Genomic DNA, 456,663 nt, shown 5'->3' on the forward strand with positions numbered 1-456,663 from the left:
TTGAGGCCGGCGAACTGGCGGGCGTTGGTGTGGTCGCGGAAGCCGATGTAGACAGCATCCGCGCCTGCATCAACAGCCGCCTTGAGAGCGGGCAGACTGCCCGCCGGGCAGACGAGTTCCATGGAAGCCTCCGATGGCTGATGGCGACGGACATGATCCCGCTACCCACGCTTTGCCGCCACCGAATCCATCAACTGCCCCCACCATGCACTTGTCTGATTTGTATATTCCAAAAAAGACTTACAATTTTGTTTTTATCAATTTATGATCTCAGAAAACGCGTTACTATAAGCAGCAATTCCAACGCATTATTAACCAGAACCAGAGTGAGAGGCCCAATGAACGCTTCCTCCCAGTCCCTCAGCCATCAGGTGGTCGTCGTCGGCGGTGGCACTGCCGGCACCACGGTGGCCGCTTCCCTGCTACGCCAGCGCCCGGAACTGGATGTGGCCGTGGTGGAACCCTCGGAAGTCCACTACTACCAGCCAGCATTCACGCTGGTCGGCGGCGGCACCTATGACATGGACAGTACCCGCCGGGCCCAGAAGGAAACACTGCCGGAAACGGCCACCTGGATCCACGCCGGCGTGGCCTCGTTCGAGCCGAACAGCAACCTGATCACGCTTGAGGACGGCCGTCAGGTCCAGTATGAACACCTGGTTGTCGCCCCCGGCATCAAGCTGGACTGGGATCGCGTGGACGGGCTGCGTGAGGCGCTGGGCAGCAACGGCGTATGCAGCAACTACAGCCCGGAAACGGCGCCCTACACCTGGGAGTGCCTGCGCCAGTTCCGGGGCGGCAACGCCATCTTCACCCAGCCGCCGCCCCCGCTGAAATGCGCCGGCGCGCCACAGAAGATCGCCTACCTGGCCGCGGACCACCTGCGCCGGAACAACCTGGCCCCCGAAAGCAACCTGCAGTTCTACAGTGGCGCCGGCGCCCTGTTCAGCGTGCCGGATTTCGTGCCCCACCTGCAGAAGGTGATGGACCGCTACGGCATCGGCGTGAACCTGGGCCACGACCTGGTCGCGGTTGATGCCGAGCGCAAGGTGGCCCGCTTTGCCACAACGGACAGCAATGGCGAGCGCACCGAAATTGAACAGCCTTACGATCTGCTCCACGTCACACCGCACCAGACCGCACCGGATTTCGTGAAACAGAGCCCGCTGGCCAATGCGGACGGCTGGGTGGACGTGGACAAGGGCACCACACAGCACACCCGCTACCCCAACGTCTTCTCACTGGGCGATGCCAGCTCCCTGCCCACCTCCAAAACGGCAGCCGCGGTGCGCAAGCAGGCGCCGGTCACTGTCAGGAACCTGCTGGCGCGGATGGACGGGCAGGCACTGTCGGCCCAGTACGACGGCTACACTTCCTGCCCGCTGGTCACCGCTTACGGCAAGGTGATGCTGGCCGAGTTCATGTACGATGGCGTGGTCACGCCAACGCTGCCCCTGAGTCCCTTCAGCGAATCCCGGTTCTACTGGGTGGTCAAGAAGCACCTGCTCCCGCCGTTCTACTGGAACCAGATGCTGCGCGGCAAGGAACCGGACATCGCCCATAAGCCCCTGAAATCCTGATTGCAGGGGCTCAACCCGATGACGCTTCAGACGGCGGCAGGGGCGGCATCGGGCAGTCGAGCTGATCGGCGATGATGCGCAGCAGCTCGTATTCGCGCGGGCTGATGCGGCCATCGGCCTGGATGCAGTGTACGCAGGCGTCGATGATCGCGGGCTTGAGCATGGCCGGAAGGCCCGCGATCCGGCCAAGCGAGCGGAGTAGCCCGCGGGCGCTGGCGCCATCACTGGACGGGGGTTCCCCCGCCTGCTCAAACCCGGCCATGGCCTCACGGTAGAGCGCTCGCGGATCCGTGCGGGCGCCAGTGGAGGCCATCACCCAGAGCAGCCTGCGGATGTCCGGCATTACCGGCCCATAGCGGCGGTGAGTGACCCGGCGGTTACGCGCGGCTCCTTTCCCAAGATGGCGTTTGAGAAAGCCAAGAATGGCGATATCGTGCAGGCGCGCCCCCCGCTCCTCACGGATCAGCCGTTCCATGTCCCGCAGGAGCTGCTGCCGTGCCGGTTCATCCAACTCCCGCAGGGCGGGTAACGAGAGCTCCACCAGCGGCACCCGGTAGAGCGGCCCCAGGTCGCGCAGCGTCTGGATCATCTGGCGCAGCAGCAGGCCATCAATGGCCACCGTGCCCACGGCTTCCAGTTCCGGCAGCAACCGGTCAAGAGTCCCGTGATCCGCTTCCTCCAGGGCCAGCGCCAGGCAGAGGTGGACCGCGCCCTCGCTGCCGTGGAGCTGTTCGTTCAGTCCACCCGGCAGTGTGGCCAGGAGCGAACGGGCGTGACAGGTCCCTGCATTGCTCAGCTGGCCCACGGAAGCGGCCCCCTCCAGTGCCAGCCCGCCCGCGCCCGAAAATCCCATGGCCGCCGCCTCGTCACTGAGTGCTGAGGCCGGTGCCTCGCCCTGCTCCCGCGCGGCCTTGCGATCACGGGATTTCATGCGCACCAGCAGCGATCCGTCGATGGCATTGAGGCGCGCCTCAATGGGCGGGTGTGACGCCAGGAGACGGGCCAGCGACACGCTCTCGCCAAAGCACAGGTGGTTCAGATCCTCGGCATGGCCGGTGGCGGTCAGTCGCGAACCGCTGTTGGCCACACCGATCCGGTACAGCGCCCCGCCGATGCCCTCCGGGTTGCGGGTGAACTGGACGGCTGCCGCATCCGCCAGGTACTCACGCTGGCGCGAGACCCCCGCCTTGATCACACGCCCCATGAAGAGACCCACGTAGCCCACGACCACCAGCACGCCACCCGCCAGGATCAACACCCCCTCATTGCGGCGGCGCCCGCCCAGGAGCCCCCTGCGGGTATTGAGGCCATGAACCACCAGGTACTGGCCCAGCTGACCGATCAGCAGGATGCCGGCAAGCAGCGAGATCAACCGTATATTGATGCGCATGTCGCCGTTGAGGATGTGGCTGAACTCATGCGCGACCACGCCCTGCAGTTCGTCCCGGCTGAGCTGCTCCAGCGCGCCCCGGGTCACCACCATGGCCGCCTCGTTCGGCTGGTAGCCCGCCACGAACGCATTGATGGCGGTCTCCCGCTGCATCACGAACAGTTGCGGTACAGTCACACCACTGGCCAGAGCCATCTCCTCGGTGACGTTGCGGAGCTGGCGTTCCAGTGGGTCCTCCGTCCCGGCGGCTACCGGCTGGGCTCCGGCCATGCGTGCCACCCGCTCCCCGCCGCGGCGCAGGTCCAGGTAGCGGTGAAGCGATCCCATGGTCACAACAGCAGCCACGGTGCCCATCACCATCCAGCCCGGTTCAGAGCGGAACCAGACCGGAAACGGCGCCGGCGACGGCACATGCCCCCAGTACACCACGTAGACGACGGCGGCAACCGCCAGGATGATCAGGGCCACGGCCAGCAGGAACAGCAGGATCAGGACCAGCGACTGGCGCCGGGCCCGGTCCTGGCGCTCGAAGAAACGCATGCCGGCGCTCCCCTCAGCCGAAGGAGACGGACGGCGGCTCGCTCAGCGCCTCGGTATCAAACTCCAGCAACCCGGCGGGCTTGAAGGCGAAAAAACCCGACATGAAGTTGTTGGGGAACTTCTCACGGTAGGTGTTGTAGTCCATCACTGAGTCATTGAACGACTGGCGGGCAAAGGCCACGCGGTTCTCGGTGGAGGCAAGTTCCTCCATGAGCTGCAGCATGGTCTGGTCGGCCTTGAGGTCCGGGTAGTTCTCCATCACCGCATTGAAACCACCAAGGGCCTTGGTGAGCATGTTCTCCGCACTGGCCAGGTTGTTCATCTTCTGGCCGTCACCGGGATCACGCCGGGCATCGTCCTGGGCATTCACCGCCCCGGCGCGCGCCTCGGTCACCCGTGCCAGCGTCTCGCGCTCATGGGTCAGATAGCCCTGGGCGGTTTCCACCAGATTGGGGATCAGGTCATGCCGGCGCTTGAGCTGGACATCGATCTGAGCAAATGCGTTCCTGAAGCGGTTTTTCAGCGTGACCAGGTGGTTGTAGATATAGATCGCGTAACCGACGACCAAAGCGATCACGGCCAGGCCGATCAGGGTGGTTGTGTCCATACGAGCCGTCCTTTTTCAATGCAGTGCCTGAGCTGGATTAAAGAGCAAAAACATGAAGAACGCCACCCCGGCGTGAGCGTGGCATCCTTGACGGTGAACAGTGTCCGGAAATAATCTCTCCTCCCAGCCGGCCAGGGAATCACGACCGTGAGGCCGACGGCACGCGTCACGACGCAATGACTCGATAAGGGACTATCGGATGCTCACTACCCGCAGTTTCCTCCTCACCGCCGATCTGGGGCGGGTCTATCGTTTCTCCTGGTTTCCCGAAACCGATGAAGACGGCTGCTTCCGCCGGATGGCAATCGAGCGCTGCAGAATCTATGCCCGGCAGACGCTCGGGGACATTGCACGCAGCACCCACGACGACCTCTTCAACTACAAGCTCTGGGACCTCTGGCGGCACGTGTTTGAGCACCCGCTTGGTCCACCCGTAAAGCTCGAGCAGGTACTGACGGATCTTGCCTGGGCCGTGGAGCGCGGCGATCTCCACGTCTATCTCCATTACGATCCCCTGGAGCACATGCCTCGGCACCAAACAGGCCAGAGCTCCGGTGCCCTACAGGACCCGGATACATCTACGGCGGCCCAGCCCCGGACCAACAGCCCGGTAGACCGAAAGGCCCAGCGTGATCCGGTTCAGGCACGACGGGACCGCTACAACGAGCGTCAGGAGCTCGTGCAGGCGACCGCTGATAACCCGGATGTCAGCGAGGCCAACGAACGCCTGAATTTCAATAATGACAACATCATCCGGGCGGAAGCGGCGGAATACGTCTACGCGCTGGATGAGTACAATCGGGGCAACAGTGGCCAGCGCCCGAAACCGCCTACTGGCCTCAAGGCGTTGGATCCCGAGGAAATAACTGGCCTCGAAAACGCCACCTTCACCAGTGAGAGTTCAGGGTTCGGGGCCGCGTTATTAAAATCCGACATCAATCAGGAAACCATGCTGACCTTTAAGGGAACCAGTACAGGCAAAGACTGGTATGCGAATATTGGGCAAGCATTTGGCCGGGAAGCCGACCAGTACAATCAAGCTATGAAATTGGCTGCTGAGGCGAAAGATTCTGCACTCGACCAAAACTTCTCATTGGTCGGACATTCACTGGGTGGGGGATTGGCCTCTTCTGGTGTAGCGGTTACCGGTCAGGATGGATACACCTTTAATTCCGCAGGACTGAATTCGGAAACAGCAGCCCGCCAAGGCGGTATGAGTAATGCTCAGGCAGCTAAACGGATCCAGACCCAGACGGTCAATGGCGAGTTGCTGACAATCGTACAGAAGCACGGCAGCGACGCCCTTGGTGTTGCGTTGGGCGGTGCATCGGGCCATATGCTTGGCGGCCCTATGGGCGGTCTTGTTGGCGCCGCCGTGGTAGGCAAACTCATCCCTGATCTTCCGAACGCTCTCGGCCAACAGCGCACCCTACCCAGCATCAAGGGTGGCAATCCTTATGAGCGTCATGGCATGGACCAGGTGGTCGCCGGTATTGAGAGCCAGAAAGAACAGGATATAGAAACTCTGCAAAAGGCGAGGTAGCGACTTATGTCGGGAGGAAGGGACTGGCTGAAAGCGGCAACCCTGCTGCTCTCAGGGCTGCTGACTGCATGCAATCTATGGGGAAGCAACATGAAGGCAACGGAGTTTTTCAAACCCGAACAGGTCAAGCTTCTGGAAGCAATCCAGAAGGGTAACGAAACACGCGCCCGGCAGATGCTGGAGGACGGCGATGTAGCACTGAACACCCGCGGTAAGGACGACATTACCCCGCTGTTCTGGCTGATGATGCAGAAGAATCATCAAGCGGTCGAACGGGCGCTGCGGCTCGGGGCGGACCCGAACCAGATGGCCGGCAATGGTCACTCTCCCGTGACGTTCATAGCGGGAGGCAACGACACGGACATGCTTCGACTCCTGCTGGAGCACGATGGCGACCCGAATAGTAAAGACGCTGACGGCGAGCCGGCCCTTTTCAGTGCCATAGGTCATGATCGCTGGGAGAATATCAAGCTCTTATTGAAATACGGCGCCAAGCCGGACCTGACTGATAATTCAAATAACACGAGCCTTCAATATGCAGCTTACTTGAACAAATATGAGATCGTTCATTACCTCATCCAGCAAGGATCGGATTACAGAGAGCGCAATGACGCCGGCAGCAATATCTCCTGGGTTATCCATGACCGTCTAAGCAATGATCTGATCAACCCCGAGTCCTCAGCCTACGAATGGGCCCAAAAGGTCAAGAAACAACTCCAGGAACGCGGCGTGGAGTTCCCACCTCCTTCGCCTGAAGAAATCCGGGAGCAGCGCGGGAAAAACCAAGGTAAATGAGCCTGCCCAATGCGGATAAGGCAGTAGTCGACCTCCACAAGCTGAAAGGGTACTGCCTTAACACGGAGCATCCACGCGGTAAGCATAAAGCCCGCGTTTTTCAGTCCGCTCTGGGGCTTTCAGCGACAGATGCCGATTTTCTCCGCGAGCAACTCCTCCATGCGGCCCTGGAAAGTCCCGCGACTGTGACTGCCCGCGATGAGTATGGTTTAAGGTACATGATAGACTGTGAAATAGAAGGTGAACGGGGCACTTCCACTGTCCGAAGTCTCTGGATCATCCGGAGCGGCGAAGAGACCCCTCGTCTCACCACATGCTTTGTGCTTTGAGAGGCCCACTATGGAAAACCATCCTCAAGTGCTCGATATCGTTGCCCTTCTGGAGGATGTTAAGGGGCATGGACTGATCCGGGGTCAGGTCGGAACTGTCGTTGAGGATCTTGACGGTGCCGTTGAGGTGGAATTCTCGGACGAGGAAGGAATCACCTACGCCGAGCTGGCTCTCCGCCCCGACCAGCTGCTGGTTTTGCACCATCATCCAGTACAGGCAGCATAGGGGCATCGGGTTACTGGCACACGAACTGCAGAAGGCTGGAATGCCATCCTTGGCATTCAGAAGTCGGTAAGGTTGTTGGAGTTCAGAAGCTGTAGCCGACGTGCAGGCGGTAGACCATGGGGTCAATTTCGACTGTACCAATATCGTCGCCGTTCAGCTCTGCATCCGTTTCAATGTCGGCGTAGTAGGCCGCTGCACCCACACTCCAGTTCTCGTCCAGCGGAACATCCACACCCACTTGGGCAGCGAGACCGACAGAATCATCCAAGCTCAGATTCCCCAAAGCGCTCTCTTCATCCCAGAAGGTCGTATAATTCACGCCCGCTCCGACATAAGGCTTAACGGCTGCTCCTGAGCCTGCAAGAGGATACCAGGAAACGGTCACTGTCGGCGGAAGATGCTTAGTAGAACCGGCCTTTATTGCGGGAGTTTCGAGGTCATGCTCGAAGGGCGTGGCAGCCAGAACATCCGCGCTCAACTGCTCCGTGAGCATGTAGCTGAAGCTCAGCCCCGCCTGGATATCTGAGTCCGCACGGAGGCTGAACGGATTTCCTCCAATCTCAACAGAGGAATAACTACCACCGGGCACCACGCTGGCAATACCACCACGGACGATGGTGTCGCCCTTGTCGTAGGCTACAGCAGGGGCTGCCGCGCCAATGACACTGATGGAAAGGGCAGCGATTAGGGATTGGCGAATCGGGTTCAATTTCATGGTCGGGCTCCTGCCGTTGGATTATGGAATCAGCATAAGCCCGTTACCCCAAAATAAGATTGATCTATCTCATTGATTTTGAATTTGATTTCCGTCAATTCCCCACCCAATCCGCCACGCGGCAACCCAGGATCCTATCCGTGCCCCTGGCCGGGGTTCAGGCCGCCGCGCCCTGCCCCTGCTCCCGCGGCGCGAGCTGCAGTTGGTCGCCTTCCAGGCGAACGGCGTAGGTCCGGAGCCGGTGGCTGTCGTCCTCCAGACAGCGGCCATCCACCAGTGAGAAGTGTTTCTTGTACAGCGGCGTCGCCACTACCGGTTCCCCCTGGATATCGCCCACGATGCCCCGGGCGATGATGTTCACGCCGGAAATGGGGCAGTAGTTGTCCACGGCGAACAGGGATTGCTCCAGTTCCGGAATGTGGAAGATGGCCACCTGGCGATCACCGACGCGGGCACCAATGCCCGCGCCCGATACCAGGTCGGCCCTGCTGCCCACAGGGGTCCATTCATTCTGCTGTGTCATGTAAATCCTCCTCAGACGGATACCGCCGGAATGCGTTCCAGCTTCTCTTCGGCCGTGGCCGGGCGCGGTTGCTCTCGTTCCTCCACCGTGACCACATAGGGGTCGTCACCGTCGTCGTTGATCATCTGGCGGAAGCGCTTGAGCTTCTCCGGGTCTTCCAGGGTGGTCTTCCACTCACACTGGTAGTTGTTGATCAAGCGCGCCATCTGCGCGTCCAGATCCTCGGCAATGCCCAGCGAGTCCTCCATGACCACCTGGCGCACGTATTCGAGGCCGCCCTCCAGGTTCTCCAGCCAGCGCGCGGTGCGCTGCAGCCGGTCCGCGGTGCGGATGTAGAGCATCATGAAGCGGTCAACAGTGCGAATCAGGGTGTCGGTATCCAGGTCCTGGGCCAGCAGGTCCGCATGGCGCGGGCGCATGCCGCCGTTACCGGCCACATAGAGGTTCCAGCCGTTTTCGGTCGCGATCACACCAAAGTCCTTGCTCTGGGCTTCCGCGCACTCACGGGTGCAGCCACTGACCCCGAACTTGATCTTGTGCGGGGCACGGATGCCCTTGTAGCGATGCTCCAGGTCGATGGCGAGCTGCACGCTGTCCTGCACGCCGTAGCGGCACCAGGTGCTCCCGACGCAGCTTTTCACGGTGCGCAGGGCCTTGCCGTAGGCATGGCCGGTCTCGAAGCCGGCGTCCACCAGACGCTGCCAGATCGAGGGCAGGTCATTGAGCTTCGCACCGAACAGGTCCACGCGCTGGCCTCCGGTGATCTTGGTGTAGAGCTCGAACTCCTTCGCCACCTCGCCCAGCGTGATCAGCTTGTCCGGGGTGATCTCGCCACCGGCCACCCGGGGCACCACGGAGAAGGTCCCGTCCTTCTGCATGTTGGCGAGGAAGGTGTCATTGGTGTCCTGCAGGCCCACATGCTCCGGGTTGAGCACGTAGTCGTTCCAGGTGGAGGCCAGGATCGAGGCAACCGCCGGCTTGCAGATGTCGCAGCCCAGCCCCTGCCCGTGGTTCTTCAGCAGGGTGTGGAAGTCATGGATGTCCTCAACACGGATGATGTGTTCAAGCTCCTGGCGCGTGTGCTGGAAGTGCTCGCAGACGCTGTTGTCCACCTCCATGCCCAGCGCCGCCATCTCGTGATCGACGATCTCCTTGAGCTGGCCGGCGCAGCCGCCACAGCCGGTGCCCGCCTTGGTTGCGGCCTTCACATCGCCCACGGAGGCATACCCGTCGTGCACGCACTGGACAATGTCGCCCTTGGTGACGTTGTGGCAGGAGCAGATGCCGGCGGTCTCCGGCAGCGCGTCCACGCCCAGCGCCGGGGCACCGCCCTCGCTGGCCGGCAGGATCAGCGATTCCGGATTGTCCGGCAGCTCCAGGCCGTTCAGGGCGTATTGGAGCAGGGTGTCGTAATAGCTGTTATCGCCCACCAGCATGGCACCCAGAAGCTGCTTGCCATCGGCGGAGACCACCAGCTTGCGGTACTCCTGGGCGATGCCGTTGGTGTAGCGGTAGAAGCGCGCGCCCGGGTTCTGGTTACCGTGGGCATCGCCGATGGCGCCCACATCCACGCCCATCAACTTGAGCTTGGTGCTCATGTCCGCACCCCGGAAGGTGCGCTCGCCCTCGGTGAGGGTATCCAGGGCCGCCTTGGCCATCTGGTAGCCGGGGCCGACCAGGCCAAAGATGCTGTCGTTCCAGAGCGCGACTTCGCCAATGGCGAGGACGTCAGGATCACTGGTGCGGCAGTGATCGTCGATCACGACGCCCCCGCGCTCACCCATACTCAACCCGGCATCCCGGGCCAGTTCGTCACGGGGCCGGATGCCGGCGGAGAACACGATCAGGTCGGTCTCCAGCAACCGGTCGTCCTGGAACACCATCTGATGGCGGGCATTGGTGCCTTCTTCGATGCGCTGGGTGGCGCGCCCGGTCAGCACCTGCACGCCGAGTTCCTCGATCTTCTCGCGCAGGATGTCGCCGCCCTCTTCGTCCACCTGGACCGGCATCAGCCGGGGTGCGAATTCCACCACGGCCGTGTCCAGATCCAGCTCGCGCAGCGCATTGGCTGCTTCAAGCCCCAGAAGGCCGCCGCCGACCACCACACCGGTGTTCGAGCGGGAGGCCGCCTCACGGATGTCGTCGAGATCGTCCAGGGTCCGGTAGACCAGGCAATCCGGCCGATCGTTGCCCTCAATGGGCGGCACGAAGGGGTAGGAGCCGGTGGCGAGGACGAGCTTGTCGTACGGGAGCGTCTCCCCGCTGTCGAGGGTGAGCGTATGGGCCTCGCGATCAATGGCGGTGGCCGCCGTGTTCAGGCGCAGATCGAATCCCCACTGGGCATACTGGTCCGAGGTGGAAAACGCCAGGTCATCGGCGGACTTGCCCTGGAAATACTCGGACAGATGCACGCGGTCGTAGGCAATGTGCTGCTCCTCGCCCAGGACGGTCACATGGAACCCATCCGCCAGCCCGCTTTCAGCCAGCTGCTCCAGGAAGTGATGACCCACCATGCCGTTACCGATCACGATCAGGTTCTGTTTACTCATGACGTTTTCCTCCGGTTGCCAGCGGGCAGCGACTCAGGCCGCCTCGCAGTATGCTTCGCCAAATGCCAGGCTCGCGCGCCAGGCACTGAGATCCGTTCCCCGGCTCAGGTGGTCGAAGAGCCAGGGGCCCATCGATGCATCGCCATACAGGACGGCACCGACGAGGCGGTTGTTCTTCAGGAGCAGGCGGCGGTACTCGCCACCGCGGCGGTCGTGGTAGAGGATGGATTCGGTCTCCCGGTCACGGGGTTCAATATCCCCGCACGAGAACACCGCCACGCCGCTGATCTTGAGCCGCGTTGCCACGGGCGCCTCGCGGTAGACGCGATGGCCGCCACAGAGCCGGTCGGCGAGCACCTCCGCCTGCCGGTAGACCGGCTCGACCAGACCGTAGGTGTGATCCCGGAACTGACAGCATTCCCCCAGAGCCTGGATGCACTCATCACTGGTCGTGAGCGTGGCGTCCACATGGATGCCGTGACCGCATTCGAGCCCGGCATACGCCGCGACGTCCCGGTTCGGCTGGGTCCCAGCGGCAATCACCACCATGTCCGCCGGCAGTTGACGGCCGTCTGAAAGGCGAACCGTCTCGACCCGCCCGTCGCCCTCGATGCGATCCACACCATTAGCCAGGTGGAGTGCCACTCCCCGCCGACGCAGCGCCTCCGCCAGCATGCCACCGGCGGTTTCGTCCAGCTGCCGGTTCAGGGGCCAGTGCCCCCGATGCACCACGGAGACCTTCATCCCCTGCGCTCTCAGGCCTTCGGCCGCTTCCAGCCCCAGGAAACCACCACCCAGAACAACGGCACTGCCCCCCTTCCGGGCGCACGCCGCCATCCACCGGGCGTCTTCGAGAGTCCTGAAACCGGTGACCCCCTCCAGCCCGGCGCCCTCGATCCCCGGTATGGCCGGACGGGAGCCGGTGGCGATCACCAGCCGGTCATAGGGGATCCGGTGGCCGGCCCGGGTGATCACGGCCTGTGCGGCGCGATCAATCCAGGCCGCGCCATCCCCCTGGTGCAGATGAACGCCCTGATTCGCGTACCAGCCAGGCGCTGCGAGCGGCAGTGCCTCCGTGGTGGTTTCCCCGGCCAGCCAGGGCGACAGCAGGATGCGGTTATAGGCCAGTGCCTGTTCGTCACTGACGACAGTGACACGCCAGCCGTGGCGTTCCCCTGCCAGCAACTCCAGGAGCCGTTGCGTGGCCATGCCGTGTCCGATGATGACGAGCTCTCCGCCCATTTCTGCCTCCGGGGGTCTGCCCCAACAAAAAAGGCGCCTGCCAACCTTCCCGCAGGAAGACCGATCAGGCGCCAGTGCCCTGTTGATCCGCAATGTCCGTGTCCTCAGACACACCTTTTGGTTAGCAGGTTGCATGCCAAAACTGAATACCCCGAAATATCAGCTACTTGACGAGCCCGGCCTGGCAGAAGAAGGACACTTCCGGACCCCTGCTGGTGCACACCCGGACACCGATGCACCAGAATCAGGCGTTCACAGCGCCCGAAGCCGATGGAGCATCCTCCTGCGTACCCCGAGCTTCACCCGTTTTCCTGGGCATCGGCGTCACCTTCTGCTGCTTCTCGTACAGGAAGCTCAGCACGGACTGGCGACAGCGGTTGTACTCGGCGCAGTCCGCCAGCGCCACGCGATCCCGCGGCCGCTCCAGCGGCACATCCAGAACCTCACCGATGCTCGCCGCGGGCCCGTTCGTCATCATCACGATGCGATCGGACAGCAGCACCGCCTCGTCCACGTCATGGGTGATCATGATCACTGTGCTGTTGAGCTCCCGCTGGATCTCCATGAGCGAATCCTGGAGGTGCGCCCGGGTCAGCGCATCCAGCGCCCCGAAGGGTTCGTCCATCAGCAGCACCTTCGGCTGCATGGCCAGGGCCCGGGCGATCCCAACCCGCTGGCGCATGCCGCCGGACAGCTCATCCGGGCGCTTATCCAGGGCATGGCCCATGTGCACCAGCTCCAGGTTGTGAATGACCCAGTCGCGGCGCTGCTGGCGTGTCATGGACTTGCGGAAGACCTGGCGTACGGCCAGCTCCACGTTCTGGTAGGCACTCAGCCAGGGCATCAGTGAATGGTTCTGGAACACCACGGCACGTTCAGGGCCGGGCTCAGTCACCTCACGGCCGTCCAGCAGACAACCACCCCGGGTCGCCCGCATCAGACCGGCCACGATGTTGAGCACCGTGGACTTACCGCAACCGGAATGACCGATCAGGGAAATGAATTCGCCTTCTGCCACGCGCAGATTGACGTCGTCCAGGGCTGTGAAGGTGCCACCCTTGATGGGAAAACCCATGCCCACGGAGGACAGTTCGAGATGGGGACGTGAATGACTCATGGTGTAACCTCCGTTGTTCAGTGTGTGGCGCTGGCGCGATCCCAGGAGAGCAGGCGCTGCAGCATCAGCATGCCGCGATCCAGCACCAGCCCGATCAGGCCGATGACGATCACGGCGACCATGATGCGGCCCAGTGATTCACTGCTGCCGTTCTGGAATTCATCCCAGACAAACTTGCCGAGACCCGGGCTCTGGGCCAGCATCTCGGCGGCGATCAGCACCATCCAGGCGATGCCCAGCGACAGGCGCAGACCGGTGAAGATCATGGGAATGGCGGAGGGCAGCACCACCCGCCAGACATGGGTGAAAAAGCCCAGCCGCAGGACCTGGCTGACGTTGCGCAGGTCCTGGCTGACCGCATTCACACCCATGATGGTATTCACGAGCGTCGGCCAGAGACTGCACAGCGAGACCGTAACCATGGATGTGATGAAGGCGCGCGATACCATCGGGTCTTCAACCGTGTAGGTGGCGGAGACCACCAGCGTCACGATGGGCAGCCAGGCCAGCGGTGAGACCGGCTTGAACACCTGGATCACCGGGTTCACCGCCTCGTACAGGTAACGGTTCAGGCCAACCACGATGCCCAGGGGAATCGCCAGCAGCGACGCCAGGAGGAAGCCCGAGAACACCGTGCCCAGGCTCGTCAGGATCTGGTCGATAAAGGTTTCCTTGCCGCTGTAGGGCCGGATCCGCACCTCGGCATCCGGATTGCGGGCCAGTATTTCGGCGTTGCGCTCCTTCTGCATCTCAATGAACTCAGCGGCTCGCCGCTGTTCATCGAGATGGTCTGCCCAGAGGTTGCCCGCCTGCGCCCAGACACCCGCCGGGCCGGGCAGACTGCCCAAAGAGGTGGTGACATTCTGGGCCGCCATCTGCCAGAGCAGCAGGAATGCGAGCACGCCCAACACCGGCATGCTCACGGCCCTGATGGCTCCCTGGGGACTGAACCCCGCCATCTGCTGTTTCATGAAGTCGGTGATCCGGGTCACCGTTGCTGCCTGTTGCATAGCGTCGCCTCCTGTTGATCAGGGCGTGTCATCGCCACTGAGGCCGATGTCGAAGCTGTTGATGTAGGCATTGGGCCTGCGGCCGTTGTAGGCCCGACCATCGATGAAGTCGTCCTGCACCGGCTTGAAACCGTCGATGGTGTCGAAATCGGGGAAATCCGACGCTTCCAGGGTGCCGTCAGCCACCAGCGAGCGCGCCGCTTTTTCATAGATGGCCGGTTTATAGACCTCGCGCGCCTTCTCCATGTACCAGTCATCCGGCTTCGGCTCCGGAATCTGGCCCCAGCGCCGCATCTGGGTCATGAACCAGATGGCATCGCTGTAGTAGGGGTAGTTGGCGTTGTGGCGGAAGAAGACATTGAAGTCCGGCTCCTCGCGCACATCGCCGGGTTCGTACTCGAAGGTGCCGGTCATGGAGTTGGCGATGACCTCTTCATCCGCTCCCACGTAGCGGGAATCCGAAAGGATCCCGACCGCCTCCTCACGGTTGGCGTTGCCGTTCTCATCCAGCCAGTGGGCCGCCCGGATCAGGGCCCGGAGCAGACGCAGGTGCGTGTTCGGGTTTTCTTCTGCCCATTCCCGGGTCACGCCAAAGACCTTCTCCGGGTTGTGGGGCCAGATGTCATGGTTGGTGACCACGGGCACCCCGATCCCCTTGGCCACGGCCTGCTGGTTCCAGGGTTCACCCACGCAGTAGCCCTGGATAGTGCCGGCCTCCATGGTGGAGGGCATCTGCGGCGGGGGTGTCACCGAGAGGCGGACATCCGCGCCGCTGCGACCGCTGTTATCGCCTTTCTGCGGCTCGTAGAAGCCGGGGTGGAGCCCGCCTGCCGCCAGCCAGTACCGGATCTCGTAATTGTGGGTGGACAGGGGGTAGACCATGCCCATGTCAAAGGACTCGCCCTGCGCCCGGGTTTCCTCCACCACCGGCTTGAGGGCCGTCGCGCTGATTGGATGGGCGGGTTTGCCGTCGTCGCGTTTCGGTACATTGGGCCGCATGGCCTCCCAGACATCATTGGAGACCGTGATGGCATTGCCGTTCAGGTCCATGCTGAATGCGGTCACGATGTCGGACTTGTTGCCACCAACCCCGATGCTGGCCCCGATGGGCTGGCCCGCCAGCATGTGGGCGCCGTCCAGTTCCCCCCGGGCTACCCGGTTCTGGAGCACCCGCCAGTTGGACTGGGCCTCCAGGTCCACGAAAAGCCCCTCGTCGAAGAAAAAGTGCTTTTCCTTGGCAATGGCCAGTGGGGCCATGTCCGTCAGCTTGATGAATCCCAGCTTGAGATCCAGTTTCTCGGGCGGCCCGACCTCTTCGGCACCTGCCGGCAATGCGCCCCAAAGGCCGGCCAAAAGGATTGCAACAATTCCGGACCCTGTCCGCCTCTTCCCGTTCATTGGACTGTCTCCCTATCAACAACCAAAAAAAAGCGCCTGCCCCCAGTCCGGGAGCAGGCGCCTTTGCCAATGCAATGCTCGTAATCTGTGGAGTGCAGCTCCTTCTGCACCCGGCCGCCACGCCGGTCCGTGCCATGGCAAACCGTCAACCTGTCCGTGGCACACCCAAGCCGAAGCAGGAAACGTGCCACTGATCTTTTATCCTGATTTTAAACGATTTTCCTGGAGCCCGATCCGCAAAAGACGATCATCCACGACCGAATCAGGTGCACCTGGCAGACCCCATGCACCGGCGCGGATCAGTCCCGACCGACGGACGCGATCAGGGCATCCGAAGCTACCTCAACCTCGCCCCGGACGCCTTCGACCACGAAGGGCTGACGGTGTTCCCCCTCGTCCTTATAGTCCATAACCGGCGCATCCAGGCCCAGGCTTTCCGCCACCTCGCGGTAGAGATCGGGGCGGAAGATGCTGTCGAGATCCGGTGTCTCCAGCAGCTGATCGCCCTGGTTGCGCAGACGCATACGCGACAGCAGCCATTCCGCCTGGGAAAGCCACGGGAAGTTCGCACTCTGACGGAAGAAGTGCTGCTGGACCCTGGGGTGGAATAGACATTCGCCCTGATCTCCGAGAGGCTCAATGGAACTGCCGAGGTAATGAGGGTGCACCAGTATGCGGTGGACGAGGTCGCAATTGACCGGATCATCCAGCCAGCGGCAGCAGCGGATCAGGGCGCGCATCAACGCACGCAGCTTTTCCGGGTTGGCCTGCCCCCAGTCACGACGAATACCCAGGACTTTCTCCGGCGCGTTCTGCCAGACCTGGCACCCCGTCGCCAGGATCTGGCCCAGCCCGTGATACTCCATCAGCGAATTCCAGGGCTCACCGACACACGCCAGATCAACACTGCCGTAGGCCAGTGCGGTCATCATCTCCGGCGGCGGCACCGTCACCAGCTCCAGACCCGGCCCGGGCGACAGTCCAGCACTGGCAAGCCAGTCGAGCAGCTGCAGGTAATGAGTGGACCAGGCGTAGACAATGCCCAGCCTTATCGGTTCATGGCTTGCGGCGGCGACCCGGGCCAGGGCATGCGCCGCCTCGGAGGGATCGGAGAGATCAAAGCCTGTGGCCGCCAGCTGCTCATAGAGCGCCCGCCTGGCCGTGATGGCATTGCCGTTACGGCTGAGCACCATAGGGCTGATGACCGGGCACGGCGGCGCTCCGAGGCCCATATTGATGGCCAGGGCCATGGGCCCGAGCATCTGGGCGCCATCCAGCATTCCAACGCCGACACGATCCCGCAGACTGGACCAGGAGGGCTGGCGGTGGAGACTGACTTCCAGGCCCTCTTCGGCAAAAAACCCCGCTTCCTGGGCCAGGATAAGGGGAGCAGCATCCAGCAGGGGAATGAATCCGAGCCGGATGCTGTCGTCCGCTTCCGTCACCTTCATCCAGTCAGTCATCCATCGCCTCCGGAGTGCCTTCCCCCTCGCCCCCATCCAGTGCCTCGATCAGCTGGCGGGCCACCTCGCTGAGTTTCTGGTTCCGGTCCATCGCCAGTTTGCGCATGCTGTGGAACGCTTCATCTTCCGAACACTTCTTCTGCTTCATCACCAGCCCCTTGGCCCGTTCGATGTCTTTCCGGTCCTCCAGCGCCGTTCGCGTCTCCTCCAGCTGATGACGCAGTGACTGGAAAGCCTCGAAACGCGCCACCGCCACATCCACGATCGGCTTGACCCGATGCTGTTCCAGTCCGTCCACGATGTAGGCGCTGACACCGGCGTTAACGGCCTGCTGGATCGTATGACTGTCGCTGTCATCACTGGCGAAGAACACCACTGGCCGGGGCGCGTGCTCATTGAGGGCGGACATGGACTCGAGGGTATCCCGGTCCGGTGAATCCATATCGATGATCACCACGTCCGGTTCCTCCTGGGCGACGGCCGCCACCAGCCCACGGGTGCTGCTGCGCTGACCCACCACCTCGTAGCCCTCGGAGGTCAGCGCTTCACACACCATCGCTGCCCGTTCCGGCTCGTTGTCCACCAGCATGACACGCACACCACTCTGATCCGCCGACATGCTCCATCCTCAGCGTCGATTCGCGCCATTGTGAAGCAAAAGCCACGCCAGCCCCCGACCCCATGAAACCGGGCTCAATCGCCGGATTCAACGGAGCGAGCGCCCCAATGCAGTGCAATCTGCCCCGAAACAGGACAGTGCCGGGCTCCCACCCCCCTGATTGGGGCCACTTCAGGCAGGCATGGGAAATGCTTGTGTGAACGGAGAACCAACGCCATCACAGACCACGGGTACCGAAGCCCGGTCACCGGCACCGAATCCGTGCCGGGGCCGGGCTTCTTCTGTTCAGGGAGCATCCATCATGGGCTGCAAAACCACATGCCCCTACTGCGGCGTCGGCTGCGGTGTCGACGCAACCATCAACGGCAATGGGCTCGATCCGGTACGGGGTGATCCAGACCATCCCGCCAACACGGGGCGGCTGTGCGTGAAGGGATCGGCCCTGCATGAAACCCTCGGCTCCCAGGGTCGGCTGACCCGTCCGCGCATTCAGGGGCGGGATACGGACTGGGACCAGGCGATACAGTACCTGGGAACGGAACTGACCCGCCTCAGGGACGAACGGGGTGGTGACTCGATCGCGTTCTACCTCTCCGGCCAGCTCCTCACCGAGGACTACTACGTGGCCAACAAGTTCGCCAAGGGCTTCATCGGCACCCCGCACGTGGACACCAACTCACGGCTGTGTATGTCCTCGGCGGTCGCCGCCCACAAACGCGCCTTCGGCGAGGATGCGGTACCGGGCTGCTACGAGGACCTGGAGCTGGCCGACCTGGTGGTACTTGCCGGCGCCAACCCGGCCTGGAACCATCCGATCCTGTACCAGCGCATGCAGAAGGCAGGCGCCGAGCGGCCCGAAAGGCGCATGGTGGTGATCGACCCCCGCCGGACCGCGTCCCGTGAGCAGGCCGACCTGCACCTGGCCCTGCGGCCAGGCACCGATACCATCCTCTGGAACGGCCTCCTGGTCTGGCTCGCTGACTCGGGCGCATGGGATCACGCCTGGGTGGAGGCCCACTGCAGCAGCCCCGAGGCCGCTCTCGAGGCGGCCCGGGAGAGCGCGCCCAACCCGGAAACGGTTGCCGAGCGGTGCGACCTGGCTGTGGCGGACGTTCAAACCTTCTATGAATGGTTCGCGACGACTCCGCGCACCACCAGCTTCTGGTCCCAGGGGCTGAACCAGAGCCGCTCCGGCACGGACAGGGCCAACGCCATCATCAACTGCCACCTGGCCACCGGCCGCATCGGCCGACCCGGCGCTACGCCCTTCTCCGTAACCGGCCAGCCCAACGCCATGGGTGGACGCGAGGTCGGCGGGCTTGCCAATCAGCTGGCCGCACACATGGACTACGACACCCCCGGTGCACGGGAAGCCCTGGCCCATTTCTGGCAGGCGCCGGCATTGCCGGAGGAGCCGGGCCACAAGGCCGTTGCCCTCTTTGAGGCCATAGAGCGCGGCGACATCCAGTGCGTCTGGATCATGGCCACCAACCCGCTGGTCTCGCTCCCGGACCCGGAGCGGGCCCGCCATGCACTGGCGCAGTGTCCGCTGGTCATTGTCTCGGACTGTGTAGCCGATACCGATACCCTGGCCCTGGCGGATGTCGCCCTGCCGGCCATGGGCTGGGCCGAGAAGGACGGCACCGTGACCAATTCCGAACGCTGCATCTCACGCCAGCGCGGCCTGATTCCGGCCGTCGGCGAGGCGCGCCCGGACTGGTGGATCATCAGCGCCGTGGCCCGGGCCATGGGATTCAATGCAGCGTTTGACTATGCCGGCCCCGCAGCGATCTTCCGGGAACACGCCCTGGTCTCGACCCTTTCCGGTGACCCGAAACAACAATTCAATCTGGGCGCACTTGCCACCCTTTCCGACCGCGACTATGACGCCATGACACCGATCCAATGGCCAGTCACACCGGAACACCCCCGTGGTCGTGAACGGTTGTTCCAGGACGGTGTTTTCGCCACACCGGACGGCCATGCCTGCTTCATCCCCATTCACCCCAAAGGACCAGCAAGGGGGCCCACGGTAACCACCCCCCTGCGGGTTACCAGCGGCCGCATCCGCGACCAGTGGCATACCATGACCCGCACCGGGCGCGCAGCACGTCTGCTCCAGCATCTGTGTGAACCTTTCATCGAGGCCCACCCGGACGACCTCGCTGCTCACGATCTCGCGGATGGCGACCTGGCCTGGCTCAGCAACGGCCAGGGTCGGTACCTGGGTCGAACCAGGGCCAGTGACGGTATGCGGCCGGGTGAGGTATTCGTGCCCATCCACTGGAACCACCAGTTCACCACGAACGGACTGGCTTCCGCGCTTTTCCCCAGGGTTATCGACCCGCTTTCCGGCCAGCCGGAAACCAAGCACGCCACCGCCGCATTGCTGCCCTTCAACGCCCGCTGGCATGCCCGGTTACTGGGCGGACAGCCGGAGCAGTGGCCTGAAGGCCTCTACTGGGCCCGGGTGCCGATGGAACAGACAACCTGCTGGCACCTGGCCGGCAACAGCCCCATCCCGGACTGGCCCGGCACTGCGCGCCAGTGGCTGGGAGGTGAACCTGACTCGGAGATGCGGGACCCCAGGGCCGGGCGTTACCGGGCAGCCTGGTATCACGGCGATCAGCTGCAGGCGGTGCTGCTGGTGGAACCCGGGAATGACTTCCCCGGCCTCGACTGGCTGGACAGCCTCTTCCAGGCGCAACCACTGGATGACGGTACACGGCGCCGCGTCCTGGCAGGCAGGGACAGCGACCAGCCGGACCCCGGCCCCATCATCTGTTCCTGCTACCAGGTGGGCGAACGCCGGATCGAGGAGGCACTGGCGGAGGGCTGTGACTCGGTATCCGACCTCGGCAAGGAGCTGGGCTGTGGCACCAACTGCGGTTCCTGCGTACCGGAACTCAGGCAGTTGGTGGAACAGTCCCTGCCCGAACCCTCAGGTGATGGATGAGCGCCAGTGTGCCCGCCACCGGCCCCAGCAGGTAGAAGGCGACCATGGCCTGATCCGGAACCAGTTCCAGCATCAGGCCACCGAAAAGCGTGCCGCTGCCGAAACCGATGGTATGGACACTGATCAGGCGCCCCGAGACCTGCCCCTGGGCATCCGGGCGCCGAGCCCGCAGGATGCTGCCGTACCAGGGCGCGGCCAGGGTAAGCCCGGCGGTGATCAGGCACACGGCTACCCCCACACCGATCACGCTGGGCGAAGCCGCCAGCAGTATGCCACCCAGGGTGAACACGCTGAGCCAGAGACCACCCAGGATTCGAGGCATGGGCGACAGCCAGCGGTTCCCCAGGGGCCCGGCGAGGACCGCAGAAACTGACGCCACCATCAGCACCGTCCCCGTCCACTGGGAGGCGGTTACCGAATCGAGATCTGCCAGGTTCTGGATGTAGGGCCCCAGGGCAAACTGGAGCTGCCCTACCCAGAGGGTGATCACGAACCCAAGGGCATACAGGGGCCAGTCCTCGTTCCAGGGCGGTGCCACGGCGCTTTCGCGATTGCCGGAGGACTCCGGCGCCACACCCGCGGCGAAATACCACTGCATGAGCCACAGGGCCACGCCCAGCAGAACAATCAGGACCAGCCCCAGCGGCAGGCTCCATATCGCCGCCAGCGCCACGATGCCCGGACCCATGACACGCCCGGCATGGGTTGAGGCCTGGATGTAGGCCAGTGTCTCCGGCCATTGGGCAACCGGCTTGTCCGCCAGCGCGAAACGCTGGGCAGAGGGGAATACGCCGCCGGTGGCAATGCCGTAGACCAGGCGCGTCGCGATGGCGATGGCCGCAATCCAGAGGGGAGACGACAGGGCAAGGATGGCCAGGATCAGAAGACCATAACAGACCACCACCAGCCCCATGGTGAGGCGCATCACCGGCAGGGCCCCGTGACTGTCCGTACGCCGGCCCCAGACCGGGCTGCTCACGGCCACCAGGATCAGGCTGGCAGCAACCAGCACCGACCAGAAAACGGGCGGCAACCCGGTGCGTTCAATGATCCAGGGCAGGGTTGCCAGCAGCGAGGACTGGAACAGCCCCATGACGGTGACGGTGGCAACCGCCAGAAACAGCTTCATGCGGGCTCCCGCCGCTGATGATGAGGACCACGCAACAGGGTCATTCCTGCGGCATGGGCGCCCCCTGGCTCAGACGCTCCACGGCCTGCCGACACTGTTCATCAAGCTCGCCAGTGCTGCGGACGCCCAGACCCATATCCCGCAGACGGCCATCCTCCAGACCATAGATGCAGCCGTGAACGGAGAGCTCCTGGCCGCCCCGCCAGGCATCCGCCACCACCGTGGTGCGGCAGACATTGGCAACCTGCGCCACCACGTTCAGCTCGCAGAGCTTGTTAACGGCGGCCATCTCATCCGGCTGGGCCGCCAGCAGTTCCCGGTGGTCCGCAGCGACGTTCTGGATGTGGCGCAGCCAGTTGTCGATCAGCCCCAGGTGGGCATCCTGATACGCCGCCTTGACGCCACCGCAGCCGTAATGGCCGCAGACGATCACGTGCTTCACCTTCAGGACTTCCACGGCGAACTGCAGGACCGACAGCAGGTTCAGGTCGGTCTGCACCACCACATTGGCCACATTCCGGTGCACGAACAGCTCGCCGGGCATCAGCCCCACCACCTGGTTAGCGGGAACCCGGCTGTCGGCACAGCCGATCCACAGGTATTCCGGCGCCTGCTGCTGGGAGAGCCGCTCAAAGAAATCCGGATCCTGCGCCAGTGTGTCCTGGACCCACTGCGCGTTGTTATCGAACAGATGCTTGAGTGCTGTTGCCAATATTCCCCCTAATCCGTCTGTGACCGTCAGCCCCATCTTACCGGGCAGCCGACCCACGTGGAACCGGATTGCGGGCCTCACCATTAACATTTATATTTACTGAATCTTTTAAGGGAATGGAGCCAGCATGCCCCGCAGCCGCGAAAAACGCCTGAAAAGCCACCGCTTTTTCTTTCCGGCCGCCTGCCTCCATGCGGCCATCGCGCTGCCGTTGTCCATGGCCGCCATGCTGGCCGGCTGGAGCTGGGCTCCCGGTCTGGCGGGCGGCCATCATGGTCACGAGATGGTGTTCGGCTTTGCCCTGGCGGTGATTGCCGGCTACACCCTTGGCCCTCAGCCCAAGCGCTGGCTGGCGGCGCTGTTCGGGCTCTGGCTGACTGCACGTCTGGGCTATGCCCTGGCACCCGGATTCTGGCTGAGCCAGCTGCTCAGCCCCGCATTCGCCCTGTTGCTGGCCTGGCGGGTGGTCCCACGCTTCAATGCCGCCAAGAAATGGCGCAACCGCATGCTGGTGCCGCTGATGGTGAGCCTGTGCGGGCTTCCCCTGCTCTGGCTGATGCTGCCGCTCCTCCCGGTGCCGGAGGCCACCACACTGCTTTACACCGGGGTAACCCTGCTGCTGCTTCTGATGACCTTCATGAGCGGGCGACTGATCGCCCCGGCTGTGGCGGGCACCCTGGAGAAGCGTGGCATTACGCAGGAAGCACGGGTCCAGCCGCGGATCGAGGCCGCCCTGATCCTGATGCTGGGCCTGGCGGCCGCCCTGACCCTGCTGCCGCTGCCTGTATTGCCCTCAGGCGCTCTTCTGGCCGCCGCCGGTATCCTGATCCTGATCCGCACGGTCCGCTGGCGGCTCTGGCTGTGCCTGGACCGGCCGGATCTGTTGGGTCTGGCGCTGGGAACAGTGTGGCTGGCAGCCGGCGCCCTGGGCATGGGCCTGGCGTGGCTGCTCGGCCGGGATCCATCGGCGCTGCTTCACTTGATTACAGTGGGCGCGCTGGGAACCCTGACCATTGGTGTGATGCTGCGGATCCACTATCACGCCATCCGCCGCCAGCCGCCGCCTTCAGGCGTTCTCATGGCGACCCTGGCCCCCGTGGCACTAGCGGCACTGGCACGGCTGGCAGCAGGACCAGTCCCCTGGAGTACCCCGGGACTGCTCTGGACGGCGGCCGGTGCCTGGTCACTGGCCTATGCGTTCACCGCGGGGGCGCTGCTCCTGAGCCGCTGAATTACAGCCCGAGCCGATGAGCCCGGCTGGTAAAAAAGATACCACTGGGTTTCTTGGCTTCCAGTGTGGTGATCTTTTCCAGCGTCCCAGTGTCATAGACAGTAACGCGGTTGCTGTCCCTGGCGGAAATCCATACCTCTTCACCACGTGGACTGAACTCCATATGCAGTACAGCCTCGCCGGGCTCCAGGGTACGGATGACTTCCGATGTCCGGGAATCAATAACCTGAACCACATCATTATCGGGGTGGGCAAAGCTCACCCAGATCTGACGGTGATCCGGGCTAGCCATGACGAAAACCGGCTGTCCCTGAACCGGAATCCGTCCCTCAGGGGCCCAGTCTTCCATCGATATCTCCAGCACCTTATGCGCCCCGACCGCCGGTACAAAAGCACGATCCCCGGCAATGGCCCAGCCTTCGAGATGGGGCATCTTGTAAACGGGCCGCCGTTCATCATTCCTGCCGTAATCAGAGAGAATGTGGCGAACCCCTTCATCCGGGTTCCAGAGATCCAGAAGAGACAGGCCGTCCTCCCCATACAGACCCGCTATATACCAGCGCCCCTGGCCGGTGATGAGAGCATCATAGGGTTTATCCCCCGCCTCACGGCGAACAACCCGGGGCTCGTCGTGGCTCATGTCCAGAATCCAGATCTCGCCGGCATCAAAAAGACTGAACACGAATCGATTGCCAGGTGCGTCCACAAGCCCAACGGTTTTGGAGCGGTGGGTTTCGCCGTCCTCTCCCTCATAGTGGGCGGGGATACTGGCGACCTGCTCCAGGCTCCCGCTGTCGAAGACCTTCACGCCACCCGGCTCGTAATTGGACACCGCCAGATACTCACCATCCTGGGAAATGGCACCCCCAATGCTGTTGCCCGCCTGAACAATCCGCCGGTCTATGGATCCGGTCAAAAGATCAACTTTGGTCAGACCGCCGTCCCGGCCAAAAACATAGCCATAGCGACCATCCCGGGAATAGACAACGGAAGCGTGGGAAAGGTTGCCGAGACCCTCTACCCGCTCCAGGACCGTCTTTTCCGTGGTATCCACGACCAGCACCGACCCGGAGGCCCGCTCAATGATGAGCCCGAGATCGCCGGTTCCCCGCAGTTCCCGGGGATCAGTCGGGGATTCCGTTAGAAGCTGACATCCGGCGAGAAGTACTGCACTGAAAAGCAATCCCACCAGGCGTAGTGGCTGACGCATTGATTCCATGGGGTCACCTCGGGTCGTCGTTGTTGAGCAGAGCCCCGGATTTGAGCTTCTCGCTGATCCAGCGGATTTCATGTTCGCTCAGGAGATCCTTCCAGGGCGGCATGGCAGTGTCAGGAGTGCCATGACGGATTATGGTGGCAATCGCCTCGACCGACAGCCGCTCCAGCTCCTCGGGGCGCAATGCTGGCCCCAGCCCTCCTCCAAGCCGCAACCCGTGACAGGAGCCACAGTCCTGGACAACCAGGTTGCGCAATTCCGAAGCGTCAGGCTCGCTGGCTTGCACAGGCAGGACCGTAACGACTGACCCCATGAACACTGCAGCTGTTGTCTTTCCGAAAAAACGGCCCATAAGGCCACCCTGTCACTGCTGGCTCTTCATTTTTTAAGCCTGAACAAAGCACCCGCTAATTTCATTGATTTTAATTAAATGTTCTTTTCTGGCCTGACAAAGAATGAATACCTCTCTGTGGGTATTAGAGCTCGGATTCCAAGGACGATGACTTTCCTCAATGAATACAACATGAACAAAAAGAAATATGTCACATGTATTAATTGGCACCGAGGAGAGCAGGCCGATGAACACAGCGACCCCCTTTTTCAAACCCATGATGCTGGCTGTCGCCATAGCGACGGCAGCCAGCATGCCCGTCCACGCTTCGCCCCAGGAGGACGATGAAAGCTCCGGAGCGGCCTACAAAGGGGCGCCCAGCGCTGTGGATCCCGACTCCACAAGGGATCTTATGACGACCGAGGGCGCTCCGGACATGACCAAGGAGAATTTCAAGGAAGCCAAGCAGATTTTCTTTGACCGGTGTGCCGGCTGCCATGGTGTGCTCCGCAAGGGCGCCACCGGTAAGCCGCTCACTCCGGATATCACCCAGGAAAGGGGGCTTGCATACCTGAAGGCTTTCATCAACAGCGGATCACCCGCCGGCATGCCGGCCTGGGGGAAATCCGGCGAACTGACTGATGAGCAGGTTGAGATGATGGCGAAATACGTCATGCATGAGCCGCCGGAGCCCCCCGAGTTCGGTATGGAGAAAATGCGTGAAAGCTGGGAGGTCTACGTACCCCCGGAAGAGCGGCCCACCGAGCCACAGAATGACCTGAACCGGGAAAACCTGATGAGTGTGACCCTGCGTGATGCGGGTCAGGTTGCACTGATCAGTGGCGACACCAAGGAGATCGTTGAAGTCATTGAAACCGGCTACGCGGTTCACATCTCACGCATGTCCGCATCGGGACGCTACGTCTTCGTCATTGGCCGCGATGCCCGCGTGACCATGATCGACCTCTGGATGGAAGAACCCGCCAAGGTGGCCGAGATCACGGTTGGTCTTGAAGCCCGTTCGGTGGAAACCTCCAAGTTCGAAGGCTACGAGGACGACCTGGCCATTGCCGGCAGCTACTGGCCACCCCAGTACACCATCATGGATGGCGAAACCCTCGAGCCGAAGAAGATCGTTTCCACCCGCGGGATGACGGTCAACGAACAGGAATACCATCCGGAGCCACGCGTGGCCGCCATTGTGGCCTCCCACGAACATCCGGAGTTCATCGTCAACGTGAAGGAAACCGGCAAGATCAAACTGGTGAACTACAAGGATCTGGACAACCTCTCGGTGACCACGATCGACTCGGCGCCCTTCCTGCATGATGGCGGCTGGGACCGGACCAAGCGCTACTTCCTCACCGCTGCCAATGAATCCGACAAGATTGCGGTAGTCGACTCGAAGGATCGCGAACTGGAAGAGCTCGTCAACGTGGGTAATATCCCCCATCCGGGTCGTGGCGCGAACTTTGTGGATCCTGAATACGGCCCCGTCTGGGCGACATCCCACCTCGGCGACGCAAGCGTTCAGCTGATCGGCACTGATCCTGAGAACTACCCGGAACATGCCTGGGAAGTAGTCCGCACGCTTGAGGGTCAGGGCGGCAGCTCGCTGTTCATCAAGACCCATCCGGAATCGGACAACCTCTGGGTCGACAATCCTCTCAACCCCAATGACAAGATCAAGCAGAGCGTTGCTGTCTTTGACATCAACAACCTGGATGAGGGTTACGAGGTTCTGCCGATCGCTGAGTGGGCCGACCTGGGCGAAGGACCCAAGCGCGTTGTTCAGCCTGAGTACAACAAAGCTGGTGACGAGGTCTGGTTCTCGGTCTGGAACGGCAAGGAACAGGAATCCGCCCTGGTGGTTGTGGACGACAGGACCCGTGAACTGAAGAAGGTGATCAAGGACGAACGCCTAGTCACGCCGACAGGCAAGTTCAACGTCTACAACACACAGCACGACGTGTACTGAGCCCGGGTGAGCTGATGCAACTGGATGCGACTGACAGACGGCTGATTGACCGCTACCAGAAAGGGATGCCCATCACATCCCGCCCCTTCCTGGCAATGGGCGAGGAGCTGGGCATCCCCGAAGAAGCGGTCATTGGCCGGCTGGAGGCGCTCCAGGCGCAACAGGCCATCAGCCGTGTGGGACCCGTCTTTGAACACAGCCGCGCGGGCGCCAGCCTGCTCGCGGCTGTTGCTGCACCCAAAGAGGACATTGATCAGGTTGCCGACCGGATCAACCACTTCCCGGGCATCAATCACAACTATGCCCGGGAACACGAATTCAATCTCTGGTTCGTCATGACGGCTCCGGATGAGAAAACCCTGGAGACGCGACTGGATGAGCTGGAGAAGACACTGGCACTGCCCTTTCTGAGGCTGCCAATGGTTGAGGCCTATCACATCGACCTCGCCTTCAACATCGACTGGGAGGCATTGCCATGAGCCATATGCCCCTGGCGGTTAACCCGTCCCTGAACCATGCGCAGAAACTGCTGATCCTGCGCCGACGGCTCGAGACCGGACTTCCGCTCTGCCCGAGGCCCTACCGGGCGCTGGCGGTAGAGTGCGGCCTCACGGAACAGCAGGTGCTTGAGGCCACCAGTGAATGGCAGGCCAACGGACTGATTAAGCGGATGGGTCTGGTGGTGCGCCATCGCACCCTGGGGTATCGCGCCAATGCCATGGTGGTCTGGGACATCCCCGATGAGAAGGTTGCGGCCGTTGGCCACGCCCTTGCGGAGGAACCCTTCGTGACGCTCTGTTACCAGCGTCCCCGGCAGCGCCCGGACTGGCCTTACAACCTGTTCTGCATGATCCATGGCACGGATCGGGAGCAGGTTCGGGAGCAGCTCCGGCAGCTGCGTGAACGCCATGGTCTTGAGAATACGGACCATGACGTCCTGTTCAGCCGCAAGGCCTATCGACAGTGCGGAGGCCGCTATGTCGGTGATGCAAACGCCTGAAAAAACGCCCGGACTGAGCGACACCGAACGGGCCATTCTCAATCGTCTCCAGGACGGCCTGCCCCTGGTTCCGAATCCCTATGCGGCCGTCGCCGGGGAGCTCGGCATCGCTGAAGACACGCTGCTGTCGCACCTGCGCTCCATGCTGGACTCCGGCCTACTGACCCGCTTCGGCCCCATGTTCCATGCCGGGGAGATGGGTGGGGGCCTGACCCTGGCCGCCATGTCCATTCCAGAGGCGGACTTCGAAACCGTCACCGAACAGGTCAACAGCTTCCCGGAAGTTGCCCATAACTACCGTCGGGAGCATGACCTGAACATGTGGTTTGTACTGGCGACCGAGCAGGAGGAGGCCATTCCCGAGGTTATCCGGGAGATCGAGTCAACGACCGGGTACACGGTCTACAACATGCCCAAGGAGGAGGAGTTCCATGTCAACCTCCGCTTCTACGTCTGAATCAACGGCCCTGGGCAGCCTGGACCGGGAGCTGATCGTCGCCACCCAGCAGGGGTTACCGCTGGTCTCCAACCCCTGGGAAGAGGTGGGCGAACGGATCGGCATCAGTGGCGACGAGGCCCTGGCGCGATTCCAGCGCCTCCAGGCCAACGGCGTGCTGCGCCGTGTCGCCGCCGTGCCCAACCACTACCGGCTGGGCTACCACTACAACGGCATGACGGTCTGGGACGTGGACGATGAGCAGGTCCGTGAGCTGGGCCAGGCAACAGGGGAACTGCCCTTTGTCAGTCACTGCTACCGGCGACCACGACACCGGCCACTCTGGCCCTACAACCTCTTCGCCATGGTGCACGGCACCAGCCGGGACGAAGTGGAAACCAAGGCCGAACGTATTCACGAGCTGCTGGGCGATGCCTGCCGCGGGCACCAGATCCTGTACAGCTCCGCAATCCTGAAAAAGACCGGATTGCGCCTTCAGCGCAAACGATAAGGGGGCGCCATGTTCAGAATGACCCGTTACATCAAGAGCCTGATGCACCCCACCCCGGTTCCGCCACCGGCGCGGCCGCCGGGACCCGTGGTCATCTGGAACCTGATACGGCGCTGCAACCTCACCTGCAAGCACTGCTATTCCGTGTCTGCGGACATTGATTTCGAGGGTGAACTGGAAACCGATGAGGTCTACACCGTCATGGACGACCTCAAGAGTTACGGCGTACCGGTACTGATCCTCTCGGGCGGGGAGCCCCTGATGCGTCGGGACATCTTCGAGATTTCCCATCGCGCCAAGCAGATGGGGTTCTATGTGGGTCTGTCCACCAATGGCACCCTGATCACCGAGGACAACATCGAGCAGATCGCGGCCGTGGGTTATGACTACGTCGGCATCAGCATCGACGGCCTGGAAGCCACCCATGACTGGTTCCGCCAGAAGCAGGGGTCCTTTGCCGACTCCATGCACGCCGTGAAACTCTGCCGCCAGGCCGGCATCAAAGTGGGCCTGCGCTTCACCCTCACCCAGGACAACTTCCACGAACTGCCGGATATTCTGCGGCTTCTGGACGAGCACGATATCGACAAGTTCTACCTGTCCCACCTGAACTATTCCGGGCGCGGGGGACGCAACCGCAAGCGCGACACCTGGTACGACATGACCCGCCAGGCCATGACCATGATGTTCGATCACTGTCACCGGGAACTGCAGCAGGGCATCGAGCGCGAGTACGTCACCGGCAACAACGACGCCGACGGCCCCTTCCTGATCGAGTGGGCCCGGGAGCACTACCCGGACCAGGTGGATGCGCTCTGGCAGCGCCTCGTGAACTGGGGCGGCAACTCCTCCGGCGTGAACATCGCCAACATCGACAACCTGGGTAACGTCCATCCGGATACGTTCTGGTGGAACTACACCCTGGGCAACGTCCGGGAAACGCCGTTCTCACAGATCTGGAGTGACGAAAGCGATCCGTTGATGGCCGGATTCCGCCAGCGGCCACGGCCGGTAAAAGGACGCTGCGGGGACTGCCATTACCTGCCGGTATGCAACGGCAACACCCGTGTGCGCGCCTATAACGTCTCCGGGGATTTCTGGGAAGAGGACCCCGGCTGTTACCTGACCAATCAGGAAATCGGAGTAGCCGAAAGCGACCGCCGGGTTGCCACGCCAGCGGTGGAGATTCCAGTCCATAACCTTTGAAGGAGCGCCGTATGGACAACACCAACCAGAAAAAGCGCCTGGTGGAATTCCAGCTGGCGGAGCCTCCCTTCCGGGCCGGAGATGTCGCCATTGTAGGCGCCGGCCCGGGTGATCCCGGTCTCCTCACCCTGCGCGCGCTGATGCTCATCCAGCAGGCCGACGTGATCCTCCACGACCGCCTGGTCTCTCCCCAGGTGATGGAGCTGGTGAACCCGTCAGCGGAATGCCTTCACGTCGGCAAGTCCAGCGGCAACCACTGTGTGCCGCAGGCGGACACCAACGCGCTCCTCGTTGCCCGAGCGCAACAGCAGCAACGGGTGGTCCGGCTCAAGGGCGGCGATCCCTACATCCTGGGCCGCGGTGGCGAGGAAGCGGAGTACCTGATGGAACACGGCGCTCACTTCCAGGTGGTACCGGGGATCACCTCGGCCTCCGGGTGCGCGTCGCATTGCGGCATCCCCCTCACCCACCGGGACCATGCGCAGAGCGTGACCTTCGTAACCGGCCACCGCAAGGCGGACCAGAGCCTGGACCTGGACTGGGAGGCCCTCGCAAGCCCCAACCAGACACGGGTCTTCTACATGGGCCTGAGCAATGCCAGTACCATTACCGAAAACCTGATGCATCATGGTGTCCACGGCAGTTGCCCCGTGGCCCTGATCGAACGGGGTACAACCAACCAACAGCGCGTGGCCGTGACCTCGCTCGCCGAGCTTCCGGCTACCGCTGAGCACGATCAGTTCCAGCCACCAACACTCATTATCGTAGGGAGTGTCGTCGCACTGGCGGACAGGCTAAGGCCATCCTGCAACACACCAGACCGCCTACCGATGGTCGGGGCTTACCAGGGAGTATGATCTTGAAACCCACCCTTACCAACGCTGTATTGCTCTGCCTGCTGGCAACAGCTCCGGTACTGCAGGCCAGCAACAGTGAGCCCGATTCCACGCAATCGCTCTATCAACAACACTGTGCCGCCTGCCACGGCTCTGACCGGATCGGCGTCACCGGGCCCGCACTGCTCCCCCAGAACCTTGGGCGGCTTTCAGAGGAGGACGCCGAGAGCGTCATCCGCAACGGCCGCCCTGCCACCCAGATGAGTGGTTATGATGAGGTCCTCTCAGACAATGAGATTACCCGCCTGGTGGACTTCATCTATAGCGAGCCGGACAACGATCTGGACTGGTCCCCGGATGCCATCAAGGCATCACACCGGGTTCCCAACCCTGCTGATACGCTCGACCCGTTCCCGATCTACGTGGCGGACCTGATGAACCTGTTCCTGGTGGTCGAAAAAGGTGACCACCATGTCACGCTCCTCGACGGGGACCGTATGGAGCCGATCACCCGTTTCCCGACCCGTTTCGCCCTGCACGGCGGCCCCAAGTACAGCCCGGATGGCCGCTTCGTCTATTTCGGCTCCCGGGACGGCTGGATCACCAAGTACGACCTGTACAACCTCAGGGTCGTGGCCGAGATCCGGGCCGGCATCAATATGCGCAACATTGCCGTCTCCGCGGATGGTGAGTACGTGCTGGCCGCGAACTACCTGCCCCACACCATGGCCCTGTTTGATGCCGAGGATCTCAGCCTGATGGAAGTGATTCCGGCTGCGAGGCCGGATGACAAAGCCTCCTCCCAGACCAGCTGGCACAGCCTGGAATACCAGGACAGCATCCCGCAGAAAATGGAAAGCTCCCGCGTCAGTGCCGTCTACACCGCGCCGCCCAGGGACAGTTTCATTGCCGCCCTCAAGGACATTCCCGAGGCCTGGGAAATCCGGGTGGTGGATGACGAGGCGCAGGTGCGGCGCATGGAGACCGAAACCCACCTGGATGATTTCTTCTTCGACCCGGACTACCAGCACCTGATCGGCGCCGCGCGCGACGGCAAGCAAGGCCATGTGATCGACCTAGACACCGGCGACACCGTGGCCACCCTGCCCCTGCCCGGCATGCCGCACCTGGGCTCCGGCATCACCTGGGAATACGAAGGCCGACGCGTCATGGCCACGCCCCACTTCCGCACCGGCGCGGTGTCCATCATCGACATGCAGAACTGGAAAGTCCTCAAGACACTGGAGACCGAGGGCCCCGGTTTCTTCATGCGCAGCCACGAGAATTCCCGCTATGCCTGGGTGGACGTGTTCTTCGGCCCCAACAGTGACAAGGTCCATGTAATCGACAAGCAGACCCTGGAAATCGAGAAAACGCTCCAGCCGGCGCCGGGCAAGACCTCCGCCCACGTGGAGTTTGATCGTCACGGGGAGAAGCTGCTGCTCAGCATCTGGGACGATGAGGGCGCGGTGATCGTCTACGACGCCGACACCCTGGAAGAACTCAAGCGCATTCCCATGAAGAAGCCTTCCGGCAAGTACAACGTCTGGAACAAGACCCAGTACGAAGAGGGGACCAGCCACTGACTAACGGATATCATTGTGAAAAGGCGCTGACCGGCCTTACTCTATTAGGCCATGCTTAATTACACTCAGGGAGCGCCCATTGGCCACGTCGCTACGCCGCAAGAATGCACTGATCGTGGGCCTGTCGCTGCTGGCGGGCATCGCCTTTGTGGTGGTAATGGCCAACCTCAGGCCGGGGCCGGAACAATCTGGCGCTGGCGCTCAAACCCGCAATGTCAGGGTGATGCCCATCACCCCCATGCCCTTCCGGGTTGAGGCGCAGGGTTACGGCAACGTCCGGGCCGCCCGCCCCTGGCAGGCGGTTGCCCGCGTCGGTGGGCGCATCACGCATCGCCACCCCGATCTGGAAAGCGGCAACCTGATTGAAGAGGGAACCGAACTGCTGCGGATCGACCCGACCCGATACCGGCTGGCCGTCACCAGCGCCGAGGCGGATCTTGCCTCTGCCCGCAGCAGCAAACGCGAACTTGAACAGAAAGCCGCCAATACCCGGATGCTGCTGGAGCTGGAAAAGGAACGCCTGGCCCTGGCGGAAAAGGAGCTGGAGCGGGTGCGCAACCTCGCCGAGAGGGACGCGGTCTCCCGCACCCGGGTGGACGAACAGGAACGCGCCACCCTCCAGCAGCGCCAGGCCGTGCAGTCCCTGGAGAATGAGCTTGCGCTGATCCCGAGCCAGCGGGACAACCTCAACGCCCGGATCGCCCGCGCCGAATCCGCCCTGGAACAGGCCAGGCAGGATCTCGAGGACACACGTTTCACGGCGCCGTTTGACGTGCGCATCCACGAAGCCGGGGTGGAACAGCACGAGGAAGTTCGCCCGGGCCAGACCCTGTTCAGGGCTGATGGCATCGCCAGGGCCGAGGCGGTCATTCAGCTGCCGATCGCCCAGCTGCGCCGCCTCATGCGACAGCTTCCGGATGCGCCCGAGGCAACCCATGGTGAGGGCCTGCTGGATCTTCACCGGCGCACTGACCTCAGCCGGATCAGCGCCCGGCTCTCCCTGGCCGGTGACCCGGACACCACCTGGGATGCCAGGGTCACGCGCATTGCCAGCGGCCTCGATCCCGGGACCCGCACCGTCCAGGTGGTTCTGAGCGTGGAGGAGCCCTACCGCAGCGCCAATCCGCCGGAACAGCCGCCCCTGGTGCGGGACATGTACGTTCAGGGAACCCTGGCCCTTGAGACGCCCGATGACGTTATCGTGGTTCCCTCCGCCGCCATCCATGAGGACAGGGCCTATCTGGCGGACGACCAGGACCAGCTGGAACGTCGCAGCGTCTCGGTAGCCTGGAGCCAGAATGATCTCGCCGTCATTGATGACGGCCTTAAGCCGGGGGAACGGCTCATCCTGGATGACCTGGTTCCGGCCATCGAAGGGACGCCGCTCAGCCCCACCCGCGATGACAGCGCACTGGAAACCATCCGCACGCAGGCCCGGGGTTCCACGCCATGATCCGCTGGTTTGCCGCCCACCCCACGGCAGGCAACCTGCTGCTGATACTGATCCTGGCCGTTGGGCTCTTTTCCGCGCCCAACCTCAAGCGCGAGACCTTTCCCGATTATCGCCCGCCGGAAGTCAGCATCAGCATGGAGTACCGGGGCGCAACGGCCGCGGATGTAGAAGAGGCCATCTGCCAGCGCTTCAACGACGCCCTGCAGCGGGTGGACAACATGGAGGAGCTCAGCTGCACGGCCCGGGACAACATGGCCCAGGCCGTGGCCAGCATGGAGCGCGGCGGCGACATGGGGCGTTTCCTCGACGACATCCGCACCGCCATCGAGGCCCTGCAGGACCTGCCCGAAAGGGCCGAGGACCCGATCATCGAGCAGCGCCACCGCACCGACCTGGTCGCCGCCCTCGCCGTCTCCGGCCCCATGTCGTTCAATGACCTGGAAACCTACGTGGATGACCTGGAGGACCGGCTGCTGCGCCTCGATGGCGTGGCGGATGTGGTGACCCAGGGGCTGTCACAGCGGCAATGGCAGGTGGCCGTGTCCCGGGACCAGCTGCGCCAGTATGGCCTGGCCGCAACGGATATCGCCGCAGCCCTGCAGCGCCAGAACCTGGACCTGCCATTGGGTACCCTGGAGACCGAGCGCCAGGACGTCCAGCTGCGATTCGTGGACCAGCGCCGCCGCGCTGAAGACCTGAACAACATCCGCGTGATCAGCGGCCAGAGTGGCGCCGAGATACGCCTGGGTGAGATTGCCGACGTTTCCATTGACCACGAGCGGGCCGAGGAACGCGTCCTTTTCAACGGCGAGCGCGCCATTATCCTGGAGGTGCACAAGAACCTGAGCGCGGACTCGCTGCGCGTGATGGACGCCCTCCAGGACTTCCGGCAGCAGGAGCTCGAAGCCCGGAACGGCACCGTCAACCTTGAACTGACCCAGGACATGACCTCCATCGTCCGCGACCGCCTGCAGATGCTGGTGGAGAACGGCATCTTCGGGCTGATACTGGTGGGCCTGGTCCTGAGTCTCTTCTTCCGCCCGCGCCTGGCGCTCTGGGCCCTGTTCGGCCTTCCCGCGGCATTTGCCGGGGCCTTTGCGGTGATGCTGGCAACCGGGCTCACCCTGAACATGGTCACGCTGGTGGCGCTGCTGATGGCCATTGGCATTGTCATGGACGATGCCGTGGTCATTACCGACAACATTGCCGCCAGCGCCTCGCCCGATCGTTCGACCCTGGAAGCCGCGACCCAGGGCGCCCGGCAGGTGTTGCCCGGTGTCATGTCGTCCTTTCTCACCACCGCCTCCATATTCCTGCCACTGTCCTTCCTGGCCGGAGAAATGGGCGCGGTGCTCGAAGTACTGCCGGTTGCCCTTCTCGCAGCCCTAGCAGCCAGCCTGGTCGAAGCCTTCTGGATCCTGCCCCATCACCTCAAGGGCAGCCTCCGGAGCCTGAAAAGCGCCACTCAATCCAGGTTCCGGGCCGGCTTCACCCGGCGCTTTGAAGCACTACGGGAACACAGCGGACGTCTTGCCGACCGGGCCATAAAGGCCCGTTACACGGCCCTTGCGCTGATGCTTCTGTTCCTGTTCGGCTCCGTCGGCGCAATCAGCTATGGGATGATCAAGATGGAGGGTATGCCGGATATCGACGGCGACGTGCTGGAGGCACGCATTCTCATGCCCCAGGGCACGCCACTGGCGCGCACCAAGGCAGTTGCTGACAGGGTCAGCGGTGCCATGGAGTCCATCGGCCAGGACCTCACTCCGGAGCAGCCCGGGGAACAGCCCCTGGTAGAGAATATCCAGACCCGCTTCAACCACCACGCCAGCGCCGGGGAAACCGGCCCGCATATCGCCACCGTGATGGTGGACCTTCTCACCGCAGAGCGGCGCACCACGGACCTGGCCACCCTGACGGAGCGCTGGTATGAGGCCATCGGGCCGGTGGATGGCCTGGTCAGCCTCAACATCCAGGAACCCGGTTTCGGCCCCGCCGGCATTCCCATCGAGATCCGCCTCCACCACGAGGATCTGTCCACACTGAAGCAGGCCGCAACGGACCTTTCCACGGCCATCGGGGATTACACCGGCACCCTCAACATCATGGACGACCTTCGCCCGGGCAGGCCTCAGCGACAGCTGTCGCTGAAGGAAGGCGCGCTGGCGCTGGGCATTGATGCCCGAGATGTGGCCAACCAGGTGCGCACCGGTGTGCTCGGTGACATCGTGGACAGCGTCCAGGTGGGTGACCAGTATATCGAGGTACTGCTGCGCCAGACCGATACGGAACGCAACACCCTGGATTTCCTGGAGGACAGTGTTGTCTTCAGTGCCAATGACCGTCCGGTCCCGCTGACCGAGGTGGCCCACATCGAAACCGCAAGGGACTGGGGGCAGATCACGCGGATTGACGGACTGCGCACCGCCACGGTCACCGCGGACGTCGACACCCGTACCGCCAATGCCGGCGCCATTGTCGGTGAGCTGGGCGGCACAACCTTTGCCGAACTCAAAGACCGCTACCCCGGCCTCGGCATCACGGTGGAGGGCCAGACGGCACGCTCCAAGGAAACCGGCCAGTCCATCGCCCGGGGCCTTCTGATCGGGCTCCTGGGGATATTCCTGATCCTGTCCTTCCAGTTCCGGAGCTACATCGAGCCACTGATCGTGATGCTGGCGATCCCCGTCGCCTTCATGGGCGCCATCTGGGGCCACATCCTGATGGGCTACAACCTCACCACACCCTCGCTGGTCGGGGCCGCCTCACTGTCCGGGATCGTGGTGAACAATGCCATCCTGCTGGTGCAGTTCATCCGCATCCACCGGGAGAGTGGGCTGGACGCGCTGAGCGCGGCACGGCAGGCCAGCCGCGACCGCTTCCGGGCCATCTTCATCACCTCCAGCACCACCATCGCCGGCCTGCTGCCGCTGCTGGCCGAAACCAGTACCCAGGCGATGGCGATCAAGCCACTGGTGATTTCCGTGGTCTTCGGACTGCTCATCTCCACGGTGCTGATTCTCATCGCGTTGCCGGCGTTCTACATCATCCTGAACGATCTCAAGCTGACCGCCACGGAGGCGGAATCCAGCCCATGACACACCACCATCACTGGAGAGCCGGCGTGTTCAGGTTCAATTAAGGCGACTCCCCTAGGCTGAGCCCATGAATACATGGACAGCGGAGAACCAACCATGAATCAGGACAATCAGGTCCGGGTCTGGGACCCGTTCATACGCATCTTCCACTGGCTCCTGGTGGTGGCCTTCTTTACCGCCTATCTCACCGAAGGTGAACCCGAGTGGCTGCACGCCTGGGCGGGCTACCTTATCGTGGTACTGCTGGTGTTACGCATTGTCTGGGGTTTTATCGGCAGCGAGCATGCCCGTTTCAGCAACTTCGTTTTCTCCCCCGGCACCGTACTGGCCTACCTGCGTGACAATATGCGGGGCCGCGCCGAGTACTACCGGGGTCACAATCCGGCCGGTGGCGCCATGATCCTGGGGATCATCGTATCGCTGCTGGTCACTGCCGGTGCCGGCATGGTGGTCCTGGCCGGGGAGGAAGGCGAAGGGCCATTGGCCGGATGGCTGATCGCCACGCCGCAGATGCAGACCGAAACCGCCCCGGTTGCGGGGGATGACGAGACGGAAGAACACGAGGAAAGCGCCCTGGTGGAGACGGCCGAAGAGGTTCACGAAGTCCTTGCCAACCTGACGCTCGCCCTGGTCATCCTCCACGTGATCGGCGTTATCGTGGAAAGCCTCCGCGAGCGCCAGAACCTGGTCCGGTCCATGTTCACCGGCTACAAGCGGGGCACCTGATGACACTCAGGCAGAAGTGGTACCGACCAATAACGGTGGTCCTGCTCCTGGCAGCCCTGGTTCCCATTGCCGGCGCCGACCATGACGAGGTCCGGACACTGCATGAGAACGAGGACATCGTCGGCCTTGAGCAGATCCTGGCGAGCTTCCGCCAGGATTACCCGGACGGCCGGGTGCTGGAAGTGGAGCTGGAGTGCGAGGACGACGAGCACATCTACGAACTGGAAATCCTGGACGCCGAGGGCCAGGTCCGGAAACTGCTGTTTGACGCGGTTACCGGCGAATTCATGGGCGAAGCGGATCAGGTGTCCGACGGATGAGACTGCTATTGGTCGAGGATGAGACGGCGCTTGCCGAGCAGCTCAGGAAATCGCTGGGCGATGCCGGATTCGCGACGGATGTCAGCGCAGACGGCATTGAGGCGGAATACCTGGGCAACGAGGAAGCCTATGATGTGGCCGTACTGGACCTCGGTCTTCCCGGGCGTTCCGGGCTGGAGGTACTCCGCAACTGGCGAAAGGCCGGCAACAGGCTCCCGGTTCTGGTTCTGACGGCCAGGGATGCCTGGCACGAGAAGGTGGATGGCTTCAAGGCCGGGGCCGATGACTACCTCGGCAAACCCTTCCATACCGAGGAGCTCATTGCCCGGCTCAACGCCCTCATCCACCGTGCCGGCAACCAGCCCGGTGGCGCGCTTTCGGCCGGCGACCTGACACTGGACGAGGAGCGCCAGGAAACCTGCCTGCCCTCCGGCGCCCAGGTGGAACTGACCGGAACCGAATTCCGCCTGCTGCGCTACCTGATGCTCCACCCGGATGCCCTCCTGTCGAAAAGCCGCCTGACCGAGCACGTGTACGAATACGACCAGGACCGGGACAGCAATGTCATCGAGGTCTACATCAATCGGCTGCGGCGCAAGCTGGGCCATGACGCCATTGAGACCCGTCGCGGCCAGGGGTACGTCTTTCATCCCGGCGTTTTCCGTTCCCGGGACTGCTGAGCGTTTCCATGATGCACACCAGCCTGCAATCGCGACTTGCCATTGGTATCGCCATCCCGGTAGCAATAGCCACGCTGCTGGCGGTGGTGCTCGTCAGCTACGGCGCGCGCCAGCTGGTGGACGACTTTGTGCTCAGCCGCCTGGAACATGACCTCGAGACCCTGGTCGCCGGTGTGGAGTTAAGGCCGGGGGCGCCGCCGCATCAGGGCCAGCAGCTCACCCAGGTCTACCAACAGCCCTATTCCGGCCACTACTTCCAGATTGAAACCGAGGGCAGCGCCCCCCAGCGTTCCCGTTCCCTCTGGGACCAGCAACTGGACCTGCCCAGCCTCGAACCCGGCGAGCGTCGCAGCTTCCGTACCCAGGGGCCCGAGGGGCAACCGCTTATGCTGCTGGTCGAGGGCTTCCGCCAGTCTGGACAGTCCGCGGTTGTCGGCGTTGCCGAGGACATTGGGCCACTGGCCGCGACGGTACGGCTCCTGCAGACCGGCGTAGCGGTTCTTGGCGTGCTGCTTCTGGGGCTTATTGTGCTGTCACAGACAGCCCTGATCCGTCGCGGCCTCGCCCCCGTAAATGCGCTCCGCACGGAGCTTCAGCGCCTGGAGCGCGGCGATATCCAGGAACTCAACGCCGATCATGTCCCCCTCGAAATCCGTCCCCTGATCCTGGAAATCAACCAGCTGATCCGCCTGCTCTCGAGCCGTTTGACGCGCTCCCGCAACGCCCTTGGCAATCTCGCCCACTCGCTGAAAACCCCCCTGACGATTCTCGACGGCCTGGCCGGAAACGAGCCCGAGGCACCCGAAGAAGTTCGTCGCCAGGTAGTGGCCATGCGCAACATCGTGGAGCGGGAACTGCGTCGTGCACGCCTTGCCGGGAGTGGCATGCCCGGGGCAACCCTGGCCCCGGAGACGGCGCTTTCTGAACTTGCGGACGTGTTCACCAGGGTCTATGCCCACAGGGCCATCGACTTTGATATCCAGGTAACGCCGCAACTGAGGCTGCCGCTGGATCGCGAGGATTTTCTCGAGTTGGCGGGTGTACTCATCGACAACGCCTGCAAATGGTGCCATGGCCGCGTGCGGGTTTCCGTGCAACGGCTCGGCGAAGAGACCCTGCTTACTGTTGACGACGACGGCCCCGGCTGCCCTCCGGAACAGCGTGAGTCGCTGGCTGAACGGGGCTGGCGGGTGGATGAGGAGCAACCCGGCTCGGGCCTGGGGCTTGCCATCGCTGTCGACACCGTGAACCAGTACGGCGGCCGATTAACATTCGACGACTCGCCGCTCGGTGGGCTGCGGGTGAAAGCCACTCTTGTTACCGGGAGGGACTGATTGCCGACTCATAGACTGCCTGTTTGCCGTAAAAGATTCATTTTTTTAGAATTAAAATAACTCCAGATCACCCAACAACAATCCAGGGGAGACCACGCATGAATTCCATCCGAAACAGCCTGCTCGCTGCATGCCTGACGCTGGCAACCCTCGTTGCCGCGCCCGCGATGGCCGAGGACGTCACCTCCGAACTGAATCCCAAGCTCCGCGGACTGCTCCAGCAGGAAATGGTCGGAATCGAGGCGGCCATGAAGGAGATCTACAGCGCCATCATCCGCGGCAACCATGAGGTGGTGAAGGAAAAGGGCCAGGCCATTCACGACAGCTTCATTCTCGCCCAGGAATTAACCGATGAGGACCGCCAGGCGCTCAAGGCGGCCGTGCCCAGGGCGTTCCTGAAACTGGACCAGAAGTTCCACAAACAGGCTGGGAAGCTGGCGAACGCTGGCGTAGAAAAGAACACCCGGAAACAGAAGCAGCTCTTCGACCGGATGACGGAATCCTGCGTGAGCTGTCACAGCCGTTTCGTGGATGAGCGTTTCAGCGGCCTTAAGGAGTAGGCCCGACAGCGTGCGCCGCCGGGCCAGCGTCCATCAGGACTGTGACGCATCCAGCGCCTGTTCAACGTCCGCGAGGATGTCATCCACGTGCTCGATGCCAATGGCAAGGCGGACCAGATCCCGGGAGACACCGGCGCTGGCCAGTTCCTCGTCATTCAGCTGACGGTGGGTCGTGCTCGCGGGATGGCACGCCAGGGTCTTGGCATCGCCAATATTAACCAGGCGTACGATCATCTTCAGGGCATCGATGAATTTCGCCCCGGCCTCGTCGCCGCCCCTGATGCCAAAGGACAGGATGCCCGACGCCTGGCCGTCCATGTATTTCTTCGCGAGCTCATGATATCGGCTCGATTCAAGGCCCGCGTAGTTGACCCAGTTCACTGCCGGATGCTTCTCCAGATACTGAGCCACTTTCAGCGCGTTCTCGCAGTGGCGTTCCATGCGCAGGTGCAGGGTCTCAATGCCCTGCATCAGCTGGAAGGCGTTCATGGGTGACAGGGCCGCGCCCATATTGCGCAGCGGCACCACCCGACACCGCCCGATGAACGCCGCCTCGCCCATGGCTTCGGTGTAGACCACGCCATGATAGGAGGGATCCGGCTCGTTCAGCACGGCAAAGCGCTTGGGATGGTCGGCCCACGGGAAACGCCCGGAATCCACAATGGCGCCCCCCAGGGTGGTGCCATGCCCGCCCATGAACTTGGTCAGTGAATGGATAACCACGTCCGCCCCGTGCTCGAAGGGGCGCCAGAGACAGGGGGTCGCAACCGTGTTGTCCACGAACAGGGGGATGCCGTGCCGGTGACCAATCGCAGCGAGCTTTTCAATATCGACAATATTGCCTGCCGGGTTGCCCACGGTCTCACAGAAAATCAGCTTGGTGCGATCATCAATGCGCGCCTCGAATGCATCCGGGTCGTCGGCACTGACAAAGCGGACCTCAATGCCCTGTTTCGGGAAGGTATGGGCAAAGAGATTGAAAGTCCCTCCGTAGAGCTGGGTCGTGGTAACGATGTTATCCCCGGCCTCAGCAATGGCCTGGATCGATGCGGTAATGGCCGCCATGCCTGAAGCCATGGCCAGCGCACCCACGCCGCCTTCCAGCAGCCTGACACGCTCCTCCAGGAAGGCATTGGTCGGATTCATGATCCTGCTGTAGATATTGCCCTCGACCTTCAGATCGAACAGGTCAGCCCCATGCTGGGTGTTGTCGAACGCATAGGAAGTGGTCTGGTAAATCGGGGTTGCGACCGCCTTGGTGGTGGGGTCGGGATGGAAGCCGCCGTGAATGGCGAGAGTATCCGGTTTCATGGGTAACCTCAGGTTCCAATTGTTGTGGTTCACGCTGCCAAGAATAGGACAGCCTGAGACAGACTGGAACCATTATCCGGGTAACAGGAACAGCAACGCCAATTACTGCCCGCCTTCTGATTCCAGGTTACCAGACAGCCAGCCCCGGATACGGGCTGGCACCCGCCGCTGCTCCCGGGCGGCCCCACCCCTCGGGACTGGAATGGCGGACTGGGTGTAGGCCGCAAATCCGCCCCGCCGCGCAGCAGCCGAACGCTGTTCGGCACGCTCGGAATGCCTATTCCGGTCATACAGGTCGAGAATAGGAACGCCATAGTCCTCCCCCAATGCCGCGACCAGCCCCTCGCTGAACGGCGGCCTCAGCCGGGCATTGATCCAGACCATACCGAACTGGTCCGGTGGCAGCGTGGCGCCGTTGGCACTAGCGTAGCGCAGAACAAGATCCGCCCCATCCCCGACCCCGACAAACACGATGGTGCCCACGTTCTCGTTACGCAGGGCATTCACCGCGGCGGCAATACGGTCCGTGGCCCTCTGCTGCCAGTCATCCTCGCGTTCCGGGGTGGCTGCTCCCGACGCCACTTCAATGGTTATATCCGGAGGGTCGTGCGCGTCACCGCCCGCTTCCGCGTTGCCATCCCCTGCGTCTTGCTGGGCCGATTCCTCTCCGTCCGTTCCGGCGTCATCCTGTTCTGCGCCACCACTGCCCGCAGTCTCTGCCTCAAAGACCCTGTCCGGGATCCCCGGAACCGGTTCTGACGGCTGGGCGACCGACAGCGTCATCCAGCCCGCTTTGGGCAACTGGCTGCGTATCGCCCCGGCCACTCCCTGATCCGGTGACTGACCGGAGGGAGCCACGATCAGAACGCCGCCGTGACGCTCCGGTGTGCCTTCCCGCTTCAGCAGTCCGGTAAAGGCGCCCTCATCCTGCCCAAGCTCCAGAGCCTGGTCGGGGTAGAGCGAGGCCAGCGACCCCGCGGCGTTATCCGGGCCAAAGTGGACCAGCCTCACACTGGGTGGCTCGGGCTCCTCCTCCCCATCGGTGCCCTGATCCGCTTCCTCGCCCTCTGCGTCTGCCTCCTGTTCGGTCTCCTGCTGCTGCGCGGAAACCGGAAGCACCATGGCGACCAGGAGCAGGCACAAGGCAAAGGACGATGCGAAACGAAGGGACACAGAACCTCCTGTGGTACGGAATGAGCCGGAAGCGTTAAACTGCCGCCTTTCGGAACAGTCTATCAACAATGGCGGATCTTCCCATGAACGAGCCCCTCATCGCGCCCTCCATCCTCTCCGCGGATTTCGCCCGGCTGGGCGAGGAAGTGGACAACGTCCTGGCCGCGGGCGCGGACATGGTCCATTTCGACGTGATGGACAACCACTACGTGCCCAACCTCACCATCGGCCCCATGGTCTGCGAGGCCCTGCGCAAGCACGGTGTGACCGCCCCCATTGATGTGCACCTGATGGTCAAACCAGTGGACGACCTGATCCAGATGTTCATCGATGCCGGCGCCAGCTACATCACCTTCCACCCGGAAGCCTCGGAACACATCGACCGCTCCCTGCAGATGGTGCGGGAAGCCGGGCTCAAAACCGGCCTGGTCTTCAACCCCGCAACGCCGCTGCATTATATGGACTACGTAATGGATAAGCTGGACATGATCCTGCTGATGTCCGTGAATCCCGGCTTCGGCGGCCAGTCCTTTATACCGGGCACGCTCGACAAGCTGCGCGAGGCACGCCGGAAGATCGATGCCAGCGGCCGTAATATCCGGCTGGAAGTGGACGGGGGCGTGAAGGAAGACAATATCGGGGAGATCGCGGCAGCTGGCGCGGATACCTTTGTGGCCGGCTCCGCCATCTTCAAGAAGGACGATTACAGCCGCATCATTGCGGACATGCGGGACCGGATCGCGGCGGCCCGATAACGTGACCACCGCGACGCTGCCCAACACCCTGCTGCTGGACCTGGACGGCACCCTTGTGGACAGCGCCCCCGATCTGGCCGCCGCCGTGGATGCCATGCTGGCGGAGCTGGGGCGTGCCCCCGCGGGTGTTGAGAAAACCCGGCTCTGGGTTGGCAACGGCGCCCGCAAACTGGTGGAACGGGCCCTGGCTGATGCCTTCGACCCCGCCGCGCCGGGAAACACGGGATTTGCCGACCATGCGGAGTCCCTTTTCTACAGGGCCTACCACGCCTGCAACGGCCATCACAGCCAGCTCTACGCGGGGGTTATGGCATTCCTGGAAGCCGCCCACTCACGCGGCTGTTCCATGGCGATCGTCACGAACAAGCCCGCCGAGTTCACGGAACCGCTGCTGGCACAGCTCAGCATGGCCCACTTCTTCGGAGCCGTCATCAGCGGTGACAGCCTGGTCGGCGACGACGGCACCCTCATCCGCAAACCCGCCCCCGCCCATCTCCAGATGGCGTTCGACCGGCTCGGTGCCACAACCGGCAGCGCCTGGATGATCGGGGATTCCGGTTCGGACATCCTCGGCGCCCGTAACCTCGGTATTCCAAGCGTCGCGGTCACCTACGGCTACAGTCAGGGAACGCCGGTTGCGGACTACAGTCCCGACCGGATAGTGAACGACCTGACGGAATTACTGTAACCCACCCTCAACTGCGTGCCAGACGCCGGTTCAGGGCCCACAGGGACAGCGGCGCGAATACCACCGTGATGATCGCGGCCCACACCAGCGACCACAGCGCCGGCTCAAACACCGGCCCGCCACTGAGCAGCCCGCGCGCGGCCTCGGACAGCAGTGACACCGGGTTGGCGGCCACCACGGCCCGAATGAACGGCGGCAGTGTCTCCAGCGGCACAAAGACGTTACTCAGAAAGGTGACGGGGAACAGCGCCGTGAAGCCGAACAGCTGGACGTGTTCCGGATCCCGCGCCATGACGCCCACCAGCACCATGATCCAGGACATGGCGAACGCGAAAACCAGCAGCAGGGCCAGCATCAACAGCACACCAGCGGCAGGCGCTCCCAGCCGGAACCCGAGCAGGAACCCCACCACCAGCAACAGAAGGACGCACCAGGCCTGTTTGACCATATCCGCAAGGATGCGCCCGGCCAGTGGCGCCCAGCGCGCAATGGGCAGGGCCCGGAAGCGGTCGAACACACCCTTGGTAAGATCCGTGTTCAGACCATGGCCAACGTAAACCGTCACAAACACCAGGTTCATAACAATCACGCCGGGCAGGATAAAATCCAGGTACGCCTCCGTGGAGCCAGCCACCGCACCCCCGAACACATACAGGAACAGCAGCAGGAACAGGATCGGCTGGATACTGAAATCCATCAACTCCCAGGGATTGCGGCGCAGCTGAAGCAGGGAACGCCAGGCGAGGGTCAGGGTCTGCTGGAGGCTGTTCAAGGCGTCACCTCCACAGCCTCGTCCGCTGACTCCACGTCGGCATGGCGCCCGGTGAGGGTCAGGAAGACGTCATCCAGGCTCGCACCACGCAGCGTCAGCTCCCGCGCCACGATGCCGGCCTCATCAAGGCGCCGCACCACGACCGGCACCAGCGACGGATCTGTTACCGGAACCCGCAGCCGACTGCCATCCACCTCGGGCGCCCGCCCGGCGAGTTCCGTCACGATGGCGTACGCCGTATCCAGGTCCGCGTCCCGCTCAGGCGCAACCACCAGTGTCTGCCCGCCGATACGCGCCTTGAGCTGGTCCGAGGTGCCACTGGCGATCACCCGCCCCTGATCGATGACCACGATCTCGTCCGCAAGGCTGTCCGCCTCCTCAAGGTACTGGGTTGTCAGCAACACTGTGGTGCCCTGCGCCACGAGCTGCCGGATCAGGTTCCACAGATCCAGGCGGGCCCTTGGGTCGAGTCCAGTCGTGGGCTCATCCAGAAAAAGGATTCGGGGCCGCCCGACCAGGCTTGCAGCCAGGTCCAGGCGCCGGCGCATGCCACCGGAATAGGTCTGGATCGGCCGATGGGCCGCCTCTTCCAGGCCAAATTCCGCCAGCAGCTCGCCCGCGCGGGAACGGGCGTCCCGGCGGGAGAATCCCAGCAGGCGGGCAATCAGCACAAGGTTTTCACGCCCGGTGAGCTTTTCATCCACGGATGCATACTGGCCAGTCAGCCCGATGCGGGTGCGTACGGCTGCGGCCTCTGTGGCCACATCGTACCCGTCCACCCAGGCCTTACCGGCGTCCGGCGCCAGCAGGGTCGCCAGAATACGCACGGCGGTCGTCTTGCCGGCGCCATTGGGGCCCAGCAAACCAAGAACGGTGCCACGCGGCACGCTCAGGTCAATACCGTCGAGCGCCCGGGTGGCACCGAATTGCTTGAGCAGGCCCTCGGCGCGGATCGCTTCATCCATGGCTGCCATTCCCGTTCACTGGAAAGCCGTCAGGATAGCGTTGCGCCGATCGGAACACTACCAGTTGAGGGAGTAACCAACACCCATGGTTCGACCCTGTCCCTTGATCCGGCTGGTAGCACTATTAGCCGACCCGATCTGGTAATAGGACTGACTGACCGCGGGGTAATAGTCCTCGTTCAGTAGATTCCGGACCGACAGCGTCACCTCACCGGAACCCGCATTAAAGCGAGCGACGTAATCGATGATAGTGTAGCGCTCAACCTCCCCTTCACCGAAAGCGGTCGATCCCTCGAACTGGTCCCGGCTGCCGATATGGGAGAGCTGCAGACGGTTGTGCCACCAGCTCAGAGTCTGGTCTTCCAGGTAGCCAGTAACCTTGAGTGGCGCTATCCGGGTTCCCGGCAAACGTTTGCGACCGCCATCCGCGGTGTCCCGGATGCCCTCGGCCCAGGTCAGTGTCCCGCCCAGTGTGGTTGCCGAAGTAACGCTGTAGTCCGCCGCGGTCTCAACGCCCCAGATATCCTCATCGTTTTTCTGGATGTTCAGATTACTGTCAAAGGTTGTGCCGCCATTGGAAGCGCTGTAGAAGACAGCAGCAGAGACACCGAGCCGCTCACCACTGTAGCGGCTACCGATCTCGTAGTTTTCGACTTTCTCAGCTTCAGACTCAAAACTCCCCGCCTGAAAAGTAAGGATGGGGTCGCTTGGCGCTGTACGATAAGGCCCTGCATCACGAATCACACGCCCAACGTCCGCTATGGAAAAGCCTTCAGAATAGCTGGCAAAGAGATCCACAGAGTCACTCACGAAATAGACTGCGCCAAGGTTAAACAGAGTTTCTGAGTAATCCAGTGTTCCAGATTCCACCCTGTGACCTTGAAGGTTTGGAAAACTACTACCATTTGCCGGAACCGTCCCGACGTCCACACTGATGTCTTCGTGACGCAAACCCGCCCGGAGCACAGCAGATTCAGCAACAGGGAGTTCCAGCTGTGCGTAGCCTGCATAGGCGTCCTGATCCATCGCGGGAGAGGTTGCTGGAATTTCGCCACTCTGATCGTAGTATCTCGAATCAGTCTTATCCGACAGGTAGTCCACGCCCCAGGTCAGGTTGGCTCCGTCTGCGAGCACCTCCAACGGCGTATTGACAGATGTCCTGACGCCAACTTTTTCCGACTCGATCGCACTCTGTGGATAGGGCCCCGCGCCAGGGTAATAGTACTTCGGGAAGGCCTGACGGGAATCGCCGTAGTAGACATCCGCCTTGATCGAACTACCAGCGATGTCCGCGTGCGAATAGGTCGCCCTTGCCGAGGTAAAAACCTGCTCAGGATCAACTCCCGGTTTGGCCTGGTCCACCGCCTCGTCCAGAGGCACCGCTGGTGTTTTGTCATCGCCCTGGGCAAAACCGAACGTGTAGTCTGAGTCCTGCTCGTTATTGAATTCGTTAACCATCAGCTCGATGCGCTGATCGCCTCCATCAAAATCCAGACCAGTCTTGGCGAGAACGTTGTACTCCGTGGTATCCGAGAAACCACCCTGTGTCCCACCAGGGCCACCGGGTGGAATCCGATCGCCATCGGCATCGAACCTGCCTCCGCGCTCCACGAAAGAGCCGGAAAGCACGTAATCCCAATCACCCTGGGTTCCACTGACCCGGTGTTCCGTCTCATAATCGAGGGAGTCATCAAAGTGCTCCGTCGAAAAGCGGACACCTGCCTGCGAGTATCCGGAAACACTGTCTTCACTGGCTTTCTTGGTGATGACATTGATCACACCGCCCTTGGCACCGAAACCATAGATCGCCGTGCCTCCGCGGATCACCTCGATACGCTCAATAGCCGATGCCGAAATACTGTTCAGCCCCCTTGAGGCATCCCGGAGTGGTGTCGACTGGGGAATTCCATCGATCAGAACCAGAAACTTCCGGCCGCGCAATGTCTGCCCATAATTGGTGACCGATTCAGTGCTCGGCCCAAGACCAGGAACCGTTTGAGCGAGAATATCGTTCAGATTTCGACTGACCTTTGATTGTTCATTGATCTGATCCTCATCCACCACAGTCACCGACCGAGCCGTTTCGGAAACTGAGGTTTCACTCCGGGTGGCCGATACCACCACTGGATCCAGCGTCATGCCAGTCTCGGACTGGGCCTGTGCCGTCATGGAAAAGGGCGCCAGGGCCGTTGACGCAATGGCAAGCGGGAGAAGCCGCTTACGAGGGATGAAACGCCGGTGTGTCACTGCAGATGTCTCCTGATCCGGAATGGGATGTTCAGCTTCTTTTAGGTACGTAATGCGAATTATTATCGTTAATTAAGCGAATGTAAAGAGTTCGCAACACCAGGAGCTGACGGACCCACCCCCCTGAGGCATCATGTCCCGGTGAACGGCAGCCGGTCTTCTGCCGTAGTTACTCTGAAAGTAAGGGACCATCCAATGACGCATGTTTTCCTCGTTGACAACGGCTCCCTCCGCCCCGGCGCCACGCTCAACCTGAGACGCGTGGCGGCCGCGCTCGGTGAACGTACCGGCCTTCCTGTTGAGGCCCGTTCCCTGCTGCACTCCAACAAAGTGCCGGCGGAAGAGCTTGATGGCGTACCGGCCTCCACCCTGGGGCCGGCCGCGACCTGGAGGGCCGAGGAGGGCATTACAGACATGGTGGTTCTGCCATTCTTCTTCGGCCCGAGCCGGGCCCTCAGCGGCTACCTGCCCGAGCGGCTGGGCGACGTGCAGGAAGCGCACCCACGGGTCCGGATCCGGGTTGCTTCCCCACTGGTGGATCTCCAGGCCCCTACGGACCTGAGACTGGCGCGCATTCTTCGGGATGGTGTCGAAGAACAGCTCCAGCAAATGCCCGGCGGTTCACAGCCGGCTGTCGTACTGGCCGACCACGGCAGTCCCATCCCGGAAGTAACGGCTGTGCGCAACGTGGTCGCCGGTCAACTCGCAACGCTGCTTGAGGGCCGGGTACGCAGTGTGACGCCTGCGTCCATGGAGCGCCGTGAGGGAGACGCGTACCGTTTCAACGACCCCCTGCTTGAAAACCTCCTGGATGAACCCGGTTTCAACCAGGGCCCCGTCATCGTTTCAATGCTGTTCCTGTCGCCCGGAAAGCACGCCGGGGAAGATGGCGATGTGGCGACCATCTGCGCCGATGCGGAAACCCGTAACCCGGGCCTGTCGACCCGGATCACCCGTCTTGCCGGGGAACACGACGGCATCCTGGATCTCCTCGCGGACCGCCTGGAAGAAGCCATCAGCGGCGAACGCTACCTGCTGGATCTTCCGGCACCCGGAAAGCCCGAAGGAAATGAGCAGCCGACCCCATGAATCAGGACGCTAACGACCTCGAACTCTTTGAAGGCCTCCAGGCGCTGTCGGACAACGCCTTTCCCAAGGAATGCAGGACCTGTGGCCGGGTTTACCACTCCCCCGAGGATTTCGTAACACGGTCCGAAGGGATTGCGGGTCGAACCGGCCTGAAAAGCTCCTACGATGACGACGACCGCCCGATCGTTGAACTCTTCCGCAACTGCCTCTGCGGGTCCACCCTGTTGGACTTCTTCTCGGATCGAAGGGATACCTTCCCCGGCAGGCCTCAGGCGAAGGGAGGTCTTCACAAAGATGCTGGCCCAGCTTGAGAAACGGGGCATGAAAGCGGAAACGGCCCGGCAGGAGCTCCTGAACCTGATGCGCGGCCAGAGGAGCAGCACGCTCGAAAGCATGGGGATTCAGCTCAAGGCGCGCCGTTACCATCAGGAAGGAGATTGATAAGGGTCCGCCGACGGGCGCGACCAGACGAATCAAAAGCGGTGAGGATCAAACACGACCGATTCGGCCCGCTGCCCCAGCAACGTGATCCGCCCCCGATAGCGTCCCTCACCGGTGGCCGTGAAATCAAAGCTGAACGTCCGGCGTAATCGCAGCTGTCCCTGCTGATCCCGCTGCACCCCGATGCCACTCAGGCACACACTCTGATCCAGAAGATCCACGTCCGCCCGCTCACACGCCCGCCGTGCGGCCTGCAGGGCCACTTCCTTGGTGCCCAGGGCACGCCACAAGTACCACCCCCCGAAGCCGAGAGCAAACAGAATGGCAAGGGTTGTCAGGTCAATATTCATGCAAACCTTAAGAAACTGACATGTTATTTGACAATGATTCGTATTCGCGAATAGGTTAAAGGCATTGTTTACCGGCAACCGAGGTCAATGATGCCCCATGACCCATCACTGAACGCGTTTTTCAACGCCCTGATCCGCGAATGGCCCCTGGCGCGCTTCCATGGATCACCCCCCTCGGGCGTCCACGGAACACCTCCGCTCCAGGGCCATTTCGAGATACCAGGCCCCAACAATACAGCTCTGCTCGTTCCCTGTCGCTTCAGGGCCAATACCGGCCGCCACCTGCTGGCCGGCCCCCTGCTGCTTGCTCATCGGGGTGAGCAGAAGGCTGTCACGCTTGAACAGGCGGTTGCATGGTGCCTGACCCTCGCCCCCCTCCGGGATGAAGCCCCGGAGCATGCTCTGGAAGCGCTCCAACAGCGTGTGAATGCGAGCCGACAGAACCTGGCTGCTGCCCGCCAGGAACGGGAGTCCCAGCTGGACCCACTGTTCCGGGCCCCGCTGACCTTCATCGACGCCGAGCAGGCACTGTTCAGCGGCCATTCCATCCATCCGTGCCCCAAGGACCGGGGCAATATGACCATCGAGGACGCCAGGCGCTACGCACCGGAATACGGCGGCTCCTTTCCACTCGCCTGGTACAGCGTGGCCCGGGAAAACCTGTTCCGACGCGAAGCCCCGGGCTTGAATACCGCTGACGGTGTTGATGCCCTGCTCGCAACCGAGCCGGAAGCCGACGCCCTGCTGGCCCGGGTCCCAAACGGCCACTGCCTGGTGCCCTGCCATCCGTTCCAGCACCGGCAATGGCAGGCCTCTTCCGCACTGGCTGCCCTGCGTGACTCCGGCGCCCTTCGGTACCTGGGCGAAGGGGCACCCCACTGGCAGGCCACCTCTTCGCTACGGGCGATCTACTGCGAATCAGCCCCCTGGATGCTGAAATTCTCCCTGAGTGTATGGCTCACCAATTCCCTGAGGCATCTGTACCCCGAAGAGGTGGTGCGCGGCGCCGAACTCTGCCGGGTACTCAACAGCGGACCGGTCCGGGAATGGCTCCAGGGCAGGCCCCGATTCGAGATCCTGGGTGAGCCCATTGCCGCCGGCATACGGGGACCGGACGGTAACCCCATGACGGAAACCCTGGTCGTGTGGCGGGATAACCCGTTCCGTGACAACGACGCCGACAATACCGAGGTACTGGCCACACTGCTTCAGGACGATCCCCGGTGCGGCGAATCCCGACTGGCCCAACGACTCTGGCAAGCCGGCGTGCATGGCGGGCTGGCCCTCGACTGGTTCCAGCGCTATCTGGATGTAGCCGTGGCACCGCTGCTGGAAGCCCAGTCCCACTTCGGCATCCTGTTCGGAGCCCACCAGCAGAACCTGGTGCTGTCACTGGATGATGTCTGGCCGGAAAAGCTGTTCTTCCGTGACTGCCAGGGGACCGCCTTCACCAGCCTGGCTCTGCAACGCCTGGGCGACGAACTGGGCAGTCTCGCCGAGGATAGCGAGAACCTCCTGCCGGACGAGCTCGGTATCCAGCTGTTCTGCTACTACCTGTTCATCAATGCCACCTTCAATGTCATCTCGTCGCTGGCGGCGGGCCAGCTCGTCAGCGAGCCCGACCTCATCCGGACCCTGCGCGAATGGCTGCAGGCCCGGCTGGACGAACAACCAGCCGACGACCGCGCGATCCGCTACCTGCTCGAGAGCCGGGAGCTCCACGCCAAGGGCAACTTCCTGTGCACGCTCCGCGCGCTGAACGAGACCACGCTGAGCGACGTCTTTTCCATCTACCACCCACTGACGAACCCACTCTACACGGAGGCCGAGTGCCATGTTTGAGAGCAACCAGAGGACTTACCTGACACTGAGCAGCAGTGGCGACCAGGTGCAGCTGGAAGCCGCCGACCAGAGCTGGCAGCTTTCGCTGAGCGGTGAGGGCCGGCACCGGACCCTGACCGGCTGGGAGGGGCCCATTCCGAATCCCGACCTTGTCTACCCACTGCTTGATCGGTTGTTCGCCGGCCTCGAGCTGGACTCTCTCGCCCTGACCGTCGGCATCGCGGAACTGTGTTCACTCACCCATCCAGCCTGGGAGGTCGGTGATGACGGCACCCACCGCATTGACCGGGTCGGTTTCTACCAGATCCGTGAAGCCTGGCTCGCGCCAGCGCTCTGGCCCGTCATGCCGGAAATCCCCGAACAGACCGGCGAGGTCGTCCATCCCCGTCGACCCAGGCTGCCCGATACAACCCTGTACCGACGCTACCATCCCGGACTGGATAAGGTGCTCGAACTCCGCCCGGCAACGGTTGAAGCCGACGGTGAGCGTTTCCACCGCTGGCAGAACCTTCCCCGGGTGGCGCGCTTCTGGGAGTACCCCTTCAGCCGGGAACGACTGGACGCCATGCTCGAAGAACGCCGGGCGGCGGCCAACAGCTTTCCGCTGATACTGGAGGCCGACGGTGATCCGGTGGGGTATTTCGAAACCTACTATGTCCCGGAGGACCGCCTGGGCCCCTATTGCGAGGCCGGCCCCTTTGATCAGGGGCTCCATATGCTCGTCGGCGAGGACCGCTACTGTGGCAATGGCCAGGCCCCGATCTGGCTCAACACCCTCAGCCACTACCTCTTCCTGACCGATCCCCGCACCACAACGCTCTATGGCGAACCGGATGCCGCCAACGCGGCCCTGTTCCGGCAACTCCGGCACGTGACCTGGCACACGCGCTATGAATTCGACTTCCCGCACAAGCGCGCGGCCCTGGTGGCCACGGAGCGCGATGAATTCTTCCGCAATACACGACTCTAATGGGGCACCAGCCATGGAAGACGAAACGCTATGGAACCGGATCAACCAGAGACTGATGGCCAAGATCATCGGTGAGACCCATTACGAGGGATGCCTGTCGCCGGAATCCGTGGGAGGCGAACGCTATCGGCTGGCACTCGGCGGCCATGACTACCGCTTCCAGGCCAGCCGCAGCGCCTGGGGCTGGTTGCGGGTGGTGCCGGCAAGCCTCACCCGTGACGACCGGCCGGCTACGGAGGCCGTTCAGCTCGTGCTGGATGCCCAGCATCCGCTCGGCATGAGTGACATCGTGCTCGCCAACTTCATTGAAGAGCTCCAGAACACCCTGGCCGGGGACCGACTCCAGCAGGAACGACTTGCCGGGCTCACCGCGGACGAGATGCTGGACCTGCCCAGTACGGAGCTGGAAGGACTTCTGGACGGTCACCCCAAGCTGCTGGCCAATCGCGGCCGCATGGGATGGGGCCAGACGGATCTCGACGCCTACAGCCCGGAAGGGGGCAGCCGGTTCCAGCTGCGGTGGCTGGCCGTGGCCCCGTCGCTGGCAGGCACCCATGCCGGCAACCCGCCGCTTGATCAGTGCCTTGAAACCGGCGAGCACGCCGCACTGGTCCGGGGCTCCGGCGCAGCCGGACACTGGCCCCTGATCCCCGTACACCCCTGGCAGTGGGACCACCGCCTTCAGGCCCAGTACGGCGACGCACTGGCCAGGGGCCTGATCCGTGACCTGGGCGTGCACGGCCACTGGTACCAGCCGCAGCAGTCATTGCGGACCCTGACCAATACGAGCGTTCCGGGTAACTGCGACCTCAAACTCGCGCTCACAATCCTGAACACCTCCTCCTACCGGGGCATTCCGGCAGCGCCCATCGCCCTTGGGCCGGACCTCTCGCAATGGCTGTGGGAGCAGACCCGCCTGGATACCGAACTCACTCAGGCCGGGCTGGAAATCCAGAGGGAGCTCGCCGGCAGCCACATGCCCCACCCCCAGCAGGATCAGATCCCGGGAGCACCCTACCGCTATCACGAAATGCTCGGCGCTGTCTGGCGTGAGAGCCTTGCGGGCAAGACCAGTGTCGGTGAGCAACCCATGCTGATGGCCGCGCTGATGCAGTGCGACGGCCGGGGGCGTTCGCTCATTGCGGCCCTGATCCGACGCTCGGGACTGAGCCCGGAAGTCTGGCTGACCCAGCTGTTCGACCGGGTGACCGTGCCCCTCTACCATCTGCTGTGCGCCTACGGGATCGGTCTGGTTGCCCACGGCCAGAACCTTGGACTGATCCTCAGGGACGCCATTCCCCAGCGCCTGGCCCTCAAGGATTTCCACGGGGACCTTCGGTGCACGGATCAACCAATGCCCGAGCAGGCTGGCATGCCAGGGCACCTGCTGGATGGACTGACCCGGCTGCCCCCGGAGCACCTGGTGCACGACCTCATTACCGGTCATTTCGTCACCACCCTGAGATTCATCTCGCCGCTGCTGGAAGACGATATGGCCTTCCCGGAATCCCGCTTCTACAGCCTTCTGGCCGAACGCATCCGACGTTATCAGGCCCGCCGCCCGGAACTGAGTGAACGGTTCCAGGTGTTCCCGCTATTGCGCCCGACCCTGGAACGGGTCTGCGTCAACCGGGTGCGGTTCCGGATGGGGTACGAGGACCACGCCGAACGCCCCAGCGCCGAACTGGGCACCCCCTTGAACAACCCCCTGCTGACAGGAGAGACGCCATGAACAAGCCACTGGATCTGGCCGGGCTGGGCATCGGCCCCTTCAACCTGAGTATCGCGGCCCTCCTGCGGGAAGTACCGCAACTGCACACGGCGTTTTTCGACCGCAAGCCCCAGTTCAACTGGCATCCGGGAATGATGCTACCGGGCGTCCGGCTGCAGACCTCCTACCTCAAGGACCTGGTCACCGGCGTCGCGCCCTGGAGCCCCAACAGCTTCCTGAACTACCTGGTCCAGAAAGGCCGCTTCTACGCCTTCATGAATGCCGACCTGCCCGCGGTCAGCCGCGCGGAATTCGCGGACTACATGGCCTGGGTGGCAGACGGGCTCGGGAATCTCCACTTCGGCCGCAACATCCAGTATGTGGATTTTGACGGCGACCTGTTCCATATCCATTTCCGCGAGGAGACGGAACCGGTACGGGCACGCAACCTCTGCCTTGGCACCGGAAAGACCCCCTTCATTCCACAATCCTGCAGACCCTGGCGGGGCGATGACTGCTTCCACAACATGGAGCTGACCCTGAGACAGCCCGATGTGGCCGGACAGCGTGTCACCGTTGTCGGAGGCGGGCAGTCGGGAGCGGAAGTGGTACTGAGCCTGCTGCAGGGCGACTGGGGGCGCCCGGAGAGCATCCACTGGCTGTCCCGCAGGCCGAATTTCGAACCGCTGGATGAGACCCCGTTCACCAATGAATACTTCACCCCCGGCTACGTGGACACTTTCCACCAGTTACCGGAAGCACAGAGACTCACCCTGGTGGAAAACCAGAAGCTCGCCTCGGACGGGATTTCCCCCGACACCCTGGAAGCGCTTTACCAGCGGCTGTACGAACATCGTATCAGCGGCGGCGAGTCACCCCGGGTGGTTCTACAGCCACACCGAAGTCTCCAAGCCCTCGCGGGGCCGGCTCCCTTCCAGCTTGACATCCACAATGCACTCAACGGCGAACGAACCAGCAGCACAGCGGACCGCGTGATCCTGTGCACCGGGTTCGAATCAAGACTCCCGGACTATCTTTCCGCAGCGCTGCGACAACGGCTGGAGACGGACGACCACGGCCATCTGAGACTGGCATCGGACTTCCAGGCCCAATGGGATGGACCGCCGGGTCGGCATCTGTACGCCGTCAACGCGGGCCGTCATTCCCATGGCATCGCCGACCCCCAGATGAGCCTGATGTGCTGGCGCTCGGCACGGATCATCAATCACCTCGCCGGTGAAACACTGTTCCCCGTCACGGGAAACGTTGGACTGGTCGACTGGAACGGTGATGACCCCCGTGTAGCGACCGGGGATGACCGGCAATCATTGCTTGCTCTACTCAAGAGTGATTTCTGATAATCATTTGCATTAGTGTTGCCGTCTGTTAATCTCGCCACCACGCGCAATCGACGATAAGGAGTATTTGCTATGCGCCAACCCAAAAGACTATCCCGCACCCCTCTTGCCATCCTCTGCATGACCGGGATGGCAGCGGGGAGTGCGCCTATGGCTTTCGCCCAGGAACCGATGGGTTCCCTTGATGAGCTGGTCGTCGTGGGTAACCGTGCTCCCTCCCAGATCAGCGAAGTTCCGGGCACGGTCTGGGTACTGGAAGGCGAGGAGCTCCAGCGCCAGTTCGACAGTGGTCAGAGCCTAAAGGACACGCTGGGTAAACTGGTCCCCGGCATGGACCTTGGCACCCAGAACCGTACCAATTTCGGCCAGAACCTGCGGGGGCGCAGTGTGCTGGTGATGATTGACGGGGTTTCCCTTAACTCCTCCCGAGGAATCAGCCGCCAGTTTGACAGTATCGACCCCTTCAATATCGAGCGCATTGAAGTGCTTTCCGGCGCCACTGCCATCTACGGCGGCGGCAGCACCGGCGGCATCATCAACATCATCACCAAGAAGGGTGACTCCGGCGGACCGCAATTCGAAACCGAAGTCGGTGCGACCAGCGGCTTCAACAACTCCAATGACCGGGACCTTAGAGGTGGCCAGTCCATCAGCGGCGGCAATGAGTTCGTGAAGGGCCGACTCGCCGTTGCCGGCCAGGACAACGGCGCCTTCTACGACGGCAATGGCGACCCCATCCTGCCGGACATCACCCAGACCGACCTGCAGTACAACCGCACGCTTGATGTCATGGGCAATCTGCAGTTCGAATTCAGTGATACCCAGAGCCTGGACCTGACCGCGCAGGTCTACAACTCGAAGTTCGATGGCAACAAAGGCCTCTACCTAGGCCAGAACCTGTCACGGCTGAACAACCCGGAGATCCGTAACGGTTTCACGGCCGACCGGGAACCTGAATCCGACCGGTACCTGGTCAACGCTTCCTATCGCGATACCGATTTCCTCGGCCATACGGCCTACCTTCAGACCTCGACCCGCAATGAGGAAATCAGCTTTCACCCATTTCCAGGCTCACAAATGCGCTCTGTGGGGGCTTCGAAGCAGAATACCGAGCAACACACACTGAAGGCGATGCTGGTCAAGGAGCTGGGCGATGTGGAGCTGACCTATGGCATGGATCTGGACCGGGAAGACTTCGATGCCAATCAGATGATTTTCGATTTCGACCAAGCATTCGAATCCGGACTGCTAGTGAACGAAGCCAACTACACTACCCCACGCTACCCCAGCTATCGAGTAGATGGTACAGCCGGTTTCCTTCAGGCGGAATGGCAGGCGACGGACCGACTCAAGCTTGACGCCGGCATCCGTCACCGGCGTGCAAGCCTGGAGGTCGGCTCCTTTGTGCCCGTACAGCAGCGAATCAATATTGAGAACGGTAATGCCTCCTCCGCTGAACCGATCCCTGGCGGCAAGAACGACTATAACATCACACTGCTCAATGCCGGCGCGATCTACAGTCTGACCAACGACCAGCAGATCTGGGGTAGTTTCAATCAGGGTAATGAGATCCCGGATCCCGGCAAGGTACTCGGGCAGGGGGAGTACAGCCTCTCCGGGAACGGCCGGTACCAGCTGACTGACTTCCTGGATCTCGACAGCAACAACCTGCCGGCACTGAAAACTAACCAGGTGGAGCTCGGCTGGCGTCGCCATACGCCGGATTGGGACGCACAGATCGCGACCTACTACACATGGTCCGATAAGGACACAGAGATCACGGACCGTTTGACCGTGGATATCGTGGATTCCAAGACTCGCGCTTACGGTCTTGAAGCCAGCGGTACCTGGCGCCTGACCCCCCAATGGCAGCTTGGCGGCACTGGCCATTATGTGAAGTCAGAAACCCGGCAGAACGGCGACTGGCAGGACCAGATCGTGACTGAGGCCAGCTTGCCCAAGGCAACAGCCCATATCCAATGGGGTGATGATGACACCAGCGTTCGCTTCCAGGGCGTGCACGCCTTCGATATCGATGACGCCCAGGGCAACGAGATTGAAGGCCCGACAACCTTCGACCTCCAGGGCACGCAGCGGCTGCCGGCCGGTGAGATGACGCTAGGCATCAACAATGTCTTTGACAAGCAGTACACAACAGTGTGGGGTCAAAGGGCTCAACTGTTGTACGAGCCATATGTTGGAACAACGGCACCCTTTGAGTTTAAAGGCCGCGGCCGCACCTACACCCTTTCCTACTCCATCAAGTACTGAGCTCCGGGCCAGTGCTAGATCTCACCCCCGGTTCAGCCGGGGGTTCCCTCCGTTTACCTGAACCCCCTACCCCAACCGCCGCCGAGTCAGCAGAAAGATGAAGTAGCTTCCTCCAAGAAGCGCCGCCATCAGCCCGGCCGGCAACTGGTCCGGGTAAAGCAGCGTCCGGCCCAGCCAATCGGAAAGCGTCATCAGCCCCATGCCCACCATGGCCGCCAGCACCAGCTGGGGCAGAACGCGCCGGGCCCCCAGCAGGGCGGCCACATGCGGTGCCAGCAGACCCACGAAGGCCACCGGCCCCATCAGAGCGGTTACCAGGGCACAGAGTGCGCAGACCACGAGCAGCAGAACCATGCGGGCCCGGGCCACGTTGACGCCGCGGGCGCGGGCCATGGGATCCCCGATGGAGATCAGTGTCAGCCAGCGGTTGAACACCAGGACCAGCAGGACCAGTGCCGCTACTCCGGCCGCCAGAAGCAGGGACCGGTCCGCGGAGGCGCGATAGGTGGAGCCAGAAAGCCAGCCCAGGATGAGGTGCGTGCTCTGGGTGCCCTGGGCCAGCACGAAATGCACCAGCGCCTCCATCAGTGCCGCCAGTGAAATGCCCACCAGGATCACGATGCCCGGCGCGTAGTGGGAGCGCCGTCCGATTACCATCAAAACGGCCAGCACCACCAGACTGCCGAGGAAGGCCACGCCCGGTCCCGCCTGGTAAATGGAAGTGCCCGTCCAGAGCGTAAAAATCACCAGCGCCAGGGTCGCACCCGCGGACATCCCCAGGATGTCCGGGCTCGCCAGTGGGTTGCGGATCAACCGCTGCAGAATGAGACCGGCAACCGCCATACCCACACCCGCCGCCGAGGCGGTCAGCAGGCGCGGGGCCCGCAGGGACCAGATCAGCTCCGAAGGCCATGCAAGGGGAAGGCCTGGAACGAAACCGCCCGCCTCCGGGGTATAGGTGAGCGTCAGGAGGATCAGCGCTAGAAGAACGCCCACCGCCAGCCCCCAGGTCAGCCAGGTGGTGCGGCGCGCGCCGTGGGGAAGCGTCAGCGCAGTCTGGTCACCATGGCTGAGTTTACGGTGCGCGAAAATCACCAGCGCCGGTGCTCCCACCAGCGCGGCGGCGGTTCCACTCGGTACCAGCTCACCGAACCAGTCCCCGGCTGCCTGGGCCATCGAATCCGTTGCCAGCAGCAGAACGGCGCCCAGCAACGCGCTGCTGGCCAGCTCATCCCCGGCCCGGCGTGCGCCCAGTGAGCGGGCGATATTGGGCGCGATCAGCCCGAGAAAGCCGATGATCCCTACAGCCGTGATGCTGGTGGCCAGTATCCAGAGTGCGCCGATGAGCAGAACCACCAGAACGGGGCCGTAACTGAAGCCACGCCCCCGTGCCCCCGCCTCGCCCAGGCGCATCAGGGTTAACGGCCTGGGTGCCAGCATCAGGATCAGCGGCAGGACCAGAAGACGGGGCCAGAGCCACTGCACCCAGTTCCAGTCATTCTGGGTCAGGTTGCCGGTGCCCCAGATGAAGACGCCCTGGGCCGCCTCCTGATTCAGGAGGATGATCGCGGAAGCCGCCGCCCCCATCAGAAGATGGGTCGCCATACCCGCCAGGATCACCGGCAGGCCGCTGATGCCATTGCGCCCGGCAATGACCAGGACAAGCCCAACGGAAGTCGCCGCGCCGACCATGGCAACAAGCGCCCGCTCATCCACTGCCAGCGCGGGCAGCCAGACACTGGCGCAGACAAGCGCCAGCCAGGCACCTGACGAGGCACCGATGGTCAGGGGCGATACGAGCGGGTTCCGGGTGACCTGCTGGAGAAGGCTGCCAACCGTCCCCAGAACCGCCCCGACCAGAACCGCCAGAATGACCCGCGGAAGCGCCGCGTAGAAAAAGCGGACCTGCTCGAAGCCGCTGGGGTCAGCCCCGGTGATCAGCTGCCACTGAGCCGCAAGGGCAAGGTTATTATCCAGCTGGAGGTGGAGCACCCCCAGCGCCAGGACAAGGCCGGCCCCGACTGCGTACCGGGCCAGCATCAGGGCTCAATGGTCAGCAGTGCGTCCGTCATGTTCTCCGCGAGGTAGCGCAGGGACATGGCGCCACCGTAAACCCAGGCAGGCTCAACAGGCGCCACCCGCCCAGCCTCGACCACAGGCAGCGCATTCCAGAGCGGTTTCTCCAGCAGATCGCCCGCCAGGACCGTGGGCCTGAAGTACAGCAGAGCGTCATCCCGACCAAGCTCGTTCAGGTCAGCCACCTCTTTCTGGGTCTGACCCCACTGGCTCGCCGGCTGCGGCATGGCCGATTCCATGCCCAGCTGGCGGAGCACGTACCAGGGCATACCATTGGTTCCGAACACACGTACTACAGTCGGGCTGGCAAACCCGACACTGACCACTGCCGGCAGATCCTCACCAAAGTGGTCGCGGAGCCGACCTCGGAGCCAGATGAACCTGGCCTCCAGCATGGCCAGCTGATGCCGCGCACGCTCCTCACGCTGGAACAGACGCCCCAGTTCCAGGAAGATGGTCTTCGCCTGTTCCGCGTTGCTGTGGTCCTTACGGAAGGCATCAAAAAACAGCACCGGCGCCACCCGGCTCATCTTGTCGGCCAGTCCGGACTGGTCGGTGGACAGCAGGATGACGTCCGGATCCAGTGAGGCAATGCGCTCCATGTTCGGTTCCGAACGCTTGCCCACATTGACCACCGAGTCCGGCAGTTGCGGCTGCACCACCCAGCGGCGGTAACCCGGCACATCCGCCACGCCTACCGGATCAACCCCGAGCTCCACCAGGTTTTCCGCCATGGACCAGTTCAGCGCCACGACACGTTCCGGCACCGACTCGAAGGTCTGCTCACCACGGCTGTCGGTTACAGTAATGTCGGCACTAGCGGTGAATGCCAGGCAGAGCCCCAGCACCAGTGCGCCAAGCTGTTTCAGTTGCAGGACCATCAGTTAAAGGAACTCCTGTTCACGCGACCACCGCAACCGGGCGCTGGGTGCCGGGCTGCGCGATCAGATTGATGTCGATTCCGTAGAGGGTACTGAGCAGATTCGGCGAGAGCATGGCATCCGGTGTGCCGTCGAAGGCGACCTCGCCGTGCTTCAGGGCGATGACCCGGTCGGCGTAGCGGGCCGCCAGGTTCACATCATGCAGGATCACCACAACACCACGGCCCGCCGAGCGGTTGAGACCGCGCAGCAGCGCCATGCACTCATACTGGTGGGACAGATCCAGGGCCGAGGTGGGCTCATCCAGCAGGAGAAGCGGTGCTTCCTGGGCCAGCAGCATCGCGATCCAGGCTCGCTGGCGCTCACCACCGGAGAGTTCATCCACCAGATGTGTGGCATATTCCCCCATACCGGTCTGCTCCAGCGCCCAGTCCACGGCCATCGCATCGCCGCTCTGCCAGCGCCTGACCAACCCCCGCCACGGGAAGCGCCCCAGACGCACCAGCTCGCGCACGTCCAGGCCAGCCACCTCCGGCAACTGCTGTGGCAGGAACGCCATGCGCCGTGCCAGATCCCGCTGGCCGTAGCGCTCCAGCGGCTGCCCGTCCAGATGGATCACCCCCTGATCCGGCTTCATCTGCCGGGCCATGATCTGCATCAGGGTGGATTTACCGGATCCGTTGTGACCGAGAACGGCCGTGAATTCGCCATCTCCCAGAGTCAGCCTGTCCACCCCCAGTATGGTACGGCCATCCCGATGGACCCGGATGTCAGACAGCGACAGCTTCATGGCTCAGCTCCTCCAGTTGACGCCGTTCCCGCTCCGACTGGCTAAGTTTCGGGCAGGATGAACAGTAGCAGCCATCATCCCGCCGGTAGTGCATGCAGCAGGCACGGCGTTCCAGCCCCAGAACCACCTGCCCGCCCGGGAGTTCAAGTGGCAGATACCGGCTCTGGCCTCTCAGTCCGGTGGCCGCCAGCCAGGCCCGGCCAAGGGCCTCAACGCGCTCGTTACTGAACCCGGCAACAGCGAGGCCCACCCGCTGGACCGCGATCAACAGCATATCCGCCAGCAGGCGATTCGCCGTCAGTGGCTTGATCCGGGTCACCGTTTTCAGGCCCTCCAGGAGCTCATCGCGAACCCGCAGCAGATGCACTGATGCCGCCTCGATGCGCTCTTGTTCGGACTCAGGTGTGCCAGGCCACCCTCCCTGCAGCCGGAACCCGGCCACCACACCCTGTTCCACCCGCTGCCAGAGCCGGTCCACCGGTACCACGGCACCGGCACCGTGAACGCCCAGAACCGAGAGAAACACCGGCTGCCACATCAGCAGCGTCCAGGTCCGGACCGAGGAGTACGGCTGCCCGGCCTCCGGGTACCCCTCTGCCCAGACACGCTGTATGGCTGCGATCACCTGCGTGTTCTCGGCGCCGGGCGAAAGACCGGGTTCCACGGCGGGAGCGGCCGCACCATTGAGCCCGGGATGAAGCCTGGCTGCAAGGCTGAGAAGGCCTGACTGGTCACAGTGATCCGATGTCTGCATAAGCCGCGCTCGCGGGTCCGGAGACCGGGTGGACGAAACTCCCCGCCATTGTGCAGTGATGGGGGAAATACCGCAAATACGAATCCGTATCATTCGGGAGCTGTTTCCCCGAACGGTTGCTTCCGTTCCACCTCTCCGCTAACCTGATCACGTTGTACCAACCATCGGGAGAGCGGCCGTGACCGCCAGACTGAAAGAAGCAATGCTGACCGTGCACCCCGCACGCTGGGCCAATCCGCGCTGGCGATGGTGAACCATCACCACTGAGCGCCCGTGGTCGAGGCCACGATTCCACAATGCCCATGCTTTTTTCAGGACAGATCCATGACGCCCGAACAGTTCGACGCCTATGCCGGTGAAGGCTATAACCGCATTCCCGTTCACCGGGAAGTGTATGCGGATCTCGACACCCCACTGAGCACCTATCTCAAACTGGCCGATGGCCCCTATTCCTACCTGCTGGAATCCGTCCAGGGCGGCGAGAAATGGGGCCGTTATTCCATTATCGGCCTGCCGGCCCGTGAACGGTTGCGGGTGAACGGCCATGAGATCGTGCACGAGTCCGACGACGGCGTGATCGAATCGCTCACCGCCGAGGATCCGCTGGCGTACATCGAGGCATTCCAGGCCCGTTACCACTCACCGGACCTGCCTGACATGCCCCGCTTCAACGGCGGCCTGGTGGGCTACTTCGGTTACGACACGGTGCGCTTCATCGAGCCGCGGCTGCGGGACAGCGTACCGCCGGACGAGCTGGGAACGCCGGATGTGCTGCTGATGGTGTCCGACGAAGTGGTGGTGTTCGATAACCTGCGCGGCAAGCTCCACCTGATCGTCCAGGCCAGCCCGGCAAGCGCCGGCAGCTATGAAGCGGCCGTTCAGCGGCTGGATGAACTGGAAAAACGGCTGCGCGAAACCCGTGTCACCAGCCCGGTTTCCGAGGCCACCGGCAATCGCATCGAGGAGCGTGACTTCCACTCGGACTTCACCCAGGCCGACTTCGAAGCGGCGGTGGAGAAGATCCGGGAATACGTGCTGGCCGGCGACGTCATGCAGACCGTACTCTCACGACGCATGTCCGTGGCCTTCGAGGCGCCCCCGCTGAACCTCTACCGCGCGCTGCGCTGCCTCAACCCCTCGCCCTACATGTACTTCCTCAACCTTAAGGACTTCCACATTGTGGGCTCCTCGCCGGAGATCCTGGCGCGGGTGGAAGACGAGGAGGTAACGGTGCGCCCCATCGCGGGTACCCGCAAACGCGGCGCCAGCCGTGAGGAAGACGAGGCGCTGGAGCAGGAACTGCTGGCCGACCCCAAGGAGCGTGCCGAGCACCTGATGCTGATCGACCTGGGCCGCAACGATATCGGCCGTGTGACCGAAACCGGCTCGGTAACGCTTACGGATACCATGACGGTCGAGCGCTACTCCCACGTCATGCACATCGTCTCCAACGTCACCGGCAAGCTGCGCGAGGGCCTCTCCTGCATGGACGTACTGCGCGCCACCCTGCCTGCCGGCACGCTCAGTGGCGCCCCCAAGATCCGCGCCATGGAGATCCTGGACGAACTCGAACCGGTCAAGCGCGGTGTCTACGGTGGCGCCGTGGGCTACCTCTCCTGGAGCGGCAACATGGACACGGCCATCGCCATCCGTACCGCGGTCATCAGGGATGAGACCCTGCATATCCAGGCGGGTGCCGGCGTGGTGGCGGATTCCGTGCCGCGCCTTGAATGGAAGGAGACCCAGAACAAGGGTCGCGCCATCTTCCGGGCCGCCGACATGGCCCTCACCGACTTCGACCACTGAGGAGAGGGAGACCCGCATGCTGCTGATGATCGATAACTACGACTCCTTCACCTACAACGTGGTCCAGTATCTGGGCGAGCTGGGTGCCGAGGTAGTGGTACACCGTAACGACACCATCACCATCGACGAAATCGAGGCCATGGCCCCCGAGCGGATCGTGATCTCCCCCGGCCCCTGTTCACCGGACGAGGCCGGCATCTCGCTGGAGGTGGTGCGCCGCTTTGCCGGTCGCATCCCGCTTCTGGGCGTGTGCCTGGGCCACCAGTGCATCGGCCAGGTCTTCGGCGGCAAGGTGATCCGTGCGGGCCAGGTCATGCACGGCAAGACCTCGATGATCCATCACCGAGGCGAGGGCGTTTTCGCCGGGCTGGAGAATCCCTTCGAGGCCACACGCTACCACTCGCTGGTGGTGGACAAGGATCACTGGCCCGACAGCGAACTTGAGATCACGGCCTGGACGGAGAATGAGGACGGCTCCATGGAAGAGGTCATGGGCCTGAGGCACCGTACCCTGACCATCGAGGGTGTGCAGTTCCATCCGGAGTCGATCATGACGCGCCACGGCCATGAGCTGTTGCAGAACTTCCTGAACATGACGAACCGGGGGTAGACCACCATGGACATCCAGACCGCCATCGCCAAAGTGGCCGAACGCCAGGACCTGAGCACCGACGACATGAAGGCGGTGATGCGCACCATCATGCAGGGTGAGGCTACGGATGCCCAGATCGGCGGCTTCCTGATCGGCCTGCGCATGAAGGGCGAGGCCATCGACGAGATCACCGGCGCCGTGGAGGTCATGCGGGAGCTGGCCACCGGCGTCACGCTGGATGTGCCCAATGTGGTGGACATTGTCGGTACCGGCGGTGACGGGGCCAACCTGTTCAACGTCTCCACTGCGGCTACCTTCGTTATCGCCGCCGCCGGTGGCAACGTGGCCAAGCACGGCAACCGCTCGGTTTCCTCGCGCAGCGGCAGCTCGGACCTGCTCGACCAGGCCGGGCTGCGCCTGCACATGACGCCGGAGCAGATCACCCGCTGCGTGCACGAACTGGGCGTGGGCTTCATGTTCGCCCCCAACCACCACACGGCCATGAAGCACGCCGTGGGCCCCCGCAAGGAGCTGGGCGTCCGCACCCTGTTCAACATCCTCGGGCCCATGACCAACCCGGCCGGCGTGAAGCATCAGGTGATCGGTGTGTTCAACGGCGACCTCTGTGTGCCCATGGCGGAAGTCCTGCGCCGGCTCGGCAGCGAGCATATCCTGATTGTCCATTCCGAGGACGGCCTGGACGAGATCAGCCTGGCCAGCCGGACCCGGGTCGCGGAACTGAAAGACGGTGAGATCAGCGAATACCATATCCGGCCGGAAGACATGGGCATCAGGGCCCGGCCGATCTTTGACCTGCAGGTGGCGGATGCCACTGAATCCCTGGCGCTGATCCGCGAGGCCCTGAGCCCGAGTCCGGGTGAGCGCGCCGCCATCGCCCGGGACATGATCGCGCTTAATGCCGGCGCCGCACTCTATGCCGGCGACCTGGCGGAGTCACTGACCGAAGGCGCCCGCAGGGCCCTGGCCGCCATGGAAAACGGCAGTGCCCTGGAACGCATGGAGCAGCTGGCCGAACTCAGCCAACGGATGGAGCAGGCGGAATGAACGACGATACGCCCACGGTTCTCAAACGCATCGTCGCCCGCAAGCATGAGGAAGTGGCCGAGCGCCAGCGCCGGTTGTCCCTCGAGGACTGCCGGACCGAAGCGCGGGCACAGCCCGCCACACGAGGTTTTGCCGCCGCGCTGCAACGACGGATCGATGCCGGTGATCCAGCGGTGATCGCCGAGATCAAGCGGGCCTCGCCCAGTGCCGGCGTCCTTCGCGACCCCTATGACCCCGCTGCCATCGCCCGCGACTACGAGGCCCATGGTGCCGCCTGCCTGTCCGTGCTCACGGACCGGGACTTCTTCCAGGGGGGCGAGGCGGACCTGATGGCCGCCCGCGAGGCCTGCAGCCTGCCGGCACTGCGCAAGGATTTCATGGTTGACGAATACCAGATCCACGAAAGCCGCATTGCCGGCGCCGACTGCATCCTGCTGATTGCCGCCTGCCTGTCCGTCACGCAGATGCAGGCGCTGGCCGGCACGGCCCGCGAGCTGGGTATGGATGTGCTGGTGGAAGTCCACAACGAGGCGGAACTGGAACAGGCCCTGCAGGTGGACAGCCCCCTGCTCGGCATCAACAACCGCGACCTACATACCTTTGAGGTCTCACTGGACACCACCCGGCAACTCCATCAGAGGGTGCCCACGGATCGCCTCACCGTGACCGAAAGCGGCATCCACACCCCCGAGGACGTCGCGGCCATGCGTGAACGCGGCATCCACGCCTTCCTGGTGGGCGAGTCCTTCATGCGCGCCGGGAGCCCTGGCTACCGGCTGGGCGAACTGTTCTTCCAGAAGGTCTGAGGGAAAGCGCTGAACGCAATGGGCCCATGGGGCGTATCCTTCAGGGTGTGCTACCTTTTCCATTGTTAAACGACCCCAGCAGGTTGGGCCATGAGATCCCTGTCCCCCCGCCCACTATGGTTCGCCATACTCGGCGCCCTTGTTCTTCCCGCTGTCTCCGTTGCTGAATCACTGACCATCACTGTGCTCGAAGAGGACACCAGCCAGCCCGTTGAAGGCGCTGTGGTCACCCTGCCCGGAGCCAATGCCCCCTCACCGGGCACCTTCACCATCGCCCAGGAAGACCGCGCCTTTCAGCCCGGGGTGCTGGTGATTCCGGCCGGCTCCGAGGTGAACTTCCCCAACCGGGACAACACCCAGCACCACGTGTACTCCTTTTCCAGCGCGAAGACATTCGACATCGAGCTCTACGCCGGCGAGCCGGAATCCCCCATCCACTTCGACCAGAGTGGTATTGTCGAGATCGGGTGCAACATCCACGATCACATGCAGGGCTTCATCCTTGTCACTGATCGCCCCCATTACGGGCGGACCGATGCCAACGGTGAAGTGGTGTTTGAACGTGCTTCCGGCGGCAGCAGCCAGTCCCTCAATGCCGGGATCTGGCACCCGCGTCTCACTGAGACCGGACGGTTCCTCCATCACTCGTTCACGCCCGGGGATGAACCCCGGATCGCCATCGCACTCGAAGCGGAAGCCGAGGGTGGTGACGAACTCGACCAGCTCCAGCAGGAGTTCCAGGACCTCTGATGCGATCACTGCCTGAAACAGGCTTCCGCGCCCGCCTGATGCTGGCCATGCTGGCACTGGTCGTGCTCGCCAGTGGCAGTGTGGCCGCGGTGCTGATGTACAACCTTTTTGAGGAGGAAAAGGCCCGCGCGCAGGAACAGCTGGATGTCGCCGAAAGGGTGGCCAACGAGGTGATTGACGCACGCACGGACCTACTCGTTTCGAATCTCCAGATCGTCTCGCGGGACTTCGGCCTCAAATCCGCCATCGCCTCCAGGGATATCCCTACGATCACCAGCGCGCTCGAGAACCACAGCGCCCGCGCCAACGCCGACCTGGCCATGATCGCCGACGATGACGGCAACCTGATCGCTAACCTCGCAGATCTCGAGAACGGCGCCGCAATGCCGTTTGAGACCCTGTTCCGCAAGGCCCGCCAGGACGGCAGTGTCTCCGCCGTCACCCGTTGGCGGGACCAGGTCCTCCAGGTCCTGATGGTGCCCATTGAGGGAGGCGGCCTGAAGGCCTGGCTCATCGCCGGGTTCCGCCTGGACGATGACTTTGCCCGTCTCATCTCGGACCTCACCGCGACCGAGGTGGTCTTCCAGGCCACGGACGACGAAAACCGCATTCTCGGCGCCAGCCTGCCCGGGCCGGAACAGCCCACCGGAGCCATGGCCTCGGTGGCCGCAACAACCTCCGGCATGCATGAGAACAGCCAGTTCTTCATGCGCTCCATGAGCCTTGAGGGGATCGAGCGGACCCCGGTACAGGTCTGGCTGCTCAAGGACCGCGCCAGCGCCCTGTCACGCTACTACGCGCTCATCCTTGAGATGGCGACGGTCCTCGCCGTGGTCCTGGCGATTGCCAGCGGCGTCGTACTCGTCACCGCGCGCACCCTCGGGCGCCCCATATTCAAGCTGGCGCGCTTTGCCCAGGCTCTGGGCAACGATCGCCATACGGCCCCTCCCGAAATCAGGGTGCGTGGCGAGCCCCGGATCCTGCTGCGGTCACTGCTGACCATGCGCAGAAGCATCCTTGAACACGAGCAGCGGATTGAGCACGCGGCAACCCACGATACCCTTACGGGGCTGCCCAACTGGCGGGCCATCAGGGAGCAGCTCCAGCGTTACCTGGACAGCGGCAGGAAAGCCAGTGTCATCGCCATCAACCTCCCGGACATCAAGACCATCAATGACATGCTGGGCTTCCGGTTCGGCGACGAGACCCTGGTTGCGACCGCACTCAGACTGAACGGAATCCTGCTGACCCCCGGCGAACTTGCCCGAACCGGCGGCAGTCAGTTCATGGCGATACTGCCATCCCTTGATGAAAGAAGCCTTCAGGAACGTCTTGCATGGCTCAAGGAGCGCATTGAGACCTCTGTCGAAGTGTTTGGCAGTCCCATCCAGATCCATGTGGAGCTTGCAGCACTGGGCATGCCGGAACAGGCGAACACCATTGATGAGGTGCAGCGGCGCTTGGGTCTGACGCTGGAGCGCGCATCACACTCACCGAAACATATCGCCCTCTACACACCGGGCGGTGACGAAGAGCACCTGCGCGAGATCCAGTTGATCCGTGACCTCAGTGAGGCCATCCGGAACCGGCAACTGCACCTGAACTACCAACCCAAGGTGACAATGGATACAGGGAGTGTTGTCGGGGTGGAAGCACTGGTTCGCTGGCACCATCCCGAGCTGGGTTTCATCAGCCCGGAGGAGTTCATCCCCCTGGCTGAGAGCTCTGGCCAGACCCTGCTGCTGACAGAGCTGGTCATGGCCATGGCGGCGGAGGATCTCCGCTACTGGCAATCCGAGGGGCTGGACCTGAAACTGGCCATCAATCTGTCGGCACTGGACCTGACCAATCCGGGACTGCCGGAAAAAGTGCAGTACTATTTCCAGCACCTTGAAGGCGAGATGCACCGGCTGACCTTCGAGGTTACCGAAAGCGCCGTCATGCGCGACACCGGCGTAGCGCTCCGGACCCTGGAAAACCTTCGCGCCCTGGGCGTGACCCTGTCCGTCGACGACTTCGGGACGGGACACTCCTCGCTCGCCCAGCTGCGCCAGCTCCCGGTGCAGGAACTCAAGATCGACAAGTCCTTTGTCCTGAACATGGACACCGAAGAGCAGGACCAGCTCATCGTCAAATCCACCATCGACCTGGCCCACGGACTCCAGCTGCGGGTCTGTGCCGAGGGCATCGAGAACCATGCGAGCTGGAGAATGCTCCGGCAATGGGGCTGCGAACAGGCCCAGGGGTTCTTCATGGGCCGACCGATGCCCGCAGCGGACCTGCCCGACTGGGCCATTCGATATGAACAGTGGGCTCGCGAACAGGGGCTCAGCATCAGCGGAGATACGCCATGAAGACATCCCGGATACTGGCTCTGGGCCTGAGCCTGGCGCTAACCCCCCTGGCCAGCGCGGACCCACCTGGCAGCCGCCTCTGGGGAACCGGCGGCGTCACCAGCATCGAGGGCAGCGCAGGCGGTGGTCTCAGCCCCTGGGCAACTCTGGCGGGCTACGCCAGTGACGAGGAATGGGGCGGCACCGTCGCCCTCTCCCGGGCCAACACCCAGGACTACACGCTCAACGTCCAGGGAGCAGCCCTGAACTGGCACAACCGGATCGAGGTGAGCTTTGCCCGCCAGGAGCTGACGATGGACACCCTGGCATTCGAGCTCGACTTCAACGAAACGGACCTGACCCAGGACATCTTCGGCATCAAGGCCCGCCTGGCTGGTGACCTCATCTACAGCCCCTACGGCCAGTGGAGCCTGGGGGCCCAGCACAAGCGCCACCGGGTCTCCGAGATTCCCCTCAGCCAAGCTGTAGGAGCGGAAAACGATAGTGGCACGGACGTCTACCTCAGCGGCAGCAAACTCTTCCTCGCCGGCCCCTTTGGCCGCAACGTCGTGGTGAACGGCACACTTCGGGCCACCCGGGCCAACCAGGGCGGCCTGCTCGGCTTCGGCGGTGACCGTAATGACAGCCATGAACTGATGGCCGAGGCCAGCGCCGGTGTTTTCCTGCGCCGCGACTGGGTGGTAGGCGGCGAGTACCGACAGAAGCCGAACAACCTGGGGTTTGCCGGTGAGGATGACTGGTGGGACCTGTACGTAGCCTGGATCCCGGACCGGCGCCTGTCGGTCACCGCCGCCTGGGTGAACCTGGGCGACATTGCCGGCCTGGAATCCCAGGACGGCGCCTATCTGTCGATTGAAGGGAGCTTCTGACCATGCGAGCCCACACCCCGACCCTGACGGCCCTGTTCCTGGCCGCACTCATGACACTGCCGGCTCAGGCGCCCGCCGCGGACTCCGAACTCTACCAGGCGCTGGGCGAACGTTCAGGCATCTCGACCATCGTGAAGGATCTGTTGGGCCGGATCGCGGACGATGACCGCATCGCTCCCCAGTTCAAGGGCATCGACGTACGCCGCTTCCACCGCAACCTGACGGACCAGCTGTGCACCCTCAGCGGCGGCCCCTGCACCTACAGCGGCAAGGACATGCGGTCCGTCCACGCGGGCATGGGCGTCACCGAAACCCAGTTCAATGCCCTGGTGGAACAGCTGATCCGTGCCATGGAGGAGGAGGGCGTGCCGACCTGGGCCCAGAACCAGCTGCTGGCGGAACTGGTTCCCCTGCACGACCGGATTGTCGACGTACCCGCCCGGGAGTGAAAGACGGTACGCCGGTCCGTTAGAATCCACACCTCAAGCCAGAACGAACCGGACACGACCCGCCCATGACCAGCCACGAGCAAGCGCCCACGCCTGCCGAAGCGGAAGAACAGCAGAACCTGGACGACATTCAGGACCGCCTCGAGCGCGCCATCGACGAGGCCAACCAGCGCCTGGAGCACTATAAAAAAGAGATCCAGTCCCAGAAGGAATACCTCTGGGAAAGTCGTGACGAGATGGACCACATCGAGAAGATCAGCCAGCGCGAGTCCATCCAGCAGGCGGTCTCCACCGGCGACAACGTCCTCGCCCAGAAGCAGCGCTTTCTCAAGCTCCAGCGCACCCCCTACTTCGGGCGCTTCGATTTCCAGCGTGACGGCCACTCCGAGCCGGAACCGACCTATGTAGGCGTGCACCAGTTCTACGACGAGAACAGCCACCGCACCCTGGTCTACGACTGGCGTGCCCCCATCGCCACCCTGTTTTACGACTACGAGACCGGCGAAGCCCGGTACCAGGCGCCCGAGGGCGAGGTCAGCGGCGAGATCACCGCCAAGCGCCAGTTCCGCATACGCCACCGCACCATCGACATGCTGATCGAGAGCTCAGTGAACGTGGTGGATGACGTGCTGCAGGAGGAGCTCAGCCGCAGCTCCGACGACGGCATGAAAAACATCGTCGCCACCATCCAGCGCGACCAGAACGCCATCATCCGCAACGAACACGCGCCGGCGCTGATCATCCAGGGCGTGGCCGGCTCCGGCAAGACGTCCATCGCCCTGCACCGCATCGCCTTCCTGCTGTACCGGTTCAAGGACACCCTGAGCTCGGACGACATCCTCATCATCTCCCCCAACCGGGTGTTCGCGGACTACATCTCGAATGTGCTGCCGGAACTGGGCGAGGAGTCCGTGCACGAAGTGGGCATGGATGACCTGGCAGACGAACTGCTGGACAGCCAGTACCGTTTCCAGACCTTCTTCGAACAGACCACGGCCCTGCTGGAGAAAGACGACGACGCCCTCAAGGAACGCCTGCGCTACAAGGCCTCGCCGGAATTCCTGAAGCAGCTCGACGCCTACATCAACGAGGTGGAGAAGAGCCGCTTCGCCGCCGAGGACCTGTGGATCGCCCGGCGGCTGGTCCCGGGCTGGCTGCTGGAGGAAACCTTCCGCAAGCACCGCAAGCTCGGCACGAAGGAACGGGTGCGGCAGGTGACGAAGGAGATCGAGCAGAAGATCGGCATCCAGTACAACTACGACCTGATGCCCAACGAGCGCCGGGAACTGCAGGAGAAAATCCAGGGCATGGTGAAGCAGTCCAGCCTGCGCGAGACCTACAAGCAGTTCTACACCTGGCTGGGCCAGCCGGAACTGTTCACCACCGCCTCCAGGGGCCGCCTGGAATACTCGGACGTGTTCCCGCTGATCTACCTGAAGATGCGGCTGGAAGGCATCCGGTCGCGCTACCGGAACGTGAAACACCTGCTGGTGGACGAGATGCAGGACTATACCCCGGTGCAGTACGCGGTGATCGCGAGCCTGTTCAAGTGCAACAAGACCATCCTCGGCGACGCCAACCAGTCCATCAACCCCTACAGCGGCTCAACGGCGGAGCGGATCAAGGGCGTCATGCCGGAGGCCACCCGGGTCACGCTGACCAAGAGCTACCGTTCCAGCTACGAGATCACCCTCTTCGCCCAGGCCATTGCCCCCAACCCGGAGCTGGAAGCGGTCAAGCGCCATGGCGAGGCGCCCACCGTGAACGGCTACCGGACCCGGCGCGAGGAGTTCGACGCCATCGCGGCGACCTGCACAGCCTTCCAGGCCTCTGAAAACAACACACTTGGGATCCTCTGCCGCACACAGAAGCAGGCAAAGCAGGTGTACGAGGCGTTGGCGGAGCGGATTGACGGTGTGCGCCTGGTCTCCGAGACCGAGGGCGCCTTCGCCATGGGTGTGATGGTCTCCACCGTACACATGGCGAAAGGGCTGGAGTTCGATGAGGTGATCGTGCCGGACGTCAGTGCAAAGACCTACCACCGTCCCATGGACCAGGCCCTGCTCTATGTTGCGTGCACCCGGGCCATGCACCGTCTGACGCTGACCCATATGGGCCAGCCGTCAGAGTTCTTACCGATACTGCCAATTGATGAAACCACTAGCGCCGCTGACTAACAGACTTCCCAGCCCTCTCACGTTCCCTGACGGCAAATTCCATCGCTTTTCGACGGGCCTCCTCTGGTGATACTTCACCAACCAATGGCCTCGTCTGTTTCTCTCTTTCCGTAGGCGCTCTGTTACTCGGTTTCATCATCCTCCTCCCCGGAAATATCCTCCATATCGCCACCAGAAGCTAGTGCATCCGGCTCGTCTTCCGTGGTCTCGGAATAACGGGCCCGTTCCTCGGCAGCACGCTGTTCAATCTCCTCAAGCGCCCACTTCCTTTGAGGCCTCCTTTGACGAAACACTCTCCTGCTCTACCCGTTACCCATTCATGAGTTTTCCAGGGGGTTTCTTGCCGTGCTTCTGCTCCGCAACAAGCTTGGCGAAGTTCGAGCGCCCTTTCTGGGACCTTGCCTCTTCCAACGTTACTCGAGTTCTACGATCGGTCTCTTTCATCAGTAGTCATCCCTGCTAATTCAAATTCAGCGAGCTCCTGATCGGTCAGATGATAGAGGTCCGGGTCTTCCTCAATCATCCGAGCGATTTCTTCCTCCGATACCTCTCTGAATTTCCTGGAATCAGAGAGGCTTTTAAGTTTTCTGGCCTGCTCCAGACTGACACGCCTTGTCGATTCGGTCATGAAGATTTTCCTCTCTTAAACGTCCTGAGCCGGTATTGCTCAATTTCCTTGTGGTTTGCAGGTCTAGCAGAAATAATCCGATTGACGGGCTGGCCTTCTTCATAAACCCGCACTGTATACACTACAAAAAGAACACCCAGTGGCCCTCGGCCAATTGTCTGGTAGCGAATTTCCCCATAGCTGAAACGCGTATCTTTTCGTTCCTGTCTGAACGGATCATCCCAGATGAGAGCCGCATCAAGGAAGTCAATCCCCCGCTTTAAAAGCGTCGACTGCCGCTTGTTTTCATCCCATTCAAATTCCATTTTATGCTCCTTGCGTCAATTCCATAAACGCGACGAATACGACCGTAACTCCGGCCCTTAATTGGGAAGAACTGGAAGAAAAATCTAGGAGGGCGACTACTGCTCCCTGCGCGTGGTTCTGTCCCTGATCGTCGGAAGATTATCTATATTCGTTTATATTCACAACCCATACAGGCAACCGGCAGCTCCTTCATCCAAAACAGCTGTTCTCGTCCTCAAGCGCTGACTCTGGTCAGACTTTAGCGGACTCACGTTGCGAAATCCGGTCGTACCAGGCCTGCAGGTTGGTCTGGTCCGGCTGGATGCCGATCTTGTTGACCTTGTTGAAGTCAACGGTACACAGGGCACTGATGTCCGCTGCGGTGAAGTGGTCTCCCACGATGAACTCACGCCCTTCCAGGTGCTTGTTCAGGAAGTGCATGAATTTCTCCACGCCCTTGCGGCATTCCTCGCCCCATTCGGGGAACGGCGTCATCCGGTCCTTGAATACGCCACTCGTATGCTGGAAGCACATGCCGGTCGGCATGAAGAAGTAGAGCTCAAGCCAGCGCAGCCACTGCTCAATCCTGGCCTTGTCGAGCGCATCCTTGCCCATCAGCGGCGGCTGCGGGTGCAGTTCCTCAAAATAGCGGCAGATGGCCATGGTCTCTGAGATACAGGTGCCGTCATCGAGTTCCAGCACCGGGACCTTCTTCATCGGGTTCTTCTGGGCGAATTCCGGCGTCAGGTTTTCCCCCTGCTGAAGATCCATTTCAACGAATTCGGCCTGATCAAGAATGCCCTTTTCGGCCATGAACATACGTACGCGCCGCGGGTTCGGCGCTTTCTTCATTTCGTAGATTTTCATCATCGGGTTCCGTAGACAACCATGGTTTTACCGGAGACCTGCACGAGGCCCTGGTCTTCGAGGGTTTTCAGGACGCGGCCCACCATCTCGCGGGAGCAGCCCACGATGCGGCCGATTTCCTGGCGGGTGATCTTGATCTGCATGCCGTCCGGGTGCGTCATGGCATCCGGTTCCTCGCACAGGTCGAGGAGGGTACGCGCCACACGGCCGGTCACATCGAGGAAGGCCAGATCGCCGACCTTACGCGTGGTCTGGCGCAGGCGCGAGGCCATCTGTTCGCCGATGAAGTACAGGACCTTCGGGTCTTCCTGGGAGATCTCGCGGAACTTGGTGTAGCTGATCTCGGCAACCTCGCACTCGGTCTTGGCCTTCACCCAGGCGCTGCGCGAGTCCATGTTGTCGAACAGGCCCATTTCGCCGAAGAAGTCGCCGGCGTTGAGGTAGGCCATGATCATCTCGCGGCCGTCATCGTCCTCGATGATGACGGTGACCGAGCCCTTGACGATGTAGAACAGTGAGTCGCTCTTATCGCCGGCGTAGATGATGGTGCTCTTTGCCGGGTAACGCCGCCGGTGGCACTGGGACAGGAAGTAGTCCAGGTGCTTGGTCTTGTTGTCGACGGGTCTGGCAATACTGGTCATGATGGCATCCTGATTCTGTTATGGACGTTTCCGTTCTGGCCCCGGCGGGGCATCTCCTTTTGATAGCACCCAGTATAGAACAGCACAAGGGGTTCGTCGTTCCGATGGCTTAACCCATACTTTTCGCCCTGTGGTAGCCTTTCATCCTCGCAGCATGAGGCGCGGCCGGGGAGTGTCATACGGGAACCGCCACTAGTACATCCATGTAGGCTACGCGGTGGCCATCCATGGCCACCGAGTTTCCCGTATGACACTCCCCGACCACACCTTTTTCAACGTTATGGGAGAGCGCCACTACTATGGGTATGAGTACTACAATCAACTGGACCGGCGCCGCCAGCTTCCGCGCCACCACCGGCTCCGGCCACGAGATCCAGCTGGACGGACCGCCGGACCACGGCGGCGAAAACCAGGGCGCACGGCCCATGGAAATGATGCTCGTCGGCATCGGCGGCTGCACCTCGTTCGACGTCATGAGCATCCTCCAGAAATCCCGCCAGAACGTCACCGACTGCCGCGCGGAAGTCACCGCCGAGCGTGCGGATACCGTGCCGTCGGTCTTCACGAAGATCCATATCCATTTCCACGTCACCGGCCAGGACCTGAACGAGAAACGCGTGGCCCGCGCCATCCAGCTGTCCGCGGAGCAGTACTGCTCGGCCTCCATCATGCTGGAGAAGGCGGGCGTTGAGATCACGCATGACTACACGATCCATGAGGGTTGAAAGTCGATCTTTCAGGTTGCAGGTCTAGGCATAGAAGTCACCTGAAAAAAGAGGTCTCGGGCACCAACACGCTATAAGCAGCGAAATCGGTGGCAGGGCTCGGAGGGAAACTCGGTGGCCATGGATGGCCACCGGTAGCCTACACGGATGTACTTGCGGCGGTTCCCGGAGAGCCCTGCCACCGAGTTCGCTGCCGGCAGAGCAAAGTCAGTCTTGCGACAGAGAGCCAGAATCACTCCGGGAAATCCCTGAGACCCCGAACGGTGTTCAGCCCGGAGCCGGACAGGCATAATACCCGGCTTTACCGGCACAGCGAACAGGCAGAAAGTGGAGGGGCATGCCGATGGAACCCAAGCTGGAACTTCACGGCTTCAACAACCTGACCAAGTCCCTCAGCTTCAACATCTACGATATCTGCTACGCGCGCACCGAAGAGCAGCGCCAGGCGTACATCGAATACATCGATGAGATGTACAACGCCGAGCGCCTGACCCAGATCCTCACCGACGTGGTGAAGATCATCGGCGCCAACATCCTCAACATCGCGCACCAGGACTACGACCCCCATGGTGCCAGCGTCACCATGCTCATCGCCGAGCACGAGGAAGCCCCGGAAGGCAACATCAGCGAAGCCTCCCCCGGCCCGCTGCCGGAAACCCTCGTAGGCCACCTCGACAAGAGCCACGTTACCGTCCACACCTACCCGGAAAGCCACCCCTACGAGGGCATCAGCACCTTCCGGGCGGACATCGACGTCTCCACCTGCGGCCTCATCTCACCGCTGAAGGCGCTGAACTACCTGATCCACAGCTTCGACTCCGACATCGTCACCGTGGACTACCGCGTGCGCGGCTTCACCCGGGACGTCAACGGCAAGAAGCACTACAGCGACCACGAGATGAGCTCCATCCAGGATTACCTCACCGAGGACACCCGCGCCGCGTACCAGATGATGGACGTGAACGTGTACCAGGATAACCTTTTCCACACCAAGATGATCCTGCGCGAGTTCAACCTCGACAACTACGTCTTCGGGGTGAACGCGGCCGACCTGGACAAGGAAGAAGCCGACGATATCCACCAGCGCCTGCAGAAGGAAATGCTGGAGATCTTCTACTCCCGCAACCTGCCCTGAACCCCGGCCCCCCCTCCTCTACACACCCGTTATCCCTGCTGACTCCGCACCCGGTCCCGGGTGCCAATGGGCACATTCCTGCATACCGTTACATTGCTGAATGTCACTTTCTTCACTGAAAGTCTTTACACCGAGGTATACATTCGTCTACGTTGGTAGACAGATGTATACAGGCAAGCAGGGAGAAGGCCCATGGCCCAACAACAACATGGCACCATCGCGACCCGGCACACCCAGGTGGCCATCATCGGCTCCGGTTTTTCCGGGCTGGGTATGGCCATCCGGCTCAAGGGCGAGGGCCGGCACAGCTTCCGGATCTTCGAGAAGGACGACGGCATCGGCGGCACCTGGCGGCAGAACCACTACCCCGGGTGCGCCTGCGACGTGCAGTCCCACGTCTACTCCTATTCCTTCGAGCCCAATCCGGAGTGGACGCGGATGTTCGCGCCCCAGGAGGAGATCCGCCAGTACCTGGAACACTGCGCCGACAAGTACCGGATCCGCCCCCATATCCACCTGAACACGCCCCTGACCGAGGCCAAATGGGATGAATCCAGGGCCCTCTGGCAGCTGAAGGACAACCACGGGCGTGATTTCACCGCCAGCGTCCTTGTCTCCGGCATGGGCGCCCTGTCGATTCCGGCCTATCCCGACATCCCGGGCACGGACCGCTTCCAGGGCAAGGCCTTCCACTCCCAGGACTGGGACCACGATTACGACCTGACCGGCAAGCGCGTTGCCGTGATCGGCACCGGCGCCTCGGCCATCCAGTTCGTCCCTGAAGTGCAGAAAGAGGCCGGGCAGCTCTACCTGTTCCAGCGCTCCGCCCCCTGGATCATGCCCAAGCCGGACCGTGAGATCAGCGAGAAGGAGCGCGGCATTTTCCGCCGCCTGCCAATGGTCCAGCAACTGGAACGCAAGGCGCTGTACTGGATGCTGGAGAGCCGGGTCGTGCCCATGCTGATCAACCCGAAGCTGCTCAAGGCCGCCCGGTATATGGCGAAATCCCATATCCGCCGCCAGATCAGCGACCCCGAGCTGCAGCGCAAGGTCACCCCGGATTACGAGTTCGGCTGCAAGCGGGTTCTGATGTCCAACAACTACTACCCGGCGCTGGACCAGCCCAATGTGGATGTCGTGACCGACGGCATCCAGGAGATCACCGAGACCGGGATCGTGACGACGGATGGCCAGCACCGTGAAATCGACGTGCTCATCTACGGCACTGGCTTCAAGTCCACGGACCCGGTCCCGAAAGGACTGATCAAGGGCCGTAATGGGCAGGACCTGAACGAGCTGTGGCAGGATGGCCCGGAAGCCTACAAGGGCGCCGCCATTTCCGGCTTCCCCAACCTGTTCATGGTCATGGGCCCGAACACCGGCCTGGGGCACAACTCCATGGTCTACATGATCGAATCCCAGATCCAGTACGTGATGGATGCCATCCGCACCATGGAAGAGAAGGACATCGACTGGGTCGATGTTAAGCACAGGACCCAGAGGCAGTACAACCAGCGGCTACAGGGCCGCCTGGATGGCTCCATCTGGAATGATGGGGGCTGCACCAGCTGGTATATCCATCCGGAGACGGGCAAGAACGTGGCCCTGTGGCCGGACTTCACCTTCCGCTTCAGCCGTCAGACACGCCAGTTCGACGCCGCCGCCTACCACGCCGGTACTGCCGGGGAGCAGGCCGGCACCGAATCCCATGGCCAGGCTCCATCAACCAAAGCCAAACTGGAGGAACAGCCCGCATGAAGTCCTTTTCCGGCAAGGTAGCCGCCGTTACCGGCGCGGGGTCCGGCATTGGCCGGGCCCTGGCCAGCGCACTGGCAGCCGAGGGCTGTCACCTCGCCCTGAGTGATGTGGACGCGGAGGGCCTGGCTGAAACCGCCCGCCTGTGTGAAAACCGGGGCGTCAACGTGACCAGCGCCACGGTCAATGTGGCCAGGCGCCGCGAGGTGGAAGACTGGGCCAAAAACGTGGTCCGGGACCACGGCCAGGTCAACCTGATCTTCAACAACGCCGGCGTGGCCCACGCGGGCTCCGTGGCCGAGTCCAGCTACACGGACTACAACTGGATCCTGGACATCAACTTCAAGGGCGTGCTCTATGGCACCAGAACCTTCCTGCCCTACCTGAAGGAAGCCCCCGGCGGCGGCCATGTGGTCAACATCTCCAGCATCTTCGGTCTCTTCGCCCAGCCCGGAATGAGCAGCTACAACGCCACCAAGTTCGCGGTGCGCGGATTCACTGAATCCCTCCGCCAGGAACTCGACATGGACGGTGGCAGCATCTCCGCCACCTGCGTCCACCCGGGTGGCATCAAGACCAACATCGCCCGTACCGCGCGCATGGACGCAAGCATGTCCGATCTCATGGGCGAGGAAACGGGCACACTGACGGCCAACTTCGAGAAGCTGTTCCGGACCACTGCGGATGACGCCGCACAGGCTATACTGAAGGCAGTGAAACGCAACCGCCGCAGGCTTCTGATCGGCACTGAAGCGCATGCCGCGGACTGGATGCAGCGGCTTATGCCCGCCGGCTACCAGAGCCTCGTGACCGGTGCGCTGAAGCTCAACCGCCAACGCCAGAACGCAGCACGGAGAAGCTGATGGAAGCGACCACCTTCAACGCGATACTGGACTCCCTTCAGGAGGTCAGCGACTCCTACCTGAAGGCACCCTCGGCCCAGCCGGACCGCGCAACGCTGGACCGCTGGCAACCAGCGACCAGCGCCTGGCAGAAGCTTCAGGCCATCAGCGGCTGGATTCCCGGCATCCAGGCGGAAAGCATCGAGATCGACGGGCACCGCATCCAGCACTGGCGCATCGGCTCCGGGCACGGAACGCCGGTGGTGCTGCTCCACGGTTTCGGCGCCAGCAAGGAGAACTGGGCCAGCCTGATTCCAGCCATCCGGCGCCGCAGTATGACCCTCTACCTGCCGGATCTGCCCGGGTTCGGCCAGAGCGACTACCACGCGGACGCCCGCTACACCTACGAGGTCCAGGCCCGGCGCATGGCGGAATGGGCCAGGCACCTGGCCCTGCCACCGGCGTTCTGGGTCGGCTCCTCCATGGGCGGTGCTGTCGGGGCCACCCTGGCCGCGAACCACCCCGAACACGTCGCCGGCCTGGTCCTGATGAATGCCGCAGGGATGGGCAGTGCCCGCCACAGCCCCATGGAAAGCCAGCTCATTGAGGGCCGTAACCCGCTGATCCCCGGTAACGCGGACGAAACCCGCACTCTCTTCCGCTACGCCACCTGGCGGGGGCGCGGGATATTCAGCCGTGTCATGCCCCTGGCGATGGGGCCGGAAATGCGCCACCGGCGCCCGGTCAACCAGCACCTGTTCATGGACATGATGCAGCCCCGCGAGCGCATCCCGGAGCTTCTGGAGCGGATCCAGGCGCCGGCACAGGTGATCTGGGGCGAACGTGACCAGGTACTGGACGTTTCCTGCGCCCACCACTACGGCGCACTGCTGCCCAATGCGGAAGTGACGGTGCTGCGGGGTATCGGCCACCTTCCGATGCTGGAGGCGCCACTGCAGACCGGCCGGCTGGTCCGCCGCTTCCTGCGCGACCACGGCTGAACACGGGCGCTACCAGGCGTAGCGCTTGTGCTCCATCAGCTCCAGTATCCGCGGCCTGAGGATCAGATCGATGGCCAGAGGCAGCTTGGGCCCCGGAATCACGAGCGTGTCCTGGCGTGACATGAAGCTCCCCGGAATCATCTGCAGCAGACGCTGGAAATCCACATCCGCGTAGTGGCGGAAGTGGACCACGATCATGCTCTCATCCGCGGACGGCACCTCCCGCACCACGAAGGGGTTCGAGGTGTCCACCGTGGGAACACGCTGGAAATTGATGTGGGTGTTGGAGAACTGCGGCACGATGTCCTGGACGTAGTCGTCCATGCGGTTGATGACCGTCTCCACCACTTCGTCCTGGCTGTAGCCCCTGTGATGGGTGTCCCGGTGGATCTTCTGGATCCATTCCAGATTGACGATGGGCACCACCCCAATCAGGAGATCCACATGGCCGGCCACGTCGTGCTGCTCCGTCTGCACGCCGCCATGCAACCCCTCGTAGAACAGCAGGTCGCAGTCCGCCGGCAGGTTCTGCCAGGGCGTAAAACTGCCCGGTTCATGACCCTCCGCGATCAGCTCGCGGTCGTCATCGTGCACGTATTCCCGGTACTGCCCGGTGCCGGTGCTGGCAAAATCCTGGAACAGGGCTTCCAGCTTGTCGATGTGGTTGGCTTCGAGGCTGAAATGGTTGAAGTCACCATAGTCGCCGCGCTCGGCAACCCGCGCCATCTCCTCCCGGGTATAGCGGTGAAAGCTGTCCCCGCTGACGGTGGCCGCATGCAGGCCTTCACTGACAAACAGCTTTCTGAAGGCACGCCCGGTAGTGGTGGTGCCGGCACCGGAGGAACCGGTGACCGCGATGATCGGGTACTGGCTGGACATGATCGAATGGCCCGCTCTGCACTGGGGGTCCCTGTTTCGGGAATCCGCTATGGTGCATGGGGGACCGACGGCTGGCAAGCCTCAATGGTGCAACAGCCGCGGCCGAGCGATGGCACTGCCCTGAGCATAGTCCACACCGAGCTCGCGCAGCCGCTCAATCCGCTGCGAACGGCTGACACCGGAAACAATCACTTCCGCCCCCAGCTGGTGGGCCGCCGTCACCACCGCCCCCAGCCTGGGCTCCTGGCCACCATCGTTCTCATCCCGGGCTCTGGCACGCACCCGGATCAGATCCACAGGCAGCCGCCTGACCAGGTACGCCAGTCCAGCATCGGTTTCATCCGCATCCAGGCAGATGCGACAGCCCAGCTCCCGCACCTCGCGCATGAACAGCGCCACGGTATCAGGGTCCGCGAGAGCGTCCGCGTCCGAGATGCAGAACCATAGGCGGTGCACGGGGCAGGGCTGGATCCGGAAAACCTCGTGGATGAATCGCACCAATCCCGGCTCCGTGAGCGTGTAGCCCAGCACCGGGATACAGATGCCCGGATCGGCTTCCGGCAGCGTCTGCATCGGGCGTGACAGGCAGTCCATTACCGCCTGCATCAGCCATTCATCCAGATTCCGGGCACCGGCGAAGCGTTCCGCCAGGGGAATCAGCTCCCGCGCCATCATCAGGTTGCCGTGCTCATCCGGCAGGGTCATCAGCAGCTCATACTGCGCGGCCATACGGGTTGACCCGTGAAGCGGGATGATCCGCTGGGCCTGAAGCATGAGCTCTTCCTGCCTCAACTGACCATTCCCTGCCAGCCGATCCACCAGCCGGCGTATATAGCGACTGCGTTCAGCAGGAACACTCGCAAAACGGAAGGCGGGTGGATATTCGAAAGGGGCCTGCCTGGCTGCGTCCTCCGCCAGGTGGTACCAGCGGGAGGCCGTCACGATGGCCGGATCACCCACGGCCACGCCGGCGCAGACATGATTGCCACCATCCAGGACCAGTGCATTGCACCGCTGCATCAGCAGGACCAGCCAGGACTCAAGATTCGCCCGCTGGCACCGGAAAGCCATCCGGCGCGCGCCAACCCGCCCGACCATACCACCCTTCCCGAGCTCCCGGCGCACTTCCCCCGCCAGGGCCGCCGCATCAGCACTGCGGTCCCATGACAGCACCACCAGTGCCTGCTCGCGGTCCAGTGGCGCGGTGTGCAGGACACGCTCCAGCCATCCCAGGAAGGTCTCCCGATCCGCGAGTCCGGTCTCGGGATCCAGCGTATGCTCACGGATCCGGCGTTCATAGAGCTGTTCCAGAAGCCGCCCCAGCGCCTCGTCCACGAGAGACAGATCCTGGCGCTTGACCGGGATAAGGGCGCCTTCAGCCACCTGATGGGCAAGCTCAGCCAGACTGAGGTCATACTGTTTGCGCCCCGAAGGCGTTACCAGCACAAACCGGCGGCGCCGGGCATTGGTCCAGGCCAGGCGCACCGGCGGCTGTCCATGGTGTCCGTCCATGAACCAGCTGCCGAGAGGCATTCCTTCCAGGCCGGGACGCCACAGCTTCAGCCACTCATCATCCGCTGACTCGTCCACATCCTGTGCGAACCCTTCGCTCAGACGGACCAACTCCTGAACGCCCGCTTCCCGGAGACAGGCGCTGAGCATGGCACGGGCCGAATCACAGTCGCCCTGGGCATCACAGATGGCCTCAAGCTGCGCGTTGACATCGTGGGCGCTGCACTCATTCGGGTACCGGTGATACGCCAGCACTGCATCCAGTAGCGCCAGCGCCTTCCGCCAGAGAGTGCTGGACTCCCCTTCATGGAGATGCAGAAGCACCAGGCGGTTGCGCCAGTCATTCTCGACAAACCGCAATACCGACAGAGGAATCGGTCCTCCCAGAAGACGGGCATCCAGTGCACTGTCGGTGGCGGTCTCTGCTTCCCGCAGGCGCTCGCTGCCCGCAACCGCCTTGGTCACCCGGCGCAGATTGCGCTGGTGCGCGTCATCGCGCTGCTGGAGCTCCGCGCTGAGAATCCCGGCCGCCTCGGCCAGGGCCTCTTCATCGGCTCCCTCTGGAGAACGCAGGGTCCGGAGCAACGCATCAGGCCAGGGGCCCGGACTCTCATGATCCGCGGTTTCGAGGTCGCCGATCCGGTTGAGCAGCTTCCGCAGGGGGTGGTCCTTGAGAGCCAGCGCGTCGGGTTTCCTCGCCAGACTCCGTTCGACCACCGGCGTCAGCCAGTCGAGCAGCGTCCGGCCACGCCCGGTCATACGGGGGCTCTCACCCATTGTCCGGATGAGGTCCGGAACCAGCTCTCCCGGAAAGACGCCGGAGCCTGACTCGCCGCCCCCGTAAAGACGGGCAATGGCCTCATGCATCGCAACCCCGCCCAGAGGTTCCTGGCGCATGGTTTCTGGTTCAATCAACGAGGGTACCGGTGGAATCGCAGCCTGCCGCACTGCCGCCTCCGCCTGGCGCCCACGGGCGCTGGCGGAAGGGGCCCGGCTCGGAATCACATCCGGAGCCCGATGGGGCCTGGATGGAGCCAGCCCGGCCTGGGCCAGCAACGTCTCGAACCCCTGAAGGGCATCGTCGGCGAAGTGGATTACCAGGAAACCGGGCCCTGAACGGACCACGTACCCACGAATCGTCTGCCAGCGGTCCAGAGTCCCGTGATGGAACTGGAGCCGGATACTCTCCCCCCCTGACTCCAGCCAGCTCCGGACCGCGGGTTCGCGCGAGGCGGGGTAGCGTATTGAAACCGCTTCCGAGGAGAAATCGGTCACCTGACAGAGCCAGGAAAGTCCCTGGGGCGTCACGGCCCTTACAGCGAGGCGGATATTGTGCCGGCGCGTATCACGTCGATCAGCGTTACGGCTGAGCAGTCCTGCGTTTCCCCTTTCCATGAGGTTGTTCCCTGCATTTCCGATAACGGCAGCAGCCTACGGTGATACCACATGGAGAGACCATTACGGGTTTCCGTGTCGCGGTAATCCGCAGGTCAGAGTTGCTTCACGAAAATCCGGGAATTGCGACCTGCGTCATAGTCACGGCGCTTTTCCGGTGGCAGGGCATCCGCTCCAACAAGCTCAAAACCGCGCTCCGCAAACCAGTGGGAGGTCTGTGTGGTCAGGACGAACAGTTCGCCCAGCCCTTCCGCCCGGGCATGGCGTTCGGCCATGGCAAGCAGGCGATCGCCGCGCCCGCCCCCCTGGTAGTCCGGGCTCACGGCAAAGCACGCCAGCTCCATCATGGCACTGGATGGATAGGGGTAGAGGGCAGCGCAGCCAACCACCCGGCCGTCGCGCTCGTCCACCAGGAAACGGTCAACCTCGGTCTCGATCAGGTCCCGGGGGCGACTGACGAGGATCCCCCTGGCCTCGAGCGGCTGGATCAGGTCCTGGATGCCGTTGATGTCCTCGGGCGTTGCGAAGCGGATGTGCTCGTAATCGTCGTCAGTTACCAGGGTACCGAGACCGTCAAGGGTGAACAGTTCCTCCAGCAGGGCACCTTCACGCCCATAGCTGATGATGTGCGCACGGCGGACATTGCGGTCGCAGGCATTGGCCGCGGCATCGAGCGCGGCCGCGTCATCCTCGCCCAGATGGCCTTCGCCGAGCAGCTCCCGGGCCCGGGCAACGCTGATTTCCCGCATGAGCTCACCGCTGGCATCCGGGATGCCACTGCGACCACTGAACAGGATGAGCTTATCCGCCTCCAGTGCCGCCGCAGCTTCCCCGGCAACCTCCTCGTGGGAGAGGTTGAAGGCATCACCGGTGGCGGAGTAGCCCAGCGGCGGCAGCAGGACCACCTGCCCCAGCGACAGCTGCTCACGGATACTGGTGGCGTCCACCCGGCGTACCCGCCCGGTGTAGCCGTGATCCACGCCCCCGACCACGCCAATGGGGCGGGCGGTCAGCCAGTTGCCGCTGGCCACCCGGATCTGGGCCCCGTGCATGGGGGAGTTGGCCACCCCCATGGAAAGGTGGCTTTCCAGCAACGCCCGGACCCGGCCAACCGCCTCAAGTACCAGCGGCAGCTGGGTTTCCGTGGTCACGCGCAGGCGCCCCTGGTAGCCGGAGGTCTCGCCCGCCTCATCCAGGCGCTCGCGGATCTGCGGCCGCGCGCCGAAAGCCACCACCAGCCGCACGCCCAGACTCGCCAGCAGGGCGATGTCATGGATGATGGTGGTCAGGTTCGGATGCGCCAGCGCGTCACCACCCAGGGTGATGACCACCACCCGGCCACGATGGGCATTGATGTAGGGCGCGGAATGGCGGAACCAGTACAGCCAGTCTTGATCACTCACCCTGGATTTCCTCCCTTGGCGCAGCATTGTTCGATCAAACCGGTCAGTATAGTCACCATGGGCTCGATCTGGGAGGGGGCCAGGAATTCATCCGGCTGGTGGGCCTGGTCAATGGAGCCCGGCCCCAGCACCAGGGTCTCCATGCCCAGCTGCTGCAGAAAGGGCGCTTCGGTGGCGAAGGCAACGCCTTCCGCCGCATGCCCTGTGAGACGTTCGCAGATCCCCACCAGCCGGGTGGTTTCCGGTTCCTCAAACGGGGGGACCCCGTCAAACAGGGGTTCAAACGTGCAGGTGAGGCCCCGCTTCTCCGCCACCGGCCCCACCCGCTCCAGGATGCTCCGGCGGAGGGCCTGGGGATCCATCCCCGGCAGCGGGCGCAGGTCGAAGTGAAGCTCGCATTCCGCGCAGATGCGGTTGGGGTTGTCGCCACCATGGATATGGCCGGGGTTCAGGGTCGGGTAGTCCACCCGGAATCCGGGATGGCGATGACTCCTCTGCAGCTCATCCCGGTACGCCAGAATGCGCGTGAGCGCCTCATTCATCCCTTCCAGGGCATTGCGCCCCAGCGCGGGGTTGGAGGAATGGCCGGACTGCCCCCGGAACACGAGCCGTTCCATCATGATGCCCTTGTGCATGCGCACCGGCCGCAGCTCCGTGGGCTCGCCGATCACCGCATGCCGTGCCTTCGGGCGACCGGCTTCAATCAGCGCCCGGGCCCCGCCCATGGCGCTCTCCTCATCCGCCGTGGCCAGGATCACCAGCGGTTCCGCCATCTCCTGCCCGCGCGTCCGCCAGGCCGCCTCCAGCGCCAGGGCGAAGAAGCCCTTCATGTCGCAGGTGCCGAGGCCGTACCAGCGGTCATCACGCTCGGTAAGCGCGAAGGGGTCACTCTGCCAGCGCTGGTCATCAAAGGGCACAGTGTCCGTATGCCCGGAGAGCACCAGTCCGCCCGGCCCTTCACCCCGTGTGGCGATCAGGTTGAATTTGCCCGGTGCTCCGGGTACAGGCATGGTCTCCACCCGGAAATCCAGCTCCCCCAGCCACTGGGCCAGGCGGGTGATCACCGCTTCATTGCTGCGGTCCCACTCCGGGCTCACGCTGCTGATGGAGGGCAAGGCAACCAGCTCGCCAAGCATGCCCCGGATGTCCGGAATCGGCCGCTGCATATCAATCCTCCCGAGAGTCGGATGCCGGCGGAATCGGCTGTATCTTCCCGAGCTCCGGGTTCAGGAAGTCCTCCAGACCCGGCCCGCTGTCGCCATCGGATATGGGCCGGCCCATGTCATCGGCACGCCGCCAGACCTCAAACCGCTCAACGTCTGTTACCGGGAAGGGCGCCACCACGGATCCGCCCTCCAGGGTCCGCCGTATATGCAGCTGCCCCTCCTCCAGGGCCACAAGCTGCCCTTCCACCTTCCGGCCCGAGGCCAGCCTGAGGCGTACACGGCGGTCGATCCAGGCACCGGCGCGCTCTGTGTCGGATTCGCGGAAGGCTGGCTCCGGGGCCGGTTCCTCCATCTGCACCAGCGGTGCGCGCTCTGTCTCTTCCGGCGGGTCGCTGGGTTCGCTCAGGTGGAACCCGATATCATCCAGCTCGCGGTTGTTATGGACAACCTGCAGCCCCGTTGTCTCACGCCACTGCGCCGCCGAAAGCCCGCTCTCCGGCCAGTTGTCGCCAGCCAGCGCCCAGTTGAAAGTCAGTTCGCCCCCCTCAAGGAGCCATTGCCGGTAGAGTTCCGTCGTGGCGTCGGTTGGCGCCAGGCCCTGGCCGGTCATGGCCTGGCTCCAGTGACTGGAGGCGCGGCGGACCCATTCCCCGACCGGCTCGTCCTCCGCCGCTGCACAGAAGGAGGACAGGCGCCGCATCAACCCCGCATCCCGGACAATCAGTTCCGCTTTCCGCGGCAGGGCCGGTACGCCACGCCCGCCCGAAACCACCGGCAATTTCAGATCCTGCGCCTGCCAGGCCAGGGAAAGACTTCCGAGACGACCGGCATCCATTTCCGCCCGGTAACGGTATTCGCCCGAACCACTCCCCATGTCCTGGAGCTCGATGTCTCCGCTGATCCGGTCCACGCCCATGCGCAGGAGATCCGCGGGCGTCAGCGCCGGCTGCTCACCACAGCCGTGGAAGTGCAGGGGGTGGCGTTTCAGGGAAAGCGCCCGGCGACTGCGGGCCCAGGGCCGGAAAAGATCCGGTTCAACCACCAGTTCCAGGTCATCCACATGGAGTTGCCACCGGGAAGGCTGTTCGCCCCCGACAAGCCAGGCCGGCAGCGCCAGCAGCCCGGGCGCTTCCAGGGTGACCTGCCTGGCGCGTACCGGCCGGGTGATGTCGAACCAGTGCCACCGCACCCCCTGGAGCGTCACACGGCCATCCCAGGTTGGGCGGACCGCATCCCAGTGGAGGTTGCCCCAGGGGCTGACGGCATCCTCCAGTTCCGACGCGGCTGTCCGTGCGCCGTACCAGAGCGTGGTGTAATAGGCGCCTGCGGCCAGGAACAGCAGAATCACGAGGGCGCCGAAGATTCGTTTCATGGTTGACCATCCGGGGTCATGGCGTGGCAGAACGTGCTGATCATCGTATCGTACCTGATCCATTGTCGATAATGCGGCAACCGTCGCACAAACCGGCCCTCTACTGAGGCAAAAATTATGGAATTCACTATAGTAGGGGCAGGAGACAGATGATAACTGTCACCGCTGATCAGGAGGCGCCATGAACGCGCACCACCACCCGGGCCGGACTTTCATCCGGCATCCCATCGACATGCCGATTGACGTGAAGCCGCGCGAAGGTGAGCACTACCACGAAGAGCTGCGCAATCTCAGCCTCGGCGGGGTTGCCTTCTCCTCCCGGCAGCCATGGCGCAGGGGCACGCCGATACGCATCACCATCAGCTGCTGCACACCCGCTGCCAGCATGGACGGCCATATCGCCTGGTGCGAGGCCTGTGGGGATCACTATGAGGTGGGTGTGGCATTCGAGGACAACGCGGACGCCTACCGGATGCGGCTGGTGGAGCAGGCCTGCCATATCCAGCAGTACCGCCTGGATCAGGTGGTCCACAACGGGCGTTACCTGACCCTGGACCAGGCCGCCGCGGAATGGATCCAGCAGTACGCCCCCTACTTCGCACCACTGGACAAGGAAGCCTTCAACTCCGCGTGATCAGGGTGCCCACGCCCTCGTCCGTGAAGATCTCCAGCAGCGTGGCATGGGCCACACGCCCATCGATGATGTGGGCGGAAGTCACCCCGCCTTTGACGGCATCCAGCGCACACTGGATCTTGGGCAGCATACCGCCCTGGATGGTGCCGTCCGCGATCAGCTCATCCACCCGTTCAGCGGTGAGCCCGGTCAGCACATTGCCCTCTCTGTCCTGGAGCCCCGCCACGTTGGTCAGGAGAATGAGCTTCTCCGCCTGCAGCGCCTCGGCCACGTGACCGGCCACGGAGTCGGCATTGATGTTGTAGGCCTTGCCGTCATCACCCACGCCAATGGGCGCGATCACCGGAATCACGTCACTGGCGGTGAGCATGTTGATGACCTCGGTATTCACGGACACCACCTCGCCCACATGCCCGATGTCGACGATCTCCGAGCGGGTGACCTCCGGGGAGGGATCCCGGACTTCCAGCTGCCGTGCCCGGATCAGGCTGGCGTCCTTGCCGGTCAGGCCGATCGCACGCCCACCGTGCTGGTTCATCAGTGACACGATCTCCTTGTTCACCCGGCCACCCAGCACCATCTCGACCACGTCCATGGTCTCGCTGTCGGTTACGCGCATACCGTTGATGAACTCGGAATGGATCTCCAGCCGTTCCAGAAGCTCCCCGATCTGGGGACCACCGCCGTGGACGATGATGGGATTCATGCCCACCAGCTTCATCAGGACGATGTCCCTCGCGAAGCTGTTCTTGAGCTCTTCGTTCTCCATGGCATTGCCACCGTACTTGATGACGATGGTCCTGCCGGTAAAGCGCTGGATGTAGGGCAGCCCCTTGCTGAGTACCGAGGCCACCTGCATGGCTGTGTCACGATCCATGGTCATGGAATGCTCTGTCTCCTGAATGCTCAGAACGGAATCTGCAGTGACGGCTCCGCCTTGCCGAGCTGTTCCCGGAACACACCCTTGATGCGCTCCAGCGCCTCAACGTTCTGCGCTTCGAAACGCAGCACCAGGTTGGGCGTGGTGTTGGAGGCACGGCACAGCCCCCAGCCATCCGGGTAGTCCACCCGCAGGCCGTCAATGTCGGTAATGCTCGCCTCGCCGAAATCACCGCCGCTGGCAAGGCGCTCGATCAGTGCGAACTTGTCGTCATCGGAAACCGCCAGGTTGATCTCGGGGGTGCTTTCATCCTCGGGGAATTCCTCGAAGATGGCGTCCGCCTCGCGGTCCTCGATCCCAAGAATCTCCAGAAGGCGGGCCGCGGCGTAGAGGCCGTCATCAAACCCGTACCAGCGCTCGCGGAAAAAGATGTGCCCGCTCATCTCACCCGCCAGCAGCGCGCCCATCTCCCTCATCTTGCCCTTGATCCAGGAGTGACCGGTCTTCCACATAACCGGACGGCCGCCGTACTCGTTCACCACGCTGGCCAGACGACGCGAGCATTTGACGTCATAGATGATGTCAGCACCCGGGTTGCGCGAAACCACATCCCGCGCGAACAGCATCAGGAGGCGGTCCGGCCAGATGATCTTGCCGCTGTTGGTGACCACGCCCAGGCGGTCACCATCGCCGTCAAAGGCAATGCCCAGGTCCGCACCTTCCTTCTTCACGGTCTGGATCAGGGACTCGAGATTCTCCGGCTTGCCCGGGTCCGGGTGGTGATTGGGGAAATCACCATCCACGTCGCAGTACAGGGGTGTCACCTCGCAGCCGAGCTCGCGGATCAGCTCAGGGCCGAGTTCACCGGCCACACCGTTACCGGCATCGACCACCACCCGCAGCGGCGCGGCCACGGCAATGTCGCCGACGATGGTATCGATGTAGGCCTTGCGCACATCACGCTCACTGCGCTGGCCCTGCCCCTCCTCCAGCTGATGGTTTCGGATCCGGGTCAGCAGGGCCTGGATGGCATCCCCCGCCAGGGTGTCGCCACCGAGCATCATCTTGAGGCCGTTGTACTCCGGGGGGTTGTGACTGCCGGTGATCATCACACCGGAGCCGGTCTCCAGGTGGTGGGTGGCAAAATACAGAACCGGTGTCGGCACCCGGCCGATACTGATCACATCCACGCCCGTAGCCAGAATGCCACGCGTCAGCGCCTCGGCCAGATCCGGGCTGGAATGGCGCCCATCGTAGCCCACGCAGATGCTCTGCTGCTGGCGGCTGAGGGCCTCGCTGCCGATGGCCCGGCCGATGGTCTCAACAATCTCCGGGGTCAGGCTGTCGCCCACCACACCCCGGATGTCATAGGCCCGGAAGATGGAATCCGGGACATCCACTGTTACCGCCGCCGTTTCCTCAAGCCCCATGCTGCCTCCGCTGCTGTCACTGTCTCCGAGTCCGAGCACGTCCTCGTCACCGTCGAGCATGTCAATGTCGAGCGCATCATCCCCGAACAGCGGCTCGCTGTCACTATCGGATTCCCCTGCGGCCTCGGCCGCAGGGGCCGTTGCGGCGTCGCCCGGTGCGGCTTTCCTGGTGCCGGCACTGCCCGTGCTGGCGGATGCCGAGGGGCGCTCCCGTGCCAGCCGCTGCAGGGTCTCGGCCAGAGCCCGCGCGGCAGGGATGCGCAGCTCCGGCGGCTTCGCCCGGTCACCCGCGAACGCTTTCTGGGCCCACTGGCTCAGGCCGGACACATCCTGCCGGAGCTGTTTCTGGAGCTGACCGAAGACCAGCCACAGGCCCGCCAGGATGACCACCGCGACGACAGCCAGCATGCCCCATAGCGCCGTCGGCGCGACCAGTTGCGGTGTTCCGGAGGTGGGCACATAGCGCACCGACCAGCCACTGACCGCCAGATCCCGGGCAACCCCTTCACCCTGGCCGCCTCCGCGGGCAAAGACCGGCACATCACGCCCGTCCACCCGCTGACTGAGTACGACGCGGCCTTCCAGAACCCCGGCCACCGAGAGCACTGGATCCATCACCGAATCATCAAAGATCACCAGAAGGCTGCCACCACTGGTGCCGCCAACCGGCGCCGCGATCTGCACAAACCAGCGGCCGTCCCGCTGGAAGGCATCCATCCGCGTATCGCCTTCACGCTCGGCCTGACGTGCCAGATCAATACTGGCGAAGCCCAGCTCCCAGCTGCGGTCCTCGGGCTGGCTGACATCCCCGGGTTCAAACAGGAAAACGGCTTCCGCGGCGGGCAGGGTATCCTGGAGGATCCGTGCCGCATCCTCCCTGTCATCACTGCCGCTGGCAGCGGCCCGGATGGATTCCTGGGCCGCGAAGGAGGCAACCACGTCGTGCAGGTAATTCAGGTGCTGGTCAAAGCGCGCCTTGAGCACATCCGCCTGCTCCCGGGTGTTGTTCTGCTGCACCTTCTGCTCAGCCGGCGCGACCAGGAAGAAGCTGATCAGCACGCCCGCCAGGGCCAGCCCGGCCACAGCCAGCAGCGACTGCAACACCGGCACCCGGGATAGGGGAAAGGAACGGGCATCGGCTGATTCGGATTCCGGCCCTGAAGCGGCCTTTCTGAGTCGGAATTTCATGGTGTCATCCTTGGGTCTGGGAGGGCTCTGGAGGCCAGTATAGATGCCTGCCCGATGATTGCATCCTACTACTGGCCACCGGTGGAACCGAAACCACCCTCGCCACGTTCGGAGGCACTGAATGTCTCGACCACCCGGAAATCGGCCTGCACCACGGGCACCACCACGAACTGTGCGATACGGTCACCGGGCTCGATGGTGAAGGTGCTATGGCCCCGGTTCCAGCAGGAGACCATGAGCTCACCCTGATAGTCCGAGTCGATCAGCCCTACCAGATTCCCCAGCACAATGCCGTGCTTGTGGCCCAGGCCCGAGCGCGGCAGGATCATGCCCGCCAGGCCCGGGTCGGCAATGTGCACGGCCATACCCGTGGGCAGCAGCTCGGTCTGACCCGGTTCCAGCGTCAGCGATGCCTGAAGGCAGGCCCGCAGGTCCAGGCCGGCGGATCCCCCCGTGGCGTAGTCGGGCATGGGGATGCTGTCGCCCAGACGCTCATCAAGGATCCGGAGTTCTATGGATTGGTTCGCCATGGCAGGCAGGTGCTCCTCTCAGGATTGGGGTAAGCGGTTGCTCTGGTGTGACCGGAAAAGGCGGATCAGATCCCGGGCCAGTTCGCGTTTCGGGCGTGCCTCGAACCGCTCGCTGCCGTCCGCCCAGAACACCTCAACCGCATTGCTGTCACTGTTGAAGCCGAGACCGGGCGTGGAGACGTCATTGGCCACGATCAGGTCCAGCCCCTTGCGGGTGAGCTTGTCGCGGGCGTACTCGGCCACGTTGCGGGTCTCGGCGGCAAAGCCGATGGTCAGCGGCCGCTGTTCCGCGCGCGCCGCCACCCCGGCCAGGATATCCGGGTTTTCCGCCAGTTCGATCACTGGGGCCTCGGTACCAGCCTTTTTCTTCATCTTCTGGTCGGCCACCGCCACAGGGCGGTAATCCGCCACAGCGGCCGTGGCAATGAACCAGTCCGTGCCAGCCGCAACCGCCTGGTCCACTGCCGTCTTCATTTCCTGGGCGGACGTCACATCAAGACGCGTGACGCCCATCGGCGTGGGCTGCTCAACCGGGCCGGCAACCAGGGTCACGTCCGCCCCCTGCTGCGCGGCCGCCTCCGCCAGGGCAAAGCCCATGCGGCCGGAACTGTGGTTGGAGATATAGCGGACCGGATCCAGCGCCTCGCGCGTGGGGCCAGCAGTAATCACAACCCGGAGCCCCGCCAGCGGCTGCTCCTGCAGGGCCGCCACCTCCTGCACCAGCACCGCCGGCTCCAGCATACGCCCCGGCCCGGTGTCGCCACAGGCCTGATCCCCGGCTTCCGGCCCCCAGAGCCGGAACTGGGGATCCTCCGCGAGCAGGCTCCGGTTGCGCTGGGTGCGGGCATTGCGCCACATCGCCTGGTTCATGGCCGGAGCCAGCGCAATGGGGGCTTCCGTGGCAAGGCAGACGGTTGTAAGAAGGTCGTCCGCCAACCCACAGGCCAGTTTCGCCATGATGTCCGCCGAGGCGGGCGCCACCAGCACCAGCTCTGCCCACTTCGCCAGCTCGATGTGGCCCATGCCGGCTTCCGCGTCCGGATCCAGCAGGTTCTCGCGCACCGGGTGGCCGCTCAGGGCCTGGAAAGTGAGCGGCTGCACGAAGGCGTGCGCGCCCGCGGTCATCACCACCTGCACCTCGTGCCCCTGGCGGCGCAGCTCACGCACCAGCTCTGCGCTCTTGTAGGCGGCGATGCCACCGGTTACGCCTAGAAGAATCCGTTTGCCCACTGTCGCCTCTGGGTGCTGTTTTGCCGTCAAAGATACCAGATCCCGGGGCGGTATTGGCAGCGGGAAGTGGTGACGCTAGACTCAGGGCTCACCGCCTGGAGGGCGGTGCTCTGAAGGATCAGGAACCATCAGCGAAGGAGCCGCCATGTCACTGAAAGATCTCCCTGTTACCGAACGCCCGCGGGAAAAGCTGCTGCACCTGGGCCCGGACAGCCTCACGGATGCGGAACTTCTGGCCATTTTCCTGCGCACGGGCAGCGCCGGCCGCCCGGTCATGACCCTCGCCCGCGAGTTGCTCAGCAGCTTCGGCAGTCTGCGTTCACTCACCGGCGCCTCGGCGGAACGCTTCTGCCAGACGCCCGGCCTGGGCACTGCCAAGTTCGCCCAGCTCCAGGCCGCGCTGACCATGGCCCAGCGGGTCATGGAGTCCCCGGTTACCAGCGGCGAACCCCTTACCTCACCGGCCGCAACCCGGACCTACCTGAAATCGAAACTGGTGACCCGCCACCACGAGGTGTTCGCCTGCCTGTTCCTGGATACCCGCCATCGGGTGATCCGTTATGAGGAGCTTTTCAACGGCACCATCGACGGCGCGGCCGTCTACCCCAGGGAAGTGGTCCGTCGGGCACTGGAGACCAACGCCGCCGCGGTGATACTGGCGCACAACCATCCTTCCGGTGTCGCCGAGCCCAGCAGCGCGGACGTGAACCTCACGGAACGCCTGCGTTCCGCGCTGGGCCTGATCGATGTACGGGTTCTGGATCACATGATTGTGGGGCATAATGAGGTCACCTCGATGGCGGAAACCGGGCACCTCTGAGAACGAAAATCTTTGCGTCAACCGGCCTTTTCTGGTATAAAACCGGCCTTTTCCGGGAGCGTCAGGCGCGAGCCGTCAGCGGGTGCAACGAAGGCTGCGGGGCACCACCGGGCGCGGGATTCGATTTCAATCATTATGACCAACGCTCAGTTGGAGGCCGAATATGTCCAGAGTCTGTCAGGTGACCGGTAAGCGCACGGCCACCGGTAACAACGTTTCACACGCCATGAACCATCGCAAGCGGCGGTTCCTGCCCAATCTGCAGACCCACCGTTTCTGGGTGGAAAGCGAGAAGCGCTTCGTAAAACTGCGCGTCTCCACCAAGGGTCTGCGCACCATCGACAAGAAGGGTATCGAAACGGTCCTGCAAGACCTGCGTGCCCGCGGCGAGAAGGTCTGAGGAGAACATCATGCGCGAGAAGATCAAACTGGCTTCCAGTGCCGGCACCGGTCATTTCTACACCACGACCAAGAACAAGCGGAACACTCCGGACAAGATCGAGATCAAAAAGTACGATCCGGTTGTCCGCAAGCACGTTCCGTACAAGGAAACCAAGCTCAAGTAAGCGGGTTTCCGACTGCCCCACCAACGGTGGGGCATTGCCCTCTAGCTCTCCGTATCCTCCAGAACCGCGGCATGATGCAGGAACGCCTGTCGTATCTGGCTCCGCAACTGCTCATCGTCCCAGGGTTTGGTCAGGAACTTGTAGATCGCCCCTCGATTGACCGCATCGGTCACGGAATCCAGATCGGTATAGCCTGAAAGGACTATGCGGATGGTGTCCGGATAGAGCTCCTTGACGCGACTCAGGAAATCAGTCCCCGTCATCTCCGGCATGCGCTGATCCGACAGCACCACCTGGAACTCATACAGGGCCAGCAGGTTCAACGCCTCCTGCGCCGACGTAACCGTATGGATCTCATACCCATCCCGCCTCAGGAGCCGTTTGAGCGATTTGAGGATGTTGGGCTCGTCATCGAGGATCAACAGTCGCCGGCTGGCCTGATTGCCCGATTCACGCCCGTGTACCTCGGCGAACGCCGCCCGGGTCTCAGCGCTCAGCTCATGGGTTCGCAGCTGCTCAAAGGGCATGGGTGGCCCGGGCAGAAAGCCCTGCACCAGATCGCAGTGATTGCGGAGCAGGAATGCCAGCTGGTAGCGGTCCTCCACCCCCTCTCCCACTACCTGCAGGTTCAGCTTGTGGGCAAGCGCGATGACCCCCCGCGTGATCGCGGCATCGGCACTGTCCGAGACAACATCCCGGATAAAGGAGCGATCGATCTTGATCCTCGAGGCCGGGACCTTCTTGAGGTAGTTCAGGCTCGAAAAACCGGCACCGAAGTCGTCAATCATCAGGCCGACCCCAAGGGTACGGATCTCATCAAGCGCCCTGCGCACCGGCTCGTCAAACGACAGGAAAGTCGACTCAACAAGCTCCAGGTTCAGGCAGGCGGGTTCAAGACCGGTACTTTCCAGTACGCTCTTGACCGAGGAAACCACATCACCCCGCACAAAATGGTTGGGCGAGATGTTCACGGAGACCCACAGTATCCGTCCGGTTTCCTCCATCAGCCGGTTCAGATCGGTACAGGCCTGCCGGAGCACCCAGTCCGTAACCTCAACCATGAGGCCACCGGTTTCGATCGCCTGGAGAAAGTCGGCCGGGGACAGCATGCCCTGCTCCGGATGGTGCCAGCGCAGCAGAGCCTCGATGCCGACGATCTCCTGGCTTCGGACCTCCACAACCGGCTGATAATAGAGCTCGAACTGCTGCTCGCTCAAAGCGTGCTGCAGCTGGTTGTGGAGCTTGAGCGTCCACTCCACCTCTTCAGCGAGCAGAATGCTGTACCAGCGGTAGCCACCACCGCCACACTGTTTGGAGTTCCGAAGCGCCAGACTCGCGTGGCTCATCAACTCATCGGCGCCCTCGACATTCTCGCCAGTCCACGCGATACCGGCACTGGCGGTCACAAACAGCTCCTGCCCCTCCAGACGGAAGGGAATGGCCAGCACCGAAACCACGGAATCCACCAGCGAGCTCACGTCGTGGCTCCCCAGAACGTCGGTCTGGAGAATGGCGAACTCATCCGCGCTCAGGCGTGCCAGCAGGTCACTGCGCCCAAGCAGTGGCGTCACACGGTCCACCACAGCCTTGAGCAGCTGATCAGCAGCCCCGGCCCCGAAAGTAGCGTTAATCGCCTTGAAGTTATCAATATTGAACAGCGTCAGTGCCACGGCGTGCCGGTGATGCCCGGATTCCTCGCATGCCTGGCCGACACGGCTCCTGAACTGCTCAAAATTGGGAAGCCCGGTCAGGCCGTCATAACTCGTGCGATAGGCCAGTGCCGACTCCGCATCCATGCGCGCGGACACATCATTGATGACCCCGATATAATGGGTGATCTGACCGCCATTCTCACGCACCGGTGAAACCTGGAGCTCGTTCGAGAAGCGTGAGCCATCCCTGCGGTAGTTGCGCATCTGCACAAGCGCCGGCTTGCCGGCCCGGATGGCCATCCGCACCTGGTCCACCCCGGGCTGCTTGCGATCACTGCCCTGAAGAAAACGGCAGTTACAGCCGTGGACCTCCTCCGGCTCATACCCGGTAATCCGGGAAAAGGCCTGGTTGACATGAACGATGGGCATGTCATCGGCGCGAGCATCCACAATGACGATGCCGTTGGCACTGGCTTCAACACAGGCCTTGAACAGGGTGGAATGCTGCCAGAGCCGGATTTCATTGAGCAGCTGCGCCAGTACCCGCACCAGAAGTTCATCATCACTGCCCGGCTCCGGAAGGCACCGCAGGTTGAAGCGCCCGTCCAGACGTTCCGGGAGTTCACTGGCGCCAATAACCAGGAAAGCGGTTGCCTGGTGTTCCGCAACCACCTGGTCCGTCAGGATACTGGGAGATCCAGCCGGATCACCCCCGTTCTCCCCCAGGACCACAAGATCAACCCCTCCATCATCGAGAAGCCCTATCAGCGACTCCCGACTCAGTGCTGATGTCATCTCTGGGCCGGGGAAACCGGCAAGCGAACAGGCTCTGGCAAGGCGATCGGCTTCAGAGCCTTCAAGGCCCCAGAGCAGCAGGCGGGGGAACGACGCGGCGTGTTTCATGGTGTGCGGGCGCTGTCTCCATTTCCATTATCACCAGTGTAGCCACGCACAGCCGTTCATGCCTGTGACTGCAAAACATCACGTGCAGAAACAGACCATTTACACCCGCGCCGGGCAGAATGCACAAAAGCATATAGACTGCCTGTTAGGACACATGATCAGCGGCCGGACACAGCCCCATGAGTAAGCACCAGCACTATCTCTGGTCCGAGATCCATGAATGGCTCAGGCATGTCCACAGGGACCAGCCGGAATTCCACCGTGAGCTCCTGACCCGGGCGAGCCTGCTCTGTGAAGGTCACGCCGGAGGTATCGCCCTGGATCCCGACCACAGCGTTTCCTGGATCGGCCGGGACCTGACGCTGGATAAGGTCCTCGAATGGGAGGAACAGGGCTACGGCCTCCTGGCGCCGGATGCCCCCTGGCGTTGCCACTGCCCTGCGGGAGAAGAATTCCTCCCGGTTATGGCTGTCCCCTACCGCCAGGGCGAACAGCTCACTCTGACACTCGTACTGATCCGCAATGCGGGCAGCGAGCCCTTCGCGCGCGAGGACGAACTGAACGCCAACCGGCTGATACAGGAGGCCATGAGCACCATGGACAAGAACACCCTCCTGGAGGAGCTCGCATCGAGCAATGCCGCGCTGCGTCAGCGCCAGGACGAACAGGATGAGTTGATACGCGAGCTCAAACAGGCCCGCGACCAGCTGATGCAGTCCGAAAAGATGGCAAGCATCGGGCAGCTGGCGGCCGGTGTCGCGCATGAGATCAACAACCCCATCGGCTATGTGCGCTCCAACCTGTCCTCGCTGCGCGAATACACGGAATCGCTCCTGGCCCTGAACGATGCGTTTGCAGAGGCGCTGGGAGAAAAGTTCCAGTCTCCGGAGCTCCAGTCCCTGTGTCGCAGCCATGATCTCGAATTCATCCGGGAGGATCTGCCCTCCCTCCTGGACGAGTCCAGGGACGGCATTGAGCGGGTGGAAAAGATCATCCGTTCCCTCCGGGACTTTTCCCGCACGGACACCGGCGAGATGGAATCCCTGGACATCCATCAGTGCCTGAACAAGGCACTCGCTGTGGCCCGGAATGAAATCAAGTACCGGGCCACGGTTGAAACCGACTTTGCGGAGCTGCCAGCGATCACGGGCGTGGACTCCCAGCTGGGCCAGGTCTTCCTTAACCTGCTGGTGAACGCGGCCCAGGCGATTGAGGAGCAGGGCCTCATCACCATTTCCACGGCGCATCGTGATGCGGACCATATCGAAGTACGGATCGCCGACACCGGCAAAGGCGTGGATCCCGACAACCTGGACCGGCTCTTCGAGCCGTTCTTCACAACCAAGCCGGTCGGCAAGGGCACCGGGCTCGGCCTGTCGCTTTCCTATGGCATAGTCCAGAGTCACCAGGGCGAGCTGAGCGTGTCCAGCACGCCCGGTGAAGGCACGACTTTCCGCGTTGTCCTGCCCGTACAGCAGGCAGCGAGTGGGGCCGCGGAATGAGCGACTACCGTTTCCGCATCCTGTTCGTCGATGATGAGGAACCCATCCTGAACGCGCTCCGGCGTCTCATGCGCCGCCACGACTACGACTGCTGGTTTGCGGCCAGCGGCAGGGAGGGACTGGCGATCCTGGAAAAGAACCCGATCGACCTGGTCATCTCCGACATGCGCATGCCGGAAATGGACGGCGCGCAGTTCCTGAGCGAGGTCAGAAAGCGCTGGCCATTCAGCGTGCGCTTCCTGATGACCGGGTATGCGGACATGAGTGCCACCATTGATGCGCTCAATCAGGGCGGCATCAACCGTTACGTCTCCAAGCCCTGGGATGACGAGGCACTGATCGAGGCCATCGAAGAGGGCCTGCGCATCCGCAAGCTGGAGCGCCAGAAAAAGCGGTTGATCGACCAGACCCGGGAACAGAACCGGGAACTCCAGGACCTGAACAGGGATCTTGAACAGCGGGTACATGACCGTACACGCGCACTGGAATCCCGTACGGCGGACCTGCAGAAAGCCTTCCGCCAGCTCGAGAACAGCTACGACTCCTTTGTGCGCGTGTTCTCATCCGTCATTGCCAGCCGCCCCCATCTGGTGAAAGGCCGCTCCCGGGAGGTGGCGGACCTCGCCCGGCGCATTGCCCAGCGACTGGAACTGGACACGGCCCGGGTCCGCTACATCTACTATGCGGCCCTGCTGCACGAGGTGGGCAAGCTCAGCCTGAACGATGATGTCCTGGGACGCTCGGAAACCCAGCTGACCTACCGGGATCTGGCCGAGTACCGCCAATACCCCACACTGGGTGAAATGGCCCTGATGCCGATCAAGGCCCTGCGCCCCTGCGCCGAGCTGATCCGCGCCCATATGGAGAATATGGACGGCACAGGCTACCCCGACGAGCTGGCCGGAGAGGCCATCCCCCAGGGAGCACGCATCATCCGGGTGGCAAGGGACTTCGTGGGCCAGCAGACGTCTCTGCTGCGGGACCCACCCGTCTCACCCGCAGAGGCCTACGAAAGCATGAAGGAGCGCTCCGGCCGTTTCTATGACCCGGAGGTTCTGGCCGCGCTTGAGCCCATCGTCAATCAGTTCACCCTGGAGCCCCAGGACGATGAAACCGGCATGATGCTGTCCATACCGGAGCTGCGCCCGGGCATGGAGCTGACACGCGACCTCGTCAGCGCCAACGGCATCCTGCTGATGGTCAAGGGGACGGTACTCAACGACAGCGCCATCAAACGCCTTACCCGGATGAGCTGGGAGGACCGCCGGCACCTCAAGGTGTCCGTGACGGTACCGGCCAGGGACGTCCACACCAACGAGGAGTGAGCCCATGTCGGAGGAACAGAAGCCCGTCATTGCACTGATCGACGACGAGCCGGAGATTCTGAGCGCCCTGGTGCGCCTTTTCCGTCACCGGAACTGGATCACCCTTACCTGCAATGACGCCCGCAGCGCCCACGCCGAACTCAGACACCATCAGCTTGATCTGATCATCTCCGACTACCGCATGCCCGGCATGGACGGCGTCACCCTGCTCAACCAGTTCAAGCAGTCCCACCCTGACGCACTGCGGATCGTGCTCAGCGGTCAGGCCGACCTTGAAGGTGTGGTCAACGCGGTGAACGACTCGGAAGTGTACCGTTTCATCCTGAAACCCTGGTCCAACGAGGATCTGCTGGTCACGCTCGACAATGCCCTGCGCTACAAGGAGATGGCACTGGAGAACCAGCGACTGGCCGAAAAGGTTCGGCGCCAGGAGCGCGAACTGGAAACCCAGAAGAAGGAACTGGAACGCCTGGAGTCGGAAGCACCGGGGATCACGCGGGTTGAGCGGGACCAGGACGGGTTCATCACGCTGTCAGACGAGGATTAGACGGCCTCAGATGTCGATCTGACTGCCCAGCACCCTCAGGATCTCCGCCAGGTTCGTCTCGCCCGCTTCAACGCGGTAGCGGGCATCCGCGGCCAGCGTGACCAGCCCGTCGCTCTCCGCCTGTTCCACCATCTCGCGTACCGCTCCGCCTGAGGCGATCACGTGGCGCATGGACTCGGTCACGCTCAGGACCTCATGCAGCGCGACCCGCCCCTTGAATCCCTGGTGGTGGCACCGGTCACAACCCCTGGACACATGATCGTAGAGACCGGGGCTCGCGAAGGCTGGCCCCAGCAGTTTCTGGATCTCCGGATCCGGCGTGCTGGGTTCACGGCAGTGCGGGCACAGCCGCCGCACCAGCCGCTGGGAAATCACGCATTCCAGCCCATAGGCCACCACATAGGGTTTCAGGCCCAGGTCCAGAAGACGGGCGACGGAGGCAATGGCCGAATTCGTGTGCAGCGTTGAGTAGACCATATGACCGGTCATCGCGGCATGGAACGCCACCTCCGCGGTTTCCCGGTCGCGGATCTCACCCAGCAGTATGACATCCGGGTCCTGGCGCAGTATGGCCCTGAGAACCGAGGCGAAATCCAGCCCTACCTTTTCCCGGACCGGCACCTGACCCGCCATGTCCATGTAGAACTCCACCGGATCCTCAATGGTGACGTAGTTCTTCTCCGGCGTGGCCTGATGCTGGAGCATGGCATAGAGGGTTGTGGTCTTACCGCTGCCGGTGGGCCCGGTGGCCAGGATGATGCCCTGGGGCCGGGTGATGACATTGAGCAGCCGCTGCCGGTTGAGATCCGAAAGCGCCAGCTGATCGATGTTCTTGATGCTGGAATTGCGATCCAGCACCCGCATGACCACCTTCTCGCCATTGAGCGTCGGCAGGGTCGACAGCCGCAGGTCCACAATCTTCATGGGCGTCTTCACGGTCAGCCGGCCATCCTGGGGCCTGCGCCTTTCGGTGATGTCCAGCTCGGACATCACCTTGATCCGCGAGACAATGCTCATCTGCATGGTGCTCGGAATACGGATCTTGTCCTGCAGAACCCCGTCAATCCGGTAGCGGACCACCACCACATTGGTACGTGGCTGGATGTGGATATCGCTTGCCCCCAGCCGCAGTCCCTCCATGATGACGGCGTTGACCACACGCACCGCCGAGGGCTGCTGGGTATCCGACAGCAACCCTTCCAGGTCCACATCGGAGTCATCGTCCTCAATGACCAGCTCGATGGTGTCACCGGGATCATTGGCATCGAAGACGGACTCGAGCTCCTCCATGCCTTCCCTGGAATCGCCGAACAACTGACCCAGCCGCTCCTCCAGCTCATCCACCCGCACCAGCACCGGCTCAATCTTCAGCCCAATGGCGAAGGAAAGTTCCTCGATGAGCGGCTGGTTGAGCGGGTCCGCCATGGCAAGCACCAGACGGCGCCCCCTGACCCGCAGAGGCAGCAGCAGCTGGCCCTGGCAGACATCCGCGGGGATCAGGTCCAGCGCCTCCGGATCAACCGCGAATTCCGCCAGCGCGACCTCATCAAAGAGCAGCTCGTCGCGCAGGAGGCTGTAGAGCTTTTCCCGGGAGACCCATTCCTTCTCGAGCAGCAGCCGGATGGTCGCCACCTTGCGCGCCTGCTGGATCTTATAGACCTCCTGGACCTGCTGGCGGTTGATGAGTCCATGCTTGTGCAGCATCAGCGCCAGCTGGCTGCGCTGCTGCTGATTCATCTTGCGGAAGACATCCAGGTCCTTTTCCTGGCGACTGGTGGTCTTTTCCAGGCTGCGGTTCTTCTCCCGCAGCTCGTACTGCTCCAGCGCCAGGGCCACCGTCACGCGCAGGTCGTCATCGTTCCAGGGCTTGAGGATGAAACGATAGACCGCTCCCTCATTGATGGCGGTCATCACCGCCTGGGTATCCGCATGCCCGGTCAGCATGATGCGCATGGTGTCCGGCGAGATCTCCCTGACTTCCCGCAGCAGGTCCGCGCCATTCATACCGGGCATCTTGAAATCGGTAATCATCAGATGGAAATGCTCGGAACGCACCAGGGCCAGAGCCTCCTCGGCACTGGCTGCACACTGGATCCCATAGTTCTCACGGTGAAAAGTCCGGCGCAGGGAACTCAGCACATTGGGTTCATCGTCCACAAACAGCAGACGATACTGGCCTGTTTCCGGAGAGTCTGGCTCAGGGTCTCCGGACTGTTTGCTGCTGGACAGAAAGTACTGGTCAAAATCGGACATGCAACGCGCCTGGTTCAGCTTTCACCAGCAGGAGGGTTCCCGGGAAGCCAGACCGACACGACAGTTCCGGAACCGGGCTCACTGCTGATATCAATGCCGCCGCCGTGGGCCCGGATGGTGTCACGGCAGACACTCAGTCCGAGACCGGTGCCAGCTCCTACAGACCGTGTCGTATAGAAGGGATCAAAGGCCCGGGCAAGCACCTCCGGGGCCATCCCGTCACCATCATCCCGGATCCGCACACGGACGCCCTGCTCGTGGCCCTCGGTTTCCACCACCAGCCCTACCGGGCGCTCCGCCGCCAGTGAGGCATTCTCCATAAGATTGTAGAAGGCCTGACTGATCCCTGCCCGATCCAATTCCACCGGTGGAACGGATTCATCCAGCGCCCAGTCGACCCTCATCTCCCCGAGGCTTCCTTCCGCCACCGCCCAGACGCCCTGCAGCAACTCATTGATACAGGTGGCACAGACACCGCTTTCATCCGTGCCCGCAAAGCGGCGCAGTGCACTCACAATTGCCGCAACACGGGCGGAACCATCAATGGATTCATCAATCAGGTCCTGGAAATCAGGGACCACGAAATCCAGGTCCAGCTCGCGGGCCAGCTCTTCGCCCCCCGGCAGTGTGCGCAGCCGCTTCGACAGTTCGGCGAAAGTCCCCAGGTAATCCCGAGCCGAGTTCAGGTTGGAGCGTATGAACCCAATGGGGTTATTGATCTCATGGGCGACCCCGGCCCCCAGGCGCCCCACCGCATTGAGCTTTTCCGACGCGTACAGGCGCCGCTGGCGATCCTCGATCTGGGCCACCTGGGCCTGAACGCGCTCCTCCAGCTGCTCTGAAAGCTCCCGGTACCGGGCTTCCGATGCCTGTAGCCGGGCGTGCTGCTGCTGGAGCTCCTGGTAATTGCGCTGGACCACATCCAGATGCAGGTTGGCCGCCAGGTAATAGCGGGAGGCCTGGTACAGCACCCGCTCCGCCGTACGCGCAAGCCCCTGGAGCAGGCCGGTATCAAGATCCGCACTGACCCATGCCACCGTCTGAAGCTGGTGGCGAATGGGGGCCACCGGCTGTTCTCCGGCGGCCATGACGATGGCAACCGGAACCCCGGCAACCTGCGTCAGCGACTTCTCCAGCAGCGCCGTTTCGCGCCCGCTCATCAGATCATCCCAGCCGAGCTGCTCCAGCCTCGCTTCCAGCTCACCGAAGTCCCCAATCCCGGGCTCAACTGACGGCATAACTCTGCCCCAGCACGTTCTGCACAAATGTCACGCGATCCAGGCCATGCTGTTCCCCGAGTGCGTAGTCACGATCAAGCGCGCCCCAGGTGCGCTCCAGAAGCAGCTGAAACGTCTCCAGGACCCCTTTGTTCTCCAGGGCGGTCGCCAGCTTGATCGGCCACCAGGGGCTGCTCTGCCACCGGGCAACCAGGTCCGGCTTCGATACAACGTCCCCGAGATCCCGCTTGTTGAACTGGACGGCCAGCGGCAGCGTCCCGAAATCCAGGCCCACGCGATGGGCGTTCTCGCTCAGGTTCCGGAAGGATTCCAGGTTGTTCTGTTCCTGGTTGCGCTGGGAATCGGCGATGAATGCGACTCCGTCTGCACGCGAAAGGACGGCCTTGCGCGTGCTGTCATGCTGGACCTGGCCGGGCACGGTATACAGCTTGAGGGTCACGGTCAGTCCGGAGGGCAACTGAAAGCCAAGAGGGAACAGATCAAAGAAAAGCGTGCGATCATTCTGGGTCTCAAGCACCATCATATCGCCCTTGAGATCCGGCTGAAGCAGGTCATGGAGAGCGGCAAGGTTCGTGGTCTTGCCACTGAGGGCTGGCCCATAGTAGACCAGTTTGATCTGGAGCTGGTTACGCTCCTCATCGAATTCCGCCATGGTCAGTCCCGGGCCAGAAAGAATCGCCGTACCCCCGAGTATAGCCCATCAGGTGATCCTGCCCAGCAAAGCCGACACCGGGACTGTGGCCCCGCCTACACAGTAACCCCCGGAATCTCGATCTCCATACTGACCGGCAGGTGATCCGACACCGGATAGTCCACAACCCGGGTGTCGTGCACATCCAGTGTTCGGCTCACCAGGATGTGATCCAGCGCCTTTTCCGGGCGCCAGCTGGGAAAGCTCATCGCCGAATCCGGAAGCGGAATCAGCTCTGCCGAGCGCAGCGGGGAATGGGTCAGAAGCTGCTCGGCATGGGCATTCATATCGCCCATGAGCACCACATGCCGGTAAGGGGCGATCAGTTCCCGGATGTAACCCAATTGGCGATTCTGCGCCCCCTTGCTCAGGGACAGGTGCATCAGCACCAGGACCAGCGGGTCATCCGGTTGGCCGTAGAAGGCCATCATGGCGCCACGCCCCGGAATCAGTGCCGGCAGGCGGTGCTCCTCCACCCTCAGGGGCTGGTAACGGCTGAGGATACCGTTGCTGTGCTGGGCGATACGCCCGAGATTCCGGTTGAGCTGCTGGCGCCAGTAGGGGAAGCCGCCCTGGCTTGCCAGGTACTGGACCTGGTTGACGAAACCACTGCGCAGCGAGCCCCCATCGCATTCCTGAAGGGCCACCACGTCGTAATCCTGCAGCAGTTCCGCAATGCGGTCCAGGTTGTCCCGGCGCTGGGAGTGGGGCAGAAGGTGCTGCCAGCTGCGGGTGAAATAGTGGTGATAGGCCTCAGTGGCAATGCCTACCTGGATGTTGAAGGTGAGCAGCCTTATCCGGCCCGTCTCGGCCAGGGAGGGGGCGCTGTTGGAGGTTGAAGCCGCTCCCCGGGGGCGGCCGGGGGCGGCCAGACGCCGGACCTGGTCACGCAGCTTCGGATACACAGTCAGTCGCCGGAGCGTTCCTTTTCCAGCAGGTGATCGGCAATGGCCAGCATGTTCTCGTAGCTGCCGGCCGCCCTGACGGAAATGACATATTGACCCTCGACAACCAGGGTCGGGGTGCCGGTCACCTTGGCCCCCTGCTGGAACTGGCGGCCACGACGCATGGCGGTATCAACCGCAAAACTGCCCCAGGCATCCCGGACCTCCGAGGCTTCCGCCACCCCCTGCTCCTCGAAGAAAGCAGCAATGGCGTCGACATCATTCAGGTCACGGCGCTCCCCGGCCAGCGCATCAAACAGCTCGGAATGGATCCCGTCCACAACACCGAGCTGGCGCGCAGCGTAGAACGCTTTCGCGTGGGGCTCCCAGTCACGCCGCAGCGACGCCGGCACATGGCGCAGGTTCACATCATCGGGCTTGGTCTCCTTCCACTCTTCGATGACGGGCTGCATGCTGTAGCAGGAAGGGCAGCCGTACCAGAAGACCTCGGCCAGTTCGAGCTGGTCTCCGGATCGGGTCTCAACAGGTTCGGAAAGGGTCTTGTAATGGGTGCCTTCCTCCCATTCCGCGGCCAGTGCGGCCGGGACCATGGCGAGGAAGGCGGAAAGTGCGATCAGGCTGCGATAAAGCATGCCGTTCTCCTGCGGTCACTGAAAGTGAAAAGCGCCTCCCATTGAAGCGAACTTTGCAGGAGTCGGCAAGTAGAGGTTCCGCGGAACGCCTCAGTAGAGCCCTTCGATGTACTCGGCCACCGCCTCGATCTCATCGTCGTTGAGCTTACTGGCGATGTCGCCCATGATCTGGCTCTGCGGACCGTAGACGCGGTCACCGGAGCGGTAGTCCTTCAGGGACTTGACCACGTACTCCGCGGACTGACCGCTCAGCCGCGGATAGCCAGCAGGCTCATTGCCCAGCCCTTTCGGCCCGTGACAGGCGGTGCAGGCCGCCACGTCGCGTGACAGGTCACCACCGCGATAGAGGGACTCGCCAGCATCAACCTTCTCCGGGTCCGCCTCGCCACGGGGCATCTCCTGCTGGTTGTAGTAGGCCGCCAGGTCGCGCATATCCTGTTCATCCAGGCCCGACACAATGCCCATCATCTCCGGCACATTGCGATCGCCGCTCTTGATGGCGCTCAGCTGTTTGAACAGGTAGTCCTCACCCAGCCCGGCCAGCCGTGCGTAATTCGGCTGCAGCGGCTCAACGCCATTCTGCCCATGGCAGGAAACGCACTGGTTCTGGGCGATTTCTTCCCCGGCGCCGGGGTCGGCCGCCTGGGCCAGTCCGGCCAGGCCCACTGTCAGTACAAGACCGGTCAGCAGTTTTCTCATCGTGACACCACTCGGATTACACATTGTCCGTTCGGCCGGCTCCTTCAAAGGCGCCGGCCCCGCAAACTGGTGTGGTATTATACATGTTTCGCCACCGACTGAAATCAATGGACGCAGGCCGCGCCGTGACCGGACATTCGACCCGTATCGCTTTCAACAGTGCCCGCTTTCTGACCAGCGCCGCACGGCTCGACCAGTGCCCCGAGGACACCGGGCGCGAGGTGGCCTTTGCCGGGCGCTCCAATTCGGGCAAATCCAGCGCCATCAACGCCATAACCCGGATCGGCAACCTGGCCCGGACCAGCAAGACACCGGGCCGCACCCAGCTGATCAATTTCTTCTCCCTCAGTACGCCCGGAACCCGGCTGGTGGATCTGCCCGGCTACGGCTTCGCGCGCGTCTCGCGCAATACCCAGAAGCAGTGGGAGAAACACCTGGGCGACTACCTGGCCCACCGGCAGTCGCTGGTGAGCATGACCCTGATCATGGATCTGCGCCACCCTCTGTCGGAGTTCGACGCCATGCTGATCGAGTGGTGTGAGCATCACGGGCTGCCAATGATGCTGCTTCTGACCAAGGCGGACAAACTCAAGAGCAACCCGGCGCGGCGCCAGATTGAGAGCGTCCGACGGGACCTGGAAGGCATTGAGTGCATTCACCACATCCAGCCGTTCTCGGCCCTCAAGGGGCAGGGCGTGGAACCGGCCCGCAACCACCTCAGTGACTGGCTGCTTGGCGTGGAACCGGCGTCAGACTGACAGATCGGGCTCCTCCGCCCGGGAGCCCCCCTCCATGACGCTGAGATCCGGCCGGTACTGCTCCCGGATCGCCGTCACACGCTCGTAATAGGCCTCCGTCAGATACGGCATTTCCAGGGTGAGCACCTGGTAGATGCCCTGCTTGAGCTCCCGCTGGGTATTGCCGTCGCTGCCGCCGTCGGCACTCGCCGTCTTCAGGAATGCCATCCAGTTGGTCACCACCAGCCACACATTCAGGGCCATGGCCTCATGCTCCTGCTCGGAGTGGGGGCGGAGAATGCCCGCTTCCTGAAGCCCTTTCAGGACCGCCCGGATCTCCCCCAGGCAGTGGAAGGTGAACTCCCGGTAGTCGTGGCGCAGCCGCTCATCCATAGTCAGCAGGTACTCCAGATCGCGGTGGAAGAAACGGTAGTGCCAGAGGCCGTCGAACACGGATTCCAGGTAGAACATCTTGTCCTCCACCGTGAGCGTGCGGTTGCGCGGCACCTTGAGATACCGGTCCACCAGCCCCCGATACTGCACGAACAGCGAATAGATGATGTCCGCCTTGTTGCGGAAATGGTAATAGAGGTTGCCCGGCGAAATGCCCAGATGCGCGGCGATGTGGTTGGTGGTCACATTGCGCTCACCCTGTTCGTTGAACAGCTGAAGGCTGGCTTTGAGAATCCTGTCACGGGTTTTCATGGCAATCCTCGGCCCTGGAGACGCATTCCATCGGCGCTGGTGTATTGACTGCTAGAGCACATGCTCTAATATTGATCCTAGAGTACATGCTCTAGATCTGCCAGCAACGGATCCGCCACAGAGGATCAGCGGCAGAACTCCGGGACAATACAGGAGAACCAGCCATGGTCGCCAACGTTGTTCAGCTGACGGATAACCGGAAGCAGATCCAACAGATCAGCCGTGCGTTCAGCGCCCAGCGGGAGGCTTTCAGGGCCCAGCCCATGCCCAGTGGCACCGAGCGCCGGGAACACCTCAAGCGGCTCAAGCGCGTGCTGCTGGCCAACCAGGATGCGCTGTGCGACGCCATCAGCGAGGACTTCGGCGGCCGTTCCCGGGACGAAACCCTGCTCGCCGAGATCATGCCCTCGATCCAGAACATCAACTACAGCCTGAGCCACCTCAGCAGCTGGATGAAGCCCGAGAAGCGCAAGGTGCACGTGCTCTTCCAGCCGGCCCGCAACGAGGTGCACTACGAACCCCTGGGCGTGGTCGGCATCATGGTGCCGTGGAACTATCCGCTGTTCCTGGCCGCCGGCCCCCTGACCGCGGCGCTGGCCGCCGGCAACCGGGTGATGCTCAAGCTCTCCGAGTTCACACCGGCCACGTCGGCCCTGCTTGAACGGCTGCTGCACGAGACCTTCCCGTCCGACCTGGTCACCGTCATCAACGGTGAGGCGGACGTGGCCCAGGCCTTCTCCTCACAGCCGTTCGACCACCTGCTGTTCACCGGCTCCACCCCCATCGGGCGCATGGTGATGAAGGCGGCCGCCGAGAACCTCACGCCGGTGACCCTGGAGCTGGGCGGCAAATCGCCCGCGATCATCTCCCGGGAAGTGCCCATGAAGGATGCGGCCGAACGCATCGCCTTCGGCAAGTGCATCAATGCCGGCCAGACCTGTGTGGCACCGGACTACATCCTGTGCCCCCGCGACCGGGTGAACAGCTTCGTGGACAGCTTCCGGAGTGCGGTGGCCCGCATGTACCCCACGATCAAGGACAACCCGGACTACACCAGCATCATCAACGAGCGCCAGCACGAACGCCTGACAGGCGTGCTGGATGACGCCCGCGGGAAGGGGGCGGAGATCATCCAGATCAACCCGGGCAACGAGTACTTTGGCGAGGACACCCGCAAACTGCCGCCGCACCTAGTCCTGGGTGCCACGCAGGACATGCAGGTTCTGCAGGACGAGGTCTTTGGGCCGCTGCTGCCGATCGTGCCCTATGACCGGCTCGAGGATGCGCTTGAGTACGTGAACAGCGGCCCGAACCCGCTGGCCCTGTACTACTTCGGCTATGACCGCAGCGAGCAGCGCCGGGTGCGGGAACAGACCCATTCCGGCGGCATGTGCATCAACGACACGCTGGTGCACGTGGGGCAGGATGACCTGCCCTTCGGCGGCGTCGGCCATTCCGGCATGGGCGCCTATCACGGCCGCGAGGGCTTCGTGACCTTCAGCAATGCGCGGGGCGTCATGAGCAAGCAGCGGCTCAACAGCGGCAAGGCCATACACGCACCTCACGGCACACTGCTGCACAGGGTGATCTACAGACTGTTCATCCGCTGACAGGAGCCCGGCCCATGGATTCATCCTCCCCCGATCCGGACCGCCGCCAGTTCCTCCGCCTTGGCTTCCAGGGCGGGGTGGCGGCCGGCGGCGCCCTGGTTCTGGCCGGACTCGCGGGCTGCTCCGCCCGTCCCACCCATGACCCGATGATCCCGGCCACCACGGCCCCAGACCGGCAGTGGCGCTTCATGACCGAGGAGGACCGGGTGGTCATGGCCGCTTTGCTACCCGCCATTGTGGGCCCGGGCATGCCGCGGGAAGCGGAGGCGAGGAACAGCGCCCTGTCGGAGACCCTGGTCGCCATGGACGAAGCCTTCCATGTCATGGGACCGCCCAACCAGCGCCAGTTCCGCCAGCTGTTCGACCTGCTGGAATCCTCCATCACCCGGCTGACCCTGGCCCGGGTCTCTTCCTACTGGCCCAATGTCTCCGGGGATCAGGCCGAGGCCTTTCTCCAGCGCTGGCGCGGCAGCATGTTCAACATCTTCAACCAGGCCTACCTGGGGCTGGTCCAGGTGAGCAACGCGGCCTGGTACGGCCAGCCGGCACACTGGGAACAGATGGGCTACCCCGGACCGCCCGCGTACACCTATGACGCACTGCCCCAGATGCAGAAGGCATCCGCCTGAACTGACCCCGACATGACGGACACGGAGCCCCGATGGCCAATTTCAATCTGTATGGCAAAGGCATTGATGACGGCTGGGACGTGGTCGACGCGGCCCTGCTGGAAGAAGACCGCACCCTTGAGGCCGACGTGGCCGTTATTGGAACCGGAGCAGGTGGCGGCACCACCGCCGAAGTGCTCGCGCGCGCCGGCCTGAAGGTGATCATGGTGGAAGAGGGCCGCCTGTATCACGACCCGGACTTCACCATGGACGAACACAAGGCCTACAGCCGGCTCTATCAGGAAGGCATGACCCGCGCCACCGCCGACGCCAGCATCGCCATTCTCCAGGGCCGGTGCGTGGGAGGGTCCACCACCGTCAACTGGACCTCCAGCTTCCGGACACCGGAACAGACCCTCCACCACTGGCAGAACACCCACGGCGTGCAGGACTGCGACCCGGAAACCCTCGCCCCCTGGTTCGCCAACCGGGAACAGGCCCTGAACATCCAGCCCTGGAACGTGGACCCCAACCGCAACAACGACATCCTGCGCGACGGCTGTGAACGCATGGGCTGGGACTGGAAGACGATTCCCCGCAATGTGCGCAACTGCTGGAACCTGGGCTACTGCGGCATGGGCTGCCCCACCAACGCCAAGCAGGGCACGCTCGTGACCAGCGTGCCCTCAGCCCTGGGTGACGGCGCCACGCTGATCCACTCGCTGCGCGTGGACCGGCTCAACCACCAGGGGGATCGGGTGCGCGAACTCCGGGGCACGGCCCTCGGCGCGGACGGCGTCACCGCCACCGGCCGCCGGATGCGCATCCGGGCCCGGCACTTCGTGGTCGCCGGCAGTGCCATCGGCTCTCCCGGTATTCTGCTGCGCTCGGAGGTTCCCGACCCCTATGACCGCATCGGCCGCCGCACCTTCCTGCACCCGGTCAACGCCACAGTGGCGCGCATGCCGGAGACCGTAGAGCCCTACTACGGCGCACCCCAGTCCATCTACTCGGACGAGTTCCTCTGGCGTGACGGTGTCACCGGCAGCCCCGGCTACAAGCTGGAGGTGCCGCCGCTGCACCCGGTCATGGCGGCTGCCGTGCTGCCGGACCACGGCGAGGCCATGGTCGAACAGGCGCGCCACTTCCCGCAGACCCAGTCCATCATTGCGCTGCTGCGTGACGGCTTCAACAGCGACAGCGAGGGCGGTACCGTCACCCTGCGCGACGACAACAGCCCGCAGCTGCATTACCCCATCAGTGACTCGCTGTGGTCCGCCTTCCGGCATGCCTGGCTGCGCATGGCCGAGATCCAGTTCGCCGCCGGCGCCGAAGCGGTGCGACCGGTGCACATGGATGCTCCCTACTGGCACAGCTGGAAGGAGGCCGAGCAGGGAATCCGGGAACTGCCGCTTGCCGAACTCCGGGCCCGCCTGTTCACCGCCCACCAGATGGGCGGCTGTTCCATGGGCGATGATCCCGCCCGCAGCGTGGTCAACAGCTGGGGCGAGCACCACCACCTGAGCAACCTCTCCGTGCACGATGCGTCGATCTTCCCCACCAGTCTGGGTGCGAATCCGCAGCTGACCGTGTATGCTCTGGCGGCACGCAACAGCCACAGGCTGGCTGGGCGACTCCAGAGCAACGCATAAGGCATTGGAGAAACGCTGATGAACACTGCCATCTACCCGGGCACCTTTGACCCGGTCACCAACGGCCACACCGATCTGGTCCAGCGCGCATCCCGCATTTTTGACGAAGTCGTGGTCGCCGTTGCCTCCAGCACCAAGAAAGGCCCCCTGCTGCCCCTGGAAGAACGGGTCCGGCTCTGCGAACACGTCCTCTCGGACCTGCCCAACGTCCGCGTGATGGGCTTCAGCAAACTGCTGGCGGACTTCGTCAAGGAACAGAACGGCAACATCATCCTGCGGGGCCTGCGCGCGGCCTCGGACTTCGAGTACGAATTCCAGCTCGCGGACATGAACCGGGAACTGGCGCCCGGGGTTGAGAGCATTTTCCTGACGCCGGCCAACCACCTGTCCTTTCTCTCGTCCAGCCTGATCCGCGAAATCGCCGGTCTTGGCGGGGATGTCAGCGGCTTTGTCGACCCCGAGGTTTCGGAGAGCCTCCACCGCCATTTCCAGCAACGCAACGGCTGAGGAGACACGCCATGAGACGCATCGGCAGCCTGTTCACCGCAGCGCTCGCCGCGCTGCTCATGACCGGATGTGCCCTGAGCGGTGGGCAGCCCGAGCCCAACGCCGGCGTTGCCTCGGCCCACCCCATGGCCACCGAGGCCGGCCTGAAGGTCCTTGAGAACGGCGGCAACGCCGTGGATGCGGCCGTCGCCACCGCTGCCGCGCTGGGCGTGGTGGAACCCTACAGCTCGGGCATTGGCGGTGGCGGCTTCTGGGTTATCCGGCAGGCCGACGGCGGGGCTACCGTCATCGATGCCCGGGAAGAAGCGCCTGGTGACGCCCATCCCGGACTCTACCTCAATGAAAAAGGCGATGTCCGGGAAGGCAAGCCCTCGCTGAACGGCGCCCTGGCCGCAGGCATTCCCGGCCAGCCCGCGGCCTTTGACCACATGGCCTCGGAATACGGTCAACTGCCTCTCGCCCGCAGCCTGGCCCCGGCCATACGCCTTGCCCGTGAAGGCTTCCCCGTGGACGAGCGTTACCGCAATCTCGCCGAATTCCGCCTGGAGGTCATGCGGGTTTACCCCGGCACCCGTGATCTTTTCCTGGAGGACGGCGGGGTCCCGGAGAAAGGCCATGAAATCCGGCAGCCGGCGCTGGCACGGACACTGGAAAACCTGGCCGAGGAAGGACGCGCGGGGTTCTACCAGGGGCCGGTGGCGGAACAGCTGGTTGAGGATGCCCGTGAGGCCGGCGGCATCTGGACCATGGAGGACCTGGCCGGCTATGAACTGATCGAGCGCGATCCCGTGCGCATCGATTACGGCAATGCCACCCTGCTGACCGCCCCGGCACCCTCGTCGGGCGGCATGGCACTGACCCAGCTGTTCGGCATGCTGGAGCAGCGCCCGGTTCCCGAGGACGCAGACCGGGTAACCCGCGTGCACTGGCTGGCCGAGATGATGCGCCGGGCCTACCGGGACCGCGCCGTGCACATGGGCGACCCGGCCTACACCGACATTCCCCGGGAACGGCTGAGCGATCCGGCCTACCTGCGAACCCTCGCGAGCAGCATCAACCCCCAGCGCGCGACGCCCAGCGCCGATCTGGGTGGCCCCGGCACCGACGGTCACCACACAACCCATCTGTCGGTCATGGATGCCGAGGGCAACATCGTATCCGCCACCCTGAGCATCAACTATCCGTTCGGCTCCGGGGTCACCTCCGAGGGCACCGGCGTTGTACTGAACAACGAGATGGATGATTTCAGCATCCAGCCCGGGCACGCCAACGCCTGGGGACTGGTCGGCGGCGAGGCGAATCAGGTGGAGGCCGGCAAACGCCCGTTATCGAGCATGAGCCCGCTCATCATCCGCAGCCCGGAGCGGATCACAGCGCTCGGCGCCCCGGGCGGCAGTCGCATCATCACCATGAATTTCCTGGCCGCACTGGATGTGCTCGATGGCAGGCCTCCTGAAACGGTGGTCAGCCGCTCGCGCTTCCACCACCAGTATGAGCCGGACCGGATTGAGCATGAGCCGGATACCTTCTCAAAGGCCGAGAAGCAGGCGCTGCGGGCAATGGGTCATGAACTGCATGATGTGGACCGGACCTACGGCAACATGCAGCTGATCCAGCGGGACAGGAGCTCAGGGATCGCCCGGGGCGCCGCCGACCCGCGCGGCATCGGCCGTGCCGGTCTCATCCAGCTGCCGGTGGCCTCAGAGTAAGGGGGGCACCTCGAAGCGGTCGTCGTTGACCCGGAGCTGCATCGAGTCCAGCCGCAGATCCAGGTGATAGCGGCCATCCCGGGGTGTCACCACGTTCTCCCGCTCAAGCCGGCCGAGTATGCGTCGCGCAACCCGCGGCAGGGCCCAGACCATGCCGCGGTCCACATACAGGACACCCTCGGCACTGGCATGCCGGAGCAGACTTACCGGCTGCTCCCACTCCGACTCGGGCCGGCGCGGGTAGGCCAGGAATCCTTCCCCTTCCACGGTGCCGTCCGGCAGCGTCAGAAGCAGCTCCTCCAGGCTCAGGCGCCCGCCACGCGCGGACAGCGTCTGCAGGTTCCGGGAAAGACGGGTGTACCGGTCCATGAGCTCCTGGCCCTGCGCCCCGGCGCCCTCCCCGGCATCCGCCTCGGCCGAACGCAGTTCCATGAAACTGTCCACCGCATGGTCGAGACTGGCTGCATGAAGATCGTCCGCCTTCAGCACCAGTGCCTGACGACCAAAGGAACGCCCCGCGTTACGCAGCTCCCCGATCACAGCCTCCAGGCTGGCATCCAGATAGCCTTCCTCGTCTCCGGCCCGGAACCGGAAACGGACATCCTCGGCAACGATGGGATCGTCCAGAACTGGGTCCACCGTCAGTGCAGCCACATCAAGCCGGCTTTCGCCCTGCCAGAGACGCTCACCCAGAGGGCCGAGCCGGTGATCAAGCGTGACACTGCCCACCTCGATACGCGCATCGCCCAGATCCATGGAAAGACCCGGCCACTGCATACTCAGTCGGTGGTGATTCCCCCGTGACCATTCCCCGGTCAGATCCACCGGGGCGACCTCGCCGCTGGACCCTGCCAGCGCGGGGACCGGCGTCTCCGGCCCCCATTCAAGCCGGGGAATACGCATGCGGATATCAGCGCTACCACCGACGCCAACCTCGACCCGGAGCCTTGGCTCCTGCCCCTCGGGCATCAGCGGGGAAAAGGATTCAAGAGCGCCGTCCGCCAGGCGCGTCACCGCCCGCACATCCGTCAGCCCATGGTTGAAGCGCGTCACCAGCGGAAGCACCTGCTCCCCGCCATCGCCCGAGCGCCAGCGCAGCTCATACCGGGCAACCGCATTGAGATAGCCGCGCTCGTAATCCAGGTTGGTCAGCCGCCAGTCACGGCCCTCCCGGTCGTAATCATGCACAACCGAACGGAACCCGGATTCCGTGAGCGCCCCCAGACCATAGGGAGCGCCCCCGGCAATACCAACCAGCAACGCAAGCGCGATCAGGGGCAGCCACCGCATGGTTCAGCCGGACCCCGTGAGCCGCTGCATCAACGCCTGCTGGCTGGCCACACGTTTCTCCCCGGCGGCCGGCTGGCGCTGAATGTAGTTGCCGTCAGGCTGGAGTTCCCAGCTCTGGGCGTTGTCCCTCAGGTACACCTCCAGGTCCCGGCGCAACCGCCGCGCCAGCCGCCGATCCTCAATCGGGAAGCAGGTTTCCACCCGGCTGATCAGGTTGCGCTCCATCCAGTCAGCGCTGGAGCAGTAGACCTCCGGCTCCCCGGCATTGGCGAACCAGTAGACGCGGCTGTGCTCCAGGAAACGCCCGATAATCGAAACCACACGGATGTTGTCGGAAAGCCCCTCGACCCCGGGGCGCAGGCAGCAGATGCCGCGCACGATCAGATCCACATGGACCCCGGCGCAGGAGGCCCGGTAGAGCGCGCGGATCACTTCCGCCTCGGTCAGGCCGTTGACCTTGACGATGATGCGCGCCCGCTTTCCCGCCAGCGCGTTGGCAGTCTCCCGCTCAATCAGCTCAAGCACCCGCTTGTGCAGGGTGAAGGGGGCATGCAGCAGCTTCTGGATGCGCAGGGTCTTGCCCATGCCGGTCAGCTGCTGGAATATCTTGTTGACGTCGTCGCCCAGGGCATCGTCGCAGCTCATGAAACTGTAGTCGGTGTAAAGGCGCGCATTGCCGGCGTGGTAGTTGCCGGTCCCCAGGTGCACATAGCGTTTGAGACGCCCGTTCTCCCGCCGCACGATCAGGATCATCTTCGCGTGGGTCTTGTAGCCCACCACGCCGTAGACCACGATCACGCCGGCCTCCTGGAGCCGGCTGGCCAGCTCCAGGTTCTCCGCCTCGTCGAAACGCGCCCGCAGCTCGATCACCGCAGTGACTTCCTTGCCCCGGCGTGCAGCCTCCGCCAATGCCTCGACCATCTCGGAGTCCGCGCCGGTCCGATAAAGGGTCTGGCGGATGGCCAGCACCTGGGGGTCACGCGCGGCCTGACGCAGGAAATCCACCACCGGCGAATAGCTCTCGTAGGGGTGCAGAAGCAGTATGTCCTGCTGACGCACGGCATCCAGGGTACTGTCACGACCCTTGAGGATCCTGGGCAGGCCCGGCGTCATGGCGGGGTACTGCAGGTCCGGGCGATTCACCAGATCGCTGACGGCGGTCAGCCGCGCCAGGTTCACGGGGCCATTGGCCCAGTAGAGTTCACGTTCCGTCAGCCCGAACTGGCGCAGCAGGAAATCCGCCAGGTGACGGGGGCAGTTGTCCGCCACCTCCAGGCGTACGGCGTCCCCGAAGCGCCGGCTCAGGAGCTCACCCCGCAGGGCTGAGGCCAGGTCCTCCAGATCGTCCTCCAGCTCAAGGTCCGCGTTACGCGTGAGGCGGAACTGGTAGCAGCCCTTGATGCGCATGCCCGGAAACAGAAGATTGGCGTGCGCGTGGATCATGGAGGACAGGAACACCAGGTTGTCGCCACTGGTGCACACCTCGTCCGGCAACCGCACCAGCCGGGGCAGGGAGCGGGGCGCCGGCACGATCGCCATGCCGGTCTCCCGCCCAAAGGCGTCCTTGCCGTCCAGTTCCACGATGAAGTTCAGGCTCTTGTTCACCAGGCGCGGCAACGGATGGGAAGGATCCAGACCGATGGGGTTAACCACCGGCATGATCTCGTCCCGGAAATAGCGCGCCACCCAGTCCGCCTGGGCCCGGGTCCAGTCCCGCCGCCGCACGAAGTGGATGCCCTCCTCGCGCAGCTCCGGAATGATCCGTTCGTTCAGGATCCGGTACTGTTCCTCCACGTAACGGTGGGCAACATCGGCGATCTCGTTCAGCGTCTGCTGCGGCGCCCGCCCATCCGGGCCGGGCACCTCCCGACCGTACTTGAGCTGTTGGCGCAGACCGGCGGCCCGGATCTCGAAGAACTCGTCCATGTTGCTGCTGAAGATGCAGCAGAACATGAGCCGTTCCAGCAGCGGATGGCTTTCATCACAGGCCTGGCGCAGCACCCGGTAGTTGAACTGCAGGTGGCTGATCTCACGATTGAAATAGTTCTCCGGCGCCTTGAGATCCGGCAGCTGAAGGCTACTGGTGTCGGTTACCGCCTGGTTCATGATGCGTCCTTATGCGTTGGTGCCCCTCAGCAGGCGTGCAGCCCTGACCGCGAAATAGGTGAGTATGGCATCGGCGCCGGCCCGGCGCAGGGCGGTCAGGCTCTCCATCATCACCGCATCGGCGTCCAGCCAGCCTTTCTCGCCGGCCGCCATGTGCATCGCGTACTCCCCACTGACCTGGTAGGCAAACACCGGCACCCGGAATTCATTGCGCACCTGGTTGATCACATCCAGGTAGGGCATGCCGGGTTTGACCATGACCATATCCGCGCCCTCACCCAGGTCCAGCGCAACCTCTTCCAGCGCCTCGCCCAGATTGCCCGGGTCCATCTGGTAGGTCCGTTTGTCGCCACCGCCCAGGTTGGCCGCCGAGCCCACCGCGTCCCGGAAGGGCCCATAGTAGCTGGAGGCATACTTCGCAGAATAGGCCATGATCCGGGTATTCACACAACCTTCATCTTCCAGCGCCTCGCGGATCACGCCGATGCGCCCGTCCATCATATCCGAGGGCGCCACCACATCCGCCCCGGCCCGGGCATGGGAAACCGCCTGGCGCACCAGCGCCACCAGGGTTTCATCGTTGAGCACATAGCCGCTGTCGTCGATGATCCCATCCTGGCCGTGGCTGGTGAACGGATCCAGAGCCACGTCCGTCATGACCCCCAGTTCCGGGAAGCGCTGCTTGATCGCCCGCACCGCCTGCTGGGCCAGGCCGTCCGGATTCCAGGCCTCGGCGGCGTCCTCACTCTTGCGCTCCGGTGGAGTGACCGGAAACAGCGCCACTGCCGGTATTCCCAGCTCCACCACCTCTTCCAGGTGAACCAGAAGCCGGTCAATGCTGTGGCGTTCCACCCCTGGCATGGAGGGAACCGGCTCCGTCTGCCCTTCGCCCGGCAGCACAAAGACCGGGTAGATCAGATCATCCACGCCCAGGTGGGTTTCGCGCACCAGCCGACGGGAAAATCCGTCACGACGGTTACGGCGCATGCGGGTTGCGGGAAATTCTCGACTTTGGCGGGTCACTGCGTATCTCCTGTTCCTGCTGATCCCGTTGCTGGCACCATTATGCCAGAGAGCGCCTGCAAGCCGGGCAGGATTCCCGGCAGCCTGAAGTTGTGATTTTTTGTTGCATGGCGGGCTCATCGGGCCTGCGACATCTAGACTGAAAGTCAGGTCGGGCGCGCCCGGCGCCGGACCTCTATCCCTTGAAGTACTGCTCCGCCGGGCCCTGTGCCCGGCTTTTTCATAGACGCCACTTATGTCCGACAGCGCTTGACGTAAGAACTGAACTGTTATTCAATCATTATAGATCGCCCCGGATTCAGGAGCATCCATGGCCTATCGCGAAACGCCCCGTATGCGGGCCCGCAAGGAAGCCACACGCCAGCGCATCCTGGACACCACCCAACAGTTGGTCGCTTCAGGCGGCTTCGGGGCCGCCTCGGTAGCGCGGGTGGCCGAGGAATCCGGTGTCGCCATTGGCTCGGTCTACCGCCACTTTGAGTCCAAGAGTGACCTGTTTGCGGAGGTTTTCCGGCATGCGACCGAAGTGGAGGTCAGGCGTGTCGGTGAAGCACTGAACACCACAGGCCCCGCCGATGAGGCACTGGCCAAGGCGCTGGAAGTCTTTGCCAGAAGAGCCATCCGCTCGCCCACCATGGCATGGGCACTGATCGCCGAGCCGGTTGACCCCATGGTCGACGAGGAACGCCTGCGTTACCGCCAGGCCTACGCGGAACTTTTTGAACAGACCCTGGTCCGGGGCATGCGCGAGGGATGCTTCCGCCCGGACCAGAACCCGAAACTCAGCAGTGCCGCCACGGTCGGTGCCATTGCCGAAGCACTGGTCGGCCCCCTGTCACCCGCCGCCGACGGGCTCGACAGGGAAAAGGCCGACCAGCTGATCCATGACGTCGTACGGCTCTGCCTGCAGGCCGTACGGGCACCCGGAGGACAGCAGCAATGAACGCACCCTTTGAGACCAACCAGGACAGTACCTTCCTGGCGGACACCCATGACGTCTTCAACCAGCCGCCGGCACTTGAGGACTACAACCTCTACCGCGAGGATCTCGCCCTCCAGGAAGCGATACGGCGCGAAGGCGCCGCGCGGGCAGAGAGCGAACTCGACGTATACGGCGCCATCACCGGCCGCTCGGACGTCATCGAACTCGGCCACAGCGCCAACGCCAACAAGCCTGAGCTCCACACCCACGACCGCTTTGGCCACCGCATCGACGAAGTGCGCTTCCACCCTGCCTACCATGAGCTCATGACCATGGCGCTGGAAGGCGGCCTGCACAGCGCCCCCTGGACCGATCCCGGCGAAGGCGCCCACGTGCTGCGTGCCGCGCGCTACTACATGCACAGCCAGGTGGAAGCAGCCCACTGCTGCCCCATCACCATGACGTTTGCCTGTGTCCCGGCGCTCCGGAAACAGCCCGAGCTGGCGGAATACTGGCTGCCCAAGATCCTCAACCGCCACTACGACCCCCGCAATGTGCCGGACTCGGAGAAACAGGCCGTCACCATTGGCATGGCCATGACCGAGAAACAGGGCGGTTCCGACGTACGCGCCAACACCACCAGGGCTTACCCGCTGGCGGAGGAAGGCCCGGGCAAGGCGTACCAGCTGGTAGGTCATAAGTGGTTCGTATCAGCACCCATGTGCGATGCTTTCCTGGTCCTCGCCCAGGCCTCCGGTGGCCTGAGCTGCTTCCTGATGCCGCGCTGGCGCCCGGACGGTACGAAGAACGCGATGCAGATCCAGCGCCTGAAGAACAAGATGGGCAACGTCGCCAACGCCTCCAGCGAGGCGGAGCTGCGCGGCGCCCACGCCTGGATGGTGGGCGAGGAAGGCCGGGGCGTGGCCACCATCATCGAGATGGTCGCCATGACCCGCTACGACTGCATGATCGGCTCCGCCGCCGGCCAGCGCCAGGCGGCCGCCCAGGCCCTGCACCATTGCGCCTACCGGGATGCCTTCGGCGGCCGACTGAACCAGCAGCCGCTGATGCAGAACGTGCTCGCGGACCTGGCCCTTGAGAGCGAGGGCTCGGTGGCGCTGACGATGCGCATGGCACGCGCCATGGACCACCAGGACGATCCGGAGGAACGCAACCTGGTTCGCCTGGTCACGGCCGTGGGCAAGTACTGGATCTGCAAGCGCACGCCCCAGCACGCCTATGAGGCCATGGAATGCATCGGCGGCAGCGGCCTGATGGAGGACTGCATCATGCCGCGGCTGCTGCGCGAATCCCCCGTCAACGCGATCTGGGAGGGCAGCGGCAATGTCCAGTGCCTGGACGTACTGCGCGCGATGAACCGGGAGCCCGGCGTGCTCGACAGCTTCTTCGCGGAAGTGAACCGGGCGCGCGGCATGAACCCCGACTTCGACGCCTTCACGGGCGAGCTGGAGGACGAGTTCCGCAACAGCCACAACCTGGAATACCGCGCCCGCAACCTCACGGACCGCATGGCGCTGGCCATCCAAGCCTCCCTGCTGCTGCGCGGCGCCAGCACAACCGTGGCACAGGGCTTCTGTGCGGGCCGCCTGCGCCGGCGCGACCACTTCCAGTTCGGCAACCTGCCGGACGACGTTGACTGCGCCGCCCTCATCGAGCGCGCCACGCCCAGCGTGGAGGACTGATGGAGCCCCCGCACGTGGGCGTCATGACGCTACACTTCCAGGTCTATGGCTGCGAGACCGTGCGGGACAAGAAGCGGGTATTCGCCCCCATGCGCCGGATCTGGGGAAAAGAACCGGATCTGGCCGTGGCCGAGATCGCCGATCAGGACGACCCCGGCCTGGCCACCTGGAGCGTGGTCACCACAGGCCCGGACCCCCAACTGCTTCAGCACCGTCTGCAGGAAGTCGAAAAGGCCATCCTGGCGCGTATTGATGCGCCGATTCTGGATACCAAGGTCGAGATCGACTGATGTGCCCCAGCTTGACGGCCCCTGCATGATCCGTAGACTTTAAAAGGAGTGATAGGAAATCAAGCGTTTGAAGAGGGACCTATGTCAAGCACCGATGCACTTCCATATGAGCTTCCCGAAACGCCCCGCCGAAAGATCGGAGTTCTTGCCGAAATCGTTGACATTCCCAGAACCCGCTTTCTGGATGTCAGTGACAAGGACGCACTAAAAGCCCTGAGCGGACTGATCCTCTACCGTCACCTCGACCGACAGAAAGAGCGGGAGGTCAACCGCCACTGGGCAACGCTACCGCAACCACTCCAGATGTCACTCCGAAAACAGCGTAACTTTGCACTGGTCAATCCCAACTGGGGAATCTGGTCCCTCTCGACCGAGGAGCTGGAGAATCAACATGACTGGGTCCAGAGCATCAACAATATCGCGCAGCTTCTTGGGCTTGGTGGCCTGTCTATAGCCCAATTCAAGAAGGTTCTGCGTTTTCTCGAAAAGGGACGCCTCGCCGGTGTTGCCGCTCTCCTGCTCGCCGGAACCTTCCTGACTGTCAAGAATCTTGAAGGACGGAAAATCGACGCTGAAATGGTACGCCGGCTCAAGGAGGAGGGGGAGCTGTGACGGTTGACGAGATCCCTTCACATCTTCGGGTAGAGGCCAGCACCCGCACCATCAGGCTCTTTACCAGCCGGTGGTTCGTACTGCTCCGCCATGGCCTTCCCTTGATCGTGCTCATTATTGTTTACTGGCTTCTAGGTTCACCACCACTGGTGGTTCTTGAGTCTCTGATCCTGATTGTGCTGGTCATTGGGCTATGCACCAGTGCGGTTCGCTATATTACGCTGGCGATCCTGTCATGGCTGGACACCGGACAACCAAAGGAAACGTTGCTGGAACTGGAAAACGGCACGCTCCGACTGACATTGGATGACATCAACGAAACCGTGCCACTGGCCGACTGTGAGCGCATCGACGTCTCCCGGAAACGCTGGTGGGTAGCCCCCCACCTTGCGTTCACGATCAGGCGGCAGGACGGGTATAGTCGACGGGTTGAAACCAACATCGATCTGCCCGAGCTGCGTAAGGCGCTGGCCACCATCAGTGACACAGTACTCCCCTCTGTACGGCAGCAGGCACGGGAGCAAATGCCCTGAATCCGGGAGACAATCGCCTCAGCTACCATCCAGAAGACAGCACACCCCTTTCAGCCTGGATTCAGGCTCGCTTCCAGGATAGGCTCAGAATCAGCCAGCTTATCAACGCCAGGGAGGATGATCCCATGCACGGCAAATGTCTCTGCGGGTCGATCCAGGTGACCGCCCCCGACCAGGATGAAATCAGTGTCTGCCACTGCACCATGTGCCGGCGATGGGGCGGGGCCCCGATGTTCGCTGTGCACTGCGGCCCCGAAGTACAGTTCAGCGGCAGCGCCACACCTTCCACCTATCGTTCCTCAGAATGGGCGGAACGGGGCTTCTGCCCCAGCTGCGGCACCCACCTGTACTTCCACTACCTGCCGCAGGATGATTACGTGTTGGCGGCCGGTCTCTTCCAGGACCCTGAGGATTTCCGGATAACCGGCCAGATCTTCATTGATGATAAGCCGTCCTACTACGCTCTTGCCAATGAAACGGAGACGCTGACGGGGGAACAGGTGATTGCTCAGTTTGGAGGAGCGTCTTCTTCATAGGCTGGGAAAGGGATCGATTCCGATGAAACCGAAGATCAGCCTGATCACCCTGGGCGTTGACGACCTCGACAGGGCGATCCGCTTCTATAACGAAGGCCTCGGCCTGCCCCGGTACGAATTCGAGAGCGAGGGCGTTGCCTTCTTCAGCCTGGAAGGCACCTGGCTGGCGCTGTACCCGAGGGAGGAACTGGCCCGTGATATCGGGCTCACCAGTACAGGGGAACCGGGCTTTGCGAGCGTCACCCTGGCGCATAATGCCCCCAGCCGGGAGGACGTCGATGTCGTTCTGGCCCAGGCCGTCGCAGCCGGCGCCACCCTCATCAAGCCCGCAGAGGAGGTCTTCTGGGGCGGGTACTCGGGGTATTTCCAGGACCCGGAGGGCCACTACTGGGAAGTTGCATTCAATCCTTTCGTGGACCTGACATAGCCGGATGAGGAGAACAGGATGTCAGTCCAATTACTCGATACGGTGCGTTCCAGCCCTGAAGAAACAGAGCAGGGACACCGGGCGGTACTGGAAGCGCTTACACAAACCCTGGGATCTGATGCTGATCCGTCCCTGCTTTACCGGTTAGCGGATGGATTCACGGCGCAACACTTCAACAAGTCGGAGGCCGTTCTCCTGGCCGGCGAGCAGTGGCACCAAGTGATCCTCATCGAGCAGGGTATGCTCAGGCTTTGCTACTGCGACCAGGATGGACGGGAGTTCAACAAGGGGTTCTTTCATGAGGGCCAGCTGATCTGGCCCATCGCGCCGAGTGCCCGACAGGCCGCCAGCCTTTTCAGTATTCTGTGCCTGGAACACTGCTCAATCCAGGTGGCGGATTTTGCGTGGTTCAAGCGGCACCTTGAAGCTGCCGGTTCCTGGTCCGGGTTCGCATTGCCCTTCACGGAGTGGCTGGCGGAGGAAAAATTCCTGCGGGAGTACGAATTTCTCCTCTATTCCGCCCTTGAGCGCTATCAGCGTTTCCGGGATCAATATCCGGAATTGGCGGAACGAATCCCTGATTACCACCTGGCTTCCTACCTTGGAATGAGTAACGTCACGCTTTCGCGACTCAAGCGGTGCTGTGTTTAACCTGTGTTAATGCACCCGTCCCGCACGTGGTGGAGGATGCGGTTGTTCCAAGTGATATGGGAGCAATCGTAATGAATGAACTCAGTGAACAGACCGTGCTTGTCACCGGCGGAACCAAGGGCATCGGCCTCGCCATCAGCCAGGCTTTCTCCAGACAGGGTGCCCGGGTCATAACGGTCGGGCGCCATCATTCCGATGAACCGGCCTCCGCCCACCATATCCAGGCTGACCTGAGCACGCCTGAAGGCTGCCGACAAGTGGCAGATTACGTGCGGGAGACGGAGACCAGACTGGATGTCCTGGTGAATAACGCGGGCATGGCCCGGTTCTCAACGCTGGGAGCCACCGACGATGGGCCGCTGGAAGCCCATATGGCCCTCAATCTTCTAGCCCCCTATCGGCTGGTACGTGACCTCCTGCCCCAACTGCGGGAAAGCAGTGGTTGTGTCATCAATATCTCATCCTACTTTGCCCGTCGCATGTTGCCCGACCGTCCTTCCTCCGCCTACTCGATGACCAAGGGAGGCCTTGATGCACTTACAGGCGCCCTCGCCTTCGAACTGGGACCGGAAGGGATCAGGGTCAATGGTATAGCTCCGGGGACTGTGGATACGCCTCAGTTCCACCAGAACCTGGAGGGGTTACCGGAACAGGCACGCATCAGCTTCCAACAGGCCATACCCCAGCTGTACCCGCTGGGACGCCTCGGCCAACCGGAGGACATTGCAGCAGTCGCATGCTTCCTTGCTTCGCACCAGGCAAGCTGGATGACTGGCGCCGTGATTCCGGTGGACGGTGGACTCACAACTCATTGAGGGGACAATGCAGGCAAAAGCGGTAATCAAGCATGTGGAGCTGAAAGCGGTAGCGGACCTGAAAGGCACACGGCAAGCCCTCAAGAACCTGGCAAGGCACACGCGGACGGAACCCGGCTGTATAGTGTTCGAGATTCATGAACACGACGATAACCCTGGCTTTTTCAGCCTGTGGGAACACTTCTTTGACCAAAGCGCCTTTGAACAGCACTTGGCTCAACCCCATACCCGGGCTTTCTTCGAAGAGGGGTGGGCACAGCTGGTACGAAGACAGAATCTGCGGTTATTGTAGCCACATGCTCAGCTACGCGCACACCATGGCACGCTCATCACCTGCTGCTGGCAGACCGGCTATGGATGAGGCGATTCACGGAGGAAGGATACAGGGTCCAGTCCCTCGATCACGAACTGCACGCCCCCTCCACGAGCCCGGCCCAGAGGCGCCCAATAAAAAAGCCGGGCATTAAGCCCGGCTTTTCCAACCCATGAGATCGAGGCACGGTTACTGGTCCGTGCTCTCCTCAACGTCATCACCGGCTTCCTCGGCCGTCTCGCCCATTTCATCGGCGGTCTCTTCGGCCGTTTCCTCCGCCTGCTCCATGGAGTCCTCCTGGGTACCAGTCAGGTCCTCGGTGGTTTCCTCGGCGCTGTCAGCGGTATCCTCGGCCATTTCCTCCATGTTCTCGCCCGCTTCCTCCATGGAGGAATCATCACCGCAACCGGCAAGGCCCAGCGCTGCAACAAGTGCGAAACCAATCATCCATTCACGTTTCATAGCGACACCTTCCTTCTCATCTGGAATGTGCCGCGAACTTTCACATCATTTGACGCCCCAGGCAATAACAGGGCAATTACCATTAATTCAGGCTGATCAGAGCTTTACCCTCACCGGTCAAGATTTTCCGGACCACCGCCGGACTACAGATCGTCGTTCAGCGAGATCATCTGGGTCTTGCTGATGCGGTGCCTGTAGATCTCACGCAGGTACTTGATCGCCTTCTTGATGTTGTCCCGGTTCAGCCGGATGTCGTTGATCGAAACGAAGTTGCTCCGATCATGGCACATCTCCCGGTACTTCTTTTCATACATCGGCTTGATGGCGTACCAGTTGGTATCGAGGATCTTGGCCGGGTTCTCGAACTCGTTGAGCATCTGATCCACCAGCTCTTCATCAAACTCCTCGTTCTTGATGAACTGGAGCATGCTGCGATCCAGGGTGTCATCGAAGCGTGCGCTCTCGTTGGCGAAACAGCGCTTGATGTAGGCCGTGATCAGGGTCAGGAAGTCATCGCTCAGGCACGGGCTCTTGACCACCAGCGTGGTCAGCGAGAGGTTCGCCGAAGCCCCGATCACCAGCGCGTAGCGCTTGAGGGTGGTGTTCGGGAAGAGCGCGTTGAGATGTGTCTTGAGCCGGTTCAGGTCCACATAGGAGAGCTTGTAGTCCTTGGGCAGTGACACGATCGAGACAATGGACGAGCAGTTCTGGAAGAAATGCAGGTCGCTCAGGGTCTCGGCGTTGTAGCCGGAATCCCGGAAGCGCTTGAGCCGCTCGCGGTAGCGCTCGGACTCGATCGGCAGCAGGCTCACGCCCTCGATGGCCTGGGTCACCTTGTTGAAGTGCGGCAGGTCGATGGAGCGGTAGAAGAGGTCGTCGATGTCCAGCCGCGACTCCTCATCAAAGCGCTTACGGTCGCTGACATCATGGGGCGTGGTCGGTACCACGGACTCCGCATAGGCCACGGCCACCGGCCCGGCCAGGCTCATGAACAGGTCGTTGGCGTCCAGGCGGATGGTCTCTCCGATGTCCACGCCGGCACGACGGAAGTAATCCTCGTCGTAATCGGTGGTCACGGCCTGGGCCGTGAGGATGTTGAAGATCTGCTGGGAGATGTACTGGTTGGCGTACTTCTCCATGGCGTTCACATCCACGTACTGGATATTGCCGTCATCCGTCTGCTCCGCGTAGCGCATGATGTCGTTGGAGATCAGCATCATGGCATTCCAGGGCCGGATGCGGTTCATCATGTTCTCGTCGCTCGTCTCCTCCGTGTCGAAGTTGTAGGAGAAGTCCCACTCCTCGGAGAGGTATTTGCACAGCAGACGCCCAGCGTTGATGTGCAGCGCCTCGGACATCTCCACCTGGTTGTCCTGGATGTTGGGCAGGATGCAGATCCCGCTGGTGAAGATGGGCTCGAAGATGAAGGCGTGATCCTGGTTCTGGAGGCCAGTATCCTCCAGCTTGGGATCGAAGGTCTTGCGCATGTAGGCGTACTGCTGGGCCAGCCCGAACTCCGAGGCCATGCCGGAACCGGTGCCACCACCGGCGGAAAAGATGTAGAAATAGAGCCGCGACTGGTTCGCCTTGATACCGCAGGAGTCGATCAGGTAGGAGTGGATGAACTTCCAGTCCTCGTTGCTGAACTGCTGGGTATCCTTGTTGAGGATGATCTTGGCCAGGTACTGGCCGAGGATGGGCGCATTACCCGCACCGCCGGCGTGCACCTCGGAAAGATCCATGATCTTGAGCTTGTTGTAGTCATCCAGGAGGTAGTTGTCGTCCTCCTTGTTGTGGGTCAGCTGGATACGGCCCTCAATGTCCTTGTCCAGATCCCCGAGCATGACCATGGGCTCGATCAGGAATACCGGTTTCACCGAGTTCGGGGTGGGCAGGTTGAGGCTGTTGCGGATCCAGCGCATCGGGCCCACTTCCTTCTCGCGGCTGCGCCGTTCCTCGCTGTTCAGCTCCTGCAGGTAATAGGTGCGAGCACTGTGCACCAGTGCAGCAACATCCAGCGCGATGTTGGAACCGCAGCGCCCCAGCCCGATCAGGCATACGGACGGGAAGACCTGATCATTGCGCCCGGTCTTGTCCGGCGCCGCACCGGTAATGGTGTTGGGGAACACATTGGCCCGGAGCTCATCCAGGTTCGACAGGATCTGGTCAAGATCCTTCTCGGTAAAGTACATATAGGGCTCCGGTGACGTGCTGCTCTGGCCACCAGTGCCTGAACGGCGGCGCGTCCCACCCGACTTGCCCTTGCCGCTTGATTTTCCCTGGCTGGCACGGCCGGTCTTCTGGTCGCCAGTGGGCTCCCCGGCCGACTGCTCCGCGTGATCTTCCCCGGTCGTCGTGTTCGACTCGCTCATGACCTGATACCTGTCTCTGTGCCGCGCTGAATGGATGGCAGGTTACTGGATTTTCACCCTCCATCAAGATAGCTTGCCCAGCGCGATTCGCAATCCATCGGTTGCAATTCGACACATACCCGAACGAAGCGCCGGAGGCGACGGGTGCTGGTCTGGCGTAAGCTCAGTCCTTATACTTTCTGGTTTGGGCACCTGACACGAACGCCCTGCAACCATACTGGAGCCCAAGCAGTCATGAGCGGCCAGAGAAAAACCGCACAAGCCAGTCTGGAGGCAATGTACCGGATCTTCACCATTCCGGAGGCCCCGGACTCGACGCTCAGCCGTCTGGACCAGGATATCTCCCGGAACCTGACCGGCTTCCTCCAGGACCACATCGTGGCCCTGGAGCGCGAAATGGGCGAAATGGAGAAGGACTTCCAGGACCCCCGCGTTCCGGAGAAACCCATTTTCGTGTCTGAACAGGCCCAGTTCCTTCTGGACAAGCTGGTCTCCCAGTCCGTCCACACGGCATCCCCCAGTTTTGTGGGGCACATGACCTCGGCCCTGCCGTATTTCATGTTGCCGCTGTCCAAGATCATGATCGCGCTCAACCAGAACCTGGTGAAGACCGAAACCTCCAAGGCCTTCACACCGCTGGAGCGCCAGGTCCTGGGCATGCTCCACCATCTGGTCTATGGCTGCGAGGACGCCTGGTACCGGCAATGGATGCATGACCCGCATCACGCCCTTGGCGCCATGTGCTCCGGCGGCACCATCGCCAACCTCACGGCGCTGTGGGTCGCACGCAACCAGGCCTTCCCCCCGGAGGGCGGGTTCCGGGGCGTTCACCGAGAGGGCCTGTTCCGCGCGCTGCGCTTCTACGGCCATGAAGGGGCTGCGGTGCTCGTTTCCTCGAGGGGGCACTACTCGCTCACCAAGGCAGCCGATGTGCTCGGGATCGGCCGGGACAATCTCATCCCCGTAGCCACGGATGCCGATAACCGCATCGACCCGGACGCCCTGCGCGACCGCTGCCTGGAGCTCCAGCGCCAGAAGATCAAGGTTCTGTCGATCGTGGGCATTGCCGGCACCACGGAAACCGGGCACGTGGATCCACTGGAAACCCTGGCGGATATCGCCCAGGAATTCCGGGCCCACTTCCATGTGGATGCGGCCTGGGGCGGGCCCACACTTTTCTCCCGCCAGCACCGGCACCGGCTCAAGGGCATCGAGAAGGCGGACTCCGTCACCATTGACGCCCACAAGCAGCTCTACACGCCGCAGGGCGCGGGCATGGTGCTGTTCCGCAATCCGGCCTCGGTGAGCGTGATCGAACACCACGCCCAGTACATCATCCGCAAGGGGTCCAAGGACCTGGGCAGCACCACTCTGGAAGGCTCACGCCCTGGCATGGCCATGCTGATCCATTCCGGGCTGCGCATCATCGGACGGGAAGGCTACGAGATCCTGATCGACCAGGGCATTGAGAAGGCCCAGTCCTTTGCGGCCATGATCCGCGAGCACGAGGATTTCGAGCTGATCACCGAGCCCGAGCTCAACATCCTCACCTACCGCTACTCTCCAGCCCGCACCCAGGCGGCCCTGGAGCAGGCGGACGAGGCGGCGGCTGAACGCATCAATGCCAGCCTCAACCGCATCACCCGGTTCATCCAGAAAACCCAGCGGGAGCGCGGCAAGTCCTTTGTCTCACGGACCCAGCTGGAGCCGGCCCAGCACAACCACTACCCCTGCGTGGTATTCCGGGTCGTTCTGGCCAACCCGCTGACCACCCATGACATCCTCAGTGACATGCTGGAGGAGCAGTCGGGCATCGCGCGCGAAGAGCGTATTGCCGGGGAGCGCCGGGCGCTGGAGTCCGCCGTTGCCTCGGTTCTGGAAGGCACGGAACAGGCGGCTCAGTAGAGCGCCTGCTCCTCTTCCAGTACATCCTCGATCACGTCCAGGAAGATCTCATCCGCCTCGCTGTGGGCCTCTGGAATCCGCACTATGGTCTCGGCACTGATCTCCCTGGCGATCCGTTCCCGGGCGTCGCGCTCCTGGCGATGCTCACGGGCGATCTCCATACAGCGCGCAGCCACTGTGGGTTCGCTCAGGACCTTGCGGATGAAGCCCCTGAGTTCATCAATGACCTTCTGCTGGCGGCTTTCAGTGGGCGTTGTCATCAATCTCTCCTGGCTTGGGGCGGTTACTGGATGGATTCACCCGCCCCAGTATAGCAATGCATCAGACGAAGATGCCGCGCAGCGTGAAATAGAACATGGCGGCCAGCAAGCCGGAGGCCGGCACCGTGATCACCCAGGCGGCCACGATCTTGAGCATCAGATGGCGCTTGACCATCTCCTCCTGGTAGATTTTCTTCAGCCGCTTGCGCTCCTTCTTCTTCAGGCGCACTTCCGTCTGCTTCGCCTTCGCCTGGCGGATCATGGCCTCCATCTCCTCGACGGAGGCCCGGCGGAAGTCATCCAGGAACGCCTGCAGCTGCTCCCGGTCATCCCCCCTGTGATGCTCGAGGATGCCGTGCAGACGGCTGGCGTAATTGGTCTTGAGGAATTCCCGCAGGAAGCCGACCCCGAAGACCGCGCCCAGCGCGATATGGGTCGAGCTCACCGGCAGGCCCAGCTGGGAGGCGATGATCACGGTAATGGCCGCCGCCAGAGCAATGCAGTAGGCGCGCGTCTTGTCCAGCTCCGTGATCTCGGTGCCAACCACCCGGATCACACGCGGCCCGAACAGTGCCAGACCCACGGCCAGACCCAGTGCCCCCACCAGCATGACCCAGAGCGGGATGGGCGCCTGCCCGGCAATGTCGCCGCTGGTAATCGCCTCGTTGATCGCCGCCACCGGCCCGATGGCATTGGCCACATCGTTGGCGCCATGGGCAAAGGAGAGCAGGGCTGCGGCAAAGATCAGCGGAATGGTGAAAAGCCCGTTCACGCCCTCGGGAGAGTTCGCCATGGTCGCCGCCTGGCCCACGATGCTGGCCCGCACCACCAGAAAGGCGATGGTTGCGATCACCAGGCCCACGCCCGCAGCTTCCAGGAAGCTGGCGTCCCAGATCTCAGGCAGCGCCTTGATGACCAGGTAAGTGGTGAAGGCCCAGGCCATGATGGCGATCAGCCAGGGCACGACACGACGGGCCGCCATCACCCGGTCCTGTTTGTAGAGAACGGTCAGCTTAACCAGGTAAAGAAAGGCTGCGGAAATCACACCACCCAGCACTGGAGAAATGACCCAGGAGGCAACGATACTGCCCATCACGCCCCAGTTGGCGATGGCCAGCCCGCCCGCGGCCAGCCCCGCACCGAGCACCCCGCCCACAATGGAATGGGTAGTGGACACGGGAGCGCCGATAACTGTGGCAAGGTTGAGCCACATAGCCCCGGCCAGCACCGCCCCGGTCATCAGCCAGATGAAGTTGCGGGGGTCGCCCACCATCTCCGGATTGATGATGCCGCCCTTGATGGTGCTGATCACCTCGCCCCCGGCAATCAGGGCACCCGCGGCCTCGAAGATGGCGGCTATGATCACGGCCCCGGTCATGGTCAGGGCCCCGGAACCCACCGACGGCCCGACGTTGTTGGCTACGTCGTTGGCGCCGATGTTCATGGCCATGTAGCCACCGAAAAGCGCGGCCACCAACAGCAACGGAGAGCCCGGAACGGTCAGCCCCCCGAAATGCATGAAGGCCCAGATCAGGAGCAGGAACAGCGCCCCAACGCCCAGACGGAACAGGCGGGCGGCGGAAGCATCGGAAGAGAGGTAGTCGGCAGCGGAGTCAGGAACGGCTGGCTGGGTCATGAGTCATCACCACTGGGCACGTCGAATGGTTGTTCGCACGCGCACTATAATGGAGCCTGTCACAGAAATGAAACCTCCGTCACACTCTGAAACGGTGGCCACTCACCCCTGACGCTGTCGGATCAGTGCCTCCTGCGCCACGGAGGCCACAAGCTCCCCCCTGCGGTTGAAAAGCGTGCCCCGGTTCATCCCCCGTCCGGAAGACGCACTGGGACTGTCCATGTCGTAGAGCAGCCAGTCATCGAGGCGCAGGGCACGATGGAACCAGATGGCGTGATCCAGGCTCGCAACCTGCATGCCCGGCGTTGAGAACCCGGCCCCGTGAGGTCGCATGGACGTGGCGAGCAGTCCGAAGTCCGAGGCATAGGCGAGGATCGCCCGGTGCAGGACAGGATCATCCGGAAGCGGACCACGCGCCCGGAACCAGCTCTGGCGGGAGGGATCCGCGGGTTCCGGCCTGAGCGGATCTTCTGGCTCAACCGGGCGGATGTCGATGGCGCGCTCTTTCATCATCTGTTCGCGCCGTTCCTCCGGGATCAGATCACGCACCTGTTCCCGCAGCGTCTGCTCGGAAGTCAGCGTTTCCGGATCCGGCGCAGTGGGTGCATCAAACTGGTGCTCAAAGCCGTCCTCTGCCACCTGGAAGGAGACCATGGCAGTGAGAATCTCGCGCTCATCCTGGCGGGCAATCACCCTGCGAACACTGAAGGTGCCACCATCACGCACGCGCTGGACCTCGTAATCGATACCGCGATGGGGGTTGCCAGGGCGCAGGAAATAGGCATGCATGGAGTGCGCCAGCCGCCCCTCGACGGTACGGCTGGTGGCCATCAGGCCCTGACCGAGCACCTGGCCCCCGAACACATTGGGAAAGCCGAGATCATCGCTTTCACCACTGAAATGGTCGTCGCCGAGGGGCGCGACATCCAGCAGCCCCACAAGCTTGCGCGTTACCTCTTCCATTCACCGGCTCCCGTTATCAACCTGATTCTCAGGCCGGCAGAATGGCCGGCACTTCCCTGGACAGCGACTGCTTCTCGCCCGCACAGTCCCCGGTGACCGCGAAGCCCAGCAGATCGCCGTTCTCCGACCGGAACAGGGCACGCAGGCTGCGCCCTTCCCCCTCGACATGCCATTCACCGGCCGCGTCCGCGGGTGGCGGGCACACGGCCACCGGGCAGGCGGGCGTTTTCACGGTCACCGGCATGCTGCCGTAGTGCACGGGCGTACGCTCACCCGCAAGGGTCTTCGCCAGTGCCCGCGCCGCCGCCATCAGCGGCATGACGTAGGGCAGCACGTGCCCGCAGACCTCGGCGCAATCCCCCAGGGCATAGACGCCCGGAGCGCTGGTCTCCAGATACTGGTTCACCCGGATGCCCCGGCCGCACTCGATGCCAGCGGCCGCCGCCAGCTCCGTCCGCGGTTGCAGGCCCACGGCCGCCACCCCCAGATCCGCCTCAATCACGCGCCCGTCATCCAGGGTGACGCTGACACCCTCACTGGTTCGATGTACCGCTCTGGCACTGTGTTGCAGGTGGAACCGGACCCCGGCCTCTTCCAGCCCGGCCCGTACCGCCTCCGATGCGGCTTCCGGCAGCAGCGCCGGAAGAACCCGCGGATCCGGGGCGACAACCTCCACCTCGAAGCCACCGTTGATCAGGTCATTGGCGAACTCACAGCCGATCAGACCACCCCCCAGGATCACGACCCGGCGCGCGCCGGCCACACCCTCACGGAAGTGGCCATAGTCCGTGAGGTCATTCACCTGATAGAGGGCGTCCATGCCATCGCCTTCGAGTGGAATACGGACGGGATTCGCGCCCCAGGCCAGGATCAGACGGCCATAGTCGAGTGTTCCGGCGCCCGTGGTAATCCGGCCGGCTTCCGGATCAATGGCCTCAATCCGGGTATGGGTCATGATGCGCGCATTGAGCGCCTCAGCCTGGGTATCCGCATCCGCCTGGGCCAGCTCGTCGGCGGCCTTGCCCTTGGCAAAGCCGTTGGAGAGCATGGGCTTGGAATAGCTGCGCCCATCGTCGGCCGTGACTAATACCAGCGGAGTTTCCGTATCGAGCTTGCGCAACTCCCGGGCCAGGGTATAACCGGACAGTCCGGTTCCAATGATGACGATGGGCAGGGTCTGATTCTGGCTCATGGGCGGGCTCAGTCGATCTCGACCATCTCGAAGTCTTCCTTGCCCACACCACAGTCCGGGCAGGTCCAGTCCTCGGGCACGTCCTCCCAGCGGGTGCCCGGCTCAATGCCATCCTCGGGCCAGCCTTCCGCTTCGTCGTAGATGAATCCACAGACTACGCACTGCCACTTTTTCATGGCCTACTCCTTAACGAATGACAAACATGGAGCGCATTCTAACCAAACACTACCCCCGGATTACACCCGACAGTGTCAGAATCGGGACAATCGGGGCCCGCGGCGTTATACTCGCGCCTCTCAAATCCACCCCTGACCGCGGAGAGCACGTCCAGCCATGTCCCTGAACACAGCTGAAATGCAACAGGTTTTCGACGAGGCCGACTGCATCTACACGGAAGGCCAGGTCAGTGAGGCCATGGATCGACTAGCCAGCGAGGTCACCGCCACCATCGGCGACCAGGATCCACTCATCCTCTGCATCATGAACGGCGGTCTGGTGGTTGCGGGCCAGCTTCTGCCCCGTCTGGCCTTTCCATTGCAGCTGGACTACGCCCAGCTCTCCCGCTACCGGGGCAATACCACCGGCGGGGAACTGGAATGGAAGGTTCACCCGCAGACCCGGCTGAGCGGACGCACGGTGCTGATCGTTGACGACATCCTCGACGAGGGCGACACCCTGGCCGCGCTGACCGAGGCCTGCCAGACCGAAGGCGCGGAACGGGTCTGGACACTGGCACTGGTGGAAAAACATCACGACCGCAAGAGCCAGCCCGGTTTCGAGGCGGATTTCATCGGCCTGCAGACCCCGGACCGTTACCTGTTCGGCTACGGCATGGACTACCAGGGCTACTGGCGCAACGCACCCGGCATCTACGCGGTCCGGGGCCTGTAAGCTGATGGAGGGAACCACCATGGGGTTTCGCCCGCGCCCCTGGCACTGGCTGCCCCGGGACCAGCGCCGGGTGGTCCGGCACCGTGGTTCCCTGACACGGCTGCTGCGTGGTTTTACGCGTCACGGTTTCCGGGTGCGCGTGCTGCGCGAGGGTTATCGCCTTCCGAAAGCGGACGAAGCCAGGGAACTCGGCCTTCCAGCCCGCCAGAAGGCGTGGATTCGGGAGGTTCAGCTGATCGGCGACGACACCCCATGGGTCCAGGCGCGCACGGTCATCCCGCTGCACTGTCTCGAAGGCCCGAACCGTCGCCTTCGCCACCTGGGGAACCGCCCGCTGGGCTCCGCGCTTTTCGGCCGCCACCCCTGGTCCCGTGAGGCATTCACCTGCGGTCAGGCGCAGCCGCCCGGGCATGCCACCCAGTACCCGGCGCGACGCTCGCGTTTCCGCCGCGGCCAAGGTACCCTGCTGGTCACGGAGTGCTTCCTGCCTCCTCTGTGGGACGACATCAGGGACCAGGCCGTACGCCGTCACCCGACCCACGGGGACAGCCTCCGACCACTCTAGTCACGGGCCGCAACGGACAGGGAACCATGACGACGACACGCCTGCAGCCTGCACTGGACCGGGCGCGTGAGCGCCTGCCGGATTTCATACAGCTGATGCGGATCAACCGGCCCATCGGCAGTCTGCTCCTGCTCTGGCCCACCTGGTGGGCACTCTGGCTGGCCGCCGACGGTATCCCGAGCCTGGCCAACCTGGTGATCTTCACCCTCGGGGTCTTTTTCATGCGCGCCGCCGGCTGCGTCATCAACGACTTCGCCGACCGCAACCTCGACGGCCACGTCAAACGCACCCGCGAACGCCCCCTCGCCACCGGCCGCGTGCGCCCTGGCGAGGCCATCGCCCTGTTTCTGACTCTCTGCCTGGTGTCTTTCCTGATGGTGGTGTTCTTCACCAACCGTCTCACGCTCTGGCTGTCCTTCGGCGGCGTGGCCCTGGCCTTCATCTATCCGTTCATGAAGCGTTACACGCACCTTCCCCAGATCGTACTCGGGGCGGCCTTCTCATGGGCCATTCCCATGGCCTGGGCAGCGGAGGCCGGCGAGGTCACCCGCATTGCCTGGCTGCTCTATATCGCCAACCTGGTCTGGACCGTGGCCTACGACACCCTCTACGCCATGGTGGACCGGGATGACGACCTGAAGATCGGCATCAAGTCCACGGCCGTACTCTTCGGAGACATGGACCGGGCCGCCGTGGGCACCCTCCAGGTCACGACCCTGCTCACACTCCTGCTGGTGGGCGTCCAGACCAGCCTGGGCGTGCTCTTCATACTGGGCGTTCTCGCCATGGGCGGACTTTTCGGCTACCAGCAGTGGCTGATCCAGGGCCGGGAGCGTGAAAACTGCTTTCGGGCCTTCCTGAACAACAACTGGGCCGGCTTCGCGGTGTTCCTCGGGCTGGCACTGGATCTGGCGCTGTCATGAAACTGTCACACTGGGACGGTGTAATGGTGCCGTAACCCCATCGAAAGACGTGACTTCCATGGCTGAGAAAACCGTCCTGATTGTTGATGATGAAGCCTCCATCCGCGAGATGATCGCCGTGGCACTGGAAATGGCGGGCTATCACTACCTCGAGGCCGGCGATGCCCGCCAGGCGCACAGCCTGATCGTGGATGAGCGCCCGGACCTGATCATCCTCGACTGGATGCTGCCCGGGACCTCCGGCATTGACCTTGCCCGGCGCCTGAAGCGCGACGAAGGCACCGCCGAGATCCCCATCATCATGCTTACCGCCAGAACCGAGGAAGACAACCGGGTGCAGGGGCTCGAGGTGGGCGCGGACGACTACATCACCAAGCCCTTCTCGCCGCGGGAAATGGTGGCCCGGCTCAAGGCGGTGCTGCGACGCTCCACACCGCCCGGCCTGGATACACCGGTGGAAATCGGCGGCATCCACCTGGACCCCGTCGGTCACTGGGTGACCATCGACGGCGAACCTGTCACCATCGGGCCCACTGAATACCGCCTGCTGCAGTTCTTCATGACCCATCCGGACCGGGTCTACACCCGGGAGCAGCTGCTCGACCAGGTCTGGGGAGCCGGGATCTACGTGGAGGAACGCACGGTGGACGTGCACATACGCCGCCTGCGCAAGGTCCTGGGCGAAGCCCACGGAAAACTCGTTCAGACGGTCCGGGGTGCCGGGTACCGGTTCTCAACGCGCCAACAGTGAGCCACCAGGGATCCAATGAGTACAGGCCTCAAAAAACACCTGCGCCGGCTGGCCCTGCTCTTGACAGCGTCCCTGCTGGCGGGCTGGCTGCTCGGCCGCCCCACCCTGGTGCTCGCGCTGACACTGGCCTTCTATGCCGGCTGGATGCTGCATCAGTTGAACCGCCTTCACCGTTGGCTCGAGCGCAGCAACCAGGAGGCCGAACCCCCCGAAGCCCCCGGGCTCTGGGGCGAGGTCCTTGACGACATCTACCGCCTCCAGAAACGCCACCTGCGGGCCCGCGACCGACTGCAGAGCATGATCAACCGGATCCGGGAATCCACCAACGCCCTGCGTGACGGCGTTGTGATGACCGATGCCGCCGGCGCCATGGAATGGTGGAACCAGGCGGCGGAAAACCTGTGTGGTTTCAACAGCACCCAGGACCAGGGCGAATACATCCACAACCTGATCCGTACTCCGGAATTCCGCAGCTACTTCGAAGCCAAGGCGTACGCGGAGCCGCTGGAGATCGAGTCCCCGGCCCGTCCGCGCACACGACTGCAGATCGAGATCAACCTGTTCGGCGAGGACGACCGGCTCATCACCATCAAGGATGTGACACGGCTCTACCAGCTGGAGAAAATGCGGCGAGATTTCGTCAGCAACGTCTCCCACGAGATGCGTACGCCCCTGACGGTGCTGAGCGGCTACCTGGAAACGCTCGCCGAGCAGACCGACCGCATGCCTTCCGGCTGGCAGCGCCCGATGGACGCCATGCGCCACCAGGCCAACCGCATGGAGGCGCTGATCACGGATCTGCTGCTGCTCTCCCGGCTGGAGACCAGCGACCGCAACACCGGCGACGCGGAATGCAGGCCAGCGGATCTGCTGCGCCAGATCCAGCAGGACGCCATGGCCCTGAGCGGCGACCAGGAACACGAGATCGAACTGCGCATCGGTGACAACCGCAGCATCCGCGGGGACGCGGAACAGCTGCGCAGCGCCTTCTCGAACATCATCTTCAACGCGGTGAAATACACCCCTGGCGGCGGCCATATCCGCATTGATTACAGCGCCGGCTCCGAAGGCATTTCAGTCAGCGTTGCGGATGACGGGCCGGGCATCGACCCGGAACACATCCCGCGGCTCACGGAACGCTTCTACCGTGCCGACCCCAGCCGCAGCAAGGAAACAGGCGGGACCGGACTGGGCCTCGCCATCGTCAAGCACATCCTCTACAACCACGACGGGTACCTGAGCATCGACAGCACCCCCAACAGTGGCAGTACCTTCCGCTGCCATCTGCCCGCCAACCGCATCATCCCTGAAAACGGGCAATGAAGTGGCTCAGATCCTCCAGCTTCTGGGGGTCATCATCCACGAACCGCACCACCACCTGGACGAACTTCGTATCCGGGTCTTTTTCCTGGGCCTGGAGCTGATAGACGTAGCCGTTCAGCCGCGCCATCCTGTCTCCCAGATCCACGTCCACCACCGCCTGCTCCAGAATCTGCGGCATGGCGTCATCACGCCTGGCGCTGACCCGGACGTCATTCAGGGTAACCGCCCGCAGCACCCCTCGCAGCGTTGCCTGAGAGAAGCGCAGATCAACCATGGTGGCCTCCCTGCCACGGGCCCCGCCGGCCGGCTTACCGGTCTGTGGCAGTGGGGCGTTACCGCTCTCAACCGGGGCTTCCCCGGCCGGTGGCGGGGTTTCCTTTTTCTGGGACCGGCCACCACCGGTCAGAAGATCCGCGGACTGGCGGAAGGCATCACTGGAGGCTGATGCCTTCTGACCATCATCGCCGAGCTGACTGCCCAGCACCTTGCGCACCTTCTTCCCAAGGGATTCCGGGCTGAAGGGTTTGCCGAGGTAATCGGAAACCCCCTCGCGGATGGCTTCAACCACATGCTCCTTGTCACCACGGCTGGTCACCATCACAAAGGGCGTCTCACCATAGTGGCTGTGGCCCCGTGCCCACTGGAGAAGCTCCAGCCCCGACATCTCGGGCATCTCCCAGTCGCACAGGATCAGATCAAAACGTTCACGCCCCATCAGCGTCTGGGCCTTGCGCCCGTCCGCCGCCTCATGGAGTTCTATGGAGGGGAACTGGGAACGCATGGTCCGCCTGACCAGGTCCCTTACGAAGCTGGCATCGTCCACCACCAGGGCCTTGAGTTTGCTCATTGCGGGTAATCCGACATCGGTTTGCGGGAATACCCCCACTATAGACCTGAATGCCGACTGCTGCCCGTGGCCATGCCGATGTCAGCATTCTGCCATTAAGCGTGTAAGAGATTTCCTACACTGATGTAGGAAATGGTTGTTCTGTTACGTCGGAAACAACCTATTTCACCTGAATTGACTTTTCATGATTCTGATTATGAACGATTTTAATGAAACAGGTGACTGGAAGCGGGCAGCCCGGCGGTCTTGACCCACTCAACAACTGCCCCTGAGTTGGTATTGTTTCAACTGTCAGCGGACGACAGGGAAAGGACGCTACAGGGATGGTTTCCTCAGAGGAACTGAGGGGAAGCATGGAATAAAGGGATGTAATGCTTGAGGGACGCTGAACCAGAAGGCCGGCTCGGACGCCGGCTGGCCAGGGAGGGCCGGAGACAGACTCACAGGAGGTGGAAAGCGGGCAGGATGCCCACCGCTTTCGTCGGAAAGCGTTTCGCCAGTTTGAGGGATGGCCACGGCCATCCCTTTTTTATGCAGCGCCGTCCAGCCCGACCCCCGGAGCCCAGTACAGCCTTACCCGGTTGAACTCCTCGAATTCGTTGAGGTCCGGCCAGGTCCGCCCTTCCACCGTGGTGATCAGCCGGTAATCCTCATTGCCCAGATGCCGAAGCCGCGAATCCGCCATCAGAACCGCATCCGCACCCGCCTGGAAATCCCACAGCATGGGCCGGTTCTCCGGATCATAGAGTACATCAGCGGCCAGAAGCACTTCGGGGGGGGCCTCCTCGCGCCAGTCCCCGGCCAGCGTCACCGTCACGCCGTTGCGGCGGGCATTGATGTCAGTGGCCACAAGCGCGTCCGGATCAAGATCCGCTGCAACGACCTCACGGGCGCCCGCCATGGCAGCGGCAATGGCCACAATCCCGGAACCACACCCGAAATCCAGCACCCGCCGCCCGGCGACGCGCTCCGGATTGTCCAGCAGCCACTGGGCCATCACCTGGCCACTGGCCCAGCAGAACGACCAGTAGGCAGGCTCGGCCACAACCAGTTGCGCCTCCTCGTGGCTGAGCGGGCCCTCCAGGCAGTCGGGATCAAACAGACAGAGCTCGATCCCCGGGCAGCCGGCGGGCCGGCTCCAGCAGGTCCGGGCACGTGGCAGGCTGCGCTGCAACAGGGTATCGAGAGGGCGCTTGTCCATGGCAGCGCATACTAGCCGGCCCTCCGGGTAGCGTAAAGCGCCGGGAGCTGGGTTAGACTGTGCACTCACTGCAACAACGGAATCATCACCGTGGCCTCCGAACTCCCGCTTACCGACGACTATGCCGAACTGCTGCGCGAAGGGCGCCCGCTTCTGGACGTGCGCGCGCCCGTGGAGTTCGCCGAGAGTACATTGCCCAACGCGCACAACCTGCCTCTCATGACCGACTCCGAGCGCCAGCAGGTGGGCATCCGTTACAAGGAAGCCGGTCAGAACGCCGCCATCGAGCTCGGCCATGAACTGGTCGGAGGCCAGGTGCGCGAGGCCAGGATTGCCCAGTGGGTGGACTTCGCTAACCGCCACCCGGAGGCCCGCCTTTACTGCTCCAGGGGTGGCCTGCGTTCCCGGATCGTGCAGCAGTGGCTGCATGAGGCCGGTGTCACCATCCCCCGGGTTGAAGGGGGCTACAAGTCACTGCGGCGCTTCGTGCTGGATGAGCTGATCGAAAACCGGATCCCCGGGCTGCCCCTGCTGGTGGTCGCCGGACGCACCGGTACCGGCAAGACACGGCTGCTCCACCAGCTTCCCAACCCCGTGGACCTGGAAGGACTGGCCGCACACCGGGGCTCCAGCTTCGGGCGCACGCTCACGGCCCAGCCCACCCAGGCCAGCTTCGAGAACGCCGTCGCCACGGCACTCCACCAGGCCCACGCCCGTGGCGGCCCCATCCACGTGGAGGATGAAGGGCGACTGATCGGCCGGCGCGTACTGCCCGTACCACTGCAGAAGCGTCTGGGCGAATCCCCCCGGATGGTGCTCGAACAGCCACTGGCAACCCGTGTCGAAAACATCCTGGAGGACTACGTCATCGATATGAGCAGAGCCTTCATGGACCGCGACGGAACGGACACTGGCTTTGAAGCCTTCCGTGGTTTTCTGTTGGACGCACTCGGCCGTATCCGCAAGCGCCTGGGGGGACTGCGCCACCAGCAGCTGGAAGCGGTGATGCAGGAAGCCCTGTCGCAACAGTGGCAGTCCGGCGACCTGGACCGCCACCGTGACTGGATCCGGACGCTGCTGACGGATTATTACGATCCGATGTACGATTACCAGCTCAACCAGCGCGATGGCCGTGTCCTGAAACAGGGCGGATTCGACGAACTGATTGAGTGGGCCGTGGACGCCAACACGCAACCACTGACAGAACAAGCATCCATAAGGAGCGCCTGAATGGAAAGCATGATCCCGGATACGGAGCAGCTCCAGGAGCTGACATCCATGGCCGCAGGCATGGCCATGAACTACCTGCCGCAGCTGCTGCTGGCTGTCATCACGCTGGTCGTCGGCCTGTGGCTGATCAACCGGTTCGTCACCGCCCTCGACAGGAAACTGACCGCCAAGGATCCAACCCTCGGGCGTTTTGTGACCGGTCTGGTTTCCATCCTGTTCAAGATCATCCTGCTGATCTCCGTCGCCTCCATGGTCGGTATCGCGACGACCTCCTTCATTGCCGTCCTTGGTGCCGCCGGCCTGGCCGTCGGCCTGGCCCTGCAGGGCAGCCTCGCGAACTTCGCCGGCGGTGTGCTCATCCTCATCTTCAAGCCATTCAAGGTTGGCGACGTCATCGAGGCCCAGGGCTTTCTGGGCACGGTCAAGGAAATCCAGATCCTGTACACCGTGGTGGACACTTTCGACAACCGCCAGGTGGTGATGCCCAATGCGTCGCTCTCCAACGCCAGCCTGACCAATTACAGCGCCTACCCGAACCGCCGTGTGGATATGACCATCGGTATCAGCTACACCGATGACATCCAGAAGGCCCGCGAGGTTATCCAGAAGACCCTGGCAACGGATGAACGCATCCTGCGTGATCCGGAGCCGATGATCGTGGTGGGCGATCTCGGTGACAGCTCGGTGGACCTCAAGGTCCGCATCTGGGCCAATGGGGATGACCTCTGGCTCTGCTACTGGCACATGCTTGAACAGATCAAGGTGGCCTTCGACCAGAACGGCATCACCATTCCCTACCCGCAGCGGGATGTGCACCACTACCAGCCCGCGGGCTGATTGTACAAAATGTAACCTTTTTGCGGGACACCTCCGGCGGGGTTGGTCTAGCCTGAGATCAGGATCCCCGGATCCATGGGTCACAACCCCATGCCAGGAGGTGTTGCCATGCCCGTACAGACCCTGATTGAACACCTGAAAGCCCATGGTGCCGAGTACCGGTGCCTGAGCCATCCCCCCGGATTCACTGCCCAGTCCCTTGCCCATCACTGCAACGTGCCCGGTGACCAGGTGGCCAAGACGGTCATCATCGAGCTGGACGGACGCATGGCCATGCTGGTGATGCCAGCCAGCTTCCGGATCCGCTGGGACCGGATGATGGAGGTCCTCAATACGGACTTCGTGGAACTGGCGGATGAAGCGGACTTCACCGACCGCTTCCCGGACTGCGAAGTCGGGGCCATGCCCCCCTTCGGCAACCTCTTCGGGATGACGGCCTACTGCAGCGAAACCCTTGCGGAACAACCGGAAATCACCTTCGCCGCAGGCAGCCATACCGAGGCCATGCAGATCGCCACAAGGGATTACCTGGCACTGGCCCAGCCAGTGGTCATCAGCCAGGGCTTCCTGCGGCCCGGTGCCCGCCGCCCCGCCTGGCTTGCCGGCAGGCCCGGGCGCCCGCGCAAGGCCGGCTGAGCCCCTGTTGCCGTCGTTCACTCTGGCGTAGACTGCGCTCATGAGTGAACACGAGCACGACATCGCCGTGATCGGCGCCGGCATGGTTGGCGCCGCCCTGGCACTGGCCTGCGCAGCCGGCGGCTGGCGCGTGGCCGTAATCGAGCCCAGCACCCCGGAACAACCCTCCGACAACAGCGAGCCCGACCTGCGCGTCTCCGCCCTTAGCGCCGGCAGCGAAGCCTGGCTGCGCGGGCTGGGCGTATGGCCCGCCATGGAGGAAATGCGCATGGCGCCCTTCCAGCGGCTGGCGGTCTGGGAGGCAGCTTCGGGCCCGCTCGCCAGCATGCCCGGCGGCCGGCTGCTGGCCCAGCAGGCACGCACCGAGTTCAACGCCGCCCGGCTCGGGCGTGACCACCTGGGCCATATCGTCGAGAACCGGGTAACCCGCTGGGCCCTGTGGGAACGGATGGGCCAGCAGACCGGCATCACCCGGTTCTGCCCGGCCTCACTCCAGGCGCTGAAGCAGACAGAGGACGGCGTCACGCTCACACTGGAAGACGGTGAGACGCTGCATGTGGCCCTGGTCGTGGGGGCGGACGGGGCCAGCTCCGTAACACGGCGCCTGGCCGGCATCGGGACCAGCCGCACGCAGTACCGCCAGCAGGCCATGGTCATCAACATCCGCCATGCGCCACCGGCCCAGGCCATCACCTGGCAGATGTTCACACCCCAGGGGCCCAAAGCCTACCTGCCCTTGCCGGAAGCGGATGGCAGCGCCTGGGGCTCACTGGTCTGGTACGACCAGCCGGAAACCCTGGACGAACTGATGGCCATGGAGGAAGACCGGCTCCTGGCCGCCATACGCAGAACCTTTCCACTGGAGCTGCCAGACCCCGAGGCCGCCCCGGCGCGTGGCCGTTTTCCCATCGCACGCGAACATGCCCACCAGTACGCCCATGGACGTGTTGTGCTGGTCGGGGACGCCGCCCACACCATCAACCCACTGGCCGGGCAGGGAGTGAATCTCGGCTTCCAGGACGCGGCCGCGCTGGCGCGCTGCCTTGGCACGGCCAGTGCTCAGGGCGACCCCGGGAAGGCGGGAGTGCTGGCCGCCTACGAGGCGGAGCGCCGCCCCCGCAACCGCCTGATGATGGACGCCATGGACCTGTTCTACCACCTGTTCAGCAACACCACCCCGCCACTGCACCTGGCGCGCACCCTGGGCCTGGGGCTGGCGGGCCGGGTACCATTCGCGCGCGAACGGGTCACCCGCTATGCCATGGGGATTGACGAGCAGCTGCCCGCGCCCATTGAATCACTGCTGAAACGACTGGCCTGACAACCAAGCGAGGAACCCATGTCCGAAACCATTTTCAGCCGCATCATCAACCGTGAAATCCCCGCCGACATCGTGCACGAGGACGACCAGTGCCTCGCCTTCCGGGACATCAACCCGCAGGCGCCGGTACACATCCTGATCATCCCGAAAAAGGCCATTCCAACGGTCAACGACATCACCGAAGAGGATGAGAAGACGGTGGGGCACCTCTATACCGTCGCCGCCCGGATTGCCAAGGAGGAAGGGATTGACGGAGACGGCTTCCGGACGGTTATGAACTGCAACGAGCACGGCGGCCAGTCCGTGTACCATATCCACCTGCACCTGATCGGTGGCAAGGCACTGGGCTGGCCCCCCTTCCCCAACGGCTGAGGCACGGGGCGCGGGTGGTCAGCCCGCGCTTCCCGAGTCGTTGCCGTCGGCGTCAAGTTCCCGTTCCGTCTCGGAAAGCGGCCGATGGCGCACGTCCATACCGCGGACCAGGTAGATCACCTGCTCGGCCAGGTTGTCCGCGTGGTCACCGACCCGCTCCAGGGCCCGCAGCGTCCACATCTGGTTGAGACAGAGCCCGATACCACGCGGATCCTCCATCATGTGCGTGACCAGCGCGCGCGCGGAACTCTTGTATTCCTCGTCCACGGACTCATCCTCACGCATGACGCCCAGAGCACTCTCGGTATCAAAGCGCGCGAAGGCATCCAGAGCATCCCGCACCATGGCACGGACATGGCCACTGATGTTGCGCACCTCCACAAAACGGCGCTGGCTCGTGCTGTCGTCCATCTCATCCGCCATCTCCAGCGCCAGGCGTGCGATCTTCTTGGCCTCGTCGCCAATACGCTCAAGATCCGCCACCATCTTGACCACCGACATCACCAGCCGCAGGTCACTGGCGGCGGGCTGGCGAAGGGCGATCACCTGAATGGCCTCCTCGTCGAGGCGGCGTTCCATGTCATCCACCTCGCGGTCACGGTCGCGCACCGCCCGGGCCTTCTCCGCATCATTACCGACCAGCGCCTCGACGGCCTCACCGATCTGCTTTTCCACCAGCCCGCCCATTTCCAGAAGCTGATTCTTGAGCTCACTCAGCTCATCGTTGAACCGCTGGGAAATGTGGCGGGAATAGTTCTCTCGATCACTTACCATTATTGTGCCTCTGACAATGTGTCACCCACGGGAAGGATAAGACAGATGTGTGACAGTTCCATGACATCAGGCCATGCCTGAGACCACATCGCAAATGCCGCTGATGGGGCTATACTGGCCCGCAACGCATCCTGACTGAAGCATCGGACAGACACCCATGAAAACACAACCCGACAAGCCACAGCCCCGTGGTGAACTGACTCTGCAACTGGTCACCATGGCTTCCGACACCAACAACAACGGCGATATCTACGCCGGCTGGCTGGTCAACAAGATGGATCTGGCCAGTGCCACCGCAGCCGGCCGCCTGGCGCGCGGCCGGACCGCCACCGTCGCCATGGAGGGCATGGAATTCCTGTCGCCCGTGCGACTTGGCGCCGAGGTGGCCTTCTACACCCACCTGGAGGACATTGGCCGGAGCTCCATGAAGATACGGGTGGAGGTATGGACCCGTGACCAGACCGAGCAGCATGCGCGCAAGGTGACCGAGGCGCAGTTCGTGAGCGTGGCCATCGACGAGCATGGCCGGATCCGCGAAGTGCCCGAGCCGGCCCAGAAGCTCTAGCCGGGAACCCGGCTGGCCCTATCTGTCAGAATTTTTTACACATTGGCTGTATGGTAGGCGGCTCCCGCGGAACCATCTGCATGATTGCGTGCATGAAAGCCCCCCTGTGCACGCTTCATGCATGCCTCTCTCTGTCCGATCTGCCATCCCGGCAGGGATTCAGGGAGTCAGAGCCATGCAAAAGCCCACATTCATACCCCATGCATCACGTGCCCTTGTCATGGGTTTTCTGCTGCTGCCTGCAGCCGCCATGGCGGCGCCCTACGCATTCGACAGCGGTACCGGTCTCACTGATGCTCACAGCTGCAGCAGTGGCGGCGCCTACATCATCAGCACAGGCAACGTAACCGCCAACAACGCCGATGCCACAAACTGTTTTGGTGCCTACCAGGGCAACCCCGGCGAGCTGCTGCCGGACGGCGCACCACTAGCCTGGAACGGCGACAGCTGGGATTTCATCGCCAAGATCGATGATGGCGGTTCCGACGTCCTGAGCGCGGACCTCAACCAGAACCAGGGTGACTGGTCCTACTCCGGCGACGTCAGCAACTGGGCCAGCTTCTTCGTGGTCACCAAGGCCTCGAACAATCCGGGCTGGGCGGCCTATTACTTCGATGATACCCAGGGGCTCAGCACACTCGGCGGCACCTTCTTCATCCCCTGGATGAACGAGGGCGGCAACAAGGGCCCTGACGCCAGCGCTACTGAGGAGGGTGGATCCGCCCTGTCCAACCTGAGCCTGTACGCCCGCCGGGTAGCGCAGGTTCCGGAACCCGCCACGCTTGGCCTGATGGGTCTGGGGCTTCTGGGACTGGGTCTGGGCCGACGCCAGCGCGCCCAGTGATCCCGGGGACCGCCGCAACCGCGGCGGTCTTTCTTTTCACCGCCTTTCGGGCCTATCCTGAGCCTTCGTACACAACCCAACGCCATCATCATGCCCATTCCGGATCACTACCGCCGTGGCGCCTGCCCTTCCGCCGGCAACCCGATGGCCAGCGGCGACGGGCTGCTGTCGAGGATCCGGCTGATCGATGGCCGCCTGACACCATCAGGTCTCAGGCGGGTGGCGGCGCTGGCGGATGAGCACGGATCCGGCCTGATCGAGATCACCGGCAGGGGCAACCTGCAGCTCCGGGGCATCGCCGAGGAGGCAGAGGCCGAGCTGACAGCAACACTGGTGGATGCCGGCCTGGCGGTTGAACCGGCGGCGGCCGAAGCGGTCCGCAACATCCAGTGCAGTGCCGCTGCGGACCTGGATCCACAGGCCCTGATCGACCCTGCCCCTCAAGCCCGTGATCTCGATCAGAGGCTCATCAGCGATGACCGTTTCCGGGCATTGCCGCCCAAGTTCCGCTTCGTTTTCAACGGCGGAGGGCTGACCCATCTGGCTGATGCGGACGGAGATATCCGAGCGGATGCGGTTTCAACACCGGAAGGCACCCGTTACCGCATCGGCCTGGCCGGCACCTCCGCCACGGCTCACAGCCTGGGCAACTGTAAGCCATCGCAGGTGGTGGATGTCCTGGTCGAGCTGGCGCTGATCTTCCTCGAAGAGCGCCAGCAACTGATCACGCCGGCAAGGCGGATGCGGCAGCTCCTTGATGCCTCCGGCAGTTCGCCCTTCGCGGGGCTGCGCGATCTCAGCCGGCCCGGTGGCGTCATGGCGGACCATCCGCCGGCCCCGGAACCCGGCCGGACCAGTGCGGGCACGGTGCTGGGTGTCGCCCTCGGGTGCCTGGGTACCAGCAGCGCCCGGCTGATTGCGGAACAGCTGGAAGCGCACAACGACACACTGAGGATCACACCCCGGCGGCACCTGATCATGCCCCATGGCCCGGTCACCAACCCCGGGCTTGCGGAAGCGCCGGAACTGATCCACACGCCGGGCGACCCCCGACTCTCGGCCATTGCCTGCCCCGGAATGCCGGGCTGTGCCTCGGGCAGCACCGCAACCCGCCGGGATGCCCTGGACTGGGCGGACCAGGTGCCGGAACTCTTCGACGGGCGCAATCTGGTCCACGTTTCCGGATGCCCCAAGGGCTGCGCCCATCCCGGCAAGGCCCCTGTGGTGCTCGTCGCCCGGGAGGGGCGCTACGACCTGGTGCTCGACGACCGGGCCCTGCCCGAGGAGGAAGGCCACCGGATCGCAAGCGGTCTGCTGCCGGAAGAGGTCCCGGATACGCTGCGCGCCCTGGTCAGCACGGCAACACTGAACAGCCCCGGTGACGAACCGCTGGTCCAGTCCCTGGGACGCGTGGCTCAGGCATCCCGGAACAGGCGATGATGGGCCGGGTCGTAGAGGGCACTGTTGCAGAAATCCGTCTCCCCGAGCGCCGGACCCACAAGGATGAGCGCTGAACGTTTCTCCGGGATGCGCTCAAGATCCTCCGCCAGCCGCCCGAGCGGTGCCCGCAGCACCTGTTCGTCCGGGCGGCTGGCGCGGAAGACGACCGCCGCCGGGCAGGCCTCCCCGTAAAAGGGCGTCACCCGTTCCAGCACCGAATCCAGGGTGTGCAGCGAGAGGTGAATCGCGAGCGTCGTGCCGGTGGCCGCGTACGCCTCCAGGGTTTCACCTTCCGGCATGGACGAGGCCCGGCCCTGGGTCCGCGTGAGGACCAGGCTCTGGGCGACCCCGGGCAGGGTCAGCTCCTGGCCCAGCACGGCCGCCGCCGCTGAGAAGGCCGGCACGCCCGGCGTCAGCTCATACGGAATGGCCAGCTCCCGCAGCCGGCGCAATTGCTCCGCCACCGCCGAATAGATGGCCAGGTCCCCGGAATGGAGCCGCGCCACATCCAGCCCCTGCTCATGAGCGCCCTGGATCTCACCGATGATGTCATCCAGCGCCATGGAGGCTGTGTTGACCAGCCTTGCATCCTCCGGCGCATGCGCGAGGATCTCTTCCGGAATGATCGAGCCCGCGTACAGGCAGACCGGGGAAGCCGCGATGCGGTCCCGGGCCCGCAGCGTGATCAGATCCGGGGCGCCCGGGCCGGCGCCGATGAAGTGTACCGTCATGCTGTTTATTCCCCTGCCTGTGATGATTTCGTGGCGGACCAGATTGTGATCGGCCGGTCCGACTGCCAGCCATTGAAGCGGCCCAGTGGTTCCGTGTGGTCCATCGAGAGGCGGATCAGCTGACCGCCGAGTCGACCCTGGGCCGCCAGTAACGCCATTTCCCCCTCGGTGGTGACCGCCGTTGCCACACACCGGCCTCCGGCGGGCAGAGCGGACCAGGCGCCCTCGATCACGCCTTCCCCACTGGCACCGCCACCGATGAAGACCGCATCCGGGCGCACGAGGCTGGCCATGGCCAGAAGCGCATCGCCTTCAACGACCTGCAGATGACCCACGCCATGACAACGGGCATTCGCCCGCACATTGGCCACCCGTTCAGGGCGCTGCTCCACGGCCGTGGCGTGGTTGGCCGCATCCGCCAGCAGCCATTCCACGGCCACCGCGCCGGAACCGGCGCCCAGATCCCAGAGGTGTTCGCCACCGCGAGGCGCCAGCTTCGCCATGACCACCGCCCGAACCTCGGGCTGGGAGATCTGGCCGTCATGGACGAACGCCTCACCCGGGCGCCCCGGCACTCGCGCAACCGGACGCTCCGGATCAGCGACTTCGCATTCAATGGCCAGCGAGTTCAGGCGCGCCACGGGGTGAGCCACGCCCTCCCCGGCGGTCGTCCCGGTAACCTGTTCTTCCGGGCCTCCCAGTGCCTCCAGCACCGTGACGCGACTGGCCCCATAGCCATTCTCGACCAACAGCCGGCATACGGTCTCCGGGCTCTGTTCATCGTTGCTCAGCACAAGAAGACGCCGACCGGGTGCCAGCGCCGCCCGCAACCGGTCCGGATCCCGGGCCACCAGCGAGTGGCAATGCACCGACTGCAGCGGCCAGCCCAGACGCGCCGCCGCCAGCGAGAAAGCAGAAGGGCCGGGATGGCATACCATCACCTCCGGCGGGAAGGTGCGCGCGAGCGTCGCCCCCACGCCATGCCAGAAGGGGTCCCCACTGGCGAGCACACAGACCCGCCGCCCCTGCCACTGCCGGATCCGCTCGATGCCCTCGCTGAACGGCGACGGCCAGGCCTCCCGCTGCTGGCCGGATATCGCGGGCAGATGATCCAGGTGGCGCTGCCCGCCAATCACGAATTCAGCATCCGTCACCGCCGCCCGGGCGGACTCGCCGAGCCCGGCCCAGCCGCCCTCGGACAGCCCCACAATGCTCAGCCAGCGCTGCGTACCCGGCTCGCCACAAGACGTGTTATCCACACTCACTGTACAATCCCGCTCTACATTCATTCCCGACTCCGGCAACCAACCATGGCCTTTCGCATCCTCATCCTCGGCGGCACCCGCGACGCCATGACCCTGGCGGAACAGCTCCTGGAGCAACCGGCGCTGGAACCCACCTACTCACTGGCAGGCCGCACCCGCCGCCCGCTGCCGCCGGCGCTGCCCACCCGCCGGGGTGGCTTCGGCGGCATTGAAGGGCTCAAGCAGTGGCTCATGGAGCACGACATCGCCGCCGTCGTGGACGCCACCCACCCCTTCGCCGCCGAGATGTCCCACAACGCCGCCATCGCCTGCCAGGAGCTCGACCTGCCTCTGGGCCGCCTCGAACGAGCCCCCTGGGAACCCGGCCCCGACGACAACTGGCACCCGGTCACCGACCTCCACGAAGCCGCCCGCAAGGCCACCGAACTCACCCGGCCCGGCGACACCCTCTGGCTCACCACCGGCCGCACCAGCCTACCCGCCTTCGAGGGCATCACAGGCCGCCACCTGCTCGTACGCTGCGTCGACCCACCGGACCCCGAACCCAGCTTCGAAAACTGGACCCTGATCGAAGACCGCGGCCCCTACGACCTCGAGGCCGAACGCCGGATCATCACCCAACACAACGTCGCCGCCCTCATCACCAAGAACTCCGGCGGCGAAGCCGCCCACCCCAAACTCGACGCCGCCCGCGAGGCCGGCCTCCCCGTCATCATCATCGACCGCCCCTCCCTGCCTCCGGCCACCCACTCTTTTCAGTCGCCGGAAGCGGTCCTGGAATGGCTGCAACAGGCCGTTAGAGTTATCGAGGCGTATCAGACGGGGTCAGGGGAGCTCTGAACGGGAAGCTCTGGAGCCAGGGATGGCGGAAGAGCAGCGTACACGGACGTATTTACAGCGATTCCCGTTCAGAGCTCCCCTGAGCCCGTCATTCGAGGCGCTACAAATAATCCCGGGGACTGTAAACAAACCACTCATCCCCATGGGCAAAATACCGGGCCCTCGAATTCCCCACGATCACCAGCGTCCGCATATCCACCTCCTCCGGATCCGCCTCCGCCAGCGTCGTCATCCGAACCCACTCATCCGGCCGCCCCACGGCTGCCGCAAACACCACCGGCGTCGCCCCCGGCAGCTCACCCCGCAGGATGCCCAGCGCCTCCCCCAGCTGCCAGGGCCGGCTGGACGAGCGCGGGTTGTAGAACGCCATCGCGAAATCCGCCTGCGCCGCCAGCTGCAGCCGGCGCGCGATCACCGACCAGGGCTTGAGATTGTCCGAGAGGGAAATGGCACAGAAATCGTGCCCCAGCGGCGCCCCCACCCGGGCGGCCGCCGCCTGCAATGCGGAAATGCCCGGGTGAACCCCGAATTCAACCTCCGCCCATTCCGCGCGGGGATCACGGTCCAGCACCTCGCACAGCGCCGCCGCCATGGCAAAGACCCCCGGATCGCCGCCCGAAACCACCGCCACGTGCCGACCCTCTGCGGCCAGATCCATGGCCTGGGCCGCACGCTCAAGCTCCACCCGGTTGTCCGAGGGATGGCAGTGGTGGCGCTCCGAGGCCAGACGGTCCAGGTAGGGCGCATAGCCCACCAGGTCCGTGGCCGCATCGATGATGGACTGGGTCTCGGGGGTGATCCAGCCGGGACCGGCCGGGCCGACACCGATCACGTCCAGGCGTTTCATACCCGCACTCCCGGCCCCGGAATCAGCACCATGGAGAAATAGGGCGCCTTGCCATCCGGCGCCTCCATCAGCGGCATGACCCGTTCCTCCGGCATGCTCGCCTTCTCCACGTACCAGGCCCGATCCTGGATGCCGATGTCCGTGACGATCCGGCGGATCAGTGGCAGGTTGGTGCCCACCTTCATGATCACCGTGGCGCGCTCCGGGTCGATGCTCGCGCGCAGCGCCTTCTCATCCATGGTGCCGGGAATCACCCGCAGCTGGTCGTCGCGCATCATCAGCGGATGCGGCAGCAGTGCGCCCCCGGCCATCATGGCGCCCACCCCGGGCACCACGGTGCTCTCGAAGCGGTCCTTGAGGCGCAGGTAGATGTGCATGAAGGAGCCGTAGAAAAAGGCATCGCCTTCATTGAGAACCGCAACGGACCGGCCGGCCTTGAGGTGCTGCGCCACGGCCTCGGCGGATTCCTCGAAGAAATCCTCGATCTGCTGGCGGTATTCGTCACTGCCGTGAGGCAGCTCCGTGGTCACTGGGTAGACCAGCGGCAGTTCTTCGTGCTGGTCCGTGATGTGGACGTCGCAGGAGGCTCGCGCACGGCCCCGCCCGTTGCGCTTGCAGAAGTAGGCGACCACCGGGCACTCGGAGAGGAGCCGGGCTGCCTTGAGGGTGATCAGCTCCGGGTCGCCTGGGCCGGTGCTGATGCCGTAGAGGTGGCCGTAACCGTCGGTGGTGGTTGTCACTGCATCATTCATGGTCGTCATTCCGTGTCGCTGGCCAGGGCGTTGACGGCGGCGGCAGCCATGGCACTGCCACCGCGTCGTCCGTGGACGGTGATGAAGGGGAGGTTGTGGGTGCCGGCCAACGCCTGCTTGCTTTCGGCGGCACCGATGAATCCGACCGGGAAGCCGAGCACGGCGGCGGGCTTCGGGGCGCCGTCCGCGAGCCGGTTCAGGAGATGGAAAAGCGTGGTGGGCGCATTGCCGATGGCCACCACGCTGCCTTCGAGGTGTTCGTCCCAGAAATCGACGGCGGCGGCACTGCGTGTATTGCCGATGGCGTCGGCATGATCCGGGACGCGGTCGTCGCGCAGGGTGCAGATCACATCGTTATCGGCAGGCAGCCGCTTGCGGGTGACGCCGTGGGCGACCATTTCGCTGTCGCAGAGTATGGGGGCGCCGGCCTGCAGGGCCGCTTTCGCGGAGGCGGCGACGTCCGCGGACCATGCCATGGCCTGGACGAGGTCGGTCATACCGCAGGCGTGGATGAGGCGGACGGCGGTTTTCTCAAGATCCGCCGGTACCTGCGAGAGATCCGCTTCGTTGCGGATGGTGGCGAAGGAGGCGCGGTAGATGGCGGCGCCGTCCTTTTCGTAGTCATGGAGTTCGTCCATGGTTCTATCCTTTTGTTTCAAATACCGGTTAACGTCGTCTCAAGACTTCAACTCTTTCGAATGGAATGGGTTGGGGAGGCTTTTCCGGGAAACGCTGTAAATACATCCCTGTACGCTGCTCTTCCGCCATCCATGGCTCCAGAGCTTCCCGGAAAAGCCTCCCCAACCCATTCCTTCCAGATGCCCAGCTAACGAAACGCCAGGCTCACGGCTTGATCCTTATACCCCTCGCCACCAACCACCATGCCAACAGCCCCGTCATCGCCGTCACCAACGGCAGCACCAGGAACGTCCAGCCACCTCCCGCAGTTCCGTCGTCCAGCAGGCTGTACCGGAAACCATCAACGATGTAGACCATCGGGTTAGCGAGGGACACCGTATCCCAGGGAGCTGGCAGCCGTTCGATCGGGTAGAAGACACCCCCGAGGTAGATCAGCGGCGTCAGAAGAAAGGTGGCGATGACGGAGGTGTCGTCGAAGCTGCGGGCGAAGATGCCGTTGAGCAGGCCGGCGAAGGAAAACAGCAGCGCGCTCAGTACCGCGACCAGGAGACCGGACCCCAGGTGCCGGATCTCAAGGCTGGTCATGGGCAGTGCGATGAGCAGGACCAGGGCGCCGGCCATGAGGCCGCGCAGGACACCGGCGGTGGCGAAGCCGGCGACGATGAGCCAGGCGGGCATGGGGGCGACCAGCATTTCCTCGATGTGGCGCTGCAGTCGGGCGCCGAAGAACGCGAGCGTGCTGTTGTTGTAGGCGTTGGTAACCACGGCGAAGAGCACGAGGCCGGGCATGATGTAGTCGGCGTAGTCGGCGCCGCCCATGCGGCCGAGGTCGCGGCCGACGAAGTGGCCGAAGATGAGCATGAACAGGGAGGCGGTGACCACCGAGGGCAGCAGGTTCTGGACCCAGGAGCGCAGGAAGCGGCGCACCTGTTTGATGACCAGGCCCTGGTAGGCGTTCCAGAGGATGGTGGCGTTCATGGTTTCTCCTCCCCTTCGGGCTCGCCACCTTCAAGCAGGCGCAGGAAGCGGGTTTCGAGGCCCTGGTCGCCGGTGCCGCTGCCAGCGTCGGCGCCGAAGAGGCGTTCGGGGGTGTCATTGGCAATCAGGCGGCCTTCCTTGAGTACGGCGACGGTCTGGCAGAGGTCGCGCATTTCCTCGAGGTAGTGGCTGCTCATCAGGATGGTGGTGCCGGCGGTGTTGAGTTCCTGCAGCAGGGCCCAGGTGTCGCGGCGGGCTTCCACGTCCAGCCCGGCGGTGGGTTCGTCGAGGATGAGCAGCTCGGGTTCGTGCACGAGGGCGCGGGCAAGCATCAGGCGGCGTTTCATGCCGCCGGAGAGGCCCCAGGGCTTGCGGGTAGTCCGCTCCTCGAGGCCTACCCGTTCCAACACCACCCGGGTGCGTTCGCGGGCGCGGCGGCGTGGCAGGCCGTAGTACATGGCCTGGGTCTCAATGATCTCGTTGATGGGCTCGAAGCTGTTGAAGTTCACTTCCTGGGGGACCAGGCCCACGCGGCGCCGGGCGGCGACGGGGTCGCGTTCCGGGTCGTGGCCGAACAGGCGCACGCTGCCGGCTTCAAGCCGGACCAGGCCGGTCATCAGGCCGATCAGGGTGCTCTTGCCGGCGCCGTTGGGGCCGAGCAGGCCGTGGAAGGCTCCGCGGGGTACGCTCAGGTCCACGCCCGCCAGTGCCGGCTGGCCGCCTTTGTAGGTCTTGTGCAGCCCCTGGAGTTCGATGGCAGCCTGGCTCATGCCACCTCCTCGGCAAACCCGGTGAGTTCGCCCTGGCGGCTGACGCTGCACACCGTCAGGTGATGCTCGCCGGGCAGGTAGTCGCGCATCCGGGCCAGGCCCAGGCCGGCCATGCGGTCGCCCAGGGGAACGCCGGCCTGCTGGCAGGCTTCCAGTGCCTCGATGCTGGTGTTGGCGGTGCGGATCCAGTCGGCCAGGTCCGTTTTGGCACCGGCAGCCAGGGCCTGGTCGGCGAGGAAATCAAAATCGATGGAGCAACGCTGGCTGTGGGTATCCGGCTCGCCGGCGGCGAACTTGCTGAGCTTGCCGAAGCCGCTGGCCAGGGTCACGCGGGGCAGCGGGTGTTTCTTCAGGTACTTGAGCAGGGCGCCGAACATGTCGCCCATCTCGACGATCGCGCCTTCTTCCAGCCCGAAATACGAGCGGGCGAAGGTCTCGCTGGTACCACCCGTGCAGCCGGCGATATGGGTCAGCCCATTGGCATTGGCCACGTCCACGGACTGGTGGATCGAGGCGATGAAGGCGGAACAGGAGAAGGGCCGCACGATGCCGGTGGTGCCGAGCACAGAAAGGCCGCCGAGGATGCCCAGCTTGGGATTCATGGTGCGCTGGGCGATGGCTTCGCCGTCGTCGATGCCGACGGTTACCTCGAAGCCGCCTTCGTAGCCGGTCTCCGAAGCAATGGCCTCGAGATGTTCGGTAATCAGGCGCCTTGGCACCGGATTGATGGCGGCCTCGCCCACGGCGATCGGCAGACCGGAGCGGGTCACGGTTCCGACCCCTTCCCCGGCATGGAAGCGCACGCCCGGGTCGCCGCTGAGTGCCAGGCGGACCCAGAGCCGCGCACCATGGGTGGCGTCGGGATCATCCCCGGCATCCTTGATGACGCCGGCAGTGGCTGCCGCGCCGGTCACCGCCAGGTCCTCGATGGTCATCGCCGGTTCCTGGCCCCGGGGCAGCCGGATGCACACGCACCGCTCTTCCACTCCTGCCAGCAATGCACGCGCCGCCGCCACCGAGGCGGCCGTGGCACAGGCGCCGGTGGAGAGACCCTGCCGTAGTGGGCCGTTGTGTTCTGGGGTTTCAGGGCGCATGGATCGGTTTCGGTTCAGCCAGCGTGACCGGCACGCCCACCGCGCGCTCGATGCTGTTCCCTCTGGGCCGGTCTCCGGACTCATGCTGGAACCGGTACCGGTTCAGGCGGATCGCCTTCCCATGATGACACCATCACAGTGGCGGGGGATGATCCGCGCCCAGCATTCACCGTTGCGGGGGCAGTCCCGGACTTTCACCGGGTTCCCGTTTCAGCCAGGCATCCGAACGAATGCTGGCCACCCAGGGACGAAAGAGGATCGAATCCTAGAGGATTGCCACCGCCTGGTCAAATTGGCACCAACCACCTTTGACTTTCATCAGTGACTTCCCTAGGCTCCTTCCCGCTTCGGTCAGCGCTCCACGAGGAGCGCGAGGGAACCCGGTGAGACTCCGGGACTGACGCGCAGCGGTATTGGGGAACAAGGATCACAGGGGGTCACCCCGGGCACTGTCCTGACCGGATGGGAAGCCGTGATCCAAGGCCAGCGCCAGGCATTGGCGCCCGCCCCTGAGTCCGAAGACCTGCCGGAGCCCGGTCCACATTACTGATGGGCCGGAAGCCGAGCCTTCGCGATTGAGGTGTTCGGGCCGCCAACGGACCGGTATAACCACCGCTGACCCCGCCTGTCGGCCTGCCCGCGTGAGGGCTCCACCACTAATGGACTCAGTGTTGGAGACCTTTTATGAAGCAATTACGTTTACTACTCACCCTCCTATTATCCCCACTGTCGGCACTCGCCGCTGATCACCACATGGCGCTGGAGGAGCTGGTCGTCCAGGGCTCCGCCCTGGAAGAAACTCTCCCCTCCGAACTGTCCGACTACGGCGCCGAACTGGAAGTCATCGGCAGTGAAGAACTCGACAGGACGGGCGTCAGCGATATCGGGCAGGCGCTCCGGGGCAACGTTCCAGGCGTTTACCTGGACCCCAAGACCGGCCGTGGCGACTACGCCAGCGTTTCGATCCAAGGCTCGCGCAGCGAGGACGTACTCTGGCTGGTGGATGGGGTACGCATCAATAACCGGCTGTTCGGCAGCACCTCGCCACTCGATTCCATCAGCACTCATATGGTCGAGCGCATCGAGATCCTGAAGGGCGGCCAGGGTCTGTTCTACGGCACCCAGGCGATTGCAGGGGTGGTAAATATTGTGTTGCGTAAGCCCGAAACGGACTCGGGCGGCAACATCACTGGTGCCATCGGATCCCTGGGCGACCGCCGTCTTGCCGGCCATGTCAGCAACCGCAACGAGTACGGTCGCTGGCTGGTGTTTGGCGAGCACGACCATTCAGATGGCTACAGGCCCTATGAGGACAGTAGCTTTCTGGCAAGCGCCCGGCGCCAGAAGCGCGGTTTCACCCGCAGCTCCTACGGCGGTCGCTACCTGCTGGATGCGGGTGAGGGCAAATCGCTGAACGCGCTGGTGCTCCGCAACGACGCGGAGGCCGACTTCCCCCGCAACGCCAGCAATTTCAAGGCCGTCAACGAGCGCGATGAAAACATCGTTTCACTGAAATGGGACCACCAGGTGACAGAGCGGAACGGCTACTTCATCAAAGCTTACTGGCACGACTGGTGGACCGATTACACCCGCCTGAGCATGGACAGCGAGCGCGATGTAACCATTGTCAACGACCGCGCTGAGTGGGGATACGACGACTATGGCCTCAACCTGACCGGTCGCCACACGACCGATGGCGGTTCCCAGATCCTGGGCGGCGTGGACTACCAGCGCTACCAGGGCGAGGACTACTCGCTGCGCATTGACGGCAAGACCGAGGCCGTCACCGCCGGATTCGTCCAGTACCGCCCTCACCTGAGCTTCTCCCCGAGCACCCATCTGGCACTGGGCGCGCGCTACAACCACTCCAACTTTGGCGATGACCACAGCATCTGGAACATCAGCCTGAAGCAGCCGCTACCCGGTGACCTCAGCCTGAAAGCCAGCGTCGGAACCAACTTCCGCCTGCCCTCGGCTTTTGAAATGTTCGTCATTGACGAGGACTTTCCCGCTGGCAATGAAGACCTGGAGCCGGAAGAAAGCATCAACACCAATGTCTCACTGACCGGGCACATCGGTGAGCCCATCAAATGGCACCTGGGTGGCTTTTATCGGGAAATCGAAAACCTCATCAATGTTCAGGATGGCACCTACGCCAACAGCGACCAGACCGTTCGGGTCCATGGCGCTGAAGTCGCCCTTAACCTGGGCGGCGACCACGGCTGGCAGCTTGATCTGGATGCCACCTGGGCTGACTCCCGGGAGGGCGGCAGCAATGAACAGATTGACGGCATCCCGGAATGGCACGCTAACGCCACGCTGAGCTGGGATGGCGACAATCAAGGCTGGCAACTCAACGCCCGACACACCGGCGATGTCGCCACCACCCTTAAAGACCTTGGCCAGCAGCATTATGGCGATCACACCCTGTTGAGCGCCAGCGCCTGGCACGAGTTTGGCGTGAATGGCGCCAATCGGCTGACACTGCGGCTGGAAAACCTTCGGGATAAGGAATACGCCAATGGTGTGGGCCAAGCAGACCCCGCTGAGGGTGCCCCCTTCCGCTACGAAACCCTGGGCCCACCCCGCAACGTCCAGATTGAATACAGCCGGAGCTTCTGATGGCGGGGCCGCTGAAGAAACGCACCCTGCGCTGGCTGATCCCGGTCCACCGGTATCTCGGACTCGGGATGAGCCTGATCCTGCTGCTGTGGTTCTCCTCAGGCATCGTGATGATGTTCGAGGGCTACCCGCGCACACCGGACCACCAACGCATGGACTGGCTGGAACCACTGGCGCCGGGCCAACTTGAGGTTGCGCCGTCGCAGGCCCTTGCCGCACTGGACATGGATGACCCCGAGAGGCTGCGGATCAACCAGCCGGGGAAACGCCCGCGCCTTCATGCGATGGATGAAACGGGCCAGTGGCAAAGCGCTTTCGCGGACACCGGCGAGCCCGCGCCGCCGCTGGACCGGAAACAGGCAGCACAGCGGGCCGAAGCGCTGTCAGGGACAGAGGTCGCCTCGGTCACACGGCTGGCAGGCCCGGACCAGTGGACCGTGAACAGCCATGTCGAGGCGCCGGCTCCCTTGTGGCGGGTGGCGCTGGACGACGATCCCGGCACGCACCTCTACCTATCCCGGCCCACCGGCGAGGTCATCCACGGCACCACCTTCCACGAACGGGTCTGGGGCTACGCGGGCCCGGTAATCCACTGGATCTACCCCACCCAGCTCCGTGACCTCTCAGGCGTCTGGCGACAGGTGGTCATCTGGCTCTCGGGCATCGGCACCGCTGCCTGTCTCAGCGGCGTGGTGCTGGGGCTGATGCTGATGCGCCGCAACGCCCGCCGTGGTGGGTTGAGCCCGTTCCGTGGCTGGTTCCGGTGGCACCATTACCTGGGGCTCGTCTTCGGGGCACTCGCCACCACCTGGGTGTTCAGCGGCCTTTTGTCGATGGGGCCCTTTCACTGGACCTCGGCCGACCGGAAACCCGCGCTCACGGACCATCTCGGTCGCAACAGTCCGGGCTCCCATGCAGCGGCCGCGGCGCCCTCAACGATTGGCACACTGGCCGAACGCGGGCCGCACGAGCTGCAGCTGCACCGCTTCAATGGCCGCACCTATTACCGCAGCATGGCCCGGGATGGCACTGAACGGCTCCATGCCGCCCGCCCCGGCCACACCACACCGGCCGCGGAAGGGAGGATACCTGTGAACGTGGTGCGGACAGCCCTGGAACGCACACCGAAAGACACCCTGACGGCCTTCCGCGAACAAACCGCGTACGACGCCTATTACTATGCCGGTCGTTCCGGGCGCATCGGGCGCAAGGGCCCGCCCCTGCCAGTCTACCGAGCGGACTACGCCAGCGGCGCGTGGCTCTATATCGACCCAGCCACAGGCAGCGTGCTCCAGCACTCGACGCCACTCAGCCGTCTCAACCGCTGGCTCTACAACGGCCTGCACAGCCTGGACTTCCCCGTCCTCAAACCGGGCAGCTGGTTCTGGTACGGGCTGGTCATCGTGCTGATGAGCGGCGGTACCGGGCTCTGCCTGACCGGCACCTGGCTGTCGATCCGGTACCTGCGCCGGCGTCGAAAAGCGTGAGGGTGACCACAGCGCCATCACCCAATGGTCAGATGGCGCTATTCATCCCTGCGGTTCCACGCTAAAATGCCGTTTTCACTCATGAATCAGCCAGAGACTGCCTATGGCGCAGAGTGGCAAACAGGAATCCGGCGAGTTCTCCATTGACCAGCTGGCGCGGGCCAGTGGCATGACGGTGCGCAATATCCGGGTGTACCAGGAACGGGGGCTGATACCGCCGCCTGAACGCCGTGGGCGCAAGGGCATCTACAGCGAGACCCACCTGTCGCGGCTGCGCATCATCGGTCGGCTGCTGGAGCGCGGCTACACCCTCAATAACATCGCCGAGCTGGTGGAGAGCTGGGAAAGCGGCAACGGCATCGAGCACATTCTGGGGCTCGAGAAGGCCGTGGTCAGCCCCTGGTCCGACGAACTGCCCGAGTTCGTGACCAAGCGTGAACTGGTCCAGCGCTTCGGCAGCATCTTCATGGGGAGTGCGCTCAAGCGCGCGGAGGAACTGGAGCTGATCATCCCCGAGGGGCGGCGCTACCGCATTCCCAGCCCGCGCATCCTGCACGCCGGCTCGGAACTGGCCAAGACCGGTATCCCGCTGGAGGACATGCTGGATGTCGTGGCCTACCTGCGCCACAACGTCGAGCAGGCGGCGGAAGAGATGGTCAAGCTGGTGGAGCGCCACATCTTCAGCCGTTACGGCCAGCATATGCCGCCGCCCGGTGAATCCGAGGAACTCGCCCAGCTCATATGGCGCCTGCGGCCACTGGTGGAAATGGCCGTGCTTCCGGAGGTTGCCCGGGCCATGCAGAAGGCCGCGGATCGCCACCTGGGCGACCGGCTGGCGTACATCCTGGACCACCTCAACCTGCCGGAATCCCAGGACAACTCCGGCTGACCCACCCGCTGTGACCCGACGATTGGCCCTCATGACGCCACCCTCCGTCACGCGGGTCTTGTCGCTCCCCCGAATACTGTTACATTGAGCATTGTGACTTTCATCAATGTCAGGTTGATGAGGGCTGACAATCATCAAGGGGAGGGCCGCCATGACAGCCGCAACCGCAGCCAAAGAACATGAATCCGACGAGAGCATCCAGGGCCCGGGCGACGAGGGCATGGTGATGCCCGAGCGCCGGGATCTGCACTTCCTGCCGCCGAAGGAGCGTATCCACGACTGGCATGCCCAGGGGCCGCACATGACGCAGTTCATGAACGCCCTTTCCCTGTTCTTCCCGGCCGGCGAGCGGCTGTTCATCGACGCCCTGCGCGCCTACCGCGATCAGATTCCGGACCCGGACCTGAAAAAAGCCGCCACCGCCTTCATCGGCCAGGAGGCGATGCACAGTCGCGAACACATCGAATACAACAAGCTGATGCAGGAAGAAGGGCTCCCGGCCGATAAGCTGGACGCCTTCGTCTGGTCACTGCTGGATTTCCTCAAGGAACGCACCCCCAAGAGCATGCCGCTCAATGCCACCATCGCTCTGGAGCACTTCACTGCGCTCATGGGCGGATTCCTTCTGGACCATCCGGAGGTGATGGAAGGCTCGCAGGAGGATTACCAGCGCATGTGGCAGTGGCATGCCATGGAGGAAGTCGAGCACAAGGCCGTCTGCTACGACGTCTGGGAAAAGTGCATCGGCCGTGGCCCAACCGCCTATCTCAAGCGCGCCTTCGGCATGACCGCCGCCACCGCCATCTTCTGGCCACTGGTCGTGGGCTTCTACTTCCAGATGGTGAGCAACAGCGAAGCCTGCCGCAAGGAAGGCTGGCGTGGCCACCTGACGGTGCTCAACACCCTGCTCGGCAAGCCGGGCGTACTGCGCCGCCAGGTCCCGGAGTGGCTGGAATACTTCAAGTACAGCTTCCATCCCTGGCAGCAGAACAACAGCCACCACATCACGCATCTCAATGAGCTGGCGGAAGAGGCCGAGGAAGCGTACCAGAAGGCGATGGCCGGAGAGGGCCACCATCACCACACCCATCACTGATCTTCGGGACTGCAAGAGCTCCCCGACCCCTTGGCCCGGTTCGTCCGGGCCTTTTTTATGCGCTCGCCGACCTGACGCATACCTGCGTCGCTTCGGCCTTGTCCCAATCCAGCCCGGCGTTACATTGGGTAGACACCCATTGAACAGGGAGGGCGCGTTATGGCCACATCCACCGCCGCCAACGACCAGCACACAACGGAGGCCACCCAGGACAACATGGTCATTCCGGAACGCCGGGACCTCCACTTCCTGCCACCAAAGGAACGCATCCACGACTGGCACGCCATGGGGCCACACCTGAGCCAGTTCATGAACACCCTGTCGCTGTTCTTTCCGGCGGGCGAGCGCCTGTTCATCGATGCCGTGCGCGCCTACCGCGATGAAATCCCGGATCCGGACCTCCGCCGGGCGGCGTCCGCCTTCATCGCCCAGGAGGCCTACCACAGCCGCGAGCACGCGGAATACAACCAGCTCATGGAGGACGCCGGGCTGCCCGCCGGGCGTCTCGACCAGCAGGTGCGCCAGATGCTGGACTGGTTCAAGAAGCATGGCAGCCGCCAGGACCTGCTGTGCGAGACCATCGCACTGGAACACTTCACCGCGCTCATGGGCGGCTTCATGCTGGACCACCCCGAGATCCTCGAGGGCTCCCAGGAAGACTACCGGCGCATGTGGGAGTGGCACGCCATGGAGGAAGTCGAGCACAAGTCGGTGTGTTACGACGTCTGGGAGAAGTGCGTGGGCCGTGGCCCGCGCGCCTACGTGCACCGGGTCGTGGGGATGATGCGGGCCACCACGCTTTTCTGGAGCAACGTCACCCGCTTCTACCTGCAGATGACGGCCGCCAGCGAGGCCTGCCAGCGGGAAGGCTGGCGTGGTCACCTGACGGTGCTCAACACCCTGCTCGGCCGCCCCGGCCTGCTGCGCCGCCAGATCCCGTCATGGCTGGAATACTTCAAGTACAGCTTCCACCCCTGGCACCAGAACAACAGCCACCACCTGCAGGGGCTGGATGAGCTGGCTGAGGAAGCGGAAAAGGCTTACCAGCAGGCCATCGCGGCCCACGCCACCCGGCACTGAGCCATTCTCAGGCGGAGGGCGGCAGCACCGGCCACCAGTCCACGATGGCGCCATCCTCGTAGACGGCGATGTCGCCGAACTGCAGGAACACGGCCTCACTCTGGTGGGGCCGGAAGAACACGAACTCGTCCGGCTGAATGGCCAGCCGGCGGTCCCCGTTGAGCATCTCCTGGTTGGAGGAGCGCCCCAGAAGCCGATTGTAATGAAGGCCTGGCGGATCCACCGGGTCCGCCTGCCAGTTGCCCCCGTGGATGAAGAGTGCACTGGCCGTCTTTGGCCGCAGCCGCCGCCCCAGGGCGCTCGCCCACTCCAGGCCCGGTATGCGGGTAGGCGCCGGTCCCTTGAGCACGGGCGTGGCAATGAAGCAGGCCGGCTTGTGCGGTGCCAGTTCCGGGATATCGAAATGGGTTGGTTTGACCAGCGCCGACCCCACCGAAACCTCATTGGCGACGTCTGTTTCCGGGTGCATGCGGTAGGTCGGGCTGCCGCCCGCGTTGCGGATCAGGGATTCCGCCACACCGGCACCGAGCACGGATTCCGCCTGTTCGATGGCCGCCCGGTATGCGGTCTTCGCGCGCCTCAGCAGATGGCGGCGCCACCCCAGGAGCTCCGGTATGGAGGCCAGGTGCGGCTCATACCCCATAAAGCCGGACAGCATCAGCCAGTCACTGTTACCCAGCCGTTCCAGGGCCTCCCCCAACCGCCGACCCGCCACAAAGCCACCGCGATGGAGCCCCACGTCCAGCTCCAGGCTGATCCGAAGCCTCACCCCGAACGCCTCCGCCAGCCGCTCGTACTGGGCGAGGCGCTGGGGCGTATCCACCAGCCACTGGATCCGGTCCAGTGCCTGCTGGCGGGGGTCCGGAAGCTGCGAGAAGTGAGCCCGCACGGCCGCCTCCGGCAACGGCTTCCCGAGCAGCTGATCCGCGTCCGGCATCAGCTCACCCAGGGCCTTGAGCATGGGCTGGTTGAAGGTCATCAGCTTATCGCTGCCAGTGCGTTCGCGCACATGCGCCAGCAGCTTCGGCGACGGCAGTGACTTGGCCACGATGCGGTAGCCCATGCCCTCCGGCAGGTGGCCCATCAGGGTGTCGATGTTGGCGTCCAGGCGGGCGCGGTCCACCACCAGGGTCGGGCCGGCTACCCCCGCGTCGATCAGCGCAGACTGCAGGGCCTGGAAATAGGCATCGCGCCCTGGATCAGCCATGGTGTGGTTCCCCCCAAAGCCTGGCGGTGTGCGCGTTCACCAGCTTGTTGGTCGGGTCCAGCTCCCGGCGCAGTGCCAGGAAGCGTTCAAACTCCGGATAAAGCTCCGCCAGTTCCGGCGCTCCCAGCGAGTGCAGCTTGCCCCAGTGCGGACGACCGCCGGCCCGGCGGAAGATCGGCTCGACCCGGCGGAACAGCCAGTCGTCCTCATCCCGGGCGTGGGTGTGCACGGCAATGGAGATGCGCCGCCCGCCATTGAACGGGCTCAGCCAGGCATCATCGCCCGCCGTCTGGCGCACCTCGATGGGAAAGAACACGTCCCGGCGCTCACGCTCCACCACGTCGATCACCTCGCGCAGTGCATCCACGGCGTTCTCCGGCGGCAGGTGGTACTCCATCTCGTTGAAGCGCACATTACGCTCGCTGGCCAGAAGCCGCCAGCTGTCGCCCACCACGTCCTCGGGAGTCACGCCGCGCACAACCCGGCTGAGAATGGCCCGGCGCAGGGGCGTGCACCAGCGGGTCAGATCCCGCAGGCGCTTCGCCTTCATAAGGTCCTCGTCATCCGTGCTGGGCGCGCGTTCCGTGGGGGCCGCGGTGGTCTCATCATGAGCAATGCACATGCCCCAGCCGGAGAAGGGAATGTAGAAGAACTCGAAATTGCGGTGACGTTCCCAGCGGGCGGCGGCATCCGCAATAATCGAATCCAGTCGTTCCGCCCAGGTCCTGCGGTGCAGCCGGTAGTTCGGTCGCAGCGCCACCCGCAGCTCATGGATCACGCCGAGCGCGCCCAGCGAGACCTGCGCGGCTTGCAGCCGCTCCGGATCACGCTCCCGCGTCCATTCGAGGTCCTCGCCCCCGGCGGTCAGGAGGCGCACCCCGGTGATCGCGGCGGAAAGACAGGGCAGCTCGCGCCCGGTGCCGTGGGTCGCGGTACCAATGGCGCCGGCCAGTGACTGGACGTCGATGTCCCCGAGGTTGGGAAACGCCAGTCCCTGTTCGTGGAAGGCCGGTGAGAGATCGCGCAGGCGGCTGCCGGCGCCCACCCAGGCGCTCTGTGACTCCGGATCCACGGAGCGGACGCCGCCCATCCGATCCAGGTTGATCAACGTGCCACCGGTTGGCACCAGCGGTGTGAAGGAGTGCCCGGCACCGACAACCCGCAACCGGCGTGCATTCACCACCCCATCACGCAGCGCCTCAAGTGTCTCCGGCTGGGCGAACGCGTCGGGGTCAGCGCCTTGGTGGCCGGACCAGTTCCGCCATTCGGATCGGGTGGCATCCCGGCTCGCCGTTACACTGCTTTCCATGAGTCGACCTTCCTGATCGCGACTGGAGCCTGCATTGTGCCATGGCCTCGGCTGGAGCAGCGCGGGGACTGTGTCACGTTCAGCGCATCAGCCGCACGTAGCGTCGGGATTCCAGCCGATCTACCTCAAGCTGCTGACCCATGCTACCCGGCACTGAACGCCCTTGATTCCATAGATCGATCACTCTTACCATCGATATTCGTTTAATCTGCAGGGACGCAATAAATGAAGCCCAGCTCGACACTTCAGCATACAGATCCCCTCTTCGCCCAGAATAGACTAACCGTCAGCATTAAGGTCTCTCGTGGGCATCGGTCCCTGCCGACTGAGCTAATACACGTTTCAATATAAACCTTCATTGATACCGAAAAGGAGTTTCGGAATGGACAGCTTTTACGAAAACAGAAAATCACAGGCAAAGGTGGTACTGGTTGGCGCCGGCGTTAGCCATGCTCAGATGTCTTTCGGGCTTAATGTTGCCACGGTTGGACTCCTGGGCCTGAGAAAGAACCGACAGGCGAAGGAATTTACCTACGGACTTTCCAGTGCATTGGACGTTGATGGTCACAGCGGATCATTGGGCGTGGGGATTGCTTACTCTGACTGGTTCTACATCAGTGATGAAGCATTTGAAGCTCTCAAATTCGACAACATAGTCGGAAAAGGTGTTAGTGCGGACATCCACGTCAAGGGCACAACGTTGCTTTACGGAAAATCGGATATAGAAATAGGGCTTATCAACCGCCAGGGGAACTACAAGAAAATCGTGGATGTGAGGGATATCCAGGTAAATGGGTTGCAAGTGGCCGGGACGAGCGTTCGCGGCAGACTCGTCAGGGGACCGGAAACCCTTAACAGACAACGTCAGGGGTTGTCCCAATTTTAAAGACCAAGCATTTGCAGGGAGCACATCGCCATGACCCAAGTTGAAACAAGCCCATCACTGGTTAAATGGGGTAACCGGTTAATCATTGGCCTTGGCATCTGGATTCTTGGTGTCATCGCCTTTTTCCAGGCTTTCGGAGAGTTCATCCATGGGACTGAAGTCTGTGGGGCTGGTATCGGCGGACAAACTCTCTGCTTCCTGACACTGCCAGTTACCCAATATGTCGCCGTGGCATTGATCCCGGTCATGATCGGGAAGGAATGGCTGTTAGGGAGCCCGGCCCGGAGAATCAGGATCAACACAGCCATTCTGATCCTTCTAACCCTGTTCGTTGTATCGTTCCTGATGCTCCTTAGGATTTACGCTTTCGGTGAACCCGTGTGACCACCCCACAACGGCTCGCATAGATTAAGTATTGTCTTCGGGTAAACCGGATAATTCCCGCTGCCACTCCGGCGGCTTCCAGAGGTGCTTCAGGCGCTCCGTCACGGGCCCGCGGATGGTCATGTCCCGGAACAGGTCCGCGTACTCGTGGGTCCAGAGCGTGATCAGGTCATCGCCCGGAACCGGCGTGGTAATGCCATAGACGGGCGGGTCCTGGGCCTGCTCGTCCACGAAAGTGCCAAACAACCGATCCCAGATGATGAGCACGCCCCCGTAGTTGCGATCGATGTAACCCGGGTTGCAGCCATGATGAACGCGGTGATGGCTGGGCGTGTTGAATATGAGCTCGACCCAGGAGGGCAGTTTGCCCACCAGCTCGGTGTGAATGAAGAACTGGTAGACCAGCGAAAGCGCATAGGCGATGCCGATCCAGAGCGGATTGAAACCCAGTGATGCGAGAGGCAGATAGAACAACCAGGTGCCATTGAAGATGTTGGTGGCATTCTGGCGCATGGCGGTGGTGAAGTTCAGCCGTGGCGAGGAATGGTGCACCACGTGCGCTGCCCAGAACCAGCGGATGCGGTGCCCGGCCCGGTGCTGCCAGTAGAAGCAGAAATCCACGCCGATGAAGGTCAGCAGCCCGGTGAGCAGGTTCAGCTCAATGTCGAACAGTCGGTAGTGATAGAGCAGTGAATAGACGGGAAACGCGATGACCCCGGCAAACAGCAGTTCGGTGGTCTGGTAGCCGGCCCCGAGCATGAAGTTCTTCACACCCTCGCGGCCGTCCATCCGGTCCGGATCATGCTTGAGTTTCTGGTATTCCCAGAGCGCCACCAGCAGGAAGACGGGCGTCGCCACCACGAACACCAGCTGCCGGGCATCCAGGGCCAGCCACTCACTGGCGATCACCCACAGCGCCAGCAGACCGCTGTCCGCAAGAACGGCGTGCATCATCTCAAACAGTGTCATGCCTGTTGCCTCTCCCGGGTTTATTCATACAGCACCAGTATTGACCAACGCCAAGCGTTTATATTGACTTTTCACGCCACGGTTTTGATGATTGACGCCATAACGCCTGACGGGAGATGGCCATGCGGATCAACGGTGCCTGGACCGGCCTGCTGACGGACTGGCTCGACGAGCAGGGGCTGGATGCCCCCGACACCCGGGACCGCCTCGCCCGTTATGCCCCGGACGACACAGTGCCCGTGCCGGTCTGGCGGGACCTGCTGGCCTCAGGGCTGGCACTTGCCGAAAGCGAGCCAGCCCCGGAACTGGCGGTGGGCGCCTGCGTCCAGCCCCACCACGTGGGGATCCTGGGTTACCTGGTACTGGCCTGCGAAACCCTGGGTGATGCCATGCTCGCCTACCAGCGCTACGAGCGCCTCTTCTACGGCGAACAACTGGCCGAAATCGACGCAACCGGTTCCGATGCCGAGATCCGGTGGCCCCAGGGGCCGGAACCGCTGGGACTTCAGGCGGACGGCGCCGCTATTGCGGCCCTGGTCACCTTCCTGCGCCGACAGCTGGAAGACCCGCCTCCACCCTCATCCGTGAGCTTCCACGAACGGGCGGACAGCGAGCGCACCCGTGCCTATGAGGCCTTCTTCGGATGCCCCGTGACCTTCGGTGATACCCACGTGCGCATGCGCTTTCCGGTGCAGCACCTGCAACTGCCCATGCCCCGGCGGGACCCGACCCTGCGGGCCCTGCTCGACCGCCAGGCCAATGCCCAGCTGCGACTGCTGCCGGACGACCAGCGCCTGGAGGAACGCCTGAACCACCATCTGCTGCGTCTTCTCGCCGAGGGTAACCCCAGCCTTGAACGCATGGCCCGGGCCCTGCACATGGCACCGCGCACGCTCCAACGCCGCCTGGGCCGTTACGACCTGAGCTGGCAGCAGTGGCTGGACCACGCCCGTAACCGACTCGCCCAACAATACCTGACCGACCCGGCACTGAGCCTGAACGACATTGCGCTGCTTGTCGGCTATTCAGAACAGAGTGCGTTCACACGTGCTTTCCACCGATGGAACCATCAGTCACCGGGGCGATTCCGGCAGACACAGCCCTAACCGGGTGGTCGGAGAAGCTGCCCCTTCAACAACACATCCCACCGATGTCAGTAGTTTCTGCATATTCTGCTAATTTGAATATTGCGCGAAAGTAAATTCCGGAAACTCCCGGCGGTACAAGGGCAGTGGAGACAACTATGCAGGCCATCAATAAACTCGGACTAAAAACAAAAATGCTGCTCCCGTTCGCTCTTACGGGGTTGGCCATTGTGCTTCTGGGCTTTCTGAATGTTTCAACGGTCCGGAATCTAGTGGGTGACGTTGACGAGGTATCAACCGCCTTCCTGCCAGCGATCAGTGAAATCCTGAATGCGGACCGCGACCTGCACCAGGCCTACATCGCCCAGGATGCCCTGATCGTCGCGTCCCGTGAGGGAGATCCGGTGGATCCCCACTTCGAAACCTTTTCCGAAAACGCGGACCAGGCACTGGATCGCATGGAAGCCGCAAGCGAGCACATGGACGGAACGGGTATCAACGACTCCCTTTCCGGTTTTCATGACGCCTTCTCCAGCTGGCGCAACAGCGCGGAAGCCGTCAACGAGATGGCCGCCAACGGCAACCCGGAGCAGGCCCGGGAACGGATGAAAAGCGAGACGATTCCCCGCTTTGATGAACTGCGCTCGTTCTACAACGAAGCAGGTGAGTTCACCGACGAAGAGGCTGTTACCACCGCTTCCAACGCAGCTGATGAAGGTCGCGCAAGTATCACTACCACAGTAACCACCACCCTGATTGTACTTGCCATCAGTATCGGTATCTTCCTCTTTGCCACCAGGCTGATCACCGGCGCCATTAACCAGCTCCGCAGACGCCTGGACGACATCGCCCAGGGCGAGGGCGACCTGACCCGTCGGGTCGAATCCGAAAGCAACGATGAGCTGGGGCGGCTGGCGGACAGCTTCAACGCAGTACTCGGCAACCTCCAGTCCATGATTGGTGAGATCAAGGAACTGGCCACCAATCTGGACAGCGGTGCGGACGAACTGAGGCAGACCGCCAAGGACAACAGTGATGGCATCTACCACCAGACCGAGTCCATCAATCAGGTCGCCACCGCCATCAACGAGGTACAGAGCGCCATCGAAGAGGTTTCCTCGAACGCCAACCAGGCCGCGGAGGTCACTCGCAGCACCCATGAAAGTGCCAGTTCCGGCAGCCAGATCATCCACGACGCCTCCAGCGAGGTGAAACGGCTGGCGGACCAGATCCAGGAAGCGGTGAACGTGATCCAGAAACTGTCCGAGGACTCCGGCAACATCTCCACCGTCCTGGACGTCATCCGCGGCATCGCCGACCAGACCAACCTGCTGGCGTTGAATGCGGCTATCGAGGCCGCCCGCGCCGGGGAACACGGGCGTGGCTTCTCGGTGGTCGCTGACGAAGTACGTACCCTGGCCCAGCGCACCCAGAAGTCCACCACCGAGATCAACGACATGATCGAAAACCTGCAGAGCGGCGTCTCCAACATCGTCAGCGTCATGGAGACCGGGCGCCAGCAGGCCACCCAGAGCGTGGAGAGCTCCAACCGTGCCGAGGAAGAACTCAACACCATCCTCGAGGGCATGAACCGGATCACCGACATCAACGCCAGTGTGGCCTCAGCTACCGAGGAACAGACCCAGGCCGTGGAGGAGATCAACCAGAACGTGACCCGCATCAACGACCTGGCCCAGGACAGCGACGAACGCTCACGGAACCTGAACGACGTCAGCGAACGGCTGGCGGACTACGCCCGGTCGCTGAGCAACCAGGTGGCACAGTTCCGGACCTGACTACAGGCTCAGAAGCCCCCGCGTAAGAGCCGCCGCTCCGGCGAGTCCGGCAACGCCCAGAATCAGGCCACGCAGCCGTTCGCCATCAATCCGCCCCACAAAATGCGCGGACAGCAGGAATCCGGCAATCACGCCGGGGAAGGTCACAAGGAAAAGCAGCCACTCGCGCGCTCCCAGATAGCCTGAGAACGCCAGCGCGCTCAGACTCAGGAGACTGGCGAACAGAAAGAAGGCGGACATGTTGGCGCGTACCAGTGGGCCGCGCTCGTTCTGGTAGATCATGGCAATGGGCGGGCCACCCACGGCGGTAATGGTCCCCATAAAGGTCGAGGCCATGCCGGCCAGAACACTGCTGCGCCCGCTCAGGCGCGGTCGCCAGCCAGCCACGCTCAGCCCCACAGCCACCAGGATCAGCACGCCGAATATCAGTTCGAACCCCCGGGGTGAAATCGCCATGAGGGTGGCAGCGGCCAGGCAGGTTCCGACCACGCCGCCGCCGATCGCCAGACGCACCTCGCGGACGCGCACCGCCATCCGGTTGCGCGCCAGCATCATGACGGTGAGCAGGGTGGCGTTCAGGGTCAGCGGACCAGGCACCAGCACGGGGCTGATGAGAAACAGCAATGGCGCGGACAGGGTGCCGATACCGTAGCCCACAACGCCCTGCAGGCAGGCTCCAGCCAGCACCACAAGATTCGCAAGCAGTATCTGATACAGCGCCAGTTCCGCCATTATCCACCACTCCCCGACATGGAGCGCGCAGTCTACCAGAGCCGGATCAGCATGCCCGTATTGATATAACGCAATGCAGTGATGCGGCGCTTAACGCACTGTCTCCATGGTGTATTACACTGGTAACCGTTCCGGGCCTGAAAGGTCCCGCTCCAACAACAAAACAGGGAATTGCACAATGATCCTCAGTCACGCCTTCGGCATGCTCTTCCGCCCCGAAACCGAATGGGCGGCTATCAAGCAGGAAAAACCCACACCAATGGTGGTCTACGGCCTCTACATCCTGATCCTGGCCCTGATCGGACCGATCTCCGCCTATATCGGCACCGTGGAAACCGGCTGGACCATCGGTGACCGGCTCATCAAGCTGACACCGGACAGTGCCATGCAGCTGGTCATCCTGACCTACCTGGCCATTCTCGCAGGCAGTTTCGCCCTGGGTTACGGCATCAACTGGATGGCCACCACCTTTGGCGCGGAGAAGGAAGAGAACGGCAACAACGCCCTGGCCCTGGTGGCCTATTCACTCACGCCCATGTACATCGCCGGCCTGACCCTGCTCTACCCGGATCCCTGGGGCAATGCCATGATCCTGCTGGCAGCCGCCAGTTACGGCGCCTGGCTGATGTGGAAAGGGGTGCCCGTCGTGATGGGCATGAGCAAGGAACAGTCCATGGTCTACTGCGGCGGTATCCTGACGCTCGCACTGGTACTGCTCGTGAGCACCCTGGCCACCACCGGCCTGTTGTGGAACTTCGGTTTCGGCCCCACCTTTGTTGAGGCAGGCCTTTAAGCCCTTAACAGAAGGAGGATCCATGACTGCAACGGCACTGGTCCCCATTGCCAACGGCAGCGAGGACATCGAGTCCGTCACCATCATTGACGTACTCCGCCGCGCCGGCGTCGAGGTAACAGTGGCCAGTGTGCACGCTGATGCCACGGTCACCGCGGCCCGGGAGACGCGGATCACCGCCGACACCCTGATCACGGACTGCAGCGACCGGACCTTCGACCTCATAGCGCTTCCCGGCGGCATGCCGGGAGCCCGGAACCTGGGCAACAGTGAACCACTGGTGGGGATGCTGCGGGCCCAGAAGGAAGCCGGCCGCCTCTACGGGGCCATCTGTGCGGCCCCGGCTGTGGCACTGGAACCCAATGGACTGCTGGAGGGCCAGGCGGCAACCGCGCACCCCGGTTTCCAGGACCAGCTCTCTAACCAGAGCCGGATTGGCGAGCGGGTGGTGGTCGACGGCCACTGCATCACCAGTCAGGGGCCCGGCACGGCACTGGCGTTTGCCCTGACGCTGGTGGAATACCTGTGCGGCCGGGCGAAACGCGATGAGGTCGCCGCCCCCATGGTCCTAGCCGGCGCGTGACAGCACCCGCCGGACCAGCAGGGGTCCGAAAAGCTCGAACGCAATGGTAGAGGTCACCACGGTCGCCACGATCAGGCTGCCGTGCTCCGGATGGCGCTCGGCTGCCAGCAGCGCCATGCCCATGGCAACCCCTGCCTGAGGTGTGAGCGCCAGCCCGATTCCCGGGTTCAATTCCCGCCCCCGGCGGCCAAGCAGGGCCATACCCAGACGCCCGCCGGCATAGCGCCCCAGAACCCGCAGACCGGTATAGGTCAGAATCACCCCTCCGGCCGATCCCAGGTACGCAAAATCCACGCTGGCGCCGGAAAGCACGAAGAAGAAGACCAGAAACGGCCACTCGATGTGCTCAATCTCGGTGAAGGAACGGGTATGGTGGGAAGTGACGTTGACGATCACAAAGCCCGCCACCATCGCGGTCAGAAGGGACGACAGATGCAGGTACTCGGACAGCCCCGCAATCAGGAAGACGAGTGCCAGGGCTTCAGACTGGGTGGGCTCCCCCGGCCGCAGCCTGCCGGTCAGCCAGGCCGCCGGAAGACCCAGCCCCACACCGACCAGCACCGCCCCGCCCAGCTCCCAGCCGGCCTCCAGAAGCGCGCCTGCGCCATCTCCTGAACCGAGAAAGCCCAACCCGGCCATGGCCAGCCCGAAAACAATGATGCCCCAGGCATCGTCGATAGCCACAATGCCACGTATGACCCGGGACTGGGTGTCGTCCTTCCCCGTCTCACGGATGGCCTCGCTCACGGCCGCCGGGTCCGTGGCCACCGAAATGGCCGCAAGGGACAGAGCCACCGCCAGCGGATAGCCCACCGCCAGCAACCCGCCGCCCACCGCGGCCGCGCCCACGCCGATCACACTCAGCGAGATCACAAGAATGACGGGCCCGGTAGCACGCAACCGGTCAAGGGTCAGTTCCCCGCCCAGCAGGAAGGCCACCATAACCAGCGCCAGGGTGATCAGTGGCTCGCTGAGCTCGCCCAGCGGGCGCGCCTCAGCGTACCCCAGAACGCCCTGCTGGACCGCGGCGACCAGGACGCCGATCAGTACCAGGAGGGAAATACGGGGGAGACGGGTACGGGTAGCGATGGCGTCAGCCAGAACACTGAGACTCAGCAGCAGTCCGATCACGATCAGGTGGGTGACGGTGGTTCCGGACTCCGGCATCGGGAACCTCAGGCGTTGACGCAGTCAATACAGCGCGTGACAGTCGGGTCGACCCGGAGGCGCTCCGCGCCAATATCCTCCCCGCAGACAAAACAGTACCCGAAATCCCCGGTCTCGATCCGCCGCAGAGCGCCTTCGATACGCGTCAGCATTTCCTGACGGCGCCGGGCCGAGGCCTGAGCCATCTGCTGGCCCTGCAGGGCATCCATGCGTGAGAGCCGGCCCATGCGCTGCTGATCCAGCTCCACGGTACCGGTTGAGTTCCCGCCGTCACGCTCTATAGCCTGCAGCTCCTCGCGGAAATCCAGAAGCCGTTGCCGCCAGGTTTCCGGATCCAGTTCCTCAGTCATCGCTTTTCCTACCCCGATACGCCTGAATCAGTTGCTGTTTACGGCTTTCGAGTCTATCACTGATGGCAACCGGGTAAGGGGTGTCCACGGGAGTCAGCGAGCGCAGGGTCTCCGGCAGGGCCGCCAGCTCCCGGGCGGCATGTTCACGCACGGTCTGCAGCGTGGGGAAGGCTCCGGTACAGGCGTTACCCGCGCGGATGGCCGGCTGTAGCAGGGGCTCGGCACCTTCCGGCGCCGGTTCGTCGGCGGCGGCTACCGTATCTCCGACCATCCGCCCCTGCTCGCTGTGCCGCCAGACCTGCTTGGGGCCAGGCCAGGTGCTTTTGTTGCTGGACGCCTTGATCCGCGGCTCACCGTTGTATTCGGCCAGTTTATAGGCGAAGTCGATGCTGGCCGCGTCCGAAACCGCCGCCCATTCAGTGCCAACGCCGAAGCCGTCGATGGGGGCACCGGAGCCAACCAGATCCCGGATCGCGTACTCATCGAGCCCGGAAGACGCAATGATTTTCACCTCCGGGAAGCCGGCCGCATCCAGGCTCTGGCGGGCAGCGCGGGACAGTTCGGGCAGATCCCCCGAGTCCAGCCGCACAGCGGTGGCAGGCCGCGGCCCCTCCCCGGCACTGCGCAACAGTTCGATCACCCGATCCACACCGTTGAGAGTGTCCCAGGTGTCGACCAGCAGCGTGGTCTCCGGCCAGTAGTGGCTGAAGGCACGGAAAGCCTGCGCCTCATCGCCATACACCTGCACGAAGCTGTGCGCCATGGTGCCCAGAACCGGGATGTCCAGCGCACGCCCGGCCTCAACATTGGAGGTTCCAGCAGCCCCCGCCACCCAGGCCGCCCGGGCCAGATTCATAGCCCCTTCACGGCCATGGGCCTTGCGCGCGCCGAAGTCCATCACCGGCCGTCCCCCGGCGGCCTGCATCACACGCGCTGCCTTGCTGGCCAACACGCTCTGGGCATGCAGTGTGTTGAGCAGCAGCGTTTCCACCAGCTGGGCCTGGATCAGCGGCGCCCGCACACGGAGTACGGGTTCCAGCGGGAACACCACACTGCCTTCCGGAATGGCGTCCACATCCCCGGTAAATCGCAGCCCCGACAGCATCTCCAGAAAGTCCCGGGGGAAACGCCCGAGCCCCTCAAGCCAGTCAAGCTCCTCCGGCGTGACGCGGAAATCCAGCAGCGCCTGCAGTGCCTGGGCCTGGCCGCAGCTGAGCACATAGTCACGGCCTTCGGGAAGACGCCGGTAAAAGAGCTCGAAAACGGCATCCCCCTCAAGGCCCTCCGCGTGGTAGACGCGGGCCATGCTGAGTTCGTAGAGATCAGTGAACAGCATGCGCGCTCCTGGCTTCAGACGATGTTGGCGCCGGCTTCACGCATTTCTTCCAGTGCCCTGTGTCCGCCATCGGGGTCCACGGGCCGGGTGGCCTCCTGCATCAGATTCACGGCAAAGCCTTCCCTGAGGGCATCAAGAACCGTGGCCCGAACGCAGACATCCTGCGCCAGACCTCCGACCCATAGTCGACGGACACCCTGGTGCCGCAGCCAGTCGCCCAGGCCCGTCCCATCCAGAGCCGAGTACTGGTCCTCGCCCTCGAAGGTGCCCTTGGAGACCAGGTGGGCATCGTCCGTGAGCACCAGATCCGGATGGAAGGCGGCGCCTTCGGTTTCCTGGATACAGTGCGGTGGCCAGGGACCGCCACGGGCCTCAAAGCTGCAATGGCTCTGGGGATGCCAGTCCCGGGAGGCGGCCACGGGCACACCTGCCTGGCGGGCGGCTTCGATGGCCCGGTTCAGCACCGGCACCACGGCATCACCCTCTGCCACCCCGAGTGCGCCACCGGGACAGAAATCATTCTGGACATCCACAACGAGGAGCGCATCATCACTCTCATAGGGCAGGTTCATGGGAACCTCCTCCGGGCTGAGTCGGGTTTTCCACGTACCGACTATGGTTCCAGCGCCAGACTGAATCAAGCATCCGAGGCCCCACGATCCACCAGGGGGGACTTGAAATCTTCTCTCAAGCCGGTAGGGTGTAAACGAAACCCGCAACCACCCGGGCTCAGCCACAAGGCTGTGACCCCGCTGCTTGAATCCCCGTCCCGCCCTGGCGCTGCCCGGCGGGGCGATTCGGTCTGGCCTCACCGAGAGGCCGTTGAGCAGGAAAGCTGCCCGCATGGTCTGGTCTGACGTTCGTCGGACACGTGATGGACACTTTCCCTGACCAGAAGAACTGATTCAGAAACATACAGGCAGCGCCGCTGCACACAGGCGAGCGGCCAGCCGGACAGCGTCGTACCGTGGCGGTGGCTGTGGTTATCGTCCCCCGGACGCCTGGTGTGCAGCGTCAACCGCTGCTGCGGGAAGCCGTTTACCGAGGAAAAGCAACAGACTGAGGAGGTCTGATCTCATGACCGAGAAGTACGACAGTGAAGCCGTCAACACGGCACGTGACTACTACAACAGCACTGATGCCGATAATTTCTACTTCCACGTCTGGGGAGGTGAGGATCTGCACGTCGGCCTTTACAAGGATGATCAGGAGCCGATTCTGGATGCCAGCCGCCGGATCGTTGAGCACATGGGCGAGCTGATGAAGCCCTACGTGCAGGCCGGCCAGAAACTGTTGGACCTGGGCTCCGGTTTCGGCGGTTCCGGTCGCTACCTCCACCAGGCGCTGGGACTGGATGTAACGGGCCTGAACCTGTCCGAGGTCGAGAACGATCGCAACCGCGGCTTCAACAAGGACGCGGGTCTTGAGGACAGGATCACGGTCGTGGATGGCAACTTCGAGGAGCTTCCCTTCGAGCACGGTACCTTTGATGTGGTGTTTTCCCAGGATTCGTTCCTCCACAGCGGCAACCGTGAGAAGGTGATCGAGGAGGTTGGCCGCGTTCTCAAGCCGGGTGGCCTGTTCATCTTCACGGATCCGATGATGGCGGATGATTGCCCGGATGGCGTTCTGCAGCCGATCCTGGACCGCCTGCATCTGGATACGCTGGGTTCTCCGGGCTTCTACCGGGATGCCTGCCGTCGCAATGGCATGGAAGAAGTGGACTTCGAGGACAACACGCCCCATCTCCCGCGTCATTACGGTCGGGTTCTGGAGGAGACTGAGCGCCGTGAGAAGGAGCTGGTCGAGAAGAACCTGGTGTCCCAGGAGTACATTGACCGCATGAAGACGGGTCTGAAGAACTGGGTCAACGGCGGTAACAGTGGTTACCTGACCTGGGGTATCTTCCGCTTCAAGAAGACCCAGTAATCACCCGAACAGGTGAACCTGATTGAAAAGCCGGCCTTTCGGGGCCGGCTTTTTTGTGTCTATGAAAACACTGAAGACGGAATCACAGGGGGAGGGCGTCCTTTCAGGGAATCACTGTAAATACATCCCTGTACGCTGCTCTTCCGCCATCCATGGCTCCAGAGCTTCCCGGGAAGACCTCCCCCACCCTGCGATCCCTGAGTTTTCGAATAGTCCAGCCTAATGGGTTGGAGTCGTGATGCGATCGGTCCGGAGCCGCTGTCGGTGGTCGAACAACCTATAACTCCCCGCCGTCACCGCCAGCATGGTCCCAAATCCGGTGCCGGCGGCGATGGTGAACATCAGCAGGATCTGGTACTTCACCGCCAGTGCGGGTGGGCTGCCGGCCAGGATCTGGCCGGTCATCATGCCGGGGAGGCTGACGAGACCGGCGGCGGCCATCATGTTGATGGTGGGGATCATGCCGGAGCGCATGGCTTCCCGGCGGATGTCGCTGATGGCGTCCTGCCAGCGCTGGCCGAGCATGAGACGGCCCTCGATGTCTTCGCGCTGGCGCCAGACGGTGTCGGTGAGGCGGTCGAGGCTGAGGGCGATGCCGTTCATGGTGTTGCCGAGCATCATGCCCAGCAGCGGGATGGCGTACTGGGGCTGGTACCAGGGGTCCGGGCGGATGACGATGAGCAGGGTCATGACGGCAATGGTGAAGGCGGAGACAAACATGGCGGAGGTGCCGATGCCGAAGGCCCAGCCGCCCCTGAGGCGGCGGCGCTGGCGCATCATGACCTCGCGGCCGGCCAGTATGACCATGGCCACGCCCATAAGGGCCACCCAGCCCAGGGCGCCGACGCTGAACAGGGCCTCAAGCACGAGGCCGATGAGCGAGAGCTGGATGGTGGTCCGCACTGCGGCAATCACCAGGGAACGGCCGAAACCGAGGCGGACCCACCAGGAACAGCCGGCAAGCAGCAGCACCAGCACGGAGGCAAGCGCCAGCTGCCAGTATTGGAGCTCAATCAGTTCCATGGGAGGCCTCCTCCAGCCGACGGCCGTTGATGCGGTAGTGGGTATCGCTCACGCGGGCAATCTGGCTGGGGTCATGGGTGGCCCAGAGTGCCGGCAGGCCCTGGTCGTGGATGCGCTTGACCAGCCACTGTTCGACCCGGTCACGGGTGGCTTCGTCGAGGTTGGCGGTGGGCTCATCAAGCAGCAGGGCTTCGGGGTCCAGTGACAGGGCGCGGTACAGGGCCAGGCGCTGCTTCTCGCCGGACGACAGGCGGCTGACGGGCCACCGGTGGACATCAGGCTCAAATCCCAGTGCCGTCAGGTCGGACTCACGGGCTACGCCACAGTGCTCGCCCACGGTGTCATGCCACCAGTGGCTCTCGGCGGGCACCAGCATGACGCGGCGGCGCCACTCGTTGGCTTTCAGGCTGTGTGCCGGAGTCCCATCGAGACGGACCTCACCGTCATGGGGATCCAGGTCGGCCACCGCACGCAGCAGCCGTGATTTTCCGGAGCCCGAAGGGCCGGAGAGACAGACGATGCCTCCCGGGGGCACCGTCAGATCAATCGCATCCAGCTCGCCGGTGGCAAGGCCATTGAGGATCAGGGTCTGGTTCATGGGGTTGTGATCAGCCTGTAACAGTCATCATCTGTGGTGGTACCCGATAGCGTCGGCCGCGGCAGGGCCCGGTGCCGTCCACGGTGCAGGTGCGCCGGTTCACCCGCCGGATCCGCCCCTGGAGGCCGGGTCCGAAACGCACCCGATCACCAGGGGAGAAGTCCCGGAGCGCCGTTTCTCCGGCGGGACTGACGGTGTCAGTGGCCAGCACGACTCCCTGTGTCTGAGCTTCCTCCGCCAGCCGGCCGCGCAGGGCATGGGCGGCGCCCGCGCTGTGAAGGCGATCCAGCCACTCATAGAAAGCGGCGTTATGCACCTCGCCGTATCGCCGCCCGCCGGAACGGGTCTGGAGCAGGTGGGCGAACTCATGGCAGCAGCCATGGGCGAGCAGGTTGAGCTCCGAAACGGCACCGCCGAAGTAGCCGCGCCCCTGGATCTCCCGTGTGGAAAGCCAGCCGCTGCAGAGAGCCGGCTGGGCCTTGTCCGCGACCATGAGTGTACCAATCGTAATGCAATGGTCATCACGGCGGGGATCATAGCGGTGCCAGGTAGCGCGCCCCGAGCCCACCCGCGTGCGCAGCCGGCATGCCGGCGCCCAGGCGTTATGCAGCTCATGGCAGGCCTCGGCCATCAGGCCGGCAACAACTTGGGCTCGCTCCAACACACCCCCTCCTGATTGAAGCAGCCATTATAGGTCGCGTTCCGGCCAGTGACGAATCCCCGCCAGAACTTTAGACTCCGGGGAAATCCGTAAAGAAGGAGGCACACCATGCTGTACCAGCGTCTGCCCATGCGCCGCGTGGCGTTCATCCAGATTCTGGCCATGCTCTTTCTGGCCTGCATGCCGCTCATGGGTTCAGCGGATATGATTGAAACCGGCAGCGTTGTGGCCGACCAGCAGCTCCAGCACGACCGTGAGGAGCTGCGCGCCATGCTTGACCGGGACGAGGTCAGGGCAACCCTGGAGCGCATGGGCGTGGATCGCGCCCAGGTGTCGGAACGCATCAACAACCTGACGCAGCAGGAGCTGGCCTCCTTCAATGAACAGCTTTCCCAGGCACCCGCCGGTGAAGGCGTCGTGGGCATTATCGTGCTCTTTGTGCTGGTGTTCATTGTTACCGACATGCTCTGCGCCACCAACATCTTCTCGTTCGTCCGTTGCATCAACTGACAGCCCTGCTGCTGGCCGCCGTCCTCCTTCTGGGCGGCTGCGCCAGCCAGCCCCAGTGGCCGGAACACACCGGATCCTCGGCCAGCCACGTCATTGACGGGGTCCCGTTCCATCCCCAGGAAGCCTACCAGTGCGGCCCGGCAGCCCTGGCCACGGTGCTGAACCACCGCTCCGTCGCCAGCACACCGGAAAGCCTCGTGGATCAGGTCTATGTGCCGGAACGCGGTGGCTCGCTCCAGGTGGAGATGGTTGCCGCCGCCCGCGCCCACGGCCTTCTGGCCTATCCGCTGGAACCGGAGCTGGGAGCCATCCTCCAGGAGGTGGAAGCGGGTAACCCGGTGCTGGTGATGCAGAACCTGGGGCTCGACTGGTGGCCCCAGTGGCACTATGCCGTGGTCATTGGCTACGACCGTGGCCGTGACCGGATCATCCTTCACACCGACACCCGGCCCCGGCATTCGGAACCGATCCGTCCCTTCCTGGCCAGCTGGGCGCGCGCCGATCACTGGGCCATGGTCATGACCCCGCCGGATCGCCTTCCGGCGACGGCACGGCCACTGCCCTGGCTGACCGCGGCCAGTGATATGGAAGAGCTGGGGCAGCTGCCTCTGGCGGAGCAGGCCTATAGAACCGCCCTGGCACGCTGGCCGGATGCCCCGGCCGCCCGCTTTGGGCTCGCCAACAGCCTCTACGCACAGGGCGAAAGGGAGCAGGCCCTGTCCCAGTTCATCACTCTGACCCGGGAAGCCCCGGAGCTTACCGCCGGCTGGCTCAACCTCGCCACGCTCCTGGCACGCAGGGGCTGCCCTCTGGCTGCCCGGCACGCGGCGGGCTGCGCCGACACGGCTCTTCCGGAGGCCCCCGCACCAAGAGGCAACACGGCGGCCTGCCCGCTGATCCACTGCCCGGCGAAGTGAACCCGGGCGGCAGCTTTCAATCGCACTGCTAGTCTGGAGCGTATAGAAGGGAAATACGACGATCTCCGGAGGTCATCCATGAGTCACGAGCAGGGCCGGAAAATCCCGGTGGGTATCAGCGCCTGCCTCCTTGGCGAGGAAGTCCGCTACGACGGCGGGCACAAGCATGCCCGCTACTGTTCCCAGGTGCTCTCCCATTACTTCGAGTTCCGGTCCCTGTGTCCGGAACTGGAAGCCGGTCTGGGTGTGCCCCGGCCAGCGATCCACCTGCGTGAACACCAGGACGGCCTGCGCCTGATCACCACCAGTGGCAACGCGGACCATACCGCCTCCATGGAGCACTGGATCCGGGACGCCCTGCCCTCGCTCACGGACCTGCGTGGCTTCATCCTCAAGGCCAAGTCCCCCAGCTGTGGCATGGAACGCATCCGCATCCACAACGAGGAAGGGCAGGTCATCCGGCGGGATGGCAGGGGTCTGTTCGCGCAGGCGCTGATGGAAGCCTACCCGGTTCTGCCGGTGGAGGAGGAGGGCCGCCTGAATGACAGTCACCTGCGCGAGAATTTCATCGAGCGCGTCTTTGTATACGACGACTGGTGTCGCATGATCGAGGCGGGGCTGACCCGGAACGCCCTTCTGGATTTCCACACACGGCACAAGTTCCAGCTCCTGGCACACTGCCAGAAGACCTACCGGGAACTCGGCCCCATGCTCTCCGACCTCAAGGCGGAACCGCTGGCGGATATCGCCGAACGTTACATCAGCGCCTTCATGAAGGCCATGCAGAAGCAGATCACCCGGGGCGACCATGCCAACGCCATGCAGCACCTGATGGGCTACCTGCGCGGTTCCATGAGCGATGCGGACCGCGAGATGCTGCACGAGCAGATCGACCTGTACCAGCAGGGGCAGGTGCCACTGGTGGTGCCCATGACCCTGCTGCGCATGGCCCAGAGGCGGGAACCCGTTGCCTATCTGGAGCGGCAGGACTATCTTACTCCCTACCCGGATGAGCTCGGCCTGCGCAACCACGTCTGATGGGCGGACAGGCCGGGAGGCCCACACAACCAACAGGTTCCCCGTTTTGCAGAAAACCACGCTGTTACTGACCGTCCTGCTGCTTGCCGCCTGCGCGGCCCCTTCCCTGAAGGATGCGGACCGCATGCGCGCCGAAGGCAACCACAAGGCTGCCGCCGAGCTCTATCGCGAGCTTGCCGATATGGGCAATCCCGGTGCCCGCATGAAGCTGTACAACCTTTACCGGGAAACCGGCACAGGTTTTGACTCGGACGAGCAGGCCCGGGCCGCCCTGGAGACACTGGCGAACGAACACGGCATCGCGGAAGCCCGGTACCGGCTCGGCCGCATGCTGCGCGGGGAGCGGAAGCTGGAAGCCGCCGAGAAACACCTTGAAGCCGCCGCTGAGGCAGGCCATCAGCCGGCCATTGATTACCTTGAGGAGGACGATGGTCTGCTTGCCCGGGAGGTCCGGATCGCCCGCAGTTCCCCGGACCGCCAGAAACAGCTGGGCGACGAGCTCTTTGAGGGCCGCAACAACGCGCCTAAAGACCGGGCACTGGCTGCCTACTGGTACCGGGTGGCCGCAAAGCGCGGCCACGCCGGTGCCCAGGCCATGCTTGGGTTCGTCCACTTCCAGGGCGAAGGTGTGGAGAAGGACGCGGAAACCGCCTACCGCTGGTACCGGAAGGCCGCCATGCAGGGTCATGTGGGGGCCCAGGCCAACCTGGGCTACCTTTATGGCGAGGGTCAGGGGACCGAGCGCAACCTGAAAAAGGCCTATGCCTGGTCAACCCTGGCGGCGGAGAACGGCAGCCCCCAGGGCCGGAAAAACCAGCGCCTGTACCGGGATGCCATGAGTAACGAGGAACGCCTGGACAGCCTGGACGAGATCCGCCGCCTGGAGGAGGTCATCCACGGCGACTGATCCGACTGCCACCGCCCGCAAACAGAAAACCCCGCGCCGGCACCACCGGGGCGGGGTTTTCTGGTTTACGGGTGATCAGAAGACGCTCAGTCCTCCCAGATCACCTTTTTCTTCTGGTCATACCACTGCGGCAGCCGCTCGGCGTAGTGATCCTCGATCACGTTGCGCTTGATCTTCATGGTCGGCGTCAGCATGCCGTTCTCCATGGTCCAGGGCTCCTTCACGATCACCGCGAATGCCAGCTTCTCGTGGTCCTCGACCTCCGAGTTGACCCGGTCCAGCTCTTCCGCCAGCTCCTTCTCGATGGTCGCGCGGTCGCCGCCCTTCTGGAGCTCCGCCTGGGCCTCCTCGGACAGGGTGATCAGGGCGCAGGGCTGGGGCTGATTGGCGCCGGCCACGCAGACCACCTCCACCTTGGGATGGGTGAACCGGCCCTCGATGGGAACGGGCACCACGTACTTGCCCTTGGCGGTCTTGAACAGATCCTTAACCCGGCCAGTGATGCGGGTATAGCCATTGGCATCCACTTCCGCCATGTCGCCGGTCTTGAGAAAGCCGTCCTCGGTGATTTCTTCTTTGGTCTTCTCATCGTTCTTGTAGAACCCAAGCATCTGCCCCGGGCTCTTGACCTGAAGCTCGCCCTCGTCCGTCACGCGGTGTTCCACACCGGGGTTTGGAACACCCACCGTGCCGACCTTGGCGTCACCCGGACGGTTGGCATGGGAATACCCGAAGTTCTCGGACATGCCGTAGACCTCGAGCAGTTCCAGCCCGATGTTGCGGTACCAGTGGATGATCTCCGGAGCCAGTGGGGCCGCCCCGGTCAGGGCCGCACGCACGTGGTCCAGACCCAGCTGCTTGAGGATCTTGCGCTTCACGACCCGGTTGAGCAGTGGAATCCGGAACAGCACCTTCTGCTTCTTCGGCGGCAGCTTGTCGCAGATGGCCAGGTAGAACTTCATCCACAGGCGCGGTACGGAGAAGAACAGCGTCGGGCGCGCCCGCTGAAGGTCCTCCTGGAAGGTGTCCAGGGAGTTGGCGAAATAGAGCGGGAAACCAAAGTACAGCGAGGACGTCTGGACAGCGGCGCGCTCGGCCACGTGGGCCAGTGGCAGGTAGGAGAGCATGCGGTCGTTCTGGTCCACGGGGAAGATCTCCTTGAGCCCCTCGGCCACCGAGATCATGGTTCCGAACGAGTGCATCACGCCCTTGGGCCTGCCGGTGCTGCCGGAGGTATAGACCAGGGTGGCCAGCTCATCCGGTGACGGCAGGTGCGGCTCGGCCAGCGGCTCGGTGCGCGCGACGATGTCCTTCCACTGCTCCGTATCCCTGCGCGGGGACATGGGCAGGGAAATGATCGGCAGGTCCTCGGGAATATGGTTCCTGATGTCGTTCCAGCCATCGGCCGTGCCGTCGAGCTTGCCGAGCATCATCAGCTTCGCCTCACTGTGCTCCAGCACATAGGCGGCCGTGTCACCGTTGAGCGTGGGGTACAGCGGCACCGAGACGTGACCGGCAGCCCAGATGGCCAGATCCGCCATGATCCAGTGGTCGCTGTTCTTGCCCAGAATGGCGATGCAGCTTTTCTCCGGCAGTTCCAGGGACCTGAGGTGGGCGGCCATGCGCAGCACCTGGTCCGCAGCCTGCTTCCAGGTGGTCTCCTCCACCGAACCGTCCGGATAGGGCTGGTTCATATAGACCATGTCCGGGGAACGCTGTGCCCAGTAGAAAAGGCTGTGCAGCGTGGTGGGCCTGTCATCAACTTTGATCATCCAAGAGCTCCTGATTGTTATGGTTTATTGGTAAGGCATAAACGTCGGGATACTATTCAACTTTCCCTGTCACTGCATTGGCCTCGATGGCACATTCTCTCCAGAATTTGAATCAATGGGTGGAAGCGGATCACAAACGGGGCAGTGGCTGCCCCTTCATGATGCCCTTCTGAAATCCTTGTAACGCCCGGGTTTACCCGCGGGGGGACGGCCTATGTCGACCCCGGCTTTCCTCAGCTCCTGCTTCAGGTCCCGCCGGAACCGGTGATAGTCCACCTCGGTGGAGTGGCGCCCCCCGGCATCAAAGTCCAGGTGCGGATTGGCCGCCTCCTCCTGGATAGCCAGGCGCATGTTGGCCGGACGGGCGTAATGCCCGAGGATTTCCTGACAGGCCAGCTTCGCCTGGTAGTCCGCCAGCGGCCAGATGCAGCCCAGTGGCTGGAACAGACCGATGAAATAGAGGTTGCTGAAGTCCGCGTGCATCATCTTCCGGTACAGCGGCACCCGGTCGGCACTGCTGAAATCGATCAGCGACGGGTCGAAGAAGGGAAAGCTGATCCAGAAGCCGGTACAGGCAACCACCAGATCAAACGCTTCCTCGCGCCCGTCCTGGAAGATCACGCTGTCTCCGTTGAGCTCGCGGACGGCCGGGCGCGGGTGGATGCGCCGGTGGCGGATGAAATCCAGAAGATCCGAGTTGATGGTCGGATGGTGGCTCAGCACCGGCCGTCTGGGCCTGGGCAGGCCGTAGTTGCGGTAATAGTCCCCCTGGAGGAGCTTCAGAAGACCCGTGAACAGCAGCTGACGGATCCGGTTCGGCACCCAGGTGGGCATGCTGGAGCCCAGTACATCCGTGGGTTTTCCGAACATGAACTTGGGCATGAACCACTGGCCACTGCGCATGCTCAGCGCCACGTGGTCCGCCACCCGGGCGGTTTCCACCGCCACATCACAGGCGGAGTTGCCGGCGCCGATCACGAGTACCCGCTTCCCACGCCACTCATCACTGACGCCCTTGAAGTCATGGGAATGCATCCAGGTGCCGTTGAATGTGCCCGGGTAATCGGGATTCTTCGGGTTCCAGTGGTGCCCGTTGGCGACCATCAGGTGGGTGAAATCCTCTTCCAGGGCCGCGCCGTCGGGCCCGGTCACCTTCAGGTGCCAGGTGCCATCCTCGTTACGGGTAACCTGATCCACCCAGTGCTCAAACCGGATAACATCCATGACGCCGAAATGCCGGGCATAACCGTCAAAATAGGCGTGCAGCTGGCGATGATTGGGGTATTCGGGGTAGTCCGCCGGCATTGGAAAGTCTTCATATTCCGACCATGCCTTCGAACTGATGATGTGGGTGTTCTCGTAGACACTGGAATGGCCGGTGCGACTGTTGAAGACCCAGTTGCCACCGACCTGGTCACTCTGCTCGAACACAGTGACGTCCAGACCGGCCTCAAGGCAGTTCTTGGCTGCCGTAAGACCGCTGGGCCCGGCCCCGATGACCGCGACCCTTGGGCTTTGTTCCATGATGGGCTCCGTTGTGTTGTTGTTGGAATGCCGGATAACGGTCTTTTCTACCAGAAAAATTCAGACGTTATCCAGTCATTCCGGCCACAACGGCCCATCAGAGGGTCAGTTCGCGGAATCGACCAGGCTGTAGTCCAGCTTGTTCTCCTCCGGCGAGCTGTTGATGCTGCTCACGGTCCGCCAGTTTCGGCCGATGATGTACAGGATGCACGCGAAGTAGATCCCGATCACCAGGGCGCCGACCCACTGGATCCTGAGGAATTCCAGCTGGAACAGCAGCGTCAGGCCGATCATGGCCACCAGATTGCCCGCAAAGTAGGGGCCCTTACCGAAGCGCTTCACCGTCAGGTTCAGGTTGTCGGTATAGAGCCGGATCAGCGAATCCAGCGAGTTGATGACCATGGTGATGCCCACTGTAACCATGAGAATGTTGAACACGCCGGTCGTACCGATGTCCTGCACATGGTAGTAGTAAAGCACCGTGAACCAGATGCCGATGGCGATCGACGGCAGAAACAGCATTGCCAGAAGCAGCTGCCAGGTGCGCAGACCGCCCACGAAACGTGACGTGAACTGGCCGATCATGATGGACCAGGCGAACCACCAGTACAGGTAGAAGGCGTGGTAGTCGCTCAGCGGCAGCATGAACTCATGGATGTTGCCGAAATAGCCGCCCAGCAGGCTCAGGGTACTGGCAAAATCGCCGAAGGTTCCGTTATCGGTCATGAAGGCGTAGTACCAGAACAGTGCGATCAGGCCGATGAACATCCAGCTGGTGCTCACGCTCAGCACCCGCACGTACTTGAGGCTGGTGCTGGAGTAGACGGCCATGGCAATGGACACGAAAACGATGCCGTAGAAAACGGTCTGCGCAGTGCCATCATCGCCCATTTCCGGAAGATACCAGGGAAGGTTCTTCAGCAGGAGATAGGCGGTAAAGGCACAGGTGCCGATGATCACCACGTTGTTGATAACCTTAACCACCGGAATCTCAAAGAACTTGATCCGTGGTTCGATCACGCAGAAGTAGAAACAGGTGAGGAAGTAGAAACCCCAGATCAGGAAGGCCCAGAACCCGAACTCGATCGCGAGCGGATTGGTGACGCTGTAGTCCTCCGCATAGCCACTGAATTCGGTGAGCGGGAACATGATCAGGCCCACGTCGAGGCCGGAAGTGAACAGAATGGCCATGAAGGTGAAGGTACGCACCGGTGTCACGCCCACCACCTGCAGGTTGCCCCATCGCAGGAGAATCACTGCAATCATGGTGAAAGTGAATACCAGTCCGATACTTAGCCAGGTCAACATAAACCAACTCCTTTGCTGGTTGCGGCGTCAATTTGCTTTCTTATGGCAATAACTCCCCTCCCGGGCCGCCTGGAGCCGTTTACAGGCGACCCGTATCAGCGCTGTCAACACTGGAGAGGAAAGGTGCTTAGCGGAGCACGCGCTCGGGCTCTCCGGCCCGTTGGCGCACACGCCAGTGCTCGTCCATCCCCACCGGCGCATCCAGCGGCGCCTCGGGCTGACGCCCACGGATCAGGTCCGCGGCCCGCTCAGCCACCATGATGGTCGGCCCGTTGAGGTTGCCGTTGGGGATGGTTGGAAAAACGGAGGAATCAACAACCCGCAGACCACTGATGCCGTGCACCCGGGTCTCCGGGTCGACCACCGCCTGCGCATCCGTGCCCATGGGGCAGGTACAGGATGGGTGGTAGGCGCTTTCAACCGCCTGGCGCACGAACGCATCGATGGCTTCGTCCGAAGTCACATCGGCCCCCGGCTGAATCTCTTCGTCACGGTAGTCATCCATGGCCGGCTGGTTGATGATCTCGCGGGTCAGGCGCACGCAGTCCCGGAAGCCTTCACGGTCGTCCTCGTGCTGGAGGTAATTGAAGAGGATCTCAGGCGCGGCCTTCGGGTCCGCGGAACGCACATGCACGTGGCCACGGCTCTTAGGCTTGTTGTGGCCCACATGCACCTGGAAGCCGTGGCCCGCGAACGCCTCCTTGCCGTCGTAGCGCATGGCCGCCGGCAGGAAGTGATACTGCAGGTCGGGCCATTCGACGCCTGCCTTGGAGCGGATGAAGGCGCAGGACTCGAAGTGGTTGGTGGCGCCCAGGCCATCCTTGTTCAGGATCCAGCGCGCGCCGATCAACGCCTTACTCAGCGGGTTGAGCTTGCTGTTGAGCGAGGTAGGCTGCTTGCAGCGGAACTGGAAGTAGAACTCCAGATGGTCCTGGAGGTTCGAGCCCACGCCCGGGAGCGCGTGATTCACCTCGATACCGGCCTTGTTGAGCACATCCGGATTACCGATGCCGGAGAGCTGGAGGATGTGCGGCGACCCGATGGAGCCAGCAGACAGGATGACCTCGCTGTTGGCTTTCACATCCTGCACCTTACCACCACGTTCGTAGCGCACGCCCACAGCCTGCTTGCCGTTGAGCAGCACCCTGTGCACCAGCGCGCCTGTCATCACAGTGAGGTTCGGGCGGCTCATCACCGGCCGAAGGTAGGCGTTGGAGGTGGAGGAGCGTCGACCGTTCTTCACGGTCATGTGCATGGGGCCGAAGCCTTCCTGCTGGTGGCCATTATAGTCCTTCGTCACGGGGTAGCCGGCCTGCTCACCGGCGTCGATAAAGGCCTGATACAGCGGGTTCTTCATGTTGTTGCCGTTGTTGGTGCCCAACGGCCCGGAGTCGCCACGGTACATGTCACCGCCAAACACCCAGGTTTCGGCCTTTTTGAAGTACGGCAGGCAGTTCTGGTAGTTCCAGCCCTCGGCGCCGTGCGCCTCCCACTCGTCAAAGTCCTTCGCATGGCCACGCACGTAGACCATGCCGTTGATGGAGGAGGAGCCGCCCAGGACCTTGCCACGCGGGCAGTGCATACGACGGTTGTCCAGGTAGGGCTCGGGCTCAGTGTGGAACTGCCAGGCGAACTTGCTGGTGTTCATGGGAATAGAGAGCGCCGTGGGCATCTGGATGAAGATGCTACGGTCGCTGCCCCCGGTCTCGAGCAGCAGGACCCGGTGGTGCGGGTCCTCTGTGAGCCGGTTCGCCAGCACGCAGCCGGCTGAGCCGGCGCCCACGATGATGGTGTCGTATTGGTGTTTACTCATAGGATCCACTCCAAGATGCCAACGGGCAAGGGCGGGGATCCCCGCCCTTGCCTGCTATAGGATCAGCAGGCGCCGGTTCAGAACGGTGCCTCAATATCACCCATTCCAACGTAAACGGATTTGAGCTGGGTGTAGTGGTTGATGGTCGCCGCGCCGTTCTCGCGGCCGATGCCGGACTGCTTGTAGCCGCCCACCGGCATCTCCGAGGGGGATTCGTTGTAGGCGTTGATCCAGCAGATGCCAGCCTGGATCTGGTGGATGACCCGGTGGGCTCGCTTGATGTCCCGGGTGAAGACGCCGGCGGCCAGGCCATACTGGGTGTTGTTGGCACGGCGGATGACGTCGTCTTCGTCGCGGAAGGTCAGCACGCTCATGACCGGTCCGAAGATCTCTTCCTTCACGATCGTCATGTCATCAGTGCAGCCAGTGAAAACGGTGGGGGCGACGAAGTAGCCGCCTTCCGCGCCGGCCGGGGACAGCTCCTCGCCGCCGCAGGCCAGCGTGGCGCCTTCCTCGATACCCTTGCGGATGTAGTCCATCACCAGATCCCTGTGGCCACTGGAAATCAACGCGCCCAGATTGGTCTCCGGATCCAGCGTGTCGCCGGCGATGATGTTATTACGTGTGCGCTCGAGGACTTTCTCGATAAAGGTCGGGTACAGGTCCTCATGCACGAAAACGCGGGTGCCATTGGTGCAGATCTCGCCCTGGGTGTAGAAGTTCGCGAGCATGGCGGCGGAGACCGCGTTATCGATTTCCGCGTCGTCGAAGATGATCAGCGGTGACTTGCCGCCCAGTTCCATGGTGACTTCCTTGAGCGTGGTAGCGGCGCCGGCCATGACTTTCTTGCCGGTGCCCACTTCGCCCGTGATGGAGACCTTGTCGATGGCCGGCTCATGGCTCAGCCAGCTGCCAACCTCACCGGCGCCCTGCACGACGTTGAACACGCCCGCCGGCATGCCTGCCTCAATGAAGACCTCTGCCAGCTTGAGCGCGCCCAGCGGGGTTTCCTCGGACGGCTTGAAAATCATGCTATTGCCACAGGCGAGCGCCGGGGCGGACTTCCAGCAGGCGATCTGCAGCGGGTAATTCCAGGCACCGATGCCGGCGCACACGCCCAGCGGCTCGCGCCGGGTGTAGTAGAAGTCGCCGCCCAGGTCCTGCTGATTGCCTTCCAGCGCGGGTGCCAGGCCAGCGTAGAATTCCAGTGAGTCGGCACCGGTGTTCACATCCACCTCGCTGGCTTCCTGCCACGGCTTGCCGGCATCGAGCACTTCGATCCTTGCGAGCTCATCGTTACGCTCGCGCAGCAGCGCCACCGCCCGGTTCAGGATGCGGGCCCGCTCCATGCCGGTCATGGCTGACCAGGCGGCGAAGCCTTCACGGGCGCTTTCCAGCGCGGCCTGGCGCACGCGTTCGTCCGCCACCTCCACTTCATAGATCACCTCGCCAGTGCCCGGGTTGACCACCTCGAAGGTTTCACCGGTGCTGTTGGCCATGGGTTGGCCGGCCACAAAGTTCTGATAGCGGGTCAGTGACATGGTTCGACTCCGTGCTGTGTCAGTATGTCGTTAATGAATGCCTGGCAGAGTTTCTCGCTCTCACGAAAGCCCTCTTCCTGGTCAGGCCAGAGAGCACTGCGCAGCCAGAACCCGTCGATCAGTGCGGCGGTCTGCTTCGCGGCGCTCCGGGCCGCCTCTACCGGCAACAGCTGCCTGAATGAATAGCAGAGGTTGCTGTAGAGGCGGCGGTTGTTGATGTGCTGCAGGCGCGCCAGCCCCGGTTCATGCATCGCCCGCGCCCAGAAACTGAGCCAGGTGCGCGTAGCGGCCGTGGACCGCTGGAAGTCACTGAAGTTGGCTTCCACGATCGCCACCAGCCTCTGCTGGGGCGTGAGCGTTCCGGCCCCGGTGTGCTCTATCAGCGCGAGCTTGAGCTCCTCAAGCAGCTGGCGAAGCGTGGCCTCGATCAGCGCCTGCTTGCCGCCGAAGTAATGGCTGATCAGACCGGACGACATCCCGGCGGTACGGCTGATGGCCCCGATGGTGGCACTCTGTAGCCCCAGCTCACCCACCACTTCAAGGGTGGCTTCAATAAGCTGGCGCCTGCGTTCTTCCTGGACTCCGACCTTGGGCATATATTGATTAACCGTTCAATTAAAATAAGGATAGCCTGCTGATCGCCATTATTCAACAGGCGCGTGAGAGGTTGATGGTAACCGAACAACAGAAACCTTTCAGATCAGCAGCCTGCCGACAGGATGCATTTTCGGATTTCCGCTACACTGGCGACAGCACGCGACGCCACCAGGAGGTCCATGACCCCGCTGCGATTCATAGACCGGCTCAAGTTCTTCCTTGAACGCCAGCTCATCCGAGGCGCATTCTTCCAGCTGATGGTGGTTGGGCTGCTTATAGCCCTGATCTCGCTGATCGGTGGTCTGCTGGTGCTGCCCCTGAAGGGGGGCTTCTCGGGCCTGGGCGAAGCGCTCTGGTGGGCGTTCCTGCGGCTGACGGACCCAGGGTATCTGGGCGATGATCAGGGCAGCTGGCGGCGGGTGGTTGCCACGCTACTGACCATCAGCGGCTATGTGGTGTTCATGGGCACCCTGGTGGCCATCATGACCCGGTGGCTGATCAGCGCCATGACCAATCTGGAACGCGGGCTCACGCCGGTCTCGCTGAAGCACCATATTGCCGTTCTGGGTTGGACCAGCCGCACCCTGCCCCTGATCACCAAGCTGCTCAGCACCACTGGCCGGATGCGGCTGTTCCTTCACCGCAATGACACCAGACGCCTGCGACTGGTGGCGCTGGCCGAGGAAGTCTCCGCCAGCCGGGAGCACCAGCTGCGCAGCGAGAGCGGCGTCGGCCGCCGTGCCCGGCAGGTCATTCTGCGCTCCGGTGACCCGCTCCAGTCCGAGGCACTGCGCCGGGTGGCCTGCCTGGATGCGGCAGCGGTCATCATTCCCGGCAGCACGCAGGCCACAGACAGCCTTCTGAACGCGGATACCGAGACCATCAAGATCCTTCTCACCATCGCAGCCCAGGCCAAGGACCAGCGCCGGCCGCTGCCCTATGTGGTGGCGGAACTGCAGGATCCGCGCCGCGAGCGCATTCTCCACAGTGCCTATGGTGGAGACCTGGAACTGGTGGCCGGGGACGCCACGCTCAGCCGCTTCATGGTCCAGACACTGCGCCATCCGGGTCTGGCCGAGATCTTCCAGGAGATGATGATCCTGCCCGATGGCAATGAACTCTACATACGGTTCCAGGACGACTGGGCCGGTGAAACCCTGGCCAGCCTCGACAGCGGGCGGCCCAGCGCGATCGTACTGGGCGTACTTGAGCAGGCGGACAGTGACTGGGTGGTCCACATGAATGCGCCGTCCGAACAACGCCTGCGCGAGGGCGACGGGCTCATCCTGATGGCGCGGCGTTTCGAGGATAGCAATCCGGTACGTGGTCAGACCCTGGAGCCACTGCATCGGCCACCGCTCAATGAGGTGGAGAGGCCGCCCTCCCGTCACCGGCGCATCCTGATCCTGGGCTGGAACCACAGGGTGCCGGCACTCCTGCAGGAACTGGACAGCTACCCGGGCGAAACGGCGGACATCACAGTGGCCTCGTTCTGGCCCGTGGAAGACCGCCAGAACATGATCAACGGCTATGTGCCCGAACCTGGACGCGTCAGCTGCCAGCACGTGAAGACGGACTTCCTGATGGAGGGGGAGATTGCCCGACTGGCACCCGAACGCTATGACACCGTCATGCTGTTGACCAGTGACCGCATGGGCAGCAACGAGGAAGCGGACGCCCGGGCCATGGTGGGCTACCTGCAGCTCCAGGATCACCTTCAGCAGGCGGGGACGTGGCCGCAGATCCTGCTGGAACTCACTGACCCGCACAATGAGGCCCTGCTGCTGGCGCGGAACAGTGAGATCTTCCTCAGCCCCGTGATGCTCAGCCACCTGCTGGCCCAGGTCGCCCTGCGCCGGGAGCTTCGCCTGGTGTATGACGAACTCTTCACCCAGGGCGGTGCCGAGATCGGCTTCCGTGCGCTTCCCGCGGAGCTTCTGGCAGCCGACACGGACTTCCGGGCGGTGGCAAAGTGGGTTGCCACCAGCGGCGAAACCGCCCTTGGCATCCACCGTGCGCAACCAACCCCGGAAGGGCGCCACCTGACCCTCAACCCGGATCCCGGAGAACCCCTGAACCTGTCAGCGGGGGACCAACTGGTGGTGCTGGGACGCGAGCCGGAAAGGCACTGACCCCTCAGCGCCCCCAGAACCGCTTCATGATGCGGCGTGTGACCGCGGTCGGCATGGCCCCGGAGGTGGACCAGAGCCCTTTCATCGGGAGGGAAACCGGGTGGTGCACACCGCGCCCGCCCCGGGTTACGGCCCACACCTGGGCGGCGACATCCTCCGCGCCCAGATTCACCCCCATACCGTCGAACATACCGGATACGGCCCGGTTGGCGTTCACCATCCCCGTGGCGACGAAAGGCGGCATCAGGTCACAAACACGGATGTCGTACTCCTGCCATTCAATGTCCAGCGCCTCGGTCATGGCGCGCACCGCATGCTTGGTGGCGGAATAGGACGCGAAGTCCGGCGTGCCATGGATCGCAGAGGCCGAACTCATGTTCACCACCTGGGCGCCGGGCGTATCACGGAGCCAGGGGAACGCGGTATGGAGGACGTTCAGAAGCCCGGTCAGATTCACGTCCACCTGTGCCCTGTGGTCCTCCAGTGGAATCGCCTCAAAGCGCCCGACCCGCAGAATGCCGGCGTTGTTGTGCAGTACATCCAGCTGGCCCTCGGTGCGCGCGGCGAAACCCGCGAGCGCCTGGCGTACCGAGGCGGCATCCGTCACATCCATGACATGGACACTGCAGTTGGCCTCACCCAGTCCCTCCTGAAGGGTCCGCAGTGCCGCCTCGTCCCGATCCGCGGCTCCCACGAACCAGCCCTTCCCGGCAAACAGCTGGGCCGTGGCACGGCCGATGCCAGCGGCTGCCCCGGTGATGAAGATCGTCTTCATGGTTCTCTCCCTGTGTCAGCGTCAGCCGAGTATAACCGGGGCCCCCGGGCCCGGCGGAATGCCCAGAGCGACCCAGACCGCCAGTAATAACGGCCATACCACGGCAAAGGCGATCGCATAGGGGAGCATCAGCGCCATCAGGGTGCCGATGCCTGCCTCGGGCCGCCAACGCTGCACAAAGGCAAGGACAATGACCCAGTAGGGATTGAGGGGCGTGATGATGTTGGTCACCGAATCCCCGATGCGGTAGGCCGCCTGGGTCAGTTCCGGGCTCAGGCCCGCCTGCATCAGCATGGGCACGAACACCGGGGCCAGGAAGGCATACTTGGCGGAAGCGGAACCGATGAACAGGTTCGCCAGCATGGCGATCAGGATGAAGCCGACCGCCAGCACCGGCGCGGGTACAGCCAGGGAGGCCAGCCACTGGCCACCGGTAATCGCCAGCAGCAACCCGAGCTGGCTGTAGTTGAAAGCCTCGATGAACTGGGCCGCGACAAACGCCAGCACAATATAGGGCGCCAGTGCGGCAATGGTGGCCGACAGCATTTGCGCCACATCGTGGTTACTGTTCAGGGTACCGGCCGCGAATCCGTAGGCCAGGCCGGGCAACAGGAACAGGATCAGCAGCAGCGGCACCATGGCCTCGACCCAGCGGGCGAAGTTCTCACCCTCGCCGTGGAGTGGCGCCCCGGGAACCAGCACCGCTGCCAGTACCAGGGCCAGGGTAATCCCGAATACGATCCCGGCATGGCGCAGCCCGCGCCCGGGGTCTGCACCCAAACCGTTATCCGCCCGGCTCTCCTGCGCCCCGGCAAGCTCAACGCCGGCCTGCCTGGGTTCCACGACCCGGGCGGTGACCCACCACCCGACCAGTGCCAGCACCAGGGTGGAGACAATCATCAGCCACCAGTTGGCCGTGACCGCGACCGCGTAATCGGGATCCAGTATGCGCGCCCCCGCCTCGGTCAGACCCGCCAGCAATGGATCCAGGGCCGTGATCACAAGGTGAGCACTGAACCCGGCGGAGACCCCGGCAAAGGCCGCTGCCAGCCCGGCCAGGGGCGAGCGCCCCGCCGCGTGGAAAAGGATCGCCGCCAGCGGCGGCAGCACCACGTAGCCCGCATCCAGGGTGACCGAGGACAGAATCCCCAGCAGGACCACCATGGGCGCCAGAAGCGCACGGGGTGTCAGTCTCAGAAGCCGGGCAAGCAGCGCTGGCAGCAGGCCGGAGCGCTCCGCCACGCCAATCCCCAGCATGGCCACCAGCACCAGCCCCAGGGGCGGGAACTGCATGAAATTGTCCACCAGGTGCGAGAGCAGCCACCAGAGGCCATCACTCTCAAGCAACCCTCGGGCCTGCACCAGTTCGCCCTCGCCGGCCGCGCCCGCGGGCTTGCGCACGGACCAGCCCGCCCAGGCGGCCACCTGGGAGAGCACCATGACCAGACCCAGGGCCATGGCGAACAGGGTGACCGGATGCGGCAGGGCGTTGCCCGCCCGCTCGATCCGATCCAGCCAGCGGGTGGAAGAAATCGCGGGTTTCATGTCACGGCCCCATGCGGCAGAACATCCTCCGGATAGATGGCCAGTTCGTTCTGGTGGCGCGCGAAATCCGGATCGTCGTGCGCCGGTGTCCGCAGGATGCCCTCAACATAATCGGCCGGGAATGCATTCTCCCGGGCGCCGATCAGCACATGCGCCCGGTACCAGCTGTAGGGTGTCAGCGAGGCGTCCACATCCGTAGCTGCGTACATCCGCGCCTCCAGGGACTCCCCTTCCGGGGTCCGGGGCCGGATCAACGCCTCCTCATAGCCATTCCCCAGCCCCTCAATCCGGTCCAGGATCGGTTTCTCGCGATCCGGGATGTCGTAGACGACGCCCAGGACCCAGTCACCCGGATCGCCGGTATGCAAGGCATCGCATTTGGCCGAATGGTCCTCGCGGCTGCGCTTGTGGAAGACCAGACGGTGACGGTGCAGCCAGCCAACCGTCAGGAAACGGGATTCCGGAACCCGGGCCTGGAGGCGGCGAATGGACATGTTCGAGCCATAGGCAAAACAGAGCATGATGGAACCTCTCCCGAATACGTACAGTGCCCGAAACTGCCACGGTTACCCGCCCCGGGCAATACATGGAATTGGAAGATCCTATAGGAGCCGGCTGAACCATAGCGTCTTTTCCGGCTAAAATTAGATATAAACCGGACCGGAGACGCACGCGCCATGAGCGCAGAACTGTTCACCCGATGTTTTGTCGCCACCTATTTCCTGTTGATCGGCCTGTTCTTCACCGGGCGGGCACTGGGGCTGAGCGCGCGCACCCGCCACTCCCATATCCATTACGGTCACGTGGGCTCGCGTCCCTGGTGGAACCGCCACATCTTCAATGTTTTCAGGGCCGCGATCCTGCTGGTCAGCGTCCTCCGCATCGGACTGCCGGTGGATCCCTGGCTGGGCATCATCGAGCCACTCTACAACGCGCCGGTACTGTTGTCGGGGGTGGTCCTGCTGTGCGCGGCCTTCACGGGCATCAACTACCTGCAGGCCTACATGCACGAGGACTGGCGCTCGGGGATTGATACTGAAAAACCCCCGAAACTGCTCACCACCGGGCCCTGGTCCCGGAGCCGCAACCCCATGTTCCTGATCATCATGGTGGGGCAGCTCGGCTTTTTCCTGGCACTGCCCAGCCTGTTCTCGCTGGTGTGCCTGGTGGTTGGTGTCGCGGTCCTGAGACGCCAGGCCCTGGCCGAGGAGGCGAGCCTGGACACGTTGCTCGGTGCGGATTACCGCCAGTACCGGGAGCGCGTCCCGCGCTGGTTCTGAAGCGCCCGGGGCTCAGTGCTGCGCCGGCCGGTAGCCCAGCCGGAAGCCACCCCAGTGGGTACCGTTCACGTAGATGGGCACTGACAGGTCGTGCATGATCTCCCCGGTATCCCGCCGGTAGGTCTGCAGCAGCATGTCACGGGTATGGCTGCCACAACGGGCCCCGGTGCGGTCATTGAAGAGGCGTTTGCTGCGGCTCTTCACCAGATCCACCTGGGGATCCCCGGTCGGCTCATGGGCAAAAACGTTGTTATGGGTGGGCACATAGCCATCCGGTGCAGCGGTGATCGCGAAGACAATGGGCTCCAGCGACTCAACCACGGGCTCCTGAATGGCGGGGAGATGCCTGTCGGTAAAGGCGTCGAATGGGCTGTGGTACTTCTGCGGGTCGGTGCCCGGAATCGGGGTGCGCTCTTTGCTGAACAGCTGTTCCCGGGTCAGCTCGCCACGTTCAAGCGCCTGCTCGAAACAGCGCGCAATTTCCGCTGCCCCGGCCCGCGCTGCTTCATAGAAGCGGCGATGGTAGCTTTCGCTGCTGTAAAGCGCGAACTCGGCGTTGGTCTGCTCAGCCAGCTCCATCAGCCTTGACGCCTGCTGCGCCAGCTCGGCAACGGCCTCATCGCTGTCGCGCATCTCATCACGCAGGCTCTCGATGGAGCCGAACATCTGCCCCAGGCTCTCCTCGTTGTGCTGGTCGCCCTCGGCAATCCACCGCACCTGTTCCTCCACCTTCCTTGAGCCGGTGTTGATCTCGTCCAGCTGGTGGCCAACGGCCTCGACCGAATCAAGGCCGTTCTCGACACTGGTGGCCAGCTCCTTGACCCGGGTAACAATGTGGCCGGTGTCCTGCTGTATGGATTCCAGGGTGCTGGACGCCTCTTTGGTCGCCTCCGAGGTACGGCCGGCAAGCTGGCGCACCTCATCCGCCACCACCGCAAAACCGCGACCCTGCTCGCCGGCCCGGGCAGCCTCGATGGCGGCATTGAGTGCGAGCAGGTTGGTCTGCTCGGCGATGCCCTCGATCACCGAGGTCACATTCTGGATGGTTTCGGATTTGTCGTTCAGCGCCTGGATCAGCGACACCGTCTCCGAGGACTGCTCGTGCACCCGCCGGACCTGCTCAATGGCTTCCCTCAACGCGGTCTGACCCTGATCACTGACCTCACTGGCCTGGCTCGCGGCGGACGCCGCTTCCGAGGCCTGCTCCGCGGACTGGCGGATGGTTTCCATGATCTGCCCGGCGTAGTCCGTCATTTGGTTGGTGTTCTCCACCTGGCGGTCGAGACGACTGCGCAGGCGGTCCGCGGCATAGGAAACCTGGGCTGCCGAGACGGCGTTGGCGTCAGCGCCTTCCACCAGCGTCTGCTCCAGTCCCTCACCGGTGCGTGCCTTGCGGAAAATGGAGGGCATGAGCGCCTGCAACAGCGGGTGCTCCGCCTGGGCGTCCGCGTGCGCCTCCACCTGCACACGCTGCAGCAGTGCCATCAGGGGCAGGATTGCGGCGATGGCCCCCAGAGCCCCCGCCAGAAGGAAACGGTACAGTTCCGGCACCGGCAACCAGCTGCATGCCACCGCAACCAGAAGACTCCCGCCGATACCGGCACACGCCCGCAGTACGACCTGTTTCTGAAGCGCCCCCATACCAGCCACCCTTTGTCGGTCTTATTATTCGAGATCTCAGGGAAGGTTAGAACATAACCAGCAGAGGTGCCCTTATACTTTCGGATGAACCGAAAGCGGCGCCTAGAAGGTTATAAAGGGCATCAGCGCCAGGTAGAGGATCACGCCAATCCCGATCAGGGCACCAATGAAAGCCAGGGGGTTGTGCCGGTATCGCTGGGCGGGTGTCTCGGCCTCTCCACGCGCCTGGGCCTCCTGATGTGCGGCCCGGGCCTGCTCGGCGCGCTCGGCCTGGTAGTCGGCCAGCAGCTGCTCCGCTTCCTCGAGCCGTGATGGGTCGTCGAGCCAGATGGCGCCAAAGGACACCATCCAGCGGCTGGGCTCCGTTTCGTAATACGGAATACCCTGCTCCTCGAGAAGCGTTTTGACGTCAATGTATTCGTCCTCGGGCACGTTGCGCAGGTTGAGGAGCAGATGCCCCATGTCAGGACCTCGTCGGTTCCGCTATCATGTGGGTCCATTGTAGCAGGCACCCGTGGTGGAGTTCCGCGCCCATGAGCAAACACAAACGCCGTCCCGTTCCGGTCTTCGAGCATCCGATCATCGAGACCCACTGCCATCTGGACTACCTCCAGGGAGAGCCGGTGGAGGACGTGGTTATGGCCGCCGAGCAGGTGAACATCGAGCGGCTGATCACGATCACTGTCTCGCCGGACAATCTGGAGACCGTCCAGCACCTTGTGGGCGCCCATCCCCGCGTCTACGGCACTCAGGGCATCCACCCCCACCAGGCCGACAACTGGCACGACGGGCTGGATCCGTTCATCCGGGAGGCGATGGCGGCAAGCCCCAAGCGGCTGCTGGCCATCGGTGAGATCGGGCTGGACTACCACTACGATTTCAGCGATCCGGAGACCCAGAAGTCGGTTTTCCGCAAGCAGCTTCAGATGGCGTCGGAGCTGGATAAGCCGGTGGTGATCCACACCCGGGATGCGGATGAGGACACCATGGAGATCCTTAAGGAGTTCGAAGGGTCACTGAAGCAGCGGGGCGTTGTGCACAGCTACACCTCGGGTGAGACGCTGGCACGCTATGCGCTGGAGCAGGGCTGGTACATCGGGTTCAATGGGATCTGCACGTTCAAGAAGGCGGAGAATGTGCGTGAAATCATCGACCTGACGCCGGCGGACCGGATCCTGCTGGAGACGGATTCGCCGTATCTGGCACCGGTCCCGTACCGGGGCAAGGAGAATATGCCGTACTACCTGCCGTTCGTTGGGGAGTTCATTGCCCAGCACAAAGGGCTGGACGTGGAAGAGTTCCTGGCGCAGGCCTACCGGAACAGCGAGGCAGTGTTTTTTCGGAACTCGACGCAGGAAGCGTGAATAGGAGGCGGGGAGGCTTATCCGGGAAACGCTGTAAATACGTCCCTGTACGCTGCTCTTCCGCCATCCATGGCTCCAGAGCTTCCCGTATAAGCCTCCCCGCCTCCTTTCCACGCTCCCCAGACGTCACGAATCCGGCTGCACCAGAACCCAGGGCGCAACAACCAGAGCCCAGACCGTCGCATCCGAATCATGCCACGCCTGCGCCTCATCCGGCTTAACCTCGCCCACGGACCCATCCTGGATCCACTGCTGGAAGCGGGCCTTGTCATCCCGCACCAGTGACAACCCAACCTCGATCAGATCCTGCCCCGGGGCAACGCGCACCACATTGCCTCGGGCGTAGAACCGCTGCAGCTCCACCCAGCCGATCTGGGCCGTCTCCTGGTGGAGTTTGGCGCGGAGTTCGTCGTCGTTTTCAGGTATACCGTCAGTTTCCAATGACATCAGCGTATTCCTATGCGTTTGAAAGCAGGTAATCGGGGAAGCCTTTCAGGGAAGCTCGATCGCCAGGGATGGCGATCGCGCAGCGTCCATGGATGGATTTATAGCGATTCCCTGAAAGGCTTCCCCGATTGCCTGCCACCCAGTACCCCTCAGTCTGATGACATAAGGACAAACAAAAACGGGTGGCCCGAAAGCCACCCGTTTTCCTCGGATCAGCCTCCCGAAGAGGCTAACCCATCAACCGCCATGGATCACTTGGCGATCATGTTGCGCAGCACGTAGTGCAGGATGCCGCCGCTGAGGTAGTAGTTCATCTCATTGGCGGTATCCACGCGGCAGATCACCTCGGTCTCCGTGGTGCTGCCGTCCGGGCGCTCGGCTACGAGCTTCAGCACCTGGCGCGGCTCCAGATTCTCATCCAGACCCTTGATGCTGATCTTCTCCTCGCCGGTCAGACCCAGTGTCTGGCGGTTCTCGCCGTCCTTGAACTGCAGCGGCAGAACGCCCATGCCCACCAGATTGGAACGGTGGATCCGCTCGTAGCTCTCGGCCACGACCGCTTCCACGCCCAGCAGGCGGGTGCCCTTGGCCGCCCAGTCACGGGAGGACCCAGTGCCGTATTCCTTACCGGCGATCACGACCAGCGGCGTACCCTGCTTCTGGTACTCCATGGCCGCGTCGTACATCGCCATCTGCTCGCCGGTGGGCACGAACTTGGTGAAACCGCCCTCGACGCCGTCCAGCATCTCGTTCTTGATGCGGACGTTGGCGAAGGTACCGCGCATCATCACTTCATGGTTACCACGGCGCGAGCCGTAGCTGTTGAAGTTCTTGGGATGCACGCCCTTCTCCTGCAGGTACTTGCCTGCCGGGGAATCCGGCTTGATGGAGCCGGCCGGGCTGATGTGGTCCGTGGTGATGGAGTCACCGAACAGCGCCAGGATGTTCGCACCCTCGATGTCCTTCGGCGGCTGCAGCGGCTTCTCAATGCCCTCGAAGAACGGCGGGTTCTTCACGTACGTGGACTCGTCGTCCCACTGGTACGTCTCGTCCTTGCTGAACGGAATGCCCTGCCAGACTTCGTCGCCCTTGAAGACATCCGCGTATTCCTTGCGGAACATCTCGTCGTCGACCTTGGACACTTCGTGGGCGATCTCCGCATTGGAGGGCCAGATGTCCTTCAGGTAGACCGGGTTGCCACTCTGGTCGTTGCCCAGCGGCTCGTTCTCCAGGTCGACACGGGTAGTGCCGGCCAGAGCGTACGCCACAACCAGGGGCGGTGACGCCAGCCAGTTGGCCTTCACGTCCGGATGCACACGGCCCTCGAAGTTCCGGTTACCGGAGAGCACGGAGGAGACCTGCAGGCCACCTTCGTTGATGGCTTCGCCGATTTCGTCCATCAGCGGGCCGGAGTTACCGATGCAGGTGGTGCAGCCGTAACCGACCAGGTTGAAGCCGAGCGCGTCGAGCTCTTTGCTCAGGCCGGCGGTATCCAGGTAATCAGTCACAACCTTGGAGCCGGGTGCCAGCGAGGACTTGACCCAGGGCTTGCGGTCCAGGCCCTTCTCACGGGCGTTCTTGGCCACCAGGCCGGCAGCCATCAGCACGCTCGGGTTGGAAGTGTTGGTGCAGGATGTGATCGCGGCGATCACCACGTCGCCGTGGCCGAGGTCGTAATCCTGACCCTTGACCGGTACGCGTTTGTTCTTGTCCTGAACACCAGCGTCATCCAGCAGCTTCTCAAAGGTCTGCTTCATGGCCGGCATGTCGACCCGGTCCTGGGGCCGCTTCGGGCCGGCCAGGGAGGCCTTGACGTCGCCCAGGTCGAGCTCCAGCGAATCGCTGAACTTGGGCTCGGGCTTGCTGGAATCGCGCCACATGCCCTGGGCCTTGCTGTAGTCCTCGACCAGCTTGATCTGCTCGTCGCTGCGGCCGGAGAGCTTGAGGTAGTTCAGGGTCTCGTTATCGACCGGGAAGAAGCCACAGGTCGCACCATACTCGGGCGCCATGTTGGAGATGGTCGCGCGGTCGGCCAGCGGCAGGTTGTCGAGACCGGGGCCGTAGAATTCGACGAACTTACCAACCACGCCCTTCTCGCGCAGCATCTGGGTCACAGTCAGTACCAGGTCAGTGGCGGTCACGCCTTCCTTCATGGAACCGGTCAGACGGAAACCGACCACTTCCGGGATCAGCATGGAGATCGGCTGACCCAGCATCACGGCTTCCGCCTCGATGCCGCCAACACCCCAGCCCAGGATGCCCAGGGCATTGATCATGGTGGTGTGGGAGTCGGTGCCGACCAGGGTATCCGGGTAGACCTGGGTCTCGCCGTCCTGCTCCTTGGTCCAGGCGACCTTGCCCAGGTACTCCAGGTTGACCTGGTGGCAGATGCCGGTGCCCGGCGGAACCACGCGGAAGTTATCGAATGCTTCCTGGCCCCAGCGCAGGAATTCGTAACGCTCGCGGTTCCGCGTCATCTCGATGTCGACGTTGGCGCGGAAAGCGTCGGAAGTGGCGTACTGGTCGACCATCACTGAGTGGTCGATGACCAGGTCCACCGGCGACAGCGGGTTGATCTTCTCGGGATCGTCACCGGCCTTCTTGACCGCGTCACGCATGGCGGCAAGGTCCACGACACCGGGTACGCCGGTGAAGTCCTGCATCAGAACACGCGCCGGGCGGTACTGGATCTCACGGCTGGAAGAGCGGTTCTTCAGCCAGCCGGCAATGGCTTCGACGTCATCCTTCGTCACGGTCTCATTGTCTTCGTGACGCAGCATGTTCTCGAGCAGAACCTTGAGTGAAACCGGCAGCTGCTGCAGGTCACCGAGATGCTTCTCGGCTTCCGGCAGGCTGTAGTACCGGTACTGTTTGCCGCCAGACTCGAGGGTCTGGGCGGTCTTGAAACTATCGACAGGCGACATGGCATCCTCCCTATGTAGGGTTATTCGACGGGCCGATTATACCAGACAGCGGTTATTCAAGCGGCCCGGATCGGTGGCGGATTGTACTGGAAATGAACAGAGAACTGTAGGTGTAACCCGAGATCGGTTACGGGGGGTCAAATCAGTAACGGATGGTCAGCACGTTGTACACCAGCAGACCACAGGCGCCAAGCAGCGCCAGCCAGGTGCCCGCAACGCCCGCCGCGCGGGCCGCATGCCAGCGTCCCTGGGCTTCGTGCATGCCCCAGGCGTGGCCGATCCGGCTCACCAGGAAAAGCCCTCCCACGGTGTGCAACGCGGCATAGGCCACCCCGTTCATCTCCGCAATGAACATCAGCACCAGCATCAGCGGCATGGATTCGATGTAGTTGCCGTGGATGCGCGAGGCCACATTCAACTGCTGGTGCCCGCCATCACCGACCCCCACTCCCAGCTGCTGGCGCAACGCCACGACACGCCACACGAGAATCAGTTTCAGGACCACAAAGACAACAGCGTAGAAGGCAGTCGCGGGTGCGAGCATGGAGTCTCCTCGGTTCAGGCGTTTTCGGGCATGGCATCCACTGCTGGCTGGCCGGTCTCGGGGTCTACAGAGACGGTAAGCACCAGCGGCTGACAGCAGACGAAGCAGTCCTCCACATACGTCTGGTCACCCAGGGAGCAGTCGACCAGAACATCGATCACCTCCCCGCAGCAGGGACAGGGCACGGGTACCGTCTCAGTCAGCGCCATAGGGCCTCAGCCTCCTGAACCGCTGGTGTAATACCAGGTCGACAGCCAGCCGGCGACGTGTGCCTCCGGCATGGGCCTGCTGAGATGATAGCCCTGCATGATATCGCACTGCATGTTACGCAGCAGCTGCGAGGTGTCATCACTTTCCACGCCTTCGGCGACCACTTCGAAGCCAAGATCATGACACATGTTGATGGTGGTGCGCACGATGGTGGCGTCCTCCCGGTTGGCATCCATCTCCCGCACAAAGGAACGGTCGATCTTGATCTCGTGAACCGGCAGCTTGCGGATATAGGACAGCGAGGAATAGCCGGTGCCGAAATCGTCGATGGCGAGGCGGATACCGGCGTCATAGAGACCGCGCAATGCCTGGAGGGCGTTGACTGGATTAACCATGGTGGCGGTCTCGGTCACTTCCAGGATGAGCCGCCCGGTGGGCAGTCCATGGCGCTCGAGCAGTTCCTGCACCAGCTCCGCGAACGCCGGTTCTTCCAGATTGCGTGCAGAAATGTTCACCGCCATGCGCACGGGATAGCCGGCCCCATCCATGGCGGCCCCGAAGAGCAGGGCTCGATCCAGCACCCACTGGGTCAGCGGCTGGATCAGGCCGGTCTGCTCCGCCATGGGGATGAATTCATCCGGGGGTATGAAGCCGTGCTCCGGGTGGTTCCAGCGCAGCAGCACCTCAAAGCCGCACACCTCCCCGGAGCTCAGCCGTACCTGGGGCTGGAAGTACAGCGCCAGGCTGTCCTCCCTGATGGCCCGGCGGAGCTCGGTCATCAGGGTCAGGCGGCGCTCACTGTAAGGGTTCATGGACTCGGTATAGGTCGCCACGTGGCTGACGCCGCTTTCGGCCTGATCAAAGGCGATGAAGGCATGGCGGAGCAGGGTGGTGATGTCACCGCTGTCCTCCGGATAGAAGGAACAGCCACCAACCATCCGCATATCCAGGCTCAGCCCACGGAACTCCATCGGCTGGCGCAGCGCTTCCACGAGCGCCTCCATCTGGCCCTGCATGGCCTCGGTCTCCCGCGGATGGAAGGCGCAGGCGAAGGTGATGCCCTCCACATGCGCAACGGCACAGGGGCTGCCACTGATGTCCTCGATGATGACCGAATCCGGGAGGCCCAGGACCACCTCATTCATCCGCCATGCCAGCTGGTACAGGAGCTGGTCCGCGTTTTCATGGCCCAGGGTCTTGTTGATGTCGTCAAAACCCCGGAAATGGATCAGCACCAGCGCCAGGCTGCAGTCCCGCCGATGGTCCACACGCTCAGTGCACCCGCCCAACACCACCTCCAGCAGATTGCGGCCCGGCAGCCCTGTCAGGCCATGGTGCCGCGCCTGCTCCAGCAGGCTCTGCTCCATGGATTCGCGTTCTTCTATGGCCTGCAGACGGGCACGCTGCTCATAGCTGAAGCGCTGCCCCATCGCGAACGTCAGCACCAGCGCCTGGGAGACCGCCCCCAGTTCCACGCCATAGCGTGTCAGGAAGTTGGAGGGCACCAGCCCCGTCACCAGCAGTATCCAGGCCATCGACCCCACCAGCAGCATGATCCAGGCCCCCATGAAGTACCGGGCAGCCCGGTGCCCCTGGATCATCATTGCAAGGCCGATGAGGAACATGATGAGACTCACCATGCCCGCCAGCACCACGGACAGCCGGGTGGACAGGTCATAGCTTATGAAGAGGGCTGCCACTGTATTCAGTGCCGTGACAATGGTCAGGCCATGGAAGACATTCCGCCGGAAACGCATCTCAGGCGTAATGTTGAGAAAGGTCCGCGCAAACAGGCTGAAAAAGAGAGCGATCATGGCGGAGGACACCAGGGTCACCCGCTCATTGATCTCCGGATAGGCCGGGTAGAGAAACTGGAAGGCCATGCCATGGAGGCTGGCCATGAGCACCAGAAGCGTGGCATTGGTCAGCACATAGTAGAGGTAGCTGCGTTCACGCAGTGCACCGTAGAGGAAAACATTGAAGGTGATGATGATCAGCAGCATGCCGTAAAACATGCTGCGGCCCACCATGTCCGTCTCATTCACCTCAAAGAAGGTCTCCGGCTCCCACAGCATCATCGGAACCTGATGGGAACCGGACGTCCTGACCCGGAGATAGATCCGGCTCTGTGACTCCGGCTCGAGTTCCATCGGCAGAACGAAGGTCCGGTGCCTCATGGGTCTGGACTCGAACGGGTAATGATCCCCGGTCAGATGGCTTTCGAGAATGTCCCCATCACGCACCCGGTAGAACTCTATATGATCCAGCAGCGGGTACCGGATCTCCAGAAGCCGCTCAACCGGCTGTTCAAGCGGGTTTTCCAGCCGCATCCGATACCAGTGTGTCCCCGCGGTATAACCGAAGTTAGCCACGTCGCCCTCCACCGGCGACCACTCCGGACTGACGTCCCCGGCGAGAATGGCGGGCATGGCGACAGAGCGGTCGGTTGGCTCAGGCCAGTACTCGAGGCTGTGGGTAGGGTTCTGGCTGGTGGTGCCGGGCAGTACCGTAACCGCGCCCGCGGCAGACAGGCTCGCAAGCACAAGCGCCAGCACGAGCACCGCTCCAACGGCGCCCCGGCATGCAGTCCAGATGTGCAATGCGACCCTGCCCATGGATACTCCTGAGCCTGTGTCTTACCGGCTGCAGTATAGACAGTGACCCGCGGCTGTGCCTGCCACTTCCCGCCAGTGCGTCAGCGCAGCTGCTCCAAAAGTGCCGCATGGGCCCGCATGCCGCGATGGAAGCAGGTCACCTCGAATTTCTCATTGGGGCTGTGCATGCCGTCATCCTCCAGGCTGAAGCCCATCAGCAGCGTATCGATGCCGAGGATGTCCCGCGCCCAGGCGGCAATGGGAATGGAACCACCACTGCCCAGCAGCACCGGCTCGCGATCATAGACCGCATCCAATGCGCTCAGGGCCGCCTTCAGGTAGCGGGATTCCGTGGGGATACGGATGGCCGGGGCCGCTGAGTGCACGGTGAGCTCAATGGAACAGCCCGCCGGCGTGTGGTCATCAATGAAGCGGCGCAGGCTCTCGATGATGCGGTCCGGATCCTGGTCCGGCACCAGCCGGAAGCTGACCTTGGCGCTGGCCTCCCGGGGGATCACCGTCTTGGCGCCGTTGCCGGTGAAACCACCAATGATGCCGTTGATGTCGCAGCTGGGCCGCGACCAGACCCGTTCCAGCAGGCTGCGGTCCGACTCACCACCGCCTGCAGTGGTCACGCCGGCGGAGGCAAGGAAGCCGGCATCGTCCATATTGAGGGCTTTCCAGGCGGCCAGCTCCTCGTCGGAGGGTTCCACCACGTTGTCGTAGAACCCGGGCACCTGAACCCGGCCCTGCCCGTCCTGGAGTGCGCCGAGTACTTTTGTGAGACCATTGATCGGGTTTTCGATGGCGCCGCCGTAGAATCCGGAGTGCAGGTCATGGCCCGGTCCACGGCAGGTCAGTTCGGTGTAGAGCAGTCCACGGAGGGTGTAGGTGATGGCCGGGGTGTCCACGTCCCACATGCCGGTATCGCTCACCACGCAGACGTCGGCCTTGAGCTCGTCCCGGTAGCGTTCCAGCACCGGCCGCAGGTTCTTGCTGCCAACTTCCTCTTCCCCCTCAAGCAGCACCGTCACCTGTATCGGCAGACCGCCGTGCTCCGCGTGCCAGGCCTTAAGGGCCTCGACCCACATCATCAGCTGGCCCTTGTCGTCGACCGCGCCCCGGGCCACCATCTTCCGGCCATGGGGGCTGTTCTCAAGGGTCGGTTCAAAGGGCTCGTTGCGCCACTCCGCATACGGCTCAGGCGGCTGCACGTCGTAGTGGCCGTAGTAGAGCACGTGGGTGGCATCATCTCCGGGGCCCTCATGATGGCCGATCACCACCGGATGACCCTCGGTTTCGCGGATCTCAATGCGGAACCCCAGCGGCGCCAGCTCATCCCGGAGCCACTGCGCCGCCTCGCGCATGGCGCCCTCGTAAGCGGGATCCGTACTGACACTGGGAATGCGCAACAGGTCGGCCCAGCGCTCGATGGATCCCTCGAGGCCGTTATCGATGCGTTGCAGGACGGATTCCAGCATGAGGCGCTCCTTGTTCACCGGTTTCGGGGCTTTCGAGCATAGGGGAGCAGCCACGGGCGAACAAGTATTTGAAGGCACCGTGCGATCACCGTACCCTCGCGGATAACAGGGGGTAGGCCATGACCGATACTGATGGAACCGTTCCGTTCTGGGAGCGCAAGCAGCTGGAAGCGATGACGGCTGATGAGTGGGAATCACTCTGCGACGGCTGTGGTCGTTGCTGCACCCATAAGCTTGAAGACGCGGATACCGGTGACGTCTATGCCACGCAGATCGCCTGCCGCCTGCTCGACTGCGAGAGCTGTCTGTGCTCGGACTATCCCAACCGCCTGAACGAGGTGCCGGACTGCCTCCAGGTCACCCCCTCGATCGCGCGCAACAGCGACTGGCTGCCCAAAAGCTGTGCCTACCGGCGGATCGCCGAGGGTCGGGGGCTGGCCTGGTGGCACCCCCTGGTTTCCGGTTCGCGCGCCACCGTTCATACCGCAGGGGTCTCAGTGCGGGGCCGTGTTCTTCCCGAGCCCATCGTGGACCCCGAGGACTATGAGGATCACATCGTCGACTGGATCCAGGAGGAGCCACTTACCTGAAAACCCTCAGGGCTCGGCCTGGAAGGGCACGTACAGTGACCCCATAATTTCCTGGTAGACCCCCTTTTCCTGAAGCCGTCTGAGCTCCCTGGATAGAGCCTGGATAAACGCACGGTTCTTCCCGGTATCATGACAGTTGATGCGATCAAAGCTTTCAAGCAGGGGACGATCCGGCACGTAGCTCAGCTGCTCCAGGTGGGGCCGGATATCCGGGATGGCAGCAATCAGGGCATCCAGCCGGCCCATCTGCAGCATCCGGACAGCCTGCTCCTCGGAGCGTACCGGCTCCAGCTCAATCGCGCCTTCCAGGATCGGGGCCAGATAGAGCTCATGCCCCTTGATGCTGCCGACCACCCGGTCTTCCAGCTCCCTGACTGATTCAATGGGGGGCTGGCCAGCGGGTGTGAAGATATGGAAACGGAACCTGCCAAGTGGATGGCTGTACACAAGGGCCTCGTTCCCAATGCGCTGGCGCACCACATCGGTCAGTGAGACCAGGCAGTCCACCTGGGACTCCTCAAACATCTGGAGGGCACGGCGGTAGGGATAGAAGACCGGTTCAACCTTCACATCCAGTGGCTCCAGAGCGCGCGCCACCAGCTTCTGATAGGCACCCGACCCATCCGGCTCAATCAGATTGGCCAGATTCGGAGCCGCCACCGTTACGCTCTGACCGGCGTGTGCCCCCACCCCTGAGGCCAGAACCACCGCGATCACAAGGCATGCACGAAAGCATCCATTCCGCCCCATCAGTCCCCCGCCCATGAGCCTGACTCTATTGCCTCAGGTTAATGTTTTTAATCACCGATCACGACCCCGGATCGCAATAATCGGTTAATTCATCAGGCGGCAGAACCAGCGCAGGCATACACCCCTGAATGGCCCGGTCTCCATTTTTAACTGGACGATCAATTAAAATAAAATTACCCTCTCGCAACTCGGCATTTCGGAAATCCCTTAGAAAAGGAGTCTATGCAATGAAGAAAAAGCTGATCGGTGCCGCAGTAACAGCCGCCATTTCAGCCACCGCCCCCTCACTGGCCGTTGCGACGACCAATATTTCAGCGGGGGTCTGGGCCAGCTACCGGTATGTGACGGATTCTGATTTTGACGCGCCGGCCTTCAACAGCGACCTGGACAGCGAGACGGGTGGCGACATCGGCCGCGAATCGCTGATCCTCTATGGCAGCCATTCCCAGGATGACGGCCCCTGGCGCCTGTCCACCGAGGTACGCTTTGGTCCGGGCAGCTTCTCTGATCCGGATAACAACTCCACCGGGACCTACACGTCCATCCATAAACTCTGGGTAGGTCGCAGCTTCGGCGAAAACTGGGACATGAAGATCGGTAAGAGCCAGGTTCCCTTTGGCTGGAAAACCGTGAACTTCTGGCCCGGCGATGTACTGCAGGGTGGCTATGGCGACCAGATGGATGTGGGCGTCAAGTTCACCGGTACGGTCAGCGGATTCGATGTCGCGGCCGCCTACTTCCACCAGGATGATTGGGGCGAGACCAGCACGGATACCATCGACGACAACGGTCATTGGGGCTCAAAAGTCACAAACTCCGCTGGTGAGGAAGTATTTACCTACCGGAAGACCCAAACTGGGGTTGTTGATGCCAGCTATACCTTCGGCAAGGACGAATCAAGCAGTCAGTTCGGTCTGTCGGTCCAGGGCGGTAAGCTTCAGGACCTCAGCGATCATGCCAACGCCTGCGCCACAAGCTGCACGGACCTCGACGACGGCTCCCACTACGCCTATGCCGCCTACTATCAGGGCGAATACGGACCGTTCACCGCCAAGGCGGAAGTGATCCGGGTCAACCGTGACATTCCCAACGTGGCCAATGACGTTGAAAACACCCGCTACGCGGTCATGGGTGGTTATACGGTCGGCAACTGGTTCGCCTACATCGACGCGACCGCCGCTACCACGGACACGGACGGGAATAACGCGGACACGGTCCACGGCCTCGCGCCCGGCGTCCGCTATGACTACGGTCCGGGTTGGGTCTACCTCGAATACCTCGAGTCCAATGGCGACATCGACAGGAACGGCGATATCTACGAGTCGGACTTCGACGCCATGTACGTGACCATGGACTACTACTTCTGATCCCTGCCCCACGCCACCGCCATCGATGATGGTGGCGGTGGCGCCCCCTGAAGCCCGCCACCCTACCCCCAGACCAAGCCGGCTCCCCCCGGAACCGGAATGGTTCCACCCACAATCAGGCGTGTTACCAACTGGTTGCTGTGATAGGTTTGGCAACCATGATCCGAAGCGCTATCTACGACACACTGATCCTCAGGCTGACCAGCCGCTGGTACGCCGAAGTGCTGGAACGTTTGCCTGCGGGCGCCTCCGTACTGGATGTCGGCATCGGCACCGCCGGCGCCCTTATTGCCAATGCCGAGCATGTCACCCGCAAACAGCTGCGCATCACCGGGATCGATATCGACGGGGATTACGTGGAACGGGCACAACAGCGGCTGGCGCAGTCCAGCCTGAATGACCGGGTCGTGGTCCACCAGGAATCGGTCTACGACCATCAGGGCGGCCCCTATGACGCCATCTATTTCTCCGCCAGCTTCATGCTGCTGCCCGAACCCGAACAGGCGCTGCGCCACTGCTGCACACTCCTGAACCCCGGTGGCCGGATCCATTTCACCCAGACCATCCAGAACAACCACTCTAGGATGATGGAAGCGTTCAAGCCCGTACTTCGGCGCCTTACCAGCATCGACTTCGGACGGGTCACCTACGAGGCCGACTTCCGGGCGCAGATCGAGGCAGCGGGGCTGGAGCTGGAGACCTTCACAACCCTCGAAACCCACGGCGACCGGGCGTCCTGTCTCGCGGTTGCGCGGCCCCGAACCCGCTAACAGAGCGCCCGGTTTTTCATAACATGGAACCGGTAGCGGACCATGAGCGTCTGTTCAACAGCAGACGCAACCATTTCCATGCCTGAGGAGGCAGACATGTACAGACAGTTCGCTTTGATGCTCGTGACCGCGTTGACCCTCACCCTCAGCTCAGGGGCGATGGGGCAGGATGGCCCTCCGGATCACGCCGCCAGCAAGGGTAAGGAACGCGCGGGAAAGGCTCGCGAGCGGGCAGAAGAGCAGCGTGAAGGAGCGCAGGAGCGCGCCGGGGAAAAACGGGAACAAGCCCAGGAGCAGGAAGAAAACGCGAGGGAAGACGCCGAGGAAAAGCGCGAGGAAGCCCAGGAGCGTGCTGAAGAAAAACGGGCGCAGGCGAAAGAGCGCGAAAGGGAAGCTCGCGACCGGGATGATCGGGGAAAAGACAGGGAAACAGAGAAAAAAGGCAAGCAGAGCAAGCGCCAGGGCGACGACATGCCCGCTGGACTCGCCAAAAAGGATGGCGCCCCTCAGGCCGGTAAAGGAAGCGAGAAGGGCCAGCAGAAGCGCCAGGAAAACAGCCAGGGCTGGTGGAAGTTCTGGGACTGAAGCCCCGGTCAGCGGACCGGATCACACCCTCTTGTGGCCAGTGCCAGGTTGGTGCTGATCCGGATCTGCTCGTAGTAACCTTCAGCCGATTCAATACCCTCGGCGGCGTAAGTACCGGCTGAGGGACTGAGCATGAGAGTCAGCTCCTTCAGCGCCTGTGCGGACTGGCGATCACGCTCATACGCTTGGAACGCCTGCCGGATCTCACCACAGCTTACGCCTTCCTCGTCCGAAACCGCCGCCGTGAGCTGGCTGGACGTCTGACACCCGGACACGGCAAACATTGCAACAATAAGCACCGATACTGAACGCTTCACAACACCCCCTGCTGGCCCTTGGCTCCTCATAAGGGTTGCATTGTAAAGCATATCGACGCCCCCGTGTCCGACCTGCCCAGAGCCGGGAAGCTGAAAAACCGCTGGACGCTTGTCACTTCATCTCGAAACCGCGTTTCACCAGGAAATCCCGCATGTGCGGACGCAGTTTGGTATCAAACAGCGGCGTCAGATTCTGTGACCAGTTGCTGTCCTTATTGCCGCCAGTACGGGCCTGGTAGTAGCCCTGCATGGTCTGGTCGAAGGCCTCAACCTCATCCGGGTCCTCGCTGTAGACATCCTCCTTAAGGATCGCCTCCACCGGCAGGCGGGGCTTCACCTCCGGATCCTGGGCCGGATAGCCAAGGCACATGCCGAAGACCGGGTACACATGCTCCGGCAGCTGCAGCAGGTCACTGACGGCCTGCGGGTTATTGCGGATACCGCCGATGTAGCAGATCCCCAGACCCTCGGATTCGGCCGCCACCGCCATATTCTGCGCCATCAGCGCGGTATCCACGCTCGCCACCAGCAGCTGCTCGGTCATGCCCCTCACCACGTTGGCGCCGGTACGCTCCGCTGCATCCGTCGGCCGCTTCATGTCGGCGCAGAACACCAGGAAATCCGAGCAGCTCGCGATGTAGCCCTGGCCACCGGCCAGTTCGGCAATCTGCTCACGGTTCTCCGGCCTGGTTACGTGGATCACGCTGTAGGCCTGAATGTGGCTGGAGGTCGCCGCGCTCTGACCGGCACGCACCAGCTCCAGCAACAGTTCATGGGGAATCTTTTCCTCAGTGAACTTGCGAATGGAGCGATGGGACTTCAGAAGCTCGATAACTGAATTCATGATTCCTCACTGCGGAATGAACGCCTTCGGGTACCCAGAGGATACCCGATTTCCAGGGATTACAGTTGTTGCTGCGTGGGCCGGATGATCAGCTCATTCACATCCACATCACCGGGCTGCTCAATGGCATAGGTTATGGCCCTGGCGATGGCATCGGAGCCGATCGCAACGGAATACAGCTCATTCGCCGCTTCCTGTGCGCCCGGGTCCGTAATATGGTCGGTGAGCTCGGTTTCAACCGCGCCGGGCGAAATATTGGTTGCGCGGATCTCACCGTTCGACTCCTGCCGGATGCCTTCCGAGAGCGCCTTGACCGCGTATTTGGTCGCGGAGTAGACCGCAGCGCCGGGAAAGACCGTGTGGCCCGCAACCGAAGAAAGATTGATGATATGGCCGGACTGCTGCTCCCGCATGGTCGGCAGCACCGCCGCCAGGCCGTACAGAACGCCCTTGATGTTGATATCAATCATGGCATCCCACTCATCAACCTTGAGCCTGTCCAGCGGTGCCAGCTGCATCAGCCCCGCATTGGCAATCAGCACATCGATACGCCCGTAGGTTTCACGGGTCCGGTCCGCCAGTGCCTGCATGGCATTCCGGTCGGTCACATCCGCCACCTGGTAGCTCGCCTCACCGCCAGATGCGTTGATGGAATCAGTCAGTGTCCTGAGCCGGTCCTCACGCCGGGCTGCAAGCATCAGTTTGGCCCCTTTGTCCGCCAGCATCCGCGCAGTGGCTTCACCCAGGCCACTGCTGGCACCGGTGATGATGACGGTTTTTCCCATAATGTCGGACATGGTCATGACTCCTCGTGATTTGAATTGCCGGTTCGCCTGTTTGCGAGTACCGATCATCCGTGGCCTGAGCCGGTTGATCTGGCGGACACCATGGCGTATTGGGAAAAATTCATCTAATTTATCTCTGTTATTCCAGATATTTTAATTTGACATATCCATGCGCTATGACCTGAACCTGCTGAGAACCTTCATCGCACTGCTGGAAGAGCGCAGTGTCACGCGCGCGGCCAAGCGCCTGGGGATTACCCAGCCAGCGCTGAGCAACACCCTTGGGCGCTGCCGGGAACTGTTCCAGGATCCGCTTTTCATCCGCGAACGTTATGGCATGAGGCCAACCGAGAAAGCCCTAGCCATTGGCCCTGCCATCCGCGATGCGCTGGGGGAAATCGACCATCTGGTGCTGGAGCAGCAGACATTCGACCCGGCGACGACAACCCAGCGGTTTGTGATCGCCGCCAATGACTACGTGGAATACGTGTTCGTACCAAGACTTGTCGAACGCCTGCAGCACCGGGCACCAGGTATTCAGATCCGCATTGTTCCCTACGGCGCGGACCTGGCGGAGACCGGCGTGGCCGCCGGAGATACCGCTCTTGTACTGGGGCGGATTGTGGACCCACCGGACAACCTGGTGGTGCAGCCATTGATGGAGGACGGTCTGGCCTGTGTCCTGCGGGCGGACCATCCCTTTCAGGGGGATCAGCTCACGCGCGAGGCGTTCGAGAGCCTGAAGCACGTCAATATGCTGCCTCCCGGCCGCCTGAAGAAGGGTCTGTTTGAGGCGCTCGGCCGGCAGGGTCTGGAACGGGATGTGGCCGTCTCCGTAACCCACTTTCTCTCCATCCCCGAGTTGATCGCCACCACGGACTACTGCACTACGCTCCCCAACCTGATCTGCCGGCGCTTTGTGCGAGACCCGCGTCTGCGGGTCGTAAGGCCTCCCGCAGACCTCGGCACCTTCCCAGTGCACCTGGGTTGGCATGTCCGGTACCGGCAGGATCCGGCGCACCAATGGTTACGGGAACAGATCCATGACGTGGGCAGCGAACTCATGGCGGAGGGGAGGGGGCCCGCTGAAGGTAACGGATAACGGACTGAAAAGGATCACCCCCTCACGCGGCCATGGCGCTTCTGCATCATGCGCAGCCAGAACCCGAGACCCACGGCAACCACGGCACCGGCGACCAGCCCGCTCAGGTCAGCCGCGAACTCGGCGACGGCGGTCAGGCTGCTCGCGAACAGATACCCCAGGCCCACATACAGCGCCACCCATACCGTCTCCCCGGCCACACTCCATACACTGAAACGCGCCCAGCGCATGCGCCCAGCGCCCGCCGCGAAGTTGACGTAGGGCCCGAGCGGGCTGACGAACCATCGGCTCAGAAAAACGCCCATACCGCCCCAACGCTCAACAGAAGCGTGCGCCCGGCCCAGCAGTGCGGCCCGGCCCCGGCGGGCCTCCGCCCAACGCTCAAGCCACCCCGCGCATGAGCGCCCGAGCAGGTAGCCGGTCTGGTCACCACTCAGGGCTCCCCCATAGGCCGCCAGGCTCACCGAGACGAGAGGCAGGTCGCCTGACGCCGCAAAGGCACCACCGGTAAGCATCATCAGCGATGCCGGTACGGGAATCGCCAGACAGCTGAGGAAGGTCACAACAAACAGGGCGGCACTGCCGTAGGTGGCGACAAGTAGGAAGACCGTGTCCGTCATTCCCTGTCACCCTCATGGGAACGTACGGCCTCATCAATGCGCCGCTGTATCTCCTCGAGGGTCAGGCTGGAGGCCTCAGCGATCTCTTCGAGCGTATGGCGCTCACCATCAACGGGCTCCAGCTCCAGCGCTTCACGCACCACTCCGGGCGGTAGGTCATAGGAAAGGGCCACATAGCGCGGGGTCATCCAGCCTTCCACCGGCTGGTCCTGATGGGCCGGCTCCGCCCAGTACAGGCTGAAGGCCACGAGGCGTGCGGCAAAGAATGCCGTCACAACCAGCGCCGTGATGAATGCAATAAACAGAAAACGGTGTTTCCGCCAGAGATTGCGCGCAGCGGTCAGCAATGGTCTGCATCCAAGGGAAGGAGTGTCGGCCTCAGCTTATCAGCAGCTGGGATGGGCAGGAAGTGACGCCAGGCTCGGGCAGGTTTAGTCTATGCGGAACGGTTCATTTCAATGCCCATGGATGTGGTCCCCATGCCAAGTGACTCACTCCGTCGTTTCGGCGGCTACCTGCGAACACGATGGGCCTCCCCGCGCCGGATCCGGTTCTGGCTGCTCGCGCTGGTCATCGCGTATACCCTGCTGGGCTTTCTCATCGTGCCCTGGCTCATCCAGTACCTGGCCGTGAGCACCGCCAAGGAAGACTTCGGGCGCGAACTCCGCATCGAGGCTGTCCACGTCAATCCGTACACACTCACGCTCCGGATCGACGGGCTCGCCCTGGACGACACCGACAACCGCCAGCTTCTCGGCTGGCAGCAGCTCTTCGTCGACCTGGCCTGGTCCAGCGCGCTCAACGGCGCCTGGACGTTCCAGACCATACGCCTCGACAGACCAATGATTCACGAAGAACGCTTCGCCTCCGGCAAGACACGCTTTTCCCGACTTGCTCCCGAGCCGTCGGAGGACGCCCCTACCGAAGACGAGGCCTCGCCACTGCCCGCATTGCAGGTCGATGAGCTGCGCGTGACGGAGGCTGCTCTGCGTTTTACGGATAACCTGCCGGGTGGAGTAACAGAAACGGATCAACCGAAACGGGTATCGCTGGCACTGGAGGAGCTCATGCTTTCAGCCAGTGACCTCTCGCTGCAGGAAGGCGCACGGTTCCCGGTCGCTCTGGAAGGACAGCTTGAGGGCGGCGGCACGCTGGCCTTCGACGGCTCACTTCAACTCCTGCCAACGGCCGTCCTGGCGGGCAGCGCCCGTATCGATGAACTGGCACTCAACCAGGCCCAACCCTACCTGCGCCAGTTCGCGAACGTGCAACTCAGTGACGGCACACTCAACCTGGACGGGCGGATGCAGACCGGGGCAGAGCAGCCCTTTGCATTCGAGGGCTCTGCCGGCATTAAAACCCTGAACATCAATGATGGCTCCAATCAGGACCCCCTCATCGGGTGGCAGAGCCTCCACACCAAAAAACTCGACCTGAACCTGGGTGAAAGGCGGCTCGAGACCGCTCCCATCAGCCTCAACGGCCTGTTCGGGCGATTGATCATCAACGAGGACCGCACCACCAACTTCAGCCAGCTTATGGCGACGGCCCCCGCCAACGCCAGGGCGGAAGATGACGGGGCCGCGCGCATGGACGACACGGACGACGAAACGGCCCCATTCGACATCACCGTTGAGGGCGTTGAGCTGACCGACGGCACCCTCCGGTTTGCGGACCGTTCACTGCCACTGCCCTTCTCAACAAGCATCCATACATTGAACGGTCAGGTATCGACCCTGAGCTCCAGCTCCGCCCAGCCAGCGCAGGTCGCCCTTGAGGGCCAGGTCGCGGACTACGGGCTGACGCGCGTGGACGGCACCATCCACGCCTGGCACCCCATGCGCGATACCAGCCTGAAACTGAGGTTCCGCAACCTCCAGATACCGGAATACTCCCCCTACACCGTGCGCTTTGCCGGCCGCAGGATAGCGGGGGGCACCATGGATCTGGATCTCGACTATACCGTCAGTGAACAGCAGCTCGACGGGCGCAACAGCCTCGTGCTCCGTGACCTCACCCTCGGCGAGAAGATGGCCGTCAGCGATGCCATGGACCTGCCGCTCGATCTGGCTATCGCCCTGCTCAAGGACAGCAACGGCGTCATCGATCTGGATCTCCCGGTGACCGGCGATGTGGGCAGCCCGGAATTCGACGTCGGCGGGGTCGTCCGCCAGGCACTGACCAAAACCATCAAATCGGTCGTGCAATCGCCATTCCGCTTCCTCGCCAACCTGGTGGGCGCTGACTCGGAAGAGCTTGGCCGGGTTGAATTCCCGCCGGGCCGTTCCGACCTGCTCCCACCCCAGCGCGAGCGTGTCGCCAAGCTTCGTGAAGCCCTCACCCAGCGCCCAGAGCTGGCGCTGGAGCTTACCGGCCCCTTCAACCACACGTTCGACGGTCCCATCCTGAAGCGCGGGAAAGCCATCGACGCCCTTCGCCAACGCCTGGCCCAGGCGGACAGAGAGACTGGAGAGCCCAACCTGACGGCCGAGGCCAACCAGGACGTTGTGGAGACAATGTTCACCACGCATTATCCGGAGGCAGACCTGGCAGCCATCCGGTCACGCTTCACGGAAGAGCAGGGTGATTCGTCCGAGGACACCGGCTTTGACGCCCTGGCTTATCGCAACCACCTGGCGGACAGGATCATCGCCGCCCAATCCATCACGGAGTCGGACCTCAGGGCACTCGCCAACGCCCGTGCAACAGCGGTACAGCAGGCCCTTGTCGACCCCGGTGCGGATAACCCGATCGACAGCAACCGCGTGCGCCTCCAGGACCCGGAAACGATTGAGTCCGTGGACGGCGAACGCATCGCCATGGAAGTGGGTCTAGCTGCGGATTGAAGGACCAGGCTCGCAAGTGAACGAACCATGAAACGCACCAGGTAACGACCCACCATGCATAACGACCGCATCACCATCATCGCGACACTGCTGGTCATCGGAACCGGAAGTCTCTGGGGGTTCTACTGGCTGCCGGTCCGCCATCTGGCAGCCAACGGGCTCCCCGGTGCCTGGGGAACCCTGGCCATCGTCGCGATGGCCGCACTGGTACTGACTCCCGCCGCCGTTCGGGCAAGGCACCGTCTCCTGCGCTCCAGCCCGGTTGCACTGGCGTCCATTGCACTGGGCGGTGTTGCCTTCGTACTCTATTCGATAGGCCTCGTTTACGGGCGTGTCGCAGTAGTCGTTCTGCTGTTCTTTCTCACGCCGGTCTGGAGCACCCTGATCGCCCGCTATGGGATGGGCTGGCCCACGCCCTGGCTGCGGATGCTTGCCATCGTGGTGGGCGTCATCGGTCTGGGCGTTGTGCTGGGGGCTGATGGCGGGCTGCCGCTGCCACACGGCCTTGGGGATTGGCTGGGGCTGAGTTCGGGGCTGCTATGGGCAATCGCCACAACCGGCATCCGCTCGCAGCCCGAGACCGGGTCCGTGGAGGCGGCTTTCGTCTTCGCACTCGGCGCCTGCGTGGGGGCGGCTGTTCTGGCGCCGGTGTTTGAGCCCCTGCCGAGTCTCGCAATCGAGGCGGCGATTCCCGCGTTCGGCTGGGCGCTTGCCACCGGTGGTCTCTGGTGGGGGCTTTCGATGGTCTGCCTGATGTGGGCAACGGCACGGCTCGAGCCGGCCCGCGTCGGCATCCTGCTGATGGCGGAGGTTCTGGTGGGCGCGGTCTCAGCCGCCGTAATTGCCGGCGAGCACCTGGCGCCGATCGAGATTGCCGGCGGCCTGCTGGTGCTCAGCGCCGGGGTTCTGGAAGTCTGGCCGGTACGCGCAAAGCGCCCGGCAACGTCCGAAGCCACATGATCTACGGTAAGGAGCGCTCATGAAACAGGTTACGCTGCACGGCGGCAAACGCATTCCCGCGCTGGGCCAGGGCACCTGGCGGATGGGTGAGCGCGCCAGTGACCACAACCGCGAGGTCGCGGCTGTACGTGCCGGCATCGAGGCCGGCCTGACGCTGATCGACACGGCGGAGATGTACGGCAACGGCGGAGCCGAGCGCATCGTCGGTGAAGCCATGGCAAACCGGCGGGATGAGCTCTTCCTCGTCAGCAAGGTCTTCCCGCACAACGCCTCGCGGGCCGGCGTCCGCGCAGCCTGCCAAGCGAGCCTGGAACGCCTGGGCACCGACCGGCTCGACCTCTACCTCCTACACTGGCGCGGTGGTGCCGACCTGGCCGAAGCGGTCGCCGGCTTTGAGGACCTACAAAGGGAAGGGTTAATCCATCACTGGGGTGTGAGCAACTTCGATGCCGCCGACCTGGCGGATCTCTGGGCGGTACCCGGCGGTGACGCCTGCAGCACCAACCAGCTGCTCTACCACCTCGGCGAGCGCACCATCGAGCACGACCCACTGCCGTGGATGCGCCATCACGGCCTCCCCGCCATGGCCTACTGCCCGCTCGGCCAGGGCCGGCTTCTGGAACAACCCGGCCTGCGCGCCTTTGCCGAACGTAACGGAATCACCCCCGCCCAGGCCGCACTCGCCTGGCTGCAATCACACGACGATGTCATCGCCATCCCGAAAACGAGCGCCCCGGAACGACAGGCCGAGAACCGCGCTTCAGCCGAGGTCACGCTTGGCCGGGAACAACTCGCCAAACTCGACCAGCTCTTCCCAAGACCCAAAGCTGGCAGGCCTTTGCCGATTGTGTGATTCACCGAGCCGGGGTACACGCGAAGCTAATGTGTGCCGCTTGCGGCGTCGCCATTGAGCGATTTTTGAGCACCCCCACGATGCCCGCTAAGTACCGGGTGCGGTACGGCCCCGCATAGCGCAGGAGCCAACGCCCAAAGGAAGAGAATCCAGCCGCCGGTCCAGCATAGTGAGGCCAGCCATAGATTATCGATGGGGCCAGTGAATTCCGGTGACACTCGCGCAAGGGCGGCGAGCGAAATCAGCACCATCGCGGTAAATTGCGGGACAGAGGCTTCCAGCCCCTGAGAGTCACGCGGCATAGCGACCCGTGAGGCAAAAGCTAGAATCATTCCTCCCATAGCCCCGATGGTCAGCGCGTGAAGCGCGTCACCCGAAAGCAACCCGCCCACACCGAAGAACGCAGCACCAAGGAGCACGAGTCCGACCACGAGCCAAGCCCAGGCTAACTGCAACATCAGCAAGGGCCAGACACGCCACACCTGCCACGGTCGCCAACCAACGAGCCGGAAGAATTGCAGTACGCCAAGCAGCAACAGAAAGGATCCAATCCACCGGTCAGGAACCGAGACCACCAAAGCGCCCAGCGTGACCGCCAGCCCAGCAACCGATATCCATTGCAGACCAGGCGGCGCATACACCCTGCTCGGCAGGCCCCGTAACTCCAAGCCGGTGACTGTAAACGCTGGCACCGCCCGCCCCCCGATCAGCATGATCAACAAAGCGAACACCAGCCCGGCCATAACGGTGTCTTGAGAAGAAGGCCACGAGCCCCCTTGCATCACCAACACTTCGGCCAACGCTGGCAGTAGCGGGATCAGGGACAAGTGCACACGGGGCCACGCGGCTGCTCCGCAAACTCGGTACAACAGGAACCCCGCGAGAAGGGCACCGAACATCACACCCGGTGCAACCACCAACGACCAGGGCACAGACTCGGCTACGAAGCCACCGGCACGCGCACCCAACCATAAAACCACCAGCGCCCGGATCAGCCAGGTCGGGATCGGCTCACGCCCCGCCCAACTGGGTAGAGCAGTTAACAAGTATCCGGCAACCGCTGCGGTCCCCATTCCGAACAGCAGGAGGTGCATGTGCAAAAGTACGGGGTTAGCCACCGGCGCTGACCAGACGAGACCGCCACCGATGGCGGCCACTCCCGACAGGAAGAAAAAGGGGCGGTAGCTCGCCCGTTCCATCTCATGAAGCATCTTTATCGATTCTTGACGAAGATATAAGGAAAGCAGCGTAGTTGCGTCCGCCAACAGCCACTGGTTTATACAGACTTTGCTACCAGCATCTCAGTAGCACCTTTCTGAAATCGATAGCTGACAGGCTGCAACGAGACATTAATACCGTCTGCGGATAGTGCCGTCATGACCCCATCCAAATGTTTTGACGTCTTACCATCCAACGACACAACAGGAAAAACCCGAACCTCGGTCGCGACCCTGCAAAGCTCCCGCATTGATGCCAGGTGAGTTGCCCCGTCTACATGGTCACTGTAGAGAAAAAGGTAGTGGGAGCAGAGTGCCAGATCGAACCCTGAGTCACGAAAAGGCAATGTTGGCAGTTGTGCTGACACATATCGCCCTTCTCGAAGACCGCCATCAAAATCAGAGAGAAACGTTGACATGGCCCTCATCCGGACCTCGCCAAGCTGCTCAACGCTGCCCAGTGAGCCCCAGAAATAATTGTCTGCTCCCTGCTGCAGCTTCGCCATGATCTCCGGGTACACGTCATCAATCCGGCGACGTATCTCCTCCGCCTGGAACTGATACACCGGATCACAGGATGTGATCTGGCATCCCCGGCCTGTTGCCTCTGCATTAAAGCTCGCGGGGCCGTCACCGCACCCAAGGATTCGCCTGTTCAGGTCATCTTCCGATAACCCGAACATTGCCTGATACTCCTCAAAAGACCGGCCCCATGGGACTACGCTGGCTAACTCCAAATTTGACTCTCCCTAGTCTGTATTACCGCTTGGCACACGTGCCGTTTTGGAGCCGCCGCGCGGCGGAAAAGCGGTCACCCTGCTGCCACTTGTTAGGGCCTTTGAATCGGGATAGCATAATTTTATCGGCACTCGCGGAGGTACCATGACTACCGAAACATTAGACCACCTGCGCTCCCAGATTTCGACGCTCTCCGAGTCGGAACGTGCAGCGCTGGCTCGCGAGCTCATAATGAGCCTGGACGGCCCCCGTGACGACTCTGTCGATCAGGCATGGAACGATGAAATTAGTCGCCGTGTATCCAAGGTCAAAAGCGGAAAAGCCACGCTGCTCAGCCGTGAAGAATTCCGATCAAAGATGCGAGCGAGGTTAGGCCAGTAACAGTGCGAACGGTAAGGATACTGGAAGAGGCCTCGCAGGAAGCGATAGAGGCAGCAGCATGGTACGAATATGAGCAGGCTGGACTCGGAGCCGAGTTTTTCGCTGCCGTTGATGACGCTATCGACATTATTGAAGAAAACGTTATCCCCTTATCACCTCTCCCCGAAGAAGCTGACGATACCGATGCAAAACGCCTAATTTTAGAACGCTTCCCGTACGATATGAGTTGCCGGAAGAAGCCATCGTAATCGCCGTTGCCCACCATTCCCGAAAACCTGGCTATTGGCTGGGAGGCAGCAATCCCTAACGAAAAGGCTTACGCGCCGGCTTGGAGGCGCGTAGCGCCGTAAAGACGGTCGCCGTAGAGCCACTGTTTACACCTCCCTCAATGAAGCTCACTGAACACCTCCGGGTGCTGCTCAGCGATCCGCAACAAGGCCAGGGCCGGACCTTGTGGCTCCCTTCGCCCCTGCTCCCAATCTTGCAGCGTCCGCACGCTAACGCCCATAAGCGCAGCGAATGCCGACTGCGATAGTTTAAGTTTGAGCCTGATCTCATGTGGGGATGACGGCTCAGAAAGCTGACGTGTTCTAAGCTCAGCTTTACCCTTCTTGAACTCTTTAATCTCATTCAGGCCATCGAGTATCTCGGCCCCAATATCCCGATCACTCACCTTTAATCGCCTCCGCTATCTGCTTCAGAGCGTGGCCTGGAATCGTGGCTCGCTCCGACTTGTGGTAAAGCGTCAGCATCCATACTTCGTCTTCCGATTTCTTCCAGTAATAAATAACCCTCACCCCACCACTCTTGCCTGAACCTGAAGGAGCCCAACGCACTTTCCGGACACCACCGGAGCCCTTGATGACGGCTCCAGCATCAGGCCTTTGCATCAGCAGTGACTGCAAGGCCCTATATTCGTCGTCCGTAAGATACTTTGGCAAAAGCTTGCTGAAGGTGCTGGTTTCTATGAAGAGCATCGTTTAATAATACGGCAATGCCGTATAGCGTGCAATATTACTCGAGAGCGGGTTGGTAGGTGTAACGGCAAAGCGCACCGGCGCACTTTAACGCATCCGCGCGGCGCGACTGGTTATGCCCTGCGATCTGCGGGGGAACCCGAATTCCAGGGTCGAATATTGCTCAGCTGATCGGCCAGAGCATCTTCAGTCACCTCAGTATCGTAAGCAGCTTGCGCCCGAAGCCAATAGCCATTGGATAGTCCAAAGAAACGACAGAGGCGCAGATCCGTATCGGCGGTTACAGAGCGCTTCCCGGAAATGATCTGCCCAATACGCTGAGCCGGTACTCCAATTTCTTTAGCAAGGCGATACTGAGAGATCCCCATAGGCTCAAGAAACTCTTCCTTCAGCAGCTCGCCAGGCGTTACAGGATCAATATCGCGCATAAGCTACCCCCTAATGGTAATCAACGATTTCGACATCTTCCGCGCCAGCCTTCGTCCACCGAAAGCACAGTCGAAATTGCTGATTAATCCGGATGCTGTGCTGGCCTCGACGATCACCACTCAATGCTTCCAACCTATTGCCGGGCGGTACTTTAAGATCTTCCAGCTGGTTCGCGAGTTGAAGCTGACGGAGCTTTCTCAGCGCAACCCGCTCAAAATTCACAAAGTGCTTGACGCGACGCCCACTGACTAGCTTTTCAGTATCCCTACACTTGAATGAAATGATCATGATTTAATCGTGACGCATCGCGTTAATAACGTCAAGCGTTACTATAGCAAGATGATGCAGCTGAGATGGGCATAACGCTTGGCACACGTGCCGATTTGGAGCCGCAGCGCGGCGGAAAAGCGGTCACCGTGCTGCCACTTGTTACGCATCTCTTGGCCACTCTTCATGAAGTCCAAAAATTTCTCTCAATGATAAACCTTCATGCCACGTCATTTTGTTTGCTTCAGGAGTAGCAAAAGGGAAGCATTTAAGTGATTCGGGCGCAGGCATAGCGGCCCAGGGATTGAAGTACACGGTGCTGCCCCTGGCAGCAAGTGAAGAGGCTTGCAAGTCATTAAATAGCCATGCTGCGCTCACGCGCGAGTACTGCGGCCCGTTTTTTCCGCACCACGCACCATTTTGCGCTCTACGCATTTCTGGTTCGGCATCGACCCCAGCAGAAAATACAAATTGCTCTTGTCCAAAAAGGGCCTGCATCTCATCAATGCGATCAAGATGAAAGCTATCTAGGTTTACAGCCACCACCAGCGGAGCATTGAGATCACCATATTTTCCTCCCTTAAATTTGATTGCGTCACGAATAGGACTCCAGGCATCGACCCAACCACCACCAAAGCCACCGATTCCAACAAGGTTTGAGCTCTTTCCCCGGCGTTCCGGCTTGATCGGGATAGGGCGAATTTGAAGAATCCAGCCGTCGTGACTCCAGAACATCGGTTCTAGCGAATCAAATCCTGAACCCTCTATCTCTCGGTTTACCTCATCAGGATCAAGAGAATCCAACCACTTGTGAACCTTGTTTTTTAGCTTTTTCCCGCTCGGAGGACTTTTAGGGCTACCCTCATCATCCAGCGATGATCATAAAGTTATGGTGGGGCGACTTTTCCAAGGTATCTAACACAGCCCCTTTTCTTGCTTCTCCGCCTTTGTCTAACTCATTTTTCTCGGTTGCCAAAACAGCCTCGAGATAAAAGCTCTCACCATTTGGATCTAAAACATAGAAGTCAGGTTTGAACAGGCTTCCATTCGGTAGGTCGGGGTGCGGAGTAAGCAAAAATCCTTGTCTTCTGAGAGCATCGTGTAAAAACAATTCAAAAGTGGCTGACCTAAAATGGACATCATCACCTGACCTGAGGCGAGAAATCAGCTCCGCGACTTCCGAGGCTGGGTAGTTTGCTACACACTCTTCAATAATTTCCCTTACCAGCCCCATTTCTGGCCGGGCAGAACGGTTATAAAAACCAAAATCAGACTCCAGATTTTTTTTGGGAGAACTGTCTGTTCGTTGCTCCTTATCAAAAACTTTCCGGCCAAACCTATTTGGCCACAGCCCCAAAGCCTGTTTAAGGGCCCTAGTTCTTCGTTTTTGGCTAACTCTCCCCATGAGTTCACCCAGAGTATGCGTAACGCTTTTGTTTAGCGGCGCCCCGACAGGGGCGTCCGGTGGAGGCCGTAGGCCGGAACAAACTACAACAATTTGTTAGGCAGGTTTGCTAGAAAACCAACTAGTCAGCGAGTCTGTCTTGGTACTCCTCAATAAAATCCAAGACGTCATCATCCAGATTTAGCAACATACGCGCTAATTCACGCATACCTACGCCTTCTTCTTCTCCAAGGGCAGATTCAAGCTGTTCTGATGCCATTGTGATGTACAAACCAGCGCGATCAATCTTGTTCTTTATTGCCTTAAATTCTCTTTCGGTTACCTTCCGCCGTAGCGGTTTTATCTCTGCGACGCCTGCATACTCTGAAAGTGATTTTGCGGCCTGTTGCTCCCCATCGATCTCGAAACCCCAGCAATTCTCAACATACTTGCTAATCATTTCATCAACGAACGTTACCCGCTGAACACTTCGACCATTTTGATAAAGATGAGGGAATACGACTTGATGCATTGCGTTTGTGAGGTACCCATTGCCTCTATGTTCTTGCTTAACAAAAACATGCAGGTCATTAACCATATCCAAAACGGCAGCAACGTAGGTTCCGCTTTCGTTTTTTATGAAATAAAAATCATATGATCTCTCGTTTGCAAGACTCCCTCTTGGCTCTTGCAACCAAACTTTGGCGAAATCGACATTGTTAGAGAGAGCTGACAAAAACATCAGCTGGAGATCTCCACCCGAATTTAATCGGTCTATCAATGATTCAATATGCTCGTTTGTCATGTCTCATCGCCTAACGCAAAGCTTTGCGGCAATTTTGGAGCCGCAAAGCGGTGTAAAAATTGTCCGGCAACAGCGTCTTGTTAGGCACTACTCCCGAATTTTTCCATGAATCGCTGGGCAGACTTGTACTTTTCGGCCGAGATCAAACACATGATGGCGACTAGCACAAGAGAGCTAGAAAAGGCCATGATTGGTACCTCATCCAAGGCTGAAGCTATTCCTTTCATAAAAACTGGAACGAGACCAACCATTGCTAAAATTACATACCAGGTGTAATACCAAGAAACAGCATATTTTCTTACAATGGCTTTCTTGTAGCGCCCCTTCCAACAGTATTTTTTTTCATTTGGCTCGAAAGTTATAAAGCTAGCTGCATCTGACCTTTCGTTTATCGAGCGGGTGGGCTCTTTACCATCGAGAATGACCTGAATTTCCTCAACTGGATATATTTTACCTGTCAATGCCAAAAAGCCTTTCTCGAGTGTGAGCCTGTGGATATCATTTTTACTCAGGTCGGAAACGAACTGTTTTGAAAACTGGTATTCATCTCGCCTTTTGCTCGACCTGAAAACCACTATTTCCATAAAAATTTTGTAAAGCGCGACTACAGTGGCTATTACACCAACGATTTGAACTAATTCTTCCATAGATTCCCTTGCCTGCATTTGTTAGGAAAAACCTGCGACGCGGCACCAGAGTTTCGAAATATATCATCGAAAGCTACCGTCCACAGGTGGTCCATCTGGCCCTACGCCACTGATAGGTTCGATGTCAAAAATATAGCCACCAAACAACTCGTTAAACTCTTCTTCAACATCGTTTAGAAAACGCAGAATCAAATCCAAAAGACCCCGGAAATTTGAACAGTGCCACTCAACACCCGGAGAAATTAAAGACAGCACCTCCCTTTTAAAACTGTCTAGATCGGATGGTACATCTAGAAGGCTTCCGGTATTTAAGTGAGGGCTTACAGTCTCTAGATTAAACATTGATAGCGTCCACGAATGCACAATGTACTGAGCGCGCAATCGGTCAAATACTTTCTTTTTCTCGTCCGGAAGATTGGCGTACGCCTCGTCTCGACGCCGGTTGAACTCTTCTGTGTACTGTAAGACTCGGTCAGCCGCATCACCTACCCTTGGGCAGAAGTATCTTCGCCACCAAGCCTCAAAATATCTCTGCTGGAGCTCTAGGTATGTTAAGCCGACTATATTTGTATTCTGCGTATATTGTTCAGCTCCAGACTGAAGCCCGTATTTTGAGATTATGAACCCGATGTTTGCGCCAGTCTCGTGCATCACGGTCGTGAACGAATGCACGATAGACTGCGGTACGGAAGAGTTCCAGTTTTTACATTCCACGATGTACCTAATTTGGTCCAAGCTTCTACGATCTACAGCCAGGACATCGACATTGACGGAGCCTCTCGGTGTTTCAAGATCCACCTCTACATCTGCAGCTAGGCCTACATTACGGAATAGTCTGCGAACGCCCGACTGAAGATCTTGCCACCTTTCAGGATATGGGTCGTCAATCATAATTTTCGCTGAACCCCATGATTCCTAACGCAAAGCTGAGCGGCGGGCTTGGAGCAGAGCGCAAAGCCCGTCCGGCGGAGGCCCGACCAGGGCCGGAGCGAACTCGAGCGACTTGTTGGGCATTATCCTTAAGGCTGAGGTCACGGAGTAGATTTCAGCTTCTGAACGCCGAAATCCGCAAAGCCAGAATAATCGGGATATATCGTTCTATGCTCATAACCGAATAAGCTTTCCAGCCTCCGTCTTATCTCACCCTTGGCCCTAGCGCTTATACGAATAGAGTAGACCGCATCCTGTGATATCTTGCCTCTTTTCACTCGCAGCTTATTGGGCCGAAGCGACAAGGAAGTTGACTGCCTGACCTCGTCAATTTTCCAACTTCCCCCGTCTTTAGGCCACTGATTCGGCCCATCAGGGCCATAACTCATCGGAACACCCCCTACGACGAAGCCACCATTTTGGGCTGCAATTCTTCCGTCGAAATGCGGTGGACGCCAAGCGAAAACCTTTGTACACCAGCTCTGATACTGTTCTTTTCCGTTCTCACCTTGATCGCCGTCCGGCTGGCCAATGCGCCACGGTCGCCTAAAATCGTCCTCCCATTCTCTAAGCCCCTTATCCTCGTTTATCAGTCGATCCGTGACATCAATCGCAAACAGTCTTCCATCTACGTTCTCTTTCGCTAGCTCGCCATTTTGTCTTTTCTCTTCCACCGCAAACCAGACACCAATCCATGGATTGAAGGTAACGTCGATTAATCGGGTCGGAGCCCCGTAGTGCTGTAGCGTTGCTAGCTGATTTAAAACGGACAAACGACCAAGTGCTGATGTCATGTGTAAGCCCCAACGGTGTAGGTCTGCCAAAATTGAACCTTCCTGCCTATAGAGCTCACGTTCCGTTGGCAAACGCCCGGTAGTCCAATTCAGTCTTCGATAAAGCGAGCTATGAAGCGGCCAGCCAGCATCCACATGGCCTCGCCAAGCAAAAACCCGACCTTTCTGAGGACCTTTGGCGAACACCTCATTCATCAGCTTCTCGAGCTCATCAAAGCTATTCACTGTCTCTTCATTCGGGCTCCAGAAATCATCGGGATTCAAATGTCACCTCCAATGCCCAACAGGTAATCGCTGGAATTCAGCGATATCAATATTCGTGACTTCTAGATAGCGCCAGCTTTCTCTGGGAGACCTCCCAGCGCAAACCCTTTATAGAATAGTACCTTAGCGCAGAACCGGAAGTCATGCCGCGTAATCGTTTGACTTCTCGGTTTTGCGCTTTCAATAATACTGTATATATGAACACCTATTGGCAAGGAGGCCCAGATGCCATCAACGGGAAGCACGAATCTCCGGCTGCGCGACCAGGTTCGCAGAGTCATTCGGCTCAACCGGTACAGCATCCGTACCGAGAAATCGTATTGGTACTGGATCCGCTACTACATCCGTTTTCAAGGCGTCCCCCACCCTCAGGCTATGGGCGCTAAGGAGATCCGGGAGTTTCTGACCTAGCTGGCTGTTGAGCGTAACGTCGCGGCGGCAACCCAGAATCAGGCATTGAGCGCGCTTGTCTTCCTTTATGACAAGGTTCTCGGGATTCCTGTTGGTGATATCAGTGGCACAACTCGGGCCAAACGCCCACCCCGCCTCCCTGTCGTACTCACCCACGAGGAAGCCATGCGACTTATTGGAGAGCTGGCTCCGCCCTACGACCTGATGGCGTCGCTGATGTACGGAGCGGGACTCCGGATTGTTGAATTTACACGCATGTTCTCGGCCAGGGGTTTGCGGGCGTTGCCAGTCCGTTGGGTTGAGGTGGGCTTGCGGGGCCAGGGTCGGGGCGCCAATTCGTCGCTGGCAACATGGTTCTCGTTTTTGGACAATAGGCCGCGTCCTCCACATAACCGGATCATCACAACGCCCATGGCCCGATTTGAATTCCCTTTTTCGCACCGCGAACCCACCTTCGGGCTTGCCCTGGGCGGCGGTGCCGTCTTTGGCATTGCCCACCTCGGGGCGCTCAAAGCTCTTGAGGAGCACGGTCTGCGGCCGACCCACATCACCGGCACCAGCATCGGGGCCATCATGGCCTCGCTCTATGCCTTCGGGCATAAGCCAGAGGCCATTCGCGACGCCTGCTCGAAGCTGGACTGGTGGCAGTTGTCCAGCTTCGGCTGGTCGAAGTACGGCATCATGAACAATTCCGCCATGGGCGACTTTGTTCGCCACCACATTGGCGACCGGGACTTTTCCGAGTCGCCTTACCCGATGGCGTTCATCGCCACCGATCTGGCCTCACGAACCAAGGTCATCCTGAACAAAGGAGATGTGGCCACAGCAGCCATGACCAGCGCCTGCGTTCCCGGCCTTTACAGCCCCGTCGAGCGGGGTGAGGAACTGCTGGTGGACGGTGGTCTGGTGGAGAACGTACCGATCTCGCCGCTCAAACAGTGGGGCGTGGACTTCGTGATGGGGGTCGACCTGAACGGCAGCACACGGCGGCGGGTGCCAGGTGGGTATTTTGATGCGCTGGTCACTGCCTTCGACATCGCCATCGACAGCCACACGCAGACCCAGCTTGCCGGGGCCGATTACGTGCTGTCACTGGACCTGGCGGATTACGACCGCACCGATCCGACACAGAGCGAGGCCCTTTTCCAGGAAGGGTATGATGCCTGCCTGAACGCCATTGAGGCGATCCGGAAAAAACGGGATGCCCGATCCCCCGGTGTGCTCGGAGGCATCCGGCGCCGCCTGAGCCGGTCCGGGCTGCTGCCTCAGGCCGGCTCGAGCGGCGCGTAGGCCAGCACCAGCCACTTGCTGCCTTCCGCGAAGTTCACCTGCACCCGGGCGTGGGCGCCGGCGCCTTCGGCGTTCATCACGATCCCCTCGCCGAATTTGGGGTGCACCACGCGCTGGCCGAGCTGAAAGCCGGTGTCGGCGCCGCTGCTGGCGGCACCGCCCGCATCGCTGAACATGGTGGGGCGGGTGACGGTATTGCGCAGGCGCACCTCGCGCATGTGCTCATCCGGGATCTCGCGGATGAACCGTGAGGGCGCATTGAAGCGTTCCTGGCCGTAGAGCTTGCGGGATTCCGCGTAGGTGAGGGTGAGCTTGCTCATGGCGCGGGTCATGCCCACGTAGGCCAGCCGGCGCTCCTCTTCCATGCGGCCGGGTTCCTCGGCGGACATGCTGTGCGGGAAGAGACCTTCCTCCATGCCGGTGAGAAAGACCATGGGGTATTCCAGGCCCTTGGCCGAGTGCAGGGTCATGAGCTGGACGCTGTCCTCGTCCTCTTCCGCCTGGGACTCACCCGCGTCCATGGCGGCGCGGGCGACGAATTCGCTCAGCGGGTTCTGGTCGTCCTCCACGCGGAACTCGCGTGTGGCACCCACCAGTTCGTCCAGGTTCTCCACCCGGGCCTGGCCTTTCTCGCCCTTTTCCCGGCCGTGGTAGTCGCGCAGGCCGGTCTCGCGCACGGCGCGCTCGGCCAGCGAGTGCAGCGGCAGGTTCTCGTGGTTGTCCGCCAGCTGTTCGATCAGGTCCACAAAGGTCTGCAGCCCGGTCCGGGCCTTGCCCTTGAGCAGCTGGTGGTGGAGCAGGTTTACGGTGGCCTGCCAGAGTGAGACCCCTTCGCGCCCGGCGGCCTCGCGCACGGTCTCCAGCGCCTTGGCGCCCACGCCGCGGGTGGGGATGTTCACCACGCGCTCGAAGGCGGCGTCGTCATGGCGGTAGTTCACCAGCCGCATGTAGGCGAGGGCATTGCGGATCTCCTGGCGGTCGTAGAAGCGCAGGCCGCCGTACACGCGGTAGGGAATGCTCTGGCGCAGCAGCGATTCCTCCAGCACCCGGGACTGGGCATTGGAGCGATAGAGGATGGCGCACTCGGCGCGGGCGTTGCCCTGTTCGGCCCAGCTGCTGATGGTGTCCGCAATGTAGTTGGCTTCATCCTGCTCGTTGAAGGCCGAGTACACATCGATGGGATCGCCGGTCTCACCGTCCGTCCACAGGTCCTTGCCGAGGCGCCCCTGGTTGTTGGCGATGACGGCGTTGGCCGCTTCCAGGATGGTCTGGGTGGAGCGGTAGTTCTGTTCCAGGCGCACCAGACGGCTGCCACCGAAATCCTGCTGGAACTGCTGGATGTTCTCGATGCGCGCGCCACGCCAGCCGTAGATGGACTGGTCGTCGTCGCCCACGATGGTCAGCGGCACACGGTCACCACTGAGCACCCGCAGCCAGGCGTACTGCACGGCGTTGGTGTCCTGGAACTCGTCCACCAGCATGTGCCGGAAGCGGTTCTGGTAGTGGGCACGCAGCTCCGGCTTCTCCAGCCACAGCTCGTGGGAGCGCAGCAGCAGCTCGCCGAAGTCCACCAGGCCGCTGCGCTGGCAGTTCTTCTGGTACTCGCGGTAGACGTTGATCAGGGTGGTGGTGAACACATCGCCGTGATCCTCGATGTGATCCGGGCGCAGGCCCTCGTCCTTGCTGGAGTTGATGAACCACTGGGCCTGTTTCGGCGGCCAGCGGCTTTCGTCCAGCTGCAGCTCACGCATCACGCGCTTGACCAGGCGCAGCTGGTCGTCCGCATCCAGCACCTGGAAGTTCTCGGGCAGGCCGGCGTCCTGGCAGTGGGCGCGCAGCAGCCGGTGGGCCAGACCATGGAAAGTGCCGACCCACATGCCCCGGGTCGGGATCTGCAGCATCTCCTCGATCCGCCCGCGCATCTCGCGCGCCGCCTTGTTGGTGAAGGTCACGGCCATGATGCTCGAGGCCGGCACCTGTTCCACCTGGATCAGCCAGGCAATGCGGTGCACCAGCACCCGCGTCTTGCCGCTGCCGGCGCCGGCCAGAACCAGCACGTGGCTGTCCGGCGCGGTGACGGCCTCGCGCTGGGCGTCGTTGAGGGGGTCGAGGATGGAGGAGACATCCATAGTGCCACTGGGCCCTTTGCCGGTGCGTGAAACCTGCGCAGTATAACAGGGGAACCTGTGTGTGCATCCAGTATTCCCCCGGCTCGATCCTTCTTCAAATAAACCCCGATCAAGGCATTTCAGGCTGAAATATTGCTTGGCTACCTAATTACAAATTGAATACATCTTTTTTCACTAAACAACCCGGCATTTCCCCATAATCCCGCAACTCCGCACAGCTACACCACAGGGACGCAATGCTACAGAGACTCTCCATTTCGCTGAAACTCTCGCTTCTGGTTGGGATTGCGATTCTCGCCTTTGTCATCACCCAGGGCTTTAACTTTTACGTCCAGAACAACAACGCCGGCCGCCTGCACGAGGTGAATGACCAGCTGTATCCAATGATGGAGAAGGCGACCGTCAATCTTGGGCAACTGGAACTGATGGAAGCGCAGATCAACGCGGCCGTAACCACCGGCAATGAGGAGAGGCTTGCCGAGACCGAAACCTATTACAACACCATCCAGACAAATCTGGATGAACTCCAGGACCTGGCTCCCCGGATGAGCGACCGTTTCAAACGGCTTTCCAGGGACCTGGAGCGCTATTACAGCGAGGCCACCCGAATCGCCTCGGCCTTCATCGAAGGTGATGCCGATATGCGGGCGCTGGGCAAGGATGCTTCTGCCAATGCCAAACGCCTGAAGGAGCTGATGAGCGATATGACGACCGTGCGCGATAAAGCACGCGACGCCTTCAGCAACTCCATCGACGAGACCCTCGTGACCACCGAGCGCAGCACAACGCTGGGCCTGAGCATTGCCGTTATCGCGATCGCCACCCTGGTTGTCGTCAGCCTGTTCATCGCCCGCTCGATCACCAGCAGTCTCAACCGCGTCATCCACTCGCTGCGCAACATGGCCTCGGGAGAGGGTGACCTCACTTCACGCATCCAGTATGACGGCCGCGATGAGCTCCGGGAGCTGGTCACCCATTTCAATGCCTTCATCGAAAAGCTGCATTCCGCTTTCGGAACCATCAGCAAGGACGTGGAAGGCCTGGAAGAGGTCTCCCAGCAGCTGTCACAAACCAGTCGAGCGAACCTGCAGCGCATCAACGACCAGTCGTCGGCCATCGCCTCGGCGCGTCACTCCGTGGACGAGCTGGTCAAGAGCGTGGAAGAAGTGGCCAGTTTTGCCAGCGACGCCTCCGAGCAGACCCAGGGCGCGGCGGAATACGCCAACCGCGGTAAGGCTCACGTCTCCGGCAATGTTCAGACCATCCAGGATCTGGCTCAGGAGATCGACCAGAGTGCCGAGCTCGTCAACCAGTTTGAAACCCACTCCACCAAAGTGGCTGGGCTGCTGGACACCATCAAGACCGTTACCGAACAGACCAACCTGCTGGCCCTCAATGCGGCCATTGAGGCTGCCCGGGCGGGTGAGCACGGCCGTGGTTTCGCGGTGGTTGCCGATGAAGTTCGCAACCTCGCCGTCCGCACCCAGAACTCCGCCCAGGAGATTGAGACCGTGATCTCCGACCTGTCGAGCCTGGCGGAATCCTCCGTCAGCGCCATGCAGAACAGTGTCGAAAAGGCCCGCACCGGTGTGGATGCCACAAAGGAATCCGGAGAAGTGCTGCAGAGCATCCTCGAGAACGTTGAAAGCATCAGCAGCATCAACGAACAGATTGCGGCCGCCACTCATGAGCAGACGGCCACCTTCAATGATGTGGTCAAGAACATCACTGACATCCACGGCAACGCCGAACAGATTACTGAAACCACTCAGGAGCTGGACCAGGCGAGCCAGGACAGCCGGGAAATCACCCAGCGCCTGCACCAGATCGCGTCACAGTTCCGCGTCTGACCCCAACAAACTCAAACCCCTTCAATGGAGATAACCATGAAGCAACTGCGCACCACTAAAACCCGCCTCGCCGTGTGCCTGCTGGTCAGCGCCGGCGTCACCGGCGCCCACGCCCAGGAAGAGCGGCTCGACCGCCTCGAGAGCCAGCTTGAACGGCTCCAGCAGGACATGCGCGATTCGCGTGACACCGACTTCCGCATCAACGGCTTCATGAGCACCGGCTATGCCCGTGCCAGCAACAATGCCGGGTACGCGGGTGTTACCGAAGAATCCGAGATCCGCCCCCTGACACTGTTCGCCGTGCAGGGCACCTTTGACCTGAGCGATCAGACCAGCGCCACTTTCCAGCTTCTCTCGCGTGGCGAGCATGAAGCACGGGATAACTGGGAAACCCAGCTGGAATGGGGTTACCTGAGCCATGAGATGGATAATGGGCTGCGTGTTCGCGCCGGCAAGATGCGCATGCCGCTGTTCATGTACTCCGACTCTCTGGATCTGGGGTATGCCCAGCCGTTCGCGCGGGCACCAAGCGCGGTCTATGACCAGGTTACGCTCAGCTCCTACACCGGTCTGGATGCCACCTATGATCTCGACGTGTTTGGCCAGACCATCCGCACCCAGGTCTTCGGTGGCCACAGCAAAGAGGACCGGATGGTTGGCCAGACCAACACCTCTGCCGAGCTGGAGCTGCGTAACATTACAGGTGCCGTGATGTCCTGGACCAACTACACATGGACATTCCGTGGTGTTGCCGCCCGGGCCGACACGAACTTTGCGCCTTTCGGTACCCAGGATGATGACGGTGAGTTTTTCGGTCTCGGCGTGGAATATGAGCAGGGTAACGTCATGGCGGTTTCCGAAGTCACACGCCGCAACGTTGATGGCGTCTTCCCGGACCGGGATGGTGCCTACATTACCCTCGGCTACCGGTTCGACAGCGTGATGCCCTACGCTACCTATGCGTGGGTTGAGACTCAGGACGACGACAAGCGGCCAACGGGCACCCTTTCGACCCAGAATGAGAAGCGCGATGATTACAGTCTCGGCGTACGCTGGGATGCCATGCCGGGCATTGCCCTCAAGGCGGACTGGACTCATTCCCGCGGCTTCGGTGATACCTCTGGCGCCCTGAGCGGTAACGCTATGAGCTTTGCCAGTGGTCAGGGCAACCGGTTCGACCACACCAACATCTACACCCTGAAGCTCGACGCGGCATTTTAAGGAGCCCCGACATGAAAACATTACGCATGATCGCGCTTGCCGGCCTCTTTGCCGCCCCCCTGAGCATGGCGGACGTGGTGGTGATCGCTCACCCCGATGGGCCGGACAACCTGTCTGAAAGCGACGTCCGGGACCTCTACCTCAACCGCAGCAAAGCGGCCACGCCGTTTGAGATTGCTGAGGGCAGTGAGGTTCGAGCAGAGTTTCACGAATGGATTACCGGCCGAAGCAACTCCCAGCTGCAGTCCTTCTGGGCCGAGCAGACGTTCACCGGGGAAGGTCAGCCTCCGGCTGAGGTCAGTGACTCCGCCCGGATGGTGGACGAGGTGGCCGCCACACCGAACAGTGTTGGTTATGCCGACCCGGCGGACGTGGATGATTCGGTCAGTGTCATCCTGAAGCGCTAACCAGCCCCCACGGCCACCCCGGTTGTTACTGGTGTGGCCGTCTTCCCTCCGGCTCACGCCACTATCCAGCCCTTACACCTCTCGACGTATCACTCGTTCGGATCGTAAACCACGACGTTGTCGTGCCCCTCAGCAATGAGGTGCCCCGCGTGCAGCGTGCTCATGCTGCCTTCGTCGCAGTAAAGAAGGTAGCGGTTGCCGGCGTCCAGCTCTGAAAAGCGGTGGTTCAGCTCGTAGAAGGGAATGGAACGGATCTCGTTGTTGGTCAGCGTCAGCGGCGCATCCGCCGCCTCGCCGGGGTGGCGGATGTCGATCACCACGTCGCCGGGTGAGGGCGTGTTCACCCGCGGCACATCGTCGATCCCCACCTCGCTTTCCAGCATCTGGTCCACCGCCGTCATGGTGCGGTTGGCCACGGCGGCATCCAGCACCGCATCGTCGAAGAAGGACTCGTCGCGCTCAATGCGACCTTTCTTCGCCCGCGTGGTCGGCCGGTCCGAGATCACGCCACAGTATTCCGGCATGTTCGCCGCCATCCAGTAGGCGCCGATCCGGTCCGCGACGTCAATGATCTCGTCTTTGTTCATGAACACCAGCGGCCGCATTACCAGCATGTCCGTGCTCTGGTCGATCAGGCCCAGGTTGATGGGCGTCTGGCTGGAAACCTGGGAAATGCTCTCCCCTGTCACCAGCCCGGTAATGTGCATCTCGTGGGCAATGCGCTCCGCCGCCCGCAGCATCAGACGCTTGAGCACCACACCCCGGTAGGCGTGGTTGACCCGGGTCATCAACTCGCCGAGGACACCCTCAAAGGGCACCGAGATCATGTAGACCCGGTGGGAGGACTGGTAGTCCGCCCAGAGGTGGCGGACCATCTGCCGCACGCCCGCCTCATGGGCCGTACCGCCGAGATTGAAGAACAGGAAGTGGGTCTGGAGCCCGCGCCGGATGGCCATGTAGGAGGACACGGCCGAGTCGAACCCGCCCGAAATCAGGGACAGAACCGGCTCCTGGGTCCCGATCGGGAAGCCTCCCTGGCCCGGGTAGCGCCGACGCACCACCACCATGCTCTCGCGTTTCACCTCCAGATTCACCGGAATCTCCGGGTGTTTGAGGTTCACCCCCGCAGCGTCCGTGTTCTTCAGCAGATGCCCGCCCAGGAACTGTTCCAGTTGCTGGGAGCTGAAGCTGTGCTCGCCCCGGCGCTTCACGCGCACGGCAAAGGTCCTGCCCGCCAGCCGCTCGCGGTAGACATGGGTCACTTTCTCGGCCGCATCCTCGAAGTTCTGCCAGGGCAGGTCGTCCACCAGCAGGATGAACTGGGCGCCGGGCATGCGCTGGAGGTAATGGATAACACGCTCGGCCAGGCCCGCCTCCTCACCGTGTTCCGCCGTGCGCCGCTGCTCCGCCTCCGGGTCCTCGCCCGGCACGTACACGTCGATGCGATCCCAGCCCGGGCGCACATCAATCCGCTCGTCGAGCTGGCGCATCATCCGGCGGACATTACGCCGCATCTGGCGCAGCTGCTTGCGCCGCACGGGATCGGATTTGACCGCCATTTCCGGCGAAATCTTGATGAGGTAATGGACCATGGGTAACACTAGTCGGCTTGGATCGCGCTCTGTTCAGCAGAAGCGTGATTTTAACCGACACCGAAGGCCAAATACTATGTCCAGAAACGGCGTTCACGCGCGCGTCTCTCCCGAAGGCAGTCTCGAGATTCTCTCCAGCAAGGAGGTGAACCAGCTCAAGGACGACGGCGAAGGCGGCCTCTACCATCTCTTCCGCCAGTGCGCCCTGGCCGTGCTCAACAGCGGCACCATCAGCGACGACAGCAAGGCCATCATGGAGACCTACCAGGACTTCGGCCTGGCCCTGCTGCAGCAGCCGCGCGGCATCAAGATCGAACTCCACAACGCCCCGCCCAGCGCCTTCGTGGACGGCGCCATGATCCGCGGCATCCGCGAGCACCTGTTCTCCGTGCTGCGCGACATCGTCTACGCCAACTCCATACTGGCCACCGCCGGCTGGTACAACCCCGAACGCTCCGAGGACATCACCAACCTCGTCTTCCAGGTGCTGCGCAACGCCGAGATCCTCAGGCCGGAACACGAACCCAACATCGTCGTCTGCTGGGGCGGCCACTCCATCAGCCGCGACGAATACGATTACACCAAGGACTGCGGCCACGAACTCGGCCTGCGCGGCCTCGACATCTGCACCGGCTGCGGCCCCGGCGCCATGAAGGGCCCCATGAAGGGCGCCACCATCGCGCACGCCAAGCAGCGCATCGACGGTGGCCGCTACATCGGCATCACCGAGCCCGGCATCATCGCCGCCGAGGCGCCGAACCCGATCGTGAACGAACTCGTGATCATGCCGGACATCGAGAAACGCCTCGAAGGCTTCCTGCGCGCCGGCCACGGCATCGTCGTCTTCCCCGGGGGCGCTGGTACCGCAGAGGAAATCCTCTACCTCCTCGGCGTCCTGCTCGACCCCCGCAACGCGGACCTTCCCTTCCCGCTGATCTTCAGCGGTTCAAAGGAGAACGCCGACTACTTCGAGATGATCGACCAGTTCATCCGCAACACCCTCGGCGACCAGGCCGCCAGCCGCTACCGCATCATCATCGACGACCCGGAAGAAACCGCGCGCGCCATGAACGAGGGCATGGAAACCGTACGCGACTACCGCCGCTACAGCCGCGACGCCTACTACTTCAACTGGATGCTCACGGTCGACCCCATTTTCCAGACCCCGTTCGAACCTACCCACGACAGCATGCGCGCGCTCAACCTCAGCCGCGACCAGGAACCCCACCGCCTCGCCGCCAACCTGCGCTGCGCCTTCAGCGGCATCGTGGCCGGCAACGTCAAGGCCGAGGGCATTCGACAGGTGGAACAGCACGGCCCCTTCGAGATCGAAGGCGACCCCGAGTTCCTCGAACCCCTGGAAACCCTGCTGGACGCCTTCGTGGCCCAGAACCGCATGAAGCTGCCCGGCCAGTCCTACAAGCCGTGCTACCAGATCATCGAAAAGGCAGAGTAACCGCCATCAGAGAAAGCAACACAGTCGGAAGGAGGGGATTCGGGGCACCTCGGAGGGAAACTCGATCGCCATGGATGGCGATCGGTAGCCTACAGGGATGTACTTGCCGGCGGTTCCCGGAGAGGTGCCCCGAATCCCCGCCCAAGCAAAAGACACTCAGTCTTAAGACGTTTTACTCTGCAGCCCCAGTCCGAGGCATAGCTGCGTAATAAGCCGCCAGATCCCGCAACTCCTGCTCCGAAAGCCCCGAAACCTGCCCATGCATCACCGTCGCCTGCCCCCCACGCCGGTTCCCCTTCTGATACGCCCTCATCGCCCGGAACAGATACTCCCCATTCTGCCCCGCCAGCGACGGATACCGATCCACCGCCGCAATACCATCACTGCCATGACAGGACGCACAGCCACTCGCCAGCGCCTCGCCTGCATCCGGATCACCGGCCGGCGCCTGACCCACAAAGAAAAACACCAGCGTCAACGCCACCGCCGCCAGAACCGCCAGGATACTCCGCATGCACACCTCCCCGTTTACCAACCCCGCATTATAACCGCTGCCCCGGCGCACGCACCCGCCTCGATTGGTGCCCCGGCGCAATTCCGGTAGGATAAGGGCCCGTATTGAACGGCCAACGCGGTATACAGGAGGCACGCCCATGGGCGCCGACACAGCGCAGAACCAGGCCGAGGACGCCGTCCTCTTCGAGAAACAGCCATGCCAGGAGGGCGCACTCGGGCTTATCACCCTCAACAACGCCCGTAAATTCAACGCCCTGACGCTGCCGATGATCGAAGCCATCCAGCAGCAGCTCGACGCCTGGGCCGAGGACGACGACGTGCGCGTGATCGTCCTCTGCGGCAACGGCGAGAAGGCCTTCTGCGCAGGCGGTGACGTGCGCTCGGTGCACGACGCCATCCAGAACGCCAAGGGCCGGCCCGGGAATGACGGCGAACGCTTCTTCGCCGCGGAATACCGCATGGACTACACCATCGCTACCCACCCGAAGCCCGTGGTGTGCTGGGGCCAGGGCGTGGTGATGGGCGGCGGCCTGGGCATGATGAACGCCTCGCGCTACCGCCTGGTTACCCCCGACCTGAAAATGGGCATGCCCGAGATCAGCATCGGCTTCTTTCCGGACGTGGGCGCCAGCCGCTTCCTCAACCGCCTGCCCGGCAGCATCGGCATGTTCATGGGGCTGACCGGCGCGACCCTGAACGTTGCCGACGCGCTGCGCGTGAGCCTGGCCGACTATGCCGTACCCAACGACGGCTTCGATGAGCTCATGAACCGGCTCCGTGACCAGAGCTGGACCCGCTCACCGGAGACCAATGACCGCCACCTGCTGGAAACCCTCCAGGGTTTTGCGGCGGGCTATCAGCTGGACCTCTCCGAATCCAACCTCGAGCGCCACGAACAGTTCATCAGCCGGATATGCCGCGGCCGGGACGTGGTGGCCGTGGTCAACGCCATTCTCAATACCGAAGCGGAATCCGAGTGGTTCCAGGCCGCCCAGAACAACCTGCGCAACGGCTGCCCGGTATCAGCGCACATTGTGTTCGAGCAGCTGCACCGGGGCCTGCAGCAGAGCCTGCGCGACATCTTCATAATGGAGCTGATCGTGGCGGTGCACTGCGCCCGCCATCGTGATTTCCTGGAGGGGGTGCGTGCCAGGCTGATCGACAAGGATCACGAACCGCGCTGGACGCATAAAGACGTCGCCAGTGTTCCGGCGGGCTGGATCCGCTCCCATTTCACCGCTCCCTGGCCGGAAGGCGAACACCCCCTGCAGGACCTGTAGCCGGGTCAATCGCCTCCGGCGTTCTGCAGCATCATCACCAGGTCCCGGTTGCCGTTCGCCCGCGCCACATCCAGCGCGGTGCGGCCATCCGGTGCCCGGTAGTCCACGCCTGCCCCAGCATCCACGATGACCCCGGCAAGCAGCAGATCATTCCGGGCCACCACGCGCATCAGCAGTGACTCACCTTCCTCATTGACCGTATTCACGTCCGCATCCGCCCGCAGCAGCCGGTTGGTGGCACCCAGCTGGCTGTTCAGGACCGCGTAGCTCAACGGCGTCTCGCCCGCGTCGCTGCGTGCGTTCACATCCGCTCCGGCGCGGACCAGAAGATCGATGATGCGTTTTCGGCCGGCCGCAGCGGCTGCCATCAGGGGCGTGATACCTCCTTCCAGCCCGCGGTCCGGGTCAGCCCCCTGTCGCAGCAGGTACCACACCGTCTCCCCGTGTCCCGCGTCCGCCGCCTGATAGAGGGCGGTGCCGTCCGGGCCCATGGCATTGAGCGCGCCACCTTCGGCCACCAACGCTTTCACCCGGTCCAGATCACCCTCGGAGGCGGCCTCCATCAGGGCCGTGCTCGTATCCGTGCGTGTTTCGGCGCGATCCGGCCCGGGTGAGCTGCCGCAACCGGCAAGCACCAGGGTGCCGAGCAGGAGCAGGGCCGGCAGTGGATTCAGGGGGCAGGGGCGCATGGGTTACTCCCGGGAATGGATTTCGCCACATTGTTCGCGGATCACCACCCCGATGAAACCGAAGCGGTCACACTCCGCTTTCCGACCATTCCTCAACAAGGGACCGGGCCAGCGACCGGAGCCGCTTCAACCCCGGGCGCCGGCCCGCCACCAGCCCTTCCTGGCGCAGCGCTTCCCAGTCCGCTCCCCCGGTGACCGCCCGCTGCCAGAGCTGCCGCTCCCCATCGCTCCAAGCAGCAACCCCGGAAGGAACCAGAGACGCCAGTGTGGCCAGTGGCAGCCGGGTTACCTCCAGTTCCCTGGCCCCTTTCACGAAGGCCTCGATCTCGCGCCAGTCGTCGTCACTGAGCATTCCGGGCTCCCATGCCGGGGGCGCCGGCATCATCGCCTCCACCGCTGCCTGCACCTCGGGCTCAAGACCCTTCAGTACCGGCAGAAGCCAGGGCCAGTGTGCTGCAAAGCGCTCGGCCTGGGAGCGGCACAGTTCCGTGCCTTCATGATTGAGCGGCCTGCCCAGCATAGCGGCATGGGTACCGCTGGCCGCATCGCGTTTCGTGCCCAGCCGCAGAAAGCGGAACCCGGCGACCCGCCAGAACGCCATCAGGGCCGGCGTGGCGCCAAAGCTGGTGGCCAGCACGTCAACACCGCCCGCAATGGCAACTCTCTCCATCTCCGCCAGCAATTCCTGCCCGATCCCCTGACGGCGCCGATCCGGGTGCACAGCAATCCGGGTCACGCGCAGATAGCGCCGGCGTGCCGCCTCCGGGTCACCACCCTGAAACGCCAGGGACTGCGCCACCAGGTGCCCGCGTGGCCGGCGCTCGCCCAGCCAGACCGAGCGCGCCAGTTCCGCATCCAGCCCGCCCTCGTGCAGCCCCCAGACCACGCCCACGGGGGCATCGCCCTGGAGGGCCGCGACAATAACCGTCTCGGGATCATCCAGGAGCTGGCGCAGGTCGTCCGGGGAGGTCTGGTAATGGGCGCTGACCAGCAGACCCATCACGGCCTTCAGAAGCCCGTCATCGGTCAGCAGTTCATTCTGCGACACCACCCGGTAGGCCACCGGTTCACCCGAAGAGGTGATCTCCGGCAGATCCGCATCCAGGCACAGCAACCGGTTCATCAGCATTTCCAGCGGATCGTCCGGCGCCCAGCGGATGGGCTCATCCAGCATCACCCTGTCCCAGCCCGGATGGTTACGGTCCAGAACGGCACGGAACCGAAGGTCGAAGCCCCTCCCGGTCCCTTCGTACCCGTGCACGGTGGTCGCCAGAACCGCGCCCGGCCAGCGCGCCGTCATCGCCGCCAGCATGGGTAACGGCAGGGTAGCCGCCTCATCCACCATCAGCACGTCAGCCTCCGGCGCCTGGCGAAGCAGTTCATCCGGCGCCACGAACATCACCCCATCCCGGCATTCTTCAGGGACGAAATGCCAGAAACTGTCCAGCGCGGAGGGGCGAGCAGCGGTTACGCAGACCCGCGTGCCGTATTCGTTTACCAGCCGTGTCGCGGCCATGCCCAGGGCCGCGGACTTACCCCGGCCGCGATCCGCACGCAGGACCACGGGTGCGGGCTCTGCCGCTGCGCCCATGGCCATAACCGCCTCAATGGCGCGCTGCTGATCATCGGTCGGCCCCCGAGGAGCCTGCCGGGCCACTGCGGGCGGAGCCGGTGGCTCAAGGAAGGCGGAATCCGGTGTAACCAGCGCATTGGGTGGTTGCCCCGCCGCCTGCCCCAGAAGCCGCGCCATCCGGGCCAGAAATCGATAGGGTGGGGCATGGTGGCGCAGGCGGTCGTAATCCGGATCCGGCCCTTCCGACCAGTCCACAAGAGGCGGCACCAGCCAGACCAGCAGGCCGCCGCCCACCAGGGCCCCGCTGACCGCGCCCAGCCCCGCCGGGTGGGTACCTGAATGACTGTCCCAGACAATCATCGAGAGGTTCCGGCCCAGCCATTGGCGGGCCTGCGCGCCGCTGCACTGGTACATCCCCGGCTCCGGGTCGGCATCACCCACCCACAGGCCGGCGTCTTGCCGATACGCGGCCACCTCCTTCGCAATCGCCCGCCCCCAGTCCGCAGGGCCCGCCAGCACCAGCACACTTCGATGCCGCCGCGCCCGGATCACGGGCAGGGTCGCCTCCAGCCACTGGCCGAGTGCCGGTTCCATGCTCAGTTGAGGTCCACCGCGTAGGCCTTGAGCGTGGCGAAATCCACATACTCAAGCATGGACTCATGGGTGGCCTGGAGCACAATGCGCGGTGCACAGCCGGCCTCATACGCTTCCTTCCAGCGCGCGGCGCACAGGCACCAGCGATCCCCGGGCTTCAGCCCCTCGAAGCCGAACGCGGGCATGGGCGTGGCCAGGTCATTGCCCCGCGCACTGGAAAACTCCAGGAAAGCTTCCGTGACCTCGCTGCAGACGGCATGCACGCCCATGTCCTCGGGCCCCACATGGCAGCACCCGTCCCGGTAGAAACCGGTCATGGGATCATAGCCGCACGCCTTCAGGGGCTCGCCCAGGACATTGCGCTGAATGCTTTCCGGTTCGCTCATACCATTACCCTCATTACCTCTGCTGCCGTTACAATGATCGCCGCTGCCCGAAGGTCCCCCGCATGATGTCACTGACGGACGAACAGAACAGGGTCGTCACCCTCGATAACCAGCACTGCGTGATCACCGCCGTGGCCGGCAGCGGCAAGACCACCACGCTCGCCTGGCGCATCCGTTACCTGCTGGAGCAGGGCCATGACCCGGCACGCATCCTGATCCTGATGTTCAACCGCAGCGCCCGGGCGGACTTCCAGGCCAAGCTCCAGACCATCACCGCCGACACCCGACTCCAGCTGCCCGAGATCCGAACCTATCATGCCATGGGCCTGCGCCTGTACCGCCGTTTCGTACGTGAGGGCTACCTGCCCGCCTGGCAGGGTGAGGTTCTGACCGAACAGGAAGTGAACTTCCAGGCCTGGCAGCTGACCCTGCGTTTTGCGCCCGAGGACCTGCAGGACGAGATCCGGCGCAACAAGAAGGAATTCGTGGAGACGGCCACAGGCTTCATTGACCGGGTCAAGACGACTCTGGACAGTGCGGAAACCGTCTTCGAAGCCCTGGGGTTCGAGCCGAAACACCGCTACCTGCTGGACCTCTACCACGCCTTCGAGAAATGGCGGAAGGACCACCGCCGCATCACCTTCGCGGACATGCTCTACGAGCCGGTTGTGGCGCTGCACGAGCACCCCGAGCTGCGGGAGCTGGTATCCAACAAGATGGACATGGTGCTGGTGGATGAGTATCAGGATACCAACGAGATCCAGCACCTTCTGCTCAAGGTCGTGGCCGGTGACCGTGCCCGGGTCACGGTGGTGGGCGACCCGGACCAGACCATCTACGAGTTCCGGGGGGCGCGACCGGAGTTCATCCTTTCGCGCTTCCGCGAGGAGTTCCCGGACCCGGTGGAACTGAGCCTGTCCTACAGCTTCCGGTACGGCCACCGCGTGGCGCTGCTGGCCAACCACCTGATCGCCCACAACAGCGACCGCAAGGAGGTGCTCTGCCATTCGCATCCGGGCACCCCGGATACCACCATCGAACTGGAGCAGGTGCGTGAGGACGCCGATGCCGTGGTGCGCCTGGCCGAACAGCGCCAGCAGGCCGGCCAGCCGCTGGAAGACATGGCGGTGCTGGTGCGGGTCTGGAGCCAGAGCGTGCCGATTGAGCTGCGGCTGCTGGCCCGGGGCGTTCCCTACCGCATTGATGCCCACAAGGGCGCGCTCTTCACCCGCGAGGTGGCGGCGCTGATGGAACTTCTTGCGCTGGCCGCCGGCGAACACCGCGAACCCGGGGACGCGGCTCGTGCGGAGCGGCGCCAGTGCTTCCAGCAGGTGCTGCGCTTCCCGCACTGCGGCCTGAAAGAGCAGGAACTCAACGCCATCGCCGACCAGCTGGCCGCGTTTACCCGGGACTGGGGTCAGGTGCTGCAGCAGCTTGATACCAGTGACTGGAAGCCACTGCCCGCGCGCAAGGTCCGCAAACTGGGCGAGGCGCTGGCGGCACTGGAAGGCAGCCGCAGGCCGGCCCATCAGATCCTGGAGGACTACGCCACGGCCACCGAGCTGTTCGAGGGCATCCGCAGCCTGGCGCTGACCCACGAGCAGGCGGACGAGCGCATCGGCACCGTGGCCGGTTTCCAGCGCTATCTGGCCACCCTGAACCTGGACGCCCCCACAGCCCTGCGCCACCTGCGGGATCTCAAGGCCCGCGCCGGCTCCAACCAGCAGGCGGGCGTGCACCTGGCCACCATCCACCGCACCAAGGGGCTGGAATGGCCGGTGGTGGTGATCCCCGGCCTGCAGGAGAAGACGTTCCCCTACACCGCGCGTGGCAGCGCGGACCTGGATGCCCTGCTCGAAAGCGAACGTCGCCTGCTCTACGTGGGCATCACGCGCACGAAGGAGCATCTGCACCTGCTTACCACGGACGGCTCGGACCCCGAGCGCCTGCCCAGCCGCTTCGTGGCGGAATGCGCCTTCGGATTGAGTCGGGAGCTGGGTGAAACACTGGCAGACGGGGAACGCGACACCGTAACCCTCACGGAGCCCGCCACCCGCATCGCCCGGCGCTATGCGCAGCTGCACGACGTGGCGCTGGAAGCCCCATCACCGGAAACGGCGTCACAAGAGGCCCAGACCCACCCCATCTGGCAGGCCCGGGAAGTGGAACACGTGCTCTACGGCGCCGGCGGCGTGGTACGGGAGACGGACACCGCCTTCGAAGTACGCTTCCATTCCGGCCGCACCCTGCAGTTCAGCAAGCAGAGTGCGCACCTGTACTTCCGCGCCCTCTCACACTGAGCCGGTCAGCCGAAGAGCCAGGTGGTCGGGTCCGGGTGGGCCCGGCCCTCGTTCAGCGCCACCATGCCCTTCACGCACCGGATCAGGAACCAGACCACCGCCCACACCAGAATCAACCACCCGATGCCAATGGGCATGGTGATGGTTGAGACCACCATGTACAGCAGCCCGATCCAGAAGGTGCGGATCTGGAACCGGTAATGGGTGCGCAGGCGTTCATCGTCCACGGTTCCGTTCACATAGGCGATGATCACACCAATGATTCCGGTAACCCCGGCTACCAGACTGGCCAGATACAGGGCGTAGACAATCATTGGCCAGGTCTTGTCGAAGGGCGCTTCAGTCTCGGTCATGGACAGCTATCCTCAATTCATCATCAGTGCTCGCCAGTGTAGCCGGGGAGCCGGCACTGCAGCCAGAGTGGCCCGTCAATCCGAACGCAACGGTGAAAATCCACACACCTTCCGGTATTATTGCGGACCGCAACACACCATCACCCGGTTGCCCATGAGCTGGTATCACTACCTCCTACCCTATGATTTCTCGCCGCTGACGCTGATCGCGTTCGTGGTGGTGCTGACGATGTATCTGCAGGGACTCTATGCACTGCCGGCGGAGGAGCGCCCCGGCGCGCTGCGGGTCTTTACCTTCCTGCTGGGGCTGCTGCTGTGCTACACGGTGATGCACACGCGGTTCGACTACTACTCCCAGTACATGTTCTTCATCCATCGCGGCCAGCACCTGGTGCTCCACCACCTGGGACCGCTGCTCATGGTGCTCTCGAACCCGCTCCCCATCATGCGTTTCTGGGCGCGCCAGCTGCCTGGCTGGCTGGCCCCCTTCCTGTGGCCGGTGAAGATGGCCTACCGGGTGCTGCAGCAGCCCCTGATCGCCGCCACGCTGTTCGTGGGGCTGATCTACCTCTGGCTCACCCCGGAGCTGCATTTCGATGCCATGCTCAGCCGCCCCCTGTACTGGGTCATGAACTGGTCCATGCTGCTGGACGGGCTGCTGTTCTGGTGGCTGATACTGGACCCGCGCTCGCCGCACACCGAGCGGGTCCTGGGCTATGGCAAGCGCATCATCCTGCTGGTGCTGATCATTCCGCCCCAGAGCGCGCTCGGGGCCTGGATCCTGTTCTCGGACAGCATGGTGTATGACGTCTACGAGGTCTGCGGCCGGGCCTGGCCCATGGCGCCGGAGACCGACCAGATGCTGGGCGGGGTCCTGACCTGGATTCCGCCGGCGATGATGAGCGGTATCGCCATCCTGATCGTGGTCGGGCGGATGATGCGCGATGACCGCAGCAACGCGAAGACACAACAGGCTGATGAAGCCCGGGAGGTACACGCATGAGCCGGATGATCCACAGCCTGAGTGTTCTGACCCTGCTGCTGGTGCTGGCCGGCTGCAGCGGCAGTGACACGGACTGGAACGCCAAGAACATACGGGGCCTGATGCCGGATCTCGAGTTCAAACTCACGGCCACCGACGGTGAACCCTTCACACCGGAGGACAGGGCCGGGCAGGTGCGGCTGCTGTTCTTCGGCTTCACCAACTGCCCGGACATCTGCCCGGCGACCATGGCCCGACTCCAGAACGCCGTGAAGCAGATGCCGGAGGCCATGCGCGATGAGGTGACGCTGCTGTTCGTGAGCGTGGATCCGGAACGCGATACGCCGGAACGCGTCGGGGAGTACGTGGACTTCTTCGGGGACAACATCGTGGGCCTGACCTCGGACGAGGAGACGCTGCGGACACTGGCGAAGCGTTACCGCACCACTTTCGGCTATGGCAAGCCCGATGAGAACGGCGACTACGACGTCTCACACAGCAACGCCGTCTACGTCTTCGACGGCCAGGGTCGGGCACGCCTGCTGATCCGCTCGGGTCAGTCCATCAGCCAGATCAGTGAGGATCTGGAGACGCTGGTACGTCAGGGTCGGGACTGAAGACCAAGACCAGCGGCGGCATTGAGGCCTCGCCCGAGCAGGGCGACGCTGCGGTAGGAGATCCGGCTGATACCGTGATGCATGAGCCGTACTGGCCTACTCACCGGCCGGGTCACCGGAATGACTTCCAGCACGTTGAACGTCTCGTCCGCAATGGACAGGTGGATGCGTTCCAGGCCCAGCGCCGCCTCTTCCAGACTCACGCCTGCCAGATCCGCAACGCCACACCACCAGCGCATGTTGTTGCCTGTGGTTTCAGTGGTCATGTCAGCCACTCCTTCAGTTGCCGGGCCACTTTCGGCTCATGGGCGAGCCGGACGTGGTGGATTCCGGGGAAATTCGCAATGTCCCTGAGTACCCAGCCGGAGCGTTCATCGCCCCGAGCGCTGGGTTCCTGGACCAGGGCGTCACCGAACAGTGTATTCACGGGGTGCGCCTGGTTGCGCGTAAGCAGTCCCGAAACCACGTAATGATCCACACTGGGCAGCAGTGGCGGCTCTTGCGCGTCAGGCCGTGTCACCTCGCCGCGGGACAGGTTGCGTATGCCCTCACTGCGCAGGTCGATGAACTCGCCCGCTACCCGCAGGTAATCCTTCGGCATCGCTGCCAGATGTTCCGCGACCCGGTGCGCTCCCCGGGCCAGCCAGGAGCCGTCATGGGGTGAGCCGATGTAGACGCAGCTTCCCACACTGCGACACCACTGATGCCCACTCTGACGCCCGTGATGGCAGGCGGCCCGGATCAGAAGCCCGCCCATGCTGTGGCCGATCAAGATCAGGTTTGCCACCGGCACCGGCCAGTTCTCAATAAGAGTTTCAAGCTCTTCCGCCATCATCTCGCCGTTACGGTAAACGGGCAGGCCAGTGTTGTAGCGCAGGGCCAGGGAGGTGCCACCCAGCGCCCGGGCCAGCTCCGGTCCGTAGCCATTGTCCGGTTCATGCCGGTAGGACCAGACGGATTCCAGCTCGGTCAGGCCATGGATCAGGAACACGAGGGTACCGGAAGCATCCGGCACCTCGGGGGCGCCAGTATCGAGGGCGCGCCCCTGATGGCGGACCTGCATGGGCATGGCGAGCGGGCTCTCACGGGCCTGGAGCCAGTCCCCGAGAAACCCGCTGGCAATGGCGGAAGCGTGGTCCTGCCAGCGTGGCATGGGCGTGCTGATGGAGGGTTCAGTGGTCATGGTTACCCAGTATACACCAGTATACCGGGGTACCACTGACTTCAGGGCCGGTCAGGGCCGCCAGCGTGGCCACCGGCGGCTCACTCGTTCAGCTTGAGGGTACTCAGGGTATAGGGGCGGACCTCATTGAGCAGATCGGCATCCTCCTTGAGCGAACGGCCGTGGGAAGGAATCATTTCCTGCAGCCGACGTGTCCACTCGCCATCCTCGGCCATCTGACCCGGGAAGCAGCGCTCCAGCACATCGATCATCGCCTTGGCGGCAGTGGATGCCCCCGGCGATGCCCCCAGCAGAGCGGCCAGACTGCCGTCGCTGGCGGCCACCACTTCCGTGCCGAACTGCAGTACACCCCGGCCATTAGCGTCTTTCTTGATCACCTGAACGCGCTTGCCGGCGTGCTGCAGGGTCCAGTCATCGAACTTCGCACGGGGATAGAAGTTGCGCAGTGATTCGATCCGCTCTTCAGCGGACTGGAACACTTCGCCAATCAGGTAACGGGTCAGGTCCATGTTGCTCATGCCCGCGCCCATCATGGAGGAGAAGTTGCTGCCGCGCAGGGAGGAGAACAGGTCGAAGAAGGAGCCCTCCTTCTGGAACTTCGTGGTGAAACCGGCAAAGGGCCCGAACAGCAGGGCCGGCTCACCGTTGATGATGCGGGTGTCCAGGTGCGGCACGGACATGGGCGGCGCGCCTACCGGCGCCTTGCCGTAGACCTTGGCGTCATGGCGCTCGACCACGTCCGACTTGCGGCATACCAGCCACTGGCCGCTGACCGGGAAGCCGCCGTAGCCCTTGCTTTCCTCGATGCCGGATTTCTGAAGCAGCGGCAGGGCACCGCCGCCGGCGCCGATGAACACGAAGTCCGCCTCCAGGTGCCGGTTGGCGCCGGTATGGCGATCCCGGCAGGCGACCTTCCAGCTGCCATCGTCCTCCTGGTCCATGGTCGTGACAGAGTTGTTCAGAAGCAGCTCGAAGTTGGGCTTGCTCTCAAGGTAACGCACCAGCGCCCGGGTCAGTGACCCGAAGTCCACGTCCGCGCCATGCCCGACCCGGGTAGCTGCAACCGGCTCCATGGGGTCACGGCCATCGGTGATCAGCGGCATCCACTCCTCAAGCACGCGCGGGTCCTCTGAGAATTCCATCTCCTTGAACAGGTGATGCGCGCTCATCAGCTCGTGGCGCTTGCGCAGGAAGTTCACGTGGTCCTCACCCCAGACGAAGCTGCAGTGGGGTGTGGTGTGGATGAACTCCCCGGGGTTCAGTTCGCCCTTGCTCACCAGATAGGACCAGAGCTGGAGTGAGACCTCAAACGCCGAATTGATGTCCAGGGCGCGGTCGATGCTGATGTTGCCCTGTTCATCCTCGGGCGTGTAGTTCAGTTCGCAGTAGCCGGCATGGCCGGTTCCCGCATTGTTCCATCCGTCGGTACTTTCGTGGGCAACGTGGTCGAGGCGCTCGACCAGCGTGATGTTAAGGGAAGGATCAAGCTCCCGGAGGATCACCCCGAGAGTGGCACTCATTACGCCCCCGCCTACGAGGACGACATCCGTGGTGGTCGTCATGAACACATTACCTCAGCCTTTTGGGCGACACGGCGCAGAATGATAACAGATGTTCACCTGCAATTTCCCGGCGCCGGGTGCGAACACTAACGGCAACATCCGTCGACGGGTATTCGACCTTCGTTGTAGAGCGCCGGTGACAGACGGACACATTCTGGTAACGAAGTTACCGTATGAGCAGGGTGGGAGGGACGCCAGAATAGTATCAAACAGGATTCTGGCGATCAGAACGAGGTCGATATGCCGGTCAGTGAGGAAACACTTGAACGCATCCAAGGGTATAGTATCGTTCGTATTACCGAGACGGACGGTCACGGCCAGCCCGAACTCGAGACCTATGCCCTGCGCCATGAGGCGGGAGGGCAGCTGGACGAGTTCGCCGACTATCTGGATGCGGTGAAGACACTCAACCGGATCCTTTTTCCGCTGCCGGGGCTCCCTGAAGTAAGGCTCAACAAAGCAGGTTAACCGACAGCGGCATGTTGCCAACACCCAGCATTCTGACCGGAGCCCAGCCCCGCTCAGCCCAAGCCCCCGCGACCACCCACTGGCGGTCGCCTCTGGGCTGGATCGCCCTTGCTCTTGTACTGATCGCCAGCGCCGAAGCATCACGCTGGTTCACCATCGGCGACCAGTCGATGTCCGCCCTCTGGCCACCAGCCGGGATCTTCATCGGCGCCACGGCGGCACTGGGCTATCGCGCCCTTCTGGTCATGACACCCGTTTTCTTTATCTGGCTCCTGTGGCTCGACGGCTCTCCCCCTGTGCTGGCTGCCCTGGCAGCAACCGGCCAGTGCCTGGGGGCGGCAACCGGTGCTTTCCTGATGCGGCGGTTCTGGCGCCTGGGCCAGAAAAAGGGCCCCTTTTCCGAACTCATCGCCCTCTACACCCGGGCGGCCCTTGCCGGGGGGCTGGTCACCTCCCTGTTCGGAGCCGTCGGCTACCGTCTGGGCAGCCCGGTTGCCGCAGCAGCCACGCTCCACGACACCGTATTCGTGTACCTGGCGTTCGAGGCCCTGGGCATCATTCTGTTCGCACCCCTGACCTATTCGCTGCTGAGCAATCCCCGCTACTTTTTCCAGCAGATCCGGCTCGACTGGATGCGGCGCATGCCCTGGATCTGGCTGGCCCTCACCTCAGGGCTGATCCTGCTGGCTCTGCTGGTGCACGGTCTCAATGAAAGCTCCTACGCCACCGCCATTGGCTTCGCCTTTTTCCCATTGCTGTGCTGGTTCATTCTCCAGACCCGGCCGCCCAGCGGGCTGGTTGCCATCCCGGTTTTCGTGGGGGTGTTTCTGGGGCTTTCCCTGAATGGCATGGGCGGCCTCCCCCATATCATCACACTCCCGGACCTGATCCGTTCACTGCTGCTGGTGGGCGGTCTGGCGGTCATGTGCCAGGTGCTGTCCGCCATCACGACGGAACGGACACGGCTGATACAGGGGTTCCAGGAACAGGCGCGGACGGATTTCCTGACCGGACTGCGCAATGACCGGGCCTTCACGGAGGACCTCAGAGCGGCTCTGGATGAGCGCACGCACAGCGACAGGGCGCCCGACTGGCTGGTCTATCTCCGGGTCCTTGAAGCGGATCGCATCGAGGAACTGCTGGGGTTCGAGGCCAGTCATGCACTGGAACGCCAGCTGGCAGCCCGGCTCATGGGGACAACCGGTCCCAGGGCCATGCCCGCCCGCATTGCGGACGCCACCTTTGTTCTGCTGATGCCGGCAGAGTCCACAGCGGTGCTGTACCGGCAGCTGGAGTCACTCTACACCGACTTCGACGGCAGTGTGCTGGAACCCGGCGGACACCAGACCCAGATCCGGGTTACCGTTGGCGCAGCGCCGCTGGACGGCAACCTCGAGGACCCCATCCACTATCTCAGCGCCGCCACCCAGGCCGCACACCAGGCCGAGCAGCATTCGCCACGCATCCATATCATCGAGAACACGCGCACCCTGATCTCAGAGCGCCACGCCACAACCCAGCAGATCGAACGGCTCAAATCCGCCCTGACCGAGGACCGCCTGGAGCTCTTCGCACAGCGGATCCAGCCGTTCTCACCCCAGGATACCGGCCTGCATTACGAGATCCTGGTACGTCTGCGCGAGCGTGACGGGGAACTGGTCAGCCCGGGAGGCTTCCTGCCGGTGGCGGAGACCTTCGGCTTCATGGGTGAAATTGACCAGTGGGTGATCCGGACCACACTGAGAACCCTGGCCGCCAATCCGGAATGGCTCGCAAGCACGGCCAAATGCGCCATTAACCTGGCAGGAACCTCCCTTTCCAACCCGGAGCTGGTGGCCTTCATTGACCAGGAACTGCGGGTTGCCGGTGTTCCCGCCGCCAAGATCAGCTTTGAGATCACCGAGACGGAACAGATCGGTAACCGCTCCGCCGCTGTGGCACAGGTCCGCGCCATGCGCGAGCTGGGCTGCAGCGTCTCCCTGGATGACTTCGGCACGGGGCTGGCAACCTTTGACTACCTGCGCAGCTTTGAGCTGGATTTCGTCAAGATTGACGGGATCTTTGTGCGGGATCTTCTGGCCAACCACCAGGACCAGAGCATGGTGCGCGCCATCTGCGAGGTGGCCCGCAGCATGGGCCTGCGCACCATTGCGGAGTTCGTGGAAGGCGAGGACCTCATCGAGGCCCTCCGGCAGCTTGGCGTGGATTACGGACAGGGCTTCGGGATCGCCCGGCCCGCGCCCATCCATGAGCTGTTCGAGCAGCCAGCGGCCTGATCAGGCCCGGCCCATCTTCGCCAGGGAGTCCGGCTGGAAAAGCTCCACCCAGTAGCCATCCGGGTCCCTCACGAAAGCAATGCCTTTCATATTGCCGTCGTTCGGCCGCTTCTGGAAGGGCACCCCCAGGGTCTCCATGCGCTGGCAGGCGGACTCCACGTCCGGCACGGCCACTCCGATGTGCCCATAGCCCTTGGGTTCTTCATTGCCGTTGTGGAACTGCTTGTCCGGATCCTTCTCGTCACCCCAGTTGTGGGTCAGCTCAATCAGCGCTTCCCGCCCGAAGTTGTAGGTCGTGCGCGCCGCGGGGTCTGACGGCACCTCGGACTCTCCCCCTTCGGGCAGATAGCCCAGGAAGTACAGGGTGAACTGCATATCCTCAAAGTCGAGCTTCCGGATCAGACGCATGCCCAGCGCACGGGTATAGAAATCCAGACTTTTCTCCGGATCCTTGATGCGGACCATGGTGTGGTTCAGGCGGTACTGCTGCGTCTCCGCATCCGGTTCATGGCAGAGGCCGGGGGCGTCATCGAAATGCTGTGGCATGGTGCTCTCCTGTTGATGGCTTTACACAGGAGATGGGTACGAAGGGGCGGTGTTCCAAGGCCACCGGGGCCGCAACGAAAAACGGCACCCCTAGGGGTGCCGTTCGTGCTGCAGTTGCTTCCGATCCGGTGATCAGAAGTTGTGCTGCAGGGCGACCAGTGCGACGGTTGCAGTGCCGCCGGAAACCGCAGCGCCATTACTGTCCACTGAATCATCATAGTCGGCAGTTTCAAGCTCGAGGCGGATATCAGTGCGGTCAGACAGCGCCTGCTTGATGTAGCCGTACACGTTCAGATCCAAGTCTGCGACCGTGTTACGGTCATCGGACGCCTGTGACACACCAAGGTGACCGCTCAGGCCGTTACCGAAGTCCATGAAGGACGCAACTGCGATGCTGTCCACCTTGTCATCAGCTGCGTTGTCCAGATCCACCATGGTGTAGTTCGCCGCAAGCTCCAGGGCATCGGTGACGCTCCAGCGTGCGCCCACGTTGTACAGGCTCGGCTCCTGATTCAGGGTAGAAGGAGCGACAGGGTCGCCATTCCCATCCTGATAACCAATAGTCGAATCGTAGGTATTGAACTCAGTCGCGTAAACTGCGTTAAAGCTGATGCGCTTGTCGATACTGTACTGGAACGCCGCCTGCAGCGATGTAATCCCTTCTTCGTTCTGAACGGTGTCTTCGTCCGTGTTGTTCTGAGTCGCAGAACCTTCACCAACACCCAGCGTTACCTGAGCAGCAAACGGATCAGAGTGGCCCCAGGCGCTGCCATACTCATAACTGATGGCGCTGTCCTGGCGGAAACCAAATGCCTGGGAATTGCTCAGATTTCCGGTGGTGTAGTAATAGGAACCGTAACCGTGCACGTCAGTACGGTGCGTGTTCCAGCCACCGAACTCGTAGAGCGCCTGCCACTGGGAACCGACCTTGACCTTACCCCAGTCACTGCCAAGCGCGACCCAGCCGAGACGGGTGCCGAGGTCACCAGAAGCAGTACCGCCATCTTCGTTGAGCACGTCAACGGAGAATTCCATGTTATAGGATGCGGTCAGGTCAGCAACATCCAGCTCCTCGGAACCACGCACACCGAGCCGCGATTGAAGGCCGTTGGACAGGGCGAAGTCCCGGTCATCGGAGTTGCCCGCGACCGAATTGAGCCCCTGGAAAATATCGCCACCGACACCATCACTGTCAGAGTAATGCTCAATGCCGATATCAATCAGGCCGTAAATTTCCGGTGCCGCCATTGCACCCACGGGTGCAGCTGCCAGACCACCACTAACCGCAAGGGCCAGGATCTTCTTTTTCATGGTCATCATCCTCTCTGTCTTTTCTGGTTCACTTCCCAGTGACGCATTTCTTGTTGTGCGCCTCCGAGTTTTCCCGCCTCTGCACCCACTTGGGTGAGGATGCTAAGAGGGTAGATCAGGATATGCCGTTAAGCAAAATTAATTTGTCATCAACCCGAAACACTGATTCCTCACCATGGTTTCCGCCATTGGTTCCCCGTATGACGGGCTTGATCGGGTTTTTAGTGAGCAGGCTAAGTAACTTTCCGTATTTTCCTATTGGAAACAAAAGACCATGATTGTCATGTCTCTTGACGGGAGGCAATACGACGTTAACCCGAATACGGCTCACAATGCCGCATCGGGGTGACGAAACCAATGACTTACATCAACCGGAAACCTTAGAGGAGGCGAATCATGCGCACCAAATTCGTTCAATCAGATGTTCGCCGCCGCGGTACTGCGCCGGTTGAGGCATCCCGTCGGGCCGATGTGAACCGTCCCAACAAAGACAACATGACGCTTGAAGCACTGACCCGCCCCGCTCAAACGCGCAGTCTCAAGGCGGTACTCCGTCGCAAGTAACTGGTACGCCAGGCAATCGTAAGGGAAGGCACTCAGAAAGGGCCTTCCCTTTTGTGTGTGTGAATCCCCCACCATCTCCGCTAGCATAATGCCCTCTTCCGCACTGCCAGTGGAGCCGCGACGTTACCCATGATCAACACCTCCGTGGACAACCCACGCCCGGGCCGGGAACTGTTCCATCTCACATGGCCCATGCTGTTCGGCGTTCTGGCGCTGATGAGCTACCAGCTGGTGGACAGTGCCTTCATCGGCCAGCTGGGCGTCAAGCCGCTGGCAACGCTCGGTTTCACGGTGCCACTGCAGATGTTCATCATCGGCGTCCAGGTCGGTATCGGCATTGCCACCACCGCCGTCATATCCCGTGTACTGGGCGCGGATGATCCGGTCCGGGCCAGGCGGCTCGGCGGGCTGGTGGTGGTCGCCGGCGCGGCGCTGATTGCGCTGCTGGCGCTGGCGATCTGGCTGGGTCGTTACTGGATCCTGGCGCTGCTCGGCGGCAGCGAGGATCTCCAGCCCCTGCTGGACGCTTACTGGCCGCCATTCCTGTTCGCCGCATGGCTCGGCGCCGTGCTCTATTTCGGCTACAGCCTGTGCCGCTCCCACGGGGATACGAAACTGCCCGGGGCCATGATGGTGATCACCAGCCTGGTCAACGTGGCTCTGGACCCTCTGTTCATTTTCACGTTCGACTGGGGCATTGCGGGCGCCGCCTGGGCGACAGTAGTCGCGTTCGGCACCGGCACTCTCGTGGTTTTCTCCCGGCTGTTCGCACGCCAGTGGATCACTTTTATTCTGGCGGAACTGCCGATCCAGCCCGCGCTGGCCCAGCTGGGCTCCATTGCCGGGCCCGCCATGCTCAGCCAGCTGATGCCGCCCATTGCGGCCATGCTGGCCACTGGCTTTGTAGCCACCTTCGGCGAGTCCGCCGTGGGTGCCTGGGGCCTGGGCTCACGCCTGGAGTTCTTCTCGCTGGTCGCGGTGCTGGCCCTGACCATGGCCATGCCCCCGATGATCGGCCGCTACGTGGGCGCGGGGCGGCCGGATCGAGTGGAACTGCTGGTCTGGCTGGCGGTGCGTTTCGTGATCCTGCTCCAGCTCGGAATCGCCGCGGCCTGGCTGCTGCTCTCCGGGCTCCTGTCCTCGCTGCTGGCCAGTGACCCCGAGGTGCAGGGGCACCTGGCGAATTTCCTGCTGCGGCTGCCTGTGAGCTGGAGCGGGCTGGGCGTGTGCATGCTGATGGTCTCGGCCTGCAACGCCATGGGGCTGCCGATGCGGGCACTGATCATCTCGATACTGCGGCTCTTCGCCTGCTTCCTGCCCCTGCTCTGGCTCGGCGGCCATATCGGCGGGCTCAACGGGCTGTTCACCGGCGCCATGCTCGGCAACATCGCCGCCGGCATAACCTCATGGCTGCTGTACAAACGCGGTATCGCTCACCTCAACGAGCAAGCCGCTCAATCAGAGCCCGAACCATCGGCTTCATGAACCAGGATTCCTCGGGCATGACGTCCACGCCGACGCTGTACTGGGCGAGCCTGTCCGCCACGATGGGCCCGACCGCCACCACCAGGAGCCGGTTCAGTGCCTCCGTCACAGCGGGCTGAATGCCAATGCCCTTCGCTACGTCCATGAGGCGCTTGACCTGGGCCTGGCTGGTGAATGCGATGGCATCCAGCTCCCCCCGGACCAGCCCCTGGGCCAGGGCCTCGACCTGTTCGCGGTTGCTTTCATCCGCGTAGACGTAGGGTGCCACGGTATCCACGTCCGCGCCCTGATGGCGCAGGAACCCGGTCAGTTTCTCATTGGGTTCCTCGCCGTAGAGCTGCACGCCCACGGTGTGGCCCTGCAGGTCATGCTCGCGCAGGCTGGCGATCACACCTTCAGTGGTCGCTTCCTCCGCAGTGAGGTCATTCTTCAGCCCCAGTTCCCGCAGGGCGTTCACCGGTTTGGGGCCACGGGTGATCTTCCGCACGCCAGACAGGGCTGTTACGAAGGCCTCATGGCAGCCCTCGCGTTCGGCCGCCGCGGCAAGACGGCGAAGACCCTCGCCCGTAAGCAGGATCAGGTCATCCATGGCACCGGCGTTGAAGCGCTCCAGCCAGGCCCGCACGGCCTCCTGATCCGGGGTATCCAGGATCGAGACCAGAGGGCACCGCCAGGTCTCAGCGCCACGGCGCTCAACCATCTGCGCCAGCACGTCGAGCTGGCGGGTTTCAGGCAGGGCGATCCTGAGCCCCGCAAGGGGCTCACCTTCCAAGGCCTCATCCGCCATGACTAATAGCTCCTGGGCACGGTCTGGGGCTCCACAAACTCGAACAGGCCTTCCAGGCCACCCTCACGCCCGATACCGGAGAGCTTCATGCCACCAAAAGGCGCTTCCGGCGTGGGGCCGGTGCCGGTGTTCCAGCCCACATGGCCGAAGCGCATGGCCGGAATCATCCGCTGCGCCCGGGCCTCGTCCCTGGTGAACAGGTAGGAGGCCAGGCCGTAATCCGTGTCATTGGCAGCGGCCAGCACTTCTTCTTCGGTCTCAAAGGTGGCCATGGGCACGAAGGGCCCGAAGGTCTCCTCGTCGCAGCACTGCATGTCCGGAGTAACCCCGGTGACCAGCGTGGGCGGATAGAAGAGGCTGCCGGACTCGGGCAACGAGTCCGGATGCGGGCCGGCCTTCAGGGTACCGCCCTTATCCAGCGCATCCTTCACGTGGCGGCGCACCTTGTCGAAACCGGTCTGATTGATCAGCGGGCCGATGTCGGTGCCTTCCTGCATGCCGTCGCCCACTTTCAGCGCCTCCACCTTCTCGGCGAGCCGCTCCGCGAAGGTCTCCGCAATGCCGGACTGCACGAAGATACGGTTGGCGCAGACACAGGTCTGGCCACCGCCCCGGAACTTGTTGCCAATGAGCTGGGTGATGGCGTCATCAATGTCGGCATCATCAAAGATGATGAAGGGCGCATTACCACCCAGCTCCAGTGCCAGCTTCTTGACCCGGCCGGCGCATTCGCGCATCAGGTACTGGCCCACGCCGGTGGAGCCGGTGAAGCTGATCATGGTCACATCCGGGTTCTGGCACAGCGTATCGCCGATGGGCTTGGGCGGGCCCATGACCAGATTCATCATACCCCTGGGCAGGACGTCGCGGTCATGGATGGCCCGGAAGGCCGCGATCATGGTCAGCGGCGTGTCCTCGGCGGGCTTGATCACGCTCGGGGCACCACCGGCCAGCGCCGCCGAAAGCTTCTTGGCGATCATGCCGATGGGGAAGTTCCAGGGGGTGATCAGCCCGGCCACGCCAATAGGGCGGTAATGAACCGTCCAGGTGCAGTCCTTGGGGGTTTCCGGAATGGTGTGCGGCGCCAGCTGGTCAATGTAGTTGGCGCAGTAATTGAAGAAACCGGCGGCATAGTCCACCTCACCCACGGCCTCCTTAAGCGGCTTGCCGTGCTCAAGGCAGAGAATGCGGCCGATTTCCTCCCGTTCTTCCTTCAATGCATCGCGCACGCCCTCGAGCCAGCGGCGGCGCTCGTCCAGGGACGCAGGCTCCTGCAGGTTCAGGGCCCGGGACGCGGCGGCAATGGCCTCCTCGGTTTCAGCAGCGCCGAGAGCCGGCACTTCGGCCAGTGTTTCGCCTGTGGCGGGATTGGTGACGCTCAACGTGCCGCCGCTGCCCTTTCCAACCCACTGGCCGCCAATGTAGCCTTCCGCGCGCTCGAGCAGTGGTGATTCAATCATGCCGTTTCCCCTGTTTGTGCCCGTTGCAATGGTATGCCTCGACTATAACAGGGGTTCCGGGGAGTGGCATCCGTGGTTAACCCATACCTGTACGGCGCCCTTTCTCTGTAACCAAAGTGAACCAAACCCCATTGTGTGGACTATAGTAAGGCAGCAGCCGGACTATGGGTGGCATTACAGAGTGCAGGCTAGTAGGCTCGGTCGCGCAGCATTAAATCCCTTTCACGAGCACGGAAGGAGTACAGCAATGTACCGTAAAATCCTGGTTCCCGTGGACCTCGCCCATGTGGACGCGCTCAAACGTGCGCTCACCGTGGCCGGCGACCTCGGGCAACACTACGAAACGGAAATCTGTTACGTCAGCGTCACTCATTCCTCCCCGGGGTCCGTGGCCCACAACCCGGAGGAATACGAGGAGAAGCTGGAAGCATTTGCCCAGGAACAGGCCCAGCAGCACGGTCGGCCCGTATCGGCACAGGTGATCGTGTCGTCCGATCCGGCTGTGGAGCTGGATGACAAGCTGCTCCAGGCGGTGAAGGACGTGGGGGCGGATCTGGTGGTTATGGCGACACACCTGCCACGCAAGCTCGACGCCATCATGCCCGCCAACGGCGGCAAAGTGGCCAAGGAGACGGATGCGTCCATCTTCCTCGTGCGCCCCTGAGCGTGGATCGCGGTATATTTTGATAACGTAAAATCATAAACGGAGTGTTCTCTAATGGCAGAGGATCCAAAACAATCCAATGACAGCAGCGAGGGCGTCGACGGCGTTCCCGCGCCGGAGGGGCCGGCTAACCTGATCGATACGGATTACAAGATCGGTCAGGACAACTTCTCCGGCAAGGTGACGCTGAACCTTGACCTCCACGGCAAGGTGTTCGGCATCTCGTCCGCCATCATCGTGTTCTTCGTGTTCATCACACTGGCACTTCAGAACCAGGTGGCGCCGATCTACAATGCGATCTTCAACTATCTGACCCAGAACCTGACCTGGGTCTTCCTTCTGTCCGGTAACATCTTCCTTATCCTCAGCGTCGTGCTGATCTTCACGCCACTGGCCAAGGTTCGACTGGGCGGCGCCAAGGCGCGACCGGACTTCTCCTATATGGGCTGGTTCGCGATGCTGTTCGCCGCCGGCATGGGCATCGGGCTGATGTTCTACGGCGTGTCCGAGCCGGTAACCCACTATGGCACTGCCATGGGCGGTACCACAGTCGAAGATGGTGTACGCACGGACTGGGCGCCGCTGGGTGCCGCGGAAGGTGACCAGGAGGCGGCTCAGCAACTGAGTATGTCGGCAACCATCTTCCACTGGGGCCTGCACCCCTGGGCGATCTATTCGGTGGTCGCGCTGGCGCTGGCGCTGTTCTCGTTCAACAAGGGCCTGCCGCTGACCATCCGGTCGATCTTCTACCCACTGCTGGGGGAACGTGTCTGGGGATGGCCCGGCCACATCATTGATATCCTTGCGGTCTTCGCGACCCTGTTCGGCCTGGCAACATCCCTGGGCCTCGGTGCCACACAGGCGTCCGCCGGCATGGCCCATCTGTTCGGTCTTCCGGATGCGGATGCCACCCGGATCATACTGATCATGGGCATCACCGCAGTAGCGCTGTGCTCCATCCTGCTGGGTGTCGACAAGGGTGTGCGCCGGCTTTCCGAGGTCAACCTGGTACTCGCGGGCCTGCTGCTTCTGTTCGTGATCCTGGTGGGACCAACACTGGCCATCGCGACCGGCTTCTTCGAGAATCTGGGCGCCTACCTGGTGAACCTGCCGGCACTGTCGAATCCCTTCGGGCGTGAAGACGCCAACTTCAGCCAGGGCTGGACTGCCTTCTACTGGAGCTGGTGGATTGCCTGGTCGCCCTTCGTCGGCATGTTTATCGCGCGCGTGAGCCGTGGCCGGACCGTGCGTGAATTCCTGATCGCGGTCCTCCTGATCCCGTCCACGGTCTCCGTCCTCTGGATGACCGCACTGGGCGGCACCGCGCTGGATCAGTACCTCAACCACGGCGTTGAGGCGATTGCCAATGCCGGCCTGGACCTGCAGATGTTCGTGATGCTGGAACAGCTCCCGCTGGCGGCCATCACGTCCTTTGTGGCGATCACGCTGGTGATTGTGTTCTTCGTGACCTCCTCGGACTCCGGTTCGCTGGTCCTGGACACCATCACGGCCGGCGGCAAAGTCGACGCGCCCAAGCCCCAGCGGATCTTCTGGGCCGTCATTGAGGGTGCCATCGCCATCGCGCTGCTGCTCGGCGGCGGCCTGGAGGCGCTGCAGGCCATGGCGGTTTCCATGGGCCTGCCATTCGCCCTGGTGCTGCTGGTCGGCTGCTTCGCGATCGTGAAGGGGCTGATGAGCGAGCCTCGCGCTCAGTAATCCGGCTTCCGGATTCGCAACAGAAAAGAGCGGCCTGCGGGCCGCTCTTTTTTTGGTTACCCCTTCAGGCGTCAGACCCAGAGATCCCCTATGGGGGTGTCAGGGGAGAATCGGTGAGCGATCTGCGCCTGCAGCAATTCTGCTGTGGCCAGGGCATCTGTAAGCGCGTGATGGCCACGGTAGAAGGGGAGGTTATAGCGTGCCCGGCTCTCGTGCAGCCGGATCGACAGCGGCTGCGCGCCAAGCCACTTGCGCATGCGCGCCCGCATCGACTGTCGGCACCAGCGCGACTCCAGGACCATGGTATCGAGCATGGGGCACATCAGCCCCTCGCCCAGGCGCACGCGCACGGATTCATCCAGGAAGCGGCGTTCGATGGGATGATAATGCACTACCGGCAGATAGCCCGCCATCCGGTTGAGGAGCTCTGGCAGTATGTCCGCAAGATCGGGCGCATCGGCCACCTCGGAGTGGGTGATGTGATGCACCACCACGGACTCTTCCCGCAGCATCCGGCGGGGCCGCACGATGCGGTACCAGCTCTGCGCGGTATAGATCCGTTCCAGCGTGAAGGGCAGCATGCCAACGCTGACAATGCCATGCCGCGTCACGTCCATGCCCGTGGTTTCCAGGTCCATGGCCATCATCGGCACACGCTTGATGGGTGTTTCCGGGTCCAGGGAACCCTGCTCAAAAAACGCCTTCAGATCCGCGTTCCCGCACTTGCGGGCACGATCCGCCATGTATTCCGGCCAGCCGGGAGCGGCTCCCTTCAGGAAACGTGGAGACAGCATAGGGAGCCTCAGGGCCTGGGGTAACGGAACTGGAGGAAGCTCTGGGCATTGCTCAGCACCTGGAACGCATCCTTGAGATTATGGCGCTCGCTGTTGGAGACATCCTCGGGTTCGATGTTGTTGTCCGGCTCGCGCCCGGCCTCCACGTCGTAGAGGTGGTGCCAGATGCGGGCCATGGACATGAACTCCAGCGCATACCGGAGCTTTTCAACCGCATTGGGCGTCAGCAGCTGGGTCTTGGCAATGTCATCCAGCCGCTCGAAGGAATTCTGGGCCCGTGAGCCACAGGCGAGGGCATGGATCCGGATCAGGTCGACAGCGGGCGCCGTCCCCCGGCGCTTGATGTTGATGGACTTATTCTCGTGACCATTCTTTTCCATCACGAAGGTGCGGAAAAAACCCAGCGGCGGGGTGCGATTGAGCGCATTGCGGGCCATCGCCGCCAGGAACCGGTCGGCCAGCGGTGCCTTGTTGGCGATCAGACCCTGCAAGGCCTCAACAAACTGCTCCTCACCGTGCACACAGTCCAGGTCGAAGAAGATGTTGCAGTGCAGCAGCGCTTCCGGCGTAGGGTTGTCGATCCATTCCGTGAAATAGCGCCGCCAGATGCCCAGGGGCTGCCGCCATTCAGGGTTGGTGGCCATGATCTCGCCCTTGCAGTAGGCATAGCCACAGGCCGCCAGGCCATCCGAGGCCCGTTTTGCGAGGGTCGCGAAATACTCGCCGTGCTGTTCCGGATCATAGTCGTCACTCAGGACCATGGCGTTGTCCTGATCCGTGACCACGGTCTGCTCATCCCGTGCCATGGAACCAAGCACCATGAAGGCATAGGGCACCGGGGGCGGGCCCAGTTCCTCCTCGGCCAGTTCCAGGATACGCCGGGCGAAGCTGCGCCCGATGGCGGCCAGCGCGGTGCCGATCACCTTGGAATCGGAGCCATCACGCACCATGCGGGTAAAGGCAACGGAGACCTCATGGCGGAGCCCGGCCAGCCCTCGGAGAGTGGTCTGATTGAGAATGCTGCCGACCAGATAGAGGCTGCTCTGGGTTTCATAGCGGATGATGTCGGACAGATGCAGCAGTCCGATGGGCCGCCGGCGATGCAGCACCGGCAGATGCTGGACGTTGTTGCGCAGAATGCTGAGCATGGCTTCCTGCACGGTCTCGTCCGACTGGATCGAGATCAGGGTGCCGCTGTGCAGCTGGCTCACTGGGGTTGTTCCTGGCAGACCCTCCGCGACCAGCCGAACCCGCAGGTCGGCATCGGTGAGGATGCCTCTCAGCGCCCACTGACGCCCATCCGCCCCCGTGTAGATCACCGAATCCGCATCCACAGCCGGCTCCACCACCAATGCCGCGGAGACGTTCTCTCCGGTCATCCGGGCAGCCGCATCCTGAGCGGTGGCATCCGTCTCGAGCAGCAGGGGCAGGCGGTTCACCAGCTTGCGCACCCGCGTGCTCATCAGGTCGTTGCTTTTGTGCTGGGCTTCAACCGTGGCCTGCAGGCGCGGCTTTTCCACCTCCACGAACTCGGCAAAGGCATCATCCGTTTCGCAGAGCTGATAGAAGACCGAATCCGGTATGAAATAGATGAGGGTGTCTTCCATGGCCCGCGCCGGGAAGCGCACCCGGTTGTTCCTGAGGAGGTTGAAGTGCCCGAAGACATCGCCTTCACCCAGGCGGTTGTAGAGATCATTGTTGCGGCGGTAGATCTCCACCGCCCCACTGCGGATGTAACACAGGTCGTGGAGTTCGCGGTCGGCCTCAAGAATCATGGAGCCCGCCTTGAAATAGGCCACATCAACAGACCCGGCAACCTCATCAATGAGGTCATCATCCAGGCCGTCGAACGGTGGGAAACGGGCCATGTGGTCGCGGATCTCAAGCAGCTCGGTATTCATGAAGGCCTCATCGGAACGGTGACAGCCTCAGCATGGTGCAGGCCCCGGCCAGGCGCAATCCGCATCGGCCGTAATCAGGCCTCCAGGATGGCGTCCGCGGCTTCCTGTTCATCCCGGGCGAGAGAGTGGTTGTGGGCTTCCGACTCCGGGGCGAGCAGCTGCGCCATACGCGCCTCCCCGTGCACGACCCGCAGCCGTAGCCGCTGTTCACGGACTTCGCCCGCCACAGACCCGCGCACAACCAGCGTCCAGTAATGGTGGCAGCGCCACTCCATCTCGCTCAGCTCCGGCCTGGGCTCCGTGCCGGTCAGCGACGGCGGTGGCTCAAACCGGAAGCTCAGGCAGTGCGATTCCGGAAAGGCCGGCCGTGTCTCCCACCAGACCCAGTCACGGCGATGGGAGACAGTCTGGTGGCCGGCCTTCTCGCACAGACGGGTGCAGATCAGGGTCACCTCGGGCTCCGCCGGGAGGGGGCTGCCATCTTCCGGATAAAGTCGGCCACCCACATCGCCGCCAAGGGATCCGGGGTCGGGGTCGGCCTCAAGCCGGAACGACAGCGACCCGGGCGCTCGGGGTCGGGCCAGCCACGCCTGCCAGCCACAGAAGGCGCCCCCCGCAAGGGTCGCAATCGCCGGCAACGGGTTGTATGCCAGTGCCGTAACCCCCATAACAGTAATCAGCACGGCCATTACCAGCCATATGCGGTAAAGGCGCTGCTCGGGAGTGTGCGACAAATCCTCTTCTCCTGGGCGGGATAACACAGTGTCACTATGCCACACCGGTGGTTTCCGCTGAACGGGGGTCGAGATTCCCCGTCAAAGCGTCTATTCTAGGGGTCAGGTCCTACTGAACGACCTGACCCGACTTCAAGGGAGGTGCCCGTGACCGATCTCATGCACGACGCCATCACCATTGCCCATGCCGGCATTCTCGGGGAATACGACGTACCACCGACAGCCGTGGTTCTGGGCGACGGTAACAACGTCCAGCTCGTACTCGGCGGCCTTCCGGAGGACGCGGAAAACGAGGAATGGCAGAACGCCCTTCGAACGGTACGTGAGGAAATGGACGCTCCGGCGGTCATGCTCTATTTCTCCGCCTGGACCACGATCCAGCGCGACGGCGAGGACGAATCCCTGGATACGCTGATCGTCCAGATCGGTACCCCCGGCTGCCTGTATTTCCGTGCCTATGAGCAGATCCGCGAGCCGCGTATGGGCGTCGTCACCGGTCTCAGGGAGCTGACCCACCTGCGCGATGAGGCGGACCCCGGCAAGGACACCCCCATGCAGCCAAGCCTGGGCGACGTCTTCGCGCCGGCCACGGAATCCTTCCGTGAATCCAGCACCTATCTGGACATCATCGATACGGTAACGGAAAAACTCGACGAGAAGGCGCCGTTCGCCGGCGACAGCCGCACCCACCTCCACTGACGCACCCGCGACGACCAGTATCCGCACCCGGCTCCCCTCCAGGGGGCCAGTGCCTGTTTTATGCTCCAGGTCCCTTCACTTTTTGAATGATAATGTTTATCATTCGACCATCGCTTCGCGGATTACCCCTCAGAGGGGCAGGCAACGCTTATGAGTCTTTCCACACCCGCCACCGGGGATCTGTTTGCCCCGGTCACCGAACTTCTCGCCATGGGTGGCCCCGTGATGGGCGTGCTCCTGGCTATTTCCGTTCTGGGGCTGGGCACAGCGCTCTACACGCTGGTCATAAGCCTGTTGCAGGCACCCCGGCTCAACCGCCGCATCCGGGCCGGCGTCGATCAATGGTGTGACGGCCAGGACGACGCAGCGCGGCGCAGTCTCAGCGGCCAGCGCAACCCGCTCGCAGGGCTTCTGGCATTCGTCATGCACCGCCGCAGCCAGGGCGAGACGGAAAGCAGCCTGCGCGATGAAGTCGCCCGCCGTGCCCAACGCCTGCTTCTGCCCTTTGAATCGCCCCTGAAGATCCTGGAGGTGATTGCGGCCCTGGCACCGCTGATCGGCCTGCTCGGCACCGTGATGGGTATGATGACGGCCTTTGACGCCATGGCGAACGCTCAGGGTCAGGCGGACCCGGCCGAGCTCAGTGGCGGCATCTACGAGGCCCTGTCCACGACCGCAACCGGCCTGGCCATCGCCATTCCCTTTGCGGCGATTGCCGCCTGGATGGAGTTCCGGATGCGGCGCATGCAGCAACACATCAACGATCTGCTGGTCCGGATCTTCCGGCGCGAGGTCCCGGGCGACCGGCCCCGCGAAGCGGTTACCGCCTCAGGGGCCCAGCAGCAAAGCGATGACCACAGGCAGGAAAACACCCAGCGCCATGCAATGGCTTGAGCCCCGGCCCAGCCGGCGTGTGCCCATCCGGCTCACGCCGCTGATCGATGTGGTCTTCATCCTGCTGCTGTTCTTCATGCTCACTTCCCGCATGGAGCCGGTCGGCCTGCTGCAGCTGGATACGCCGGCCCCGGATTCCGGCGGCGAAGCCTCGGACGACACGCCCGCCCGGTTGCACCTGACGACAGACGGGCCCGAGTGGAATGGCGAGACGCTGGACGAACCGGCGCTGACGGAACGGATCCAAAACTTCGCGGGCGAACGCATCGAGATCAGCACCGATGATGACGTGCCCCTGGGGCGTTTCACGCACTGGCTGGGCGTGGCCGATGACGCCGGTGTCAGCGCCAGCTGGAAGCGGAACGCAGGCAAAACCCCGGACGCCCCATGAAACAGCAACAACCGTTTTTCCCCGAATCCGACAATGACCCCTCGCTGACCGAGAAGCTTGAGGAAGGGCTTCTGCCACTGATCAACGTGGTTTTCCTGCTGCTTCTGTTCTTCCTGATCGTGGGGATCGTGCTGCAGGACCAGCTGCCGGCCCTGCCGGATACCGCCAACGGCCGCGATGAACGCCGCCCGGACATGGATCTGGTGGTGGAAGCGGACGGCAATCTGCGCTTCGAGGGCTCGCCCATTGAGCGGAGCGCACTCGGTGAAAAGCTGCCCGAATACGACGAATCCGACCGGCTGCGGCTGGGCGTGGACGAACAGCTGTCCATGTCGGAGCTTGAGAGTCTGTTCCAGACCCTGGACGAGGCCGGTCACCCCCAGGTCATCCTGTTGACGGACCCGGGCCAATGACACCGGAACGCACCCGCTCGCTCATTGCCATAGTCTCCATCAGCATTGCCGTGATTCTGCATCTGGCCATGCTGTTCCGCTGGCCGGTGGACCGGCCCGAGATGCCCGGGCCGGAGACCGGCAAACGCGGCATCGTGGTCAACACCCAGGCACCGCCGCCCTCTCAGAAGGAAAGCACCTCGTCCGAATCCGAAACGACCGAGGAATCGGAACCCGAGGAACCCGAGGAACCCGAGGAACCAGAACCAGAACCAGAACCAGAACCAGAACCAGAACCAGAACCAGAACCAGAACCAGAACCAGAGCCTGAGCCTGAGCCTGAGCCTGAGCCTGAGCCTGAGCCTGAGCCTGAGCCTGAGCCTGAGCCTGAGCCTGAGCCTGAGCCTGAAAAGAGTGTTGAGCCGGTCGAGCCACCCGACAACCCCGAGGAGCAGGAATCCAGCTCACAGAACGGGCGTAATCCGGACGCCAGTAACGAGACCCAGAACGTCACCATCGGCGGTGGCGACCAGGCCGAGGAGGACGCCTACCTGGCGGAACTCCAGCGCCACCTGGCGCAGCACTATGAATACCCCCGGCGGGCACGCCGGCTGGGTCAGGAGGGGACGGTCAGCCTGACCATCGGTTTCAACCGTGATGGCTCACTCAACCGCACGGAGCTGGTGGACCGGAGCGGTTACGGCATTCTGGATGAAGCCGCCGTGGAAATGCTGGAACGGGCGGAGCCCCTGCCACGGGTTCCCGATAAGATCGAGGGCGACACCTTCCGGCTGCAGCTCCCGATCCGTTTCCAGATGCGGTGAACCAGAAGCGGCCGAAGCCGCTCCTGGCTGGGCTCACTCAGTTGAGCGTCTGGTACACCAGGCCCGAGACACTGGACTGTTCGGAGTCGGTGACCACCTGGTAGGTGTCACCGCTGCCCCACAACTTCCACCAGGGGCGCTCCTCGTAGGTCTCGGTCTGGAAGTTGACGGACACCCCGGACACACTGAACCCATTGTTGGCGTAGGTCAGCGTATTGCCGGACTCGGTGTTGATCACCTGGCTGTGATCCACCTTCTCTCCCATCAGTACCGGATAGTGATTGTAGTAGAGCCCTGAAGGCGCGCTTACACTGGTGCGTTTGCCATCCAGTGCCACATTGCTCACGCAGCTTTTGTAGCTGCCCACCTGGGTACCGCCGCAGGTGGAATGCAGTGCCACCACGCCATCGTCCTTGCCCGGAAGGAACGGACCTGTCAGCCCCCCGTAGTTGCTGCCACCACCCACAAACCGCAGGCGCGGTACGCTGTTGGGTGAGGTCGCCAGGTTGCGTGCCACCGCGGGCTGCAAGTCCCGAAGAACGCCCAGGTTTTCCGGTGTTGGCGCGGTGCCCAGGTAGGCGGTCACGGCCAGCTTGGCCAACTCATCCCCGAAACTGTCCGCATAGGCCGCGTTCACCGCCAGGTCCGCCAGCTCGGAGCCACCCCCGGCGCCGGCAAAGTCCAGCGCCGCGACTACGTTGAGCGGCTCAAGACCCGCATTGCTCAACCAGCGCGCCTGGTTGTCCAGCACATAGCGCCCGACCAGATCCCCGGTGGAATGGGTAACGACAATGCAGCCCTCACTGCACAGCCCCTGCTGGGAAATCTCCACCAGCTGGTTGAACGCACGTTCGGCCGTACGACCCTCAACGCGCTCGTGACTGCCCCAGTCGATCCGTGCCTCGGCACGGGAGGCCCAGAACGCCTGCCAGTAGGCGTCACCATTCTGTTCAATCTCCTGCTGGCTCGTCGGGTTCTCCGCAATGTCATCACCCTGGAGTCCGTGTATCAGGATCACGTTCTTGCCGGCGAGCTGGGCCTGCGCCCCGCCGGCAAACGCCAGCGCCATGCCCAGTGCCGTAATCTTCAGGCCTTTCATGATGTTTCTCCTTTCCGGATCTTTTGTCTTGTTGTTGTACTGCATAACCCTTTTGTTGTTGTGCCTTCCCTGTACCCGGCGGGCCTATGGCTCGATCTCCTCAGCGGCATTGCGCAGGAACTCGAGTCGGGCCTCGCGCATGGGATCCTGGTAGTTCTTCTGGCTGTAACGCTCAAACGGAGCGCCCTCAACGTCGTGACGCTCTTCCCCGGTGGGGCCGAAACGTGTGCGGTCCCCCGGCCTCGCCGGCAACTGGCGCAGACTCAGATCGCCCAGCTGGTAGGGGCCTTCATCGCCTTTCGCTTCCAGCGCCTGGCGGTGAATCCGAAGCTCCGCCGTGCCCTCCATGGAAGAAAGCCAGGTTTCGTGCTCCACATGCACCAACGGCCTGCCGGATTCTGTATAGAGGTTGCCTGCGATGGCGTAATCGCCACTGGTTTCAACGGCCACTTCCACCGGGATCACCAGGTGGGCACCTTCCACCCGGCTTGCGCCCACGCCAGTAATATCCCCCACGGGGGCGTGATAACGCAGCGGCGCCACCGCATCCACTGGCTCACCCCGGAAGTCGCCGGAGACCATCAGCATCAGCTCCACGGGCCACTCATCCACGCCCTGGGTGGCTGGCGAGACGCTCAGGCGCTGGTTTCCGGAACCGGCTTCCAGGGACTCGCGGTGGAGAATATCGCCCGCCTCATTCCGCAGAGTGACCTCCTCCAGGGAAACCCCGGAGGCGCCGTTCCCGCCAACACTCACCTGTCCGGTAATGGGCTCGCCATGTTCGAAATGGAGCCGGTCCAGGCTCAGACTGATGGTGGCGCGCTCACCGTCGTCAGTGGCAACCGGCACGCGAACCGGGCTGTAGCCGTTGTAGCGGTAGTCCGAAACGGCCTGTTCATCGATGGGGAAGGAATAGGGAGGGTATCGGGAACCCGCCTCGTACTGGTCGGCAATGCGCGCGAACTCGCCTTCCAGGCGCCGGGCGACGGGCGCACCGGATTCCGGTTCGGCTGAACCGCCCGGCTCCGGCACGGACGAAGGGCTGGGCTCCGGAGGTTGCGTGACCGCGACCGGCTCCGGAGCAAGGTCCGGCATGACCGTGGTCACGGCGTACAGCCCCGCAACCACGGCCAACAGAACCGCCAGTGCCACACCACTGGCCACAAGCCATCGCCCCATACCGTTCTCTCTGTCTGTTGTTGTTATTAACGGGCCTTAATCCCAGACCCTAAAACGGTATGGCCAGCGTGGCTAACATATTTTTGCATTATGGGACAGGGATCACGTTCCAGCCATCGGCCACAAGGGCACCAGCAGGGCACTGAGCAACACCAGCGCCAGCCAGCTGCCGAGCATAAGCCATCGTCCGGCACGACCCCGGGTGGCCCCGCGGTACCAGCACCGCAGGAAATTCAGCATCAACACGGCCGTGGCTACCGCCCCCATAGAGAGCAGGTCCACCGAGACCGCCCAGACGCCATCCACCGGCTGCAGTGCTTTCTTCAGAGCGTCCTTGGCACTGGCACCACTGGTCCCCGGAAGCCCCACCAGAGCCAACGCCGGCCAGGCCACCATCAGAATCAGTGGCCAGCGCCATACCCGCTGGTCCGGCAAACCGATAGCGGACGCCAGGAAAAGCGCGCCTTTGGCCAGACCGTGATGGAACGTGAACGCCACAACAGCGGCCATGACAGCCGGCGCTGCCTCAGGCGCCGCCAGAGCGGCCCCAACGGCCAGTGCCGCCATACCCATCTGGCTGATGCTGGACCAGGCGAGGACTACTTTGGGCTCCCGGGAGAAAACGCCAACCATCGCCGCACCAAAGATACCCAAGACCCCCATCCCACCAAGCACCACGCCCCAGCCTGACCAGCTGCCGTCTCCCAGTGGCAGGAAAACCAGCCAGCCAAACACGCCGGCCTTGATCATGGCGCCACTGAGCACCGCACTGGCCGGGGTCGGTGCCACGGGATGAGCCCGGGGGAGCCAGAAATGCAGGCCCGCCAGGCCCGCTTTAATCCCGAATCCGGCAACCAGAAGCCCGATGATGGCATGCGGGCTGTCAGCGTCCGCGATTGCACCGGGGATCGCCGCAAGGGAGAGGCTTTGAGCTTCATGGACCGCCATGAGCAGCCCCGCCAGCAGAACCCCTTCCCCGGCAACCGCAAAGGCCATGTAAAGGCGGGCAGCAGCACGGGCCCTCCCGCTGCCGTCATGAACAATCAGCCCGTAGGCCGCAAAGCTCATCAACGCAAAAGCGCCGTAGAAGGTCACCACATCCTGGGCCAGGACCAGGCCGGCATTACCCGTCAGGCAGACCAGCCAGAACACGGCAAAACGGGCCCGCTCTCTGCTCTGCGCCAGATAGGGGCTGGCAAAGGCACCTGCCAGGGTCCACAGCGCCGCTACCAGAGCGAGCAGGGGCCAACGCAGCCCATCCACCCCCAGCGTCATCCCCATCAGAAGACCGGGATAGTCTTCCGTCATGGTCGTTTCCGCGGACACGGCGGCAATTCCCAGCAGTGGCAGCGCGGCCAGCGCCAGCAGGTGGTGCAGGTTCCCCCTTACCCGTGGCAGCGCCACCAGCAACGCGAGGACAAGGGGCCATGCAAGGGCAGCAAGCATCACAGGCCGTACACCTCCCGGACCATGAACTGGGCCCAGACCAGTGGACTGAAGGGCATGCTCGCCAGAATACCGGCCAGGATGACCAACACGCCGGTGAACAGGGCCGGCCACAGCAGCCAGGCATGGGCTTCCTGCTGCCACGGGCTCCGCCCACCGACTGTGGCGCCACCCGGCTCAAGGAACCAGAGGCGGTTGATGATGGGCAGGAAGTAGGCGGCATTGAGGAGCGTGCTGGCCACCAGAACCGGAACCACCCAGGCGCCCTGGCCAGCCCCGAGACCACCCAGCCCCAGCCACCACTTGCTGATGAAGCCGGCCAGGGGCGGCACCCCGATCATGCCCAGCGCCGCCACACTGAACGCGGCACTGGTCAGGGGCATGAACCGGCCCATGCCATCCAGCTCGTCGATCCGGTGAATGCCCCTGGTCTCGGCATAGTTGCCGGCGCAGAAGAAAAGCGTGATTTTCATGATGCCCTGGTGGATCAGGTGCACAATCGCCCCGATGAACGCCGCCGGCCCCAGAAGCGCCGCCCCCAGCGTGATGTAGGAGACCTGGCTCACCGTGGAGAACGCCAGGCGGCGCTTGAGATCCTGCTGCTGGAGTGCGCGCAGTGAGCCGTAGAGAATGGTGATCCCGGCCAGCACTGCCAGCGGGCCTCCAACCCCCAGATACTGAACGGCCTCCGGCCCGTAGAGGTCATGGATGACGCGGATGAGTCCAAAGGCCCCCGCTTTCACCACGGCCACCGCGTGCAGGAGCGCACTGACCGGCGCCGGCGCCACCATGGCCGCCGGCAGCCAGCTGTGGAAAGGCATCAGCGCCGCCTTGACCCCAAGTCCCGCCACCAGCAGCACAAATATCCCCGTCAGCGCCACCGGCTGCGTCCGGGCATTCTCAAGCAGGTAACCCCCCGGCTGGAAATCCTCGGTTCCCGCCAGGGTGTGCAGCCATACCACGCCCACCATCAGTGCCGCACCACCCGCCAGGGCATAGGTGACATAGGTGCGCCCGGCATTGAGCGCCGCCCGGGTACCGCGGTGAACGACAAGCGGGTAGGTGGCAAGGGTGAGGATTTCGTAGAAGATCAGGAAGGTGAAGAGATTACCCGCCAGCGCCACACCCATGGTGCTGGCAACGCAGAAGCTGAAGAAACCGAAGAACCGGGAACGGCCGGGTGAGCCCTCCAGGTAGCCAATGGCAAAGATGGTGGTGCACAGCCAAAGCATCGAGGAAAGCCCGGCGAAGACAATGCTGAGCTGGTCCGCGCGCAGGACGATATCCAGCCCCGACCTGAAGACCCAGCGCAGTTCATAGACCTCCCCCTGCGCCACACCCCAGCCCATGATCACCACCAGCGTCAGCTTGAGCAGCGCAGCCGCTAGATTCACCGTGGTGCGCAGGCGGTGCTGATGCTCGCGCAGCGCAAAAATGAATACGGCCGCGACCAACGAGGTTCCCAGCGTCAGCATGGGAAGCAGCCCCTGGCCCATCATGGCGTGCCCTCCCCGGGTCCCGGCAGGCCCATAAGCTGCAGGATCGGGCTCAGGAACAGCCCCATTCCAGCGGCCATCAGAGCCAGCAGCATCGGCATCACCTCCAGCGCCCTGGGCGGTGGTGTCAGTACCAGCGCCTCACCCTCGGTCAGATAGGTCTGACGGTAGACCCGGAAGATGTAGGCAGCCGAAACCAGGCCTCCCCCGGCAATCACGGCCGTCCACCACCACTGCCCGGAATCCAGGCTGGTTTCCAGAAGCAGCCATTTGGCGGCAAAACCACCGCTCGGCGGCAAACCCATGATGGCAACCCCCGCCAGCCCAAAGCTCAGCAGCGACACCGGGATCCGCTGGCCGGTTCCGCCCAGATCCCGGACACCACCGGCTCCCATGGCCCGGATCAGATTCCCGGCCGCCATGAACAGGGCCGCCTTCGCGAGCGCATGGTTGAGGACAAACACAAAAACGCCGGCGCGCGCCATGGGTGCCATCGCCACCGAAGCGGCAGCCACAATCGGGAACACCAGGAAGAGGTACCCGAGCTGGTTCACCGAGGACCAGGCAACCAGCATCTTGAGCCGGGGTTCGCACCAGGCCTTCCAGCCTCCCCAGGCAATGGCCAGGGCCCCCAGAACGCCAAGCAGCATCACCAGCCAGAAGGGTGCATTCAGGCCGGACTCATGCCAGAAACGGAAAAGACTGTAGAAGGAAGCCTTGGTCACCAGCGCGGACAGAAGAGCGCTGATGGGCGGCTCCGCTGCGCCATGAGCCGGGGGAAGCCAGGTGTGCAGCGGGAACAGCGCCGCACGCCCGACCAGGCCGGCCGTTACCAGAAGGGCCGCCATCTGGAGCAGTGATGAGTCCGCCGGTTCCAGTTCCCTGAGGGTCAACGAGCCTGACCCGACGAACAACACGAACCCAGCCAGCACCAGCACCGGCGCGCCTGAAAGGACCACTATCAGGTAGCCCCGCGCGGCCGCCCTGGTTGCAGCCCCCGGGCGCAGCTGGATCAGCAGCACCACGGCCACCGCCACGAGCTCCAGCCCCATGAACAGGAGCAGCAGATCCGAGGCCAGCCAGACCAGATTCAGTCCACCCCAGAGCAGGGCCAGACAGCACCAGAAACGCCGGCGCTGCCTGAATGCCAGCTCCGCCTCCAGGAAGCCCCACGCATGCAGGCCACCACCGGTGATCAGTAACCAGGTGAGCCCGAGCATGAGCGCTGCCACCCCATCGAGCCGCAGCCCCACCCCGAGGACGGGCAGAAGCGACAGCCGCCCACTCACGCCCGCATCCGTGCACCCAATGGCCATCCAGGCCAGCAGCGCCAGAGCAGAGGCGACCGCCAGCAGAGCCCAGGGTGAACACACTGGCCGCCAACGGCACAGGGCCATCCAGATCAGGGGCAGCAGGGGCGGAAAGAGGAGTTCCGTCATGTGCCGGTCAGATGCTGAACGCGGCCCGGAAGCCGCTGACCCATTCGGGTACACCCTCGGTGGCGGGTTTGCGGATCACCCGGGCGCCGGGCAGATGCAGGCGGGCATCCGGGTCCACCACGCTGACCGGAACCCCTGGCTCCACGAACTGGACCAGCGAGGCGGCCGGGTAAACGTTCAGTGATGACCCCACCACCAGCAGGTGATCGGCGCGACTGACCAGTTGCGCTGCTGTTTCCATGGCCGGCACCGCCTCGCCAAACCAGACCACGTTCGGGCGCATGGGGTGGCCCCGGCTGCAGGTGAGATCCGGGCTCAGATCCTGCTCCCCCAGCTCGATCACCTCCTCCGGATCCAGGGCACTGCGGGCCTCCATGATGCTGCCGTGCAGGTGCAGCACATGGGAGGAGCCGGCGCGCTCATGGAGGTTGTCCACGTTCTGGGTCACCACACTGACCCGGCAGCGGTTCTCAAGATTCACCAGCGCCTCGTGGGCCGCGTTGGGGCGGGCCGCCAGGACCTGATGGCGACGCTGGTTGTAGAAATCCCGCACCAGTTCCGGATTGCGCGCCCAGGCCTCGGGGGTGGCCACATCCTCAAGATCCACCTGTTCCCAGAGCCCGCCCGCGTCCCGGAAAGTGGACAGACCGCTCTCGGCGCTGATGCCGGCGCCGGTCAGAACCACCACGTGTTCGCTCAGCTCGAAGGATGAGTCGGTGCCTCTGCGCCACATGGGACCTCCTGTTGCATTACAACCCGTTGGACCAGCACCAATGATGCCTGAGCCAGCGCCCCGGTAAAGCCCTATCACGGGTAATCCGCATAAGGAAAATGTCGGATCCCGTGCTATCTTGAGCAGTATCAATTTCCCCTCAGAGGTATCAGGCATGCGGCAGAATCTTCCAGTTACCGACAGAGAAGTACCGGTACAGGAAGACCGGCCCCTGATTTCCGCCACCAATGACCGGGGCGTGATCGAGTACGTCAATGAGGCCTTCATTGAGGTCAGCGGCTTCCCGGAAGGTGAACTGCTCGGCCAGCCCCACAACCTCATCCGGCATCCGGACATGCCGCCAATGGTCTTCGAGCACATGTGGGGCCACCTCAAGGCGGGCAAGCCCTGGATGGGGCTGGTCAAAAACCGCTGCAAGAACGGTGACTTCTACTGGGTCAGTGCCTATGTCACCCCCATCCGCCGCGATGGCCGGATCGTGGGCTACGAGTCCGTGCGTGCCAAACCGGAACGCGAATGGGTGGAGCGTGCAAGCCGGGTCTATGCGCGCCTGAATGCGGGCAAGCGTGCCACGCCCATCAGCCTGGAAATCAAGGCCATTGCCATGCAGAACCTGCCACTGGCGCTGGTCGCCGGTGCGGCGCTGGCACCACTGGCGCTCGGGTTGGGCCCGGGCATAGTGGCAGGCACTACCCTGGCCGGGCTTGCCGCCGGTGGTGCCTGGAACCGCCAGCGCCTGCAGCAGCGCCTGAAGCAGACCCTGGCGCTGCGGCCCGATGCCTTTGCCGACCCGCTCGTGGCGACCACCTATTCGCCCCGGGGCAGCGGCCTGCGCGAGCTGGACATGCTGATGATCAGCGAAAAGGCCAGGCTGATCACCGTCCTCGAGCGCATGGAAAACTTTGCCAGCCAGTTGTCCGCCAAGGCGGCCCAGGGGCATCAACTGATGCAGACCAGCCGCGACCAGATCCGCAACCAGCGTGGTGAGACGGACCAGACCGCCTCGGCCATCAACGAGATGACCGCCTCCATCAGTGAGGTCTCCCAGAGTGTCGGCCAGGCGGCGCAGCAGGCGGATGAGGCCAACACCGCTACCGGCGAGATCACGCGCATTGCGGGCGAGAACTCCCGCGTTATCGGAGAGCTGACCGGCAGTGTCGATAACGTCGCGCAGACCGTGAACCAGTTGGGCGAGGCCACGGATGAGATCGGCTCCGCCGCCCAGCTGATCACCGACATCGCGGACCAGACCAATCTGCTGGCCCTGAACGCGGCCATCGAAGCCGCCCGGGCCGGCGAGGCCGGACGTGGTTTTGCCGTGGTCGCGGATGAAGTGCGCAACCTGGCCAGCCGCACCCGCGAATCCACGGACCGTATCCACCAGATCATCGACAACTTCAAGCAGCAGGTCCAGGCCTCCCTGGAGGCCACGGAGAACAGCCGCAGCATGGCCCAGCAGGGGCTTGATGCGGTTCAGGACACGGAAACGAAGGTCCAGGAGGTGGCGGGTTACATCGACACCATCGCCTCCCAGACCATGCAGATGGCCTCCGCCGTGGAGGAACAGAGCCAGGTGGCGGACCAGATCAATCAGCAGATCACACGCATCGCCGAGCTTGCGGACCAGACCACCGGGCAGGCGGACCAGACCGCGGAGGTCAGCTCCGACGTGGAAGGACTGGCCGAGGATCTGCACGTGCTGGTGGACCGCTTCCGATCGGGTCAGGACAGGACCAGGTAGGCCCCGGCATCGGTTCCCTCAGGCGCGGGAAGCGCCCATAATGGAATCGTCTGATGGGAGGCTCAACCGATGGCAACTGTATTAAGAGTGGTCACACTGGCGGTACTGCTGGCGATGGTCACAGGCTGTGCCCGTTATGCCGTTACGGATTACGACAGCAACGCCGGTTTCGACCGCTACAGCAGCTACCGCTTTGCCGAGCGTGATGAGAACGCCATTCAGGGCCTGGACGCCGCGCGCATTGAACGGGCCCTGGAACAGGCACTGACCGGAGAGGGCTTCACCCGGGCGGATGCGGAACCGGACGTGCTCGTGCGTTACCGGATAGAGGACGAGGTAAGGACTGAGTCACGGGGGCCCAGCCTGGGCCTTGGATTCGGATTCGGACGCAGCCCCTTCACCTTCGGCATGGCCCACAGCCCGGTTCGGACCCGCGAAATACGCGAAGGCCAGCTGGTGGTGGAGATGGTGGATCCCACCATTGAGCAGGTGGTCTGGGAAGGAAGGGGCCGGCGCTACCTCAGCGAAAACCAGGATCGCGAAGAGCGTACCAGGCTGATTGATCGGATCATTGAGGCCATGTTCGAGCAGTATCCGCCTCAGCCCTGAGCGTCCCCAGCCGCTCCATCAGGTCCTCGACGCCACTCAGGGCCATGGGGCGGGCCAGCAGGAATCCTTGGATCCAGTCACAGCCGGCGTTCTCCAGGATCGCCCGCTGTGCCTCCGTTTCCACGCCCTCAGCGATCACCCCAATACCAAGGATATGGGAAAGCTGGATGATGCCTTCCAGCAGGTGGCGATCCCGCTCGTTCTCCGCAACCGGGTCCACAAAACTCTTATCGATCTTGAGAATATCCGGGGCGAATTCACGCAGGTAGTTCAGGCTGGAATAACGCACGCCAAAATCGTCGATGGCGATCTTGGCTCCAATGCTGCGCAGCCCCGCAAACAGGCGGCGGGAATAGGCCGGTTCCTCCATCAGCGAGCTCTCCGTCAGCTCGAGCTCCAGCATGCCTTCCGGCACATTCCAGGCCTCCATCAGCCGCCGCGTTTCCGTCAACAGGTGTTCATCCTGCAGCTGCCGCGCCGACACATTGACCGCCAGCACGAAATGATCCGGCAGCCCGCGCCCGTGCCAGTCGCGGATGCAGCGGCAGGCCTGTTCGATCACCCGCACCCCCACATCCACGATCAGGCCCGTCTCCTCGAGAAGGGGAATGAACTCCCCCGGTGAAATCATGCCGTGCTCGGGATGCTGCCAGCGCAGAAGACACTCGGCACCGTCCATGCGGGTGCCCTGGGCATTGAACTGGGGCTGATAGTGCAGCTCAAACTCCTGATTCTCCACCGCCCTGTGGATGTCCGCCTCGAGCCGAAGGCGTTCGGTGGTGGCGGGATTGTCACTCTCGTCGAAGTAGGACCAGTTGTTACGACCCTGGCGCTTGGCACTGTACATGGCCACATCCGCACTGCGGGTGAGGCTTTCCGCATCACCGCCATCCCTCGGGAACAGCGCCACGCCAACACTGAGGGTCAGAAAGGAATCCTCCTCCTGGAGCCGGTAGGGCCGCGAGAGATCATTGATGATCCCGCGCACGATGGTTTCGCGCTGTTCGGTATCCTGACGACGGGAAAGCAGAACCGCGAACTCATCCCCGCCCAGCCGGGCCAGAAAACCCCGCCCCTCGACGACGCTCTGGAGCCGCCGGGCCACCTGGCGCAGCAGTTCGTCACCCGCGCTGTGGCCCAGAGAGTCATTGATGTACTTGAAGCGGTCCAGGTCCAGAAACAGCAGGGAGAACGCCAGGTCGTTGCGGGTGGCGTCCTGACACTGCTGCTCCAGCCGTTCATGGAAAAGATAACGGTTGGGCAGCCCGGTGAGGCGGTCGTAGTAGGCGGCTTCGTAAAGGGCTTCCTGCTGGTGGTGCTGCTCCGTGATGTTCTCGGCCACCCCGACCATCCGGACCAGTTCCCCCTGTTCATCACAGATCGGATAGGCACGGTCCTCAAGCCACAGCCAGGTACCATCGGCATGCTGGACACGGTACTGCTGCGTGATGCTCTGGCAGCTCCGGATGATGTGTTCCAGGGTGCTGGTAACCCGCTCGCTGTCCTGGGGATGGACGGTTCGCAGCCACAGGTGTCGATCCTCAAGCAGGCGTTGCGCAGGCAATCCCCAGATGGATTCGGCCGCCGGAGACACATAGCTCAGGCGCTGACGCACAGGATCCCAGATCCAGAATACCTCCGGGATATGCTCTGCCATCTCCTGGAACCGCGCCTCGCGCTCCACGGCCTCACGGCTTATACCGGCAATGGCCGAATACAGACTCCGCATGGCCAGGTACAGGAGCACCCCTGTCAGGCCGATGTAGGAGATCCCTTTCCAGGTCTGCAGGTTTCTGGCTGTTTCAGGATCCTTCACCAGGGTGGCCAGCCAGAGGTCACTGAACAGGATCCAGCTGGTGCCGAACAGGCCATACAGGACCACGATCAAAAGCGGCCCCCGCTGCAGAAGCAGAGGCCAGTGGTAACGGATGTCATTACTCCGGTTAAGAGATCCGGACCGCTTTGCCATCAACGCGCTCCAGCGTCATTGCTCACTCGATACCAGGTCTCAGATCCACCCAGGTGGGATCATGGTCAGAGGCTCGCCAGGGTTCCTGCGCGGAGACGGTCAGCGGCTCCGGCAACCCATTGCGTTCTTCCCTGCTGTAGTGGAGCAGCGGCGGCTCATCGGCATTGACAGACTGGATGCCGGCCGCCTCCACGGTCACGTCTGATTCCCCTGCCCATAGAATATAGTCCAGTGTTCCCGACTGTGCCCGGTAGATGTAGCTGCTGGCGGGGCCTTCGTGGCGACCGGCGAGCACATTGCGGTATCCGGCCTGTTCCAGAAGCGACAGGGGAGTTTCCCGCGCATAGGCGTTGAGATCGCCAACCAGAACAACGTTCGGTGCTTCCATCGGTTCCCTGAGCTGCTCCAGCCACTGGAGCAGGCGGCGGGTTGCCGCATTCCGGTGGGCGCTCCAGCAGCCCTCACCATCCCCCTGCGCTGCGTTGGGGCCACTGGCTTCACCACAGCGCTTGCTCTTGAAGTGATTGACCACCACGAGAAACTCAGCACCGGAGGCGTGATGACGAAAGCGCTGGGCTACCGGCGGGCGACTGCCCTGGTTGAAAGGGGGCGAGCGCAGAACTTTCGGCTCGCCAACAGGCCCAACCCGTTCGCTGCGCCAGGCGAGGCCCACGGCGATGGCATCGTCACCCGGCCGGCGCTGCGGGCGGGCATACTCCCAGCTGCCCTCAAGACCGGCCGTGAGGGAGGCGATGGCGCTGCGTTCCCCGGTACCATCGTTCTCCAGCTCCACCAGCCCGATGATGTCCGCCGCCAGACCATCCAGTGCCGTCACCAGGCGCTGGTGCTGGGCCCGCCAGGCCGCGGCTGATTCCGCGCCGCGGGCAGTGGGGAAGCCGCCGCCCCTGCCGTCACCGTTGAAATAGTTCTGCAGGTTGAAGCCTGCCACCCGGATGATGCCGTCCTCCGGCCGTTCAAGCGGCTCCGGTGGGGGATTCAGCGTCCGGACCGTCGGTGCCGTTGTGGGCTGGAGCCGCCAGTCGCCATAGCGGTAATCGAGAACGCCCTCCACATCCTCCAGCGCGTCCCCCACACGGAGACGCCGGTCGGCTTCGTAGTGACGCAGCACCCATTGCGGAAGGGCGGAGAACTGGCGCCGGCTGCCGTCATCCAGCAGCAGGCTGCGTTCCTGGTTGCGCTCGGCCACCTGCCGTGCTCCCTCACCGGGTTCCGCAATCTGGGTAGGCTGGAACAGCCGCCCGTCCGCCAGGTTGATCACACCGTAGCGTGCCAGCCCATAGAGCCCGGTAATGATGGCCCCCTGCTCCAGGCGGACCCTCATCCCCTCGAGCGCCTCCTTCCCCTCGCCATCCACGGGAAGGGACAATGATACAGGTTCGGGCAGCCCCGGTTCGCCGCAACGGGCCTCGATGCGGCTCCCGGAAAGCTGGGTCATGCCGTGGTATTCCCCGGCCTCACCACGCACCCGGAGCCGCTCTCCCGGTGACACATCAGCGCCGGGCGCGTAAATGAACAGGCCACGGGAGGCCTGGCCCTGATCCGGACCCTGCGTCCCCTGCTGGATGAAATACCCCCCCAGTTGCTCACGGGCGGTGAAATCGGCCGTGACAATGCCTTCCGTCAGCACCGTGCGACCATCCAGTGGCGTGACCGCTGCCGTACCCTGGATGCGCTCCACCGCTGTAACCGCGCCGTGGCAGCCCGCTTCACCCGCCGCCGGCAATGGCCAGAACCGATAGCTGATAGCGAACCAGAGCGCGATGGCCAGCAACACCAGCCATACCGGCACCCATCTGAGGCTGTGCATCGACGTGCTCCCTCCCGCTGTAACCTGTGGACAACCCCTATGGGTGAAACCGTTTCCCGGCATTAGACTACCAGAAGGTCGTTCAGGGATGTCGTGGCGGATCTTGATCCGCTGAGGCACAATGGCCCGGCCGGGTGTTGAGAACCGCATCCGCAATATACCAGCAGGAAGAACAATGGATGGTAGGATGGCAGGCAGCCAGCCCAAGCAGAGTCCCGATAAGATGAATCAACGTCAGTTCCCTTTCAGTGTGGCCCGCATTGCCCGTCGCTGGCGCAAGCTGCTCGACGAACGACTCAAGGATCTCGGTGTGACACAGGCACGCTGGAGCACCATGGTCGCCCTCCACCGTGGCGGCGAAGGGGTAACCCAGCGGGAGCTGGCGGAGCTGATGTCCATTGAGAACCCCACGCTGGTGCGGCTGCTCGACAACCTTGAATCCCAGAAGCTGATTGAGCGCCGTCCCTGTGAGCAGGACCGGCGGGCCCGCCGCCTGCACCTGACCGACCGTGGCGAATCCTTCATCAAGAAGCTTGATGAACGCGCTGAAGGCCTCCGTGAGCAGCTTCTGAGTGGCATCAGTGACGACGAGCTGGCAACATGTCTCGATGTGTTCGAACGCATCCTGGCCAATGCCGAAGCCGCGAGTACGGATCAACAGGATCTTGCTGCCACTGACGAAACGAAATAGCCTTTCCCGGACCCTGATCGCCCTCTGCCTTTGGTCGTCCGCCACAGCCGTGGCTGCCAGTGGGCAGGCGCACGAGTGGCAGCCGGGCGATACGATCATCGGCAAACCCACCTGGGTCACCACGGCCTACGAGGACACCTTCGCCGGCATCGGCGAGAACCGTGGTTTCGGTTTTCTCGAGATGGTGCGCGCCAACCCGGACGTGGACCCCTGGCTGCCCGGGGACGGCACCCGCATAAGGCTTCCTTCCCGCCGCCTTCTGCCGTCGCCCCCCCATGAAGACATTGTCATCAATCTTGCCGAGTTCCGGCTCTATCATTTCCGGGACGACCGGGTAGTGACCTACCCGGTGGGCATTGGCAACTCCAGCACCCCCTCACCACTGACCCGGACCAGTGTGCGCATGCGCCTGGAATCCCCGGCCTGGTACCCACCGGAATCCATCCGGGAGGAAGCCGCCGGGGAGGGCCGCAAACTGCCGGCAGAGATCCCGCCGGGCCCTTCCAATCCGCTCGGGCCCTTTGCGCTCCAGCTGGAGGAGGACGGCTACCTGATCCACGGCACCAATAAGCGCTTCGGTGTTGGCCAGCGGGTGAGCCACGGCTGCATCCGGATGTTCAATGACGACATCGAGGAGCTGGTCTGGGCCACGCCCAAGGGCAGTGGGGTGCGGATTGTTGACGAGCCCGTGAAGGCGGCCGTCCAGGGCAACACCATCTGGCTGCAGGTTCACGGGCAGAAGGAAGCCCTCGAGGAGGCAGACCACGACCGTCTGTGGCGGGAAGCCGAAGCCGCCCTGGAACGGATCCGCAGGAGCGAGCCCGGGGTGGAGATCTACCGCGGCCGGGTGGAGGAGGCCGTTGAGCGGGCCAGCGGCCTTGCGGTCCGGGTTGGCATGGTCGTGGGCAAGGCGCCGGGCTGGCGCTACTGGCGCTCCAGCAGGTAGTCCAGGCTGGCGCCGTAGTCCGGGGCAAAGACTTCCAGGAAATACGCCACTTCAGGCAGCGCCTCGGCTTCCAGCCGCGAGCGGATCTGCCGGGCCGCCTGCTCGAACTCCCGGTTGCCCGCCCGCAGCTCCGCCTCACACTTGAGAAGCGCGGCCAGCCGGTCCGCCGCCTTGATCAGCTCCGCCGTGCTGTCACTCCAGCTGCTTTCTTCCAGGTAGGGCGCCAGCGCCGGGCGCAGCGTCTCCGGCAGCAGATCCAGCAGTTCCTTCTGGGCCCGGTGCTCAACGTCCGCAAAGGCCTCGCGCATGACGCTGGAGTAGTACTTCACCGGTGTCGGCATGTCGCCGGTGATCACCTCGGAGGCATCGTGATAGAGGGCGGCCGCGGCAATGGCGTCGGCGTTGACGTTCCCGTCGTAGTGCGTGTTGCGGATGGTTGCCAGGGCGTGGGCAAGGACCGAGACCTCCCAGGAATGCGTGGCCACATCCTCCTCAATGGCATTGCGCATCAGCCCCCAGCGCCGGATCCAGCGCAGGCGGCCAAGGTAGGCGAAAAAGGGGCTTGTCCTGCGTGCCATGATGCGGTACTCCATCGGGCGGTGACTGTTCACAGTGCGCCATTATACGGCCATGGGACTGGCACCGGGCAACGCAGGCCCGAACATGTTAGTGTTCTGGCGACAGCACTCAGGAGGTAAACCGTGGACATTGGCGACATGCGCCGCGATTTTGAAAGCGAGGGGCTGGAGCGTGAGCAGCTGGACGACTGCCCCTTCCGCCAGTTCGAGCACTGGTTCGCCCAGGCGCAGGAGGCGGGCATCGAGGACGCCAATGCCCTGACGCTGGCCACCGCGGATGCCCAGGGCTGGCCCACCGCCCGCACCGTTCTGCTCAAGTACTTCGATGCCGACGGTTTCGTCTTCTACACCAACTACGGCAGCCGCAAGGCCAGGGCACTGGAAGAGAACCCCCGCGCGGCCATGCTGTTCCCCTGGGTGACGCTCAACCGGCAGGTGACCATCGAGGGCGCTGTGGAGAAGGTGAGCCGCCAGGAATCACTGAAATACTTCACCTCCCGCCCCGAGGGCAGCCAGCTGGGTGCCTGGGTCTCCCACCAGAGCGCGGTGATCGAATCCCGCCAGGCGCTGGAGGCGAAGCTCCAGAGCATGAAGGAACGCTTCCGCCAGGGACGGATCCCGCTGCCGGATTTCTGGGGTGGCTACCGGGTGATCCCCGAGCGCATCGAGTTCTGGCAGGGCCGGCCCAGCCGGCTGCATGACCGTTTCGAGTATCGCCGGGAAGGTGATGGATGGCGGATCCAGCGTCTTCAGCCGTAGCACCGCCGCAGCTGTTCAGTGGGTCGCCCGGCAATGGTGAGCAGGTCACGCTCAATGCCGCGGAAAAGGCTCGACTCGACGCCATGGCGGACGCCGGACGCCGGAGCACCTACGCAACGGCCCGCCAGCTCTGGCGCCAGGGGGCACGGCACTTCACCCGGACCCATGGACTGGCCTGCCCGGATTTCGAGCAACTCCCGGCCGGGGGCGCCATCACCCCCGCTGATGCCGGCTTCAGGAGCAGTCTCTGCCACACCCAGACCCTGGTGCTGGCGGCATTCAACCCGGGGCCCATCGGGGTGGATGCCGAGCCGGTGGATCGCCAGCCGCCGTGGCAGGCGCTCGCCCTGCGCTGGTTTTCAGGCCCGGAAACGGATTGGCTTCAGGCGCAGGACCAGCCTGAAGACGCCTTCCTGATGCTCTGGACCCTGAAGGAGGCCTGGATCAAGGCCACCGGGCGGGGCATTGCCGGCAACCTGCAGGCACTGGTTTTCGACCCTGAGCACAACGGGGTTGTTCTGGACCGGCCGGATCCAGCCTGGCGCGTGGCCACCACCACGGTTCAGGGCCACCGGCTGTGCGTGGTCTGGCAGGGGCACGCAATGCCCGAATGGCGGCATGAGGGGCTGATCCGTGACGCGCACTGGCACTTACACAGGGTGGATTCAGCATGAAGAATGTGACGGAACGCAGTGACGGGCGCTGCCCCTGGTGCGGTGACGCGCCGGATTACATCGAGTACCACGACCGGGTCTGGGGCCGTCCTGTAACGGACCGGAATGAGCTCTTCGAAAAACTCTGCCTGGATGGCCAGCAGGCCGGGCTGAGCTGGCTGACAATCCTGCGCAAGCAGTCAGGCTACCGGCAGCGGTTCGAGGCATTCCAGCCCGAGCGCCTGGCCAGCTGGGGCGAGCCGGAGATCGAGGCGGCTCTGTCGGACACCGGCATTGTCCGCAATCGCCGCAAGGTCGAGGCCATTGTCGGCAACGCCCGGGCGCTTCTGGCCATGGAACAGGAGGGCGAGGCGTTCAGTGCCTTCCTGTGGTCGTTCGTGAACCATCAGCCGATCATCAACGAATTCCGTGACGTGCAGGAGATTCCGGATGAAACCGCGGCGTCCAGGGCCATGTCCCGGGCGCTTAAAAAGCGGAGCTTCCGCTTCGTCGGCCCCACCATCTGCTATGCCTTCATGCAGGCGGTCGGCATGGTCAATGATCACCTCCTGGGGTGCCCAGTCCGGGAGGAAACCGTCGCCCAGAGCCGCGGGGTAGTGCTGTGATCACGGAATTCGTGGCCGTGGCGGTCGGCAGCGCGCTGGGCGGGCTCTGCCGCTTCCACCTGACGGCCTGGATTGACCGGCGCACCCACACGCCACTGTCCTTCGGTACCCTCGCGGTGAACACCCTTGGGGCCTTTCTGCTCGGCCTTCTGGCCGGCACGCTCGGGGGGACAGCGGACCAGCCCGTGGCTGCCGCCCTGGCCATGACGGGCTTCTGCGGAAGCTTCACCACTGTGTCTTCCTGGTCACTGCAGACGCTGACCCTGGCCCGCACACACCGGTTCGGGACGGCGCTCGTGAACCTGGCCGCCACACTGGTGGCCGGGCTGGGTGCGGTCATCCTTGGGCTGGCAATGACAGGAGGTGGGCCGTGAACCAAGGAATCACCAGCCTCTGGGTCGCACTGGGCACAGCACTGGGCGGGATCCTGCGCTACGGAGTGGATCGATTCATGGTCGCTGGAGCCACGTTCCCCTGGAGCACGCTAGTCGTGAACACCCTCGGCTCCCTTCTCATTGGCTGGGTTGCCGCGCGTGCCACCACGCCCTCATCACGGTTCGCTCACGCCGACATCCATGCCTTCCTGGTCCCGGGGGTCTGCGCCGGGTTCACCACATTCTCGGTATTCAGCCACGAGACCCTTATCCTGCTGCGCTCCGGAGCCGTAGCGGCGGGGATTGCCAACATGACGGTCACTGTCGTGCTGATGCTGGCCGCCACCGCTCTGGGGCTGGCAGCAGGCCGGCGGAACATGACAGATCACACAGACTGAGGGCACGGGCAAACCAGATACCACCACGCCATCGTATCTCTCGATACACCACAGGGCATGATGGGACCCGGTTATGCGTATTCAGCTCCCCGCTCTCCGCGACGCGGCACAACGTGTCGAGTACACCGAAATCCGTTCACTGGAAGGCCAGTTCTACATGATCCGTGTGCTGCTGGACGGTCAGCAGCGGGTTCTTTCGGACGACCATAACGCCACCATGCTCCTTCCCAGCATCCCCGCCGCCAATGAGCTGCTCGACGAGGCGGGCATTGCCACCCGGGAACTGGTCCATGATTCGGCCTACAACGAAATGGTCGGTCTGGATGAGGTGGGCATTGATCCACTGCGCATCCCTACAGGGAGATACCGCTGATGCTTGCAATACGCCCGCTTGCATTCACCTTCGGTCTCGCGGGGCTGATCCCCTTCGTGGCCACGCTTGCCATCATGGTGTTTTCCACCCATCACGGCCCGCTGGGGACCCAGCTCTTCTACCTGTACAGCGCGGGGATACTGGCCTTTCTCAGCGGCGTTTACTGGCCTGTGAGCATGCAGATGGGTGAGCACAGCTATCCGCTGTCGCCCATCCACGCCATGTTCCTGAGCCAGGTGTTCTTCGTTTCCGCGGGGCTGACGCTGCTGCTGGACTGGCACTTACAGGCACTGATCTTCCCGGTCCTGTACATCCTGCTGTGCCTTGCGGACTGGTTTACCCTGCCCGGCTACTGGCCGCGCTGGTACCTCAATCTCCGGCTTATGCTGACAACGGGGGTGGTAGCGTGCCAGGCAGCGGCTGCTACCTGGCTCTACCTGGTGCACTGAGGAGGCTGGGGGTCAGTTACCGGCCACATCCGCAAACAGGGCGGCATGCTCACGCAGCTTGCTGAGTGCGCCTTTTTCGATCTGGCGCACCCGCTCACGGCTGATGCCCAGCTCCTCGGAGATCACCTGGAGCGTCTCGGGCTCGTCCCGGTTGATCCCGAATCGCCGACCCAGGATATCCGCTTCGCGTTCACGCAGCAGGTGGAACAGATCCTTCAGCAGGCGCGCCTGGTCCCGTTCCTCCAGCGGTGACTCCCCTTTGTTGCCGCTTTCATCGGCAAGGGTGTCACCCAGTTCCAGATCCCCTTCACTGGAAATCGGCGTAGCGGTTGAAACCTCCGGACGGGCAAAGCCCAGCAGTTCATCCACCCGGTCCGGCGTGGTGCCGGCTGCCTCCGCCAGCTCATAGCGGTCGGGCTGGGAACCGGTTTCGCGCTGGAGACGGGCCTCAACGGCCTGCAGGCGGCGGATCTCATCCACCACATGATCCGGCGTACGCACCACACGGCGACCGCGCTTGATGGCGCGCTTGACCTCTTCGGAGATCCACCAGTAGGCGTAGGTGGAGAACTTGAAGCCACGGGTCGGATCAAAGCGCTCCACAGCCTTGATCAGGCCCAGGTTGGCCTCCTGGATCAGATCCGGCAGCGGCAGACCCCGGCCCTGCTGGCCTCGGGCGATGTACACCGCCAGACGGAGGTTGCTCTGGATGAGTTCACGCCGCCACTTGCGCAGGTCCGCCAGATGCTGGCGTGCCTGCTCGCTGAGCGAACCGCTGTGGGCTTCCACCCGGGCAAGCACCTCCCGGATGGTGAGCGCTTCCGGTTCGGGTTCCGCGATTTCCGCGAGCAGACCGCGAAGGGTCTGTTCCAGTGACTGACCCAGGTCGCGTTCCGCTTCCCTGCCGAGAAGCGAAAAGCGATGGGCATCCCGGAAATAGTGACCGACGACGGAAGCTGGCTCCTGATCGTCGAGCCCTTCCGGCTCGGCTGACGCCGGTTCCTTCCAGGTTTCCGTCGTATCGGCCCTGACGTCGTCAACCAGCTCACGGTCACGCTGTTCCATCGGGTTTAACAGCGTATCCATAGTATTCCCCTGGTTGATGGTTCTATCTGTATATACTGTATGCGGTCGTTTATGGATGACTCAATGCGCCCGCGAGTGTTACCGAGCGGAAGGGTGGGAGCCCCTGTCAGACAGGGGCTCTGAAGCAATAGCAGCGTCTCATCACAGCCATTGAGACAGCCAATCAGGCCGCAACAATGGCGTATTCGTGCTTGTGGGGCTCGATCAGCTTGCCGTGCAGCGTGGCGATGGCGCGCTCGTAGTCGCTCTCCTCCACCACGAACTGCATGTCCACCTGGCGCATGCACTGGTGCATGGCCAGCACCGGGATCTCCGCATCCTGCAGGGCGTTGACCGCCGTGGCCAGAAGCCCGGGCACCTGCATGTCGCTGCCAATGGCGGACACCATGGCCACCTTGCGTGTGGAAATCTCCGCCGAGGGGAACACCTCTTCCAGCGCCTTCACCAACCGCTTCACGTTACGCAGCGAGGTATCCACATAATGGGTGATGGTGTTGGCGTTGGTGTCCTTGCTGATGAAGTGCACCTTGAAGCGCGACAGGATCTCCAGGAACTTGCGGTCCGCCCCGGGCTCGCCAAGCATGTCCTGGTCAAATACCTCGATCCCGAAGACGTGCCGCATGCCGGCCACGATCTCAACCTGTGGCTTTTCGCTCACATAGTCACGGGTAATCAGGGTACCGGTGTGTTCCGGCTCAAAGGTGTTCTTCAGCCGCAACGGAATATCCGCCTGGCGCATGCCCTTGGCCGCGCGCGGGTGGATCGCTTCCATACCCAGGTTCGCGAGCTGGTCCGCCACGTCGTAGTTGGTGCGGCCCAACGGCACCACCTTTTCCGCATCCACGATCTTCGGGTCGGCGGAGCTGAGATGGTACTCCTTGTGGATCACCGCCTCCTTCGCTTCGGTCATGCACGCGATCCGGGAGAAGGTCATCTCGCTGTAGCCGCGGTCGAAGGTGCGCATCAGCCCTTCCTTGCACTGCGCGTAACCGGTCACGATCGCCAGCTCGCGGCTCAGGTCGATCTTGTCGAACGCCTGGGAGACCTTCTCATCCAGCGGCAGGGTTTCGGTGTCACGCCAGCCCGTCAGGTCCACCAGGCGGGCGTTGTAGCCCTCATTCTGCAGCAGCAGCGTGGTGTTGAAGGCACTGTGGGCCTCACCGATGCCGGCGAGCATCTCGCGCACCGTCAGCAGGTGGTCCTCCAGCTGGAAATGGCCGTAGGAGCACAGCCGCTGCAGGTCGAGCAGGCAGTTGCGTACACCCTCGATGCGCTCAGCGATGAACTGGTCGGCCTGCTGGCTCAGCAGTTCGTCGCCGAAAAGCTCCTCGTTGATCTCGCACAGGTATTTGGAGAGTTTGGTGAGCTCATCCCCCCAGGCCCAGTCGGAGTCGGACTGGGAGAACAGGGCATAGACCCCTGCGTCGCCGCTCTTCTTGTGCTCCAGAAGCCGGTCCGTGACGCCGCCATAGGCGGAGACAACGAAGATGCGATTGTAGACATCGCCTTCCTCGCGGTTGGCGAGAATGATGTTGTCGCGAACGGCGGTATAATCCGACATGGACGTACCACCGATTTTTTCTACCGTATGTTCTGCCATAGTACCGTTCTTAGGTTGATTCTGACTTTGCGCCCCGGAACCGACCGGTTGTCCTGCCAACCAGTGTAGCCGGCACCGGAGCCGTATGCTGTTTCAGTGAGCGTTCACGTCGAAGGGCCCGATCCGGAACAGGATCTCGGAATCGTGCTGCCCACCGAAATGGGCCTCACTGTCAAAGAAAATGGAGTGCTGTGTCTCCGCGCCCAGATCCCGTGCAAAGGAACGGAACAGGCCCCAGGAGGCCTCGTTGTCCTCGGTGATGGTAGTGTCCATGAAGCGGACGTTGCGGCAGGCCGGGCGTTCCACGATGAAGCGCAGCATGCGCTTGCCCAGCCCGGTGCCACGGGCTTTCTCATGCACCGCCACCTGCCAGACGAAAACGGTGTCCAGCTTCGTGGGTGGAATGTACGCGGAAATGAACCCCACCAGCTCACCGTCAAGCTCGGCAGCCACGCCGGTCTCGGCAAAGTGGGAGCACTGGAGAAGGTTGCAGTAGATGGAATTGGGGTCGAGCGGCGGGCATTCGGCAATCAGCCGGTGTAACCGGTAGCCGTCCGTGTCCGTTGGTTGCCGGAGCTCGATCGCCTCCGCCCTGGAGGTCTCGCTGGTCATTCGGTCTCGAGTTCACCCAGCCATCGGAGCTGTGCCCGCTGTTCTGACTGAGTGCCTTTGCCGTTGATTTTAAGGGCTTTTCTGAAAGCCTGTATGGGATAATACGTAGGTTATTATAAAGGGTGGCTGGTGAAAATGGAACCAGCGCACGCTGCAAGGGCTTTGCCTTGACCCTGAAAATCAGCTTGGGGTATTTTTTCTTCGTCGATCTGAAGGATCAGGTAACCGACGGTCGTCCGTCCACCTTCGGCTGTCAGAGGCATCACTTGAAAGGAATCAACCCGGATGAAGACAGACTCCGTACTTTCCCGGTACAACACAGCTGATTTTGATACCAAGCCAGTTGTGGCACTGGCCAACCTCATGGGGCTCTCCAAGCCCTGCATTGATGAAATCAAGGCCTCACCATCAAAATACGCACCCCACCTGACTGGCGTGGTCCTTTACCGCCATCTCCCGGAACAGAAGCAACGCCTAGTCTTGAGACGCATGCTCGATCAACTGCCTTGGGATTCCCGCGTTCTCCGGGATCTCCGGAAACTGATCGGCTTTCAACGGGTACAGCCCTACTGGTTCATGTGGTCACTCAATGATGCTGAGCTGAAAGAGTTCTTTACTTTTAATCGACAAGTTAGGACATGGACGAATCACACGAAAATTCCCGAAATAACCACTGAGGTAACAGTCGCCGGTGTTGCAAGCACCATCCTGTCATTGCTCAGCAAAGGGTTTAGAGGAACGGCGACAGAAACAATTCGTGCTCTGTATAAGAGCCCGTTGGTCAAGGCGGTGGCTGAGCGCTTCGGCAAGGACCCAGAGAAAGTCGTGCGCGTAAGCGGTGTTACCGTGTTCATTTTCATCCTAATCGCCGGAATCAATATCGCTGCCCGAAAAAGCTCCGATGAAGCCCGAAAGGAGCTTGCTGCTAGAGGACTGCTGGTTTACGAGGACCTATGAATGTACGGCGTTATTGCGCTTGCTCTCGCATGGTTCATCCGGCTGACAGTGATTAATGGGCTAAGCGGCGGGCGGATGCCGTTGGGGTTATCCACCTCCTTCCAGCACAGCCTTCTCAATGCAACGCTGTTCGCTTTTGCGGGAGCCGTTCTGGCTGCTCCCCATGTTGAGCCGGAAGTCTCACGAGACCTTTTTTTTATCCTGGTTGCCGTCTTTGTTCCGTTTACCCTCCATGGCTGTAAAAAAGCCAGCAGCCTTGGAAAAACGAAAATGGATTTACTTAACCGGAGCGACAAGTCATGACCCTACGGCAGTATATGGCAATTCTTTTCACAGGCGCCGTTCTGGCGTTAGCTAGCGTTCCCATAGGGATTGCAGCTGAGCCCGCCTCTAATGACGAACCATTAACCCCCTCGGCACGCCTACTTTATAAGATCAGTTTCTGTGGAAGTGTCGCGGAAACACAGGGGAGGAACAAGCAGAGTGAGGCTTTCCTTGAGATCAACAGGAAGCTGGAAGCTGCCATTCTGGAAAATGGTTGGTCGTCGGCGCAGCTTGCCAGCGCGATGCAGTCAGTGATCAGCAACGGCTTCCCAGAGCTTGAGCCTGAGCCGACAGAGACCATGCCTGAATTCGCTCGCCGCACATTTACGGAAAAGCGATGCCAGTCAATCCTTAACGATATCTCTTCCCGGATAGAGGCTGGGCTCCCGTCGCCGGAAACCACTAACAACGAAGGGCACCAGGAAAAAGACCCATGATGCTTTCTGGCGGCGTACTAGCACTCATATCCTCGATTGCGCTTTACCATTGGTGTATTAACCGGCTGACTTCCCGCCCCGTCAGTTCATGGTTGGTTGAGTGGCTAATGATCACCCTGCCTACTTCGGTAATGGCAGCTCTGTCCACAACCGCCATCGCTCATGCTCTGATCCAGGAGTTTGAGATAGGATTCGGGTTACTCTTCTGGATCTGTTTCATAGGTTTAATGGATGCCGACTTCCGAGGCCTCCGAGTCACCAAATAGCACAGCTGAACTCAATCAAAGCCGGTAGCGGTGATAGTGCCCCAGCCACTGGATCACCTTCTGCGGCGCATGCGCCTTCTTCCACTCCCCGGCCGTGAACTTCACGCTCTCGTTCCAGGTCGGGTAGGGGTGGATGGTGCCCAGGATCTTGTTGAGGCCGATCCCGTGCTTCATGGCCAGGATGAACTCGGTCAGAAGCTCGCCGCCGTGTTCACCCGCCACGGTCGCGCCCAGGATCTTATCCTTGCCGCGGCGAGTGATGACCCTGATGAAGCCATGATCCTCGCTCTCGGCGATGGCGCGGTCCAGGCCGTCCAGGCCATAGGTGGTGACTTCGTAGTCGATGCCCTGTTCCCGGGCCTCCGCTTCACTGAGCCCGACTCGCCCGACTTCCGGTGAAGTGAAGGTCACCCAGGGAGTGACCGAGTAATCCACACTGAAACGCTTGAACTGGCCGAAGAGCGCGTTGACCGCCGCATGCCAGGCCTGGTGTGCCGCCATGTGCGTGAACTGGTAAGGGCCCGCGACGTCGCCGCAGGCGAAGATGTTGGGGTAGATCACGCTCAGGTCGTCGCTGGTCGGAACGGTTCCCTGTGGGCCGGGTTCAATATTCAGGGCCTCAAGCCCCAGGCCTTCGGTGTTGCCCTTGCGGCCAACGGCCACCAGGACCCGGTCGAACGGTATCCGTACCGTTTCGCCACCGTGCTCGCAGTAGACCACCCGCTCGCCGTCTTCGACCGCGAACCGGCTGGCCTTGTGGCCAAGACGGACATCCACGCCTTCCTCACGGAAGCGATTGAGGACCAGCTCCGACACATCGGTATCCTCACGCGGAAGGAGTCGGTCCCCCTGTTCAATCTGGGTCACATGGGTGCCCAGCCGCGCAAAGGCCTGACTGAGCTCAGACCCGATGGGACCGCCACCGAGCACCACCAGACGCCCCGGCTGTTCTTCAATCTCCCAGAGGTTCTCCGAGGTCAGCGGCTCGACCTCCTCGATACCGGGGATCGGCGGCACGAACGGCTTGCCACCGGTGGCGATGACCACGGTCCGGGTGGTGATGCGGCGTTTGGCGCCGTTTTCATCCAGCTCAATCTCCCAGGGGGTGACGAAGCGGGCGGAACCCTGGATGCAGTCGACACCCAGGCTGGTGAACCGCTCCACCGAGTCATTGGGTTCAATGGTCCGGATCACGCTGTGAATCCGCTTCATAACGCTGGCGAAGGGGACTTTCGGCTCACTGGCCTCCAGGCCGTACCGGTCCGCCTGGCGCATCATCTGGGCGACCCTGCCCGAGCGGATCAACGCCTTGGAGGGTACGCAGCCGGTGTTGAGGCAATCACCGCCCATTTTCCCGCGCTCCACCAGTGCTACTTTCGCGTTGACGGTGGCGCCAATGTAGGCGGAAACCAGACCGGCACTGCCGCCGCCGATCACGACCATGTTGTAGTCAAAGCGCTCCGGCTTCGGGAAATCCGCATAGAGCCGCTTCTTCTGGATGCGACCCACCACAAACCTGGCAATGAGCGGGAAAACGCCCAGAAGGACGAAGGACAGCAGCAACTCAGGGGAGATAATGTCACCCATGCTCTCGATCTGCGCGAGCTGGGTGCCGGCATTCACGAAAACCGCGGTGCCGGGCAGCATGGCGAGCTGGCTCACCCAGTAGAAGGTCCAGGTTTTCATCCCGGTCAGACCCAGGACGATGTTGATCACGAAGAATGGAAAGACCGGGATCAGGCGCAGCGTGGCCAGATAGAAAGCACCGTCCCGCTGGATGCCATCATCGATCTTCTTCAGATAGCCCGCGTAGCGCTTCCTGAGAGTGTCCCGGAAGAGGAAGCGCGCCACCAGGAACGCCAGGGTCGCGCCAATGGTGGAGGCGAAGGAGATCACCAGTAAGCCCCAGCCAAACCCCAGGAGCGCACCACCGGCCAGGGTCATGACAGCGGCGCCTGGCAGGGAAAGAGCGGTAACAGTGACGTAGATGACAAAGAACAGCGAAAGACTGACAAGCAGATTCTGCTCGATCAGCGCTGCAAGATTCGCCTGATGGTCCTTGAGCACCCCAAGTTCCAGAAAACGGCCCAGATCGAAAACGAAAAAGACGCCAATCAACAGCACAATCGTGCCAGCAATCACTTTCTTGCTGTTACTCATCCTTGCATTCCTTCTGGTAATGAATAGCTCGCTGATAGTCCGACGCGAACCGGTCGATGACGTTACAGGTATCGGCGTATTAAAAGCCACCAGCCGGATACGTATTCAACACCTTCGCCGATCCACGACAGCTTGGATCTTCTGGCGCGCACTCCCGGTGTGAATGGTTTTTTTACGCCACTACGACCAAGCCGTTATGATTCAGAACGGTCAATGATGCTTGCGGGCGACTCTATCCATGGAACAGGCGATAACGGACGAACAACAACTTATCGAAAGGCTGCGCCAGCGTGATTCCGCGGCCTTCCACGAGGCGGTTCAGCGCTTCTCCGGTGCCATGCTGGCAACGGCCCGCAGCATGCTCGATCCTTCAACCGCTGAAGACGTGGTTCAGGAGACCTGGGTTGCCGTGGTGGATGCCATCGATGGTTTTGAGGGCCGTTCGGCTCTCAAGACGTGGTTGTGCACCATCACCGCCAACCGCGCCCGCAACCGCTTACGCCGTGGCAGGCGGGAAACGCTGACGGACTTCCAGTCACCACTGGACCCCGCTCTCGAGACCCGTTTCAATGAGGGTGGCGGATGGTCTCAGCCAACCCGGCCCTGGGGATCCGAATCGGCCGATGAGCTTCTTGAGAACGAAGCCCTTAAGGACTGCCTTAACAAGCATTACGAGGCTCTCACGGAAACCCAGCGTGCGGTGTTGATGATGCGCGACATCCAGCAGATGGCGTCTGAAGACGTCTGCCGCATTCTGGGCCTTTCGAATTCCAACCTGCGCGTTACCCTTCATCGGGCCCGACAGAAACTGTTCACCATGATTGAAGGCTTCCGGGAGACGGGCGAATGCTGAAATGCAACGAGGTCACGGCCCTGGCCAGCGACTGGCTGGACAGCGAGCTGACGTTCACGGAGCGCATGCGCATTCAGGTGCATCTTCTGATGTGCCGCCACTGCCGGAACTTTGTGGATGGCATGGCTGCCACCCGCAACGCAGTACGCGCCGGTATCCCGGAGGAGGCGCCCTACACGGCGGACCTTGAAACACGCATCCAGAACCGGCTGGATCAGCGACTTACAGGGGAGGCCATCAGGGCTGAACCGTCACAGGCACACGCCTCAGCCGGTAACGACAGGGTTTTCCAGCCCGTCGGCGACAGTGATGACGCGCGCGTACAGGCGGTGTTCGCGGATATCCGCGACCATGAGGGATATGTTCCCAACCTGTTCCGCAGTTATGCCCACAACCCGGAACAGCTGGAGCAGGTATGGGGTCGTGTGCGCAGCCTGATGTTCGGTGGGCGGCTCTCGGCGACACTCAAGAACGCCATCGCAACGCTGATTTCCCAGGACAACGGCTGCGATTACTGCGTTTATCACCACCACCGGATGCTGTGCCGACTTGGTATCAACACCAATACACTCAAGCGTTTCCTGGCGACGGCTCAGGCGGATTTCCTGGATGAGCGCGAACAGGCACTGCTCAGGCTGGTCCGCGAAGCCAACCGGAACCCACACCAGGTTCCCCCGGAGCTGCTGGAAGAAGCCCGCGCAGCAGGCGCTGACGATGACAATATCATCGAGGCAATGAGCGTGATGGAACTCTACGCGGGCTTCAATCGACTACTGGATTCATTCCGGATCCCGATTGAATCGGAGTTCGCCGACGCACAAGGGTCTTCCCTGTAACAATCCCCAGAGCCCCGTGTTTTGAGTCAGAGCCGCAGGATCACCTACGGCCCGGCCGTGGCCATGGACTCATCACGCGGTTTCAAGGCGTGGCGCTGTAGGGCCCCGATCATATCCTCGGCCAGCAGCAGCACCGATTCCGGATCCACACGGCGATGGGCAAAGGTTCTCAGTGCCATGATCTGCGCCTGCCAGAGTCGAGCCAGACGCACGCAATCGGTCTCCGGGGGCAACTCGCCCAGGCCCCGGGCACGTTCCAGCGTGGCGGTCAGATCGCTTTCAATCCGGTCAAACAGTTCATTAACCGTTTCGTTCAGCGCCGGCGTATCGGCCGTCGTTTCGAGCAGTGTTTTCACCATCATGCAGGCGGCAACAGGCGCGTCCCCGGCTCCGGCCTCGCCGGTCGCCTCCGCGGCCAGCTGACGCAGGTAGGCGGTCAGCCCATCCAGCACTCTGTCGTGGGCCTGCAGCACCCGCGCCATGCCATTGACCAGCTGTTCGTAATACGTCGTCAGCGCCGCCTGGAACAGGTTCTCCTTGCTGCCAAAGGCGGCATAGATGCTGCCGGGGCGCATGTCCAGAGTGGTTTCCAGATCCTTGAGCGAACAGGCGTGGTAGCCCCTTTCCCAGAACAGGTGGGCGGCTCGCTGGAGTGTGACCTGGTGGTCGTGTCGCGCGGTTCTTGGCATAACGGGATGCTTTTTGAGTGTTCGCTCAATTATAACTTGAGTGATCGCTCAACAACAGTTACCCTTACTGTAGTTTTTGAGTGATCACTCAAAAATTGATGCCAGAATTCCAGCCTGAACAATGTAAGGAGGCTCCATGAGTACATTCCGTCTGCATGATGTGGAAAGCGCCCCAGAGGAATCCAAGCCCATTCTGGAAAACTCCCGGAAAACCATGGGCATGATCCCCAACCTGCATGCGGTCCTGGCGGAATCGCCGCAGACGCTGAAAGCGTATGGCACGCTGCACGAACTGTTCAGCAACACCAGCTTCAACAGGGATGAAATCACCGTCGTCTGGCAGACCATCAACGTTGAAAACGAGTGCACTTACTGCGTACCGGCCCATACCGCCATTGCCAAGCAGATGGGCGTCTCCGACGACATCTCCCAGGCGTTGCGGGATGAAGCCCCTCTCCCGGATGACAAGCTGGAAGCACTGCGCACCTTTACCCAGCAGGTCATGGCCAAGCGGGGGAATGTCGAAAAGGCTGACCTGGACGCCTTCTTCAGGGCCGGGTATGGCCATCAGCAAGTGCTGGAAGTGGTGCTCGGACTGGCCCAGAAGACCATCAGCAACTACGTTAACCACATGGCGGAGACGCCACTGGACGAACCCTTCCAGCCGCTCAGCTGGCAGCGCTCGTAACCCTCTGGCCCATCAGGAGAACTCCGGATGACACCGACGCTGGCGTTCGACGTGTACGGCACCCTCGTTGATCCCTCCGGGATGATCGACCACTTACAGACGTATGTCGGTGCGGAGGCGGAGACCGTCTCCGCCCTCTGGCGACAGAAGCAGGTCGAGTATGCGTTCCGCCGGGGCCTGATGGGGCAGTACGCGGATTTCGGGGTCTGCACGCGGCAGGCCCTGGATTACGCGTTCCAGTCCGTTGGGCAGCAGCTGGATGATGCCACAGCCGATGCCCTCCTGGCCGCCTACCAGAGCCTTCCGGCCTTTAATGACGCTGCGCGCGCACTGGCCGCAATGCAGTCGCATTACCGGCTCTATGCCTTCTCCAACGGTACACCTGAGGCGGTGGAGCGGGTTCTGGTGAATGCCGGGTTGCGTGACTACCTCACGGGCATTGTCAGTGTTCACGAACTCGGAACCTTCAAACCCAACCCGGCTGTCTATGAGCACGCGCGCAATGCAACCGGAGCCGGTTCGGGGACACTATGGCTGGTATCCGGCAACCCCTGGGACGTCATTGGTGCACGCTCGGCAGGACTGGAGGCCGCCTGGGTCCAGCGGGACCCCAGCACGGTGTTTGACCCCTGGGGTATCGAACCTACCAGGATCATCCGGAATCTGGACGAACTCGCACGCTAGCCTCAGGTGCGTTCATCATTCCGATCAAGATACACGCCATTCCATGTCCAAAGCGTTACAGCGCCGGTACGAAAGAGCGGGAAAACCGTGTTCTTTCTGATCACGCTGGAACAGACCGAAAAGGGCAGGTGCCCGGCACTGTAACGAAGCGCCAACCAGCATGTCCCTGTCGTCCATTCCATCCGTACAACTGGGAGCCAGGCATGCCGATCACCCGATACTCTACCGGCGCTATCATGGCCACACTGATGGGAGGCCTTGTCACTCCTGTCCATGGCCAACCACTCGCGGAGACCTATACGCCTTACCAGAAGCTGTTGAACGACTATCTGGTTGAGCAACGCACGGACACGGGCGGTCTCGTCTCCGCGTTCGATTACGAGGCGGCCCTCGAGGACCCGAAAACCAGCAAACGGCTGAAGCAGCAGAACCGCCTTCTGGCCAAGTTCGACACCGACACACTCGACAGCCGCGAGAAGGCCCTGGCGTTCTGGAACAATGCCTACAACTATTTCATGATCGAGACCATCCTCACCGAAACAGTTGATGGCGGGCTGGTGGACTCGGTCTGGGATTATGGCGGGCGCTACAACCCATTCCGCGACAGCGTCTTCCAGTGGCAGGAACACCGAATCGGCGATGCACACTACAGCCTGGACCAGATCGAAAAGGATATCCTTCTTGGCGAGTCCTTCGAAAACAAAGGCTGGAAAGAAGCGCGGGTCCATTTCACTGTCAACTGCGCTTCCGTTGGCTGTCCGCCTCTGCGGGAAACCCTGTACACCGCTGACAACATCGAGCGGCTCATGACGGAGAACACCCGTTTTGCGATGCAGACCGAACGACAGATGCGGATTGAGGGCGACACACTTTACCTCAGTCAGCTTTTCGATTGGTACAGCGGCGACTTCGAGGCCGAAGGCGGGTCCATCCGGGATTTCATAGGGGACTATACGGGCCAGGACATTACGGAGGCTGTTGCTGACACCGACACCATCCGCTTTATTGATTACGACTGGTCGCTGAACAAGCCCTCCAATTTCCCTGAACTCAAAACCCGCTGAAAACCGCCATTGCTCAGCACTGGACAGACCAGCGGCTGATCCAGCCTGCCAGGTCAAAGGATCAGGGCCTCGACCACCACAATGCCGGCAGTTACCTCTGTAACAGGGGGCCTGTCCATGTGTCGTATATCATAAGTCCACACCCAAATCATCCGGAGGCCTCATGCATCACAACATTGAGCAGCGTTTGCCCATAGCACTTTTTACCCTGCGACTGGGCGTTTTCATTGTCATGCTCATGTGGACCCTCGATAAATTCGTGCAGCCTGAACACTCGGCGGGCGTTTTCGCGAACTTCTACGGGCTGTCCGGGCTGGGCCCCAGCATCTTCATGATCCTTGGTATCGCCCAGCTGGTACTGGTCCTCGCCTTTGTGGCAGGCGCTTTCCGGCGGCTGACCTATGGACTCGTGTTTCTCCTGCACGCGGTATCCACTTTCTCCTCCTGGGCCAAGTACCTGGACGCCTTCAACAACCTACTTTTCTTCGCCGCGTGGCCCATGTTGGCCGCGTGCTTTGCGCTCTACCTGCTAAGGGATCAGGACACCCTGTTCAGCGTCGACGCGGCGCGCAAACCCGGGCGGTGAGGGCAATACCCACATGAACTACAGACCATCCGGCATCAGCCGACTGCCGCATCAATGCCGGCGAGCCCTGGTGCTCGCCGTCAGCGACGGGACCCCATGGCGCGCACTCAAGCTTGCCGCGGTAATCGGAACACTGCTGGTGTTCATCAATCAGTGGGAGGCCCTGGTGGGAGAGGCGGAACTGTCCCTGGCCAAGACCGTTCTCACATTCCTTATACCGTATCTGGTTTCCACCTACACATCGGTTTCCAAGGACCTGCAGCGCCCTGAGCGGGAAGCTGTTCACAAAAGCCAGTCGCACGTCCGCACCTGAAGCACTATGCTGCCCCCTGAAACAGTGATCCTAGGGGAAATGTGCCATTGCTGGATGTCCGACGCATTCTGCCTTTCATCCTTGTACTGACCATGCTCGTGCTTACTCCGGCATCAGCCGATAACGGGCAGCGGCCGGTTCTGCAGGGCGCCTACATCGAATTCCCGCCCCTGACGTACACCGGCGGGCAGGGAAGACCGGCTGGCCCCTATATGAAGGCGGCCAATCGCCTCGCGCATGAAGCCGGTTACAGGATCGAATGGCGCAGCCTGCCCATCGACCGGATCTACCTGTATCTGCGCGAAGGGAAGCTGGATCTGTGGCTGGGGTCACAGGGTGTGCCCGCCCTCTCGGAGTGGACACGGGAGCCGGACTTCTCGTTCCGGGATATACGCCTGCACGCCTATCATCTTGAAGAGACCGGGCCAGTATCCGACATCACGGACCTTAAGGGCAGTCACCTGATCCGGATCCGGGGGTACACCTACATGAACCAGCTTGACCCGGTAATGGAAGCCGAGAAAACACGGGTTGACCAGGCCTCAACGCACCTGGCCGGCCTGCGTATGCTGAAGGCAGGGCGTGGTGACTACCTGCTGGATTTTGAGGCGCCGGTAACCGAAGCCCTGGAGGAACTCCCGTTCCCGGAGATCGCACACAGCCCCCTCACCTCCTGGGGTACCACACTGGTATTCTCACGGAAAACGGAGGACGTCGAGCGCATCATCCGGGATTTTGAGGGCGCCTGGTCCGAGGAGGCCCATTCCCTCAGGCATTGAGGACGGACTCGAACACCTCTTCGTGCAGAATGCGGTCCTCCTCACTGAACAGTACCCAGCGGAGACGGCGCACGGATTGCAGGCTGCCCGAGCGGGCCAGAATCGTGCGCGACGCCACTTCCGCAGCCTGTTCCATGGGAAAGCCAAAAGCCCCCGTGGAAATCGCCGGGAAGGCAACGGACTCCAGCCCGGCATCCTCGGCCAGCTCAAGGGCCCGCTGATAGCAGCTGGCCAGCAGTGTTGAGGCGGGTTCGTCCACTCCGAAAACCGGGCCCAGGCAATGGATGATATACCGGTTGGGCAGGTTCGGGGCGGATGTCATCACGGCCTCGCCCGGATTGATGGGTGCCAGGGGACGGGTCTCCTCCTCCAGCTCCGACCCCGCCGCCCGGTGGATGGCGCCGGCAACGCCTCCGCCCATGCGGAGTTCCGCATTGGCCGCGTTCACGATCGCATCCATATCCGACTGATCGGTGATGTCGCCCTGAACCACTTCCACCTCAATACCGTTCGCCTGGAATCCCATCGGGTCTAACCTCTTTCAATCCACTATCGTTTCATTATTGGAGCGGTCTGCCGGGTGCGTAAAGAGCTGCCGGCCAGGATGAACCAGCGCGCCATCGCGCACCTCCGGAGGATTCACTGAAAGAAAACGTCTTCTGGGTTATCCTGCGGCTTTCCCCGACAGCATTCAACGCCCATGGAACCGCAACACGCTTTCAGTGACGACGAGCGCCAGGCGCTCTACCGATGCATTGCCGAACGCCGCGACATGCGCCATTTCCTGCCGGACCCGGTGCCGGAAGCGGTGCTGATGCGACTGCTCCAGGCTGCCCACAAGGCGCCCAGTGTTGGGCTCATGCAGCCGTGGCACTTCATCCGGGTTACCGACACGGACCTGCGCGAACGCATCCACCAGCTGGTGGATACGGAAAGGGCGCGCACGGCGGAAGCCCTGGGTGAGCGCGGCAACGAGTTCATGAAACTGAAAGTGGAAGGCATCCGCGACTGCGGTGAGCTGCTGGTGGTCACACTGCGTGATGGCCGCGAAAGGCACATCTTCGGCCGCCGCACGCTGCCGGAGATGGACCTGGCCTCCGCCTCCTGCGCCATCCAGAACCTGTGGCTGGCCGCCCGTGCCGAGGGCCTGGGCATGGGCTGGGTATCGCTGTTCGATCCCAGGGCGCTGGCCGAACTCCTGTCCATTCCGGAGGAGGGGCATCCCATGGCCATCCTCTGCCTCGGGCATGTCGAAGCCTTCTATGAACGCCCGATGCTGGAAATCGAGGGCTGGACCGAGGGGCTCTCCCTGGACCATTTCCTGTCCGAGAACCATTACCGCACGGAGGAGGACTCATGAGCAGGGACATACTGCGTACTCCGGAATCCCGCTTCGAGCGCCTGCTCGATTACCCGTTCGAACCCCATTACCGGGACGTGGACGGACTGCGGATGCACTACCTCGACGAGGGCCCAGCGGATGCAGACCCGGTACTCATGCTTCACGGGGAACCCAGCTGGTCCTACCTGTACCGGCACATGATCCCGGTCTGCGCTGCCGCCGGGCACCGCGTCATCGCCCCGGATCTGATCGGTTTCGGTAAATCCGACAAACCCGCCCGCATCGGGGACTACAGCTACCAGTCCCACATGGACTGGCTGGGCGGGCTGATCGAACAGCTGGATCTCAACCGGATCACCCTGGTCTGCCAGGACTGGGGCTCGCTGCTGGGGCTTCGGTACGCCGCCGAGAACCCGGAACGCTTCCGCGCCATTGTGGTGGGTAACGGCATGCTGCCGACCGGTGACCAGGCCATGCCCAGGGCGTTCCAGCTCTGGAAGACCTTCGCGCTCTATTCACCGGTGTTCCCGCCGGCGCGCATCGTGGATGTGGGCAGCTTCCGGCGGCTCAGCCGTGACGAACGCCGGGCCTACGAGGCGCCGTTCCCCTCGCGTCACTACAAGGCGGGGGCCCGCGCCTTCCCGGCCCTGGTGCCGGCATCGCCCAACGATCCGGCTACGGAAGCCAACCGCCGGGCCTGGGAGGTTCTCAGCCAGTGGGACAACCCCTTCCTCACCACCTTCAGCAACGGTGACCCTATTACGAAAGGCGGCGACCGCTACATGCAGGAGCGCATTCCCGGCGCCCAGGGGCAGCCCCATGTCACCCTCAAGGGCGGGCACTTCCTGCAGGAGGACTCACCCGTTCCCTTCGCGCGGGCCATCAACGACCTGCTCGCGCGCATGGACGGCTAACCCTGGGTCAGGGCCACGAACTCACCGGTGAGGTGGCCCGCCGGCTCGCCGGCGAAGGTCAGGATCGATTCCACACGGATCCGAGCCCGGCCCCGGCGTTCCAGGGTCTTACGGAAACGCTCCCAGCGCTCCGGGTCCGCCAGCCGTGCCTCGGCGGTGAAGGCGCCGTGGATGGGCCTTTCATAGTCCATGGCGTTGCGCTGGATCACCAGCTGCGCTTCCAGGCCCGCGTCGCGCACCCGCAGGTGCAGCAGTGACCAGGCGGACAGGATGGCCACGGCCGAGGCGCTGCCCCCGAAGACCGTGGCGCGGTGGTTGATATTCGGCTCCAGGGGCGCTTCAACCCGGACCGACTCCGGCGAGGCGGCGTTTACGGACACGCCCATGGCTTCGGAAATGGGGATATGCTTGTGCAGGTACTGCTGCAATTCGGATGGGGACATGGGTCACTCCAGCATGCCAGTCATAGCGTCAACCTGAACCGCAAGGATACCGCTCCACGCAGGTCACAGGAATGGGGGGAATCCGGGGGTCAGGGAAGCCCCAAGGCGCATCATGCACCGAGCCGCTCGATGGCCTCCCTCAGCGGCCCCGGAATGGGCGTGGGTTCATCCGTGGCGCGGTTGACGAACACGTGCACAAACCGCCCCTGGGCCAGGGGGCGACCATCATGGCCGCCGAAGACACCAATGCCCCAGGTCACGGAACTGTTGCCCAGCCGCTCCACGCGCAGGCCCACCTCCACCGGCTCGGGGTAGGCCACCGAGCGGTAATACTCACAACCGGAACTCACCACATACGCGATCACGGGTCCGTTGTAGATGTCCAGGCCGCCATCCTCGATGAGGAACCGGTTCACCGCTGTATCAAACCACGCGTAATAGGTCACGTTGTTCACGTGCCCGTAGAGGTCATTGTCGTGCCAGCGGGTGGTGATCGTCTGGAAAGCATCGAAGGCACCGCGTGGCAGCGGCTCGTCTCCGGCCATCAGAAGGCCTCCCGGTAGATCGCCAGGGCGTCCGCCTCGGTCACCTCACGCGGGTTGTTCACCAGCAGCCGCTGCTGCTTCATGGCATCGGCGGCCAGGGTCGGCAGGAAATCCTCGCTGATGCTCATCTCGCGCAGTGTGCGCGGCAGCTCCACCGCCTCGATCAACGCGGTCATGCGACTGACCAGGTCCCCGTCACCGCCATTACGCACCAGTGGTGCCAGCTCCTCATACAGCGCGCCCGCCACGGGCTGGTTGAAACGCAGCACCTGGGGCAGGACCAGGGAGTTGCTGAGACCATGGGGAATGTGGAAGTGGCCCCCGAGCGGGTAGGCCAGTGCATGCACGGCGGCCACCGGCGCATTGGCAAACGCCTGGCCGGCCTGCATGGCGCCCAGCAGCATGCCTGCCCGGGCGTCACGGTTTTCGCCGTTGTGCACGGCTTCCACGATGTTGCCGGAAAGCTGCGCCAGCGCTTCCCGCGCCAGGGCATCCGAGACCGGGTTCCTGCGATGGGCGCTGGTGTAGGCCTCGATGGCGTGCACCATGGCGTCGATGCCCGTGGCGGCCGTCACATGCGGCGGCAGCCCCAGCGTCAGGTCCGGATCCAGCAATGCCAGGTCGGGCAGCAGCAGAGGCGATACAATGCCGGACTTGGTGGTTTCGCCCGTGGTGATGATGGCGATGGGCGTCACCTCAGAACCGGTGCCCGCCGTGGTGGGCACCTGGATCAGGGGCAGGCGGCGGCCGCTGGCCATACCCACGCCATAGAGCTGTTCAAGCGACTGGTCGCAACCGTCGGAGGCCAGCAGTGCCACCACCTTGGCCACGTCCATGGAACTGCCGCCACCAAAGCCCACCACCAGGTCCGCGCCGCAGTCACGGGCGCGCTCAGCGGCCGCCCGCACGGTGGTGTCCGGCGGGTCCGCTTCCACCCCGCTGAACCAGTCCACCGCCAGCCCCTCGTCGACAAGGCCGGCCTGCGCCTCATTCAGAAGCCCCGCCTTGATGATGCCGGGGTCCGTCACGATGAACACCGAGCGGGCCCCACGCTCACGACAGTACGCGGCAAGGCTGGCGGCGCCCCCGCTCGCCATGGCGATCGAGGGCGTGGTGTTGAAGGTGAAGTCACGCATCAGCGCAGGTCCGGATTCAGGGTGTAGGTGGCCGTTACCGATGCCTGATCCAGAACATGCCCCTCCATCGCCTTCTCCACATCGGGACCGCGGAACTCATCCCCCAGGTCCAGGTGCTCCACATCAAGCGCGAAAACGGTGAAGATATAGCGGTGCACGATCTCGTCGTTCCAGGGCGGGCAGGGCCCGTCATAGCCGGCATAGGTGCCAGCCAGCTCCGGGTCGCCGGCCAGGAAGTCCGTGTAATCATTGATGCCACGCTTACCCAGGGCATCCTTCGAAGGGGATTTGCCCTTGGGGACCACCCCGTTGGACTCCTTGCCTTCCTCGATGCGGGCCACCGTCGCCGGTACATCCACGAGCAGCCAGTGGTAGAAATCCACGCGCGGGATCTTCTTTGAAACGGTCTTGCCTTCCTGGTTCACATCGCCGGCCTCACTGGGCACATCCGGATCCTTGATCATGACCACGAAACTGCGTGTGCCCTCGGGCACCCCCGACCAGGTGACCTCGGGGTTGAGATTGCGCCCCAGGGCCATGTGATTATCCGGGTCATACACGCCGAACGCGAAGTGCTCCGGAACGGGCTGGCCCTCGTTGATGTCCTTGACTTGGATGTCCATGCACACCTCCTCTGACGGGATGGATTACTGATGCCATTGAGCCTTGCCTGGCCCCGCCAGTGCAACCCCCACCATGGTCGTAACGCGCTCACCGGCGCATACGGCGCAGTGCAAACGCCGTCGTGTGCACTACACTCCATGGCAGTCAGCAGTTCCCGCGAAAGATACCCATAATGGCCGAAGCTCCGCTCCCAACAGCGCCGGATCCCGCCTCGGAATCCACCGAAACCCGTTCCGACATCGTGCATCTGGTGCGGATACTGTCTGTGGCCGCGGCCCTGGCCCTGTTCTTCTTCGCCTGGCGCAATGCCTACGTGACCGCTGACCCACCGTGGTTCGGGACCGTGATGGCCGCCTTCGGCGGAATCCTGGTCGCCAACCTTCTACTGCATCTGCTGACCGGGAACCTGGCCCAGCTGCGCTGGGGCTTCATCGCTACCATCACGGCCGTCCTCATCTTTGTGGCCCTCTCTGGCGTGGAGCAGGGCAGCGGCGTCATGTGGCTCTATGTCTATCCGCCCGTGGTGTTCTACATCTCAAGCCCACGATTCGGCGTGATCAGCTGCGTGGCGGGCTGGCTGACGCTGGTGGTGGCGTTGACACCACTCGGGCGCCTTCTTTTCAGTGTGGCCGAGTACCCGTTGCCCTTCCGGCTCGTCCTGGCCACCTCCCTCGCTTTTGTAATGGTGTTCAGCTACCTTCTGGACCGGGCCCGGCGCCAGCATGCCGAACGCCTGCGCCAGATGGCCGAGATCTTCGAACACGCCGCCACCCATGATGCCCTGACCAATCTTGCCAACCGGCGGGAGGGCACGGACCGGCTGGCCCGGGAATTCGCGCGCTTTCAGCGCAGCGGCACCCCGTTCAGCGTCATCCTCGTGGACATTGACCATTTCAAGACCATCAACGACACCCTGGGCCACGACGTCGGGGATCAGGTGATCCAGGCCATCGCCATGCGGCTCACTTCGGGCTGCCGGAAAATGGATTCGGTGATCCGCTGGGGCGGCGAGGAATTCCTGGTCATCCTGCCCGGTACCACGGAATCCGACGCCATCAGCACCGGCCAGCGCATCCGGCAGCGGATCATCGAGCAACCGGTGACCGCGGACGGACGCCCGCTCGAGGTGACCTGCAGCTTCGGGATCGCGGAGATAGGCCCAGCCGATGCCATCCAGACCCTGCTCCAACGTGCGGATGAACGCCTCTATCACGCCAAGACCACGGGCAGGAACCGGATCATCAGCCGGCGTTTCGGGCAGGGATCAGATGGCCGCTGACCACATGCACACGGAATCAAACAGGGACCAGCCATGAACCCCTCCACTCTCATCGGCATTCTGGGCGGGCTCGGCCTTTTCGCCACCATTTTCCTGAATGCCGTCTCCGACCCTTCCCTGTTCATCAACCTGCCGGGGCTGGGCATCGTGATTGGCGGCACGCTGGCCGCAACCTTCATCAGCTACCCCATCCGCGAAGTGCTGAGCATCTTCCGGCTCATCGGCACGGTCCTGCGCAACGAACGCCTGTACACGGAGGACGACATCGAGGAACTGATGCGCATCACCCGGCTCTTCCAGACCGGTCAGATGCCGGCCGTGGAAAAGGAGCTCCAGAACGTGAACAACCCCTTCCTGCGGACCGGCATCCAACTGGCGGTGGATCTGACCCCGGAAGAGGACGTCCTCGACCTGATGCAATGGCGGATCGCACGGCTCCGGGCCAAGGAGCATGCGGAAGCGCAGCTGTTCCGCGTCATGGCGGGTTTCGCGCCCGCCTTCGGGATGATCGGCACACTGGTGGGGCTGATCAACATGATGTTCCAGCTGGGCAGTGGCGATATGGAGCTGATCGGCCAGAGCCTGGCCGTGGCGCTGATGACCACGTTCTACGGCATCCTGCTGGCCAACCTGGTGCTCAAGCCGATCGCGGTGAAGCTTGAGCGGCGCACCGAACAGCGCATGATCGTGATGCACATGGTCATGCAGGGGGTCTCCATGATGTTCCGCAAGCGCCGCCCGACCCTGATGCGCGAAACCCTGAACTCCTTTGTGGCGGACCACCTTAACGAGATCCGTGACGGAAACGGGAGTCCGTCGCACCAGAGCCTGTTCTCGAAACTGAAAGACCGCCTCCGGAAACATGATGACGACGGGGATCCGGACGCATGAGCGAAGAGACCACGCCACCCCGGACACCGCCCCACCAGACTATCGAGCTCAGGGACAGCACGGAGGAAGAGAGCTGGCTGCTGGTCTATCTGGACGTCATGACACTGCTGGTGGTCATGTTCGTGGTCATGCTCACCTTTGCCGGTGACGGCGATCCCGAGACCGCGGCTGATACCACGGAACCGGCACCCGAGGCGCAGGGGCCCTCTCCCCACCCGGCGGACTGGCCCGAGGGCAGCCTGGGCGACGACATCGAGACCAGCCGCAGCGACGAAGGGCTCCGCCTGCGCATCAGCAGCGGCCTGCTGTTTGAGTCAGGCCAGGCCGAGCTCTCACACAAGGGGCTCGATACACTGGCGGAGCTGGTGCCGACACTGGAGCAGTCCTCCCATCCCATTGTGGTCACGGGCCACACGGACGATGTACCGATCACTACGGATCGTTACCCCTCCAACTGGGAACTGTCGTCGGCACGGGCGGCGCAGGTTGTGCGTTTCTTCCAGAAAGAGGGGATCAGTCCGGAACGCATGACGGCCGTGGGCAAGGCCCACACTGAACCCAGGGCCAGCAATGGGAGCGCCGAGGGCCGGGCACGCAACCGCCGGGTGGAGCTGCTCCTGAGGCTGTCATCCACCGACTAGAGCCGCACTCAGGCGCTGATCCAGGTCCTCCGCGTCCAGGGGCTCATCGGCGATGATCTCCAGCCGGTTCTCCCGGGCGGGATCAACGCCCGCCTCGCTCAGGGAGTCGCCAGCCCTGTTGAGCGCCACCCAGCCCTGATCCGTGCGCATGACACCCTTGATGCGGCGCCAGTCGCCGCCGTGGCAGAAGGCGGCAAGCGGCTGGTAATCAAAACAGTAATCCGGACTGATCCGCCAGCCACAGCTGTAATGGCCGTCACCACTGTTGCGGTACTGCTGCCAGGGCTGCGCGGACAGTGGCGGCGTCTCGGCGGGCACGGCGTCGTGATGGTGATCGTGGGCATGCGGCTCCCCCGCCTGGCGGTCGCTGTGGGGACGGGTCAGCCAATCCAGCTCCAGTCGGCCATGGGAGGTTTCCGCCACCAGCGCCTTGGGCGGCTCGAACCCGGCAGCCCATTCATGGAAACGGGCCCGATCCGCGTCGCTGCACAGGTCGGTCTTGTTGGCCACCAGCACATCGGCGACCGCTGCCTGGTCCTGGAAGTGGACATTGCTGAGCACCCGCTCCTCGGCCAGGCGCCGCGGATCCACGAGACAGAGCACGGACGCCAGGTGGAGCACCCCCTGGTAACCGCTCCCGGTCAGGGTTTCGATCACCTGGCTCGGGTGCCCCAGGCCGGTGGGCTCGATCAGAAGCCGATCCGGTTTCTCGCGCCGGATCAGCTCGTTCAGGGCCACCTGCATGGGCAGACCGGCCACGCAACACATGCAGCCGCCAGGCACCTCGCGCACCGCGACCCCTCCGGATTCCATCAGGGCGCCGTCCACGCCCACTTCCCCGAACTCATTGACCAGAACGGCCCAGCGCTCGCCGTCAGGGCGCCGCTGCATCAGGTCCATGATGGCGGTGCTCTTGCCCACGCCCAGGAAACCCAGAATCAGGTGTGCGGGGATACTGCTCATCGCGTCAGCCTGCGTATCAGTCGTTCATCCTCGGGAAACGCCGTCATCAGCGCCTCCGGCTCACCCCACTCGAAGTCCTCGAAGTCAAAGCCCGGGCTCACGGTACAGCTGACCAGCACATAGCTGGTCTCCGGCGCCGGTTCGGCGGCAAACCAGGTGTTGGGGTCAATGGTCAGTGTGAGTTCCGACTGGCTTCCGAGTTTATGGGTGGCGATGCCGCTGTCATCGGCACAGTGGACCAGCACCGGGCCGCCGGCATGCCAGTGCCACAGCTCATGGCTGCGCAGCCGGTGCCAGGCGCTGTACTGGCCCTTTTCCAGCAGGTAGTGGATGGCCGTCATGGTCGGGCGACTGCCATGCTCGGTGCGCACGTTGATCGGGCTGGCAAAGAAGCGCCGATACCAGCCGCCCTCCGGGTGGGGCGCCAGCCCCAGTTCCTGTTTCCAGTGTTCCGCGTCCATCATGACTCCATATTCTGTGCATTGGCGCTGCGACTGTGCAGATTCAGGCCGACCCGGGTCACCGCGTCGCCGGAAACCGCCTTGACCACCAGCTTGATTGGCCCCATGCGCAGCTTGTCACCCACCACCGGATGCCCATGCGCCCGGCGGAAGCACTCCGACAGGGTGTCACCGGGCTCATAGCCGGAGATGTCGATGCCATAGAAGAGTTCCACGTCCCCGACCGTGGCATCGCCATTGAGAACGAACTCGCCGAAGAACTGGCGATCCTCCAGTGGACTGGTCCGTGGATGGGTATCAAAGAGCTTGCTCATTTCGTCAAGCTGCCCTGGTGAGGCCATAACCGCCACCAGATCTCCCTCCGCGAGTTCCGTTTCCGCGGCCGGGTGAAACAGTTCCGAGTCCCGGAAGACGCCCGCGCAGATCACATGCCGTGGCAGATTCAGTTCACTGAACGGCAGCGGTTCCCGCCAGCGCTCGCCGGTCAGCTCAAAGACCATCAGCTCATGGTCGCCGGAGCCGGGCAGATCCAGGGGCAGCCGGCGCCGCGGTTCCTGGCCCGAGGGCACCTCGAGGCGCAGGCGATGGGCCAGGGGCGCCAGGGTTGTCCCCTGGACCAGCAGTGACACCAGCACCACGCAGAACGCCACGTTGAACAGAAGGTGCGCATGCTCGATGCCAGCCATGACCGGGAACAGCGCCAGCACGATCGGCACCGCGCCACGCAGGCCGACCCAGCTTATGAATACCTTCTCCCGGGCGTGGAAGCCAAAGGGCCAGAGTGTTGCCAGCACGGCAACAGGTCTTGCCAGGAGGATCAGAACGGCGGCAATGACCAGCCCCGGGATCAGCAGGTCCACCAGTTCGGACGGCGTGACCAGCAGCCCCAGAATCAGGAACAGTGCCATCTGGGCCAGCCAGGCAAGCCCGTCGTGCATCTGCAGCACCGCCGGCAGCATACGGATCCGACGGTTTCCCAGCACCACACCACTGAGGTAGATCGCCAGGAACCCGCTCCCGCCCAGGCTGTTGATGCCCGCAAACACCACCAGCCCGCCGGAGGCCACCAGCAACGGGTAGAAGGCCGGCACCAGCTGCACCCGGTTGATCAGCGCAGCCAGCAGCCACCCACCCAGAAGGCCGCCCGCCACGCCCAGCCCGAACTGCTGGATGAGAAGCCAGAGGCTTTCGAGCAGCGGTGCCTGGCCACTGCTCTGGATGAACGACAGCAGCACCAGGGTCAGGAAGATGGCCATGGGGTCGTTGCTGCCGGACTCGATCTCCAGGGTGGCGCTGACCCGGTCGTTCAGGTGCAGACCACGCCCCTGGAGCAGGGAGAAGACGGCGGCCGCGTCCGTCGAGGATACAATCGCCCCCATCAGCAGCGCCACGGCCAGCGGCAGGTCGAACAGCCAGAACGCGGCCAGTCCTGTCAGTCCGGCGGTGATCGCCACCCCCACGGTGGCCAGACCCAGCGCCGGCTTCAGCCCTACCCGGAAGCTCTCGTGCCGCGTTCTCAGGCCGCCGTCGAGCAGGATGATGGCCAGGGCCAGGTTGCCGACCAGAAAACCGGTCCCGAAATCATTGAACGGCAGCCCGCCCGGTCCATCTTCTCCGGCAAGCATGCCGATGGCCAGAAACAGCAGCAGCACCGGCATGCCAACCCGGCTCGACAGCGGGCTGAGCAGGATGCTCAAACTGAGCAGGAGGCCGATAAACAGAAGAAGGTCGGTGGTCAAGCGGTCCTCCCGGGACTGTTTTTACCCGACTTTAAGGATGATGGCTGCAAAACGCATCTGTTTCAGTTTCAATGGAACCGATAGTACGCTTGAGCGTCCTGTACGGAGTCAATGTACCAATTTGCCTGTTTCAGCAACCCGGAGAAACCCTCTATGACCGATGAGGTACTGGTTCTGGACGTGCGTTTCGCCGTCCACCAGCTCAGAAGCACCGACCTGATCCCTGCCGAAGTCTTCCGGACTCCCTATTACTGGATCGGGCGTACCGCCGGGTTTCTGTCACTGATCTGTGATGAGTCACTGTCGCTGCCGGCCGCCGACACCAGCACCGGCTGGCTATGCCTCAATATCCGCACCGGCGATCCCGTGCTCCCGGAAGTGGCGCAGAATCTGCGCAACAGCGGCATCGGTTTTGTACCACTGCCTTCCGGCGCCGGTGCCTACGGCCTGATTCCGGAACACCAGATGGCGGAAACACGCACCCAACTGGAAGCCGCCGGCTACCGGGTCCAGGATGAGGCCGAAACGGGTTCCGCCTGAAAGCTGTTCCCTGATAGCTTGGGGTACATCCTGCGGGATCAGCCTGGGTACCCACACATCATGCACGACCTGACACAGCATCGCTATTTCCGGCGCAACCAGCGTGGTCGTGATTTCGTGGTCAGTGACCTCCACGGCCGCCTGGACCGGCTCGATTACCGGCTGGAACAGCAGGGATTCGATCCTGAGCGCGACCGTCTGTTCGCCGTTGGGGACCTTGTGGATCGCGGCGACAACAGTGCCGCCCTGGTCGAGCGCCTGGAGGAACGCTGGTTCTTCAGCGTGCTCGGCAACCATGAACTGATGCTGCTGGATGCACTGGCCGACCCGGGCGCACGGGTGCTGCACGAACACAACGGGGGACGCTGGTTTCACCGCCAGCCCTCCGGGGCACAGCTCTACCAGGGCACTCTGCTTCATCAGCACCTGGCCCTGGCCTTTACGGTGGAAACCATGAACGGTTCCGTGGGCATCATCCACGCCACCGCCCCCTCGGACTGGCGTACCGTGCAGGAAGTCCCCATGGATGAAGGCCAGTGGGAGGAACTGGTCTGGGACCGGTCCGACTACAACCAGGCCCTGCGCAGCCCGGCACTGGTTCCCCCGGTACGCCACGTGACCCGCGTGGTGCACGGCCATGTCTCCTGCGAGCAGGCGATACATGCGGCCAACCGTTTCTGGATTGACACGCTTTACCGGGGTGGTGATATTACCCTGATACCGATCCCGGCCCTGCTCGGCATTCCCGAGCACCAGCGTTCCAGCGCAGGCTGAGACCCACAGGGAGAACCATGCGTCGATCCATAACAGCCGTCACCGTTCTGCTGTTCCTGCTGCCCCTGATCCTGCCTTGCCCGGCAGCCGCAACCAGCGACGCCCAGCAGACGGTGGCCAGTGTGGACCGGGTTCTGGTGATCAAGAGCGAGCGCAGGCTGTACCTGATCCGTGACGGCAAACGCATCGGCAGCTACCGCGTCTCCCTCGGGCAGGAGCCGGAAGGGCACAAACTGTTCGCCGGCGATAACCGTACCCCTGAAGGCCAGTACACGCTGGACTGGCGCAATCCCGAGAGTGACTACTACCGCTCCATCCACATCTCCTATCCCAACTCCGAGGATCGCCGCAAGGCGCGGGCCTGGGGACAGGACCCCGGAGGTAACATCATGATCCACGGGCTGCCCAATGACGCGGGCAAGTGGAATTTCGCCTTCGAGGGGCTCGACTGGACAGACGGCTGCATTGCCGTGAACAACCGGGCGATGGATGAGATCTGGCGCCGGGTTACCGTTGGTACACCTATTGAAATCCGACCATGAAAACGGTTTTCACAAACCGTCACTTTGCTACACTTGAAGCGGCATGGACTCCTCAAGCTGAGTCCCGCCGAATATTAACCCGAAGAAAAAGGGGACCATCATGAAGAAGCTGACGCTCGCAGGAATTGCTCTGACCGCTGTTGCACTGGGCGGCTGTGCAAGCACCAACGAAGACGCCATGAACACAGCGGACAATGCAATGGACACAGCGAACGATGCCATGAGCACGGCAGAGGGCGCTGACAGCAGCGCGGCTGATGCACAGGCGCGGGCTGACGAAGCCTATGAGCTGGCCGAGGAAGCCCTCAAGCGCGCCAAGAATGCCGAGCAGTCGGCTGAGGAAGCCAACGAGCGGGCCAAGCGCATGCTGGACCGTGCGACCGGCAAGGAATAAGCCGGTGCCGGGAAGCCGCCCTTCGGGCGGCTTCCTTCCATTACTCGATTCCCACCATCTTGTGCATCTGCACACTCAACCGCCAGCGCGGATGCGCCATGCAGTAACGGATGGCCTCACGCGTGTTCGCATCCCGGACCAGATCCCGTTCCGCGCCCGCATCCGGGGATGACATGGGTGAAAGCAGCCGTGCCCGTGCCGCAATGTCGTCATAATCCGCCGGATCCTGACCCTCCTGGGGATACACCAGTTTCAGCTCATCACAGCGTCTGATGCGGATGCCGGTACCCGCCTTGGGGCTGACGCAGAGCCAGTCGATGCCATCCGGGGCATCCAGCGTGCCATTGGTTTCCACCGCCACGAAGAAATGGCGCTGATGGAATGCCTCAAGAAGAGGGCCATCCAGCTGCAACAGCGGCTCACCGCCGGTACACACCACCATGGGGGATTCCTCTCCGCTCCCGGAGCCCGGCCACAGGGACGCGATGTGGTCGGCAAGCTGTTCGGGTGTCTCGAACACACCGCCATTGGGCCCGTCGGTCCCCACAAAATCCGTGTCGCAGAACTGGCACACGGCGGTGGCCCGGTCCTTTTCCCGACCGGTCCAGAGATTGCACTTGCTGAAGCGGCAGAAGACGGCAACCCGCCCTGCCTGAAGCCCCTCCCCCTGGAGGGTGGTGAAGGCTTCCTTGATCCGGTACATCAGTGCGCATCCTCATAGGGCAGGGGATCTGTGACGCCGTGGGCGGCGAAAGCCTCCAGCCGCTCCGTGCAGGCACCGCAGCGGCCACAGGCCAGGGTCCGGCCGTTGTAACAGGTCCAGGTACGGCTGTAGTCCAGGTCCATGGCCAGGCCCTCACCCAGGATCTGACCCTTGGTGAAGTGCATGAAGGGTGCCGCCACGCGCACGGCTTCGTAGTTGGCCACGCGGGCAACCCGGTCCATCTGCTCGATGAACTCAGGCCGGCAGTCGGGATAGATGGCGTGATCACCGCCATGGGCCCCGTACCAGACCGCCTCGGCGCCGCGGCTCACGGCATGGCCGATGGCCAGCGACAGCAGGATCATGTTGCGATTGGGCACCACAGTCGCCTTCATGGTGGCTTCCTCGTAATGCCCCTCCGGCACGGGTTCCGAATCGGTCAACGCGGAACCGGCCAGCAGACCCTGGATACCGGTGATGTCGACCACTTCGTGATCAATCCCGAGCTCCCGGGTGACGGCCCGGGCACAGTCGAGTTCCCGGGCATGACGCTGGCCGTAGTCAAAGGACAGGGCATGCACGCGCCAGCCCTCCGCCAGCGCCCGGTGCAGCAGCGTGTAGGAGTCCATGCCTCCTGAATAGATGACAACAATACGGCTCATTGGGATTCCCGTGCGGTTGGCCTGATGCCCATTCTATCAACCATGAACGGATTGCGGAGGCTCTGTAGGGACTACCCGCAGCCGCTCTTGAAAAAGCCCGGTTCAGGGATACACTGAGGGTATGGAGTCAGGAGGCACTTATACCATGACAACAGGTGGTAACCCCGTGGGGGTGACATCCATTACGACACGAAAGCACCCGCTGACGACCGCGGGCTCCTGAACGGTATGCAAGGCCGGAGGGAGCCCTGCGGGGTCGCCTCCGGTCGGTTGGGCTGATGCCCTGTCCGATAGCCCGGAGGTGACCGCCTCCGGGCTTTTTCGTTGTATTGAATCCGAGCAACGCGGACAGGAGGGGTCCCATGAGCCAGAAAGCGAATCACAACAGCAACCGTATCCGCCGCCCCGGGCGTCTGCCGTTCCTGGACGCCATCTGCAAGCGCCTCAACCAGCGCGTGAACCTGGAGGACGAACGCTCGGTTCTGGCTCTGTATGAGCGCGGCTGGATCTTCCATGGTGTTCTGGGTACACCGAGTGAGGCGGAAAGCCGCTACATCCGCTCGCTGGCAGCCCGCTACAACTCCTGGATCCAGAAACAGGTGGCCTGAAGAGGAAGCAAGGTCCACAACAGCGGCTCAGGTGCCGCTGTTGTGGATCATCATGTAGTTGTTGACCACATCCTGGATCTTTTCACGGGAATAGGGTTTGACCACATAGCCATTGGCGCCGGCGGTAATCGCCCGCTGGATGCTATCGATGGAATCATCGGCCGTAACCAGCACCACGTGCTGCTGCCGATTCGCCGCCTTGATCTCCTTCATCACCTCATGGCCGTCACGATCCGGCAGGCCGAGGTCCAGCATCACGATCTGGAAACTGTCTCCATTGAAGGCCTCCACCCCGGATGCCGCATCATCCGCTTCAACCACCCTGCTCACACCGACGGCATAGAGCATCTCGGTGAGCATCTGGCGCATGGTGGGTTCGTCCTCAACAACAAGCACGTTGAGATTCGTCATTGGGTCCTCTCGATTGTTCTCCGGCCTTTCAACTATAGCAGGCGTGCACCCTCACGCTTCATCGCGTGACATTTTCTGACTTTCTCCACTCCTGCCGGGAAGCTCCAGCTCGCGTTCGCCATCTGATTCACCCTGATCAGCCTCCTCGTCGGCGAACAGGACCGGATCCGGGTGTGTCAGCAGATTGCTGATACTGATCGCGGTGGTATAGAGCGAGATGGCGACGATCAGCAGTATCGGCTGGACGAACACAACCATCCGGGGCACCTCCTCACTGGTGGTGATCAGAAGCAGCATCAGGATGGCCGGCCCGAGCACCAGCAGCAGGGTCAGCGCCAGGAAGAACACGATGCGCTCCCGGAACTGGCTCAGGTTGTGATCGGTGATCAGCCCGAGCACGAACTTGCCCAGGGCAAGACCGCCCAGAATGGCCGCGGCAATGGAAAGATCCGGCGCCGTGAGCGTGGCTTCCGGATGGCCATGCCAGGCGCGGGTCAGGGCAATCACGGCAAACGGGAAGAGGATGAAGATCACATCCGCGTAGGTCCCGTACATCATGTTGACGGTTTCGTGATTCGTACGATGGTCCGGAAGATGGTTCATGGTGTCATCCTGTTACTGTTGGCTGTCCCGCCCCTCCAGAGCCTGCCGGATGAGGCCGGCCAGCTCCGGATAGAGGTTGACCGCATGGGTCACGTCCTGGTTCTTGAGGGCGCGTTCCACTTCGGCGGCCTTCTCCGTGATCAGCGGATACCCCATGGCGCCCGCCGTTCCCTTGATCTGGTGCACCTGGCGCTGCAGATCCATCCAGTGTTCATCCCGGATCGCCTGCTCCATGATGTTGAGCCGCTCGGGCAGTCCATCCAGGAACTGATCCACCAGGTGCTGGATATCCGGATCCGGATCCGTTCCCGACTCTGAATCCGCCTCCGTCGACACCGCACCCCCCAGGTGTTTCTGCAGCAGCACCCGCAGCTGCCCGGAATCAATGGGTTTGTGGAGAACGCCGTCGCAGCCCGCTTTCTGGAGATCGTCCACTTCCGACTCATCACCAGCGGTGAAGGCGATGATCGGCCGCCGGAACCCGGTCTGGCGCAGCATACGGGTCGCCTCCGGGCCGTTCATCTCCGGCATGTGGCTGTCCATCAGCACCAGATGCACCGTTTCGCTCATGGCGGTGGACACCGCAGCGGAGCCCGTATCCACCGCCAGCACCGTCACCCCGAAGCGCGCCAGGAGCCGCTCGACCAGGCGGCGGTTATCCTCGTTGTCCTCCGCTACCAGCACCGTGCCCTGATACTGCTGCACCACCTCTGTCCTGGCCTCACTGCGCACCCGCAGGTAACGCGCCAGTGTCTCGTAGAAGCGCCGCTTGTCGATGGGCTTGGCCATGTAATCGTCACAGCCGGCTTCCTGATAGTCCTGCAGATCCTCCGCCATGACATTGGCCGTCAGGGCAACGACCGGCGTGTTGACACCGGCTTCCCGAATGGCCCGGGTGGCGTCCCGGCCATTCATCACCGGCATCTGGATGTCCATCAGGATCAGATCCCATGCTTCGCTGCTCGCCCGCTCCAGCGCCTCGGCGCCGTTGCCCACATGGGCCACCTCGGCCCCGGTGCGGGTGATGAGCAGATCCACCAGCTTGCGGTTCACCTCGTTGTCCTCCGCCACCAGGATGCGGCCGCTCAGATGGGGCGCATGCAGCATGGGCAGCTGGCGGCGGCGCTGGGTCATCTCCGAGGCATCGCGGATCATGTGGACACCGTCCAGTGGCCCGCTGTCGATCGTGACCTCAAACTCACTGCCCTCACCATAGACACTGTCCACCCTGATATCACCGCCCAGCAACTCGGCGAGATGCCGGGAGATGCTCAGGCCCAGCCCCGTTCCCCCGTACTGGCGGGCGGTGGCGGCGGCACCCTGGGCGAAGGGGTCGAACAGGCGCTCCATCTGCTCCGGCTTCATACCGATGCCGGTGTCCACCACCCTGGCATGCAGCTTTTCCTGCTCCCGGTCGCAGCGGATCGCGATATGGATACTGCCTTTATCGGTGAACTTGAGCGCATTGCCGCACAGGTTGATCAGGATCTGGCGGAACCGGGTCGGGTCCGTGCGGATGATCTCCGGCAGCGGGTACTCGCACTGGATGAAGAACTCGAGCCCCTTCTCCCGGGCCCTGGGGGTGAAGAAGGCACGCACCTCGTCCAGCAGCTCCGGGAGGTTGACGTTCAGGCGCTCCACCTCAAGCTTGTTCGCATCGATCTTGGAATGGTCGAGAATGTCGTTGATCAGGTCGAGAAGGTGACGCCCTGAGCGGACCACCGTCTCGGCACTGCCGCGTTTCTCGGACTCGCTGAGATCCGGTTCCATGAGGGTTTCGCCATAACCGATGATGGCCGCCAGTGGCGTGCGGATCTCGTGGCTCATGTTCGCCAGGAACTGGCTCTTGGCGGCGGCCGAATTGCGGGCGATCTCCTTCTCGAGCCGTTCGTTCTCGCGCTCCTTCTCCACCTCGTGGCGCTGGCGCCGCTCGGTCACATCCACGAAGGTGCCCTCAAGGTGGCTGGGTTCGCCGTCCTCGTTATAGATGGTCCGGATGGAGATGTTGGCCCAGCGCTCCTCGCCCTGGCAGGTATCGAAGGTGCCTTCAACCCCGTGGACCTCCCCCTCCTTCTCAAGCTGCCGGATCACCCAGTGGCGGACACTCGACTGGGAGAAACAGGCCCGCAGCGCATCCGGAACGCCACTGATCAGGCTCTCGACGGAACTGTAGCCCAGGATCCGTGCCATGGAGGGATTGGCGTCCAGGAACCGGCAGCTGGTCGACATCTGGAAGATCCCTTCCATGGCATTCTCGAACAGGGCGCGATAGCGGTGGAGGTTGGCCACCGCCTGCTGGTTCCACTCCAGGGCTTCGCGCTGGACGATCTTGATGCGGTTGGCGAACGCCAGTGACAGCAGGATGTTCTGGGCCACGAACCCGATCTGGGGGGCGTGGCTGGTGAAGCTGTTGAGCGGGTAATACCCCATCACGGCGGTGCCGTAAAAGCCCACGCCGACCAGGGTGCACAGCCAGGAAACAAAGTAGATCCCGGCGCTGGGCAGCTCATTGCGCCAGGCCCAGTAACTGAGCGCGATGATCACCACCGCCAGGCCCACGGAACCGACCACGGTCCACTCCATCGCCACGTGGTAGTCGTGGAAGAGGCTGATCACCAGCGTGGTGATGGCCGCGTACAGGCAGAGCTTCAGCACCTGGTCCAGGTGGGCGGCACGGTTGCGGGTATCCAGCAGTTCCCGCGCCATCATGGTGCCGAAGATCCAGCTCAGCTGGATATAGATGTGCAGGTATTCCTTGTGGAGCCAGGACTGGAGCCCGCCGAACACCTGCATGCCATGCACCTGTTCGGTCATCACGAACAGCATGGCGAACAGGATGTAGGTGGTGTAGTAGATGTAGCCCGGCTCGCGCACCACCAGGGTGACGAAGAAGTTATAGGCGAGGAGGGCGAACAGCGCCCCCATGAACAGCCCCTGGATCCACTCATCCACCGCGACCTTGCCCAGGTAGCTGTCCAGCTCCCACAGGTTCAGGGGCAGGCGCATGGTGTTCCGGGTTTCCACGCGCAGAAGCAGCGTATAGCGTTCCCCGGGCGCGAGGTTGAGACGGAAGGCGGGATTGGGAACCTCGAACTCACGCCCGCTCCAGTCCTCGGCGTACCGGTGCCGGTCCCTGTCCACCACCTCGCCCTGTTCGTTGACCAGATACAGATCCGCGGCATCCACCAGCGGCAGCACCAGTTCCACCACCCAGTCGGCCACCGGGTGACTGCCGTTACGGTAGACAAGGTCGCGCTTGATCCAGAACACCGACTCGGTATAGCCGTAGTTGAGCACCCCCACAGTGTGCTCATTGAACTCGGGCGTATTGCCGGCGATCACATCCTCCAGGCTGTATTCGTGGGCCTCGTCCTGGAGATAACGGAAGCAGCTGCCGATATTGTGGTGCTCCTCCCCGTCGCGGATCTCGACGGGACCGTCCAGGCAGCTCCCGGAGGCCTGCGCGCTTTCCCCGGAGACCGCAACAGGGCAGAGCACCGCCAGCGCAAGCAGCAGCCAGGCATACCAGGGATGTGCGGGCAATCTGGCGTTCAAAACTGTGATCTCTCCGGACGCGGGGAAGGCAATGGCCGATTATGCTGCAAATGTGCATTCACCGGAACAGTATGGTCGCTGGAGTGGATTGATGAAAACGCGCTTGTGTTTCAGGGCGTACACCAGTGTCCTGGCCGTTCTCCTGACGGCCGGGCTCACCGGCTGTGACCTCGACACCGGCTCCTCCGGGGGCGGCCCGGGGTCCTGCACGGATGGCTTCACCTTCGAGGATCCGTCGCAGGTGCAGTACGGGTCGCTGACCATCGATGGGGATCAGAACACCAATCCAGCTGGCGCTGATATCGAAAAAACACTGTTCCGCCAGTTCGCAAGGATTGCAGAACCGGCTGACGGGACTGAGAATCAGAATCGGGCAAAGGAAGCCTATGGTTTCTTCAAAAAAGAGACTGAAAAATTCATAGGGTTCGAGGAAAACAACCTGCCGAACTACAACAAGGTGAAAAACGGTTTTGACCTACTTGAGGCTATGATCGCCTCCGGCAATGTCGCCCCCCTCCAGACGGCCCGGGATGCCATGGCGAACTGCGTTCGCGAGGATGCCCCCGGCAGCATCAGGGTCAACACACTGAAAGTCACGGAAACAGAGCCCCCCGAAGACGAACGGGAAACATGGGAGCTGGGCGTGAACTACGCTCACAACCCGGAACCGCTAACGGATCCCACCCCCTTTGGCCCTAACGTCGCGCGCGTGGCTTTCACACCGGAAAGCTTTGTGTTCACGCTCTACCCCAACCAGGCCTTCGAAGGGATCGGGCCGTCTTCCGGGTTCAAACAGCCAAGCAAGCTGATTGCCGGATTCAACGCGGACTTTGAGGAAACCGTGAACGACGAGGAGAGTTCCGGGGATTCAGAAAACGGCGAGAATGAGGGAGATCCTGACTCGGTGATTTTCGAGTCCTTTCTCGATAATACCCAGGATGACCGGGGAGATGATCGCAGTCAGACCGACCGCTGGTCATGGAGTTCGCAGGAAGGAACAGAGGTGTTCAGCGACACGACAATCAGGTGTGTACGCATTACGGCTTACTATGGAGAAGTCAACGCCAATGATCAGGTTGAGGTTGAACTCGACTCAGAAACTTGTCCTGGCATCAGCAGCGCTGCAACCCTCGATGATCCTGAGGACACGTTCAGCTACAAATCAGCCGACCCAGGCGTCGATCAGGCCCGGAACTGAGCAGCCGTGCGGTCTCACCGCCGGCTGCACCCTGTATCCATACCCCACTGCTCCATGAAGGCCCGCTTCTTGCGGATCAGGCGCTCGTAGGTGCTGACAATGCTGGCGCTGTGCGCTGTGGGTGATTCCCGAAGGGCATCCACCCGTTCCTGCAGTGACCGCAGTTCACTGCAGAGCCGCTGATGAAGATGGTCGTGGACACTTTCGAACTGATCTAGGGCAATATCGGTCTCAGCCCTCATCACATCCTGTTGTTCGCTGCGCATCGTAATAACCCGTCCCTGCCTGGTTATATTGACTACTTTTTGCGCATTCTGCCCCGACTGACATCGGATTGCAATAAGATGTGAACAGGCTTTCACTATTTTACATAAGCGATCAGGTTGCGCCCGGAATACCCTGAACGACTCCCAGCGGCCGCTCCGACTCTTCCAGTACAGGGAAACTGCTGCACACCTGGTTCACAAAGCCCGCCAGCACCGGCAGATGATGCCCCACGATGGGGATACCGGTATTGATCAGTGACACGCTGATGTCACGGCTCGGGTCGGCCCAGCACCACTTGTTGATCAGACCCACGTGCCCGAAGGCCTCGCCCGACTGCGGCCCCCAGAGCCCCACCGGGTCCGCCCCCAGCATGAAGCCGGCGCTGAAGCGCATGGGGATCATCATGGTGCGGTCAATCTGCATGCGCCCGTAGGCCTGTACCGCGCGGATGACCGTCTGGCGGTCACAGATGCGCTTACCGTTCCAGGTGCCCCCATTGAGCATCATCTGGAAGAAGCGCCCCATCTCCTCGGCGGTGCCGCACAGGTTGCCCGCGGGGATGACCGCCTCCTGGAAGCGCGGATCGTTGCTGACCTCGGCCACGGTATTGATGTCACCGCCCAGGGCCCGGCGCACGATCCAGGACACCGGGAACACCAGTTTCGGGCCGGTAGCGTAGTTCCAGGCCAGATCCAGCAGGCTGTCGTGGTCAATGCCGTAGGTGAAGTAACGCATGCCCATGGGCTGGCGCAGGCGCTTGTCCAGCAGGCTTTCAATGCTTTCGCCGGTAACCCGGCGAACCACTTCACCCAGGACGTAGCCACCGGTAATGGCATGGTAGGCCACCGTGCTGCCGTCCGCCTCGATCGGTCGCGCGTCGCACAGCAGTTTCCAGATGTAGCGCTCGTCCCAGAGCGCATCGATGGGCGTGTTCCTGGGCAGCCCCGGGATACCGCCACGATGGGACAGGATCTGGTGGATGGTGATGTGCTTCTTGCCGTTGCGGGCGAACTCCGGGCAGTAGAAGCTGACCGGGTCCAGCAGATTGATGAGGCCATCCTCCGCCAGCATATGCACGAGCAGGGCGGTCACGGCCTTGGAGGCTGAGAAATAGCAGACGGGGGTCTCGGGTGTCATGGGTACCCGGGGCCCATCGGGGCGGTCCTCGGGCCCGTTGCCCTGGGCATGGCCAAGGGCGCGGTTCAGCAGAAGCTGGCCCCGGTGGCGCAGCGTGATCTGAAGGCCCGGATGGGTACCGGTACGGTACAGCGCGGCCACCTTCTCCCAGACGGCCTCAACGGACTCGCTGCTCACACCCGCTTCGGCGGGGTTCTGCTCCCCGTCCCTGTCCACGGCCGTGACCGTATCCAGATCCCCCGGGATGCGGCTGCTGTGAAGCCGTTTCCTGAGCCATTCGTTCATCGGAGCTGCTCCCTCCTGTCGTTCCCTTGATCAATGTGACATTCCAGTATGGCATGGAATCAGCCGCTGCGCGTGCCCTCCTTGCGCTCCAGGCTGTTCTCAATGCGATCCAGCTGCTGCTGGAGCTCCTGCATGCGTTCATGGATCCGGTGCACCTCCACCGCCTCGCCCTCACCGTTCTCCTCGTCCACACGCTGGCTTTCCTTCTCCATCACCTGCAGCACGATGCCGATCATCATGTTCAGGAAAATGAAGGCCGTCAGGAACAGGAAACTCAGGTAATAGATCCAGCTCAGCGGGTACACCTCCTGGGTCTCGTACATCACATCCGTCCAGTCCTCGAAGGTCGCGATGCGGAACAGCGTCAGCATGGAGCGGGCGATATTGCCCCAGAGGAAGTCATTGATGTGGCCAAACAGGAAGCTGCCAAAGGCCCCGTAGATGTAGAAAATGATGAACATCAGCAGCACCACGTAGCCCATGCGCGGGATGGCCTTGAACAGCGACGCCATCAGGATGCGCAGCTCCGGGATCAGCGACACCAGGCGCAGGACCCGGAAAATGCGCAGCAGCCGTGCCAGAAGCACCATTTCCGAGTCGTTGATGGGGATGAGGCTGGCCACCACGATGATGAAATCGAACACGTTCCAGCGCTCGCGAAAGAAGTCCCGCAGGCGCTCCTCCGCCGCCATCCGGATCAGGATCTCGATCAGGAAGAAGACCGTCACCGCCCAGTCCAGTACACCCATCACCTGGTCGAACCGGCTGACGCCCTCGTAGGTACGGGCGCCGATGAGCAGGGCGGAAACGATGATGATGCTGATCACCGCGCCCTCGAAGAGGCGGTTACGGTGCAGCGCGTCGAGTCGGCGCTTCAGGTCGCTGGCACTCTGGGCCATTCACTGAACCTCCTGTGAACGGAAAACGGCATTATCACTGATCCACCCCTTTCAGACGAGGATTTGACCTCCCTTCGGAGAACAGATAGTGTTCAGAATATCGAGTAGACGACCGGTCTAATTGGCACAGAAAGTCAATCATCATGACAAAACCCCAGCGCAATCCCAACCTTCGCCAGGAACTCCTTGAAGCTGGTGTTCACCTGCTGTCCGAACAGGGGTACCACGGCACCGGTATCAAGGAGATCCTGGACCGGGTCAAGGTCCCCAAGGGGTCCTTCTATCACTACTTCAGCAGTAAGGAAGGCTTCACCGCCGAGATCATCGAGGATTACACCGAGGGTCTTCTGGCGCTGATGGACCGCCACCTGGACCAGCCCCGCGACTCCGCCCGCGAGACCATCCGCCAGATGTACGGGCTGATGATCACCGAGTTTGAACGCCGGGGCTGCATCCGGGGCTGCCTGCTGGGCAACCTGGCCGCCGAAATCGGCGCGGCCAGCCAGCAGTGCCAGCAGGCCCTTCAGAAAGGTTACCGCGACTGGCGGGAACGGTTTGTGCCGCTGGTGGAGCAGGGCCAGCGCACGGGTGAGTTCCGAGACGACATGCCCGCCAGCGCCCTGAGCGACATCTTCTGGAACCACTGGGAGGGCGGCATCCTGCGCATGAAGCTCGAGGGCCAGGCCGACCTGCTGCGTGCCGACCTCGACTGGCTTCTGGACCGCCTGATGGCGCCCGCCCCCTGAATGCCCCTGATTTCCGATTCCAATCCCTTTTATGGAGTATCCGTTCCATGGCAACACCCACACTGAATGACGAGAAAACACTGCAGCGCGGCCGCCCCATCAAGAACCGCCTGAGCAAGTCCGCCATGAGCGAGCAGCTGGGCAACGCCCGGCACGACCCCGATGAACGGCTCGCCCGCCTGTACCGGGCCTGGGCCGACGGCGGCATCGGCCTGTCCATGACCGGCAACGTCATGATCGACCGCAATGCCCTGGGCGAACCGAAGAACGTGGTGCTGGACGAACAGTCCGACCTGGACGCCTTCCGGAACTGGGCTGAACAGGGCCAGGCCAATGCCACCCAGGTGTGGATGCAGCTCAACCATCCCGGCAAGCAGATCCCCAGGTTCCTGAACAGCCAGCCGGTAGCGCCTTCCGCGGTGCCGCTGGGTGGCGGGCTGGAGAAGATGTTCGCCACGCCCCGGGCCCTGGAGGGAGATGAGATCCAGGCCATCATCGGCCAGTTCGCCCGTTCCGCTCACCTTGCGAAGGAAACCGGCTTCTCGGGGGTCCAGATCCACGGCGCTCACGGCTACCTGGTCAGCCAGTTCCTCTCTCCCCGCCACAACCAGCGTGACGATGAATGGGGTGGCTCACCGGAGAACCGCCGCCGCTTCGTGCTGGCCGTTCATGAGGCCATCCGTGAGGTGGTGGGCCCGGACTTTCCGGTGGGCATCAAGCTCAACTCGGCGGATTTCATGAAGGATGGCTTCAGCGAAGAGGAATCCATGGATGTGGTGCGGGCACTCACCGAAGCCGGTATCGATCTCATCGAGATTTCCGGCGGCACCTATGAGGCGCCCGCCATGACCGGCTTCAAGGCCAAGAAGGAAAACGCCCGTGAAGCCTACTTCCTGGATTACGCGGACGCGGTCCGCCGCCACACGGACGTTCCGCTGATGGTCACCGGCGGCTTCCGTTCCGCCACCGCCATGCAGCAGGCGCTGGACTCCGGGGCCACCGATTTCATCGGCCTGGCCCGCCCGATGGCCGTGGACCCGGAGCTGCCACGCACCCTGCTCAGCAATCCGCAGGCGAAGCTGGCCATCAAGCGGCCGTCCACCGGCTTCAAGGGGCTCGACAAGGCACTGATGCTGGACATCACCTATTACGAGTCCCACCTGGCCCGCCATGCCGACGGCAAGAAGCCCCGGCCCGGGCTCAGCCCCTGGATCACCGTGGCCAGTACCTTCAGCGCGATGGGCGCAAACGCGTTCAAGCCACGCCGGGGCTGAACACGGCCCTCAGCCGGGCTCGTCGGCCCGGCGCGCCAGGGCGATCGTCTGGTCCACGATCCGGTTGACCAGTTCATCCGGCAGGTCATGGCCCATGCCCCGGATCCAGGCCAGACGTGCCCCCGGGATCAGCCGGTGCAACCGGCGTGCGGCCTGGGGCCGGATCAGGGGATCGGCGGTGCCGTGCAGGATCAGGGTGGGCGCGTGGATGCGGCGACTGTAGCCCGACAGATCACCGGTAGCGAGGATGGCCCGCATCTGACGCAGTATCCCCTTGGGCCGGTAACTGCGGTGGTAGTCGGCACGGATGTGGCGTTCCGTCTCCACCAGGTCGCGCGGGTACGCCGGGCTCTGGATCCGCTTCCAGAGTCCCAGCCCCCGGGCGACGGCCGCCTCCTCGTCATGGCCTTTGACGCCACCACCCTGGAGCCACCAGATCACCTCCGGTTTGGGCATGGGCATGCGCGGACTGTTGTTGGACGTCATGACCAGCGACAGACTGCGCACCCGCCGGGGATGGGTCGCCGCCATCAGCTGGCCGATCATGCCACCCATGGAGACCCCCTTAACGTGGGCACTCTGGATGCCGAGGGCATCCATCAGCCCCACAGCGTCGCGGACATGATCATGAAGGGTGTAGGGCGCGTCCGGCTTCAGGCCCATCCGGAACCGGGCCATGGCCATCACGGGATGGCCGTCCACCGGCGCCTCTATCTCCGAGGAAAGACCGATGTCCCGGTTATCGTACCGGATCACCCGGAAACCTGCGCGGGCGTAGCGCTCCAGCATGGCTTCCGGCCACAGGGTCATCTGTGCCCCCAGACCCATGATCAATAACAGAGGTGGCCCCTCCGGGTCGCCCCGTTCCTCCACGCAGAACGTCAGACCATTGCTTTCGATGTACCGGGTTTCAGGTGTCACTCTTACCTCCTCTGCCGGGCAGCCAACGCTCGCCCAGCAACAGCAGAATCGGGGTAACCAGCAGCGTAAGCACGGTGGCAAAGGCCAGACCGCCTGCAATGGCGCTGGAAAGCTGGGTCCACCACTGGGTGGACGGGGCGTTGATGCCCAGCGCGGGGGTGAGCAGGTCCACGTTCACTCCCAGCACCATGGGCATCAGGCCCAGTATTGTGGTCACGGCCGTCAGAAGGACCGGCCGCAGACGCAGGCATCCGGTCTCAAGGGCGGCCTCATAGGGTGACAGCCCCTCCCTGCGCATCACATTGAAGGTGTCGATCAGCACGATGTTGTTGTTCACCACAATGCCGGCCAGCGCAATGATGCCCATACCCACCATCACCACGCCGAAGGGCTGGGCATTGAGCAGCAGCCCCAGCAGCACGCCGGCCGTGGACAGCACAATCGCGGAGAGGACCAGAACCGCCTGATAGAGGCTGTTGAACTGGGTCACCATGATGGTGAACATCAGGAACAGGGCGACCGCGAACGCGCTGCTCAGGAACCGGGCCGACTCCTGCTGATCCTCGTTCTCACCGGCCACTTCCACGCGGATACCATCCGGCAGTGACGGCATGGCCGACTGCAGCGTCTCCAGCCGCTCCGTAACCTGCTCGCCGGAGGCCACATCCGCCTTGATGGTGATGGCCCGCTGGCCATCCACGCGCTTGATAACGCCCGTCTTGGGCGCCGGCTCAAGATCCATGAAGTTGGTGATCGGCACCTGGCCGCCTTCCGTGGGCAGGGTCAGGCGCTCGAACTGGTCCAGGTTGCGCCACAGCTCTGGCAGCCGCACCAGGATATCCACCTCATCCCGCACGCCCTCCGGCCGATAGGTGGACAGCACCAGGCCGTTGGTCACCAGCCGGACCACATTGCCCACGCTGACCACATCGGCCCCGAAGCGCGATGCCGCCTCACGGTCCACGTCGATCTGCCACTCGATGCCGGGCAGGCTGCGGTCATCCTCGACATCCACGAAACCACCCACTTCCTCCATGGTGGCTCGTATCCGATCCGTGGCCGTATCCAGTTTCTGCTCACCCACACCGCGCACCTGAAGCTCCACGGGCTTACCCTGGCCGGGCCCCTGCTGCTGCTGCCGGAATTCCAGCTTGATGCCGGGAATATCGCGGGTGCGCTCCTGCAGATCCGCCAGTATCCGGCTGGCCGGGCGGCGCTTCTCCCAGTCCACCAGCTGGAACTGGATGGTGCCGATCACATCCGGCGCCATCTGGTCCCCGGCACTGGCCCGGGAACGGGCGTACAGTGCCTCGACCTCCCGGAGCCCGTACATCCGTTTCTCCACTTCCCGGACGATGGCGTCGCGTTCGTGCACGGAGAGGTCGCCACGGGCCCGGATGTGCACCTGGGCGGAATCCGGCTCCACGTCCGGAAAGAACTCAACGCCATGATTGAAGGCCCCGTAGGCGCCGTAGATGCCGGCCATGGCCACCAGGAGCAGCAGAAGGGTACGGCCGGGCCAGGTCAGGGAGCGGTCCAGCAGCCGCCGGTACGCCTGACCGAAACGGCTCGGCCGGTTATCGCCGCCTTTCGCGCGCCCCCCGCTGACCCCACCCAGTATGGGCAGGAAGATCAGTGCCATGGCCAGTGACATGAGCAGACAGAGGATCACCGTGATCGGCAGGAACTTCATGAATTCACCCACCACCCCGGGCCAGAACAGCAGCGGGATGAACACCGCCAGGGTGGTGGCCGTCGAGGCAATGACCGGCCAGGCCATGCGGATGGCGGCCTCGGCCCAGGCCTCGCGCGACGGCATGCCTGCCAGGCGGTTCCGGTCCGCCAGTTCCGACACCACGATGGCGCCGTCCACCAGCATGCCGGCGACCAGGATCAGGCTGAACAGGACCACGATGTTGAGGGTATAGCCCAGCAGCCAGATCAGGAGGATACCGGAAAGGAAGGCACCCGGAATGGTCAGGCCCACCAGCAGCGCTGAACGTGGGCCCATGACGGCCACCACGATGACCAGCACCAGCACGATGGCGGTCAGGACGTTGTTGAGCAGGTCGGAAAGGATGTCATTCACCTCATCCGACTGGTCCATGATGGTGGTGATCCGCACCGCATCCGGCAGCCGCTCGCGCGCCTGATCCATCAGGTTCTGGACCTTCTGGACAGTCTCGATGATGTTCGCGCCTGTGCGCTTGGAGATTTCCAGGACCACCGCGGGTTCGCCGTTGATGCGCGCGAAGCCCTCCGGATCCTTGAAGGTGCGCTGGAGGGTGGCGACGTCCCCGAAGGTGACCACGGAATCGTCCGCCACCTTCAGGGGCATGGACATGACATCCTCCAGGGTTTCGACCACCCCGGGCACCTTGAGGGCCATGCGGCCGGCACCGGTATCGAGACTGCCGGCCGCCACCAGCTGGTTGTTGCGGGCCACCCGGTTCCCCAGGGTGGCGTAGTCGATCCCGTAGCTGTCCAGAACCTGCGGGTCCACGACCACCTCGACCATGTCCTCCCGGTCACCGGCGATCTCGACCTCCAGCACTTCCGGAATGCCCTCCATCTCGTTCTGGAGATCCCGCGCCATACGGATCAGTTCCGGCTCGGACAATGGCCCCGAAAGACCAATGGTCAGTACCGGGAAGAGGCCCACATTGACCTCGTTCACGCGCGGTTCCTCGGCTTCCGAGGGAAGGTCCGCCCGGGCAATGTCCACCTTTTCGCGCACGTCCTGAAGCGCCTGATCGGCGTCAAAGCCGGCGTCGAATTCCAGCATGACCGAGGCATGGCCCTCACTGGCCGTCGAGCTCATCTCCTCCACACCTTCCAGCGAGCGAAGCTCCTGTTCCATCGGGCGGACCAGCAGCCGCTCGCCGTCCTCCGGGCTTACCCCCTCCAGCGCCATGGAGACATAGATCATGGGGATGGGAATATCGGGGTTGGCTTCCCTGGGAATGGTCTGGAAGGCCACGATGCCGGCCACCACAAGGAAGATGAGGGTGAGTATGGTGGTGCGTGCCCGGTCCAGGGCCGCGTTGATGAGGCCGCGCATGCTCAGTCCCCGTTCCCGCCGGCAGCGACCGGTATAACCTGCTCACCTTCGCGGACAAAACCGGCGCCGCGGGTGATCAGTCGCGTGCGCAGCGGCAGGCCGGTCACCCAGGCGCCATCATCATCGGTGCTCAGAAGGCGCACAGGAGTGAACACCACCTCATCGTCAGCGGAGACATGGCGGACGCCCAGACGGCCCGCCTCATTGAGCCTGAGATGCGCCGGGGAAAGGCGTGTGGCCAGTTCCGGCGCCAGGCCGATGCGCAGCGTGGCGCTGGAACCGGCCACACGCCAGTTGTCGGGATTGGGCACGGCAGCCTCAATGCGGAAGCTTCGGGTTTCCGGGTGCGCGGAGTGGGCAATGAAAGACAATTTGCCGCTGAGCTCCCGTCCATCAAGAAGCTCCACCCGCACGGACTGGCCATTGGCGAGTTTCCCGGCCTTCTGCTGGGGAACACGGCCACTGACCTTCAGACGCCGGGTCTGCACCAGCGCCACAAGGGGGTCGCCGGGCTGGAGCTCGTCCCCGATCTCGGCTTCATGGCTGTTGATGCTGCCATCGAACGGCGCCTCGGGCGTCAGGTCATCGAGTGCGATCCTGGCCTGTTCCAGCGCCGCCTCGGCCGCTGCCATTTCGGCACGCCGCGCCAGGTACTCGGACTGGGAGGCCAGGTCCGCGCCACGCAGCCGGGAAGCAGCCTCGACATCCGTACGCGCGCGCTCCAGTTCGGCCCGGGCCCTTTCCACCTGCTCCTCCCGGTCCTCCTCGGAAAGCCGGGCGATGCGGTCGCCTTGGGCGATCTCGGTACCGAGGGGCTCAAGACTTTCCAGCTGTGCCGCAACGCGACTGCGGATCACCACGCTGCGCCAGGGCTCAACCTGGCCCTGGATCACCACCTCCGGCTGGAAAGGCGTCGCCAGACGCTCGCTCACCTCAACCCGTGCCAGCGATGCTTCCGACTCCTCGTAGGGATCCTCCATGTTGCTGGCACTGCGGCGGACGTCGCCGCTGAGCAGCCAGAGCACCAGAAGAATGACGAGCACGATCGCCATGGCGACCGGTCCGCGTGGGATTCTGTTGATCATTGGGCTATCTCCCTTCCCTGGACCGGATCCGGCCCTGTCAGGCCAGCGACGATGAATTCCACCACATGCTCAAAATAGGCCTCGAGACTGGGGGTCCCATGGCGCTCCGGGCCCAGGCCACCGGCGGCAATACGCTCCATGACGCCCTGGAAGATGGCATCCACGCCCCAGAACAGGCCCTCAATGGGTTTGTCCGGTACCTCCCCCGCTTCGATGGCGGCCCGGACCAACTCGTGGAACAGTACCTGGTAGTCCCGGTCCAGGGCCTCCATCGCCGCGCGCTCGTCTTCCCCCAGGCGGGCCTGGAGTTCCGGGCGGTCGCAGTGCAGGCACAGTTGGACATCCACGGGGTGGGCCTGCATCAGGGCAAAGGCTTCGTGCAGGACGCGCCGGATGCTTTGCAGAGGGGTTCCGGCCGGCTCCAGGGCACGGTAATGGGTCAGACAGTCGCGGGAGAAACCCAGGGCAAGACGGGCATAGATGCTCTCCTTGCTGCTGAAGTGCTTGTAGACCGTACCCTTGGCGACACCGGCATGCTGGGCGAGCTGGGCGATGGTAACGCGTTCCCAGCCGCTGTCGCGGAACAGTGACAGAGCGGTATCCAGCAGCAGAGTTTCCCGCTGCTGGAAGAGTTCATCCTGATAGCGCACCGATGCCGGACTCCTTTAGTGACCAACGGTCATTGTATGACCGTAAGTCACACCCGGCAAGCGACCCGGTTCCGGGGTTTCCGGGTCACTTCTTACCGGGTTGCCAGCTCTGGATGGCTTCGTAGGTGTCCGCCACGGTGTCGGCGTCAAAAGGCTTCTGGATCAGACCGGCCAGGCGGCCGCCCGGGGAGATGATCGAAAGGTGGGCGCTGTGCTCCACCACCGGATTGCCGCTTTCATCCGTGCTGTGGGTGAAGGTGGCGTTGAGGTCCGAGGCCAGGCTTCTCAGGGTTTCGATATCCCCCGTGAGGCCCCTGAAATCATCCCCGAAGAAGGTCACGTAGCGGCTCAGCGCTTCCGGCGTATCCCGTTCCGGGTCCGCGCTGATCATCAGGAACTGGGGCTCCGTGGCCCGGTCCGATATGCGTTTCTCCGCCTTGGACAGGGTTGCCATGGTGGTCGGGCAGATGTCCGGGCAATGGGTGAACCCCAGGAAGGCGAGTGTCCACTGGCCGCGGAGCATGGACTCGTCGACCGTCTCGCCCTGTTCATCCACAAGCGAGAAATCACCAATGGAGCGCGGCTCGTCATAGAGGTAGACGTTGTCTTCAGCCACTTCCGGCGGCTCGCTGCTTCCGGCGTTGCCGTACTGGGAGCCCACCCAGACGTTGTAGATGGTCAACGCCATGACGCCAGCGGCGACCGTGAAAAGAATGATGACGGTGATGGCGATGTTACGGTTCTGGGACATCAGATCTCCGGAAAGCGGACGAAGTGGTCAACCAGCAGGACGACGAACAACAGCATCAGGTAGGTGATGGAATACTTGAACGTATCCAGTGCCACACGCCGGTCATCCCCCCACCACAGGCGGAAGGCGTACTGCAGGAAGCGCAGCCCGAGCAGGGTAGCGCCCACCAGGTAGATCATGCCGGACATACCGGTTGCCACGGGCAGCAGGCTCACGGCCAACAGCATGAAGGTGTAGAGCAGGATGTGCAGTTCGGTGAAGCGGTTGCCGTGGGTGACGGGGAGCATGGGGATGTCGACCTGCGCGTACTCCTCCTTGCGATGGATCGCCAGGGCCCAGAAGTGGGGCGGCGTCCAGGCGAAGATGATCAGCACCAGCAGCAGGGCATTAGGGTCCACTGTTCCGGTCACGGCCGTCCACCCCAGCAGGGGCGGCATGGCCCCGGCCAGCCCGCCAATCACAATGTTCTGGGGAGTCGCGCGCTTGAGGAAAACCGTATAGATGATGGCATAGCCCACCAGCGAGGCGAGCGTCAGCCAGGCGGTCAGTATGTTGACCTGCCACACGAGCACCAGCATCCCGGCAAGGCCCAGGGTGGCGCTGAAGCCGAGGGCATCGGCATTGCTCAGGCGCCCGGTTGCGACCGGGCGGCGCCGCGTGCGGGCCATGCGGGCGTCAACCTCATGGTCCACGACATGGTTGATGACGGCGGCAGCGCCGGAAAGCAGGGCAATACCCAGGTTGCCCCAGAACACGGTGGCCAGCGAAGGCAGCCCGGGTTCGGCCACCAGCATGCCGATGATAACCGTCAGCAGCATCAGTGCGACCACCTTGGGCTTGGTCAGCTCAAGATAGTCGCGCCAGGTAATGGCTTGTTTCGCGGAGGCAGTGTTGTCACTCATAGGAAATTCCGGTACTCACGGATTCGAGGGCGCGACGCGCAGTCTTTCCACCCGCACGAGGAGATTGACGAGACCCAGCAGGAGAAAGGCCCCGAATGCGTTGTGGGCGATGGCGATCGCCAGGGGAACCTGGAGAAGAATGTTGAGAACACCCAGAGCAACCTGCACCAGGAGCAGCGCCAGCCCAGTACCGGCAGCGCCGGCAAGGGCGGATCCCCGCGCTTTTCGGATCACTGCCAAGAATAACGCACCAAGGGTCACCAGAACCACCAGTGCTCCGACGCGATGGCTCTGGTGGATGGCCACGCGCGCTTCATTGCCCAGCTGCCCCCCCAGGTAGTTGGGTCCCACGGACTGGAGGAGGTTGAAGCCCGCGGCGAAATCCATCTCCGGCCACAATGAGCCATGGCAGGTTGGCAGGTCCGTGCAGGCGACAGCGGCGTAGTTGGCGGCCGTCCAGGCTCCAAGCGCAATCTGCAGGACCAGCAGGACCAGTCCCCCATAGAGCCAAGGCCGCAGAGCCAGGATGCGGGCCCTGGGTTCCGGAGGCAGATCGTCATTGCCTGTTCGACCTTGAAGACGCCTGAACAGCAGGAACATGAGACAGAAGGTGGTAAAGCCACCCAGAAGATGAGCCGCCACCACCTGGGGCCAGAGGGACAGGGTGACGGTCCAGGCACCGAAAGCCGCCTGTAGTACCACGAACCCCGCCGCGAAGCTGGCCAGCCCGGCGGGGGCGCCCACCCTGCGGTGCCGGATGCAGGCGGCGGCAATGCCAAAGATCACAAGGCCCAGGGTGCCGGCCGCATAACGGTGGATCATTTCGGGCCAGCCCTTGCCGGCGTCAAAGGGGGCCTCGGGAAACCGGGCCTGCGCCTTTGCAATGGTCTCCTCACCACTGGGCACCGTCAGATGCCCATAGCAGCCGGGCCAGTCCGGGCAACCCAGGCCCGCATCCACCAGCCGGGTCCAGGCGCCGAGCAGGATCACGATCGTGGCCAGAACCAGGGCGCTGAGCGCGGCCCGGCGCAGACGTGGGAAAGCAGTGGCCGGTGAGCGGCCCGAAGCTGTACTCATCGTTTTATCCGGATTCAGCCAAGTGGGGAAACTTCCAGCAGATGTTCAAGGTCTTCCAGCACATCATCACCGGAATGACGCTGGTCGTAACGCAGGACCAGGTTGCCCATGGGATCGACGATAAAGACAGTCGCCCCGGCGCCATCCGCCGTGTACGCGGCCAGGGGATTGGCCTCCTCAGCGGAGAGCGTTACCAGTCGCCGGTCATCCGCACCCTCCGGTACGCTGCCATCCCTGCTGATGAAGCCACGGCGGACGCGATTCCAGTCGCGGTGCAGGAGCTGGTGGACGCTGCCTGTGCGGTCCAGCCATTCCACGCAGGCATCGCCGCAGTCTGAGGCGGTGACCAGGATCCACCACTTGGCGTCCTCGTTTTCCTGCAGGAAATGACTCCGGAATGGGTTGCCGTCCGGGTCCCGGATCCCCTGATCCAGTACCTGTTCGTTGCCCTCAACGAATTCGCCCCTGTTGGTGGTACTGCCCGGCATGCCCCAGCCGGTGTAATACATGACGGTGGCGGCAATCAGGGGCAGGATGGCGATCAGGAACAGCAGCGCTGCCTTGCGGCGGGCGCGCCGGGTTTCCTCGTCACTGAAACTGTTCTGGCTCACTCAGGACTCCTCATCTCGGCGAAAGCTGGTTGCGATGGTCAGGGTCAGCAGCACCACTGCCAGCCCGAACCACTGCACGGCATAGCCGTAGTGGGTTGCGGCCTCCATTCGGTCCGGTGTCCAGCCGGTGCGCAGCGCCCCGGGTTGCCCCTCATCCGTCAGCCGGACAGGAGCAGTGGCAACATTGGAAAAGCTTCCCCGGGCATCCGCCCGGTCCAGGCTGGCCACCCGTCTTGGCCAGCTCTCCCGATTGACCGCTTCGACCCGACCCAGCACCAATGGAGTGGGCCAGGACCACACATGGCCTTCAATGGTCAGCCTGCCGCCAGGTGTCTCGGGGTCCGGAAGGCGATCCCGGTCTGCGGGCGCGGCAATCCAGCCCCTGTTCACCACAACCGGTCCGTCCGCGGTATGGAAGGGCTGGAGCACCTCGTAGCCGGGCCGGCCATCCCGGGTCCGGTTGTCCAGAAGCCACTGGACCTCCGGATCATATTCACCCGAAAGCACCACCGGCTGCCCTTCGAGGGGACGCTCAACCGGCCATTCAACCGGCCCATCGGTATCCGACCAGCGGGCCTGGCGCTCCGCCTTGTCGAAGCCCCGATCTAGCTGCCATACGCCGAGCCCCAGCAGCAGCGGCAGAAACGCGATGGCGATCCCCCAGATGGCCCGATTCGGCCGCCAGCGCCATTGGCTCCGGGATCCGGTCATGCTCTGTTATAGTGATCGGGTTGTTTCAGCGTCAAGAGATCCGCCATGCTCAAGTTCCTGATCGTTCTCGTACTCATCGGCATCATTGCCAGCCTGACCAGCAGCTTCTTTTTCATGATGAAGGATGAGGGCAGCCGCCACAGGACCGTGAACGGACTGATCGTCCGGGTGTCACTGTCCGCGCTGCTGCTTGTTCTTATCGGAGCGGCGGCGGTGACGGGCAATCTGCAACTGAACGCGCCGCCCTTCTGAGCGGCGCACCAGCGGTTCAGATCACGTAGACGAAGACGAAAAGCATGATCCAGACCACGTCCACGAAGTGCCAGTACCAGGCACCCGCCTCATAGCCGAAGTGGTCGTGGGCGCTGAAATGGCCCTTGATCAGCCGCATCAGAACAACGAACAGGATAATCCCGCCCAGCAGTACGTGCAGGCCGTGGAAACCAGTCATCAGGAAGAAAATGCTGCCGTAGATCCCGGAATCCAGCGTCAGATTCAGATGGCTGTAGGCCTCAACGTACTCCTCGATCTGGAAGAACAGGAAGAGCGCACCCAGGGCCACGGTGGCCGCCAGCCAGTAGATGGTGGGCTTGCGCTTGTCGTACTTGAGTGCCTTGTGGGACAGCGTCAGCGTAATGGACGAGGCCACCAGGATCAGGGTGTTCAGAAGCGGCAGCCCCCAGGGGCCGATGACCGAATCCGGCCCGGCGAACTGGCTGTTATCCGGATTGGTCAGCAGCGGCCACTGGGCCTGGAAGCCTTCCCAGAGCATGTTGGCGGTGCCCTTGGCCCCTTCACCGCCCAGCCAGGGAACGGCGAAGAACCGGATGTAGAAGAGGCTGCCGAACAGTGCCGCGAAGAAAGCCACCTCGGAAAAGATGAACCAGCTCATACCCTGCCGGAAGGAACGATCCATCTGGGCGTCGTAGAGCCCCGCGCGGCTTTCGCGGATCACATCCCGGAGCCAGCCGGTGATCATGTAGATCAGGACCAGCGCCCCGACCGTGAACACGACCCAGGCTGTGGTGGTGGAATCCCCGTTGGACTGGTTCACCAGGACTGAGGACAGCCCGAAGAAGGTCAGGAGCATCCCGACGCTGCCCACAATGGGCCAGATGCTCGACTCCGGGACGTAATAGGACTGGTTGCTCGACATGCAGCCTCCGCTGTTCTTGTTCCGTTACGGTTTCCGTTTTTCCGGACCGCCGGGGTCAGTCGACCCGCGGCGGCTGCTCAAAGGTGTGATAGGGCGCCGGAGACGGAACCGTCCACTCCAGACCTTCCGCACCTTCCCAGGGTTTGGCGTCCGCCTTGGGCCCGCTCTTCACAGCCCTGTAGACAATGAAAACGAGCAGCAGCTGGCTGGCGCCGAACAGGAAAGCACCGATGGTTGAAACCTGGTTGAAGTTGGCGAACTGGATCGGGTAGTCCGCGTAACGCCGTGGCATACCGGCAAGGCCCAGGAAATGCATCGGGAAGAAGGCGATGTTCAGGCCGATGAACGACAGCCAGAAGTGCGCCTTGCCCAGTGCCTCGCTGTACATGCGACCGGACCACTTGGGCAGCCAGTAGTACACGGAAGCGAAGATGCCGTAGATGGCGCCCGGGATCAGAACATAGTGGAAGTGGGCAACCACAAAGTAGGTGTCATGATACTGGAAGTCCGCGGGAGCGATGGCCAGCATCACGCCGGAGAGCCCGCCCACCGTGAACAGCACCACGAAACCGATGGCGAACAGCATGGGGGTCTCGAAGCTGATGGAACCACGGAACATGGTGGTGATCCAGTTGAAGATCTTCACCCCTGTGGGCACCGCGATGATCATGGTCGCGTACATGAAGAACAGCTCACCGGGCAGCGGCAGACCGACCGTGAACATGTGGTGCGACCAGACCAGGAACGACAGGATCGCGATCGCGGCCGTGGCGTACACCATGGAGGTGTAGCCGAACAGCGGCTTGCGCGAGAAGGTCGGTATGATCTGGGAGATGATGCCGAACGCCGGCAGGATCAGGATATAGACCTCGGGGTGACCGAAGAACCAGAAAATGTGCTGGTACAGCACCGGATCACCACCCCCCGCGGCATCGAAGAAAGCGGTGCCAAAGTGGATATCCATGAGCAGCATGGTCACCGCGCCCGCCAGCACCGGCAGGACGGCGATCAGCAGGAAGGCGGTGATCAGCCAGGTCCACACGAACATGGGCATCTTCATCAGGGTCATGCCGGGGGCGCGCATGTTGATGATGGTGGCGATCACGTTGATCGCGCCCATGATGGAGGAGATGCCCAGAATATGGACCGAGAAGATGAAGAAGGTGGTGCTGTCAGGCCCATAGGTTGTGGACAGGGGCGCGTAGGCCGTCCAGCCGAAGTTGGGCGCACCGCCATCCATGAACAGGGTGGACATCAGGATCAGCGACCCGGTCACCAGCAGCCAGAAGCTCCAGTTGTTCATGCGCGGCAGGGCCATGTCCGGTGCGCCCACCATCAATGGGATCATCCAGTTGGCAAGCCCCACGAAGGCCGGCATTACGGCACCGAAGATCATGACCAGACCATGCATGGTGGTCATCTGATTGAAGAAGGCCGGCTCCACCATCTGGAGGCCTGGCTGGAACAGCTCGGCACGGATGATCATGGCCATGGCGCCGCCCGCGATGAACATCGCGAACGAAAACACCAGGTACATGGTGCCGATATCCTTGTGGTTGGTCGTGAACAACCACCGTCCAATCCCCTTGGCGGGGCCGTGATCGTGATGATCAGCGGCGTGAGCGTCTGCGACCGCACTCATGATGAACCCCCGTTATTCAAACGCTGAATACTTAACCGTCTTCGCCGGTCTGCTCGGCGACCCATTCGCGATATTCGTCCTTCGGTACTGCCTTGACCTCAATCGGCATGTCCGAGTGGCCCTGACCGCACAGCTCAGCACAGAGCCCATAGTAGGTGCCGGGCTCCTCGATCTTTGCCCAGTTCTTGTTGATGAACCCGGGGATCGCGTCCTGCTTCCAGCCGAACTCCGGTACCCACCAGCTGTGGATGACGTCGTTGGACGTGATCAGGAACCGGATCTTGGTATCAACAGGCAGAACCAGTGGGTTGTCCACGGAATACTTGTAGTCCCCGGTCTTCTCCATCAGGTTCTTTTCGGCGTCGCGCGGCGTATCCGGGGAACTGAAGAAGCTGATGTCCTCATCCATGTACTCATACTGCCAGCGCCACTGGTAGCCGGTAACCTTGATCTCCATCTCGGCGTCGGAGGTGTCGTACATATCCACCAGGGTGCCGGTGGCCGGAATGGCCATCATGATGAGAATCAGGAAGGGAATGACTGTCCAGATGATCTCCACCGTGGTGTTCTCGTGGAAATGCGCCGGCTTCGCCCCCTTCGAGTGGCGGTAGGCCAGAACCGACCAGAGTATGGCCAGGAAAACGCCCACACCGATCACAACACAGATCCAGAACACCCACATGTGAATGTCATAGATGGTGTTGCTTATGGAGGTGACACCTTCAGGAAGGTTAACCCCCCACTCGGCAAGGGCGCTGGACGGCGCCGTTACAGCAGTCGCCAGGGCACCGGCACGCAGGGCCTGCACGCTCATACCTCGTCTCCAACAAGAATTGTGTTTCGGCCCCGCGCACCATAGAAACGGGCCGTGGCGTCGAACCCTGGGGAACGCGGGGATATGTGTATGGGTCTCTCGCGCAAAGTTACGCAGAGTTTATCGTTTTTTGCGCGTATGACAACCGTCAAGCGTCAATTCTATCGTGTCCGGCCAGCTCCGACCACCCGCCGGGCACTGCCCGCAAACTCAGCTACACTGAGATAAAACCGCTCGCGGTCTCCATCCACCAGTGCTGTACGGTCCATGACGCCGGAGTCCATAACCCAGATCATCGCCCAGGCCGTGGCCCGGGAAGCCGCCGGCGGCCAGTTCCAGCAGGCACTCCGCGCCAGAGCGGAAGCCCTGCATGGGCTGTTCCGGGTGGAGGCCGACGACCCGACAGCGGCACTGTACGGCTTCGCCCGCGAGTACGTTGAAATGACGCCCGGACTCATCCACTGCGTCCGGATCTGCGCCGAACGTGCAGGGGTCGGCGCGCTGTTCCACCCCTTCCTCAAGACAGCCACCGGCTACTTCGCCCATCCGTCCGTGCTTCTGGCTGGCTATGAGGGACTGGAGGGGCTGCTGATCAAGGCCTACCAGTGCCACCGCCTGATGGAGGAGATGTACGAGAACAACCGGTCCTTCCGCAACAGCCATCTTCTGGAGCCGGAAGCCACCCAGGCCAACCTCCTCGTGCACCATCTCATCGGCGAGCCTTTCGCCAACGAGCTCGATCAGGCCATACTGATCACGGTACGCCAGATTGTCGGTTCAGGCGACTATTACGATCTGGATCTGGCGCCCTTTGTCGCCCAGGCCAGTGATGAGGCCTGGCAGTGGATGCATGAATACTGGACCAACCTGCTGGCGCGCAACGGAATCCATTTCCGGTTCTCGTTCCGCTCAGCACTGTAGGCAATGACCGAAGGGGACTCAGTGGTGCTCAACCAACCGGATCTCGCCCGTCTCATACTGCGTCTGGCGCTGGGGTTTCTGATCCTGCTGCATGGGATCAGCAAGCTGCTCAACGGCATCGGGCCAATCGAGAACCTTCTGGCCGCGCACGGCCTTCCGGCCATACTCGCGTGGGGGGTTCTGATTGGCGAGATCCTGGCGCCCGCCATGCTGATCCTGGGGGTTCACACCCGTGTCGCGGCGGTGCTGGTCACCATCAACATGGTCTTCGCCCTGGTTCTGGCACACCAGCACGAGCTGCTCGCGCTCAAGGCCAACGGCGGCTGGGCCCTGGAGCTGCCGGCGCTTTTCCTTGTAAACGCGGTGGTGATCCTGATGCTCGGACCAGGCCGCTACCGGGTCCATTCCTGACAGGAGCAGATCATGCTGACAACACGGAAGTCAGTCACCATTCTTCTGCTGCTCGCGCTGGCACCCCCTCTGCTGGCGGACACTGAGGGCGGCGACGGGCCCATCACGCTCTGGAAGCGCAACCATGACAGTCCGGCCATCCGCGAACTCGTGACAATGGCATTGGCGAAGACGCCGGATTACGGGCCCACGGAAATCCGCGCCAGCATGCCCATGGCCCAGGCCCGGGCCACCCGGCATCTGCGCGCCGGGAACAGGGACCGGGTCCGCATTGCGAACGTTGCCTCTTCCCCGGAACGCAACCGTGAGCTCAGACCCATACCGATTCCCATTGCCCAGGGCATGCTGGGGTTCCGCATCTGCATCATCCGCAAGGGTGAACAGGCGCGGTTTGACCGGATTTTCTCCGCGGGGGACTTCCAGCAGCAGGGCCTGACCATTGGCCAGGGTACGCACTGGCCCGATACCCGCATCCTGCGCCAGTCCGGCTTTGAGGTTGTGACCTCCCCACGTTTCGGTAACCTTCTGACGATGCTTGAGAGGGGCCGCTTCGACTGCTTCCTGCGCGGGGTTGGTGAGATCCTGATCGATCTGGATCAGTATCCAACCGAAGAACTGCAAGTGGAGGACCGGCTCGTGTTCACCTACCGGATGCCCTCATACCTGTTCGTGGCCCCGGATGACGAGTACATGGCCGAGCGGCTCACCGTGGGGCTGCACCGTGCCATGCTCAGCGGCGACTACGAGCAATGGTTCAGCACCTATTTCCGCGAGCCGATCCGCAGGCTGGAGGTCATGGACCGGGTCTTCATTCCCCTGCCCAACCCCTTCCTTGAGAACGGCGGATCACCGGTGCAGCTGCCGCTGATGCCGATACGCCCGGACCTTATGCTGCCGGTGCCGGAAGGCAGCCGCTGATTCCCGGCCTCAATGGGTCCCGCCGGATCCGGAAGGCAGGATCCGCACCGGCTGAGGGGTGTCATCCTTTTTCGGCGGATCCGGTTCCGTGGGTGTGACGCGGGTCTTCAGGGTTTCCGAGGCCGGGGTCATGTCCGCCGCTTCGGGCTGACGATCCTCGAAACCGCAGTCCACGCACTCCCGGAAGGTGCCTTCCTCGGTGGTATACATCACGATCCGGTCCATGGCACTGCAGCGGGGGCAAACCGCCCCGGCGATGAAGCGTTTCTTCAAGCTGGCTCTCCCGCGGCTGAGGCCGCCCGATCCGATTCAGTGATACCCGACTGGCGCAGCAGAGGCTCCTCGCTGGGGTCGCGCCCCCGGAAGGCCCGGTAGAGCGCCGCCGGTTCGCGTGAACCACCCTTTTCCAGAATATTCTCGCGGAAAGCGCGCCCCGCCTCCGGATCAAAAATGCCCTGTTCCTCGAACAGCGAGAAGGCATCCGCCGCCAGTACCTCGGCCCACTTGTAGCTGTAGTAACCCGCGGCATAGGGGCCGGCAAAGATGTGGGCGAAGGACTGCGGGAAACGGTTGAACGCCGGTGGATGCACCACGGCCACCTGGTTGCGGACCTCGGTCAGAAGCGCCAGCGGGTCCACGGGGTCAGCCGGGTCGTATTCGCTGTGCAGCCGGAAATCAAACAGCGAGAACTCCAGCTGGCGCACCATCTGCATGCCGCTCTGGAAGTTGCGCGCCGCCAGCATGCGTTCGAGCATGTCGTCCGGAAGCGGTTCGCCGGTCTCGTGATGGCCGGCAATCAGCGCCAGTGATTCACGGTCCCAGCACCAGTTCTCCAGGAACTGGCTGGGCAGCTCCACCGCGTCCCAGGCCACGCCGTTGATGCCGGAAACATCCGCCACGTCCACCCGGGTGAGCATGTGGTGCAGCCCATGGCCGAACTCATGGAAGAGCGTCACCACCTCATCATGGGTCAGCAACGAAGGCTGATCGCCCACGGGGGGCGTGAAGTTGCAGGTCAGGAAGGCGACCGGGAGCTGCACGCTGCCGTCGTCATGGCGCCAGCGGACACGGCAGTCGGCCATCCAGGCGCCACCCCGCTTGCCCTGGCGGGCGTAGAGATCCAGATAGAAGAAGGCCACGGGCTCGCCGCCGCGCTCCATGCGGTAGGCGGTCACGTCGTCGTGCCAGGCGGGGATGCTTTCATCCGCCACGATGCGCACCTCGAACAGCTTCTCGACCACCCGGAACAGGCCGCTGATCACCCGGTCCACCGGGAACCAGGGCCGGACCTCCTCCTCGGAAATACTGAACCGCGCATGACGCAGCTTCTCCCCGTAATACCCCAGGTCCCAGGCTTCCAGCGGCTCGGGCCCGCCCTGTTGCCGGGCAAACTCACGCAGTTCCTCGAGCTCACGCTCGGCGACCGGCCGGGCGCGCCCCGCCAGCCGGTTCAGGAAGCCCAGCACCTCCTCCTCGCTGGCCGCCATCTTGGTGGCCAGGCTCAGCTGGGCGTAGTTGTCGTACCCCAGAAGCTGGGCCTGTTCGTGACGGCGCTTCAGGATCTCGTCGATCAGCGGGCTGTTGTCCCAGCGCCCGGCATCCGGGCCCTGGTCCGACGCACGGGTGGTGAAGGCCTCGTACACCTCGCGGCGCAGTGCGCGGTTATCACAGTAGGTCAGCACCGGATAGAAGGAAGGAAAATCCAGGGTGATCACCCATCCGTCCAGGCCACGCTGCTGCGCCGCCTGGCGGGCACTGTCCATAGCGGTCTGGGGCAACCCCGAGAGCTCGGATTCATCGGTCACGTGACGGTACCAGTTCTGGGTGGCGTCCAGCACATTGTCACCGAAACGGCTCTCCAGATCCGCCAGTTCCTGGGAAAGAGTGGCGAAACGCGCCTTCTGCGCCTCCGGCAGATCCACGCCGCCGAGCCGGAAGTCGCGCAGGGTCTGGCGGATCGCTTCCTGTTGATCCTCCCTCAGCTGCGGGAATTCATCGCTTTCCGCCAGCCGCTTGTAGGTCTCGCACAGCGCCGCGTTCTGGCTGATCTCGGAACCGTATTCGGTGATCTTCTGGAGGCAGCGCTTGTGCACCTCGCGGATGGCTTCGTCGTTCATGACGCCATTGAGGTGCGAGAGGATCGACCAGGCGTTATTGAGGCGGTCGTCCAGGACCTGCATCGGCTGTGCCAGGCTCTCCCAGGTCGGGGCCTGCTGCTCCGCCAGTTCCGCCACGCGTGCCCGGTTCTCCTTCAGGATCCGGTCGATGGCCGGCTCCATGTGCTCGACATCAATGGCATCGAACTGCGGCAGCTGGTCCTGAGCCAGCAGAGGATTGTTCATGGAGCGTCTCCTGCGTGTGACCTTGATGCAATCATGATGACATACTTCCCGTAACCACCCTAAGTTCAGATGGAGGACCCACCGTGACCCGGATCCGCAGCCACAAGGGCGATCACCCCCAGCTCGGGGACCGCGTATGGATTGATCCCACCGCCACCGTCATCGGCGACGTGGTGCTGGGCGACGACTGCTCGGTCTGGCCCATGACCGCCATAAGGGGCGATATGCACCGCATCCGCATCGGCAACCGCTGCAGCATCCAGGACGGTTCCGTCTGCCACATCACCCACGCCGGCCCCTACAACCCGGACGGCTTCCCCCTCACTGTGGGCGATGATGTCACGGTCGGGCACAAGGCCCTGCTGCACGGCTGCACCATCGGCAGCCGGGTGCTGGTCGGTATGGGCTCCATCATCATGGACGGTGCCGTCGTGGAGGACGAAGTCATCATTGCCGCCGGCACCCTGGTACCGCCGGGCAAGACCCTGGAATCCGGCTACCTGTACCGCGGCAGCCCAGCACGCCAGGCCCGCCCCCTCACCGACGAGGAGCTTGAGTTCTTCACCTACACTGCCGGAAATTACGTCAAGCTCAAGGACGAATTCCTTGCCGATGCCCCTTGAAAATACGCAGGCAGTCCCTACCTATCCAACAGGGCGTTAGGGAAGCGGACTGATGATCCGGCGCCGGTCAGCCACGCTCCCCCCTGATGAAGCTGTTGTCCCGACATGATTTCAGGTTCGTTGAGAGGAGGTGATAACCATGACAGCCATGACCCGCTGGAACCCCTTTGCCGAGTTCGAGGACATTCTCGATCGCTATAACCGCCAGGTGGCCGGCCGCAATGCGGCCCCGGCCACCAACGGCAACCGGGAGATCCTGCAGAAAACCGACTGGGCACCCTCGGTGGACATCACCGAGAACAAGGATGCCTTCGTCATAACCGCGGAACTGCCCGGAATCCGGAAAGAGGATGTGAATGTCTCGGTGCAGGATGGCGTCCTCACCATTCAGGGTGAGCGCAGCTTCGAGAACACCGAGGACGAGGCCAAACGGCACCGTGTGGAACGGTTCTACGGCCACTTCGCCCGCAGCTTCTCGCTGCCGGATAATGTGGACGACGAGAACATCAAGGCCAACTACCACGATGGCGTGCTTGAGCTGACCCTGGCCAAGCAGGAGAAGGCCAAGCCCCGGGCCATCGAGGTGGAAGTCAACTGACCCCTCGGGGCAGGACGCCCCATGGTGCTCCGGCGCCGGCTCTGCCGGCGCCTTTTTTATGCCCGGAACTCAGCTCCCGGTGTCACAGTCCGGCTCATAGATCTCGATCTCCACCCGCCGGTTCTTCTCCCGCCCCTCCGGCGTATCGTTATCGGCGATAGGGCGGGTTTCGGCACGTCCTGCCGCCACCACGTTTTCCGCCGGTATGGCGCGGTTGAGCACCAGCTCATGCACCAGGGAAGCAGCACGCGCCGCGGACAGATCCCAGTTGGAGCGGTAACGGTCACTGACGATGGGCCGGTTGTCCGTATGGCCGGTGACGATCACCTCGCCGTCACAGCGGGCTACAATATCCACGATGTCGTCCACCACAGGGCGGATATCCGGAATCAGTTCGGCACTACCCACCGGAAAGGTCGCCTCGTCATTGAAACGGATCACCACCCGCTGGCGGTCAAACCCGACGTCAATCTGCTCCTCACTGACCGCATCCTCCATTTCCGAGATCAGCATGCTGGCGAGCTGTTCCACCCCGGGGTGTACATCCGGGCGGGCCGGCTCCGCCGAGGCCTGATCCCGGAGCATGGCGTCGCCCTCGGAAGGGGCCGCGGGTGCCCCGTCCATGGGGATGGGAACATCCTCGCTGATGGCCGGCGACTCCGTATCCTCATCCGCCAGCCCCTGGGGCTCGGGCATCCGATCGGGCGCCATATTGAACGCCTCAACCAGGGACGTGACCATGGCCCGGTACTTCTCCGCATCCATGCTGGAAAAGGACAGCATCAGGATGAAAAAGGTCATCAGCAGCATGAACATGTCCGCCAGGGTGGTCATCCACCCCGGCGAGCTGCTGCTGGTGTTGCCGCGTCGGGGCCGGCGCTTCGGCAGTGCCGCCATCAACGCCCTCCGTCAGGCCTGTCGGCCCTGGTCGAGGCGCTGACGCGCCTCGGGTGAGAGGTAGGCGGCCAGCACATCCTGCATGACGCGCGGGTTCTGGCCCTGCAGGATGTTCTGCATGGAGGTCAGCACCAGGGTCATGTTGCGCTGCTCGTCCTGCATCTTGAGCTGGAGCTTGTCCGCCAGCGGCAGGAAGATCACCTGGCCGATGGCCACGCCATAGAAGGTGGTCAGCAGGGCCACCGCCATGGCGGGGCCAATGCCCGACGGGTCATCCATCTGGTTGAGCATCTGCACCAGCCCCACCAGTGTGCCGATCATGCCCAGCGCCGGCGCGGAGTCGCCAATGCCCCGGAAGACCCTTTCAGCATTCTCATAGCGCTCCAGCGTCTGCTGGAACTCGTGGGTCATGGCTTCTTCGATGAATTCCGGCGGATGACCGTCCACGGCCAGCTCAATGCTTCTGGCCAGGAACCGGTAGCGGGTGTCGTAATCCTCCAGGCCCAGGATGCCTTTCTTGCGGACGATGTCCGCCAGGTCCCGGATCTGCAGGATCAGGTCCAGGGGCTCCTCGGTGCGGTCCCGGAAGGCCTCGCCAAACGCCATGCGGAAGGCGCTGACCACCGAGGTCATGCGGTGCTTGATGAGGGTCACCGCCAGGGTGCCCACCACCACGATGAGAAAACCGGGAATATTGAGGAAGGACGCGAGACCGGAACTGGTGGCGATCGCGGCAACAATGGTGGTGATGCCGACCAGCAGGCCGAGCAGTGTCAGAAGATCCATGGCGCCTCACTGTCTCTGAAAGGGGCCGGGAATTCCTCCCGGCTGGCCTCCATGGCCCCAGCATAGTCCAGATTCAGCGGAACAGCCTTCAGTCGGGGCGCAGCATGGCCATTACCGGACCTGTGTCCGGGCGCACCTGGCGCCACTTCAGGAAGGATTCCGCCGCCTGTTCAACCAGCATGCCCAGCCCGTCAAGGCGCAGCCCGGAACCCTGCTGGCGTGCCCAGGCGTTGAAGGCGGTCTCCGCCTGGCTGTACATCATGTCGTAGCAGACGGTTGCCGGGTTGACGAGGCCGCCCGGCAACGGTGGCAACTCGCCCTGCAGGCTGGCACTGGTGCCGTTGATGATCACATCGAAGGGCCCGAGCAGAGCCTCAAAGGTGCTGGCCGCCACGGCACCGGTATCCCCGAAGAGATCCCGCAGCCCCTCGGCGCGCGCCAGTGTGCGGTTGGCGATCACCACTTCCGCCGGTGCTTCCTTCAGCAATGGCTCCAGGATGCCGCGCACGGCGCCGCCGGCGCCCAGCACCAGAATCCGGGCACCGGCCAGGGTCACGCCGTTGTTCACACGCAGATCCCGCACCAGCCCGGCACCATCGGTGTTGTCCCCGACCAGGGTACCGTCCGTCTCCCGCCAGAGGGTGTTCACCGCGCCCGCCCGGGCTGCCCTGGGCTCATGGCGGCCGGCGGTCTCCCAGGCCTGCTGCTTGAACGGCACCGTCACGTTGAGCCCGGCACCGCCCTCCGCAAAGAAGCGCTCGACGCTATCCCGGAACCCTTCCAGCGGTGCCAGAAGCCGCTCATAGACCAGGGACTCACCGGTCTGTTCAGCAAATGCCGTATGGATGCGCGGCGACAGGCTGTGCTCAATGGGGTTGCCGACCACGGCGTAGCGGGCCTGTTCACTCATCCGTTTCCTCCAGCCAGTTGCGGGGTTGCAGAAAGTAGTCACTCAGCCGCGCCTCGGGCGTTCCGGATTCCGGCTGCCAGTTGTAGTCCCAGCGCACCAGCGGCGGCAGGGACATCAGGATGGACTCCGTGCGCCCTCCGGACTGCAGCCCGAACAGCGTGCCCCGGTCGTAGACCAGGTTGAACTCGACGTAGCGCCCCCGGCGGTAGAGCTGGAACTGACGCTCGCGCTCGCCATAGGGCGTATGGCGGCGTGCCTCCACAATGGGCACATAGGCCGGGAGGTAGCTGTCCCCGATGGAACGCATCAGTTCAAAGCTGTGCTCAAAGGAGCCCTCATTGTAGTCGTCGAAGAAGAGCCCGCCGATGCCGCGCTGTTCGCCACGGTGCTTGAGGTGGAAATAGTCGTCACACCACTGGCGAAAGCGGTGCCAGGTGTCATCGCCGGCCGGGGCGCAGGCTTGCCGGGCCGTTTCGTGCCAGTACCGGCAGTCCGCCACGAAGCCGTAATAGGGCGTCAGGTCGAAGCCACCACCGAACCACCAGACCGGATCGCGGCCTTCCGGCCTGGCAATGAAGAAGCGCACGTTGGCGTGGGAGGTGGGCACATAGGGATTACGCGGATGGATCACCAGCGATACACCCATGGCCTCCCAGCTCGCACCCGCCAGCTCCGGACGGCTGGCGGACGCCGAGGGCGGCAGTTCCGCGCCCATGACGTGGGAGAAATTCACGCCGCCCTTCTCGAACAGATCCCCGTCCTCAATCACGCGGCTGCGGCCACCTCCGCCGGCTTCCCGCTCCCAGGTCTCCTCCCGGAAACCGGCACCGCCATCCAGCTCGCCCAGGGTTTCGGTAATCCGGTCCTGGAGATCAATCAGGTACTGGTAGACGGCGTCCGGGTCAGGGGTGTTGTTCATGGGTGCTCCTCGGCGGTCCGTGGGCGGGCATTGTCAGTCACGCAGAAGGGTACCATCCATGGGGTCGATGATGCGGCTCGGGCGTCGGGCGCCACCCAGGGCTCCGGTTAGGATACCATCCAGCTCACTGCCGAATGCCCGGTGGATCTGCCAGGGCCAACGCAGCGGCGAACCGCCGGCGCGATTGCAGGAGGTGGATACCAGTGGCCCACCGAAAGCCCGACACAGACGCCGGACCTGGGGGTGCTCGGGCACCCGCACGGCCACCCGTTCGTGGTCGCCGCGCACCAGGGAAGGCACACGCTGGTCGGGATCCGGCAACAGCAGGGTATTGGGGCCGGGCCAGTAGTCGTCCACCGCCTTCCGGAGCGCTGCTGGCGCGTCCGCCAGCAGGAAATCCAGCTGCCGCGTATCCGCCGCCACCAGGATCAGGCCCTTGTGCCAGGGCCGGCCCTTGAGCGCCAGGATCCGCTCCACGGCCTCCGGGTCCCAGGGGTCACAGCCCAGTCCCCAGACCGCCTCCGTGGGGTAGGCCCAGACGCCGCCGGCCATGAGTGAATCCACTGCCTGTTCAATATGCCACCAGTCCGGGCTCCGCGCTGCCACCGGTACCTCCGTCTCCAGAATCGTCAGGCGGAAGTCTATCCCCAGCGGCGGCCCACGTCAGCCCGATCGGCGTCGATAGCCGCCCGGCGTTGATTCCACCAGCCCCTCCATCTCCAGCAGCAGCATGGCCTGGAGCAGGTCGGCGGCTGCCATGCCCGTGGCCCGGCAGAGACGGTCCGAGTCCACCGGTTCATAGGTCACTGCATCCAGAACACGACGGCTGTCATCATCCAGGTGTGCCGGCGTGTGAGCGGCTTCCGGTTGGGTCTGCGACGGCAGGGACTCCCAGACACCCAGCTCCGAAACAATGTCCTCCACTGTCTCCACCAGCACTGCGCCTTCCCGGATCAGGCGATGACAGCCCCGGACGCCTGGCTGATGGATGGACCCGGGAATGGCGAAGACCTCCCGCCCCTGCTCCATCGCCAGCCGTGCCGTGATGAGCGAGCCGCTGCGCAGCCCGGCTTCCACCACCAGAACCCCCCGGCAGAGCCCGCTGATCAGGCGGTTGCGCTGGGGAAACAGGTGGGCACGGGCCGGGGTTCCCGGAGGCAGCTCCGAGACCAGAAGCCCTCCGGCCTCCAGCATGTCCCTGGCCAGCGCCTCGTGGCGGCGCGGATAGGGGCGGTCCACGCCGTTGGCGAGGATGCCCACGGTGGCACCAGCGCCTTCCAGCGCGCCCTTGTGGGCCGCCCCGTCAATGCCGAGGGCCAGGCCACTGACCACGCTGAAGCCACCCTCGGCCAGGGCATGGGCAAAACGCCGCGCATGGTTGAGGCCGTCGCGGCTGGCGTGCCGGCTGCCGACCATGGCGAGGCAGGGGCGATTGAGCCCGTTGATGTCACCCCGGCAGTAGAGCACTGGCGGAGGGCCATGGATGTGTCTCAGCGTCTCGGGATAGGCCGGATCCCGCCAGTGGATAACACGGATCCCGAGCTCCCGGCACTGCTGCCGGGCATGATCCAGGCGTTTTCGCGTGGTGGGCTCCAGCCCCTGGGCCTGCCAGGCGGTCAGGGACTGGCGGGTGGAGGGCGGCAGACCGAGGGCCCGCAGGCTGTCCGGCGTCATGGCCAGCAGCCGTGTGGGGTCCTCAAGCTGATCCAGCACCACCTGCCAGTGCTCCGGATTCATGCCCGGCAGCAGCGCCAGAAGATGATGGGCATCGCCCGTCTCCGGGCCGGGGAGGGTGGGTCGTTCCATGACCGTCATCGGTGACTTCCTCTGTCAGAAAGGTTGTTTCAGGGGTTACGGACCTCGTCCATGATCTCCAGTGGTCGCGTCGCCTGCAGCACCAGCCCGTAGCTGAGCTTCTCATAGGTGCGGAAGACCATCAGCAGCCCGGCCCGTTCCGACGGCAGCTGCAGCAGTTCATCCGTCACCGGGTCCCGCGCCTGGTTGCCCTGCTTGTAGGCCGCCAGCACATGACCCGGCTCCAGGCCCTCGCGTTCACCGCGGTTGATGGTGACCACATTATACTGGCCGATGTTGCTGACGCCATCCTCGACATCGATCATCTGCCCCCGGATCTCGGTCCCGGGCGCGCGGGGCTGGAAGCGCGTGGTGATCTCGCGTGCCTCGGTGGGCAACAGCCGGTCCTTCGCTTCAATCTCTTCACGGCTGGCGGTCAGATCCACGCTCAGAAGCTCACCGTTGACCTCGGCCACACGACCACGGCCCATGGAACGTGCCTCCAGACCCAGGAATTCACCGGTTTCCGGATCCACGTGCCGCGTGCCGCGCCGGAACACCGCCAGGGTCTCCCGGGGCTGCGCCTCGCCTCTTGCGTAGACCCGATCCCCGGCACCCGTGATCGAACGCCGATCCCGGCCCTGCACGATATAGGGCGCTTCCTCCAGCGTGGACTCATCAACGATGCGCGTGTTGGACAGGAAGCTCCGGATCTCCTCCAGTGGAATGGTGGGAATGGGGGTGTCCAGCGGGGTTTCCTTCACCTCCGGGGAGAGCTTGATTTCCCGGTCCGTGTCCTTGGCCCGCGTCAGCCGCGGCTGGCCATCCACCCAGGTCAGTTCCAGGACATCGCCCGGGTAGATCAGGTGCGGATTGTCCACCTGGGGGTTGGCCTGCCAGATCTCCGGCCAGTTCCACGGTTCCTTCAGGAAGCGTGCGCTGATGTCCCAGAGTGTATCCCCGGGCTGGACGGTATACTGCTCGGGATGGTCATCCCGCAGCTGTGTCTCGGCCATGATCCCGGTGGCGCCCAGCCCGAGGGCCACCGTGAGCAGAATCGACAGAATCCTCATGCTCGGTTTCCTTGCTGGCTTGTCTCGATCGATCGACGTCATTATTTCACCACTATAGAAGAAATAACGCCATTTGCGATCCCAGTGGGTGGACCCTGTCCACAACACTGCAATGATTTGTAAGCGCCGCGGTTTGTGCGGCCATTGCCTGATGCGTGATAATGACGCCAGTAACCCTTCGGAGCAGCACCATGACTCTCAGTATTCTGGAATTTCCGGACCCGCGGCTGCGGACCGTTGCCGAGCCGGTGACGTCCGTCGATGACAGCATCCGGCGCCTGGTCGATGACATGATCGAAACCATGTATGAGGCGCCGGGCATCGGGCTGGCCGCCACCCAGGTGAACGTCCACCGGCGGGTACTGGTGATCGATCTTTCCGAGGACCAGAGCAACCCCCGGGTATTCATCAACCCTGAACTCGAGATCCCCGAGAGCGAGAAGGAGCCCATGCAGGAAGGCTGCCTCTCCATTCCGGGCGTCTACGAGGATGTCTCCCGTCCGCAGTCCGTGCGGGTCCGGGCACTGGACTACCACGGTGAGCCCTTCGAAGAGGAGCACAGCGGTCTCATGGCGGTCTGTCTGCAGCATGAGGTGGATCACCTGAACGGTAAGCTCTTCATCGACTATCTGAGCCAGCTCAAGCGCAGCCGCATCCGGCGCAGGGTCGAGAAACAGCAGCGCCAGAAAGCCTCCTGAGGAGTCACTGAACCGTGCGGATCGTTTTCGCGGGCACCCCGGATTTTGCCGCGGCCAGTCTCAGCGCCCTGATTGAAGCGGGGCACGAGATCCTGGCCGTCTATACCCAGCCGGACCGCCCCGCCGGGCGGGGCCGAAAGGCACGTCGCGGCCCGGTATCCCAGCTGGCCCATGACCACGGGCTCCGGATTGAACAGCCCGAAAGCCTGCGCAACAGGGAAGCGCAGGCCACGCTGAGGGAGCTGGCCCCGGATGTGATGGTGGTCGCCGCCTATGGCCTGATCCTGCCCCAGTCCGTTCTGGACATCCCGGACCACGGCTGCCTGAACGTCCACGCCTCGCTGCTGCCACGCTGGCGCGGGGCCGCGCCCATCCAGTGGGCCATCGCCGCCGGCGACAGCGAGACCGGCATCAGCATCATGCAGATGGACGCCGGGCTGGATACCGGGGATGTGCTCAGCCGCCACCGCCTTACCATCGCGGACGACGAGACGGGTGGCAGCCTTCACGACCGGCTGGCCGGGCTTGGTGGCGAAGCCATCACGGCAGCACTGCACGAACTGGCGCACGGCAGCCTGGACCCCGAACCCCAGGATGATCACAGGGCCTCCTATGCGCGCAAGCTCGAGCGCAGCGATGGCCGCATCGACTGGCAGGGATCGGCGCAGTCCCTGGCGCGCCGCGTCCGCGCTTTCAATCCCTGGCCCATGGCTCACACCACGGTGGATGACGGGGCTCTGCGCGTGCTCTTTGCGGAACCGGTGAACACCGAGGTGACGGATGCCGAGCCGGGGACGGTTCTCGAGCGCGAGCCCGCCGGAGCACTGGTGCAGTGCGGTGAGGGCGTCATCCGCCTCACCCGGGTCCAGCTGCCCGGCGGCCGCCCCCAGTCCATCCAGGACCTCATCAATGGCGGCAGGCCCGTGCTCCTCACCGGTCAGAGGCTGGGAGCATGAGCGGCGTGACAGGGGGCTCCCTGCGCGCCACGGCAACCCGCATCATCCACCAGGTGGTTCACAGCGGCCAGTCCCTTGGGCAGATCCTGCCCCCCGCCCTTGAGGGTCTGCCGGCGGATGAGCGCGGCCGGCTTCAGGACTGGTGCTTCGGCAGCTGCCGCTGGTGGCACCGCCTCAACGCGGAACTCCAGCAGCGGCTGCACAAGCCCCTGCCGAAACGCCATGCGCAGCTGGAGTCCCTGTTGATTCTCGGTCTCTACCAGCTTCGCCACACGCGGATAGCACCCCATGCGGCCATTCACCAGAGCGTCGAGACCGCCAGGGAACTCGGCGCGCACCAGCTCACCGGCCTGGTCAATGGCATACTCCGGAAAAGCCTGCGTGACGGCGAATCAGAGCCCGTTACCGATGCCATCCGCTACAGCCATCCGGAATGGCTGGTAGCCAAGCTCAGTGCCAACTGGCCGGAGCACTGGCAGGCTATGCTGGAGGCGAACAACCGCAGGGCCCCCATGAGCCTGCGCTATCATACCGGTCATCATGACCAGGCCAGTGCCCTGGCAGCACTGGCGGACGCCGGGCTGTCCGCACAACCCGGCCAGCTCGCGCCCCATGCCCTGCAGCTGGATGAAGCCTGCCCCGTGGAACGCATTCCAGGCTTCGCCGAAGGCCACTTCAGTGTGCAGGACGAAGCCGCGCAGCTGTGTACCCAACTGCTTGAGCTGGCCCCGGGCCAGCGGGTGCTGGACGCCTGTGCTGCCCCCGGCGGCAAGACCGGCGCCATCCTGGAGCACGAACCGGACCTCACGGAAGTAGTAGCGCTGGACTCGGACCGGGACCGACTCGGGCGGATCACCGAAAACCTTGAACGCATCGGCGCCGGCGCCCGGCTGGTGGCGGCGGATGCCGGCGATCCGGACGCCTGGTGGGACGGCACCGCGTTCGACCGCATCCTGCTGGATGCCCCCTGCAGTGGCACCGGTGTGATCCGCCGCCACCCCGACATCAAGCTGCTGCGCCGCGAGACCGACATCCGCGAGCTGGCGGATACCCAGCTGCGCCTGCTGGAGGCCTGCTGGCAGACGCTGGCCATCGGCGGCCGGCTGGTCTACGCCACCTGCTCTGTGCTTCAGCAGGAGAATGCGCGTATCATACAGCGCTTCATCAATGGCCACATGGATGCCCAGCTGGTCCCCATAACGCTGGACTGGGGCATCGAGACCGGTTACGGTCGCCAGTTAATCACGGGGGAGCGGGAACAGGACGGCTTTTTCTACGCCTGTCTGGAGAAAAACCCGGCCCACTGGGTCTGACGGATCCGGCAAGGGAGTCAGCAGTTACCCATGAAGATCATCATTCTCGGCGCCGGTCAGGTTGGGGGTACGCTCGCTGAAAACCTGGCCAGTGAGGCCAACGACATTACCGTGGTGGACAACAATCCAGGCCGGCTGCGCGAGCTCCAGGACCGGCTGGACATCCAGTCCGTGCTGGGGCGCGGCTCCTATCCGCGCGTGCTCAAGCAGGCCGGGGCCCAGGACGCGGACATGCTGATCGCCACCACCAACAGTGATGAGGTCAACATGGTCGCCTGCCAGGTGGCCTGGACCTGCTTCCGCACCCCCACCAAGATCAGCCGTGTACGCACCGGCGCCTACCTCGCCCGCCCGGAGCTGTTCGACCGGGACAAGAAGGAAGGCTTCCCCATTGACGTGCTGATCAGCCCGGAGCAGGTGGTGACCGAGCACATCACGCGCCTGATCGAATACCCCGGCACCCTCCAGGTTCTGGACTTCTCCCGGGGGCTGGCACGGCTGGTGGCGATCCGCGCCAGCGAGGGCGGCCCACTGGTGGGGCATGAGCTGTCCTACCTGCGCGCGCACATGCCGCGCATCGACACCCGGGTCGCAGCCATCTTCCGGCGCGACCGGCCCATCATTCCCCAGGGCGACACCGTGATCGAGGAGGGCGACGAGGTCTTCTTCATCGCCGCCAGTGACCATATCCGCGCGGTCATGAGCGAACTCCAGCCCCTGGAGAAGCCCTACAAGCGCATCATGATCACCGGTGGCGGCAACATCGGCCACCGCCTGGCACGCACTCTGGAGGATCGCTTCCGGGTTCGGATCATCGAGCGCAGTCAGGACCGCTGCATCGAACTGTCGGAGAACCTGGACAACACCATCGTTCTCCAGGGCGATGCCGCCAACAAGGACCTGCTGCTGCAGGAGAACATCGAAGACACGGACGTGTTCTGCGCCGTCACCGATGACGACGAAGCCAATATCATGGCCTCGATGCTCGCCAAGCGCCTGGGCGTTCGCAAGGTGATGACACTGATCAACAATCCGGACTACGTGGACCTGATCCAGGGCGGTGAGATCGACGTGGCGATCTCGCCGCAGCAGACCACCATCGGCAGCCTGCTCACGCATGTGCGCAAGGGCGATGTGGTCAATGTTCATTCACTGCGTCGGGGCGCGGCCGAGGCCATCGAAGCCATCGCCCACGGCGACCAGCGTTCTTCCAAGGTCGTGGGGCTGCGGCTGGACGAAATCCCGCTGCCGGAAGGCACCACCATCGGCGCCATTGTGCGCGACAACGAGGTGCTGATCGCCCACGACCACGTCCGGGTCCAGCCGGACGATCACGTCATCCTCTTCCTGGTGGACAAGACACGGATCCGGGAAGTGGAGAAGCTCTTCCAGGTCGGACTCACGTTCTTCTAGAAGGGCACGCCATGCGTTACGGAGTCATTGCCAGAATCCTCGGCCTGCTGATGATGCTCTTCAGCCTGACGCTGCTGCCACCGATTCTGGTATCGCTGATCTATCAGGACGGGCAGTCTCTCGCATTTCTGGAAGGGTTTGCAGTCGTTCTTCTATCCGGGGCACTGATCTGGTGGCCCAACCGTCGGAACAATATGGAGTTGCGGGTACGCGATGGCTTCCTGATTACATCGCTCTTCTGGGTTGTTCTCAGCGTATCGGGGGCCGTTCCGTTCTTCTTCAGTTCCGAACCCAGTATGGTATTCGTCGATGCTCTTTTTGAATCTGTTTCCGGACTGACGACGACTGGCGCGACTGTGCTGACCGGTCTTGATGGCCTTCCCAAATCGATCCTCTGGTACCGGCAGCAGATTCAGTGGCTGGGCGGCATCGGCATCATCGTCCTGGCAGTCGCTATGCTGCCCATGCTGGGTATCGGGGGCATGCAGCTGTATCGAGCTGAGGTCCCCGGACCAGTCAAGGACAGCAAGCTCACACCACGCATTGCGGAAACCGCAAAAGCGCTTTCCTATATCTACGTGATACTGACCATTGCCTGCGCCCTGTCCTACTGGGCGGCTGGAATGACGCTTTTTGATGCGATCGGTCACAGCTTTGCGACCATCGCCACAGGTGGGTTCTCCACCCATGATGCCAGTTTCGCCTATTTCGACAGCTCAACCATTGAACTGATCGGCTCTCTTTTCCTGTTCCTGAGTGGCATCAATTTCGCTCTGCATTTCATGGCGTGGAATCAAAAGGGGCCCGGTCAGTACATCAGAGACCCTGAATTCCGCTTCTATGCAGGCGTAATGGCCGGGGGCTGCATCATTACGATCGTCCTGCTTTTGATCAACGACGTCTATGTCCCCCTCAGCAGCATTTCCAAAGGTCTTTTCCAGGTACTCTCCGTTGCGACAACGGCCGGGTTTGGAACGGGGGATTTCGCATCCTGGCCCGGAATCCTTCCGGTCATGCTGATTCTCATGGCCTTCATGGGGGGCTCCGGAAGCTCAACGACCGGCGGAATGAAAGCCATGCGGATCCTGTTGATCTATCGTCAGGGTGCACGGGAAATCCGCCGGATCCTTCACCCCAATGCGGTTATTCCCATCAAACTTGGTAACCGTCCGGTTTCCGACCGCATCCTCCAGGCAGTCTGGGGCTTCTTCTCCATGTATATGGTGGTGTTCGTTGTACTGCTGATGATCAACCTCGCGGTGGGTCTGGATCAGGTCACCGCGTGGACCGCCGTTGTGGCCACCCTGACCAACCTGGGTCCGGGTCTCGGCGAGGTCTCGAGCACTTTCCAGACCATGCCGGATCTCACCAAGTGGGGCGGCATGGCGGCGATGATCCTGGGGCGCCTGGAAATCTTCACCCTGCTGGTGCTGTTCACCCCGGAATTCTGGCGGCGCTGAGCGGCCAATGTGACGACCATTGAGAACTACGCTGGAAATACCTAATTACGGATTCCCTGAAAATCGGTAACCAACACCCGGCTCAGTCTCTATGTAATGCTGCTCGGTGGGATCATCTCCAAGTTTCTGCCGGAGTTTTCCGATAAGAACGCGCAGATAGTGCGTATCTTGAGTATGAGTAGGACCCCATACCTCCTTCAGAAGCTGTGGTTGCGTTACAATGCGCCCGGCTTCCTTCATCAGAACCTGAAGCACAGCAAATTCCTTGGGTGTCAGTCGCACCTGGTCTCCCTGCCGGTAGATCCGTCTATTGCTCAGATCAATACTCAGGACACCATCATCAAAAATCGCCCAAGCGTTGGATCCAGTCGTCTGATTGTCCTGGATCCTGAGCTGGCTGCGCACCCGCGCCAGAAGCTCTTCGATGCCGAATGGTTTAGTGACATAGTCGTTCGCCCCAAGGTCAAGCGCTTTAACCTTTTCCTGTTCCCGATCCCGGACTGAAAGAACGATGACGGGCACCGATGACCATTCCCTCAGTGACCGGAGCACCTCTGTTCCGTCACAGTCAGACAGCCCAAGGTCCAGGATGACCAGGTCTAGGGGCTTGCGTGCGCAGTGCGCCAGACCAGCCTCGCCCGTGGGCGCTTCATGGACCTCATAGCCCTCGGTCTTGAGGCTGATCTGCAGAAAGTGGCGGATCTGGGGTTCATCATCCACGACCAGTATCCGGGCGAGAGCCGGTGCGGTATCTTTATCAGTCATTCAGCTTCTTCCTGAACCTCCTGATCCTCAGAGGGTGCCAGTGACGGCAGTGTGATCTCGATGGTCGTGCCACGGCCCTCGGGGCCCTCCAGCGCCTGGATACGTCCCCCATGGGCCCCCACCATCCCCTGGCAGATGGCAAGGCCCAGGCCGCCGCCATGGGAGCCGCGATCCCCGTCGCCGCCGGTGAAGAACATGTCGAACACCTGGTCCCGGTGTTCCTCGGGAATACCCGGGCCTTCATCGGTGATCGAGATAACCAGTTCATTCTCACGGTTTTCCACCTCAATATGCAGGGTTGAGTCCCGTGGAGCAAACCGCGCCGCGTTCTCAAGCACATTGACCAGGGCCTGCTCGATGAGCGCAGGGTGCACCCACAACAGCGGCAGGTTTTCCGGGATATCCCGCTGGATATGGACGTGAGTCAGCAGTTCCCGGGTCCGACGCAACGCAGAGGCCAGGATATCGGTGAATGCAATCCGGTCGCGTTCGATCTTGAGGGTACCGTGCCCGAGCTTGGCCATGTCGAGCAGGTTGCGGATGTAGCGATCCAGCCGCCGCCCTTCGCCCAGGATGGAATCCAGAAGGCTTTCCTTGTCCTCGTTGCTGAGCTTCTCGAACATGGATCGAAGCGTGCTGGCGGAGCCGATCATGGACGCCAGGGGCGTGCGCAGGTCGTGGGAGATGGAAGACAGCAGCGCCGAACGCAGGCGCTCGGTCTCTTCCGCGACCCGGGATGCGGAGAGGCTCGCGGCAAGCTCCGTCCGGGAGCAGGCGAGCGCCAGCTGATGAATATACGCATCGATTGCAAGGCTGCGGTAGTAGTCGGCCGGCTTGTTGTCCACATGGAGGCCCAGAACCGAATGGATCCGGCCGTCCACTTCAATCGGTTCAAACCGCCAGTCCAGGCTGCTCAGGGTATCGCTGTAGGCGCCACTGGGCTTGCCGTTGCTCAGCGCCCATTCGACCGCACTGTAGGCCCTGGGCTTGAGTTCAGCGCTGGGACCGCCACGGGCCACGATTTCAAGCTCCGAGGTGGCCGCATCGCGCTTGAGCAGCACAACAGGCAGTTTGGTGTTGGTATAGAGCGTATCCACGGCCTCGTTCTGCACCGAGGCAATATCGGGCGCGGCCGCGAGCCGGCGGGTATACTGGAGCAGCGCATCCGTCTGGTCATTGGAGGCCCGCAACATCTGGATCTGCTGATGGAGGCGCGCCGCAAGATTGCCACCGATAACCGCGATCACCTGGAAGAACACAACCGTCAGGATCTGGTCCGTCTCGGTCATGTTGAAGGTAAGCCGGGGCTCGGTGAAAAAGAAGTTGTACGTAAAGAAACTCAGAAGCGCGGTGAACAGCGCCGGCCTTATGCCCGTTCGGGCGGCCACCCAGAGCACGGCGGTGAGAAAGACCAGGGACAGGTTGGCCAGTGTCAGCACATGCTGGAGCAGCATGGAGATGGCTGTGGCGGCACCAACGCTTGCCGGGGCCCAGAGGTAGTCGGCCCTGCGGGTGGTCCGGTCCCGGCTGAGGCGTGTGCCCCGGCGGTGGCGGCGCGGCACCGATATGAAATGGATGTCAAAGGCTTCAGCGGTCTTCAGCAGCTTGCGGCTGGTCGAGCGCCGGAAATGCCACCAGCGGTTGTGTGAACGCCCCAGGACGAGCGTCGTGACGTTCTGTTCCCGGGCATGGGCAATGAGTTCCTCGGCAACGTCATGGCCACGGAGGGTCTTGGTGTCAGCCCCAAGGCGTGATGCCAGGGCGAAAACCCGCTCGAGCCGTTCCGCATCCTGCGAGTCCATGCGGCCGTTATCGACGGCCACCACCGTCCATGGCGCCTTGTAGCGTTCCGCGAGCCGGCGCCCGGCCCGCACCAGCGCCTCGCCCTGACCGCTGGCATCCACGGCGACGAGCAACCGGGCACGGATATGCCAGGGGCCCTCGATGCCCTTCGACTGCATATTCTCACGAACGTCCGTGTCCAGGCGCTCGGCAATGGTCTGGACCGCGAGTTCACGAAGCGCGGCCAGATTGGACGGACTGAAATAGTTTTCCAGGGCGGCCCTGGCCTGTTCCGGAACATAGACCTTGCCCTGCTGCAACCGGTCGATCAGCTCCGAGGGAGCGAGGTCCACAAGAACAATATCCCGGGCCCTCTCCAGCAGGGCATCCGGAACCGTCTCGCGCATGCGCACCCCGGTAATCCGGGCAACCACGTCCGTCAGGCTTTCCAGGTGCTGGATATTGATCGCGGTCCAGACCCCGATGCCCTGGTCCAGCAACTCCTCGATATCCTGGTACCGGCGAGGGTGCCTTGTGCCCGGGATATTGCGGTGCGCCAGCTCGTCCACCAGCAGGATCTCCGGGCGGCGTTGCAGGGCCGCGTCCAGATCAAACTCCTGGAACTGTCGCCCGGAATACTCAATGGTCTGGGTCGGGAGCTGTTCAAGTCCCTCGCACAGGGCCTGGGTCTCCGGACGGCCGTGGGTTTCGGCCACGCCTACTACCACATCCACGCCCTGGCGCTTGAGTTCATGGGCCGCCTGGAGCATCTGGTAGGTCTTGCCGACGCCGGGCGCGGCGCCGAGGAACACCTTCAGGCCGCCGGGCTGTTCACGGTTCTGGGCTTTCAGAAGCGCGTCCGGGTTCGGGCGTTGCTCGGCGCCATTACTCATTTCCGCCAGTCCTTACCATCCAGTGCCAGGTTGATTTTGAGCACATTGACCCTGGGTTGACCAAAGATCCCCCACGTTGGCCCCTGGACCTGCCGCTCAATGAGGGCCTCGACCTGGTTCACTGGCATATCCCGGGCCTGCGCAATGCGCGGCGCCTGGATCCGTGCCGCTTCCGGTGAAATGTGCGGGTCAATGCCGGAACCGGAGGCAGCGATCAGGTCCACCGGAATACGATCCGAACCAATGCCTTCGTGCTCCTGAATTGCCTGTGAGTCCTCCTTGGCCCTGGCCCGAAGGTCCGGATTGCTGGGCGCCCAGTTGGAGCCACCCACCGCCGTGGGGTCATACCCGGCCGCGGAGGGCCGACCATGGAAGTATTCCGGAGCAGAGAAAGGTTGTCCAACAAGTTCCGAACCAACGGGCTGGCCATCAGCCGTGATCAGGCTTCCCGTGGACTCGTGGGGAAACAGCAGCCCCCCGACTCCGGTGATCAGCAATGGGTACAGGCCGCCGCAGAGCAGAACAAAGACCACTGCCGCCCTGAGGGCGGACAGCCAGCTTGCCGAGGTGACGGCTTGATCATCTGCGTTGTGGGTTGTCATGGATCAGCTCCTTTAGATGAAGACGGTGATGATGAGATCCAGCACCTTGATGGTGGGGAAAGGCAGAAGCAGTCCACCAAGGCCGAAGATCAGCAGATTGCGTATGAGCAGTTGCTCGGCACTGGCCGGCTTGAACCGGACGCCGCGAAGCGCGAACGGAATCAGGGCCGGAATGACCAGGGCGTTGAACACGGTGGCCGCCAGCACGGCATTCATGGGGCTGGAAAGATCCAGTATGTTGAGCGCGCCCAGCGCCGGCGTGCTGGCCAGGAACAGCGCCGGGAGAATGGCAAAGTACTTGGCCACGTCGTTCGCCAGCGAAAAGGTGGTCAGCGAGCCCCGGGTGATCAGCAGCTGCTTGCCGATCTCAACCACGTCGATGAGCTTCCCGGGATCCGAATCCAGATCCACCATGTTGCTGGCCTCACGCGCGGCCTGGGTCCCGGAGTTCATGGCGAGCCCGAGATCCGCCTGCGCCAGTGCCGGTGCATCGTTGGTGCCGTCACCCATCATGGCCACCAGTCGCCCTTCCTGCTGCTGTTCCTCGCGGATGAACTTGAGTTTCTGCTCGGGGGTGGCTTCGGCGAGGAAATCATCGACACCGGCCTCGGCCGCGATCGCCGCCGCCGTGGTCGGGTTGTCACCGGTGATCATGACCGTCTTCACGCCCATTTCCCGCAGCCGGGCAAAGCGTTCCCGGATACCGCCCTTGATGACATCGGACAGAGCGATGACGCCCAGCACCCGGCCGCCCTCGGCGACGACGAGTGGTGTTGCCCCCTTCTGGGCGACCCGCTCGGCCAACCGGTCCGCTTCATCCGGGTAATGGCCACCCTTTTCGACCACGAAATTCCGGATGGCATCGGTCGCGCCCTTGCGAAGCTGGCGGCCATCGGGAAAATCAATGCCGGACATCCGGGTGGTTGCCGAGAACTCGACGAACCGTACGTCCTCACCGGCCTTGGCCGTGGAGCCCTGGTCCCCGGCCAGCGTGACCACGGACTTGCCCTCCGGCGTGGGGTCGGCAAGGGATGTCAGCAGCGCGGCATCGCGCAATTCCTCGGCCGCCACCCCCGGGGTGGTCTCAAAGGCGGTCGCACGCCGGTCGCCCAGGGTGATGGTGCCGGTCTTGTCCAGAAGGAGCGTATCCACGGAGCCGGCCACCTCAACCGCCTTGCCCGACTTGGCGATGACATTGGCCCGCATGGCGCGGTCCATCCCCGCAATCCCGATGGCGGGCAGCAACCCGCCGATGGTGGTGGGGATCAGGCACACCAGCAGCGCCACCAGGACCGAGTAGGACGGGTCGATGCCCACGAACCCGGAGGTCGGCACCAGTGAGACCACCACGATGAGGAACACCAGCGTCATGGCCGCGAGCAGCACGGACAGGGCCAGCTCGTTGGGGGTCTTCTGGCGCTTGGCGCCCTCGACCAGTGCGATCATCCGGTCCAGCAGGGAGTTGCCGGGGTCAACCGTGATCTCAACGACGATCTCGTCGGAAAGTACCTTGGTGCCGGCGCTCACGCCGCTGTTGTCGGTTCCGGCCTCGCGCAGCACCGGCGCGGACTCGCCCGTGACGGCGGATTCGTTGATGGTGGACGCCCCCTCGACGATCTCGCCATCGCCCGGGATCAGCTCATCCGGCCTGACCCGGACCCGGTCCCCCTTGCGGAGATCGCCCGCGGCGATGGACTCTTCGCCCTTATCAGTAACCTTTCGGGCCTGAAGGTTTTCCCGGGTGGCCCTCAATGCGCCGGCCTGGGCCTTGCCCCTGGCCTCGGCGATGGATTCCGCCCCGTTCGCGAACAGGACAGTGACCAGCAGAATCCCGGCAATGGCCAGGTCCATGCCAAAGGGCACGCCCTGGGTCATGTGCGCGCCGGCCAGAAGGGCCGTGACCACGGTTCCCACGGCCACGACGAACATCACGGGGTTACGGGCAAGCGAGCGCGGCGACAGCCGGCTCAGGGACTGGATCAGGATCTCGCCCATTTTGATGGATTGCATGGTGGTATCTGGTTTCCTGGACATGATGAACCTCCGGTCAGTGAATGGTTGCCATGGCTTCAGCAATCGGGCCGAGAATCAGGACCGGCATGAAGCTCAGCAGGGTGAACATCACGATGACGGCAAGCGTCATCAGCCCGAAGGTGCCCGTGTCCAGGCTCAGGCTGCCCCGTCCCTCGGGGGCCGTACGCTTGGAGGCGAGCGAGGCGGCAATGGCCAGGGGCGCGAGCATGGGGATGAAACGGCCCAAGATCAGGTTGACCGCGCAGGTAATGTTCCACCAGATGCTGTTGTCGTTCAGCCCCTCAAAACCCGACCCATTGTTGGCAAAGGCCGAGGTGTATTCGTAGATCACCTGGCTGATCCCGTGGTAGCCCGGGTTGGAGTTACCCGTCAGGCCCGGGAAGGCCAGGGTGACCGCACTGAACCCCAGAATCAGCAGCGGCTGGAGCAGCAGCGCAATGCACACCAGCTTGATCTCGCGCGTTTCAAGCGGCTTGCCGGCGATCTCCGGCGCCCGGCCGATCATCAGCGACCCCAGGAAGGCGGCCAGCAGCAGGAACAGGAGGAAGCCGATCAGCCCGACACCAACGCCGCCAAAGATCACGTTGATGAACATATCCATGATGGGAACCATGCCGCCGATCGGGTTGAAGCTGTCGTGCATGCCGTTGACCGAGCCATTCGAGGTCTGTGTGGTCCAGCTTCCCCACAACGCCGTGGCCGTTGCCCCGAATCGCACTTCCTTACCCTCCAGGTTGGGGCCTTCCGCGGCCAGCGAGGAAAAAGCGGCGTTAGGCATGTTTTCCTGCCAGATGGCGACAGACGCCAGCCCGACGGACATGACCACCATGACACCCATGACCACCTGGGCAAGCCGCCGCCTGCCGGTGAAAAACCCAAGCGCGAAGACCAGGGCCGCCGGGATCAGCACGATGGACACGGTTTCGACGAGGTTGGACAGCGGTGTCGGGTTCTCAAGCGGAACGGCGGAGTTCGCCCCGTACCAGCCGCCCCCGTTAGTACCAAGCTGCTTGATGGCGACCATGGGTGCTACAGGTCCCACGGGAATTTCCTGTTGTTCCATGGCGACGTTCGAGTCCAGGGGCTGGACCGTCTGAGCCCCTTCGTAGGTGCTGGGCACGCCCTGGGATGCAAGCAAAAGGGCAGCCACGGCGGCCAGGGGCAGCATGACCCGGACAATCGCGCGGGTAAGGTCCTGGTAGAAATTGCCCACGGACACCCGCGCCTCCGGGCTTCCGCCGGTACGGGCATCACGGCCGCCGAAGATGGTTCGGAGGATGGCGAAGAGTGTGGCCATACCCGCTGCCGGGGTCACGACCTGGAGGGTCACAATACCGAAGGTATGCGCCAGGTAGGACAGCGACGCCTGGCCGGAATAATGCTGCTGATTGGTGTTGGTCAGGAAGGAAACAGCCGTATGCAGCGACAGGTCCCAGCTCATCCCGCCAATACCATCCGGGTTGAGAAACAGCAGCCCCTGGGCCATCAGGAGCCCGAAAATCAGCAGGCCCAGCATCAGGTGGAACTTCAGCAGGGCCCGGCCATACCCCTGCCAGGTCATGGGCTGGCCCGGGTCTATGCCACAGAGGCTGTAGAGGCCGTTTTCCACGGGGAGGAAGACCCGCCCGCCCATACCGGTTTCGCCGGAATAGACACCGGCGATGTAGCGCCCCAGCGGCCAGGCAAGCAGTAGCGTCAGCGCGTAGATAATGATGACCTCGTTCATAGCCGGTCCTCCAGGTCAATGAACCAGAAGCAGAGGGCAAAAAGCCCGACGATGATGGCGATTCCAAGCAGTGCCATGGTCAGAACCTCTCGGGCTGAAGAAGTGCCGCCACCAGATAGATCCCGATGGCCAGTGACGTGACGAGAAGCAAGGCAGACATAGTCGCGCCCTCCTTTGGTGAATGATGCTTAATGATCGCGACGGAGGGCGTAAAAATTCGATGACCAAAAGCGGCATGGGGCGTAAAGATTCCGTAAAGGATGTCACAGCCCGATGGCGGGTTTTAGATGCTTATCTGCGCGAATACGGTGTTTTTCGGCTACCATTTTGGATAGCGGCTTTTTGTGTGGGTTTTTGTGTAAGCACTGGAATTCCAGAACATTAACCCAATTCTCTCTTCCTCTTCATGGGAACTCCAGACTAGATTGCAGAACATGGAACGGATTGTCGGAACCTGGTTTCCGGTCGTCATGTTAATGCTCATGATGCTGGGCAGCGGCCAGGCAGGAGCACTTGAACTCGTCGAGGTCGATGATGAAAGGGAACTGGACCTCAGCGCTGACATGCGGTGGGTGGCCGACCCCAACTCTGAACTGAGCGCGCAATCGCTGTTACAGGCGCCTGGGGAGCCGGACTGGCAGACCACCAACGGCCGGATCCTCAACCTCGGGCTGGAGAGCGCCCCCGTATGGATGGGCGTCTGGCTCAAAAGCAGTTCGGAAATCGACCGCTATCTCCAGATAGGTTATCCACCACTGGATGATGTCCGGATCCAGCTTCTGCGGGCCATTGACGGTGAAACCGTCACCGAGGTCCACACCGGGGATACCCTGCCATTCTCATCCCGACCGATCGCGCATCACGATTTCGTGAGCCGGCTGACACTGGCTCCGGACACCCGCTACCTGCTGCTGATCCGCATCCAGACCGAAGGGGCCCTGCAGGCCCCGGTACGTCTGTGGGAGCCGGAGGCCTTCCTCAGGGATACCCAGGTGTCCTCGGCACTGCACATGATGTTCTTCGGCATCATGGGCGCGCTCGCCATCTACAATCTGCTGCTGTACTTCGCGGTACGGGATGGCGCCTATCTCTGGTACGTCCTCTATCTGCTGGCCTTCGTTCTGTCACAGGCGGCGCTGCGGGGCTTCGGTTTCCAGTACCTGTGGCCCGGCGCGCCCTGGTTCAACGGCATCAGCCTGACGGTGCTTCTCTCACTCAGCCTTGCCGCCGTGGGGTTCTTTACCCATCAGTTCCTCAATGCCCCCAGGCACAGCCGCCTGTGGTCCATCATCTTCCGGGCCATCGGCTGGTCGGGTATTGCCCTGGCCATCATCAGCGTGCTCGTGCCCTATCACATCGCCATTGCTCTGATGCTCGGGGTCGTCAGCAGCGAGGCGGTACTGGCGCTGGTGGGTGCCTGCTATCTGTGGTGGCGCGGTGAAGTGCTGGCCCGCTTCTACGTCATTGCCTGGGGCATCTTCCTGTTTGCCAACATCGCCTATACCGTCAGCAAGACCGGCGTGATTCCCACCAATATGCTGGTGGACCATGGCACCCAGATCGGCGCCGTCATCCAGATGCTGCTGCTGTCCTTTGCTCTGGCCTGGCGCATCAACCAGGAACGCGAACAGCGCCAGCAGGCCCAGGCCGAGGCGCTGCGGGTGCAGCAGGACGCCAACCTCAAGCTGGAAGCACGGGTGGAGGAACGCACCGAGGAGCTCCGCCACGCCTATGATCAGCTCAAGCAGCTGAGCGAGCTGGATGGCCTCACGCAGCTCAAGAACCGACCCTACTTTGACCAGGCCCTGGAGCGCGAATGGCGGCGCAGCTGCCGTGAGACCCATACCATGTCCCTTCTGATGCTGGACATTGATCATTTCAAGGCGGTTAACGACGACTACGGCCACCTCTGCGGTGATGACGCGCTGCGCCGGATTGCAGCGATCTGCGAAGAGGGAGTGGGACGGGTCGCCGATACCGTCGCGCGCTACGGGGGCGAGGAATTCGTGATCCTGCTGCCCATGACCGATCTCGGGGGCGCGACCCTGCTGGCCGAACGCATACGCGAGGCCGCGGCATCCGTGGAATTTGAATGGGAGGGCAACCCCATTGCGCTGAGCGTTTCCATTGGGCTGGCGTGCTGTATACCGGACTGCCAGCGGGACCATGAGTGGTTGATCCGTACCGCTGACGAAGCCCTCTATCAGGCCAAGACGCGCGGCCGTAACCGCACGGTTGTGGCCCGACAGAACGCTGATGGCGGTATCGACATGCTCACCCCCGAATCCCTTCAGGCATCCGCCGATGGCTCATCGCCCAGCGCCTGACGTTCCCATAGCCGGGCGTAACGACCGCCCAGGGCAAGCAGCTGTTCATGGGTGCCGCGTTCAACAATACAGCCGGCATCCATGACAAGGATGCTGTCCGCGTCATTCACCGTGGACAGGCGATGGGCAATGGCAAGCGTGGTCCGGTTGCTGGCGACCTCGTCCAACGCCTCCAGGATATGCTGCTCCGCCACCGAGTCCAGTGACGACGTGGCTTCGTCGAGCACCAGTATGGGCGGATCCTTGAGGATGACACGGGCGATGGCCACGCGCTGCTTCTCACCCCCGGAAAGCTTCAGGCCCCGTTCACCGACCCGCGTTTCCAGCCCCTCGGGAAGGCGTGCCACGAAGTCCTCCAGATGGGCCATGCGCAGCGCCCGCTGCAGGTCCTCCTCACTGGCATCGGGCCGTCCGTAGAGGATGTTGCGGCGCAGACTGTCGTTGAACATCACGGTGTCCTGGGGCACCACGCCGATGGCCTCGCGCAGGCTCTGCTGGGTGACCTCGCGGATATCCTGACCATCGACTGTAATGGCGCCTTCCTGCACATCGAAGAAGCGGAACAACAACCTTGCCAGGGTCGACTTGCCGGCGCCGCTGGCGCCCACCACCGCCACCCGGGAGCCGGCCGGCACCTCAAAGGAGACATCCTGCAGGATCCGCTGGTCCGGGCGATAGCCGAACTCAACATGGCGGAATTCGATCCGGCCCCCGGTGACCGCCAGTGGTTTCGCGTCCGGCGTATCCACCACTGTTGGTGGCTGTTCCAGCAACCCGAAAAGGCGCTCCACGTTGACCAGTGCCTGCCGGATCTCGCGGTAGACAAAGCCCAGGGCGTTCAGGGGAATGAACAGCTGCAGCAGGTAGGCGTTGATCATGGTGAAATCGCCCAGGGTAATGTCCCCAGCCGCCACATCCGTTACCGCCATGGCCATGACCGCAATGAGCCCGATGCCGATGATCAGGGCCTGACCGGCATTCAGCGTCGCCAGTGAAAGGCGGTTGTTGAGCCGGGCCTGTTCCCACTCGGCCAGGTTGGCATCGTAGCGCTCGGCCTCAAAGTCCTCGTTGCTGAAGTACTTGACCGTCTCGTAGTTCAGCAGGCTGTCCACCGCACGACTGTTGGACTCGTTGTCCTTGGCGTTCGCCTCGCGCACGAACCGTGTCCGCCACTCGGTGACCCGGATCGAGAACACCACGTAGATCACGACGGCCACCAGGACGGTCAGCATGTAGCCGGGATCAAAAGCGAACAACAGGATGCCGCAGACCATCACCAGTTCCAGGATAGTGGGCACGATGTTGAACAGCGTGAAGCGCAGCAGGAAGCTGATGCCATTGGTGCCGCGCTCGATATCCCGGGCGAGACCCCCGGTACGGCGGTCCAGGTGAAATCCCAGCTCCAGCCGGTGCAGATGACGGAAGACCTGCAGCGAAACACGACGCATGGCCCGCTCTGCGACGCGCGCGAAGACCGCGTCGCGCACCTCGTTGAACAGGGTGCCGCTGAAGCGCAGCAACCCGTAGGCGACCACCAGGAGAACCGGAATCCAGAGGACCATGTCGCCGCTGTCTTTCGCGTCCAGATGGTCGACGATGTATTTCAGTGCCACAGGCGTGGCCACCGTCGCCAGCTTGGCGACGATCAGGCAGGCAGCCGCGATGCCAACGCGGCCCCGGAATTCCTTCAGGTAGGGCCAGAGGCTGGCGATCACCCGCCAGTCCGGGCGGTAATCGCCCGGGTAGTCGTTATCCGCGTAGGCGCGCACTCAATGGCTCCGTCAGAGGTCTCTGTAGGGGTTGGGCTTGCCGGATGGCTGCTTGCGGAAGCGTTTGTACTCCCACTGGTACTGTTCCGGAATCCGCCGGACAACGGATTCCACGCTGGCGTTGAGGGCGGCCACCGAGGTCTCCGTGTCCTCCGCGTAGAGCCGTGGATCCGCCTCGTCCGCAACCAGGCGGAACCCGCGGGCGCCAGGCAGCCGTTCGCAATAGGTGACCACAGCCCGGGCGCCGGTTTTCTGAACCAGGCGGGAAACCAGCTTCATGGTCAGAACATCGATACCGAAGAAGGGCGCGTAGGTGCCGCCACTGGCATCCGGAACCTGGTCCGGCAGTATCCCCACAACACCGCCTTCGCGCAGGATGCTGAACAGCCGCAGCACCCCCTTGCGGTCCGCCCGGACCAGCTCCGACCCACCACGACCCCGCACCTTCGACATGTAGTCTTCCATCTCAGCCATCTTGGGCGGGCTGTAGAGCGCGGCCATGGAAAAGCGGGTGGAGTAGTAGAGCCCCAGCAGTTCCCAGTTGCCGAGATGGGGCACGATCAGCACCACGCCGCGGCCCTCGGCCCGTGCCTCGTCCAGAAGATGCTGGCCCTCGAATTCACGGATCAGGCCGAGGCAGCGCGGGACTGGGCTTTCCCACATGATGGGGATTTCCGCGATCAGCTTGCCGGTCTCCCGCAGGCTGTCGCGGGCCAGGGTACGGCGCTCGGCTTCCGGCATGTCCGGATAGGCCAGGGTGAGACTGCGCTCGGTTACCTTGCGGGTACGATCGCGCGCGGCCCATAGACAGAGGCCAACAACACGGCCCAGCGACTGGGCGAGCGCCAGCGGCAGGTGACCGATGAGCCAGAGCAGGGCGCGCAGGCCCCTGATGCGCAGGGTTTTCATGGAAATTTGAACGACTCCCGGGCCGGGGTTTCCTAAGAACCGGAGGCGGAGCGTATAATACGCGCCTTTGGTAGAACGGGAAACCGATCCCCTCAATCCCCAGCAGGTGGACGCCGTGAGCGAACAGGCACAACCCGATGTAACAACCTTCCAGGGGCTGATCCTGGCCTTCCAGCAGTTCTGGGCCGAGCGCGGCTGCATCATCCAGCAGCCGCTGGACATGGAAGTGGGCGCGGGGACTTTCCATCCCGCCACCTTCCTGCGCAGTATCGGGCCGGAAAACTGGCATGCCGCCTATGTCCAACCCAGCCGCCGCCCCACGGACGGCCGCTACGGTGAGAACCCCAACCGGCTGCAGCACTATTACCAGTTCCAGGTGGTGCTCAAGCCCTCGCCGGACGACATCCAGGAACAGTACCTGGACTCGTTGCGGGTCCTGGGCCTGGACCCACTGGTGCACGACATCCGTTTTGTGGAAGACAACTGGGAGTCGCCAACCCTGGGGGCCTGGGGCCTGGGCTGGGAGGTCTGGCTCAACGGCATGGAGATCACCCAGTTCACCTATTTCCAGCAGGTGGGCGGTATTGAATGCTACCCCGTGACCGGTGAAATCACCTACGGCCTGGAACGCATCGCCATGTACCTGCAGGAGGTGGACAGCGTCTATGACCTGGTCTGGACGCGGACACCGGCCGGCGAAGTAACCTATGGCGACGTCTACCACCAGAACGAGGTCGAGCAGTCCCACTACAACTTCGAGCAGGCGGATGTCGAGTTCATGTTCCACGCCTTTGGGGTGCATGAGCGTGAGGCCCAGCGCCTTGTGGATTCGGGCCTGCCCCTGCCCGCCTATGAACAGGTGCTGAAGGCCTCCCATACCTTCAACATGCTGGATGCCCGGCACGCCATCTCGGTCACCGAGCGCCAGCGCTACATCCTGAGGGTACGCACCCTTGCCCGGGCCGTGGCCCGGGCCTACTACGACCGGCGCCGGGATCTCGGCTTCCCCATGGCGGATGAAGCCATCCGGCGCGAACTGCTCGCCGACGACGACACCCAGAAGGAGGCATGATCATGGCCACACCGGATTTCCTGGTTGAAGTCGGCACGGAAGAATTACCGCCCAAGGCGCTGAAGACACTTTCGGAATCCTTCGGCGAGGGCCTGCGCAGTGCGCTGGTGGACGCGGGCATTGAGCACGGTGAGATCGAGACCTTCGCCACACCCCGGCGACTGGCCGTACGCGTGAACAAGCTTGCGGACGCCCAGCCGGACACCCCCTTCGAGAAGAAAGGGCCGGCCGTGAAGGCTGCGTTTGACGATCAGGGCAACCCCACGCGCGCCCTGGAAGGCTTTGCTCGCAACCTGGGCATCCAGCCGGACGAGCTGGATACCATGGAAACCGAGAAGGGCGCCTGGCTGGTCTACCGCGGCGTGGAAAAAGGTCGCCCCACGGCCGAACTCCTTCCCGGCATGGTGGAACAGGCTCTCAACGGCCTGCCCATTCCCAAGCGCATGCGCTGGGGGGCCCGCCGGGAAGAGTTTGTCCGCCCGGTGCACTGGCTGATCATGCTCTACGGCAGCAAGGAGGTACCCTGTACCATCCTGGGCTGTGAGGCGGGTCACGCCACACAGGGTCACCGCTTCCATCACCCGGGTGAGCTCATCATCTCCACGCCCGCGGATTACGAACTGGTGCTGCGCCAGCACGGCTGGGTGGAACCGGATTTCGCGACACGCCGGGAGACGATCCGTAACGGGGTGACCCGTGTGGCGGAAGAACAGGCTAAAGGTAGCGCGGTCATCAATCCGGACCTTCTGGACGAGGTCACCGCGCTGTGTGAATGGCCGGTGCCGCTTCTGGGCCGTTTTGAGGAGCGATTCCTCGACGTACCGCCGGAAGCCCTGGTGTCCTCCATGGAGGAACACCAGAAGTACTTCCATGTGGTGGATGCCAACAACACCATGATGCCGTACTTCATCACGGTGGCCAATATCGCGAGCCACGACCCCTCAGCGGTGGTCGCGGGCAACGAAAAGGTCATCCGGCCCCGACTGGCGGACGCCGCCTTCTTCTACGATACCGACCGGAAAACCCCGCTCATCGACCGGCTCGACGATCTCAAGCCCATTGTCTTCCAGCAGGATCTGGGCAGCCTGCACGACAAGACACTCCGGATTGCCTCCCTGGCCGGGCGTATTGCCGAGGGCATTGGCGCGGATCCGGACAAGGCAGGGCGTGCCGGTACCCTGAGCAAGACCGATCTGCTGACCGAGATGGTCCAGGAGTTCGATGACCTCCAGGGTGTCATGGGCGAGTATTACGCACGTCATGATGGTGAGGACGAATCGGTCGCAAGGGCATTGAGCGAACAGTACCTGCCGGGCTTTGCCGGGGACCGTGTTCCACAGACCGACATCGGCGCCTGCGTTGCGCTCGCGGACAGGCTTGATTCATTGGTGGGCCTGTTCGGGATCAACCAGCCCCCCAGCGGCACACGTGACCCCTACGCACTGCGCCGGGCGGCACTGGGCGTGATCCGCATCCTGGTGGAACGCGAACTGACCCTGGATCTCGAAGAGCTGGCCGGCTGGGCTGCCGGGGAGTTCAACAGCCTTACCGTGGACGATCCGGTCCAGCCGGTCGTGGACTATATTCTTGAGCGCTTCCGGGCCAGCTTCGAGGATCAGGGCGTTCCGGCGGAGGTTTTCCTGGCGGTTCAGGCGCGCCGGCCCACCCAGCCCCTGGACTTCCATCGCCGGGTTCTGGCGGTGAACAACTTCGTCGCCCTGCCGGAAGCTCAGGCCCTGGCAGCCGCCAACAAGCGGGTCTCCAATATCCTTGAGAAACAGGGCGGTACCCAGGCCGGCAGTGTGGATCCCGAACGCTTCCAGGAAGAGGCGGAACGGGCACTCTATGAAGCGCTCCAGTCCCAGGAGGGACAGGTCGAACCACTGTTCGCCCGCGGCGACTATGATGCCGGCCTCCAGTCCCTGGCGCAACTGCGCGAGGTGGTGGACCGGTTCTTCAACGACGTCATGGTCATGGCGGAGGACGAGAGCCTGAAAGCCAACCGGCTGGCACTGCTGGAACGGCTCCGCCAGCTGTTCCTCAGGGTCGCGGATATCTCACTGCTGCAGACCGGCAGTGAGTAGGGAACGCCCCGATGAACGCCACTATTAGTGCGAACCATTCTCATTGACATATAGGAAAAGGCCGGCAATACTGGCGATTCGATGACCCCACAGGAACCATTGAATCGCCATGAGCCAGTCTTTCACCCGCCTTCTGCCCGAACTCCAGGCCACCGTCAGCGCCTGCATCGAAACCGCGCTGGTCCTCCATGCCACGACCATGCCCCAGATCCGGCGTGTCATGGCCGGTGACGCAATCATCGAGGACTACGTGCGGGCGCTCGGGTTCGGGGACCGCCTGGTTCCCTGGCAGCATCTTGGCCGCGATGATGGTCCGGAACCCGACCTGATCCTCGCCCACGAGATCGCCGGCGGCACCAGCCTGTGCCCTACCTGGCTGCCCACCCGCTACCAGCCACGCCTGTCCCTGGTTCCGGGGGCGCGCAGCTCGGCCGATGTCCAGGACAACCTGAAACGCATTGCCCGCATCCTTGGCAACACCATGGGTGAAATGGTCCCCGCCCAGCGCTTCCGGGAAACGTTCGAGGGTCTTCGCGCCCGGTTGCACGTACCGGGTCCGCGGGTTCTGGTGCTGGTGGAAACGGGGCGCGGGCGTTACCGCCTGACGGGGCGGGATCATCCCTGCCACAGGATATTCGCGCAGCTTGGCTGGATCAGTGCGCCTTCAGAAAGGGTTGCAGGAGAGAAGCTGAGCGTCCGGACGCTCAGCATGCTGGAACACGATGCCGTATTGATCCTGGAAGCATGGGCTGGCGAAGAGGGGGAATCCGCACTGGCCCGGCACTGGCCGGTGATGCTGTCACCGGCGGCGGAAACCGAACGCTGGGCCCGGCTTCCGATGCTGGAGCTGATGTGCCTCGGGCCGTCCCTGCCCGACCGCCTGGCGGATCTCGCCACCCGCTTCCAGACCCTGAAACCGGATACCTGGGACTCCTAGCCCTCAGATATCCAGGTTCGCCACTTCCAGGGCATTGGTCTGGATGAATTCCCGGCGGGGTTCCACCTCGTCACCCATGAGGGTTGTGAAGATCCGGTCAGCCGCAATGGCATCCTCGATCGTCACCTTCATCATCCGGCGCGTCTCCGGATCCATGGTGGTTTCCCAGAGCTGGTCCGGGTTCATTTCACCCAGGCCCTTGTAACGCTGGATGGTCAGACCCTTCTGACCTTCACGCATGAGCCAGTCCAGAGCCCCCGCGAAAGTATCCACCGGATGCCGGCGCTCGCCCCTCTGTATGTAGGCGCCCGGCTCGATCATGCCATCGAGCTTTTCACCCAGGCGCGCGATCGCGTTGTACGAGGGCGACTCGAAAAACTCATGGCGGAACACGTATTCGTAGGGAATACCGTGGATCAGGAGGGTAACCTTCGGTAGTGTGAGTCCGCGTTCCGAGTCCTCAGTGGTTGAGAACTCATAACGGATACCGGTGCGAGTATCCAGGACAAGGCGTTCCCCCAGATCCGCCACCCATTTCTGGATGGTTTCAGGGTTCTTGAGGTCCTCGGTCGTCAGTGTCCTGTGGGTGACCATCTCCTGGAGCACCCGTTCCGGATAGACACGGGTAAGCCGTTCGATGTTCTCCATCACACTCTGGTATTCATGGACCAGGTCTTCCAGCGCCTCGCCCGCCAGAGGCGGCGCCTCGGGATTCACATAGAGCGCGGCGTTTTCCAGCGCGGACTGTGTGACGTAGGCGGTCTTGGCCTTCTCGTCCTTGAGGTACTGTTCCTGCTTGCCACGCTTGACCTTGTACAGGGGCGGCATGGCAATGAAGACGTGACCGCGCTCTATGAGTTCCGGCATCTGCCGGTAGAAGAAGGTCAGAAGCAGGGTGCGGATGTGGGAACCATCCACGTCCGCGTCCGTCATGATGACGATGCTGTGGTAGCGGAGTTTATCCGGGTCGTAATCCTCCCGGCCAATACCACAGCCGAGGGCGGTGATCAGGGTGCCGACTTCCACTGAGGACAGCATCTTGTCGAAGCGTGCCTTCTCCACGTTCAGGATCTTACCCTTGAGCGGCAGGATGGCCTGGGTGCGGCGTTCACGCCCCTGTTTCGCGCTGCCGCCGGCGGAATCACCCTCCACAATGAACAGTTCCGAAAGCGCCGGATCCTTTTCCTGACAGTCCGCCAGCTTGCCCGGAAGACCCGCCACATCCAGGGCTCCCTTACGGCGCGTCATGTCCCGTGCCTTGCGGGCGGCCTCCCGTGCCCGGGCCGCATCAACCATCTTGTTGACGATGGTCTTGGCCTCCTGGGGGTACTCCTGGAGGTAGTCCGTGAACTGCTGGTTCATCTCCTGCTCGACGGCCGTCTTGACCTCGGAGGAAACCAGCTTGTCCTTGGTCTGGGAGGAGAACTTGGGGTCGGGCGCCTTGACGCTGATGATCGCGGTCAGACCTTCGCGGGCGTCGTCCCCGGAGGTGTTCACCTTGAGCTTCTTGAGCAGCCCTTCCTGCTCCATGTAGTAGTTCAGGGTCCGGGTCAGTGCAGCCCGGAATCCGGCAAGGTGGGTACCGCCGTCACGCTGGGGAATATTGTTGGTGAAGGTGAAGATGTTCTCCTGGAACGCGTCGTTCCATTGCATCGCCACTTCCACGACGATCCCGTCCTCGCGTTCCCGGGTGAAATGGAATACCCGGTTCAGTGGCGTCTTGTTGGTGTTCAGGTGCTCAACAAAAGCCCTGAGTCCGCCTTCGTACTCGAAAACCTCATCCTTGCCGCTGCGCTCATCGGTCAGCCGGATCCTGACACCACTGTTGAGGAAGGCGAGCTCCCGCAGCCGCTTGGCCAGGATATCGAAATGGAACTCGATATTCGTGAAGGTTTCGGACGAGGGTATGAAATGGACTTCGCTGCCGGAGGCTTCCGTATCCCCAACGATCCGGAGTGGTTCCTCCGGAATCCCGTCGTGGTAGACCTGCTCATGGACCTTGCCACTGCGACGGATCGTCAGCTTGAGCGTCGAGGAGAGGGCGTTGACCACGGAGACGCCCACGCCGTGCAGACCCCCGGAGACCTTGTAGGTATTGTCATCGAACTTACCGCCGGCATGGAGGACGGTCATGATGACCTGGGCGGCGGAAACGCCTTCCTCCTCATGGAGGTCCGTGGGAATACCACGACCATCGTCCCGGACGGTTACGGACTCATCCGGATGGATGACAACGCCAATCTCGGAACAGAACCCTGCCAAGGCCTCGTCGATGGAATTGTCCACCAGCTCGAAGACCATGTGGTGGAGACCGGTTCCATCATCGGTGTCGCCGATGTACATGCCGGGCCTTTTGCGCACGGCATCCAGACCCTTGAGTACCTTGATGCTTGTAGAGGTGTAATCAGACATTCGCAGGGTTCCCCCAGCTTGGCGTTCATTGTTCCGTGAATCGGCCATGTTCCACGTGGAACATCGCAGGTTCATGTTTGTGCATCAGATGACCGAGTGCTCCTTCATTCGGAGCAGTGATCCCGGTAAGAAAAACCTGTGTATTAAGAGCCAGCAGTTCACCGGCCAGAAGAGCCTGATTTTCGCCATCAAGCTCTGCGTGGATATCATCCAGAAGGCAGATGCCCTCGCAGCCGATGGACTGCAGCACCCGCATCTGAGCCAGCTTCATCAGCACCACCAGGGATCGCTGCTGGCCGCGGGACAACACCTCCCCGGCAGGCTGTTTACCAACCCGGATACGGATATCAGCGCGGTTGGGCCCATAGAGGCTGAAGCCAGCCCGGGCCTCCGCCTCGAGGTTGCTTTCCACAACCGCCGCCAGGCTGTTATTCGAATCCCACCCGGGATTGAAGGCGAGGGAAACGTTCCTGAGCCATTGCGCCTCTGACCGGGTCCGGATCGCCTCGAACTCCTGGCAGAACCGATCGAAGCCAGCCTGACGCCCCTGGTTCAACCGCTCGCCGAGCTCAGCCACCCGCGCGTTCCAGGGGCCGATGGATGACTGATCGATTATACCATGCCGAAGCAGGTGATTGCGCTGTTTGAGCGCTCTCTGCGCCTCCTGCCAGAGTCCACTGAACCAATGTTCCACGTGGAACACCAACCAATCCAGAAAGCGCCGCCGATTACCCGGCCCTCCGGCAACCAGCTCAAAAGTCCCGGGTTCGATCACTGACACAGGCAACAGTCTCGCGAGCTCAGACACGGAGCGAACCGCCTCCCCGTTACGCTGCAGCCGTACACCGTTTGCATCCCCCGGTTCCCGCTCAAGCCCAATCCGGAGCGATCCCCGTACCGGATCAGTCACCACACCGAAAAGGGTCAGTGACCGGGATCCCTCCTGGACAACACGACGGTGATTGGATGTACGGAAAGAACGGGCGGTGGAAAGATAATAGATCGCTTCGAGAAGGCTGGTTTTACCGCTCCCGTTCGCACCGTGAATCAGATTGAGGTGAGAGGAGAACTGGAGTTTCTGTTGTCCGATATTGCGGAAATGGTGAAGATGGAGCTCGCTCAGCGCCATGGATCAGATCTGATAATGATCGCGGAGGTGCGCCAGAATCGATTCGCTCTCATACATTGCTGTTCCCTGGTTCGGATCGACGAGATAGGGCACAGCAACGCGGCCTGTTCTGTTGAGCAGTTCCACACGATTGCGCGAGCGTGGCTGGTACCGAAGTCCAAGCCTGTCACGGATCGCGGGAAGCACAAACTCGTTCAACGAAGACTTACCGCAGTTACGAACCACATAGGGAAGCTGGAGTTCACAAAGCAGCTCGCGTACTTCCCTGGAGTAGGGGCTGGACTCGAAACTGTAGAGTTCCAGGAGCCGTTCGGGCCGACGGGCCGGCTTCGCGTAGAGCCCCCGACCCAGTCTTGAACCAGAAGCAAGTACAACACGCCCTTTATCGAGCGGTAGCCGGCTGCTCACCCCCGGAACCCGTCCGTGACCGTAACGCTCCCACAGATAGCGCCTGATGTGCCGGCTCTCGTAAAGAACCTCTCCCTGTTCGGGATCCACCAGCAACGGAAAGCGTTCACGTCCGCCCAGTTCGCGCGCCCGGTTCCGGAACCGGTCACCCCCTTTCGGGCACGGATAGATCACGGCATCCAGATCCAGCTCCGTAAGCGTTTCCCGCACCAGCCGGCAATGAGGGCAGCCCTCCATATCAAACAGCTGCAACGGCTGTTCGGGCTGCTCCCCGTCCGGAGCACGGATCGCGGTGCCCCGCCAGAGCGCCAGGCTGGAGGTAACAAGCTGGGGAAAAAGTGCCATCTGCCTGGACCTCAATGGAGCATGTTCAGGCGCTCATCCAGAAACATATCCATTTCCGGCGCCAGTATGTGAACGTAGCGGTCAAAATACAGGAACTGCTTGATCAGGAGCGCGAATTCGCGTGGAAAGTGAAGACCGTGATCCTCGCCCACGCGGACCAGATCCATCAGCAGTTCATTCACATCATCGTCCGTTTCCTCGGAGAGGGTCTCGATATCCGGCATCTCCTGGGGATCCGTTGGAACGACCGTCTCCATATGCTGCTGAAGGCCGGAGAGATCCCGCGCCAAGGCTTTCACATCCACACCCTCACGGGTCACCCCGATGCGCGCCATGGCATCCGCCATGCCCTCGAAATCCGCACTCATCAAGGCCCCCATGAAATCAGAAACCGCCGTCCAGGTATCCGGATCAATACGCCCGACGATTCCGAAATCGATAAAGCCAACACGACCGTCCTCAAGCACCATCAGGTTGCCGGCGTGCACGTCCGCGTGGAAAAACTCACACTGCGTCAGGCTGGCAAACCAGGTATTCATGGCCGTAATCAGTGTCCTTTCCGGGTCGTCACTGTAGCGCCGGATGGTCTCAAGGTCCGTCAGTGGTACGCCCTGGAAGCGCTCCATCGTCAGAACCCGCCCAGTACTCAGCCTGCGATGAACCCGCGGAACCGTGGCTTCAGTGTTACCAGTGCGATCAAGGAACTCCCGGAACGCCTCAAGGTTGTTGGCCTCCTGGACGAAATCGCATTCCTCCATCATGGTCCGCTGGATCTCCTGGATGATCCCGGAAAGCGATGTCCACGCCAGCTTAGGTGCCAGGGTTTCCACAACCCGGGCTGATACGTAGAGGAAGTTGAGATCGGTAAGCAGGATGTTGGATACACCCGGCTTCTGGATCTTCAGTACTACTTCCTCCCCACTGGTCAGCCGGGCCCCGTGCACCTGCGCTATGGAGGCGGAGGCCAGGGGCGTGCGGTCAATACGCGTGAATTCCGTATCCACCGCAGTGCCCAGCTCTTCCCTCAGGATCCGCTCCATCACGGCATAGGGGAGAGGCCGCGTCTGATCCAGACAGTTCTGGAATTCGTCCACATACTCACGGGGAAAGAACGTCGGGGAAGAGGCGATGAACTGCCCCAGCTTGATATAGGTCGCGCCAAGCCGCTCAAAGGTATCCCGCATCAGCCGCGGCAGGGGATGACGGTCACCCCGCAGCCAGCGGACCCCCTGACCGCCGACCACCATGGCCGTCTGCCCGATCCGGAACGCGCCCTTGATACCATCGCCAAGGACTCGTGCGGGATTGCTCCCCAGCGTCCCGCCTTCGTTTTCAGGGGTACGGTTGCCTCTGTTGCGCCCCGCTACCGGGGTATTCTGAATCAGTACACTCATTCACAAGCTTCCCTGTCAGTCCAATCTGGAAAGGATCAAAGACGCATCGGCATCACAACGTACAGATTGTCATCCGGGCCAGTGCTCTCAATCAGCGCACTGGCATTGGGACCGGAAAGAACGATCCGGACCTGGTCCTCACGGATGACGTTCATCACATCGATCAGATACCCCACATTGAACCCGATCTGCAGCGCCTCACCCTGGTATTCCACGGCCATGGTGTCCTCCGCCTGCTCCTGATCCGGGTTATTGGCGTAGACATGCAGTTCACCGGGCTCGAGTTCCAGCCGCACACCACGGATATTCTCGTGGGACAGGATCCCGGCCCGCTGCAGAATGCTGCGCAGTGTCTCGCGATCCGCGATCACCGTCTTGTCCCCGCCACTGGGAATCACCCGGTTATAGTCCGGGAAACGACCCTCGATGAGCTTGGAAGTGAAGGTGAATCCATCCAGCGTCGCCCTTATATGGCTGCCACCGATGGTGACCGCGACATTCTTCTCACTATCGTCCAATAACCGGATGAGTTCCTGAACGCCCTTACGGGGCACAATGATCTGTCGTGTCTCATCCAGATAGGTCGGGGCGGACAGGTTGGACAGGGCCAGACGGTGCCCATCCGTCGCAACTGCCCGTATGGCGTCATCCCCGATCTCGAGCAGCAGCCCGTTGAGATAGTAGCGGACGTCCTGCTGCGCCATGGCAAAGGCGGTGCTGCTGAGCAGACTCTGGAAGCTGCCCTGTTCCAGATTCAGCGTGAAGCTGTCCTCATCATCCTCGACATTCGGGAAATGATCCGCGGGCAGGGTGGCGAGGGTGAACTGGCTCGCCCCCGCCCGGATCCGCATGCGATCCCCTTCCAGCGCCAGCGTCACATCCGCTGCTTCCGGAAGCGACCGGCAGATATCCACCATCTTGCGGGCCGGCACAGTGATGCGACCTTCCTGCTCCACTTCCAGATCCGTGACAGTGGCAACCAGCTCCACCTCCATATTCGTGCCGGTCAGCATCAGGGCCTCGCCCTCGGCTACCAGCAATACGTTCGAGAGAACGGGCATGGTCTGTTTCTTTTCCACCACGCCGGCGATGGCCTGGAGTGGCTCGAGAAGGGATTCGCGACTGGTCCGGATTTTCATGATTATCGGATTCCGCCTGGTTCGGATGTGGGTTTGTCAGTGATTCAGGTGGTCAGAAGCCGGAGGAAGTTCTGGTAATCCTCGCGGATATTGGCGTCCGATTCCTGCAGTTCCTCGATTTTCTTGCAGGCGTGCAGGACCGTGGTGTGGTCCCGGCCGCCAAAGGCATCGCCGATCTCGGGCAGGCTGTGGCTGGTCAGCTCCTTGGCCAGTGCCATCGCCATCTGGCGGGGCCGTGTGATCGAGCGTGTGCGGCGCTTCGAGTGCAGATCCGCCACTTTCATCTTGTAGTACTCTGCCACGGTCCGCTGAATATTGTCGATGCTGACCTGCTTCTCATGCAGCGCCAGAAGGTCCTTGAGACTTTCCCGGATGAATGCCGGTGTAATCTGCTGGCCGGTGAAGTGGGAATTGGCGATCACCAGCTTCAGCGCACCCTCCAGCTCGCGCACGTTGGAGCGGATCTTCTGGGCAATGAAAAAGGCCGCCTCGTTGCTGATGCTGACCTGCGCCTGCTCCGCCTTCTTCATGATGATCGCGACGCGGGTTTCGAGCTCGGGCGGTTCCACCATAACCGTCAGACCCCAGCCGAACCGGGACTTGAGCCGCTCCTCCATGTTCACAATTTCCTTGGGGAAACGGTCGCAGGTCAGGATCACCTGCTGGCCGCCCTCAAGCAGCGCATTGAAGGTGTGGAAGAACTCCTCCTGGGAGCGCTCCTTGCCCGCGAAGAACTGGATATCGTCGATCAGAAGGGCATCCAGGGACCGGTAGAAGCGCTTGAAATCATTGATGGCGTTGAGCTGCAGCGCCTTGACCATGTCCGCCACAAAGCGCTCGGAGCGCAGGTAGGCCACGCGTGCCCCGGGATTGCGGCGCACGATCTCGTTGCCCACGGCGTGCATCAGGTGGGTCTTACCCAGACCCACACCGCCATAGAGGAACAACGGGTTGTAGGAACCGCCCGGGTTTTCCGCCACCTGGCTCGAGGCAGCCCGCGCCAGCTGGTTGGATTTACCCTCAACGAAGGTGCCAAACGTGAACTGCTGGTTCAGGAAGGTCTCGCTGTGCTGGACGCCACCCTCGACATTGGCCCGGCGATCATCGCCTCCACCCTTGGCCCGCCCGGCAATACGCGCGGCCACGGGTGAATCCTCAACCGGGCGCTCATCGGCTGTATTCAGTTCCGCATCATTAACCGGCGGTGCCACTTCCGCGCTGGCCGATCCCACTTCGGAGCCCGCGCTGTCAGCTGACTGGCGTTTCACCGCCCTGTCACCACGATCGGCCTGGGGCTGACTCGACCGGGGCTGTCTGTCCTCCGCGGATCCCACCTTGACCTCGACCTGCAGCCCCTTGGCGCCATTCAGGTCCCGGATGACCTCTTCAATACGATCCAGATACTTCTGGCTCACCCAGTCGCGCACAAACCGATTGGGTGCAAGCAGTACCAGAGCCCCCCCATCGTTGCGCGACTGCAACGGACGCAACCAGGTATTGAACTGCTGGGCGGGGAACTCATCCTGTAACAGTTCCAGACACTGCTGCCAGATTTCCTGTGCCACGACTGCTGACCTCGCATTGTTCTTCTTCGGACGGGTCTCTCCCCGGCAAGAGCGGTATTCTACGCGCCGCTCACCGCCCGTAAAAGCCCCCACAGCAACGATATAAACACCCTGTTGATAACTTTTTCGTTTTCATTCAGAAAACTACCAACTTGCAAACAGAGTCGTGCACAAAATTACAGATCAATTCCCCTTGAATTAGCTTATCCACAACCTCCTGTGCAAACACCGTGTGTTCACGACCGTATAACCCCCGGACGAACCCGTTGATAACCCGCCCCCCGGTCAGCCACCCCCTGTTATACCCATTCCATACCCCCTGTTAGTCCCAGGTTACCAAGCGCAACTGAACAGAAGCGTCCCCACTCTGGATTGGCGCCACCAGCCGCCCGAAACCGGTTATCCACAGAAAACCGCCTCCCTAATAACAGTAACAACAGTCTTATTGATTCCTTAAAGATAAAAACTTTGTTTCTACTGTAACTGACAGGCCTTTCCGGCACCGCTGCCCATTGTCTGAACGCCACAAATTGACTAGAATCCCGCATCCCGGTGGCAGCTCCGTGTTCGGACCATCGGCCGAAACCATTGTTCCGACATTCGCAGCCCTGAACAGGACCATCACCATGAAACGAACCTTTCAGCCGAGTAACCTCAAGCGCAAGCGGACCCATGGTTTCCGTGCCCGCATGGCAACCCAGAATGGCCGCAAAGTGATTGCGCGCCGTCGTGCCAAGGGTCGTAAGCGCCTCAGCGTCTGAACCCGTCCAGTTGCCGCCTGACCTCCGATTTCCCCGCCAGGCAAGACTGCTCAACAGTCGTGATTACACGCGGGTATTCAACAGTGTCGAGTTCAGGTTCGGCAGCCGCGGATTCCTGATGCTTGCCCGGAGTTCCGACGAATCCCGGGCATTGCCCCGTCTGGGCATCATCGTGGCCCGTCGGCATCTGCCCAAGGCTACGGCGCGCAACCGGTTCAAGCGTGCCGTACGGGAATCCTTCAGGCACCGACAGCATGATCTGCCAGCTCTGGACATCATCGTGCTGGCCCGGCCTGGCGGCAATACCATGGACAATGCCGAACTGTTCCGGGAACTCGACCGGGCGTGGCGGAAGCTGGGCCAACAGGCGACCTCCCGGTCTCCGGTAAAAACGGGATAACCCAATGCGCTGGCTGCTTCTTCTGCTGATTCGCATCTACCAGTACGGGATCAGTCCGCTGATGCCTCCTCACTGCCGGCACACGCCCAGCTGTTCCGAATACGCCGCGAGCGCGATCCAACAGCACGGCATGCTCCGGGGAGGTTACTACGCCTTGCACCGTCTCTTCCGATGCCATCCCTGGGGCACATCCGGTTATGATCCGGTTCCAGGGGTTCCCCCGACCCATCAATCCTGTTCACGCAAAGGATGACCCAATCCATGGATATCCCCCGCGTCGCCATATGGCTTGGTCTGGCCATAGTCAGCTACCTCCTCGTCATGGCCTGGAACGAGGATTATCACCAGCAATCCGTCTCCACTGAACCCGTGGCAGCCGAGGAGTCCGCTCCCGCTGACAGTGGAACCCAGAGCCAACAGCCTCCGGACAGTAGCGACAGCAGCGATACCGGTGATGGTTTCGAACGCCCTGAATCAGACATGGCTACTGCCAATCAGGAGACCAGCCCTGAAGAAACGACCACCTCCGGTGGAACCGCCGACAGCAGTAACACCATCCGGGTTAGGACGGACGTTCTGGACGCCCGCATCAGCCTCAACGGCGGTCATCTCGTGGAAGCCTGGCTGCCCGAACACACCCGCACCCGGGAGTCGGACAAACCCCTGAAGCTGCTCCGGAACGATGACGAACTCACCTATATCCTCGAGAGCAGTCTTCTCGGTGACGGTGGTTCCGCACGCGGCCACGGCAATCTGACCTTCACCAGCGAATCAGACAGCTACCGCCTGGATGAAGGCGAGGACAGTCTGACGGTGGATCTGACCCATGAAACGGATTCCGGGGTACAGATCATCAAACGCTACACCTTTGAGCGGGATCACTATCGCCTGAAGGTCAGCTACCATATCCGGAACAATTCCAGTGAGCCCTGGAACGGATACTTCTCCGGTCGCATCGTACGTGATGAGAGCGGTGATCCTACCGGCCAGCGGATCCTCGGTGTCCAGGCCTTTCTCGGCATGGTTCTGAGCACGCCCCAGGATCCCTATACCAAATACGAATTCTCGGATCTGAGGGAAAACCCCCTCAACCGCCAGGTCGAAGGCGGCTGGATTGCCTTCCTTCAGCACTACTTCATGAGTTCCTGGATCCCGGACCAGGAAGAGACCCATCGTTACCAGACCCGCCAGCGTGGCAGTAACCTGCATGTCATGGGCTTTGTCAGTCCCGGTACCGAGGTGGCTCCGGGTGAAGAAAAAGAGATCAGTTCCCGGGTGTACGTCGGCCCCAAGATCATCGAGCGGCTCCAGGGCATTGCGCCCAACCTGGACCGCACCGTCGATTTCGGCTGGCTGTTCTTCATCTCCCAGCCCCTGTTCTACCTTCTGGACTGGTTCCATGACCTGACCGGCAACTGGGGTGTCGCCATCATCCTTCTGACGGTCGTGGTGAAGCTGGCTTTCTACAAGCTCTCGGCCACCAGTTACCGTTCCATGGCCAACATGCGCCGTGTCCAGCCCGAGATGCAGCGTCTCAAGGAACAGTACGGCGATGATCGCCAGAAGCTCTCCCAGGAGATGATGAATCTCTACAAGAAGGAGAAGATCAACCCACTGGGCGGCTGCCTGCCAATACTGGTACAGATGCCGGTGTTCATCTCCCTCTACTGGGTGCTTTTCGAGAGTGTGCAGCTGCGCCACGCACCCTTCATGCTGTGGATCAACGATCTCTCGGTGATGGATCCGTACTTCATCCTGCCGATCCTGATGGGCGGCTCGATGTTCCTGCAGATGCAGCTGAACCCGACACCACCGGATCCGGTTCAGGCGAAGGTGATGAAGCTGCTGCCGATCATGTTCACCTTCTTCTTCCTGTGGTTCCCGGCAGGCCTGGTGCTGTACTGGCTGAGCAACAACGTGCTCTCCATGGCACAGCAGTTCTTCATCTACCGCCAGATCGAGAAGGAGCAGGGGAAGTCCGCCAAGGGCTGATCCCCTGACGCGCCATGAGCGGTGCTGACCGGGATACCATCGCCGCCCTCGCTACGCCTCCGGGCCGCGGGGGTGTTGGCGTTATCCGCCTCTCGGGGCCACAGGCCCTGGTCCTGGCGCAAGCCTTCCTGGGGTTTGAGCCCCGGCCCAGGTACGCTCACTATGCCCCTTTCCTGGACGAGACGGGTGATGTCCTGGACGAGGGTATTGCCCTGTACTTTCCCGGTCCGCATTCCTTTACTGGTGAGGATGTCCTTGAACTCCAGGGCCATGGCGGACCCGTCCTCATGGACCGGATCCTGGCTTCCGCCACAACCCGGGGAGCCCGACTTGCACGCCCGGGGGAATTCTCGGAACGCGCCTTCCTGAACGATAAACTGGACCTCGCCCAGGCCGAGGCCATTGCCGATCTTATTGAAAGCAGCTCGGAACAGGCGGCTCGAAGTGCCCTGCAATCCCTTCAGGGTGCCTTCTCCAGGGTGGTCTCGGGACTTATTGAGGAACTGGTCCAGCTCCGGGTCTATGTGGAGGCGGCCATCGATTTTCCGGACGAGGATGTGGATTTCCTCGGTGACGGCAAGGTTGCCGCGGATCTCCAGGCCCTGCTGGAATCACTGGACCGCACCGTACAGGAAGCCCACCAGGGGACACTGCTGCGGGACGGCATGCAGGTGGTCATTGCCGGTAAACCCAATGCCGGCAAGTCCAGTCTTCTTAACGCCCTGTCCGGCCAGGACACAGCCATCGTGACCGAGATCGAGGGCACGACCCGGGACGTGCTGCGAGAGCAGATCCAGATTGATGGCATGCCGCTGCACATCATTGACACCGCGGGCCTGCGCGACAGCGCCGATGAAGTGGAACGCATCGGCATCGACCGGGCCTGGGCCGAGATCGAGAAGGCCGACCGGGTCCTGTTGCTGGTGGACAGCATCACAACGCCGGATACAGATCCCGCAACCCTCAGAACCGGGCTGCCACGCCAGCTGCCGGAAGGACTGCCGGTTACCGTCCTCCGCAACAAGGTGGATCTCTCGGGAGAAGCGCCCGGGTTCACCGACCACGATGGCACTCCCGTCATCCGGCTGTCCGCCCAGTCCGGGGAGGGCGTCGACACCCTGCGGGAACACCTGAAGGACTGCATGGGCTATCAGACCGCTGCTGAAGGGCGCTACATGGCCCGTCGGCGTCATCTCGATGCCCTGGAGCGGGCCCGCTCCATGGTCGTTCAGGGCCAGACCCAGCTCAGCGAGTTTGGTGCCGGCGAACTGCTCGCCGAGGATCTGCGTCAGGCTCAGGACGCGCTTGGCGAAATCACCGGGGCCATGACGCCCGATGAGCTCCTGGGCGAAATCTTCAGCTCCTTCTGCATCGGCAAATAACCCCTACCCAACCGATTCATCAGCCGCCTGAATCATTGCCGATCAGGTTGTGTCTATTAATGTTATGATATAACATCCGTTAATTCATTGTAAGGCACCGGGTCGGATTCCAGTTCAACACATCTGATAGAGGACGTTGCTACTGGAATATCGTTTAAAGAAGTAATGCTATAACGTTGGAAGGAGGAACCATGCAATTGAGACCCTTCGATGCCAGACGGCTATCCGATGCCATCCCGGGAACCATGGGCGTTCTGGGTCTTGCAATGGCACCCGCGCTGACCCTGGGACAGGATACGGACAGCGGGGTGATGGCTCTTGATGAGGTCGTTGTGGAAGCCGGCGCGCCCGCTCCCGGGTCGCCCCTGATGCAGGCCGCCCAGATTGACGTCCTGCAGGGCGAGGAGAAGGATCGCCGCGAAAGCGCTACTCTTGGCCAGACGCTGGATCACCTGCCTGGTGTCGATACCGTGAATGCTGGCAATCAAGCGGGTAAACCGGTTATCCGTGGTCTCTCCGGTAATCGGGTGCGGATCCTGTCCGACGGTATCGGCGTGGACCACCAGCAGTTCGGTACCCGGCATTCACCCAACGTTGAACCTTTCCTGAGCGAGCGCATTGAGGTTGTCCGTGGGGCATCCAGTATCCTCTACGGTTCTGATGCGCTGGGTGGCGCCGTGGACGTCAAACCGCTGCCCCTGACGTTCAACAGTGGTGGGTCGCCTAACACCAGCGGCGAGGCACTGCTGGGACATGCCACCAACAACAGCCAGAATGACCTGGGGCTCAAGGGAACCAGCCAGGGAGAGCGCTGGACGTTTACCGGCGGCATCATCCACCGGGATGCCGGCGATGTCACCGTGCCGGATGATCGGACCTTCTTCCCGCCGCCGCCCAGTGACGCCGGCAAACGGCGGGCACCCGCCTACACCGGATCACTGGATTACACGGACTTTGACCAGACCAACGGCCAAATCGGCGTCGGTTATCGTGGGACCTTCGGCGAGGTACGGATGCGTTATACCGGATGGCGCAATGAACACAACTTCCTGCTGCCGCCCCCGGCCGGCAACAAGCCGCCTGGCCAGGGCCCCGAGGGTGTCGGCCAGAATCTGGAAAACGACGAACTTCGCCTGGACGCCACGTTGCCGGTCAATGACACCTGGACCCTTGAGCCAACCCTGGCATGGCAGAACAACCTGCGCCAGTCGAACGCGGCCGGTGTCCCGAGGGATGAGCTGTTTGATGGGACCATCGACATTGAATTCGATCAGTACACCACGCGTCTCGAGGCCAGACACGGCCAACTGGCGTTTCTCGACGCCGGGCGCATGGGGATTGAATACCGCACCAAGCAACAGGTCTCCAGGGGCACTACCCAGCTGACGCCCGGAGGTCGGGTGACCAATGTCGGCCTGTTTGCCTTTGAGGAGCGCACACTGGGGCGTCTCACCCTGCAGGCTGGGTTGCGGCAGGACTGGACCGAGACCATTGCGAAAAGCAGCAAGACGGCGGCGCCGACTTCGTTCTCAGGCAGTGACTCCAATGACTACTCGGTGACATCGGGCTCGTTCGGTGGTTCCTATGCCCTGACCGATAACCTGACGCTTGCCAGTAACATCGGGCGTGGTTTCCGGGCGCCGACCCTTTTCGAACTCCATGCGGACGGGGTGCATGCTGGTGTTGCGGCGGTCCAGAAGGGCAATGACGACCTGGACGCTGAGAAATCGCTGAATACCGACCTGTCGCTCCGGTGGCGTTCCCACCAAACGTCTGCCAGTGCCACGGTTTACCGCAATGCGATTGACAACTACATCTACCTTCACGACACGGGCAATACGCAGGACGCTCTACCGGTGTTCCAGTACCAGCAGACCGACGCCGTCCTCACAGGTGTGGAACTGACAGCCCGGGCACAGATGACTGAAACGCTTGAGCTGAGTACCACCTATAGTGCCGTTGACGGTGAAAACGACCAGACCGGTGAGGACCTGCCACTCCAGCCGGCTGACGAACTGCTGGTCGCAGGAACCTGGACACCCGGGAACTGGGGATGGGCCCGCAGTCCCTATGTCCGCCTGGGTCTCCGGCATAACGCTTCCAGGGAGGCAGCCCCGGGTGAACCCTTCGTCCAGTTCGACAACGCCCCCTTCGGCACGGCATCGACCGATGCCTATACTGTCGCGGACCTGGCCCTGGGCTTTTCCGTGGATGGCGTTACGGGCGCGCCCATGCGGTTCAGCCTCGAAGTGCGGAATCTGACGGATAAGACCTACCGGGACTTTCTGGATACCTACAAAGGCTATGCGCTGAGCCCCGGGCGCGATGTGCGCATGACCCTCAGGGTGCCGCTGGGGGGTTGAGATGAAAAAGCCGGCCCGGAGGCCGGCAGGGGAGGGGTAAAAGGGGTTCAGTAATCGAAGGCGAAGGCCTCGTTACCCAGCTGCATCAGGGTATCGCTGGGGCTCAGCATGCTGTCGGCATGGCCCTGGGCCTGTGGCAGCATCCGCTCGAAGTAGAATTCAGCGGTGGCGAGCTTGGCGTTGTAGAAATCCTCACTCTGGTCGCCGCCCTCAGCCAGGCCCTGGCGCGCGGCGGCCGCCATGCGCAGCCACATGAAGGCCATGTAGACATAGCCGCTGTACATCAGGAAGTCATGCGCGGCCGCCGAAACCATGTCGCGGTCCTTGCGGGCGATGACCATCAGCCGGAACGTCAGCCAGTTCCACTGGGTTGCCAGCTTGAGCATCTGCCAGGCCCAGGGCCGCAGGGTGCTGTCGGTGAGGTGCTTGCGCGCCTCGTTGCTCATGCGCAGGGTGAAGTCACGCACCGCGCCGCCCTGTGTCATCATCAGCACCTTGCGGCCGAGCAGGTCGAGCGCCTGGATGCCGGTGGTGCCCTCGTAGAGGGTGGCGATCCGGGTGTCGCGCACGATCTGCTCCATGCCGTGCTCCTTGATGTAGCCGTGGCCGCCGAATACCTGCATGCCCAGGTTGGTGGCCTCATAACCCTTCTCGGTGAGGAAGCCCTTGAGGATCGGGGTCAGGAAGCCGAGCTTGTCGTCGTACTTCTGGATCTTCTTCGTGTCCTCCTCCAGGTGGCCGCAGACCATGTGATCCGCGTACTGAGCGGCATCATAGAGCATGGCCCGCCCGCCTTCAGCCACCGCCTTCTGGGTCAGCAGCATGCGGCGCACGTCCGCGTGGTACATCAGGCTGTCCGCCACCTGCTCCGGCTCTTTCTTGCCAGAGAGTGCACGCATGGAGCGACGCTCCTTCGCGTAGGCCAGGGCATTCTGGTAGGAGAGTTCGGCCGGACCCACGCCCTGGATGGCGGTACCGATCCGGGCCGTGTTCATGAAGGTGAACATGCACTCCATGCCCTTGTTCTCCTCCCCGACCATGTAACCGTTGGCGTCATCGAAGTTCATGGTGCAGGTGGCCGAGGCCTTGATGCCCATCTTCTCTTCCAGCGCGCCCACGGAAACCCCGTTGGCCTCGCCCGCGTTGCCCTTCTCATCCGGCAGGTACTTGGGCACGATGAACAGGGAAATGCCCTTGGTGCCCTTGGGCGCCTCCGGGGTGCGTGCCAGCACGATGTGCACGATGTTTTCGGCCAGGTCATGGTCTCCGGAGGAGATGAAGATCTTGGTGCCGGTGATGCGGTAACTGCCGTCCTCCTGGGGGACAGCCTTCGTGCGGACCTGGCCAAGATCGGTGCCGCACTGGGGCTCGGTCAGGCACATGGTTCCGGTCCAGCGGCCCTCGGTCATCGGCGTCAGGTAGGTCTGGCGCTGATCCTCATCACCATGAAGCTGCAGGGTGTTCATGGCCCCCATCGACAGACCCGGGTACATGCTGAAGGGCCAGTTGGCGGTGCCCATCATCTCCTGCTTCATCAGGCCCAGGGAGGCGGGCAGGTTCTGGCCGCCGTATTCCTCCAGGCTGGAGAGGCCCTGCCAGCCACCGGCCACGTATTCGTCGTAGGCTTCCTTGTAGCCGGCCGGGGTCTTAACCTCGCCATCCACCAGTTTGCAGCCTTCCTGGTCGCCGCTCTGGTAGAGCGGAAACAGAGTGTTCTCACAGAACTTTGCACATTCACCGAGGATGGCGTCCACCATGTCCGGTGTCGCCTCGGCCCCGTTGCTCAGGCTCTGGTAGTGACTGGGGTAGTCGAACACTTCGTTGAGCAGGAAATTCACGTCGGTCAGAGGCGCCTTGTAGCTTGCCATCTCGGACCCTCCCATCTGTTTACTGTGAAGACAGTTTCTGACAGCTCCGTCATTCGAGCCAATGGCGACGTGTACATCTGTGTACGTCACTGCGGCCACCCAATGAACCCTCCCGGGAAAACCCACGTATCCAGTAACAGTCACTCATTCCGATGGAGGTTCAGCCCATGGCAGTCATACATCCAGCCCGCCGCGTCTACGGGCTTCTTTTTCTGGTCCTGCCCTTTCTGGCGGCCTGCTCCGGCCCCGCAATCAACGACTATGCGGGCCAGGAGCCGGAGCTGGTGCCCAGTGAGTTCTTCCAGGGTGAGCTGACCGCCCGTGGTGTGGTGAAGAACCGTTCCGGCGAGGTGATCCGCCATTTCGATGCCACCATTGATGCGTCATGGGATGAGGATGGCGTGGGTACCCTGGACGAGGTGTTCACGTACAGCGATGGTGAGACCGACACGCGCGTCTGGACCCTGGAACCCCGTGACGGCGGCTATCACGCCACGGCAGGGGATGTGACAGAGCCGGGGTTCATGGAGTTCGAGGGCAATGCCATCCACATGAACTATGTGCTGGAAGTGTCCTTCGGAGGCAGCACCTACAATGTCCGAATGGATGACTGGATGTACCGTGTCACCGAGGACACCGTCATCAATGAAACGGAAATGACCTGGTGGGGATTCCGTGTGGGCGAGGTGGTCCTGGTGATCCAGAGACAGTAGGTCGCCTTCCTTGTGGAAAACTCTGTTTACAGAATAGGGAGAGATCTGTAGAAAATTTAAAAAATACTTTTACGTCAGCATTCTAGGTAATAAATAAGGCTTTTTAAGGCGCCTCCAATCTGTGGACAGTTTTTTGAGTGCTTTGTGACGAAAGCACTGCAGGTGTCTGTTATTCCGGGATAGATGGTATCTGTTCAGAAATTGTCCGGATCGCCTGCACAGGCTTGACGCTTCGGGTTATACTACGCGGTTCATTCAGAGATACCGGCAAACCCCGAGGTCCAGCGTGGAATACCCCAAGCACTTCGACGTCATCGTCATCGGCGGTGGCCATGCGGGCACCGAAGCGGCCCTCGCCGCGGCCCGCATGGGGCGCGATACCCTCCTGCTGACGCACAACATCGAGACCCTTGGCCAGATGTCCTGTAATCCCGCCATCGGCGGTATCGGCAAGAGTCACCTGGTGAAGGAGATCGATGCGCTGGGCGGGGCCATGGGCCTGGCCACGGACCAGGCGGGCATCCAGTTCCGGGTTCTCAATTCCAGCAAGGGCCCGGCCGTACGCGCTACCCGTGCCCAGGCGGACCGTGCCCTGTACAAGGCCGCCATCCGCAACATGCTGGAAAACCAGCCCAACCTGCATATCTTCCAGCAGGCGGCGGAGGATCTGATCGTCGAGAATGACCAGGTGCAGGGCGTGGTCTCCCAGACCGGTGTCGCCTTCCGGGCACCCACGGTGGTGCTGACCACCGGTACCTTCCTCGGGGGGGTCATCCACATTGGCATGCAGAATCAGCAGGGCGGCCGCGCCGGCGACCCGCCGACCATCGGCCTGGCCAAACGGCTGCGGGAGCTCCCGTTCACCGTGGGCCGGCTCAAGACCGGCACACCCGCGCGGATCGACGCCAAGACCGTGGACTTCTCGAAGATGGACGTTCAGCCCGGCGACGAACGCGAACCGGTGATGTCCTACATCGGCAGTGCGGATTCGCATCCAGAGCAGATGTGCTGTTACATCACCCGCACCACGCCGGAGACCCACGACATCATCCGGGGGGCCCAGGATCAGTCGCCCATGTTCTCTGGCGACATTGAAGGCGTTGGGCCGCGCTACTGCCCCTCCATCGAGGACAAGGTCCACCGCTTCGCGGACAAGGATTCCCACCAGATCTTCGTGGAGCCGGAAGGCCTGAACAGCCAGGAACTCTATCCCAACGGTATTTCCACAAGCCTGCCGTTCGACGTGCAGATGGCCTTCATCCGGACCATCCCGGGCTTCGAGAACGCCCACGTCACCCGGCCGGGTTACGCCATCGAATACGACTACCTGGACCCGCGCGACCTCCATCACACGCTTGAGACCCGCTTTATCGGCGGGCTCTATCTGGCGGGCCAGATCAACGGCACCACCGGTTACGAGGAAGCCGGCGCCCAGGGCCTGCTGGCCGGGCTCAACGCGGCCCTGGCCGCGCGTGGTGAGGAACCCTGGTACCCACGTCGGGACGAAGCCTATCTCGGTGTACTGGTGGACGACCTCATCACCATGGGGGCGAAGGAGCCCTATCGGATGTTCACCAGCCGGGCGGAATACCGCCTGGTGCTGCGTGAAGACAACGCGGATCTGCGACTGACCGAAACAGGGCGCAATCTGGGTCTGGTAAGCGATGAGCGCTGGGCTGCGTTTGAGGCCAAGCGCGCAGGCATCCAGGCGGAGCGTGAGCGCCTTGACCGCACACGGATCCATCCGGGCACGGAAGCAGCGGCGGTGGCCGACCAGTACCTGAAACAGCCCCTGAAAAAGGACCAGACCCTGTCCGAACTGCTGCGTCGGCCGGAGGTCGACTACGAGGCGGTTGCTGCCATTGGGGGCGAACGCGCCGAGGATCCGGTGGTGGCCGAACAGGTGGCCATCCAGGTCAAGTACGAGGGCTACATCTCCCGTCAGGAAGCGGACATCGAGCGCCTGCGCCGGCATGAGAACATGACCCTGCCGAAGGATCTGGACTACGACAGTGTCGGTGGCCTGTCCAATGAGGTGAAGCAGAAGCTTGAGGAAACACGTCCGGAAACCATTGCCCAGGCCTCGCGCATTCAGGGCGTGACGCCGGCGGCGGTCTCCCAGCTGCTGATCCATCTCAAGAAACGGGATCTGCTGCAGCAGGAAAGCGCCTGAATGGACACGGAGCGCCGTGAACTGGAGGCGGGGACCGAGGCACTCGGTGTCCGTCTCGCCCCGGAGACGGCGGACCGGATGCTGCGGCTTCTGGATTTACTGGAAAAGTGGAACCGGGCCTACAACCTGACCGCCGTACGCGAGCGCAGCGCCATGTGCGCCCGGCACCTTCTGGACAGCCTGACCCTGGTGCCGCGGCTCGGCCCTGGCCCCGTACTGGACGTCGGCTCCGGCGGCGGCTTCCCGGGCCTGGTCCTGGCATTGCACTCGCCGTCCAGACAGGTGACACTGCTGGACAGCAACAGCAAGAAGACCCGGTTCATGACCCAGTGCCGGCTGGAGCTGGGCCTGGATAACATGCAGGTGGTGCATTCCCGGGTCGAGGACTGGCAGGGCGGCCCCTTCCCGCAGATCACAAGCCGCGCCATCGCCTCACTGGCGGAAATGGTACCCATGACGGCCCATCTGCTGGCGCAGGACGGGGAACACCTGGCCATGAAGGGCCCGGAAGCCACCACCGAGGTTGAAGGGCTGCCCACCGGTTGGCAGCTGCTTGAAGACAGTCGGGTCACCGTACCCGGCGTGGACGCGGAACGGCGGATACTGCGCATCGGGCGCAACAGCACGGATTCCACGGGCGAGACAGGAGACTGACGGTAATGGCGCGCATCGTGGCGGTAACCAACCAGAAAGGTGGCGTGGGTAAGACCACCACCTGTGTGAACCTGGCGGCCTCGCTGGCGGCGACCAAGCGCCGCGTGCTGCTGGTGGATATGGACCCCCAGGGCAACGCCACCATGGGCAGCGGGCTCGACAAGAACGAACTCAAGGTCAGCGGCTTTGACGTGCTGACCCGCCGCCAGAACGCTGCCGACGTCTGTACTGAAGCACCGGACTCCGGGTTCGATGTGCTGCCGGCCAACGGCGACCTGACCGCCGCCGAGGTGGAGCTGATGAACGAGATCGGCCGGGAGCACCGTCTGCGCCTGGCGCTCAAGCCCATCACCGAGCTCTATGATTTCATCCTCATCGACTGCCCGCCGGCGCTCAACCTGCTGACCGTCAACGCCCTGGCCGCCGCCGACTCGGTGCTGATTCCCATGCAGTGCGAGTACTACGCGCTGGAAGGGCTGGCTGCACTCATGGGTACCATCGAGCAGATCCAGGAAACCGTGAATCCGGCGCTGAAAATCGAGGGCCTGCTGCGTACCATGTATGACCCCCGTAACAGCCTGACCCTGGACGTATCGCGCCAGCTCAACGACTACTTCGGCGACCGGGTCTACTCGGCCGTTATCCCGCGCAACGTGCGCCTGGCCGAAGCTCCCAGTTACGGCATGCCGGCGCTGCGCTACGACCGCAGCTCCAAGGGTGCCATCTCGTATCTCGCGCTGGCGGGGGAGATGGTCAGGCGTAATGGCAGCCAGCAATCAGAGGGCGCCGTCGCCGTTTGACGGCAGGCACCCGCACCAGCAACGAACAGGATAACAAGCAACCATCATGTCATCGCGCAAACGCGGACTGGGCCAGAGAGGCCTCAACGCTCTTCTTGAAGGTTCCCGGACCAACCTGGAGGATGACGCCCCGGCGGATCCGGCCATTGAAGCCGAGCTGAAAGAGCTGCCCCTGGATCTGATCCAGCGCGGGCGCTATCAGCCGCGTCGGGACATGGATGAAGAGGCGCTGCAGGAGCTGGCCGAGTCCATCAAGCAGCAGGGTGTGATGCAGCCGGTGGTGGTGCGGCCTCTGGAGAGCGGCCATTACGAGCTGGTCGCCGGTGAACGTCGCTGGCGCGCCACCCAGCTCGCAGGCCTGGACCGCATACCGGCGTTGATCCGTCAGGTTCCGGATGAGGCTGCCATTGCCCTGGGCCTGGTGGAAAATATCCAGCGCGAGAACCTCAACCCTATCGAGGAAGCCGCCGCCCTCCATCGCCTCCAGGAGGAATTCGGCCTGACCCAGCAGCAGACGGCCGACGCCGTGGGTAAATCCCGGACCACCATCACCAACCTGCTTCGGCTCATGGGGCTGGTGGAAGAGGTCCGGATCATGCTGGAACACGGCGATCTGGAGATGGGGCATGGCCGCGCCCTCCTGGGCCTGTCGGAACAGCAGCAGGCCCCGGTAGCCCGCCAGGTGGTGAGCAAATCACTCTCGGTACGCCAGACGGAAGCGCTGGTGCGCAAGACCCTGGAGCAGGGCCAGGGCAATGCCAAGCCGGAACCGAAAAAGGAGGATCCGGACATCCGCAACCTTCAGGACCGGCTGGCGGATCGGCTGGGCGCGCGCGTGGCCATCAATCACGGCAAACGCGGCAAGGGCAAGGTGGTGATCGAGTACAACAGCCTGGATGAGCTGGATGGAATTCTTGATCATATCCAGTAGTCGGCTGCTGGCAATCGTTCGAATTTTCATCCAAATTCATTGATCCAGACCACCCAAAGCCCTATAATCTGCCCCGCTTTAACAACGGCCGACAAGGGTTGGCATTTTGAACATCAGGCGGCCTCCGGTAGGCCGACTCATCACGCTACAGCTGGGAATTCTGCTGCTGATCAGCAGCCTTTTCCTGCTTGAGTCGGCGCTCGGTGCCCGCTCCGCCCTGTTCGGGGGGCTTGCTTACTGGATACCGAACAGCCTTTTTGCCCTGCGCTATTTCCGCCATAGCGGAGCGCGGCGGATGGGGGCGGTTTTCGCGGCCATGATGGCCGGTGAGATGTTCAAGCTGTCCGCGACAGTGGTTCTGCTGGCGGGCACGCTGATGCTGATCCAGCCAATCGACGGGCCGGCCCTGTTCACAGGGTTCGGCACCATGATCCTCAGCCACATGCTGACGCCGCTTGTGTTCAGTAGGGTTGCAAACCGATGACGGGGCGAGAGTAGAACATGGCAGGTGAATCTCCAGCGGAATACATACAGCACCACCTTACGAACCTCACCTACGGCAAATTGCCGGCCGGTTTCGAACGGAACGGTACCGAACTCCAGGAAGCCACCTGGACCATGGCCCAGTCCGCCGAAGAGGCCCGAGCCATGGGGTTCATGGCCTTTCATGTTGATACTCTCTTCATGTCGGCGCTGACAGGCATCATCTTCCTGGTTCTTTTCCGTATGGTGGCCAGGAACGCCACCAGTGATCAGCCCGGCAAGCTCCAGAATCTGGTGGAAATGGTGGTGGAATTCACCCAGGACCTGGTGAAGAACACCTTCCACGGCCGCAATCCCATGATCGGCCCGATCGCCCTGACCGTCTTTGTCTGGGTCTTCCTCCAGAACTCGCTCAAGCTCATCCCGGTGGACTACATTCCGGCTCTGACCTCGGCCATCGGCATCGAGTACACCAAGATCGTACCCACCACCGATCCCAACGCCACCTTCGGCATGGCCATCGGTGTCTTCCTGATGGTGCTCTACTACAGCATCAAGGTGAAAGGCGTGGGCGGTTTCACCAAGGAGCTGACCTTCAGCCCCTTCAACCACTGGTCCCTGTCCTGGTTCAACCTGATCCTTGAGACCGTGGGGCTGTTGACCAAGCCGTTTTCCCTCGCGCTCCGGCTGTTCGGCAACATGTACGCGGGTGAGGTGATCTTCATCCTGATCGCGTTGCTGCCGTTCTGGGCCCAGTGGGCGCTGCAGGTGCCCTGGCTGATCTTCCACATTCTGGTGGTGACGCTACAGGCCTTCATCTTTATGGTGCTCACGATCGTGTATCTGAGCATGGCCCATGAAGAGCATTAACCATCAATCTTTGATGATCTAAACCCCTAAACCGTCGTTAAATCAGGAGTTGTTATGGAACTCGTAATCATCGCCGCTGCAATCATGATCGCCTCTGGTGCACTGGGTACCGCCGTTGGCTTTGCCCTGCTGGGTGGCAAGCTGCTTGAAACCACCGCGCGTCAGCCGGAAATGGCCGCTGAGCTCCAGACCAAGACCTTCATCATGGCGGGTCTTCTGGACGCGGTTTCCATGATCGGTGTGGGTATCGGCCTTTACCTGATCTTTGTTGTTGCATAACACCGGATGGTTCAGGGGTGGTCCGGAAGCGGCTGCCCCATCGTCCCGAAAGCAACGAATCGGAAAGAGGTAGAACGCCGTGAATATCAACCTCACGATGATCGGGCAGACCATCGGCTTCTTCATCTTCATCGTGTTCTGCGTGAAGTATGTCTGGCCCCCGCTGGTCCAGGCCATGCAGGATCGCCAGAAGAAGATCGCCGACGGCCTTGCCGCATCCGACCGGGCGAACCAGGACCTGGAACTGGCCCAGCAACGGGCAACCCAGGAACTGCGGGAAGCGCGTGACGAAGCGGCCACGATCGTGGAAAAGGCCAACAAGCGCGCCAACCAGATTGTGGAAGAGGCCAAGACCGAAGCCCGCGAACAGGGCGATCGGCTGCTGGCCCAGGCCCGCGACGAGATCGAGCAGGAACGCCAACAGGCACGGGATGCGCTGCGCGCTGAAGTTGCCACTCTTGCGATCGCCGGCGCGGAAAAGATTCTGGAATCCTCCGTCGACGCCAAGGCGCACAGCGAGATGCTGGATAAGCTCTCCGCGGAACTGTAAACGAGGTCCAACATGGCAGAGTCAACGTCACTCGCCCGACCCTACGCGCGGGCGGCATTCGAGGCGGCACGCGATACCGGTCAGTTCGATGACTGGAGTCAGTCGCTCAATCTGCTGGCGGCCATCACCAGTGATGACCGCATGGCCTCGGTCCTGCGCCATCCGGGCCTGAGTGCCCAGGAAAAGATCCAGCTCATCAGCGACGTCTGTGAAAACCCGCTCCCGGAGCCGGTTAGCAACTTCATCCAGATCATGGCCGAGAACCGCCGGCTGGCGCAGTTTCCCGCTGTTGCGGCACTCTTCGAAGCCTATCGCCATGATCACGAGCGGATTGTGGACGTCACGCTGACCACCGCCTTTGAACTGAGCGATGATCAGAAGCAGCGACTTTCCCAGGCTCTGGAGAAGCGCCTGGATCGTTCGGTTGAACTCAGTGTTGAGTCCGATCAGTCGATCATCGGCGGCGTGGTTATCCGAGCGGGTGACGAGGTCATCGACGCCTCACTGCGCGGGCGCCTGAACAGGCTCGCCAACGCCATGGGCGCCTGAGTCCGCCAGGCACGGCAGGAACCGAATTCCGACACGCGGTCATTTGCAGAATTTTTTGAGGACACAGGCATGCAGCAACTGAATCCATCCGAAATCAGCGAGATCATCAAGAAGCGCATCGAAAAGCTCGATGTGTCTTCTGAAGCTCGCAATGAAGGGACGATCGTCAGCGTTTCCGACGGCATCGTCCGCATCCACGGTCTTGCCGACGTCATGTACGGCGAGATGGTTGAGTTCCAGAACGGCAACTACGGCATGGCCCTGAACCTCGAGCGGGATTCGGTCGGTGCCGTTGTGCTCGGTGAGGACGAGGGTCTCGCGGAAGGTCAGAAGGTCAAGTGTACCGGCCGCATCCTCGAGGTACCGGTGGGTCGCGAACTGCTGGGCCGCGTCGTGGACGCTCTGGGTAACCCGATCGACGGTAAGGGTGACGCGGGAACCAGCGAAACCACGCCGATTGAAAAGGTAGCGCCCGGGGTTATCGCCCGCGAAGAGGTGAACGAGCCCGTCCAGACCGGCCTGAAGCCGATTGATACCATGGTTCCCGTTGGTCGCGGTCAGCGGGAGCTGATCATCGGCGACCGCCAGATCGGTAAGACCGCTGTGGCCGTTGATACCATCATCAACCAGAAGAACAGCGGCATTAAGTGCATCTACGTGGCGATCGGCCAGAAGCAGTCGACCATCGCCAACGTGGTGCGCAAGCTGGAAGAGCACGGTGCCATGGACAACACCATCGTGGTCGCCGCCGGCGCTGCCGATCCGGCCTCCATGCAGTTCCTGGCGCCCTACGCCGGTACCTCCATGGGTGAATTCTTCCGTGATCGCGGCGAAGACGCCCTCATCATCTACGACGACCTGACCAAGCAGGCCTGGGCGTATCGCCAGATCTCCCTGCTGCTGCGCCGTCCGCCGGGCCGTGAAGCCTATCCGGGTGACGTCTTCTACCTCCACTCCCGTCTGCTGGAGCGTGCGTCCAAGGTCAATCCGGAGTACGTTGAGAAGGCCACCAACGGTGAGGTAACCGGCAAGACCGGGTCACTGACGGCACTGCCGATCATCGAGACCCAGGCCGGTGACGTATCCGCATTCGTCCCGACCAACGTGATCTCCATTACTGACGGTCAGATCTTCCTGGAGACGGACCTGTTCAACTCGGGCATCCGTCCGGCGATGAACGCCGGTATCTCGGTTTCCCGTGTGGGCGGTTCCGCGCAGACCAAGATCATGAAGAAGCTTGGTGGTGGTATCCGTCTGGCTCTGGCCCAGTACCGCGAGCTCCAGGCGTTCGCACAGTTCGCTTCCGATCTGGATGAGCAGACCCGCAAGCAGCTCGAGCACGGTGCCCGTGTTACAGAGCTCATGAAGCAGGAACAGTACTCGCCGATGTCCGTCGGTGAGATGGCGACGGTACTGTACGCCGCCAACGAGGGTTATCTTGAGGACGTGGACGCCAAGAAGATCGTGGCCTTTGAAAAGGCGCTGATGGATTACATGCGCACCGAGCAGTCTGAGCTGCTGGCCAAGATCAACGACACTGGCGAGCTGAATGACGAGATCGAGAGTGGTCTGAAATCAGCGCTGGATAAGTTCAAGTCGACCCAGAGCTGGTAATGCCGTTCGGGGCCTTCGGGCCCCGTCACTGTGGCGGAGCGATCAACCGGAAAAGGCACTGAACTATGGCCAGCGGAAAAGAAATACGCACTCAGATCTCCAGCATCCAGAATACGCAGAAGATCACCAACGCCATGGAGATGGTGGCGGCGAGCAAGATGCGTAAAGCCCAGGAGCGCATGGAGCTGACCCGCCCCTACGCGAGCAAGATCCGGGATGTGATCGGCTATCTGGCCGAAGCCGACTCGGACTACCGGCACCCGTTCATGGAAGCTCGGGAAGCCAACCGCGTGGGCTACATCGTCGTCTCCACGGATCGTGGCCTCTGCGGCGGTCTGAACAACAATCTGTTCAAGACCATGCTTCAGGACAGCCGGGCCTGGAACGACAAGGGCGTGCCGTCGGATTTCTGCACGCTCGGTCAGAAAGCCAGCGTCTTCCTGAACGTGGTGGGCGGCAATATCGTGGCCTCGGAAACCCAGCTCGGGGACAGGCCCAGCGCGGAACAGGTCATCGGCAGCGTCAAGGTGATGCTGGATGCCTACCGTGACGGCAGCATTGACCGGCTCTACGTGGTGTACAACCAGTTTGTGAACACCATGACCCAGACGCCGACCATCGAGCAGTTGCTGCCGCTCCAGGCGGAAGCGGAGCCGGAAGGCAAGTACCGCTGGGACTACCTCTACGAGCCGGATCCGCGGACCCTGCTTGACGGGCTTCTGACCCGTTATGTGGAATCCCAGGTGTACCAGGGTGTGGTCGAGAACATCGCCTGTGAGCAGGCCGCTCGGATGATCGCCATGAAGAGCGCGACCGACAACGCCGGCGAGATCATCGACGATCTCAAGACCGAGTACAACAAGGCCCGTCAGGCCAACATCACGCAGGAAATTTCCGAAATTGTCAGTGGTGCAGCGGCCGTTTAAGGCGATACCGAATACTGAGTTAGTGAGGAAGCAAGCATGAGTAGTGGACGTATCGTTCAGATCATCGGGGCGGTTATCGACGTGGAATTCCCGCGCGATTCCGTACCCAACATCTATGATGCCGTGCGGCTCGATGACGTGGGCACCATTCTGGAAGTCCAGCAGCAGCTCGGTGACGGCGTGGTCCGGACCATCGCCATGGGGACCACCGAAGGCCTGAAGCGCGGCATGAGCGTGACCGGCACCGGCGAAGGCATCAAGGTGCCGGTGGGCGAGGAAACCCTCGGCCGCATCATGAACGTGCTGGGCGAGCCCACGGACGAGGTGGGTGAGATCGGTGAGAAAGAGCGCTGGACCATCCACCGCAAGGCGCCCGGCTATGCCGACCAGTCGGCCTCGGAAGAGCTGCTGGAAACCGGCATCAAGGTCATCGACCTGATCTGCCCCTTCGCCAAGGGCGGCAAGGTTGGCCTCTTCGGCGGCGCCGGCGTGGGCAAGACCGTGAACATGATGGAGCTCATCAACAACATCGCGAAGGAGCACTCCGGTCTCTCGGTATTCGCCGGTGTGGGTGAGCGGACCCGTGAGGGTAACGACTTCTATTACGAGATGAAGGGCTCGAACGTCCTGGATAAGGTCTCGATGGTGTACGGTCAGATGAACGAGCCGCCGGGGAACCGCCTGCGTGTCGCCCTGACCGGCATGACCCTGGCCGAAAAGTTCCGCGACGAAGGCCGTGACGTCCTGCTGTTCATCGACAACATCTACCGCTACACGCTGGCGGGTCAGGAAGTGTCCGCGCTGCTGGGCCGTATGCCCTCCGCGGTGGGCTACCAGCCGACACTGGCCGAGGAGATGGGCAAGCTCCAGGAGCGGATCACCTCCACCAAGACCGGCTCCATCACCTCCGTCCAGGCGGTCTACGTACCGGCCGACGACCTGACGGACCCGTCACCGGCGACCACCTTCGCGCACCTTGACGCGACCGTGGTACTGGCCCGTGACATCGCGGCCAAGGGCATCTATCCGGCCATCGATCCGCTGGATTCCACCAGTCGCCAGCTCGATCCGCTGGTTATTGGCCAGGAGCACTATGATGTGGCCCGTGGTGTACAGGGTGTACTGCAGCGCTACAAGGAGCTGAAGGACATCATCGCCATTCTGGGCATGGATGAGCTCTCCGAGGAAGACAAGCAGACCGTTGACCGGGCGCGTAAGATCGAGCGCTTCCTGTCGCAGCCGTTCTTCGTGGCCGAGGTCTTCACCGGTTCGCCTGGCAAGTACGTGTCCCTGAAGGAGACCATCCGCAGCTTCAAGGGCATCCTGGACGGTGAGTATGACTCAATGCCCGAGCAGGCCTTCTACATGGTCGGCAGCATCGACGAGGCGGTCGAAAAAGCGAAGGAAATGGAAAACAAAGCTGCGTAAACCATTTCCGACTGAGAGAGGCGTAACCAATGGCTAACACCGTACAGTGTGACATTGTGAGCGCGCAGGAAAGCATCTTCTCCGGTGAGGTGGAGATGCTGACCGCGACCGCAAGTAACGGCGAGCTGGGCGTTATGGCAGGCCATACGCCCATGCTGACCGGCCTGGCTCCCGGGCCCGTGAACATCCGGATGGCAGACGGCAAGGAGGAAGTCTTCTTCGTCTCCGGCGGATATCTCGAGGTTCAGCCCAAGAAGATCTCGATCCTGGCGGACACTGCCGAGCGTGCCCATGATATGGATGAGGCCGCCGCGCAACGGGCCCGTCAGGAAGCCGAACGTGAGCTGGCCAACCGCAGCAGCGAGGTTGACTATTCCCGTGCTGCCGCGCGTCTGGCCGAGGCTGCTGCCCAGCTCCGGACGCTGGAGAAGCTGCGCCGCAAGAAGCGCTGAATACCGGCTGACCCGGCGCTCGGGTTGTTACTGGAAACCGCATTGCCGATCATGGCCCTGTTGGGGCATGATCCAATGCGGTTTTTCTGATTCAAGGAGTGTGAACGGATGGCGACACCCCTGCACATCGTCGTCCTGGCCGCTGGCCAGGGATCCCGTATGAAGTCCTCCCTGCCCAAGGTGCTCCATTCGCTGGCCGGGCAGCCGCTTCTGCACCATGTGCTGGAAGCAGGACGCAGCCTTCGTCCCGACGGTCTGCATGTGGTGATCGGCCATGGCGCGGAGCAGGTCCGGGAGAAGACGCCCGGAAGCGATATCCAGTGGGTCATCCAGAAGGAGCAGCTGGGCACCGGGCATGCGGTTGCACAGGCCCTTCCGGGGATCCCGGAAACCGCGCGGGTACTGGTGCTCTATGGGGATGTGCCGCTCACCTCCGCCGATACGCTGGCACGCCTGGCCGGTGCCATCAGCCGGGAATCACTGGGCCTGCTGACGGTCAACCTGCCGGATCCGGCGGGCTATGGCCGTATACTCCGTGACAGCCGGGGAACCGTTACCGGTATCGTGGAGCAGAAGGATGCCACCCCGGAGCAGCTGGTGATCACTGAAGTGAATACAGGCCTCCTGGGGGCTCCGGCGGAACGGCTGAAGCAGTGGCTGCCTGCGCTGTCCTCGGATAATGCCCAGGGTGAGTACTACCTGACCGACATCATTGCCCTTGGTCGCTCGGAAGGGCTGGGCATCGAAGTCTCCCAGCCGGATGAACCGGAGGAGGTTCAGGGTGTGAACAACCGCGCCCAGTTGGCGGAACTGGAGCGCTGGTTCCAGCGTCAACAGGCCCTGACGCTGATGGCTGGCGGTGCCACCCTGGCGGACCCGTCCCGGGTGGATGTCCGGGGTCGCGTGGAAACCGGCCAGGACGTGGTCGTCGATGTGAACACGGTTTTTGAAGGCGACGTGGTGCTTGGTGACAGGGTCCAGATCGGCCCGGGCGTGGTGTTGCGTAACTGTCGCATCGGCTCGGATGTCCGGGTGGATGCCCAATCCGTCATAGAGGGCGCACGAGTGGACCAGGGTGCCGTTATCGGGCCCTTCGCCCGGCTGCGGCCGGATGCGCTGGTGGGCCGGGACGCCCGGGTGGGCAATTTTGTTGAGATCAAGAAAAGCAGCATTGGCGAGGGTGCCAAGGTGAACCATCTCAGCTATGTGGGTGATACCACCATGGGCGCGGGCGTGAATGTTGGCGCGGGTACAATAACCTGCAATTATGATGGCACCAGCAAGCACCATACGACGATCCGTGACGGTGCCTTCATCGGGTCCAACACCTCGCTGGTGGCCCCGGTGACCCTCGGTGAGCGCAGCCTTGTGGGCGCGGGTTCCACCATTACGCGGGACGTCGCTGATCGCGAACTGGCGGTGGCCCGTGGTCGCCAGCGCAACATCCCGGACTGGGTGCCGGCGGAAAACGGGCGGGACAGCGAAGAGGGAGGCAGCTAGGCATGTGCGGAATCGTGGGAGCGGCAGCGCGCCGTGACGTCCAGGGCATTCTGATCGAGGGCCTGAGGCGCCTGGAGTACCGTGGCTATGATTCAGCCGGCCTGGCCGTTCTGGATCCGGACAGCGGCATCCAGCGCCAGCGGGAAGTGGGCAAGGTCGCCGCCCTGGAAGAGGCTGTCGGCAGCAACCCGCCCAGTGGGCACCTGGGCATTGCCCATACCCGCTGGGCCACGCATGGCAAGCCTTCCGCGGCCAATGCCCATCCGCACATGTCCGGCGAACGTCTGGCCGTGGTGCACAATGGCATCATCGAGAATTTCGAGCCGCTTCGTGACCAGCTCCGTAACGATGGCTACACCTTCACGTCCGAAACCGATACCGAGGTGCTGGCGCACCTGATCGCGCGTGAATACGCCAACGCCGGGGATCTGGTCACCGGCTTCCACAATGCGGTAAGCCAGGTTGAGGGAGCCTATGCCCTGGCGGTTCTGCACGCGGACGAACCCGAGACTCTGTTGGTGGCCCGCCAGGGCAGCCCGCTGGTGATCGGGGTGGGGATCGGCGAGCATTTTGTCGCTTCCGACCAACTGGCCCTGCTGCCGGTCACAGACCGTTTCATCTATCTGGCCGAAGGCGACACGGCGCTGGTCCGGGCCGAATCGGTGACCATCACTGACGCCAGCGGCCAGCGCGTCGAGCGACCCATCAACCGTTTCGAGCACAGCGCGGACGCCGCCGAGAAGGGCAACTACCGGCATTTCATGCTCAAGGAAATCCACGAGCAGCCGGATGTGATCGAGGCCACCCTGCAGGGACGGGTGACCGAGAGCAGGGTGCTTGAGCAGGCCCTGGGTACCGAGGCCTCGCGCCTGCTGGGGGAAGTGCGTCATGTCCAGATCGTGGCCTGCGGCACCAGCTTCCATGCCGGGATGGTAGCGCGTTACTGGATCGAAGAGCTGGCGGGTATTCCCTGCAGCGTCGAGGTCGCCTCTGAATTCCGTTACCGCAGCCATGTCATCCAGGACGGGACCCTCTTCCTGACCATCTCCCAGTCCGGCGAGACCGCCGACACCCTGGCGGCCCTGCGCCAGGCCAGGGATGCGGGCTTCCGGGCGGCGCTGGCCATCTGCAATGTGCCGGGCAGTTCCCTGGTACGGGAATCGGACATGGTGATCATGACCCACGCCGGTCCGGAGATTGGTGTGGCCTCCACCAAGGCGTTTACCACCCAGCTCACGGCGCTGTTGATGTTCACCCTGGCGCTGGCCCGACACAACGGACTTTCCGAGGCCCGGGAGGCGGAACTGGTCCAGGCCCTGCGCGCCATACCGCACCAGATGCGGGCCATAATGGACCTGGACGACTCCATCAAGCAGCTCTCCCAGTGGTTTGTGGATAAGCACCACAGCCTCTTCCTGGGGCGTGGTTCGCTCTACCCGGTCGCGATGGAAGGCGCGCTCAAGCTCAAGGAGATCTCCTACATCCACGCGGAGGCCTACCCGGCCGGTGAGCTCAAGCATGGCCCCCTGGCACTGGTGGACAGCGAAATGCCGGTGGTTACCGTGGCGCCTTCCAATGACCTGCTCGAGAAGCTCAAGTCCAACCTCCAGGAGGTACGGGCCCGGGGTGGTGAACTCTTCGTGTTTGCCGACAGTGAAACCGCGATGGGGGATGGCGAAGGTACCCACGTCATGACCATTCCCCACACGGACCCCATTCTGGCGCCACTGTTGTGCACCGTGCCGTTGCAGCTGCTGTCCTACCATGTGGCGGTGCTCAAGGGCACGGACGTGGACCAGCCGCGCAACCTGGCCAAGAGTGTCACGGTGGAATAACGGGAAGCGGCCATGGTGGCGTCGATCCGCGCGATACTGGGGCTGTTGGTGATGCTGATCAATACACTGATCGGCATCGGCCCCATGATGGTGATCGCGCTTGCCAAGCTGATCGTTCCCCACCAGCCTTTCCAGCAGCGCTGTGCGCGCGGCGTGATGTGGATCGCCGAGAAATGGGTGGATGCCAACGTCGCGGTGCTGAACCGTATGCTGGATACCCGGTGGGAGCTGCGAGGCGACTTCAACCCCCGGCTTGATACCTCCTACCTGGTCCTGTGTAACCACCAGTCCTGGGTGGATATTGCCGCTCTGGTGGAAGTGCTCAACGGGCGGGTGCCGTACTACAAGTTTTTCCTCAAACGCGAGCTGATCTGGGTGCCCCTGCTTGGGCTGGCGTTCTGGGCCCTGGATTACCCGCTGATGCGCCGCTATTCCAGTGAGTACCTGAAAAAGCACCCGGAAAAGCGCGGACTGGACCTGGAAATCACCCGGAAGGCCTGTGAGAAGTGCCGGGGGATGCCCATTACCGTGGTGAACTTCCCGGAGGGAACGCGCTATACACCCGCCAAGCATGAGGCGCAGCAACCAGGTTTCCGGCATCTGCTGCAGCCCAAGGCCGGCGGTATTTCCTTCGTACTCGCCTCAATCGGTGACCAGATCGACACCATCCTGGACATTTCCATTGTCTATCCCGATGGCGTTCCCGGCTTCTGGGATCTGCTTGCCAACAGGATTCCGCGGGTGATCGTGGACATCCGCCAGTACCCGCTGGACCAGCAGTGGGTGCGTGGCGACTACCGCAACGATCCGGCCTTCCGCAGCCGATTCCAGCAGTGGATTACCGAGCTGTGGCAGCAGAAGGATGAGCGCATTGGTTTCATCCACACCTCAGTCGATGCCGAGCGCACTGAGTGAATCCGGATCAGGGAACCCATCGGCCCTGAGCCCTGCCTCCTTCTGGAAGTCCCGCAGTGCCGAACGGGTGCCGGAGCCCAGAATGCCGTCAACCGGACCCGGGTCATGGCCAGCTTCCTTCAGTGCCGCCTGAAGCGCTTCAATGGTGTTCCGACTCAGGGGCTCGTGATCCGGTGGCCGGGTCTGGAACGGGCCGCCACCCACGATCCGGTCCGCCAGGTGGCCCACGGCCAGGGCGTAGAATTCGGACTGGTTCCAGCCCATGATCACCCGGAAGTTATCGTAAACCAGAAAGGCGGGACCTTCGTGGCCGGATGGCAGCAGCAGTGCTGCTTCCATATCCGCCTGTGGCAGTTCGCCACCCCAGGCATTGCGGATACCGAGCTCCCGCCACTCGGACAGCGGGCGCTTGCGCTTGAGCCCTGCCGCGAGGCTGTAGTCAAAGCCTTCGGGCAGCTGGACTTCCCGGCCCCAGCGTTCGGCCTCGTTCCAGCCCAGGCTTTTCAGAAGATGGCCCGCCGAGGTCAGCGCGTCCGGTATGCTGTTCCACAGATCCACCCGGCCGGACCCATCCGCGTCCACCGCATGCTTGAGGTAGACGGAGGGCATGAACTGCATCTGCCCCATGGCGCCGGCCCAGGAACCTTCCATCGCGTCGGCTTCCACGTCACCGCGCTCGATGAGGCGCAGGGCGGACACCAGTTCACCGGTGAAATAGTCGCTCCGGCGCTGGTCACAGGCGAGGGTCGCCAGTGCGCGCGGGATTGGCATCTTGCCGGTATAGCTCCCGAAATTGGTTTCCAGACCCCAGAAGGCGATCAGGTAGCGGCCGGGAACGCCGGTTTCCCGGGTGATCCGTTCAAGCAGCTGCGAGTGTTCCCGGTAGAGCGTCCGGCCTTTTTCGATGCGCTGTTCCGTTACACGTTTTTCAAGATAGTCGCGGAACGAGCGGGTGAACTCCGGCTGGCTGCGATCCAGCTCAATCACCCGTTCGAGCGGCTCGATCCCGGCCAGTACCCGGCTGGTGACGGATTCGGAAATGCCCTGGTCCCGCGCATGGTCACGCAGGCCGGCCACACACCGGTCAAAGTCATCAGATGCCATGGCCGGCACGGTACTGGCAGCCGCCAGAAGCGCCGTGAAGAGGTAAGTACGCATTCGGAGCGTCCTTTATGCAGGTTCGTTTACGCATTCTGCACGAAACCATCGGTGTGTCGAGGGCTCTGGGTTGCTACCATGCATTACAATCCAAGCTTACATGTGTTCTGCCATGGAAAAGACCGAACCGGTTGAAATACGGGTGTCCGTCAGCGAGCTGAAGCTCGGCATGACGGTAACGCGCCTGGATCGCTCCTGGCTGGAAACCAGTTTCCCGGTACAGGGATTCGTCATTCGCCATACGGCGGATATCCACGCGCTGCAGGAACAGTGTCGCTTCGTGTACGTGGAAGGTCAGGAGGTTCCGGAGGCCCGGCCCTGGCGCTTCGGTTTTGGTGGCGGTAAACGTCGCCGGCAGGAGCCACGCCTGAGCACCGTGGATATTGAAACGGAGTTGCCGAACGCCCGGGAGGCCTTCGAGCAGACCAAGGCGCTGGCTGAAGACATCATGGAAAACGCCCGCCTTGGCAGGACCATTGACGCCCGGCAGGCCCGAACCGTGGTCAAATCCTGCGTGGACAGTGTGATGCGCAACCATGAAGCACTGCAGATGCTGCTTCAGGTTCGCAGCAAGGATGACTACACCGCTGAGCATGGCCTCAACGTCTGCATCCTGTCCGCCATTTTCGGGCGCCACCTGGGGCTGCTCGGTGGCGAGATTGAAAAGCTGGCGCTCAGTGGTCTGCTGCATGACGTGGGTAAGATGCACACACCCGTGGAAATCCTCCACAAGACAGAAGCGTTGACGGAAGAGGAAAAGGTGGTCATGCGTCAGCATGTGGAGCATGGCCGGCGTCTTCTGACCGGCATGAAGGGGGTGGATCCGGTCACTGTCGATGTTGCCTATACGCACCATGAGCGCATGAACGGTACCGGCTATCCCCAGGGCCTTCTGGCTCACCAGATTCCCTACTTTGCCAAGATCGTGTCGATTGTGGACAGCTACGATGCCATGACCAGCCACCGTGTATTCGAATCCGCGCGTTCCTCCAAGGAAGCACTGGAAATCATCTATGACCAGCGCGGTGACCAGTTCGATGAAGCGCTGGCTCTTGATTTCATACAGTGCATTGGCGTCTACCCGCCGGGCTCCATTGTCCAGCTTAACAGCGGTGAGTCGGCCATTGTCATCACCACCTATGCACTCAACCGCCTGCGCCCCAGGGTGCTTGTGGTGCGGGATCCCCAGGGCCAGCCCTGCCCCCAGCGTGTTGTGGACCTTCGCCAGAGAGAGGAGTACCGGCCGGGCATGGCCTACCAGATCAGTCGCGAGCTGCCCCTGGGCAGTCACGGGATTGATCTGAAGGTCTTCACCGATGCGGGGCTGGCCCTGGAAGAGGATCAGCCGGATGCGGAGGTGAGCGCGCTGGTCAACGCCCTCCGCGGTATCGATACGGACTGATCAGAAACTGCTCCATCCAGTGAATTCCGCGATACGATAAAGCAGGTAACGGCGCCGGCGGCCATCCGCCCAGACGCCATAGGGCACGCTGCACTGGAAGCCCGGCGGGTTGCTCCAGCAGCGCTCAAACCAGTCCCCTGCCGCCCTCAGGGCGGGCAGCTCCTCATTGCCCACCAGTTCACAGCCGGCTTCAAGGTTGAGGTCATCCAGATTGCGCCGGGTCAGGTTGGCGGAGCCGAGGATCAGCTCCACCCGCCCGTCCCGTCGTTCCAGTCGCACCAGCTTGCAGTGGAACTGTTCACCATGGGTGCGGTACCAGCGCACCGGGATGCCGTGGGCGTGCAGCTCCAGCGCCACCTGGCGGTTGGGAAGACCGCCCTTGACGCGCCCGAAGGCATCCTTGTTCGGGTCAAGCAGCACCCTGAGCCGGCAGCCCCGGGCCTGTGCCCGCTTCAGGGCCTTTATAACGCGCCTGTGGCTCAGGTAGAACAGCGCCAGATCCAGTTCATCACCCGGGTTGGCCCTGTTGATCAGTGCCACGCTGGCCTCCCGGATACGGGATTCGGTGAGCAGTCTCAGTCCCGGTCCCTCCGCTGTCGGAGCCATTGCGGGGCCGGGCGGCGCCCTGAAATCGCAGCGATACCCCCGGGCCCAGGTCAGCAGGGTCTGCTCCTGGTCAAGCAGGGCAAGGGCTGCATCTCCATGGACCAGAAGCCCCACGTTGGAGTGGGCGCTGCTGGCATCGTGCGGGTTGCCGGAGCTGATCAGTCCGCGCCAGCCATCCCGGGTGTCCGCCACCATGATCTTGCGGTGGTTGGCGCGGAAGTTGAACAGGGTCAGCCAGCTGCGAAGGGTCACCGGCCAGGGGCCGATGGGGTTGGGCAGCCAGCCGTTCTGGGGCCAGCGGGACCAGGGCTGGACCAGCAGGCGCCAGAAAACCGACCATCCCGGGTTGGAATCCCTCAGCCGCGCCAGGGGCGTTTCCAGTATCTCAACACCCGCCGCTTCCAGGCGCTGGAGGTGCTCCGGCCAGTGGGCGCCGTAATAGCTGTTGATCGGGTCCACCAGGACGGTGGCGCGCAACCCGGGGCACTGGCGCTGGCGTTCGATCAGGGCCCGGGTCAGCGTTTCCGTGACCGGCAGGTGTTCGGCAGGATCAGCACCGTCCGGATTGAACAGGAACATGTCCATCACCAGCCGTTGCTGGGCATCGCGGATCAGCCCGAGCATGGCTGGAACCAGCTCGCGGCGGCTGCGGGAGCGGCCCCGCGCGTCCACGTAACGGTGGTCCACCAGGAAGCGGGTTTCGCCAGGCTCGAACCAGGGAGATGCCATGGCGACTGCTGCCGGCAATGGCTTATAGCGGTGGTACAGGCCCACCCCGAGCAGTACAGCCAGAAGCAGCAGGATCAGTCCTGTCATCATCACGGGGAATACCCCAGTCCTGTTGAACGAGTTGAACAGAATCCTTTGATTGTCTGCCGGACGGTACTGGGAAATACTGGCCTCATCAGCAACCGGTATGAACCCAGGGAGTCAGACATGACCGAACGCATTGTTGAACGCCTTATCCGCGGCGAGCGCGCCTCTGACGGTGATGGGGTCAAGCTCAGGCGCAGTCTGGGCCAGGGCCCGTTTGCACGCCTGGATCCCTTCCTGATGCTGGATGAGTTCCAGGCCGACGACGGAAGCGGCCAGATTGGCGGCTTTCCGCCCCATCCCCACCGGGGCTTCGAGACCGTCACCTACATGCTCGAGGGCAGCATGCAACACCGCGACTCGCTGGGCAACAGTGGCCTCATTGGCCCAGGCGGGGTGCAGTGGATGACCGCCGCCGGCGGCATCGTGCACTCGGAGATGCCGGAACTGCGCGATGGCCACATGCGCGGCTTCCAGCTCTGGATCAACCTGCCGGCAGCGGACAAGATGAAGGCCCCGCGCTACCAGGACATCCAGGCGGATCGGGTACCTGAATACCCCTTCGACGGTGGCCGGGTGCGCGTGATCGCCGGCGAGGTGGTGCTTGAAGGCAATACCCTGGTGGGCCCCGTCTCCGGTGTCGCCACGGCGCCGACCTATCTGGACCTGGTGATCGAGGCCGGTCGGGAACTGACTCTGCCGATCGACGCGGACCGCAATGCCATGATCTACGTGTACGACGGGGAAGTATCAGCTGGTGATGATGGCTTCTCACCCGTAGCTGCCACCAATGCCGGCTTCCTGTCACGCGGCGACGAGCTCCGCCTCCGTGCCGGGGATGAAGGCGCTGGCCTGCTGCTGCTCGCGGCAAACCCGGTGAAGGAATCCGTGGTTCAGCACGGGCCCTTCGTGATGAACACCCGGGATGAGATTGAGCAGGCGATCCGGGATTACCAGGAAGGACGGTTTGAGCGGGAGGACGTGGCACTGTCCTGAGGCGACCCTTAGGGCCAAAAATGAAAAACCCCGGCAGGGCGAACCTGACCGGGGTTTTTAACGCTCTGGTGCTGGTTACAGCACGTTGTGCTTCACCAGCTTGCGCTTGTTGTGGGCGAGCCCGTCGAACGAGAAGTCGTCCACGCTCAGCATCTCCAGCACTTCCGCCTCGTACTTGCGCATGAACTCGGCGTCGTCCTGGGAGATCAGGCCGGCTTCCAGGCCTGCCTCGAACTTCTGCTCGGGGTGCAGGGCCTCGGCGGGCAGCTCGCCCTTGGCGTGCGCCTTGTCCAGGGTCTTGTAGAGCTTGTCCGCGCGCGGGTAGTCCGCCAGCAGCTGGTTGTAGTGTGCCAGTGGGTTGAAGACCTCGCCCTTCTGTTCAAGCGTGTCCCAGGTGTTGCTGGTGAGCTTGGCGCGCAGCGCGGAGTCCGTGCTGATCGCGCGGGCAATTGCCTGGGTGCGCTTGTCGGAGGGTGCCTTCCAGCGCCGGCCCAGCGGCATGGTGACCCAGCGCAGGGCCACGGCAACCGCCCGGTTCGGCAGGTTGTCCAGCAGCTCATCCAGCGCTTTCTCGGCGCGGTTCAGGAGGTATTCGCAGCTGTAGGCCATGAGCTCGCGTTCGCCTTCCACAGCCTGCCCTTCGTGCCAGTTCTTGAGCACCATGGAGGTCAGGTAGAGGTTGGCGAGTACATCCCCCAGCCGTGCCGAGAGCAGCTCGCGCAGCTTGAGGTCCGAGCCCAGTGTCGTCATGGCCGCGTCCGAGGCCAGGCCGAAGGCGGCGCTGAAGCGGTTCACGGCCCGGGCGTAAGGGGCCGCCGCGTTGTCGAAGGGGACGTCGCCACGGCCGATGCCGATGGCCTGGGTGAAGGCGCGGGCGGCATTGCCGAAGACGAGGCCTGCGTGGTTGAAGAAGGCATCGTCGAAGGCATCAATGTCGTCACTGTCCTTGGCCGCCAGCTCATCCAGCACATAGGGATGGCAGCGGATCGCACCCTGACCAAAGATCATCAGACTGCGGGTCATGATGTTGGCACCCTCCACCGTTATGGAGACGGCCGAGCCGGCAAAGGACAGCCCCAGGTAGTTGCGTGGTCCCAGGGTGACGGTCTTGCCGCCGTGAACGTCCATGGCATCGGAGAGGATGTCACGCTGATACTCGGTCAGCTGGCTCTTGAGGATGGCCGACGGGACGGCGGGCTTTTCGCCGTTGTCGATCATGTTGGCGGTCTGCATTACTGCGGACTGGGCGATGTAGGCCTTGCCGGCGATACGCGCCAGCGGTTCCTGCACGCCTTCCATGTCCGCCACCGGGGTGTTGAACTGGCGGCGGATGCGGGTGAAGCCACCGGCCAGGCCCACGGCGTAGCGGCCACTGCCACTGGCGCCGGAGGGCAGGGTGATGCAGCGGCCCACGGAGAGGCATTCCACCAGCATGCGCCAGCCCTGGCCGGCCATATCCGGGCCGCCGATGATGTAGTCCAGAGGAATGAACACATCCTTGCCCTTGATCGGCCCGTTCATGAAGGGGGTGCCGATGGGCGCGTGCCGACGGCCGATTTCCACGCCTTCGGTGTCACGCGGGATCAGGGCGCAGGTGATGCCCAGATCCTTCTGTTCGCCCAGGAGGTTGTCCGGGTCGAACATGCGGAAGGCCAGACCGACCACGGTGGCGATGGGCGCCAGGGTGATCCAGCGCTTCTCGAAGTTCAGGCGCAGGCCGACCACTTCCTTGCCGTCGATCTCCTGCTTGCACACGATGCCGGTGTCCGGCAGCGAGGTGGCGTCGGACCCGGCGCGCGGGCCGGTGAGGCCGAAGCAGGGAATCTCCCGGCCGTCGGCCAGGCGCGGCAGGTAGTAGTTCTTCTGGTCGTCGGTGCCGTACTTGAGCAGCAGTTCCCCCGGGCCCAGGGAGTTGGGCACGCCCACCGAGACCATCAGCGATTCGTTCACGGAGAGCTTCTGCAGTACCGCGGACTGGGCGCGGGCGGAGAGGCCGAGGCCGCCGTATTCCTTCGGGATGATCATGCCGAAGAAGCGTTCCTTCTTCAGGTAATCCCAGACCTCCTTGGGCAGGTCCGCGCGCTCGAAGCCGATGTCCCAGGCGTTGCACATGCTGGCCGCCACGGCGCACTGGTTGTCCACGAACGCCTGCTCATCCTGGGAGAGACCGGTGTTGCGGTTGGTCAGCAGGCGGTGCCAGTCCGGGCGACCGGTGAAGAGCTCACCGTCCCAGCCGACTGTGCCCGCGTCCAGGGCCTGCTTCTCGGTCTCTGAGACCTTGGGCGCCACCTTCTTGAATAGGGCGAAGGCACGCGGGGTCAACCACTGGCGGCGCAGGCCGGGGAGTCCGGCAAAGGCGGTGATGCCGGCGCCGATGAACAGCAGCAGGCTGAACCAGCCCGTGCCCATGAACAGGCCGATGATGCCGACCACGACCATGACGGCGATGGCTGCCGCGGCGCCGGATTCGCGCCGCAGCACGAACAGCAGGCCGGCAAGAGCGAGCAGAACAACAATGAGGAGATCCATAGTGTTTCCCTGTGTTGACCTTGGAGTTGGATTGTCTGGCTGTATACGATACCAGCAATGCAACGGATTGTATCGCCGTTGGGCCCGCTGATGACAAGCGTTGTGGCGCTGTCGGCGGGAGGGCTGGTGGTTACAAATCACAACCCGGTATCCCCGGTGGCCGGGGTTTACCTCTGGTCAGAAGTTGTTCAATATGGGAATCAGTCAACCCACCTGAGCGAGGTGAGCGGCATGATTGAAGGCATGAACCCGCAGGCGGCCAACCTGGCCCGGGATACCGGCGCCCAGCAGCTGCAGACACGTGGCGTCCAGGACGGTGCCCAGGGGCGTGAGAACACGGCCGGAAGCAATAATGCCCGGCCGGCGCAGGACGTGAGCGTCCAGATCTCCCAGCAGGGCCTGGATTCCGCTGCCGCCAACAGTGGCGAGGCGGTGCCGGATGCCTCCGCTGCGGACACCAATACCGCGGCAACGCTTTCCAGCGGTGATTTCGGCAACGTCACCAATGAGGCTGGCAACAGTGCCAGCAGCCGTGCTGAGGCCACCAACAGCCCTTCTGGCGGTTCCGTGGCTGGCAATCAGTCCGTCAGCGCGGACGAGCAGCTGGGCACCAATATCGACGTGGAGGCGTAAACTGCCTCCCGCCGTCTTCCTTCCTACTGGCTTTCGGCCAGCGTCGGATAGTCTGTGTAACCCCGTTCATCACCGCCATAGAAGGTGCTCGCGTCCCACTCATTGAGCGGTGCGTCCTGCCGGAAGCGTTCCACCAGGTCCGGATTGGCGATGATCGGCCGGCCGAAGGAGGCCAGGTCACAGCGTCCGGCATTGATGCGTTCAATGGCTTCATTCCGGCTGTAGGCACCGTTGCCGATGTAGGCGCCGGTGAATTCTTCCCGGATGGCGTCGATCACGGATTCCGGGCGGCCGTTCTCATGGTTGCCCTGGAAGGAATCCTCCACCACCTCGATGTAGGCCAGGCCTGCTTCCTGTACCTTGCGCGCCAGAGCCCGGAAGGTGGTGTGCGGGTCCGCGTCGAACATGCTGTTGAAGCTGCCGGTGGGGCTGACCCGGATGCCGATGCGTGCCGCTGGCCAGACCTGCTTGACCGCTTCCACCACCATCATCGGGAACCGCAGGCGGTTTTCCACTGAGCCGCCATAGTCGTCGGTGCGGTGGTTGCTGCCGGACTTGATGAACTGGTCCAGCAGGTAACCGTTGGCGGCGTGGATCTCGATGCCGTCGAAGCCGGCTTCGCGGGCGTTCTCGGCGCCCTGGCGGTACTGTTCAACAATGCCGGGCAGCTCATCGGCTTCCAGTGCACGGGGCGTGGGGATATCCACCATGCCGGAGTCGGCGCTGATGAACACCTGGGAGCCTTCCGGCTTGATGGCCGAGGGACCCACGGGCAGTTCGCCACCAGGCTGCAGTTCCGGATGGGAAATGCGGCCCACGTGCCAGAGCTGGGCGTGCATGCGGCCGCCGGCGGCGTGGACCGCGTCCGTGACCTTGCGCCAGCCGGCGATCTGCTCCGGAGTGTAGATGCCAGGCGTGTAGGCGTAGCCCTGGCCCTGCTGGGAAACCTGCGTTGCCTCGCTGATGATCAGCCCGGCACTGGCGCGCTGGGCGTAATAGCGGGCGTTCATGTCGCTGGGTACGTCACCCGGCTGGCTGGCCCGGGCGCGGGTCAGCGGCGCCATGATGATGCGGTTGGGCAGTTCAAGATCGCCCAGGGTAAAGGGTTCAAAAAGCACGTTGTCCCCGTTGGTCATCGAAGGGTCTCCTCTTGGTGGTCGGATGGTTTCTGATAGGTACGTATACGACAGAAAACTGAATCCGATTGATGTGCTCTATAAGATGGGGGTGAGAGGAGACCCCTTCAACCGATGAACGCGTTTCAGGTTGTCAGTATCATCCGCAATCCCTCCAGCTCCACGCCGGCCCGGTCTATGGCCGCAGTGCCCTGTTCGCGCTGGGCTTCCAGGGCCTCGATCTCGCGGTTCTTCAGTTCATCACTGGTGGCCTGCAGTTCCCTGAGCGCCTCGATTTCCGCATTGTAATGGGCCTCCAGCGCCTGCCGGGCGTCGGCGATGGTTTCCGGGAGGCCGGCCTCGGCCTTCTCGCGGATGGCGGGCAGCAGGGCCTCGATGTCGTCGCGCAGGCGCGGCAGGATCTGCTGGGCGTCCTTGCGTTTGATGCGGCCACCGATCTGGTTGAGCTTGTCGTGGGTGAGCATGGTGCTCAGGTCGCGGCCGTCACTGGTCAGCAGCATCCGGCCCGGGGCCAGTGGCAGGAAGCGGCCTACAGGTACGGAGCGTGGTGCCGCGGTGGTGACGCGGTAGAGCGCCTCCAGCATCAGGGTGCCCGGCTGTACGCCCTTGAGCTCCAGGGTGATGAGGGCGGCGTTGCCGAGCTCTGAATCGGTCACCATGTTCATGGCATCGCGCACCATGGGGTGCTCCCAGCTCATGAAGGCCAGGTCCTCCCGGGCCAGCGCCACATCCCGCTCCAGAGTGAAGCTGAGGCCGTCGTCCGGCAGGTGCGGGAAGTGCTCGGTTTTCATATGGTCCGTGGGCCTGACGGTCCACTGTTCCTTGCCGGTTTCCTCGTGGTCGATGCCGTACTGGTCCAGCAGCTGGGTAAGGTAGGCGGCAAGATCGTCCGGCGCCTCGGTTTCCCGGATGGTGCTGATGCTGGCGTCGGCGGCTGCCTGTTCGTCCCGGGTGAGGGAGGCGATCAGGCGGCGCTCTTCCTGCAGGCTTTCCTCCTGGGCTTCACGTGCCTGGCGCGTGGCTTCCAGGAGCCCGTCCAGCGGCGCTTCCGGGTCATTGAGGGCGGCGTCGAGCTGTTCCGCAACCTCGTGTTGGACCGCCACGCCCGTGGGGCAGTAGGCCTGGAGGGCATTGAGGCCCTGCTGGTACCACTGGAAGAGAACCTGCTGGGCCGAGCCGGCGATGTAGGGCACATGGATGTGGATGCGCTCCCCCTGGCCGATGCGGTCAAGCCGGCCGATGCGCTGCTCCAGCAGGTCCGGGTTCCGGGGCAGATCGAACAGCACCAGGTGGCGGGCGAACTGGAAGTTGCGCCCCTCGCTGCCGATCTCGGAGCAGATCAGTGCCTGGGCACCCTGCTCGTCGTCCGCGAACCAGGCGGCGGCGCGGTCGCGCTCGATGATGCTCAGGCGTTCATGGAAGGCGGCGCTTCGGATGCCGGCACGCAGCTGCAGGAAATGCTCCAGCGTCTCGGCGGTATCCGCATGGGCACAGATGACTAGGACTTTTTCGTTGCGGTTGGCCTTGAGCATCTGCTGGAGCCAGGCGACACGGGGGTCTCCGGCGAGCCAGGTCTCGCTGTCCAGAGCCGTTTCCGGGAAGAGGCCAGCGGGGCCGGCCAGCTGCGCCTGTTCCGCGTAGTCCGGGTCTGCCTCCAGGGGCGCGGGTTCCACAACGCGTTCCGGGAAGCCACCCACGTCCTCGCGGGTATGGCGGAACAGCACCCGGTGCTGCTCGGGAAGGCCACCGTGTTCGCGCACCGTCTGCTGGAAGGCCGCGTAGTCGGTGAAGCGCGCGGGGTCGATCAGGCGCAGCCGAGCGAAGTGACTGTCCAGGCCCACCTGTTCAGGGGTGGCGGTTAACAGCAGCGCGCCCGGAATGCGCCCGGCGAGCCGTTCCACGGCCTGGTAGCCGGCATCGGCGCCCTCCGGCGTCCAGTGCAGGTGATGGGCCTCGTCCACCACCAGCAGGTCCCAGCCCGCTTCCTCCGCGGCGGCCAGGTTGGCCTCGCTGTCACTGAGCAGTGACAGCGGGCAGAGCACGAACTGTTCGTTCTCGAAGGGGTTGCCTTCCTCGGCCTCCAGGCGTTCCTGGTTGAAGAGCGCGAAATGCAGGTTGAAACGCCGGCGCATCTCCACGAACCACTGGGTCAGCAGCGCGTCCGGCACCACCACCAGCAGCCGTTCGGCCTGGCCGGTGATGACCTGTCGGTGGAGGATGAGGCCGGCTTCGATCGTCTTGCCCAGGCCGGCCTCGTCCGCCAGCAGGAGCCGCGGATGGGGACGGCGTGCGGCCTGCTCCGCGATCGCCACCTGGTGCGGCAGCAACTGGGTCCGGGTGCCGATGAGCCCGCGTGCCGGCGAAGCCTGTAGTCGCGCCTGGTGCTGCAGGGTGGCGTAGCGCAGCTGGAAGTCGCCGTTGCGGTCGAACTGGCCGCAGAACAGGCGCTGCTCCGGGTGCACGAAACGGGCATGGGGGCTGAGCATGACCTCGGTAAGGGTGACCGGCTCGCCGGACTCGTCCTCGCATTCGTAGGTAAAGAGCCCCTCGGAATCCTCCACTTCGCGCACGGTCAGTGCGCGCTCATGGCGGTCCCTCAGGGTCTCACCCACGCGGTAGCGCACCCGGGCGAGCGGGGCGTTGTCCATGGCGTAGGTGCGTTCTTCCTCGGCGGCGGGAAAGGCAATGGTAACGCGGCGGCCGCTGACGTCGGTGATCAGGCCGAGGCCGAGATCGGATTCGGTCTGGCTGACCCAGCGCTGGCCCACTGTGAAGGTCATGGAGGCTCCGGACTGGCTGTTTCGGGAGCGCAAACGTAGCGGCTGTGTCGGCTTATTGCAATGCGTGATTGGCCGGGGGTACCGGGCCCGGCTAGAATGCCGGCAGCAGCCCTTCACAGGAGCCGGATTTGGCAGCCAGCAACACGGACACCCGTTATGCCTGAGGCGGACAGCAGCATCCTGGCCGCCCTGTTCGCGGTTTTCTACGTGAGCCTGGCCATTGCGGCCTCCGGGCACGCCATTCTCAAAAAGGAAGACAGCCGCGCGGCGGTGGCCTGGGTGGGTGTTATCTGGCTGGCGCCGCTGATGGGGTCGCTCCTCTACCTGATGTTCGGCATCAACCGCATCCGGCGCCGGGCGGCCGAGCTGCGCGGCGAGATGCCCAGGGTGGACCAGGGCTCGGCGGTGCGTGCCTATGTCCCCGAAGACATGGGCCGGGAGCTGCCCCGGGAGATGCAGGCGCTGGCCCGCCTGGCCGACCGGGTCTCACGCCAGCCCCTGCTCACCGGCAACCGTCTCACACCGCTGAGTAACGGAGACAAGGCCTATCCCCGCATGCTCGAGGCCATTGCCAGCGCCCGCCAGAGCATCACCCTGAGCACCTACATTTTCAGTAACGATGCCGTGGGCCGGGATTTCGCCCGCAGCCTGGGGCAGGCCGTGCGCCGGGGCGTGAGCGTGCGGGTGCTGGTGGATGCGGTGGGGCTGCGCTACTCCATTCCCTCGATCATCCGGCATCTGCGCCGTGAGCGGGTGCCCTATGCCCGCTTCATGCCTACGCGCACCCCCCTGGCCATGCCCTTCATGAATCTGCGCAACCACCGCAAGCTGCTGGTGGTGGACGGCCTACTGGGGTTCAGCGGGGGTATGAATATCGCCGCTGGCAACTGTGTGGAGAGCCAGCCGCGCCATCCCATCCGGGATCTGCATTTCGCCATTGAGGGGCCGGTGGTGGCGGAGCTGCAGACGGTTTTCGCCGAGGACTGGGACTTTGCCTGTCGCGAGCGACTCAACGGCGAGCGCTGGTTCCCCAAGCCCTATGCCCCGGGCTCCACCCTCAGCCGCGTGATTCCGGACGGGCCGGATGAGAACCTGGATACCCTGCGTCAGGTCATTGTCGGGGCCCTTTCGGTGGCGCGGCGCCATGTGCGGGTCATGACGCCCTATTTCCTGCCGGACGCCACCGTTCAGGACGCGCTCAAGACGGCGGCGCTGCGCGGCGCCACCGTGGATGTGGTGCTGCCGTTGCGCAACAACCTGCCGATGGTGGACTGGGCCTGCCGGGGGCAGCTCGAGGACCTGCTCCAGTGGGGCGTGCGGGTCTGGTACAGCCCGGGCGATTTCGATCACAGCAAGCTGTTCACGGTGGACGGGCGCTGGAGCATGGTCGGTTCCGCCAACTGGGATCCGCGCAGCCTGCGCCTGAACTTTGAGTGCAACCTGGAATGCTACGACGCGCGCCTGGCCCGCTCGCTGGAACGGATGGTCGATCAGGTAACGGCCCGGGCCGAGCCCCTGGAGCTGGCTGAGCTGCGCAATGCCTGGTTGCCGGTGCGCCTGCGGAACGGCATTGCGAAGCTGATGTCGCCCTATCTGTAAAAGTGTTAATGAAATCGTGTCTTCCAGACGTGAAACATCCCCCGGAGTCGCGTTATGCTCGCGGGCTCATACATCATTAACACCATAACCGGAGTGTTCCCTATGAAGACCTTCCGACTCCTCGCCGCCGGCCTTGCCATGGCGTTTGCCTTCACCGCCGGCGCCCAGCAGATGGGTCAGCAGGGTGGTGACCAGGTGGATCAGCTGGCCCGCATGATCGATCTCACTGATGAGCAGCAGGAAGAGATCCGTGGCATCCTGGATGAGATGCAGGGTGATATTCAGGATACCCAGAAGCAGATCCAGGAACTGCAGCAGAAGCTGGACGGCCGCGTTGGCCCGGACTATGACGAGCAGGCCATCCGCGAGGATGCCGAGAAGCTGGGCAATCTCACCGGTGAGATGACGGCGGAAAGCATCCTGCTCCAGTCCCGCGTGGAATCGGTATTCACCGAAGAGCAGCGCGAAGAGCTGGAAAAGCAGATGAAGAAGCAGCGCCAGCAGATGCAGCAGATGCAACAGCAGATGCAGCAGCAGCGTGGTCAGGGCCAAGGGCAAGGCCAGGGTCAGGGCCAGCAGTAAGCCGGACCCGCGTGATGCGCACGGGTGTTTCCCGGTCGGTACCGGCCGGGAAACACCTGTCAGAACATGCCCGCATCCAGCCCTGCTGCCACGTAAAGGCCCAGCTCCTCACACTGGGTTATGAATTCCTCCCGGAATTCCCCATGGCACAGCAGTGGCTCCTGTACAGCCCGCCAGCGCAGCCCGGTGGTGATGCTGTCGATGGCCTTCAGCGTCCCCGTACCGTCCTTCCCCGCCCGCACGAAACTGGCAAAAGGCAGGGCCTGTGTCTGTTCCAGGCAGGGGTAATAGATCCGATCAAAAAAATCTTTTAGCGCCCCACTCATATATCCTAGATTCTCGGTGGTCCCGAGAATGATGGCGTCCGCCGCGAGTACATCGTCCGGACCCGCTTCCAGGGGCGGTATGTGCCGAGCCTCGACGTTTTCGATATCCTCATGACGAGCGCCCTGCAGTACGGCCTCGGCCATGCGGGATGTATTGGGCGACGGGGTGTGGGCGACGATCAAAAGCTGCCTGGCAGTCACTGGGCCACCTCCTGCGGGGAACCAGTCCTTATGGTGGTGCGTATGAGACTCAAGTCAATCCATTCCAGCGCAACGGGGAATCCAAACCTATGAAATACCGTGGCATGAGTGAGCACTTCACCCACGACCAGCCGGCCAGGGTGGGCGTGCTCATCACCAACCTGGGCACGCCGGATGAACCCACCACGCCGGCGCTGCGCCGCTATCTGGACCAGTTCCTCTCGGATCCCCGCGTGATCGAGCTGCCGCGGCTTCTCTGGTGGGTGATCCTGCACGGCATTGTGCTGCGCACCCGCCCGAAGAAATCCGCCGAGGGCTATCGCAGCGTCTGGAGCGAGGACGGATCACCGTTGCTGGTTCATACCCGTGGCCAGGCCGAGGGGCTGAAGCAGCGCCTGCAGTTCCGCTACGGGCAGAACATCGAGGTGGCCTACGCCATGCGCTACGGCAACCCGTCGATCGAATCCGCGATTGAGGATCTGCAGCGCCGGGGCGTGCGCCAGCTCCTGGTTCTGCCGATGTACCCGCAGTACTCCGCTTCCACCACCGGGTCCACCTTCGATGCGCTGTCGCAGGACTTCCGGCAGCGGCGCTGGCTGCCGGATCTGCGCTTCATCAGCCACTACCACGACTTCGAACCCTACATCGAGGCCGTGGCGCGCAAGATCGAACGCTACTGGGAAGACAATGGCCGGCCGGACATGCTGGTGCTCTCGTACCATGGCGTGCCCAAACGCTACCTGCTCAACGGCGACCCCTACCACTGTGAATGCCACAAGACCACGCGGCTTCTGGCCAGGCGCCTGGGGCTGCGCGAGGGTGAGTACATGACCACCTTCCAGTCCCGCTTCGGCAACGAGGAGTGGCTCCAGCCCTATACGGACGAAACCATGAAGTCATTGCCCGGCCAGGGCGTGAAGCGGGTGCATGTGGTCTGTCCCGGTTTCTCATCGGACTGTCTGGAGACCATCGAGGAGATTGATGAGGAGAACCGTGAGTACTTCATGGAGGCCGGAGGGGAGGACTTCCACTACATTCCGGCGTTGAACTCGGACGAGGATCACATCGACATGATCACCACCCTGGTGGAGAAACATCTGCAGGGCTGGACCCTTCCCGAGAACAACCCGGAGGAGCTGGCGGCCAGCCGCGAGCGCGCCGAGGCACTCGGGGCCGACCAGTAGGGCGGGTCAGGCGTCGACCAGATCGAAGCGGATCTGGCGGCGCTCCTCATCCACCTCTTTGAAGCGCACCGTCACCACCTGGTCCAGCCGGAAGCGGCGCTGGTCGCTGGCAATGGTGTGAGTGACCGGGTCGAAGCTGAACTTCTCGGGCAGATCCCGTGAAGCCACAAAGCCCACCAGACCGGTCTCATCCAGCTTCACCTGGAAGCCGCCGGCGTTGACCTGGACGATGGTGCCCTGGTGCGCCTCGTCCCCCAGGCTGGGGGCGAACTGGCACTTGAGACTGTGCTCCATCTCGTTGACCGCCTGGCGCAGCTGCCACTGGGATTCCTGCAGGGCCTTGAGCACGGACTCATCCCACTCGGGTTTGCCGGCCAGACCCAGGTGATGCCGGATCAGCCGGTGCACGAAGTAGTCGCTGTACTTGCGCAGGGGCGAGGTCATGGTGGTGTAGAGCGAAAGCCCCATGCCCTGGTGGGGCGCCGCCTGGGTGGCCATTTCGGCGCGTTCGAGCTGGCGCATGACGATGGCCTTCACCGGCAGCTCCGTCTCCAGTGCCGAGGCCCGGCGTACCAGGCTGGTAAAGCCCTCCGGTGTGGTCGGGTCAACGTCCAGAAGCTCCGGGCAGTGCTGTTCCAGCAGCTGGCGGATGTTGTCCGCCTTTTCCTCACGCACGCCGGCATGGGTGATGAAGAGTCCATCGCCGCTGCGCTGCTGCAGGAAGTCCGCCGCACAGCGGTTGGCGGCGATCATGCATTCCTCGATCAGCCGGTGGGCGCTGGTCTGGTAGGCCTTCTGGATGCTGCGGATCTTGCGGTTCTCGTCCAGCCGGATGCGGTAGTCCGGGCGCTCCTCGTTGACCAGGGCGTTGGCCTCGCGCCACTGGCGCAGGGCCTGGCCCACGGATTTCAGCTGGTTCAGGCTCTCCAGGGTGGTGTCGTCCAGCGCCTGGATCTCTTCGTCAGTCCGACCCTCAAACAGGGCTGCCACGCTTTCATACGCCAGCTTGGCGCGGGAGCGGATGGTGGCGGCGTACAGCTGGTAATCGCCCATGTTGCCTTCGGCGTCCAGCCGGAGGTCACAGACCAGTGCCAGCCGGTCCCTGCCCGCCATGAGCGAGCCCAGGTCCTGGCTGATGGCCGAGGGCAGCATGGCCCGGGGCTGGCCGGGGAAGTAGGCGGAGCTGGCACGCAGCCGCGCTTCCTGTTCCGTGGCGCCGTCCTCCGGAAGCAGCGCTGCCGGGTCCGCAATGGCGATGCACAGGCGCCAGCCCCCTTCCGGGCGTGCCTGGGCCATGACGGCGTCGTCCATGTCCTGGGTGCTGGGGGCGTCGATGGTGACGAAGGGCAGATCCGTCAGATCCTCACGCCCGGATGTGGCCTGTTCAATGGCCGCCTCCGAGAGTGTGGCGACCTCTTCGTTCACCGCCTCGGGCCATTCGTCACGCAGCTGGTACTTGGCCATGGCGTAGCCGCGCTCGATGCCCGGGTCCGACTCGTTACCGATGACACTCAACACCTCGGCCTGGGCGTTGCCGCTGCTGAAGGGGTGGCGTGTGACCCGGGCGTGGACGAAGTCGCCGTTCTTCGCCTCGTTACGCTGTTTCGGGGGCACGAAGAACCACCGGCTCAGACCGTTGATGTCCGGCGCCACAAAGTGGCCCTTGCCCCGGACCACGTACTGGCCGATGAAGGTATCCAGAACCCGCTCATCGACGCTCTCAAGCTCCCCTGCCTGCTTGCCGCCGTTGCCCTGGGTGATCTGGATCTGGACGCGGTCGCCCAGCAGTACCTTCTGGGCTTCATCCTTGGGCAGATAGATGTCGCGGCCGTCATCCAGGGTGACGAAACCGAAGCGTCCGGTGACGCGCTTGATGGTGCCTGCAAACAGCTCCTTGTCGGCCTGGATGTCAGTACGGAGCTGCTTGAGCTGGTTCAGGGCGTCGCTGTTCAGCATTGAGAGAATAACCTGTCAGTATTGCGGAGTCAGAGGCTGGTCTGGGCGGGGTAGTGTTCAAAGACTTCCTGCTCGCCGTTGTCCCGGAAAAGAATCACATCGAAAGCGTCCCGGCCACGGCCTTCCACTTCCATGCCCGGTGAGCCCACCGGCATACGCGGCACGCTGAGGCCCGCGGCTTCGGGTTGCTCCCGCAGAAGACGCTTCACGTCGGAGGCGGGGACATGGCCCTCGATGAGGTAGCCGCCGATGAAGGCGGTGTGGCAGCTCGCCAGTGAGCGCGGCAGCCCGGCTTCCTGCTTGACGCGGTTGATGTTGCTGACTTCCCGCTTTTCAGCCTGGAAACCGGCGTCGCGCATGTGAGTGATCCAGTCACCGCAGCAGCCGCAGGTGGGCGAGGCGAAGACGGTGAGGGTCTGCTCCGGGGCGGCGTTGTCGTTCGCCTTCTCCGCCGTGGCGGTTTCCTCCCGGTTGCCGGAAACCAGCTGGGTGGCGCCAAGGGCGACGGCGGCGATGGCGGCCAGGCTCAGTACGGTGATGATCAGGCGGCGCATGACGGTCAGGAGTACTCTGTTGTGTTGGCTCGGTTGAAACCGATGTGTTCCACCAGTTCATCCGCGGCCAGGGGCGGGCTGACCCGTTCACCCTGGGCGAAATCGCACCGGTGTGCGTTGACGAACGTCAGGTGCGCATCGGTATCGACACCCGTTGCGGTGACCTGCATGCCCAGATTGTGGGCCAGGTTGATGATCGCCCTGACGATGACACTGTCATTATGACGGCTGGTGACGCGCCGTACAAAGCCCGGCTCGATTTTCAGCTGATGGACGGGGAAGTCCCTGACCCAGGCGAGGGAGGCGGTGCCCTGTCCGAAGCCGTCGATACTGATGGGCAGGCCCAGCTCGCTCAGCGCCCGCAGCTGCTTTTCCCGCTGGTGACCGTTGCTGGCGAGACTGGCCTCGGCCAGCTCCAGTTCCAGGGCTTCCGGGGCAATCTCACAGCGCCTCAGGGTCCCGGCGATGTGCTCCACCAGGCCGCTGTCCTCAAGTTCCGGGCCGTACAGGTTGACCGCCACCGTCAGGTGGTGCGCACCGCTCTCGCGCCAGCGCCGAAGCTGCTCGCAGACCAGTGTGATGGTGTGGCGGGTGATGGCCGGTGTCAGGCCTGTTTCCAGCGCCGCTTCCATGAAGGATTCGGGCTCCAGGTCCCCCCGTTCAGGGTGCTCCCAGTACAGCTTGGCCTCCGCCGAGACCCATTGCCCCGTGGCCAGGTCCTGCTGTGGCTGATAGCGCAGATGGAAGCGCCTCTGCTCCAGGGCATCGTGCAGCCCCCAGTGCAGCTCCATGCGTTCCCGGATCCGTTCATGCAGGCGTTCGTTGTAGAACTGGTAGCGGGTCCCGGAAAGCGCCGCCGCCTGGTTCAGCGCTGCCTCGGCACTGGCGATCAGTGACTGGGCGTCGCCCACGTGATCCGGGAAGAGGGCGACGCCGATGGAGGCGGACAGGTAGCGGTCCTCGTCATCCATTCGGATGGGGCGTCGGAACAGATCCCGGATGCGGTCCAACAGGTGGATCAGTGATTCCAGATCCGCCAGCGGGTAGCAGCGCAGGTAGAAGTCGTCGCTGCTGGCCCGGCAGAACAGGTGGTTGCTGTCCTCCAGGGTGCGCAGGCGTTCGGCCACCGCCATCAGCAGCTGGTCGCCGTAATCGTGGCCCATGGAATTGTTGAGCGTCTGGAAGCTGTCCAGGTCAATCGCGATCACCGCGATCTTCTCACCGGACAGGCGTGCGCGCTGGACCGCGTAATCCAGGTCCTCCATGAAGAAGTGCCGATTGGCGAGGCCTGTCAGTGGGTCGTTGCTGGCAATGCGTTCGAGGTCGGCCACGGCACTCACCCGTCGGTCCGTTTCCTGGCGCAGGGCGGCACGGGTTTTTTCCAGAAGCTGGTTATGGCGCTGAAGGCCCTGTCCAAGGGTCAGCGCCAGGGTGGCCAGGGCCCCGCAGGTGAGGACCAGTGGTGGCCAGAACGGTCCCTGCTGCCAGGACAGTATGGTCCCGGCTGCAACCAGCGACAGGGCGGTGAGCCAGGCCAGCGTGAGCAGAATCGGCGGTCGGGTGTCAGCACTGAACAGCGAACGCAGTGACATCAGGGTCGGGCCTCAGGGCCGGAAGCGGTGGTTCCTCAGTGTAGGGAAGTGTGCACAAATGTCCACGGCTGCTATGAGCGCTGGCGGGACGCCCCCAGTGTAACCGAAACTGAGTCCGAGAAGCGCAGGGCATGGGGCTTGTCGATTTCCACTTCCGCTTCCAGGACGGCCTCGGGTTCCATGGCCAGGTCCAGGACCTCGCGTGTCATCCGCTCCAGCAGCGCGAACCGGTTCTCCTCAACATGGGCAATGATGTTCTTGGTGATGGTGCGGTAGTTCAGCGCCGCCTCGATGTCATTGTTGCGGATGGCCTGGTCGGCGTCATACAGCAGTCGGATGTTGATCACCACATCCTGCCGGTTGTTGATCTCCTCCTCCTTGATACCGACGTAGGTGCGCAGGCGGAGATTCTTGATGCGGATGGTGGCGGTGCGTGCGTCGGTCATGGCGGCCCCGTGGCGGTCAGCTGCGTTTGAGCAGGGTCAGGAATTCCATGCGCGTGGCCTGGGATTCACGGAAGGTGCCCAGCATCACCGAGGTCTTCATGGTGGAGTTCTGCTTCTCCACCCCGCGCATCATCATGCACATGTGATGGGCCTCGATGACCACCGCCACACCCTTGGCACCCGTGACCTCCTGGATGGCCTCGGCGATCTGGCGCGTGAGCGATTCCTGGATCTGCAGGCGGCGGGCGAACATATCCACGATACGGGCACACTTGGAAAGCCCCAGGACACGCCCATTGGGCAGATAGGCCAGGTGGCACTTGCCCACAAAGGGCAGCAGGTGGTGCTCGCACAGGGAGTAGAGCTCGATGTCCTGGACCGCGACCATTTCATCGTTGGAGGATTCAAAGATGGCGCCGTTGACGATGGAGTCCAGATCCTGGTGATAGCCACGGGTCAGGAACTCCATGGCCTTGGCCGCGCGTTCAGGGGTCTCGGCCAGGCCCTCGCGTTGCGGGTCCTCTCCCAGCCGCCGGATGATGTCCCGGTAATCGGCCGCCAGCCCCTCTGTGTTGTGCTCCATGGTGTGCTCCCGGGTTCAACCCATCGTTGATCAGCGATCCATTATGCCGTGTGCGCCAATCCCATCATAGAAACGCTCAATGGAAGAAGGCGTACGGATTATCTCTTTTTCTTGGTTTACGACGCAATGAAGGCCCTGGATGAGTGTTACAGGTTCGTTGCAGGTTGCACATTGCGATAGACTCAGCCGCCGGAAGGCAGAATCGTCACACAACAGACAGGGAGAGACCGTGATGGACCGGATCGAGGGGGAGTCCCATGGACTGCAACGCTGGCAGGAGGCCGGGTGCTGGTTCAGGTACGGCGAACATGCGGTCTTCAGCCGTATCGGCGGTCGGGGTGAGCCCCTGCTGCTGATCCACGGCTTTCCCACGGCCTCCTGGGACTGGCACCGGCTGTGGCCGGCGCTGAGTGGGCACTACCGGCTGCTGGCGCCGGACATGCTGGGGTTCGGGTTCTCGGACAAGCCCCAGGATCATGACTATTCCATCATTGAACAGGCGGACCTGATTCAGGGCTGGCTGGAGCAGATGGGCGAGGACCGGGTGCATGTCCTGGCCCACGACTATGGGGCGACCGTGACCCAGGAGCTGCTGGCGCGCCAGCGCGAGGGCAGCCTGGGATTCCGCCTTGAGAGTGTTGCCCTTATGAATGCTGCGCTCTTCCCGGAGGTCCATCAGCCCATCCTGATCCAGAAGCTGTTGCTGGGGCCGCTGGGCGGGCTGGTGAGCCGGGCACTGACCCGGCGGGTGTTTGAAAACAGCCTGGGGCGCATCTTCGGCGCGGCCACCCAGCCCACGGCACGGGACATCGAGGATTTCTGGCAGCTGCTGATTCATAACAATGGCCGGGGCGTCATCCATCGCATCATCCATTACATGGAGGAGCGCCGGGTGCACCGGCACCGCTGGGTGGGGGCGCTGCAGGCCATGGAGCAGCCGGCGCTGCTGATCTGGGGCGGGGCGGATCCGGTTTCCGGAACACCGATGCTGGCGCGCTACCGCGAGCTGGTCAGTGACCGCGGGATTGCACTGCTGGACGACATTGGTCACTATCCGCATTTCGAGGCGCCCGCGGAAACGCTCCAGCACTACCTGGCCTTCCGTCGCCGTATTGCACTGGGTAATGACTGACCGCACTGATGACCGATTCCATACCGCCCCTGAGCATCCATGCCGGTGACCGCGCCCTGGCACGTATCCGTGAACGCGGACTCCAGCCGGGGGATGTGGGCACCATCCCCGGTGCGGCGGGTGGCCCCAAGGCTCTGGGGCTGCTGGGGCTGGACCGGGTGCTGTTCGGGGACTGGCTGGAGCGGGCCCCGCGAGAGCGCACTCTGATCGGCTCCTCCATCGGCAGCTGGCGCTTTGCCTGTGCCTGCACGCCGGAGCCGGTGGCCGCGCTGGAGCGGCTCGGGGAACTCTACACCTCCCAGCGTTTCCCCCGTGGGATAACCCCGGCGCAGGTCTCCGAGCAGTGCCGGGAGATGCTGCAGGCGCTGCTCGGTGGGCATGAGGCCGCCATCCTTGAGCAGCAGCGCTACCGTCTGAACGTGATGGTGGCACGCTCGAAGGGGCTGGTGGCCTCGGATCGCAGGCCACTGCTGATGGCCGGTCTGGCGCCGGTGGTGCTGGCGAATGCCATTCACCGGCCCTGGATCCGACTGGGGTTTGAGCGGATGGTGATGCACGATGAGCGTGCCGAGCCCCCACTGGATGCCTTCAGTGACTTCCCCGGGCGTTATGAGGGACTGAACGCGGGCAACCTTCAGGCCGCGCTGCTGGCTTCAGCCTCGATTCCCTTCGTGATGAACGCCGTGGACACCATCCCCGGTGTTGCGGGCCACTCGTTCCGGGATGGCGGCCTGACCGATTACCACCTGGATCTTCCCTACGCCGGGGACGATCTTGTCCTCTATCCGCACTTCACCCAGCGGATCGTGCCGGGCTGGTTCGACAAGAGCCTTCCCTGGCGCAACGGGAATCCCGAGCGCCTGCGCAACCTGGTGCTCATCGCGCCCACACAGGCGTATCTGGAGGGGCTGCCGGATGGCAAGCTGCCGGACCGGCGGGACTTCCCGGCCTACCGGGACGATGACGCCACGCGCGAGGCCCACTGGCGCCGGGCCATGGCCGAGAGCCAGCGGCTGGGCGACTACTTCCTGGAGCTGGTGGACAACGACCGCGTGGCCCAGGTGGCGCGGCCGCTGTCCGAACTGGGCTGAGGCTCAGTCGCGCGTCCGGTCCTGTTCCAGGTCATCCACCCGTCGGCGCAGCTCGCGGACTTCCTCAAGCAGGTCCAGTGACAGGGCCACGCCGGGCAGGTTGACGTCCAGGTCCCGGCGCAGCCGTTCCGCTTTCTTGACCCTGACCAGATCCTCACCGGCAAAGATCCATTCCCGTGGGCTCCGGCCCTCGCGCGGCTGCACCACGCCGAACTCCACCAGCTCGATCACGTACTCGGCGTTGACCTGGCAGTCATGGCAGAGATCGCGCAGTGTCAGCCGCATCAGCTCGTCCATCATCTCGGCTTGGGGCGTTCTGCTGCTCATGATCAGACTCCCAGGTGGTCACGTGGGTTGAACGGCACTTCCTCGCCCAGCTCGCGGAAGAGTTCGCGGCTGCGCTCGGTCTGTTTCGGCGGCATCGCGATCTGGAGCACCACGTACTGGTCGCCGGGGGTCTTACCGGGCATGCCCTTGCCGCGCAGGCGCAGCTTCTTGCCTTCGCGCGCGCCTTCCGGAATGGTGAGCGTCGCTTTGCCGCCCATGGTGGGCACTGTAATGCGACCACCCAGTGCCGCCTCCCAGGGGGTCACGGGGACGGTCACATACAGATCACCGCCCTCCAGTCTGAAGTGTGGATGGGGAGCGATCTGGATGTCCAGATAAAGATCCCCGTCCGGACCGCTGCCCATGCCGGGACCGCCCTGGCCGCGCAGGCGTATGGTCTGGCCGTCGCGCACGCCCGCGGGCACTTTCACTTTCAGGGTGCGCTCGCGGCGCTGGACACGGCCATCCGGCCCGGGTTCCGGCTGCTGCATGCGCAGGGATTTCTCACAGCCGTTGTAGGCCTCCTCCAGAAACAGCGACAGCTGGTGGTGGAGGTCCTCGCCGCGCATGGCGAAGCCCTGGCCCCGCTGCTGCCGGAAACCGCCCCCGGCGCCGCCGAAGATGGATTCGAAGAAATCGCTGAAGTCCATGCTGTCGGCGCCGGTGAATCCGCCGCGCGAGAAGCTGGCGCCGGATTCCCAGTCGGGCGGCGGGTCGAAGCCACCGTCCGCGGTCTGGCCGTACTTGCGGAGCTGGTCGTACTCGGCACGTTTCTCGTCGTCCTTCAGGACCTCGTAGGCTTCACTGACGTCCTTGAAGTGGTCCTCGGCGTCCGCTTCCTTGCTCACATCCGGATGGTACTTGCGCGCGAGCTTACGGTAGGCGGACTTGATCTCGGACTTGGAGGCGTCCTCGTCCACGCCCAGTATCTTGTAGTAATCCTTGAATTCCATGGGCAAACCTCTGTTCGGAATCTGGCGCCGTGTTCAGGTCATCTCTGTTCACAGAGGTGGTGGCGAATCGCTGCTATTCAATGGGGCCGCGGGGTGAGGCGACCACACGGAAGCCCTGGCAGTGGGAAAGGGCGTCCACGATGGCGCAGATACGCAGGTGCACGGACAGGGTCCCGCCCCCTGGCTCCGTGAGCCAGGTGTCCAGGCTGGTGTGGCGGGCCTCGCGACGGCTGGTTTCCAGGGCCTCATCAAGACGCTCGTGTTCGGATTCCGGAAGGAGGGTGGCAAAGCGTTCGCCCGCCAGTGTGGAGGGGGTATGCCCCAGCCAGATTTCGACCTGGGGCGAGACATAGCCGATGGTACGGGCATCATCCAGCTCCAGGGCAATACCGGTGCCCAGGCGGATGAAATCCCGGGTCCGCTGTTCACTGTCTGAAAGCGCCCGGCTCATTACTTCCTTTTCGAGGCGTTTGTTCTCAAGGGCGCGGCTGTCGCGCTGGCGCAGCCGTTCCAGGCGCACCTCGCGGCGGATCATGAGCCGGTGGGCACGCACGAGCTGCCAGGTGACCAGGGCCATACCAACGCTCAGAAGGATACCGCACAGCAGAAGGAGGCCCGGGAAGACCGGGTCGTCGCCGGTGGTGGCTGCACGGGTCAGTGCCTGGCGGGTCTCGGACCACAGCAGCAGGCTCAGCGCCAGCCCCACACCCAGAACGATCGGGGGCAGCGCCCGGTACCAGCCCGGCTGATCGGTATCGGGTACGCTTTCCGGTTCCATCGTCCTGGCTCCCCCGCTGTCTGCCTTGTTTCACTGTAGCGCAGTGGTGTGCGCAGACCAAGCGGTGGGTGCCTCAGGCCGGCGCACGCGCCCGCACGAGCCAGAGGAGAAGGAAGAAACCGAAAGCGGCCACCACCACTGAGGGGCCGGCCGGGGTGTCCACGTGCCAGGACAGGGTCATGCCCGCCACCACTGAACCCATGCCCAGCAGGGAGGCGATCACCGCCATGCGCTCGGGGGTGGCGGCCAGCGGCCGGGCGGCGGCTGCGGGGATGATCAGAAGGGCGGTGATCAGCAGAACCCCCACGATCTTCATCGCGGTGGCGATCACCAGTGACAGCATCAGCATCAGCGCCAGCCGCAGCAGACCGGTGCGGTGGCCCTCCACTGTCGCCAGTTCCTCGTGGATGGTGATCATCAGCAGGCCGCGCCAGAGCCAGACCGTGAGCATCAGGATCAAGGCACCGCCCAGGGCGATCCAGAGCAGGTCCCGCTGGTTGATGGCGAGCAGATCCCCGAACAGGTAACCGGTCAGGTCGATGCTGAAATCCTGCATCATCCCCAGCACCACAAGCCCGATGGCCAGGGAGCTGTGGGACAGGATGCCCAGGAGGGTGTCGCTGGCCAGTGACTGCTGGCGTGAGAGCAGCATCAGGATCACTGCCAGCAGTACACACACCAGGACGATGCTCAGGTTGAGATTGGCCTGGAAGGCGGTGCCCAGCGCGATGCCCAGAAGGGCGGAGTGCGCCAGCGTGTCCCCGAAATAGGCCATGCGCCGCCAGACCACGAAGCAGCCCAGGGGCCCGGCGACCATTGCGACCATCAGGCCGCCCGCCATGGCGCGCCAGAAGAAGTCGTTCAGGATCAGGTCGATCATGGCACGGTCTCTCCGTGCACGTCATGGCTGTGGTTATGGTGGTGATGGTAGACCGCCAGGGTGTTGGCCAGGTTTTCGCCGAACAGCTGGGTGAAGGCCGGATCCTGAGAGATCTGTTCCGGCTGGCCGCGGCAGCAGATGTGACCGTTCAGGCACAGCACCGTGTCCGTCGAGGCCATGACCACGTGCAGGTCATGGGAGACGGTCAGTACCGCGCAGTTGAGCTCATCGCGCAGGGAACGGATCAGCTCGTAGAGCGCGGACTGGCCGTTAACGTCCAGCCCCTGGGCCGGTTCGTCCAGCACCAGCAGCTGGGGGCGGCGCAGTATGGCCCGCGCCAGCAGTACCCGCTGGAACTCGCCCCCGGAGAGGTGATGGACGGACTCGTCCGCCAGCTGGGCCACGCCGGTGCGCGCCAGGGCCGCCTCAATGGCACTGGCGTCGCCACCGGCAAGCCCGAGGAAGCGGCCCACCGTCAGCGGCAGTGTGGGCTGGAGGGTCATGCGCTGGGGCACGTAACCCACCCGGGTACCCGCGCGCTGGCGCACATGGCCGGAGCTGGGCTTCTCGATGCCCAGGATCAGCTTGATCAGGCTGGTCTTGCCGGCGCCATTGGGGCCGATGACGGTGACGATGTCCCCTTCGCTCATGCTGAAGGTCAGGTCGTGCAGGACATGGGTTTCGCCATAGCGCAGGCCGGCGTCCTCCAGTGATACCACGGGGTCAGTCATGGCCGTCTTCCTCCCGGCACGCGGGGCAGAGCCCGGTCACTTCGGCCACTGTCTCCTCATTCAGGAACCCGTGGCTCCGGGCCTCACTGTCGATGGCCTTCTGTATGCCGGATGCCTCAATCTCCAGCACGTTGTGGCACTGGCGGCAGATCAGGAAGCAGCCGGTATGGCGATGGTCCGGCTGGTTACAGCCCACAAAGGCGTTGAGCGAGGCGATCCGGTGGACCAGGCCCATCTGCAGCAGGAAGTCCAGAGTGCGGTAGACGGTGGGGGGTGCCGACCGGCGGCCTTCCCCGTTGAGGATATCGAGAATGTCATAGGCCCCAAGGGGCCGGTGGGACTGCCACACCAGTTCCAGCACCTGTTCCCGCAGCCGTGTCAGGCGTGCGCCTTTCTCGGCGCAGATACGTCGGGCGTCGCTGAGGGCCTGGCTGACGCAGGCCTCATGGTCGTGGGATCGGTAGGGCAGTGGATGCGTCATATGTTACAGGGTAACACCGGCTCCACAGGGACGGAACCTCAGCCGGCGGCGCGCTGGGCCAGGTCCTCGAGCACTGACATGTCCGGAATCACACAGTGCTCTCCCTCGAAAACGACCTCCATCAGGGTCGCGTCGCCGGTCGCTTCGGGCTCCCGGCGCAGCTCCTCGGGGCTGACCTTGGCCTGGCGGGGGATGCCCCGGGTGGCCATGGCCATGAAGGGCATGGCCTCATGGGCTTCGGTGATGGTGTTGAGCACCAGTATACGCCCGCGCCGACCCTCGGGCGGGAAGGGATCACCGCCGTTGGCCGCCTCCCAGGACAGCACCGGCAGACTCACGCCCCGCCACTGGAGCCGGCCGAGCACCCATTCCTGGTCCTCGTCCGCCGGGTCGGGTTCGTAGTCCACGATCTCGGCAATGGAGACGTTGGGCAGAAGCAGGGTGGTGTCCTGGACCGGGATCAGCACGCAGGACAGTTGTTCGGGGTTCTCCGCCATGATGGGTTCCTTGCAGGTCGAATCAGGCTGAATGGCATCGGGAGCGGCCCGCCAGCAGGCTCTGTTCCTCGAGCAGCCGCAGAAGCCGTGCTGCCAGCTCGCGTGGATCGCCCTGGAAATCCGCCGTACCGGTGGCCAGGACGGATTCCGGCATGGCCGGGCTGGCGCAGGTATCCGGGCGCTGGACCCAGACGTGACCGCCTGCCTGGTTGAGGGCGGGTGCGGCCAGGGCGCCGTCGTTTCCCATGCCGCTGAAGATGATGCTGTGGCAGTGGCCGCCGTGCACCCGCGCGATATGGGTCATCACCTCGTCGATGGAGGGGCCGTAGGGGCCGGACCAGGGCTCCTCGCGGAGCTGCATCCGGGCCTCCCCGTCCAGCCAGAGCGCCTGTTCCACGGGCACCTGCAGGATCTCGCCGCAGCGCAGCGTGCGGTCCTGTACGGCAGTGACCAGACGCCATTCCGAGTCGCGGGTCAGCACCCGGCTGAGCACGCTGCTGAAATGGGCATCGATGTGCTGGGCGTAGACAAAGGCGATGGGCAGGCGGCCGGGCAGGGCATCGAGGAAGGCCTTCACGGCCGCGGGGCCACCCAGTGAGGCGCCCAGAATCCAGATCTCCCGGGCCGGTTCGTCTTCGCCCGCCGGTTCCAGCCAGTTGGGCATGGGCAGGCGTTCCCGGGTTTCCGGCTGCGCGGCCAGTGCATCCAGGCTGCCTTCATTCTCAAGCGCCTCCAGGCGGCCCAGCTGGTCCTCCAGCTTGGCGAACAGGCGCCGCTCCCAGCGCACGTATTCCTGGCGACCCGGCTCCGGTGCCGCGCCCGGGCCGAACAGCAGGGGGCGCTCGTCCTCCGCCAGCAGCGCCTCGATCAGCTCCGGGTATTCCTCCTCATCGGTGAGCTCCACCAGGCAGAGGTCCGCCTCGGGGGTCGGGTCCAGGGCGGCAAAACGCTCCGGGTCGCCGATGAACGCAACGGGCAGGCCGTGCCGGTCCAGCGCCTGCTGCAGACGGTGGCGCTGGAGCACGTCGTCGGCGATGACGATCACGCCCCTGCCCCTGCCCGTGCTCATTGCTCCTCTCCGACGCTGGCATGCTCCATGATGGTGTCCAGAAGCTCCTGCTCCTGGAACGGCTTGCCGAGGTAATGGTTGACCCCAATGGCCTCGGCCCGCTCCCGGTGTTTATCACCGGTCCGGGAGGTGATCATGATGATGGGCACGTCACTGAGCTTGCTGTCGTGCCGGATGAAGCTGGCCACCTCGAAGCCGTCCATGCGCGGCATCTCGATATCGAGCAGCACGATGTCCGGCCGGCGGTCCTGGAGCTGGCCGACGGCGTCGAGCCCGTCCTTGGCCAGCAGCACTTCCATGCCGTGGCGTTCCAGCAGCCGCGAGGTGACCTTGCGGACCGTGACCGAGTCGTCCACCACCATGACCTGGGTCGGGCGCTGCTCTCGCGGTGTCTCGCGGGTCTCGACCTGGGCCAGCATGCGCTGGCGCTGGGCCAGGATGTCGCCACGGATCATGGCCGGGAGGTCGAGGATCACCACCACGTTGCCGTCGCCCAGGATGGTGGCCCCGGAGACGCCGCGCACGCTGCCGAACTGCGGCCCCAGGGATTTCACCACGATCTCGCGGCTGCCCATGAGGCTGTCCACCTGCAGGGCCATGGGCTGGTCGGCGCCGCGCACCAGCATCACCGGCAGCGGCAGGGCCTGGCCCTGGAGCTTGGGCTGGCTGTCGGAGTTGAGCAGGGCGCCCAGGTACTGCAGGCGGTACTGCTGGCCGGCGTATTCGTACATGGGGGCGTCGGGCTGGTAGTACTCCTCCAGCTCGTAGGTGGAGACCCGCACAATACCCTCGATGGTGTTCAGCGGGATGGCGTAGTAGTCGTCGCCGATGGTGACCATCAGCGCCCGGTTCACGGACACCGTGAACGGCAGCCGCACCGTGAAGATGGTGCCTTCGCCCAGGGTGGAGTTGATGTCCAGGCTGCCGCCGAGCTGCTTGATCTCGCTGGCGACCACGTCCATGCCCACGCCGCGCCCGGAGATCTGGGTGACGGAGGCAGCGGTGGAGAAGCCGGGCTGCAGGATGAACTGCAGGATCTCGTGGTCGGTCAGGTCCTCGCCGCTTTCCAGAAGTCCCTGCTTGATGGCCTTCTGGCGGACCTTTTCCGTGTCGATCCCGCCGCCGTCGTCCCTGAGGCGCAGCACCACTTCGCCGCCTTCGCGGCTGAGATCCAGGCGCACGTTGCCGGTGGTGGGCTTGCCGGCCTGTTCGCGTTCGCCGGCATCCTCGATGCCGTGGTCGATGGCGTTGCGCAGCATGTGCTCCAGTGGCGCCACCATGCGGTCCAGTACCGTCCGGTCCAGCTCGCCCTCGGCGTTGTTCACCTCGAAGTGGGCCTTCTTGCCGGTTTCGCCGGAGATCTGGCGCACGATCCGGCGCAGGCGCGGCACCATCGAGGAGAACGGTACCATGCGCGTCTTCATGAGCCCTTCCTGGAGCTCGGTGTTGGTGCGTTGCTGCTGCAGCAGCAGGGTCTCGGCGTCACGCACCTTGTCGCTCATGGTCTCGCGCAGGTCGGCCAGGTCCGAGGCGGATTCCGACAGGGCCCGTGACAGCTGCTGGATGGCCGAGTAACGGTCCATTTCCAGCGGGTCGAAGTCCTGGTCGTAGTCAGGGCCGAACTCCTGCTCGGCGCGGTGCAGGATCTGGGCCTCGGTCTCAATCTCCATCCGGCGCAGCTGCTCGCGCAGGCGGTCCGTGGTGGCCGCCATTTCGTCCAGGGTATGGCTGAAGTCGCTGATCTGCTGTTCCAGCCGGCCGCGGGTGATACTGGTCTCACCGGCGAGGTTGACCATCTCGTCCATGAGCTGGGCATTGACCCGCAGGGTCTCCTGGGCGCTGCGGGCCAGTTCGGCCCGGCGCTGGTCCCGGGCCTGCTGCTGGGGCTGGGTCTGCTGCTCGCCGGCAGTCGTTTCCGGGGTGTTCTGTGCTTCGGGCTCCGCCGGCTCTTCCGGCGCTCCGGTCGTTTCCCCGGCGCCGGCCGGTTCCGTCTGCGGGGCCGGTGCTGCCGCCTCGGGCTGCTGTTCCCCCGCATCCCCCTGCCAGGTGCGGCGGACCTGTTCCACCCGGCTGATGATCTCGTCATGGAGGCCGTGGATCTCCTCCCACTGGTCTTCCGTGGGCCGGTTGCCCTCGGATTCAATCCGTGAGAGCAGACTCTCGAAACGGTGAGCCTTTTCGCCCAGGGTGGTCAGTTCCGCCAGCCGGGCGCCGCCCTTGATGGTGTGCAGGGCGCGCTGTGCCTCCTGGCTGTGGGTGGCCTCGTCGCCGTCCTCCGCCTTCTGCCAGGCGGCCAGGGTGTGGTCCAGGGTATCCACCAGCTCGCCGGCTTCCTCCAGGAAGATCTCGAGGACTTCGGGATCCACGTTGCTGGGGTCGTCTTCGGCCTCGTCGCCCGTTGTGGTTTCACCGGCTTCCGCCCCGGTCGCATCGGCCGCCAGTGACTCACCGGCCTCAACCCGGTCCAGCATGCCACCCAGCCGGGTCAGGCTCTGCTGGCTGAAGCTCAGGGCCTGGTGGCTGTCGCCGGCGCCTTCGATGACGCTGTCGAGGGTGCTTTCCCAGGTATCCGCGAGCTCGGCAATGGGTTCAAGCTCGGACAGGCGGGCGCCGCCCTTGAGGGTGTGGAGCTCTTCGCGCATCCGCGCCATGGGCTCACCCTGTTCGGGGTCGCCTTCCCAGTCCCGGACGGCCTGCTCAAGGGCATTCTCGATCTCGCGGGCTTCGTCCAGGAAGAGAACACTGAGTTCATTCTCGGGCGCGCTTGTGGGCTCCGCTTCGGGTTCGGCGGTGGCCTCTGCTGTCGATGTCTGCTCCGATGTTTCGGGCTCGGGCTCGGGCTCGGGCTCGGGCTCTTTGGCTTCGGTCTCTGCTGCCGGGGTGGCCGTTTCGCCACGCATCAGGGCGTGCACCCTTTCGGTCAGCTCATCCGCCGGTTCACAGGGCTGGAAGGCACTGGTCTGATCCACCATCCGCGCCAGTGCGTCATGGCAGGCGAGCAGGGTGTCGCCGGTGGCTTCGCCCAGCGCCAGCCGGCCTTCGGCCACGCGCTCGAACAGGTCCTCCAGCGAGTGCGACAGGTCCGCGATAGGCGCGATCTCCGCCATACGGGCGCCGCCCTTGAGGGTATGCAGCTCACGCTGGAGCGTTTTCGCCAGCTCGGTGTTGTCCGGTTCGGAAATGTACTGGTGCAGCGCCTCGCCGGTGCTGTCGATCAGCTCATGGGCTTCCTCGAGGAAGATTTCCGCCAGTTCCGGGTCGATGTCCGCGCTGGCCTCCCCGCCACTGGCGGTTTCATCCTGTTCTACAGGCTCAGGCTCAGGCTCAGGCTCAGGCTCAGGCTCAGGCTCAGGCTCAGGCTCAGGCTCAGGCTCAGGCTCAGGCTCAGGTGCCGGTTCCGCTTCGATGTCTTCGTTCAGGGCTTCGTCCATGGACGCCAGATCCCCGCCAAAGCGTTCCTCGAAGACCTGTTGTTCGGCGTCAGTGCGGGCCTGGCGCAGGTCCGCCGCCTGTTCGTTGAGGCGGGTCACGAGACCGGCCGGGGATTCGGTGGCAAGCCCGGCGGCCAGCTGGTCCATGAGGTTGATCATGGCCTCGTGGGCTTCCCGCAGCAGCGGTGTCAGCTGGTCCACGGGCAGATCCGTGGTTTCGATGACCTCCTCGTAGAGGTGCTGCAGGGCCCCGGCGAGTTCACTGACGTGCTGCACCTGGGCGCGATCGGCACTGGCGCTGAGCGTGGCCAGGCTGTCGATCAGGGCCTTCAGGGGCGCTTCGCCCGTATTGCCTTCCAGCCACTGCTCCAGGGTCTGGTCGGCGTCGAGCAGCTGTTCGATGCCTTCATTGAGGAAGATGCTGATCAGGCTGTTGTCGCCGGCCGTCCCGGTTTCGGGTGTGGTGGTGCCGGCCGGGGGCGCCTCGTCGGGGTAGCGCGCCTGGTGCAGGTTCCGCAGGTCGGTGAGGAAGGTATCCGTGCCGTCGAGAGGGGTCAGGGGATCGCTGGTCAGGCGCTCCAGCCCTTCCTGCACAAAGTCGCGCACCCGCCGGATGAGGCTGATCACCTCGGGGTCGGCCCGGTCGCCCGCGGCCCGGGCCCGTTTGACGAACTTCTCCATGGGCGCGGTGACCCGGGCGATGGGCTCGATGCCGGCGGTGTGTGCGCTGCCCTTGAGGGTGTGCAGCGCGCGCGAGAGGTTGTCGGTGTAGTCGGCTGTCTCCTGGCCTTCGGCGTCCGCCAGGAAGGTGTCCAGCGCCTCCAGGTGGCTGTCGGCCTCGGAACGGAAGATGTCCATGAGCATCGGGTCGAGCTCGGGCTCTTCGACGTCCGCCAGCTCTTCGGCCGGGGCTTCGGGAGCCGGCGCTTCGGGCTCGGCTTCCGGCATGGGTTCGGCGTCCAGAACCTCACCACGGGCAAGGGCATTGGCGCGCTCCTCAAGCCGTGTCGTGTCAACGGAGGGGGCGCGCTGTTGCCGGAAATCTTCCACCAGGGTGGGGATGGCGTTGGTCACCTCCTGCAGCACCGATGCCATGTCATCGCTCATGAAGAGGGTGCCGTCCAGGACGCGGTTGAGGGCATTCTCCACCGCCCAGGCCAGTTCGCCGATGCGTTCCGCCTCGACCATGCGCCCACTGCCCTTGAGGGTATGGAAGGCGCGGCGGACTTCGGTGAGGGCGCTGGTGTTCTCGTAGCTTTCCAGAAGCCGCGGCAGGTATTCATGGATGGTTTCCAGGACTTCCTCTGCCTCCTCGATGAAGATATCGAGGATCTCCTGGTCCACAAGCGGCTCGTCGGCGGCTGACGCCTCTGTTTCCGGCACCGGTGCCGCCGTCGTTTCAGGCTGCGGCTCCGCTTCTGTTTCCCTGTCTTCTTGCTCCGGCTCCGGCTCCGGCTCCGGCTCCTCGCGAACCGCGTGCTCTGCGTCTGTGTCCTCGGGCTCCTCGGCATTGCGGGTATCCGCGAGGCCGTGTGCCTCGCTCATCAGGTCGTCCACATCGCCGGTGGCCTCACCGTCACGGAAGGACTGGATCAGGCCGGGGAGTCGTTCGATCACCCGGTCGAGCAGGCTCATGATGCGCTCACCGGGCTGGATGGAGCGGTCCAGAACGCGGTTCAGCAGGTTCTCGACCGACCAGGCAAGCTCGCCGATGCTGGTCGCCCCCACGAGGCGGCCGCTGCCTTTGAGGGTATGGAAGGCGCGGCGCACTTCGCTCAGTGCCTGATGGTTCTCGTGGTCAGCCCGGAAGGTCGGGTAATGCTGCTGGATGGCCTCCAGAACCTCGTCGGCCTCTTCCACGAAGATCTCAAGGATGTCGTCATCCAGCAGTTCGGAATCGCGCTCCTTGGGCGGTTCCGCGGTGGCGGCAGCAGCGCTGTCGGCGGGCGCCGCTTCGGTGGCCTCATCGGCTTCCTGTTCGGGGGCCGTGCGGGTCGGTTCGCGTCCGGGGGGGAATCCGAGGCTTTCCAGGCGTTCCTCGGCCATGGCGAGGATGGCATCGTTGTCGTCGATGCCGTCCATCAGCCGCTCCAGGTGATATTCGATGCTGGTGATGGCGTCCGCGAGGGTATCGAGCTGTTCCCAGTTGGGCGTCCAGACGCCGTCAATCAGCACGTCCTGGATGAAACGCTCGCAGGCCCCCAGGGCGGTGGCGGTGCGCTCCAGCGGAATCAGGTGCAGGCTGCCGCGGATGCTGTAGAGCAGTTCCGGCACGCCACTGATGGCGTCGGTATTCCACTGGGATGCGATGAAGTTGACCACACCGGTCTTCACCTGCTCCAGCGCGTTGCGGGATTCGCGCAGTACGGCGCCGCCGGCTTCGGTGGCCTGGATGCCGGTGATGCGGTGATCGGTACTGTCCCCGGCATCGGACGTTTGTTGGCTTTCGCCTTCAGAGAGGCCGGAGATCGCGGCTTCCACATAGAGCAGTGCCCCGGCGATGTCCATCAGTGTGCCGTCGTCCACGGCATCCGCACTGGCTGCCAGCTGGTCGATCCGTTCGATCTGGTCGTTGATGACCCGCTGGCTGGTGCCCTGTCGCAGCATGGCGAGAGTGTTGGCCACCTGGCGCAGGCCCGGGAGCAGTTCCGCGAGATCGGCATTGCTGCGCTCGTGGGCGCGCACGAACAGGTCAAGCCGGTCCTTGATGGTGTTGAGTTCCTCGGTAAGCACCTCCACCACCGAGCTCATGGCCGCCCGCGCCGGCGCCTGGCTCTGGCCGTGGTCGCCGGTGTCGTCCGGGAGCGCTTCCCGCAGGCGGTAGCGCTCCACCATGGTGCTGACGCGCTCGCTCTCGCAGTCCGCGCCACGGGCGACGTAATAGAGCAGGTTCTTGAGGGTATCCTCGGGAACGGACTGGCTGAGGATGGTCTCGTTCTCGCTGATCAGCCGTTCCAGCTCGCCATCGAGATCGCTGATCAGTGCCAGGGTGGCTGCGCCCATGGCGTTGTGGCCGGACTTCAGAGTATCAACAAGGGCCCCCGCGGCCTGCCAGATCTCACCCTGGGGGGTTCTCTGGCAGAGTTTGATCAGCCGGGTGATGACCTTGTCGAGATAGTCCAGGTGGGTGTCCACATCCACGCCCCGTTCCAGGCCGGCGCGGGCGAACTGGAACATCTGCTGGAGCTTGCGCACCTTGTCGAGCACGCCGGAGGCGGTGAGGCGCTGGTTGACCTGGGCCGGTGCCTGAAAACGTGCCGGGGTCAGGTCCGGATTGAACAGGGCACTGGCGGAGAGGAAGGTTTCGCCGCGCGCGGCCCGCAGGTCATTGAGCAGCGGAAGCAGCCGCAGGGGCACATCCTCACTGCGGGATTGCAGTGTACTGAGGTAATCCGGCAGCTGCAGGATGCTCTGCATCAGGCTGCCGATGGCCGTGTCGCTGTCCCCGGGCTCATGGTTGAGCAGGGCTTCGGCCAGGGCTTCCATCTCCGCCGCGACCAGGCCGGCGCCCTCGAGCTGGACCATCCGGAGCGTGCCGTGAACCTGATGCAGGTGGTTCAGGCAGAACCGGAGCTGGGCCAGATCCTCGCGGTTCTCGGCAAAGGCTTCCAGCGCATGCTGGCTCTGTCTGAGCGTTTCCTGGATTTCGCCCCTCACCCAGTGGAGGGAAAGGCTGTCATCGTGCTGGGCCATGATCACTCCGGTTGCCATTCTGGGGGTCCGATCGCTGCCAGGCGAGGACCTTACGTGCTGCCACAGGGGTCAGCTCCGGGTGCTGCCAGTCTGTCAGTTCGCCCTGCCCGAGAATCAGCAGTCCGCCCGGGGCGAGCAGATCGGCCAGTCGGTTGGCGATGTCCCGCCGCCGCCAGCGGCGGAAGTAGATAAGCACATTCTGGCAGAAAATGATGTCCATGCCGTGCATGGGCGCGTGTCGCAGTTCAAGAATATTGAGCTGGGAGAAGCTGACGCGCTTCCTGAGCTCCGGAATCACGGAGACACTGTGGTCCGTCAGGGTCTCGAAATAGTGGGACTGCCAGTAAGGGTCCGTACCCGCGAGCCGACGCGGTCCGTAAACACCGTGGCGGGCTTTATCCAGTGCCACCAGGCTGATGTCGGTGCCGGTAACGCCGAAATAGCGGCGTCCTGCTGCCTCGCTGGCGGCCTTATGCAGGATCATGGCCAGGGTGTAGGCTTCCTCGCCGGTGGCGCACCCCAGGCTCCAGGCCTCGAGGGTTCTGCAGCCGTGTTCCCGGTAGCGCTCACGGGCGTACTCGGCCACCAGCTCAAAGGCGTCCCCGTCGCGGAAGAAGCGGGTCTCCTGGACGGTCAGCCGGTCCACCAGGGTTGCCCATTCGGCAATGGCACCGGGGCCGTACATGACCTTCTCGTAGTAGGCCTGGTAGCTGGGAAAACCGAGTTCCCGGAGGCGGGTGCCCACATTGGCTTCCAGAAAGGAGCGCCGCTCCGGGGTCAGCGTCATGCCGGTACGCGATTCAAGCAGGTCCCGCCATTGCTCGAACTGGGCGTCATCCATGGCCATCCCCGGCGCGAAGCCGGGCATGGCCATTGTGGATGGGTTGTCGTTTTCAGCATTGACCATGGTACGCCCGCACCTGACCGGTGGTTCTGATTAACGGACTGTCGGGACATCCTGGTCGCTGTCATCCCCGTCATCCATGGGCTCGTCCTCGTCGGGAACCTGCGGGGCTTCCGGCTCAGACTGTGCCTGCTCGCTCTCGCCCGCCGTCTCCGGCAGCTTGAAGCCGGCCACGGACTCACGCAGCTCGGCGGCCATCGCTGCCAGGTTGCCGATGGACTCGGCGGTCTGGTTGGTACCCGAGGAGGTCTGCGAGGTGATCTCCTGGATCACGTTCATGGTGTTCGAGATGTGCGCCGCCGAGGACGACTGCTGGCGTGCCGCGTTGGAGATGTTCTGGATCAGTTCCGCCAGGTTGGTGGATACGTTCTCGATCTCCTCCAGGGCGACACCGGCGTCCTGGGCCAGACGGGCACCACGCACCACCTCGGAGGTGGTGTGCTCCATGGAGATAACGGCTTCGTTGGTGTCCGACTGGATCGTCTTGACCAGGGCCTCGATCTGCTTGGTTGCCGCCGAGGAGCGTTCCGCCAGGCGCTGGACCTCGTCCGCGACCACCGCGAAGCCACGGCCCGCGTCACCGGCCATGGAGGCCTGGATGGCGGCGTTCAGCGACAGGATGTTGGTCTGGTCGGCGATGTCGTTGATCAGCGATACGATGTCGCCGATCTCCTGGGAGGATTCACCCAGGCGCTTGATCCGCTTGGAGGTTTCCTGGATCTGCTCGCGGATGTCGTCCATGCCCTTGATGGTGTTCTGCACCACTTCGGCGCCTTTCTTGGCGATGGATACTGAGCGTTCCGCCACCGAGGAGGATTCGGAGGCGTTGGACGATACCTGGTCGATGGAGACCGCCATTTCGTTCACGGCTGCCGAGGCACCCGCAATCTCCTGGGCCTGGTGCTCCGAGGCCTCGGCCAGCTGCTTGGCCGTGGCCTGGGTCTGCTCGGCGGAGGAGGCGACGTTCACGGCCGTGTCGCGGATGGACTGCACCAGGGTGCGCATCTGGTCGATGGCGTAGTTGATGGAGTCCGCGATGGCGCCGGTGAAGTCCTCGGTGACCGTGGCCTCGGTGGTCAGGTCACCATCGGCGAGGTCGGCCAGTTCGTCCAGCAGCCGCAGGATGGCGTTCTGGTTCTGCTCGTTCTGCTCCTGGGTCTCGCGCAGCCGGCGCTGGGAGGCCTGGTACAGGGCCACGCCGATGGCGATGATGTTGGCCAGGATGGCGATCAGGATCACGTAGGCCCACAGCGGCGTGACGATGTGGCTGCGGTTCTGGACCAGGGAGACCAGCTCCGAGGTTTCACTCAGCAGTTCAGGGCTCTGGCTGAAAATGGTGTTGGCGGAGTCCCGCGCCTGGAACAGGTCCGGGGAGAAGTTGAGGATCCGGTCGACGTTCTCGTCCACCACGCTGAAGAGCTCGTTCTCGACATATTCGAGGATGAACTGCGCGTCCGGATCCTCCAGCGCGCTCACATCCATGGATTCGTCGCCACGCAGCTGGGCGTTGAGCACGCGGCCGAAGCGCTGGGCGTCCTGGCCGAACTGGTTGGCGGCCACCACCGCGTCCTCGTCACCACTGAGGATGTTGTTCACGCTCCGGGCGATACGCTCGGCCAGCAGCGACTGGCGCTGGGCCAGTGAGATCTGCTGGGGAGCCGCTTCGGTGTTGATGAGGATGTCCACCACGTCCTCGTATTCCACCTGCAGGTCCGGAATGATGCTGTTGAGTTCGCCGGCCACCTGGTGCAGCTCAAGCACCCCGCTGCGGGTGGCGAGGATCTCATCGGCGTTGGTCCGTACATCGTTCCACAGCGATTGCACCTCGGTTTCCCCGGTGAGCTCGAGCGGGGGCAGGCCGGTTTCCGGGTTGCCTTCGCGCAGATAGCCCCAGAGCTCATCGAACCGGTCACGGGAGCTCTGGAGCTGGTCGAAGGCCGACTCGGTGCCGCCCGCCGCCTCGGTGGCGTTCTTGGCGATCTCCTGGGAGAGCACCCGCAGGTCACCCGCGTAGTCGATGTACTGGGCATCATGGCTGCTGTTGCGGTTGATCAGGAACAGCACCACCACCAGCGCAATGGTCAGCACCCCGAGCAGACCGATCAGACCCACAATGGGCCGATTGGCGCTCTGCGCTGAGATGAATTTTCCGGCACGGTTCTGCATTTTCGGCTCCTGGCCTGTCACTCTGATGTTGTTTTTGATTGATGGATCCGGTGGCTACCACACGCGCACTACCAGTGCGCGACATCCAGAAACTGTTCATTTTCGGCCAGCGCCAGTGTGGAAAACACGTTCCACACCTCGTCACTGCGCTGGTAAGCCCCCCGCAGGAAGGGTTTCACCACCGCGGGAGGATCCTCCGGGTCCGGCACATGACTGTCGACACTGAAGTACTGCATTCCGAGGACGTCATCCACCACCAGCCCGCTGAACAGGTTGCCCTGTTCGATGACCAGCACGCGGCGTTCACGCAGGGCGCCGGCGGGCCTGGGCAGACCAAAGTAGAGGGCCAGATCGGTGATCGGAAGCAGGCGGCCGCGGACGTTGGCGACGCCGAGCATGAAGGCCCGGACGCCGGGAACCGGGGTGAACCGGGGGACGTCCAGGATTTCGACCACCTCACCCATGGGGGCCACATACCGCTGGCCCGCCAGGGTGAACCCGATACCGCTGAACAGTTCGACCGCTTCTTCCTGCTTGGGCAGCCCGGCCGCCTGTTCACGGCTGCGCCGGGCAATGTCCGTCAGGACGCTGAACGGGTCGGCTTCGGGGGAGGTGGCCTGCGCGGACATCCGGAGCTCCCGTTCAGCTCAGCAGGTCGTCGATGGTCTTGAGCAGCTCGTCCTCGGGCACGGGCTTGACCAGATAGCCACGGGCGCCCTGGCGCGTGCCCCAGACGCGGTCGGTTTCCTGGTCCTTGGTGGTCACGATGACCACCGGGATGTGCTGGGTTTCCGAGCTGCGGGTCAGCTGCCGGGTTGCCTGGAAGCCGTTCAGCCCGGGCATGACCACGTCCATGAGGACCAGGTCCGGCTGCTCCGAACGGGCGATGGCCACGCCGTCGGAGCCATTGTCGGCACTGAGTACTTCGTGGCCGTTCTTGGTCAGCAGTCCGGAGATCTTTTTCACCTCTGTGGGTGAGTCGTCAACGATCAGGATGCGAGCCATGGGTTCCTCTACTCTGGGTCGTCAAATGATGGGGCATGCCGGCGCTGTTATTCCTGGCGTGCGGGCATGTGGTCGCGGATGGTGCCGAGCAGCTCATCCTTGCTGAAGGGCTTCGTCAGGTACTGGTCCGACCCCACGATGCGGCCCTTCGCCTTGTCGAAGAGGCCGTCCTTGCTCGACAGCATGATCACGGGCGTCTGTTTGAAGGCATCATTGTTCTTGATCAGGGCGCAGGTCTGATAGCCATCAAGCCGTGGCATCATGATGTCCACGAAGATGATGTCCGGCTGGGAGTCCGCGATCTTGGCGAGTGCGTCAAAGCCATCGGTGGCGGTGATGACTTCGCAGCCCACTTTCTTGAGAAGGGTTTCAGCGGTGCGACGGATGGTTTTGCTGTCGTCGATCACCATGACTTTGAGGTTTTCGAAGTTATCGTCCATTGTCCAACAGCCCTGCGCTAGAGATAGAGATCATTATTGTTGTCGGCGGCCCGGATGGCGTCCAGTGCCCGTGCTTCGGCCTCAATATGAGGCGCCGTTTTAACACAGATCCCGTGCATGTTCTATATAGCCCCACTGTTATAGCGGACGATGGCCCGGGCCTCCAGCGGCACCGTGTCACTGATTGTGATCTGTCTCACTATATGGGCGCCATGCAACAGCCTGCAAAGCCAGCTTGCAGAACCGCTGCCCTTTTTCCAGCATAGCAGGTATTCTCTGGCACGCATTTCCGGCACATTGCCGGTCCGTTAATCCGTCTCCGGGAGGCCCCCTGATGAGTGTGACCCTGGGTGTGGTCATGGATCCGATCGAACGGATCAGTTTCAAGAAGGACACCACGCTGGCACTGCTTCTGGCAGCCAGGCGCCGTGGCTGGACGCTGCGCTACATGGAGCTCGACGACCTCTACGTGCGCGATGGTGGGGCCCGGGCCAGGACGCGCGAGCTGGAGGTGTTCGACGATCCGCAGCACTGGCATGAATTCGGTGAGACCCGGGACCAGGATCTCGGCGAGCTGGACGTCATCCTGATGCGCAAGGATCCGCCGGTGGACGACGCCTTCACCATGGCCACCTGGATTCTGGAGATGGCGGAGGGCCAGGGCGCCTTGGTGCTCAACCCGCCGCATACATTACGGGATTGCAACGAGAAGCTGTTCGCGACGCGCTTTCCCCAGTGCATCCCGCCTCTGGTGGTCAGCCAGGATCCGCAGCGGCTGCGCGAGTTCCACGCAGAGCACGGCGACGTCATCATGAAGCCCATGAACGGCATGGGCGGTAAGTCCATCTTCCGGGTACGCCCCGACGATGAGAATCTGAGTGTCATCCTCGAGACCCTGACCGAGGACGGTACGCGGACCGCCATGGCGCAGCGCTACCTCCCGGAGATCCGTGACGGTGACAAGCGCATCCTCATGATCGACGGCGAACCGCTGCCGTATTCGCTGGCGCGCATACCCGGTGCCGGTGAGAGCCGGGGCAACCTGGCCGCCGGCGGGCGCGGTGAAGGCCGCGAACTCACCGACCGGGACCGCTGGATCTGCGAGCAGGTGGGGCCGGCGCTGAAGGCGCGTGGGCTGCTGT

At 63.0% G+C, this 456,663-nt stretch carries 439 protein-coding genes, 1 pseudogene and 2 riboswitches (2 of these 442 running past the window's edge); of the genes and pseudogenes, 217 read left to right on the forward strand and 223 right to left on the reverse strand.

What is annotated here, in order from left to right:
• Positions 1-122, reverse strand: partial view of a ubiquinone anaerobic biosynthesis protein UbiU gene (gene ubiU / locus CK501_RS00585; protein WP_095615786.1) — the beginning only. 874 nt of this gene lie to the left of the window's left edge; the window shows 122 of its 996 coding nt (coding positions 1-122); the start codon lies at positions 120-122; the stop codon falls past the left edge of the window.
• A gap of 11 nt (positions 123-133) precedes the next feature.
• Between ubiU and CK501_RS17055 the strand changes: the two genes are divergently transcribed.
• Complete coding sequence (locus tag CK501_RS17055; protein ID WP_269844174.1) at positions 134-268, forward strand: hypothetical protein; 135 nt, start codon at positions 134-136, stop codon at positions 266-268.
• A gap of 70 nt (positions 269-338) precedes the next feature.
• Entirely contained in the window at positions 339-1,580 is a 1,242-nt protein-coding gene (locus tag CK501_RS00590; protein ID WP_095615787.1) for an NAD(P)/FAD-dependent oxidoreductase, read from the forward strand.
• Between the two features lie 10 nt (positions 1,581-1,590).
• Here the strand turns inward: CK501_RS00590 and CK501_RS00595 are convergent, their stop codons facing one another.
• Both CK501_RS00595 and CK501_RS00600 read right to left on the reverse strand, forming a co-directional pair.
• Positions 1,591-3,510, reverse strand: a complete 1,920-nt coding sequence (locus tag CK501_RS00595) for a M48 family metalloprotease (protein ID WP_095615788.1) — start codon at positions 3,508-3,510, stop codon at positions 1,591-1,593.
• Between the two features lie 13 nt (positions 3,511-3,523).
• Positions 3,524-4,117: a LemA family protein gene (locus CK501_RS00600; protein ID WP_095615789.1), complete on the reverse strand. Its 594-nt coding sequence runs from the start codon at positions 4,115-4,117 to the stop codon at positions 3,524-3,526.
• 199 nt (positions 4,118-4,316) lie between these two features.
• Between CK501_RS00600 and CK501_RS00605 the strand changes: the two genes are divergently transcribed.
• From CK501_RS00605 to CK501_RS00620, 4 genes are all read left to right on the forward strand, one after another.
• Positions 4,317-5,660 (forward strand): DUF2974 domain-containing protein, encoded by a 1,344-nt coding sequence (locus tag CK501_RS00605; RefSeq protein WP_095615790.1) that lies wholly within the window; start codon positions 4,317-4,319, stop codon positions 5,658-5,660.
• A gap of 90 nt (positions 5,661-5,750) precedes the next feature.
• Positions 5,751-6,455, forward strand: a complete 705-nt coding sequence (locus tag CK501_RS00610; RefSeq protein WP_158223000.1) for an ankyrin repeat domain-containing protein — start codon at positions 5,751-5,753, stop codon at positions 6,453-6,455.
• Positions 6,452-6,784 carry a DUF6883 domain-containing protein gene (locus CK501_RS17180; RefSeq protein ID WP_095615792.1) on the forward strand — a complete coding sequence of 111 codons (333 nt, stop codon included), beginning with the start codon at positions 6,452-6,454 and terminating at the stop codon, positions 6,782-6,784. Before CK501_RS00610 ends, CK501_RS17180 begins: the two co-directional genes overlap by 4 nt.
• 10 nt (positions 6,785-6,794) lie before the next feature.
• Positions 6,795-7,010: a DUF4926 domain-containing protein gene (locus tag CK501_RS00620; RefSeq protein WP_095615793.1), complete on the forward strand. Its 216-nt coding sequence runs from the start codon at positions 6,795-6,797 to the stop codon at positions 7,008-7,010.
• A gap of 82 nt (positions 7,011-7,092) precedes the next feature.
• On the opposite strand, the gene CK501_RS00625 is transcribed toward CK501_RS00620, so the two are convergent.
• From CK501_RS00625 to CK501_RS00665, 9 genes are all read right to left on the reverse strand, one after another.
• Entirely contained in the window at positions 7,093-7,725 is a 633-nt protein-coding gene (locus tag CK501_RS00625) for an OmpW/AlkL family protein (protein WP_095615794.1), read from the reverse strand.
• Between the two features lie 157 nt (positions 7,726-7,882).
• Positions 7,883-8,248 carry a nitrite reductase small subunit NirD gene (gene nirD / locus CK501_RS00630; protein WP_095615795.1) on the reverse strand — a complete coding sequence of 122 codons (366 nt, stop codon included), beginning with the start codon at positions 8,246-8,248 and terminating at the stop codon, positions 7,883-7,885.
• An 11-nt stretch (positions 8,249-8,259) separates the two neighbouring features.
• Complete coding sequence (gene nirB / locus CK501_RS00635; RefSeq protein ID WP_095615796.1) at positions 8,260-10,797, reverse strand: nitrite reductase large subunit NirB; 2,538 nt, start codon at positions 10,795-10,797, stop codon at positions 8,260-8,262.
• Positions 10,798-10,830: 33 nt separating this feature from the next.
• Entirely contained in the window at positions 10,831-12,039 is a 1,209-nt protein-coding gene (locus CK501_RS00640) for an NAD(P)/FAD-dependent oxidoreductase (protein ID WP_095615797.1), read from the reverse strand.
• Positions 12,040-12,283: 244 nt separating this feature from the next.
• Positions 12,284-13,156: an ABC transporter ATP-binding protein gene (locus tag CK501_RS00645; RefSeq protein ID WP_095615798.1), complete on the reverse strand. Its 873-nt coding sequence runs from the start codon at positions 13,154-13,156 to the stop codon at positions 12,284-12,286.
• A 17-nt stretch (positions 13,157-13,173) separates the two neighbouring features.
• Positions 13,174-14,166, reverse strand: a complete 993-nt coding sequence (locus CK501_RS00650) for an ABC transporter permease (protein WP_198949335.1) — start codon at positions 14,164-14,166, stop codon at positions 13,174-13,176.
• Between the two features lie 18 nt (positions 14,167-14,184).
• The gene (locus tag CK501_RS00655) at positions 14,185-15,564 is read right to left on the reverse strand and encodes a CmpA/NrtA family ABC transporter substrate-binding protein (protein WP_095615799.1); all 1,380 of its coding nucleotides are present in this window, start codon (positions 15,562-15,564) and stop codon (positions 14,185-14,187) included.
• Between the two features lie 299 nt (positions 15,565-15,863).
• Positions 15,864-17,027, reverse strand: coding sequence for a CmpA/NrtA family ABC transporter substrate-binding protein (locus tag CK501_RS00660; RefSeq protein WP_158223001.1), 1,164 nt, complete (start codon positions 17,025-17,027; stop codon positions 15,864-15,866).
• Entirely contained in the window at positions 17,020-17,646 is a 627-nt protein-coding gene (locus tag CK501_RS00665) for an ANTAR domain-containing response regulator (protein ID WP_095615801.1), read from the reverse strand. The genes CK501_RS00660 and CK501_RS00665 overlap by 8 nt, the downstream gene beginning before the upstream one ends.
• A gap of 301 nt (positions 17,647-17,947) precedes the next feature.
• Between CK501_RS00665 and CK501_RS00670 the strand changes: the two genes are divergently transcribed.
• The gene (locus CK501_RS00670) at positions 17,948-20,602 is read left to right on the forward strand and encodes a nitrate reductase (RefSeq protein WP_095615802.1); all 2,655 of its coding nucleotides are present in this window, start codon (positions 17,948-17,950) and stop codon (positions 20,600-20,602) included.
• On the opposite strand, the gene CK501_RS00675 is transcribed toward CK501_RS00670, so the two are convergent.
• Together CK501_RS00675 and can are read right to left on the reverse strand one after the other, a co-directional pair.
• Positions 20,553-21,731 carry an MFS transporter gene (locus CK501_RS00675; protein ID WP_095615803.1) on the reverse strand — a complete coding sequence of 393 codons (1,179 nt, stop codon included), beginning with the start codon at positions 21,729-21,731 and terminating at the stop codon, positions 20,553-20,555. The two genes, CK501_RS00670 and CK501_RS00675, sit on opposite strands and share 50 nt — an antisense overlap.
• Positions 21,732-21,771: 40 nt before the next feature.
• Positions 21,772-22,443: a carbonate dehydratase gene (gene can / locus CK501_RS00680; protein ID WP_233128819.1), complete on the reverse strand. Its 672-nt coding sequence runs from the start codon at positions 22,441-22,443 to the stop codon at positions 21,772-21,774.
• 127 nt (positions 22,444-22,570) lie between these two features.
• Here can and CK501_RS00685 point away from each other — a divergent pair, with 127 nt between their 5' ends.
• The gene (locus tag CK501_RS00685) at positions 22,571-23,674 is read left to right on the forward strand and encodes an NnrS family protein (RefSeq protein ID WP_095615804.1); all 1,104 of its coding nucleotides are present in this window, start codon (positions 22,571-22,573) and stop codon (positions 23,672-23,674) included.
• Position 23,675: 1 nt separating this feature from the next.
• Here the strand turns inward: CK501_RS00685 and CK501_RS00690 are convergent, their stop codons facing one another.
• Together CK501_RS00690 and CK501_RS00695 are read right to left on the reverse strand one after the other, a co-directional pair.
• Entirely contained in the window at positions 23,676-24,893 is a 1,218-nt protein-coding gene (locus CK501_RS00690; protein WP_095615805.1) for a cytochrome D1 domain-containing protein, read from the reverse strand.
• A gap of 4 nt (positions 24,894-24,897) precedes the next feature.
• Positions 24,898-25,203, reverse strand: coding sequence for a c-type cytochrome (locus tag CK501_RS00695; RefSeq protein WP_095616568.1), 306 nt, complete (start codon positions 25,201-25,203; stop codon positions 24,898-24,900).
• A 265-nt stretch (positions 25,204-25,468) separates the two neighbouring features.
• On the opposite strand from CK501_RS00695, the gene CK501_RS00700 reads away from it, so the two are divergent.
• The 15 genes from CK501_RS00700 (at position 25,469) to CK501_RS00770 (ending at position 40,945) form a co-directional block, all read left to right on the forward strand.
• The gene (locus CK501_RS00700) at positions 25,469-27,199 is read left to right on the forward strand and encodes a cytochrome D1 domain-containing protein (RefSeq protein ID WP_095615806.1); all 1,731 of its coding nucleotides are present in this window, start codon (positions 25,469-25,471) and stop codon (positions 27,197-27,199) included.
• A gap of 14 nt (positions 27,200-27,213) precedes the next feature.
• Positions 27,214-27,678, forward strand: a complete 465-nt coding sequence (locus CK501_RS00705) for an Lrp/AsnC family transcriptional regulator (protein ID WP_095615807.1) — start codon at positions 27,214-27,216, stop codon at positions 27,676-27,678.
• Positions 27,675-28,199: a siroheme decarboxylase subunit beta gene (ahbB, locus tag CK501_RS00710; protein WP_198949336.1), complete on the forward strand. Its 525-nt coding sequence runs from the start codon at positions 27,675-27,677 to the stop codon at positions 28,197-28,199. Before CK501_RS00705 ends, ahbB (CK501_RS00710) begins: the two co-directional genes overlap by 4 nt.
• The gene (locus CK501_RS00715) at positions 28,177-28,656 is read left to right on the forward strand and encodes an Lrp/AsnC family transcriptional regulator (protein ID WP_095615809.1); all 480 of its coding nucleotides are present in this window, start codon (positions 28,177-28,179) and stop codon (positions 28,654-28,656) included. Before ahbB (CK501_RS00710) ends, CK501_RS00715 begins: the two co-directional genes overlap by 23 nt.
• Positions 28,631-29,146 (forward strand): siroheme decarboxylase subunit beta, encoded by a 516-nt coding sequence (gene ahbB / locus CK501_RS00720; RefSeq protein ID WP_095615810.1) that lies wholly within the window; start codon positions 28,631-28,633, stop codon positions 29,144-29,146. Before CK501_RS00715 ends, ahbB (CK501_RS00720) begins: the two co-directional genes overlap by 26 nt.
• A gap of 9 nt (positions 29,147-29,155) precedes the next feature.
• Positions 29,156-30,352 carry a heme d1 biosynthesis radical SAM protein NirJ gene (gene nirJ / locus CK501_RS00725; RefSeq protein ID WP_095615811.1) on the forward strand — a complete coding sequence of 399 codons (1,197 nt, stop codon included), beginning with the start codon at positions 29,156-29,158 and terminating at the stop codon, positions 30,350-30,352.
• Positions 30,353-30,363: 11 nt separating this feature from the next.
• The gene (gene cobA / locus CK501_RS00730; RefSeq protein WP_095615812.1) at positions 30,364-31,209 is read left to right on the forward strand and encodes a uroporphyrinogen-III C-methyltransferase; all 846 of its coding nucleotides are present in this window, start codon (positions 30,364-30,366) and stop codon (positions 31,207-31,209) included.
• The gene (locus tag CK501_RS00735) at positions 31,206-32,774 is read left to right on the forward strand and encodes a cytochrome D1 domain-containing protein (protein ID WP_095615813.1); all 1,569 of its coding nucleotides are present in this window, start codon (positions 31,206-31,208) and stop codon (positions 32,772-32,774) included. The genes cobA and CK501_RS00735 overlap by 4 nt, the downstream gene beginning before the upstream one ends.
• Before the next feature lie 79 nt (positions 32,775-32,853).
• The gene (locus CK501_RS00740; protein ID WP_095615814.1) at positions 32,854-34,227 is read left to right on the forward strand and encodes an efflux RND transporter periplasmic adaptor subunit; all 1,374 of its coding nucleotides are present in this window, start codon (positions 32,854-32,856) and stop codon (positions 34,225-34,227) included.
• Complete coding sequence (locus tag CK501_RS00745) at positions 34,224-37,325, forward strand: efflux RND transporter permease subunit (RefSeq protein WP_095615815.1); 3,102 nt, start codon at positions 34,224-34,226, stop codon at positions 37,323-37,325. The genes CK501_RS00740 and CK501_RS00745 overlap by 4 nt, the downstream gene beginning before the upstream one ends.
• Before the next feature lie 96 nt (positions 37,326-37,421).
• Complete coding sequence (locus tag CK501_RS00750; RefSeq protein WP_095615816.1) at positions 37,422-38,051, forward strand: cytochrome b/b6 domain-containing protein; 630 nt, start codon at positions 37,422-37,424, stop codon at positions 38,049-38,051.
• The gene (locus tag CK501_RS00755) at positions 38,051-38,371 is read left to right on the forward strand and encodes a PepSY domain-containing protein (RefSeq protein ID WP_143421360.1); all 321 of its coding nucleotides are present in this window, start codon (positions 38,051-38,053) and stop codon (positions 38,369-38,371) included. Before CK501_RS00750 ends, CK501_RS00755 begins: the two co-directional genes overlap by 1 nt.
• On the forward strand, positions 38,368-39,051 hold the full coding sequence (locus CK501_RS00760) for a response regulator transcription factor (RefSeq protein WP_095615818.1): 684 nt from the start codon (positions 38,368-38,370) through the stop codon (positions 39,049-39,051). Before CK501_RS00755 ends, CK501_RS00760 begins: the two co-directional genes overlap by 4 nt.
• An 8-nt stretch (positions 39,052-39,059) precedes the next feature.
• The gene (locus CK501_RS00765; RefSeq protein ID WP_095615819.1) at positions 39,060-40,385 is read left to right on the forward strand and encodes a sensor histidine kinase; all 1,326 of its coding nucleotides are present in this window, start codon (positions 39,060-39,062) and stop codon (positions 40,383-40,385) included.
• 98 nt (positions 40,386-40,483) lie between these two features.
• Positions 40,484-40,945 (forward strand): cytochrome c, encoded by a 462-nt coding sequence (locus CK501_RS00770; protein ID WP_095615820.1) that lies wholly within the window; start codon positions 40,484-40,486, stop codon positions 40,943-40,945.
• Between the two features lie 33 nt (positions 40,946-40,978).
• Here CK501_RS00770 and CK501_RS00775 read toward each other — a convergent pair whose 3' ends face one another.
• Positions 40,979-42,256, reverse strand: coding sequence for an O-acetylhomoserine aminocarboxypropyltransferase/cysteine synthase family protein (locus tag CK501_RS00775; RefSeq protein ID WP_095615821.1), 1,278 nt, complete (start codon positions 42,254-42,256; stop codon positions 40,979-40,981).
• A gap of 102 nt (positions 42,257-42,358) precedes the next feature.
• Positions 42,359-43,429 carry a DUF3530 family protein gene (locus tag CK501_RS00780; RefSeq protein WP_095615822.1) on the reverse strand — a complete coding sequence of 357 codons (1,071 nt, stop codon included), beginning with the start codon at positions 43,427-43,429 and terminating at the stop codon, positions 42,359-42,361.
• Positions 43,430-43,512: 83 nt separating this feature from the next.
• Here CK501_RS00780 and rpe point away from each other — a divergent pair, with 83 nt between their 5' ends.
• Together rpe and gph are read left to right on the forward strand one after the other, a co-directional pair.
• Positions 43,513-44,184, forward strand: coding sequence for a ribulose-phosphate 3-epimerase (rpe, locus tag CK501_RS00785; RefSeq protein ID WP_095615823.1), 672 nt, complete (start codon positions 43,513-43,515; stop codon positions 44,182-44,184).
• Position 44,185: 1 nt separating this feature from the next.
• Positions 44,186-44,872, forward strand: a complete 687-nt coding sequence (gph, locus tag CK501_RS00790) for a phosphoglycolate phosphatase (protein ID WP_095615824.1) — start codon at positions 44,186-44,188, stop codon at positions 44,870-44,872.
• Between the two features lie 7 nt (positions 44,873-44,879).
• Here gph and CK501_RS00795 read toward each other — a convergent pair whose 3' ends face one another.
• Genes CK501_RS00795 through CK501_RS00805 form a run of 3 tightly spaced genes read right to left on the reverse strand, consistent with a single transcriptional unit; the run spans position 44,880 to position 48,778 of the window.
• Positions 44,880-45,644: an ABC transporter permease gene (locus CK501_RS00795; protein WP_095615825.1), complete on the reverse strand. Its 765-nt coding sequence runs from the start codon at positions 45,642-45,644 to the stop codon at positions 44,880-44,882.
• On the reverse strand, positions 45,641-46,609 hold the full coding sequence (locus tag CK501_RS00800) for an ATP-binding cassette domain-containing protein (RefSeq protein WP_095615826.1): 969 nt from the start codon (positions 46,607-46,609) through the stop codon (positions 45,641-45,643). The genes CK501_RS00795 and CK501_RS00800 overlap by 4 nt, the downstream gene beginning before the upstream one ends.
• Before the next feature lie 57 nt (positions 46,610-46,666).
• Positions 46,667-48,778 carry a TonB-dependent receptor gene (locus CK501_RS00805; RefSeq protein WP_143421361.1) on the reverse strand — a complete coding sequence of 704 codons (2,112 nt, stop codon included), beginning with the start codon at positions 48,776-48,778 and terminating at the stop codon, positions 46,667-46,669.
• A 273-nt stretch (positions 48,779-49,051) separates the two neighbouring features.
• Here CK501_RS00805 and CK501_RS00810 point away from each other — a divergent pair, with 273 nt between their 5' ends.
• Genes CK501_RS00810 through CK501_RS16790 form a run of 3 tightly spaced genes read left to right on the forward strand, consistent with a single transcriptional unit; the run spans position 49,052 to position 50,386 of the window.
• Complete coding sequence (locus tag CK501_RS00810) at positions 49,052-49,945, forward strand: sirohydrochlorin chelatase (RefSeq protein ID WP_095615828.1); 894 nt, start codon at positions 49,052-49,054, stop codon at positions 49,943-49,945.
• Positions 49,942-50,256, forward strand: a complete 315-nt coding sequence (locus CK501_RS00815) for a hypothetical protein (protein ID WP_095615829.1) — start codon at positions 49,942-49,944, stop codon at positions 50,254-50,256. Before CK501_RS00810 ends, CK501_RS00815 begins: the two co-directional genes overlap by 4 nt.
• A complete protein-coding gene (locus tag CK501_RS16790; RefSeq protein WP_158223002.1) occupies positions 50,240-50,386 on the forward strand; it encodes a hypothetical protein in 147 nt (48 codons plus the stop codon). Before CK501_RS00815 ends, CK501_RS16790 begins: the two co-directional genes overlap by 17 nt.
• Positions 50,387-50,418: 32 nt before the next feature.
• Here CK501_RS16790 and CK501_RS00820 read toward each other — a convergent pair whose 3' ends face one another.
• On the reverse strand, positions 50,419-50,736 hold the full coding sequence (locus CK501_RS00820) for a DUF3301 domain-containing protein (RefSeq protein ID WP_233128820.1): 318 nt from the start codon (positions 50,734-50,736) through the stop codon (positions 50,419-50,421).
• An 87-nt stretch (positions 50,737-50,823) separates the two neighbouring features.
• Here CK501_RS00820 and CK501_RS00825 point away from each other — a divergent pair, with 87 nt between their 5' ends.
• The 5 genes from CK501_RS00825 to CK501_RS00845 all read left to right on the forward strand — a co-directional run bounded on the left by CK501_RS00825 (position 50,824) and on the right by CK501_RS00845 (position 58,888).
• The gene (locus CK501_RS00825) at positions 50,824-52,578 is read left to right on the forward strand and encodes an IucA/IucC family protein (protein ID WP_095615830.1); all 1,755 of its coding nucleotides are present in this window, start codon (positions 50,824-50,826) and stop codon (positions 52,576-52,578) included.
• On the forward strand, positions 52,571-53,548 hold the full coding sequence (locus CK501_RS00830) for a GNAT family N-acetyltransferase (RefSeq protein WP_095615831.1): 978 nt from the start codon (positions 52,571-52,573) through the stop codon (positions 53,546-53,548). The genes CK501_RS00825 and CK501_RS00830 overlap by 8 nt, the downstream gene beginning before the upstream one ends.
• 13 nt (positions 53,549-53,561) lie before the next feature.
• Positions 53,562-55,280 (forward strand): IucA/IucC family protein, encoded by a 1,719-nt coding sequence (locus CK501_RS00835; RefSeq protein ID WP_158223003.1) that lies wholly within the window; start codon positions 53,562-53,564, stop codon positions 55,278-55,280.
• Positions 55,277-56,617, forward strand: coding sequence for a lysine N(6)-hydroxylase/L-ornithine N(5)-oxygenase family protein (locus CK501_RS00840; RefSeq protein ID WP_095615833.1), 1,341 nt, complete (start codon positions 55,277-55,279; stop codon positions 56,615-56,617). The genes CK501_RS00835 and CK501_RS00840 overlap by 4 nt, the downstream gene beginning before the upstream one ends.
• A gap of 72 nt (positions 56,618-56,689) precedes the next feature.
• Positions 56,690-58,888 carry a TonB-dependent receptor gene (locus CK501_RS00845; protein ID WP_095615834.1) on the forward strand — a complete coding sequence of 733 codons (2,199 nt, stop codon included), beginning with the start codon at positions 56,690-56,692 and terminating at the stop codon, positions 58,886-58,888.
• 66 nt (positions 58,889-58,954) lie between these two features.
• Here the strand turns inward: CK501_RS00845 and fhuB are convergent, their stop codons facing one another.
• Genes fhuB through CK501_RS00865 form a run of 4 tightly spaced genes read right to left on the reverse strand, consistent with a single transcriptional unit; the run spans position 58,955 to position 63,389 of the window.
• Positions 58,955-60,928, reverse strand: coding sequence for a Fe(3+)-hydroxamate ABC transporter permease FhuB (fhuB, locus tag CK501_RS00850; RefSeq protein ID WP_095615835.1), 1,974 nt, complete (start codon positions 60,926-60,928; stop codon positions 58,955-58,957).
• A complete protein-coding gene (locus CK501_RS00855) occupies positions 60,928-61,845 on the reverse strand; it encodes an ABC transporter substrate-binding protein (RefSeq protein ID WP_095615836.1) in 918 nt (305 codons plus the stop codon). The genes fhuB and CK501_RS00855 overlap by 1 nt, the downstream gene beginning before the upstream one ends.
• 19 nt (positions 61,846-61,864) lie before the next feature.
• Positions 61,865-62,635, reverse strand: a complete 771-nt coding sequence (locus CK501_RS00860; RefSeq protein WP_095615837.1) for an ABC transporter ATP-binding protein — start codon at positions 62,633-62,635, stop codon at positions 61,865-61,867.
• The gene (locus tag CK501_RS00865) at positions 62,616-63,389 is read right to left on the reverse strand and encodes a siderophore ferric iron reductase (protein ID WP_158223004.1); all 774 of its coding nucleotides are present in this window, start codon (positions 63,387-63,389) and stop codon (positions 62,616-62,618) included. Before CK501_RS00865 ends, CK501_RS00860 begins: the two co-directional genes overlap by 20 nt.
• Positions 63,390-63,713: 324 nt before the next feature.
• Between CK501_RS00865 and trpE the strand changes: the two genes are divergently transcribed.
• The 9 genes from trpE (at position 63,714) to CK501_RS00910 (ending at position 74,257) form a co-directional block, all read left to right on the forward strand.
• Positions 63,714-65,195 carry an anthranilate synthase component I gene (gene trpE / locus CK501_RS00870; RefSeq protein WP_095615839.1) on the forward strand — a complete coding sequence of 494 codons (1,482 nt, stop codon included), beginning with the start codon at positions 63,714-63,716 and terminating at the stop codon, positions 65,193-65,195.
• A gap of 16 nt (positions 65,196-65,211) precedes the next feature.
• Positions 65,212-65,805 (forward strand): anthranilate synthase component II, encoded by a 594-nt coding sequence (locus CK501_RS00875; protein WP_095615840.1) that lies wholly within the window; start codon positions 65,212-65,214, stop codon positions 65,803-65,805.
• A gap of 6 nt (positions 65,806-65,811) precedes the next feature.
• On the forward strand, positions 65,812-66,852 hold the full coding sequence (gene trpD, locus CK501_RS00880) for an anthranilate phosphoribosyltransferase (RefSeq protein WP_095615841.1): 1,041 nt from the start codon (positions 65,812-65,814) through the stop codon (positions 66,850-66,852).
• Entirely contained in the window at positions 66,849-67,658 is an 810-nt protein-coding gene (trpC, locus tag CK501_RS00885) for an indole-3-glycerol phosphate synthase TrpC (RefSeq protein ID WP_095615842.1), read from the forward strand. The genes trpD and trpC overlap by 4 nt, the downstream gene beginning before the upstream one ends.
• A gap of 90 nt (positions 67,659-67,748) precedes the next feature.
• On the forward strand, positions 67,749-68,408 hold the full coding sequence (locus CK501_RS00890; RefSeq protein WP_095615843.1) for a methylamine utilization protein: 660 nt from the start codon (positions 67,749-67,751) through the stop codon (positions 68,406-68,408).
• The gene (locus CK501_RS00895) at positions 68,408-70,762 is read left to right on the forward strand and encodes a putative bifunctional diguanylate cyclase/phosphodiesterase (protein ID WP_095615844.1); all 2,355 of its coding nucleotides are present in this window, start codon (positions 68,408-68,410) and stop codon (positions 70,760-70,762) included. The genes CK501_RS00890 and CK501_RS00895 overlap by 1 nt, the downstream gene beginning before the upstream one ends.
• A complete protein-coding gene (locus CK501_RS00900; protein WP_095615845.1) occupies positions 70,759-71,631 on the forward strand; it encodes a DUF3034 family protein in 873 nt (290 codons plus the stop codon). Before CK501_RS00895 ends, CK501_RS00900 begins: the two co-directional genes overlap by 4 nt.
• A 2-nt stretch (positions 71,632-71,633) precedes the next feature.
• Positions 71,634-72,080 carry a group I truncated hemoglobin gene (locus CK501_RS00905; protein WP_095615846.1) on the forward strand — a complete coding sequence of 149 codons (447 nt, stop codon included), beginning with the start codon at positions 71,634-71,636 and terminating at the stop codon, positions 72,078-72,080.
• Between the two features lie 65 nt (positions 72,081-72,145).
• Positions 72,146-74,257 carry a HelD family protein gene (locus CK501_RS00910; protein ID WP_095615847.1) on the forward strand — a complete coding sequence of 704 codons (2,112 nt, stop codon included), beginning with the start codon at positions 72,146-72,148 and terminating at the stop codon, positions 74,255-74,257.
• Between the two features lie 122 nt (positions 74,258-74,379).
• On the opposite strand, the gene CK501_RS16795 is transcribed toward CK501_RS00910, so the two are convergent.
• From CK501_RS16795 to crp, 5 genes are all read right to left on the reverse strand, one after another.
• Complete coding sequence (locus tag CK501_RS16795) at positions 74,380-74,550, reverse strand: hypothetical protein (protein WP_158223005.1); 171 nt, start codon at positions 74,548-74,550, stop codon at positions 74,380-74,382.
• A 131-nt stretch (positions 74,551-74,681) separates the two neighbouring features.
• Positions 74,682-74,885, reverse strand: coding sequence for a hypothetical protein (locus CK501_RS00915; RefSeq protein ID WP_095615848.1), 204 nt, complete (start codon positions 74,883-74,885; stop codon positions 74,682-74,684).
• On the reverse strand, positions 74,882-75,190 hold the full coding sequence (locus CK501_RS00920; RefSeq protein WP_095615849.1) for a BrnT family toxin: 309 nt from the start codon (positions 75,188-75,190) through the stop codon (positions 74,882-74,884). The genes CK501_RS00915 and CK501_RS00920 overlap by 4 nt, the downstream gene beginning before the upstream one ends.
• 232 nt (positions 75,191-75,422) lie before the next feature.
• On the reverse strand, positions 75,423-76,037 hold the full coding sequence (locus CK501_RS00925) for a glutathione S-transferase family protein (RefSeq protein ID WP_095615850.1): 615 nt from the start codon (positions 76,035-76,037) through the stop codon (positions 75,423-75,425).
• On the reverse strand, positions 76,037-76,678 hold the full coding sequence (crp, locus tag CK501_RS00930; RefSeq protein WP_095615851.1) for a cAMP-activated global transcriptional regulator CRP: 642 nt from the start codon (positions 76,676-76,678) through the stop codon (positions 76,037-76,039). The genes CK501_RS00925 and crp overlap by 1 nt, the downstream gene beginning before the upstream one ends.
• A gap of 305 nt (positions 76,679-76,983) precedes the next feature.
• Between crp and CK501_RS00935 the strand changes: the two genes are divergently transcribed.
• The 5 genes from CK501_RS00935 to CK501_RS00955 all read left to right on the forward strand — a co-directional run bounded on the left by CK501_RS00935 (position 76,984) and on the right by CK501_RS00955 (position 82,136).
• The gene (locus CK501_RS00935; protein ID WP_095616570.1) at positions 76,984-77,403 is read left to right on the forward strand and encodes an OsmC family protein; all 420 of its coding nucleotides are present in this window, start codon (positions 76,984-76,986) and stop codon (positions 77,401-77,403) included.
• A 343-nt stretch (positions 77,404-77,746) separates the two neighbouring features.
• Positions 77,747-78,538, forward strand: a complete 792-nt coding sequence (gene speD / locus CK501_RS00940; RefSeq protein WP_095615852.1) for an adenosylmethionine decarboxylase — start codon at positions 77,747-77,749, stop codon at positions 78,536-78,538.
• Between the two features lie 192 nt (positions 78,539-78,730).
• Complete coding sequence (locus CK501_RS00945) at positions 78,731-80,296, forward strand: flavin-containing monooxygenase (RefSeq protein ID WP_095615853.1); 1,566 nt, start codon at positions 78,731-78,733, stop codon at positions 80,294-80,296.
• Complete coding sequence (locus tag CK501_RS00950; protein WP_095615854.1) at positions 80,293-81,156, forward strand: SDR family NAD(P)-dependent oxidoreductase; 864 nt, start codon at positions 80,293-80,295, stop codon at positions 81,154-81,156. Before CK501_RS00945 ends, CK501_RS00950 begins: the two co-directional genes overlap by 4 nt.
• Positions 81,156-82,136: an alpha/beta fold hydrolase gene (locus tag CK501_RS00955; protein ID WP_095615855.1), complete on the forward strand. Its 981-nt coding sequence runs from the start codon at positions 81,156-81,158 to the stop codon at positions 82,134-82,136. Before CK501_RS00950 ends, CK501_RS00955 begins: the two co-directional genes overlap by 1 nt.
• A 9-nt stretch (positions 82,137-82,145) precedes the next feature.
• On the opposite strand, the gene CK501_RS00960 is transcribed toward CK501_RS00955, so the two are convergent.
• From CK501_RS00960 to CK501_RS00980, 5 genes are all read right to left on the reverse strand, one after another.
• A complete protein-coding gene (locus tag CK501_RS00960) occupies positions 82,146-83,015 on the reverse strand; it encodes a phosphoribulokinase (protein ID WP_095615856.1) in 870 nt (289 codons plus the stop codon).
• An 81-nt stretch (positions 83,016-83,096) separates the two neighbouring features.
• The gene (locus tag CK501_RS00965) at positions 83,097-85,922 is read right to left on the reverse strand and encodes a DUF1631 family protein (protein WP_095615857.1); all 2,826 of its coding nucleotides are present in this window, start codon (positions 85,920-85,922) and stop codon (positions 83,097-83,099) included.
• Positions 85,923-86,017: 95 nt separating this feature from the next.
• Positions 86,018-87,325, reverse strand: coding sequence for an amino-acid N-acetyltransferase (gene argA / locus CK501_RS00970; RefSeq protein WP_095615858.1), 1,308 nt, complete (start codon positions 87,323-87,325; stop codon positions 86,018-86,020).
• Entirely contained in the window at positions 87,322-88,491 is a 1,170-nt protein-coding gene (gene argE, locus CK501_RS00975) for an acetylornithine deacetylase (protein ID WP_095615859.1), read from the reverse strand. The genes argA and argE overlap by 4 nt, the downstream gene beginning before the upstream one ends.
• 1 nt (position 88,492) lies before the next feature.
• Positions 88,493-89,863: a hypothetical protein gene (locus CK501_RS00980; RefSeq protein WP_095615860.1), complete on the reverse strand. Its 1,371-nt coding sequence runs from the start codon at positions 89,861-89,863 to the stop codon at positions 88,493-88,495.
• 181 nt (positions 89,864-90,044) lie between these two features.
• On the opposite strand from CK501_RS00980, the gene CK501_RS00985 reads away from it, so the two are divergent.
• Positions 90,045-90,497: a PilZ domain-containing protein gene (locus tag CK501_RS00985; RefSeq protein ID WP_095615861.1), complete on the forward strand. Its 453-nt coding sequence runs from the start codon at positions 90,045-90,047 to the stop codon at positions 90,495-90,497.
• Here the strand turns inward: CK501_RS00985 and argB are convergent.
• The 4 genes from argB to coaBC form a co-directional block, all read right to left on the reverse strand.
• The gene (gene argB, locus CK501_RS00990) at positions 90,484-91,380 is read right to left on the reverse strand and encodes an acetylglutamate kinase (RefSeq protein ID WP_095615862.1); all 897 of its coding nucleotides are present in this window, start codon (positions 91,378-91,380) and stop codon (positions 90,484-90,486) included. The genes CK501_RS00985 and argB overlap by 14 nt on opposite strands.
• Positions 91,381-91,403: 23 nt before the next feature.
• The gene (locus CK501_RS17140; RefSeq protein ID WP_095615863.1) at positions 91,404-93,995 is read right to left on the reverse strand and encodes a phosphomannomutase/phosphoglucomutase; all 2,592 of its coding nucleotides are present in this window, start codon (positions 93,993-93,995) and stop codon (positions 91,404-91,406) included.
• A gap of 68 nt (positions 93,996-94,063) precedes the next feature.
• Positions 94,064-94,525 (reverse strand): dUTP diphosphatase, encoded by a 462-nt coding sequence (gene dut, locus CK501_RS01000; RefSeq protein ID WP_095615864.1) that lies wholly within the window; start codon positions 94,523-94,525, stop codon positions 94,064-94,066.
• Positions 94,526-94,543: 18 nt separating this feature from the next.
• Positions 94,544-95,755, reverse strand: coding sequence for a bifunctional phosphopantothenoylcysteine decarboxylase/phosphopantothenate--cysteine ligase CoaBC (coaBC, locus tag CK501_RS01005; RefSeq protein ID WP_095615865.1), 1,212 nt, complete (start codon positions 95,753-95,755; stop codon positions 94,544-94,546).
• A gap of 145 nt (positions 95,756-95,900) precedes the next feature.
• On the opposite strand from coaBC, the gene radC reads away from it, so the two are divergent.
• The 3 genes from radC to rpmG all read left to right on the forward strand — a co-directional run bounded on the left by radC (position 95,901) and on the right by rpmG (position 97,141).
• Positions 95,901-96,575 (forward strand): RadC family protein, encoded by a 675-nt coding sequence (gene radC, locus CK501_RS01010; RefSeq protein ID WP_095615866.1) that lies wholly within the window; start codon positions 95,901-95,903, stop codon positions 96,573-96,575.
• Between the two features lie 163 nt (positions 96,576-96,738).
• Entirely contained in the window at positions 96,739-96,975 is a 237-nt protein-coding gene (gene rpmB, locus CK501_RS01015; protein ID WP_077529634.1) for a 50S ribosomal protein L28, read from the forward strand.
• A 10-nt stretch (positions 96,976-96,985) separates the two neighbouring features.
• Positions 96,986-97,141, forward strand: a complete 156-nt coding sequence (gene rpmG, locus CK501_RS01020) for a 50S ribosomal protein L33 (RefSeq protein WP_077529635.1) — start codon at positions 96,986-96,988, stop codon at positions 97,139-97,141.
• A 41-nt stretch (positions 97,142-97,182) separates the two neighbouring features.
• Here rpmG and CK501_RS01025 read toward each other — a convergent pair whose 3' ends face one another.
• Positions 97,183-99,588 carry an EAL domain-containing protein gene (locus tag CK501_RS01025; protein ID WP_158223006.1) on the reverse strand — a complete coding sequence of 802 codons (2,406 nt, stop codon included), beginning with the start codon at positions 99,586-99,588 and terminating at the stop codon, positions 97,183-97,185.
• Between the two features lie 287 nt (positions 99,589-99,875).
• Here CK501_RS01025 and CK501_RS01030 point away from each other — a divergent pair, with 287 nt between their 5' ends.
• The 3 genes from CK501_RS01030 to CK501_RS01040 are packed head-to-tail and all read left to right on the forward strand — an operon-like array spanning position 99,876 to position 103,070.
• Complete coding sequence (locus CK501_RS01030) at positions 99,876-101,198, forward strand: sensor histidine kinase (RefSeq protein ID WP_095615868.1); 1,323 nt, start codon at positions 99,876-99,878, stop codon at positions 101,196-101,198.
• Positions 101,195-102,523 (forward strand): HD domain-containing phosphohydrolase, encoded by a 1,329-nt coding sequence (locus tag CK501_RS01035; protein ID WP_095615869.1) that lies wholly within the window; start codon positions 101,195-101,197, stop codon positions 102,521-102,523. The genes CK501_RS01030 and CK501_RS01035 overlap by 4 nt, the downstream gene beginning before the upstream one ends.
• A 4-nt stretch (positions 102,524-102,527) precedes the next feature.
• Positions 102,528-103,070, forward strand: a complete 543-nt coding sequence (locus CK501_RS01040) for a response regulator (RefSeq protein WP_095615870.1) — start codon at positions 102,528-102,530, stop codon at positions 103,068-103,070.
• A 6-nt stretch (positions 103,071-103,076) separates the two neighbouring features.
• Here the strand turns inward: CK501_RS01040 and CK501_RS01045 are convergent, their stop codons facing one another.
• From CK501_RS01045 to CK501_RS01070, 6 genes are all read right to left on the reverse strand, one after another.
• Entirely contained in the window at positions 103,077-105,323 is a 2,247-nt protein-coding gene (locus CK501_RS01045) for an ATPase, T2SS/T4P/T4SS family (protein ID WP_095615871.1), read from the reverse strand.
• Positions 105,324-105,337: 14 nt separating this feature from the next.
• A complete protein-coding gene (locus tag CK501_RS01050; RefSeq protein WP_095615872.1) occupies positions 105,338-106,561 on the reverse strand; it encodes a sensor histidine kinase in 1,224 nt (407 codons plus the stop codon).
• Positions 106,548-107,213: a GTP-binding protein gene (locus CK501_RS01055; RefSeq protein ID WP_095615873.1), complete on the reverse strand. Its 666-nt coding sequence runs from the start codon at positions 107,211-107,213 to the stop codon at positions 106,548-106,550. The genes CK501_RS01050 and CK501_RS01055 overlap by 14 nt, the downstream gene beginning before the upstream one ends.
• Positions 107,214-107,308: 95 nt before the next feature.
• Positions 107,309-108,157 (reverse strand): endonuclease/exonuclease/phosphatase family protein, encoded by an 849-nt coding sequence (locus tag CK501_RS01060; RefSeq protein WP_095615874.1) that lies wholly within the window; start codon positions 108,155-108,157, stop codon positions 107,309-107,311.
• Positions 108,158-108,159: 2 nt separating this feature from the next.
• The gene (locus tag CK501_RS01065) at positions 108,160-108,789 is read right to left on the reverse strand and encodes a thiol:disulfide interchange protein DsbA/DsbL (RefSeq protein WP_095615875.1); all 630 of its coding nucleotides are present in this window, start codon (positions 108,787-108,789) and stop codon (positions 108,160-108,162) included.
• 90 nt (positions 108,790-108,879) lie between these two features.
• Positions 108,880-109,488: a c-type cytochrome gene (locus CK501_RS01070; protein WP_095615876.1), complete on the reverse strand. Its 609-nt coding sequence runs from the start codon at positions 109,486-109,488 to the stop codon at positions 108,880-108,882.
• Positions 109,489-109,613: 125 nt separating this feature from the next.
• Between CK501_RS01070 and yihA the strand changes: the two genes are divergently transcribed.
• The gene (yihA, locus tag CK501_RS01075) at positions 109,614-110,246 is read left to right on the forward strand and encodes a ribosome biogenesis GTP-binding protein YihA/YsxC (RefSeq protein ID WP_233128821.1); all 633 of its coding nucleotides are present in this window, start codon (positions 109,614-109,616) and stop codon (positions 110,244-110,246) included.
• On the opposite strand, the gene CK501_RS01080 is transcribed toward yihA, so the two are convergent.
• Positions 110,238-110,930, reverse strand: a complete 693-nt coding sequence (locus CK501_RS01080) for a TetR/AcrR family transcriptional regulator (RefSeq protein WP_095615878.1) — start codon at positions 110,928-110,930, stop codon at positions 110,238-110,240. The two genes, yihA and CK501_RS01080, sit on opposite strands and share 9 nt — an antisense overlap.
• A 164-nt stretch (positions 110,931-111,094) precedes the next feature.
• Here CK501_RS01080 and CK501_RS01085 point away from each other — a divergent pair, with 164 nt between their 5' ends.
• Genes CK501_RS01085 through ggt form a run of 5 tightly spaced genes read left to right on the forward strand, consistent with a single transcriptional unit; the run spans position 111,095 to position 117,016 of the window.
• Positions 111,095-112,540, forward strand: a complete 1,446-nt coding sequence (locus CK501_RS01085) for a coniferyl aldehyde dehydrogenase (RefSeq protein WP_095615879.1) — start codon at positions 111,095-111,097, stop codon at positions 112,538-112,540.
• Positions 112,541-112,554: 14 nt separating this feature from the next.
• A complete protein-coding gene (locus CK501_RS01090; protein WP_095615880.1) occupies positions 112,555-113,169 on the forward strand; it encodes a hypothetical protein in 615 nt (204 codons plus the stop codon).
• A 32-nt stretch (positions 113,170-113,201) separates the two neighbouring features.
• On the forward strand, positions 113,202-114,800 hold the full coding sequence (locus CK501_RS01095) for a GMC family oxidoreductase (protein WP_095615881.1): 1,599 nt from the start codon (positions 113,202-113,204) through the stop codon (positions 114,798-114,800).
• Positions 114,801-114,818: 18 nt separating this feature from the next.
• The gene (gene coaD, locus CK501_RS01100; RefSeq protein WP_095615882.1) at positions 114,819-115,307 is read left to right on the forward strand and encodes a pantetheine-phosphate adenylyltransferase; all 489 of its coding nucleotides are present in this window, start codon (positions 114,819-114,821) and stop codon (positions 115,305-115,307) included.
• Between the two features lie 11 nt (positions 115,308-115,318).
• Positions 115,319-117,016 carry a gamma-glutamyltransferase gene (gene ggt, locus CK501_RS01105; protein WP_095615883.1) on the forward strand — a complete coding sequence of 566 codons (1,698 nt, stop codon included), beginning with the start codon at positions 115,319-115,321 and terminating at the stop codon, positions 117,014-117,016.
• Here ggt and CK501_RS01110 read toward each other — a convergent pair.
• Genes CK501_RS01110 through hemB form a run of 3 tightly spaced genes read right to left on the reverse strand, consistent with a single transcriptional unit; the run spans position 117,008 to position 121,435 of the window.
• Positions 117,008-118,306 (reverse strand): DUF945 family protein, encoded by a 1,299-nt coding sequence (locus tag CK501_RS01110; protein ID WP_095615884.1) that lies wholly within the window; start codon positions 118,304-118,306, stop codon positions 117,008-117,010. The two genes, ggt and CK501_RS01110, sit on opposite strands and share 9 nt — an antisense overlap.
• 3 nt (positions 118,307-118,309) lie before the next feature.
• Positions 118,310-120,412, reverse strand: coding sequence for a polyphosphate kinase 1 (gene ppk1 / locus CK501_RS01115; RefSeq protein ID WP_095615885.1), 2,103 nt, complete (start codon positions 120,410-120,412; stop codon positions 118,310-118,312).
• 9 nt (positions 120,413-120,421) lie between these two features.
• Positions 120,422-121,435, reverse strand: a complete 1,014-nt coding sequence (gene hemB, locus CK501_RS01120; RefSeq protein WP_269844176.1) for a porphobilinogen synthase — start codon at positions 121,433-121,435, stop codon at positions 120,422-120,424.
• Positions 121,436-121,745: 310 nt separating this feature from the next.
• Between hemB and CK501_RS01125 the strand changes: the two genes are divergently transcribed.
• From CK501_RS01125 to CK501_RS17185, 10 genes are all read left to right on the forward strand, one after another.
• A complete protein-coding gene (locus CK501_RS01125; protein WP_143421362.1) occupies positions 121,746-122,378 on the forward strand; it encodes a TetR/AcrR family transcriptional regulator in 633 nt (210 codons plus the stop codon).
• Positions 122,375-124,060 (forward strand): isovaleryl-CoA dehydrogenase, encoded by a 1,686-nt coding sequence (locus CK501_RS01130; protein ID WP_095616571.1) that lies wholly within the window; start codon positions 122,375-122,377, stop codon positions 124,058-124,060. Before CK501_RS01125 ends, CK501_RS01130 begins: the two co-directional genes overlap by 4 nt.
• Complete coding sequence (locus CK501_RS01135) at positions 124,060-124,350, forward strand: DUF503 domain-containing protein (protein WP_095615887.1); 291 nt, start codon at positions 124,060-124,062, stop codon at positions 124,348-124,350. The genes CK501_RS01130 and CK501_RS01135 overlap by 1 nt, the downstream gene beginning before the upstream one ends.
• A gap of 81 nt (positions 124,351-124,431) precedes the next feature.
• Positions 124,432-124,962: a hypothetical protein gene (locus tag CK501_RS01140; protein ID WP_095615888.1), complete on the forward strand. Its 531-nt coding sequence runs from the start codon at positions 124,432-124,434 to the stop codon at positions 124,960-124,962.
• A complete protein-coding gene (locus CK501_RS01145) occupies positions 124,959-125,495 on the forward strand; it encodes a hypothetical protein (RefSeq protein ID WP_095615889.1) in 537 nt (178 codons plus the stop codon). Before CK501_RS01140 ends, CK501_RS01145 begins: the two co-directional genes overlap by 4 nt.
• 125 nt (positions 125,496-125,620) lie before the next feature.
• Positions 125,621-126,031 carry a GFA family protein gene (locus CK501_RS01150; RefSeq protein WP_095615890.1) on the forward strand — a complete coding sequence of 137 codons (411 nt, stop codon included), beginning with the start codon at positions 125,621-125,623 and terminating at the stop codon, positions 126,029-126,031.
• Between the two features lie 22 nt (positions 126,032-126,053).
• On the forward strand, positions 126,054-126,458 hold the full coding sequence (locus CK501_RS01155; RefSeq protein WP_095615891.1) for a VOC family protein: 405 nt from the start codon (positions 126,054-126,056) through the stop codon (positions 126,456-126,458).
• Positions 126,459-126,476: 18 nt separating this feature from the next.
• Positions 126,477-127,109: a Crp/Fnr family transcriptional regulator gene (locus tag CK501_RS01160; RefSeq protein ID WP_095615892.1), complete on the forward strand. Its 633-nt coding sequence runs from the start codon at positions 126,477-126,479 to the stop codon at positions 127,107-127,109.
• Between the two features lie 71 nt (positions 127,110-127,180).
• On the forward strand, positions 127,181-127,924 hold the full coding sequence (locus CK501_RS01165) for an SDR family NAD(P)-dependent oxidoreductase (RefSeq protein WP_158223007.1): 744 nt from the start codon (positions 127,181-127,183) through the stop codon (positions 127,922-127,924).
• Positions 127,925-127,931: 7 nt separating this feature from the next.
• Positions 127,932-128,216: a putative quinol monooxygenase gene (locus tag CK501_RS17185; RefSeq protein WP_095615894.1), complete on the forward strand. Its 285-nt coding sequence runs from the start codon at positions 127,932-127,934 to the stop codon at positions 128,214-128,216.
• Between the two features lie 210 nt (positions 128,217-128,426).
• Here CK501_RS17185 and CK501_RS01175 read toward each other — a convergent pair whose 3' ends face one another.
• Positions 128,427-128,699 carry a hypothetical protein gene (locus CK501_RS01175; RefSeq protein WP_095615895.1) on the reverse strand — a complete coding sequence of 91 codons (273 nt, stop codon included), beginning with the start codon at positions 128,697-128,699 and terminating at the stop codon, positions 128,427-128,429.
• A 143-nt stretch (positions 128,700-128,842) separates the two neighbouring features.
• Positions 128,843-131,071: a hypothetical protein gene (locus CK501_RS01180; RefSeq protein ID WP_095615896.1), complete on the reverse strand. Its 2,229-nt coding sequence runs from the start codon at positions 131,069-131,071 to the stop codon at positions 128,843-128,845.
• A 234-nt stretch (positions 131,072-131,305) separates the two neighbouring features.
• On the opposite strand from CK501_RS01180, the gene panP reads away from it, so the two are divergent.
• Positions 131,306-132,976 carry a pyridoxal-dependent aspartate 1-decarboxylase PanP gene (gene panP / locus CK501_RS01185; RefSeq protein WP_095615897.1) on the forward strand — a complete coding sequence of 557 codons (1,671 nt, stop codon included), beginning with the start codon at positions 131,306-131,308 and terminating at the stop codon, positions 132,974-132,976.
• Here panP and CK501_RS01190 read toward each other — a convergent pair.
• The 5 genes from CK501_RS01190 to CK501_RS01210 all read right to left on the reverse strand — a co-directional run bounded on the left by CK501_RS01190 (position 132,970) and on the right by CK501_RS01210 (position 137,203).
• Positions 132,970-133,236 carry a hypothetical protein gene (locus CK501_RS01190; RefSeq protein WP_095615898.1) on the reverse strand — a complete coding sequence of 89 codons (267 nt, stop codon included), beginning with the start codon at positions 133,234-133,236 and terminating at the stop codon, positions 132,970-132,972. The two genes, panP and CK501_RS01190, sit on opposite strands and share 7 nt — an antisense overlap.
• 61 nt (positions 133,237-133,297) lie before the next feature.
• Positions 133,298-134,872, reverse strand: a complete 1,575-nt coding sequence (locus tag CK501_RS01195; RefSeq protein ID WP_095615899.1) for an inorganic phosphate transporter — start codon at positions 134,870-134,872, stop codon at positions 133,298-133,300.
• A gap of 102 nt (positions 134,873-134,974) precedes the next feature.
• Positions 134,975-135,835: an acyl-CoA thioesterase gene (locus CK501_RS01200; RefSeq protein ID WP_095615900.1), complete on the reverse strand. Its 861-nt coding sequence runs from the start codon at positions 135,833-135,835 to the stop codon at positions 134,975-134,977.
• Between the two features lie 28 nt (positions 135,836-135,863).
• A complete protein-coding gene (locus tag CK501_RS01205; protein ID WP_095615901.1) occupies positions 135,864-137,027 on the reverse strand; it encodes an NAD(P)/FAD-dependent oxidoreductase in 1,164 nt (387 codons plus the stop codon).
• Between the two features lie 8 nt (positions 137,028-137,035).
• The gene (locus CK501_RS01210) at positions 137,036-137,203 is read right to left on the reverse strand and encodes a rubredoxin (RefSeq protein ID WP_077529675.1); all 168 of its coding nucleotides are present in this window, start codon (positions 137,201-137,203) and stop codon (positions 137,036-137,038) included.
• A gap of 157 nt (positions 137,204-137,360) precedes the next feature.
• On the opposite strand from CK501_RS01210, the gene CK501_RS01215 reads away from it, so the two are divergent.
• Genes CK501_RS01215 through phoR form a run of 5 tightly spaced genes read left to right on the forward strand, consistent with a single transcriptional unit; the run spans position 137,361 to position 141,480 of the window.
• Positions 137,361-137,918, forward strand: coding sequence for a hypoxanthine-guanine phosphoribosyltransferase (locus tag CK501_RS01215; RefSeq protein WP_095615902.1), 558 nt, complete (start codon positions 137,361-137,363; stop codon positions 137,916-137,918).
• 19 nt (positions 137,919-137,937) lie between these two features.
• Positions 137,938-138,483: a chorismate--pyruvate lyase family protein gene (locus tag CK501_RS01220; RefSeq protein WP_158223008.1), complete on the forward strand. Its 546-nt coding sequence runs from the start codon at positions 137,938-137,940 to the stop codon at positions 138,481-138,483.
• 26 nt (positions 138,484-138,509) lie between these two features.
• Positions 138,510-139,406, forward strand: coding sequence for a 4-hydroxybenzoate octaprenyltransferase (gene ubiA, locus CK501_RS01225; protein ID WP_095615904.1), 897 nt, complete (start codon positions 138,510-138,512; stop codon positions 139,404-139,406).
• A 58-nt stretch (positions 139,407-139,464) separates the two neighbouring features.
• Entirely contained in the window at positions 139,465-140,157 is a 693-nt protein-coding gene (gene phoB / locus CK501_RS01230; RefSeq protein ID WP_095615905.1) for a phosphate regulon transcriptional regulator PhoB, read from the forward strand.
• 15 nt (positions 140,158-140,172) lie between these two features.
• Positions 140,173-141,480 (forward strand): phosphate regulon sensor histidine kinase PhoR, encoded by a 1,308-nt coding sequence (gene phoR / locus CK501_RS01235; RefSeq protein WP_095615906.1) that lies wholly within the window; start codon positions 140,173-140,175, stop codon positions 141,478-141,480.
• Here the strand turns inward: phoR and CK501_RS01240 are convergent.
• Positions 141,458-142,327 carry a response regulator gene (locus CK501_RS01240; protein WP_095615907.1) on the reverse strand — a complete coding sequence of 290 codons (870 nt, stop codon included), beginning with the start codon at positions 142,325-142,327 and terminating at the stop codon, positions 141,458-141,460. The genes phoR and CK501_RS01240 overlap by 23 nt on opposite strands.
• Before the next feature lie 529 nt (positions 142,328-142,856).
• Complete coding sequence (locus tag CK501_RS01245; protein ID WP_095615908.1) at positions 142,857-143,528, reverse strand: class I SAM-dependent methyltransferase; 672 nt, start codon at positions 143,526-143,528, stop codon at positions 142,857-142,859.
• Between the two features lie 90 nt (positions 143,529-143,618).
• Between CK501_RS01245 and mnmH the strand changes: the two genes are divergently transcribed.
• From mnmH to CK501_RS01270, 5 genes are all read left to right on the forward strand, one after another.
• Positions 143,619-144,758 carry a tRNA 2-selenouridine(34) synthase MnmH gene (gene mnmH / locus CK501_RS01250; RefSeq protein WP_095615909.1) on the forward strand — a complete coding sequence of 380 codons (1,140 nt, stop codon included), beginning with the start codon at positions 143,619-143,621 and terminating at the stop codon, positions 144,756-144,758.
• A complete protein-coding gene (locus tag CK501_RS01255; RefSeq protein ID WP_095615910.1) occupies positions 144,759-145,595 on the forward strand; it encodes a mechanosensitive ion channel family protein in 837 nt (278 codons plus the stop codon). It abuts the gene before it with no gap.
• Between the two features lie 108 nt (positions 145,596-145,703).
• The gene (locus CK501_RS01260) at positions 145,704-146,231 is read left to right on the forward strand and encodes an aminoacyl-tRNA deacylase (protein WP_095615911.1); all 528 of its coding nucleotides are present in this window, start codon (positions 145,704-145,706) and stop codon (positions 146,229-146,231) included.
• A gap of 40 nt (positions 146,232-146,271) precedes the next feature.
• Positions 146,272-147,552 (forward strand): FAD-dependent monooxygenase, encoded by a 1,281-nt coding sequence (locus tag CK501_RS01265; RefSeq protein WP_095615912.1) that lies wholly within the window; start codon positions 146,272-146,274, stop codon positions 147,550-147,552.
• An 18-nt stretch (positions 147,553-147,570) separates the two neighbouring features.
• A complete protein-coding gene (locus tag CK501_RS01270) occupies positions 147,571-147,924 on the forward strand; it encodes a histidine triad nucleotide-binding protein (RefSeq protein ID WP_095615913.1) in 354 nt (117 codons plus the stop codon).
• An 18-nt stretch (positions 147,925-147,942) separates the two neighbouring features.
• Here the strand turns inward: CK501_RS01270 and phoU are convergent, their stop codons facing one another.
• Positions 147,943-148,698 carry a phosphate signaling complex protein PhoU gene (gene phoU / locus CK501_RS01275; RefSeq protein ID WP_095615914.1) on the reverse strand — a complete coding sequence of 252 codons (756 nt, stop codon included), beginning with the start codon at positions 148,696-148,698 and terminating at the stop codon, positions 147,943-147,945.
• Positions 148,699-148,855: 157 nt separating this feature from the next.
• Between phoU and CK501_RS01280 the strand changes: the two genes are divergently transcribed.
• The 3 genes from CK501_RS01280 (at position 148,856) to cobG (ending at position 151,547) form a co-directional block, all read left to right on the forward strand.
• Positions 148,856-149,263, forward strand: coding sequence for an acyl-CoA thioesterase (locus CK501_RS01280; RefSeq protein ID WP_095615915.1), 408 nt, complete (start codon positions 148,856-148,858; stop codon positions 149,261-149,263).
• 175 nt (positions 149,264-149,438) lie between these two features.
• Positions 149,439-150,107 (forward strand): PEP-CTERM sorting domain-containing protein, encoded by a 669-nt coding sequence (locus tag CK501_RS16855; RefSeq protein WP_198949340.1) that lies wholly within the window; start codon positions 149,439-149,441, stop codon positions 150,105-150,107.
• Positions 150,108-150,197: 90 nt separating this feature from the next.
• Positions 150,198-151,547, forward strand: a complete 1,350-nt coding sequence (gene cobG / locus CK501_RS01290; RefSeq protein WP_095615917.1) for a precorrin-3B synthase — start codon at positions 150,198-150,200, stop codon at positions 151,545-151,547.
• Here the strand turns inward: cobG and cobM are convergent.
• Entirely contained in the window at positions 151,523-152,278 is a 756-nt protein-coding gene (gene cobM, locus CK501_RS01295; RefSeq protein WP_095615918.1) for a precorrin-4 C(11)-methyltransferase, read from the reverse strand. The genes cobG and cobM overlap by 25 nt on opposite strands.
• Positions 152,279-152,283: 5 nt before the next feature.
• Positions 152,284-153,543 carry a precorrin-6y C5,15-methyltransferase (decarboxylating) subunit CbiE gene (gene cbiE / locus CK501_RS01300; protein ID WP_198949341.1) on the reverse strand — a complete coding sequence of 420 codons (1,260 nt, stop codon included), beginning with the start codon at positions 153,541-153,543 and terminating at the stop codon, positions 152,284-152,286.
• 45 nt (positions 153,544-153,588) lie between these two features.
• Between cbiE and CK501_RS01305 the strand changes: the two genes are divergently transcribed.
• Complete coding sequence (locus tag CK501_RS01305; RefSeq protein WP_158223009.1) at positions 153,589-154,383, forward strand: cobalt-precorrin-6A reductase; 795 nt, start codon at positions 153,589-153,591, stop codon at positions 154,381-154,383.
• A gap of 100 nt (positions 154,384-154,483) precedes the next feature.
• Here CK501_RS01305 and cobJ read toward each other — a convergent pair whose 3' ends face one another.
• From cobJ to CK501_RS01335, 6 genes are all read right to left on the reverse strand, one after another.
• The gene (gene cobJ, locus CK501_RS01310) at positions 154,484-155,230 is read right to left on the reverse strand and encodes a precorrin-3B C(17)-methyltransferase (protein WP_095615919.1); all 747 of its coding nucleotides are present in this window, start codon (positions 155,228-155,230) and stop codon (positions 154,484-154,486) included.
• Positions 155,227-155,982: a precorrin-2 C(20)-methyltransferase gene (locus CK501_RS01315; protein WP_095615920.1), complete on the reverse strand. Its 756-nt coding sequence runs from the start codon at positions 155,980-155,982 to the stop codon at positions 155,227-155,229. Before CK501_RS01315 ends, cobJ begins: the two co-directional genes overlap by 4 nt.
• Before the next feature lie 5 nt (positions 155,983-155,987).
• On the reverse strand, positions 155,988-156,620 hold the full coding sequence (locus CK501_RS01320) for a precorrin-8X methylmutase (RefSeq protein WP_095615921.1): 633 nt from the start codon (positions 156,618-156,620) through the stop codon (positions 155,988-155,990).
• A 205-nt stretch (positions 156,621-156,825) separates the two neighbouring features.
• Positions 156,826-157,599 carry an ABC transporter permease gene (locus CK501_RS01325; protein WP_095615922.1) on the reverse strand — a complete coding sequence of 258 codons (774 nt, stop codon included), beginning with the start codon at positions 157,597-157,599 and terminating at the stop codon, positions 156,826-156,828.
• Entirely contained in the window at positions 157,596-158,369 is a 774-nt protein-coding gene (locus CK501_RS01330) for an ABC transporter ATP-binding protein (protein WP_095615923.1), read from the reverse strand. The genes CK501_RS01325 and CK501_RS01330 overlap by 4 nt, the downstream gene beginning before the upstream one ends.
• On the reverse strand, positions 158,366-159,463 hold the full coding sequence (locus CK501_RS01335; RefSeq protein WP_095615924.1) for a cobalt-precorrin-5B (C(1))-methyltransferase: 1,098 nt from the start codon (positions 159,461-159,463) through the stop codon (positions 158,366-158,368). Before CK501_RS01335 ends, CK501_RS01330 begins: the two co-directional genes overlap by 4 nt.
• Positions 159,464-159,511: 48 nt before the next feature.
• A riboswitch (cobalamin riboswitch) is annotated at positions 159,512-159,723 on the reverse strand.
• Between the two features lie 71 nt (positions 159,724-159,794).
• Positions 159,795-160,008, forward strand: a riboswitch (cobalamin riboswitch).
• 208 nt (positions 160,009-160,216) lie between these two features.
• On the opposite strand from CK501_RS01335, the gene CK501_RS01340 reads away from it, so the two are divergent.
• From CK501_RS01340 to CK501_RS01360, 5 genes are all read left to right on the forward strand, one after another.
• Positions 160,217-162,085: a TonB-dependent receptor plug domain-containing protein gene (locus tag CK501_RS01340; RefSeq protein ID WP_158223010.1), complete on the forward strand. Its 1,869-nt coding sequence runs from the start codon at positions 160,217-160,219 to the stop codon at positions 162,083-162,085.
• A complete protein-coding gene (locus tag CK501_RS01345) occupies positions 162,085-163,572 on the forward strand; it encodes a PepSY domain-containing protein (RefSeq protein WP_095615926.1) in 1,488 nt (495 codons plus the stop codon). The genes CK501_RS01340 and CK501_RS01345 overlap by 1 nt, the downstream gene beginning before the upstream one ends.
• Before the next feature lie 103 nt (positions 163,573-163,675).
• Positions 163,676-164,461: a MerR family transcriptional regulator gene (locus CK501_RS01350; RefSeq protein ID WP_095615927.1), complete on the forward strand. Its 786-nt coding sequence runs from the start codon at positions 163,676-163,678 to the stop codon at positions 164,459-164,461.
• Positions 164,462-164,612: 151 nt separating this feature from the next.
• The gene (locus CK501_RS01355) at positions 164,613-165,557 is read left to right on the forward strand and encodes a metal-dependent hydrolase (protein WP_198949342.1); all 945 of its coding nucleotides are present in this window, start codon (positions 164,613-164,615) and stop codon (positions 165,555-165,557) included.
• Positions 165,558-165,716: 159 nt separating this feature from the next.
• Positions 165,717-166,637: a metal-dependent hydrolase gene (locus CK501_RS01360; protein ID WP_095615928.1), complete on the forward strand. Its 921-nt coding sequence runs from the start codon at positions 165,717-165,719 to the stop codon at positions 166,635-166,637.
• 7 nt (positions 166,638-166,644) lie between these two features.
• On the opposite strand, the gene CK501_RS01365 is transcribed toward CK501_RS01360, so the two are convergent.
• Positions 166,645-167,844, reverse strand: coding sequence for an alanine racemase (locus tag CK501_RS01365; RefSeq protein WP_095615929.1), 1,200 nt, complete (start codon positions 167,842-167,844; stop codon positions 166,645-166,647).
• Positions 167,837-169,153 (reverse strand): D-arabinono-1,4-lactone oxidase, encoded by a 1,317-nt coding sequence (locus CK501_RS01370; protein WP_095615930.1) that lies wholly within the window; start codon positions 169,151-169,153, stop codon positions 167,837-167,839. Before CK501_RS01370 ends, CK501_RS01365 begins: the two co-directional genes overlap by 8 nt.
• A 382-nt stretch (positions 169,154-169,535) precedes the next feature.
• On the opposite strand from CK501_RS01370, the gene CK501_RS01375 reads away from it, so the two are divergent.
• Positions 169,536-170,039, forward strand: a complete 504-nt coding sequence (locus CK501_RS01375) for a hypothetical protein (protein WP_095615931.1) — start codon at positions 169,536-169,538, stop codon at positions 170,037-170,039.
• Positions 170,040-170,069: 30 nt separating this feature from the next.
• Positions 170,070-170,423 carry a hypothetical protein gene (locus CK501_RS01380; RefSeq protein ID WP_095615932.1) on the forward strand — a complete coding sequence of 118 codons (354 nt, stop codon included), beginning with the start codon at positions 170,070-170,072 and terminating at the stop codon, positions 170,421-170,423.
• A gap of 24 nt (positions 170,424-170,447) precedes the next feature.
• Here the strand turns inward: CK501_RS01380 and CK501_RS01385 are convergent, their stop codons facing one another.
• On the reverse strand, positions 170,448-171,392 hold the full coding sequence (locus tag CK501_RS01385; protein ID WP_095615933.1) for a sterol desaturase family protein: 945 nt from the start codon (positions 171,390-171,392) through the stop codon (positions 170,448-170,450).
• Between the two features lie 122 nt (positions 171,393-171,514).
• Between CK501_RS01385 and CK501_RS01390 the strand changes: the two genes are divergently transcribed.
• Both CK501_RS01390 and CK501_RS01395 read left to right on the forward strand, forming a co-directional pair.
• Positions 171,515-172,498, forward strand: coding sequence for a helix-turn-helix transcriptional regulator (locus CK501_RS01390; RefSeq protein WP_233128823.1), 984 nt, complete (start codon positions 171,515-171,517; stop codon positions 172,496-172,498).
• Between the two features lie 137 nt (positions 172,499-172,635).
• Positions 172,636-174,273 carry a methyl-accepting chemotaxis protein gene (locus CK501_RS01395; RefSeq protein WP_095615935.1) on the forward strand — a complete coding sequence of 546 codons (1,638 nt, stop codon included), beginning with the start codon at positions 172,636-172,638 and terminating at the stop codon, positions 174,271-174,273.
• Here CK501_RS01395 and CK501_RS01400 read toward each other — a convergent pair whose 3' ends face one another.
• Positions 174,274-175,005 carry a sulfite exporter TauE/SafE family protein gene (locus CK501_RS01400; protein WP_095615936.1) on the reverse strand — a complete coding sequence of 244 codons (732 nt, stop codon included), beginning with the start codon at positions 175,003-175,005 and terminating at the stop codon, positions 174,274-174,276.
• Positions 175,006-175,183: 178 nt separating this feature from the next.
• Between CK501_RS01400 and CK501_RS01405 the strand changes: the two genes are divergently transcribed.
• Positions 175,184-175,798 carry a Yip1 family protein gene (locus tag CK501_RS01405; protein WP_095615937.1) on the forward strand — a complete coding sequence of 205 codons (615 nt, stop codon included), beginning with the start codon at positions 175,184-175,186 and terminating at the stop codon, positions 175,796-175,798.
• Between the two features lie 22 nt (positions 175,799-175,820).
• Positions 175,821-176,381 carry a DJ-1 family glyoxalase III gene (locus tag CK501_RS01410; protein ID WP_095615938.1) on the forward strand — a complete coding sequence of 187 codons (561 nt, stop codon included), beginning with the start codon at positions 175,821-175,823 and terminating at the stop codon, positions 176,379-176,381.
• On the opposite strand, the gene CK501_RS01415 is transcribed toward CK501_RS01410, so the two are convergent.
• From CK501_RS01415 to CK501_RS01430, 4 genes are read right to left on the reverse strand one after another with little or no spacing between them, the layout of a single operon-like run.
• Positions 176,367-177,548: a cation:proton antiporter gene (locus tag CK501_RS01415; protein ID WP_095615939.1), complete on the reverse strand. Its 1,182-nt coding sequence runs from the start codon at positions 177,546-177,548 to the stop codon at positions 176,367-176,369. The two genes, CK501_RS01410 and CK501_RS01415, sit on opposite strands and share 15 nt — an antisense overlap.
• Before the next feature lie 8 nt (positions 177,549-177,556).
• On the reverse strand, positions 177,557-177,898 hold the full coding sequence (locus tag CK501_RS01420; protein ID WP_095615940.1) for a TraR/DksA family transcriptional regulator: 342 nt from the start codon (positions 177,896-177,898) through the stop codon (positions 177,557-177,559).
• The gene (locus tag CK501_RS01425; RefSeq protein WP_095615941.1) at positions 177,891-179,234 is read right to left on the reverse strand and encodes a nicotinate phosphoribosyltransferase; all 1,344 of its coding nucleotides are present in this window, start codon (positions 179,232-179,234) and stop codon (positions 177,891-177,893) included. Before CK501_RS01425 ends, CK501_RS01420 begins: the two co-directional genes overlap by 8 nt.
• 14 nt (positions 179,235-179,248) lie before the next feature.
• Positions 179,249-179,806: a nicotinamidase gene (locus CK501_RS01430; RefSeq protein ID WP_095615942.1), complete on the reverse strand. Its 558-nt coding sequence runs from the start codon at positions 179,804-179,806 to the stop codon at positions 179,249-179,251.
• A 505-nt stretch (positions 179,807-180,311) separates the two neighbouring features.
• Between CK501_RS01430 and CK501_RS01435 the strand changes: the two genes are divergently transcribed.
• Positions 180,312-181,163 carry an SAM-dependent methyltransferase gene (locus CK501_RS01435; protein ID WP_095615943.1) on the forward strand — a complete coding sequence of 284 codons (852 nt, stop codon included), beginning with the start codon at positions 180,312-180,314 and terminating at the stop codon, positions 181,161-181,163.
• A 219-nt stretch (positions 181,164-181,382) separates the two neighbouring features.
• Here CK501_RS01435 and CK501_RS01440 read toward each other — a convergent pair whose 3' ends face one another.
• Genes CK501_RS01440 through CK501_RS01450 form a run of 3 tightly spaced genes read right to left on the reverse strand, consistent with a single transcriptional unit; the run spans position 181,383 to position 183,445 of the window.
• On the reverse strand, positions 181,383-182,186 hold the full coding sequence (locus CK501_RS01440) for an ABC transporter permease (RefSeq protein WP_095615944.1): 804 nt from the start codon (positions 182,184-182,186) through the stop codon (positions 181,383-181,385).
• On the reverse strand, positions 182,173-182,784 hold the full coding sequence (locus tag CK501_RS01445) for an ABC transporter ATP-binding protein (RefSeq protein WP_095615945.1): 612 nt from the start codon (positions 182,782-182,784) through the stop codon (positions 182,173-182,175). Before CK501_RS01445 ends, CK501_RS01440 begins: the two co-directional genes overlap by 14 nt.
• 10 nt (positions 182,785-182,794) lie before the next feature.
• Entirely contained in the window at positions 182,795-183,445 is a 651-nt protein-coding gene (locus tag CK501_RS01450; protein ID WP_198949344.1) for a hypothetical protein, read from the reverse strand.
• A 108-nt stretch (positions 183,446-183,553) separates the two neighbouring features.
• Here CK501_RS01450 and CK501_RS01455 point away from each other — a divergent pair, with 108 nt between their 5' ends.
• The 4 genes from CK501_RS01455 (at position 183,554) to CK501_RS01470 (ending at position 186,817) form a co-directional block, all read left to right on the forward strand.
• Positions 183,554-183,955 (forward strand): PA2779 family protein, encoded by a 402-nt coding sequence (locus tag CK501_RS01455; RefSeq protein ID WP_095615946.1) that lies wholly within the window; start codon positions 183,554-183,556, stop codon positions 183,953-183,955.
• The gene (locus CK501_RS01460; protein ID WP_095615947.1) at positions 183,943-184,872 is read left to right on the forward strand and encodes a PA2778 family cysteine peptidase; all 930 of its coding nucleotides are present in this window, start codon (positions 183,943-183,945) and stop codon (positions 184,870-184,872) included. The genes CK501_RS01455 and CK501_RS01460 overlap by 13 nt, the downstream gene beginning before the upstream one ends.
• 78 nt (positions 184,873-184,950) lie before the next feature.
• The gene (locus CK501_RS01465) at positions 184,951-185,910 is read left to right on the forward strand and encodes a YbgA family protein (RefSeq protein WP_095615948.1); all 960 of its coding nucleotides are present in this window, start codon (positions 184,951-184,953) and stop codon (positions 185,908-185,910) included.
• Positions 185,911-185,956: 46 nt separating this feature from the next.
• Positions 185,957-186,817, forward strand: a complete 861-nt coding sequence (locus tag CK501_RS01470) for a tetratricopeptide repeat protein (RefSeq protein WP_158223011.1) — start codon at positions 185,957-185,959, stop codon at positions 186,815-186,817.
• 86 nt (positions 186,818-186,903) lie between these two features.
• Here CK501_RS01470 and CK501_RS01475 read toward each other — a convergent pair whose 3' ends face one another.
• The 6 genes from CK501_RS01475 to betI form a co-directional block, all read right to left on the reverse strand.
• A complete protein-coding gene (locus CK501_RS01475) occupies positions 186,904-188,589 on the reverse strand; it encodes an AMP-binding protein (RefSeq protein ID WP_198949345.1) in 1,686 nt (561 codons plus the stop codon).
• A gap of 156 nt (positions 188,590-188,745) precedes the next feature.
• Positions 188,746-190,113, reverse strand: coding sequence for a flavin-containing monooxygenase (locus tag CK501_RS01480; protein WP_095615950.1), 1,368 nt, complete (start codon positions 190,111-190,113; stop codon positions 188,746-188,748).
• Positions 190,114-190,218: 105 nt separating this feature from the next.
• The gene (locus CK501_RS01485; RefSeq protein WP_095615951.1) at positions 190,219-191,421 is read right to left on the reverse strand and encodes a BCCT family transporter; all 1,203 of its coding nucleotides are present in this window, start codon (positions 191,419-191,421) and stop codon (positions 190,219-190,221) included.
• A gap of 127 nt (positions 191,422-191,548) precedes the next feature.
• Positions 191,549-193,234: a choline dehydrogenase gene (gene betA / locus CK501_RS01490; protein ID WP_095615952.1), complete on the reverse strand. Its 1,686-nt coding sequence runs from the start codon at positions 193,232-193,234 to the stop codon at positions 191,549-191,551.
• 77 nt (positions 193,235-193,311) lie between these two features.
• On the reverse strand, positions 193,312-194,775 hold the full coding sequence (gene betB / locus CK501_RS01495) for a betaine-aldehyde dehydrogenase (protein WP_095615953.1): 1,464 nt from the start codon (positions 194,773-194,775) through the stop codon (positions 193,312-193,314).
• Positions 194,766-195,371 (reverse strand): transcriptional regulator BetI, encoded by a 606-nt coding sequence (gene betI / locus CK501_RS01500; RefSeq protein ID WP_095615954.1) that lies wholly within the window; start codon positions 195,369-195,371, stop codon positions 194,766-194,768. The genes betB and betI overlap by 10 nt, the downstream gene beginning before the upstream one ends.
• A gap of 180 nt (positions 195,372-195,551) precedes the next feature.
• Between betI and CK501_RS01505 the strand changes: the two genes are divergently transcribed.
• A complete protein-coding gene (locus CK501_RS01505; RefSeq protein ID WP_095615955.1) occupies positions 195,552-197,504 on the forward strand; it encodes a CASTOR/POLLUX-related putative ion channel in 1,953 nt (650 codons plus the stop codon).
• A 4-nt stretch (positions 197,505-197,508) separates the two neighbouring features.
• On the opposite strand, the gene CK501_RS01510 is transcribed toward CK501_RS01505, so the two are convergent.
• The 3 genes from CK501_RS01510 to CK501_RS01520 are packed head-to-tail and all read right to left on the reverse strand — an operon-like array spanning position 197,509 to position 200,345.
• Complete coding sequence (locus CK501_RS01510; protein ID WP_095615956.1) at positions 197,509-198,279, reverse strand: SDR family oxidoreductase; 771 nt, start codon at positions 198,277-198,279, stop codon at positions 197,509-197,511.
• Between the two features lie 21 nt (positions 198,280-198,300).
• A complete protein-coding gene (locus CK501_RS01515) occupies positions 198,301-199,824 on the reverse strand; it encodes an AbgT family transporter (protein ID WP_095615957.1) in 1,524 nt (507 codons plus the stop codon).
• On the reverse strand, positions 199,821-200,345 hold the full coding sequence (locus CK501_RS01520; protein WP_095615958.1) for a gamma-glutamylcyclotransferase family protein: 525 nt from the start codon (positions 200,343-200,345) through the stop codon (positions 199,821-199,823). Before CK501_RS01520 ends, CK501_RS01515 begins: the two co-directional genes overlap by 4 nt.
• 156 nt (positions 200,346-200,501) lie before the next feature.
• On the opposite strand from CK501_RS01520, the gene CK501_RS01525 reads away from it, so the two are divergent.
• On the forward strand, positions 200,502-201,104 hold the full coding sequence (locus tag CK501_RS01525) for a methyltransferase family protein (RefSeq protein ID WP_095615959.1): 603 nt from the start codon (positions 200,502-200,504) through the stop codon (positions 201,102-201,104).
• Between the two features lie 12 nt (positions 201,105-201,116).
• On the opposite strand, the gene CK501_RS01530 is transcribed toward CK501_RS01525, so the two are convergent.
• Positions 201,117-202,745, reverse strand: coding sequence for a methyl-accepting chemotaxis protein (locus CK501_RS01530; protein ID WP_095615960.1), 1,629 nt, complete (start codon positions 202,743-202,745; stop codon positions 201,117-201,119).
• Positions 202,746-202,847: 102 nt separating this feature from the next.
• Positions 202,848-203,207 carry a DUF6164 family protein gene (locus tag CK501_RS01535; RefSeq protein ID WP_095615961.1) on the reverse strand — a complete coding sequence of 120 codons (360 nt, stop codon included), beginning with the start codon at positions 203,205-203,207 and terminating at the stop codon, positions 202,848-202,850.
• 71 nt (positions 203,208-203,278) lie between these two features.
• Between CK501_RS01535 and CK501_RS01540 the strand changes: the two genes are divergently transcribed.
• A complete protein-coding gene (locus CK501_RS01540) occupies positions 203,279-204,109 on the forward strand; it encodes a TatD family hydrolase (protein ID WP_095615962.1) in 831 nt (276 codons plus the stop codon).
• 126 nt (positions 204,110-204,235) lie between these two features.
• Here CK501_RS01540 and CK501_RS01545 read toward each other — a convergent pair whose 3' ends face one another.
• The 6 genes from CK501_RS01545 to CK501_RS01570 all read right to left on the reverse strand — a co-directional run bounded on the left by CK501_RS01545 (position 204,236) and on the right by CK501_RS01570 (position 212,309).
• The gene (locus CK501_RS01545) at positions 204,236-204,556 is read right to left on the reverse strand and encodes a DUF2288 domain-containing protein (protein WP_095615963.1); all 321 of its coding nucleotides are present in this window, start codon (positions 204,554-204,556) and stop codon (positions 204,236-204,238) included.
• 251 nt (positions 204,557-204,807) lie between these two features.
• Positions 204,808-207,480, reverse strand: a complete 2,673-nt coding sequence (acnA, locus tag CK501_RS01550) for an aconitate hydratase AcnA (RefSeq protein WP_095615964.1) — start codon at positions 207,478-207,480, stop codon at positions 204,808-204,810.
• A gap of 142 nt (positions 207,481-207,622) precedes the next feature.
• Positions 207,623-208,024: an MAPEG family protein gene (locus CK501_RS01555; RefSeq protein ID WP_095615965.1), complete on the reverse strand. Its 402-nt coding sequence runs from the start codon at positions 208,022-208,024 to the stop codon at positions 207,623-207,625.
• A gap of 14 nt (positions 208,025-208,038) precedes the next feature.
• Positions 208,039-208,233, reverse strand: a complete 195-nt coding sequence (locus CK501_RS01560) for a CPXCG motif-containing cysteine-rich protein (RefSeq protein ID WP_095615966.1) — start codon at positions 208,231-208,233, stop codon at positions 208,039-208,041.
• Positions 208,234-208,239: 6 nt separating this feature from the next.
• Positions 208,240-210,849 (reverse strand): EAL domain-containing protein, encoded by a 2,610-nt coding sequence (locus tag CK501_RS01565; RefSeq protein WP_095615967.1) that lies wholly within the window; start codon positions 210,847-210,849, stop codon positions 208,240-208,242.
• 80 nt (positions 210,850-210,929) lie between these two features.
• Positions 210,930-212,309: a M20/M25/M40 family metallo-hydrolase gene (locus CK501_RS01570; protein WP_095615968.1), complete on the reverse strand. Its 1,380-nt coding sequence runs from the start codon at positions 212,307-212,309 to the stop codon at positions 210,930-210,932.
• A gap of 119 nt (positions 212,310-212,428) precedes the next feature.
• On the opposite strand from CK501_RS01570, the gene CK501_RS01575 reads away from it, so the two are divergent.
• Positions 212,429-212,899: a YcgN family cysteine cluster protein gene (locus tag CK501_RS01575; RefSeq protein WP_095615969.1), complete on the forward strand. Its 471-nt coding sequence runs from the start codon at positions 212,429-212,431 to the stop codon at positions 212,897-212,899.
• A gap of 6 nt (positions 212,900-212,905) precedes the next feature.
• On the opposite strand, the gene CK501_RS01580 is transcribed toward CK501_RS01575, so the two are convergent.
• A complete protein-coding gene (locus tag CK501_RS01580; RefSeq protein WP_095615970.1) occupies positions 212,906-213,664 on the reverse strand; it encodes a substrate-binding periplasmic protein in 759 nt (252 codons plus the stop codon).
• Between the two features lie 212 nt (positions 213,665-213,876).
• On the opposite strand from CK501_RS01580, the gene CK501_RS01585 reads away from it, so the two are divergent.
• From CK501_RS01585 to CK501_RS01595, 3 genes are all read left to right on the forward strand, one after another.
• Positions 213,877-215,016, forward strand: coding sequence for a porin (locus tag CK501_RS01585; protein WP_095615971.1), 1,140 nt, complete (start codon positions 213,877-213,879; stop codon positions 215,014-215,016).
• A 158-nt stretch (positions 215,017-215,174) separates the two neighbouring features.
• Positions 215,175-215,786, forward strand: coding sequence for a class I SAM-dependent methyltransferase (locus CK501_RS01590; protein WP_198949346.1), 612 nt, complete (start codon positions 215,175-215,177; stop codon positions 215,784-215,786).
• Between the two features lie 42 nt (positions 215,787-215,828).
• Positions 215,829-216,371, forward strand: coding sequence for a hypothetical protein (locus CK501_RS01595; protein WP_143421363.1), 543 nt, complete (start codon positions 215,829-215,831; stop codon positions 216,369-216,371).
• A gap of 8 nt (positions 216,372-216,379) precedes the next feature.
• Here CK501_RS01595 and CK501_RS01600 read toward each other — a convergent pair whose 3' ends face one another.
• The 3 genes from CK501_RS01600 to CK501_RS01610 all read right to left on the reverse strand — a co-directional run bounded on the left by CK501_RS01600 (position 216,380) and on the right by CK501_RS01610 (position 218,329).
• Positions 216,380-216,688 (reverse strand): hypothetical protein, encoded by a 309-nt coding sequence (locus CK501_RS01600; RefSeq protein WP_233128824.1) that lies wholly within the window; start codon positions 216,686-216,688, stop codon positions 216,380-216,382.
• Between the two features lie 112 nt (positions 216,689-216,800).
• Positions 216,801-217,532 carry an oxygen-insensitive NADPH nitroreductase gene (gene nfsA / locus CK501_RS01605; RefSeq protein ID WP_095615974.1) on the reverse strand — a complete coding sequence of 244 codons (732 nt, stop codon included), beginning with the start codon at positions 217,530-217,532 and terminating at the stop codon, positions 216,801-216,803.
• A gap of 59 nt (positions 217,533-217,591) precedes the next feature.
• Positions 217,592-218,329 carry an SDR family oxidoreductase gene (locus CK501_RS01610; protein ID WP_095615975.1) on the reverse strand — a complete coding sequence of 246 codons (738 nt, stop codon included), beginning with the start codon at positions 218,327-218,329 and terminating at the stop codon, positions 217,592-217,594.
• A 157-nt stretch (positions 218,330-218,486) separates the two neighbouring features.
• On the opposite strand from CK501_RS01610, the gene CK501_RS01615 reads away from it, so the two are divergent.
• Positions 218,487-219,419: a LysR family transcriptional regulator gene (locus tag CK501_RS01615; protein WP_095615976.1), complete on the forward strand. Its 933-nt coding sequence runs from the start codon at positions 218,487-218,489 to the stop codon at positions 219,417-219,419.
• A 14-nt stretch (positions 219,420-219,433) separates the two neighbouring features.
• On the opposite strand, the gene CK501_RS01620 is transcribed toward CK501_RS01615, so the two are convergent.
• Positions 219,434-220,039, reverse strand: coding sequence for a DedA family protein (locus CK501_RS01620; protein WP_095615977.1), 606 nt, complete (start codon positions 220,037-220,039; stop codon positions 219,434-219,436).
• Positions 220,036-220,386, reverse strand: coding sequence for a hypothetical protein (locus CK501_RS01625; RefSeq protein ID WP_095615978.1), 351 nt, complete (start codon positions 220,384-220,386; stop codon positions 220,036-220,038). Before CK501_RS01625 ends, CK501_RS01620 begins: the two co-directional genes overlap by 4 nt.
• Before the next feature lie 132 nt (positions 220,387-220,518).
• Here CK501_RS01625 and CK501_RS01630 point away from each other — a divergent pair, with 132 nt between their 5' ends.
• Genes CK501_RS01630 through CK501_RS01640 form a run of 3 tightly spaced genes read left to right on the forward strand, consistent with a single transcriptional unit; the run spans position 220,519 to position 224,698 of the window.
• Complete coding sequence (locus tag CK501_RS01630; RefSeq protein ID WP_095616578.1) at positions 220,519-222,885, forward strand: DUF748 domain-containing protein; 2,367 nt, start codon at positions 220,519-220,521, stop codon at positions 222,883-222,885.
• Positions 222,886-222,939: 54 nt separating this feature from the next.
• Positions 222,940-223,845: a DMT family transporter gene (locus tag CK501_RS01635; protein WP_095615979.1), complete on the forward strand. Its 906-nt coding sequence runs from the start codon at positions 222,940-222,942 to the stop codon at positions 223,843-223,845.
• A 19-nt stretch (positions 223,846-223,864) separates the two neighbouring features.
• Entirely contained in the window at positions 223,865-224,698 is an 834-nt protein-coding gene (locus tag CK501_RS01640; RefSeq protein WP_095615980.1) for an aldo/keto reductase, read from the forward strand.
• A gap of 26 nt (positions 224,699-224,724) precedes the next feature.
• On the opposite strand, the gene CK501_RS01645 is transcribed toward CK501_RS01640, so the two are convergent.
• The gene (locus CK501_RS01645) at positions 224,725-225,963 is read right to left on the reverse strand and encodes an NnrS family protein (RefSeq protein ID WP_143421364.1); all 1,239 of its coding nucleotides are present in this window, start codon (positions 225,961-225,963) and stop codon (positions 224,725-224,727) included.
• Between the two features lie 11 nt (positions 225,964-225,974).
• Entirely contained in the window at positions 225,975-226,598 is a 624-nt protein-coding gene (locus tag CK501_RS01650) for an SAM-dependent methyltransferase (protein WP_198949347.1), read from the reverse strand.
• A gap of 199 nt (positions 226,599-226,797) precedes the next feature.
• Between CK501_RS01650 and CK501_RS01655 the strand changes: the two genes are divergently transcribed.
• Entirely contained in the window at positions 226,798-227,034 is a 237-nt protein-coding gene (locus CK501_RS01655; RefSeq protein ID WP_095615983.1) for an addiction module protein, read from the forward strand.
• 2 nt (positions 227,035-227,036) lie between these two features.
• The gene (locus CK501_RS01660) at positions 227,037-227,282 is read left to right on the forward strand and encodes a hypothetical protein (RefSeq protein ID WP_198949348.1); all 246 of its coding nucleotides are present in this window, start codon (positions 227,037-227,039) and stop codon (positions 227,280-227,282) included.
• A 137-nt stretch (positions 227,283-227,419) separates the two neighbouring features.
• On the opposite strand, the gene CK501_RS01665 is transcribed toward CK501_RS01660, so the two are convergent.
• From CK501_RS01665 to CK501_RS01700, 10 genes are all read right to left on the reverse strand, one after another.
• A complete protein-coding gene (locus tag CK501_RS01665) occupies positions 227,420-227,707 on the reverse strand; it encodes a helix-turn-helix domain-containing protein (protein WP_095615984.1) in 288 nt (95 codons plus the stop codon).
• On the reverse strand, positions 227,700-228,011 hold the full coding sequence (locus CK501_RS01670; RefSeq protein WP_095615985.1) for a type II toxin-antitoxin system RelE/ParE family toxin: 312 nt from the start codon (positions 228,009-228,011) through the stop codon (positions 227,700-227,702). Before CK501_RS01670 ends, CK501_RS01665 begins: the two co-directional genes overlap by 8 nt.
• 113 nt (positions 228,012-228,124) lie before the next feature.
• Entirely contained in the window at positions 228,125-228,439 is a 315-nt protein-coding gene (locus tag CK501_RS01675; RefSeq protein WP_095615986.1) for a HigA family addiction module antitoxin, read from the reverse strand.
• A gap of 10 nt (positions 228,440-228,449) precedes the next feature.
• Positions 228,450-228,728 carry a type II toxin-antitoxin system RelE/ParE family toxin gene (locus tag CK501_RS01680; protein ID WP_095615987.1) on the reverse strand — a complete coding sequence of 93 codons (279 nt, stop codon included), beginning with the start codon at positions 228,726-228,728 and terminating at the stop codon, positions 228,450-228,452.
• 141 nt (positions 228,729-228,869) lie between these two features.
• Positions 228,870-229,511 carry a hypothetical protein gene (locus tag CK501_RS16660; protein WP_143421365.1) on the reverse strand — a complete coding sequence of 214 codons (642 nt, stop codon included), beginning with the start codon at positions 229,509-229,511 and terminating at the stop codon, positions 228,870-228,872.
• 61 nt (positions 229,512-229,572) lie between these two features.
• Positions 229,573-230,112 carry a hypothetical protein gene (locus CK501_RS16665; protein ID WP_143421366.1) on the reverse strand — a complete coding sequence of 180 codons (540 nt, stop codon included), beginning with the start codon at positions 230,110-230,112 and terminating at the stop codon, positions 229,573-229,575.
• A 121-nt stretch (positions 230,113-230,233) separates the two neighbouring features.
• A complete protein-coding gene (locus tag CK501_RS01685; RefSeq protein ID WP_143421367.1) occupies positions 230,234-230,896 on the reverse strand; it encodes a hypothetical protein in 663 nt (220 codons plus the stop codon).
• Between the two features lie 80 nt (positions 230,897-230,976).
• Positions 230,977-231,543, reverse strand: a complete 567-nt coding sequence (locus CK501_RS01690; protein ID WP_095615989.1) for a hypothetical protein — start codon at positions 231,541-231,543, stop codon at positions 230,977-230,979.
• Positions 231,544-231,606: 63 nt separating this feature from the next.
• Positions 231,607-232,434 carry a restriction endonuclease gene (locus CK501_RS01695; RefSeq protein WP_095615990.1) on the reverse strand — a complete coding sequence of 276 codons (828 nt, stop codon included), beginning with the start codon at positions 232,432-232,434 and terminating at the stop codon, positions 231,607-231,609.
• A gap of 140 nt (positions 232,435-232,574) precedes the next feature.
• Positions 232,575-233,531 (reverse strand): FRG domain-containing protein, encoded by a 957-nt coding sequence (locus tag CK501_RS01700; protein ID WP_143421368.1) that lies wholly within the window; start codon positions 233,529-233,531, stop codon positions 232,575-232,577.
• 225 nt (positions 233,532-233,756) lie between these two features.
• Between CK501_RS01700 and CK501_RS17145 the strand changes: the two are divergent.
• Positions 233,757-234,026, forward strand: a pseudogene (locus CK501_RS17145) (site-specific integrase); the annotation flags it as partial.
• A 327-nt stretch (positions 234,027-234,353) separates the two neighbouring features.
• Complete coding sequence (locus tag CK501_RS01710; RefSeq protein WP_158223012.1) at positions 234,354-235,232, forward strand: patatin-like phospholipase family protein; 879 nt, start codon at positions 234,354-234,356, stop codon at positions 235,230-235,232.
• On the opposite strand, the gene uvrD is transcribed toward CK501_RS01710, so the two are convergent.
• The gene (uvrD, locus tag CK501_RS01715) at positions 235,208-237,361 is read right to left on the reverse strand and encodes a DNA helicase II (RefSeq protein WP_095615994.1); all 2,154 of its coding nucleotides are present in this window, start codon (positions 237,359-237,361) and stop codon (positions 235,208-235,210) included. The genes CK501_RS01710 and uvrD overlap by 25 nt on opposite strands.
• A gap of 236 nt (positions 237,362-237,597) precedes the next feature.
• Between uvrD and CK501_RS01720 the strand changes: the two genes are divergently transcribed.
• Genes CK501_RS01720 through CK501_RS01730 form a run of 3 tightly spaced genes read left to right on the forward strand, consistent with a single transcriptional unit; the run spans position 237,598 to position 240,839 of the window.
• Complete coding sequence (locus tag CK501_RS01720; protein ID WP_095615995.1) at positions 237,598-239,211, forward strand: methyl-accepting chemotaxis protein; 1,614 nt, start codon at positions 237,598-237,600, stop codon at positions 239,209-239,211.
• Between the two features lie 36 nt (positions 239,212-239,247).
• Positions 239,248-240,432, forward strand: a complete 1,185-nt coding sequence (locus CK501_RS01725) for a porin family protein (RefSeq protein WP_095615996.1) — start codon at positions 239,248-239,250, stop codon at positions 240,430-240,432.
• An 11-nt stretch (positions 240,433-240,443) separates the two neighbouring features.
• The gene (locus CK501_RS01730; protein WP_095615997.1) at positions 240,444-240,839 is read left to right on the forward strand and encodes a type 2 periplasmic-binding domain-containing protein; all 396 of its coding nucleotides are present in this window, start codon (positions 240,444-240,446) and stop codon (positions 240,837-240,839) included.
• Positions 240,840-240,928: 89 nt separating this feature from the next.
• On the opposite strand, the gene thiI is transcribed toward CK501_RS01730, so the two are convergent.
• On the reverse strand, positions 240,929-242,431 hold the full coding sequence (thiI, locus tag CK501_RS01735) for a tRNA uracil 4-sulfurtransferase ThiI (protein WP_095615998.1): 1,503 nt from the start codon (positions 242,429-242,431) through the stop codon (positions 240,929-240,931).
• A 76-nt stretch (positions 242,432-242,507) separates the two neighbouring features.
• Between thiI and ppnN the strand changes: the two genes are divergently transcribed.
• On the forward strand, positions 242,508-243,887 hold the full coding sequence (gene ppnN / locus CK501_RS01740) for a nucleotide 5'-monophosphate nucleosidase PpnN (RefSeq protein WP_095615999.1): 1,380 nt from the start codon (positions 242,508-242,510) through the stop codon (positions 243,885-243,887).
• Between the two features lie 172 nt (positions 243,888-244,059).
• On the opposite strand, the gene CK501_RS01745 is transcribed toward ppnN, so the two are convergent.
• Positions 244,060-244,401, reverse strand: coding sequence for a c-type cytochrome (locus CK501_RS01745; protein ID WP_095616000.1), 342 nt, complete (start codon positions 244,399-244,401; stop codon positions 244,060-244,062).
• A gap of 139 nt (positions 244,402-244,540) precedes the next feature.
• Between CK501_RS01745 and CK501_RS01750 the strand changes: the two genes are divergently transcribed.
• Entirely contained in the window at positions 244,541-245,683 is a 1,143-nt protein-coding gene (locus CK501_RS01750) for an enoyl-CoA hydratase/isomerase family protein (protein ID WP_095616001.1), read from the forward strand.
• Positions 245,684-245,688: 5 nt separating this feature from the next.
• Here CK501_RS01750 and CK501_RS01755 read toward each other — a convergent pair whose 3' ends face one another.
• The 3 genes from CK501_RS01755 to CK501_RS01765 form a co-directional block, all read right to left on the reverse strand.
• On the reverse strand, positions 245,689-246,372 hold the full coding sequence (locus CK501_RS01755) for an ankyrin repeat domain-containing protein (protein ID WP_095616002.1): 684 nt from the start codon (positions 246,370-246,372) through the stop codon (positions 245,689-245,691).
• Positions 246,373-246,439: 67 nt separating this feature from the next.
• Positions 246,440-248,539, reverse strand: a complete 2,100-nt coding sequence (locus CK501_RS01760; protein ID WP_095616003.1) for a tRNA(Met) cytidine acetyltransferase TmcA — start codon at positions 248,537-248,539, stop codon at positions 246,440-246,442.
• 2 nt (positions 248,540-248,541) lie between these two features.
• Positions 248,542-248,925: a DUF2237 family protein gene (locus tag CK501_RS01765; RefSeq protein WP_095616004.1), complete on the reverse strand. Its 384-nt coding sequence runs from the start codon at positions 248,923-248,925 to the stop codon at positions 248,542-248,544.
• Between the two features lie 62 nt (positions 248,926-248,987).
• Here CK501_RS01765 and CK501_RS01770 point away from each other — a divergent pair, with 62 nt between their 5' ends.
• Positions 248,988-251,225, forward strand: a complete 2,238-nt coding sequence (locus tag CK501_RS01770; RefSeq protein WP_095616005.1) for an ATP-dependent helicase — start codon at positions 248,988-248,990, stop codon at positions 251,223-251,225.
• A gap of 5 nt (positions 251,226-251,230) precedes the next feature.
• Here the strand turns inward: CK501_RS01770 and CK501_RS01775 are convergent, their stop codons facing one another.
• Complete coding sequence (locus tag CK501_RS01775; protein ID WP_095616006.1) at positions 251,231-251,578, reverse strand: DUF4870 family protein; 348 nt, start codon at positions 251,576-251,578, stop codon at positions 251,231-251,233.
• 154 nt (positions 251,579-251,732) lie between these two features.
• Here CK501_RS01775 and CK501_RS01780 point away from each other — a divergent pair, with 154 nt between their 5' ends.
• Together CK501_RS01780 and CK501_RS01785 are read left to right on the forward strand one after the other, a co-directional pair.
• Positions 251,733-252,581, forward strand: coding sequence for a cytochrome c oxidase assembly protein (locus CK501_RS01780; protein WP_095616007.1), 849 nt, complete (start codon positions 251,733-251,735; stop codon positions 252,579-252,581).
• The gene (locus CK501_RS01785) at positions 252,578-253,177 is read left to right on the forward strand and encodes an SCO family protein (RefSeq protein WP_095616008.1); all 600 of its coding nucleotides are present in this window, start codon (positions 252,578-252,580) and stop codon (positions 253,175-253,177) included. Before CK501_RS01780 ends, CK501_RS01785 begins: the two co-directional genes overlap by 4 nt.
• Here CK501_RS01785 and CK501_RS01790 read toward each other — a convergent pair.
• The 3 genes from CK501_RS01790 to mqo all read right to left on the reverse strand — a co-directional run bounded on the left by CK501_RS01790 (position 253,162) and on the right by mqo (position 255,922).
• On the reverse strand, positions 253,162-253,443 hold the full coding sequence (locus CK501_RS01790; protein WP_095616009.1) for a hypothetical protein: 282 nt from the start codon (positions 253,441-253,443) through the stop codon (positions 253,162-253,164). The genes CK501_RS01785 and CK501_RS01790 overlap by 16 nt on opposite strands.
• On the reverse strand, positions 253,440-254,360 hold the full coding sequence (locus CK501_RS01795; RefSeq protein ID WP_198949349.1) for an esterase/lipase family protein: 921 nt from the start codon (positions 254,358-254,360) through the stop codon (positions 253,440-253,442). Before CK501_RS01795 ends, CK501_RS01790 begins: the two co-directional genes overlap by 4 nt.
• 80 nt (positions 254,361-254,440) lie before the next feature.
• Positions 254,441-255,922, reverse strand: coding sequence for a malate dehydrogenase (quinone) (mqo, locus tag CK501_RS01800; protein ID WP_095616010.1), 1,482 nt, complete (start codon positions 255,920-255,922; stop codon positions 254,441-254,443).
• Between the two features lie 240 nt (positions 255,923-256,162).
• Here mqo and CK501_RS01805 point away from each other — a divergent pair, with 240 nt between their 5' ends.
• On the forward strand, positions 256,163-256,390 hold the full coding sequence (locus CK501_RS01805) for a hypothetical protein (protein ID WP_095616011.1): 228 nt from the start codon (positions 256,163-256,165) through the stop codon (positions 256,388-256,390).
• A gap of 11 nt (positions 256,391-256,401) precedes the next feature.
• A complete protein-coding gene (locus tag CK501_RS01810; protein ID WP_095616012.1) occupies positions 256,402-258,666 on the forward strand; it encodes a sensor domain-containing phosphodiesterase in 2,265 nt (754 codons plus the stop codon).
• Here the strand turns inward: CK501_RS01810 and gloA are convergent, their stop codons facing one another.
• Positions 258,667-259,212, reverse strand: a complete 546-nt coding sequence (gene gloA / locus CK501_RS01815; protein WP_095616013.1) for a lactoylglutathione lyase — start codon at positions 259,210-259,212, stop codon at positions 258,667-258,669.
• Between the two features lie 132 nt (positions 259,213-259,344).
• Positions 259,345-260,523 (reverse strand): porin, encoded by a 1,179-nt coding sequence (locus CK501_RS01820; RefSeq protein ID WP_158223013.1) that lies wholly within the window; start codon positions 260,521-260,523, stop codon positions 259,345-259,347.
• A gap of 396 nt (positions 260,524-260,919) precedes the next feature.
• On the opposite strand from CK501_RS01820, the gene CK501_RS16800 reads away from it, so the two are divergent.
• Both CK501_RS16800 and CK501_RS01830 read left to right on the forward strand, forming a co-directional pair.
• Entirely contained in the window at positions 260,920-261,087 is a 168-nt protein-coding gene (locus CK501_RS16800; protein ID WP_158223014.1) for a hypothetical protein, read from the forward strand.
• A gap of 129 nt (positions 261,088-261,216) precedes the next feature.
• Entirely contained in the window at positions 261,217-262,572 is a 1,356-nt protein-coding gene (locus CK501_RS01830) for an MATE family efflux transporter (RefSeq protein WP_198949350.1), read from the forward strand.
• On the opposite strand, the gene CK501_RS01835 is transcribed toward CK501_RS01830, so the two are convergent.
• Positions 262,526-263,359 carry a uroporphyrinogen-III synthase gene (locus CK501_RS01835; protein WP_095616016.1) on the reverse strand — a complete coding sequence of 278 codons (834 nt, stop codon included), beginning with the start codon at positions 263,357-263,359 and terminating at the stop codon, positions 262,526-262,528. The two genes, CK501_RS01830 and CK501_RS01835, sit on opposite strands and share 47 nt — an antisense overlap.
• Positions 263,360-263,361: 2 nt before the next feature.
• On the reverse strand, positions 263,362-264,819 hold the full coding sequence (locus tag CK501_RS01840) for an NAD-dependent succinate-semialdehyde dehydrogenase (RefSeq protein ID WP_095616017.1): 1,458 nt from the start codon (positions 264,817-264,819) through the stop codon (positions 263,362-263,364).
• A gap of 247 nt (positions 264,820-265,066) precedes the next feature.
• Between CK501_RS01840 and CK501_RS01845 the strand changes: the two genes are divergently transcribed.
• Both CK501_RS01845 and CK501_RS01850 read left to right on the forward strand, forming a co-directional pair.
• Positions 265,067-265,483, forward strand: coding sequence for a universal stress protein (locus CK501_RS01845; protein WP_095616018.1), 417 nt, complete (start codon positions 265,067-265,069; stop codon positions 265,481-265,483).
• A 54-nt stretch (positions 265,484-265,537) separates the two neighbouring features.
• Positions 265,538-267,199, forward strand: coding sequence for a BCCT family transporter (locus tag CK501_RS01850; protein ID WP_095616019.1), 1,662 nt, complete (start codon positions 265,538-265,540; stop codon positions 267,197-267,199).
• A 71-nt stretch (positions 267,200-267,270) separates the two neighbouring features.
• On the opposite strand, the gene CK501_RS01855 is transcribed toward CK501_RS01850, so the two are convergent.
• The 3 genes from CK501_RS01855 to CK501_RS01865 form a co-directional block, all read right to left on the reverse strand.
• Positions 267,271-267,993 carry a 3'-5' exonuclease gene (locus tag CK501_RS01855; RefSeq protein ID WP_095616020.1) on the reverse strand — a complete coding sequence of 241 codons (723 nt, stop codon included), beginning with the start codon at positions 267,991-267,993 and terminating at the stop codon, positions 267,271-267,273.
• A gap of 8 nt (positions 267,994-268,001) precedes the next feature.
• Complete coding sequence (locus tag CK501_RS01860; protein WP_095616021.1) at positions 268,002-269,894, reverse strand: DUF294 nucleotidyltransferase-like domain-containing protein; 1,893 nt, start codon at positions 269,892-269,894, stop codon at positions 268,002-268,004.
• A 74-nt stretch (positions 269,895-269,968) separates the two neighbouring features.
• A complete protein-coding gene (locus CK501_RS01865) occupies positions 269,969-270,628 on the reverse strand; it encodes a hypothetical protein (protein ID WP_095616022.1) in 660 nt (219 codons plus the stop codon).
• Positions 270,629-270,775: 147 nt separating this feature from the next.
• Here CK501_RS01865 and CK501_RS01870 point away from each other — a divergent pair, with 147 nt between their 5' ends.
• From CK501_RS01870 to CK501_RS01890, 5 genes are all read left to right on the forward strand, one after another.
• On the forward strand, positions 270,776-271,327 hold the full coding sequence (locus tag CK501_RS01870) for a hypothetical protein (RefSeq protein ID WP_095616023.1): 552 nt from the start codon (positions 270,776-270,778) through the stop codon (positions 271,325-271,327).
• A 150-nt stretch (positions 271,328-271,477) separates the two neighbouring features.
• A complete protein-coding gene (locus CK501_RS01875) occupies positions 271,478-272,221 on the forward strand; it encodes a MotA/TolQ/ExbB proton channel family protein (protein WP_095616024.1) in 744 nt (247 codons plus the stop codon).
• A complete protein-coding gene (locus tag CK501_RS01880; RefSeq protein ID WP_095616025.1) occupies positions 272,208-272,612 on the forward strand; it encodes an ExbD/TolR family protein in 405 nt (134 codons plus the stop codon). The genes CK501_RS01875 and CK501_RS01880 overlap by 14 nt, the downstream gene beginning before the upstream one ends.
• Positions 272,609-273,025 (forward strand): biopolymer transporter ExbD, encoded by a 417-nt coding sequence (locus tag CK501_RS01885; protein WP_095616026.1) that lies wholly within the window; start codon positions 272,609-272,611, stop codon positions 273,023-273,025. The genes CK501_RS01880 and CK501_RS01885 overlap by 4 nt, the downstream gene beginning before the upstream one ends.
• Entirely contained in the window at positions 273,022-273,828 is an 807-nt protein-coding gene (locus CK501_RS01890; protein ID WP_095616027.1) for an energy transducer TonB, read from the forward strand. Before CK501_RS01885 ends, CK501_RS01890 begins: the two co-directional genes overlap by 4 nt.
• 37 nt (positions 273,829-273,865) lie before the next feature.
• Here CK501_RS01890 and CK501_RS01895 read toward each other — a convergent pair whose 3' ends face one another.
• The 6 genes from CK501_RS01895 to CK501_RS01920 all read right to left on the reverse strand — a co-directional run bounded on the left by CK501_RS01895 (position 273,866) and on the right by CK501_RS01920 (position 281,220).
• Positions 273,866-274,927 carry a hypothetical protein gene (locus tag CK501_RS01895; RefSeq protein ID WP_095616028.1) on the reverse strand — a complete coding sequence of 354 codons (1,062 nt, stop codon included), beginning with the start codon at positions 274,925-274,927 and terminating at the stop codon, positions 273,866-273,868.
• Positions 274,928-275,011: 84 nt separating this feature from the next.
• On the reverse strand, positions 275,012-276,106 hold the full coding sequence (locus CK501_RS01900) for a hypothetical protein (protein ID WP_095616029.1): 1,095 nt from the start codon (positions 276,104-276,106) through the stop codon (positions 275,012-275,014).
• Between the two features lie 102 nt (positions 276,107-276,208).
• Positions 276,209-277,552, reverse strand: coding sequence for a complex I subunit 5 family protein (locus CK501_RS01905; RefSeq protein ID WP_095616030.1), 1,344 nt, complete (start codon positions 277,550-277,552; stop codon positions 276,209-276,211).
• On the reverse strand, positions 277,552-279,051 hold the full coding sequence (locus CK501_RS01910) for a complex I subunit 5 family protein (RefSeq protein WP_095616031.1): 1,500 nt from the start codon (positions 279,049-279,051) through the stop codon (positions 277,552-277,554). Before CK501_RS01910 ends, CK501_RS01905 begins: the two co-directional genes overlap by 1 nt.
• A complete protein-coding gene (locus tag CK501_RS01915) occupies positions 279,048-280,487 on the reverse strand; it encodes a complex I subunit 5 family protein (RefSeq protein ID WP_095616032.1) in 1,440 nt (479 codons plus the stop codon). Before CK501_RS01915 ends, CK501_RS01910 begins: the two co-directional genes overlap by 4 nt.
• 7 nt (positions 280,488-280,494) lie before the next feature.
• Positions 280,495-281,220, reverse strand: a complete 726-nt coding sequence (locus CK501_RS01920; RefSeq protein WP_198949351.1) for an SIR2 family NAD-dependent protein deacylase — start codon at positions 281,218-281,220, stop codon at positions 280,495-280,497.
• 154 nt (positions 281,221-281,374) lie between these two features.
• On the opposite strand from CK501_RS01920, the gene CK501_RS01925 reads away from it, so the two are divergent.
• Together CK501_RS01925 and CK501_RS01930 are read left to right on the forward strand one after the other, a co-directional pair.
• Positions 281,375-282,961, forward strand: coding sequence for a methyl-accepting chemotaxis protein (locus CK501_RS01925; protein ID WP_095616033.1), 1,587 nt, complete (start codon positions 281,375-281,377; stop codon positions 282,959-282,961).
• 69 nt (positions 282,962-283,030) lie between these two features.
• The gene (locus CK501_RS01930) at positions 283,031-283,570 is read left to right on the forward strand and encodes a DUF4136 domain-containing protein (RefSeq protein ID WP_095616034.1); all 540 of its coding nucleotides are present in this window, start codon (positions 283,031-283,033) and stop codon (positions 283,568-283,570) included.
• Here CK501_RS01930 and CK501_RS01935 read toward each other — a convergent pair.
• Together CK501_RS01935 and CK501_RS01940 are read right to left on the reverse strand one after the other, a co-directional pair.
• A complete protein-coding gene (locus tag CK501_RS01935; RefSeq protein WP_095616035.1) occupies positions 283,530-285,539 on the reverse strand; it encodes a putative bifunctional diguanylate cyclase/phosphodiesterase in 2,010 nt (669 codons plus the stop codon). The two genes, CK501_RS01930 and CK501_RS01935, sit on opposite strands and share 41 nt — an antisense overlap.
• A gap of 22 nt (positions 285,540-285,561) precedes the next feature.
• Positions 285,562-287,367 (reverse strand): ExeM/NucH family extracellular endonuclease, encoded by a 1,806-nt coding sequence (locus CK501_RS01940; protein ID WP_158223015.1) that lies wholly within the window; start codon positions 287,365-287,367, stop codon positions 285,562-285,564.
• A gap of 223 nt (positions 287,368-287,590) precedes the next feature.
• Here CK501_RS01940 and CK501_RS01945 point away from each other — a divergent pair, with 223 nt between their 5' ends.
• Both CK501_RS01945 and CK501_RS01950 read left to right on the forward strand, forming a co-directional pair.
• On the forward strand, positions 287,591-288,058 hold the full coding sequence (locus CK501_RS01945; RefSeq protein ID WP_095616582.1) for a MarR family transcriptional regulator: 468 nt from the start codon (positions 287,591-287,593) through the stop codon (positions 288,056-288,058).
• Positions 288,033-289,004: a L,D-transpeptidase family protein gene (locus tag CK501_RS01950; RefSeq protein WP_158223016.1), complete on the forward strand. Its 972-nt coding sequence runs from the start codon at positions 288,033-288,035 to the stop codon at positions 289,002-289,004. Before CK501_RS01945 ends, CK501_RS01950 begins: the two co-directional genes overlap by 26 nt.
• On the opposite strand, the gene yfbR is transcribed toward CK501_RS01950, so the two are convergent.
• Positions 288,983-289,582: a 5'-deoxynucleotidase gene (yfbR, locus tag CK501_RS01955; protein WP_095616038.1), complete on the reverse strand. Its 600-nt coding sequence runs from the start codon at positions 289,580-289,582 to the stop codon at positions 288,983-288,985. The two genes, CK501_RS01950 and yfbR, sit on opposite strands and share 22 nt — an antisense overlap.
• 123 nt (positions 289,583-289,705) lie before the next feature.
• Here yfbR and pdxH point away from each other — a divergent pair, with 123 nt between their 5' ends.
• From pdxH to CK501_RS01990, 7 genes are all read left to right on the forward strand, one after another.
• Positions 289,706-290,341: a pyridoxamine 5'-phosphate oxidase gene (gene pdxH, locus CK501_RS01960; RefSeq protein ID WP_095616039.1), complete on the forward strand. Its 636-nt coding sequence runs from the start codon at positions 289,706-289,708 to the stop codon at positions 290,339-290,341.
• Positions 290,314-291,015 carry a 4'-phosphopantetheinyl transferase family protein gene (locus CK501_RS01965; protein ID WP_198949352.1) on the forward strand — a complete coding sequence of 234 codons (702 nt, stop codon included), beginning with the start codon at positions 290,314-290,316 and terminating at the stop codon, positions 291,013-291,015. Before pdxH ends, CK501_RS01965 begins: the two co-directional genes overlap by 28 nt.
• Positions 291,012-291,620 carry a DNA-3-methyladenine glycosylase I gene (locus CK501_RS01970; protein ID WP_095616040.1) on the forward strand — a complete coding sequence of 203 codons (609 nt, stop codon included), beginning with the start codon at positions 291,012-291,014 and terminating at the stop codon, positions 291,618-291,620. Before CK501_RS01965 ends, CK501_RS01970 begins: the two co-directional genes overlap by 4 nt.
• Complete coding sequence (locus CK501_RS01975; RefSeq protein ID WP_158223017.1) at positions 291,617-291,994, forward strand: fluoride efflux transporter FluC; 378 nt, start codon at positions 291,617-291,619, stop codon at positions 291,992-291,994. The genes CK501_RS01970 and CK501_RS01975 overlap by 4 nt, the downstream gene beginning before the upstream one ends.
• Entirely contained in the window at positions 291,991-292,392 is a 402-nt protein-coding gene (locus CK501_RS01980; RefSeq protein ID WP_158223018.1) for a fluoride efflux transporter FluC, read from the forward strand. The genes CK501_RS01975 and CK501_RS01980 overlap by 4 nt, the downstream gene beginning before the upstream one ends.
• Before the next feature lie 73 nt (positions 292,393-292,465).
• Positions 292,466-292,765 (forward strand): DUF6482 family protein, encoded by a 300-nt coding sequence (locus CK501_RS01985; RefSeq protein ID WP_095616042.1) that lies wholly within the window; start codon positions 292,466-292,468, stop codon positions 292,763-292,765.
• Positions 292,765-293,214 (forward strand): DUF3429 domain-containing protein, encoded by a 450-nt coding sequence (locus CK501_RS01990; protein WP_095616043.1) that lies wholly within the window; start codon positions 292,765-292,767, stop codon positions 293,212-293,214. Before CK501_RS01985 ends, CK501_RS01990 begins: the two co-directional genes overlap by 1 nt.
• Positions 293,215-293,226: 12 nt before the next feature.
• Here CK501_RS01990 and CK501_RS01995 read toward each other — a convergent pair whose 3' ends face one another.
• The 3 genes from CK501_RS01995 to ectA all read right to left on the reverse strand — a co-directional run bounded on the left by CK501_RS01995 (position 293,227) and on the right by ectA (position 296,512).
• Positions 293,227-294,300, reverse strand: coding sequence for a sigma-70 family RNA polymerase sigma factor (locus tag CK501_RS01995; RefSeq protein ID WP_198949353.1), 1,074 nt, complete (start codon positions 294,298-294,300; stop codon positions 293,227-293,229).
• 163 nt (positions 294,301-294,463) lie between these two features.
• Positions 294,464-295,900, reverse strand: a complete 1,437-nt coding sequence (locus CK501_RS02000; RefSeq protein WP_095616044.1) for an aspartate kinase — start codon at positions 295,898-295,900, stop codon at positions 294,464-294,466.
• Positions 295,901-295,993: 93 nt separating this feature from the next.
• Positions 295,994-296,512, reverse strand: a complete 519-nt coding sequence (ectA, locus tag CK501_RS02005) for a diaminobutyrate acetyltransferase (RefSeq protein WP_095616045.1) — start codon at positions 296,510-296,512, stop codon at positions 295,994-295,996.
• 285 nt (positions 296,513-296,797) lie between these two features.
• Here ectA and CK501_RS02010 point away from each other — a divergent pair, with 285 nt between their 5' ends.
• Genes CK501_RS02010 through CK501_RS02020 form a run of 3 tightly spaced genes read left to right on the forward strand, consistent with a single transcriptional unit; the run spans position 296,798 to position 298,230 of the window.
• A complete protein-coding gene (locus CK501_RS02010; RefSeq protein WP_095616046.1) occupies positions 296,798-297,469 on the forward strand; it encodes a hypothetical protein in 672 nt (223 codons plus the stop codon).
• Positions 297,470-297,772 carry a hypothetical protein gene (locus CK501_RS02015; protein WP_095616047.1) on the forward strand — a complete coding sequence of 101 codons (303 nt, stop codon included), beginning with the start codon at positions 297,470-297,472 and terminating at the stop codon, positions 297,770-297,772.
• Entirely contained in the window at positions 297,769-298,230 is a 462-nt protein-coding gene (locus CK501_RS02020; RefSeq protein ID WP_095616048.1) for a hypothetical protein, read from the forward strand. The genes CK501_RS02015 and CK501_RS02020 overlap by 4 nt, the downstream gene beginning before the upstream one ends.
• Positions 298,231-298,511: 281 nt before the next feature.
• On the opposite strand, the gene CK501_RS02030 is transcribed toward CK501_RS02020, so the two are convergent.
• Positions 298,512-300,656 (reverse strand): FAD-dependent oxidoreductase, encoded by a 2,145-nt coding sequence (locus CK501_RS02030; protein ID WP_095616050.1) that lies wholly within the window; start codon positions 300,654-300,656, stop codon positions 298,512-298,514.
• Between the two features lie 238 nt (positions 300,657-300,894).
• Between CK501_RS02030 and CK501_RS02035 the strand changes: the two genes are divergently transcribed.
• Complete coding sequence (locus CK501_RS02035) at positions 300,895-301,509, forward strand: RNA polymerase sigma factor (protein ID WP_095616051.1); 615 nt, start codon at positions 300,895-300,897, stop codon at positions 301,507-301,509.
• Positions 301,503-302,345: an anti-sigma factor family protein gene (locus CK501_RS02040; RefSeq protein ID WP_095616586.1), complete on the forward strand. Its 843-nt coding sequence runs from the start codon at positions 301,503-301,505 to the stop codon at positions 302,343-302,345. The genes CK501_RS02035 and CK501_RS02040 overlap by 7 nt, the downstream gene beginning before the upstream one ends.
• A 44-nt stretch (positions 302,346-302,389) precedes the next feature.
• Here CK501_RS02040 and CK501_RS02045 read toward each other — a convergent pair whose 3' ends face one another.
• A complete protein-coding gene (locus CK501_RS02045; RefSeq protein WP_095616052.1) occupies positions 302,390-303,034 on the reverse strand; it encodes a TetR/AcrR family transcriptional regulator in 645 nt (214 codons plus the stop codon).
• A gap of 136 nt (positions 303,035-303,170) precedes the next feature.
• Between CK501_RS02045 and CK501_RS02050 the strand changes: the two genes are divergently transcribed.
• The 6 genes from CK501_RS02050 to CK501_RS02075 all read left to right on the forward strand — a co-directional run bounded on the left by CK501_RS02050 (position 303,171) and on the right by CK501_RS02075 (position 307,148).
• Entirely contained in the window at positions 303,171-303,722 is a 552-nt protein-coding gene (locus CK501_RS02050; protein ID WP_095616053.1) for a carboxymuconolactone decarboxylase family protein, read from the forward strand.
• A 27-nt stretch (positions 303,723-303,749) separates the two neighbouring features.
• The gene (locus CK501_RS02055; protein ID WP_095616054.1) at positions 303,750-304,406 is read left to right on the forward strand and encodes a haloacid dehalogenase type II; all 657 of its coding nucleotides are present in this window, start codon (positions 303,750-303,752) and stop codon (positions 304,404-304,406) included.
• Positions 304,407-304,609: 203 nt separating this feature from the next.
• A complete protein-coding gene (locus tag CK501_RS02060) occupies positions 304,610-305,470 on the forward strand; it encodes a DUF547 domain-containing protein (RefSeq protein WP_095616055.1) in 861 nt (286 codons plus the stop codon).
• 163 nt (positions 305,471-305,633) lie between these two features.
• Entirely contained in the window at positions 305,634-306,056 is a 423-nt protein-coding gene (locus CK501_RS02065; protein WP_095616056.1) for a hypothetical protein, read from the forward strand.
• 13 nt (positions 306,057-306,069) lie between these two features.
• Positions 306,070-306,369, forward strand: coding sequence for a nitrate/nitrite transporter NrtS (nrtS, locus tag CK501_RS02070; RefSeq protein ID WP_095616057.1), 300 nt, complete (start codon positions 306,070-306,072; stop codon positions 306,367-306,369).
• A gap of 47 nt (positions 306,370-306,416) precedes the next feature.
• The gene (locus CK501_RS02075; RefSeq protein WP_095616058.1) at positions 306,417-307,148 is read left to right on the forward strand and encodes a substrate-binding periplasmic protein; all 732 of its coding nucleotides are present in this window, start codon (positions 306,417-306,419) and stop codon (positions 307,146-307,148) included.
• Here the strand turns inward: CK501_RS02075 and CK501_RS02080 are convergent.
• The gene (locus CK501_RS02080; protein ID WP_095616059.1) at positions 307,138-307,674 is read right to left on the reverse strand and encodes a macro domain-containing protein; all 537 of its coding nucleotides are present in this window, start codon (positions 307,672-307,674) and stop codon (positions 307,138-307,140) included. The genes CK501_RS02075 and CK501_RS02080 overlap by 11 nt on opposite strands.
• A 174-nt stretch (positions 307,675-307,848) precedes the next feature.
• Here CK501_RS02080 and bluB point away from each other — a divergent pair, with 174 nt between their 5' ends.
• Together bluB and CK501_RS02090 are read left to right on the forward strand one after the other, a co-directional pair.
• A complete protein-coding gene (gene bluB, locus CK501_RS02085) occupies positions 307,849-308,508 on the forward strand; it encodes a 5,6-dimethylbenzimidazole synthase (RefSeq protein WP_095616060.1) in 660 nt (219 codons plus the stop codon).
• Positions 308,505-309,404: a haloalkane dehalogenase gene (locus tag CK501_RS02090; protein ID WP_095616061.1), complete on the forward strand. Its 900-nt coding sequence runs from the start codon at positions 308,505-308,507 to the stop codon at positions 309,402-309,404. Before bluB ends, CK501_RS02090 begins: the two co-directional genes overlap by 4 nt.
• Here CK501_RS02090 and CK501_RS02095 read toward each other — a convergent pair.
• From CK501_RS02095 to CK501_RS02110, 4 genes are all read right to left on the reverse strand, one after another.
• Positions 309,401-309,847 (reverse strand): thioesterase domain-containing protein, encoded by a 447-nt coding sequence (locus CK501_RS02095; RefSeq protein WP_095616062.1) that lies wholly within the window; start codon positions 309,845-309,847, stop codon positions 309,401-309,403. The two genes, CK501_RS02090 and CK501_RS02095, sit on opposite strands and share 4 nt — an antisense overlap.
• Before the next feature lie 110 nt (positions 309,848-309,957).
• Complete coding sequence (locus tag CK501_RS02100) at positions 309,958-310,392, reverse strand: acyl-CoA thioesterase (RefSeq protein WP_095616063.1); 435 nt, start codon at positions 310,390-310,392, stop codon at positions 309,958-309,960.
• Positions 310,392-311,528 (reverse strand): iron-containing alcohol dehydrogenase, encoded by a 1,137-nt coding sequence (locus tag CK501_RS02105; protein WP_095616064.1) that lies wholly within the window; start codon positions 311,526-311,528, stop codon positions 310,392-310,394. Before CK501_RS02105 ends, CK501_RS02100 begins: the two co-directional genes overlap by 1 nt.
• Positions 311,528-312,151, reverse strand: a complete 624-nt coding sequence (locus CK501_RS02110) for a YbhB/YbcL family Raf kinase inhibitor-like protein (RefSeq protein WP_095616065.1) — start codon at positions 312,149-312,151, stop codon at positions 311,528-311,530. The genes CK501_RS02105 and CK501_RS02110 overlap by 1 nt, the downstream gene beginning before the upstream one ends.
• A gap of 173 nt (positions 312,152-312,324) precedes the next feature.
• Between CK501_RS02110 and CK501_RS02115 the strand changes: the two genes are divergently transcribed.
• Genes CK501_RS02115 through CK501_RS02125 form a run of 3 tightly spaced genes read left to right on the forward strand, consistent with a single transcriptional unit; the run spans position 312,325 to position 314,963 of the window.
• Entirely contained in the window at positions 312,325-313,431 is a 1,107-nt protein-coding gene (locus CK501_RS02115) for a GGDEF domain-containing protein (RefSeq protein ID WP_095616066.1), read from the forward strand.
• 33 nt (positions 313,432-313,464) lie between these two features.
• Positions 313,465-314,322, forward strand: a complete 858-nt coding sequence (locus CK501_RS02120; protein WP_095616067.1) for a motility protein A — start codon at positions 313,465-313,467, stop codon at positions 314,320-314,322.
• On the forward strand, positions 314,319-314,963 hold the full coding sequence (locus CK501_RS02125; protein ID WP_095616068.1) for an OmpA/MotB family protein: 645 nt from the start codon (positions 314,319-314,321) through the stop codon (positions 314,961-314,963). Before CK501_RS02120 ends, CK501_RS02125 begins: the two co-directional genes overlap by 4 nt.
• Here CK501_RS02125 and CK501_RS02130 read toward each other — a convergent pair.
• From CK501_RS02130 to CK501_RS02140, 3 genes are read right to left on the reverse strand one after another with little or no spacing between them, the layout of a single operon-like run.
• The gene (locus CK501_RS02130) at positions 314,949-315,926 is read right to left on the reverse strand and encodes a CobW family GTP-binding protein (RefSeq protein WP_095616069.1); all 978 of its coding nucleotides are present in this window, start codon (positions 315,924-315,926) and stop codon (positions 314,949-314,951) included. The genes CK501_RS02125 and CK501_RS02130 overlap by 15 nt on opposite strands.
• Positions 315,923-316,390: a cupin domain-containing protein gene (locus CK501_RS02135; RefSeq protein WP_095616070.1), complete on the reverse strand. Its 468-nt coding sequence runs from the start codon at positions 316,388-316,390 to the stop codon at positions 315,923-315,925. Before CK501_RS02135 ends, CK501_RS02130 begins: the two co-directional genes overlap by 4 nt.
• The gene (locus CK501_RS02140) at positions 316,387-318,126 is read right to left on the reverse strand and encodes a potassium/proton antiporter (protein ID WP_095616071.1); all 1,740 of its coding nucleotides are present in this window, start codon (positions 318,124-318,126) and stop codon (positions 316,387-316,389) included. Before CK501_RS02140 ends, CK501_RS02135 begins: the two co-directional genes overlap by 4 nt.
• A 153-nt stretch (positions 318,127-318,279) precedes the next feature.
• Between CK501_RS02140 and CK501_RS02145 the strand changes: the two genes are divergently transcribed.
• The 4 genes from CK501_RS02145 (at position 318,280) to CK501_RS02160 (ending at position 320,376) form a co-directional block, all read left to right on the forward strand.
• On the forward strand, positions 318,280-318,666 hold the full coding sequence (locus CK501_RS02145) for a hypothetical protein (protein WP_095616072.1): 387 nt from the start codon (positions 318,280-318,282) through the stop codon (positions 318,664-318,666).
• Positions 318,667-318,726: 60 nt separating this feature from the next.
• Positions 318,727-319,440, forward strand: a complete 714-nt coding sequence (locus tag CK501_RS02150; RefSeq protein ID WP_095616073.1) for a metallophosphoesterase — start codon at positions 318,727-318,729, stop codon at positions 319,438-319,440.
• A gap of 17 nt (positions 319,441-319,457) precedes the next feature.
• A complete protein-coding gene (locus tag CK501_RS02155) occupies positions 319,458-319,982 on the forward strand; it encodes a L,D-transpeptidase family protein (RefSeq protein WP_095616074.1) in 525 nt (174 codons plus the stop codon).
• Between the two features lie 100 nt (positions 319,983-320,082).
• Positions 320,083-320,376, forward strand: coding sequence for an Lpp/OprI family alanine-zipper lipoprotein (locus CK501_RS02160; protein ID WP_095616075.1), 294 nt, complete (start codon positions 320,083-320,085; stop codon positions 320,374-320,376).
• Positions 320,377-320,416: 40 nt separating this feature from the next.
• Here CK501_RS02160 and queE read toward each other — a convergent pair whose 3' ends face one another.
• Positions 320,417-321,079 (reverse strand): 7-carboxy-7-deazaguanine synthase, encoded by a 663-nt coding sequence (gene queE, locus CK501_RS02165; RefSeq protein WP_095616076.1) that lies wholly within the window; start codon positions 321,077-321,079, stop codon positions 320,417-320,419.
• On the reverse strand, positions 321,079-321,741 hold the full coding sequence (queC, locus tag CK501_RS02170; protein ID WP_095616077.1) for a 7-cyano-7-deazaguanine synthase QueC: 663 nt from the start codon (positions 321,739-321,741) through the stop codon (positions 321,079-321,081). The genes queE and queC overlap by 1 nt, the downstream gene beginning before the upstream one ends.
• A 362-nt stretch (positions 321,742-322,103) precedes the next feature.
• Between queC and CK501_RS02175 the strand changes: the two genes are divergently transcribed.
• Entirely contained in the window at positions 322,104-322,349 is a 246-nt protein-coding gene (locus CK501_RS02175; RefSeq protein ID WP_077529884.1) for a hypothetical protein, read from the forward strand.
• Positions 322,350-322,376: 27 nt separating this feature from the next.
• Here the strand turns inward: CK501_RS02175 and CK501_RS02180 are convergent, their stop codons facing one another.
• The 3 genes from CK501_RS02180 to CK501_RS02190 are packed head-to-tail and all read right to left on the reverse strand — an operon-like array spanning position 322,377 to position 326,918.
• On the reverse strand, positions 322,377-322,760 hold the full coding sequence (locus CK501_RS02180) for a response regulator (RefSeq protein ID WP_095616078.1): 384 nt from the start codon (positions 322,758-322,760) through the stop codon (positions 322,377-322,379).
• A gap of 51 nt (positions 322,761-322,811) precedes the next feature.
• On the reverse strand, positions 322,812-323,363 hold the full coding sequence (locus tag CK501_RS02185; protein WP_095616079.1) for a hypothetical protein: 552 nt from the start codon (positions 323,361-323,363) through the stop codon (positions 322,812-322,814).
• Between the two features lie 12 nt (positions 323,364-323,375).
• Positions 323,376-326,918 (reverse strand): response regulator, encoded by a 3,543-nt coding sequence (locus tag CK501_RS02190; protein WP_198949354.1) that lies wholly within the window; start codon positions 326,916-326,918, stop codon positions 323,376-323,378.
• 241 nt (positions 326,919-327,159) lie between these two features.
• Between CK501_RS02190 and CK501_RS02195 the strand changes: the two genes are divergently transcribed.
• Entirely contained in the window at positions 327,160-328,116 is a 957-nt protein-coding gene (locus CK501_RS02195; protein ID WP_143421369.1) for a hypothetical protein, read from the forward strand.
• A 14-nt stretch (positions 328,117-328,130) separates the two neighbouring features.
• Here the strand turns inward: CK501_RS02195 and CK501_RS02200 are convergent, their stop codons facing one another.
• The 3 genes from CK501_RS02200 to CK501_RS02210 form a co-directional block, all read right to left on the reverse strand.
• Positions 328,131-328,382 carry a hypothetical protein gene (locus CK501_RS02200; RefSeq protein WP_095616082.1) on the reverse strand — a complete coding sequence of 84 codons (252 nt, stop codon included), beginning with the start codon at positions 328,380-328,382 and terminating at the stop codon, positions 328,131-328,133.
• Positions 328,383-328,494: 112 nt separating this feature from the next.
• On the reverse strand, positions 328,495-329,805 hold the full coding sequence (locus tag CK501_RS02205; protein WP_095616083.1) for a serine hydrolase domain-containing protein: 1,311 nt from the start codon (positions 329,803-329,805) through the stop codon (positions 328,495-328,497).
• Between the two features lie 59 nt (positions 329,806-329,864).
• Entirely contained in the window at positions 329,865-330,704 is an 840-nt protein-coding gene (locus tag CK501_RS02210) for an ion transporter (protein ID WP_095616084.1), read from the reverse strand.
• Positions 330,705-330,847: 143 nt separating this feature from the next.
• Between CK501_RS02210 and CK501_RS02215 the strand changes: the two genes are divergently transcribed.
• Both CK501_RS02215 and CK501_RS02220 read left to right on the forward strand, forming a co-directional pair.
• Positions 330,848-331,450, forward strand: a complete 603-nt coding sequence (locus tag CK501_RS02215) for a TetR/AcrR family transcriptional regulator (RefSeq protein WP_095616085.1) — start codon at positions 330,848-330,850, stop codon at positions 331,448-331,450.
• Positions 331,451-331,497: 47 nt separating this feature from the next.
• Entirely contained in the window at positions 331,498-332,724 is a 1,227-nt protein-coding gene (locus CK501_RS02220; protein ID WP_095616086.1) for an NADH:flavin oxidoreductase/NADH oxidase family protein, read from the forward strand.
• A 9-nt stretch (positions 332,725-332,733) separates the two neighbouring features.
• Here CK501_RS02220 and CK501_RS02225 read toward each other — a convergent pair whose 3' ends face one another.
• The 9 genes from CK501_RS02225 to CK501_RS02265 form a co-directional block, all read right to left on the reverse strand.
• Positions 332,734-333,645 (reverse strand): alpha/beta fold hydrolase, encoded by a 912-nt coding sequence (locus tag CK501_RS02225; RefSeq protein WP_233128826.1) that lies wholly within the window; start codon positions 333,643-333,645, stop codon positions 332,734-332,736.
• The gene (locus CK501_RS02230) at positions 333,635-336,706 is read right to left on the reverse strand and encodes an efflux RND transporter permease subunit (protein WP_095616087.1); all 3,072 of its coding nucleotides are present in this window, start codon (positions 336,704-336,706) and stop codon (positions 333,635-333,637) included. Before CK501_RS02230 ends, CK501_RS02225 begins: the two co-directional genes overlap by 11 nt.
• Before the next feature lie 2 nt (positions 336,707-336,708).
• On the reverse strand, positions 336,709-337,791 hold the full coding sequence (locus CK501_RS02235; protein WP_095616088.1) for an efflux RND transporter periplasmic adaptor subunit: 1,083 nt from the start codon (positions 337,789-337,791) through the stop codon (positions 336,709-336,711).
• On the reverse strand, positions 337,788-338,441 hold the full coding sequence (locus CK501_RS02240) for a TetR/AcrR family transcriptional regulator (RefSeq protein WP_095616089.1): 654 nt from the start codon (positions 338,439-338,441) through the stop codon (positions 337,788-337,790). The genes CK501_RS02235 and CK501_RS02240 overlap by 4 nt, the downstream gene beginning before the upstream one ends.
• Positions 338,442-338,526: 85 nt before the next feature.
• Positions 338,527-339,192 (reverse strand): SCO family protein, encoded by a 666-nt coding sequence (locus CK501_RS02245; RefSeq protein WP_095616090.1) that lies wholly within the window; start codon positions 339,190-339,192, stop codon positions 338,527-338,529.
• Positions 339,192-340,094 (reverse strand): heme o synthase, encoded by a 903-nt coding sequence (gene cyoE / locus CK501_RS02250; protein WP_095616091.1) that lies wholly within the window; start codon positions 340,092-340,094, stop codon positions 339,192-339,194. The genes CK501_RS02245 and cyoE overlap by 1 nt, the downstream gene beginning before the upstream one ends.
• A gap of 15 nt (positions 340,095-340,109) precedes the next feature.
• Entirely contained in the window at positions 340,110-341,171 is a 1,062-nt protein-coding gene (locus tag CK501_RS02255) for a COX15/CtaA family protein (RefSeq protein ID WP_095616092.1), read from the reverse strand.
• A 14-nt stretch (positions 341,172-341,185) separates the two neighbouring features.
• Positions 341,186-341,782 carry a hypothetical protein gene (locus tag CK501_RS02260; protein ID WP_095616093.1) on the reverse strand — a complete coding sequence of 199 codons (597 nt, stop codon included), beginning with the start codon at positions 341,780-341,782 and terminating at the stop codon, positions 341,186-341,188.
• Complete coding sequence (locus tag CK501_RS02265) at positions 341,783-342,493, reverse strand: SURF1 family protein (protein WP_095616094.1); 711 nt, start codon at positions 342,491-342,493, stop codon at positions 341,783-341,785. It lies immediately after the preceding gene.
• Positions 342,494-342,538: 45 nt separating this feature from the next.
• Between CK501_RS02265 and CK501_RS02270 the strand changes: the two genes are divergently transcribed.
• Positions 342,539-342,745, forward strand: coding sequence for a DUF2909 domain-containing protein (locus CK501_RS02270; protein ID WP_095616095.1), 207 nt, complete (start codon positions 342,539-342,541; stop codon positions 342,743-342,745).
• Between the two features lie 16 nt (positions 342,746-342,761).
• Here CK501_RS02270 and CK501_RS02275 read toward each other — a convergent pair whose 3' ends face one another.
• From CK501_RS02275 to coxB, 3 genes are read right to left on the reverse strand one after another with little or no spacing between them, the layout of a single operon-like run.
• Complete coding sequence (locus tag CK501_RS02275; protein ID WP_095616096.1) at positions 342,762-343,649, reverse strand: cytochrome c oxidase subunit 3; 888 nt, start codon at positions 343,647-343,649, stop codon at positions 342,762-342,764.
• A gap of 55 nt (positions 343,650-343,704) precedes the next feature.
• On the reverse strand, positions 343,705-345,291 hold the full coding sequence (ctaD, locus tag CK501_RS02280; protein WP_095616097.1) for a cytochrome c oxidase subunit I: 1,587 nt from the start codon (positions 345,289-345,291) through the stop codon (positions 343,705-343,707).
• A 31-nt stretch (positions 345,292-345,322) separates the two neighbouring features.
• Positions 345,323-346,105, reverse strand: coding sequence for a cytochrome c oxidase subunit II (gene coxB, locus CK501_RS02285; RefSeq protein ID WP_095616098.1), 783 nt, complete (start codon positions 346,103-346,105; stop codon positions 345,323-345,325).
• A 267-nt stretch (positions 346,106-346,372) separates the two neighbouring features.
• Here coxB and CK501_RS02290 point away from each other — a divergent pair, with 267 nt between their 5' ends.
• Genes CK501_RS02290 through CK501_RS02300 form a run of 3 tightly spaced genes read left to right on the forward strand, consistent with a single transcriptional unit; the run spans position 346,373 to position 348,355 of the window.
• Complete coding sequence (locus CK501_RS02290; RefSeq protein ID WP_095616099.1) at positions 346,373-347,026, forward strand: hypothetical protein; 654 nt, start codon at positions 346,373-346,375, stop codon at positions 347,024-347,026.
• A 3-nt stretch (positions 347,027-347,029) separates the two neighbouring features.
• Positions 347,030-347,437, forward strand: a complete 408-nt coding sequence (locus tag CK501_RS02295) for a DoxX family protein (protein WP_198949355.1) — start codon at positions 347,030-347,032, stop codon at positions 347,435-347,437.
• A gap of 12 nt (positions 347,438-347,449) precedes the next feature.
• Positions 347,450-348,355 carry a hypothetical protein gene (locus CK501_RS02300; protein ID WP_095616100.1) on the forward strand — a complete coding sequence of 302 codons (906 nt, stop codon included), beginning with the start codon at positions 347,450-347,452 and terminating at the stop codon, positions 348,353-348,355.
• 9 nt (positions 348,356-348,364) lie between these two features.
• On the opposite strand, the gene CK501_RS02305 is transcribed toward CK501_RS02300, so the two are convergent.
• Together CK501_RS02305 and CK501_RS02310 are read right to left on the reverse strand one after the other, a co-directional pair.
• Positions 348,365-348,628 (reverse strand): YheV family putative zinc ribbon protein, encoded by a 264-nt coding sequence (locus tag CK501_RS02305; RefSeq protein WP_198949356.1) that lies wholly within the window; start codon positions 348,626-348,628, stop codon positions 348,365-348,367.
• A complete protein-coding gene (locus CK501_RS02310) occupies positions 348,625-350,697 on the reverse strand; it encodes a M3 family metallopeptidase (protein WP_095616102.1) in 2,073 nt (690 codons plus the stop codon). Before CK501_RS02310 ends, CK501_RS02305 begins: the two co-directional genes overlap by 4 nt.
• A gap of 83 nt (positions 350,698-350,780) precedes the next feature.
• Here CK501_RS02310 and CK501_RS02315 point away from each other — a divergent pair, with 83 nt between their 5' ends.
• On the forward strand, positions 350,781-351,320 hold the full coding sequence (locus tag CK501_RS02315) for a gamma carbonic anhydrase family protein (protein WP_095616103.1): 540 nt from the start codon (positions 350,781-350,783) through the stop codon (positions 351,318-351,320).
• A gap of 139 nt (positions 351,321-351,459) precedes the next feature.
• Positions 351,460-351,918, forward strand: coding sequence for an Hsp20/alpha crystallin family protein (locus CK501_RS02320; protein ID WP_095616104.1), 459 nt, complete (start codon positions 351,460-351,462; stop codon positions 351,916-351,918).
• A gap of 69 nt (positions 351,919-351,987) precedes the next feature.
• On the opposite strand, the gene CK501_RS02325 is transcribed toward CK501_RS02320, so the two are convergent.
• The 7 genes from CK501_RS02325 to CK501_RS02355 form a co-directional block, all read right to left on the reverse strand.
• On the reverse strand, positions 351,988-352,815 hold the full coding sequence (locus CK501_RS02325; RefSeq protein WP_095616105.1) for a flagellar motor protein MotB: 828 nt from the start codon (positions 352,813-352,815) through the stop codon (positions 351,988-351,990).
• 12 nt (positions 352,816-352,827) lie between these two features.
• Positions 352,828-353,601, reverse strand: coding sequence for a motility protein A (locus CK501_RS02330; RefSeq protein ID WP_095616106.1), 774 nt, complete (start codon positions 353,599-353,601; stop codon positions 352,828-352,830).
• 88 nt (positions 353,602-353,689) lie between these two features.
• Complete coding sequence (gene aroE, locus CK501_RS02335) at positions 353,690-354,511, reverse strand: shikimate dehydrogenase (RefSeq protein WP_095616107.1); 822 nt, start codon at positions 354,509-354,511, stop codon at positions 353,690-353,692.
• Positions 354,504-355,430: an oxygen-dependent coproporphyrinogen oxidase gene (gene hemF / locus CK501_RS02340; protein ID WP_095616108.1), complete on the reverse strand. Its 927-nt coding sequence runs from the start codon at positions 355,428-355,430 to the stop codon at positions 354,504-354,506. Before hemF ends, aroE begins: the two co-directional genes overlap by 8 nt.
• Positions 355,431-355,463: 33 nt before the next feature.
• Complete coding sequence (locus tag CK501_RS02345; RefSeq protein ID WP_233128827.1) at positions 355,464-356,036, reverse strand: L-threonylcarbamoyladenylate synthase; 573 nt, start codon at positions 356,034-356,036, stop codon at positions 355,464-355,466.
• A 57-nt stretch (positions 356,037-356,093) separates the two neighbouring features.
• Positions 356,094-357,245 carry a DNA-processing protein DprA gene (dprA, locus tag CK501_RS02350; RefSeq protein ID WP_095616109.1) on the reverse strand — a complete coding sequence of 384 codons (1,152 nt, stop codon included), beginning with the start codon at positions 357,243-357,245 and terminating at the stop codon, positions 356,094-356,096.
• A 29-nt stretch (positions 357,246-357,274) separates the two neighbouring features.
• Positions 357,275-358,297, reverse strand: coding sequence for a LysM peptidoglycan-binding domain-containing protein (locus CK501_RS02355; RefSeq protein ID WP_095616110.1), 1,023 nt, complete (start codon positions 358,295-358,297; stop codon positions 357,275-357,277).
• Between the two features lie 191 nt (positions 358,298-358,488).
• Here CK501_RS02355 and def point away from each other — a divergent pair, with 191 nt between their 5' ends.
• Genes def through CK501_RS02380 form a run of 5 tightly spaced genes read left to right on the forward strand, consistent with a single transcriptional unit; the run spans position 358,489 to position 364,137 of the window.
• Complete coding sequence (gene def / locus CK501_RS02360; RefSeq protein ID WP_095616111.1) at positions 358,489-358,995, forward strand: peptide deformylase; 507 nt, start codon at positions 358,489-358,491, stop codon at positions 358,993-358,995.
• 14 nt (positions 358,996-359,009) lie between these two features.
• Entirely contained in the window at positions 359,010-359,951 is a 942-nt protein-coding gene (gene fmt / locus CK501_RS02365; RefSeq protein WP_095616112.1) for a methionyl-tRNA formyltransferase, read from the forward strand.
• Positions 359,948-361,264: a 16S rRNA (cytosine(967)-C(5))-methyltransferase RsmB gene (gene rsmB, locus CK501_RS02370; protein WP_095616113.1), complete on the forward strand. Its 1,317-nt coding sequence runs from the start codon at positions 359,948-359,950 to the stop codon at positions 361,262-361,264. The genes fmt and rsmB overlap by 4 nt, the downstream gene beginning before the upstream one ends.
• A 30-nt stretch (positions 361,265-361,294) precedes the next feature.
• On the forward strand, positions 361,295-362,677 hold the full coding sequence (gene trkA, locus CK501_RS02375) for a Trk system potassium transporter TrkA (RefSeq protein ID WP_095616114.1): 1,383 nt from the start codon (positions 361,295-361,297) through the stop codon (positions 362,675-362,677).
• An 11-nt stretch (positions 362,678-362,688) separates the two neighbouring features.
• On the forward strand, positions 362,689-364,137 hold the full coding sequence (locus CK501_RS02380; protein ID WP_095616115.1) for a TrkH family potassium uptake protein: 1,449 nt from the start codon (positions 362,689-362,691) through the stop codon (positions 364,135-364,137).
• A 45-nt stretch (positions 364,138-364,182) separates the two neighbouring features.
• Here CK501_RS02380 and CK501_RS02385 read toward each other — a convergent pair whose 3' ends face one another.
• From CK501_RS02385 to kdpF, 6 genes are all read right to left on the reverse strand, one after another.
• The gene (locus CK501_RS02385; protein WP_456297999.1) at positions 364,183-364,857 is read right to left on the reverse strand and encodes a response regulator; all 675 of its coding nucleotides are present in this window, start codon (positions 364,855-364,857) and stop codon (positions 364,183-364,185) included.
• A 41-nt stretch (positions 364,858-364,898) separates the two neighbouring features.
• Complete coding sequence (locus CK501_RS02390) at positions 364,899-367,577, reverse strand: sensor histidine kinase (RefSeq protein ID WP_095616117.1); 2,679 nt, start codon at positions 367,575-367,577, stop codon at positions 364,899-364,901.
• Entirely contained in the window at positions 367,574-368,179 is a 606-nt protein-coding gene (gene kdpC, locus CK501_RS02395; RefSeq protein ID WP_095616118.1) for a potassium-transporting ATPase subunit KdpC, read from the reverse strand. The genes CK501_RS02390 and kdpC overlap by 4 nt, the downstream gene beginning before the upstream one ends.
• A gap of 12 nt (positions 368,180-368,191) precedes the next feature.
• The gene (gene kdpB / locus CK501_RS02400; protein WP_233128828.1) at positions 368,192-370,189 is read right to left on the reverse strand and encodes a potassium-transporting ATPase subunit KdpB; all 1,998 of its coding nucleotides are present in this window, start codon (positions 370,187-370,189) and stop codon (positions 368,192-368,194) included.
• Between the two features lie 37 nt (positions 370,190-370,226).
• Positions 370,227-371,939 carry a potassium-transporting ATPase subunit KdpA gene (gene kdpA, locus CK501_RS02405; protein WP_095616120.1) on the reverse strand — a complete coding sequence of 571 codons (1,713 nt, stop codon included), beginning with the start codon at positions 371,937-371,939 and terminating at the stop codon, positions 370,227-370,229.
• A gap of 79 nt (positions 371,940-372,018) precedes the next feature.
• Positions 372,019-372,099: a K(+)-transporting ATPase subunit F gene (kdpF, locus tag CK501_RS17190; RefSeq protein WP_095616121.1), complete on the reverse strand. Its 81-nt coding sequence runs from the start codon at positions 372,097-372,099 to the stop codon at positions 372,019-372,021.
• A 274-nt stretch (positions 372,100-372,373) separates the two neighbouring features.
• On the opposite strand from kdpF, the gene CK501_RS02415 reads away from it, so the two are divergent.
• Entirely contained in the window at positions 372,374-374,266 is a 1,893-nt protein-coding gene (locus CK501_RS02415; protein WP_095616122.1) for a sensor domain-containing diguanylate cyclase, read from the forward strand.
• On the opposite strand, the gene CK501_RS02420 is transcribed toward CK501_RS02415, so the two are convergent.
• The gene (locus CK501_RS02420; RefSeq protein WP_095616123.1) at positions 374,230-376,035 is read right to left on the reverse strand and encodes an ABCB family ABC transporter ATP-binding protein/permease; all 1,806 of its coding nucleotides are present in this window, start codon (positions 376,033-376,035) and stop codon (positions 374,230-374,232) included. The genes CK501_RS02415 and CK501_RS02420 overlap by 37 nt on opposite strands.
• Positions 376,036-376,047: 12 nt before the next feature.
• A complete protein-coding gene (locus tag CK501_RS02425; protein ID WP_095616124.1) occupies positions 376,048-376,944 on the reverse strand; it encodes a lysophospholipid acyltransferase family protein in 897 nt (298 codons plus the stop codon).
• A gap of 115 nt (positions 376,945-377,059) precedes the next feature.
• Between CK501_RS02425 and glyQ the strand changes: the two genes are divergently transcribed.
• The 3 genes from glyQ to CK501_RS02440 all read left to right on the forward strand — a co-directional run bounded on the left by glyQ (position 377,060) and on the right by CK501_RS02440 (position 381,037).
• Complete coding sequence (gene glyQ / locus CK501_RS02430) at positions 377,060-378,016, forward strand: glycine--tRNA ligase subunit alpha (RefSeq protein WP_095616590.1); 957 nt, start codon at positions 377,060-377,062, stop codon at positions 378,014-378,016.
• A gap of 2 nt (positions 378,017-378,018) precedes the next feature.
• Positions 378,019-380,100, forward strand: coding sequence for a glycine--tRNA ligase subunit beta (gene glyS, locus CK501_RS02435; RefSeq protein ID WP_095616125.1), 2,082 nt, complete (start codon positions 378,019-378,021; stop codon positions 380,098-380,100).
• A gap of 109 nt (positions 380,101-380,209) precedes the next feature.
• Positions 380,210-381,037 carry a substrate-binding domain-containing protein gene (locus tag CK501_RS02440; protein ID WP_095616126.1) on the forward strand — a complete coding sequence of 276 codons (828 nt, stop codon included), beginning with the start codon at positions 380,210-380,212 and terminating at the stop codon, positions 381,035-381,037.
• A gap of 3 nt (positions 381,038-381,040) precedes the next feature.
• Here CK501_RS02440 and gyrB read toward each other — a convergent pair whose 3' ends face one another.
• The 6 genes from gyrB to dnaA are packed head-to-tail and all read right to left on the reverse strand — an operon-like array spanning position 381,041 to position 389,429.
• Positions 381,041-383,449, reverse strand: coding sequence for a DNA topoisomerase (ATP-hydrolyzing) subunit B (gyrB, locus tag CK501_RS02445; RefSeq protein ID WP_095616127.1), 2,409 nt, complete (start codon positions 383,447-383,449; stop codon positions 381,041-381,043).
• 25 nt (positions 383,450-383,474) lie between these two features.
• The gene (gene recF, locus CK501_RS02450) at positions 383,475-384,578 is read right to left on the reverse strand and encodes a DNA replication/repair protein RecF (RefSeq protein WP_095616128.1); all 1,104 of its coding nucleotides are present in this window, start codon (positions 384,576-384,578) and stop codon (positions 383,475-383,477) included.
• 3 nt (positions 384,579-384,581) lie between these two features.
• The gene (locus tag CK501_RS02455) at positions 384,582-385,331 is read right to left on the reverse strand and encodes a glutathione S-transferase N-terminal domain-containing protein (protein WP_095616129.1); all 750 of its coding nucleotides are present in this window, start codon (positions 385,329-385,331) and stop codon (positions 384,582-384,584) included.
• A gap of 11 nt (positions 385,332-385,342) precedes the next feature.
• Positions 385,343-386,725: an ABC1 kinase family protein gene (locus tag CK501_RS02460; RefSeq protein WP_095616130.1), complete on the reverse strand. Its 1,383-nt coding sequence runs from the start codon at positions 386,723-386,725 to the stop codon at positions 385,343-385,345.
• A 35-nt stretch (positions 386,726-386,760) separates the two neighbouring features.
• Entirely contained in the window at positions 386,761-387,864 is a 1,104-nt protein-coding gene (gene dnaN / locus CK501_RS02465) for a DNA polymerase III subunit beta (protein WP_095616131.1), read from the reverse strand.
• 44 nt (positions 387,865-387,908) lie between these two features.
• A complete protein-coding gene (gene dnaA / locus CK501_RS02470) occupies positions 387,909-389,429 on the reverse strand; it encodes a chromosomal replication initiator protein DnaA (RefSeq protein ID WP_233128829.1) in 1,521 nt (506 codons plus the stop codon).
• 626 nt (positions 389,430-390,055) lie between these two features.
• On the opposite strand from dnaA, the gene rpmH reads away from it, so the two are divergent.
• The 6 genes from rpmH to CK501_RS02500 all read left to right on the forward strand — a co-directional run bounded on the left by rpmH (position 390,056) and on the right by CK501_RS02500 (position 396,327).
• Positions 390,056-390,190, forward strand: a complete 135-nt coding sequence (gene rpmH / locus CK501_RS02475) for a 50S ribosomal protein L34 (RefSeq protein ID WP_077529936.1) — start codon at positions 390,056-390,058, stop codon at positions 390,188-390,190.
• The gene (gene rnpA, locus CK501_RS02480; protein ID WP_233128830.1) at positions 390,159-390,590 is read left to right on the forward strand and encodes a ribonuclease P protein component; all 432 of its coding nucleotides are present in this window, start codon (positions 390,159-390,161) and stop codon (positions 390,588-390,590) included. Before rpmH ends, rnpA begins: the two co-directional genes overlap by 32 nt.
• A gap of 4 nt (positions 390,591-390,594) precedes the next feature.
• Positions 390,595-390,843 carry a membrane protein insertion efficiency factor YidD gene (yidD, locus tag CK501_RS02485; RefSeq protein WP_095616134.1) on the forward strand — a complete coding sequence of 83 codons (249 nt, stop codon included), beginning with the start codon at positions 390,595-390,597 and terminating at the stop codon, positions 390,841-390,843.
• An 8-nt stretch (positions 390,844-390,851) separates the two neighbouring features.
• Positions 390,852-392,582, forward strand: coding sequence for a membrane protein insertase YidC (yidC, locus tag CK501_RS02490; RefSeq protein WP_095616135.1), 1,731 nt, complete (start codon positions 390,852-390,854; stop codon positions 392,580-392,582).
• Between the two features lie 14 nt (positions 392,583-392,596).
• Positions 392,597-393,964 carry a tRNA uridine-5-carboxymethylaminomethyl(34) synthesis GTPase MnmE gene (gene mnmE / locus CK501_RS02495; protein WP_095616136.1) on the forward strand — a complete coding sequence of 456 codons (1,368 nt, stop codon included), beginning with the start codon at positions 392,597-392,599 and terminating at the stop codon, positions 393,962-393,964.
• Between the two features lie 191 nt (positions 393,965-394,155).
• Positions 394,156-396,327 carry a TonB-dependent receptor gene (locus CK501_RS02500; RefSeq protein WP_198949357.1) on the forward strand — a complete coding sequence of 724 codons (2,172 nt, stop codon included), beginning with the start codon at positions 394,156-394,158 and terminating at the stop codon, positions 396,325-396,327.
• A 47-nt stretch (positions 396,328-396,374) separates the two neighbouring features.
• Here CK501_RS02500 and CK501_RS02505 read toward each other — a convergent pair whose 3' ends face one another.
• The gene (locus CK501_RS02505; RefSeq protein ID WP_095616592.1) at positions 396,375-398,195 is read right to left on the reverse strand and encodes an acyl-CoA dehydrogenase C-terminal domain-containing protein; all 1,821 of its coding nucleotides are present in this window, start codon (positions 398,193-398,195) and stop codon (positions 396,375-396,377) included.
• Between the two features lie 167 nt (positions 398,196-398,362).
• Between CK501_RS02505 and CK501_RS02510 the strand changes: the two genes are divergently transcribed.
• From CK501_RS02510 to CK501_RS02590, 17 genes are all read left to right on the forward strand, one after another.
• A complete protein-coding gene (locus CK501_RS02510; protein ID WP_198949358.1) occupies positions 398,363-398,908 on the forward strand; it encodes a DUF3833 domain-containing protein in 546 nt (181 codons plus the stop codon).
• 286 nt (positions 398,909-399,194) lie between these two features.
• A complete protein-coding gene (gene mnmG / locus CK501_RS02515; protein ID WP_095616138.1) occupies positions 399,195-401,081 on the forward strand; it encodes a tRNA uridine-5-carboxymethylaminomethyl(34) synthesis enzyme MnmG in 1,887 nt (628 codons plus the stop codon).
• On the forward strand, positions 401,082-401,735 hold the full coding sequence (rsmG, locus tag CK501_RS02520) for a 16S rRNA (guanine(527)-N(7))-methyltransferase RsmG (RefSeq protein WP_095616139.1): 654 nt from the start codon (positions 401,082-401,084) through the stop codon (positions 401,733-401,735).
• A 5-nt stretch (positions 401,736-401,740) separates the two neighbouring features.
• Entirely contained in the window at positions 401,741-402,535 is a 795-nt protein-coding gene (locus tag CK501_RS02525; protein ID WP_095616140.1) for a ParA family protein, read from the forward strand.
• A gap of 46 nt (positions 402,536-402,581) precedes the next feature.
• Entirely contained in the window at positions 402,582-403,466 is an 885-nt protein-coding gene (locus CK501_RS02530) for a ParB/RepB/Spo0J family partition protein (protein ID WP_095616141.1), read from the forward strand.
• Positions 403,467-403,572: 106 nt separating this feature from the next.
• The gene (locus tag CK501_RS02535) at positions 403,573-403,950 is read left to right on the forward strand and encodes an ATP synthase subunit I (protein ID WP_158223020.1); all 378 of its coding nucleotides are present in this window, start codon (positions 403,573-403,575) and stop codon (positions 403,948-403,950) included.
• A gap of 17 nt (positions 403,951-403,967) precedes the next feature.
• Entirely contained in the window at positions 403,968-404,819 is an 852-nt protein-coding gene (gene atpB, locus CK501_RS02540; RefSeq protein WP_095616143.1) for a F0F1 ATP synthase subunit A, read from the forward strand.
• Between the two features lie 54 nt (positions 404,820-404,873).
• Positions 404,874-405,098: a F0F1 ATP synthase subunit C gene (gene atpE, locus CK501_RS02545; protein ID WP_077529949.1), complete on the forward strand. Its 225-nt coding sequence runs from the start codon at positions 404,874-404,876 to the stop codon at positions 405,096-405,098.
• A 79-nt stretch (positions 405,099-405,177) separates the two neighbouring features.
• Positions 405,178-405,648: a F0F1 ATP synthase subunit B gene (locus CK501_RS02550; protein ID WP_095616144.1), complete on the forward strand. Its 471-nt coding sequence runs from the start codon at positions 405,178-405,180 to the stop codon at positions 405,646-405,648.
• Positions 405,649-405,660: 12 nt separating this feature from the next.
• Positions 405,661-406,197, forward strand: a complete 537-nt coding sequence (locus CK501_RS02555; RefSeq protein WP_095616145.1) for a F0F1 ATP synthase subunit delta — start codon at positions 405,661-405,663, stop codon at positions 406,195-406,197.
• 69 nt (positions 406,198-406,266) lie between these two features.
• Positions 406,267-407,811, forward strand: coding sequence for a F0F1 ATP synthase subunit alpha (atpA, locus tag CK501_RS02560; protein WP_095616146.1), 1,545 nt, complete (start codon positions 406,267-406,269; stop codon positions 407,809-407,811).
• A gap of 65 nt (positions 407,812-407,876) precedes the next feature.
• Entirely contained in the window at positions 407,877-408,737 is an 861-nt protein-coding gene (gene atpG / locus CK501_RS02565) for a F0F1 ATP synthase subunit gamma (protein WP_095616147.1), read from the forward strand.
• 36 nt (positions 408,738-408,773) lie between these two features.
• Positions 408,774-410,165, forward strand: coding sequence for a F0F1 ATP synthase subunit beta (atpD, locus tag CK501_RS02570; protein WP_095616148.1), 1,392 nt, complete (start codon positions 408,774-408,776; stop codon positions 410,163-410,165).
• 29 nt (positions 410,166-410,194) lie between these two features.
• Positions 410,195-410,617 carry a F0F1 ATP synthase subunit epsilon gene (locus CK501_RS02575; protein ID WP_095616149.1) on the forward strand — a complete coding sequence of 141 codons (423 nt, stop codon included), beginning with the start codon at positions 410,195-410,197 and terminating at the stop codon, positions 410,615-410,617.
• Positions 410,618-410,725: 108 nt separating this feature from the next.
• Positions 410,726-412,117 (forward strand): bifunctional UDP-N-acetylglucosamine diphosphorylase/glucosamine-1-phosphate N-acetyltransferase GlmU, encoded by a 1,392-nt coding sequence (gene glmU / locus CK501_RS02580; protein ID WP_095616150.1) that lies wholly within the window; start codon positions 410,726-410,728, stop codon positions 412,115-412,117.
• A 2-nt stretch (positions 412,118-412,119) separates the two neighbouring features.
• The gene (gene glmS / locus CK501_RS02585) at positions 412,120-413,952 is read left to right on the forward strand and encodes a glutamine--fructose-6-phosphate transaminase (isomerizing) (protein WP_095616151.1); all 1,833 of its coding nucleotides are present in this window, start codon (positions 412,120-412,122) and stop codon (positions 413,950-413,952) included.
• 12 nt (positions 413,953-413,964) lie between these two features.
• Complete coding sequence (locus tag CK501_RS02590) at positions 413,965-414,867, forward strand: acyltransferase (RefSeq protein ID WP_095616152.1); 903 nt, start codon at positions 413,965-413,967, stop codon at positions 414,865-414,867.
• On the opposite strand, the gene CK501_RS02595 is transcribed toward CK501_RS02590, so the two are convergent.
• Positions 414,841-416,025 carry a lytic murein transglycosylase gene (locus tag CK501_RS02595; protein ID WP_095616153.1) on the reverse strand — a complete coding sequence of 395 codons (1,185 nt, stop codon included), beginning with the start codon at positions 416,023-416,025 and terminating at the stop codon, positions 414,841-414,843. The two genes, CK501_RS02590 and CK501_RS02595, sit on opposite strands and share 27 nt — an antisense overlap.
• Before the next feature lie 112 nt (positions 416,026-416,137).
• On the opposite strand from CK501_RS02595, the gene CK501_RS02600 reads away from it, so the two are divergent.
• On the forward strand, positions 416,138-417,427 hold the full coding sequence (locus CK501_RS02600; protein WP_095616154.1) for an HD-GYP domain-containing protein: 1,290 nt from the start codon (positions 416,138-416,140) through the stop codon (positions 417,425-417,427).
• On the opposite strand, the gene CK501_RS02605 is transcribed toward CK501_RS02600, so the two are convergent.
• Positions 417,428-418,852, reverse strand: coding sequence for a phospholipase D-like domain-containing protein (locus CK501_RS02605; protein WP_095616155.1), 1,425 nt, complete (start codon positions 418,850-418,852; stop codon positions 417,428-417,430). It abuts the gene before it with no gap.
• Between the two features lie 117 nt (positions 418,853-418,969).
• Between CK501_RS02605 and CK501_RS02610 the strand changes: the two genes are divergently transcribed.
• Positions 418,970-419,842 carry a pirin family protein gene (locus tag CK501_RS02610; protein WP_095616156.1) on the forward strand — a complete coding sequence of 291 codons (873 nt, stop codon included), beginning with the start codon at positions 418,970-418,972 and terminating at the stop codon, positions 419,840-419,842.
• 75 nt (positions 419,843-419,917) lie between these two features.
• On the opposite strand, the gene CK501_RS02615 is transcribed toward CK501_RS02610, so the two are convergent.
• The gene (locus CK501_RS02615) at positions 419,918-422,371 is read right to left on the reverse strand and encodes an acyl-CoA dehydrogenase (protein ID WP_095616157.1); all 2,454 of its coding nucleotides are present in this window, start codon (positions 422,369-422,371) and stop codon (positions 419,918-419,920) included.
• A gap of 231 nt (positions 422,372-422,602) precedes the next feature.
• On the opposite strand from CK501_RS02615, the gene CK501_RS02620 reads away from it, so the two are divergent.
• A complete protein-coding gene (locus CK501_RS02620) occupies positions 422,603-423,004 on the forward strand; it encodes a hypothetical protein (protein ID WP_143421370.1) in 402 nt (133 codons plus the stop codon).
• A 23-nt stretch (positions 423,005-423,027) separates the two neighbouring features.
• Here CK501_RS02620 and CK501_RS02625 read toward each other — a convergent pair whose 3' ends face one another.
• On the reverse strand, positions 423,028-424,140 hold the full coding sequence (locus tag CK501_RS02625) for an alkene reductase (RefSeq protein ID WP_095616159.1): 1,113 nt from the start codon (positions 424,138-424,140) through the stop codon (positions 423,028-423,030).
• Positions 424,141-424,265: 125 nt separating this feature from the next.
• Entirely contained in the window at positions 424,266-426,920 is a 2,655-nt protein-coding gene (gene rapA, locus CK501_RS02630; protein ID WP_095616160.1) for an RNA polymerase-associated protein RapA, read from the reverse strand.
• 156 nt (positions 426,921-427,076) lie between these two features.
• Between rapA and CK501_RS02635 the strand changes: the two genes are divergently transcribed.
• Positions 427,077-428,519 carry a phospholipase D-like domain-containing protein gene (locus CK501_RS02635; RefSeq protein ID WP_095616161.1) on the forward strand — a complete coding sequence of 481 codons (1,443 nt, stop codon included), beginning with the start codon at positions 427,077-427,079 and terminating at the stop codon, positions 428,517-428,519.
• Positions 428,520-428,621: 102 nt separating this feature from the next.
• Positions 428,622-429,101, forward strand: a complete 480-nt coding sequence (locus CK501_RS02640; protein ID WP_095616162.1) for a Spy/CpxP family protein refolding chaperone — start codon at positions 428,622-428,624, stop codon at positions 429,099-429,101.
• A 59-nt stretch (positions 429,102-429,160) separates the two neighbouring features.
• Here the strand turns inward: CK501_RS02640 and CK501_RS02645 are convergent, their stop codons facing one another.
• On the reverse strand, positions 429,161-429,571 hold the full coding sequence (locus CK501_RS02645) for a flavodoxin family protein (RefSeq protein ID WP_198949399.1): 411 nt from the start codon (positions 429,569-429,571) through the stop codon (positions 429,161-429,163).
• A 146-nt stretch (positions 429,572-429,717) separates the two neighbouring features.
• On the opposite strand from CK501_RS02645, the gene hemH reads away from it, so the two are divergent.
• On the forward strand, positions 429,718-430,812 hold the full coding sequence (gene hemH, locus CK501_RS02650) for a ferrochelatase (RefSeq protein WP_095616164.1): 1,095 nt from the start codon (positions 429,718-429,720) through the stop codon (positions 430,810-430,812).
• A 6-nt stretch (positions 430,813-430,818) separates the two neighbouring features.
• On the opposite strand, the gene CK501_RS02655 is transcribed toward hemH, so the two are convergent.
• The 5 genes from CK501_RS02655 to folE all read right to left on the reverse strand — a co-directional run bounded on the left by CK501_RS02655 (position 430,819) and on the right by folE (position 435,943).
• Positions 430,819-432,768, reverse strand: coding sequence for a VacB/RNase II family 3'-5' exoribonuclease (locus CK501_RS02655; protein ID WP_095616165.1), 1,950 nt, complete (start codon positions 432,766-432,768; stop codon positions 430,819-430,821).
• 29 nt (positions 432,769-432,797) lie between these two features.
• Positions 432,798-433,322: a DUF411 domain-containing protein gene (locus CK501_RS02660; RefSeq protein WP_095616166.1), complete on the reverse strand. Its 525-nt coding sequence runs from the start codon at positions 433,320-433,322 to the stop codon at positions 432,798-432,800.
• 5 nt (positions 433,323-433,327) lie between these two features.
• Positions 433,328-434,914: a putative bifunctional diguanylate cyclase/phosphodiesterase gene (locus CK501_RS02665; protein ID WP_095616167.1), complete on the reverse strand. Its 1,587-nt coding sequence runs from the start codon at positions 434,912-434,914 to the stop codon at positions 433,328-433,330.
• A 71-nt stretch (positions 434,915-434,985) separates the two neighbouring features.
• Positions 434,986-435,360: a dihydroneopterin triphosphate 2'-epimerase gene (folX, locus tag CK501_RS02670; RefSeq protein ID WP_095616168.1), complete on the reverse strand. Its 375-nt coding sequence runs from the start codon at positions 435,358-435,360 to the stop codon at positions 434,986-434,988.
• Positions 435,361-435,376: 16 nt separating this feature from the next.
• On the reverse strand, positions 435,377-435,943 hold the full coding sequence (gene folE, locus CK501_RS02675; RefSeq protein WP_095616169.1) for a GTP cyclohydrolase I FolE: 567 nt from the start codon (positions 435,941-435,943) through the stop codon (positions 435,377-435,379).
• A 232-nt stretch (positions 435,944-436,175) separates the two neighbouring features.
• Between folE and CK501_RS02680 the strand changes: the two genes are divergently transcribed.
• Positions 436,176-437,075, forward strand: coding sequence for an alpha/beta fold hydrolase (locus tag CK501_RS02680; RefSeq protein WP_095616170.1), 900 nt, complete (start codon positions 436,176-436,178; stop codon positions 437,073-437,075).
• Positions 437,076-437,083: 8 nt separating this feature from the next.
• Positions 437,084-438,166, forward strand: coding sequence for a patatin-like phospholipase domain-containing protein (locus CK501_RS02685; protein WP_095616171.1), 1,083 nt, complete (start codon positions 437,084-437,086; stop codon positions 438,164-438,166).
• A gap of 3 nt (positions 438,167-438,169) precedes the next feature.
• Here the strand turns inward: CK501_RS02685 and CK501_RS02690 are convergent, their stop codons facing one another.
• The 14 genes from CK501_RS02690 to pilG all read right to left on the reverse strand — a co-directional run bounded on the left by CK501_RS02690 (position 438,170) and on the right by pilG (position 455,521).
• Positions 438,170-438,493 carry a chaperone modulator CbpM gene (locus CK501_RS02690; RefSeq protein WP_095616172.1) on the reverse strand — a complete coding sequence of 108 codons (324 nt, stop codon included), beginning with the start codon at positions 438,491-438,493 and terminating at the stop codon, positions 438,170-438,172.
• Positions 438,494-438,495: 2 nt separating this feature from the next.
• The gene (locus CK501_RS02695; protein ID WP_095616173.1) at positions 438,496-439,446 is read right to left on the reverse strand and encodes a DnaJ C-terminal domain-containing protein; all 951 of its coding nucleotides are present in this window, start codon (positions 439,444-439,446) and stop codon (positions 438,496-438,498) included.
• Between the two features lie 73 nt (positions 439,447-439,519).
• Positions 439,520-440,224: a nitrogen regulation protein NR(II) gene (locus CK501_RS02700; RefSeq protein WP_095616174.1), complete on the reverse strand. Its 705-nt coding sequence runs from the start codon at positions 440,222-440,224 to the stop codon at positions 439,520-439,522.
• Positions 440,225-440,297: 73 nt separating this feature from the next.
• Positions 440,298-441,104 carry an iron chelate uptake ABC transporter family permease subunit gene (locus CK501_RS02705; RefSeq protein WP_095616175.1) on the reverse strand — a complete coding sequence of 269 codons (807 nt, stop codon included), beginning with the start codon at positions 441,102-441,104 and terminating at the stop codon, positions 440,298-440,300.
• Entirely contained in the window at positions 441,101-441,835 is a 735-nt protein-coding gene (gene znuC / locus CK501_RS02710) for a zinc ABC transporter ATP-binding protein ZnuC (RefSeq protein WP_095616176.1), read from the reverse strand. Before znuC ends, CK501_RS02705 begins: the two co-directional genes overlap by 4 nt.
• Positions 441,828-442,316, reverse strand: a complete 489-nt coding sequence (locus CK501_RS02715) for a Fur family transcriptional regulator (RefSeq protein ID WP_095616177.1) — start codon at positions 442,314-442,316, stop codon at positions 441,828-441,830. Before CK501_RS02715 ends, znuC begins: the two co-directional genes overlap by 8 nt.
• Positions 442,317-442,354: 38 nt before the next feature.
• Positions 442,355-442,813 (reverse strand): chemotaxis protein CheW, encoded by a 459-nt coding sequence (locus tag CK501_RS02720; protein ID WP_095616178.1) that lies wholly within the window; start codon positions 442,811-442,813, stop codon positions 442,355-442,357.
• Between the two features lie 22 nt (positions 442,814-442,835).
• Positions 442,836-443,882 (reverse strand): chemotaxis protein CheB, encoded by a 1,047-nt coding sequence (locus CK501_RS02725; RefSeq protein ID WP_095616179.1) that lies wholly within the window; start codon positions 443,880-443,882, stop codon positions 442,836-442,838.
• Positions 443,879-451,006: an Hpt domain-containing protein gene (locus tag CK501_RS02730; RefSeq protein WP_143421371.1), complete on the reverse strand. Its 7,128-nt coding sequence runs from the start codon at positions 451,004-451,006 to the stop codon at positions 443,879-443,881. Before CK501_RS02730 ends, CK501_RS02725 begins: the two co-directional genes overlap by 4 nt.
• Positions 450,990-451,913 carry a CheR family methyltransferase gene (locus CK501_RS02735; RefSeq protein ID WP_269844177.1) on the reverse strand — a complete coding sequence of 308 codons (924 nt, stop codon included), beginning with the start codon at positions 451,911-451,913 and terminating at the stop codon, positions 450,990-450,992. The genes CK501_RS02730 and CK501_RS02735 overlap by 17 nt, the downstream gene beginning before the upstream one ends.
• A gap of 30 nt (positions 451,914-451,943) precedes the next feature.
• Positions 451,944-454,076, reverse strand: coding sequence for a methyl-accepting chemotaxis protein (locus CK501_RS02740; RefSeq protein ID WP_095616181.1), 2,133 nt, complete (start codon positions 454,074-454,076; stop codon positions 451,944-451,946).
• 68 nt (positions 454,077-454,144) lie between these two features.
• Positions 454,145-454,705 carry a chemotaxis protein CheW gene (locus CK501_RS02745; protein ID WP_095616182.1) on the reverse strand — a complete coding sequence of 187 codons (561 nt, stop codon included), beginning with the start codon at positions 454,703-454,705 and terminating at the stop codon, positions 454,145-454,147.
• Positions 454,706-454,718: 13 nt separating this feature from the next.
• Positions 454,719-455,081 (reverse strand): twitching motility response regulator PilH, encoded by a 363-nt coding sequence (gene pilH, locus CK501_RS02750; protein WP_095616183.1) that lies wholly within the window; start codon positions 455,079-455,081, stop codon positions 454,719-454,721.
• 47 nt (positions 455,082-455,128) lie between these two features.
• On the reverse strand, positions 455,129-455,521 hold the full coding sequence (gene pilG / locus CK501_RS02755) for a twitching motility response regulator PilG (RefSeq protein WP_095616184.1): 393 nt from the start codon (positions 455,519-455,521) through the stop codon (positions 455,129-455,131).
• A 334-nt stretch (positions 455,522-455,855) separates the two neighbouring features.
• Here pilG and gshB point away from each other — a divergent pair, with 334 nt between their 5' ends.
• Positions 455,856-456,663, forward strand: the 5' portion of a protein-coding gene (gshB, locus tag CK501_RS02760; protein ID WP_095616185.1) for a glutathione synthase. 152 nt of this gene lie beyond the right edge of the window; the window shows 808 of its 960 coding nt (coding positions 1-808); its start codon is at positions 455,856-455,858; its stop codon lies beyond the right edge, outside the window.

The organism is Halovibrio salipaludis, from assembly GCF_002286965.1.
In the GTDB taxonomy this organism is placed as follows: Bacteria; Pseudomonadota; Gammaproteobacteria; order Pseudomonadales; family Oleiphilaceae; genus Halospina; species Halospina salipaludis.

Bases quoted from the DNA above. Each gene is read 5' to 3' on its own strand.
- CK501_RS17055 (WP_269844174.1), top strand. From the start codon at position 134: ATGGCTGATGGCGACGGACATGATCCCGCTACCCACGCTTTGCCGCCA.
- CK501_RS00590 (WP_095615787.1), top strand. From the start codon at position 339: ATGAACGCTTCCTCCCAGTCCCTCAGCCATCAGGTGGTCGTCGTCGGC.
- CK501_RS00595 (WP_095615788.1), bottom strand. From the start codon at position 3,510: ATGCGTTTCTTCGAGCGCCAGGACCGGGCCCGGCGCCAGTCGCTGGTC.
- CK501_RS00600 (WP_095615789.1), bottom strand. From the start codon at position 4,117: ATGGACACAACCACCCTGATCGGCCTGGCCGTGATCGCTTTGGTCGTC.
- CK501_RS00605 (WP_095615790.1), top strand. From the start codon at position 4,317: ATGCTCACTACCCGCAGTTTCCTCCTCACCGCCGATCTGGGGCGGGTC.
- CK501_RS00610 (WP_158223000.1), top strand. From the start codon at position 5,751: ATGAAGGCAACGGAGTTTTTCAAACCCGAACAGGTCAAGCTTCTGGAA.
- CK501_RS17180 (WP_095615792.1), top strand. From the start codon at position 6,452: ATGAGCCTGCCCAATGCGGATAAGGCAGTAGTCGACCTCCACAAGCTG.
- CK501_RS00620 (WP_095615793.1), top strand. From the start codon at position 6,795: ATGGAAAACCATCCTCAAGTGCTCGATATCGTTGCCCTTCTGGAGGAT.
- CK501_RS00625 (WP_095615794.1), bottom strand. From the start codon at position 7,725: ATGAAATTGAACCCGATTCGCCAATCCCTAATCGCTGCCCTTTCCATC.
- nirD (WP_095615795.1), bottom strand. From the start codon at position 8,248: ATGACACAGCAGAATGAATGGACCCCTGTGGGCAGCAGGGCCGACCTG.
- nirB (WP_095615796.1), bottom strand. From the start codon at position 10,797: ATGAGTAAACAGAACCTGATCGTGATCGGTAACGGCATGGTGGGTCAT.
- CK501_RS00640 (WP_095615797.1), bottom strand. From the start codon at position 12,039: ATGGGCGGAGAGCTCGTCATCATCGGACACGGCATGGCCACGCAACGG.
- CK501_RS00645 (WP_095615798.1), bottom strand. From the start codon at position 13,156: ATGAGTCATTCACGTCCCCATCTCGAACTGTCCTCCGTGGGCATGGGT.
- CK501_RS00650 (WP_198949335.1), bottom strand. From the start codon at position 14,166: ATGCAACAGGCAGCAACGGTGACCCGGATCACCGACTTCATGAAACAG.
- CK501_RS00655 (WP_095615799.1), bottom strand. From the start codon at position 15,564: ATGAACGGGAAGAGGCGGACAGGGTCCGGAATTGTTGCAATCCTTTTG.
- CK501_RS00660 (WP_158223001.1), bottom strand. From the start codon at position 17,027: ATGACTGACTGGATGAAGGTGACGGAAGCGGACGACAGCATCCGGCTC.
- CK501_RS00665 (WP_095615801.1), bottom strand. From the start codon at position 17,646: ATGTCGGCGGATCAGAGTGGTGTGCGTGTCATGCTGGTGGACAACGAG.
- CK501_RS00670 (WP_095615802.1), top strand. From the start codon at position 17,948: ATGGGCTGCAAAACCACATGCCCCTACTGCGGCGTCGGCTGCGGTGTC.
- CK501_RS00675 (WP_095615803.1), bottom strand. From the start codon at position 21,731: ATGAAGCTGTTTCTGGCGGTTGCCACCGTCACCGTCATGGGGCTGTTC.
- CK501_RS00685 (WP_095615804.1), top strand. From the start codon at position 22,571: ATGCCCCGCAGCCGCGAAAAACGCCTGAAAAGCCACCGCTTTTTCTTT.
- CK501_RS00690 (WP_095615805.1), bottom strand. From the start codon at position 24,893: ATGGAATCAATGCGTCAGCCACTACGCCTGGTGGGATTGCTTTTCAGT.
- CK501_RS00695 (WP_095616568.1), bottom strand. From the start codon at position 25,203: ATGGGGTCAGTCGTTACGGTCCTGCCTGTGCAAGCCAGCGAGCCTGAC.
- CK501_RS00700 (WP_095615806.1), top strand. From the start codon at position 25,469: ATGAACACAGCGACCCCCTTTTTCAAACCCATGATGCTGGCTGTCGCC.
- CK501_RS00705 (WP_095615807.1), top strand. From the start codon at position 27,214: ATGCAACTGGATGCGACTGACAGACGGCTGATTGACCGCTACCAGAAA.
- ahbB (WP_198949336.1), top strand. From the start codon at position 27,675: ATGAGCCATATGCCCCTGGCGGTTAACCCGTCCCTGAACCATGCGCAG.
- CK501_RS00715 (WP_095615809.1), top strand. From the start codon at position 28,177: ATGTCGGTGATGCAAACGCCTGAAAAAACGCCCGGACTGAGCGACACC.
- ahbB (WP_095615810.1), top strand. From the start codon at position 28,631: ATGTCAACCTCCGCTTCTACGTCTGAATCAACGGCCCTGGGCAGCCTG.
- nirJ (WP_095615811.1), top strand. From the start codon at position 29,156: ATGTTCAGAATGACCCGTTACATCAAGAGCCTGATGCACCCCACCCCG.
- cobA (WP_095615812.1), top strand. From the start codon at position 30,364: ATGGACAACACCAACCAGAAAAAGCGCCTGGTGGAATTCCAGCTGGCG.
- CK501_RS00735 (WP_095615813.1), top strand. From the start codon at position 31,206: ATGATCTTGAAACCCACCCTTACCAACGCTGTATTGCTCTGCCTGCTG.
- CK501_RS00745 (WP_095615815.1), top strand. From the start codon at position 34,224: ATGATCCGCTGGTTTGCCGCCCACCCCACGGCAGGCAACCTGCTGCTG.
- CK501_RS00750 (WP_095615816.1), top strand. From the start codon at position 37,422: ATGAATCAGGACAATCAGGTCCGGGTCTGGGACCCGTTCATACGCATC.
- CK501_RS00755 (WP_143421360.1), top strand. From the start codon at position 38,051: ATGACACTCAGGCAGAAGTGGTACCGACCAATAACGGTGGTCCTGCTC.
- CK501_RS00760 (WP_095615818.1), top strand. From the start codon at position 38,368: ATGAGACTGCTATTGGTCGAGGATGAGACGGCGCTTGCCGAGCAGCTC.
- CK501_RS00765 (WP_095615819.1), top strand. From the start codon at position 39,060: ATGATGCACACCAGCCTGCAATCGCGACTTGCCATTGGTATCGCCATC.
- CK501_RS00770 (WP_095615820.1), top strand. From the start codon at position 40,484: ATGAATTCCATCCGAAACAGCCTGCTCGCTGCATGCCTGACGCTGGCA.
- CK501_RS00775 (WP_095615821.1), bottom strand. From the start codon at position 42,256: ATGAAACCGGATACTCTCGCCATTCACGGCGGCTTCCATCCCGACCCC.
- rpe (WP_095615823.1), top strand. From the start codon at position 43,513: ATGAACGAGCCCCTCATCGCGCCCTCCATCCTCTCCGCGGATTTCGCC.
- CK501_RS00800 (WP_095615826.1), bottom strand. From the start codon at position 46,609: ATGGATGAAGCGATCCGCGCCGAGGGCCTGCTCAAGCAATTCGGTGCC.
- CK501_RS00805 (WP_143421361.1), bottom strand. From the start codon at position 48,778: ATGACGGCACAGGCCCAGTCCGAGACTGGCATGACGCTGGATCCAGTG.
- CK501_RS00810 (WP_095615828.1), top strand. From the start codon at position 49,052: ATGACGCATGTTTTCCTCGTTGACAACGGCTCCCTCCGCCCCGGCGCC.
- CK501_RS00815 (WP_095615829.1), top strand. From the start codon at position 49,942: ATGAATCAGGACGCTAACGACCTCGAACTCTTTGAAGGCCTCCAGGCG.
- CK501_RS16790 (WP_158223002.1), top strand. From the start codon at position 50,240: ATGCTGGCCCAGCTTGAGAAACGGGGCATGAAAGCGGAAACGGCCCGG.
- CK501_RS00820 (WP_233128820.1), bottom strand. From the start codon at position 50,736: ATGAATATTGACCTGACAACCCTTGCCATTCTGTTTGCTCTCGGCTTC.
- CK501_RS00825 (WP_095615830.1), top strand. From the start codon at position 50,824: ATGATGCCCCATGACCCATCACTGAACGCGTTTTTCAACGCCCTGATC.
- CK501_RS00830 (WP_095615831.1), top strand. From the start codon at position 52,571: ATGTTTGAGAGCAACCAGAGGACTTACCTGACACTGAGCAGCAGTGGC.
- CK501_RS00835 (WP_158223003.1), top strand. From the start codon at position 53,562: ATGGAAGACGAAACGCTATGGAACCGGATCAACCAGAGACTGATGGCC.
- CK501_RS00840 (WP_095615833.1), top strand. From the start codon at position 55,277: ATGAACAAGCCACTGGATCTGGCCGGGCTGGGCATCGGCCCCTTCAAC.
- CK501_RS00845 (WP_095615834.1), top strand. From the start codon at position 56,690: ATGCGCCAACCCAAAAGACTATCCCGCACCCCTCTTGCCATCCTCTGC.
- fhuB (WP_095615835.1), bottom strand. From the start codon at position 60,928: ATGCTGGCCCGGTACGCAGTCGGGGCCGGCCTTGTCCTGGCGCTGGGG.
- CK501_RS00855 (WP_095615836.1), bottom strand. From the start codon at position 61,845: ATGGTCCTGCAACTGAAACAGCTTGGCGCACTGGTGCTGGGGCTCTGC.
- CK501_RS00860 (WP_095615837.1), bottom strand. From the start codon at position 62,635: ATGAAGCTGTCGCTGTCTGACATCCGGGTCCATCGGGATGGCCGTACC.
- CK501_RS00865 (WP_158223004.1), bottom strand. From the start codon at position 63,389: ATGCAGACATCGGATCACTGTGACCAGTCAGGCCTTCTCAGCCTTGCA.
- trpE (WP_095615839.1), top strand. From the start codon at position 63,714: ATGACGCCCGAACAGTTCGACGCCTATGCCGGTGAAGGCTATAACCGC.
- CK501_RS00875 (WP_095615840.1), top strand. From the start codon at position 65,212: ATGCTGCTGATGATCGATAACTACGACTCCTTCACCTACAACGTGGTC.
- trpD (WP_095615841.1), top strand. From the start codon at position 65,812: ATGGACATCCAGACCGCCATCGCCAAAGTGGCCGAACGCCAGGACCTG.
- trpC (WP_095615842.1), top strand. From the start codon at position 66,849: ATGAACGACGATACGCCCACGGTTCTCAAACGCATCGTCGCCCGCAAG.
- CK501_RS00890 (WP_095615843.1), top strand. From the start codon at position 67,749: ATGAGATCCCTGTCCCCCCGCCCACTATGGTTCGCCATACTCGGCGCC.
- CK501_RS00895 (WP_095615844.1), top strand. From the start codon at position 68,408: ATGCGATCACTGCCTGAAACAGGCTTCCGCGCCCGCCTGATGCTGGCC.
- CK501_RS00900 (WP_095615845.1), top strand. From the start codon at position 70,759: ATGAAGACATCCCGGATACTGGCTCTGGGCCTGAGCCTGGCGCTAACC.
- CK501_RS00905 (WP_095615846.1), top strand. From the start codon at position 71,634: ATGCGAGCCCACACCCCGACCCTGACGGCCCTGTTCCTGGCCGCACTC.
- CK501_RS00910 (WP_095615847.1), top strand. From the start codon at position 72,146: ATGACCAGCCACGAGCAAGCGCCCACGCCTGCCGAAGCGGAAGAACAG.
- CK501_RS00915 (WP_095615848.1), bottom strand. From the start codon at position 74,885: ATGACCGAATCGACAAGGCGTGTCAGTCTGGAGCAGGCCAGAAAACTT.
- CK501_RS00920 (WP_095615849.1), bottom strand. From the start codon at position 75,190: ATGGAATTTGAATGGGATGAAAACAAGCGGCAGTCGACGCTTTTAAAG.
- CK501_RS00925 (WP_095615850.1), bottom strand. From the start codon at position 76,037: ATGAAAATCTACGAAATGAAGAAAGCGCCGAACCCGCGGCGCGTACGT.
- crp (WP_095615851.1), bottom strand. From the start codon at position 76,678: ATGACCAGTATTGCCAGACCCGTCGACAACAAGACCAAGCACCTGGAC.
- CK501_RS00935 (WP_095616570.1), top strand. From the start codon at position 76,984: ATGAGTACTACAATCAACTGGACCGGCGCCGCCAGCTTCCGCGCCACC.
- speD (WP_095615852.1), top strand. From the start codon at position 77,747: ATGGAACCCAAGCTGGAACTTCACGGCTTCAACAACCTGACCAAGTCC.
- CK501_RS00945 (WP_095615853.1), top strand. From the start codon at position 78,731: ATGGCCCAACAACAACATGGCACCATCGCGACCCGGCACACCCAGGTG.
- CK501_RS00950 (WP_095615854.1), top strand. From the start codon at position 80,293: ATGAAGTCCTTTTCCGGCAAGGTAGCCGCCGTTACCGGCGCGGGGTCC.
- CK501_RS00955 (WP_095615855.1), top strand. From the start codon at position 81,156: ATGGAAGCGACCACCTTCAACGCGATACTGGACTCCCTTCAGGAGGTC.
- CK501_RS00960 (WP_095615856.1), bottom strand. From the start codon at position 83,015: ATGTCCAGCCAGTACCCGATCATCGCGGTCACCGGTTCCTCCGGTGCC.
- CK501_RS00965 (WP_095615857.1), bottom strand. From the start codon at position 85,922: ATGGAAAGGGGAAACGCAGGACTGCTCAGCCGTAACGCTGATCGACGT.
- argE (WP_095615859.1), bottom strand. From the start codon at position 88,491: ATGCAGCGGCCGATTCCGGACATCCGGGGCATGCTTGGCGAGCTGGTT.
- CK501_RS00980 (WP_095615860.1), bottom strand. From the start codon at position 89,863: ATGAAACGAATCTTCGGCGCCCTCGTGATTCTGCTGTTCCTGGCCGCA.
- CK501_RS00985 (WP_095615861.1), top strand. From the start codon at position 90,045: ATGAACGCGCACCACCACCCGGGCCGGACTTTCATCCGGCATCCCATC.
- argB (WP_095615862.1), bottom strand. From the start codon at position 91,380: ATGACCATGGATCGTGACACAGCCATGCAGGTGGCCTCGGTACTCAGC.
- CK501_RS17140 (WP_095615863.1), bottom strand. From the start codon at position 93,995: ATGAAATTCCGACTCAGAAAGGCCGCTTCAGGGCCGGAATCCGAATCA.
- dut (WP_095615864.1), bottom strand. From the start codon at position 94,525: ATGGCGAACCAATCCATAGAACTCCGGATCCTTGATGAGCGTCTGGGC.
- radC (WP_095615866.1), top strand. From the start codon at position 95,901: ATGTCACTGAAAGATCTCCCTGTTACCGAACGCCCGCGGGAAAAGCTG.
- rpmB (WP_077529634.1), top strand. From the start codon at position 96,739: ATGTCCAGAGTCTGTCAGGTGACCGGTAAGCGCACGGCCACCGGTAAC.
- rpmG (WP_077529635.1), top strand. From the start codon at position 96,986: ATGCGCGAGAAGATCAAACTGGCTTCCAGTGCCGGCACCGGTCATTTC.
- CK501_RS01025 (WP_158223006.1), bottom strand. From the start codon at position 99,588: ATGACATCAGCACTGAGTCGGGAGTCGCTGATAGGGCTTCTCGATGAT.
- CK501_RS01030 (WP_095615868.1), top strand. From the start codon at position 99,876: ATGAGTAAGCACCAGCACTATCTCTGGTCCGAGATCCATGAATGGCTC.
- CK501_RS01035 (WP_095615869.1), top strand. From the start codon at position 101,195: ATGAGCGACTACCGTTTCCGCATCCTGTTCGTCGATGATGAGGAACCC.
- CK501_RS01040 (WP_095615870.1), top strand. From the start codon at position 102,528: ATGTCGGAGGAACAGAAGCCCGTCATTGCACTGATCGACGACGAGCCG.
- CK501_RS01045 (WP_095615871.1), bottom strand. From the start codon at position 105,323: ATGTCCGATTTTGACCAGTACTTTCTGTCCAGCAGCAAACAGTCCGGA.
- CK501_RS01050 (WP_095615872.1), bottom strand. From the start codon at position 106,561: ATGCCGTCAGTTGAGCCCGGGATTGGGGACTTCGGTGAGCTGGAAGCG.
- CK501_RS01055 (WP_095615873.1), bottom strand. From the start codon at position 107,213: ATGGCGGAATTCGATGAGGAGCGTAACCAGCTCCAGATCAAACTGGTC.
- CK501_RS01065 (WP_095615875.1), bottom strand. From the start codon at position 108,789: ATGCTTTATCGCAGCCTGATCGCACTTTCCGCCTTCCTCGCCATGGTC.
- CK501_RS01070 (WP_095615876.1), bottom strand. From the start codon at position 109,488: ATGAGAAAACTGCTGACCGGTCTTGTACTGACAGTGGGCCTGGCCGGA.
- CK501_RS01080 (WP_095615878.1), bottom strand. From the start codon at position 110,930: ATGAAAACCCGTGACAGGATTCTCAAAGCCAGCCTTCAGCTGTTCAAC.
- CK501_RS01085 (WP_095615879.1), top strand. From the start codon at position 111,095: ATGGTCGCCAACGTTGTTCAGCTGACGGATAACCGGAAGCAGATCCAA.
- CK501_RS01090 (WP_095615880.1), top strand. From the start codon at position 112,555: ATGGATTCATCCTCCCCCGATCCGGACCGCCGCCAGTTCCTCCGCCTT.
- CK501_RS01095 (WP_095615881.1), top strand. From the start codon at position 113,202: ATGGCCAATTTCAATCTGTATGGCAAAGGCATTGATGACGGCTGGGAC.
- coaD (WP_095615882.1), top strand. From the start codon at position 114,819: ATGAACACTGCCATCTACCCGGGCACCTTTGACCCGGTCACCAACGGC.
- ggt (WP_095615883.1), top strand. From the start codon at position 115,319: ATGAGACGCATCGGCAGCCTGTTCACCGCAGCGCTCGCCGCGCTGCTC.
- CK501_RS01110 (WP_095615884.1), bottom strand. From the start codon at position 118,306: ATGCGGTGGCTGCCCCTGATCGCGCTTGCGTTGCTGGTTGGTATTGCC.
- ppk1 (WP_095615885.1), bottom strand. From the start codon at position 120,412: ATGAACCAGGCGGTAACCGACACCAGTAGCCTTCAGCTGCCGGATCTC.
- CK501_RS01125 (WP_143421362.1), top strand. From the start codon at position 121,746: ATGGCCTATCGCGAAACGCCCCGTATGCGGGCCCGCAAGGAAGCCACA.
- CK501_RS01130 (WP_095616571.1), top strand. From the start codon at position 122,375: ATGAACGCACCCTTTGAGACCAACCAGGACAGTACCTTCCTGGCGGAC.
- CK501_RS01135 (WP_095615887.1), top strand. From the start codon at position 124,060: ATGGAGCCCCCGCACGTGGGCGTCATGACGCTACACTTCCAGGTCTAT.
- CK501_RS01140 (WP_095615888.1), top strand. From the start codon at position 124,432: ATGTCAAGCACCGATGCACTTCCATATGAGCTTCCCGAAACGCCCCGC.
- CK501_RS01150 (WP_095615890.1), top strand. From the start codon at position 125,621: ATGCACGGCAAATGTCTCTGCGGGTCGATCCAGGTGACCGCCCCCGAC.
- CK501_RS01155 (WP_095615891.1), top strand. From the start codon at position 126,054: ATGAAACCGAAGATCAGCCTGATCACCCTGGGCGTTGACGACCTCGAC.
- CK501_RS01160 (WP_095615892.1), top strand. From the start codon at position 126,477: ATGTCAGTCCAATTACTCGATACGGTGCGTTCCAGCCCTGAAGAAACA.
- CK501_RS01165 (WP_158223007.1), top strand. From the start codon at position 127,181: ATGAATGAACTCAGTGAACAGACCGTGCTTGTCACCGGCGGAACCAAG.
- CK501_RS17185 (WP_095615894.1), top strand. From the start codon at position 127,932: ATGCAGGCAAAAGCGGTAATCAAGCATGTGGAGCTGAAAGCGGTAGCG.
- CK501_RS01175 (WP_095615895.1), bottom strand. From the start codon at position 128,699: ATGAAACGTGAATGGATGATTGGTTTCGCACTTGTTGCAGCGCTGGGC.
- CK501_RS01180 (WP_095615896.1), bottom strand. From the start codon at position 131,071: ATGAGCGAGTCGAACACGACGACCGGGGAAGATCACGCGGAGCAGTCG.
- panP (WP_095615897.1), top strand. From the start codon at position 131,306: ATGAGCGGCCAGAGAAAAACCGCACAAGCCAGTCTGGAGGCAATGTAC.
- CK501_RS01190 (WP_095615898.1), bottom strand. From the start codon at position 133,236: ATGACAACGCCCACTGAAAGCCGCCAGCAGAAGGTCATTGATGAACTC.
- CK501_RS01195 (WP_095615899.1), bottom strand. From the start codon at position 134,872: ATGACCCAGCCAGCCGTTCCTGACTCCGCTGCCGACTACCTCTCTTCC.
- CK501_RS01200 (WP_095615900.1), bottom strand. From the start codon at position 135,835: ATGGAAGAGGTAACGCGCAAGCTTGTGGGGCTGCTGGATGTCGCGCCC.
- CK501_RS01205 (WP_095615901.1), bottom strand. From the start codon at position 137,027: ATGAGCCAGAATCAGACCCTGCCCATCGTCATCATTGGAACCGGACTG.
- CK501_RS01210 (WP_077529675.1), bottom strand. From the start codon at position 137,203: ATGAAAAAGTGGCAGTGCGTAGTCTGTGGATTCATCTACGACGAAGCG.
- CK501_RS01215 (WP_095615902.1), top strand. From the start codon at position 137,361: ATGTCCCTGAACACAGCTGAAATGCAACAGGTTTTCGACGAGGCCGAC.
- CK501_RS01220 (WP_158223008.1), top strand. From the start codon at position 137,938: ATGGGGTTTCGCCCGCGCCCCTGGCACTGGCTGCCCCGGGACCAGCGC.
- ubiA (WP_095615904.1), top strand. From the start codon at position 138,510: ATGACGACGACACGCCTGCAGCCTGCACTGGACCGGGCGCGTGAGCGC.
- phoB (WP_095615905.1), top strand. From the start codon at position 139,465: ATGGCTGAGAAAACCGTCCTGATTGTTGATGATGAAGCCTCCATCCGC.
- phoR (WP_095615906.1), top strand. From the start codon at position 140,173: ATGAGTACAGGCCTCAAAAAACACCTGCGCCGGCTGGCCCTGCTCTTG.
- CK501_RS01240 (WP_095615907.1), bottom strand. From the start codon at position 142,327: ATGAGCAAACTCAAGGCCCTGGTGGTGGACGATGCCAGCTTCGTAAGG.
- CK501_RS01245 (WP_095615908.1), bottom strand. From the start codon at position 143,528: ATGGACAAGCGCCCTCTCGATACCCTGTTGCAGCGCAGCCTGCCACGT.
- CK501_RS01255 (WP_095615910.1), top strand. From the start codon at position 144,759: ATGGAAAGCATGATCCCGGATACGGAGCAGCTCCAGGAGCTGACATCC.
- CK501_RS01260 (WP_095615911.1), top strand. From the start codon at position 145,704: ATGCCCGTACAGACCCTGATTGAACACCTGAAAGCCCATGGTGCCGAG.
- CK501_RS01265 (WP_095615912.1), top strand. From the start codon at position 146,272: ATGAGTGAACACGAGCACGACATCGCCGTGATCGGCGCCGGCATGGTT.
- CK501_RS01270 (WP_095615913.1), top strand. From the start codon at position 147,571: ATGTCCGAAACCATTTTCAGCCGCATCATCAACCGTGAAATCCCCGCC.
- phoU (WP_095615914.1), bottom strand. From the start codon at position 148,698: ATGGTAAGTGATCGAGAGAACTATTCCCGCCACATTTCCCAGCGGTTC.
- CK501_RS01280 (WP_095615915.1), top strand. From the start codon at position 148,856: ATGAAAACACAACCCGACAAGCCACAGCCCCGTGGTGAACTGACTCTG.
- CK501_RS16855 (WP_198949340.1), top strand. From the start codon at position 149,439: ATGCAAAAGCCCACATTCATACCCCATGCATCACGTGCCCTTGTCATG.
- cobG (WP_095615917.1), top strand. From the start codon at position 150,198: ATGCCCATTCCGGATCACTACCGCCGTGGCGCCTGCCCTTCCGCCGGC.
- cobM (WP_095615918.1), bottom strand. From the start codon at position 152,278: ATGACGGTACACTTCATCGGCGCCGGCCCGGGCGCCCCGGATCTGATC.
- CK501_RS01305 (WP_158223009.1), top strand. From the start codon at position 153,589: ATGGCCTTTCGCATCCTCATCCTCGGCGGCACCCGCGACGCCATGACC.
- cobJ (WP_095615919.1), bottom strand. From the start codon at position 155,230: ATGAAACGCCTGGACGTGATCGGTGTCGGCCCGGCCGGTCCCGGCTGG.
- CK501_RS01315 (WP_095615920.1), bottom strand. From the start codon at position 155,982: ATGAATGATGCAGTGACAACCACCACCGACGGTTACGGCCACCTCTAC.
- CK501_RS01320 (WP_095615921.1), bottom strand. From the start codon at position 156,620: ATGGACGAACTCCATGACTACGAAAAGGACGGCGCCGCCATCTACCGC.
- CK501_RS01325 (WP_095615922.1), bottom strand. From the start codon at position 157,599: ATGAACGCCACCATCCTCTGGAACGCCTACCAGGGCCTGGTCATCAAA.
- CK501_RS01330 (WP_095615923.1), bottom strand. From the start codon at position 158,369: ATGAGCCAGGCTGCCATCGAACTCCAGGGGCTGCACAAGACCTACAAA.
- CK501_RS01335 (WP_095615924.1), bottom strand. From the start codon at position 159,463: ATGCGCCCTGAAACCCCAGAACACAACGGCCCACTACGGCAGGGTCTC.
- CK501_RS01340 (WP_158223010.1), top strand. From the start codon at position 160,217: ATGGCGCTGGAGGAGCTGGTCGTCCAGGGCTCCGCCCTGGAAGAAACT.
- CK501_RS01345 (WP_095615926.1), top strand. From the start codon at position 162,085: ATGGCGGGGCCGCTGAAGAAACGCACCCTGCGCTGGCTGATCCCGGTC.
- CK501_RS01350 (WP_095615927.1), top strand. From the start codon at position 163,676: ATGGCGCAGAGTGGCAAACAGGAATCCGGCGAGTTCTCCATTGACCAG.
- CK501_RS01355 (WP_198949342.1), top strand. From the start codon at position 164,613: ATGACAGCCGCAACCGCAGCCAAAGAACATGAATCCGACGAGAGCATC.
- CK501_RS01360 (WP_095615928.1), top strand. From the start codon at position 165,717: ATGGCCACATCCACCGCCGCCAACGACCAGCACACAACGGAGGCCACC.
- CK501_RS01365 (WP_095615929.1), bottom strand. From the start codon at position 167,844: ATGGCTGATCCAGGGCGCGATGCCTATTTCCAGGCCCTGCAGTCTGCG.
- CK501_RS01370 (WP_095615930.1), bottom strand. From the start codon at position 169,153: ATGGAAAGCAGTGTAACGGCGAGCCGGGATGCCACCCGATCCGAATGG.
- CK501_RS01375 (WP_095615931.1), top strand. From the start codon at position 169,536: ATGGACAGCTTTTACGAAAACAGAAAATCACAGGCAAAGGTGGTACTG.
- CK501_RS01380 (WP_095615932.1), top strand. From the start codon at position 170,070: ATGACCCAAGTTGAAACAAGCCCATCACTGGTTAAATGGGGTAACCGG.
- CK501_RS01385 (WP_095615933.1), bottom strand. From the start codon at position 171,392: ATGACACTGTTTGAGATGATGCACGCCGTTCTTGCGGACAGCGGTCTG.
- CK501_RS01390 (WP_233128823.1), top strand. From the start codon at position 171,515: ATGCGGATCAACGGTGCCTGGACCGGCCTGCTGACGGACTGGCTCGAC.
- CK501_RS01395 (WP_095615935.1), top strand. From the start codon at position 172,636: ATGCAGGCCATCAATAAACTCGGACTAAAAACAAAAATGCTGCTCCCG.
- CK501_RS01400 (WP_095615936.1), bottom strand. From the start codon at position 175,005: ATGGCGGAACTGGCGCTGTATCAGATACTGCTTGCGAATCTTGTGGTG.
- CK501_RS01405 (WP_095615937.1), top strand. From the start codon at position 175,184: ATGATCCTCAGTCACGCCTTCGGCATGCTCTTCCGCCCCGAAACCGAA.
- CK501_RS01410 (WP_095615938.1), top strand. From the start codon at position 175,821: ATGACTGCAACGGCACTGGTCCCCATTGCCAACGGCAGCGAGGACATC.
- CK501_RS01415 (WP_095615939.1), bottom strand. From the start codon at position 177,548: ATGCCGGAGTCCGGAACCACCGTCACCCACCTGATCGTGATCGGACTG.
- CK501_RS01420 (WP_095615940.1), bottom strand. From the start codon at position 177,898: ATGACTGAGGAACTGGATCCGGAAACCTGGCGGCAACGGCTTCTGGAT.
- CK501_RS01425 (WP_095615941.1), bottom strand. From the start codon at position 179,234: ATGCTGTTCACTGATCTCTACGAACTCAGCATGGCCCGCGTCTACCAC.
- CK501_RS01430 (WP_095615942.1), bottom strand. From the start codon at position 179,806: ATGAACCTGCCCTATGAGAGTGATGATGCGCTCCTCGTTGTGGATGTC.
- CK501_RS01435 (WP_095615943.1), top strand. From the start codon at position 180,312: ATGACCGAGAAGTACGACAGTGAAGCCGTCAACACGGCACGTGACTAC.
- CK501_RS01440 (WP_095615944.1), bottom strand. From the start codon at position 182,186: ATGGAACTGATTGAGCTCCAATACTGGCAGCTGGCGCTTGCCTCCGTG.
- CK501_RS01445 (WP_095615945.1), bottom strand. From the start codon at position 182,784: ATGAACCAGACCCTGATCCTCAATGGCCTTGCCACCGGCGAGCTGGAT.
- CK501_RS01455 (WP_095615946.1), top strand. From the start codon at position 183,554: ATGCTGTACCAGCGTCTGCCCATGCGCCGCGTGGCGTTCATCCAGATT.
- CK501_RS01465 (WP_095615948.1), top strand. From the start codon at position 184,951: ATGAGTCACGAGCAGGGCCGGAAAATCCCGGTGGGTATCAGCGCCTGC.
- CK501_RS01475 (WP_198949345.1), bottom strand. From the start codon at position 188,589: ATGATCAAAGTTGATGACAGGCCCACCACGCTGCACAGCCTTTTCTAC.
- CK501_RS01480 (WP_095615950.1), bottom strand. From the start codon at position 190,113: ATGGAACAAAGCCCAAGGGTCGCGGTCATCGGGGCCGGGCCCAGCGGT.
- CK501_RS01485 (WP_095615951.1), bottom strand. From the start codon at position 191,421: ATGTTGACCTGGCTAAGTATCGGACTGGTATTCACTTTCACCATGATT.
- betA (WP_095615952.1), bottom strand. From the start codon at position 193,234: ATGAGTAAACACCAATACGACACCATCATCGTGGGCGCCGGCTCAGCC.
- betB (WP_095615953.1), bottom strand. From the start codon at position 194,775: ATGTCACTGACCCGCTATCAGAACTTTGTGGCCGGCCAACCCATGGCC.
- betI (WP_095615954.1), bottom strand. From the start codon at position 195,371: ATGCCCAAGGTCGGAGTCCAGGAAGAACGCAGGCGCCAGCTTATTGAA.
- CK501_RS01505 (WP_095615955.1), top strand. From the start codon at position 195,552: ATGACCCCGCTGCGATTCATAGACCGGCTCAAGTTCTTCCTTGAACGC.
- CK501_RS01510 (WP_095615956.1), bottom strand. From the start codon at position 198,279: ATGAAGACGATCTTCATCACCGGGGCAGCCGCTGGCATCGGCCGTGCC.
- CK501_RS01515 (WP_095615957.1), bottom strand. From the start codon at position 199,824: ATGAAACCCGCGATTTCTTCCACCCGCTGGCTGGATCGGATCGAGCGG.
- CK501_RS01520 (WP_095615958.1), bottom strand. From the start codon at position 200,345: ATGCTCTGTTTTGCCTATGGCTCGAACATGTCCATTCGCCGCCTCCAG.
- CK501_RS01525 (WP_095615959.1), top strand. From the start codon at position 200,502: ATGAGCGCAGAACTGTTCACCCGATGTTTTGTCGCCACCTATTTCCTG.
- CK501_RS01530 (WP_095615960.1), bottom strand. From the start codon at position 202,745: ATGGGGGCGCTTCAGAAACAGGTCGTACTGCGGGCGTGTGCCGGTATC.
- CK501_RS01535 (WP_095615961.1), bottom strand. From the start codon at position 203,207: ATGGGGCATCTGCTCCTCAACCTGCGCAACGTGCCCGAGGACGAATAC.
- CK501_RS01540 (WP_095615962.1), top strand. From the start codon at position 203,279: ATGAGCAAACACAAACGCCGTCCCGTTCCGGTCTTCGAGCATCCGATC.
- CK501_RS01545 (WP_095615963.1), bottom strand. From the start codon at position 204,556: ATGTCATTGGAAACTGACGGTATACCTGAAAACGACGACGAACTCCGC.
- acnA (WP_095615964.1), bottom strand. From the start codon at position 207,480: ATGTCGCCTGTCGATAGTTTCAAGACCGCCCAGACCCTCGAGTCTGGC.
- CK501_RS01555 (WP_095615965.1), bottom strand. From the start codon at position 208,024: ATGCTCGCACCCGCGACTGCCTTCTACGCTGTTGTCTTTGTGGTCCTG.
- CK501_RS01560 (WP_095615966.1), bottom strand. From the start codon at position 208,233: ATGGCGCTGACTGAGACGGTACCCGTGCCCTGTCCCTGCTGCGGGGAG.
- CK501_RS01565 (WP_095615967.1), bottom strand. From the start codon at position 210,849: ATGGGCAGGGTCGCATTGCACATCTGGACTGCATGCCGGGGCGCCGTT.
- CK501_RS01570 (WP_095615968.1), bottom strand. From the start codon at position 212,309: ATGCTGGAATCCGTCCTGCAACGCATCGATAACGGCCTCGAGGGATCC.
- CK501_RS01575 (WP_095615969.1), top strand. From the start codon at position 212,429: ATGACCGATACTGATGGAACCGTTCCGTTCTGGGAGCGCAAGCAGCTG.
- CK501_RS01580 (WP_095615970.1), bottom strand. From the start codon at position 213,664: ATGGGCGGGGGACTGATGGGGCGGAATGGATGCTTTCGTGCATGCCTT.
- CK501_RS01585 (WP_095615971.1), top strand. From the start codon at position 213,877: ATGAAGAAAAAGCTGATCGGTGCCGCAGTAACAGCCGCCATTTCAGCC.
- CK501_RS01590 (WP_198949346.1), top strand. From the start codon at position 215,175: ATGATCCGAAGCGCTATCTACGACACACTGATCCTCAGGCTGACCAGC.
- CK501_RS01595 (WP_143421363.1), top strand. From the start codon at position 215,829: ATGAGCGTCTGTTCAACAGCAGACGCAACCATTTCCATGCCTGAGGAG.
- nfsA (WP_095615974.1), bottom strand. From the start codon at position 217,532: ATGAATTCAGTTATCGAGCTTCTGAAGTCCCATCGCTCCATTCGCAAG.
- CK501_RS01610 (WP_095615975.1), bottom strand. From the start codon at position 218,329: ATGTCCGACATTATGGGAAAAACCGTCATCATCACCGGTGCCAGCAGT.
- CK501_RS01615 (WP_095615976.1), top strand. From the start codon at position 218,487: ATGCGCTATGACCTGAACCTGCTGAGAACCTTCATCGCACTGCTGGAA.
- CK501_RS01620 (WP_095615977.1), bottom strand. From the start codon at position 220,039: ATGACGGACACGGTCTTCCTACTTGTCGCCACCTACGGCAGTGCCGCC.
- CK501_RS01630 (WP_095616578.1), top strand. From the start codon at position 220,519: ATGCCAAGTGACTCACTCCGTCGTTTCGGCGGCTACCTGCGAACACGA.
- CK501_RS01635 (WP_095615979.1), top strand. From the start codon at position 222,940: ATGCATAACGACCGCATCACCATCATCGCGACACTGCTGGTCATCGGA.
- CK501_RS01640 (WP_095615980.1), top strand. From the start codon at position 223,865: ATGAAACAGGTTACGCTGCACGGCGGCAAACGCATTCCCGCGCTGGGC.
- CK501_RS01650 (WP_198949347.1), bottom strand. From the start codon at position 226,598: ATGTTCGGGTTATCGGAAGATGACCTGAACAGGCGAATCCTTGGGTGC.
- CK501_RS01655 (WP_095615983.1), top strand. From the start codon at position 226,798: ATGACTACCGAAACATTAGACCACCTGCGCTCCCAGATTTCGACGCTC.
- CK501_RS01670 (WP_095615985.1), bottom strand. From the start codon at position 228,011: ATGCTCTTCATAGAAACCAGCACCTTCAGCAAGCTTTTGCCAAAGTAT.
- CK501_RS01675 (WP_095615986.1), bottom strand. From the start codon at position 228,439: ATGCGCGATATTGATCCTGTAACGCCTGGCGAGCTGCTGAAGGAAGAG.
- CK501_RS01680 (WP_095615987.1), bottom strand. From the start codon at position 228,728: ATGATCATTTCATTCAAGTGTAGGGATACTGAAAAGCTAGTCAGTGGG.
- CK501_RS16665 (WP_143421366.1), bottom strand. From the start codon at position 230,112: ATGGGGAGAGTTAGCCAAAAACGAAGAACTAGGGCCCTTAAACAGGCT.
- CK501_RS01685 (WP_143421367.1), bottom strand. From the start codon at position 230,896: ATGACAAACGAGCATATTGAATCATTGATAGACCGATTAAATTCGGGT.
- CK501_RS01690 (WP_095615989.1), bottom strand. From the start codon at position 231,543: ATGGAAGAATTAGTTCAAATCGTTGGTGTAATAGCCACTGTAGTCGCG.
- CK501_RS01695 (WP_095615990.1), bottom strand. From the start codon at position 232,434: ATGATTGACGACCCATATCCTGAAAGGTGGCAAGATCTTCAGTCGGGC.
- CK501_RS01710 (WP_158223012.1), top strand. From the start codon at position 234,354: ATGGCCCGATTTGAATTCCCTTTTTCGCACCGCGAACCCACCTTCGGG.
- uvrD (WP_095615994.1), bottom strand. From the start codon at position 237,361: ATGGATGTCTCCTCCATCCTCGACCCCCTCAACGACGCCCAGCGCGAG.
- CK501_RS01720 (WP_095615995.1), top strand. From the start codon at position 237,598: ATGCTACAGAGACTCTCCATTTCGCTGAAACTCTCGCTTCTGGTTGGG.
- CK501_RS01725 (WP_095615996.1), top strand. From the start codon at position 239,248: ATGAAGCAACTGCGCACCACTAAAACCCGCCTCGCCGTGTGCCTGCTG.
- CK501_RS01730 (WP_095615997.1), top strand. From the start codon at position 240,444: ATGAAAACATTACGCATGATCGCGCTTGCCGGCCTCTTTGCCGCCCCC.
- thiI (WP_095615998.1), bottom strand. From the start codon at position 242,431: ATGGTCCATTACCTCATCAAGATTTCGCCGGAAATGGCGGTCAAATCC.
- ppnN (WP_095615999.1), top strand. From the start codon at position 242,508: ATGTCCAGAAACGGCGTTCACGCGCGCGTCTCTCCCGAAGGCAGTCTC.
- CK501_RS01745 (WP_095616000.1), bottom strand. From the start codon at position 244,401: ATGCGGAGTATCCTGGCGGTTCTGGCGGCGGTGGCGTTGACGCTGGTG.
- CK501_RS01750 (WP_095616001.1), top strand. From the start codon at position 244,541: ATGGGCGCCGACACAGCGCAGAACCAGGCCGAGGACGCCGTCCTCTTC.
- CK501_RS01755 (WP_095616002.1), bottom strand. From the start codon at position 246,372: ATGCGCCCCTGCCCCCTGAATCCACTGCCGGCCCTGCTCCTGCTCGGC.
- CK501_RS01760 (WP_095616003.1), bottom strand. From the start codon at position 248,539: ATGGAACCGGCACTCGGCCAGTGGCTGGAGGCGACCCTGCCCGTGATC.
- CK501_RS01765 (WP_095616004.1), bottom strand. From the start codon at position 248,925: ATGAGCGAACCGGAAAGCATTCAGCGCAATGTCCTGGGCGAGCCCCTG.
- CK501_RS01770 (WP_095616005.1), top strand. From the start codon at position 248,988: ATGATGTCACTGACGGACGAACAGAACAGGGTCGTCACCCTCGATAAC.
- CK501_RS01775 (WP_095616006.1), bottom strand. From the start codon at position 251,578: ATGACCGAGACTGAAGCGCCCTTCGACAAGACCTGGCCAATGATTGTC.
- CK501_RS01780 (WP_095616007.1), top strand. From the start codon at position 251,733: ATGAGCTGGTATCACTACCTCCTACCCTATGATTTCTCGCCGCTGACG.
- CK501_RS01785 (WP_095616008.1), top strand. From the start codon at position 252,578: ATGAGCCGGATGATCCACAGCCTGAGTGTTCTGACCCTGCTGCTGGTG.
- CK501_RS01790 (WP_095616009.1), bottom strand. From the start codon at position 253,443: ATGACCACTGAAACCACAGGCAACAACATGCGCTGGTGGTGTGGCGTT.
- CK501_RS01795 (WP_198949349.1), bottom strand. From the start codon at position 254,360: ATGACCACTGAACCCTCCATCAGCACGCCCATGCCACGCTGGCAGGAC.
- mqo (WP_095616010.1), bottom strand. From the start codon at position 255,922: ATGACGACCACCACGGATGTCGTCCTCGTAGGCGGGGGCGTAATGAGT.
- CK501_RS01805 (WP_095616011.1), top strand. From the start codon at position 256,163: ATGCCGGTCAGTGAGGAAACACTTGAACGCATCCAAGGGTATAGTATC.
- CK501_RS01810 (WP_095616012.1), top strand. From the start codon at position 256,402: ATGTTGCCAACACCCAGCATTCTGACCGGAGCCCAGCCCCGCTCAGCC.
- gloA (WP_095616013.1), bottom strand. From the start codon at position 259,212: ATGCCACAGCATTTCGATGACGCCCCCGGCCTCTGCCATGAACCGGAT.
- CK501_RS01820 (WP_158223013.1), bottom strand. From the start codon at position 260,523: ATGAAAAAGAAGATCCTGGCCCTTGCGGTTAGTGGTGGTCTGGCAGCT.
- CK501_RS16800 (WP_158223014.1), top strand. From the start codon at position 260,920: ATGCGCACCAAATTCGTTCAATCAGATGTTCGCCGCCGCGGTACTGCG.
- CK501_RS01830 (WP_198949350.1), top strand. From the start codon at position 261,217: ATGATCAACACCTCCGTGGACAACCCACGCCCGGGCCGGGAACTGTTC.
- CK501_RS01835 (WP_095616016.1), bottom strand. From the start codon at position 263,359: ATGGCGGATGAGGCCTTGGAAGGTGAGCCCCTTGCGGGGCTCAGGATC.
- CK501_RS01840 (WP_095616017.1), bottom strand. From the start codon at position 264,819: ATGATTGAATCACCACTGCTCGAGCGCGCGGAAGGCTACATTGGCGGC.
- CK501_RS01845 (WP_095616018.1), top strand. From the start codon at position 265,067: ATGTACCGTAAAATCCTGGTTCCCGTGGACCTCGCCCATGTGGACGCG.
- CK501_RS01850 (WP_095616019.1), top strand. From the start codon at position 265,538: ATGGCAGAGGATCCAAAACAATCCAATGACAGCAGCGAGGGCGTCGAC.
- CK501_RS01855 (WP_095616020.1), bottom strand. From the start codon at position 267,993: ATGCTGTCTCCACGTTTCCTGAAGGGAGCCGCTCCCGGCTGGCCGGAA.
- CK501_RS01860 (WP_095616021.1), bottom strand. From the start codon at position 269,894: ATGAATACCGAGCTGCTTGAGATCCGCGACCACATGGCCCGTTTCCCA.
- CK501_RS01875 (WP_095616024.1), top strand. From the start codon at position 271,478: ATGAGTCTTTCCACACCCGCCACCGGGGATCTGTTTGCCCCGGTCACC.
- CK501_RS01880 (WP_095616025.1), top strand. From the start codon at position 272,208: ATGCAATGGCTTGAGCCCCGGCCCAGCCGGCGTGTGCCCATCCGGCTC.
- CK501_RS01885 (WP_095616026.1), top strand. From the start codon at position 272,609: ATGAAACAGCAACAACCGTTTTTCCCCGAATCCGACAATGACCCCTCG.
- CK501_RS01890 (WP_095616027.1), top strand. From the start codon at position 273,022: ATGACACCGGAACGCACCCGCTCGCTCATTGCCATAGTCTCCATCAGC.
- CK501_RS01895 (WP_095616028.1), bottom strand. From the start codon at position 274,927: ATGAAAGGCCTGAAGATTACGGCACTGGGCATGGCGCTGGCGTTTGCC.
- CK501_RS01900 (WP_095616029.1), bottom strand. From the start codon at position 276,106: ATGGGGCGATGGCTTGTGGCCAGTGGTGTGGCACTGGCGGTTCTGTTG.
- CK501_RS01905 (WP_095616030.1), bottom strand. From the start codon at position 277,552: ATGCTTGCTGCCCTTGCATGGCCCCTTGTCCTCGCGTTGCTGGTGGCG.
- CK501_RS01910 (WP_095616031.1), bottom strand. From the start codon at position 279,051: ATGATGGGCCAGGGGCTGCTTCCCATGCTGACGCTGGGAACCTCGTTG.
- CK501_RS01915 (WP_095616032.1), bottom strand. From the start codon at position 280,487: ATGACGGAACTCCTCTTTCCGCCCCTGCTGCCCCTGATCTGGATGGCC.
- CK501_RS01920 (WP_198949351.1), bottom strand. From the start codon at position 281,220: ATGTGGCGCAGAGGCACCGACTCATCCTTCGAGCTGAGCGAACACGTG.
- CK501_RS01925 (WP_095616033.1), top strand. From the start codon at position 281,375: ATGCGGCAGAATCTTCCAGTTACCGACAGAGAAGTACCGGTACAGGAA.
- CK501_RS01930 (WP_095616034.1), top strand. From the start codon at position 283,031: ATGGCAACTGTATTAAGAGTGGTCACACTGGCGGTACTGCTGGCGATG.
- CK501_RS01935 (WP_095616035.1), bottom strand. From the start codon at position 285,539: ATGGCAAAGCGGTCCGGATCTCTTAACCGGAGTAATGACATCCGTTAC.
- CK501_RS01940 (WP_158223015.1), bottom strand. From the start codon at position 287,367: ATGCACAGCCTCAGATGGGTGCCGGTATGGCTGGTGTTGCTGGCCATC.
- CK501_RS01945 (WP_095616582.1), top strand. From the start codon at position 287,591: ATGAATCAACGTCAGTTCCCTTTCAGTGTGGCCCGCATTGCCCGTCGC.
- yfbR (WP_095616038.1), bottom strand. From the start codon at position 289,582: ATGGCACGCAGGACAAGCCCCTTTTTCGCCTACCTTGGCCGCCTGCGC.
- CK501_RS01965 (WP_198949352.1), top strand. From the start codon at position 290,314: ATGGCGGATCCAGCGTCTTCAGCCGTAGCACCGCCGCAGCTGTTCAGT.
- CK501_RS01970 (WP_095616040.1), top strand. From the start codon at position 291,012: ATGAAGAATGTGACGGAACGCAGTGACGGGCGCTGCCCCTGGTGCGGT.
- CK501_RS01985 (WP_095616042.1), top strand. From the start codon at position 292,466: ATGCGTATTCAGCTCCCCGCTCTCCGCGACGCGGCACAACGTGTCGAG.
- CK501_RS01990 (WP_095616043.1), top strand. From the start codon at position 292,765: ATGCTTGCAATACGCCCGCTTGCATTCACCTTCGGTCTCGCGGGGCTG.
- CK501_RS01995 (WP_198949353.1), bottom strand. From the start codon at position 294,300: ATGGATACGCTGTTAAACCCGATGGAACAGCGTGACCGTGAGCTGGTT.
- CK501_RS02000 (WP_095616044.1), bottom strand. From the start codon at position 295,900: ATGGCAGAACATACGGTAGAAAAAATCGGTGGTACGTCCATGTCGGAT.
- ectA (WP_095616045.1), bottom strand. From the start codon at position 296,512: ATGACCAGCGAGACCTCCAGGGCGGAGGCGATCGAGCTCCGGCAACCA.
- CK501_RS02010 (WP_095616046.1), top strand. From the start codon at position 296,798: ATGAAGACAGACTCCGTACTTTCCCGGTACAACACAGCTGATTTTGAT.
- CK501_RS02015 (WP_095616047.1), top strand. From the start codon at position 297,470: ATGTACGGCGTTATTGCGCTTGCTCTCGCATGGTTCATCCGGCTGACA.
- CK501_RS02020 (WP_095616048.1), top strand. From the start codon at position 297,769: ATGACCCTACGGCAGTATATGGCAATTCTTTTCACAGGCGCCGTTCTG.
- CK501_RS02030 (WP_095616050.1), bottom strand. From the start codon at position 300,656: ATGAGTAACAGCAAGAAAGTGATTGCTGGCACGATTGTGCTGTTGATT.
- CK501_RS02035 (WP_095616051.1), top strand. From the start codon at position 300,895: ATGGAACAGGCGATAACGGACGAACAACAACTTATCGAAAGGCTGCGC.
- CK501_RS02040 (WP_095616586.1), top strand. From the start codon at position 301,503: ATGCTGAAATGCAACGAGGTCACGGCCCTGGCCAGCGACTGGCTGGAC.
- CK501_RS02045 (WP_095616052.1), bottom strand. From the start codon at position 303,034: ATGCCAAGAACCGCGCGACACGACCACCAGGTCACACTCCAGCGAGCC.
- CK501_RS02050 (WP_095616053.1), top strand. From the start codon at position 303,171: ATGAGTACATTCCGTCTGCATGATGTGGAAAGCGCCCCAGAGGAATCC.
- CK501_RS02055 (WP_095616054.1), top strand. From the start codon at position 303,750: ATGACACCGACGCTGGCGTTCGACGTGTACGGCACCCTCGTTGATCCC.
- CK501_RS02060 (WP_095616055.1), top strand. From the start codon at position 304,610: ATGCCGATCACCCGATACTCTACCGGCGCTATCATGGCCACACTGATG.
- CK501_RS02065 (WP_095616056.1), top strand. From the start codon at position 305,634: ATGCATCACAACATTGAGCAGCGTTTGCCCATAGCACTTTTTACCCTG.
- nrtS (WP_095616057.1), top strand. From the start codon at position 306,070: ATGAACTACAGACCATCCGGCATCAGCCGACTGCCGCATCAATGCCGG.
- CK501_RS02080 (WP_095616059.1), bottom strand. From the start codon at position 307,674: ATGGGATTCCAGGCGAACGGTATTGAGGTGGAAGTGGTTCAGGGCGAC.
- bluB (WP_095616060.1), top strand. From the start codon at position 307,849: ATGGAACCGCAACACGCTTTCAGTGACGACGAGCGCCAGGCGCTCTAC.
- CK501_RS02090 (WP_095616061.1), top strand. From the start codon at position 308,505: ATGAGCAGGGACATACTGCGTACTCCGGAATCCCGCTTCGAGCGCCTG.
- CK501_RS02095 (WP_095616062.1), bottom strand. From the start codon at position 309,847: ATGTCCCCATCCGAATTGCAGCAGTACCTGCACAAGCATATCCCCATT.
- CK501_RS02100 (WP_095616063.1), bottom strand. From the start codon at position 310,392: ATGGCCGGAGACGAGCCGCTGCCACGCGGTGCCTTCGATGCTTTCCAG.
- CK501_RS02105 (WP_095616064.1), bottom strand. From the start codon at position 311,528: ATGCGTGACTTCACCTTCAACACCACGCCCTCGATCGCCATGGCGAGC.
- CK501_RS02110 (WP_095616065.1), bottom strand. From the start codon at position 312,151: ATGGACATCCAAGTCAAGGACATCAACGAGGGCCAGCCCGTTCCGGAG.
- CK501_RS02115 (WP_095616066.1), top strand. From the start codon at position 312,325: ATGGCCGAAGCTCCGCTCCCAACAGCGCCGGATCCCGCCTCGGAATCC.
- CK501_RS02120 (WP_095616067.1), top strand. From the start codon at position 313,465: ATGAACCCCTCCACTCTCATCGGCATTCTGGGCGGGCTCGGCCTTTTC.
- CK501_RS02125 (WP_095616068.1), top strand. From the start codon at position 314,319: ATGAGCGAAGAGACCACGCCACCCCGGACACCGCCCCACCAGACTATC.
- CK501_RS02130 (WP_095616069.1), bottom strand. From the start codon at position 315,926: ATGAGCAGTATCCCCGCACACCTGATTCTGGGTTTCCTGGGCGTGGGC.
- CK501_RS02135 (WP_095616070.1), bottom strand. From the start codon at position 316,390: ATGATGGACGCGGAACACTGGAAACAGGAACTGGGGCTGGCGCCCCAC.
- CK501_RS02145 (WP_095616072.1), top strand. From the start codon at position 318,280: ATGACCGATGAGGTACTGGTTCTGGACGTGCGTTTCGCCGTCCACCAG.
- CK501_RS02150 (WP_095616073.1), top strand. From the start codon at position 318,727: ATGCACGACCTGACACAGCATCGCTATTTCCGGCGCAACCAGCGTGGT.
- CK501_RS02155 (WP_095616074.1), top strand. From the start codon at position 319,458: ATGCGTCGATCCATAACAGCCGTCACCGTTCTGCTGTTCCTGCTGCCC.
- CK501_RS02160 (WP_095616075.1), top strand. From the start codon at position 320,083: ATGAAGAAGCTGACGCTCGCAGGAATTGCTCTGACCGCTGTTGCACTG.
- queE (WP_095616076.1), bottom strand. From the start codon at position 321,079: ATGTACCGGATCAAGGAAGCCTTCACCACCCTCCAGGGGGAGGGGCTT.
- queC (WP_095616077.1), bottom strand. From the start codon at position 321,741: ATGAGCCGTATTGTTGTCATCTATTCAGGAGGCATGGACTCCTACACG.
- CK501_RS02175 (WP_077529884.1), top strand. From the start codon at position 322,104: ATGAGCCAGAAAGCGAATCACAACAGCAACCGTATCCGCCGCCCCGGG.
- CK501_RS02180 (WP_095616078.1), bottom strand. From the start codon at position 322,760: ATGACGAATCTCAACGTGCTTGTTGTTGAGGACGAACCCACCATGCGC.
- CK501_RS02185 (WP_095616079.1), bottom strand. From the start codon at position 323,363: ATGAACCATCTTCCGGACCATCGTACGAATCACGAAACCGTCAACATG.
- CK501_RS02200 (WP_095616082.1), bottom strand. From the start codon at position 328,382: ATGCGCAGCGAACAACAGGATGTGATGAGGGCTGAGACCGATATTGCC.
- CK501_RS02205 (WP_095616083.1), bottom strand. From the start codon at position 329,805: ATGAACGAATGGCTCAGGAAACGGCTTCACAGCAGCCGCATCCCGGGG.
- CK501_RS02210 (WP_095616084.1), bottom strand. From the start codon at position 330,704: ATGGCCCAGAGTGCCAGCGACCTGAAGCGCCGACTCGACGCGCTGCAC.
- CK501_RS02215 (WP_095616085.1), top strand. From the start codon at position 330,848: ATGACAAAACCCCAGCGCAATCCCAACCTTCGCCAGGAACTCCTTGAA.
- CK501_RS02220 (WP_095616086.1), top strand. From the start codon at position 331,498: ATGGCAACACCCACACTGAATGACGAGAAAACACTGCAGCGCGGCCGC.
- CK501_RS02230 (WP_095616087.1), bottom strand. From the start codon at position 336,706: ATGCGCGGCCTCATCAACGCGGCCCTGGACCGGGCACGCACCACCATA.
- CK501_RS02235 (WP_095616088.1), bottom strand. From the start codon at position 337,791: ATGATCAACAGAATCCCACGCGGACCGGTCGCCATGGCGATCGTGCTC.
- CK501_RS02245 (WP_095616090.1), bottom strand. From the start codon at position 339,192: ATGTCCCAGAACCGTAACATCGCCATCACCGTCATCATTCTTTTCACG.
- cyoE (WP_095616091.1), bottom strand. From the start codon at position 340,094: ATGAGTGACAACACTGCCTCCGCGAAACAAGCCATTACCTGGCGCGAC.
- CK501_RS02255 (WP_095616092.1), bottom strand. From the start codon at position 341,171: ATGAGTACAGCTTCGGGCCGCTCACCGGCCACTGCTTTCCCACGTCTG.
- CK501_RS02265 (WP_095616094.1), bottom strand. From the start codon at position 342,493: ATGACCGGATCCCGGAGCCAATGGCGCTGGCGGCCGAATCGGGCCATC.
- CK501_RS02270 (WP_095616095.1), top strand. From the start codon at position 342,539: ATGCTCAAGTTCCTGATCGTTCTCGTACTCATCGGCATCATTGCCAGC.
- CK501_RS02275 (WP_095616096.1), bottom strand. From the start codon at position 343,649: ATGTCGAGCAACCAGTCCTATTACGTCCCGGAGTCGAGCATCTGGCCC.
- ctaD (WP_095616097.1), bottom strand. From the start codon at position 345,291: ATGAGTGCGGTCGCAGACGCTCACGCCGCTGATCATCACGATCACGGC.
- coxB (WP_095616098.1), bottom strand. From the start codon at position 346,105: ATGAGCGTGCAGGCCCTGCGTGCCGGTGCCCTGGCGACTGCTGTAACG.
- CK501_RS02290 (WP_095616099.1), top strand. From the start codon at position 346,373: ATGACGCCGGAGTCCATAACCCAGATCATCGCCCAGGCCGTGGCCCGG.
- CK501_RS02295 (WP_198949355.1), top strand. From the start codon at position 347,030: ATGACCGAAGGGGACTCAGTGGTGCTCAACCAACCGGATCTCGCCCGT.
- CK501_RS02300 (WP_095616100.1), top strand. From the start codon at position 347,450: ATGCTGACAACACGGAAGTCAGTCACCATTCTTCTGCTGCTCGCGCTG.
- CK501_RS02310 (WP_095616102.1), bottom strand. From the start codon at position 350,697: ATGAACAATCCTCTGCTGGCTCAGGACCAGCTGCCGCAGTTCGATGCC.
- CK501_RS02320 (WP_095616104.1), top strand. From the start codon at position 351,460: ATGACAGCCATGACCCGCTGGAACCCCTTTGCCGAGTTCGAGGACATT.
- CK501_RS02325 (WP_095616105.1), bottom strand. From the start codon at position 352,815: ATGGCGGCACTGCCGAAGCGCCGGCCCCGACGCGGCAACACCAGCAGC.
- CK501_RS02330 (WP_095616106.1), bottom strand. From the start codon at position 353,601: ATGGATCTTCTGACACTGCTCGGCCTGCTGGTCGGCATCACCACCATT.
- aroE (WP_095616107.1), bottom strand. From the start codon at position 354,511: ATGAGTGAACAGGCCCGCTACGCCGTGGTCGGCAACCCCATTGAGCAC.
- hemF (WP_095616108.1), bottom strand. From the start codon at position 355,430: ATGAACAACACCCCTGACCCGGACGCCGTCTACCAGTACCTGATTGAT.
- dprA (WP_095616109.1), bottom strand. From the start codon at position 357,245: ATGACGGTCATGGAACGACCCACCCTCCCCGGCCCGGAGACGGGCGAT.
- CK501_RS02355 (WP_095616110.1), bottom strand. From the start codon at position 358,297: ATGAGGATTCTGTCGATTCTGCTCACGGTGGCCCTCGGGCTGGGCGCC.
- def (WP_095616111.1), top strand. From the start codon at position 358,489: ATGACTCTCAGTATTCTGGAATTTCCGGACCCGCGGCTGCGGACCGTT.
- rsmB (WP_095616113.1), top strand. From the start codon at position 359,948: ATGAGCGGCGTGACAGGGGGCTCCCTGCGCGCCACGGCAACCCGCATC.
- trkA (WP_095616114.1), top strand. From the start codon at position 361,295: ATGAAGATCATCATTCTCGGCGCCGGTCAGGTTGGGGGTACGCTCGCT.
- CK501_RS02380 (WP_095616115.1), top strand. From the start codon at position 362,689: ATGCGTTACGGAGTCATTGCCAGAATCCTCGGCCTGCTGATGATGCTC.
- CK501_RS02390 (WP_095616117.1), bottom strand. From the start codon at position 367,577: ATGAGTAATGGCGCCGAGCAACGCCCGAACCCGGACGCGCTTCTGAAA.
- kdpC (WP_095616118.1), bottom strand. From the start codon at position 368,179: ATGACAACCCACAACGCAGATGATCAAGCCGTCACCTCGGCAAGCTGG.
- kdpB (WP_233128828.1), bottom strand. From the start codon at position 370,189: ATGCAATCCATCAAAATGGGCGAGATCCTGATCCAGTCCCTGAGCCGG.
- kdpA (WP_095616120.1), bottom strand. From the start codon at position 371,939: ATGAACGAGGTCATCATTATCTACGCGCTGACGCTACTGCTTGCCTGG.
- kdpF (WP_095616121.1), bottom strand. From the start codon at position 372,099: ATGTCTGCCTTGCTTCTCGTCACGTCACTGGCCATCGGGATCTATCTG.
- CK501_RS02415 (WP_095616122.1), top strand. From the start codon at position 372,374: ATGGAACGGATTGTCGGAACCTGGTTTCCGGTCGTCATGTTAATGCTC.
- CK501_RS02425 (WP_095616124.1), bottom strand. From the start codon at position 376,944: ATGAAAACCCTGCGCATCAGGGGCCTGCGCGCCCTGCTCTGGCTCATC.
- glyS (WP_095616125.1), top strand. From the start codon at position 378,019: ATGGCCACACCGGATTTCCTGGTTGAAGTCGGCACGGAAGAATTACCG.
- CK501_RS02440 (WP_095616126.1), top strand. From the start codon at position 380,210: ATGAGCCAGTCTTTCACCCGCCTTCTGCCCGAACTCCAGGCCACCGTC.
- gyrB (WP_095616127.1), bottom strand. From the start codon at position 383,449: ATGTCTGATTACACCTCTACAAGCATCAAGGTACTCAAGGGTCTGGAT.
- recF (WP_095616128.1), bottom strand. From the start codon at position 384,578: ATGGCGCTGAGCGAGCTCCATCTTCACCATTTCCGCAATATCGGACAA.
- CK501_RS02455 (WP_095616129.1), bottom strand. From the start codon at position 385,331: ATGGCACTTTTTCCCCAGCTTGTTACCTCCAGCCTGGCGCTCTGGCGG.
- CK501_RS02460 (WP_095616130.1), bottom strand. From the start codon at position 386,725: ATGAGTGTACTGATTCAGAATACCCCGGTAGCGGGGCGCAACAGAGGC.
- dnaN (WP_095616131.1), bottom strand. From the start codon at position 387,864: ATGAAAATCCGGACCAGTCGCGAATCCCTTCTCGAGCCACTCCAGGCC.
- rpmH (WP_077529936.1), top strand. From the start codon at position 390,056: ATGAAACGAACCTTTCAGCCGAGTAACCTCAAGCGCAAGCGGACCCAT.
- yidD (WP_095616134.1), top strand. From the start codon at position 390,595: ATGCGCTGGCTGCTTCTTCTGCTGATTCGCATCTACCAGTACGGGATC.
- yidC (WP_095616135.1), top strand. From the start codon at position 390,852: ATGGATATCCCCCGCGTCGCCATATGGCTTGGTCTGGCCATAGTCAGC.
- mnmE (WP_095616136.1), top strand. From the start codon at position 392,597: ATGAGCGGTGCTGACCGGGATACCATCGCCGCCCTCGCTACGCCTCCG.
- CK501_RS02500 (WP_198949357.1), top strand. From the start codon at position 394,156: ATGCAATTGAGACCCTTCGATGCCAGACGGCTATCCGATGCCATCCCG.
- CK501_RS02505 (WP_095616592.1), bottom strand. From the start codon at position 398,195: ATGGCAAGCTACAAGGCGCCTCTGACCGACGTGAATTTCCTGCTCAAC.
- CK501_RS02510 (WP_198949358.1), top strand. From the start codon at position 398,363: ATGGCAGTCATACATCCAGCCCGCCGCGTCTACGGGCTTCTTTTTCTG.
- rsmG (WP_095616139.1), top strand. From the start codon at position 401,082: ATGGACACGGAGCGCCGTGAACTGGAGGCGGGGACCGAGGCACTCGGT.
- CK501_RS02525 (WP_095616140.1), top strand. From the start codon at position 401,741: ATGGCGCGCATCGTGGCGGTAACCAACCAGAAAGGTGGCGTGGGTAAG.
- CK501_RS02530 (WP_095616141.1), top strand. From the start codon at position 402,582: ATGTCATCGCGCAAACGCGGACTGGGCCAGAGAGGCCTCAACGCTCTT.
- atpB (WP_095616143.1), top strand. From the start codon at position 403,968: ATGGCAGGTGAATCTCCAGCGGAATACATACAGCACCACCTTACGAAC.
- atpE (WP_077529949.1), top strand. From the start codon at position 404,874: ATGGAACTCGTAATCATCGCCGCTGCAATCATGATCGCCTCTGGTGCA.
- CK501_RS02555 (WP_095616145.1), top strand. From the start codon at position 405,661: ATGGCAGAGTCAACGTCACTCGCCCGACCCTACGCGCGGGCGGCATTC.
- atpA (WP_095616146.1), top strand. From the start codon at position 406,267: ATGCAGCAACTGAATCCATCCGAAATCAGCGAGATCATCAAGAAGCGC.
- atpG (WP_095616147.1), top strand. From the start codon at position 407,877: ATGGCCAGCGGAAAAGAAATACGCACTCAGATCTCCAGCATCCAGAAT.
- atpD (WP_095616148.1), top strand. From the start codon at position 408,774: ATGAGTAGTGGACGTATCGTTCAGATCATCGGGGCGGTTATCGACGTG.
- CK501_RS02575 (WP_095616149.1), top strand. From the start codon at position 410,195: ATGGCTAACACCGTACAGTGTGACATTGTGAGCGCGCAGGAAAGCATC.
- glmU (WP_095616150.1), top strand. From the start codon at position 410,726: ATGGCGACACCCCTGCACATCGTCGTCCTGGCCGCTGGCCAGGGATCC.
- glmS (WP_095616151.1), top strand. From the start codon at position 412,120: ATGTGCGGAATCGTGGGAGCGGCAGCGCGCCGTGACGTCCAGGGCATT.
- CK501_RS02590 (WP_095616152.1), top strand. From the start codon at position 413,965: ATGGTGGCGTCGATCCGCGCGATACTGGGGCTGTTGGTGATGCTGATC.
- CK501_RS02595 (WP_095616153.1), bottom strand. From the start codon at position 416,025: ATGCGTACTTACCTCTTCACGGCGCTTCTGGCGGCTGCCAGTACCGTG.
- CK501_RS02600 (WP_095616154.1), top strand. From the start codon at position 416,138: ATGGAAAAGACCGAACCGGTTGAAATACGGGTGTCCGTCAGCGAGCTG.
- CK501_RS02605 (WP_095616155.1), bottom strand. From the start codon at position 418,852: ATGATGACAGGACTGATCCTGCTGCTTCTGGCTGTACTGCTCGGGGTG.
- CK501_RS02610 (WP_095616156.1), top strand. From the start codon at position 418,970: ATGACCGAACGCATTGTTGAACGCCTTATCCGCGGCGAGCGCGCCTCT.
- CK501_RS02615 (WP_095616157.1), bottom strand. From the start codon at position 422,371: ATGGATCTCCTCATTGTTGTTCTGCTCGCTCTTGCCGGCCTGCTGTTC.
- CK501_RS02620 (WP_143421370.1), top strand. From the start codon at position 422,603: ATGATTGAAGGCATGAACCCGCAGGCGGCCAACCTGGCCCGGGATACC.
- CK501_RS02625 (WP_095616159.1), bottom strand. From the start codon at position 424,140: ATGACCAACGGGGACAACGTGCTTTTTGAACCCTTTACCCTGGGCGAT.
- rapA (WP_095616160.1), bottom strand. From the start codon at position 426,920: ATGACCTTCACAGTGGGCCAGCGCTGGGTCAGCCAGACCGAATCCGAT.
- CK501_RS02635 (WP_095616161.1), top strand. From the start codon at position 427,077: ATGCCTGAGGCGGACAGCAGCATCCTGGCCGCCCTGTTCGCGGTTTTC.
- CK501_RS02640 (WP_095616162.1), top strand. From the start codon at position 428,622: ATGAAGACCTTCCGACTCCTCGCCGCCGGCCTTGCCATGGCGTTTGCC.
- CK501_RS02645 (WP_198949399.1), bottom strand. From the start codon at position 429,571: ATGGCCGAGGCCGTACTGCAGGGCGCTCGTCATGAGGATATCGAAAAC.
- hemH (WP_095616164.1), top strand. From the start codon at position 429,718: ATGAAATACCGTGGCATGAGTGAGCACTTCACCCACGACCAGCCGGCC.
- CK501_RS02655 (WP_095616165.1), bottom strand. From the start codon at position 432,768: ATGCTGAACAGCGACGCCCTGAACCAGCTCAAGCAGCTCCGTACTGAC.
- CK501_RS02660 (WP_095616166.1), bottom strand. From the start codon at position 433,322: ATGCGCCGCCTGATCATCACCGTACTGAGCCTGGCCGCCATCGCCGCC.
- CK501_RS02665 (WP_095616167.1), bottom strand. From the start codon at position 434,914: ATGTCACTGCGTTCGCTGTTCAGTGCTGACACCCGACCGCCGATTCTG.
- folX (WP_095616168.1), bottom strand. From the start codon at position 435,360: ATGACCGACGCACGCACCGCCACCATCCGCATCAAGAATCTCCGCCTG.
- folE (WP_095616169.1), bottom strand. From the start codon at position 435,943: ATGGAGCACAACACAGAGGGGCTGGCGGCCGATTACCGGGACATCATC.
- CK501_RS02680 (WP_095616170.1), top strand. From the start codon at position 436,176: ATGGACCGGATCGAGGGGGAGTCCCATGGACTGCAACGCTGGCAGGAG.
- CK501_RS02685 (WP_095616171.1), top strand. From the start codon at position 437,084: ATGACCGATTCCATACCGCCCCTGAGCATCCATGCCGGTGACCGCGCC.
- CK501_RS02690 (WP_095616172.1), bottom strand. From the start codon at position 438,493: ATGAGCAGCAGAACGCCCCAAGCCGAGATGATGGACGAGCTGATGCGG.
- CK501_RS02695 (WP_095616173.1), bottom strand. From the start codon at position 439,446: ATGGAATTCAAGGATTACTACAAGATACTGGGCGTGGACGAGGACGCC.
- CK501_RS02700 (WP_095616174.1), bottom strand. From the start codon at position 440,224: ATGGAACCGGAAAGCGTACCCGATACCGATCAGCCGGGCTGGTACCGG.
- CK501_RS02705 (WP_095616175.1), bottom strand. From the start codon at position 441,104: ATGATCGACCTGATCCTGAACGACTTCTTCTGGCGCGCCATGGCGGGC.
- znuC (WP_095616176.1), bottom strand. From the start codon at position 441,835: ATGACTGACCCCGTGGTATCACTGGAGGACGCCGGCCTGCGCTATGGC.
- CK501_RS02715 (WP_095616177.1), bottom strand. From the start codon at position 442,316: ATGACGCATCCACTGCCCTACCGATCCCACGACCATGAGGCCTGCGTC.
- CK501_RS02720 (WP_095616178.1), bottom strand. From the start codon at position 442,813: ATGGCGGAGAACCCCGAACAACTGTCCTGCGTGCTGATCCCGGTCCAG.
- CK501_RS02725 (WP_095616179.1), bottom strand. From the start codon at position 443,882: ATGAGCACGGGCAGGGGCAGGGGCGTGATCGTCATCGCCGACGACGTG.
- CK501_RS02730 (WP_143421371.1), bottom strand. From the start codon at position 451,006: ATGGCCCAGCACGATGACAGCCTTTCCCTCCACTGGGTGAGGGGCGAA.
- CK501_RS02735 (WP_269844177.1), bottom strand. From the start codon at position 451,913: ATGGTCAATGCTGAAAACGACAACCCATCCACAATGGCCATGCCCGGC.
- CK501_RS02740 (WP_095616181.1), bottom strand. From the start codon at position 454,076: ATGCAGAACCGTGCCGGAAAATTCATCTCAGCGCAGAGCGCCAATCGG.
- CK501_RS02745 (WP_095616182.1), bottom strand. From the start codon at position 454,705: ATGTCCGCGCAGGCCACCTCCCCCGAAGCCGACCCGTTCAGCGTCCTG.
- pilH (WP_095616183.1), bottom strand. From the start codon at position 455,081: ATGGCTCGCATCCTGATCGTTGACGACTCACCCACAGAGGTGAAAAAG.
- pilG (WP_095616184.1), bottom strand. From the start codon at position 455,521: ATGGACGATAACTTCGAAAACCTCAAAGTCATGGTGATCGACGACAGC.